Source organism: Arthrobacter sp. CAN_A1 (assembly GCF_015751665.1).
Taxonomy (GTDB): domain Bacteria; phylum Actinomycetota; class Actinomycetes; order Actinomycetales; family Micrococcaceae; genus Arthrobacter_D.
Window position 1 is genome coordinate 1 of sequence record NZ_JADOUR010000002.1, and the last position, 326207, is coordinate 326207.

Here is a 326207-nt window from a genome sequence, read left to right on the forward strand (position 1 = left end):
CTACTGGCGCTACACCCAACCCAAACCCGGAACAATCATCGCGATCTCACCCCTCGGCGAAACCTACCTCACCACCTCCGACCCACCACCAACACACCCCACCCCAGAAACCCCACCACCGTTCTAGCCCTTCCAACCTCTTTCTAACCCGTCTAGATCAGGGCTTCCAAACCGCTCCCGGGCCAACGCCTGCGGCCACAGGCGCCGGTATGCTCAGGACATGGCGACGACGACACGAACCGGGGCTTCATCCAGTAAGGAGCTTGGCGAAGGACTTGGCGGGGCGGCACTCGCCATACTCTCCATGGTCTCCTTCCTCAGTTCTGAGACCTGGTACATGGTCCTCGGATCCTGCGTGATCGCCTTTGGAGCTGCCGTTTTCGGGGCGCGGGCAGTCATCGCGCTGCGTCGCGGCTAGACCGCAGGCGATCGCGAGAAAGAGTCGGTCTTAGCTACACCGGACTCCCCGAACACCCGGCAACCAACCCGCCCAGGTGTGAGATCTGGCGACTCAAAACGGCGTCGACCCACCAGAACTGACCGCTCGGCGAAGGGTGCGAGTGCACACCCGGCGAAGGTGGAGATGCGCACCCGGCGAAAGGGTAAAGAGCCGTTCCGGCGCACGTGAGGACTATCACCTTATTAGGGAATAACGCTCGTCTTTGGCATAGTCGGCGGCTGCACTCAGCAAATTCCAAGAAACATATGAGAGGACCTCGTCATGCCCGACCAGACATTCCAAATCATCGCAATGGTGATCTATATGGGCGCCATGCTCGGAATCGGATGGTATGCCTTCAAGAGAACCTCGGACCTCGACGACTACATGCTCGCCGGCCGTGGACTCAAGCCGGGCGTGGCAGCCCTCAGCGCCGGAGCCTCCGACATGTCAGGATGGCTCCTCCTCGGACTTCCGGGCGCCATCTATATGTCGGGTCTGATTGAAATCTGGATCGCCATCGGTTTGACCGCCGGCGCCTGGCTGAACTGGAAATTTGTTGCCCCCAGACTGCGCAGCTACACCGAGGTGTCGAACAATTCGATTACCGTCCCAAGCTTCCTCGAAAACCGATTGAAGGATAAAACCCGCATTCTGCGGGTGGTCTCCGGAATCATCATCCTGGTGTTCTTCACGTTCTACGTCTCCTCCGGCATGGTCGCAGGCGGAGTCTTCTTCGAAAGCTCGTTCAACTCCAACTACACCGTGGGCATGATCATCGTCGCGACCATCACCATTGCCTACACCCTCTTCGGCGGCTTCATGGGCGCCACCTACACCGACGTCGCCCAGGGTCTGCTGATGCTGGTCGCACTGATCCTCGTCCCGATCATCGGCCTCATCCAGGTGGGTGGCTTCGGCGGCCTCACCGCCTCCATCCGCGAAGTCGATCCGTCTCTCCTGAACATCGTCGCCGGCGGCTCAACGGTCGCCATCATCTCGGCAGCGTCGTGGGGTCTCGGCTACTTCGGCCAGCCGCACATCATCGTCCGCTTCATGGCGATGCGCACCCCTCAGGATGCAGTCGCCGGGCGCCGCATCGGTATCGCCTGGATGCTGCTCACCGTCGTCGGCGCCATTTCCACTGCCCTGGTCGGCATCGCCTACTTCCAGCAGAACCCCAACCTGTCCCTCACGGATCCTGAAGCGGTCTTCCTCGACCTGTCGCAGGCCTTCTTCCACCCCTTCGTGGCCGGCATCATTCTCGCCGCGGTCCTCGCAGCAGTCATGAGCACCATCTCCTCCCAGCTAGTGGTCTGCTCCTCAGCACTCGTCGAGGACCTCTACAACATGGTCTCCAAGCGCACCCTGACCAACAAACAGGGTGTTGTCCTCGGCCGTCTCGGTGTCCTGGTGGTCGCCATCGTCGCCATCGTCCTCGCCTCCGGCCGCAACGAGTCAATCCTGTCGCTGGTCGCGTTCGCCTGGGCCGGGTTCGGGGCCGCCTTCGGCCCCACCGTCCTGCTCTCCCTGTACTGGAAGAAACTGACCATGCCCGGCGCCCTCGCCGGTATGGTCGCTGGCGCCGTCGTCGTGTTCACCTGGGGAAACTCAGCGCTCGCCGACACCATGTACGAGATCGTCCCCGGCTTCTTCCTGAACCTGGTCATCGCCGTCGTCGTCAGCAAGCTGACCTACAAGCCCAACGCCGATATCGACGCCGAGTTCGATCTTGCCGTCAAAGGCACGCGCTCCTTCAAGCGGATAGCTGCCGAAGACAAGGCCACCGTCTAACCCAGCACCCCGAAACACCCGAGTACGACGACGGCGGCGCCTCCCTGCGTGGGTGGCGCCGCCGTCGTCGTTGTCATGAAAGACCTATCGAAGCGGCTGGCCCGCCATCCGCTCCAGGCGCTGGACCCGATCGTCCATGGGTGGGTGGCTCGCGAACATCTTCTGGACCCCGCCGCCCTTGAACGGGTTGGCGATCATCAGGTGCGAGGTATTGACCAGCTGCTGGCTCTGCGGAAGGGGCGCCTGCTGCGTGCCGCGCTCCAGCTTGCGCAAGGCCGAGGCGAGAGCGAGCGGATCGCCGGTCAGTTTGGCGCCGTCCTCGTCAGCATCGTATTCACGGGTTCGCCCGATCGCTGAGCGCACCAGGACTGCGGCAAACGGGGCCAGGACCGCCAGCAGGATCGCAGCGATGGGGTTGCCGCCCGAGTTGCGGTTGCCGCCCATCATGCCGGTGAACGCAAACATCTGCGCCACGGATGTGATGACGCCGGCCACCGCTGCCGCCATGGAACTGAGCAGAATGTCGCGGTTGTAGACGTGCATCAGCTCGTGGCCCAGCACCCCCCGCAGCTCGCGTTCGTTGAGCAGATTCAGGATGCCCTGCGTGCAGCACACCGCCGAGTTCTCCGGGTTACGGCCGGTGGCAAAGGCGTTGGGCGCCATCGTGGGCGACACATACAGGCGGGGCATGGGCTTGTTGGCCTTGGTGCTCAGCTCGCGCACAATCCGGTACATGGCCGGCGCCTGCTCCTCGGTGACGGGCACCGCCCTCATGGCACGGATGGCCAGCTTGTCGCTGTTCCAGTAGCTGTAGGCTACCGAGCCCACACCGATCAAGGCAAAGATCCAGATGAACGCGGAACTACCCGTGGCGCCAGCGATGACGGCACCGAACACCAGGAAGATTCCCATGAGGGCACCGAACAGCATGATGGTCTTCGGGCCGTTGAAATGATTGTGCACTGAACCTGCCAACTCCTTGAAGTATCGATCAATCACCCAGTACAACGCATCAAAATACTCAGCTGTTCCACCTACCGCACTGCGCCATCTGCCAGGCTGTTACTGCACCGGGCTACGGTTCCGGGTTACGTGAATCGTACTGCGCGAAGCGGGGCTGACGCTTCATCAGGATGATCACAAGCAGGATGCAGAGCAGGCCGCCGAAGACGGCAGTCCACCCCTCGCCCAGCCACTCGGCGTTAGTGCCTGCCACCATGTCACCCAGCCGCGGACCGCCAGCCACCACCACGATAAACACACCCTGCAGCCGCCCACGCATCGCATCGGGGGTCGCTGACTGCAAGATGGTGCTGCGGAACACGCCACTGATGGAGTCGGAAATCCCGGCGAATACCAGGCACAACGCTGCCGGAATGATCCACGGGGACAGCTCGTCCGGCGGTGCGGCCTGGGAGTTGCCGGCCATGACCACCACCAGCCCAAAGGCACTGATCGAGGCACCCCACCCGATCACTGACCACATCACGGCCAGGCCCTGGCGGTGGATGTGGCCCAACGGCCCCGAAAACAGGCCAGCGAGAACGGCTCCCACGGCGACCGACGCCAGCAGGATCCCGACGGTCAGTTCCCCGCCCCCGATCAGCACCGCGCCGATCGCTGGCAGCAACGCCCGCGGCTGTGCCATCACCATGGCGGCCAGGTCGATCAGGAACGTCATCCGGATGTTGGGGCGCGTGCCCAAGTACCTGAATCCTTCCAGCACCGTCGCCAGGCCTGCCTTCCTGACCTTGCCCTCCGGCGGCAGGGGTGGCAGCTTGAACAGCGCCCATAGGGCGGCGGTGAAGGTCACGACGTCGATCGTGTAGGTCCAGCCGTAGCCCACCTGAGCCACCAGCAGCCCTGCGAACAGCGGGCCTACGGTCATGGCGAGTCCAAACGTGATCATGCTCAGTGCGTTGGCGGCCGGTAGCAGTTCGGGGCGGACCAGTCGGGGGATGATCGCCGTGCGGGTGGGCTGGTTGATGCCTGCCGCCCCCGAATGGACAGCGACCAACCAGTAGAGCAGCCACACGTTATCGAGCCCGGCCCAGGCCTGGGCAGCGATGGCCATGGTGCTTCCCCACAGGAAAAACCCGGAGACCAGTGCCACTTTCCGGCGGTCGTGGGCGTCCGCGATCGCCCCGCCGTAAAGTCCCGCCACCACCAGCGGGACCAGCGCGAACAGCCCGAGCAGACCGACGCTCAGGCTGGACTGGGTCAGGCTGTAGACCTGAAGGCTCACGGCCACCAGAGTGAGCTGGGTGCCGACAGCCGAGAGAGCCATCCCGAAGAACAGCCGACGGAACGCCGGACTCTCTTTAAGGGGCGTGATGTCGGCTAAAAGTTTGGGCACCTACGAAGTGTAGCGGCGATATGGTGTCCCTCAGCAACCATAAGCACGGGGTGGATCAGCTGGACTGGTGGTCGGCAATCGCCCGGTCGACGGCGCCGAGCAGGCGCTTGTCGCCAATGATCCTGAAGTGCCCCATCGTCTCCAGTTCGATGTTCGCGGCCCCGGGAAGTTCGCTCCCCTGCGGGATATGGGGATCAAAGCTGCTGTAGATGGAAGTGATCCGCGCGTTCGACGCGATGTTGGCCAGCTGGGTCCGCAGAAAACTGTTCCGCGGGGAGAACGCCCTAATGCTGGGCAGGACAAAGAAGTTGGCGTAGGTGGAACCGGAGAACGGGGTGTTGACGGCAATCAGCTGCCGCACCCGGTCCGCGACGTCGGGCTGCGTCATCACATATTTGCCGATCAGCCCGCCCTTACTGTGGGCAACCAGCACGACGTCGGTCAGATCGTGAGCGGCGAGGTAGTCAGCCACGTACCGCCCCATCGATTGGACGGTTCCCCGGTTGTACCCCAGTTGCTGCACCACATGGACCGGGTGCCCCACTGATGCGAGGTGGACGGCGACCGGACGCATGAACTGCCAGGTCTCATAGATGCCGGGAATGAGCAGCACCGGCCGACCTGCCTCACCATCCGGGCCGGGATCCGGCGTCAGGTACCGGGACGGGTCTTCGCGAAAGAGTAACCCGTGCACCTGCCAGAACCCCACGTACGCGTAGTCCAGCACCCAGGACCAGCCGCGCTTAAGGGGCAGCATGGGAGGTTTCCCCGAGACAATGCCGGGCGGTGGCCTCGGGCGAGCGGTACATCATCACATGCGGCTCGCCGGGAATCTCGGCGGTGGTCACGTCCCGGCCGGTCGCGGCGAGCCGAAGCACCCAGTCGGCCGGCACAATCGGGTCCCGGCTACCGCGGACCAGTGCGACCGGGCAGCTAATCTCCGGGAGCGCTTCTTCCAGTCGGTGCTGCAGCATCGACGGCAGGGTTTTGAGGTACCACCTCATCCCGGCCCGGAAATAGTCGGAGACCACGATGTAGTTCGCCGCCGGTGATTCCCGCAGGGTGTCCTGCGCCAGCCGCTTCATCTGTGTCGAAACGGTGCGCTCCCGGTCGTTGATGGTGGGCGCCAGGAGAACCAACCTCTCCACCAGGTCGGGCGCCGCACGCACCGCCTCGGTCGCCACCTGGGATCCCATCGAATGCCCGACGACGACGGCGTCCCGCACCGTCAGGGTCCGCATCACCGCGGCAGCAATCCCGCCGAACTCCTCGATGGTGAGCCTGCGGCGTGGCGCTGGCATTGCCCCGAAGCCGGGAAGCTCGATGGCGAGCACGGTGCAGGTCAGCGCGAGATGGGCGGCCAACGGCTCGAAGTAGCGGGCGGAGACCCCGATGCCATGGATCAGGACCACCTTACGGCTGCCCGTTCCCACGGTTCGGACGGCGCAGGACACCTCCCCCACCACCACGGTTTGGGAGTGCTCCCAGATGGACCGGCTCATGGACACCCCTCTCAGTAATTCATCAACGGTACCTAACGGACGTGCCCTTCACCGCCAGCGCCGCACCTATTATGAGTTCCTCAGAATAGGTGGTTGACTGGGGTCATGATCGAGACGGCACCATCACCGAACGCTGCGGAGACGCTCTGGGCCACTGCCCTGCGTGCCCACGGTCGTCGGGTGACCCGTCAGCGCCTGGCCGTGCTGGCCGCCGTCGAGCTCTCCCCCCATGCCACCACCGACGATATCGCTGCCAGCGTGCGGCTCGGATTGCCGGACATCACCGTCCAATCGGTCTATGTGGTGCTTGCTGACCTCACCGCGCTGGGGTTGCTGCGCCGAATCGAGACACCCCACTCCGCCGCCCGCTACGAGACCCGGGTCAACGACAACCACCACCACGCCGTCTGCACCAGCTGCGGGCGCATTGAGGATGTTGACTGCGCCGTCGGGCACGCCCCCTGCCTTACCCCACAGTGGCCGGATGGCACCACCCCCATGACCATCCAGATTGCCGACGTCGTCTATCAGGGCCTCTGCGCGGACTGTCGCTAGTTTCACCCACCCCACAAACCACCCCGATTCCTCACCGAAAGAAACAAAGGAGCCAGATGTCCACGAACTTCAGCACTACCCAATCCGGTGCACCAGTCGTCGATGACGCCAACTCATCCAGCCTGGGACGCGACGGCGCGATTCCCCTGACTGACCACTACCTGATCGAGAAGCTCGCACAGTTCAACCGCGAGCGTGTCCCCGAGCGTGTAGTCCACGCCAAGGGCGGCGGCGCCTTCGGCGTCTTCGAGGCCACCTCAGACGTGAGCCAGTACACCAAGGCGTCCCTGTTCCAGCCGGGCGCGATCACCGAAACGCTGCTGCGCTTCTCCTCGGTTGCCGGCGAGCAGGGCTCACCCGACACCTGGCGCGACCCCCGCGGGTTCGCCCTGAAGTTCTACACCGACGAAGGCAACTACGACCTGGTCGGCAACAACACCCCCGTGTTCTTCATCCGCGACGGCATCAAGTTCCCCGACTTCATCCACTCGCAGAAGCGCCTGCCGGGCACCAACCTGCGCGACGCCGATATGCAGTGGGACTTCTGGACCCTCAGCCCCGAGTCCGCACACCAGGTGACCTGGCTGATGGGCGATCGCGGTCTGCCCAACTCATGGCGCACCATGAACGGTTACGGCTCACACACCTACATGTGGATCAACGAGGGTGGCGAGAAGTTCTGGGTCAAGTACCACTTCAAGTCCAACCAGGGCCACGAGGTGCTGACCGGAGACGAAGCCGAGGCACTCGCCGGCTCGGACGCTGACCACCACCTGCGCGACCTGTCAGAGAATATCGCTGCTGGAAACTTCCCCAGCTGGGATCTCAAGGTCCAGGTCATGCCGTACGACGACGCGAAGAACTACCGCTTCAACCCGTTTGACCTGACCAAGGTCTGGCCACAGGGCGACTACCCGCTGATCCCGGTCGGCAAGCTCACCCTGAACCGCAACCCGGAGAACTACTTCGCGCAGATCGAACAGGCTACCTTCGCGCCGTCGAACTTCGTCCCCGGCATCGCTGCCAGCCCCGACAGGATGCTGCAGGCCCGTATTTTCTCCTACGCGGATGCCCACCGCTACCGCGTTGGCACCAACCACGCGCAGCTGCCCGTCAACGCGCCGAAGAACGAGGTCCGCAACTACTCCAAGGACGGGGCGGCACGGTACTCGTTCAACTCGCCGTCCACCCCGGTCTACGCCCCGAACTCGGTCGGTGGACCCGCGGCGGATCCGGCACAATACGGTCCCCACGGTGGCTGGGAGAACGACGGCGATCTGGTGCGCGCCGCTCACACCCTTCACGCCGAGGATGACGACTTCGGCCAGGCCGGAACCCTGTACCGCGAGGTGTTCGACGACGGCGAGAAGGCCCGCTTCCTCGACACCATCACCGGTGCCGTGGGTGGCGTGACCATCGACGCCATCCGGGAACGCGCCATCCAGTACTGGACCAACGTCGACGCCGAGCTGGGCGCCAAGCTCCGCGCAGCGCTGGGCAGCGACACCACCGGTGGCAACACCCATGCTGAGGCCGCCAACAAGGTCTAGCCACAGCAGTAGTACAGGAAAGGCGGGCCCGCGAGGACCCGCCTTTCCTTTCTTAACCCTGTTGGCCCTTATCCCTGTTGTCTCTTCACACTGTTCCCTGAGGGTTGGGCGCCGTTACCTGGAGCGCTGCTCCTGCTGAAGCGCCCGGTCCAGGCCATCGAAAAAATAATCCATCATCAGGAGCAGGGCGGCTTCGACGGCCTGCCGGTCGCGGTTGACCACGAAGTCATACTGCAGGCCGTAGACACCGGAGATGTGAATCCGCGCCGCGGTATCAGCACGTTCAGCGGACATCCCCTGGGTCACCAGCCAATCCCTGATAAACCCGTGCCAGTACTCAAACTTCGCCGCAGCGCTCTCCCGCGGGGTGGCACTGACCGCGTCGTGGAGGGATGCCTCGAACTCCAGCCGCTGCAACTGACGGTTCCGTTCAATCTGGGTCCAACGCCAGGAGGCCAGCGACCATTCGCGGAATTCCTCGCGGTCGAGATCCTCCGGATTGGGCATCTTGACCGACTCATCACGACGCTCAATATGGTGGACGATCTGGTTGACCAGTTCCTCGCGATTACCGAAGTGGTACACCAGCACATAGCTGCTGATGCCCAGACCATCGGCAAGCGTGCGGAAGCTGAGTCCGGCGAAGGTCTTGTCCAGCAAGTAGTCAAGGATCTGATCGAGCAGTTCCTTCTTGCGTTCCGGGTTGGGAGGTCGAGCCATATCTCGAATAGTACGTTGGCACGGGACCGATCCTGGAACAGAACCTTTCCCGCAACCGCTTCACCGCTCTACTGTTACCTTATCGACATCATCTGTAGCAACGTCGGCATATTCGGGGGCGACCTGGGACAGGCGGGCGCCTTCCACATCAACGTCTGGGAGAATGCGGTCCAGCCACTTCGGTAGCCACCAGGCATGCCGGCCCAGCAGGTACATGGCCGCGGGTACCAGGGTCATTCTGACCACAAAAGCGTCAACCAGGACACCGAAGGCCAAGCCGAAGCCGATGGGCCGCACCATGGTCAGGTGGGAGAACACGAACCCGGCGAACACTGCCACCATGATGATGGCGGCGGCGGTCACCACCCGTGCGCCGTGGCTGAAGCCCACCCGGACCGCGCTCTTCGCACTGCCGCCGTGCACCCATGCTTCACGCATGCCGGACACGAGGAACATCTGGTAATCCATGGCCAGCCCAAACAGGACACCGATGAGGATGATCGGCAGGAAGCTCAGGATCGGCCCCGGGTTGGTCACCCCGAAGATGTCACCAAACCAGCCCCACTGGTAGATGGCCACGGTGGCGCCGAAGCTTGCCAGCAGCGACAGCAGGAAGCCCGCCGTCGCAATCAGGGGTACCAGAATGGACCTGAATACGAGCAGCAGCAGGACCAGTGACAGGCCCACAACGATCCCGAGGTACAGGGGCATGGCTTCCATCAGTTTCGCTGACACGTCGATATTCGCCGCGGTCTGGCCGGTCACCGAGATCAGCACCCCCGTGTCCGATTCGATCGCGGGAGCCGAATCGCGTAGTTCGCGGACCAGTTCTTCGGTACTTTCGCTGGCCGGTCCTTCGGTGGGGATGACCTGGAAGATGCCGGTGCGTCCGTCGTCGCTCACGCCCGCCGGAACAGCGGCCGCGGTGTTGTCCACAGTCGCCAGGCGGTCGGCGACCTCGAGTTGAAGTTCGCTCAGCTTGGCATCGGTTTCGGTGGCGGGAAGATTGGCGACGACCAGCAGCGGGCCGTTGGTTCCTTCGCCGAAGTATTCCCCGGCACGCTCGTAGGCCTGGTAGGCGGTTGAGTCGACGGGCTCGGATCCGCCGTCGGGCAGGCCCACCCTGAGCTCAAGAGCCGGCAGCGCAATGACGGCAAGCGCTGCCACACCCGCGATCAGCGTGAGGATTGGCTTCCGGGTGGCGAAACCGCCCCAGCCGCGACCGCTGGCGGCCCGGCGATCAGCTTCCCGCTGCAGTTGCTCGTGCGAGGCATCCAGACCTGACTCGGCTTCGGCTTTGGCCCACCGGCGGCGGGAGATGACCTTGCGGCCCATGAAGCCGAGCAGCGCGGGGGTGAGGGTGAGCGCAACGAGGACCGCGACGGCGACTGTGCCGGCGGCGGACAACCCGAGGAGGGTCAGGAAGGGCAGGCCCGGGACCGCGAGGGCGGCGAGGGCGATGATCACCGTGATGCCGGCGAAGAGGACCGCGTTGCCTGCGGTGCCGGTGGCACGGCCAATCGATTCCTGCAGGTCCATGCCGCGGAGCAACTGGGTCCGGTGCCGGTTCACGATGAACAGCGAATAGTCGATCCCGACGGCGAGACCGAGCATCAGCGCCAGCACGGGAGTGATGGAGCTCATCGAGATAACACCGGTCAGGGCGAACGTCACGCCGACACCCACCCCGACGCCGACGATGGCCATCAGCAGCGGCAACCCGGCGGCGACCAGGGTGCCGAGCATGACGATCAGGACAATGACAGCTACCAGAAGACCGATGATCTCGGCGAATCCGAAGATCTCGGAGATGTCCTGAACGATTTCCTTGCTGTAGAACACGTTGACGCCGGTCTCGGTGGCTGCGTCTGCGGCCACCTGCACTGCTTCACGGGTTTCGAGCGTCACAGCGTCGACCGGTGAGTCGAACTGGACGCTGGCTACCGCTGCGGCGCCGTCGTCGGAGACGAACCGGATTCCCGACGATGCGTCGAGGGTGCGCTCGGCGAGATCGAGTTCGGTGCCGCCGTCCTCCAGCTGGGCTCGTCCCTCCTCAATCTCGGCCAGGGAAGCGTCGAGCTGCGCCTGACCGTCGTCAAGCTGAGCTTCGATGGCCTGTGCCTGCTCCGGCGGGAGCAGGTCGCGGCTTTGTTCAAACTCGGCGCGGTCGGCGTCGAGCTGCGCCTGTCCCGCCTCGGCCTGCTGCGCGCCGGCCTCCAGGTCAGTGGTGCTTTGCTCAAGCTCCGCCCGGCCCTCCTCGATGCCGGTCCGGCCTTCCTCCAGCTGGCGGGATACGTCAAAGGGATTGATGACCGCTTCGACGCCCTCCACCTGTCCGAGGTCGTCGAGGGCAGCCTCGACGGCAGCCTGCTGTTCTGCGGTGATGGCGCCATCGGGACTTTCGAAGACGATGGTCCCCATTCCCCCGATGGCGTCGGGCATGGTGTCGCGCAGCTCATCGAGGACCCGCTGGGACTCGGTGCCCGGGATGGTGAAGTTGTTGCTGAGCGTTCCCGAGAACGCGGCAGCCGAGCCCCCGACTGCGAGCAGGATGGCGAGCCAGGCTGAGACAACCCACCAGCGCTGTCGTGCTGCAAACTTGCCTAGGCGGTACAGCAGGTGTGCCATGAAGTGTTCCTCGGTTCGATCAGTTGATTGATGAAGTAAGTGGGAAAGCTGTGGCGGTCGTCACTGACCGGGGGCTAGCGGGGGTGGTTGAATCCGTCACGCAGCATGGAGAGGGCGCCGACGATCTGGTCTTCAAGGTCGGCCGCTGAACCGTCCTGTGGGTTCTCGGCGGCCGCCGCCCAGACCTGCATCGCTGCCTTGACGCAGGAGAGTACAGCCCCCACCAGGGCCAGAAGGTAAAGCGGGTCGAGGTTGCCGCCCATGCGTTCATTGACGGCCTGGCCGATCCTGGCTTCCGCCCGCTCCCAGGCATGCAGCTGGCTGCGCATCAGTTCGGCGCTTCCCTCGGCCATCCGGAAAAGTTCGCCGCAGACGCTGAGGTTGTCAGTCTTGGCAATGGCGGCAAGCGCGGCAAGCATCGCGTCCAGCAGTGGCTCGTCGGCGGGCCGGGCCATGAATTCAGCGGCCGCCAATTCGAGCAACGCATCGGTGGAGGTGGTGAGTGCTTCTTCGGCACTGTGGAAGTAGTTGAAGAAGGTCCGGCGGGAGACCCCGGCCTCCGCGGCCACCTGGTCCACAGTGAAGTTTCCCAGCCCGTGGGCGCGCGCCAGGTCCAGGGCAGACGCCGCAATGGCGCGTCGCGTGTCGAGCTTGTTCTGTTCGCGGCGGCCGGGCGCTACGACGTCGGCGGCTTCCGTGAGCGGGGCAGCGTCGGCCGGGGCGATCGAAGTATTCACATTGTTACACTAAGTGCAATTTTGCATCCTGTGCAAGTACTCCGGGTGTGTATCTTGTCACGTCTGCACCTCGCCCGGACGAAGAGCTGTCCGGCCCATGTGAAGATGGGCCGGACAGCTTGTTCGGGGAGGACTCAGGTCAGCCGGGTGTCTAGAACATCAGCCTGGACCGGATGAGGAACCGCACCCCTTCCGGAGCCTCCACCGAGAATCCACTCCCCCGGCCGGGCACCACATCGACCGTCAGATGCGTGTGCTTCCAGTACTCAAACTGTTCACGGGACATCCAGAACTCGATCAATTGGGCCGGCTCACCCGTCCCAGCACCAATATCCAGCACGCCGAGCAGGACATCGGCCTCCGCGGTGATGAAGTCACCCGCCGGATAGCACATTGGCGACGACCCGTCGCAGCAACCACCCGACTGGTGAAACATCAGCGGACCGTGGAGGTCCCACAGTTTCCTGAGCAGCTGAACTGACGGCTCAGTCAGGGCCACCCGGGAGAAATCCTCGCCCGGGAGCACAATGGTGGCGTCGACTGTCATGGCCACTCCCTAGAAGAAGCCCAGCTTGTTTTCGCTGTGACTGACCAACAGGTTCTTGGTCTGCTGATAGTGGTCCAGCATCATCGTGTGGTTCTCGCGGCCGATGCCGGATGACTTGTACCCGCCGAAGGCCGCTCCCGCAGGGTAGGCGTGATAGTTGTTCACCCAGACCCGACCGGCCTGGATTTCACGACCCGCACGGTAGGCGACGTTGCCGTTCCGCGACCAAACGCCGGCACCGAGCCCATACAGGGTGTCGTTGGCAATCTGCATCGCTTCGGCGTAGTCGCTGAACCGGGTCACCGACACCACAGGACCAAAAATCTCCTCCTGGAACACCCGCATCGAGTTGGTGCCTTCGAAGATCGTCGGCTTCACGTAGAACCCCCCGGACAGGTCGCCGTCCAGGGTGATCCGCTCGCCGCCGATGAGAACCTTGGCGCCTTCCTGCCGTCCAATGTCGAAGTAGGAGAGGATCTTCTCCAGCTGGTCGTTGGAGGCTTGAGCACCCACCTGGGTCTCGGTGTCCAATGGGTTGCCCTGGATCATCTTTTCGGTGCGGGCGACGGCGTCGGCCATGAACGAGTCGTACATCGACTCCTGCACCAGTGCCCGCGATGGGCAGGTGCAGACCTCACCCTGGTTGAACGCGAACAGCGCGAACCCCTCTAGCGCCTTGTCGTAGAACGCGTCATTCTTGTCGGCAACGTCGCTGAAGAAAATGTTGGGGCTCTTGCCGCCGAGTTCAAGGGTGACAGGGATGAGGTTCTGGCTGGCGTACTGGCTGATCAACCGGCCGGTGGTGGTTTCACCGGTGAAGGCGATCTTGCGGATCCGCTTCGAGGACGCCAGCGGCTTGCCAGCCTCCACACCAAACCCGTTGACGACGTTCAGCACGCCGGGCGGCAGGATGTCGCTGAGGAGTTCCATCAGGACCAGAATCGACGTGGGCGTCTGCTCAGCGGGCTTGAGGACGACGGCGTTACCCGCGGCAAGCGCCGGGGCGAGCTTCCACGTGGCCATCAGGATGGGGAAGTTCCAGGGGATGATCTGTCCCACGACGCCGAGTGGCTCATGATAGTGGTAGGCGGTCATATCGTCGTCGAGCTGGGACAGGCGCCCCTCCTGCGCACGGACGGCGCTGGCGAAGTAGCGGAAGTGGTCCGCGGCCAGCGGCAGGTCCGCGGCAAGCACTTCCCTGATGGGTTTGCCGTTGTCCCAGGTTTCGGCGACCGCCAACATCTCCAGGTTCTCTTCGATCCGGTCAGCAACCCGGTTGAGTATGGCAGCACGTTCGGCCACCGATGTCTTGCCCCAGGCCGGAGCGGCCTTGTGGGCGGCATCCAGGGCGAGCTCAATGTCCTCGGCGGTACCCCGGGCTACCTCGCAGAACACCTTGCCGTTGACAGGGGAAATGTTCTCGAAGTACTGACCCTTGACCGGTGCAGCCCATTCGCCGCCGATCCAGTTCTCGTATCGTGGCTTGAACGTAATCTTGGATCCATCCTGGCCAGGCTGGGCGTAAACAGTCATGTGGTTGACTCCTTGGGTTCCGAACAGGACGTCGTCGTCCATGTGTCGAAGTGTAGGTAGCCGTCAGTTGCACCAGGGTTGCACCTGCCGCTGCCACGTCAGGGTGATCCGTCAGGGTGATCCGTCAGGGTGATCCGTCAGGGAAGATTGAGTTCGGCTTCCAGCCGCTCAACGTGGGCGACGACGGCGGCCCGCCGCGGTGACCGTGGCGGGAGTACCTTCAGCGCCGCGGTCCAGGCCTCCGCGTCGTCGTGGGCTTCAGGCAACTGCAGGTACTGGAGAACGGCGTCCGCGGCGCCGTCGTTGAGGACTGCTTCGCGAAGCAGCGAACTGACCTCGGCGCGGAGCCGCACAATGGCGGGAGCCTCCGACCGGGGCAGCACCGGCCCGCGGTAGAGATTCAAGGCCATCCGGTGCGCGCCCCGTTGCAGGTAGTCCAGCACCTGGGACGCGTCGACCGGCACCGCGCGGGGCATCCGGTAGGGCCGTGAGCGCGGCACCAGCGACGGCAACTGTTGAGCCAGGACGCGACGCAGCCGCAGCATCTCGGCACGCACCGTGGTGACCGACACGTGTTCGGGGTAGGCCATCGCGGCGAGCTGTTCGGCGCTGAGTCCGGCCGGGTGGAGGGCCAGCAGAGTGACCAGTTCGGCGTGCCTGGCACTGAGCTCGACCGAGGTGCGGCCCAACTGGAGGACGCCGTGGTCCAGCCCGAGGATCCGCAGACCCTCCCGGTGGACGGAATTCGCTGGGGTGGCGGCCAGCTTCCGGGCTGGTTGCCTGGCCTGCAGCCGGTGCAGGCTGAGGTGAGCCTCCGCTGCGGCGACCGTGGCCTCCACCAGCGACAGGGTGTGGGTGGCGACGGCGTCGTCGGTACCCGTGATGTCGACGACCCCCAGGACCTTTCCTGAGTCCGGGTCATGGACGGGGACGGCAGTGCAACTCCAGGGATGGACCTGACGGCTGTAGTGTTCGGCGCCAGCGATCTGAACGCTGCGCCCCAGTGCGAGAGCGGTGCCGGGAGCGCTGGTTCCCACGGCCCGCTCCGACCAGTCCGATCCGGCAACGAACATCATGCCCTCGGCCCGGCGCCGGAGCTCCCGGTCGCCGTCGACCCAGAGCAGGCGTCCGTTCTCATCTCCGACAGCGACCAGCAGGCCGCTGTTGATGCTGGGCTGGACCAGAAGCTTTTGAATGATGGGCAGGACCGCTGCCAGGGGGTGGCCCAGACGGTACGCCTCGAGCTCATCGTCCGTGTAAAACAGGGGGGCCTGGACGGCGTCGGGATTGGGCAGGTGCTTGAGGGAACGGAGCCAGGACTCACCGACCAGTGTTCGCACGCCGTAGGGCGCGGCGCTGCCGAGCCGTTCGTGCGCACGGTGGGCGTACTGCTGCAGGGTTCTCGATGTGAGTCCCCCCGGAATCGGCAGTTGCTGCTGCGTCATCGACACTCCGCTTCATGGTCTCCCCGCCGGTGGGGTGGGATCAGTCTAGTGCCGCCGGCGGCGGTCTGTCGCGGGTGTTCGAGGTTTTCCTGAGCCGGGTAATCCGGTGACTCACACGGCCGGGTCTAAAGCGCGTCTCCCGGGAGGATCCCCCAGGTGGCGCTGGCGGCCGCCCTGCTACTCGTCGCGGGAGATGGCGATCATCTCGTCCCGGGGAACCACCTTGACCCGTTCCCTCACCAGCTCGGTGTTGGTCCCGCCGTCGTGAACAAAGTTAGCCCCAAGCTTCAGTTCGTGGGCGTCCAGCTTCAGCCAGCCCTCCCACGTGGTGTACCGGATGCCCCGCTCGGTGAGCAGGTCGATGATGGCGTTCTCGGACGGATCCTGAGCCGGCGGAAGGTTGAGACGGTCCTCCAGGAGGAACCCGATGGTTTCCAGGGCGTCGCCCTTGGTGTGGCCGATGAGGCCCACCGGACCGCGTTTGATCCAGCCCGTGGTGTAGATCCCGGGGACGGGGGCGCCCGCCTGGTCGATGACCCGACCGCCCTCGTTGGGGATGACGCCGCGGCGGCTGTCGAATCCCACCTCGGGCAGCTCGGAGCCGAAGTATCCGATGGCACGGTAGACCGCCTGCACCGGGTAATCGATGAATTCACCAGTTCCACGGACGGTGCCCTCGCCTGTGAGTTCGGTGCGCTCGAACCTCATGTTGGCTACCTTGCCGGGAGTCTCGCGCGAATCGGTGATTTCAACGGGAGAGTGCAGGAAATGCAGGTGCAGCCGGCGGGAGGCGCCGGTCGGCTCGTCGTCGACCAGCCAGTTGGTGAGGGTCTTCACCATGGTTTTGGTCTGGTTGTTGCTGGCAATCTGCTGTTCGGAGGCTGCGTCGAAGTCGAAGTCCTCCGGGTACAGCACAATGTCCACGTCGCGGGAGTGGGAGAGTTCCCGCAGCTCGAGCGGCGTGAACTTCACCTGTGCAGGGCCGCGGCGCCCAAACACGTGGACGTCGGTGACGGGTGAGGATTTCAGACCCGCATACACATTGTCGGGAATTTCGGTGGCGAGCAGGTCATCGGCGTGCTTGGAGAGCACCCGGGCGACGTCGAGGGCAACATTCCCATTGCCGATCACGGCGATCTCGGTGGCGTTCAGGGGCCAGTCGCGCGGCACGTCCGGGTGCCCGTCGTACCAGGAGACAAACTCGGCCCCACCGAACGACCCCTCAAGATCCACACCCGGGATGTTCAGTTCAGCGTCCTTGATGGCCCCGGTAGAGAAGATCACTGCGTCGTAAAACTTGCGGAAATCCGAGAGCGTGAGGTCGCGTCCGTAATTGATGTTCCCGAGGAAGCGGATGTCTCCGCGGTCCAGCACCTTGTGCAGCGCGTTGACGATGCCTTTGATGCGGGGATGGTCGGGCGCAACACCGTAGCGGATGAGGCCATAGGGTGCAGGGTGCTGGTCGAACAGGTCAATACTGACGGCAAAGTCGCCGCCCTGGACTTCCTGGGATTTCGTCAGAATGTCGGCGGCGTACACGCCCGCCGGACCGGCACCGATGATCGCTACCCGCAGCGGACGTCCCGCAGCTGAGGTGGACACTGATTGGCCTTCTTCCCTAGTCGACTTACCCAGACGCACGCTTAGCGCACAGTTCCCTATTCTAAATGCCGCACGTGGTGCAGTCTAAACCTGTGATGGGCATCTCCCCGCCGGCACCGAACCTGGGCTTGGCTGGAATAAATTCCGGGAGACCAGCGTTTGAGCCGACGTGACTCCTACCGAAACCCTGAGCAAGCGTGAGCCCCGGAGCGACAACTCGACGGGCATCCTCTACGGGGTAGGAGCGTATGGCCTGTGGGGTCTGCTCCCCCTGTACTTCCTGATCCTGCTGCCCGCCAGCGCCATTGAGATCGTCGCGAACCGCGTCCTCTGGTCGCTGGTGTTCTGCGCGCTCCTCCTGACGGTCATGAAGTCCTGGCGGGCCGTCCGTACCGCCGCGGCCGATCCACGGATCCTCGGCACGCTGGCGTTGGCTGCCCTGCTAATCGCGGTGAACTGGTTCGTGTACACGTACGGCGTGACCACCGGCCACGCGATCGAAGCGGCGCTCGGCTACTTCATCAACCCCATCGTTTCGGTGCTGCTCGGCGTCGTTGTGCTGCGGGAGAAGCTGCGCAGGCTGCAGTGGGCAGCAGTTGGTGTGGGCATTATTGCAGTGGTGGTGCTGGCCATCGGATACGGCAACGTGCCCTGGATCGCGCTGACCCTGGCCTTTTCCTTTGGCTTCTACGGGTTCGTGAAGAAGCGGGTCGGGTCCAAGGTTGACGCGGTCTCGAGTCTCAGCATCGAAACCGCCGTACTTACCCCGATCGCCGCCGGCATCATGATCTGGTTGAGCGCCACCGGCGCGGCGACTGTGCTGACCGAAGGCCCGGGACACTTCTGGATCATGGCTGCGTCCGGCGTCATCACCGCCGTCCCGCTGATCTTCTTCGGCGCTGCGGCGCGGCGCCTGCCACTGACCACCATCGGGCTCCTGCAGTACCTTGCCCCCGTACTGCAGTTCCTGCTGGCCCTCTTTGTGATCAAGGAAGACATGCCGCTGGAGCGCTGGGTCGGGTTCGGCCTGGTCTGGGTCGCCCTCGCCATGCTCACCATCGACATGCTGCGCACAGTGCGCAAGAATTCGAGGCCCCGCCGGTCCGGCCGCCCGGTACCGGTCGAGGAGACCGCCGCCGTCTAGGCCCACCTACCCCCGCCGCGCGGAGCCCCACCTACCCCGCCAAGGAGTGAGCTCTGGCGACCTTGCCCGTTCCTGGGTCGCCAGAGCGCACTCTTCGGAGCTAGGCGGCGGGAAGGTTCCAGTCGCGTGGCACCACGATCATGGGCACGGGCAGAGCGCGGAGCATCTTGTTCGCCGTTGATCCGAGGAACAGCTGGCTGCGCTGGGCGAGGCGGCTCGATCCGACGAAAACAATCTCGCCCGGATCCCACTCGATGTCATCGATAGCCTGTTCAATGGTGCGCCCGTGGGCGACGGTGATGGTGGTTTCGTGGCCTTCGGGAAGCTGCTCCCCCGCGCGGGCCAGCACCGAGTTGGCGTGCTGGTGCGCCAGGTTAATGGCCTCGCCGGAGTCTGACTGCTCGTTAACATCCAGCGCCACGAGGGAAATCAGCCGCAGTGGCATGCCCCGGCGTGCTGCCGAGTCCACCGCGACGTCCAGAACCGCTTCGGCGCCCGCACGGGTGCCAACGGCGCAGGACAGCCGGGTCATCCGGTCGCGGTGGCGGTAGCCACGGGGAGCCAGACCGACAGGTATCGGCGATGAGTGCAGCACCGCGTTCGCCACGCTCCCCACCGTGAACCGCCGCAGCAGGCCATTGCTGGCGGCACCGATGACGATCAGTCCAGCATCGAGGTCTGCTGCCACTTCCAGCAGTCCCTCGGCAAAGGAGTCGGCAAGTTTGATGTGGGGTACCACCTCGACGCCGCCGGGGATTCCCGCGATGGCTTCCTCGAGCGCGGCGAGGGCACGATTGGTTCCGGCGCCGACGCTGCCATCCTGGGGCCGGTCGAGGACCGTCACCAGGTCGATGCTGGCTCCCTGGGTCCGGGCCAACGACGTCGCCAGTGCCAACGCGTCGCGGCCGCGATCGTTGTTTGTGAAGCCAACTACATAACGCATACTGCGTGCCTTCCGGTTCGGATTTCTGACCGGCGCATCGGGAGTACCGTCGCAGATCTGCTCCAGTAACCTTATCCCGCGGCCAGCGCAGACCCCGCACTGGCCGCCGGGTTGGTCGCTTACTGGACTTCAGCCGGCGCGCTCCCCTTCAGGAGGGTTTCACCGCGGAAGAAGCCAGGATTGACCCGGTACATGATGAGCATGAGCACCGCACCGAGGAGGATCACACCGGTGCCGAGAATGAAGACCAGGCCCACCCCACCGATTTCCGATCCTGACCCGTACTCGGGGTCCATCGAATCGGTTGCCGTCTTCACGAACATCACCAGCAGAATCACCCCGCCCAGCAATGGTGCGAGGAACTTCAATCCAAAATTCCGGGCACTGTTGAACGCTACGGCCCTGAAGTACCAGACGCAGGCCATGGCGGTGATTCCGTAATAGAAGCAGATCATCATGCCCAGCGCGGTGATGGTGTCATACAGGGCGTTTTCGGAGACCAGCCGGGTAATCACATAGAACGCTGATGCAGCCACGGCTGCGGCGATGGTGGCATAGCTCGGGGACTTGTAGGTGGGGCTGATCTTGCCGTAGCTCGTTGGTAGCGCCCGGTAGTGACCCATGGCGAGCAGGGTGCGGGCGGGCGAGACGAAGGTCGACTGCAGGGAGGCGGCCGAGCTGCTCAGCACCGTCAGGGACATCAGAATGGCGAAGGGTCCCATCACCGGCCCGGCGAGGACGGCGAAAATGCTGCCCTGGTTGTCTTCGTTGCCAGCGCCAAACTCGCCGTCGCCCACTCCGGCGAAGGACAGCATTGCCAGCGCAACAGTCAGGTAGATCACCACGATAACGATGATGGTGAGCGTCGCTGCCCGGCCGGGGGTCCGCTCCGGATCCTTGGTTTCTTCGTTCATGGTCAGGGTGACGTCCCAGCCCCAGTAGACGAAGATCGACAGGGACACCCCGGCGGCGAAGGCTGAGAAGGATTCGACGGCAAACGGGTTGAACCAGTCGGGGCTGATGGCGGTGGCGTCGAAGGCCGTGCCATTGGCTACGTGGACAAACGCGGCAATCGCGAACCAGCCCAGGACCAGCACCTGGAAGCCCACCAGCACGTACTGGACGGCCTTGGTGGTCTCCATGCCGCGGTACGAAACCCAGCAGGCCAGGGCAACGAAGATGAGGGTAGTGGCGATGTTCAGCGGCAGGTTGAGGGTCAGGTCGGCCAGGGACTCGTTGCCCGTCAACTGGGCGAGCATGAGATAGAAGAAGTCGACGGCGACAGCTGCCAGGTTTGATAGCACAATGACTGTCGCCGCGATCAGCCCCCAGCCGCCCATCCAGCCGATCCAGGGACCGAAAGCCCGGGTGGCCCAGGTGAAGGAGGTGCCGGCGTCGGGCATTGCGTTGTTCAGTTCGCGGTAGCCAAGGGCGACCAACAGCATCGGAATAAACCCGACCAGGAAAATGGCCGGCAACTGTACTCCCACCTCAGCCACGGTGGGTCCCAGCGCCGCGGTCAGCGTATAGGCGGGCGCAATACACGACACGCCGATGACCACGGCACCGAGCAGACCAACAGATCCGGAACTCAGGCCCTTCTGGCTCAATCCGGTGCGGGAATCCTTCGTAGGAATAGTGCTCACTGTTTCACCTCGGTGGGTTGGGCGTCCTTGCCCTCGCCGGCATCGGAGCGCTTGTTATCTGACCGCTCCGGCTGGCGCGGCGGGTCCTCGGTTGATACATAGCTGCGCGGGACAACGACCATGGGTACGGTCAATGCGCGCAGGATTTTGTTGGCAGTGACCCCGAGGAAAAGCCGACTGTGCTGGGCTAGCCGACTGGATCCGACCAGCAGGATTTCACCTTCATCCCAGGCCAGAGCTCCGATGGCTTCCTCGACAGTGGCGCCCTCGACTACTTCGACGCTGACCTGCCCGCCGGCGGCGAGGGACGCCGCTGCCTCAGCCAACCTGGTGTTGGCGTGATCGTGGGCGGCCTCGACAGCTGCGGCGTCCGCGCCTCCGTCGGTGCCGGTCGCCGGGTCGAGTGCTACCAGTGAAACCAGCCGTAACGGCAGCCCCCGCCGGGCGGCAGAATCAACGGCGACGGTGATGACCTCATCCGCGCCTTCCCGGGTACCCACGGCGCAGGTAAGACGGGTGATCGGGTCTAGACGTCGATAACCCTGTGGCGCCAGCGCTACCGGCACCGGCGACGCGTGCAGGAGAGTGCCCGCGACGCTGCCCACGTTGAACCGTTTCCGCAGCCCCCGGGAGCTTGCCCCGATAACGATCAGCGACGCACCGGAATCGACTGCAGCATCGATGAGGCCGCCCGCCTGCGAATCGGCGCTGATGACGTGCGCCCGGGCGGCGACGTCGTCGGGAACCAGGGCGAGGCCTTCGGCCAGCCATTCCTGCAGCTGGGCCGAGAGGATGCTTTCGAATCCCCGCTCGGGAGGGTAGACGGCGTTGTAGGGCGAATGCTCCGGCATCACCATCACGAGCTGAAGGTTGGCGTCCTGGCGGCGGGCGAGCGCGACGGCGAGGCTGACGGCGTCGCGGCCGCGTTCGTCAGCGGTGTATCCGACGATGTAGTCCATGCGCGTCATGCTCCTTCGGCTGCGATGCTCAGGATGTTGCGGGCAGTTTGTTGGCCCATGCGGACGGCTCCTTCGACGTGCTGGTAGCCCTCCGCCGCGAGGTCGGAACAGGACCAGTGGATCGGGCCGACGGGGGTCAGCTGGTCCGGGCCGTAGCGGTGGAGGCCGCCGAGGTCGTAGCTGGTGGCGTAGGCGCCCCGGGTCCATTCCTCGGAGCCCCAGTCGGACTCGTAGTAGACCTCGGGGGTGAGAGCCTGCGGTCCGAGGAATCCGGCGATGGACTCGAGGATGGCCTGCTGGCGCGCGGCCGGGTCCAGCGCGAACATGGCGTCGGCTTTCTCGTCCGAGATAAATCCGACCAGCGTTCCCCGGGGATCCTCATGGTTGGTGTTGTCGTACACCTCCTGGACGATCGATGATGCGCTGAATCCCGTGCCCGACAGGCCGTCGGCCCGCCAGAACGGCGTCGTGTACACGGCGTGGACCTTGATCACCAGGCCCAGGGACTGGTGCTGGTGCATCTGGTGCTGGCGGCGGGGAAGCGGTGGTTCGTAGGACACCCGTGAGTAGAGGTTAGGCGGGACGGCCATCACGGCGTAGCGGGCCCGAACGGTCACGGTGTCGGACACGGCGGTGACGCCGCCGCCGTCGGACCACCGCAGGGTGCGGACCGGGCTACCCAGAACGACGTCGTCGCCCAGTCGGTCCGCGAGGCGTTCGGAGACCTGCTGCATACCACCGATAACCCGCTTGTCGAGGATGAAGTTTTCGTCGACAAGGTTGGAGAAGGAGCCGGCTGAAGCTGCCATCAACACCGCCTGCAACGCGGAGAAGGCATGCGCTGGTTTGGTGAGCATCCCGCCCGCGATGAAGAGGCCGATGTTGTTGCAGGCTTCCTCATCGGAGGACCGCTGCCGGAGCCAGTGGTGGAAGGAAATGGTGTCCAGGGCCCGGGCTTTGGGGTGGGTCCACGGAGTTTCGGGGCCCGCTTCTGCTGCCAGGCGGTCGAGCAGGTCGATGAGCCGGTTCATCTCGGCTTCGGTGGCGGCCGAGACAGGAAACATGTCGCCGGTGTAGCGTGTGCGGGTGCCGTCGGCGCCAATGTAGACGGAGTCACCGGTGCGGTACCGATCGTAGGTGCCCAGGCCGAGCTCCTCGAGCATTCCCTTGAGCGCCGTCTGGTCCGGTGACACCCACTGGCCGCCGATCTCCAGGATGGCGCCGTCGATGGTGTCGGTCCAGGTGCGCCCACCGACGCGATCACGCGCTTCCAGGACAGCGACGCTTAGTCCCGCCCTGTTCAACTCCCACGCCGCGGTGAGGCCTGACGGCCCCGCTCCTACGATCACTACGTCACGTTCCAAATGCTCCACAGCTGCCTCTCACGAACGGTATGGCCCAGGCCACAAAATGAACGTCATTCATTTATTAGGGATACTGTAGCGATACTCGCCCGGTTTGGAAAGGGCACCCCCACCACCCCCGGGTTGAGTCAAGCGGAGCTGAACCGACCGGCCGGCACGCAGGCGGGCACGATAGTGATGAAGGAACAGTAGAATGAATCCCCAGCAACGGGACGGCGAAGGGGCGGTCATGGGAAGTGTGGGACCGCCAGCCAGTCGACGTCGGGCGGGCCGACCACCGCGCGGACTGCTGTCCCGGGATCTGATCACCGACGCGGCACTGGGCCTGATTGCCAGCCAGGGCTACGAGGGGCTGACCATGTCAGCCCTCGCGCAGCGCCTTCGAGTGGCACCGTCGGCCCTGTACAACCACGCGGAGTCCAAGCAGGAGGTGCTGCGGTGGGTTGAGGATCAGGTGATGGCCCAGGTGGATTTCAGCGCCTTCGCCTCGGCCCCCTGGGATGAGGCAATTCGCGCCTGGGCGTGGTCTTACCGGGGCGTGTTCGCCGCCCACTCTCCACTGATTTCGGTAATCGCAGTGCTCCCCGTCACCGGCGCCCCCGAAACGCTCGCCATGTATGAGGCGGTAACCACCGGATTCCTCGACGCCGGCTGGCCCGAGGATCGCATCATCCCGGCCATCGTGGCTCTCGAATCATTCATCTTCGGGTCAGCGTTCGACGTCGCCGCCCCCGAGAACATTTTCGAATCCGGCAGCCTGGGCCCTGACTACCCAAGGTTCACTGCAGCAGTGCGCCGCCGGGACACGTCGCAGGCGGATTCCGCCGACGCGGCCTTCGCCATCGGCCTTGAAGCGCTCATCACCGGCCTCCGGGCACAGCTGACTAGCTGATCCACGCCCTCCCTACCATCAAGGACGCGACAACCCCGTCTCGCCGAAGCTCTGGTGGGTTCGGCGGTCGCCGGCCCGCCAGAGCTCACTCTTCGGCGACAGGAGGTTATCGACAATCGGTAAGTTAACGTTTATCGTTAGTAGCGATAAACGTTAAATCTTGGAGGAAGTCATGACTGCAGCATCGTCCACATCCCGCCAGCGAACCTCGCTGCGGACGGCTGAACGAATCGGCCTGATCATCTTCCAGACACTGATGGCACTCCTCACGCTGCTGGTACTAGGGGCGTTGGCCTATTTTCTGGTTCTGGCTTCGCAAGGCAGGACCGAGCTATACCTGCCGGCGGTCACACCCGAGGGCTCGCTGGCGGGGTTGGGCCCGCACGTTTCCGACGCCTATTTCGACACGGTCACACTCAGTGTTGAAGGAGTCAGCGCAGCGGCGATGGCACCCTACGGAATCACGATGATCGCCGGGTTCCTCTTCATCGCTGCATCCCTCATGTTCTTTCTGTTCCTCAGCCTCCGGATCTACCGCGGGCGGCCATTCAGCCGGCTCATGACCGTGGGGCTAAGTGTCATTGCGACAATTTTTGTCGCCGGGTCGCTCATCCTGCCGGCCATTCTCTCCTCCGCGCACTCATCGATCGTGGCAGATTTGGGTATCCCCCTGGCAGATGCACCGTTCACGACCGGGTATTACTTCGGACCAGCTGACTTGCTGTCCCTGATCACCGGAATCTTCTGTGGTCTGTTCGCTGGAGCGTTCAGCATCGGCTCACGGCTGCAACGCGACACCGAAGGACTCATCTAGTGCCACCTACCGATTCCGAAACCACCGGCATTCACTGCCGATTGGACGAACTTCTCGCTGACAGGAACATGACCCTCACTGAACTCGGGCGACGAGTCGATATGAGCATCGTGAACCTGTCCATCCTCAAAAACGACAGGGCCCGGGCAATCCGGTTCTCGACCCTGCAAGCCATCTGCGAGGTACTTGAGTGCCAGGTGGGTGAGCTCCTGGCAATCCGCCCCACGTCGCCGGAAGCCTGACCCACGGACGCGGAACCACCCCCTCCGCCGAAGAGTGAGCTCTGGTGGAGGGGGTGGGGTGTCCGGGGAACTGGTCCGGAGAGGCAGCTACTTCACGGCGCGAATGGCCGCCTCGAGGACGTCGAGGCCGTCGTTCAGCAGCTCGTCACCGATCACCAATGGTGGGAGCAGCCGGACCACGTTGCCGTAGGTGCCACAGGTCAGGATGATGACGCCCTCCTCCAGACACGCCGCTGCGATGGCCTTGGTGGCCTCCGGGTTGGGTGTTTTGGTTCCGGGCAACACAAACTCAAGAGCGAGCATCGCGCCGCGGCCACGGATTTCCCCGATGATCGATGCGGAACCGAGGTCCTCCTGCAGGGCACGCAGCCGTGACGTCGCCAGCTCCTCGATCGCTAGAGCGCGGGCAGCAAGGTCCTGCTCCTGCATCGTGTCGATTGCGGCAAGCGCGGCAGCGCACGCCACCGGGTTGCCGCCGAAGGTGCCGCCAAGACCGCCGGGATGAACGGCGTCGAGCAGGTCAGCCCGGCCGGTGATGGCCGACAGCGGCATTCCGCCAGCGATTCCCTTGGCCATGGTGATGATGTCGGGCACCACTCCCTCATGGTCGACGGCGAACCAGGCGCCCGTACGGCAGAAGCCCGACTGCACCTCATCGGCAATGAACACCACTCCGTTGGCTTTAGCCCATGCTGCCAGCGTTGGCAGGAAGCCTTCGGCCGGCACGATGAAGCCGCCCTCACCCTGGATGGGTTCGATGATGATGGCGGCCAAGGAACTGACCCCAATCTGCTTCTCCATCATGGTGATAGCGCGCTGCGCTGCTTCGGCGCCGGTGATCGAGGGGTTTTCCTCACGGAACGGGTAGCTCATCGGCAGCCGGTACACCTCGGACGCGAACGGGCCGAAATCGCCGGATGGTCCACCCTTGTAAGGCAGCGACTTGGCGGTCAGCGCCATCGTGAGGTTGGTCCGCCCGTGATAGGCGTGATCAAACGCGGCGACGGCGGTGCGGCCGGTGGCCAGACGCGCCACCTTCACAGCATTCTCGACCGCCTCGGCACCCGAGTTGAACAGCACGGTGCGCTTCTCGAAGTCGCCCGGGGTCAGCTCGGCCAGCTTCTCGGCCACGGCAATATAGCCCTCGTAGGGGGTGACCATGAAGCAGGTGTGGGTGAAGTGCTCCACCTGCTCCTTGACGGCGCCGACGACGGCGGGATCCGAGGCCCCGACGCTCGTTACCGCGATGCCCGAGCCGAGGTCGATGAACGAGTTGCCGTCGACGTCGTGAATGATGCCGCCGTCGGCGTCGGCTACGTACACCGGCACGCCGGAGGCGACCCCCTTCGCCACCACAGCCGCGCGTCGTGCGGCCAGCTCGGTGGACTTCGGGCCGGGGAAGTCGGCGATGATCTTGCGCTTCTGCTCAAGCCGGAACTGCGGCTGGACTGTCTGGGTGGTCATAGTGAAACTGCCTTTCTAAACATCCAGCGCGCTCATGACGTGCTTGATCCGGGTGTAGTCCTCAACGCCGTACATCGAAAGATCCTTGCCGTAGCCGGAGCTTTTGAAGCCCCCGTGCGGCATCTCGGCGGTGAGGAGAATGTGGGTATTGATCCAGACAGCGCCAAAGTCGAGGTCTCGGGAGACCCGCATGGCGGTGCCGTGATCGGTGGTCCAAATGCTTGACGCGAGCGCGTACTCGACGTCGTTGGCCAGTTCAACTGCCTCATCCTCGGTGGTGAACTTCTGCACGGTGATGACGGGGCCAAACGTTTCCTTCTGGACGATATCGTCGTCCTGGCGGGCTCCGGTGATGACTGTTGCCTCGTAGAAGTACCCCTTGTCGCCGGAGCGTTTGCCGCCGATCTCCACCTTGCAGTGCTCCGGCAGGGCGTCCATCACGGCATTGACGGCGTTGAAGTGGTTGATGTTGTTCAACGGCCCGAAGTAGTTCTGGGAATCGTCAGCGTTACCGGTCTTCAGCGTTTCGGTGTGCGCCACCAGGGCCGCCACCAGTTCGTCGTGCGCCGAATCCTGCACCAGCACACGCGTGATCGCCGTGCAGTCCTGGCCAGCGTTGAAGAACGAGAATTCGGCGATCGCCGCAGCGGTCTTCTTGATCTCGGCGTCAGCGAAGACGACGGCGGGTGCCTTGCCACCAAGCTCCAGGTGGGCTCGCTTGAGGCTCTTGGCAGCACCGGTGGCGACGGCGATTCCCGCCCGGACCGATCCGGTGATCGATACCAGCCCGGGCACCGGGTGGTCCACCATTGCCGCACCGGTCTCGCCGGTCCCGAGCACCACGTTCAGGACGCCGGGCGGGAGTATCCCCTGGGTCAGTTTTGCCAGCACCAGGGTGGATTCGGGGGTGGTGTCACTGGGCTTCAGGACCACAGTGTTCCCGGCGGCGAGCGCTGGGCCGATCTTCCAGATGGCCATCAGCAGCGGGTAATTCCACGGCGCCACCTGGGCCACTACACCGATCGGTTCGCGGCGAATATAGGAGGTGTGTCCCTCCACATACTCACCGGCTGACTTTCCCTCCATCAGGCGGGCGGCACCGGCGAAGAACCGTAGCTGGTCTGCACCTACTGCCACCTCCTCGGCGGCGATCAGGTCGCGGACCTGGCCGGTATTACGGTGCTGGGCTTCGACGAGTTCGTCGCTCGCCCCTTCCAGCGCGTCGGCCAGCTTCAACAACATCAGCTGTCGCTGGCTGGGGGTGACGTGCTTGAACGTTTTGAACGCTGCCGCGGCTGCGGTCATGGCGGCGTCGACGTCCGAGGCCAGCGAGACGGGCGCCTTCGCCACAACTTCGCCGTTGGTCGGATTGACCACATCCAGCAACTCGGTGCCGGCCGGCGTCACGAACTCGCCGTTGATAAAGTTTTGGAGGGTGGTAACCACGGTATTCATCCCTTTTCTGATGATGGGCTGACGGAGCGCTGCGGATCTGCCGCGGCGTAAATCCATTGCCGACCCTACGCCCCCTCACATTCCCCGGCCTAGGGCGATCCGCACAACAACCTCCGCCAACCGTGATGCAACCGCACAGTCCGGCGGTTCTATAGTTGAGGGATGGCCATCACTCTGCCCACCCTGCTCACGGCCGCTGGTCTCGGACTTCAACTGGTGGGGTCGGCTGACGCTCCCGCCGTCCCGATCCAGTGGGTGGCGGTCACCGAACTTGAGGATCCACTCCCCTTCCTCAGCGGCGGAGAGGTGGTATTGACCACCGGTCTCCGGCAGAAGACGATGACGGCGCAACGCGCATTTGTGCGTCGGGTCCACGAATCCGGGGCACTGGGAATCGGCTTCGGCACTGGCCTGGGGCATCGACAGGTCCCAGCGGCGCTCGTTGACGAGGCCGACTCTCTGGGGCTTCCCGTTTTCCGGGTGCCCTACGAGACGCCGTTCATCGCGATCGGGAAGATCGTCGCCGATTCCCTGTCCGCGGACCACTACTCGCGGCTCGAGAGTCTCCTCAAGGGCCATCAAATCCTCGCGTCGGCCCTCCTCGGCGAGGGTGGTCTCCCCCAGTTGCTCCGCGAGCTCGCCGCCATGCTCGGCACCGACGTCGTGCTATCCCAATACGGCGCCCAACTGTTCACGACGGTCGCGGCCGGTCGACCCGGCACCGACCCGGTGGACAGGCACTGGCACCGCCTCCCGGTGGCCACCGGCCTGAAGGACCGGTGCACCCTGGCCATCGCCGAACCGCACAGTCCCGAGCCCATCGTGGCGTATGCGCAAAGTCTGATCAGCGTCGAGTTGAGCAACCAGGCCCGGCGGCGGGCGAGTGAGCGGGCCGTGGTGGGTCAGCTCTTCCAGGACGTGGTGCGTGGCACCCTTGCCGGGCCCGACGCCGTCGCGCGCCTCGGAGGCGCCGGCATCGATACCGCGCTTCGGCAGGTGGTGGTGATCGTCGAGGTGGCGTCCGGGCAGCGGCGGGCGCTGCGGACCCTGCCGGCACCCTCAGGATTCGAGCCCGGGGTTACCGCCCTGGTGGATGAGCGGCTGGTCATCGCCGTGCCGGAGGGCAACGGCGCTGCCCTGAGCCAACAGATGGGCGCCTACCTTCATGGCGCCGGGCTGACCGCAAAGGTGGGCTTCGGCGGCGCCTATGCGCAGGCGAGCGGATTCCGGTGGAGCTACTTCGAGGCGCGTGAATCGCTGACCCGGGGGCAAGCAGTCAACACCCCGGACCGGCTGAGCCTGACCTCCCTGCTGATGGCGAGCGAGGATGTCCCGCTCGCCGATCTTGCCGCGGAAGCGCTGGACCCGGTGGCGGCGTTCGACCAGCGCCACCACGCCGAACTGATGGTCACGTTGGAGCGTTATCTTGCCCTGAACGGGTCGGTGGCCGCGGTGGCGGAAGCGCTGCAGCTGCACCGGAACACAGTACGGTACCGCCTCCAGCAGATCCAGGACCTGAGCGGCTACGACCCCGGCATCACTGCCGACCGCGTCCACTTGTTCCTCGCCCTGAATGTGAGGGGACTGCAGTAACCGGACGGCGGTGATGCGAATTGTCCAAAAAGTGCTGGTCTTTCGTCAGGTGGCATGGTCAAATTACGACAGCCAGACAGCACCGCTCCCAGCGACGCGCATCCGGCGGATGCCGCTCAAGGGGGACTTGAGGGCCTTTCTCAAGGAAAAGACGTGGTCTCATGACGCACCGTAATCGCTTGCTGACTTTTGGCACCTGTGCCGCTCTCATTGCCGGATCTTCGTTTCTCGCTGCTTCTCCCGCGTTGGCTGCGCCCGCTTCCGCGTCCTGTGTGTCCGCCCAGGTAGCGCTGGGTGCAGCCCTCGACTCCGCGTCGGTGGATATCGGCCTCGCCTACGATTTGAAAGCCGCCATCGCTGCCGTCGAGGCCGCCGGCCTGGTCCTTGAAGAGGCGTGGCTGACCGCCGACTCAGCGGCGGCCGAGGAATACGCAGCGGTGGAAGCCGCGTACGTCGCCTACGACGAGGCAGTGATGGCTCTTGAAGCAGCCGACGTGGCGCTGGACGTAGCGCAGACAGCGAAGATCCTGGCTGATGACCGGGTTGAAGCTGCCGAAATTGCCCTCGCCGCGGTGGCGGAGGGCGACGACGCGGGCCGTCTCGCCGCCGAAACCGAGTTGACTGCAGCACTCTCCGCACAGGCCGACGCGACCGCCGCACTGACCGCACGCCAGGCGGAGCGGGACGCCGCACCAGCCACTCTCGCAGCCGCCGAAGCGGCCCTGATCGAAGCCGAGGACGCCCTGAATGCCGCCATCAACAACGAAGCGCTGATCGCCGCCGAGGAAGTGTACTTTGCTGCCATCGAAGTGGTTGAGGCCATCTTCGTCAAGCTTGACGGTGGAGGGATCAGCCCCGAAGAGGTGCAGGTGCTGGTGAACGCCGCCCTCGCTGCGTGCGCGGCAACGGGCGGGGACCAGGGATCCGGCGTGGACTTCGAGGTGCCGGTGGTAGCCGTCGTTCCCAACACTCCAGCGGCGCCCGGCGCGGTGGCCACCGGAACCACAGCCGTGGCCGGACGAGGGCTGAACATCCAGACCGCTGGCAGTGACACTGCCGGAGCAAAGGATGATGCCATTGCCCTCGGGGGCGTGGCAGGAGGAGCACTACTACTCCTCTCGGGCGCCGCAGTGTGGCTGCGGCGATCCGCCCGGGGCTAATGATGGTGGGCTGGCAGCGCCCCGCTACGCGGTGGACGGGCTTGGCGCTGTCGGCTGCCCTGATCATGGTTGCCGTGCCGGTTGCCGGCTCGGCAACCCCGGCTTCCGAGTCAGGACGCCAGGTCCACGCCGCCGCGTTCCTGCCTGCGCCGGCGCCCATGGAATTGCCCGCACCGGCACCAACAGCGGCGCCTGCCACCGAGCCGGCCGCGTCTCCGCCCGGGTGGCTCACCGTGGAGGCCGCCGGGATTGACCAGTCGATCCTGCCGCTCACCCCCTCAGAGGAGGAGTTTGCGTCCCAATCGATCGTTCCGCCACTGACCGAAGACGCCTATTGGCTGACCTCCTTCGGGACGCCCGGGAAGGCGTCGGAAGATACTACCTACATCACCGGCCACAGCTGGGAGGGGCGGGACGCCCCCTTCAACCGGCTGAGCACCGACGCCGCGGTGGGTGATTCAATTGTGCTCACCACCGAGACGGGGGTCCTCGACTACGTCATCGATTCGGTGACCACCCTCGACAAGAACACCCTGAAGGACAGCGAGATCTGGGATGTCGTGCCCAACCGGCTGGTGGTGATTAGCTGCTACACCGAGGACATCTGGGGCAAGAACGTGGTGATCACCGCCAGCCCGGCGGGAAGCGCATAGAAGTGGTGCCTGTCCACTATGTTGCGGCGACCGCGACGGATGTTGGCCTGGCGCTGGGGCCGCTGGGCGGCCCGGACCAGTTCCTGCCGGAATCGGTCAGGGCCGCTGCCAGCCGTCATCAGCGCGAACAGGATCGGCTGTCCTACGGTGCTGCCCACGCAATGTTCCGCCTCCTGGCGGCGCACCTGCTCGGCGCCAGCCCGTCGAGGGCCGCCGCCCTGACTGTGACGCGATCCTGCCGGACCTGCGGCTCGGATCTGCACGGCAAACCGGCGATCGACGGAGTAGAGCTCAGCCTTTCCCGTTCCGCGGGGGCAATCCTCGTTGCCTCAGCCCAGGCCGGGCGCCCGATTGGCGCCGATCTTGAGCGAATTCCTGAGGCTGTCTTCGACGGGTTCGATGCGTATGCCCTCTCGGAGCCGGAGCGGGATCAGCTCCTGCCCGACGACGTCGACACCCGGCTCCGAAGGTGGGTCGCCAAGGAGGCGGTGCTCAAAGCAACTGGTCATGGTCTCAGCGTCGAACCGCACCGGCTCACCATGTCGGGGAAGTCCTGCGCAGGTCTGCCAGAGGCGCAGGGCCTGGAGCTGACCTGGCTGGCCGGGCGCACCGGTCTTGCCGGGTACGCCGCGGCGATCGCCGCCCCGGCCGACCAGCACCCGGCCCGGCTGGCGCTGGCGGACGTACTCGGTTAACCGAACCACCAGATCAGCACTCACCTGCCGGACACATGATCGATGCAGTACGGTGTCCAAGGCCTGGCATCGAGCCGTCCCTCGGCGATGGCCTGACCGCAGACAGCGCACACGCCGAAGCTCCCGCCGTCGAGCCGCTCCAAAGCGGCCCGGATCTCGTCTGACCGGCGTTGGGCGTCCCGGGCCAGGACCGCCACCTGAGAGAGTTCAGAGGCGATGGTGGTGCCCTCCGGGTCATGTTCGTCGTCGACGTTTGAATTGTCCCGGGCTGCGCTCACGGACCGGCTGTCGGCGTCCAGGGCGGCAAGGCTCGCACCGGTTCGGCCCAGCTCAGCGTGCAGCAGCGGCCGATAGCGTTCAAAGGAAGTCTCTGGTGCCATCCAGCCATGCTACGGGTGCGGCCGCTACAGGTAGCGGTCGGTGACTCGTAATCAAAAAGGGATCGGGCGGCCCAACCCATCCGGTTCAGACAGCTGATCACTGTCAGCAACTGGAACCATGAATCACCGAGTGCGAAGAACACGGCCCACAGGCCTGCACAGAGCACAGCTGTGACCACGGGGTGGGCTGTGGGTGCGCAGCCGGGGTCTAGGACAACATTCTAAGGACAGGTCCTGGAAACTGGCACGCCTACGATTCGCCCGCTCCCCTGGCTACCCTGCCGGAACTTTGACGGTATTTCGCCGGGACGGGTCACGAATCGACTATCCTAGGGGAGCAGGCGTCCCGTCGTATGGGTTTGTCGCTCGACTAAGGGACCGCGACGCAATTCGGCGAGCGCGGCAGGAACGTCAGGGAATTATGGTTGAGCGGTTACCTTTCACCACATGCAGCACTGGCCCCGACCTCTGCTCCCCGTACCTCGAAGAGCTTCCCATCACCGGGGCTGCCATTTCCGTGAGTGGCGGATCCGTCCAGGAAACCGTGTGTTGTAGCGACGATCTGGCCCGCCATCTTGATGAGCTTCAATTTGAGCTGGGTGAAGGTCCCCGCTGGGATGCCGTCTCAAGCCGCCTTCCAGTGATGGTCTCGGACACGGCTGATGACTGGCACACTCGGTGGCCAGTGTTTGGTAACGCTGTGCGTGCCCTGGACGTCAAAGCACTGTTTGTCTTCCCCTTAGTCCTTGGGGCTATTGATATCGGAGTTGTAGAGCTCTATCGCACCCGTCCGGGCAAATTGAGCAACGTCAGCCAAGCCGTGGCATCAGACCTCACCAACAAAACCTCCTGGACTCTGCTGCGTCAGATCCTGTCGCAGGCCCCCGACCACCAGAGCGCCTTTGGTGGCGTTGACGGCACCTCGCTGTCCCGGCGGGAGATCCACCAGGCCACCGGAATGGTGCTGGCTCAGACCAACATCAACGTCCCCGACGCTTTGCTTCTCCTGCGTGGTTATGCCTTTTCGGAAGGCCTTCCACTCAAGGATGTGGCACTGGCGGTCATCGAACGCCAGCTGGACTTCACCCCCAAACTTCAGATAGCGGAGTAAACTTTAGTCATGGTGACATCGACCCGGGCAGAACGCGTCAGCGCGGCTTTTGTAAAGATCGCTGACACGTTGGTCGACGACTACGGCGTGCTTGATCTCCTGCATACGCTGGTTGAGGAATCAGTTAGCATCCTTGATGCCACTGCCGCAGGGCTTTTGCTGGCGGACCAGTTCGGTGAACTCCAGGTGCTGGCTTCCACCAGCGAGGAGAGCCAGTTGGTGGAAGTGCTGCAGCGGGAAGCCGGCGCTGGCCCGTGCGTGGAATGCTTCCAGACAGGGGAAGTTGTCACTGTTGACGACATCTCCGAGCTAGGCGACAAATGGCCCGATTTCAAACAGGCGGCCCTGTCTCAAGGCTTCCGGTCGGTACACGCCATTCCCTTGCGCATTCGGGGCAGGACTATCGGTGCGCTCAACCTCTTCGGTGTGGTTCCCGGCGCACTGACCAGCGAGGACGCGGCCATTGGGCAGGCATTGGCCGATGTAGCGACAATCAGCATTCTGCAGGAGCGAGCGATCCGCGAGGCAGGAGTGATCAACGATCAACTCCAGCGTGCGCTGACCAGCCGCATTCTGATTGAACAGGCCAAGGGGGTGGTCGCCCAGCTGAGCAACGTTGATATGCACGAGTCGTTTACCCGGATACGCAACCATGCCAGGCGGAACCACCTCACCCTTCATGACACGGCGTCGAGGATTGTTGATCGGTCGCTTACTCTCTAGCTGGACAAGCGTGTTGCTTGCCCATTATGCCCTTTTTAAACTGAAGTTCGCTGTCAGCCGACCCGGTGGCTGGGGGGAATACCGGGTCGGCTGACAACGCAAGTTGTCAGGTTGCAGTCAGCGAGTCGATGTACCTAATCGACTTATTGACTGCGGTTTAGCTGCCATATGATCTCCTTCTAAGTGTCGTTTGACTGTCTCAGAACTCATTACTCATATACCTCCCCGAATACCGACGATCTTGAGGATTAGCTGTAATGCCCTAGCTTATGAGCTGGAACCGGATGAATCGAAACCGCAAATTTGGATGGCGTGATCCCCGATATCTCAAGATCAAACTAGGATCACCTTGCCCGGGTAGTTCCGCGGATTCTCAAACTCAACACGGTGCCGGGGTCTGGGGCAGTGCCTCCAGTATAGTCGCCACTAGGGGCCTCGTCTATGGCCGGACCCTATCTAGCTCACCGGGCTGGTACCCCACCGAAGGTCATACGAATATCTTTGAACACATCACGCGATTCGGGCAGCCATGGGAGTCCCACGAAAACGTGGAAACCACCTGGATACCGGCGGAAGGCGAGGTCGCCGCCGTCGCTCATCAGCCGGTCGAGGGCTACGGCATCCGCCATGCAAACGTCCCAGCTCCCCTGATAAAGAGAGATCGGCGGAAGGCCGGCCAGGGCCGCCGGAGCAGCGAAAACCGGGCTCAGCAACTGCTCCCGGGGGTCCTCTCCCCCGGCCCACCAGCTACCTGCCTCCACCGCGCCGGGGGTGGCCAGCATCGGATCCACCCGATCATACCGGGGAATGTCCGGGTTGGTGCCGGTGATATCCAGCCACGGCGAAAAGAGGATCAGCCGCCCGGGCCGCGGCAGGTTCAGTGCTGCAAAATGCAGTGCCTGGCCCACCGCCAACCCCCCACCCGCAGAGTCACCGGCGAGGACGACGTCGTCGGCGTCAGTGGTGCTGAGCACCATCTGGTAAACCGCGGTGAGGTAGTCATAGGCTTCCCGGAAGGTGTGCTCGGGCGCCAACCGATACAGGGGTACCGTCACCGTCGCCCCGGTCGCCTTGATCAGCGCAGCGATGATCCACCAGTGGGGGCGTGCCAGCTCATTGATGTAGGTTCCACCGTGGGTGTAGATGATGTGCTGCCTCGACGCACCGGACCGTGGACGCAGGGTGATCGTCCTGACGCCGTCGACCTCCCGGTCCTCGACAGCGCACCGCCGCCGTAGTGACCGCGTCAACGGCGTGGGACTGGGATAGCTGCGCCGCTGATATTGTCCACGCATCCACTCGGCAGAGGAGTAGTGCCGCTTGGTCGGTGTCAGGCGGAGCACCGCATTGATTAGTCGCATGGGAGCACTGGCAGGTTGTTCTGCGGCCGGGCGGAGAGTCGAGGTCATGGGCTTAACAGTGCCACGGACTCGCCACTGAGGTCTGGCGCCGGTGCGCGCCGCTCCCTAAGGTAAGAAGATGGCAAACGCAACTCATACCAGCCTCCAGCACAGCTGGCAGGGCGAGGATGACCCCGGCCGGATCGATACGGCGACGATCAACCTTGAGACCGACCGGCTCACCGCCCACGGCACCTCAAGGACAGCCGACTACGCGGTCAGCTGGGCGCTCGCGACGACGACGGGCTGGGTGACTCAGCGGCTCACCGTGACGGTCCACGGGCAGGGCTGGAGCCGCCACCTTGAGCTCACGCGATCGGCCGACGGGGTCTGGTCCAGCGAGACACTCAGCCCTGGGGACACCGACCTGCCCGAGCCAGGGATCGCTGACCCCGAGGGGATGGCGGGCGCCCTTGACTGCGATCTCGGGCTGTGTCCAGTAACCAACACCATGCCGATTCTTCGGCTCAACCTGGTCTCAGGCGACGGTGCGCCGGTCGACGAAACAGCTCTGACCATGGCTTGGGTCGAGGTGCCCAGCCTGCGGGTGATCCCCAGCAAGCAGGTCTACAGCCAGGTACGTGCTGCCAGGGAGGACGCACCGGCAATGGTGCTGTACAGCTCTGGCAACGGCGGGTTCACCGCCGAACTGACCGTTGACGACGACGGCGTGGTGGTGGATTATCCCGGGCTTGCACGCCGGATTCATTAGGGTTCACCGGAACGTCCCTCCGCGGGCAGCCTGCACTGGGTAAACTCGTGCTGGCCGCGAATGACTCCCGCGCAGAACACAGACCCCTGCAACCCGGACGGACCCCATGACCAATGCGGAGGACATTGCCCTGCTGATCGATCTGCTCGGGGTTTTCTTCTTCGCCGTCTCTGGATCCTTACTGGCGGCCCGCAAGGGATTCGACCTGGTTGGGTCGCTGCTGCTCGCCTCGCTGGCTGGGTTGGGCGGCGGTGTGGCCCGGGACCTGATCATCGACACCGTTCCCGCCGCGTTCTCCAACCCCGCCTACCTGATTCCTCCGGTCCTGGCCACCCTGCTGGTGTACTTCCTGTTCTCCGGAGTGGAGCGGGTGAGCAACCTGCTCGTCATTTTCGACGCCGCGGGGCTGGGCCTGTTCTGCATCACCGGAACCGTGAAGGCTCTGGAATTCGGTCTTCACCCGGTGGCGGGCATTCTGCTGGGGGTGACCACCGCCGTCGGTGGCGGTCTGCTGCGCGATGTGGTGGCCAATGAGGTGCCTCAACTGTTCGACCCCCGGGACATATACGCGCTTCCCGCGATGCTAGGCGCCGGGTTGACCACCCTGCTGGTGACTACCGGGTGGTTCAACGTGGTGACCGGCGCCGTCGTCGCTGCCCTGGTGTTCCTCCTGCGGGTCCTCGCGTGGCGTTTCAGCTGGCGCGCACCCCTGGCGGTCCTGGGCTGGAAGCGCACCGGGACGGCGTAGACCCACCCGCTGCGGGGGCTAGGATGGATGTATCCCCCCACCCCACCCCTGGAGTTCCAATTGACTGAGCTATTCCTGGACAAATTCCGTGCCCTGGTTCCGGCGTACTATGATGACCAGTGGTCGGCTGAGGATGGCCTGTCAAAAGAAGAACTCCAGGACCTGATGGACGGTCAGGACTTTGACCTGCCACTCGCCCTCCGCGACTTCTACCTTGCTGTCGGCGCCGTCGAGGACATCATGGAGGCCTACCACTTCTTCTGGGACCCCGACGAGCTGACCATCGAAGACGGGCACCTTTTGTTCCTCGAAGACGAGGAGGAAAAGTACACCTGGGGGATCCGCGTGGACCAGCTGGACGTCCCGGATCCCATCATCTGGCGTCGCAACAATGCCCGGGGCACCTGGAAAAGCGAAGAGGGCACGTTCAGCGAATATGTCCTCGACATGTTCGAGTGGGTGTTCGAAGAAGACACGGACGAGGATTGACCGGCTGGGTGGGGCATGCCCCGGACGGGTACCAGTGTCCCTTCTGTGATCTCGCCTCCGGAGAGTTCCGGGTGCCCAGCAATCTCTGCCGTCCCGGCGATGTGGTGTATGCCGACGACCTGGTGCTGGCGTTCATCGCGTCCCATGGCTTCGACCCGCACCCCGGCCATGTGCTGGTGACCCCGCGGGCCCACTACGAGCTCCTGTACGAATTGCCCGACGACGTCGCCGGCCGCATCATGACCGTCACCCGCGACATGGCGGTAGCCATCAAACGGGCCTGGTCTCCGGATGGCATCTCGACCCGCCAGCACAACGAACCAGCCGGCAGCCAGCACGTCTGGCACTACCACCAGCATGTCCTCCCCCGCTGGCACGACGACGGCTTTTACTTCACCCCGAAGCGGCCCATCGTCGACCCGAAGGACCGGGCACGGAAGGCAGCGGAGCTGCGCGCCGTCCTGTAAGCCCGCCGGGGTCGCGTACAGGTTCCCCCAGGTCGAATACTGCTTCAGGTGGGACCGCGAACGCGGAGGCTCGGTGCGGCCTAGACGTCCCTGGTCACCACGGCCTGGGCGAAAGCCGTGAGTGCCTGCTTGACGGTGCTTTCCGGGAGCGGCTCGAGGGCGGCGACGGCGTCGTCGGCCCACTGCTGCGCCACGGCCCAGGCGTCCTGCGTCGCCGGGTGCGCGCTGACGGCGGCAACCGCGTCAGCCAGTGCCTCCTCCGAGGTCAGGTCACCATCGACCAGGTCGAGCACCGCGACGGCGGACGCATCACCGGCGGCAGCCGCCTGCCGGATCAGGAGAATCGGCAGGGTCGGCACGCCTTCGCGGAGATCGGTGCCGGGCGACTTGCCGGAGGTGACCTTCACGCCGGTGACGTCGATGACGTCGTCGGCCAGCTGGAAGGCAACTCCCACCTTCTCGCCGTAGGAGAGCATCACGTCGATCGCCGACTGCGAGGCCTGCCCGAACAGCGCACCGAGTTGACCCGACGCGGCAACCAGTGAGCCCGTTTTATCGGCGATGACTGACAGGTAGTGCTCTACAGGATCTTCGTCCTCGCGGGGGCCGACTGTCTCATGCAGCTGGCCCAGGCAGAGCCGTTCAAAGGTCCGCGCCTGGATGCCGAGGGCCCGGCCGCCCAGTTCCGACACCAGAATCGACGCACGGGCGAAAATGAGGTCTCCGGTCAGGATGGCGACCGAGTTGCCCCACACCTCGTGTGCCGTTGGCGCACCGCGGCGGTACGGCGCGGAGTCCATGACGTCGTCGTGGTAGAGCGTGGCAAGGTGGGTCAGTTCGACGACGACGGCGGCCTGCACCACCTCGGGGCGGCTGGAATCGCCGAGGTGTGAGGCAAGAATGGTCAGCAGTGGCCGGATCCGTTTTCCGCCGGCTTCCACCAGATGACGGCTGGTTGCGTCGGCGAGGGGATCGGAGCTGGCGATGGCTTCCCGCAGCTGCTTCTCCACCTTCGCCAGGCAGGTGGAAACTGCCGGGCCCAGCTCAGGATCCTCGGCGATCAGGGCGAACCCGGGCGGCAGTCGCAGGCCGGTAGCGATGGCGCCGGTGGCAGTGTCGACCTCGACGCCGTCGGAGCGCGGGTGTCCAGCGCTGGTCCAGCCGGGGTTAGCAGATTCTGTCACTGTCTCAGACTAACTAGTAGAGCGCGCGGAGCTGGCATGAGTCCGTGTGCGTGGGTGGGATTGATTGCTGACGGGTGGTACCAGCTGCTCCAGCAGGTGAATGACGCGATCCTCGAAGCCCTTGCCGCCGGTATCGGTCAGGTTGGCCAGCATCCGCACCACGAAGCGCATCAGCACGGGGATGGGCATGCCGGTCCTGAGCGCCAGCCGCAGGATCGCTGGCTTCCCGATCAACTGGGCGAAGATGGTTCCGAGGGTGAAGTGACTGCCCCAGAGGCCCCGCAGGTGCGGCGCGTAGCCAGCCAGTACCTGATCGCGGCCCAGGGGTGAGCTCACCTTTTCGGCGCTGACAATGAACTCGGCTGCATACCGCGCCGACTCCATGGCGTAGGAAATGCCTTCCCCGTTGAACGGCGACACCATACCGCCGGCGTCGCCGAGCAGCAGCATTCCCGGGCTGTAATGCGGGGTCCGGTTGAAGCCCATAGGAAGGGCGGCGCCGCGGATCTCCCCAACCTGCTGTTCCGGGACGAAGCCCCATTCGGCGGGCATCCCGGCGGTCCAGTCGCGCAGGACCTGCTTGTAGTCGAGCTTGCCGAACTCAGCCGACGAATTCAGGATGCCCAGGCCCACGTTGGAGGTGCCGTCCCCGACGCCGAAGACCCAGCCGTAACCGGGCAGCGGCCTGCCGGTTGCGTCGGGCAGTTCCAGCCACCCTTCCATCCATGGGTCCTCGTGGCGGGGGCTGGTGAAGTAGGTGCGCACCGCAACGCCGAGCGGACGGTCATCGCGCTTGGCCAGGCCGAGGCTGACGGCCGTGCGGGTTGAGTTGCCGTCGGCGGCAAGGATGGTGTCGGCATGAAACTGCCGGGTCTGACCCGTCTTGCGCCCCGCTGGGTCAAGGATATTCACGACGACGCCGGTCACCCGGCCGGCGTCGTTCCGGATCGCCGAGCTCACCGAATGCCCCTCGAGAATCACGGCGCCCGCCGCCCGCGCGTGCTCGGCGAGCTCCTGGTCAAACCCGAGGCGGGTGCGGACCAGGCCGTAGTCTGGGAAATCGGTCAGGTCCGGCCAGGGCACCTCAACGGTGCGGCCGCCGGCTTTGAGACGTAGACCAACATTGCGTCGCCATCCCGCCGATTCTTCGTGGGGCAAACCGAGGAGCTGAATTTCGCGGACTGCCCTCGGCGTAAACCCGTCGCCGCAGACTTTCTCCCGCGGGAAGATCGACTTCTCGACGACAGTGACGTCCACCCCGGCGCGCGCCAGGTAGTAGGCAGCAGTGGATCCGGCGGGGCCGGCCCCGACGATCAGTACCGACATCTAGTTGGCTGCCCGCGTGCTGCGGCGCCGCGGACCATCCTGAACCGGCGCAGCATCGGTCTGGTCCAGGGGCTTCGTGGCACGGTGTACTGCCACAATGCCGCCGTTGAGGTTCCGGTAGGCAACGTTTTCCCACCCGGCAGCCGTGAGCCAGGCGGCGAGTGAGTCTTGATCCGGCCAGGCCCTGATGGACTCGGCCAGATAGACGTACGCGGTCGGGTTGGAGCTGACCTTCGTGGCGATAGCCGGGAGAGCGCGCATCAGATATTCGGTGTACATGGTGCGCCACAGCGGAACGGTCGGCTGGGAGAACTCAGCGATCACCAGTTTGCCGCCGGGCTTGGTGACCCGCAGCATCTCGGCGAGAGCTTGCTGCGGACGGTGCACATTGCGCAGGCCGAAGGAGATGGTCGACGCGTCGAAGGAGTTGTCGGCGAACGGAAGGTCGGTGGCGTCTCCCGCAATGAAATCGATGTCCGGGCGGCGGCGCTTACCGACGCGCAGCATGCCGAGGGAGAAGTCGCAGGCCACCACATACACGCCATTGTCCGCGTAGGGTTCGCTGGAGGTGCCGGTTCCGGCGGCCAGGTCGAGGACCTTCTGGCCTTTCACCGCACCGACTGCATCCACCACGATGCGCCGCCAGCGGTGAGTCTGGCCCAGGGACAGGACGTCGTTGACGACGTCGTATTTGGGCGCCACGTCGTCAAACATGGCTGCTACTTCTTCGGGACGCTTTTCCAGTGATGCACGGTTCACCCTTGTATTGTCTCAAACAATTCACTGGTCCTTAATCGCGCGGGCGCGGCGCGCTCTCCGCGGCGCCGGCTGGCCACCCGACCGACCCACTCCCGGGCAAGAGTAGGCTTGGAAATCATGAGCACTCCGTCCACCATCGCGGTCGCGCCGCCGCTGACGCCAGCGCGCGGTCTCCGCAGCATCACCATTGAGCGGGGACAGCTCGACGACACCACCGGGCTCCTCGACTACGTGGCACGGAATGACATTCATACCTGGGTCCGGCGCGGAGATGGCCTGGTTGCCTTTGGAGAGAGCGCCCGGTTCACCACCACGGGACCCCACCGGTTCGTTGACGCCCAGGAGTGGTGGCGCACCCAGCTCCTGGAGGCCGACATCCTCAATCCGCTGGAGGTTCCCGGCTCCGGACTGGTGGCCTTCGGCTCCTTTGCCTTCTCCAAGACGTCCCAGCACCTGTCCCGGCTGATCGTGCCGCGCGTGGTGGTGGGCTGCCGCGACGGCCACAGCTGGTTGACCTACATCACCGCCGACGACGATGCCGAAGTGACTGCCGACGCAGCGGAGGCAGCCTTGGCCGAATACCTTGACGAGACCGCCGTCGAACGCGAACCGAATCCAGCGGACCACCTCGCTCCGGGCATCCTCTCGGAGGAGCAGTGGATGACCGCGGTAGAGCAGGGAATCGAGCACATCAGGACGGGCGAGCTGAGCAAGCTGGTGCTGGCCCGTGATGTGGTGGCCGAACTCGGGTCCCCGGTGGCGACAGCGCAGGTGTTGCGCGAGCTGGCGGTGAGGTACTCGGACTGTTGGACCTACTCGGTGGACGGGCTGATCGGTTCGACCCCGGAGATGCTGATCAAGGTCGAGAACGCGACGGCGCAGGCCAGGGTGCTGGCCGGAACACTGGACCGGGCCAACGCACCGGCCGATGACCCCGACTATGCAAAGCGGGTACTCGCCGGCTCCGAGAAGCAGTTGCATGAACATCAGATCGCCATCGACTCGCTGACCCAACAGCTCGAACCGTTCACCAGCTCCATGACCTCGCACAGCGAACCCTTTGTCCTGGAACTCCCCAACGTGTGGCATCTGGCCTCCGACGTGACGGCGCAACTGGTCCAGTGCGACGACGGCGGCGTGCCGACGTCGTTGGCCCTGGTTGGCGCCCTCCATCCGACGGCGGCGGTCTGCGGGACACCGACTACTGTGGCGGGCGCCCTGATCCGGGAACTCGAGCATCTGGAGCGCGGACCCTATGCCGGGCCGGTGGGCTGGATGGACGCCCGCGGCAACGGTGAGTGGGGCATCGCGCTGCGCGGTGCGGTGATCGAAAGCCCCACCCGGGTGCGGATGTACGCGGGGTGCGGGATCGTCGCCGCCTCGAATGCGAAGGCGGAGCTTGCGGAATCCTGGAGCAAGTTCAGGCCCATGATCGAGGCGCTGGGCATTCGGCGGTAGCTACTCCGGCCAAGCAGACCCTGTTGGTTACCAATACGCAATGCCTGTAGCCTGTGATGCACATCTCTATGCAGCTAGAATTTGAAACGAAGTTTTTCCCGTCCACAAATGAGGTATGTGCATGTTCGCCAAGCGTTCGACAGTTCCCAAGACCCTTGCCATCGCAGCGATCGGCGCACTGGCGCTCAGCGCCTGCGGCGGTTCCGATGAGCCAGCCGCCGACGAATCCGGGATGGCCCTGATTTCCGAGGGCGCCCTGACCGTGTGCTCGGACATCCCCTACGCACCGTTCGAATATGAAGAAGACGGCGAGTACGTGGGCTTCGACATGGACATCATGCGTGCCATCGCCACCGGTATGGACCTCGAACTTGAGGTAGTTGACGTTGGCTTCGACGGCCTCGCCAGCGGTGCTGTCCTTGCGGCGGGCCAGTGCGACGTCGGCGCCAGCGCCATCACCATCACCGAGGAGCGCGCCGCGAACCTCGGCTTCTCTGAGCCGTACTACGACTCCCTGCAGTCGCTGCTGGTTCCCACTGACTCGGACGTCGCGTCAATCGACGACCTTGCCGGAATGTCCGTCGGCGTCCAGGCCGGAACCACCGGGGAAACGTACACCCGCGAGAACGTTCCCGCCGACACCGAGGTCGTAGCCTTCCCTAGCGACGCAGAGCTCTATGCGGCACTTCAGGCTGGCAATGTCGCAGCAATCCTGCAGGACCTTCCAGTGAACCTGAACCACACCGAAGACGGCATGTACACCATCGCTGAAGAGTTCAAGACCGATGAGCAGTACGGCTTCGCCATGAAGAAGGAGGGCAGCGAAGAACTACTCGCTGCTGTCAACGAACAACTCGCCGAATTGCGTGACAACGGCGAATACGACGAGATCTACAACACCTACTTCACGGAGTAGAAACCCTGGCCCGGAGCTCGTCGTCATGACGGGTTCCGGGCCGACAATCTCCCGATAACGATTGGCTTCCTCTTGAAACGCTCAACCCGCCGACGCCTGACCCGCGGCGCCCTGTACGCGGTCTTTGTACTCGCAGTGGTCGTGGTCGTGTCGCTTGCCGACTGGACGGCGATCCGCACCTACTTCTTCGATTTCGACATTGCTGCCGAGGCGTTTCCCGACATTATCCTGATAGCGGCGAAGAACACCGTCCTGTACACGGCTATCGCCTTCATCGGCGGCTTAATTGTTGGGCTAGTCCTGGCACTCATGAAGCTGTCGCCGGTGTTGCCTTACCGCTGGCTGGCGACCGCTTACATTGAGCTTTTCCGCGGTCTGCCAGCCCTGCTGGTGATCTTCGGTTTTGCGTTCGCTGTGCCGATTGCGTTCGGGTGGCGGCCACCGGGCGGGAGCGCTGGGGCTGGCCTGATTGCGCTCATCCTCGTGTCCTCCGCCTACATCGCCGAAACCATTAGAGCCGGAATCGAGGCTGTTCCACCGGGTCAAGTGGAAGCCGCACGATCGCTCGGCATGCGCCCCTCCTGGACCATGATCTCGGTGGTCCTGCCTCAGGCGTTCAGGATCATCACCCCGCCGCTGACCAACGAGCTGGTGATCCTGATCAAGGACACGTCCCTGCTGTTCATCGCTGGCATGGCTCTGGGCGACCGCGAACTGACCACGTTTGCGCGCGATCTGGTGTCCGCATCCGGCAACGCTACACCGCTGGTACTGGCCGCACTGATGTACCTGATCATCACCCTGCCGCTGACCCAGCTGGTGTCCAAGCTCGAACGACATAACAAGAGAGGGCGGTGAGCGCGGTGACTGAAGCAGCGCTCCGCAAGGATGTGCCGGCCATCGAGGTCCGCAACCTGCACAAGAGTTTCGGCGACAACGAGGTCCTCAAGGGCATCGACTTCCACGTGGGCCAGGGTGAGGTGGTGTGCGTCATTGGGCCTTCCGGTTCGGGCAAGTCGACCCTCCTGCGCTGCGTCAACCGTCTGGAGGAGCCCACCAGTGGGACCATCCTGGTGGAGGGCGTGGACATTACCGACGGCGAAACAGACCTGGACAAGGTGCGCACGCGCATCGGCATGGTGTTCCAGCAGTTCAACCTCTTCCCTCACCTCAATGTGACCCGCAATCTGACGCTCGCGCAGATCCGGGCGAAAAAGCGCAAGAAGGCCGACGCCGAGGAGATCGCCCAGCGCAACCTTGCCAAAGTGGGTCTCGCCGAAAAGGCTACGGCCTTCCCCTCACAGCTTTCCGGTGGGCAGCAGCAGCGTGTGGCGATCGCCCGGGCGTTGTCGATGGACCCCGACATGATGTTGTTTGACGAGCCGACCAGCGCGCTCGACCCCGAGTTGGTGGGGGATGTGCTGGACGTGATGAAGCGGTTGGCCAAGGATGGCATGACCATGATGGTGGTCACCCACGAGATGGGCTTCGCCCGCGAAGTCGGCGACCGGGTGGTGTTCATGGACGGCGGCGTGGTGGTTGAACAAGGCACACCCGAGGAGGTCCTCGGCAATCCACAACACGCCCGCACCAAAGAGTTCCTCTCCAAGGTCCTCTAGCGGCAGACCCGGGCGCGTGGGACGATAGGTCCACCAGACCCACCTACCTGCGGGAATCCTCATGCCCTCATCCACTCGTGTCACTCGGTTTCGCGCGCGGCTCGTCAGCGTCGTCGTCCTGTGCTGTGCGCTCCTGGGTGGCATGCTGTCGGTCCAGCCGGCGACGGCCGCCGTTCCCGTGGGTGATCCCAACAGCTATCACGTGTTCGTCACCAAATCGCGGCCGCTGAACCCGCTCAACTACGTTGCACCGGATCTGGTGTACTACCCGGGAACCAGCTACGTGCTGCGGCGTGCAGTGTCAGCGAACCTGCAGAATCTCTTCGCTGGTGCCCGCAACGCCGGGGCGCCCCTGAGCGTGGTCAGTGCCTACCGTTCCTATGGTGAGCAGGCCGGGCTGTACAACAACTATGTGGCGATGTACGGGCAGGCGGTGGCCGATACGTTGTCGGCAAAGCCGGGCCACAGCGAGCATCAGACGGGACTCGCCGTCGACGTCGGGAACGCGAACGGTTCCTGCGGGCTGGGATCCTGTTTCGGCAATACCGCTGGTGGCCAGTGGGTAGCGGCCAACGCGTACAAGTACGGTTTCATTGTTCGGTACCCGGACGGCTATCAGTCCACCACCGGTTACACCTACGAGCCCTGGCATCTGCGCTACGTTGGCAAGTCCCTCGCCACCGAGATGAAAACCCGTGGCATCCCGACGCTTGAGCATTATTTCGACGGCAGCAATCCCAGCATCAAAACCCCCACCAGCCTCACCGCCGTCGATTCGGCGGGGGTGCTGTGGAGCTATCCGGCCAACTGGTCGGGCGGATTCCACTCCCGGTCCCGGGTGGGTAGTGGGTGGGGTGGGCTGAAGGCCGGCTTCGCCACTGACTGGAACGCCGACGGCGTCCAGGACGTCCTCGCCCAGTGGCAGGACGGACGGCTGACCCTCTACCGCGGGCTGCGCGCCGGCGGGTTCCAGGCGCCCATCACGATCGGCAGCGGCTGGGGTGCCCACGAGATCACCGTCGGAACCTGGTGGCGTGGCAGCCGTTACCCGTCAGTGGTGACCAAAGACGGTGCCGGCAGGTTGTGGCACTACGCCAACAACACCGGGGGCGCCCTGTCCTCGAAGGACCGGGGGCAGATTGGCTCCGGCTGGCAGAACCTGCGGCTGACGCTGGCCGACTTCGACCGGGACGGCAACCAGGACATTCTGGGAACCCGCACCAACGGTGAACTGGTGCTGTACCGGTCCAACGGCCAGGCGCGGTTTATCGCCGAGAACCGGCGGGTCATCGGGTCCGACTGGCAGCACGTGGCCGAGGTCCGCGCCGTCTCGGGCTTCCAGGGGCCAGGTTCCTACGGGCTGACCGGCCGCACGGCTGCCGGCGCCCTCAAGCACTACCCGATCACCAGGAACGGCTGGGGCGGCTCCTTCACGGTCGGCACCGGATGGCAGAGTTACAGGGTGCTCGAGTAACCGTCAGATGACCCGCGCGATGCGTTCGCGGATGGAGGCGTGCAGGGTGCGCAGCACCGAACGGTCGGCACGGACCTCGATGACCGAACGACCCCGGATGGGCAAGGCCAAGGCAGCATCGAGGTCGGCCGCTGAGGCGACGAGTTGATGGCTGACCCCGTAGCCACGGGCCAGCGCCGCGAAGTCCGCGGTGTGGGGGGTGCCGAACAATCGTTCGACGGCGTCGCCATGCCGGCCCAGGTTTCCTTCCTCTCCGTGCTCCAGCAAGCCGAAAATACCGCCCCCGGCGTCGTTGAGCACCACCATTTGGAGGTCGGCCTCTTCCTCTCCTGGCCCCAGAAGCAGCCCGCCGGCGTCGTGCAGGAAGGTCAGATCCCCCACCAGGAGGCGCGTGGGGGTGCCCGTCGCGAGCGCCACCCCGGTCGCAGTGGAAATGGTCCCGTCGATGCCCGCGAGGCCGCGGTTGGCGTAGACCTCCAACGGGTGCCAGCCTGGAGAAGCCATCAGGTCGGCGTCGCGAATGGGGTTGGACGATCCCAGCACCAGGTTGCCGTCGGTAGCTTCCCAGACGGCGTCGGCCACCTGCAACCCGTTCAGCGCTGCGGCCTCAGCGAGGAGGGAACGGAGCGCAGCGTCCGCGCGCACCCCTGCCTGCTGCCACCGTTCCAGCCAGCCCGGCCCGCCCCGGCCAGCGAATCGCAGCAACTCAGGGAGACTCTTGATGATCCGCTCCTGCCGCCGCCCCTCCTCGAACCAGGCCACCGGACCCGGAAGGTAAAGGGCCCGCTCCACGTCCGGCCGGGATAGCAGCGCCGCAATGGGCCGTGAAAGGGTAGGCCGGCCAAAGACGACGACCCGCTCGACGTCGGACCCCAGATGTTCCAGCAGCAACCGGTACTGAGCCACCGCGTTGGGCCCGAAGCGGGCGTTGGAGGAGGGCTCAGCGAGCAGCGGAAGGTTGAGATGCTGCGCGAACACCGCAGCCAGTTCGCCGGCGCGATGTCCGGCAACAACAACGGTGCGGGCGGGCGCTGCATGAGTGGAGGAAGTGTCCGGGCGCAGGGTCGTAAGCTCTTCTTCGCTGGCGGGGTGCGCACCGGGTGCTTGACCGGTCGGGGAGGCGTGATCGTCGGCGGCGTCGGCGTCGTTGGGGATGCCGATGGGGACGGGGATGCCGTCGGCGTCGTCGCCAGGGATCAGCGGATCGCGGAACGCGAGATTGAGCTGTACCGGACCACGGGGACCGGTGAGCGCCTCCGCGAGGGCCCTGGCCACGAATGCCGAGGGGTCGGCGCCGGCTGGGATGTCGAGCGCGCATCTGACGTGCGTTCCGAAGAGACCCACCTGGTTGGTGGTCTGGTTGGCGCCGCTCCCCCGCAGCTCCTCCGGGCGGTCGGCGGATAACACCACCAGCGGCACCGCGGCGTGATTGGCCTCCATCACCGCTGGCAGCAGTTCACCAACGGCGGTGCCCGACGTCGTCAGGATCGCAGCGGGCCCTTGGGCTCCCTGCGCCAGGCCGAGCGCGGTGAACCCGCCGACCCGCTCGTCGATGCGCACATGCAACCGCACCGCGCCAGCTGCTTCAGCTTCGGCGAGGGCGTAAGCCATGGGGGCGCTGCGTGATCCCGGGGCGACGACGACGTGGCGCACGCCTGCCGCCGTCAGCGCGGCGACGGCCAGCCGGGCGGCGTCGATGGACTTCAGCTGCTCGTTCACGCCTCCATCCTCACACACTCCGGCGCGGCCCCTCGGCGCCCGCCCCCGCCCGCTCCCCTACCCCTGGTTGAGTCAACACCTATGACCGATTTCCGGAGCGAAAACCGCCATAGGTGTTGACTCAATCCCTGGTTACGTGGCGGTCCCTGGTGGGGTGGAGCGAATCCGGCTAGGAGTTGCCCTGGCTCTTGGCGTCTCTGCCGCCACGGTCGTCGTCACGACGGGGTTTACCGTTCCCCCGGCCACGACCGCGGCGCTTGTCATTGCCCGGGTAGACCTGCACCACCGATGGCCGGGGTACTGCTGCATCCCCCCGGCGCGGTTCGGTGCCGTCTGCCACGTAGTCGGGGAAGAGTGAGGTCTGGTTTCCCCACACACCGTTTTCGCCCGGATGCTGCACTGCCACAAAGACGTGGCGATCCTTGTCCCTGATGATCGGCCCGCACGTCTCGCTGTCCCGCGGAACTGCCAGGAATTGCTCAACGTTGCCGCGTTCCTCACCCTCGAGCGTGACCTGGAACAGCCCGTCGCAGTACCCGATCGTGCCGGGTTGACCGTCGGTGGAGATCCATAGGTTGCCCACCGAATCGAACGCAAGGTTGTCCGGGCAGGAAATCGGGGACACCTTCTCCCCCGGGAAACCGCTGAAGTACACGGTGGGGTCATTGGCCGGGTCTCCGCAGACCATGAGCAGGTTCCAGGTGAACCGGGCCGACGTCTGGTCTCCACCGTTCTCGGTGATCTCGACGACGTGGCCGGACCGGTTGGCGGTTCGCGGATTCGCTTCGTCGGCGGGTGAGTTGGCGCCGACGCCGCGGTTGGTGTTGTTGGTGCAGGCCACATAGACCTTGCCGGTGCGGGGGTTGGGCTCGACGTCCTCGGCCCGATCCATCTTGGTGGGTCCCACCTTGTCAGCCGCCAGCCGGGTGTAGACGGCCACCTCCGCTGCGCTCATCCCCGGCACTGCCGATTCGTTGTTGATGATCAGCGGCAGCCACTCGCCAACGCCGTCGAACGACCCGTCGGTCGGAACGGTACCCGATCCGTCAATCTCGACTGTCGAATTGCCCTGGAACCGTGCCACATAGAGTGACCCCTCGGAGAGCAACGACATGTTTTTCCGGCGGGCGGCCGGCGTGCCAGCGGTATCCATCCGGTTCTTGGAAACGAACTTGTAGAGGTAGTCGAACCGCTCGTCGTCGCCGGAGTAGGCGACAACCCTGCCGTCACCGGCCACCATCACGTTGGCGCCCTCGTGCTTGAAGCGGCCCAGCATCGAGTGCTTCTTCGGCGTTGAGTTCCGATCGAACGGGTCAATTTCGACGATGTAGCCGAACCGGTTCGTTTCGTTCTGGTAACCCGGGTTCCTGGTATCCAGCCGGGGCTCATCGATTTCCCAGCCACGGGCCGTCGGAGCGGAAGTGAGCCCATAACGCCGGTCCGAAGCGCTCGTGCCCGGGCTGACAAAGTACCCGTTGAAGTTCTCTTCCCCGGACAGGATGGTCCCCCAGGGCGTGGTGCCTCCGGCGCAGTTGCCGAGGGTTCCGAGGATGGTGCGGCCCGCGGGATCGTCGATGGTCTTGACCAGATCGGATCCGGCTGCTGGACCGGTCAGTTCATAGGCGGTGTCCAGCAGGAAGCGGCGGTTCAGCGGAGCACCCTGTACATATTTCCAAGGCTTCGACGCGTTCTGCCGCTCCAGTTCGACGACGGTCAGACCATGTGCGGCCCGGCCGATGCCGCGCACCTCGGCGGCGGGCATGGTGGGTGGCACCATGATGGGCTCGTTGGTGTACTCGTGGTTGACGAACATCACCGCTCGCCGGCCCTTGCTGCCCGGCAGATCCAGGATGTCCGTGTAGTCGCAGTTGTAGCCGAACTGCAGTTCCTGTGCAGCCTCGGACTGGTTGAACACATCGAACACCGGCGAGTTGCGGAACAGCGGATCACCCCAGCGGATCACAGGCTGCCAGGTGAAGCCCTTCGGTACAGTGAAGTCATCAACCAGCGCATCCACCGGGCGGATCGGCGTGAACTTGAGGTTGCTGCGTGTCCCGCGCTTCTGGACGGCGACGGCGGGCGCCAGTTGAGGACCTGTCGGGCTCAACTGGGTTCCTGTCTGTCCGCCCACCATGAGGGCCAAAGCACCTACGGCACCGACGCCGAGGACATTCCGCCGGGAGAACTCGGTTGAGACAATGTCCCGGAAGTAGCTGTTGTCAGTGGTGTTGCAGACCGCCGATGCACAGGCATTGTCACACTTCAGAGCGCAGGTCACGGCGCTGCGCTTCCCGTTGGTGTGGCCAAGCATGGGCAGGAAACGCTTCTTTGTGTCACTCATGGGGTGCCTTCCAGCAGTGGAACGGGGTGAGCCGGTTCCACACTGGCAAGCTCAGGCAAACACCGTGGGCCACCCAGATGACGGGAGGGTGAATTTTCCCTTTCCCCGGTCTCCCAGGGCAACCGCCGGGTGGTGTCGCGAGGTTCGGACCCACTCCCCCCGGGTTGAGTCAACGGAAATAGCGGGTTTTCGTCGTCGAAACGGTCATATCTGTTGACTCAACCCGAATGAAGTGAAGTGAGGTGAAGTGGCGGGGGGAGGAGCGAAGGAGAGAAGCGAAGGCTGGTGGGGCTAGGGGCAGCCGAGAATTGCCCCGACGCGCTCCAGCCGGGCCAGCCACCACGCAGTGCGGTAAGGATCGGCGGCATGCCGCTCCAGCAGCTCCCCGGACACCTGCACCGGGCCGACCGGCAGCCAACCGCCGTCGGGCACCAACGGGCTCGCTGTCACATCCCCGCGCATCAGCGACACCGTGCCCAACCCGCAGGCATAGGGCAGCTCGGGAAGGGCCGCCGCCAGAGCAACACCAGCGCTGATGCCCACGGACGTATCGAGGGCCGAGCTGACGACGACGGGGAGCCCGGCCTGCGCGACGATATCTAGTGCGCGACGAACCCCACCCAGGGGTGCAACCTTGATCACCAGCAGGTCGGCGGCGTCTTCCCGTGCGACGCGCAGCGGGTCGGTTTCTTTGCGGACTGATTCATCGGCGGCGATCAAGACCGGGATACCCCGACGGCGCAGCTCGAGCCGGACCTCCCGTAGTCCGTCAATCGCCATCACCGGTTGCTCCGCGTACTCCAGGGTGTGCCCGGCGAGCGCCGTCAGCGCCGTCACGGCCTCGGGGACGGTCCAGCCGCCGTTCGCGTCCACCCGTAGTCCGGCATCCGGCAGGATCCGCCGGACCTCGGCGATGCGCGCCAGGTCGTCGGCGAGGGTCTGACCACGCTCCGCCACCTTCACCTTCACGGCGGTGACCGGTCCGAACCGCGCCAGGATGGGTTCGACGTCCGCGGCAGGGATAGCCGGGACGGTCGCGTTGACAGCCACCCAGGTGCGGCGGGCAGGAGGGAAGCCCTCCCAACCGGCCTCGATTGCCGCACGCAGCCAGGGTGCCGCTTCGGTGTCGTCGTATTCGGGGAAGGGGCTGAACTCGCCCCAGCCCGCTGGCCCGTGAACCAGCAGGGCCTCGCGGTGCAGTATCCCCCGGAACTTGACCCGCATGGGGATGGACACCACCCGGGCGGAGGAACGAAGTTCGGCGATCGAGGGAAGAGTGCTCACGCGTTCAGGCTACGCGACCGGCCCGGACCCACCCGGCCGAGAACCGGTCGGGCCAGGGAACTGGACCGTCAGGAAACCGGTCGGAGCGCCGACTGGACGATCACCGTGTCCGGTCCGTATTTGGCGTCGTATTGTTTCTGGAGGGTGCCGTCGTCGTAAATAGCTGTGACGACGACGTACCCGTTGGATACAGCGGACCCCACGATCTGGGGCCCGTCCCAGTCGAACAGCTCGGCCTGGAGTTCTTCAAGGTCGGCCTGGTTGCCTGGACCAGGGTTGGCCGGATCCAGTCGTGGATCCAGGTCGGCAATCGGGTCGTAGAGCGAAAGCGGGATGGGCTCCTGGGTGCGGGTGAAGGCGGTCCCGTCCCAGGTTCCCTGCACGGCGTAAGCGCCCCACGTCACCCCGGAGGCGGTTTCCTCCTGGTCGACCATATCCCAGTCCCAGTTGAGCAGGTCCGGCCCGGAACACTGGGGCGGATATGACTCGGCAACGCCACCCAGACACAGCTGCGGCAGCGCATCACCCTGCTGCAGGATGGTTCCCTGTGCCAGCACCTCCCCCGGGGCCGCGACGCCGCTGGCCGTCGTTGAAGGAGTGGGGGACGGGCCAGGCGACGACGAACCAGAAGAAACAGGAGAATCAGACCCGGAGGGCACCGAGGCCGGAACCCCGACCGCCCCGCACGCCGACAACACCCCGGCGGCCGTCGCCAGGAGCACCGACAGAAGCACAGCATGCCGTCTCATGGACTTATTGTCCCGGGTCAGCGGGCGAGCGGGACCCCGGCAAGATCACGATTGGATTACAGAAGGGAGATGCCGATGTGAAAGTCTTACAGGGTGAGCTCACAGAAAACCGCGGATCCGACGGGGCGGCAACCTCCCGCCGCACGGAACCCAGCCTTGTTCCTGCTGGGTTCGCTGTTGTGCGCTGCGGCCCTGGCCTGGACCTACTGGGCATTCGTGCGAACCAGCACGGGCCAGTTCGCTGATGAATCGGCGTGGCGTGAAGCTGGTTTCGCGGCACCGGACACGCAGGAACCCTTCCTGCAGTTTCTGGATAGCCTGCCGGCACTCTCCGTCCTGATCGCCGCCGCGGTGATTCTCTTTGTCACCCTGCGGCGCCAACGCTGGTCGGCGGCGGTCATCGCTTTGGGAACGATCGCCGGCGCCAACCTCACCACCCAGGTCCTCAAGAACCTGCTGCTCGACCGCCCCGACCGCGGCGTGCCGACCCTCGACTTCAACTCGCTGCCCTCCGGCCACACGACCCTCGCCGCCTCTGCAGCGGCTGCAATATTCCTCGTGGTGACGCCCCGCTGGCGGCCCCTGGCCGCCGCGGCCGGAGGCGCCTATTCGGTGGCTGCGGGCGCCGCCACCTTTCTCAACCTGTGGCACCGTCCGGCCGACGTCATCGCTGCATTCCTCGTCGTTGGCGCCTGGACCCTCATCGGCGGCCTGTTCATCATGCGGTTCGGCAACGCCTGGAACGTGTGGAGCGGCTTCGGCGAGCACTGGGCCGCCTCAAAACTGTGGCTTACCTTGTGCTGGGCAGCGGGCGTGGCCGGTCTGGCCCTGGGAGTCATCCTCTACCTCTACGTCCAGCTCATCGGGCCCGCGCCAGTGCCAGGAACGGCGCAGATCCCCTTGTTCTTCTGGTCCGGTCTCTCGATGATCGTTGGCGTGGGGTTCACGCTCAGCGCCGCTGCGGGCTGCCTCTTCAGCCATCAGGCCCGACGGCGCGAGCCCTAGTTCCCGGCGGTCGACGTCGGCCTGCGCGGCGGAACCCAGAACCACAGGACCGCGGCCGCCACCAGGCCCAGCCCACCGGTCGTCCAGATTCCCGCCGATAGGGTGGCGACAGCGGTCACCGCTGCGAGGATTCCTGGACCGGACATGGTCCCGACGTCGCTGAGGAGCCGCCAGATTCCCAGGAACTGGGGCCGGCCCGGGGTGGGTGAGAAGTCTGCGCCCAGGGTCATGACGATGCCGGATCCAATCCCGTTACCAAACCCGATCAGCAGGGCAACCAGCAACAGCCCCGCCGCGTCCACAGTGAAGGGCAGGAGGATCAGGGCCACCCCCATGATCACCATGGAGGGCACCGCCACCCAGCGGCGCCCCTTGACGTCCATCAGCTTGCCTGCAGGGTAGAAGATCAGCATGTCGATAGCGCCGGACAGACCGTAGATCAGGGCCGTCGTGGTGACGTCGAGACCGATATCCTGCGCCCAGAGCGGCAGCACTGCCTGCCGGGTGGCACGGGTCGCAGCAATCAGGACGACGCCGATGCCCACGGTGGTGAAGATCCGCCGGTGGGAGCGCAGGATTGACCCCACGGTGGGTGCCGACGCCGGATCACCGGCCCGCGCAATAACGGATCCGGTCATGGCAACCCGGCCGGGAGCGTTCAGCTCGGGGACCCTGCTGCTCAGCACCGCGGCCACCAGGGCGGCTCCTGCACCCACCCAGTAGGCGCCGTCCAACCCGGCGAAGCTCATGACCAGGGCTGCGGCGAAGGGTCCGAGGAATACCCCGATCCGCGTCACCCCGCCCAGGGTGGACAGGGCCCGGGCCCGGAGGTGGATGGGCACCGCCTCGGTGAGGTAGCTCTGGCGGGCCAGACCAAAGACGGCGCCCGCCATTCCCACCATGAAGATGGCCGCAGCAAAGACCGCAAGATTAGGGGCGAGCAGACCTAACACCATGGCCGCTGAACACCAGAGGGAGGCGCCCACCAGGGCACGGCGTTCACCGAACCGGGTGGCGATCAGGGTCGCCGGCACATTGGTGACCAACGAACCGATCCCTGTCAGTGTGATGACCAGGGCCGCCATGGCAAGGTCAGCCCCCAGATCGCGGGCGGACAGCGCGATCACCGGGAGGATTGCACCAGTCGCCATCCCGTACAGCAGAGACGGGCCGTAAGCCCCGACAGCAATCGTCTTGAGGTTGAACGGTTCCTGCGGCACGCCTCCACTCTAGTCATCGGGTGGAGGACAGCCGGGCCGGCCCACGCGGGGCCAGCCCGGCTGTCGAAACCGCTAGCGTTCCCTGGTGCGCCGCCCCACCAGGATCATGCCCACCACGGCAAGTACCCCTGCAACCCCTTCTGCGACGGCGCTGAGCGCCTTGTCGAAGAACCAGATGGGCTCATACATGGCCGGGATGGGCCCGATAGCCGGCAGCTGGATGTACACCGACAGCACGACGGCAGCGAACGCCGACAGCGCCACCAAGGCAGCGACCAGATAGGAGAGCCAGCTGCCGCGGATCAGCACATAGAGGGCTGCGAGGATCGCAGCGACTGCCTGGACGCGGAACAGGTTCCCGCCGCCGATGCCCCCGGGGAACGCCAGCTGATAGTTGGCCGCCAGCTGAAGGTGGACAAAAGCGTCAATGGCGAGCCCGACGGCGATTGCCACCCTCAGCCACACCAGCACCGGCCTGTTGCGGGCCGGGATGGCGGCCGGGTTACTCATTCTTCAACGACCAAGGTGCCGACCATCGCTGGGTGGTAGGTGCAGATAAAGGAATAGTCTCCGGGCTCGTCTGGTGCAGTGAAAGTGACAGTCTCGTTGGGCCCGAACACGGAATCGAACATTCCCTCCTCATCAGAGGTCACCGTATGCGCGGCCGAATCGTTGTTGATGACCGTCACCTCGGCGCCCGGGGCCACCGGACCGGAGATCTCATACTCGAAATCAGTGATCGTGATGGTCACCTCTTCGGCTGCCGCCGCTGGTTCCTCGGAGGCACTTTCCTCGTCGGTCGCTTCGGCTGGAGCCTCGCTGGTTTCTTCAGCGGCGGCCGCGGTAGTTTCCTCAGCCGCGGGGCTGGTGGTGGTTTCCGGCTCCGCCGCCGGGGTGCCGGAGTCTTCCGACGCGCCACAGCCAGCCACTCCAACCAGTGCTCCGGCCAGAAGTACTCCCATAATGCTCTTGCGGATATCCATGATCAGCCTTTCCAGCAGGATCCCGATCGGAGCCGTTCTCCGAAGCCTCGGGGCACTGATTAGCACCATGATCCTCTTCACTATGAGGTTCGTCACGGAGCGGACCACGGATGGCCCGGCGGGGGCTTGCTGTCAGGACGAGGCGGCCTGATGCCACTTCCAGTGCGCGAGCGTGCGCAGGCGGATCAGGAGTGCCCGCGACTGTTCGGGGCCGTAGGGCAGGATGGGGATGGCCTTGGTCATGTCCACTGACGCTTCGTCCATGGCCACCTTGGTCACGCGCACCGCGGTCCGCATCTTGTAGAGCTGCGCCGTAACATATTCAACCCCGACGGGGTTGCCGTGTCCTGGGACGAAGACGTCGTACAGGTCCTCCAGAGCGGCAATCTTTCCCAGCGTACGGATCCAGTCGGCGGGGTAGGAGTCAGCGAATCCGGGGTCGCCGCCCTCTTCGACCAGGTCGCCGGTAAACAGCACGTTGCCGGCGCCGACCAGAAGGTCGTTGTCGGTGTGGCCCCTGCCCAAGTGAAACAGGGTGACTGAGATCCCGCCCAGATCGAGGTCGACCGGGCTGCCCTCCACCACCCGGTTGGCGGGGTGGATCGACGTATGGGGGCCGTCGTCGTCGGCCATGGTCGGCTCACGTTCGGCGGTGAGTGGGCGCTGGCGCTCACCGGTCTCCGCGAGGTCCTCCGCGCAGCGCGCTGTGGCCCAGATGTCGTCGACGCCGTGGGCAGCGAAGTAGGCGTTGCCAAACGCATGGTTGAAGTGTGAGTGGGTGTTGACCGCCGTCACCGGCAGGCTGGTCAGCTCCCGCACTGCGTCGAGGATGTCTGCCGCCTGCACCGGACCGGCGCCGGTGTCTATGACCAGGGCGCGCTCGGTGCCCACCACCAGGCCCGGATTAATACCGGGTGCGGGGTCGCGCAGGATCCACGTTTGTGGCCCGACTTCCCGCCATCGGGATTCAACGGGTACTGCTGGCGTATCGGACATGAATTCCTTTCGACTGCTTCAGGTGCGCCGACCGTTTATGCGCTGGATCCCGCACCCAGCATCAGGACAGCCTGCACGGGGGCGTGATCGGACGGCCACGCACCACCGTACCGGGTGACGTTGATTCCCGCCCGCAGCACGGTGAAACCGGAACTGGCGAGGATCCAGTCGATCCGCTTGGTCCCCCGCTGAGGCTTGCGGTAGTGCGGGAAGGTTCCCCACTGTTCGGTGAGCTGACGGTGTGCAGAGGTCCAGGTGTCCTTCAGAACCCCCGACCCGGTCAGAATGTCGTACGGGCCCGACGGCGCATCAATGTTGAAATCGCCCATCACGATGCCGGGAAGCTGGGAATCCCGCACCAGGTGGCGCAGGGTATCCGCCGAGTACAGGCGCGACCGCCGGGACAGGTGATCGAGGTGCGTGTTGATCACCCCAAATTCCTGACCGGTGGTGAGATCACTGAACACTGCGCTGACCGCGATGCGCGGAATCCGGTTCCCCCACGACGTCGAACCGGGAACCATTGGGGTGTTGGACAAGGCGAGTTGTTCCCAACTCAGCAGCGTGAGCCGACGCTGGTCATAGAACAGGGGACACTGCTCACCGTTGCCGTCCGGGTTGCGCCCCTTCCCGATGCCCGCGTAGCTCGCCCCCAGCCCGGCGCGCACGGCGTCCAGTTGCGACGGCAACGCCTCCTGGACGCCGAGCAGGGTGGGCTGCTCATCGCTGAGGAGACGCGTCACGAGGGGTGCCCGCACGGCCCAGGAATCCTTGTTCCCGGGCAGCAGGTGCAGCATTGACCGTCGGATGTTGAAGGTCATCACGTGATGTTCGGGGGCTGCGACCGAGCCGATGAGCGGGGTGCCTACCGCTGGGCCGCGCGCTTCAAAGGTCCGCAAGCACGGTGCCTGGATTCTCGATCGCGTCCGCAACATAGCGCAGGAACCCGCCGGCGACCCCACCGTCGCAGACCCGGTGGTCAAAAGTAAGGGTGAGTTCGGTGATTTTCCGCACTGCCAGGGTACCGTCGACCACCCAGGGGCGGTCGATGATCCTGCCGATGCCCAGGATGGCGGATTCGGGGTAGTTGATGATCGCTGCACTCCCGTCCACGCCAAACACGCCGTAGTTATTCAGGGTAAACGTCCCCGATGTCAGTTCGGCGGGTGTCGCTTTGCCGTCCCGCACGACGGCGGCGAGTCGCCGGATTTCGGCGTCCAGATCGCGGGCGCTCAGCGTGTCGGCACGGCGCACACACGGAACCATCAGGCCACGGTCGGTCTGGGCGGCAATCCCCAGGTTGACTCCCTCAACGCTCAGGATTTCCTGACGACCCTGGTCATCGGTCAGGATGCGGGTGTTCAGTTCCGGATACTTCGCCAGGCCCGCGGTCACAAACCGTGCAACAAAGGCCAGCAGGCCCGGCGCAGTGTCCGGATGTGACTGTTTAAGCGACGCCCTGAGGTCCATGAGTGCCGTGGCATCGACGTCCACCCACACGGTCGCCTCGGGAATCTCCCGGCGGCTGCGCGACATGGTCTCGGCCACGGCTTTCCGCACCCCCTTGACCGGAATCCGCGAGGTGATGGCAAGCCCGGATCGGCGATCCGTGTCCCCGTTCACCCCCAATGGTGCGCTCGACCCGAGGGCACCGTCATCAGCGCTGATGCCGTCACCAGTGCCATCGCTGCTCCTGCCGGCACCGGCCGGCCCGCCTGACGCGCGGTCGATGGCCTGCTCCACATCCCGGCGCAGGATCAGTCCGTTGGAGCCTGACCCGGTCACGTCCGCCGGGGTGAGGCCAGCGTCCCTGGCCAGTTTACGGACCAGCGGTGAGATGAACAGCGGTGCCATGGGCGGCGTCGCCGTTGATCCCCCCACGGTTCGTGGAGCCTCCATGGGACTCGCTGCCGGGCGGGCCGGCTGAGGCCTGGGGTCCGGCTGGTTCCGGGGGCGACGTCTCCGACCGGAGCTGATTCCCCCCGGGGTGCCGTATCCAATCAGGACGTTACCTGAACCCTCGTCGGGTGCTGGCGCGGCCACCGGAGCGGCATTCTCGGGTGGGGCGATTCCAGCGCGTTCCTCTTCGCGGTACGCCTCTTCCGCCGCCGTCGCCCGGGTGCCATGCGGGGTGGTTCCGCCGTCGGGTCCGGTCCCGGCAGGTGCCCCTGCCGCGCGCACCGAGATGAACGGTTTCCCTACATCCATCGTCTCCCCGGCGCGGCCGTGAAGTGTCTCGACAACACCGGCGAACGGGGACGGCACCTCCACCACCGACTTGGCGGTTTCCACTTCGGCAATGGCCTGGTCCACGACGACGGCGTCGCCTTCAGCAACCAGCCAGGTGACCAGCTCCGCCTCGGTGAGACCTTCGCCCAGATCGGGCAGGTTGAAGACCTGAAGCGCAGGTGCGCTGGTGGTCGTGGCGCTCACGCCTGGTCCTCCCACTGCAGCTCGTCGACGGTGTCGAGGATTCGGTCGACACTTGGTAGGAAGAAGTGTTCCAGCTTTGGTGAGGGGTAGGGCACATCGAACCCGGTGACACGCCGTACTGGTGCCGCCAGCGAGTGGAAGCAGCGCTCCTGGATGCGGGCCACGATTTCAGCCGCCACCGATGCGAACCCCGGCGCCTCAGCGATGACGACGACCCTGCCGGTCTTGCGGACGCTCGCGCACACGGTTTCGTCGTCAAACGGGACGATGGAACGCACATCGATGACCTCAAGCGAGCGCCCCTCCTCCGCGGCCGCAGCAGCAGCGGCCATGGCGGTGGGCACCGACGGGCCATACGCCACCAGGGTGGCGTCGGTTCCCTCACGTGCGACCACCGCACGTCCGATGGATGGCGTCGCGGTGGTGGACTCGAAGGACTCGCGGAGCTCTGCCAGGTCGAGTACTTCCTTGGACCAGTACAGCTTCTTCGGTTCGAGGAAGACCACCGGGTCGGGGTAACGGATCGCCTCACGCAGCATGGTGTAGGCGTCGCGGACTGTTGCCGGTGCCAGGACCGTCAGGCCCGGCGTGTGGGCGTAGTAGGACTCGGACGAATCACAGTGGTGTTCAACCCCGCCAATGCCACCCGCGTAGGGAATGCGGATCACGATCGGCAGCTTGACCTTGCCTTTGGTGCGGTTCGGCATTTTTGCTACATGGCTCACCACCTGCTCGAACGCGGGGTAGGCAAACGCATCAAACTGCATCTCCACCACCGGGCGCATCCCGTTCATCGCCATCCCGACGGCCATCCCCATGATGCCGGCTTCGGCCAGCGGGGTGTCGAAGCAGCGTCCGGTGCCGAAACGCGCAGTGAGCCCGTCGGTGATCCTGAAGACACCACCCAGCGCCCCGACGTCCTCACCGAACATCACCACTGATGAATCGGCGGCCATCGAGTCGGCGAGCGCCGCGTTCAGTGCTTTGGCGAAGGTCACGGGCTGGGCGGCGCGGGGTGCGGCCTGCACCGGCACTGCCTCGTTGTCCCGCACCCGTTCGGTGGTGTCGGTCATGGATTCACGTCCTCGGAAGGCTGTTCGCGGCTGAGTTCTCCACGTAACAGGGCGGCCTGTTCGCGAAGCTGACTGGTCTTCTCGGTGAAGACATAGTTGAACAGGTCTTCGGGGTCCACCACCGGGTCGGTATTGAGCCCGTCCCGGAGGGTGGCTGCCATCGCCTCGGCGTCGGCGGCGATGCTGGTCTCGCCGTCGTCGTCCAAAAGGTTCAATCCGCGCAGGTAGGTGCGCATCCGGCTGAGCGGGTCCTTGGGGATCCACTTTTCGACGTCGTCGGCCGAGCGGTAGCGGGAGGGATCGTCGGCGTTGGTGTGGGCCTGCATCCGGTAAGTGTGGGCTTCGACCAAAGATGGACCGCCTCCGGCACGAGCCCTGTCCACGGCCTGACCGAGCACCGCCAGGAGGGCGGCGAGGTCGTTGCCGTCTACCCGCTCGCCCGGCATACCGTATCCGATCGCTTTGTGGGCGAGGGACGGCGCGACGGTCTGCGATTTCAGCGGCACCGAGATGGCGTACTCATTGTTCTGGATGAGGAAGACCACTGGGACATGGAAGACTGCAGCGAAGTTCAGCGCCTCATGGAAGTCGCCCTCGCTGGTGGCACCGTCGCCGCAGAGAGCGAGCACCACGGTGTCCTCGCCCTTCAGCTTGGCGGCGTGCGCCACGCCAACCGCGTGCAGCAGTTGGGTTGCCAGGGGGGTGGCCTGGGTGGCCACCTTGTGTTTCAGCGGGTCGTAGCCGGAATGCCAATCGCCGCGCAGCAGGGTAAGGACCTCGAGCGGGTCCACGCCGCGGGTGATCACGGCGACCGTGTCGCGGTAAGTGGGGAACAGCCAGTCCTGACGGCCGATTGCGACGGCGGCAGCCACCTGACAGGCTTCCTGGCCGTGGGAGGAAGGATAGACGGCCATCCGGCCCTGCCGGACCAGGGCGTTGGCCTGATCGTTGATGCGGCGGCCGATAACGAGCTTCCGGTAGGCCGCCAGGAGGCTTGCGCCGTCGGGCAGAGGATAGGCGTCGTTGGCGGTGTGGATACCGTTCGGGTCCACCAGCTGCACTGGGATGGCCGAGGGAAGCATGTCCGCCTCGGCTGATCCGGGCCTGTCGGTGATGTCTACCGTGCCGTGGGCCGTGTGGTTGCCGCTCGAGATGGTCATATCCGCCTCCGTCGTACCGCCCGGTGGGGCGGCGGTTCGCCTGATCCCACCCGCCCGGATGGTGCCGGGCGCTGGATGCTGTGTAGTCCAATTATGGGCTTGGGTGGCTTTTCGTATCTACTTGAGGGCACAGTTGTAGACTTTTATCTTCCACCTGTTTGAAATCGTGGACGAATTGCCAGTGTGAGCTGGGTTACGTAGAAAGGTGTAGACACATGATGGACCAACCCCTGGACGAAGTGGACCGGAGGATCCTGGCAGAGCTCACCCGGGACGGCCGGCTGTCGGTGACTGCGGTGGCTGAAAACGTCCACATTTCCCGCGCCCACGCCTACTCAAGGATTGCCCGGCTCACCGAGTCGGGAGTCCTCACCAAATTCACTGCGCTGATCGACCCCATCAAGGCAGGGCTCCGATCATCGGCCTATGTCACCCTCAAGGTTCAGCAGCACGCCTGGCGGGAACTGAGGGAACAGCTTCGCCTCATCCCGGAGATTCACCACATTGCCCTCGTAGGTGGGGATTTCGACGTCATCCTGCTGGTACGGGCCGAGGATAACGTGGGGCTTCGGCGGGTCATCTTCGATCAACTGCAATCGATGCCGGGCGTGATGGACACCCAGACGTTCCTGGTCTTCGAGGATATTGACACCCGCTGAGCTGCGTATCCCCTGAGCCGCGCATCAGGGAGGTGTGGCTAGGAGGCGGAACCTGACTGGTGGTGACATCCCGTTCTGAATGTCATCCTCCCCCATGAGACGCTGCGGAACCGCCCCCTGGCCACCCCTCAAGTAAAAGTCATTGCCTCGGGAAAATACTTTGAAAGCAGACTTTCTTCACAAAAATTGGCCTAAAAGTTATAAAACTTTTGCATCCAGCCAGCCGAAGGGGCGGGCCGTTCGCGGCGTCCACCTGCACCACTCCGCGCTATGGTTTAATACGATCACCGGCCGCACTAGAAGGCCCAAACATGCCGTCATCGGGCTGGCTTAAAAGGGGAACAGCATGATTGATCACCGTGAGCCGGCTACTGAAGCACGCAAAGTTGTTGGCATCCCCGATGCCAAGGCAGCAGCGCTGTTCGAATCCATCGTGGTCAACGCCAATGACGTGGTCCTGGTGACCAGGGCAGAACCCCTTGATCTCCCCTCCGGTGGACCTGAGGTCATCTACGTCAACCCGGCCTTCACCCGGATGACCGGGTACGAGCCTCATGAGATTGTCGGCAAAACCCCGCGTATCCTGCAGTCACCAAAGACGGACCGAGCCGAGCTGGACCGCCTGCGCGCCGCCCTCAAAGCCTGGGAGCCGGTCGAGGTGGAGCTGCTCAATGTCCACAAGGACGGCCAGGAGTTCTGGGTCCAGATCAACATCACTCCCGTGGCCAATGCGCGGGGCTGGTTCACCCACTGGGTCGCTATCCAGCGCGACATCACCCACCGCAAGCACCGCGAGATCGCCGTGCAGACCATGCTGGCCAACACCTCGGATCTGCTGGTCATCCTCGACCACCAGCAAAAGGTCACCTCGGTCAGCCCCACCTCCGAGCAACTGCTGGGTACATCGGCCTCGGCGTTGACCGGCGGCCCTTTCCTCGACCTGGTTCACCCCGACGACAGTCGTAGCGCCCACAATCTCCTGGCAGCCCCGTCCGGTCTCCGGCTGGGCCGCAGCTCCATTACCGAACTTCGCCTCCGCGACGGTGACGGCGACTGGCGCTGGTTTGAGGTCAGCATCGCCGACCTCGACGCAACCGGCGCGGACCCCGCCAGTTCCCTGGTGCTGGCGTGCAGCGACATCACCGACCTCAAGCTGACCGAACTCGAGTTGGAAAAATCGAACCAACGTTTCCGCAGCGCCTTCGACGACGCGCCGATCGGCATGGCGGTGACGTCGCCTACCGGGGAATTCATCCAGGTCAACCGGGCGTTGACCGAACTGCTGGGCCGCGACGAGCGGACTCTCCTGACCATGTCGGTGCAGGAGCTGACGCACCCCGATGACCGGGACCCCGCTGAGCGCCAGCGCCGGTCGCTGCTGCGCGGGGTTACCGGCCGGCGGCGGCACGAGACCCGGTTCCTTCACGCCGACGGCGCCGTGGTGGGCATCCTGCACTCCTCCTCGATGGTGCCCGACGACGACGGCGGCCCGGGGATGCTGATCGACCACATCGAGGACATCACCGACCGCAAGGCTTTCGAAGCGATGCTGCAGCACCAGGTACTGCATGACACCCTGACGGGTCTCCCGAACCGGGCTTTGCTGGTGGATCGTCTCGGTCAGACCCTCAACGCCGCCCGGGACACGGGGACTCCCGTTGCCGTCCTGTTCTGCGACCTGGACCGGTTCAAGGCCATCAATGACACGTACGGCCATCAGGCCGGCGACGGTGTGCTCACCGAGGTGGCCCGACGGCTCCAGTCGGCGGTGCTCCCCGCTGATACGGTGGCCCGGCTGAGCGGCGACGAGTTTGTGGTCCTGTGCCTCGACTCGACCAAAGAGCAGGCCACCGCTGTGGCAGCCAGGATCCTCGCAGCGCTCAAACCACCCATCCTGGTGGGTGGGAACGAGGTCTTCGTCTCCGCATCCATTGGCATCGCCCTCGCTGGCGCCGATCACACCACCACCTCCGAACTGCTCCGCGATGCCGACGACGCCATGTACGCGGCCAAGGAACAGGGCCGCAACCGGTCCTCCATGTACGACAAGGGGCAATGCAACCGGGTCAAGACCCGCGCCCAGTTGGAGAGCGAACTGATGCAGGGCATCCGGGAGGGGCAGCTTCGCCTGCACTACCAGCCCGAGATGAGCCTTGCCGACGGCGAAGTGGTGGGCCTGGAGGCCCTGGTCAGGTGGCAGCACCCGGTCCGCGGGCTGCTGATGCCCGGCGAGTTCATCGATCTGGCCGAGGAAACCGGACTGATCATCGACCTCGGCGCCTGGGTGCTGGAGGAGGCCCTGCGCGAGGTCGGCAGACGACGCGCCACGGGCGTCGACTGTCCTGTCGTGTGGGTCAACGTGTCAGCGTTTGAACTGCGGCGCCCCGACTTTGCCGCCACCGTCCAGCGCGCCCTTGACGCCCACCAACTCCCTGGCAGCGCGTTGGGCCTGGAGATCACCGAAAGTGTCCTGATGGTCAATCTTGACCGAGCCAGGACCACGCTCACCCAGTTGCGGGCTACGGGAGTACATCTGGCGATCGACGACTTCGGCACCGGCTACTCGTCGCTGTCCTACCTCGCCCAGTTCCCCGTGGACACCGTGAAAATTGATGGCTCGTTCACCGCCGGTCTCGATGACAACGCCCGCCGCCGGGAGAGCTTCGCCGTCGTCAACGCGGTCATCGGGCTGGCCCACGCCCTGAAACTGAGGGTGGTCGCCGAGGGAATCGAGACCACAAGCCAGGCCCAGTCGCTGCATGGTCTGGGTTGCGACTTTGGCCAGGGCTATTTGCTGGGCCGGCCCACCGAGAGTGGCCTGCCCCGCGAGATCTCGCCGCCGTTGAGCGCCGCCGACCCGCGGGAGGCCACGTTCAGCCTCTGAAGACCGGCGTGCGTTTTTCCTGGAAGGCTGCGAATCCCTCGGCGTAGTCATCACTGCCGCATAGCTCGCCCTGGGCTGTGTTCTCCTCGCTGATCGACTCCCACAGGCCGATCCGCCGGTCGCGGATCCCTGCCACCAGTGCCTTCGAGGCCCGGAACGCACCGGTGGCTCCCGAGGCAACCCGCTGCGCCGTGTCCCGGGTGCGCTGCAGCAACTCATCGGCGGGCATAACCCGGCTGAACAGCCCGGCGGCAACGGCGTCCGCCCCGGTCATCAGCTCGGCCGTGTAGATCAAATCGAGGGTGCGGTGGGCACCCAACCGCTCGGTGAAGAGCCAGTGTCCGCCCGAGTCCAGGGTGGCCCCCAGATTGGCAAACGGAGAGCCGAGCTTGGCGTTCTCCGCTACGTAGACCACATCGGTGGCGACGAGCAGGCCGAGCCCAACGCCGAGGCATGCCCCGTGCGCCGCGGCGAAGGTGGGCGCCGGGAACTCAGCCATCTTCCGCAGCAAGGGGGTGACGAGGCCGCCGAGGTAGGCGACGGCGTCGTCAGTCTCGGGGTGAACGTTGGAAATATCCCGGCCGGCGCAGAACGCACGGCCCTCACCGCGGAGCACCAGCGCGCGGACGGCGCCGCTCGCCGCGGCCGCCGCAGCGTCGTCGTAGGCGCTCGATAGCTCGCCGAGCGCTTCCTCATTGAGGGAGTTCAGTTTCGCTGGAGCGTTGAGGACAATCTCAGCGACATTGTTCTCGATAGTCAGGTCAATCATTGCCAGAGCCTTCCGGTCATTTACACCCAGCCTAGCGCCGACCTAACCCGCTGCGGCGTCCAGCGTTCCCCTGAGGACGCTGACGCCGGAATGCACCGGATCACCATCGAGCGGTTCGTCGGAGACATCCACGATGGGAAAGGCCGCCAGGTCGACGTCGTCAGGGATCACCAGCGAACTGGTGCCACCCCCAATGACGCCCAGGCTGTACATCTGCTCCAGGTCCGGCGCAATCAACCACACTTCCTGGTACCCCTGCGCCTGTTCATTGGTCACAGTGATTTCGAGGGTACGGGCGCCGTCGCCAGCGGCCAGAACTGTTGCACTCCCCCGGGCGGTGAAGCCTTCCAGAGCGACGGTGTTGTCCTGGGCCGGACCGGCCCGTGCGCCGGGTACAGCGGCGGGATCGGAGTGCAGCCCCTCGATCACCTGGGTGGCGAGTGCGAGGTTGCCGTCCTCAAGGCTTCCCCAGGCGTACACGATTGTCGCCGTGCCTTCGGCGAGGGTCAGGTCCGCTGGGCCAATCACCGGGTCGGTGGTTCCGGTGGCGGCTACTGAGGCCGCGATCGTCCCGGCGTCGGTGGTCAGGGTTGCCTCGTCCGGATTGCTGAGGTTTTCCACAACCACAGCGTCTCCGGCCAGCACGTCCACTGCCGGGGCGGCGGCAGTGTGCCGGACGGTCAGCCGTGACTGTCCCGCATCCACCGCCGAGGTGTCGTTGGTGTAGAAGTTCGCCGTCGGGGCGCCGTCGGCATCCAGGTTCGCCGTGGCCGTGTAGTTTCCACCCGCAGCCAGGGTGACAGCGACAGGACCGATGACAGGTGCGCTGGCGTCGGCAGCATCAGACGCCGTCACGGCCAGCTCGTAGTCGCTGCAGGAAGTTCCAGGGGTCCGGCAAGTTCACCGGGGGTGAAGTCGTCGAGGGTCAGGTCACCATTGACGTAGACATCGACCGTCAGGTCGGGGACCGCGTGCAGGACCGACAATGAGGCCGTGTCGGCGGTCTCGGTGGCAACCGCCGGGGCGGCAACGGAGGCAGCGCCCAGCACGGCGACTGCACCTACTGCGTAAATACTCTTTCGCATTTTTTGCTCCTCACTCGGGCCCAGTGGGCCTCCAACTAATGCTTACACCGGGTACTACCGCTGAGGGAGGGCAGTTGGATGCAGCCGGAGGAGTTTTTCTTGAGAGAGACTCAGGCGTCGTAGTCCACCGACACCCTCTCGCTGGTAGGCCGGGACTGGCAGGTGAGAACGTAGCCTCTGGCTATTTCGTCGGGCTCCAGGGCGTAGTTTTCTTCCATTTCGACGGTGCCGGTAACCAGCTTCGCGCGGCACGTCCCGCAGACACCGCCAGCACAGGCAAACGGGACGTCCGGCCGGACCCGCAGTGCCGCGTTGAGAATGGATTCCCTCGCGTGGGTGGGACTGGATACCTTGCCCTGCAGCCCATCGAGGTTGAACGAGATGGTGAAATTTTCGCCGTCGTCGTCGGCACGGACTGGACGGCCGATCTGACCTTCGGGGCGGGTGGGTTCGCCGGTTGAGAAGAGCTCAAACCGGATCTTTTCGGGGGCGACGCCGCGCTCCCCCAGGGTGTCCCGGCAGAGCTGGACGAGTTCGAACGGACCGCAGAGGAACCATTCGTCGACGTCGTCGGTCCGGATCACGGTGCCCAGCAGTTTCTGCAGCTTGTCCGCATCGATCCGGCCGCTCAGCAACGGGGAAATCCGCTGCTCGCGGGACAGCACGTGGTGCAGGGCGAACCGGGCGGGATAGCGGTCCTTCAGGTCGGCGAGTTCCTCGAGGAACATCACGTCCATGGCGGCCTTGTTGGCGTAGATCAGGTCGAAGCGCACGTTGTCGCTGGCGGCGAGCACGGTGCGGGCGATGGCGATCACCGGGGTGATCCCTGACCCTGCTGCCACGGCGACGAACGTGGCCTCCCCGGCGACGGTGAGGTTTTCCTGCAGGTGCTCGGGCCGGTTGAGTTCGTTCATCTCGTGTTTGGAGATGAACTGGCCCATCGGGCTCATCACGTCGAGCCGGTCGCCAGCTTTGAGGAACTCGTTCGCCCAGCTGGAGAACACGCCGCCAAGATCCTTCTTGATGGCCACCCGGATTTCGCCGGGCCGCGGCTCAGCGCAGATGGAGTAGCTGCGACGGACTTCGACGGGCTGGCCGTCGACGTCGAGCGTGGTGCGCAGCGCAACGTACTGGCCGGGCAGGTAGTTGTACTTGCCGGCCAGGTGATCGGGCACGGCGAAGGTGACCTCGACGGCGTCACCGGTGAGCCGCCGGACCTCGGCAACGGTGAGCTCGTTGAAGGCCGTGCGGCGCTGGGTGGACGGGGCGAGCTTGACTGCCATCTAAAGCACCTTGAAGTAGTCGAAGGGTTCCTTGCAGTCCTGGCAGACGTAGAGCGCCTTGCACGAGGTGGAACCGAAGCGGGTGAGTTCGCGGGTATTGAGGGAGGAACACTGGGGGCATTTCACGCTGAGCCCCACCCGGACAGGGCCCGCCGCGGCGAGCCCTGTGGGTGGGGCGATGCCGTACTCGTCCAGTTTCGCCTTGCCGGCACTGGTCATCCAGTCGGTGGTCCAGGCCGGGGCGAGAGTGAGGCGGACTATGACGCCCGTGTAGCCGTGGGCCGCGAGGGCACTGGTCACGTCGTCCCGGATGGCGTCCATGGCCGGGCACCCCGAATAGGTGGGGGTGATGGTCACGGTGACGGCGCCGTCGTCGACCCGGGCCTCCCGCAAAATCCCGAGGTCCTCGATGGTGAGGACGGGAATTTCGGGGTCCACCACGGTGGCGGCGATGTCCCAGATCCTCGCGGTTTCGGCGTCGGCGGAGCGGTGCGCGGTATTGGTGCTGGCTGTGCCGGATGTGTCAATGCTCATGACTGCACCTCGCCTACCAGGTGGCGCCGGGATGCTCGCGGGCGAGCACCTGCATCTCGGCCAGCAGGTAGCCCAGATGTTCGCTGTGCCGTCCGGTGCGGCCGCCGCCCACGGCGCCTGGGACGGCGGGCACCTCCAGGTCGGCCTCGGTAAAGAGGGTGGCGATGATCGCGTCGAAGGGAGCCCTGAGAGTGCTCGGGCGGACGGCGGCGTCGCCCAGCGTATCGAAGAGCTGGTCGTCGATGAACAGTTCCTCCACATAGGGCCAGGTCAGCTTCAGGCCGGCAATCATCCTGCGGCGGGACTCATCGGTGCCGAGGGCGAGACGCAGCACCCACTGGCTGCTGTGGTCGCGGTGGTAATCGACTTCCTTGACGGCCTTCGCAGCGATGGCCGCGAGCGTCGGATCGGTGGAATGCATCAGCCGGGAGTACAGCTCGAACTGGTAGTGCGAGACCACCAGCTGGCGGGCGATGGTGCGCGCGAAGTCTCCGTTGGGTTGAACGAAAAGGTGGGCGCAGCGGAACTCGGGTTCGCGGCGGAAGTAGGCGAGATCGTCCTCGGTTTTGTCCAGGCCGTGGCCGGCGTAGCTGAGGAACGAGCGCGCGTGGCCGATCAGGTCCAGGGCAATGTTGCCGAGGGCCACATCCTCTTCCAGCTCAGGTGCCCGCGAGATCCACCAACCCAGCCGCTGGGCCAGAATCAAGGAGTCGTCGCCCAGGCGTAGCGCGTACTCGGCGACGTCGGCGCTCGGCTTAAGGTCCGACGCCGCAATATCCTCGGGGCGCAGGGCGTTGCCCGGGGTGATGCGGGTGGCGCTGGCGTTGGATTCGCTCACAGGTGCTTCACCCCATCGCTCTTCGTGTAATACGTGGCGTGCCGGTAGTCCTTGCCCTGCGGGGATTCAAAAAACTGTCCCTTGGCGTCCGGATCGCTGGTGATGATCGACGACGCCGGGACCACCCACAGGCTGACGCCCTCGTTGCGCCGGGTATACAGGTCCCGGGCGTTCCGGACTGCCATCTCGGCGTCGGGCGCGTGCAGCGACCCGGCGTGGACGTGGGACAGCCCGCGGGAGGACCTGACGAACACCTCCCACAGCGGCCAGGGCTGACGTTTCTCGGGAACCGCTGGTGCCGGCGCCGTGGAGCCGTCGTCACCCGTCGTCGAACCGCCGGTCATCTAGGCCGCCTTCTGCTGTGCTGCTGCTGCGGCCCGCTTGTCGGCGTAGGCTGCCGCTGCTTCGCGCACCCAGGCACCATCTTCGTGGGCTTCACGACGGCGTTCCATCCGCTGGGCGTTGCAGGGCCCCCGGCCGGCGAGGACTTCCTTGAACTCATCCCAATCCAGCGGTGCGTGCTCCCACTGCTGGGTGTCGTCATTGAACCGGATCTGATCATCCGGAAGGGTCAAGCCGAGCACCTTGACCTGCTCCACCATCATGCCGACAAAGCGCGACCGCAGTTCATCGTTGGAAAACCGCTTGATGTTCCAAGCCATGGACTGCTTCGAGTTGGGCGAATCGTCGTCGGGCGGGCCGAACATCATCAGCGAGGGGGCGTACCAGCGGTTGACGGCGTCCTGCGCCATCTCCTTCTGGGCCGGCGTGCCGTTGGCGAGTTCCAGCAGAATCTCGAAGCCCTGGCGCTGATGGAAGGATTCTTCCTTGCAGATCCGCACCATGGCCCGGCCGTACGGCCCGTAGGAGGCCCGGCACAGGGGCACCTGGTTGGCGATCGCGGCGCCGTCGACCAGCCACCCGATGGCGCCCATGTCGGCCCAGGTCACTGCAGGATAGTTGAAGATGCTGGAATACCGGGCCTTGCCGGCGATCAGGTCTTCGGTCATCTTGTCGCGGGGAGTGCCGAGGGTTTCGGCCGCCGAGTAGAGGTAAAGGCCGTGGCCCGCCTCATCCTGGACTTTGGCCATGAGGATGGCTTTGCGCTTCAGTGAGGGTGCACGGGAGATCCAGTTGGCCTCGGGCTGCATGCCGATGATCTCAGAGTGGGCGTGCTGGGAGATCTGCCGGGCAAGGGTTTTCCGGTAGGCATCCGGCATCCAGTCGCGGGGCTCGATCCGGGAGTCCTCGCTGATGAGCCGCTCAAACTGCTCCCGTCCGGCCTGCTCGTCGGGCGTTTCGGACGGCGTCTGGTCAACCGCTGGTGCTGTTGCCATGGTGGTCACCTCACTGTGAGCGTCAAAAGTGCGTTGAAGTCGGTCGCAGATTAATTACCGACCGTTCGTTCAGGATATCGGGGCGGTGGCCGGACCGTCAACAGCCACTCTCTAGCTAGGTAGACAGACTGACTAGTTAGTGCCACTATCTAGTTGTGGATGACAAGCACCTGCCTAAGAGGCAATGGCCCAGCGAATGGATGCGCGGCGCGCTGGGCATGAGCGTCCTCAAGGTCCTTGAGGCTGGGCCGACCTACGGTTACGCGATCGCCACAGCGCTTGAGGAGGCGGGACTTGGCTCCATCAAGGGCGGCACGTTGTATCCGCTGCTGACCCGGTTGGAGTCGGCTGACCTGGTTACCACCGAGTGGAGGGCGGGCGACGGCGGGCCCGGCCGCAAGTTCTTCTCCCTCACCGACGCCGGACGCGCGGAACTGGTCCAGCAATCTGCTGACTGGCGCGCCTTCACTACCCAGACCCTGATCCATCTGAACGGAGACCCCCATGAATGACACCGGCATTGAGCGGCGGAAGTGGCTTGAAGACTTCACGCTGGAGCTACGGTTCAGGGACGTGCCCGGGCATCTCATCGGCGACGCCGTGTCCACCGTCGAAACCCATCTTGAGGACACCGGTGAACGGCCCCTCGACGCCTTCGGCCTACCCGGCGACTATGCGGACAACCTCGACCTGCCCCGGGGGCGGCCCGCCGGTCCGGGAGCCTGGATCGGCAGGGCTCTCGCCGTCGCAGCGATGACCGTTCTGCCGTTTGCGGTCACTGCGATAGTCACCGGGACCGCCGTCGCTGTGACAGCTCTGCTCCTCGCCCTGATCCTCCTCGCTATCACAGCCCTGGTAGTGATTGCAGTGAACCTGGAATCGATCGTCAGGTCGTGGGCAGTGTGGCACAGCGGCCTGCTGGGAATGGGAATCGCCCTGGCCTATGCCGCGGTGATCGGCTTGACCCCGGACCTGGTCCTCCTTCGCCTTCCAGCCATCCCGGTGGCAGCCGTGGCAGCCGTGGTGGTGGCCGGGTTCATCTGGCAATCGGTCAAGAGCGCGGATCCGGTCATCGATCCGGCGGTCCACACCGCCTGAGGGCCGGCCAAATACCTGCCCAGGGCGCGCAGGTCTGCGAAGGTACTGCCGCCGTCGTCGACCCACAACCGGTGTGCCGCAGCCCGCCACGCGGTGCGGACCGGACAACCTGGGCAAACCTGCACGCCCGACTCTCTGGCAGGATGGTTTCCATGACTGCAGAGACGCACTTCCCCGCCCCGCCCGTCGCCAAGAAGGTCCCGACGGAACGCACCCACCACTCGGACACCTTCGTGGATGAGTACGAGTGGCTGCGGGAAAAGGAGAGCCCCGAGGTGGTCGCCCACCTCACGGCCGAGAACGCGTACACCGACGCCGTGACAGCGGACCAGGAACAGCTTCGGCAGGACATTTTCACCGAGATCAAGAACCGGACGCAGGAAACCGATCTGTCGGTCCCCTCCCGCAAAAAGGGCTGGTGGTACTACGCCCGCACCGAAGAGGGAATGCAGTACGCCATCAACTGCCGGGTAGCCGCCACTGACACCGGTGACCTCGCCAGCGACTGGACGCCGCCGGAGATTGTCCCCGGCAAGCCCATCGAGGGCGAACAGGTGATGCTGGACGGCAATGCTGAGGCCGAAGGCAAGCCGTTCTTCTCCCTCGGGGGCCTGGCGGTCACCGAGGACGGGAACCTGCTCGCCTACTGCGAAGACAACGCCGGCGATGAGCGCTTCACCCTGCGGATCAAGGATCTTCGCACCGGCAGCCTACTCCCCGACGTGGTGCCGAACATTTTCTACGGGCTGGCCTTCTCCCCCGACGGCACCCAGGTGTTCTACACCGTGGTTGATGATTCGTGGCGTCCCTACCAGGTCAGGTCCCACACCCTCGGCACCCCGGTGGGGCAGGACGCCGTGGTGTACCAGGAGGACGACGTCGCCATGTGGACGGGTTTCGACCTGTCAGCCGACCGGTCACAACTGCTGATCGGCATCGGCTGCTCCGAATACAGCGAGTACCGCGTGCTCGATCTGGCCAACCAGTCCGCCGGCCTGCTGACCCTGATTCCGCGCAGCGAAAAGGTCCTCTACGAGGCCGACCCCGTGACGATCGACGGCGAGCGCCACTACGTCCTGACCCACAACCGGAACGCCAAGAACTCGATGGTCAGCCTCGCCGCTGAGTCCGAGTTCAGCAAACCTCTCACCGACCAGCGGTGGAACACCGTGGTGGCCCACGACGACGCCGTGCGGGTGGGCGGCGTCGCCGTCACCTCCACCCATCTGGTCGTCTCGGTCCGCAAGGACACCATCGAACGCGTTCAGGTGCTCCCGCTCGCCGGGCTCGGTACGGCAGGCCAGCCCGCCCCCGGGGAACCCGCGTTCGATGAGGAGCTGTTCACCTGCAACCTTGCCGACGCCGAGTTCGAGTCGCCGATCATCAGGCTCTCCTACACGTCCTTCTTCACTCCCCCACGTGTCTACGACTATGTCCTCGACACCGGGCACCTGCTGCTGCGCAAGGAAACCGAGGTGCGCGGCGGTTACCGTTCCGAGGATTACACGGCCGAGCGGCAATGGGCCACGGCCACCGACGGTACCCTGGTGCCGCTCTCGGTGCTGCGGCGAGCCGACCTTCCTGCGAATGGCAGCAACCCGGCGCTGGTCTACGCCTACGGCAGCTACGAGATCAGCATGGATCCTGGCTTCTCGATCGCACGGCTGTCGTTGCTGGACCGGGGTGTGGTCTTCGTGGTGGCGCACATCCGCGGGGGCGGCGAAATGGGCCGCACCTGGTACGAGGGCGGCAAGAAACTCAACAAGAAGAACACGTTCACCGATTTCGTCGACGCGACCCGGCATGTGGCGGCGTCGCCCTACGTTGACCCCCACCGGATCGCCGCGATGGGCGGATCCGCCGGCGGGCTGCTGATGGGTGCCATCACCAACCTCGCCCCCGACCTGTACCGGGCGGTGGTGGCCCAGGTACCGTTCGTCGACGCGTTGACCACCATCCTTGACCCCGAACTGCCCCTGTCAGCCTTGGAGTGGGAGGAATGGGGCAACCCGATCACCGACCCCGAGGTGTACCGGTATATGAAGGAGTACACCCCGTACGAGAACATCAAGGCCACCCGGTACCCGCGGATTGCCGCGGTGACCAGCTTCAACGACACCCGGGTGCTGTATGTGGAACCCGCGAAGTGGGTGGCCAAGCTGCGCGACACGACCACCGGCAGCGAGCCGATCGTCTTGAAGACCGAGATGGACGGCGGCCACGGCGGGGCCAGCGGCCGGTACGAGCGGTGGAAGGACGTCGCCTGGGACTACGCTTTCGTCGCTGCGGCTCTCGGCGCCGAGGAGCCCCGCACCACCAGTTCAGCCGGGTAGATCACCGGGTCGGGATGGGTGCCGGGGGCCTCAATCTCCTCCAGCAGCATGGCGCCAGCCTTGGTCGCCATCTCCACCATGGGCTGGGTGATGGTGGACAGGGCCGGCGACGCCAGCGCTGAGATGGTGTGGTTGTCATACCCCACCACCGCGACGTCGTCGGGAACCCGGAGCCCGCGGGACCGGAGGACCTCCAGCACGCCGACAGCCATCAGGTCGGATGCGGCGAAGATCGCATCGGTGCCGGGCGCGTCGTCGAGCAGCCGCCGGGTCGCCTCGGCCCCACCCACCGTGGTGAAGTCAGCGAACTCGACCGGGCTCGACGCCGCTCCGGCGCCGAGCAACCCGTCCTGCCAGCCACGGAGGCGGTCGACGGCGGCGGTCATGTCGGAAGGCCCGGCGATGGTGGCCGGACGCCGGCTACCGGCGGCGAGCAGGTGCTGCGCTGCCTGGGTACCGCCGCCATAGTTGTCGGTATCGACGTACGTCAGTCCGTGCCCGCTCTGCCAGGGCCTGCCAATAAAGATGATGGGCAGCCCACTGTCGGCGAGCGGACCCACCCAGGTGTCCCCCTGGTGGTGGGAGACCACGATGGCGCCGTCGACGTGCCCGCCCCGCAGATAGCGGACCGTCCGCGCCGCGTCGTCGCTCCGGGACATCAGCAGGACCAGCTGCACATCGGTTTCCCGCAGCGACTCGGTGACGCCGGTGATGACCATCGCGAAGAACGGGTCCATCATGACGCGCATGTCCGGTTCGGGGATCACCAGGGCAATCGACGAGGTGCGCCGGGTGACCAGCGACCGTGCCGCACGGTTGGGCGTATAGGCCAGGGCAATGACGGCGGCGTCCACCGCCGCCTGGGCCTCCGGACTCACCCGGCTGCCCCCGTTGATGGCGCGCGACGCCGTCGACCGGGACACCCCGGCCGTCGCCGCCAGGTCCTCCAGGGTGGGGCTGTATTTCGCTCCCGGCGGGTGCGCGAGTCCGGGCCGCCCGGCCCGTAGCTGCTGATCATCCATCACCTAGAGAATACGACACGATTGCCTGCCGGCCGGGCCCTAGCCGATGGAGGCCAGCGCGGTGTCCCCCGGGTTCGCCACCCCCACGGCGGGGTCCGGTCCCGCCTGCTGGCCAGGCGCCGGCAGTGCGTTAGCTGCGGCAGCCCGGGCGTACCAGAGCGCGCTGGCCTTCGGGGTGCGCTGCTGGGTGTCATAGTCCACCCGGACCAGGCCGAAGCGCTGGTGGTACCCCCATGCCCATTCGAAGTTGTCGAGGAAGGACCAGGCGAGGTAGCCGCGCACGTCGGCGCCCTCGTCGATCGCTGCCCGGACCGCCCGCAGGTGACTGTCGAAGTAGGCGAGCCGGTCCTGATCGTCGACGAACCCCGACGCGTCAGGTGCGTCGTCGTAGGCCGCACCGTTCTCGGTGATGTACACGGGGATCCCCGCCGGCCCGGTGTACTCCTGGTGAACGCGGACCAGGAGCCGGCGCAGCCCATCCGGCTGAACCTCCCAGCCCATCCCGGTGACGGGGAGGCCCCGGGGTGCCGACCGGACGCCGTCGGCAGCAACATACGGTGAAGCAACAGGTCGGCCCTGGGGTGCATGTCCGCCGTCGTCGTCGGCAGGGGTGGCCGACGACGTCACCGCCTCACCGTGGTAATAGTTCACGCCCAGCAGGTCGAGGGGTTCGGAGATGACCGCCAGATCGCCGTCGTGGATGAACTCCTCCAGCCCCAGGTGGCGGACGTCGTCGAGCACGTCCTGGGGATACTGGCCCCTGAACACCGGGTCGAGGAAGATCCGGTTGAACTGGCCGTCGATGCGGCGGGCAGCGTCGACGTCGGCGTCGCTGGTCGGATCGACGGGATCGGGGACGGTGAGATTCAGCGTCAATCCCAGTTGCGCGGCCGGGTCACGGCGGCGCAGCTCCTGCGCCGCGAGCCCATGGCCGAGGAGCAGGTGGTGAGCGGCTGCGAGAGCGGCGCGGGGTTCCCGGCGGCCTGGCGCGTGAATCCCCGCTGCGTATCCGAGGAAGGCAGAACACCACGGCTCATTGAGGGTGGTCCAGATGCGGACCCGGTCGCCGAGCGCCTCATGCATCACCGCTGCGTACTCGGCGAACCGGTAAGCAGTCTCGCGGTTGGCCCAGCCGCCCTGCTCCTCCAGCGCCTGCGGCAGGTCCCAGTGGTAGAGGGTGAGCCACGGCTTGATGCCAGCGGCGACCAGCTGGTCCACCAGACGGGAGTAGAACCTGATGCCCTCAATATTCGGCGTCACCCCGTCCGGCATGCACCTGGCCCAGGAGGTGGAGAACCGGTAGGCCTGCAGGTTGAGCTGTTTCATCAGCGCCACGTCTTCGGCCGAGCGGTGGTAATGGTCGCAGGCAACGTCGCCGTTGTGACCGTCGGCAACCGCGCCGGGCTCCCTGGAGAACACGTCCCAGATGGAATCCTGCCGGCCATCCTCGTGCGCCCCCCCCTTCAATCTGGTAGGCCGCTGTGGCCGCGCCCCAGAGAAATCCTTCCGGGAAGGTGATGTCTGTGGTGGTCATCCTTTGACTGCTCCTTGCATGATTCCTGAAACGAGTTGGCGTCCTGCGATAACGAAAACCAGCAGGAGGGGAATGGTCGAAAGCACTGCACCCGCGAGAACCACAGAATAGTCGACGAAGTGAGCTGCCTGCAGAAGCTGCAATGCTACCGGGAGGGTGGGGTTACTGGGATCGAGCACGATGAAGGGCCAGAAGAAGTTGGTCCAAGTGGCCATGAAAGTGAAGAGGGCCAGCATTGCGGCGGCGGGCCGTGCGGCTGGGAGCCCCACATGCCAGAACGCCCTGATCATTGAGGCGCCGTCCACCCGCACCGCCTCGATCAGCTCATCAGGCAGGGCGTCCCTGATGTACTGGGTCATCCAGAACACGCCGAACGCCGTGACGAGGGCGGGGATGATCACCGCCCAGAGTGACCCGGTCCAGCCGAACCTGGACATCACGATGAACAGGGGCACCACGCCGAGCTGGGTGGGGACCGCCATGGTGGCGATCACGAACACCAGCAGCCATTTGCTGCCTTTGAACTTCAGCTTGGCGAAGGCGAACCCGGCCAGGGTGGAGAAGAACACCACCGAGAACGCCGTCACACTGGAGACGAGCAACGAGTTTCCGAGCGCTGTCCAGAAGGGAATGCTGTCCAGCACCTGCGCCGCATTGGTCAGGAAGTTCCCGCCCGGCAGCAGGGGGATACCGCGGGACAGCACGGTGCTGTCGTGGCTGCCGACCAGGTAGGACCAGTAGAGCGGAAACAGCGACCCGAGCAGGACGGCACCGAGGAACCCGTAGGTGAGGAACCCAGGACGCCTCCCGGTGCCGCCGGGACCCTTCCGGCGTCGTCGGTCGCCCCGGCGGGCGGCGGCGCGGGCCGCACCTTTTCCTGCCGTCTGTGCGGTCAAGGGGATGGAGCTCACTTGGTGCCTCCCTGGTTGGCGATGCGCCGGGTGATGAAGAAGTTCAAGACTGCGATCAACACGATGATCAGGAACAACAGCCAGGCGACGGCCGAGGCTCGCCCGAAGTTGCGTTGGCCCCACCCGAGTTCCCAGATGTACATAGTGAGGGTCTGCCATTGCCGGTCGGCCCCACCCAACCCGTACTGATCGAACACCCGCGGCTCGTCGAAGATCTGGAGCCCGCCGATGGTCGAGGTGATCACCACGAAGATCATCGTGGGACGCAGCATCGGCACGGTGAGGGAGAAGAACTGGCGGAGCCGGCCCGCCCCGTCGATGGCCGCCGACTCGTAGACATCCCGGGGGATGGCCTGCATGGCTGCCAGGAAGATCAGCGTGTTGTAGCCGATCCAACGGAAGTTCACCATGGTGGCGATGGCCACGTGGCTGGCTGTCGGATCGGAATGCCACCGCACTCCCTCAAATCCGAGGGACCGGAGAATCTCGTTGACCAACCCGAACTGGTCGGCGAACAGGTTGTTGAAGATCAGGCCCACGGCCACCGGTGCGACGACGAACGGGACGAGCACCCCCATCCGCCAGAAGGTTTTCGCCCGCAGGTTCGCGTCGAGGAACGCGGCGATGACGATTGCCGCCACCACCTGAGGCACGGAGGAAAGCAGGAAGATGCTGAACGTGTTGCCCACAGCGTTCCAGAAGAACGGCTGGGACAGGATGAACGTGTAGTTCTCCAGTCCGGCGAACTCCCCCTGTCCGCCGATCAGGTTCCAGTTGTGGATTGAAACCCAGGCCGTGTATCCCAGGGGGAACAGGCCAGTGATGGCGAACAGGAGGAAGAACGGCGAGATGTAGAGGTACGGGGAGAACTTCACATCCCAGTGGGAAAGCCGGTGGGAGAAAGTAATCCGACGGACCTTCCTGGACGACGACGGCGGGCGCCGGGGTGGGGCTGGTTTCAGCGCCCGGTCGGTGACGGCCATGGTGTCAGAGCGCGTTGACCGCGGTGACGAACTTCTCCCAGGAGGATGCGACGTCGTCGGTCTGGTCGACGTCAACACGCGTCAGGGCTTGCTGCATCGCATCGTTGATGGGGAAATACTTCGGTCCCTTGAACGGGGTGATATCCACGGCCAGCGCCCGTTCGGCGAGGATTTCACCGGTCGGTGCCCCATTGAAGAACTCGTTGGTCGCGCCGAGCAGGTCGGTGCTTTCCAGTGCGTCGACCTGGCTGGGGAAGGTACCTTTCGCGTTGAATGCCTTGATCTGCTGTTCGGGTGCGGTGAGCCAGTCAGCGAGCTTCTTGGCTTCGGCCTGGTTTTCGCCCTGCACGGGGACCGTCAGGTAGGACCCGCCCCAGTTGCCGCCACCGCCGGGGAAGACATTGGCAATGTCCCAGCCTTCGACGCCTTCGGCGTTGCCCTCAATGACACCGAGCATCCAGCCCGGGCACAGCATGGTGGCAAACGCGTCCGACTGGAAGCCCGCCGTCCAGTCTTCGCTCCACTGGCCCAGATGGGCGGAGAGGTTGTCATCCACCGAGGCAGCGACCACGGTCTCGTAGATTTCCTTGACCTCGGCGTTATCGGCGGCGATGACCGTGCCGTCCTCATTCTCGTAGGCATTCTCGACCTGGTTGATCATGCCCTGGTAGGTGGCTCCGGCTGAATCGAACCAGGCGACTCCGTCGCTGGCGGCGACGAAGTCCCGGCCGGCCTCAAAGTAGCTCTCCCAGGTGCCGCCCAGTAGCGCAGCGACTTCGTCCCGGTCGGTGGGCAGGCCAGCTTCCTCAAAGAGGTCGGCCCGGTAGCAGACACCCTGGGGGCCCACATCGGTGCCGTAGCCGATCAGCTTGCCATCCGGGGTGGTGGCGGCCTCGGTCTTCCAGTCCAGCCAGCGGCCTTCGACCGCAGGGTCGGCGAGGTCAGCGAACTGGTCGGGGAATTCCATCAGCTCCGCCAGCCAGTCAACCTCGATCGCTTCGATGTCGGAGAGTCCAGATCCAGCGGCCAGCCGGGTGGTGAGGTTGTCGCGGGCCTCGTTGGAGGTGGCCGCTTTTTTGTGTTCGATGGTCACGTTGTCGTTGAGTTCTTCGTATTCGGTGAAGAGGTCTTCATATCCGAACTCGTTGAAGGTCGCCACGGTGAGGGTGACGTCTGATTCGCCGGTGGCGCCGTCGATGTCGCCTCCCGGGGTGGAACCGGTTCCGCAGGCTGACAGGGCAAGGGCCAGGCAGGCTGCGCTCGCTGACAGCGCGGTAAATTTGGCTCGATTGTGCACGGGTGACTCCTTTGTCGGGTGATGACCTGAATCGTCATGGGAGCGCTCTCACGCTCTGGAATCATTTTTGAGTGACCTGCGTCTCATGTTAAGTGGGAGCGCTTCCACGGCTTTCTTTCGAGATCACTTCATCCCGAAGCTCCTAGTCAGAAGCGGGTACCCGAACACGCCGTTATCAAATCGTTACGAGCGCCTGAACCCATTGAACCACCCGGGCGCGCCGTCGACCGGTCCGCCAGTGCGTCATCTCTTGACACCGTCCCGCCTGCGGGATTATCTGAATGAACATTCGGTCACTAAAATGAATCACCTATCAGCGATCCCTAAGTGAGGCTTCAATGGCGGACACCGGCGTCCAACCCACGCATCCGATTCTCGAACGGGACCACGCCTCGCGCTGGCTCGGGATCGACGTCGTTGCCCTCGACGACGGTTACGCGGTGATCACCATGACCCTCCGCCACGAAATGCTGAACGGGTTCGGGATAGCTCACGGCGGGATGGTGTTTGCGTTCGCCGACTCGGCGTTCGCCCTGGCCTGCAACCCGGTCGGTGAGACCGAAACCGTCACGGTGGCCTCGGGCGCAGACGTCACCTTCCTCGCATCCGCGCAGCCCGGAGACCGACTGACTGCCACCGCCACCCGCCGCGCGTCGGCGGGGCGCAGCGGTCTCTACGACATTTCGGTGACCGCCGAGAACAGCGAGGGCACGCGTGCGATTGCCGAGTTCCGTGGGCGGTCCCGCACCATCCCGAATCCGCAACGCATCATGCCCAACAACGCAACCTCCGACAGCTCCACCGGCACCAGGACAGAAAAGAGCCTCACATGACCAGTACGGCACTCAAGGCCAGCGCTGCCGATCCCTCAACTCTCGACGCGGAGGAGCTGATGGGCAGGGACCAGATCGAGGAGCTGCAACTCGCGCGGCTCCAGCACACCGTCCAGTACGCCTATGACAACGTCCAGCTCTACCGGGAGAAATTCGACACCGCGGGAGTACACCCGTCCGATCTGAAGGAACTCAGTGACCTGGCGGTGTTCCCCTACACCACTAAGGAGGACCTGCGACGTACCTACCCGTTCGGGATGTTCGCCGTCCCGCAGGATCGGGTGGCGCGGATCCACGCCTCATCGGGCACCACCGGGCGTCCGACGGTGGTGGGCTACACCGCCGGAGACCTGGACCGCTGGGCCACCCTGGTGGCCCGGTCGCTCAGGGCATCGGGTGTCAAGAAGGGCGACAAGGTACACAACGCGTACGGCTACGGCCTGTTCACTGGCGGTCTGGGCGCCCATTTTGGTGCAGAGAAGCTCGGCTGCACGGTGATCCCTATCTCGGGTGGGCAGACCGAACGCCAGGTCCAGCTCATCAGGGACTTTGAACCCGATGCCATCCTGGCCACCCCCACCTATCTGCTCACCATCCTGGACGCGATGGCGGCGGCGGGCATCGACCCCGCCAGCACATCGCTGAAGACTGCTGTCCTTGGCGCCGAACCGTGGACCGAGGAGATGCGCCACGAACTGGAGAACCGGATGGGGTTTGACGCCTGCGACATTTACGGCTTGTCCGAGGTGATGGGCCCGGGGGTCGCGGGTGAATGCGTCGAGAGCAAAGACGGCTCCCACATCTGGGAGGACCACTTCCGCCCAGAGATCATCGATCCGTTCACCGACAAGGTGCTCGACGACGGCGAACACGGCGAACTCGTCTTCACCTCCCTCACCAAAGAGGCACTCCCCATCATCAGGTACCGGACCCACGACCTGACCAGGCTGCTACCCGGCACCGCCCGACCTGGGATGCGCCGGATGGGCCGCATCACCGGGCGCAGCGACGACATGATCATCCTCCGCGGCGTGAACCTGTTCCCCACCCAGATCGAGGAGATCGCCCTGCGCATCCCGGCGCTCAGCCCGCATTTCCAGCTCGAGCTCACCCGGCCGGAGGGCCAGCGGATGGATGCGATGACTGTCAAGATTGAACCTCGGGATGGGGTTTCGGCGCACGATGCCGAAACCGCGGCCAGCCAGCTGAGCGAACAGATCAAGATCCATATCGGCTCCAGCTGCGCCGTGACCGTGGCCGAGCCCGGGTCGCTGGCCCGGTCCAGCGGCAAGCTCCGGCGGATCTACGACCTGCGGCCCAAGGCTGGCGCCTGATGGGCATCGCTCCCCCGCAGGCGGCCAACCGACGCGGCCGGCCCGGCTACGACCAGCAGGCTGTCCTCACGATCGCCGTCGACGTGTTCAACCGGCACGGTTATGAGGCCACTTCGATGGGGGTCCTCGCCGAGAACCTGGGGATCAGCAAATCAGCCATCTACCACCATGTGCCATCCAAAGGGGACCTGCTTCGTCTGGCCCTGGATCATGCGCTGGGCGGGCTGGAGGCCGTGCTGACCGCTCCCGCCGCCACCTCGGGCAAAGCTGACGCCCGGTTGGAGTTTGTCCTCCGGGGGACGATCGCGGTCCTGATCGAGCGCCTCCCCTTCGTGACGCTGCTGCTGCGGCTGCGGGGCAACACCGAGGTGGAGCGCGGCGCCCTGGAGCGCCGTCGCACCTTCGACCATCAGGTGGCCGCCCTGGTCGATGCCGCCCGGACCGAGGGCTCCCTACGCTCCGACCTCGACCCGCGGACCACCACCCGTTTGCTGTTCGGGACGATCAACTCGATCGTCGAGTGGTACAAACCCAGCGGCGCTGTGTCTCCCGAGCGACTGGCCGACGACGTCATCAGCATGCTCTTCGACGGGCTCCACAGCACCTAGCCTCCCCACCGAGTGGGGTGGCGGTGGGGGGCTACTTCTCGACGAGGGTCAGGACGTCGTAGGTGGCGACGATGTCGTCGTCCTGGTTGTGCAGCACCGCGTCCCAGGCAACCTCGCCGTACTCTTCGTCCTCGCGCGGGGTGATGCGCTTGGCTGTCAGGGTGACACGGATCGAATCCCCTGCGGCTACCGGCGTGATGAAGCGCAGATTCTCCAGGCCGTAGTTGGCCAAAACCGGCCCTGGAGCAGGATCGACGAACAGCCCGGCACCCCAGGACAGCAGCAGGTAGCCGTGCGCCACGATGCCTGGGAAGAACGGGTTGGCCGCGGCGGCTTCCTCATTGGTATGCGCGTAGAACGTGTCTCCGGTGGTGTTGGCGAACGCGGTGATGTCCGCCAGGGTCACCTGCCGCAGGTCCGAGCGGACGCCGTCGCCAATCCGCAGGGTCGCGAGGTCCTTCCGGAACGGGTGGGTGTCATCGAACCGTTGGTCGGCACCGGTATGCCACACTCCCGTCACCGCGGTGAGCATGTTCGGTGAGCCCTGAAGGGCCGTCCGCTGCATGTGGTGCAGCACCGAGCGGATGCCGCCGAGCTCCTCGCCACCGCCGGCCCGCCCCGGTCCGCCGTGGACCAGATGCGGTACGGGTGAGCCGTGCCCGGTGGAACTCCTCGCGTCCTCCCGGTTGAGCATCAGCACGCGACCGTGATGCGCCGCGATGCCGAGGACCAGTTCCCGGGCGATCGCGGGGTCGTTCGTGCAGACCGTCGCTACGAGCGACCCGGCACCGAGGGCGGCGAGCCGCACGGCATGCGCGGCGTCGTCGTACCCGATCACCGACGCCACCGGACCGAAGGCCTCGATGGAGTGCAGTTCAACCGCTTCCGCGTTGTCCCAGGTCAGGAGCACCGGAGACATGAAGGCACCGTCGACGGCGGTGTCCACCGTGCCGTCGGCCTGGGTAACGCGGGGTGCGTCGAGGGTACCGTAGGCCAGCTCACCACCTGCGGCAATCATGGTCTCGACGGCGGACCGGACGTCGCGCAGCTGCTCCAGCGACGCAAGGGCCCCCATGGTGACGCCCTCGGCGCGTGGATCGCCGAGGACGATGCGCTGTTCGATGCGGTCCTTCGCAGCGGCGACCACATCATTCACCAGGGCTTTGGGCACGATGGTGCGGCGGATGCTCGTGCACTTCTGCCCGGCCTTGACCGTGATCTCGGTGACCAGCGACTTGATGAAGGCGTCGAATTCGGGGGTGCCGGGAACAGCATCCGCGCCGAGGATCGCAGCGTTGAGCGAGTCGGTTTCGGAGGTGAAGCGGACGCCGCCGTGCACCACGTTGTCGTGGGACTTCAGCTTGTTGGCGGTCGACGCCGACCCGGTGAAGGAGACCAGATCCCGGTAATCCAGGTAGTCCAGGAGGTCCCGGGCGGATCCGGAGATCAGCTGCAGCGCGCCCTTCGGCAGGATGTTGGACTCGATGATGAACTTCACGACGGCGGCGGTCAGGTACCCCGTCGGTGTCGCCGGTTTGACGATGGTGGGGACACCGGCCAGGAATGCTGGCGCCAGCTTCTCGAGCATCCCCCAGACCGGGAAGTTGAAGGCGTTGATCTGCACCGCCGCACCCGGGATACGGGTGTAGATATGCTCCCCCAGGAAGGTCCCGTCTTTCGACAGGGTTTCCGGCGGTCCATCCACCACCACGTTGGAGTTGGGCAGTTCCCGGCGTCCCTTGGAGCCGAAGGTGAAGAGCACTCCAATCCCGCCGTCGATGTCCACCATGGAATCGATCTTGGTTGCACCGGTGCGGGCCGACAACTCATAGAGGGAGCTGCGCTGGTCGTTGAGGAACTGCGCCAGCGCTTTGAGCATCAGGGCGCGCTGGTGGAAGGTGAATTCGCCGAGTGCACGCTGCCCGGTGGCGCGGGCGTAGTTGACCACGCGCGCGACGTCGAGCCCCTCGGTGCTGACGACGGCCAGGGTCTCGCCGGTGCTGGCGTCACGCACCTCGGCGCTGTTGCGTTCCGTCAGGGACCCGGCGTCGGGTGTCCACCAGGCATCCTCAATGAAACTGGGGACTGTCTCCACGCGTACCGCTGTTGAAGTCATCGTCGACTTGCCTTTCACCTCTGAGTGTCTCGGGCGCCGAGCGTCCGACGAAGATAACTGAACGGACGTTCGGTAATATATCCAGCGTACATTAACTGGCATTTTCGTAACCCTCATAAGGAGCACCCGGTGACCCACCAGCCCTGGCAGATCCAGCTCGGCGAACTCGACGAGAAGATGGGCGTGAAGATCCTCGAGCAGTCAGTGGAGCGGGTCGTCGCGACCATGCCCGTGGAGGGGAACCGGCAGTCCTTCGGACTGTTGCATGGCGGCGCGTCCCTCGCTGTGGGAGAGGCGGTGGGTTCGTGGGCTGCGGTCATTCATGCAAGCACGCTGGGCAAAACGGCCGTCGGCGTGGACGTGTCAGCCACCCATCACAAGTCCGCGCGAGAGGGGCTGGTCACCATCACTGCGACCCCGCTCCATCTGGGCGGCACCCTCACCACCCACGAGGTGGTGCTGACCAACGACGACGGCGCGCGCCTCTGCAGCCTGCGGATCACCAACCTGTTACTCGACCGCCGCTAGGCGCTAGCGGGTTTTCGTCACCCGGTGCTCAAGCCCCGCCCTCACCATGGGCCACTCGGCGGCAGTGATCGAAAAAACCACGGTGTCCCGCAGGGTACCGTCTGGTCCCCACCGGTGGGCCCGCAGCACGCCATCCTGTTTTGCACCCAGCCGGGCGATCGCTTGCCGCGACTGGTGGTTCATCCAGTGCGTACGGAATTCGACGGCGGTGCACCCGAGCACGTCGAAGGCGTGTGTCAGGAGCAGCAGCTTGCTTTCAGGGTTGGTTCCGGTTCCCTGCACAGACGCCCGGTTCCAGGTGTAGCCGATCTCGACCCGCGGAGTATCAAGGTCGATGTTGCAGTAGGTGGTCATGCCCAGGAGCTGACCCGTGTGGTTCAGTCGGAGGGCGAAGGGCAGCATTGCGCCCTGCTCCTGAAGGGCGAGCCGGCGGCTGATTTCCGCCGCCATACCCTCGGGATCGGGGACCGATGTGTACCAGAGGTTCCACAGAGCACCGTCCCGCACCGCGTCGGCCAGGCCCTCGTGATGGTCTGGCGTCAGCGGCTCCAGGGTGATCGTCGGTCCGGTGAGGGTCACTGGCGTCAGCGGGGTCATGGGGCCATTCAATCATGGGGGCTACCCGGTCAGCCGGAGCCGCAACGCTGCAAGCTCCGCGGGGGTCAGGCCCGCGCCCAGCAGGTACTGCTCGGCGTCGAAGTGTGCCAGTAAGTCCCTCAGGTGCGTGACGGCACGATCGAGACGCTCCACCAGCTCATCCTCGGAGAGGGGCGCTTCTTTCGGGGTCTCCTGGGTCGAGTGGAACTCGTTGATCCCCCGGACCCCCAGCGCGTAGTCGCTCACAATCTCGTCGGCGGCCACCCCTGCAGCTGACAGCATCACTGCCATCACCAGGCCGGTGCGGTCACGGCCAGCCGAACAGTGAACCACAACCCCGCCGTCGGGCGCATTGATCACTGCCCTGACGACGGCGGCGATCTTGCCTGGCCAGCGCCGCAGATTCTCCAGGTAGTGCTGGGGAGAGTTCAGGTAAGGGCCAACCAGCTCCATGAACTCGGCATCGGACTGGTCCTCGGTGGGACAGTTGACAATCGCAAATCGGTCCAAAGCGTCCCCAGCCACCGCCGGGTCGCTATCCCGCCGGCCGAACTCTCCTGGATTGCGGAGGTCGACGACGGTGCGGACACCGTCGTCGTGGGCCTGTAGCCAGCCAGCACCGGTGATCCACTCGTGGCGGCCCATCCGGTAGATCCGGCCCTGCTGGATGAGACCGCCAACCCCGCCGAGGTCGCGGGCGTTGACTGCACCCTCCCACCGGACGGAACGGGTTTCGGCGTTGTGCTGATCATGCGGGTGGCCAGGCCGGGAGGTCATGTCCACACCCTAGCAAGTCTCTGCGCCGCGATCTGGGGAAAGGAGCTTCGGCTGGCCGTATGCAACGTTCCGCTGGAGGAGTAGCTTGGTGCCATGAAAACTCCATACCGCTCCATCCTCGGGCGCTGCGCTGCCGCAGCTATGCTTTCGGTCGGCCTGATGGCCAGCACTGTCGCGGGTCCCGCCGCCGCTACGAACACTGAGAGGCCTCAGGGCCAGGTCGACTATGTGGCGTTAGGGGACTCCTATGCCGCGGGATTCGGCGCGGGCTCCTACGTCAACGCCTGCGGCCAATCGCCGCTGGGACTTCCGGGTCTGCTCGATGACCGTCGGGGAATTGACCTGACCGTCAACGCCACCTGCAGCGGGGCCAAAGCCGCCGCAAACCGCACCGACGCTGTACCCGACCTTCCCGAGCAGTTGGAACAACTCATCGGCGCCGGCCTGATCGGCTCCGACACGGATTTGGTGACCCTCTCGGCGGGCGGCAACGACCTGGACTTCGGGGCGGTGGTGGGCGCATGCGCTACTCAGCCCTTGGCTGTCTGCGACCAGGTGATCGATGGCCGCACCCTGCAAGCCCAGACCACTCTCGCCGTCGCGCTGGATGACCTGTACGGCAACCTGCGCTCCACCGCCCCGAAGGCGAAAATTGTGGTCACTGGGTACCCTCACCTTTTCTCGCCCAAGTCCGGGTCGGAAGTACTGCTCAGCACCGAGGCACAAAGGCTCTTCAATGAGGGCACCGATGCGCTCAACACCGTGATTCGGCAGAACGCCAAAGCCAACGGGCTGCAGTACGTCGACGTGGTGAAGAGGTTCAATGGCCACGGCATCGGCACCAGAGACCCCTGGATCACCTATACGGGATTCACCGCAATCGATGACCTGCACCCCACCGCCAAGGGATATCAGGCCGGTTACCTGAAGTCCTTCCGCAGCTCGGTGAACCTATCGTCGCGGTGGTGGTAGGCGCCGCCTACCGCAGCAGTTCGTAGAAGCGCCAGAAGCCGAAGCCCTCGATCAGAAGGACGCGCAGGTCAGCGAAACCTGGCACTATGCCCTTGCCGGCGATCGCTGGCAAGGTGCTGGCTGTGGCAGGTGCACAACCCCACTGCGACGGTGCCTGAGTACAGCGAGTACCTGGCCGGCTAACCCAGGCTTACCCGGTCCAGTCGAAGAACCCCTTGCCCGATTTCCTACCCAGCTCGCCGCGCGCTACCTTGTCCCGCAAAAGCTGGGGCGGAGCGAACCGCTCCCCCAGGGTCGACTCCAGGTATTCGGCGATGCCGAGCCGGACGTCGAGCCCCACCAGGTCGGTGGTGCGGAGCGGGCCCACCGGGTGTTTGTAGCCCAGCACCATGGCCGTGTCGATGTCCTCGGCTGATGCGACACCCTCCTCGACCATCCTCATCGCCTCGAGGGCAATTGCCACGCCCAGCCGGGAACTGGCGAAGCCTGGCGCATCGTTGACGACCACCGGGGTTTTGCCGAGCTGTTCCACCCAACCGCGCGCCGCGTCGGCGAGCTCGCTCGAAGTGTGCCGCGCCAGGACCACCTCGATCAAGGTGGAGGCTGGCACCGGGTTGAAAAAGTGCAGCCCGCAGAACCGCTCCGGGCGTTGAAGCTTTTCGGCCAACCCGCCGACCGACAGTGACGAAGTGTTGGTCGCCAGCCACGCGGTGGGCGCCAGCCGCTCTTCGACGGCCGCCAGCGCCTGCGCCTTCAGATCAAAATCCTCCGGCACCGCCTCAATCACCAGCCCACAGGGTTCGAAAGCCGCGTAGTCAACCGACACGGAAACCCGTTGAGACAACGCCTCAAGACCCTCAGCCGTTGTCCCGCGCTGAACGCTTTTACCCAAGGCATCGAGGACGCGCTGCCGGGCCGCCGCGGCGGCGTCATCGTCGCGCTCAACGACGACGACGGCGGCACCCGCGATGCAGAACGCATGGGCAATACCTGCACCCATCCGGCCGCCGCCGAGAACCCCGACAAGGTTGGGGATACGTGCTGCGCCGGGATTTGCTGTCGAGGGGCTCATTTGTTCTTCCTGTCGAGGAATGCCTGCATCCGGTCGAACTTCGCGTCGGATTCGAACAAAATGCCCTGCGCCAGCTGGTCAATGACCGGGTGGGCCTCGGGCGGGGTGTGGAACACCGACTTGGTAATGCGGACAGCCAGCGGGTCCTGCCGGGCTATCCGGTCGGCGAGCGCGTTGGCGCCTGCGAGGAGGGCGGCGGGTTCGTGGATTTCTGTGATGAGCCTGACAGCGAGCGCCTCATCGGCGCCGAGGATCCGCCCGGCCAACAGGATTTCCTTCGCCAGTGGTTCGCCGACCAGCTCCCGGAGCCGCCAGGTGGCGCCGGCCGCTGCGAGGATGCCAAGCCCGGTCTCGGGGTTGCCGATTTTCAGGGTGGGCGTGCCGATCCTGAAGTCTGCAGCGTAGGCGAGCTCGGCCCCGCCGCCGAGCGCGTACCCGTCCAGGGCGGCGATCACCGGCAGGGGAAGCCGGGCAATGCGGGCAAACAGGGTGGAGTTGATTCCGGCGAGCGCGTCGTCGCGGCGTCGCTCCCGCAACTGCGCGATATCGGCGCCGGACGCAAACACGCCGTTACTTCCCGCAAGGATCAGGAGGCGCGGCTGCCTCTCCAGTGACTCACAGACAGCATGAAGCTCATCGACCATGGTCTGGTCAATGGCGTTGCGGACCTCGGGGCGGTGCAGCTGGACGGTGAGGCGGTCGCCGTCGTCAATGACCCGCAGCGTGGTGAACTTCTCCATCAGACGCGCTCCAGCAGCATGGCGGTGCCTTGCCCCACACCGACGCACATGGTGGCCAGGCCGATGGCCCGGGCTTCGCCGCGTGCCTCGCGTTCCAGCCGGCCGAGCAGGGTGATCGCGAGCCGCGATCCGGAGGATCCGAGGGGGTGCCCCAGGGCGATGGCGCCGCCGTCGCGGTTGACCAGTTCCTCGTCGAGCCCGAGCCGGCGGATGCAGGCGATGGACTGGGTGGCGAACGCCTCGTTGAGTTCGACGGCGGTGAGGTCGCCGATGCTCAGCCCCGTCCGCTGCAGCACCTTTTGCGTGGCCGGAACCGGGCCGATACCCATGATGGCTGGTGGGACGCCCGCCGAGGCGCCGTCGAGGATGCGGGCGCGGGCGGCGAGTCCCAGCCGGTTGACGGCCGCCTCGGACGCGACGACGACGGCGGAGGCGCCGTCGTTCAGTGAGCTGGAGTTGCCGGCGGTGACCACTCCATCCTTCCTGACGACCGGGCGGAGTCCGGCAAGCACGTCGAGGGTGGTGTCGGCGCGGGGGCCTTCGTCGGTGTCAACGGTGACCTCGCGCTTGCCATGGCGGGTGTGCACCGGGACGATCTCGTCACGGAAGTGGCCCGCTTCAATGGCCGCGAGTGCCCGCTGGTGGGACCGCAGGGCGAAGGCGTCGGCGTCGTCGCGGGTGATGCCGTCCACCGAGGCAAGTTCCTCGGCGGTTTCCGGCATGGAAAACGTGGTCTTGTCCTGCGCCGCGAAGATCGGGTTGGTGAAACGCCAGCCGATGGAGGTGTCGAAGACATCCCCGGGCTTGGCGAAGGCCTTGGCGGGCTTCTCCATTACCCAGGGCGCGCGGCTCATCGATTCCACGCCACCGGCGACGACGATGTCGGCGGCGCCGGACTTGATCATGTGGGACGCCATGATGATGGCTGACAGGCCCGAAGCGCAGAGCCGGTTGACGGTGATGCCGGGGACAGTGTCCGGGAGTCCGGCCAGGAGCGATGCCATACGGGCGACGTTGCGGTTTTCCTCACCGGCGCCGTTGGCGTTGCCAAGGATCACCTCGTCGATTTCGCCTGGGTCGATACCCGCGCGGGCCACCGCCTCGCGGATGGCCAGAGCTGCGAGGTCATCGGGCCTGACCCCGGAAAGCGCTCCGCCGTAGCGTCCCACCGGGGTGCGAACCCCGCCGACCAGAAATGCCTCGGTCATGCCTGCCTCCAGAATCATCAGCGATTGTGTAAGTCTCGCGGGCAGCTCAATTACTGACCGTTCGTTCTATATTACAGACCGGCCCACAAAAGTGGCTCCCGCGCAGAGTCGCTGTTGCCCCACCGCTCGGCTGCGGGTCCGGCACTATTCCGGCAGGGTGGGCTGGTGCTCCACCCCGGTCGGTGGGGGTTGCCGTGATGCCCCGACGACCCGTCCCGCCTCGAGTCGAAGCTCCTCACCAGCGGGAAGGCCGCCGAACCACCGCCGCAGTTCGCGGTCGTGGCTGACGACGACGAGGGTCCCGTCATAACCGGCCAGAGCGTCCTCGAGCTCGCCCACCAGGACCGGGGCGAGGTGGTTGGTGGGTTCGTCGAACAGGATGACGTCGTAGCGGCCTACCAGGAGCCGGGCCAGCGCCAGCCGGCGGTATTGACCGGCTGAAAGGGTTCCCACGGGGACCAGGAAGTCAGCAGTGCGGAAGAGACCCAGGTTCAGCAAACGGTCGGCGTGTTCGTCCAGGTCCCCGTGCAGGCCTGCGGCGAAGGCCGGGAGTAGCCGCAATGACGGTTGCCGGTGCGGTGCCAGTTCCTGCGGAAGATACCCCAGGCGACCCCGTTGAGTGACAAGACCCTCGTCGACCGGGCAGACGCCTGCCAGGACGTTGAGCAGGGTGGTCTTTCCCGCGCCGTTGGGCCCGGTAACCAGGAGGTTCTCCCCCGCCCCCACACTGAGGGACTCCACCGCCAGGCGCTCACCCACAGAGACACCCGCCAGCTCCAGCAGGGGGCCGGTCAACGACTGCCCGCCAAACTGCGCCGACAGGACGAGCGGCTGAGGCGGCCGGTCCACCGGCTGCTCCTCCAGCCGGCGCAGCCGCTCCTGTGCGTTGCGTTTCTGGCTGGTGATGGCTTCCTGCACGGTGCCCTGTTTGAAGTCGTAGCCCATTTTGTCGCCGTCGCGCCGGCGACCGTAGCCCATCCGCCCCTCCACCGCTGCGGCCTTGGCCCGTTCGGCTTCCTTCGCGTCGAGCCACTGCTGGTAGTCCTGCTCCCAGCGGCGGCGCTCAGCAATTTTGGCCTTGAGATACCCCTCGTACCCGTCGCCGTAGCGCCGCAACTCGCGACGGTCGCCGTCCACCTCGATGATCGTCGTGGCAAAGGTGCGCAGGAAGGAGCGGTCATGGGTGACGGCGACGACGGCACCCCGGTGGGCGGCGAGCTCGCGCTCAAGCCAGCCGACGGCGTCGTCGTCGAGGTGGTTGGTCGGCTCATCCAGGAGCAGGATGGCGGCCGGGTCGGCCAGCAGGCAGGCGAGGGCGAGGCGCTCCTGTTCACCGCCGGACAGGGTGTCGAGGGTACGCGCCCGTGGGAGGTCGCCGAGCCCGAGCTGGCTGAGGGCGGCGTCGACCCGGGAGTCGACGCTGTACCCCTCGTGCAGGTCGTACTCGGACTGAGCCGCGCCGTAGCGATCCAGCTCGTCGGCATCGGCTGAATCCAGGGACGCCTCGCGGGTCCGCAGCTCGGCTTCGAGGGCCCGGATGCCGCTGAGGGCCGCGTCGATCACCGTACCGACGGTGTCGGTTGGGGCGTGGTCGAGGGTTTGTGGGAGGTGGCCCACCGCGCCATGCACGGCGACCTGGCCGCCGTCGGGAACCTCCACCCCTGCGATCAGGCGGAGCAGCGTCGATTTGCCGGCACCGTTCTCGCCTACCACCGCGACCCGTTCGCCGCGGCCGATGGTCAGCTCCACATGGTCGAGGAGCAGGCGGTCGCCGTATCCATGGGACACGTCGGACAGTTGTAGATGTTCGGTCAAAGGTTCCTCGCAGTGTCGAAAAGGGCGCCGTCAGGGCAGCGCAGAGGCCGGGCGGTCGTCGCCGGCGGGTCAGACGGATGCAAGGCTATTTCCTCATGGGACCAGCGTGCCCCCGTGCGGCCACGCCGTCAACCGGATTGCGGCTGCCAGGGCTATCGCGGTGCGGGCGGATCTCCGACAGGATGGAGCCATGACCGTCTCACGTTTGCCCTGGTACTGGGCAGAGACCAGCCCGGGCATGTCGCCGGATCCGGCCCACGACGCCGCCTCAGCGTCCAGTCAGCGCTGGATACGCGCGGTGGACGTTGAGTGCACAGCGGACCTGCTTTTTGCGTGGACCACCCAGCTCCGCCGGGCGCCCTACAGCTATGACCTTCTGGATAACTTTGGACGGCGCAGCCCCCAACTGCTTGATCCGCAGGTGATCGACGTTCGGGTGGGGGATCCGGTGATGCGGATCTTCACCGTGTCGGCGGTCGATCCGGGACACTCGTTTGCCGTCGTGCCCCGATCAGAGCGGGCCTCCCACCTTTTCGGTGCACTGGTCATCGAGTATGCGGTTGAACCTGCGGGTCGCGGTTCACGGCTGGTGGCCCGCCTCTCCGTGCCGCTGCCCGCCGGGCCGCTGTCCCGGCCGCGGCAGGCCGCGCTCGCGTGGGGTGACCTGGTGATGATGCGCAAACAGCTCCGTGAACTCCGGCGACTGGCCGAACGGGACCATCGCACCCTGGATTCCGCTGACTGAGTTGTGAGGCACTCCACGCCCGGGCCGTCGACCCTCACCAACCTCTGTGGTCGATACAGCTAGCCCGTCCACTTGGACAGGGCTGTCACCACGCTCGTGACCACTCGCTCGAAACTACGCTCGCGGCTGACAGGCAGTTCAAACGCACCGCTTGTTTCGAGGGAGACGTACCCGTGGAGCGCGGAACGGAGGAACCGGGTGGCGTCAACCGCGTCGTCGCCCTCCAGGTGGTACCCGGCGAGGACGCTGAAAATTACCTGGACGGTGGCAGCGGAGACCTCCCGATCCTCCTCATCGTCGGGCGCCGGAGCGCTCACGGTGAGGGGGTACTGGCCTGGATGTTCCAGCGCCCACTGGCGGTAGGCATGAGACATGCCGGTGATGGCGGCCTCGCGGGACCTGCCGATGGCCGCCTGCCCGAGGGTGTGGCACAGCTCCGCTTTGGCACGGAGCATGATTCCGCGTTGCAGACCGGCCATCCCGTCGATGTGCTTGTAGAGCGATGGAGGGCGGACGCCAAGGCTCTCGGCGAGGACTGCCAGATTCAGCCCCGACGACGTGCGGTCATCAAGGAGGGTCGCGGCGCGGTCAATGACGGCGTCCCTGTCGAGACCGGCCCTAGGCATGGTGGATTCTGGTGCTGAGGAACGTCAGGATTGCCGACGACGTCAGCTCCGGCTGCTGCGACTGGGGGTAATGACCGGCGTCGGGAATCATGGTGACGGAGCCGCTCAATGCCGCAGAAACCCGCTCGGCTTCGGCCTGTGGATCGCTGAAATCCGGGTCCTGCTCGCCCATAATGACGAGGGCGGGCGTGCTGACCGCGGCCAGCATGTTCCCCGCCCGCACGTGATCGGTCCGTGTGGTGAGACTGAAAGCGAGGGCGTAACCGGGCCGCTTCAGGCTGGCAACGATCTCTTGGCGGTACGCGGCGAAATCCTCTGGTTTCCGTCCCGCATAGAGCCGGGGCAGGTACGCCTTCCACGAAGCAGCAGCCCAGGGGGCCGCCATCAGGATCCTGAAGAACAGTCTGGCTGCCGCGCTGACCGCCGGTTCCCTCACAAAGGGGCCAATGAGCACGAGCCCGCTGACCAGACCCGGATGGTCAGCGGCGACGATCACCGCGGCACCGGCGGCCATTGAGTTGCCGACGATGACGGCCGGCGTCCCCAGCTCCTGCAGGAGGGCGGCCAGGTCCCCGGCCGTTTCCTCGTCCCCGTACCCACTGAACGAGGTGGTGCTGTCACCATGGCCGCGGAGGTCGGTGGTGGCCACTGTATAGCCGGCGGCCACCAACGAGGGGGTGAGGAACCGGTAGGTCGATCGGAGGTCGCCCATCCCCGGAACGAGAAGGACGAGGGGACCGCTGCCCTGCACGTCGTAAGCTACCTGGCCCTGGGCAGGGCGGGCGAGGAGCCGCGTCGACTGGTTGTTCATCATATGGCTAATATACTTAGCTTTTGAGCTATTCACAATAGCCTGAGCGATCAGGGACTACAACTGACCGCAATGGTGTGGCATCCTTGACCGCCGGTCACTAGCCTCGAGCCATGACCTACACCCTTCAGATCACCATCGACTGCATCAGCGTCCACTCCCAGGCCGATTGGTGGGCGGAAACCCTCGGCTGGGTCGTCGAGCCCACCGATCAGGCCTTCATCGACGACGTACTCGCCAAGGGCTGGGCCCAGCCAGACGAACTGGTTGAACACAACGGCGTCCGGGTCTGGCGCGATGGCTCGGCCATCTGCCGCCCCGGGGAGGAAGGGCAAAAGGGCCGCTTACGCATCCTGTTCCAGCCCGTCCCCGAACCGAAAACGGTCAAGAACCGCTGTCACCTGGATATCAATCTTAACGGCGGCAGCAAGGACGACACCCGGGCCCGGCTCGAGGCGCGCGGCGCCCAATTCCTGTACGAGGCCAACCAGGGTCCCCATATCTGGTCCACGATGGCCGATCCCGAGGGCAACGAGTTCTGCATCTCCTGACGCCGTGGCCCGGCACGCCGGGGCGGGAGCCGTCAGTCGGCCATGAGTCTGCGGCGCAACACCGGCAGCGCGGCGACGGCGGCTCCCGCGGCGACGGCTAACGCGGCGACCGTCGCCGTCAGTCCTCGATCAGGCGGGCCGGACCCTGCGCTGGGGACGCCCGTATCCGCGCCACCGACCGGTACCTGCGCTACCTGCGGGACAGGAAGCGCAGGACCGGGAACGGTGGTGAAGGTCTGGTCAAAATCGATGAAGCAGGGATACCGGCCATCAGGGAACACGATATTTCCGGGATTGGCTGTGCAGAGGTTGGTTCCGTCGGCGGCAATGACACCGCCCTGAACGAGGGTAATGGTCTGTGGATCGACCACTGTTGCCTGCTCGAAAGGCACCAGGACCGGGAAGGTGGTCGGCGCCGTCTGACCGGGCGATTCCCCGAAGCCGATAAAGCAGGGATAGGTCCGGTCAGCGAACACATACCGGTAGGGGTCGATCGAGCACAGGTTTGTCCCATCAGCGGTGAGCACGCCGCCCTTGGCGAAGACGACGTCGTCCCAGTCGATCACCGTTGCCTGGTCGAAGGGGACGAGCGGAACGGTGTCCGCGGCGCCGGTGGGATTCGTCGTGTCGGTGGGAGCGGCCACCGCTCCGGCAGCCCCCATCAGCGCAATGCCCCCAGCGAATGTGCAACCGGTCAACACTTTGGCGATGTTCACTTTTTCCCCTCCGGAGGCCTGGCCGCGTGGCGGCCTCATGACACCAGCACAGCAGGCAACTGGCTGATGTGCGAGCACGGGACGATAACGAAGAGCCCACGGGGCCCCGGCGCACCCGCGATCACGCCAAGAGGGCGGCGCGAAGATACACTCGATGGGTGACTATCGACCTTCCCCCACAGGTATCGGACCTCTTTGACCCTGCCCGTTGGCGTCTCGTGTCAGGGTTCGGTGATCTGCAGGATATTACCTATCACCGGCAGGTCGAGCGGACCCCCGGCGGGGCGGTGCGGGATCTCCCGACCGTCAGGATTGCGTTCAACCGCCCCGAGGTCCGCAATGCGTTCCGGCCGGGGACCGTCGACGAGCTCTACCGCACCATGGATCACGCCCGGATGACCTCCGATGTCGCCACCGTGCTGCTGACCGGCAACGGGCCGTCCCCGAAGGACGGGGGCCACTCCTTCTGCTCGGGCGGCGATCAGCGGATCCGCGGCCGCGACGGGTACCGGTACGCCGACGGCGAGACCAGCGAAAGTGTCGACCCCGCCCGTGCGGGCCGGCTCCATATCCTTGAGGTGCAGCGGTTGATGCGGACCATGCCCAAGGTGGTCATCGCCGTCGTCAACGGGTGGGCGGCCGGCGGCGGGCACAGCCTGCACGTGGTGGCTGATCTGACGATCGCCTCCCGCGAGCACGGAAAGTTCAAGCAGACCGATGCCACCGTTGGCAGTTTCGACGCCGGGTACGGCTCCGCGCTGCTGGCCCGCCAGATCGGGCAGAAGAAGGCCCGCGAGATCTTCTTCCTCGCCCGCGAGTACTCGGCCGAGGAGATGGTCGCGATGGGTGCCGTGAACGAGGCGGTGGACCACGCCGAGCTGGAGAACACGGCCCTGCAGTACGCGGCGGATATCGCACGACAAAGCCCCCAGGCCATCCGGATGCTCAAGTTTGCCTTCAACCTGGCCGACGACGGGCTCGCTGGCCAGCAGGTCTTTGCCGGCGAAGCCACCCGGATGGCCTACATGACCAACGAGGCGGTCGAGGGCAAAGAGGCCTTCCTGGAAAAACGGGCCCCTGACTGGTCCGCCTACCCCTACTACTTCTAGGCCGCCATGGAACTGTTACCGATCCACACGCCGTCCGGCGCCGACCCCCACGCTCTCCTCACGCCACTGGCCGCCGCCCTTGCCGGGGAGGGGCCCGCCGTCGCACCCCATGCCGACGCGGGGCAAAGCTTCGACGGGGAACTGCCCAACGATGAGATTGCCGCCGTCCTGAGCACCTCGGGATCGACCGGCGTCCCCAAACAGACGATGCTCAGCGTCGATGCGCTGGCCGCCTCAGCGATGGGTACCGCCCTGGCGCTCAAGGCCGAGGGCCAGTGGCTCCTCACCCTGCCCGTGCACTATGTCGCAGGTCTCCAGGTGCTGGTCCGATCGCTGTACGCAGGAACCCGCCCCTGGACGATGGACCTGGCCGCACCGTTCACCGCCGGGGCCTTCACCGAGGCCGCCGGCGAGCTCACCGATAAGGTCCGCTTCACCTCGCTGGTCCCCACCCAGCTGCACCGCCTCCTCCAGGACCCGCGGCCCGAGACACTTCAGGTGCTCCGCCGGTTCAACGCCATCCTGCTGGGCGGCGCCCCCGCCTCCGCCACACTTTTGAGTGACGCCCGCAGGCACGGCCTCAACCTGGTGCTCACCTATGGCATGAGCGAGACGTGCGGCGGCTGCGTGTACGACGGCGTCCCCCTGGACGGCGTTGACGTCACCACCGAGGAAGGCCGGTTGTGGATCAGCGGACCTGTCCTCGCCGACGGGTACCTCGGGCAACCCGAGTTGAGCGCTGACCGGTTCGCGTTCAACTCGGGACGCCGCTGGTTCCGGACCGACGACGCCGGTGACGTCACGGACGGGGTCCTGACCGTTGCCGGTCGGCTCGACGACGTCATCGTGACCGGCGGCCTGAAGGTGTCGGCCGCAGCGGTGGCCTCGGCCATCGAGGGGATGCCCGGAGTGCAGGAGGCACTGGTGCTCGGCATCGACAGTGCCGAATGGGGCACCGCGGTGGCTGCCGCCGTCGTCGGGCAGGTCAGCGCCGACGAGGTGCGCCAACAGACGAGGGCCTCCCTTGGCGCTCACGCAGCGCCCCATATCGTCGTCGCCCTCGCATCACTCCCGCTTCTGCCCAACGGCAAACCCGACCGGCTGGCTGTTCGGGCGCTGCTCGAGCGCTCCGACGCCTAGACACCCCACTCCCCCACACTCCCCCAACGAAAAGGACAGCACCGTGGCTACTGCCGCACAATGGCTTGAGGGCGCCCGCCCGCGAACCCTCCCCATGGCTATTGCACCAGTGATCGTGGGGTGTGCGGCCGCGTTCGACCTTGAGGCGTTCAAGCCCGTCAATGCCCTGCTGGCCGCCGTCGTCGCCATCATGCTGCAGATAGGCGTGAATTACGCCAACGACTACTCCGACGGCGTCAGGGGAACTGACGCGGACCGGGTGGGCCCACTCCGACTGACCGGGTCCGGCGCCGCGCGGCCCGGTCAGGTGAAGTGGGCCGCGTTCGCGTGCTTCGCACTGGCGATGATCGCGGGCACCAGCCTCATTGTGCTGTCCCAGACCTGGTTCCTGCTGCTGGTTGGAGTGGGCTGTGTCGCCGCCGCCTGGGGTTACACAGGTGGGCGCAACCCCTATGGCTACATGGGGTTGGGAGATGTTTTTGTGTTTGTGTTCTTCGGCCTGGTCGCAACGCTCGGCACCACCTACACCCAGGCGGGCCAGCTGAACGCCGTGGCGTGGATCGGTGCCATCAGTACCGGCATCATCGCGATGGCACTCCTGATGGCCAACAATGTGAGGGACATCCCGACGGACCGTGAGGCAGGGAAGATCACCCTCGCCGTGCGGCTCGGGGACACCGCGGCGCGGATTACGTACGTGATGATGCTCGCCGTGGCCCTGCTGCTGCCCCTGTTCCTGGTCTACGACTACCCGTGGGTGCTGCTGGTACTGCTGCTCGTACCGGCGTGCCTGATGCCGAGCTGGTTGATGCTCAAGGGCAAGAAGCGGCGCAGCCTGATCCCTGTCCTGAAGCAGACTGGTCTGATCAATCTGGGATTCAGCGTGCTGTTCGGCGCCGGGGTGGTCCTGACGACCGTGCTGGCCTAGCTGCGGGGCTTGCGGTCCGCGTTGACCGACGCGTTCGGGTCGTAGCCATCCTCAGCGGCGGCGTCGTCGAGCTCGGAGAGGTTACGCCGTGGCGGCGCACCGTCCTTGAACCGGCGCTGCAGTGACGCCGAGGCGGCGTCGCGCATGGACCGGAAGAACAGGTAGGTCACGCACCAGGCGAGGATCGCTGCGACGACCGCCGAGAAGATGGCGCCGAGGCCCAGCCAGTAGGAGATGACGAAGAAAACCACGACGAGGCCGAGGCGGAGGGCGGTGAATTTGAAGAAGGGCACTCACCAAGTTTACTCGCCTACAATTGATAGATGCCTCGCCTGTTGTTGTTTCTCATCCTCGTTGCGGTCGCCGTCATTGTCTACGCGCTGATCGACTGCATTATGACCAAGGCGCACTCGGTGCGCAGCATCTCCAAGCCAGCCTGGATCGCGGCGATCGTCCTGGTGCCACTTCTGGGTGCCGGACTCTGGTTCCTGTTCGGACGCCCCCGGCCCAGCGGCACCCGCGGACGTCAGCGTCCCGCCCCCCGGCATCCCACGGCGCCCGACGACGATCCCCAGTTCCTGCGCAATCTTGAGGCGAAGCGTCGCCAGGAGGCCCGCGAGAAGGAGAACCGGCGCAAGGAGCGTGAACTCCGCGCGGAGCAGGAAAAGAAGGCCCGGGAGGACCAGCAGAAGAAGGACGGCGAAGCCGACAACGAGCCCGGCGGCAAGACCGCCTGACACCCGGCAATTGGCTCGGGGACTTAGCTGGCCGACCTTAGCCGAACCCCGGCGTCGGAACCGGATCCGGATCCGGATCCGTGAGGAATCCGGGCATCCGTGGCCGCAATATCCCTCTCCAGCGCCCGGGTTGACCCCGCCGGTTCAGATTGGTCACCGCAACGGAGGTGTGACCACCGCCGTAAGACAGAAAAGTGCAGCCACACCGAGGCGTAGCTGCACTTTTCTATCGGACTGGTTGACGCGCGCAGCTCAGGCGTAGCTGTGCAGGCCCGAGAAGTAGATGTTCACGATCGTGAAGTTGAAGACGATACACAGGTAGCCGATGATGCACAGCCAGGCTGCACGGGTACCGGTCCAGCCGCGGGTGGCACGTGCGTGCAAGTAGCCGGCGAAGACTACCCAGATCACGAAAGTCCACACCTCTTTGACGTCCCAGCCCCAGTAACGACCCCAGGCTTCCTCAGCCCAGATAGCCCCGGCCATGAGGGTGAAGGTCCACATCACGAAGGCGATGGCGTTGATCCGGTAGGACAGGTTCTCAAGGCTCAGCGCCGACGGAACCAGACGCATGAAGGGCGCGCGGTCGGCGCCGCCAGCAGCGAGCTTCCGGATCCGGCTCGTCTGAATGAGCTGCAGGACCGACATGGCGAAGGTCAGGGTGAACAGCGCGGAGGCGGCCACCGCTACCGATACGTGGATGATGAGCCAGTAGCTCTGCAGCGCGGGGACCACGTTGGCTGCTGGCGTGAAGAACCCGATGGTCGCAGCGCACAGCATCACCAGGGTCAGGCCGACGACGAAGGTTCCGAGGAACCGGAGGTCCTTACGGATCAAGACGGCCAGGAAGACCAGAATGACGACCAGCGCACCCGTGGTGCAGAATTCGTACATGTTGCCCCAGGGGACCCGGTTCGTCGCCAGCCCGCGGGAGACCACGCCGGCCGCATGGATCAGTGCCGCCACGACGGTCAGGACGACGGCGATACGCGCCAACTTCCGCTGACCCGAATAGTCCATCGCGTCGTCGGCCATGGTGTCGCCGGCAACACCGGTCGAGCCGCCACGGGCAGCCGGCCGGCTGCTCCGGTCGGCGCCGACCAGGGCAAATTGCTCTGCTTCCTGGGAGGCGGCGAGGTTCTCCTCGACCGCTCGGATCCGCTTGCTACTCTTCACCAGGTCGAGCGTAAAGATGATGAACGCGACCGTGTAGGTGAGGGCGGCGAGCAACATGAAGCGCTCGCTGAACTCCCCCAGCGTCTGGTTGATTGTTGGCATTAGCTGTCCTTACCGTTTCCTGCCTGGTGTGATGCGTGTTCGGGGGTGGTGCTACCTGAGACGTCAGGCTTTCCATCTTGCTCCTCAAGCCGGCCTTCCACCAGCCACTGCTCGCGCAGCGCCTTGTCGATGGCCGCTCCTTCGCCGGTGAGCCGGTGGTCTTCACCGCGGGCCAGCAGCCCGTACTCAACCATGGTCCGACCGTCGGCATGGGTTCCGGTGCGGACCCAGACCCGGCGGCGGCCAATGAACAGGCTGGCGCTGAGTCCGGTCAAAGCCAGGGTCGCGAAGATCAGGGCACCCAACTGGCCCGGATCGTGGCGGATGTCCACCGCAATGTAGCGATCCAGTCCGTCGAACGTGATTGACCCTTTGCCGTCCGGCAAGTCGTAGGTCTGGCCCGCCCCGAGGACAATTCCGCCTTCATCGCTGGTGCGGCTGTTGAGCTCGGTCAGGTCGTCGGTGTCCAGGACGTAGACGCTGCGCGGTTCGCCGTCGTCGAGTCCCAGGTCGCCGTAATACGAGTTGAGGTTCAGCTGGGGGTTGAAGGGGTCCGGGTCGCGGGAGAAGGCGACGCCGTCCTCGCCGACAAACGCTGTCGGGAGGAAGAACCCCACGAAGCCCAGCTGGTCCGGCGCCGCGTCGGGGGCTTTGATGACCATCAGCGAGGTGAACAGCCCGTCCTGCGGGATCGTCACCACGGGCCCCTGCATGGCGATGTCGCCGTTGCCATCGCGGACGGTGACGACCGGCGCGTACCCGTTGCCGACCAGGTAGATGCCGGTGCCCCCGATATTCAGCGGCGAATTGACCTTGAGGACCTGCTCGACTTCCTCGGCGCCGGGGCCATCCTTCGTGGTGACGTTGGCGGTGAAGTCGAGGGGCTGCCCATAGTGGGTCTCCTGGCGGTCAAACTGCACATCGAACTGGTCAAGCCGCAGCGAATACGGTTCGAGCTGCCCGGCGCTGAAGTTGGCGCCGGGGGTGAAGGTGTCGTAGCCCACCAGGGTGTTGACGAAGCTGTCGCCCTCCACGATGATCTTTTGGCCGCTGTAGCCGAACAGGCCCCCCAACGCCACCGAGACGAGCACCCCGATCAGCGAGAAGTGGAACACCAGGTTGCCAACTTCCTTGAGGAAGCCGCGTTCGGCACCCACCGAGGGTTGTGCCGAATCCGCGTCACGCAGGTCCACCCGGTATCCGCGCTTCTTCAGCATCGCCGCAGCATCGGCGGCGGCTGACACTGCGGTGATCTGCGAGCCGCCGGCCTGCGCCGTGGCGGGGAGGACGAGCGTGCCATAAATCGGCATCCGGGAAAGCTTCCGGGGCGTCCGCGGTGGCTTCGACTTCATGGCCCGGCCGTGGGCGATGGCCCGCGGGATCACGCAGCCGATCAGTGAGATGAAAAGCAACAGGTAGATGGCCGAAAACCAGACCGATGAATACACGTCGAACAACTGGAACCAGTCGAGAATTGGCCCAGTGTCGGGGTTGTCCTGGATGTACTGGGTAACCACCGCCGGATTGGCCGGGCGCTGCGGGAACAGCGATCCGGGCACAGCGGCGACCGCGAGCAGAAGCAGCAGGAACAGGGCTGTGCGCATGCTGGTGAGCTGGGTCCAGCCCCAACGCAGGCTACCGCGGACGCCCAGCGCCGGCAGCGCGACGTCGGTCTTGCCGCCCTCGGGAGTATCAGGGGTCATAGTCTGCCCCCTTTCAAAGTTGTCGGAAGTCATTAGATGGGAAGGGTCACCCCGCCGAGCCAGTTCTGAAGTTCATTGATCCACAGGGTCCAGACGCCGGTGGCCATCAGCACACCCACCACCACCAGCATGCCGCCGCCGAAGCGTTGCAGGGCCAACCGGTGCTTCCTGAAGAACGCCATCGCGCCCATCCCGCGGCGGACACCCAGCGCGATCAACAGGAACGGGAGGCCCAGACCCAGACAGTAGACAAACGTGAGGGCCGCACCTTTGGCGGCGCTCGCGTCATCGTTGGAGAACGCCAGCAATTGCACAGCCGACAGGGTGGGGCCGATGCAGGGCGCCCAGCCCAGACCGAACGTGAGGCCAAGCAGCGGGGCACCCCAGAGACCGGTCGGGACCCTGGCCTGCAGCTTCTTTTCAGTCTGGAACCAGGAGAATCCCCCCATGAAGATCAGCCCCATGAGCACCACCACGATGCCCATGACAGGGATCAGCCAGCTCTCCGAACCGACCATCCATGCGCCGAGCTGCCCAAACAGTGCCCCATACGCCATGAAGACCACCGAGAATCCGAGCACAAACAGCGCAATCCCGGAGAGCATCCGGCCGCGCTTTTGCTGTTCAAGATCGACGCCGGTCAGGCCAGTGACGTAGCCGAGGTAACCGGGCACCAGGGGAAGCACACAGGGGGAGGCGAAGGACACCAGTCCTGCCAGCAGGGCCACGGGCAGCGCGAGGAGCATGGAGCCGTTCAGTACGGTATCGGCAAATGCGTTGCTGGTAGCCAACGGAACGGATCCGCCGACGGCGGCGCTGAGGTGTTGGGGAAATGACACTGTCAATTACTCAGCCAACGCGGCGTCGATGAGGGCGCCGAGGGTGCTCTTGTCGGCCAGGCCGAGGATCCGCGCAGAGACGCGGCCTTCCTTGTCGATCACCAGGGTGGTGGGAACGGCTTGCGGGGGAACATAGCTGGTCATGGCCAGCAGCACGCCCCCATTCTGGTCGTTGAGGCTCGGGTAGGGAATGTCGAAGGTCCGCTCGAACGCTTCGGCTGTCTCCTGGGTGTCCCGAATGTTCACCCCGATGAACTGTGCTCCCGCTGACTCAAACTCATCGTGCAGCGCCACCAGGTCCGGGGCTTCCTCACGGCAGGGAGCGCAGGCCGCGTACCAGAAGTTCACCACAGTGACCTGACCAGCCCAGTCCGCCGAATCCACTGTGGATCCGTCGTAGCCGGTACCGGTGAAAGCGAGGGGTTCGCCCCGCTCGGCCGCTGCGTACTCGGTCACTGAGCCATCACCGGCAATGTAGTTCTTGTTGTCGCCGGAGTCAGCGATAACCGCCAACGGATCATCGGCGGCACACGCTGAAAGGGCTAATGAGGCGGACAGCCCAAGGGCCAGCGCGACACCCAACTTCTGCAGGCGGCCAGCGGATCGATCAGAATTTTTCACAGCTTCTTCCACATTTCTACAACGTGTAGTAATACTATTATGCTCCCGGCAGGTTCGCCGCACCGGCCAACAGGTCAGCGCTGGGCTCTTCGTACCGCACCCCAACCAGGCGTCCGCCGTCGAAGTCCAGGGACGTGATGGAGGTCAGGGTGCATTCCCGGTCGCGCGGATCGTGCCAGAGCCTGCGGTTCTCGGCCGCGAGCCGTGACACCCAGATGGGCAGCTGATGGCTCACCACGATCACCTCCACTGGCCCTGCAGGCCCGTCAGTATCAACCTGTGCGACGGCGGCGCGACGGGCGTCGTCTACGGCCGCCCTCATGCGGCCCACCTGCTGACTGTAGGGCTCACCCCAGGAGGGGCGAAAGGGGTTGGCGAGCAGCAGCCAATGGCGGGGGTACCGCAACTGGCGGGCGACCTGCGCCATGCCCTCGAACCGGCTATAGGCCTCAATGACCCGATCGTCGGTCACGATATCGAGTCCAAGCCGCTGCGCAATGGGTGCTGCGGTCTCCTGTGCACGGGTCAGCGGGGACGCCACCACCCGGACGATCCGTGCGCCGTCGTCGACCCGCGCCGCGAAGTGACCGGCAACCCGCTGCGCCATTTCCTGGCCCAGTTCAGAGAGGTGAAAGTTCGGCAGCCTGCCGTAGAGGACGCGCTCGGGATTGTGGACTTCGCCGTGACGCACGAGGTGGACAGTAGCAAGGGACATAGGTCCAGTTTCTCAGAGTTCGGGCAGGCGGCTAAATCCGCCGCTGAGAGTTTATTTGAACATTTGAGTAACTTCGGGAATAATCGATGCAAATGCATGTTTATTATAGGTGACGGCCTCCCGGCCGCCACGGCTGCATAACCCAGACCGCATTACGATCAGGAGAACCATCATGGCAATTCCCACAGGACTGAACAACGGCACCTGGACCTTCGACGCCTCGCACAGCGAGGTCGGCTTCACCGTGCGGCACGCCGGCATCAGCAAGGTACGTGGCAACTTCGACACCGTTGACGCCGCCCTGCACGTCGGATCCTCGCTGACCGATTCCAAGGTCACCGCCACCATCCAGACCGCTTCCTTCAACTCCAACGACGCCAACCGCGACGGCCACGTACGCGGCGAAGACTTCTTCGATGTCGAGCGCTTCCCCGAAATGACCTTCGAGTCGACCTCCATTGAAGGCGCCGGCGAGACCTACCAGCTCGCTGGCAACCTGACCATCCGCGACGTAACCCTTCCTGTGGTCTTTGAAACCGAATTCAACGGCGTTGCAGTAGATCCTTTCGGCGCCACCCGCGCCGGGTTCTCCGGCAAGACCGTCATTTCCCGCAAGGACTTCGGCCTGACCTGGAATGCAGCTCTCGAAGCCGGCGGAGTTCTCGTCGGTGACAAGGTGACCATCAACCTTGATGCGGCATTCGTAGCCCCAGCCAAGTAGTCATCCACTAACAGCGGCTGTCGCCCTCCTCGGGAAGGCGGCAGCCGCTGTCGTTTAATCCCATTGCTGCGTGAGCCTCCGCGCTAGGGTTGGCTGTGTGACCCCTCAGGGTCTGTACCAGTCAGTCTCTAGCGAACAGGAACCGGTAAATGAGCACACCTCCCCATGACCACAATCCCGGCCAGGACATGCCCCCGCGCGACAATCCAGAAGCGCAGCAGCCATCCTCAGGACAGGTCCCGACCGACGGCCAGGCAGCCCCCTACGGTTACCAAAACGCCCAGCCCTCCGGCTACAGCTACCCGGGGAACATGAGCCAGGTATCCGTAACCGAGAAGGGCCCGGCGCCCAAGGAAGTGGAACGGGCCTTCTGGCTGATCATTGCGGCCGGGGTCCTCAGCTTCATCTCAAGCGTCATCGGGGCTCTGTCCGTCTCTGCACAGGGACCCGCCGGAGGCGTCGGGACCGCGTTGACACTGGTCTTCGCCGCTGTCGCCACGGGCATTTACATCCTCCTCGCGATCTTCATCCGCAAGGGTCACAACTGGGCCAGAATCACTGCGACAGTGTTGGCAGTTCTTTCGATCCTGTCCTACCTGTTCGGCCTGTTGTCACTATCAATGCTCGAAGGTAGCGACCTGCTGCAGGGTCAGGAACTCGTGACACCGGGGCCAGTGGAGACCGTCATCGGCATTCTGGTCCTCCTGCTCGGCGTGGCCGGGGTTGTCATGACCTATCTCAAGCCCGCGCGCCCCTACTTCCAGAAGCAGATCGTCCCCGGACAGTTCTAACCCAGCTCTGACCCAGCAACGCCCTGATTATTGGGCGGTTCGGGCGCGGGAGTCGGCGGCGTCCGGCTCCTGCGCCCGTTGCGCGTGGTAGGCAAGAATCTGCAGTTCGGTGGCCATATCCACCTTCCGCAGCTGGACACTCTCCGGCACCTGCAACACCACCGGCGCGAAGCTGAGGATGCTGGTGATACCAACGGCAACCAGCCGGTCGCACAGCGACTGCGCCACCCCGGCGGGGACCGCCAGCACCGCCATATTGGCGCGGGTCCGTTCCAGCACCTGCTCCAGGTCACCTATGGGACTCACCCGCAGCCACCCCACTTCGGCACCGACTACCAACTGGTCAGCGTCGAAGAGGGAAACAATCTCAAAACCTCTTGATTCGAAGCCGGAATAGCCGGCCAGTGCCCGGCCCAGGTTGCCTGCCCCAATGATTGCAACGCGCCAGTCTAGCGTCAGTCCGAGCGCGGCGGAGATCTGCCGGTTGAGATACTGCACGTCGTAGCCCACGCCGCGGGTCCCATAGGAGCCGAGGTAGGACAGATCCTTGCGCAAAATCGGAGAATTGACGCCGGCCGCTTCCGCCAACCGGTCCGACGACACCCGCTCGGTTCCCTCCGCCAGCAGCGAGGTAAGCGCCCGAAGGTAGATAGTCAGGCGCGTCAAGGATGCTGTCGGGATCTGTCGTGCGGCGGAACCGCTCCCTGACAGCTGTAGCTCTGGTACTTCCGGCGTCGTCACTTTCCATCGCTCCGTTTACTGTCCGCCAGCCGCTTGACGGTAAGGCCATACGACGACGGTCCGGCCGACGTCGCGAATACTTCCACCTTAGGGCGCCCGGCGTTCGTCACAAAGCTCGCCCGCCGCCGCCGGTCACCGGGTGATGAGCCGACGAAGGCGGGCCCCGTCAATCTTCCAGAAGTCCCGTTGCACCCCATCGATGAGCAGGACGGGAATCTCTTCGGCGAACCGCTCCAACAACGCGGGTTCGTTGGCTGTCGACAGTTCATGCCATGGCACCCCCAGCTCGTCGCAGACGGAGGCCACCACCATCCGCGCGTCGGCACACAAGTGGCAGTCGGGGCGGGTCAGCAGCTCAACCGTGGGATAACCGGGGCTTCGCGCCGGCGGTCCGGGCTGCGGGGGAATCACCATGCCATCCAAGCTACCGTCTGACTCTGCACCAGGTGGCATCACGCCGCAGGACTCAAGTGATTTAGACTCACACTATGTCCGCTGCCAGCACCGGGCCCCTGCAGGCCGGTCCAGGGGTAACCGCAACCCTCCCCGGACCGGGGGGCGACGCCGCCTTTTTCGACGTGGACAACACCATGATGCGGGGCGCGAGCCTCTTCCATGTGGCTCGGAAAATGTACCAACGGAAGGCGTTCACTCTCCGGTTCGCCAGCGGCCTCGCGTGGAAACAGTTACGTTTTGTGATGCGCGGCGAGAATATGACCGACATCAACTCGGTACGCGATGCTGCGCTGGCCTTCGCCATCGGGATCGCGCATGAGGACGTCAAGGCCCTCGGCGAAGAAGTGTATGACGAGATGATCGCCTCGAAGATCTGGCCCGGGGCACGGGCCCTCGCTGAACAGCACCTCAAATCGGGGCGGCGGGTGTGGCTGGTCACCGGGACCCCGGTGGAGGTGGCGAGCGTGATCGCTAACCGCCTTGGCCTCACCGGTGCCCTGGGGACCGTTGGCGAGGTGGCTGACGGCTATTACACCGGGAAACTGGTGGGGGAATTCCTGCACGGCCCCGCCAAGGCCGTGGCGGTGCGCGCGCTGGCGGAGAAGGAGGGTCTGAACCTTCAGCGATGCTGGGGGTACAGCGACTCCTACAACGACATTCCCCTCCTGACCATCGTGGGGCACCCGGTGGCAATCAACCCGGATCGCAGGCTCCGGCGCCATGCACGCGACAATAACTGGCCGATCTACGATTTCCGGAGCGGCCGACGCGCCGCGACCCTCGGCCTCAAGGCGGCAACGGGTGCCGGTGCGGTCTACGGACTGTGGCGGGGGTTCACCAGGATGCGCGGCAACTAGGCAGGCTCGTTAACGGAGAAAGACCCGCCACTGGGGCGGGCCTTTCAACGAAAATGAATCTACTTCTTATTGCGACGCTGGTGACGAGTCTTGCGAAGCAGCTTGCGGTGCTTCTTCTTGGCCATACGCTTGCGGCGCTTCTTAATTACTGAACCCATAAAGTCCTCACAAACTGATCTTCGGTTTCCGATACGCGGCCCGGGTGGGCATCACGATCGGATGCTGACAATAACGCAACTACCTACGCGGACCGGCCTTTTCGCCTCGAGGACGCCTAGCCGATAGCGCGTAAAACGCTCCTTAACAGGGTACCGCTAATTGGCGGCGCTCCCGACCGACCCAGTTGTGGGGCCGGCCCGTCGACTATCCGGTTTCTGACTGACCTTCGACAGCCGCACCTTTGACGAACTGTTCGACAGCCGATTCCGGAACCCGGTACGACCGGCCGAACCGCACCGCCGGCATTTCGCCCGAGTGAACCAGGCGATACACGGTCATTTTTGAAACCCGCATCATGTCGGCGACTTCGGCTACGGTCAAAAACCTGACGTCAGAGAAATTACTCGCGTCTACCATCCCACATTGCTCCTTACACTGAGGTCTGCACCCCCAACGTGTGCAATCTGAGGCGTGCCATATAGCAGCCGCACGGCGTGTCGTCTCGCCAATCAAGGTTTCCCGCCATCACATACTGTAGTGGCTGCTGTGGCCAAAGTGAAAGTGCCTGTTGGTTACGATCCGGGCGTTCCGCCACACGTCGTTAATCCCTGCGGCGCCGCAACTTCGGCAGCTGCGCAAAAAGGTCCGCGGCCCGCTCGGCCGCCCGCCCGACAGTGCGCCCGAAAGCCGGCTGACCGGCGAGGTCGATGGCCGGATCGACGGCGGCCGCCAGCACCGAAGACTGGTGGTGTGCGAGCACCGCCACCTCCGGGGCCACCGGTACCGGAAGGTCAAACGATGCAAGCCACAGCTCGATCTCGCGCAGCGGTGCCGGATTGAGCGAGTAGAAACGGCGTTGGCCCTGGGCGCGCATCGACACTAGGCCCGCCTCGCGGAGCACTTTGAGATGTTTAGACACCGTGGGCTGGCTGACTTCCAGTTCGGTCACCAACTCGCCGACCGCCTTGTCACCGGAACGTAGCGATCCGAGAATTTCGCGGCGGGTTCCCTCCGCCACGACTGCGAACACATCCTCGATTACCATTCCATTACCCTAGCGGCATATATACGGTCGGTGCTAGTCGAACCAGGGGTCCAGTCCGTGGAGGGGAAAGACGGCCTTGCGGGTTGCCATCACCGTGCGGTCGAGTTCGTCGTTCGGGTCATAGCCAACCTCCCAGGAGCGCCACCAGGTGTCGGCGCCGTCCCCCATCAGCAGGGGTGCGTCAGTGCCGTAGAGCTCCAGCACATGGGCACGCCACGATTCCGGCACCGCAGTCTGTGGCCCCACCGGCGCACCGGCGGCCACCGCGATCAGCGTCGACCAGGCACGCGGAACCACGCTGGTGAGGTTGTACCCGCCGCCACCCGTCGCGATCCACCGCCCCTCGCAGAGCCGGGCCGCCAGATCGCAGATACTGACCGCCATCTCGCGCTGCGCGTCGACGCTGATCCTGAGGTTGGTCAGGGGGTCATCGACGTGGCTGTCACAGCCGTGCTGGCTGAGGATGACCTCGGGCTGGAACGCCTCGGCCAGGGGCGGCACCACTGCATGAAATGCCCGGAGCAGCCCGCCATCACCGGTCAGGGTGGGGAGCGCCACATTGACTGCTGTACCTTCAGCGCGCGGGCCGCCCGTTTCATTGGCGAATCCGGTGCCGGGGAACAGGCTCATTCCGGTTTCGTGCAGTGAAATGGTCATCACCCGTGGGTCATTCCAGAAGATGCTCTGGGTGCCGTCACCGTGGTGGGCGTCCACGTCGATGTAGAGGACCCGCTGCGTACCGGCGTCGAGTAGTCGTTGGATGGCGGCGGCGGCGTCGTTATAAATACAGAACCCACTGGCCGCTGACCGGGCGGCGTGATGCATGCCGCCCCCGAAGTTCACGGCGTGCACGGCACGACCGCTCAGTAGCGCGTCCGCCGCAGCCAGAGAGCCACCGACGAGCCGCGCGCTGGCTTCGTGCATGCCTGGAAACGCTGGATTATCCGCGGTGCCCAGACCGACGGCGGCGTCTGCCTGTTCTGGATTGCTGCCAGCCGTGCGAACCGCCGCTATGTAGTCGTCGCTGTGAACGCTGCCCAGCTCGACGTCAGTAGCAACGAAGGGTGCGGCAAGGGTTATCCCTGCCCGGTCGAAGAGCCCCAGATCGGTGGCCAGACGAGCCGTCAGCGCCAACCGCTGCGGGTTCATGGGGTGTGTTGGCCCAAAGTTGTAGGCCAGCATGGAGTCGTCCCAGACAACACTGGTGGGGAACGACGGGGGTTCGCTACTCATCACTGACAGGCTACGTGATTTACTGGATGTCTGGACACGCTCGCCCGGTGAAAGTGGTTTACTACTCGAAGGACATCTGAAGCGATCCAGCCGAAGTCGAGACCGCGGAACCGGGGCAAAGCGAGCGCAATGGCAAGAGGACAGCCATCCTGGCTGCGGGAAGAACAGAGCGTGTACCTCAGGGTACTGGCTCGTATCCGGGACTTCATCGATGGTGTAGCCAACAGCTCACCGGCGCGGGTAGCGTTGATTGTCTTTTTCAGTGTCATCCTCATCTTCACCGCGCTCCTCAGCCTGCCGATTGCCTCCAGCGATGGCACCGCCACCGCCCTCCACGACGCGCTTTTCACCGCCGTCTCGGCAGTCTGCGTCGTGGGCCTGACCGTCGTTTCGACAGCAGTTCATTGGTCATTCTTCGGGCAGCTGGTGATCCTCATCGGCATCTTTGTGGGCGGCCTGGGAACGCTGACGCTGGCGTCCCTGCTCGCCCTGATGGTGAGCAAACGCCTTGGCGTCCGCGGAAAACTCCTCGCGCAGTCCGCCATGAACAACGCCAGCCGGCTTGGCGAGGTAGGCACCCTGCTGCGCATCGTCATCACCACGTCAGTGGTGGTGGAGATTGTGCTCGCCCTGATGCTCATCCCCCGGTTCATGGTGCTCGGCGAACCGTTCTGGCTGGCCGTCTGGCACGGCGTGTTCTATTCGATCTCTGCCTTCAACAATGCGGGATTCACTCCCCACTCGGACGGCCTGGTGCCTTACGAAACTGACCTGTATATCCTGGTGCCCCTGATGATCGGCGTGTTTCTGGGCAGCCTGGGCTTCCCTGTGATCCTGGTCCTCATCCAGTACCGCCTCCGGGTCCGCAAGTGGAGCCTGCACACCAAGCTGACCGTGAACGTGTCGCTGATCCTCCTCGTCCTGGGAGCGGTCGCCTGGGGAGCGCTGGAATGGTCCAATGACAGGACCATCGGCGGGTTCAGCGGCGGTGACAAGCTGATCCATGCCCTCTTTGCATCGGTGATGACCAGGTCTGGCGGGTTCAACCTGGTGGACCAGGCCGAGATGGGTTCCGCCACCATGCTGCTCACGGACGCTCTGATGTTTGCGGGCGGAGGATCAGCCTCCACCGCGGGCGGCATCAAGGTCACCACGATCGCCGTGATGTTCCTGGCGATCGTGGCGGAGGCCCGCGGCAACTCCGATGTGAAGGCCTACGGCCGCAAAATTCCCGAGGGTGTAATGCGGGTGGCCATCTCCGTCATCTTCATGGGCGCCACCCTCGTACTGCTCGCCACCGGCGTCCTGCTCTGGATGACTGAGGAAGACCTCAACCGGGTGCTCTTCGAGGTGATCTCGGCGTTCGCCACGTGCGGGCTGAGCACCAATCTCAGCGCTGAGCTGCCGCCCGAGGGCAAGTACGTCCTGTCCACCCTGATGTTTGCTGGCCGGATGGGAACCATCACGCTCGCGTCAGCGCTCGCCCTGCGGCAACGCAGCACCCTGTACCACTACCCCGAAGAGAGGCCGATCATTGGCTGAAAGACCAGCACATAACGCCCCGGTCCTGGTGATCGGGCTCGGCCGCTTTGGCTCGGCCACCGCCGACCAGTTGGTGAAGCAGGGCCGCGAGGTCCTGGCCATTGAGCGTGACACTCAACTCGTCCAGAAGTGGTCGGGCGTGCTCACCCATGTGGTGGAGGCCGACGCCACCAACATCGATGCGTTGCGGCAACTTGGGGCGCAGGAGTTCACCGCCGCCGTCGTCGGTGTCGGCACGTCGATCGAATCCAGCGTGCTCATCACCGCGAACCTCGTGGACCTGGGCATTGATCACCTGTGGGTGAAGGCCATTACCCCGGCGCACGGCAAAATCCTGAAACGGATCGGCGCCAATCACGTCATCTATCCCGAGGCGGATGCCGGGGTCCGGGCCGCCCACTTGGTCGGCGGGCGCATGCTGGACTTCATCGAGTTCGACGACGGTTTTGCGATCGTCAAGATGTACCCGCCCAAGGAGACGCAGGGCTTCACCCTGGGCGAATCGGCTGTGCGGTCCAAATACGGGGTCACCGTGGTGGGCGTGAAGTCACCCGGTGAGGATTTCACCTACGCCCGGCCCGACACCAAGGTGACGAGTCGGGACATGCTCATCGTCTCCGGGCACGTGGACCTTCTGGAGCGGTTCGCGGCGCGCCCCTAGCGTTCGCACCCCGGACGGATCCCTGGGTGACCGGGGCGCCTAGTTGTCCAGCTCTTGCCTAGTTGTCCAGCTCTTCCGTGATGGCCTGGGCCCGGTTGCTGGCGGCCCGGGCTCCGGCAGCGATAATGACCGGAAGGTCCAATCTGTCGAAGGTGGCGATGGCCTGCTCGGTCGTGCCGTGGGGGCTGGTGACAGCGCGGCGGAGCGCCGTGGGATCGGCGTCCGGTTCTGCGAGCATGAAACCAGCTCCTGCCACCGTTTCGGTCGCAAGAATTTTTGCCAGTCCGGGGTCCAGACCCAGCTCGACCCCGGCCGCAGCCATGGCCTCCGCGAGGTAAAACACGTAGGCAGGCCCGGAGCCGCTGACGGCGGACAGCGCGTCCACCTGCTCCTCGGGGATGTCGACGACGGTGCCCGCTGCACCGAGGATGGCGCGTACCTGAGCCATCAGTGGTGCATCTGCGTGGGCGCCCGCCGAGATCGAGAGTACGCCCTTGCCGAGCCGGGACGGCGTGTTGGGCATCGAGCGGATCACCGGCTGCCCCTCCGGGAGAGCGGCTTCCAGCATGGCCAGGGAAATGGCTGCCGCAACGCTGACCACAGTGGTCGTTGATTTCAGGGCGGGCCCGATGTCCCGCGCCAGCTCGATCGTCCCGACTGGCTTCACGCCCAGGATGACGACGTCGGCGGTGGCTGCGGCGATGCGGTTCGCTTCCGGGTCTTCCGAGGTGGCCAGCACGGTGATGCCATGCACCCGGCGGAGTTCCGCGGCGCGCTCGGCGCTCCGGACGGTGGCCGTCACCAGGCGCGGGGACATACCGCCGGCGAGCAGCCCGCCAAGAATCGCCTCGTTCATGGATCCACAGCCGAGGAAGGAAATGGTGGGTTCAGTCGGGTTGGTCATGATTCCATCCTGCCACGGGGGAATTCCCAGCGTTATCCCAGCTTGCAGCGTCACCGTTGGGAGAGAATAACAGTACACTCGTTATTACCCCAAAAAGGTGCGAGTGATGACGATCGGACTTTCCATGGTTTGGTCGCAGGTGCCGGTGACGACACAGGATGGCCCCCCACTATCCTGGACAGCTCACCGGCACCGTCCTTTAAACACATTGAGCTACCAGCCGGCTCCCGGCTGACTCACAAGTAGCTGTCTTAGTGTTGGGAATACCTCCTAGAGGTGCGAGTGATGAACCGTCAGGTTTCCTTGGCCTGACCTAGGTGCCGTCGAGCAAAAGCGAGTGTGTCCCCCAACCACTTGTCCCGCTCGTCGGCACCTTTCGCTTTTCTGGTGCTTACCTCAACTGCCACCACCCCGCTGAAACCAGAGTCGGTCAGGAATTGCAGCGACTCGGCGCAGCGTTGGGTTCCTTGGCCGGGAAGAAGATGTTCGTCCTTGCCGTTCGGGGTCCCATCGGTCAGATGCACATGGGATAGCCGGTCACCCAGTGTGCGCATCTCCTCCAGGGAGTCCATCCCGGCGATCGCGGCGTGGGAGAAATCCCAGGTGATTGCGTCATAGGCCTGCGGCACCGGGTTCCAGTGCGGCAGGTAGGCTTTGGCCTCACGTCCCCGCACCCGCCACGGATACATGTTCTCGACGGCGATTGTCACCCCGTACTCGTCGGTAATGCGCTGGACTCCCTCAGCGAAATTTTCTGCGTAGCCGCTCTGCCATCTGAACGGCGGATGGACCACTACCGTCGTCGCGCCAACCTCGGCAGCCATCGCCGCCGACATTTCCACTTTGGTCCATGCCTTGCCCCAGACCTGCTGGGTGAGCAGGAGGGTCGGTGCGTGGATGGCCATGATCGGTTGGTCATACTGCCGACTGAGTGCGCTGAGCTTGTCGGGGTTCTGGCTCACATGGTTGTTGGTGACCATCACTTCGACGCCGTCGTACCCCAGGCTGCGGGACACGGCGAACGCCTCATGGACCGCCAACGGATAGACCGATGCGCTGGACAATGCCACCCGCACGGCGTTTCGCTCCGGTGCAGCCTCCCCGTTCACAACGCCGCGCGTCCTGCCCACGGTTCATCCTGGAGGGCTGAACTCAGGTGCACATGGCCGACGCCAACGGCGGGCATCGGTTCCTGCGCCTCGAACATCAGGGTGTCAAACCGGCGCAGCAGCAGACCCTCGCGCAGCGCCCACGGACAGATCTTCACGCTGTCCACCGAGAACACCTCAAGGGCCGCCTCGGCCACCAGTGCTCCCGCCAGGACCTGGGCGGCGCGGGTCTCCGAGACGCCGTCGAGATTCACGCGGTCACTCACCGACATCGCGGCCAGCCGCTTGGTCCACAGGGACAGGTCCTCAAGGCGCAGCTCCCGGCGTACGAAGGGCCCTGCAGCGGACGGCGCGGCGCCCGCGAGCCGGGCCAATGACCGGAAAGTCTTTGACGTGCCGGCCACCAGGTGCGGTTCGCCAAGTGAGCTGAACTCGGCGGCGGCCTCCTTCATCGTGGCGCGGATATACCGGCGGAGGTTCTTCACACTCTTCGCCGTCGGTGGGTCTTCGGAGAGCCAGTCCCGGGTGAGCCGGCCGGCTCCCAGCGGCACCGAGATGGCCACCTCGGGCAGTTCGTCCTCACCCATGGCCATCTCGAAAGAGCCGCCGCCGATATCCAGGTTGAGAATGGACCCCGCGCTCCAGCCGTACCACCGCCGCACCGCCTGGAAGGTCATGGCCGCTTCCTGGTCGCCGGTGAGTTCCTGCAGCACCACAGACGTTTCCGCCTTGACCCGCTGCAGCACCGCCTCCCCGTTAGCGGCCTCGCGGATCGCCGACGTGCAAAACGCCAGGAAGTCCTCGGCGCCGTGGCGACTGGCGAACTTCCGGGCATCCTTGACAAACGCGATCAGTTCGCGCTGACCGCGATCGGAAATCGCGCCGGATTCGTCAAGATGCGCCACGAGCTGGAGCGGCCGCTTGTGGGAGGCGAAGGGCACCGGGCGCGCCCCCGCGTGTGCGTCCACCAGGAGCAGGTGCACTGTGTTTGATCCGATATCCAGAACGCCTAGACGCATGATTCCATTATTCTCGTCGATACTTTCGTTGACGACGCGCCCCACGGCGTCCTGTCCCTCTGCGGGCTGGCCGGGAATCCCCCGGCACCAGCCCTACTTGCGTGCTGCGACCTTACGCTTGGCGGGCGCACGGCTTGCTGTCTTCTTGGGTGCCGGTCCCTTGGCGCGCTTCTCCGCCAGCAGTTCCAGCGCCACCTCACGGGTAAGCTCCTCGATGGCTGTTGAGCGAGGCACCGTGATGTTGGTAATGCCGTCGGTGATGTAGGGGCCGAAGCGTCCGTCCTTGACCACCACCGGCTTCTCGGACACCGGATCGTCACCAAACTCGGCGAGCGGCGGCGCCGCAGTGCGACCGCCCCGTTGCTTGGGCTGCGAGTAGATCTCCTGCGCCTGCTCCAGCGTGATCGTGAAGATTTCCTCCTCCGACCCGATGGACCGCGAATCGGTCCCCTTTTTCAGGTAGGGACCGAACCGGCCGTTCTGGACGGTGATCTCCTTGTCCTCAGCGTCAGTACCGAGCACGCGCGGAAGATTCATCAGCTTCAGTGCGTCCTCAAGCGTCACGGTGTCCAGCGACATGGAGGCGAACAGGGACCCCGTGCGGGGTTTTTCCTTGACCGGCTTCTTGGGCGGCTTCGGCTTGCCGTTCTTGTAGTACTCGACCGGCTGCTTCGCCAGCTCCTCCTCGGTCACCTCCGGGATGAGCTCGATGACGTACGGTCCGTAGCGGCCGTCCCGCGCCACGATCGAGCGGCCCGTCTCGGGATCCTCGCCGAGGACCCGCTCTTCGGTGCCCGACGAGTTCATCAGTTCGATGGCCTTCTCGACGGTCAGCTCATCGGGAGCCAGATCCTCGGGGACGTTGGCGCGCTGCGGTTCGGTTCCCTCTTCGGCGTCGGCTGGCAGCGGCTTCTCCAGGTAAGGCCCAAACTTGCCAACCCGCAGGGTGATGCCTTCGGCGATCTCGATCGAGTTGATCTTGCGCGCGTCGATCTCGCCCAGGTCGTTGACGATGGTGTGCAGCCCGGTGACCTTGCGGTCCCCGTAGTAGAAGTGGTTCAGCCAGTCGACCCGGCCGGCCTCGCCGCGGGCGATCCGGTCAAGGTCTTCTTCCAGTTCTGCGGTGAAGTCGTAATCGACGTAGTCGTGGAAGTGTTCCTCCAGGAGCCTGACCACCGAGAATGCGATCCAGCTGGGGACCAGGGCCTGCCCGCGGGTCCGCACATACCCCCGGTCCATGATCGTGGAGATGGTCGCTGCGTAGGTGGAGGGCCGGCCGATGCCCAGCTCCTCAAGCACCTTCACCAGCGAAGCTTCGGTGTAGCGCGGTGGCGGGGAAGTCTCGTGCCCGACGGCGGTGACCTCTTCGGCGCCCAGCTTGTCGCCTGCGGCGAGGTTGGGAAGCCTGGCGCCCTGCCCACCGTCGTCGGCTGCGTCCTGCTCGTTGCGGCCGGCGTCCTTGCCTTCCTCATAGGCGGCCATGAAGCCGCGGAAGGTGATGACCGTGCCGGAGGCCGAGAACTCGGCGTCGCGGGTCTTCCCGTCGGGGCCTGTTGCCAGTGCGCCGAGCCGGAGAGTGGCGGTGGATCCCTTGGCATCAGCCATCTGGGACGCAACGGTGCGCTTCCAGATGAGTTCATACATGCGGAACTCGTCGCCCCGAAGCTGGCCTGCCACCTGGGCCGGGGTGCGGAAGGAGTCCCCCGCCGGCCGGATGGCCTCGTGCGCTTCCTGAGCGTTCTTGGACTTGCCTTTGTAGACGCGGCGGGCGTCGGGAACGTACTCGGCGCCGTACAGTTCGGATGCCTGACGGCGGGCGGCGTTAACTGCCTGGTCCGAGAGCGCAGGAGAGTCGGTACGCATATACGTGATGTAACCGTTTTCGTACAGTCGCTGGGCAACCTGCATGGTGACCCGCGAGGAGAAGCGCAGCTTCCGCGCGGCTTCCTGCTGCAGGGTCGACGTCGTGAACGGCGCGGCGGGCCGCCGCGTGTAGGGCTTGGTATCCACTGACCGGACAGCGAACTCGGAGTTCTGCAGTTCGGCTGCCAGTGAAGTGGCCGTCTCGGCGTCGAGCCGTGCCACAGTCGATGACTTCAGTTCACCGAGATCGGTGAAGTCCTTGCCGGTGGCCACCCGTGATCCGTCGAGGCTGACCAGTTTGGCGCCGAAGGACTGGCGCTCGTCACCGCTCTGCGGGGAGAACGTGCCGGTGAGGTCCCAGTAGGACGCCGCGCGGAAGGCCATCCGTTCGCGTTCGCGCTCAACCACCAGACGGGTGGCGACGGACTGCACCCGACCGGCGGAAAGGCCGCGGGCCACCTTGCGCCAGAGGACCGGTGAGATTTCGTAGCCGTACAGGCGGTCAAGGATGCGACGTGTTTCCTGGGCGTCCACCATGGGGATGTCGAGCTCCCGCATTTCCAGGAGGGCACGCTGGATGGCTTCCTTGGTGATTTCGGGGAAGGTGAGCCGGTACACCGGCACCTTGGGTTTCAGGACCTCCAGGAGGTGCCAGGCAATGGCCTCACCCTCGCGGTCACCGTCAGTCGCGAGGTAGAGCGCTTCAGCGCCCTTAAGAGCAGCTTTGAGCTCAGCGACTGTCTTTTTCTTGTTGGCGGAGACCACATAGTAGGGCTCGAAGTCGTTGTCCAGGTCCACAGCGAACTTGCCGACACCGGTCTTTTTCAGCTCGGTGGGCAGGTCTGAGGGCTGGGGAAGATCCCGGATGTGCCCCATGGACGCCGTGACCTCGAAGCCCTCGCCGAGATAGCCCGCAATGGTCTTGCTTTTAGCGGGTGACTCAACGATGACGAGCTTGCGGCCGGGCTTGTTGTCCGTTGCCTTAGTGGGCACTTCTCTCCTATATATAGGTAATGCTGAAGGGGTAGCGTTTCAGCGGTAGTCCTACCGGGGACCCTGGCGATCCGGCCCCATACCCTTCACAGTATGCGGTATGCCTTCCTGCAATAGGGTAACGGCTCCGGTGTACCAGTGGTCACACAAGCGGGATAACTGTGCACAAGCTCTCCTTACTGGTGGCCGCTCACCCACCCGTGCTGCCGGGCCTCGAACGGTCGGGCCTGCGGCGGTCAGCCTTCTGCCGGAATCAGGAATCCGTCAAGGACCAGCTCCCGGACGTCGGCCAGCAGCGCGGCCCTGAAGGCGTCGTCGTCCTGGCCCAGCAGTGCGCCAAGCGCGGTGGCGATCTGACCGGCCGACAGGTCCCCGTCGCAGGCAGACACGAACCCGGCCAACTCGGTACTGAGCAGGGTGGTGCGCCGGAATCCGGCGCCCTGCCGGAGCAGGATCACGCCGGGGTGTTCGGCTCCGGGGCGCTGGTGGCGTTCCTCGGTGACGTCGTCGGCCACCGTCAGGTGCTGCCGGGGGAAGTCATCGGTGTGGGCCAGCGCCCAGTCGTGGCGGGCGAGGGCGGCTGCGATGTGCGGGGCGATGGGTTGTTCGAGTGCGTGGGTGATTTCCTCGAACCGGCTCAGCGGCGCGGAGCTCCGCTGAGCGCGGAGCAGCACCGAGCCGAAACCGATGGATTCCACAGCCCGGGACGCGAAGTCGTCCAGGTAGGCGGCGTAGCGGTCGGCGAACCGGCCCGGATCGCGGGATTCAGCGGCGTCCCGCAGCCACGTCTGTGCGTAGCCCGACGGGGAGAGCTGTTCCCGTTGGAGGACCCAGCAGTCCACCCCTGCGGGAATCCAGGCCTCGATCCGGTCATACCAGCGACCGCCAGCGGTAATCTCCCAGTTTCCGAGAAGCTGGGCCGTGCCCCCGGAAGCGAGCACACCGGGGAGTTCCCTGATCAGGGTGGAGACGATGTCGTCGCCTGGCAGTCCGCCGTCGCGGTAGGTGAACTGGCCGTCGGGGGTTTCACCGGCCCGGCGCGGGGTGATGACGAACGGCGGGTTGGTGACTGCCAGATCAAACGACTCCCCGGCCACGGGTTCCAGCAGGCTCCCCTGCCGGAGGGTGACCCTCGCCCCGAGATCGGTCGGGTCGAGGCGGAGGCGGTCGGCGTTGAGGAGAAGGTTGAACCGGGTGAAGGCAAGGGCCCGTGCCGAGACGTCCGTGGCGGTGACGTGCTGGGCATGGCTGAGGAGGTGGAAGGTCTGGATCCCGCACCCTACTCCAAGGTCCAGGGCGCGATCCACTACCGCCCGGATGGTCAGCTGGGCCAGGGTGAGCGAGGCCCGGCCTATCCCGAGGACGTGGTCCCGGCGAAGCACTCCGGGGCGCTGATGCTGGCCGAGGTCGCTGGCCACCCACAGGTCTCCACCTGCGTCGGACGAGTAGGGGCGCAGGTCAACCACCGCGCGCCACGCGCCGGTCTCAACGCGTTCAGCGAGGCCCAACCTGGCCAGACCGTCGGCGGTGGTGCGGGGAAAGGCCCTGCCCAGGTGCTCGTCGGGGACCTGCTCGCCGAGCAGCCAGAGAAGCACAGGAACCGTCGGCTCACCCCCGGTAGCCGTCCCCGCCTGCCGGCAGGCGAGCAGCGCCGGGATCAGCTGGTCCTTCTCCAGCGCCTCCCAGGCTTCGGCTCCGATCAGGTCCGCGACGCCGTCGACCGTGTAGCGCAGCGCCAGAAGATCGGCGCTGAGTCGTTCCATTAGGGCTGGGGCACTACTCAGTGGGGCGTCGTGGACGTCGGCAGTGAACTCAGGGTGCGTCACGCGGCACCCGCGGCTGTCGCCTCAGCCTCGTCGGATTCGCAGCCCTGGGGGCAGCGAAGGGTCGACGGGGAGGCCGCGCAGGTGGCGCAATAGAGGGTGAGGTTGCGGCAGGAAAGGTTGGAACAGTTCTCGAACTTGTTGGTCGGCGTCTCGCAGCGGACACACTTGCCAATGGTTTTGGCGTCCTTCGAGAACTCAACGTGCATGCGCTTGTCGAACACGTAGAGGGACCCCTCCCAGAGACCCGAGTCACCGTACTCCTCGCCGTAACGCACGATCCCACCGTCCAGCTGGTACACCTCGGTGAAACCCCGGTTGATCATCAGGCTGGACAGCACCTCACAGCGGATCCCTCCGGTGCAGTAGGTGACCACCGGCTTGTCCTTGAGATTGTCGTACCGGCCGGAGTCCAGTTCGTTGACGAAGTCCTGCGTGGTCGCAACGTCGGGGACAATCGCATTCTTGAACCGGCCAATCTGCGCCTCAAGGGCGTTGCGTCCGTCGAAGAAGACCACTTCCTCGCCGTTGGCCTTCTTCTCGTCGACCAGGCGGTGCAGCTCCGCGGGCAACAGATGCGTTCCACCGCCCCGGACACCGCCGTCGTCAACCTTGAGTTCGTTGGGGGCACCAAAGGACACGATTTCGTCCCGTACCTTGACGCTCAGCCGGGGAAAGTCCGCTGCCCCGCCCTCCGACCATTTGATGTCCATCTTTTTGAAGGCCGGATATTCACGGGTCGCTTTCACGTACTGCTTCATTGCGTTCAGCTCGCCGCCCACTGTTCCGTTGATGCCGTCCTTCGACAGCAGGATGCGGCCGCGGAGGCCGAGCTTCTCACAGAGGGCGCGCTGCCACAGGCGGATCGCCTCTGGATCGGGCAGCGGGGTGAAGGCGTAATAGAGCACAATGCGGTTCATGGACACGCATTTAAGCATAACGGCCCGCTGTCGGGCAGGTCTCAAATCAACTACGGCTGGGGCTTCCTATGTTCAATGGAAGCCGCACAAACTATGGTCATTCCATGAGTGCACATCTGTCGAGGGAATTGTTGGCTACATGGGTTTCCGGCTGGTCCTCCTGCCGGGATTATCAGCCGCACGACGACGGCCGCACCGTGTCCGTTTCGCTGACGGACAACGGTAATCAGCAGGAGCACTTCCTATATGACCCGACCGATGAGCAGGCTCTGGCGCTGGCCGCGGAGACGAAAGCCGATCCGAACCGCCTGCTCACCGTGGTGACTACCCGGATGGACGATCTGCTCGCCGCCCTCAGCCCGCTCGGGATGAGGGTCATCGACGACCGCCAGGCGCTGATGACGGTGAACATGGACGGGCAGGACGTCGAAGACCCGAGGTCACCCGATGACGTCTTTTCCCTCACCCATCTGCGCGAACCGACGTGCCGCCGCGTGATCGTCACCGCCAATGGTGAGGAGGCGGCACGCGGATCCGTGGCGGTGGCGGATGGCTTCGCCGTCTACGACCGGATTATCACCGCAGAACAGTACCGGCGCCGCGGCCTTGGCAGCTATGTGATGCGGGCGCTCACCTCGGCCGTCCTGGAAGACGATGTGGAACATGGGCTCCTGATGGCATCGGCTGATGGGCAGGAGCTCTACCAGTACCTGGGCTGGCAGCATCTGGCCGACGTGTTTGTCATTCGCGCCTGAGCCTTCGGGTGAGTGGACTGGTAGGGCGGGCGGAGTGACAGGCCGGCGGAGTGACACAATGGCAATGTGGCCCTACATGACTCCCTGATCCCCCTGCTGGGCGGGGGTGCCGAACCGGAGCAGCTGGTTCACGTGCGGGAGATTCCGGCCCGGAAAGCCGTCATCCAACCCTGGCCGGATTGGGCGCACCCGGACGTCGTTTCCGCTTATGGTGCGCTGGGAGTCACTACCCCGTGGCAGCACCAGGTCGTTGCGGCCACCGCGGCCCACAGTGGCAGACACACGATTGTGGCCACTGGCACAGCATCGGGCAAGTCGCTCTGCTACCAATTACCGGTGCTGGACGAGATTCACCGAACGGCGCTGGATGACCGGGTATCACTGGAGCCAACCGGTTCAGTGGCCCTCTACCTTGCCCCCACCAAGGCGCTCGCTGCAGACCAGTTGGCGGCCATCAAAGCACTGAAGATCCCGACGGTCCGCGCCGAAACCTACGACGGCGACACTGACCCTGCCGCGCGCCGCTGGATCCGGGACCACGCGAACCTGGTGCTGGCCAATCCCGACATGCTGCATTACGGGATCCTGCCCAACCATGCGTGGTGGGCACGCTACTTCCGGCGGCTGAAGTACGTGATCATCGATGAAGCCCACAGCTACCGTGGGGTCTTCGGCTCCCACGTGGCTAACCTGCTCCGGCGACTCCGGCGGGTCTGCGCCTACTATGGTGTCTCCCCCGTGTTCATCGGCGCGTCCGCGACGTCCGCTGATCCTGCGGTCTCCTTCGGGAAGCTGATCGGTGACGAGGTGACACCGGTGGTGGACGACAATTCCCCTCACGGGTCAACGACCGTGGCCTTCTGGGAGCCCGAGCTCACCGAGCTCAGAGGCGAGAACGGGGCCCCAAAACGCCGGACCGTCATCGCTGAAACCTCCGATCTGTTGGCCAATCTGGTCTCCGCCCAGGTCCGGACAATCGCCTTCATCAAGTCCCGGCGCGGAGCGGAAAGCATCGCCGCCACAGCGAAGCGCCTGCTGCAGGAGGTTCATCCGAGCCTGCCCGCCCGGGTGGCGGCGTACCGGTCGGGCTACCTCCCGGAGGAGCGCCGGGAACTGGAGTCGGCGCTCCGCAGCGGACAGTTGCTGGGGGTGGCGAGCACCCCCGCCCTTGAACTGGGCATCGACATCTCCGGGCTGGATGCCGTGCTGGTTGCCGGCTGGCCCGGCACCCGTGCCTCCCTCCTGCAACAGATCGGCCGGGCCGGGCGGTCGGGTCAGGACGCGCTCGCCGCCTTCGTCGCCAGCGACGACCCGCTCGACACCTACCTGGTGCACCACCCGGAAGCGGTGTTCGACGTCGGGGTGGAAGCCACGGTCTTCGACCCGACCAACCCCTATGTGCTGGGTCCACACCTGTGCGCGGCAGCGGCCGAGCTGCCCCTCAGCCCGGCAGAGCTGGGCCTTTTCGGTGCGGGGACCGAAGAGCTCCTCGCCGCATTGGTGCATCAGGGTTTTCTCCGGCAACGGCCTGCCGGCTGGTTCTGGACCCACCCGCAGAGCGCTGCCGGGATGGTGAACCTGCGGGCCGACGGCGGCGGACCCATCAGTATTGTCGAGACAGGCACCGGCACCATGCTCGGCACCATGGATTCGCCGCAGAGCCACTATCAGGCCCATGCCGGAGCGATCTATGTGCATCAGGGTCAGACCTATGTCGTGGACGAGCTCAACGAGCAGGATCACTGTGCCATGGTGACCAGGTCCAACCCCGACTACTACACCCAGGCCAGGGACATCACCGAAATTGAGGTGATCGGAGCCAGCCGGACCCAGGACTGGGGTGGGGTGCAGATCCGCTTCGGTGAGGTGCAAGTGACCACCCAGGTGGTGTCCTTCCAACGGAAAGCCTTCGTCTCCAACGAAATCCTGTCCGAGGAGGCACTGGAACTCGGTGCGCGCGACCTTCACACCAAAGCCGTCTGGTTTGAGTTCGATCAGCAACTCCTCGCAGACGGTGGGCTGAACGCCGCTGACCTGCCGGGCGCCCTCCACGCGGCCGAACACGCCGCCATTGGGCTGCTTCCCCTGGTCGCGTCGAGTGACCGGTGGGACATCGGCGGAGTATCGACAGCCCTGCACGCCGACACAATGCTGCCCACCATCTTCGTGTATGACGGTCACCCGGGCGGAGCAGGGTTCGCCGAACGGGGATACGAGGCGGTGAGGATCTGGATCCGGGCCACCCTGGACGCGATCACTGCCTGCGAATGTGACACCGGCTGCCCCTCCTGCGTCCAATCGCCCAAATGCGGCAACCGGAACAACCCCCTCAGCAAGCGTGATGCGGCGGCGCTGTTGTCCCTCATGTTGGCCCAGGACCCAACCGCGCCCGCCTAGCCCCTCGCTGCGCATCCGTCGAGGAACTGGCTGGCGCGTCTTCCGGCGCGAGGGCGGCGGACCGGCACGCGCGCGGCCTGTCGCATCCGGGAGGAGGGGGTAGCCCGCGACGGAAGTTACCGTCCGGCTGGTCCGCACCTCCACGATGGTGCCGCCCGGACCTTCCCGGTCGCAGGACTGCAAGGCTGCGCCGTGGGCGGCGGCCGTTTCCGCTGCCACCGTACAGGGATCCCCGCTGGTCAGACCCCGTGACGCGTCAGCGGCGGCGAGCGCCGCGAGATCCGCTGCGGTAGCTGCCCGCGCGGCTGCGGTCGCTGTCTGCGCCAGCACTACCACTGCCGCGATCAGCGTGATCATGACCAGAGCCAATCCGCACGCCAACACCGTGCCTGACCCTGCCTCGACCCTGGGGCGACCGTTCCTCACTGGGTTTTTCATGTGCCGATTGTCACCAGCCAGTGCCGAGGAGCTCAGTGTGCGCCGACGCGGAGGCCGACAGATCCCACCCCACCAGATCCAGCAACGGGACGGCGAGGCGGGAGCTAACGGTCACGGTGGACCACCCGCCGTCGCTGGTCAGCTCCACCCTTGCCTGTCCGCCTGCGAGCCGATACACCGTCGCCTGCACCCGGCCTGCTGGTTCGCCCCTCGCCACTTCCCTGGCCCCGGCTCTGGCTGCCTCCTCCAACCTCAGCTGCGTCACACCCGCCGTTGCAGCACCCAGAAGGAGTGCCAGGAGCAGGACCAGCGACGGCAACGCCACCGCCACCTCCGCCGTCACCGCACCACGCTGCCGGATGGTCCGGTGCAATGTGTTCCCCTGTACGAGGGAGCGCCGGGCAGAGGAACACCGGGCGGTGGGGTGCAGATCGGTGGGGTGCAGATCGGTGGGGTGCAGATTCTGTGGCGTCAGCACGTTACCCGAAGCTCAAGGCTGAGCTGATCAGGGACATCAGCATGCCCCTGACCTCGCCGCTGGACAACACCGCCACCAGAAGCGCGGCAAACCCGACCGCGGCGAGCGTAGCGATGGCATACTCGGCGGTGGCCATCCCTGTCTGGGAGCCGGTCAGGCGGCGCAGCCGGATAGCGAGCCGGTGTGCCGTGCGGTAACTCCGTACCTTTGTTGCTGACATTTCTTCCTCCAGGTCATTCCTCACGGCGAGGCTGGCCAGTGCGCTGGCCTCTATCCGTGGGAGCACATTTGTGCCCTGCCATGACTCTGCCCGGTCGCGCCTCGGTGCGGGGCTGGAAAGCGGACTATGTGGATAAGTCTCAGCACCAGCTCACCTGCCGTCACCCCCAGCGCGGGACCAGGGCGAAGACCACAGGGAGGACACCCAGGCAGATGAATGCCGGAAGGTAGCAAAGACCCAACGGCACCACCAACCGGACGCCCAGCGTTGCCGCGCGTCGCTGAGCGTCGCTGTTCCTCCTGCGACGGAGTTGTCCGGCATAGGCATGCACCATCCCCGCCGACGATGCGCCGGTGAGTGCAGCAAACCGAAGGGCCGCATCGAGCTCCCGAAGAGTTGCACCCGTCGTGGCATCGGATTGGGCGATTGCGGAGGTCCACGCCGTTTCCCAGTCGGCGCCGAGAGCAAGGGCTCCCTGCACCCGCTGCACGCTGAGCGACAAGGGTGGCGGACAGGTATCCCCCAGCGCGGCCAGCGCGCCGCCGAGGGGTGCCCCGGCTGAGAGCATGGCCCCCAGCAAATCGATCATGAGCGCCGGGTCAACCCGGTCCGGCTCCCGCCTGGCTCTGTCCCTGGGGACCGTGAGACTGCCTCGACGGGGTGGAAGCGTCGCACCGGGGGCAGCCCCGTGGCCAACCGTGGATCCCCTGCCGCCGGGTTGCGACGGCCGGGACCAGACCAACAACAGGGCTGCTCCACCCAGCAGGAGGAAGACCAACAGGCCGGTCACTTCAACCGCCCTTCGCTGCCGCAGCGACCAGCTGGCCGGACCAGAGCCGGCCCAGCAACATCAGGGACACTCCCACACCGAACAACGCGAGGCCGGGCCCTGACCCGAACAGGACGGCCAGCGGCTGCGCACCGGTCAGGTAGCCCAGACCCAGCCCACAGAGTGGGAGCCAGCCCAGGAGCCGGGCGGTGGCGGCCGGTCCGGCCAACGCCGTCGCCCGGGCGGCGGCAGCGTCAAGTGACTGATCGAGCTGGGCGGCGTACTTTCCCAGCACCTCGGCCAGCGGAGCGCCGCTGCGTTCAGAAATGTCCAGGCACATGGCCAGGTCAAGCCATAGGCTCGCATCACTGTCAGGCGGAATTCTGGCGCGGCCCACTCGCCAGCGCCGCCGAGAGGGCTGGCCCGCGGCCGCCCGGCGAAGCACGTCGGGGACGCCCTCGCCGATCGCTGCAGCCTGCTGCGCTGCCCAGAGCACCGGCGATGCCTGCGCCCCGAACCCGGGACCAGCCCCTGGTGGCCGCTCATGATCGGCCACCGAATACACCACGGCGATGTCCTGCCATAGCTGGTGCGGAGATCTTCCCGCGTTCAGCAGCGCCGTCAGCTGATGGACGAAGAGTGGCAGTTCCAGCGGGTCTACCGGAGCCGGCCGCGCCGCCGCCAGACCTGCCACCCAGTGCGGGACTCCGGTCGCCCTGCTGCCACGTCCCGCGCTCCGACGGCCGGGAGCGTCAAGAAGCAGGAAGGCCACCAGCAACAGGACGCCCACGGCAAACCCCGTCACGGCGGTCCCCGATCAAGCAGCGCCTGCAGGCGGGGCCATGCTGAGGCAGGCTCACACCCGGTGCCGTGCCGGACAAGGGCTGGACGCACGATCAGCTGCCGGGCGTCGTCGACATCAACCAGGCCGATCACCGCCACCCGCCGCCCGGTGTGGCCGCGCACCAGGTGCACCACGACGTCGAGTGCGCTGGCCGCCTGCGCCGTGACGGCCTCACGGCTCAGCCCGGCCAATGAGCCCAGGGCCATCAGCCGGGCGGGGACCGACTCGGCTGAATTGGCGTGGATGGTGCCGCCGGCACCCGAATGGCCCGTATTCATTGCGGTCAGGAGGTCCCTCACCTCTGCGCCCCGGCACTCGCCGACGATCAGACGGTCCGGGCGCATCCGCAAGGCTTGACGCACCAGTTCGGCCAGATCGACGGCTCCCGCCCCCTCAGAGTTGCCGTGGCGACTTTGCAGCGGAACCGTGTGCGGGTGGCGGGGGTTCAGCTCGGCAGAGTCCTCGACGGTCACCAGCCGCTCGGTAGGTGCACTCAGCGCCAACAGGGTCGACAGCAGCGTGGTCTTTCCAGTGCCGGTTGCCCCGCTGACCAGGAAATTGAGCCGCCGTTCAACTACTTCGCGGAGGGCATCGGCCATGAACGGGTCAAGGGTTCCGGACTGGGTCAGCTCCTCGATGCTGAACTCCCGCTGACGCTGGACGCGGATGGATAGCAGCGTGCCGCGGGTGGACACAGGGGCAAGGACCGCGTGGACCCTGAAGGCCGCGAGGCGGACGTCGACGCAGGGGTTGCCGTCGTCGAGTCGCCGGCCACCAGCGGAGATGAGACGCGCTGCCAGCGCACGCACGTCGGCATCGGTCCTGAAACGGTCGGGGGTCCGCCGCAGCCCGTCGGCACCGTCCACCCACACCTCATCCGGACCGTTAACCAGAATGTCGGTTACCGCGGGATCGGCTGCAAGGTGTTGCAGTGGTCCGAGGCCCTGTAGCTCGGCCTGGACCCGGTCCACCGTTCTCAGCGTCCCGGCGGAGCCCAGCAGTCTGCCGGTGGACTGGACCGCCGCGGCGAGGCGGGCCCCGGTGAGCGGGAGCTGTTCCGCCAGGACTGCCTGACGGACTTCGCTGACCATCGTGGCCGCGGCGTCGTCGTGCTTAGCGGCAGGACGGCTGGCACGCGGCGAATCGCTCATGATGCTGCCCTCACGATCCCTGCCGGGCCGTTGGCCAAGATGCGAGCGGTGAGTCGCCGAACGGCGCGGTGCGCGCCGATGGTCAGGAGCCGCCCCTGCCGTTCAGCGTCCGGCACTCCGCGCAGGTGGGGAAGATAGCCCATCAGGGGTTGTTCCACCAACTCAGCGACCCGGTACGGATCAAGCCCCGGTTCCAACGGCCCGCGCGCTATCACTGAGGTGGGGAAGGACTGCAGATGCTCGACCGCGGAGCGGGCAGCGGTGATCGGCCTCGTCCTCCCCTGCACCAGAAGCATCACCTGATCGCAGAAGGTCAGCAGCGGATCGCCCCACGGCCAGCCGGCGGGCAGGTCAACAACAGTCACGTCAAAGGCGCTGCGGGCGGCAGCGAACACCGAGTGAACCGCCGAGGAGGTCACAATGCTGGCTTCTTTGGCGGCTGACCCACTCATCGACAACACGGCGAATCCCCTCACCACCGGGAGCGCGCCGGACAGCTGGTCCGGGTTGAGCGTTCCGCTGATCTCTCCAAGGTCCTCCCAGCGGACACCTGAGGACAGCTCGGGCAGTGCGAGGTGCAGTCCTCCCCCGCCGCAGTCGCCGTCGATCAGCAGCGTGGACCGGCCTGAGCGGGCTGAGGCGAGCGCGAGCCAGCAACTCAACGAGCTCGTCCCCACCCCACCCGAGCAGCCCACCAGGCCGAGGATGTGACCGCGTGACCCTGTGGTCCGGAGGCGCGCGAACCGTTCCGCCAGCCAATCCCCGGCAGCGGGCAAAAGTGCGACCCGGGTAGCGTGGAGCCGGGCCGCGACCTCCCACACGGTCCCCTCCTCCCCCGGCAGGCCCACCAGAATGAGCTCGCCGTCACTGTCCACACGGCTCTCCGCAATGTCGCTGCCCACCAACACCACTTCCGGGCGGGACCGGCGGGCCTCTGCGAGGGTTGACGTGATAGTGAGCTCAAGACCAGCCGCTGCCGCCACGCGGGCCGTCTCATCCCGGATCAGTTGCGAGCCGGTGGCCAGCGCTGCGCCCGTCCGCCCATGCGCTGGGAGCCAGGGTTGTCCATCTGCCATGGTTCCAGCCTGCCCCTAGACGCGCGGGTCGGCAGGCCGGAGTTGGCCTATGTGGACAAGGCGACCGCCAACGGGTACTGGGGAGAACAAGTGTGCTGCCGGGGAGCCTACCGGTCCTTGGTGCTACCCGGAAAAGGACTCCCACGAATGCAGGAGACAATGGAGCCATGTATGTTGTCGTGTCCGCGCCGCCTGCCCGCGGCGCGTCAGCAGACGCCGCAGCGGAGCGGAAACAGGACGCCGCCGCGGTGCTGCAGCCGCTGGACAGTTCAGGCGCTCCATCCGGGGCCGCGGTCGTCGTCGGGCGTGAGGAGTTTCCCGCGGCCGTGCGCCACTTCGAGGCTCAGAAGGTGCGCTGGGTATGGGATTCCACCCGAGCCTGGTATCCGGCGCTGTTGAAACAGTCGGTCAGCGTTGAACGGTGCCATGACCTGAGCCTCAGCCGTGACATCCTCCGCCTCTCCAGCTTCAGCGCCGATCAGCCATACATCGCCGCGCTCCGGGATCGCGGCGATGTTCCGGACCAGCTGCCTGCCCGGCAGTTGCCGCCCCTGTCCATCCCCGCCGGCCAGTTCAGTCTCTTCGAAACGCCCAGCGCCCCCAGCGGTCCCGGGCCGGCAGAGGTCCTCGCCGAGTTCCGCCAGCAGCAGGAGGCCGTTGCCGGCGGGCCCCGGCCCCAGCGGCTGGCGCTGCTGCTGGCTGCGGAATCGGCTGGCGCCCTGTTGGCAGCCGAGATGGAAGCGGCAGGGATTCCCTGGCGCCGCGACCTGCACGAAGCGCTCCTCGAATCCGAGCTGGGTCCCCGCCCCCGAGACGGAATCCGGCCCGCCGAGCTTGAACGGATCGCCGGGGAACTCCGCGTCCACCTGAATAACCCGGGGTTTAACCCAGACTCACCGCAGGAACTGCTGCGCGCCCTGCACCGGGCTGGCATCGAAGTGACCAGCACCCGCTCCTGGGAGTTGGAGCAGCACAAGCACCCCGGGATTGAACCGCTGCTGCGCTACAAGAAGCTGTCGCGACTGCTCACTGCCAACGGGTGGACCTGGCTCGACGCGTGGGTCCAGGAGGGCCGCTTCCGGCCCGAGTATGTGGTGGGCGGCGTGGTGTCAGGGCGGTGGGCGTCACGGGGCGGGGGCGCATTGCAAATCCCCAAACAAATCCGCGACGCGGTCCGCCCCGACCCCGGTTACCGGTTTGTGGTCGCCGACGCGGCACAGCTGGAACCGCGGGTGCTGGCCGCACTTGGCCGTGATTCGGCGCTGGCGACGGCGGCGCGCGGGAAGGACCTGTACCAGGGAATCGCCGAGCAAGGCTTTGGTGACCGTGCCAAGGCGAAACTCGCGATGCTGGGCGCCATGTATGGCGCAACGACCGGCGAATCGGGGCGGTTGATGCCGCAACTGGCCCGCACCTACCCACAGGCGATCCAGGTGGTAGAAGACGCAGCACGCACCGGCGAGGCGGGTGGCGTGGTGAGTAGCTATCTCGGTCGCGGGTGCCCGCCCGCGACTGATGCCTGGGCCGCTGCCCAGCAGACCTCGACCGCCGAGGAGCAGCGTCGGGCTGACAATCTGGCCCGTTCCCGCGGCCGGTTCACCAGGAACTTTGTGGTCCAGGCGACCGCCGCTGAATGGGCCCTGTGTTGGCTGGCCGAGCTGCGCCGCCAACTGCGGGTCTCGGCGACTCCTGCCCCAGTCGACCAGCTCGTGTTCTTCCTGCACGACGAGGTGATGCTGCATGTCCCGGACGGGCAGGTCGACGAGGTGTGCCGCCTGGTGACCGAGGCTGCCCAGTCGGCGACCCGGCTGATGTTCGGCGACATTCCGATCGAGTTTGCCGTCAACGTCATGGTGGTGGATTCGTACGCGGACGCCAAGTGACTGGTGCTTCGTTCCCCCTGCGCCGTCCCTACAAGGGCGGTGGTATCTGACGTGAGTCATCCCACGGGATGGTCCACCCCAGGTCGTTGAAGAGCGCGTCCAGCAGCATGGCGGTGAAACCCCACACGGTCACGCCCTTGACCAGAAAGGCGGGAGTGGTCCAAGTGACCCCGTTCCGGTGGCTGACCACTGACCGGCGGACGGCAGGATCGAGCAGGTCGGCAACCGGGACCCGGAACACATGCTCCGATTCCGCCTGGTCAACGGCGGTGACCGGCGACTGCCGGGCCCACCAGGCGAGCACCGGGGTGACCAGGAAGTTACTGATGGGCAGCCCGGAGTGGGGCAGCTGACCGAGCACCTCAATCCCGGTGGTGTCGACGCCGGTTTCCTCCCTCGCCTCGCGGAGCGCCGCAGCGACCGGGCCGTCGTCGTCGTCGTCGATCCGCCCGCCGGGAAACGCTACCTGCCCCGGATGATCATTCAACGCCCCCGAACGCAGCACCAGCAGAAGGTCGAGGTCATCCGACACGGCCTCCGCATGAAACCGCGCCGGCCGGTTGTCGAGGGTGCCGAAAAGAATGAGGACGGCGGCCGGGCGAGCCCTCGCGGGGTCAATACCGCGCAGCGTTCCCGGTTTCCCCAGCGAGCCCGTCGCCAGGTTGAGCAGTTCCTGACGGGCGCTCATGCGCCGAGGCTGTATCCGGCGGCCTGCAGTTCGGCTCGGGTCGCGCCGTTCTTCATCAGGTGCAGCAGTTCTTCCCTGCCGGGTGCCAGCTCGTACTTCAGGAGCTTGGCAGCCTTGACCGGGTCCACTTCACCCTCGCCATAGGCCGGGCAGAAGGCCGCGAGGGGGCACGCGCCGCAGGCGGGTTTGCGGGCGTGGCACACCCGGCGGCCGTGAAACACCACGTGGTGAGACAGCATGGTCCAGTCCTTCGGGTCGAAGAGGCGGGCGACGTCGGCTTCCACTTTCACCGCGTCGTCGGACTCGGTCCACCTGAAGCGCCGGGCCAGCCGGCCGAAATGCGTGTCGACGGTAATGCCCGGGATGCCGAACGCATTGCCGAGCACCACGTTGGCGGTCTTGCGCCCCACTCCGGGCAGGGTGACGAGATCCTCGAGACGTGCGGGAACCACGCCGTCAAATTCGTCGACCAGACGGGTGGACAGCGCCAACAGGCTCCGCGACTTGGCACGGAAGAACCCGGTGGGCCGGATCAGGTCCTGCAGGGCCATTTCGTCGGCTTCGGCCAGGCTACGGGCGTCTGGATACCGGGCAAACAGGGCCGGGGTGGTGAGGTTGACCCGCACATCGGTGGTCTGGGCCGACAGGACCGTCGCCACCAGCAGTTCGAAGGGATTCCTGAAGTCGAGCTCCGCCACCGCGTAGGGATACTCTTCGGCCAGCCTGCGGTGGATCCGGCGTGCCCGCCGTTTCGCGGCGAGCGGGCTGGGATCCGGCGCCCCAGCCCCGGCGGTCCTGACCACTTCCGGTGCCTAACCGTCGCTCGGCGCGCGCTCGATGTTGGTGAGATCCCGCATCACTCCGATGCGGCCGGTGCGCTTGTCCTGCACCAGGAATTCCTCGCCGCGGTCCTCGATGCCCACTTCCCAGTCACCAGGCCGCAGGACGAAGAGCTCAACGCCCGATGCTTCGTCAACTACCGGGCGGGGCGTCCCGACAGCGAACCAGAACGCCTCCACCACCGGGGCGTCGTTGTCGGATTCCTTCGTCGCGGAGATGGAGTCCTGAGACCGGTCACCCGTCCGCTCAACCACCGGCTGGGCGGTGGTCGCCGCTGCAGTGGTTGCTGCGGCCGCCATGGCTGTCGTCGCGGTATCCCGGATGGCCTCGTGACCGCCCGTGTCCTCAGAGGCCTGATCGGCCGTCGGCCCGCCCTGCGTTGAATCCTTGGAAGAAGCGGTGTGGGCGGCTCCCTCGCTGGCCGCCGCAGCGACGGGCCGGTCGTTGTAGGCGGGCCGGTCGTTGTCAGCGGGCCGCTCGTTATCAGCGGGCCGCTCGTTATCAGTGGACTGCGCCGAGTCCGGGGACGCACTCGTGGGAGCGAAATCTTCGTCGGCGAAGCGCGGGTAGTCGGCCGAATCGGAGCCCGACTGTTCCTTGTCCTGCACCCCGGGGACCGCGCTGACCTCGCTGGTCAGATGTGCATCAGGCGTGCCCTTGGACGAGCTGGATTTTTGCTCGGAACCGAAGCCAAACCGGCCACGCCCCGAGGCGCCCTGCCCGGTCGTTGGCTTCGCGTCTCCGGCGGAAGTTCCCGCTGCGCCGGCCGCGGCCGCTCCTACGCTGGCTCCGGCGGCGCCAGCGCCGGTCGTGGTCGAGCTTTCCTGTGCGCTGAACTGGGTGACCTGCTCGGCGGGGACGGGCTGGTGCGCTTTGGATTCCTTCGGTGTCTTGGGCGCGACGGGGAGGACACCGCGTGCGACAACGTGCGCGCCCGACGTCGGCCGCCCGGCGAAGTCAGCGGAGAACCGTGGCAGGTGGGGCCCGCCCACCGTCGCGGCCAGCATGCCGATCGCGCCGAGCAGGCAGATGAACGGACCGTAGTGGAACGCGGTCACGGTCTGCAGGAAGAAGAAGGCGGTAGCCAGGACGGCCACCACCGACGCGAACTGGTCGACTGACAGCGAACCGACGCGCGCGTCAGTACCGAGCCGCCGGGCGGCGAGCAAGCCCACGGCGGCGACCGGGAGGATGATGCCGACGCCGAGGAAGAACAGCGACGATGCGTTCCACAGGTTGGCGAAAAAACCGCCGGCCTCAAAGAACGGCAGCAGCGAGCCGATGAAGATGATGAGCACTGAACCGCCGATCACCACCTCACGCAGGCTGAAGGGACCCACGACTGCCTCGTTGGTCGCGGGGGTCTTCGGCTCCACGCGGGTGGAGGATGCGGTCCTGTCATTGCTGCTGGTGCCGGTAAACCGGTCCGTCTGCGGATCTGTCATGTCGGGATTCCATTCGTCGCAGCGGCCTGGCGGGCCGCAATCGCCAGCGTTCGTTTCCTGTCAACAGCCTAGTCAACCCTCTCCTCCTCCACTACCCATGCGCCCCGCCGCCCGTCTCACGCGCCGCCACTCACCGCAGAAACCTGACCATTCACATGGAAGGGTGTGAGCGCGCACACACAAAATCGGCACCCACGGTTAGTCTGGTCAGCAGTATCGCGGTGCCGCGTGCCGGTTTCGAACCGGGCGCTTACCGCCTCTGAAAACCGGCACGAAGAAGGGTTGAACATGTCTGAGAGCACCCAGACCACGCAGGGCGACGCATTCGAGAATCTGCTCCACGAGGAGCGCCGCTTTCCCCCGACACCAGAGTTCGCCGCGAATGCAGTGGCTCAGCCGTCCCTCTACACAGAGGGCGAAGCCGGCCCGGAGTTCTGGGCCACCCAGGCGAGGGCGCTGCTGACCTGGGATGAAGACTTCACCCAGGCACTCGATTTCTCCGATGCGCCGTTTGCCAAGTGGTTCGTCGGCGGGCGGGTCAACGCTGCCTACAACGCCCTGGACCGTCATGTCGAGGCGGGGCTTGGCGACCGGGTGGCCATCCACTTCGAGGGCGAGCCCGGCGATACCCGCTCCTACACCTACGCGGAGCTGACCGAAGAGGTCAAGAAGGCATCTAACGCGTTCCTGTCGCTCGGCGTCGAGAAGGGCGACCGTGTTGCGGTGTACCTGCCGATGATCCCCGAGGCCGTCATCACGATGCTCGCCTGCGCGCGGATCGGAGCCGTGCATTCGGTGGTGTTCGGTGGCTTCTCCGCCGAAGCATTGCGGAGCAGGATCGACGACGCCGAAGCCAAACTTGTGGTCACCTCCGACGGCACCTACCGCCGGGGCAAGCCGAGCTCGCTGAAGCCGGCCGTCGACGGCGCCCTGGAACGCGGGGGGCATACCGTCACCAACGTGGTGGTCGTCAAGCGAAATGGCGAGCCGGTCGAGTGGACCGAGGGACGCGACGTCTGGTGGCACGACGTCGTCGCCACCGCATCCGCCGAGCACACCGCCGTCGGCCACGACTCGGAGCACCCTCTCTTCATCCTGTACACCTCCGGCACCACGGGGAAGCCCAAGGGCATCCTCCACACGACCGGCGGGTACCTGACCCAGACGGCGTTCACCCACAAGAACACGTTCGACCTGCGGCCCGAAACCGATGTGTTCTGGTGCACGGCCGACGTCGGCTGGGTCACCGGGCACAGCTATGTCACCTACGCTCCTCTGGTCAACGGTGCCACCCAGCTGATGTACGAGGGGACTCCCGACACCCCGCACCAGGGCCGCTGGTGGGAGCTGGTGGAAAAGTACAAGGTCTCCATCCTCTACACGGCGCCGACCGCCATCAGGACCTTCATGAAGTGGGGCCGCGACATCCCCAAGAAGTACGACCTCACCTCGATCCGTGTGCTCGGCTCCGTCGGCGAACCCATCAACCCCGAGGCGTGGATGTGGTACCGGGAAATGATCGGCGGCGGCAGCGCCCCCGTGGTGGACACGTGGTGGCAGACCGAGACCGGCGCGCACATGATCGCACCGATGCCCGGTGTCACGCACGCCAAGCCGGGCTCCGCCCAGGTGGCGGTCCCGGGTATCTCGATCGACGTGGTGGACGAGATGGGCCAGTCGGTACCCAACGGATCGGGCGGCTACCTGGTGGTCCGCGAACCGTGGCCATCCATGCTCCGCGGTATCTGGGGCGACCCGCAGCGGTTCAAGGACACCTACTGGTCCCGGTTCGACAACATGTATTTCGCCGGCGATGGCGCGAAGAAGGACCAAGACGGTGACATCTGGCTGCTGGGCCGGGTCGACGACGTCATGAACATTTCCGGTCACCGGCTGTCGACGACGGAGATCGAGTCGGCACTGGTGAGCCACCCGTCGGTGGCTGAGGCCGCCGTCGTCGGTGCATCGGATGAGACGACGGGCGAGGCAGTGGTCGCGTTTGTGATCCTGCGCGGATCGGCCGTCGAGGACGACGACATCGTGACAACGCTCCGCAATCACGTAGGTAAGGAGATCGGACCGATCGCCAAGCCACGCAACATCCTGGTGGTGCCGGAGCTCCCAAAGACCCGGTCCGGCAAGATCATGCGCCGGCTCCTGAAGGATGTCGCCGAGGGGCGTGAGGTTGGCGATGCTACAACGCTGTCCGATCCGACGATCATGGCGCAGATCGCCGCGTCGCTGAGGAAGTAAAACTGAGGAAGTAGCCCCCAGGTCCACCACCATCCGGGCCGTTACCGGATGGTGGTGGACTGCCGGTCGATGTGACGTGCGTCCCGCCGGGGTGTGATCTTGGCCGGGATTGGTGGCGCGGCCGTCCGGGGCCGAGGACAATTTCGAGACGTGTCTACTACCACCGCATCCGTGACCACCGGCCCGCCCGCTGCAGCCAACCGCAAGATGGCCCGCAAGTCCGCGGCCGCCTCGTTTGTCGGCACCACCCTGGAGTCCTACGACTTCTACGTCTTCGGTACCGCGGCGGCGCTGGTGTTCAACCAGGTGTTTTTCGCCGCCCAGGATCCCCTCGCCGGTACGCTCTCCGCGTTTCTGATCTTCGCGATGGGCTTCGTCGCCCGCCCGCTGGGTGCCATCCTGTTTGGCCACCTCGGCGACCGGATCGGCCGCAAGAAAACCCTCATCTGGACCATAGTGCTGATGGGGCTGGCCACCGGGGCCGTTGGCCTGCTCCCTGACTACAGCGTGATCGGCGTGTGGGCGCCCATCCTCCTGACCGTGCTGCGCCTTCTCCAGGGTCTTTCCCTCGGCGGCGAGTGGGGCGGCTCCATCCTGATCGCCACCGAGCACGCCGAACCGCGCAAGCGGGCACTTTACGCCTCGATCCCCCAACTCGGGTCCCCCGTGGGCACCATGCTCATCTCCCTCGTGTTCCTGATCCTGGCCGTCGTAGCTCCAGAGGTGATGACGACGTGGGGCTGGCGTATCCCGTTCCTGCTCGCGTTCCCATTCCTCGGCATCGCCCTGTACCTGCGGCTCGCGATCGATGAGACGCCGGTGTTCAAAGAGACCGTGCAGAACCAGTCGCGGCCCAGCATCCCGTTCCTCGACGTCATCCGGCGGCAGCCCGCCGCCATTGCCGTTGCTGCCGCTGCGGCTGTGCTCGGGATCGGATCCTACTTCCTCATGGTGTCCTACACCCAGGCATACGGGACCCAGCGGCTGGGGCTCAGCCAGGAGACCGTCCTTAACGCGGCCCTGATCGGCTCGTTGCTGCAACTGCTGACCATCCCTGCGTTCGGCTACCTGGCCATGAAGATCGGCTCTGCGAAGGTGGTGGCGGGTGGAGCCATCGGCACGGCGCTGATCGCGTTCCCGCTGTACTGGGTGATCAGCATCGCCGACGCTCCCACCTATGTGGCAGCCATCCTGCTGGGCGGCATCCTGCCGACGGCCAGCTGGGCGGCGCTCGGCGGGCTGATGGCCGATCTCTTTGAGCCCCGGACCGGGTTCACCGCCCTATCCTTCGCCTACAGCCTGGCAGCGATCGTCGCCGGGTTTGCCCCGTCCATCACCCAGGTCCTCGGAACCGCAACCGATGGTGCGTGGTGGCACCCCGGGATTGTGCTGGCCATCATGAGCCTTGTGACCCTCGGCGGCGCGCTGGCGGCGGTCCGTCTGCGCCACAGAGCGGACTAGACTCCCGGCTCGTGGGGCATAGTTAAGCCATGCCGAAGACCACCACGCTCCTGATCATCAACGGACCGAACCTGAACCTCCTGGGCACCCGCGAACCGGCGACCTATGGGACCGCCACGCTGACCGACGTCGAGGCGGTTGCCGCTGATGCCGCCGGAAGCCATGGGTGGACCGTCAACTGCTTCCAGTCGAACCATGAGGGTGAGCTGGTCGACGCCATCCAGGCCGCGACGGGCACCGCCGACGGCATCGTCATCAATGCCGGGGCCTACACCCATACGTCCATCGCCCTTCGGGATGCGCTCACCGCCGTCGGGCTCCCCGTGGTGGAGGTGCACATCAGCAACGTGCACCGGCGCGAGGAGTTTCGGCAGCACTCCTACCTGTCGGCGGTCGCCGATGCGGTGATCGTGGGCGCCGGGATCAGCGGTTACCGGTTCGCCGTCGACTTCCTGATCGAGAAACTCTCCTCCGGATCCGCCGGTTACGCCGCGCCATGAGGGACGATAGGAGCATGATCGACATCACACCCATCAGCGGCGGCGACAGCGATGCCCCGCTCCTCGAGGTCAAAGACCTCGCAGTCACGTTCAGCACCACCTACGGCGACGTCAAGGCCGTCGAAAATGCGAGTTTCTCGCTCAGGCGCGGAAAAACCCTCGCGATTGTGGGTGAGTCAGGGTCGGGCAAGTCAACGACGGCGATGGCCTGCATCGGCCTGCTGCCGTCCAACGGCCGGGTCACGGGCGGGAACATCATGTTCGAGGGCCAGGACCTCGTCACGCTGCCCGAATCGAAGATGCGGGCCATCCGCGGCCGGGCCATTGGTCTGGTGCCGCAGGACCCGATGTCCAACCTCAACCCGGTCACCAAGATTGGCACCCAGGTGGCTGAGACCCTGCTGGTCCACGGGATGGCGACCAAGAAGAACGTCAAAGAGCGCGTCATCGAGGTCCTGACCGCCGCCGGCCTGCCCGACGCCGGCGACCGCGCCAAACAGTACCCGCATGAATTCTCCGGCGGGATGCGCCAGCGTGCCCTGATCGCCATTGGGCTGGCCTGCCAGCCACGGTTGCTGATCGCTGACGAGCCGACCAGCGCCCTCGACGTCACCGTCCAGCGCACCATCCTTGACCAGATCGACGAGATGACCGAGCAGTTGGGCACCTCGGTGCTGCTCATCACCCATGACCTGGGGCTCGCCGCTGAGCGTGCGTCAGATCTGGTGGTGATGCACCGCGGCCGGGTGGTGGAAGCCGGCCCGGCGCTGCAACTCCTCAACGATCCTCAGCACCCCTATACCCAGTCGCTGGTCCGCGCTGCCCCCAGCGTGGCGGCGGTCCGCCTCCAGCCGGGGGCCTACAACGCCGACGCCGGCAAGCGGACCGAGGCGGCGGAGGCGGTATTCGTCGAACACCAGACCGACACGGCGTCGGCCGTCCCTGCCTCCGAGCCGGGCAGGAATATCGTGGAAATCCGTGACCTGACCAAGGTCTACAAGCGGCGCGGCAGCTCAGAAGACTTCTACGCGGCGAAGAACGTCACCCTTGACGTGCCCCGTGGGCAGACCGTCGCCATCGTGGGCGAGTCCGGCTCGGGCAAGACGACCACCGCACGGATGCTCCTGAAGCTGATCGAGCCGACGTCGGGCACCATGACCTTCGACGGCATGGATGTGGGAACACTGGACAAAGCCCAGCTGGCAGACTTCCGGCAACGGGTGCAGCCCGTCTTCCAGGACCCCTATTCTTCGTTGAACCCCATGTTCACCATCGAACGGATCATTGAGGAACCGCTCAACGCCTATAAGCGGGGTTCCAAAAGTGAACGGCGCGCCAGGGTACGCGAATTGATGGACCAGGTCTCCCTGCCACAGACCGCCCTGCGCAGGTATCCGTCGGAGCTGTCCGGCGGGCAACGGCAGCGCGTAGCGATTGCCCGGGCGCTGGCACTGAAGCCCGAACTTATCGTCTGCGACGAGCCGGTCTCAGCGCTGGATGTCCTGGTCCAGGCGCAGATCCTCAAGCTACTCGGCGATCTGCAGGCTGAGCTGGGCCTGAGCTACCTGTTCATTTCCCACGACCTCGCCGTGGTTCGCCTGATCTCCGACTACGTCTGCGTGATGAAGGACGGCGAGCTGGTGGAGGCCGCGAGTTCCGAGGAAGTGTTCCAGAATCCGCGCCACCCGTACACCCGGAAACTGCTGGCCTCGATCCCCGGCAACGAACTGAACATCGCCTGACATTCCACCAGTGAACGAAAAGATCCCGGCACCAGTTGGTGCCGGGATCTTTTGTCGTCTGCGGTCGGGTCCGACTACTTCCCGCGGGTTTTGGGGTCCAACGACTCGCGCAGCGACTCGCCCAGCAGGGTGAAGCCCAGCGCCGTCACCGCGATACAGATGCCCGGCAGGAACGCCAACTGCGGCGAGTTAGCCAGCTCGGCCTGGGCGTAGGTGAGCATCCGTCCCCACTCGGCGGTCTGCGGCAGCCCGCCGCCCAGCCCCAGGAACGACAGCGCGGCGGCGTCGATCACTGCGGTAGCCAGCGTAAGAGTGGCCTGAACGATGACCGGGCCCACACTGTTGGGCAGCAAATGGCTCATGGTGATGGTCGAGCGGCTCAGGCCCAGCGTCTGGGCGGCAAGGATGTAATCCGAACCACGCTGGGACAGCATCGAGGCGCGGAGCAGCCGCGCAAAAATGGGTATCTGTGAGACACCGATCGCGATCATGACCGCGTACGGGCCCTGTCCCAGGATCGCGGCGATACTGACAGCGAGCAGAAGGTTCGGCACCGACAACAGGATGTCGACGAAGCGCATGACGACGGTGTCGACCCAGCCGCCCAGACCGCCCGCCAGCAGACCCAGGAGCATGCCGCCGAGCAGGCCAAGGGTGGTGGCGACGACACCAATCAGGAGGGACGCCTGAGCGCCCCAGATCAGCTTGCTGAGCAGATCTCCACCGAACCGGTCCAGCCCCAGCGGGTAGGCGTCAATCTCGCCCGGCCCCGGGATGTTGATTGGTGTGACTTCGGTCCGCCCCGGCAGCTCGTTGCCACCGTACGGTGCAAGCACCGGTGCAAGGATGGCCACGAGGATGAACAGGCCCACGATGATGGCACCAGCGATGGCCTGCGGGTTTCTTTTGAGCCGACGGAAGGCATCCTTCCAGAGGCCGGTGCCCGCGCCGTCGGGAATGGTCGGTTCGGTAGGCGTTGGTCCGCCGCCGGCCGCTGGAGGCAAAGTGGTACTCATTGCACACGCACCCTTGGGTCGATGATGCTGTAGGAAACGTCAACAATCAGGTTGATCAGTGCATACAGGAGGGCAATAAAGATGATGAATCCCTGCAGCACCGGGTAGTCGAGCTCGAAGATCGCATCGCGCAGGAATCGGCCGATCCCGTTGAAGGCGAAGACCGTCTCGGTCAGCACCGCGCCGGAGAGGAGCAGGCCCACCTGCAGTCCGATCGTGGTAACCACGGGGAGCATGGCGTTGCGCAGGATGAATCGGTTTCTGATGGTCTTCTCCAACAGGCCCTTCGCGCGCGCGGTGCGGACGTAGTCGGCGTTCTGCACCTCAAGCACGGAGGCCCGGGTGATCCGCACAATGATGGCGAGCGGAATGGTGGCCAGCGCAATGCCCGGCAGGATCAGGTGCTGGAACGCGTCCCAGGCGGCATCCCACTCGCCCGTGAGGATCCCGTCCAACACATAGAAGTCGGTGACGTGGGTGGCATCAATTCGTGGATCCTGCCGTCCATCCGGGGGCAGGATGGGCCACTGGATAGCAAAGATGTATTTCAGGATGAACGCCAGGAAAAATACCGGAATAGTAATACCCAGGAGGCTCAGGACCACCGAGCCGTGGTCGACGAACCGCCCGTAATGGCGGGCCGCCAGATAGCCCAGTGGGATACCGATGCCGACCGCGAAGATCAGGGCGACGATGGTGAGCTCGACGGTGCCGGGAAACCGGCTGGCAAATTCCTCGAGAACCGGGCGGTTGGTCATGATGGAGGTCCCGAAGTCACCCTGCAGGAGCTTGCCCATATAGGTGAAGTACTGGGAGATGATGGGCTCGTTGAAGCCATACAGCTCATTAACCCTCTCCACCGCTTCCGGGGTGGCACGCTCGCCCAGCAGGGCTGTTGCCGGACCGCCGGGAAGATTGCGTACCCACAGGAACAACAGGATCGACAGGCCGAACAGGGTTGGTACAAGCAGCGCGAGGCGCTTACCAATGACGCGTAGCACGAGGTCCTTTCAAGAACGAATCAAACACTTGCCCTGACGGCAGGGAAGCCGGGTCCGAGCGGACCCGGCTTCCTTGCCATGAGTGGTACTACTCGCTCAGTTCGATCATGGAGAAGACCTCGTCATTGACGGGGCTCGCCGGATAGGACGTGACCCGGGGAGCGAAAGCCAGGGACGGCGCCGGGTGAGCCAACGGGATCGCCGGGTTGAACTGGGCGATCTGTTCGTTGATCTCCACGTACGCTGCCGTCTGCTCGTCACGGTCAGTCATGCCGCGTGCCTCGCTCAGTGCGTCGAACAACTCAGGATTGTCGAAGCCGAATTCGAGCTTCTCCTGGCCGAAGAACACACCGAGGAAGTTGTCAGTGTCGTTGTAGTCGCCCGTCCAACCCAGCAGGTGGATGCCGTGATCAGGAGTCGCCTGGATCTTGTCCAGGTAATCCGGGGTCCACACGTCGGGTGCCGGCGTCGTGGTGATTCCTACTGCTGCAAGCTGGTCGGACAGGTTGGTGAAGACCTGCTCTGGCGTTGGCATGTAGGGCCGTGACACGTTCGTTGGGTAGTTGAAGTCGATCTCAAAGCCGTCCGGGTAGCCTGCTTCTGCAAGCAGTTCCTTGGCGAGTTCGGGATCGTACTCGTAGGTAGTGACGTCCTCGTTGTAACCATCGACTACGTCAGGGATGAACTGGGTGGCCAGCTGAGTTCCCTCGGGAAGCGTCTGGTCAATCAGAGCCTGCTTGTCGATGGCGTGGTGGATGGCCTCCCGCACAAGAGGATCACTGAGTTCCTCGACCTCGTGGTTCAGGCCCAGGTACAGGATGGTGAACGGATCGCGAGGGACGATCATGAAACCCTCGTCCTCAAGAGCCGGGATGTCGGCCGGTGAAACCAGATCGAACCCATCGACGGTGCCCGCCTGCAGGGCCTGGGTGCGGGCCTGTGGGTCGCTGATCATCCGGAAGATGACCGTCTCCACCTGGCCCTGTTCTCCCCAATAGTCCTCGTAGGTGGACAGCTGCAGCTGCTCGCCTGGTTCCCAGGAATCGAACTTGAAGGGTCCGGTACCGGCCGGGTTGCCCTCGGCGTAGGCGCTGATTTCTGGTGCCTCGGCCGAACCGCCGATGTCATCGGCGCCGAACTCTTCAAGCGCCGTCGGGCTCTGCATGGCAAACGCCGGCAGCGACAGGGCAGGAATGAACCCGGCGAAGGGCTGCGCCAGTGTGACGGTGGCCTCGAGGTCCCCGTTCACCTCGCAGGATTCGTAGACCGCTGCCTCAGGTGAGTCAGCGAAGCCACGGAACAGGTTGTTGTAGTAGTAGGACACTGAAGGCGCCTGGGCGATTCCGGTCCAGTTGTACCAGCGCTCGAAGTTGAAGCAGACTGCCTCTGCGTTGAAGTCGGTGCCATCGTGGAAGGTGACACCCTCCTTGAGCGCGAAGGTAGTCGACAGGCCGTCCTCGGTGGTTTCCCATGACTCAGCGAGCAGGGGTGCGGGATCAGCCGTTCCTGGCTCAACACCGACCAGGCCCTCGAAGATCTGGCGGCTGACGCGGAAGGTCTCGCCGTCGCTGGCGAACGCGGGATCAAGGGACAACGGATCCGCTGAGGCAGCGAAGACGAACGTCGAATCGACAGCCTCGTCACCGCCGTCGGCCGTGCCTTCTTCCCGCTGGCTTTGAACGCAGCCGGAAAGCAACAGCGCACCGATTGCCAGTCCAGCCGTCATAGCAGCGGCCCGCTTCCTGGCGGGACGTGAGCTGCGCGACGGTGTGGCGCTTTCTTGCATGTTGAGCTCCTCATGTACGAGTGATAAGGCAGTGCACGTGACGTGATGCCCTGACGGCGACGCAGCGCGTAGCAATCTGTGGAATGAGCTTAACCCGGGGGAAGGGTTGTTATGGGATTTACATCACAGAAGAGATTACGATTTGATCACGCGTCCACCGCCCGCAGGCGCCCTCTCGGGTGAGCTGCGGGGCGGTGGACCCAGCGGTTCGGAGGAAACACCATGCCCGAAAAACTCGACACCGCCGCCTGGTACCGGCGGTTCGCTCTCATTGAAACCCGCGGATATTCAGCCACCTACGATGCGTGGTGCACCGGGATCAGCGAGGATTCAGACGTGTTGCAGCTGCTCGACCAGCTGCCCGCCGCGAAACGTCAACCGAACCTGCTGCTGGGCGCCGCACGGTTCCACGGCGCCCAGCCGGTCCCCTACCCGGAGTTTCGGGCCTTCCTCCTGGAACGCTGGTCCCAGGTGCGCGAGACGATGCTCGCCCGGAGCACCCAGACCAATGAGGCGGGCCGGTGCGCGGTGCTCTTGCCGCTGCTCGCACAGATCGCGGCGGACTCCGGCGACGAAAACACGCCGCTTGCCTTGATCGAGGTGGGTGCGTCAGCGGGATTGTGCCTGTACCCGGACCGCTACGGGTACTCGTACGACGGCGGCCCCGTGCTGTCCACAGGCGACGTCCCTGGCCCGCTGGTCATGGAATGTGCCACCACTGGTGGTCCCCCGCTGCCCGACCGGGTGCCCCACGTGAGTTTCCGGGCAGGTCTTGACCTGAATCCGCTCGATGTGGCAAACGACGACGACGTCGCCTGGCTGGAGGCCCTGGTCTGGCCTGAGCACACACACCGACTGGACCGACTGCGTGCCGCCGTCGCGGTGGCCCGGCGCGAGCCGCCGTTGTTGGTCAAGGGGGATCTAGCCGTGGACCTTGAGGACTTGGTGCAGCGGGCGCCCGCCGACGCCACCGTCGTGGTGTTCCACAGCGCCGTCCTTGCCTATGTTGACGAGGTGGGACGTGGAGCATTTCGGGACACTATGCTGCGGCTGACGGCCGATCGGCACCGTCCTCTTCATTGGCTCTCCAATGAGGGGTATGGGGTGCTGCCCGGCGTCGAGGGGGCGCTGAAGAAAGAGGACGTTGAAGTGGACCGCCTGTTTGTCCTCGCCCACAATGGGCGGGCGGTGGCCAGAACGGGCGGCCATGGACAGGCCCTGGACTGGTTGAGCCGCTAGCGGCGGTTGCACTGTCCCGCGGACACCGTGTCGGTGAAAACGCTGGCCTGGTCGGCGATTGGGCGCAGTTCGGCCAGAGTGAGGGCGTAGCCCACCGGGGCGTCCTGGGTGGATTTGGCGAAGATGACCCCTGCCACCCTTCCCTCCAGATCCAGCAACGGGCCGCCGGAATTTCCCTGCTGAACGTTTGCCGCGAGGCTGTAGACATTCACCGACGACGGGTCGGCCCCATAGATGTTCGCAACCAGCACGTCGCTGCGATTCTGGATGCTGGCCGGCTGGATCTGGAAGGGACCACCCGCGGGGTAGCCGGCAAATGCCGCAGTGTCCCCGGTGACCAGGTCCTCCCCGAGCGGCAGGGCTGCCCGGTCCAGACCGTCGACGGCAAGAACGGCAATGTCCCGTACGGCGTCGAAGTGAACGATCCTGCCGGGCAGTGCTCCCCCACCCGGTATCTCCACCACCGGTTCGTTGACCCCTGCCACCACGTGCGCGTTGGTCACCACCCGGCCCGGGGCGATGATGAAGCCGGAACCGGTCTGGTTCTGGCCGCATTGGAAAGCCGTGCCGGCGATCCGCAGCACCGATTCGGAGGCAGCCGCCAATTCAGGGGTGTCCACGGCTGCGTCGGGAACCGGCAGGGGTGCCGCCGGGGCAACGCTTTCGAGGATGGTGGGGATCCCGTCGTCGACGGCGATCGTGCGCAGCTGGGCCATCCAGGTGCGCACCGGCGCCGGCGTCAGGTTGTCGATTCCCCTGATCACTTGGGACGAGGCGATGGATTGGGAGAGGAAGGGCATGCCGAGGGTGCCGATGCTGAAGGCCAGCATGGACATCACCAGTGCAGCGACCACCACGTTCACCGCGCCACCGAGCAGCCGGTCCACCGTTCGGATCGGCCGGAAATCGAGGGCCCGGCGGATGGCTCCTCCAAGCCGTGAGCCCAGGGCCTGCCCAATGACCACCAGCACCAGTGCGGTAAGGATGATGGCGGGAAGCCGCCAGGCGTCGTCGGGCACCCATTCGCTGACAAGGGGGATGGCGAAGAAGGCCGCAACCGCGCCGGCGACGAAACCCGCGATTCCGCCGAGGGTCACCAGGAACCCGTTGCGAAGGCCAGCAACGAGATACCCGACCAGGGCCAGCACCAGCAGGATGTCCAAGATGGTGAAGTCCGGCACGTGCGCTCTCCCTGATCCTTGAGAGGCGCTTCGCCTCCGTTACCCGTGTGAGTCTATCCGGCGGTACTGACAATCTCCTGAGCGCTGGCGGCACCCCGATGGGCGCCGGCGAGCGCCGATCCGGGCCGTTTGGGCCTGTTCGGTAGCCAATTCGGCTATTCCGACGGCGAACACGCGTGTAGCAGGTGTCACAACTTCGTTATGTACGGCAAGATGGAATGAGCCGACAATTTATCAGGAGAATTCATGGACATCGAGGTACTGCGCCGAGCGCCACTCTTCGCTTCACTGGGCGACGACGTTTTCGCCGCACTCACCGACGAGCTGACCGAAGTGGATCTCTCCCGCGGGGCCTCAGTCTTCCGCGAGGGCGATCAGGGCGACCAGCTGTATTTCATCGTGTCCGGGAAGATCAAGTTGGGCCGTACCGCTCAGGATGGCCGCGAGAACCTGCTGGCCATCCTCGGCCCAGGCGAGCTCTTCGGGGAGATGGCGCTCTTCGATCCCAGCCCCCGTACCGCGACGGCCACCGCCGTTTCCGAGACGCGCCTTGCCGGCCTGAAAAATGAGAACCTGCGGACGCTGCTGGAAACGCGTCCCGAGGTTTCCGCGCAGCTACTGCAGGCCCTGGCCCGCCGGTTGCGCCGTACCAACGAATCGCTGGCCGACCTGGTGTTCTCGGATGTCCCGGGCCGCGTGGCGAAGGCCCTGCTGGACCTGGCCGACCGGTTCGGCCGTCCGGCCACCGACGGCATCCTGGTCGCGCACGAGCTGACGCAGGAGGAGCTGGCCCAGCTGGTTGGCGCTTCCCGCGAGACCGTCAATAAGGCCCTGGCCGAGTTTGTGCAGCGGGGGTGGCTGCGCCTCGAGGCGCGCGCCGTCGTCATCCTGGACATCCAGCGGCTGCGTCAGCGCAGCCGCTAAAAGTTTTGTGCAGCTGCGGCGGGTAACTGCCACGGCGTCGGCCTAGCTGATAAACAATTGTGCAGTTGTGGTGGGGCAGGACGCGTCCAACCCACCACAACTGCACAGTTGATTAAGGACACCCACCGGAGCTGCACTAATCAGTCGGGGATGGCCCTGTTACAGCAGAACAAGTAGGGGTGCGGGTTAGCGGCCCCGCTGGGCGGATCCGCCCTCAGTGGCCACAGAACAGGCGACCTCAAGCATCGGGTCGGCCTCTTCGGAGGGGGCGACGAGGTGCGGGTAGTAGACCTTCATGGGTCTCTTATGCGACAGGTAGGCCACGCAGCCCTTGGACGACCCGATCTTCTCCAACATCAGCTCGACGGCGGGAACGGCTATCTCGTCGAGTGTCCGGCCGACCGAATTGGGCTGGCCCACCTCGTCTCCCAGAGCCGTGGTCTCGGCGCGCGCCACTTCCCGCGCGGCACACCGCCACTCGCCCCAGATGCCCTTGCTGGCAAGCACCGACGCTTCCTGCCCGGTGGGCTGCGCCGCAGCGAAATAGTGAGTGTCGAACCGGCGGTGGGCGTAGTCCGGGCTGAGCCAATGGGCCAGTGGCTTCAACAGGTCGGTGCGGAGTCCCAGCCCCCGGCGCGTCAGAATTTCGGAGAAGGACCGCTCTTGGGTGGCGATGTCCTCGCGGGCCTTCATCCATTCAGGATTCCGGCTGCCGTCGACGAGGGAGACAGCGTCCGGCCCCGCCAGCAGCACCCCGGTTTCCTCAAACAGTTCCCGGATGGCACCGATCACATGGCGCCGCGCCACAAACAAGTCGTCAATCCCCATCGCCTTGGCCCACTGGGCGGGCGCGGGACCGAACCAGGCGACGTCGTCGTCGTCGGATTCCTCGATGCTGCCGCCCGGAAACGCGACGATCCCCAACGGGGACTCGCCACGCCGGTACGACAAATAGGTTTCGGTACCGGCCGGAGCGTCACGGATCAGCACCACCGACGACGCGAGACGCGGCTTGACCGGCGTACGCTCGCCATGTTCTACCCAGCTTCGCGCTGCGCCAAGCTGGTCTTCGGGAACGGGGAAAAGACGGTTACTTATGTGGCCCACAGGAATCAGACAAACTCCGCGATAATCTCGACTTCCACCGGCGCATCGCGGGGAAGAACTGCGACGCCGACGGCGGAGCGTGCGTGTGAGCCGGCGTCGCCGAGCACCTGCCCCAGGAGATCGGACGCCCCATTGATGACCTGAGGCTGGCCAGTGAAGCTCGGGTCGGAGGCGACGAAACCAACAACCTTGACAATCCGACTGATCCGGTCCAGATCCCCGATCTGGGACTTGATAGCCGCCAGGGCGTTGACCGCGCAGGTCGCCGCGTATTCCTTGGCGGCCTCCGGGGTCACCTCGGCGCCGACCTTGCCCAAAGCTGGGAGTTCGCCGTTAATAAGGGGGAGCTGCCCAGCGGTATACACATAGTTACCCGTCACCACTGCGGGGACGTAGGAAGCCAGAGGCTGCACGACGTCCGGAAGGGTGATGCCGAGGTCCAGCAACCGCTGTTCGACAGCCGATGTTGGGTTGTCGGTGCTGGTCACGACTGGTTCTTCTCTCGTTTCAGGTAGGCGACGAGGCCCTTGCCGTCCGGTCCGGGAACTACCTGCACCAGCTCCCAGCCGTCCTCTCCCCATTGATCCAGAATCTGCTTCGTGGCGTGGATGATGAGCGGAATTGTGGAGTACTCCCATTTGGTCATGGTTCACAGACTAGCGCGTGCTTGTAAACTGGAGTAATGGCTGCTCGTAAAACACCGATCATTGACACGGCAACCACCTTGGGGAAGATGATTGCGTTTCTCGGAATCAGTGCTTTGAGCGGGGTGCTTGCTGCGGGTCTACTGGTCCCAGTCGCTGCGGCGGCGGGTACCGGTGCTTCCGCATCGATTCAGTTCTTTGAAGAACTACCAGCGGAACTGGAACGAGGCGCCCTCGCGCAGCCGTCCCGGATCCTCGCCTCGGACGGGTCGCTCATCGCGACACTGTATGAGGAGAACCGCCAGCCGGTCACCCTCGACCAGGTCTCCCCCAACATGGTGAACGCCCTCCTCGCCATTGAGGACGCCCGTTTCTATGAGCACGGCGGCGTGGACCTGCAGGGCATCATGAGCGCTGTGGTGAGCAACGTCAGCAGCGACACCACCCGCGGCGCCTCCACCATCACCCAGCAGTACGTCAATAACGTGCTGATCGACGCCAGCCTGCAGAGCGGCGACGGATCGGTCACGTTCAGCGGCGGAAAGACCCTCGGCGACAAGCTCCGCGAGGCGAAACTGGCCATCGCCGTGGAGAAGGAACTCAGCAAGGACGAGATCCTTGAGGGCTACCTCAACATTGTGCCGTTCACCGGCACCACCTACGGCGTACAGGCAGCGGCACGGTACTTCTTCAACGTCGAAGCCGTTGACTTGAATATCCAGCAGTCGGCGCTCCTCGCCGGCGTGGTCAACGGACCCACCTTCTATAGCCCGGAACTCAACCCGGAACGCGCACTTGAGCGTCGCAACCTGGTCCTCGGGGCCATGTTGTCGAACAGCCACATCACCCAGGAAGAGTACGACGCCGCCGTCGCCACCGATCTGGGTCTGGCCATCACCCCTACGCTGAGCGGTTGCGTCGGAGCTGAGCAGGCTCCGTACTTCTGTGACTATGTCACCCACCTGATCCTGAACGACCCTGCGTATGGCGAAACCCTTGAAGCACGGGAAGACACCCTGTACCGCGCGGGTCTGACTATCACGACGACGCTGGATCCCGCCGCGCAGACCGCGGCGCAGACAGCCATCAACGAAACCGCTGGCCGCGAGACCACCGACCCCTCAGTGGGACACTCGATGGTCAGCATGGAACCCGGAACCGGCGACATCCTGGTGATGGCACAGAACACCAGGTACATGCCCGGCACCGAGCCGGGCGATTCGGTGCTGAACTTCAATGTTGATCAGTACAGCGGCGGAGACCCCAACCAGCCCTTGGGCGGTGTGGGAGGATTCCAGCCCGGATCGACCTTCAAGCCCTTCACTGTCGCTGCCTGGCTCGAAGACGGCCGGGCGTTGAACACCACCATCGACGGCCGCAAAAGGATCTACCCCCAGTTCGATGAGTGGGAAGCAAGCTGCTATCCCGACGGAACGTATGTCCTGCCTGATGAGGACGGGTACGAACCGCAGAACTACGGGGACATCAACTACGGCAGCTACACCGTCCTTGAAGGACTGGCCCAGTCCTACAACACCATCACCATGGAGACAGCACGTCAGATCGACCTCTGCATGCCGTTCCAGATCGCCGCGGATCTAGGAATCCACGATGGAAAGAGCGCCGACGGGGATTACACACCGTTGACAGTGTCACCTTCAGCCCTCATTGGCGGCGGAACTGAGGTTTCACCGCTCTCGATGGCCACTGCGTACGCGGCATTGGGGGCAGAGGGGATGACCTGTGAGCCTCGGGCGCTCACTGAAGTGGTAGCCGTTGACGGCACCAGCTTCCCCGTTCCTGAAGCGGCCTGCGAACAGGCGATTCCCGAGGAATTGGCTCGCGGAGTGAACTACGCCACCGAAGCTGTCATGGAGCGAGGCTCGGGTCAGCTCCTGGAGTTCGGGGACATTCCCATGGCCGGCAAGACAGGAACCAACGATGCCCGGTCGCAGACCTGGTTCATGGGGTACAACTCGGGCATGGCAACTGCCACCTGGCTGGGTAACTGGAAGGCGAACAGCGTCAGCTTGGGCGAACTGCAGATCGGCGGCCAGATTTACCCCGAAATTGATGGTTCGTTCATTGCGGCTCCGTCCTGGGAGCGGTTTATGCAGCAGATACCTGGGCTGCACTCGGGAGAACCCTTCACCGATCCGCCCCAGCGGATGCTGAACGCCCAGCGACCCACGCCCCAGACCGAGCCCGGGAACGGGAACGGCAGCGGCAACCAGGCCGGGCGGCCCGGCGGCAACCAGGGTGACCCAGGGAACAGCGGACCACCCGCAGATGCGCCGCCAGGAAACAGTCCTGAGAATCCAGACAACAACGAAGACGAAGGCTGATTTTGGGTTCATCGAAGCTGCTCGACGCCACGACGATCGCGTTGGGGAGTACCGCCGCGGTCGCAGTCGCCGGCCTCGGCTACGCCTCACTGGTGGAACGCAATCTGTTCCAGCTGCGTGAGGAGAACCTGGCCATCCTGCCCCCGGGCAGCCGTCCGCTGCGGGTCCTGCACCTCTCCGACATTCACATGGCGCCCCGGCAGACGGCCAAGACCCAATGGTTGAAGGGCCTGGCCCGGCTGAAACCAGATCTCGTGGTCAACACCGGAGACAACCTCAGCCACCGCAAGGGTGTTGAACCGCTGCTCAAGGCCCTCGGCCCGCTGATGCAGTTTCCCGGCGTGTTCGTGCCCGGGTCCAATGACTACTACGCCCCCGTGCTGAACAACCCGCTGCGGTACTTCTCTGGCCCCTCGACGCACCGCTCCGGGCGGGAGCCGAAGGCCTTGCCGTGGGCCGAAATGTTCAGGGGCTTCGGGAACGCCGGCTGGATTGACCTCTCCAACCGTTCCCAGTCGGTCGCGATGGGAAATCTCCGGCTCGACTTCACCGGTGTGGATGATCCGCACCTCAACCGGGACAGCTACGCGGGCTACCCGGCCGGTAGCAGCACCTCCCCCGACGCGCGGCACCTGAAAATCGCCGTCGCGCACGCCCCCTACCAGCGGGTCCTGGACTATTTCACCGCCGGCGGCGCACACCTCATCCTTGCCGGCCACACCCACGGTGGTCAGGTCTGCATTCCGGGTTATGGGGCACTGGTCAGCAACTGCGATCTTCCCACCTGGCGGGCGCGCGGCGTCACCGACTGGGAGCACGAGGGGCGCAGCATCCCGCTGAACGTGTCAGCGGGAATCGGGACGTCGCGGTTCGCGCCGGTCCGTTTCGCCTGCCGCCCCGAAGCAGTGCTGCTCACGCTGACAGCACGGTAAGCCGCCGACCCGGCGGTACCCTTCGGCCGCTCGGGACAGCGGTTGAGCTCTGACATAGGATAGTTGCTACGGGACACAAAGTGCCCGCTCCTGCTCGATCCTCCTCTCAGTGTCAAAGACAGAAGCATGCAGACTCAAACCACCCTGTGGGAATCACTCCGCCGCCTGTACCCGCACATCAAGCCCATCCTGCCGCGGCTGATCCTGGGCCTGGCCTGCGCGCTGGGCGCCAGCCTCATGGCGCTGGCCATCCCGCAGGTCTTCCGCGTGCTGATCAACGATGCTCTGGCGGTGGGAGGCGCGACGTCGACCGTCTGGATCGCCGCAGGAGTGGTCCTGCTGCTGGGCGTCCTCGAAGCGACCTTCGTGGCATTGCGCCGCCAGTTCGTCATCGCGCCGGCGACCACCGTCGAGACGAAAATGCGGACCTCCTTCTACCGCCACCTGCAGGATCTGACCGTCGCTTTCCACGACCGCTGGGGCAGCGGCCAACTCCTCTCCCGGGCCATGTCTGACCTGAACCTGATGCGCCGGTGGATGGCCTTCGGATTGATCATGCTGGTGGTGACGTCGCTGACCGTGGTGATCGGCGTCGTCGTCATGTTCCTGACCTCCTGGGTACTGGCCCTGATCTTCCTGGCCGCGGCGCTGCCCATCATGATCTACGGCTTCCGGTTCCGTACCTCCTATAGCAAGGTGTCCCGCAAGAGCCAGGACCAGGCCGGCGACCTGGCCACCACCGTCGAGGAATCCGTGCACGGCATCCGGGTGCTGAAGGCTTTCGGCCGCAGCCGCGAAGCCCTCGAAGGCTTCAATCTGCAGGCCGAGGAGCTCCGGCAGACGGAAATCTACAAGGCCCGCTCGCTGGCCAACTTCTCCCTGATCGTGACCCTGCTGCCGGAGCTGGCGTTGGGCGCCTCGCTGGTGGTCGGCGTGTTGTTTGCCGCCAACGGGGAACTCTCGATCGGCGCCCTGGTGGCCTTCTTCGCCACCGCAGCGGTGGTGGCCACCCCGGTCGAATTCATCGGTCCGCTGCTGGCCATGACCTTCACCGCCAAGACCGCCATCGACCGGCACTACGAGGTCATGGAATCCGTCAACACCATCACGGATCCCGAGGAACCGGTCCGGCTGACCAATCCCCGCGGCGAGGTGACCTTCACCGACGTGCACTTCCGCTACCCCGACGCCGAGGACGGCACCGCCGACGTGCTCAACGGCATCAACCTCACCCTGCGGGCGGGTGAGACGATGGCGCTGGTCGGCGTCACCGGGTGCGGCAAGAGCACCCTCCTGCAACTGGTCCCCCGCCTTTATGAGGTGACAGCCGGTTCCATCAGGATCGACGGCACCGATCTGCGCAGCATCTCCATCGACGACCTACGCACCCATGTGTCAGTCGCGTTCGAGGACACCACTCTGTTCTCCAGCTCGGTCCGCGAGAACGTCCTCATGGGTGCCGAGCCCCGGGATGACACACACGCCGAGAACATTCTGGAGGAGGCGCTCGACGTCGCCCAGGCGCACTTCGCGTATTCGCTGCCCGACGGCGTCGACACCCTGATCGGCGAGGAGGGCCTGAGCCTGTCCGGCGGCCAACGCCAGCGGATCGCCCTGGCCCGGTCCATCGCCGCCAAACCACGGGTGCTGGTGCTCGACGACCCGCTCTCGGCGCTCGACGTGCGGACCGAGGAGCTCGTCGAGGAGGGCCTGCGGAAGGTCCTCGATCACACCACCACGCTGATCGTCGCCCATCGGCCCTCGACCGTTGCCCTCGCCGACCGGGTGGCGTTGCTTGAGGACGGCCGGATCACCGACGTCGGCACCCACACCGAACTGCTGGCCCGCAACACCCACTACCGCTACGTGATCGCGCGCCTCAAGGACGAGCCAACCGATCTTGACTCCGAGCTCGAAGACCTGAAGAACGACGACGAGGGGGCACTCGCGTGAGCACATCACCACAGCCGAACAACGGGAAGGCACCCGCGGAGGGGACGTCGTCGGGCGTCGCCAACGAGGACGATGTCCTCCTGTCCAAAGCCCAGAACAAGTCGGTCCGGTCCCGCTCCTTCCGGCTGCTGGGGTCCCTCGTCAAACCCAACCGGCGCCAGTTCATCTGGACCATCTCGCTGGTGGTCGGCTCCCAGGCCGCCCGGGTGGCCGGCCCGGCGATCATCGCGTTCGGCATCGACAACGCCCTGCCGTCACTGCTCGACGGCGACCCGACCTACCTCTGGCTCGCCGGGCTCACCTACCTGATCGCCGCCGTCCTGACAGCCACCCTGACCGCCGGGTATGTCCGGGCGACGGCGCTGCTCAGCCAGGCGATGCTGCTGGACCTGCGGCTCCGCGTCTTCCGGCACACCCAGCGGCTGAGCCTCGAATTCCACGAAAAGTACACGTCGGGGCGCATCATCTCCCGGCAGACCTCCGACCTGGAGGCGCTACGCGAACTCCTGGATTCCGGGGTCAGCTCCCTCGCGTCCGGCGTCATGTACATGCTCTTCACCGCCATCACCATCTTCATCCTCGACTGGCGGACGGGCCTGCTGATCCTGGTCGCCGCGGTACCGATGTTCCTGCTGGCGCGCTGGTACCAGAAGCACTCACAGATAGCGTTCCGCTCCTCCCGGGTGGTGTCGGCGCGGCTGATCGTCCACTTCATTGAGACCATGACCGGGATCCGCGCCGTCAAGGCCTTCCGCCTCGAGGAAGTCAACGCCGCCAAATACGATGAGCTGGCCGAGGACTACCGCAAGGTCACCGTCCGGTCCATCAACCTCAACGGCATCTTCCAGCCCGGCCTGGTGCTGATCGGCAACGTGACCGTCGCCGTGGTGCTCCTGGTCGGTGGGTTCCGGGTCCTGGACGGCACGCTGGCCGTCGGCGCCCTCCTCGCCCTCCTGCTCTACAGCAAACGGTTCTTCCAGCCGGTGGACCAGATGGCCATGTTCTACAACTCCTTCCAGTCGGCGTCGGCGGCGCTGGAGAAGGTCTCCGGCCTGCTGGAAGAAGTGCCCACCGTCCGCCCGCCCCGGAGCCCGGTGCCGCTGAAGGATCCCCGCGGGGAGATCAGGTTCGACGGCGTAGAGTTCCGGTACGGCGACGGCCCGGTCATCCTGCCCACCATGGACCTGCACATCCCTGCCGGCCAGACCATCGCCCTGGTGGGTCAGACCGGTGCCGGCAAGTCCACCCTGGCGAAGGTCATCGCCCGGTTCTACGACGTCTCCGCCGGCAGCATCACGCTTGACGGCGTTGACATCCGGGAAGTCGATCCACGCGACCTGCGGCGCGCCGTCGTCATGGTGACGCAGGAAGCGTTCCTGTTCAGCGGCAGTGTCGCGGACAACATTGCCCTGGGCAGACCGGAAGCGAGCCGGGAGGAGATCGAGGAAGCGGCCCGCTCCGTAGGCGCCGACACGTTCATTAAATCCCTCCCCGAGGGTTACGACACCGATGTGAACAAGCGTGGCGGTCGGGTGTCCTCGGGGCAGCGGCAGCTGATCAGTTTCGCCCGTGCGTTCCTGGCCAACCCTGCGGTGCTGATCCTGGATGAAGCGACGTCGTCGCTGGATATCCCGAGCGAACGGCTGGTGCAGGAGGGGCTGCAGAAGCTGCTCGGTAACCGCACCGCCCTGATTATTGCCCATCGGCTATCCACTGTGTCGATCGCCGACCGAGTGCTCGTGGTTCACGACGGCGAGGTGGTGGAGGACGGTACGCCGGCGGAGCTGATCGGCGGCGACGGACGTTTTGCTACCCTTCATGCGGCCTGGCAGGAGACGCTCGTCTAGCTTTACAACGGCGGGTGCTCGGGTATTCTTTAGAGGTTGCTGGGGCGGTCTCTTTTGAGGGCCGCCAGCTACGGGGTGTGGCGCAGCTTGGTAGCGCGCGTCGTTCGGGACGACGAGGTCGCAGGTTCAATTCCTGTCACCCCGACCACTCATGGCCTCGCGGCTCTGCAGGAAAGCCAGCCGCGGGGCCTTTTTCTTGCCCGCCCAGCACGGTTTCCCACCCACAGCGCACGATCACTGGGAATGTCTGGACAATCCCAGTGACGCAGGCCCACCAGTGGGATTCCCGACGGAGGCTAGACGAAGGTGAGTCCGGTCAGCCGCTCGTAGGCTTCGATGTAGCGGGCCCGGGTTTTCGCGATAATCCCGGCGGGGAGTTCCGGCGGGGTGGAGGACTTATCCCAGCCGGAGGCATCCGAGGTGAGCCAGTCCCGCACGAATTGCTTGTCGAAGGAGGGCTGCGCCTGTCCCGGCGCATACAGGGCGGCATCCCAGAAACGCGACGAGTCCGGTGTCAGCACCTCATCGCCCAGCGTGATCTGCCCGTCGGTGGACAGCCCGAACTCCACCTTCGTGTCAGCAAGGATGATCCCCCGGGACCGGGCAACTTCCTCGGCCCGGCCATAGATGGCCAGGGTCAGGCGCCGCAACTCCTCCGCAACGGGTGCGCCAACGGTGGTGACGACGTCGTCGTAGGCAATGTTCTCGTCGTGCTCGCCCACGGCGGCCTTCGCCGATGGGGTGAACACTGCCGGATCCAACCGGGACCCGTCCACCAGACCGGGCGGCAACGGCAGCGAACACACGGTGCCCGCCGACCGGTACTCCAGCAGCCCGGACCCGGTCAGGTAGCCGCGGGCAATACATTCCACGGGGAACATGTCGAGTTTGCGGCAGATCATCCCCCGGCCAGCCACTTCGGCGGGCACCTCGGTGGACAGCACATGGTTGGGTACCTCCGCGAGCTGCTCGAACCACCACAGGCTCAGCTGGGTCAGGACGCGGCCCTTGTCGGGAATCTCCGACGACAGCACAAAGTCGTAGGCGCTGATCCGGTCGCTCGCGACCACCAGCACCCGGTCATCGGGGCCGGTCAGCGGCGAATACAGATCCCGCACTTTCCCCGAATAGATGTGTTTCCACCCGGGAACATTAGTGAACGACGGCGTGAAGGTCACGCTCAGGCCCCCGCAGGGCTGGCCGCGGAGGCGGCTGACACGGGAGTCAACGGTGACGCAACGATGGGTGCCACCACGTTTCCCCGCGCCGCCTTGAGCGCAATGTCAGTGCGGTACTGCCCACCCTTGAGCTCAAGCAGGGACATCGCGGTGTAGGCCTTCTCGCGGGCGGCGGCGAGGTCCTCCCCCAGCCCGACGACGGCGAGTACCCGACCGCCGGCCGACACCACCTTGCCGTGCTTCAGGGCGGTTCCGGCGTGCAACACCTGCACACCGTCAACGGCCTCGGCCTTCTTCAGGCCACGGACACGGTCGCCCGTGCGAGGCGCATCGGGGTAGTTGGCCGAGGCGAGGACCACCGCCACAGCTGACTGCGGCGACCAGTTGAGGCTTTCGATCCGGTCCAGCCCACCCTTTGCGGCAGCGAGCAGCACCCCACCGAGGGGCGTCTTGAGCCGGGCCAGCACTGCCTGCGTCTCGGGATCCCCAAACCGGGCGTTGAACTCGATGACCCGCAGACCGCGGGCGGTCAGCGCCAGCCCCACGTAGAGAACACCGACGAACGGTGTGCCGCGGTGGGCCATCTCATCGATGGTGGGCTGCGCAACCCGGTCAATCACCTCGTCCACCAGACCGGCAGGCGCCCAGTCGAGAGGAGAATACGCTCCCATGCCCCCGGTATTGGGGCCCTGGTCCCCATCGTGAATACGTTTGAAGTCCTGCGCTGGCGCAAGGGGCAGCACGTTGCGGCCATCCGAGAGGACGAAAAGTGACACCTCGGGTCCGTCGAGGAACTCCTCAATCACGACGGTGCCGCCAGCGTCGAAGCAGGCTTGCGCGTGGTCGAGGGCCTCGGCGCGGTCGGAGGTGACTACTACTCCCTTACCGGCAGCCAACCCATCATCCTTGACGACGAAAGGGGCACCGAAGATGTCCAGGGCCTCGGCCGCCTGTTCGGGGGTTGAGGCTACCCGAGCCATCCCGGTGGGGACGTTGGCTGAGGCCATGATCTGCTTCGCGAACGCCTTTGAGGCCTCCAGCTGGGCGGCCTCCCGCGACGGTCCGAACACGGGGATGCCCGCCTCCTGCAGTGCGTCGGCCACTCCGGCGGCCAAGGGTGCCTCCGGCCCGATGACCACCAGGTCCGAGGCCAGCGACTGGGCCAGCGCGGTGACGGCGGCCGGGTCAGCGGCGTCGACGGTGTGGGTGGTCACGATACTTGAGATACCGGCGTTGCCGGGGGCCGCGTGCACCTCGTGCACGAACGGATCGGTCAGCAACGCTCGGACAAGGGCGTGTTCGCGGCCGCCGGGGCCTATCACTAGAACCTTCACAGTAGATCAGCGTACTGTCTCGGCCGGCTCCTAGCGAAGCTATGACGGGCGAATCACCCCTGTGACAACCCATACTCGCGCCACACCACTCCGAATAAAGTGCATGAAAGCTTTACGACGCCCCGGGCGCAAGGAATCCTTATTGGCAGCACTAGCCGGAATCGTGTCAGCCGGTCTGGTGCTGGGCGTTGCCGAGCTACTCGGTTCCTTCCTGACCGCACGCGCCGCGCCGCTGATCGCCCTCGGATCCACCTTCATTGACTTCACTCCGCCGTGGTTGAAGGACTTTGCCATCGCCACGTTCGGCACCAATGACAAGGTGGCACTCTTCGTGGGCATGGGCGTCACGATTGTCATCCTTGCCGCCATCCTCGGCGTGGTGGCGTACCGGAAATGGGTGCTCGGTGTGGCCGGCGTCGTCTTGATGGGTGCAGTCATCGTTGCCGCGGTGATTTCCCGTGCCGGGGCTACCCTGCTGGACGCTGTGCCCACAGTGATCGGGACCGCCGTCGGACTGCTCGCCCTGCGCTATCTGATCCGTGCGCTGCATGCAGCCAACGACGATGGCGCCCACAGCGCCGAGACCGACACCAACGCAGCCACCAACGGAACCAGCCGTCGCACCTTCTTCGCCGCCGCCGGCATCACCGCAGTCATCGCGGGTGCCGCAGCGGCTGGCGGGCGTGCCATCGCCGGCGCCCGCAACACGGTCAACATGGCCCGTGAAGCCCTCACCTTCCCCACCCCGGCCAGCGCTGCACCGGCCATTCCCGCCGGGGTGGAGTCCGGCGTCGACGGCGTGGTCCCCTGGGTCACCCCGAACCCGGATTTCTACCGGATCGACACCGCTCTGAGCGTGCCGCAGATCGACCTGGAGACCTGGGAGCTGCGGGTCCACGGAATGGTTGAGGAAGAGATCACCATGACGTTCCAGGACCTGCTCGACGCGGAGCTGATCGAACGCCACATCACCCTGACCTGCGTGTCCAACCCGGTCGGTGGCAACCTGGCCGGCAACGCCAAGTGGCTCGGCTACCCGATCCGGGAGCTGCTGGCCCGGGCCAGGCCCACCGGGGACGCGGACATGGTGCTCTCCACCAGCACCGATGGCTTCAGCGCCTCCACACCCCTGCCGATCCTGCAGGATGACCGCGACGCGATGCTCGCCATCTCGATGAACGGTGAGCCCCTCCCACTGGAGCACGGCTTCCCCGTCCGCATGGTGGTCCCCGGCCTGTACGGCTACGTGTCAGCCACCAAATGGGTGGTTGACCTTGAGGTCACCCGATTCGCCGACAAAACCGCCTACTGGACCGACCGCGGCTGGTCCGAGAAGGGCCCCATCAAGACCATGGCCCGCGTCGAGGTTCCCCGTTCCTTTGCCCAGGTCCCGGCTGGCACCTCCACCATCGGCGGGTCGGCGTGGGCGCAGCACCGCGGCATCACCAAGGTTGAGGTCCAGATTGACGGCGGCGACTGGGAAGAAGCCACTCTCGCCGCAGAAGCATCGGTCGATACCTGGCGGCAGTGGTCCCACGAGATCACCGTCGATTCGGGTTCACATACCGTCCGCGCCCGGGCCTACGATCCCGACGGGGTCCAGACCGAGGAGCGCGCCGACACCGTGCCCAATGGCGCCTCAGGCTGGCAGTCGGTACAGTTCACTGCCGAATAGGCCCAGATAACCCGCAATCTTGTGCCCACCGGATGTCCGTTCACTCCGGTGGGCACAAGCTCCACCCCGTACCCCTCCGATGGGCGATACTAGTTCCATGCCTCAGACCTTCTCCTCTTCCGACGCCGTGGACCTGGCGGTCCTGGAACGTAACGGCTTCATCGAATCGCGCCACCTGGGTTCGGCAGTGATCCTGGCCGCCGACGGCACCGTCGTCACCGAGCTCGGCGACATCAACTCCCCCGTGTTCCCGCGTTCCACCCTCAAGCCGTTCCAGGCCCTCGCAACCATGCAGTCAGGGGTACCGCTCCGCGGCCCGCAGGTGGCGCTGGCAGCCGCCAGCCATGTGGGCTCGCACGAGCATATGGATGTGGTTCGCACCATGCTCAACGCCGCAGGGGTCTCCGAAGAGCACCTCCAGTGCCCTGCCGACTGGCCCCAGGATGAGGAAGCCCGCAACTGGCTGATCCGCACCGAGAAGGGGAAGCAACGCATCGCCTTCAACTGCTCGGGCAAACACGCAGCCTTCCTGTGGGCCTGCACGGAGAACAACTGGGACCACTCCACCTACCTCGACCCGTCCCATCCACTGCAGCAACGCATCGCCGCCGTGATCGAGGAATACACCGAAGAGAAGATCTCCCACTGGGGCGTCGACGGCTGCGGCGCTCCCCTCGCCGCCGTGTCCCTCAAGGGCCTGGCCCGCGGCATCGGGAAGTTCTCCCGCGCCCCGTCCGACAAGCACGCCGACGCCCGCGCGGCGACGATTGCCACCGCCATGCTCGACTACCCCTGGGCCGTCCACGGACGCGGCCGCGAAAACTCGGTGGTCATGGAAGACCTGGGCATCATTTCGAAAAACGGCGCCGAAGGGGTGCTGGTCATGGGCACCGACACCGGTGTCTCCCTGGCCCTCAAGATTCTGGACGGCAACATCCGCGCCACCACTCTGGTGGGACTCACGCTGCTGGCCGCGGCGGGCGCCGTCGACGTCGACAAGGTCAGTGCCGTCCTCGACAAGGTCGTGCCACCGGTGCTCGGCGGCAACGAACCGGTCGGCAAGCTCCGGCTCGCAGCGCCGGTCATGGCCCTCCTGGACTAGAACCATGGCACGACGACGGATCCCCGCCTCAGTGGGCGAACCAGCCCTCGACGCAGTACGGTCCGGCGCTGCCGCCCGGCCCGAAACGGCCACGGCGGTGCGCTACGCCCTGGAGGAGCTCGCCGAGCGTGCCCCGGGCAACAGCGTCGAGGTGCGGGTGCCGCCGTTCGGGGTGGCCCAATGCATCGCCGGTCCCCGCCACACGCGTGGCACGCCGCCGAACGTGGTGGAGACCGACGCCGTCACCTGGCTGGCCCTCGTGACCGGAGACCTCGCCTGGGCCGACGCCGTCGGTGCCGGAAAGGTCGCTGCCTCGGGCCAGCGGGCCAACCTCAGCGACCTGCTGCCCTTATTCGCCGCCCAGGATCGCCCGCCGTCATGACCGCCCAGCACGCGCTCCCGCGGGCCACCTTCATCACCGGGGGCGTGCGGTCCGCCGCGTCGGCCATTCGCAGACAGCCCCCCGCAGCACTCATCACCGCGCTCCTGGTCACCGTCGTCTACACCGTGTACTCGGTGGCGCAGTGGAACCGGCTGGACACCCCCTCCTGGGATCTCGGCATCTTCACCCAGCTGGCCAAGGCGTACGCCGGGTTCGACGCGCCGATCGTCCCGATCAAGGGCGACGGCTTCAACCTGCTCGGCGACCACTTCCACCCGCTGTTGGTGCTCCTCGGCCCCGCCTACGCCTTCTTCCCCTCCGGGCTGACCCTGCTGGTGGTCCAGAACATCCTGGTCGGGCTGTCCGTCCTGGTGATCGCCCGGTTGGGCATCCGACGGCTCGGAACGGTCACGGGCATCTGCCTTGGTGTGGCCTACGGGCTGTCGTGGGGACTGCAGACGGCTGTGGCCGCACAGTTCCACGAGATCGCCTTCGCGATCCTGCTCCTGGCTCTGGCTCTTGAGGCAATGATCAACGGGAAGTTGCGCGCCGCCGTCGTCTGGGCCGGGCTGTTGGTGTTCGTGAAAGAGGACCTGGGCCTGACCGTCGCGGCGATCGGCCTGGTCATCGCCTGGCGGTATAGGGACCGGATCGGTTTGTGGCTCGCAGCCTGGGGCATCGGCTGGCTGCTCCTCTCCGTGACGGTGATCCTGCCCCTCCTCAACAGCGGGGGCCAATATGACTACTCCGACCGGATCGATGTCAGGGGAATGCTCGCCGATCCCCTGGGCGCGCTGGTCACGATCTTCTCCGCGGGTGCCAAATACGAAACGGTCTGGCTGCTGCTGCTGGCTGGGGGTTTCCTGTTTCTCAGATCGCCGCTGACCCTCATCATGGTGCCCACCCTGGCGTGGCGATTCGTCTCGGGCAATGACGTCTATTGGGGCCCCGAATGGCACTACAGCGCCGTGCTGATGCCTATCCTGTTCGCCGCGCTGATCGACGCGATCGAGACGTCCCGCCGGTCACGACGGCGGTGGCTGCGCTCCGCTGACGCGGCAGTTGTTCCGGCCGTCACTGTCGTCGCGCTCCTGCTGCTGCCAACCCAGCCCCTGGGCGATCTGGCAGACCCGGGCACCTTCCGGCAGTCCGAGCGGTGGGCGACAGCGCACCGGGTGATGGAGCTGTTCCCCCAGGGTGCCAGCGTTGAGAGCGGCGTCGTGCTGATGCCCTACCTGGTCCCGGACACGGAGGTGTTCTGGCTGGGTAACGACAATCCGCCGCCGGACTTCCTGATCGTCGACAACCAGGACTGGAGCTGGGGCCCCACCCACCCCGAGGACGCGGTGGCCCATGCCGAGGAGACCTATCCCGGTTCCTCCTACGAACTGGTCTTCCAGGAAGACGGGTATCAAGTGGTCAGGCGGGCCGGCTAAACGCCGGTAGCCTTAAAGCATGAGTTCAGAGCCGCAGCCACCCCGTGACGACGACGCCAAGGCAACAACGCCCGACGCCGAAACACCGGTCCGCGAAACGCCAGCAGCCACCGACGGTCCGGCGGAAAGCCCCGCCCGCCGTGAAGTGACAGTGCGCCGCGCACCACGGTTCGCACCGTTCATGGGACTCGGAGTCCTGGTTGGTGTCATTGTCGCGGCAATCGTCGCGTACGCCGGCCCCGGCGACGCCACCCTGACCCGGGAATCCATCTTCGGCTTCTTCATCATGGTGTTCGCGATCCCCGGCCTGCTGCTGGGCGCCCTCCTGGTCCTGGTGCTGGATCGGATCAGCGTCCGCCGCTCCCAGCGTGCGATCGCCGAGCGCACGTACGACGACGAGCTTCACACCGACTAACTGATGGAAGCGCCGACGCCAACGCGTGAGAGAATGATGCAATGGTTCGCGGCGACGGAAATCTTTCCCATGACCTTCTTCCAGGCGAGAAGGGACCCCAGGATGCCTGCGGCGTTTTCGGTGTCTGGGCTCCCGGCGAGGAGGTGGCAAAACTCGCCTATTACGGGCTGTATGCGCTGCAGCACCGCGGCCAGGAGTCTGCCGGAATCGCCACCAGCAACGGTGAGCGGATCAGCGTCTACAAGGACATGGGCCTGGTCTCCCAGGTCTTCGACGAGACCACCCTCAACACCCTGGAAGGCCACATCGCCGTCGGCCACTGCCGGTACTCGACCACCGGCTCCTCCAACTGGGCCAACGCACAGCCAACCCTCGGCGCCACCGCCGTCGGCACAGTAGCCCTGGCCCACAACGGCAACCTGACCAACTCGGCAGACCTGTACCAGATGGTCCTCGCCCGGCATGGGAAGCCCCGCACCGGCGAAATGGCCCAGGGCAACACCTCCGACACCGCCCTGGTGACCACCCTCCTGGCGGGCGACGACGGGCGCTCGCTCGAGGAGACAGCCCTGGAACTGCTCCCCAAGATCAGCGGCGCCTTCTGCTTCGTGTTCATGGATGAAGGCACCCTCTACGCGGCACGAGACCCCCACGGCGTCCGGCCCCTGGTGCTCGGTCGCCTGGAACGTGGCTGGGTGGTCGCCTCCGAGCAGGCCGCCCTCGCCACCGTGGGCGCCAGCTTCATCCGGGAGATCGAGCCCGGCGAGTTCATCGCCATCGACGAGGACGGCGTCCGCACCCGGCAGTTTGCCCAGCCCACCAAGGCTGGCTGCGTCTTCGAGTACGTCTACCTGGCCCGGCCGGACGCAGCCATTGCCGGCCGGTCGGTCTACGAGGCACGGGTGGAAATGGGCCGCCAGCTGGCCCGCGAGAACTCGGCCGAGGCCGACGTCGTCATCCCGGTCCCGGAGTCCGGCACCCCAGCCGCGGTCGGCTTTGCCGAGCAGTCGGGCATCCCGTTTGCCCACGGGTTCGTGAAGAACTCCTATGTGGGGCGCACCTTCATCCAGCCCAGCCAGACCCTCCGGCAGCTTGGCATCCGCTTGAAGCTCAACGCATTGGAATCGGTGATCCGGGGCAAGCGGATCATCGTGGTTGACGATTCGATTGTGCGGGGCAACACCCAGCGTGCCGTGGTGCGGATGCTCCGCGAGGCGGGCGCCGCCTCCGTGCATGTGAAGATTTCCTCCCCGCCGGTGCGGTGGCCGTGCTTCTATGGGATCGACTTTGCCTCCCGCGCCGAGCTCATCGCCAACGGCGCAGCGGTGGAGCAGATCAGCAACTCCATCGGCGCCGATAGCCTGGCCTACATTTCCGAAGATGGCATGATTGCCGCCACCGAGCAGCCCCGCGAACGGCTGTGCACTGCCTGCTTCACCGGCGACTATCCCATTGCGTTGCCCGCTGAGGAACGCCGCGGCAAGAACCTGCTGGAACGGATCGATCCGGCCGACGACCCCGGATCCAACGGGTGCGATCCGGGACCCGACAGCGAGTTCGAAGCAGTGCTGACCGACGAAGACAAGAAAGAACGGGTATGACCACCAACACCCCCATCACCTATGCCAGCGCCGGGGTCGACGTCGAGGCGGGCGATCGCGCCGTCGAACTGATGAAAGCTGCTGTGCAGGCCACCCACGGCCCGCAGGTGGTCGGTGGGGTGGGCGGTTTCGCCGGGCTCTACGACGTGTCGAAGCTCCTGACCTACCGCAAGCCGCTGATGGCGACGTCGACCGACGGCGTCGGCACCAAGGTGGCCATTGCGCAGGCGATGGACATCCACGACACCATCGGGTTTGACCTGGTGGGCATGGTGGTCGACGACATTGTGGTGGTTGGCGCTGAGCCGCTGTTCATGACCGACTACATTGCGTGCGGCAAGGTAGTGCCGGAGCGCATCGCCGACATTGTCCGGGGAATCGCGGCGGCCTGCTCGGTCGCCGGGACCGCTCTTGTCGGTGGCGAGACGGCCGAGCACCCCGGCCTCCTCGGGGAGCACGAGTACGACGTCGCAGGCGCAGCCACAGGCGTGGTGGAAGCCGACGCTCTGCTCGGCCCTGACCGGGTGAGGGAGGGCGACGTCGTCATTGGGATGGCGTCCTCGGGCCTGCACTCCAACGGGTATTCCCTGGTGCGCCGCATCATCAACCAGGCCGGCTGGGCCCTCGACCGTCAGGTCAGCGAACTGGGGCGCACTCTCGGCGAGGAGCTTCTTGAGCCCACCCGCGTCTACGCCGCGGACTGCCTCGATCTGGCCCGGTTCCTGCCTGTCGGTAACGACTCGAGCGTCCACGGTTTCAGCCATGTCACCGGCGGCGGGCTTGCAGCCAACCTGGCGCGGGTGTTGCCGCACGGGCTGGAGGCAACAGTGGACCGGTCCACCTGGGAACTGCCGGCCATCTTCAAGCTGGTCGGGGAGCTCGGGGCGGTACCGCTTCCGGACCTGGAACGCACCCTGAACCTCGGCGTCGGAATGGTGGCCATCGTCTCCGCTCCAGCCGCTGATGCAGCGATTGCCCGATTGACCGAGCGCGGGGTTCCCGCCTGGGTGATGGGGCAGGTGGCAGCAGCCTCCAGCGGTTCCATCGACGGGCCCGATTATGTGCAGGGTGCCAAGGGTGTCGACGGCGGATCGGTGCGCCTGATGGGCCATTACGCCTAGGCTTTCAGCCCCAGTGAGGGCACAAAAAAGTGGGGTACCCGCAAGTTAGTCGTTGCGAAACGACTATCCTGCGGGTACCCCACTTTTGTGGTGCTCTGGGCGATGAATCAACCAGTGCGGCGCGATCCGCCGTCATCCTCGTCGTCATCGTCCACATCGTCATACTTGTCCGCATATGCCGAGTAGTCCGGTTCGACCGGTTCTATCGGACCTGCTGAACGTTTGGAGGCTCGCTCTCCTGGGCCTGTGAGCTCTCGCTGCAGTGCCGTGTAGTCAGTTGCGGGACTGAAGTACTTGATGTCCCGAGCCTGCTTGGTAGCTTTTGCCTTTTGACGGCCGCGCCCCATGGCGTGACCCCCTTTTGCGTCGATCCGGAGGTGGTCACTGGGGCCCTATCGGCCCAAGGCTGCAGCGAGGCCCCGGAGTATTTGGTCAATTTCTCGTACCTATAGATTACATGCTTTCCCGGCTTCCGCGTGCGCATCCGGGTCCAACTGCAAAACGTGAAGCTTCGGTGGGATAACGGGTTTTGGCGGGCCCTACGTGGCGCAGGCGAAACTTGGCTAAAGTCGTACCAAACGAGCCTGCAGTTTTGAGCAGACGCACGAGAACGTAGAAGGCAGGGCGGAACACCATGAGCGATCAGGAGCACACCCCGCGGGGCTCCGCATCCGGTCCGAAGAAGGACGGCGCCGACGTGCCGCAATCCGAGCCCGTCGAAGTCGACGAACCACAACTCGTCGACCCGGATACCGTGCAGCTCACGGACGCCGACGTTTCGCCGGAGGCCATCGAGCCGGAACTGACAGTGACCGCCGACGACGTTGAACTGGTAGAACCGTCCCTCAGCCCGGCCCAGATCAGTGAGGACGCGGCGCGGGACGCTTCCCTGGAGGAAACCGCTGCCGAGGCCCGACGGGTGGAGCAGGAAGCGCTCGACGCCGGCCAGCTCGTGGCCGGGGCAGGGTCGGCCGTGGACCCGACGGCCATGGCAGCCCCCTCCGGCGCATCCCCCGCCGGCGAAGCGGTAGGCGACGCGGCGGCAGGCGAGGTGGCGGCACCGGCTGGCACAGCCGCCGCGGGCGACCCTGAGGGAGGGAGCTCCCCTGAGGCTCCCGGCGCAGAAGACGAGAGCGACGACGCTGTCGACACCGGCGAGGTCGCCTCCAGTGAAGTGAACTCCAGGGATTCCAACTCCGGCGATACGAACTCCAGTGATTCGAACTCCGGCGATGCGAACGATGATGATGGGGATCCCAGCGAATCCGGCCGGGCGCTGCCCAGTTTCGCCGCTGACGGGGACGCCCCACAGTGGACCGCTGCGGCAACGGACGAAGGACGGTGGGACCGGCTCTTCCACGACGCTGACCCCGAATCCGACGCCGACGCACCCAGCCCGGTCCCAGCGGCCAGCGCTGCCTCCGTCGGTGCGGCTCTAACCAGCGCTCCCGCCCACGCTCCAGCCCCCACCACCGCGGTCCCCACCACAGACCCCGCCGGATTGCCCGGCGGCGCCGCCGAGCCCCAGGGCGGCGGCCCGGAGTTGCCCGCTGCACAGCCAGTCGAACCGGCCGGCGGTCCCTACGGGCTACCACCGGCAGGAACCCAGCCCGCCCGACGCCGTGATGGACGACAGGCTTCACGTAAAGGCCAGCGGAACACTGGCCTCCTGATCGGCGGGGCGCTGCTCGGATTGTTGGCCCTGGGACTTCTCATCTGGGGTCTGATCTCCCTCATCAACGGCCTGACAACCTCGCCGGACACGGAGCCGATCAGCAATGGCACTCCAGGAGCAGACGGCATCATCGCCGAGAATGTGCTGCCCATTGATCTCGAAGCGGGCCAGTGCCTGCGGGACTTCGTGGACATCAACACCGCATCGACGGTGGTGACCTGCTCAACCCCGCACAACGCACAACTGCTCGCCACCGAGTTCTACCCCGACGACGCCGAGTTCCCCGGCGAGGAGGCCCTGGCCCTCCGCGCCCAGCAGGTGTGCGACGGCGTCGACCTCGACGAGGGTGCTGCCTCCCGCTACGAGAACCTCGAACTGCTCCGCGTCACCCCGCGGCAGAACGCCTGGTCCGACGGCGACCGCCGGGTGGACTGCCTGGTGACCAGCAGCGAGGGCAACATCATCAGCGACACCCTCATCACCGACTAGCTTTTCTCCAGCACCTCCGCCGCCACGCTGAGACCGTCGGCGTCGCCGGTGCGGTCCACCAGGACGGTATCGCCATCGTTGATGGTTCCCGCCAGGATGCCCCGGGCGAGGCGGTCGCCGATCTCGCGCTGCACCAACCGACGGAGGGGCCTCGCGCCGTAGGCGGGGTCGAACCCGGTCAGGGCCAGCCACTCGCGCGCGGCATCGGTCACCGACAGGTTCAGACGACGCTCCTGGAGCCGTGAGGCCAAGGACTGCACCTGCAGATCCACGATGCGGGACAGCTCTTCAAGGCTCAGCGCGTCGAACAGGACCACATCGTCGAGCCGGTTGAGGAACTCCGGTTTGAAGCTTGAGTTCACCACGGCCATCACCGCGTCACGTTTCGCGGCGTCGGACAGTGCGGGGTCAACCAGGAACTGGGATCCCAGGTTGGAGGTCAGCACCAGGATGACGTTGCGGAAGTCGACTGTACGGCCCTGCCCATCGGTGAGGCGGCCGTCGTCGAGCACCTGCAACAGGATGTTGAAGACCTCCGGGTGAGCCTTTTCCACCTCGTCGAGGAGCAGCACGCTATAGGGGCGGCGGCGGACCGCTTCGGTGAGCTGCCCGCCCTCCTCATAGCCGACGTACCCGGGAGGGGCTCCCACCAGCCGGGAGACCGAGTGTTTTTCGGAGTATTCGGACATGTCGATCCGCACCATGGCATGCTCGTCGTCGAACAGGAAGTCGGCGAGGGCCTTGGCCAGTTCGGTCTTGCCCACCCCGGTGGGTCCGAGGAACAGGAACGAACCGGTGGGGCGGTCGGGGTCGGCAATGCCGGCGCGGGCGCGACGGACTGCATCCGAGACGGTGGCCACCGCAGTGGATTGCCCGATCAGGCGTGACCCGATCACCTGTTCCATGTGCAGGAGCTTCTGGCTTTCGCCCTGCAGCATGCGTCCGGCGGGGATCCCGGTCCACGCCGAGATCACCTCGGCAATATCGGCGGCGGTGACATCCTCGGCCACCATCGGCAGGGGCGTGTCCTCAGGTTCCGCGGCCTGCGCTGCGTCGAGTTCGCGCTGCAGGGCAGGAATTTCCCCATAGAGCAGCCGGGAGGCGTGCTCAAGATCCCCGTCCCGCTGGGCGCGCTCGGCCTGCGAGCGGAGGTCCTCAAGGGCTGCCTTGAGGTCGCCCACCCGATTGAGCCCCGCCTTCTCGGCCTCCCACCGGGCGTTGAGTGCCGCGAGCTTTTCCTTCTGGTCCGCCATGTCGGCGCGGAGGGCGTGCAGCCGGTCCTGCGAGGCGTCGTCGTTTTCGCCCGCCAGCGCCAGTTCCTCCATGGTGAGCCGGTCAACCGAGCGGCGCAACTGATCGATTTCCTCGGGCGCCGAATCGATCTCCATACGCAGCCGGGAGGCGGCCTCGTCAACGAGGTCAATCGCCTTATCCGGGAGTTTTCTGCCGGAGATGTACCGGTTGGACAGGGTGGCCGCTGCGACGAGGGCCGAGTCAGCGATGGTGACCTTGTGGTGCGCCTCGTAGCGTTCCTTGAGTCCGCGGAGGATACCAATGGTGTCCTCCACGCTGGGTTCACCTACGTAGACCTGCTGGAATCGCCGTTCCAGGGCCGCATCCTTCTCGACATTCTTGCGGTACTCGTCGAGGGTGGTGGCGCCGATCAGACGGAGCTCGCCGCGGGCCAGCATGGGCTTGAGCATATTGCCGGCGTCCATGGAGCCCTCGGATGCGCCGGCGCCCACCACCGTGTGCAGCTCGTCGATGAAGGTGACCACCTGGCCGTTCGCGGATTTGATTTCCTCGAGGACGGCCTTCAGCCGCTCCTCAAACTCGCCCCGATATTTTGCCCCGGCGATCATCGAGCCCAGGTCGAGGCTGATCAGGGTTTTGTCGCGCAGCGACTCCGGAACATCGCCGGCCACGATTCGCTGGGCGAGCCCTTCGACCACCGCGGTCTTCCCGACACCCGGTTCGCCGATCAGTACCGGGTTGTTCTTGGTGCGGCGGGACAATACCTGGATGACCCGGCGGATCTCGCTGTCCCGGCCAATCACTGGATCGAGTTTCCCCGACCGGGCAATCTCGGTCAGATCGACGCCGAACTTGGCCAACGCCTGGAAGGTGTTCTCCGGGTCAGGGGTGGTCACCCGCCGGTCGCCACGAATACCGGGCAGAGCGGCCGCCAGCGCATCCCGTGAGGCGCCTGCAGTGCGCAGGAGGGTCCCCGTCGCGCCGGTGCCCGCGGCCACCCCGAGGAGGAGATGCTCAGTCGAAAGGTAAGTGTCCCCCATCGCCTCTGCCTCCTGCTGGGCGGCCTTGATGGCCTGGAGGGTGTCGCGGGAGAACTGCGCCTGGGCGGTGGACATGCCCGACGACGACGGCAGGGCCTTGATCGCCGCGCTCGCCCGGGTGCTGACTGCGTCCGGGTCGGCGCCCGCTGATTTGAGGAGGGCCACCGCAACGCCGTCGCGCTGATCCATCAAGGCTTTCAACAGGTGTGACGGGTCAACCTGTGGATTGCCTGCGGTCGAGGCATTCATGGCGGCGGCGGAGAGCGCCTCCTGGCTTTTGGTGGTGAACTTGGCGTCCATAACTTGACCTTTCGAACAACAATGACCTTCAAGTTGAGTCTACCTCGCTCAACTTAGCCTGCGGGCGGAAGGGTGCACGGTTCGCTGACAGCATACGGTTCCGCTCCGACCCTCAGTAGAGCACCCCTGCCGTTTGTCCGGTAGGGGATTAAGACTCCCGTCCCTGGGACACCCAGGTAGGGTCGGCGCTACGCTCCCCCACCACCAGGGCAGCGGCACCGTCGAGCATGTCGAGCTGCGCCTGGGAGAGTGCAACTGATGTTGCGGCAGCGTTCTCATCGATGCGGCTGGGCCTACGCGTGCCCGGGATGGGGACCACGGGGAGCCCGAACCGGCTGCCCTGCGCCCCGAGCCAGGCGAGCGCTACCTGCGCCGCAGTGACGCCGGCGTCGGCGGCCACCGCCTGCACCGCTTCAACGACCGCCTCATTGGCGGTCAGGGCGTCAGCCCCAAAGCGCGGCACCCGGTGGCGGAAATCGCCGGCGCCCAGCGTTGACGCCTGGACCGTCCCGGTCAGGAAACCCCGCCCGAGCGGCGAGTAGGGGACAAATCCCACCCCCAGCTGGGCGGCCATCGGCACCACAAACTTCTCCACGTCACGGCTCCAGATGGACCATTCACTCTGGACTGCGGCGATCGGATGAACTGCGTGGGCGGTGTTGAGCTCCGCAGCGGTGACCTCGGACAGGCCAAGGTGGCGGACTTTCCCGGCGGTCACCAGTTCGGCCATGGCTCCAACCGTTTCCTCGATGGGGACGCTGGTGTCACGCCGGTGCAGGTAATACAGGTCGATGACGTCGGTTCCGAGCCGCCCGAGGCTCGCTTCGGCTGCGTCCCGCACGTAACCAGCGTCACCGCGGATCCCCGAATAGCCCTGCGCGGGGCTTCCCTGGATCCCGAACTTGGTGGCGAGCTGCACCTCGTCGCGCCGGTGCCGGAGCAGCTGGGAAATCAACTGCTCGTTGCTGCCCGCGCCGTACACGTCGGCAGTATCAATAAAGGTCACGCCGACGTCCACCGCGTGGTTCAGGGTGGCCAACGCCTCGTCCTGATTCATGCCCCCATAGACATCGGTGAGAGCCATCCCGCCGAAGCCCTGGGCGCTCACATTAAATCCGCTGGCCAGTTCACATGTTGGAATCGTCATAGAAGGCATCGTAAGCCGTGCCCCGGTGGCAGGCGCAAGGCTTCAGTGCAGGCTCGGGGCTATCCGGCCCGGACGAAGCTCGCCACCCGGTTCCGGCCTCCGGCCTTGGCCGAGTACAGTGCGTCATCGGCTTCCTTGAGCAGTTGCCCGCTACCGACCTGGTGGTCGGCGGTGAAGGTCGAGATGCCGGCGCTGATCGTCAACACCTGCAGCGGATTGCCGTAATGGGCGATAGCGAGTGCCTCGATGCCTGACCTGATCCGTTCGACCGCGGCCTCGGCGTCGTCTGCCTCCTGGCCCGGCAGGATCAGGAGGAATTCCTCACCGCCATAGCGGTAGATTCCATCGGTGTCCCGGGACAACCGGGTCAGCGTCTGCGCAACGGCCTTGAGCGCCTCATCACCGGCAGGGTGCCCCAGCAGGTCGTTGAAACTTTTGAAATAGTCGACGTCGCAAAGCGCCAGGGAGTAGCGCGTTCCGTAACGGAGGCTCCGGTTGTGCAGCAGCTCAAGGTCTTCGGACAGCTTCAACCGGTTGTCCAGGTTGGTCAGCGGATCGGTCCGCGCCTGCCGCGTCAGTTCCTGACGGTACCGCCCGAGCTGGGCGTGCAGCGAAGTCACCCGGCGGGCAACCAGCAGCCGGGTGCGCAGGGTGAAGGGGTCCAGCGGCTTGGTGACATAGTCATCGGCGCCAGCATCCATTCCGGCCAGGACATCATCCTGGGAGCCGAAAGACGTCAACAGCACCAGGTAGGTGTAGGTATCCGTCTCACCGCTTCGGATGGCCTTGCAGAGCTGCAGTCCGTCCAATCCGGGCATCATCCAGTCGGTGACCACCACCTGCGGCTGATATTCCTGGAACAGGTCCCATGCGGCATCGCCGTTGGTCGCGGACAGGCATTCGTAGCCCGACTGTTCAACCACTGCCTTAGCGACCATCAGCGAGCCGGGGTCGTCGTCGACCACCAGAACTTTCACGGGGCTCCTTTCACGGATTCGGCGAGAGCAGCGGAGACCAGTTCGAGTTCTGCCTCCAGCTCGGCGAGCGCGTCCGGTTTGATTGCCGCGTCAGTGAGCGACGCCTCTTCCAGCTCGCCGCAGATCGCTGCAACGCCGTCCGCACCGATATTCGAGGCAGCCCCCCGGAGCTTATGAGCGGCGTCCCGCAGACCGGTCCCACGCTCCAGAGCGTCCCGGAGCTCGGCAAGGTCAGCTGGAACCCCACCCAGGAAAGCGGCTGCCGCGGCGGGCAGCACCCCCCACCCGTCGTCGACGCCCAACGCGCGCAACATCGCCAGCCGGGCCGGGTCAACCACCTGGCGGACCTCGCGGGAAGGCGCGATAGCGGCGCTGGCGACGTCGTCGGGTCCGGGGGTGATCGCCGCAGGAGCGGGCACTCCGGGGGTGTGCACCCAGCGCAGCAGGGTGGTTTTCAGGAGGGTCAGGTCCACCGGTTTGGACAGGTAGTCATCCATACCCGCAGCACGGCACCGTTCCCGGTCCTCGCTGAGCGCCCCGGCCGTCATCGCAATGATGGGCAGGTGAGCGGCGTCGCGGCTGCGGATAGCCCGGGTGGCCTCGAAGCCATCCATGACCGGCATGTGACAGTCCATCAGCACTGCAGCATAGGTTTCGTGAGAGGTAGCCTTGACGGCTTCAGCACCATCGCCCACCAGGTCAACCCGGTACCCCAGCTTCAGCAGCATCGACTCGGCGACCAGCTGGTTCACCGCGTTGTCCTCCACCACCAGGATTCTCGGGGCGGGCCGGTGATCGGAGCCTTGTTCCTGGAGCTGGACGGTCCGTGAATGGATCGTCTCGGGCGCCGGTTCGGCATCGGTGTCACTCATCAGGTGCATTAGTCGGTCATATAGTGCCGAACTCCTCACCGGTTTAGTCAGCCACTCGGATACCCCCGCAGCCGCAAGCCTGTCACGGTCAATGCTCCCGATCGAGGTCAGCAGTATCAGCCGGGTCGAGGACAGCTCGGGGTTGCCGGAAATGGCCTCCGCCAGCTCAATCCCGTTGACCCCCGGCATGCACATGTCCAGCACAGCGATGTCGAAGGGTTCCCCGGCCTGGGCCGCGGCGCTGAGGCGTTTGACGGCGGCTGGCCCATTCTCGACGGCTTCGGTCTGCATCCGCCAGGATCCGAGCTGTGATTGCAGCACCAGGCGGTTGGTCGCGTTGTCGTCAACCACCAACACCCGCAGCTTGTTGAGCAGTCCCGGCTCCGGTGTACTGGCCGCCTGGGTGCCTTCGAGCGGAAGGTCAAACCAGAAGGTGCTCCCGGTCCCCGGGGTGCTGGTGACCGAGATGGTCCCGCCCATCGCCTCGGTCAACCGGCGCGAGATGGCCAGGCCCAGCCCGGTCCCGCCATACCGACGGGTGGTTGACGCGTCAGCCTGCGCGAAGGACTCAAACAATCTCTCATGGTCGCTCGCATCGATGCCGATGCCCGTGTCCTGCACCTCGAACCGGATCATCGACTGTCCATCGGCGAGGGCCCCCGTATCCTCGACACGGCGGACCCGGACGGCGATTTCACCGGTGGCGGTGAACTTCACGGCGTTCGACAGCAGGTTCAGCAGGACCTGGCGGATGCGCCCGGCGTCGCCGATCAGCTGGTCCGGGACCTCGGGGAGGCAGTAGGCAATCACTTCCACGTTCTTGCGGCGCGCTCCCTCTGCCAGGAGGGCTGCCACCTCATCAATGAGGTTTCGTGGGTCGAAGGATTCCATTTCCAGGTTGATCCTGCCGGCTTCAAGTTTGGAGAAGTCGAGAATGTCGTTGATCAGCAGCAGCAGCGACTCGCCGGCACCCTTCACGCCCTGCGCGTACTGGCGCTGGGTGGGATCCAACGGGGTGTCGAGCAGGAGCCCGGTCAGCCCGATCACACCATTCATCGGGGTGCGGATTTCGTGGCTCATCGTGGCGAGGAACTCCGACTTCAGCCGGGTCGCTTCGACGGCTGCCTCCCTGGCCCTGCGCAGCTCGGCTTCCGCCGCGCGCCGTTCACTGATGTCCTGGGCGATTGTGGCGAGACCGCGCATCGACCCGTCAGACCAGATGGGCGAGATGGTCATGGCGACCTGCACCTCTGATCCGTCGCCGCGCGTCCGCGCCGTCTCGAAACTGTGGCTCTCCCCGCTGTCCAGCACCAGGGCGTGCGCGGCATCGTTGGCTTCCCGCGCTGCCTCCGGGACCAGAAAGCCCTTATCCCTGCCTAGGGCCTCGGACGCCGGGTAGCCAAAGATTCGCTCTGCCCCGGGATTCCAGCTGACGATATCCCCATCGGGGGTGGACCCGATGATCGCGTCCGACGACGACGTGACAATCGCCCCCAGCCCCTCAAGTTCCGCCGTGCGCGCAGCGACCTGGTCCGCCAACCCCCGGGTGAGGGTGACATTCTCAATCACGATCAGCACCTGGCGAACCACCAGCAGCCCCAACGTGATAATTCCGATCCACATCTGTACCGGATAGGTGCCGTCCACCACGACGACCCCCGCGACAATGATGGCCACCAGCACCGGGGCGTAGGGCAACAGTTCCAGGCCCACGGCATAGCGGTGCCGGTCCACTCCAGCGCTCGGGTTGCGCGGCACGAGGGGTGCGAGGGCGATCAAAGTGAAGGCCAGCATCCAGCCGATCACCAGGGGCGACCCGGTGGCACCCGTGACACCCTCGAACACCAACCTGACATAGACGCTGTCAGTGACGGCCAGGACGAGCAGCCCGCCGCCCATGCAGAACCAGCGCAGCCGGTCCCCGACCGGCCGCCGGATGCCCAGCACCAAGACGAGAGAAATGATTGTCACATCCACCACCGGGTACGCCGTCCCCGTGAGCCGACCGAGGTTGCTCTCCGCCGACGCCCGATAGGACGGCCCCAGGACGGTTGCCCAGCTGATGAAGAGCATGCTTCCGGCGATGACCCCGCCGTCGAGCAGTGTGTGCAGGCGGGACACCAGGGTGGCGGGCGGACGGGGGAAGAGAAAGAGTGCCGCAGTGGCGGGAATCGCATACCCTATGAAGCCGATATCGGCTACCGAAGGGAAGGGATAGTCGTGGTTGCGGGTCATCCCCAAGTAGGTCCAGGCCAGCTGCCCGCCGAACCAGACGAAAGCTGCCACCGACATTAGCCGCCAGGCCCTGGCGGACTCCTTGTCCCGCAGGGAGCTGACGAGACAGCTGATCGCTGCTCCCAGGCTAAAGACGAGCAGGCTGACGTTCCCGATGTCCTGCGCCAGGTGTTCCCCGCTGTTCACGGTGAGGTAGCTGCCAACCGCCGCAAGGGCGATCAGCACAACCCCCACCAGCCACCAGTGTGCGCCGCTCATTCGCGCCGTCGGGCCCTGCTGTTTGACGACGGATGTGCTCACGGGGATCCTCTCAGAGCGGGCTCGGTAGCGACCTGCCGAGCGCTGACCTCCGCGTGGCCTCTCACTGCGCCGTCGTGTCTCTTCGCTTTCGTGTCTCTATAACTTCCTGTTTAGCGTAACGGCTCATCCCCGGAGGGTAGGCAATAATGAGTCAATGGGGAACTTTTATCTGGGGAACTTTCGACGACCGACCACCGTGGCCACCATTGCGGCCCTCGCACTCACACTGACAGCGTGCACAGACACCCGGCCGACCGCGGACGACGCCGCCGCGGCGTTCGCTGAGGGCCTCAGCTCCCTCGACGTCACCGGCACCGCCTTCTCCACCGGGTCAGCGTCAGCAGTCAACGAGGAGCTTGCCGCCATCACCGCTGCGCTCGACCCGCTGACACCCGCCGTGTCAGTTGGGGCGGTCGAGTCAGCCTCCGAGGACCAGGCCACTGCCCAGCTCAACCACGTCTGGGATGTTGACGACAGCGACGACGACTGGACCTACACCACCACCGTTGAACTCACCCGGACCGACGACGTCTGGCAGGTCGCCTGGGACCCGGCCGTCGCCGTCGCCGGCCTGGGAGCCGGGGACGTCCTGACCATGTCGGCGGTCCCGGCAACCCGAGGCGACATCCTCGGCGCGGGCGGCGAGGTGCTGGTGACGGATCGTCCGGTACTCCGGGTCGGGATCGACAAGACCCAACTCGACGACGCGCAACTGGCGGGTGCTGCCGCCGACCTCGCCGACCTCGTGGGTGTCGACCCGGCTGGCTTCACCACCCAGGTGGAAGGGGCCGGGCCGGAAGCCTTCGTCGAGGCGATAGTGCTCAGCGACGACGCGTCGCGGACCGTCACCGATGAGGCGCTCGACGCCGTTCCTGGCGCCCTGGCCGTTCCCGACGAGATTGCACTGGCGCCGACCCGGACCTTCGCCCTCGAGCTGCTCGGAGCTGTGGGGCAGGCCAGCGCGGAAATGATCGACCAGTCTGAGGGAGAGCTTGAGCCCGGTGACATCACGGGGTTGTCCGGGCTGCAGCTCCAGCACAACGACCAGCTGGAAGGCACACCCGGGCTGGTTATCTCCACGGCACCAGCAGAACCTGTCGACCCCGCCCCGGAGCCGACGGTGCTCTTCGACAAGGAACCGGTGGCCGGCGATCCGCTCACCTTGACCCTCGACCCGGCACTGCAATCCCTCGCCGAAGAGGTCCTCCAGGATGAGCCGTCTGCGTCAGCCCTGGTGGCGCTGCGGCCGTCCTCCGGGGAAATCCTCACCGTGGCCAACGGTCCGGGCAGCGCCGGCCTGCAGACTGCCCTGCTGGGCCAGTACTCGCCGGGCTCCACGTTCAAGATCGCTACCTCACTGGCCCTCCTCAGGGAGGGCTTCACCCCCGACTCCCCCACACAGTGCACCGAGGAACTGGTGGTCGACGGCCGGACCTTCAACAACGCCAGCACCTTCCCGGCAGCGTTCCTCGGAGAGATCCCCCTGCTGCAGACCTTCGCCCAGTCCTGCAACACCGGGTTCATCGCGACCCGTGACGTTGTTTCCCAGGAAGAGCTCGCCGCAGCCGCCGCGGACCTCGGCGTGGGTGTCGAAGCGTCGATGGGCCTCCCCGCGTTTTTCGGGTCCGTGCCGGACGCCGCCGACGGCACCGCCCACGCGGCGTCGATGATCGGACAGGGCGAGGTTCTGGTCTCCCCCCTTGCGCTGGCGGTCATGACTGGCAGCGTTGGTGCCGGAGAACGGATCACCCCCACCCTGCTCGCTTCCGGGCCGTCGGACGAAGCGACAGCATCGCCGTCGCCCGCTGGTACCCCCAGCGCTCTGACCACCGATGAGGCGGGAACGCTGCGCACCCTGATGGCCGCGGTCGTCGCTGAAGGTGGAGCTACGATCCTCGCCGATGTTCCGGGGGAACCAGTGCTCGCGAAGACCGGCACCGCGGAGTTCGGTGATGAGGTACCGCCGCGCACCCACGCCTGGATTGTTGCGCTGCAGGGCGACCTGGCGGTCGCTGTCTTTGTGGAGGAAGGCGATCTGGGGTCGACGTCCGGCGGACCGCTGATGGACGCCTTCCTGCGCGGCGCCGCGCGCTAGACGAGTTAGGGTTTTTCCATGGTGGGCCGTCAACAATCATGGCATGGCCGTCGACAAATTATCCCCCACATCGGGTTTCGCTACCCCCCGCGCGAGGTCGGGACTGCGCCGCCGAGGCCTCGTTCCTGCCGCTTTACTCCTGATTGTCGGCGCCCTCCTCGCCATCGCGCTGTCCGACGAGGAAGCTCCTAGCGTTCCACTCGGTGCCTCCGCAGCCATCAACGGCGGGTTGAGCCGCATCAACGGAATCATCCCCCTCCAATCGGATAGCTGGAACCCGATGGGCAGCCCCGCCTGGCTTGATGACCCTGTCGGGGACGGTTCCCATCGCGTCAGGGTAATGCTGGAACTAACGGCACTGGAACTCGATGGTCTGGACTTTGCCGCGGACAACTACTCCGTCGCGGGGATAGGGACTGGCCGCTATCAGGTGGCATGGGCACCGGTCGAATCAGCGTTCGTCAATCAAGGGGAGAACCTCACCGTTGCCTTGATCTTTGAACTACCGGATCAGGCTGTCCTTCTGACCCTTGAAAACGACGACGGCGTACGCCTCTCGCTTGGCACCGACCACCACTCTGGCGTGCGGTAAGCACACCCCCAACTTTGGGGGTGCACCCCCACCCAGATGGGGCTTATTGACGGTGGCCGGGGAGCGGAGAATTTGAGCCATCCACTTTAGGGGGCTCATCATGGATGCTATACATCAACCACTGGCCAACCGTCCTGGCCTTGTACCCGTTCACCTCTCAGTCCAGATCATCGGCAAGCTGCGGGTGCGCCGCGGCGAGGATGTTCTGGAAGCCGGTCACTTCGGCGGTCCCAAATCGCGCCAGATCCTCGAGATCCTCCTACTGACACTTGGAACACCAGTGTCGAAAGATCGACTCGTCGAAAAGCTCTGGGGGAACCATCCACCTGCCGAAGCAATTGCAACCCTGGAGAGCTACGTCAGCGTACTGCGACGCCACCTCCAACCGGGCGCAGGTAAGGCCGGGCCCCTGCGCACATCGAACGGCGGCTATGTCATGGATCCGGCTTTGGTGGATCTTGATCTGGACCGCTTCAATTCCCTGATGCGTGCGGTACGGACTGCTTCACCCTCGGCTGCCTACCCCTTGCTCCAGCAGGCACTTGAGCTGTCCGCTTTTCCGCTGCTGGCCGACGAGCTACGACCCGAATGGGCACAAGAGGAGCGTGCACTGCATTCCGCCCGGGTCACTTCGGCCCAGATACTGGCCGCCGAGATCGCGTGTGTTCTCAAGCAGCCAGACGACGGAGTCCGTTGGGCGCAGCGTGCCCTGGACACCGATTTCCTGAATGAGGGCGCCTGGACAGCGCTGGTGTCAGCGCTGGAGCAGTCCGGGCGCCACACCGAGGGTCTCCAGGCCTACGAGCGATGCCGTCGTGCCCTGGATCGCGAACTCGGCTGCACACCCGGCCCCAAACTCCGGGACGCCCAGATCCGGTTGCTCCGCGCAACGGCGGACGGTGAGTCTGAGCTAGCCAATGTGCTTTCAGCACTCCTGGTTCTGCATGGCCAGGTGGAGGAACATGCACGCCAAGATTTGGTTCCCTCTGAGCCTGCCATCGGGAAGACTGTCCGCATCGCGGGCGAGGTGTTGTCCTCTTTCCTGCAGAAAGCTCTGGCAATCGCCTGACACCCTGATACAACCCTCAGGATTGGCGCAGTTTTTCCTGAAAGTTTCTACAGGATTTACTGGTTTCAGCGCTCTCAAGGATGCATACTCAAACTACACACAGCTGTTGGGGCGTGACACCGTAGGGGTGATTGTCATGACAGTTCTTGCAGCCGATACTGTTTCCGTCGAGTTGAACCAGATCCGCGTCCTGATCGTCGACGACCACGCAACCTTTGCCGAGTTGCTGGCCCAGGCCCTCGCACGAGAACCTGACCTGGTCAGCGTCGGATTCGCGACCAGTATCGGAACAGCGATCGAAAAGTTCATGGTGCTGCTCCCCGACCTTGTCGTCATGGACTATCACCTGCCCGACGGCGATGGCATCACCGCAGCGGAACGGATCCTCGCAGTAGCTCCGGACACCCGAGTGGTGATGCTGACCGGCGATCCTGATTCCCAGGCGCTGACCCGGGCTGCTGGCAGCGGAATCTGTGCGTTCCTCCCCAAAGACGGGTCCTTGACCACCCTGCTGGAAACCCTGCGGCACTCACGGAACGGCGGCATGATGGTTCATCCGCTCCTGGTCGCTCAACTCGGTGCGCGGCGCAAGACACCGGCGCCGGGGACCCGGGTTACCGCTCTCACCCAGCGTGAACTGGAGGTGCTCCAGTTGATGGCCGAAGGACGCGACGTGCGCGCCAATGCTCGAGCACTGGGGATAACCGAGAACACCTGCCGCGGATACGTGAAGTCCATTCTCTGCAAACTGGGTGCGCATTCGCAGCTCGAAGCCGTTGCAGTGGCTGCCAGGCTGGGCTTCCTGAATGATCACCGGCATGAATAACACCTGGTACCAGGCGCCAGAAACAAACAGTGAGACAGTCAAGGAACGCTCCGAGGTCCGGAGCGCGGTGGGGCGGTTCCTACTCACCGGCGTACTCGTGATGGTGCTGATCGCAACGCCGGTGGCGTTCTGGATCCGCGCGGAGGCTGAGAAACATGCGCTGGACAACGCACAGCTGATCACCCAGCGTCTTGCTGATTTCGCCGTCAGCCCGCTCATTAACGCTCAGCTAATTGCCGGTGACGAGGCAGCCATCGAGAGGCTCGACACCCGCCTTAAACCGTGGCTGGAACGAGGCTCCGTCCTGAGAATCAAAGTGTGGGACGGAGCCGGAAACATCGTGTACTCGGACATGCCATCCCTGATCGGTCAGCAATTCGAACTTCCTGATGCCGGCACGGACCTTTTCGCTGGAGCTACGGGAAGCGCTTCCCTGGAAGATCAGCAGGAGCTGGAAAACGAGTATGAAGCGGAGTCCGGCGAACTGGTGGAGGTGTACGTGGAATCTGCTACAGCCAACGGCGAGCCCCTGATCTTCGAGGCGTACTACGACGACGACGGGGTTCGCGAGGAGCAGGCCTCGGTACTGTTATCCATCGCACCAATCTTCCTCCTCTCCTTCGGCGTCCTCCAATTGGCACAACTGGTGCCGGCGGTGCGGCTTGCCCGCCGAATTCAAGCGAATCAGGTGTCGCAGCGAAAGTTACTGCAATACGCTATTGAGGCGTCGGATCTGGAGCGTCGACGGATTGCCCGGGACCTTCATGACGAGGTGATCCAGGACCTTGCGGGGCTGTCCTATGCCATGGAGGCCGAAGAGAAAAGGGGAGCGGCTTCACAACGTCCCCTGTTTGGCCGGGTCCGGTCCATTCTCCAGGAAAACCTCCGGACGCTACGGGCCATGACGAGTGAACTCTATCCCCCGGATTTGGACAAGTTGGGGCTACCCGCGGCTTTGGCCCGGCTAGCTGAATCTCTCCGCGAACAGGGCATCAACGTGGCCCTTCAGGTTCCGGAGAACTGCGAAATGGACCGGGACCAGGCGGTCATGCTCTATCGGGTGGCCCGTGAGGTACTCACCAATGCCGTCAAGCATGCCCAGGCGAACACCGTGTATCTTTCGCTCCTGAGGGAGGACAGCAGCACGGTCATGACCATCAAGGACGACGGCCGCGGATTCAACCCGGAGGAAGGATCGCCCGACGGCCACCTGGGGCTGCGGATTATGCGAGACACCATCAGGGAGGCCGGTGGGTCCCTTCAGGTGCTGTCTGGTGGCGGTCGTGGCACCTCGGTGATTGCAACGCTAAGCCGCGTCCCATCCGCCGCGTAGCTGGGTCGATCCTGCGCAGGATTTTCACAAGGTGGTCCTGAAATCCTCAACTAACTGATTTTAAAGGGGGTTTGGTGATGTCCATTTCACGTCGGCAGGTGCTCGTGGGCGGCGGGCTGGGAGTTCTGGGCGGGGCCGCCCTGCTCGTCCCGACTCGGTCTATCGATGCCAAATCAATCAGTCGCCTGGCTCCAGGTGACATGCCCCGCCCGTTTCAAACTGCTTTAACCCAGGCCCCCATCCTCCAACCGGACTCCACGGGCATTGATCCGGTGGACGGCGCTCCGGTTAGATACTTCACTCTCACGGAGATGGCAGCAACCGCCGCCATTCTCCCGCGGCTCAAAACCCCGATCCTTGGCTACAACGGAATGTTCCCCGGCCCCACGATCAGCCTCGATCAGGGCACCAAAGCCGTACTGCGCGTACGCAACCAATTGCCAGCCGTACATCCCTTTGATGGGCACCCCCTCACCACCTCAACGCATCTCCACGGGTCAGCGTCGTTGCCGCAGTATGACGGCTACGCCAGCGACATCACCAGCCCGGGCTTCCGTAAGGACTATCGCTACCCCAACGCCCAGCCGGCCCGGACCCTCTGGTACCACGACCACGGCGTCCATTACACGGCGCTCAACGTGTACTCCGGCCTTGTGGGGCAGTACCATCTTCATGATCCGCTGGAACGCGCGCTCCTACCCCAGGGACGATATGACGTGGCTCTGAGCATCTCCGACGCCATCTTCGCGGCAAACGGCACGCTCAGCTATACAGACGACAGCCATTCGGGGCTTTGGGGCGACGTTATCCTGGTCAACGGCCGGCCGTGGCCGGTCATGAAAGTACAGAAACGCATCTACCGATTCAGGATCCTCAATTGCTGCATCTCCCGCTCATTACGGCCCTCCCTGAGTACCGGAGACCCGGTTACCTTCGTCGGCGTTGACGGCGGGTTGCTGCCCCTGTCCCAAACCGTGGGAAGCTGGCGGCACAGCTCTGCGGAACGTTATGAGATCCTCGTCGATTTCCGAAAGTACAGCACGGGGCAACGGATCGTGCTGCGAAACCTGTCCAACCCGAACAATGTGGACTATGACTACACCAACAGGATTATGGCCTTCGATGTGACAGATGAACCGGTCGATGTGAGCGACCCGACCTGGAACACTATTCCGGCGCAACTCGCAACCAACAATCCCGTGATGGCCCTTAGTCCGTCCGAGGCAAGAAAGGTCCGCAAGTTCCGGGTCAAGCGCGACGACGTCACCAATATGTGGAACATCAACGGGGAAACTTGGCAGGACGTCATCAGCAGCGGCTACAAAAGGGTTATCGCGGATCCGGGGTTAGGGGATGTGGAAATCTGGGAATTCGAGAATAGCTCGGGTGGATGGTTCCATCCTCTGCACATCCACCTGATTGATTTCAAGATTCTCAGCCGCAACGGCCGTCCCCCGTTCGCCTATGAAAAAGGGCCTAAAGATGTGGTCTACATCGGCGAAGGAGAGACGGTCCGGCTGCTCATGAAGTTCGGGCCTCACAAAGGGCGGTATATGTTGCACTGCCATAACCTTCCACATGAGGATCACGACATGATGGTTCAGTTCAGGGTGGGGCCGGAAGATAACTTTGATCCCAATGACCCGATCACTGCGGCACCCGCCACGTGGGATGGATAGGACCAGCAACCGGCGTTTGGTGGGAGCGTCGTTGATGGGTGTCGCCGTCCTCCTCGGACTCCGACTGTGGGTTGTCGAACCGTTCACTGTCGCATCGGACAGCATGGAGCCAACGGTGCCGCAGGGCAGCATGCTCCTATTGTTCAAGGGACCACCATCAGGGGAGGCCCGTTCCATCGTCGCCTTTCCCAGCCCGGTGGACAATACGCTCACCCTCAAACGCGTCGTCGCGGTCGGCGGGCAAATTGTGGCAATCAGGGATGCCGTGCTCTATGTCGACGGGATCCCTCCCGAGGAATCCTTCGTAGATTACGAGAGTATTGATGCAACGTACTTCGGGCCCGTTACGGTGCCGGACGGTTACGTTTTCGTGTTGGGTGACAACCGTGCGGTATCCATCGATTCCCGGGATTTCGGGTCGGTTCCCGAGAAAAGTCTCACCGCAACGGTGATCTGGCCGGTTTCCCAGCCATGACTGTTAGCGCAGCTGCGGCACCCTGCTGCCGCGCGTCTCGATAATCTCCTTGCCGAGTGGTGTCAGCGAGATGGGGATCATCTTGAGGTTGGCAATGCCCAGGGGGATGCCAACGATGCTCAGGAACATCGGAATCGCCGTCAGGACATGCCCAATGGCCAGCCAGACGCCTGCGACGACAATCCAGATGACATTCCCGACCGTCGAGAGGGTGGAAACCCTGCCGCCACGATCCACAATCGACCGCCCGAAGGGCCAGATGGCGTAGGCGGCGATCCTGAAGGACGCAATCCCAAACGGGATGGTCACAATCAGCAGACAGCAGATCACACCGGCGAGGACGTAGCCCAACGCGAGCCAGATGCCACCGAAAATCAGCCAGATAACGTTCAAAATTGCGTTCATGGGTCTATTCTTCCTTCAGAGGACTCGGCTGGTCTATGGGGGACAACCCTGAACCGGTGGTCAAAGTGGACATCCGGGCCCGAAATTTCCACCCCGAATGTCCACTTTGACCCACCGCACCCCGATTGCCCACGGTACTCACCGTCGACCGGTGGCGTAAAACGAAAGTGCCCCTCCCCGGACGGGGGAAGGGCACTTAGCGAAGGCTAGCTAGTTCGAGCGGCGATCGTTCGACGCCGGCGCGGTGGCCCGGCGCGGCCCGCTGGGCCGGCGTCCTGCACCAGTCGACGGCGTGTGGTTGCGCTGGTTGCCCGGCTCCTGCTTGGCTGCCGCACCTGACCTGTGCGCTGACTGCCCGTGGGGCGCGACGTCGGCCGCCCGGGCGCCGCTGGAAGGGCGACGCGTGCGGTTGCCGTTACCTGAACCGGCTGGGCGGTCGTCGTCGCGACGGCGTGCGCCGCCGCTAGAGGCACCGTTGGACCCGGCGGTCTGGCCGCCGAAGCGGGCCCCGCGCGGCTGGTCCTGACGGCGGTCTGACCGGTTGCCACTGGGCTCAGCGGCGACGCGTCCGCGTCCTCCTCGTCCACCACGGCCACCCGTCGAAGGTGCAGCGGTGCCGCGGCGCTTGCGCTGGGCGTTGGCTCCAGTGGAGGTGCCTCCGCCGCGCTGTGCCTCGCGTGCTGCTACCAGTGACGCACGGGTCCGGGGATCAATCTTCTCGGCAACATCACCGATCAGCTTGCCGACCAACGGTGAGGTGGCTTTCACGTTCTCGAAGGCGACGTCGACGCCGGCGGCGCGCATCAGCTTCTGCACCTCGGACTTCTGCTCCGGCAGGGTGATCGTGACGACGGTGCCTGACGAGCCGGCCCGCGCTGTGCGACCCGAGCGGTGCAGGTAGGCCTTGTGTTCGGTGGGTGGGTCCACGTGGACCACCAGTTCGACATCGTCGACGTGCACGCCGCGGGCGGCGACGTCGGTGGCCACGAGCACCCGTACATCACCGGAGGAGAACTCGGCGAGGTTGCGGTCACGGGCGTTCTGGGACAGGTTTCCGTGCAGATCGACGGCGGGGATCCCGGCGTCGGTCAGGGTCTTCGCCAGTTTGCGTGCGTGGTGTTTGGTGCGCATGAACAGCAGGCGGCGTCCGCTTCCGGAGGCGAGCTGAACGATCAGCTGCTTCTTCTGGGTCTGGTCGCCGACCAGCAGCACGTGGTGCTCCATGGTGGTGACCGATGCCTGGGGGTCGTCGACCGAGTGGGTCAACGGGTTAGTCAGGTACCGCTGCACCAGCTTGTCCACGCCGTTGTCCAGCGTGGCGGAGAACAGCAGGCGCTGGCCTTCCTTGGGGGTCGTGTCGAGGAGCTTCTTCACGACGGGAAGGAAACCGAGGTCGGCCATGTGGTCGGCCTCGTCCAGGACGGTGATCTCGACGGCGTCGAGGGTGATGAGCTTCTGGCGCATCAGGTCTTCAAGGCGGCCCGGGCAGGCGATGACAATGTCGACGCCGGCGCGCAGGGCTTTCTCCTGGCGGGCCTGGGAGACACCACCGTAGATGACCGTGGTGTTCAGACCAAGCACTGTGGCCAACGGCTCGATGGTGGCGTTGATCTGGGTGGCGAGCTCGCGGGTCGGGGCGAGGACCAGGGCCAGCGGACGGCCCGGCTTCCGGCGGTATGCGGCTTCCTGCTCGGCCAGCCGCGCCACCATGGGCAGCGCGAAGGCGAGGGTCTTACCGGATCCGGTGCGGCCACGGCCGAGGACGTCGCGGCCGGCCAACGTGTCAGGAAGGGTCTTGACCTGGATGGGGAACGGTTCGGTGATTCCCTGGGCGGTAAGGGTTTGGACCAGTGCCTTGGGCACACCGAGTGCAGCAAAAGTAGTCATGTAAGTACACGAACTTTCTTCTCATCTTCCCCACGAATCGGTTGACGCGAGGGGTTCGCCGAAGAAAAGTCAGACAGTGTCAACCGCGCTCACGATATTGGGAGCTCAAATGCGGGACAAAAGAAAGCGTTCATCGACGCAAGCTGCGGTAATGACCGGCAGCTTGGGAGTGTTTCCAGGCAAGCCGACACGCAGGCAAGTCCCCCAACTCTATCAGCGAATGCTCCCACCCACTTGCGCACGGGGCGGTTTGGCCGTGAACTGGGGGTAGAAGTGACTGACACCACAGCGAGCGGGAGACCCATGACAGACTCCACCGAGACAGTGCTGGCCGACGCGCATGGCATCCACGACGACCTGGTGCGGTTGCGACACCGGCTGCACCGCGAACCGGAGATTGGCCTGCAGCTGCCCAGGACCCAGGAGAAGGTGCTCGAAGCGCTCGACGGCCTGCCCTACGAGATTGCCCTCGGTCAGGACACGACGTCGGTGACCGCGGTGCTCCGTGGTCAGGGCTCCCCTGCGTCGGCAAAGAGACCGGTGATCCTGCTCCGCGGGGACATGGACGCGCTGCCGGTCCAGGAACAGAGCGGAGTTGAGTACTCGTCCACCATCGACGGAGCAATGCACGCGTGCGGGCATGACCTGCACACCGCCATGCTGGCCGGCGCTGCTACCCTCCTCGCTGACCGGGTGGATCAACTGGCGGGCGACGTCGTCCTCATGTTCCAGCCGGGCGAGGAAGGGTTTGATGGCGCCGGGGTAATGATCCGGGAGGGGGTACTGGACGCCGCGGGTCGCAGGCCCGACGCCGCCTATGGGCTGCACGTCATGTCGGCGCTCGCACCCAATGGCCTGCTGTCGACGCGTCCTGGCACCCTGATGTCCGCGTCGGACGGGCTGCATGTGACAGTGCATGGCGCGGGCGGGCACGGGTCGGCCCCGCACCTCGCGAAGGATCCGGTGACCGCTGCCGCCGAAATGGTGACCGCACTGCAGGTGATGATCACCCGGCAGTTCAACATGTTCGATCCGGTGGTGGTGACCGTCGGGGTGCTCAGGGCCGGCACCAAACGCAATGTCATCCCCGAGTCTGCGGTGTTCGAGGCGACGGTGCGGACCTTCTCGGAGGCGAACCGGGAAAAGCTGCAGGTGGTGGTGCCACGGCTGCTGGAGGGCATTGCCGCCGCGCACGGTCTTGAGGTGACCGTCACCTACTCGACCGAGTATCCACTGACCGTCACCGACGACGCCGAAACGGGGCGGGCCGAGTCGGTCATCGCCGACCTGTTCGGCACAGGCCGGTACAGCAGGATGGCGCAGCCGCTCAGCGGGTCGGAGGACTTTTCCCGGATCCTCGCGGCGGTCCCTGGCAGTTTCATCTTCCTCTCGGCGGTCACGCAGGGTGCCGATCCGCTGCAGAGCGCGTACAACCACTCCCCCTATGCCACCTTCGACGACAACGTCCTGGGCGACGGTGCGGCCCTGTACACCCAACTGGCCCTGTCACGCATTGCCGAGCTCGCCGCCGTCGTGCAGTGAACCGCAGTGCGGTAGACACGGGCGGCCGCTGCCGAAATCGACAATCGCGGCACTTATAGCTGCTGCGTTTGCCGTTTTCTGCAGCGCCAGCCGGGATGGGGCGCGAACCCGTGGGAAGTACCCTTGCGAAGTGCACTGGCCGGGCTCCTCGCCTAGGGTGGAATCAACGACTAGAGGAGCATTCAATGAAAAAAGTCCTGCTTGTACTGACCAGCGTTTCCGAACTCGGCGACACCGGCGAGAAGACCGGCTACAACGTGGCCGAGGCCGCCCACCCGTGGAAGGTCTTCAAGGATTCGGGCCACTTCGTTGACTTCGCCTCCATCAAGGGTGGCGTCCCACCCCGCGATGAGGTCGACACCACCGACCCCATCCAGGTGGCCTTCACGGAAGATGAAACCACCAAGGCTGGCCTCTACAACACTGCCCGGGTGGATGTGGTCGACCCGTCGCAGTACGACGCCGTCTATCTGGTGGGAGGGCACGGCACCATGTGGGATTTCCCGGACAGCGAAGGGCTGCAGAAGCTGGTGGCCAGCGTGTACAACGCCGGCGGCGTCGTCGGGGCTGTCTGCCACGGTCCCGCCGGCCTGCTGAACGTTGAACTGGAAAACGGCCTGCGGCTCGTTGAAGGCAAGCGAGTTGCAGCGTTCACCAACGACGAGGAAGTTGCCGCTGACAAGGACAAGATTGTGCCGTTCTTCCTGGCCGACCGTCTGGAAGAGCAGGGTGCCACCCACGTCTCGGCGGGGGTCTTTGAGGAGAAGGTCGTCGTTGACGAACGTCTGGTCACGGGCCAGAACCCGGCATCCGCCGGTGGCGTGGCGAAGGAGATGGAAAAGCTCCTCGCCGAGGTCATCCACCAGGAAAAGGCCGAGGAACAGGACGAGGCCGCAGCGCTGCGTGCCGAGAAGGACGCCGAGAAGGCAGCAGCCGCCGCGGCGGCCGAGTCCGACCACTAGGCACCCACCCACCGGGCCAACGTCCCGGGACGGCAACACCCGCGGGGGAGGCGCCCGCAGCCAACGGCTGGACTGAACCCGCTCCGGCAGGTTCACTTCACTGGTGCTGCGGGCGCTTTTCGTTGTCTTGGATACCCTTAGACCAATGATTACTCACCCAGCAGCCCCCACTCCTCCCGCCGAACCGCATCTGTCCCAGCCGGTTTCCTTTGTGCGGAGGGGCTCCCGTCTGCAGGGCCGACGGCGGCAGGCGTGGGCGGAACTGGATGGGTTTGTGGTGGAGGTGCCACGCAACACGCTGGCCGACACCTCGGTGGATCCCGACTACCAGTTCGACGCCGCCGCCGAGTTTGACCGCGATGCTCCCCTCGTCGTCGAGGTGGGGTCCGGTCTGGGTGAGGCGATCACGCACGCCGCGGAGCTGCAGCCTGACTTCAACTTCCTGGCGCTGGAGGTCTACAAACCGGGCCTCGCGCAGACCCTGCTGCGGATCGAGCAAAAGGGTCTCACCAATGTCCGCGTCGCGCAGGCCAATGCTGCCGAAGCGCTCGCCTCCATGCTCCCGGAGGGCTCCGTCAGTGAACTCTGGGTCTTCTTCCCCGACCCCTGGCACAAGACCCGTCACCGGAAGCGTCGCCTGGTGAAGGCCGACTTCGCCGCGACGGCGGCCCGGGCCCTGGCGCCGGGTGGCCTGTGGCGCCTGGCGACCGACTGGTCGGACTATGCGGTGCAGATGCGGGACGTCCTGGACGGCTCGGACCAGTTCACTAACGTGCACGACGGCGAGCGCACCGGCGCCGACAGTCCCCTCACCCAGGTGTGGGAGAGCGGGGTGGAACTGGTGGTCGGCGGAGCCCCCGTACGGGAGGGAAAGGACCCGGTCAGCACCGGAAACACCGGCATCAATGAGGGCGTGGACACCCGCGGTGGGTGGGCCCCCCGCTTTGACGGCAGGGTTCTCACCAGTTTTGAGAACAAGGCCCACGAAGCCGGCCGGATGATCTTCGATCTGACCTATCGCCGGATCTAGGCGGACAGGTTTGCCCACCGTCTCTGAGCGCGCCCGCCAGAAGGACGGCGCGTCCGTGGCGACCCGCCGTCAGGCGCATCGAAACCCGGGCAGACCTGCACCACGGGACACCCGATGAACCCGCCCGGAAGGTGGGATGGCCACCCCAAGGGCAGCCGGGCGTACAACCGGATGCTGTGGGCCCTGTTCTTCGCCGGGGTGGCGACCTTCTCCCAGCTCTATTCGGTACAGAGCGTCCTGACGAGTATCGCCGACGACTTCGCGATCTCCGCGGCGGACGCAGCGCTGACCGTGTCGGCTGCGACGATCGGGCTGGCGCTGGCGGTGATCCCCTGGTCCTGGGTGGCCGACCGTGCAGGCCGCAAACGGACCATGACCTGGGCGATCAGCGCCGCCGTCGTTTTCGGCCTGCTGGTGCCGCTGGCTCCCACCTTCGAGCTGATGCTGGGGCTGCGCTTCCTGGAGGGTGCCGCGCTGGGCGGGATCCCCGCCATTGCCCTCGTGTATCTGAACGAGGAGGTGCAACGGCTGCACGCCGCCGTCGCCGCCGGAACATATGTGGCAGGGACGACCATTGGCGGGTTGTCCGGCCGGCTGGTGGCAGGGCCGGTGGCGGACCTGTTTGACTGGCGGGCCGGTGTCCTGGTGGCAAGCCTGATGGCAGCGCTTGCGGCGGTGGCCTTTGTCTGGCTGGCGCCGGCGCCGCGGGGTTTCGTCCCGGTAGTCCGGGGTGTTGGCCCCAGACTGTCGGAGCGGATTGCCCACAACCTCCGGTCGCCTCGGCAGCTCGGCCTGTACGCCCAGGGGTTCCTGCTGATGGGTGGGTTCGTGGCGGTCTACAACTATCTCGGCTTCCGGCTCGAGCTGCCACCGTTTGGCCTCCCGGTCGCGGTCATCAGCCTCCTGTTCCTTGCCTATCTCGCCGGTACAGTCACCTCCCGGATGGCGGGAACCCTCGCCGTCCGGTTCGGTCGGCTGCGGGTCATGGTGGCGGGGATCCCGGTCATCGTCGTGGGACTCTTGATCACCCTGTCCGAGTCCCTTCCCCTGATCGTGGCGGGACTGGTGATCTTTACCGGCGGATTCTTCACCGTCCATTCGGTGGCCGCCGGCTGGACCCCGCGGCTGACTGAGGTGGGCCGCGCCCAGGCATCGAGCCTGTACAACTTTTTCTATTACGCCGGGTCCAGCCTGATCGGTTGGATCGGGGGCTTCTTCTTCGTCGGGTCCGGCTGGACCGGAGTGGTCTTCTTTGCGTCGGGGCTCGCGGTAGCCGCCGGGCTCCTCGCCATGGCCACCCTCCGCAGCGCACCAGACCATTAGATCGCCTGCAATCCCCCTCACCTCTTGCGAACAAAGTGGTTTGCGTGGCAAACTGGTTTGCATTCCGACTCAAGAAGGTAGGGAACCACCATGACCACACAAGCGACCAACGGCGAACAGCCCCTCGATCTCCACAGTGCCCTCCGGGTGGTGCACCAGGCGGAGACGACGGCGCGCCGGGAGCTTCGAGGGAATGAAGCAGTGCTGTACCTGGTCTGGGGGCTCGCCTGGCTCCTCGGTTTCGGCGCGCTGCACGGCGCACGGTTCGGGTGGCTGCCGATCGACTACGAGCCCGCCCTCGGCGTCTTCGGGGTGGTCATCCTGATCGCCATCGTCATCACCATTATCTTTGCGGGCCGGTACAGCCGAGGCATCCGGGGGCACACCGCCTTCATTGGCGCTATGTACGGGGTCGCGTGGGCACTGGGTTTCCTCGTGATGGGAACGTTGAGCGGGATCATCGCCAACGTCGTCGACGACTTTTGGGTGCGGGGCATGCTGATCAACGGCATCGCAATCCTGATCGTGGGCCTCCTCTACATCACCGGCGGAACCACCTTCAACGACAAGACGCAGTCGATCATGGGCATCTGGTTCCTGGTGGTCAACATGATTGCCCTCCTGAGCGGGTCGGGACATTACCTCACGGTGTTCTTCATCTTCGGCTCCGGCGGCTTCCTGGTTGCCGCGCTGGTGGAGACGCTCCGCCGTCGTCAGCAACGGCGGGTCACCCGTGCCTGAGCTTGACCCGATCATTCACGCCGAAGCGCGGCTCAGGGCCATCACCACCCTCAACGAGCTGGGGGAACGGGATCGCATCGCCTTCACCAAGCTACGCAAGATCCTGGACATGACCGCCGGGAATCTCTCCACCCATCTGCGCAAGCTGGAGGACGCAGGATATGTGGAGGTCACCAAGACCATCGAAGGCCGCACCCCCGCCACCTACGTGGCCATCACCGTCAAGGGCAAGGCGGCCTTCGCAGACTATCGAAAGGCGCTGCTGGAGCTCCTCGCGGGACTTTCCTAACCACGGGCGGACCTGCCCCGCCAGTAGCCTGGGTAGGCTACCGGCGTCGTCGTCAGCTGACTTCCGCCGCCAACCGCCGCTCGACCAACCAGGCGCTCAGCGCCTCCGCGGGAATGGGTTTACTCAGGTAATACCCCTGAATGAGATCGCAGCCCTGCTCGGCCAGCTCCATGTAGGCAGCCTCATTCTCGACCCCCTCCGCCACTATCCGCAGGCCCAGACTGTGGGCTAGGTCAATGATCGAGGCCACCAGGTTGGCTGCTCGCCGGTCCTCGTTCATGGGCGCAATGAAGGATCTGTCGAGCTTGAGTTCATCGACCGGAAGGTCTCTCAGATAGGCGAGCGAGCTATAGCCCGTGCCGAAATCGTCAATCGAGATTTCTATTCCCTTGGCGCGGAGTTCCCCCAGCACTCCAGCTGTGCGGGAGCCATCGATCATCAACACCTCCTCAGTGACCTCCAGGACGAGAACCGACGACGGCAGGTTGCGGTCGTTCAGCATCTGGGTGATCTGTTCAGGGAGCTCCGGCTGAAGGCAGCTGGCTGACACGTTCACGGCGATCGACAAATTCAGTTCCTCGGACCGCCACCGGGTGGACTGGTCAAGCGCCTGTGACAGCACTATCTGAGCAAGTTGCGGCATAAGGCCGGCCTCTTCAACGAGGGGCAGGAAAGCATCGGGGTAGAGGAGCCCGCGGGTTGGATGGTTCCACCGAACCAACGCCTCCACATCGATAATCTCCGACGAGATGAGGTGGATCTTCGGCTGGTAGTGCAGGACTAACTGGCCCTCCCGGAGAGCAGTCCTCAACTCCTGCACCGTCCGGAACCGGATCTCCCGGTGGTCATCGTATTCAGGTTGGTAGATTTGGTGTCCGCTGTGGTCAGCTTTGGCCCGATACATTGCGACGTCGGCGCCTCGCAACAGCGGGTCGAGGCCCGCCCCATGGTCAGGAAAGAGTGCAATCCCGATACTCGCGCTGGTCTGCACCGCAATACCGCCGACAATAAATGGACGGCTGAGGGTTTCTCGGATACGGGTTGCTGTCTCCGCAGCCGCTTCCCGCGAAGCATCTTCCAGAAAGACTGCAAATTCGTCGCCACCGATACGCGACGCCAGGTCGCTGACTCTGATCTCTTTAGTCAGGCGTTGCGCTACCTGGCGTAACAGGCCATCGCCGATATCGTGTCCCAACCCGTCGTTGACATCTTTGAACCGGTCAAGGTCGAGCAGCAGGAGGGCCCCGCGCCGGCCCGGATGCAGATACCCTGGCATGTCCGAATTGAGCGCCCGACGATTCGTTAGCCCGGTGAGATCATCGGTTCTGGCAAGTGTGTGTTGAACCTTATGTCGGAGGGTGAGCGGGACGGCCGCGGCGGCAAGTGTGAGTCCCGCGAAAACTACGGCGAGAGCGGGGACAGCTGTCTGGCTAGCCAGCACCAGGACGCCCAGCGCAGCTCCGGTCGAGACGACGGGTGCGGCGAGGGCTGGCATCACCCGGGATCGTCGATCCAACCCGGTGGCCGGGCGCGCTGCACCGTCAACCCAAAATGCTGCCGCAACGACGCCAATCAACCACCCCGCATCCAACACGGAACCCGCCACGTATCCGGTCATATCGAGGGCGTAAACAACATCGGAGGCGGTGAACAACGCCAGACCAATGAGGAGAAATGGCCATCGCCTTCCAATATCGAGCCCTTGCGAGGCGAGGATACCTGCGATCACCGCAATCATAGCGATGTCCTGTATGGGGTAAGCAAGGGCGATGGCCGAATCCAACGAGACGGGCTGGGAGGACGCCGTGCTGAGAGCCGGAGTGAGAACGATCGAGACGACCGACGCGGCCGCAAGCGTGCCTACGAGACTGTCAAGCAATACTGGCCAGAGCCGATCACGCATCTGACGGTAAACCACTATGCTCAGGGCAGCGATGATCAGCACAGGAAATGATAGGTAGGCTACGTCGGCGAGCGAAGAAAAACCTGGAATGATTCCGTCCAGGGAGGCATAGTCATAGATCGTGTCACCGATCCCGTACAACGTGACGGCGCAGGCTCCCAGAAGCACTTCCATCCGCCCCGATCCGGCTGCGTGTACAGCAACCCAGCACAGGACTGCCGCGGAGACCTGAGTCGCCGAGTACAAAACAGAGGGAACGGCAGGATCAACGACTTGTTGGATTGCTGGCAAGAGGGGGATCACAGAGAGCCCCAAGAGCAATCCGGTCAGCCACAACAACCACTCCCGGCGTTGACTGGTCTTCTCATTCTGAGAACGATCGGGATAAAAACTCTTGACCTGCTGCATCATGCCCTGTCCGATGGCCCCCGCCGGTGTGTTCACACAGCATAGAGCCAAAGGTCAGGAACTCCTCCACCGGCCATGCCACAGGTTTCCTCCTGCGGAAATGGTTAGCTGAACGCCGACGCCGGCAGGTCCTTCTCCCCGTCGGCAATGGCCGTCAGGATCCGGGCCGCTACAGCCTCAGGGGCCTTCCCCTGGGGTAGACGTGGGGCGGAACCCGCGATGGCACGGTTCACCAGCCCGGTCTCCGTGTGCGGTGGCCGAACATCGAGCACCCTGATGCCCTGCCGCCGGGCTTCGAGCGCCAGCGCCTTCCCGAACGCGCTCAGGGCGGCCTTGCTGGCGGAATAGGCCGCCATCCCAGCGGTGGGGCTCTCGGCCACGACAGCGCTGATCTGGACCACCACCGAGTCCCGTCGTAGCTGCGGCGTCGCCGCACGGACGAGCCGGATATAAGCCATGAGGTTTACCAGGAGAAGCTCGTCGAGGGTTTCGTCGTCGAGCTCCGCCACCGGGCCGAACGCCACCACCCCGGCCGCATAGACCAAGCCATCAAGGTCCCCGCACGCCGCAGCAATCTCTGCCGGTGCTCCGGGATGGGTGAGATCAGCTGCGATGGTTCCGGCGACTGACGCGCCGAGTTCGTCGGCGAGGCTGTTGAGTTTCCCGGCGGACCGGCCAGAGAGGGTCACCTGTGCGCCACCGGCGACAAGCTGTCGTGCCACGGCAGCGCCGAGCACCCCCGTCGCGCCGATGACCAGGAAGTGGCTGCCACTGATTGTTGTCATGCCGCCGAGTCTACCCAAGCCGTCGTCATCCCCTTCGACGAGCCCCGGGAGCCGACAACTAGTCGCTGAGGCGGCGGTGCTTCAGCCGCTCCAACTCCCGGTCCGCTGCCGAACTGGCCTCCAGCTCGTCGAAGGCCTCCTCGACCCGCCTGGAGTTGGGGTCAGACCAGGACAGCTCGTCGTGGGCTGCGGCCTTGGCCTGCACCCGGCGGGCTTCCAGTTCGGCTTGCCGGGCCGCGGCCTCGGCGTCCGCCGCAGCCTGACCGGATCCGGTCAGCGCGTCCTGCATTCCAAGTTCGGCCTGCGCCGCGCCGTGCCGGGCCTTCAGGGTCTGGTAACGGATGCCGTTGTCCTCCACCCTGGCTTCGAGCCGCTGCAGGTTCAAGTCAAGCTGGCGCACCTGCGCATCAAGCTCGTCGTGCTGGCGGGTGAACGTTTCGAGCCGCTTTGAAACGGCCATGCTGCGGCGCAGGGCCGCGCGGGCGGCGTCGTCGTCCCCGGCGTTCACCGCGTTGGAGGCAGCCCGCTCCAGCTGGTTGAGCTCAGCGCGTGCTTCCCCTGCCAGCAGTTCGAGGCGGTGACGGTTGGCGGCCAGATCCGCGACGCTGCGGCGTGCCTTGTCCACGAGGTCGAGTTGCTGGCGGTGTGCTTCGTCGACTGTCTGAATCGGGTCCGAAGGCTTCTCTTTCGCCGCAGTGCGGTTGGCGCGGACAATGCGGGAAATGCGGCGGCCAATTGACATGGTGGTGGTCCCCTCAGCCTCTACTGGATCTGGTCGCGCGTGCCGTAAGACTTGCTCCACGCCTGCAACACATTGATTTCGCGTTTGAGGTGGGTGCTGGCCCGCTGGATTTCGGTGGCCCCCGTGGGCTGGCCCGCCTGCATCAGGGACCGCCGGAGGTCAGCTGAGAGAGTGCTGTACGACTGGACCTGCTCGCCGATCCGGGCCGCCAAATCACGCTTGAGCTGCCGATCGGGTTCGCGTTCCGCCATTCGTAACTGGTCCTCCAGCGCACGTTCGGCTCGGAAAAGGTCCTCGGCCACGAGGGGAAGCTCACCAATCGGGCCGCCGTTTCCGGCTGAGGCGTCCAGTGCCCGCCGGGTGGCCTGGCCCGAGCGCCGCAGGTCCAGGCGGAGCCGCGCCACCCGCCGCACGCCGTCGTCGACCGCATACGAGCGAGCCGTCAGCACGCCGTTCGAAAAGCTGCGCTGGACGACGCCGGACCGACGGAGCCGGCGGACAATGAGCCAGGTGGCGAAGGCCATGCCCAGGCCAATCACCAACAGCGTCGCCCCGCCAATCAGGAGCAGCTGCATGACCGTTTCACCGAAGTCACCGGCGTCGGAGAACTGTTGAGGCATACCCCCAGTCTGCACCGTTACCGGCCCGGTTTCCAGCGGGCCGCCGGCCGGCCACGCCGGGATCACGGCCGCCACACCACCATCGCCTGACTACGCGGGCGGGGGCGTTGCCCGCGCGAGAGGGTGACGACGTCACCCGCAAGACCTGCGGCGAAGACCCTGCTGGAGTCGGGCTGACGACGCCGGGACGCCAGCTCATCGGTCAGCTCCTGCACCCGGTACTGGAGTGCTGCCACCTGGTTCTCAAGCTGAAGGATCCGGCGGATGCCCTCCAGCGACACGCCCTCCTGCGAGAGCCGCTGCACTTCGCGGAGGGTGGTTACGTCCCGCTGCGAATAGCGCCGGGCTCGGCCGGGCGCCCGGCTGGGAGTCACCAGCCCCAACCGGTCGTACTGCCGGAGGGTTTGAGGGTGCATGTCCGCCAGCTCTGCGGCGACGGAGATCACGTAGATGGGCAGGGTTGCGTCGATTGCCATCGTGACCTCCTTTAGCAGCAGTCGAGGGTTTAGAGTTTCGCCTTGGCGGCGAGACCGGCGCGCAGGTCTGCGTCCGCTGTCGCGGCGGCGAACGCCTCGACAGCCGCTTCCGCGTCCTTGTTCAGCTTCTGGGGGACGACGACGTCGATCGTCACCAGGAGGTCGCCCGTCGCCTTGGCGGTGGTGACACCGCGGCCCTTGACGCGCAACGTTCGCCCCGACGGAGTTCCGGCCGGGACCTTGACCTTGACGGTGTCGCCGGTGAGCGTGGGCACGTCAATCTGGGCTCCCAGCGCCGCTTCGGGGAAGGACACCGGGACGTGCACGCGAATGTTGTCGCCGTCGCGCTGGAAGAACGGGTGGGGTTTCACGCTGACACTGACCATCAGGTCGCCGTTTCCGGCCGCGCCGGGCTGCCCTTTGCCCCGGACGCGGACCTTCTGGCCGTCTTTAATGCCAGCCGGAACCCGGACGTCGATGACTTCACCGGACGGCTCGCGCAGCCCGATGGTGGTGCCGTTGATGGAACCGGCGAAGGAAATGTTGGTGGTCGCCGTGCGGTCGGCGCCCTTCCGCGGGGTGGGTTGGTACCCCCCGAAGCCGCCCCCGCCGCCCTGCCCAAACAGGTCGGCGAATTCCGGGGGAAGGTTGTTGTAGCTGGCTCCCCCGCCACCGCCCGCGCGCTGACGTCCAGGCCGGGTCTGTCCAGCCCCTTGACCGAAGAGGTTGCCGAAAATGTCCTCGAACCCTGCACTGCCGGCACCACCGCCGGGACCGCCAGCGGTGAAGCGTGCCCCGCCGCCCATGGCGCGGATGGCGTCGTACTGTTGGCGGTCCTCGGGATCGGAGAGCACCGAGTACGCCTCGGAGATGTCCTTGAACATCTTGTCCGAGCCGCCGGTTGCCTGGTTCTGGTCCGGGTGGTGCTTGCGCGCCAACTTCCGGTACGACTTTTTGATATCAGCCGCTGCTGCGTCCTTGGGGACTCCGAGGATCTTATAGAAATCCTTGTCCACCCAATCCTGACTAGCCAATTGGTGTCCCCTTTCGTAATGAATTCAAAGCTTAGGCGAGTATGTCGGAAGCCGGGGCAGTCCCCGAACGGGCGGCTTTAATATTTTCCGAGCGAGCTTGCGAGCCCAGAAAATTTCGTTGCCGCCGGTTCGGGAACTGCTCCGGCTCAGTAAGACAACTACTCGGGTACTGCGACGATAACCTGCGCGGCGCGAAGAACGCGGTCGCCCTTCTTGTAACCTGCGCGCAGGATCTGGCTGACACTGTCGAACTGCACGTCCGCACTGGGCTGCTGGATGAGAGCTTCGTGGATGTTCGGGTCGAATTCCACTCCGGTCTCGTCGATCCGGGTCAGGCCGTAGGTCTTCAGCGCGTTCTCCAGCTTGGTGGAGATTGCGGCGAAAGGTCCGTCGGCCAGGTCACCGTGCTGGCGTGCAGCGTCGATATCGTCGAGGACGGGCATCAGGGAATTCAGGACCCCGATCACCGCCATGTCCCGGGCGACATCCCGGTCACGCTCGACACGCTTCCGGTAGTTGACGTACTCGGCCGAAAGGCGTTGCAGGTCGGTGCGCAGCTCGGCTTCCAGTGCGGAGGCCGATTCGGCGGCGGGCTCCGTGAACCCTTCGCCATCAATCCCGTTGAGGATGGCCTCGGCCTGAGCGAGTGCGTCGCTGCCGTCGGCAGCCTGCTCGCCGGCGTCGGCTTCCTCCACTGGATCCTGGACGGAGTCCGGTGTCACAGGCTGGTCGGTGGGACCAGCCTGTGAGCCGTCGTCGTCCTGGTGCTGCCCACGGACCTTACCTGTCTCAGGATCGATCTTCCGGTTGTTGCGGAAGTTGACCGGTTCGGACTGGTGCTCTTCTTCGTTTCCGTGGTGCGGCATGACTACTTCTTTTCGGTGATGTCGTCTTCGTCGACTACCTCGGCGTCAACGATGTCCTCATCGTTCGAGGCGGCGCCGGCGTCCGGCGTCGTCCCGTCCTGAGAAGCGTCGGCTCCTGGCGCGGCGGCGTCCTGCTGTGCCGCTGCGTAGATTGCCTCGCCGAGCTTGGTCTGCGACGCCTGAAGCTTCTCAAACGCTGCCTTGACCGCGTCAACCGATCCGGCTTCCTCGGGGTTGGCTTCGAGCGCCTTCTTGAGGTCGTCGACGTCGGCCTGGACCTCGGTCTTGACGTCCTCGGGCAGCTTGTCCGCATTGTCGGCGATCAGCTTGTCTACCGAGTAGGCCAACTGCTCGGCGCCGTTGCGGGTATCAGCCGCTTCACGCCGTTCCTTGTCCTCGGCTGCATGCTCTTCGGCTTCGCGGACCATGCGGTCGATGTCTTCCTTCGACAGCGCGGTGCCGCCGGTGATGGTCATCGACTGCTCGGCTCCGGTGCCCTTGTCCTTGGCGGACACGTGGACAATGCCGTTGGCATCGAGGTCGAAGGTGACCTCAACCTGGGGCACGCCGCGGGGCGCTGGAGCGATACCGGTCAGCTCGAAGGTACCCAGTGGCTTGTTGTCCCGGGTGAACTCGCGCTCGCCCTGGAAGACCTGGATGGCTACCGATGGCTGGTTGTCATCAGCAGTGGTGAAGGTTTCACTGCGCTTGGTGGGAATGGCCGTGTTGCGCTCGATCAGCTTGGTCATCATGCCGCCCTTGGTCTCGATCCCGAGGGACAGAGGGGTGACGTCGATGAGCAGTACGTCCTTGCGCTCGCCCTTCAGTACGCCAGCCTGGAGTGCGGCGCCGACGGCGACTACCTCATCGGGGTTGACGCCCTTGTTGGGCTCCTTGCCACCGGCCAGTTCCTTGACCAGTTCGACGACAGCGGGCATGCGGGTTGAGCCACCCACGAGCACGATGTGATCGATGTCGGCAACCTTGATGCCGGCTTCAGCGATGACGTCGTTGAAGGGCTTCTTGGTGCGGTCCAGCAGGTCCTTGGTGAGGTCCTGGAACTTGGCGCGGGACAGGTGCTCGTCCAGGTGCACCGGTCCATCGGGGGTGACCGAGAGGTACTGCAGGGAGATGTTGGTGGAGCTGGCCGAGGACAGTTCCTTCTTGGCCTGCTCCGCAGCTTCCTTAAGGCGCTGCAGGGCGATCTTGTCCTTGGACAGATCAACACCCTTCGCCTTGGCCTGGGACAGCAGGTAGTCGACAACGCGCTGATCCCAGTCGTCGCCGCCGAGGCGGTTGTCGCCGGAGGTGGAGCGCACCTGGATGGTGGAGAAGTCGTCTTCATCCTTGCCAACCTCGAGCAGGGACACGTCGAAGGTTCCGCCGCCCAGGTCGAAGACCAGGATGAGTTCGTCTTCCTTGCCCTTGTCCAGGCCGTACGCGAGTGCCGCAGCGGTTGGCTCGTTGACGATGCGCAAGACGTTCAGGCCGGCGATCTCGCCGGCTTCCTTGGTGGCCTGACGCTCGGCGTCGTTGAAGTAGGCAGGAACGGTGACGACGGCGTCGGTGACCTTTTCGCCCAGGTAGCTTTCGGCGTCGGTCTTCAGCTTCTGCAGGATGCGCGCGGAAATTTCCTGAGCCGTGTAGTTCTTGTCGTCAACCTTGACGCTCCAGTCGGTGCCCATGTGGCGCTTGACGGAGGCGATGGTGCGGTCGATGTTGTTCACGGCCTGGCGCTTGGCGATCTCGCCGACCAGCACCTCGCCGCCCTTGGAGAACGCAACGATTGAGGGCGTAGTCCGTGCGCCTTCAGCGTTGGCGATAACGGTGGGCTCGCCACCTTCGAGTACGGAAACCACTGAGTTGGTGGTTCCGAGGTCAATACCTACTGCACGTGACATGCGTATTTCCTTTCAAAAGCCCGTGATGAGGGGAGCGCCCAGTCTCTGGATTCCGCGAATCTTCTGTCGAGAGCCGAGGCTTGAGCGTTCTTCACTCAACTGTACTCAGGCTCGAAGGAGTGTCAAATCTAAGTTGAGTCAGGTTCGCTCAAGTTTGGGTATTGCCACTCCATCCGCGCCGGATTGGCGGGGATCTGGGGCGATATCGGGAGGTTCAGCCGTGAGAGAACGGGGCCAGCGCGATAGCTGAGCCGCCCCAAACGGAGCCACCGTCTTTAGGGGCGTCAGGTGGCTCCGTTCGGGATGCCGTCACACGTACGGCTTCCAGAGGTGAGGGTGGCGGTCTCGGTACCATCGACTCCTCTTCCACGAGTTTCCATGGCGGGCCTTGGGAAATCCCTAGGTCAAAGTGGAAGCTCCCCGCGGGCCTGTTCGATGGCAGCCGAGAACACCGGAAGGCTCCGCTCCAGCATGTCCTCGCTGGCCGTCAGGGAGATCCTGAAGAACCCGGGGGTCTCAAACAACGTGCCAGGCATGACCAGGACCCCACGGTCGGCGAGCGCCCTGACGAACGTCTCGTCGTCGGGATCCGGTGAATGGACAAAGAGGTAAAATGTTCCCTCGGGCCGACTGACCCGATACCCCAGGTCGCGGAGCGCATCGACCATCCGGTGTCGTTTGCGCTCCAGCGCAGAAACGTCGATCGAGAACTGCTCAAGCCGGGCAAGGCGTACTGGAGGACGGCATTAGGGTAGATCCACCCCATCGCCAGTTGCAGTGCATCGAGTGCACCCGAGAGCTCCTCTCCTCCCGGCAGGTTCGGAGGGACCGCAAGGTACCCGATCCGCTCGCCCGGGGACAGATGCGCCTTCCCGCAGGAGTAGGCCAACAACGTGTGCGGGTAGAACTCCACCGGGCTGTGGAAACGGGCGCCGTCGAACACAATCCGGTTGTACGGTTCGTCCGAGATCAGGTAAATCCTGCGGCCCTGTGCTGCCGAGGCGTTCTCGAGGACCGCCGCCAGGTTTGACAGCACAGCGGGCGGGTAAACCGGTCCGGTGGGGTTGTTGCGAGTATTGACGATCACCGCCCTCGTCCGATGCGTGATGGCTGCGGCAAACTGTCCGATGCGACCGATTATGTTCTTCGGTGAAACAGCTGTAAAGACCATGCCTAAACCGCCACCCCCGCCCCCTCCCCCCTCTTCCCCCGACCTTCCGCCGAAAGGTTAGATGGGGCGAGCCCAGGGCAGTTCGGTCCACCGAATCTAACCACGGGGCGGAGGGGTGGAGGGGCAGAGGACGTGGGGGTGGGGTGGGGTTGCCTAGCCGCGGTGGGCCGGCTCCGCTCGGTGCTCCGCCTGCCCCGGAGTTTCGCCCGACGAGCCCCGGTGTACGGGTCCGGATTCCCGGCCCAACCGTGACGGCCACCAGATGCGGTGCCCCAGGTCATAAGCGAGGGCTGGCACCAGCAGGGACCGCACAATGAGCGTGTCCAGCAGCACACCGAAGGCAACGATGAACGCAATCTGGGCCAGGAACAGGATCGGAATCACTCCGAGCGCGGCGAAGGTCGCGGCCAGCACCACACCGGCCGACGTGATCACACCGCCGGTGACCCCCAGGCCCCGCAGGATTCCCGGGCGGGTGCCAATCCGCAGCGACTCTTCCCGGACGCGCGTCATCAGGAAGATGTTGTAGTCCACGCCCAGCGCCACCAGGAACACGAAGCCGAAGAGCGGAACCGAGGCATCCGCGCCCTCGAACCCGAACACGTTGTTGAACACCAGCGCCGAGACGCCCAACGCCGTGGCGTAGGACAGCACCACGCTGGAGATCAACAGCACTGGCGCGATGATGGAGCGCAATAGCAGCATCAGGATCACCAGGATCACTGCCAGCACTATCGGAATGATCTTCACCAGGTCGGCCTGCGCCGTGTCATTGGTGTCGATGGCAATCGCGGTCACGCCGCCCACCAGCGCCTCCGGGCTGGCGTCGTCGAGCGCGGTCCGCAGTTCGCGCACCACGTCCTCGGCCGCCTCGGAATCCGCCTGGGACTGCAGGGTTCCGGTGATCAACACGTTGCCGTCGCGGACGACGACGGCGGCACCGGGTTCCGGCGACTCAACAGTCATTGCGGCGTCGGTGATCCCCGACTGGTTTTGCATCACTTCGAGCGCAGCATCCTGATCCTGCTCCGGAACAATGACCGAGACCGGGCTGCCGGAACCGGCGTCGAAGTGGCGTGCCAAAGCGTCCTGCCCGTCCACGGCGTTGGATTCGGTCAGGATCAGGGCCGACTGCGGCACCCCGTTAGCCTGCAGTTGAAGTAGGCCCAACGACCCGGCGGCCAGCACGAGGAACGAGGCCACCCAGACGGTCCGCGCATGCCGGGAAATCAGCGTGGCGGCACGCTTCCAGATGCCGCGCAGCCCCTCCAGCCCGGTGGCGTTGACGCCGTCGGGCAGGACGTGGTGGGATCCGGCCTTGGGGCGCAACGGCCAGAACGCTGACCGGCCGAAGAGCAACAGGAACGCTGGCAGCAGGGTCAGTGCAGCGCCCAGCGAGAACACAATCCCGATGGCGGCGATGGGTCCCAGGCTCCGGTTCGAGTTCAAATCCGAGAACAGGAGGCAGAGCAGCGCCAGGATAACTGTCGCCCCGGAGGCGAGGATCGGTTCGAACGAGCCACGGTACGCCACGCGCATCGCGTCCCACTTGGATTCGAACTCGCCGAGGGCCTCACGGAACCGTGCCACCAGCAGCAGTGCGTAGTCGGTGGCCGCACCGATCACCAGGATGGACAGGATGCCCTGGCTCTGGCCGCTCAGCTGGATCCAGCCCCAGCTGGCCAGCGCATAGACCAGCAGGATGGACGTCGCCAGAGCGAATACCGACGTCAGCAGCACCAGGAACGGCAGAATAATGGACCGGTAGACGGCCAGCAGGATCACAAAGACGGCCAACAGGGCGACGCCGAGCAGCAATCCGTCAATGCCGCCGAACGCGCTGACCAGATCTGTGGCGAAACCGGCGGGTCCCGTGACGTAGCCGGTGGTGCCCTCGGGGATTTCGGCGGTCAGCACGTCGCGGAGTGCTTCCACCACCTCACCGAGCTCGGCGTCGTCAGCTACGAACGCGATGTACTGGATGGCGAAGGAATCCTCCGACGGGATCGGCCCAATGACCGTGAGCCCACCGGCCTCCGCTGCCTCAAGACCATCGACGGCGGCCAGCGACGTGGCCAGTTCCTCGTACACCCCCAGCTCCGTCGGCGGGATCTCCGTCGCCGATTCGACAACGATCACCGCGGGCAGGGCGTCCGAGTCGGTGAACTGTGCCTGCAGCTCCCCGGCCTCCGTGGACTCAGCACTCGCCGGGAGGAAGGAGGCCTGGTCATTGCTGGAGACTTCCTCCAGCTTGCCGAACGTGGGGCCGCCAAAGGCTGCGCCGACCAGCCAGATCAGGACGACGACGGCGGGTAGCAGGACCCGTAACCACTTGCTGTGCATGATGGACGCCTCTCAAATGTACTTATCTCTAAATGAGACTATATCCATGATGGAGATAAATGGATAGACGGACTAGAGTTGTTGCTGCGGCAACTGTTGAACCGATGAGGTGAAAGTACATATGGCAGAGAATCCAGGCCCCGAACTGATGGCGCTGCTTCAGCAGTTCACCGTTGAAACGGATCGGTACGTTGATGCCGTCAGCGCGCGGGATTCGCTCTACCGTACCGATCTCAACGCCCTCGGCGTGATGATGGGCGCGGCACGTGCTGGGGCAACGGTGACCCCCGGGATGCTCCGCTCCGAACTGCACCTCAGCTCCCCCGCCACTACCGCCCTGGTGGACCGCCTGAACAACGCGGGCCATGTGAAGCGGACCAGGAGCGACGTCGACCGCCGCCAGGTCCACCTCGAAATGACCGATAAGGCAATGGAGACCGGCGGCAAACTCTTCGCCCCCCTGGCGCAACACATCAGCGGCGCCCTGAAGAACTTCTCGACCGAGGAGCAACAACTGCTCGCCACCATGATGCGCCAGATCACCGCGGCGACCATTGCGGCGCGGGATGACGTGGTTCAACCGCCGCCGAAGTGACCGGCTTGTTAGGGTAATTCAATGGAGCGATCGCGGGCCGGACAGGAACATTTCGACGCAGTAGTGGTGGGCGGCGGACACAACGGGCTGGTCGCTGCCACCTACCTGGCCAAGGCGGGCCGGTCGGTGCTGGTCCTCGAACGCCAGGACCATGTGGGCGGGGCGGCGGTCTCGGCCGAGGCCTTTCAGGGAACCGGCGCACGGCTGTCGCGCTACTCCTACCTGGTGAGCCTCCTCCCGCAGCAAATCATCGACGATCTGGGGCTCGATCTTGAACTGGTCCGACGACGCTACTCCTCCTACACGCCGCTGCCGGGCGGCGAGGCGGGGCTTCTGGTCGACAACGAGGACCGCAGGGCGACCCGCAACAGTTTCCGGCGCGTCGGGGCCGGCCCCGACGCAGGCTCCTTCGCTGAGTTCTACGGCCGGACGGCAATCCTCGCCGACAAGCTCTGGCCCACCTTCACCAGACCGCTGCTCAGGCGGTCCGAGGCGAAGGATCTCGTCGGTGACGAGGAGATCTGGAACAACTTCATCGAGCAGCCGCTCGGCGGGGTGATCGAGCGTGCAGTGGACAGTGATCTGGCCCGCGGGGTGCTCCTCACCGATGGGCTGATCAGCACCTTCGCCCGGGCCCACGACGAGGACCTGCAGCAGAACAAATGTTTCCTGTACCACGTGGTGGGTGGCGGTACCGGGGATTGGGATGTCCCGGTTGGAGGGATGGGCGCTGTCAGCGGCGCTCTGGAACGCGCCGCCCGCGCAGCGGGGGTGGTGATCCGTACCGACTCTGAGGTGACGGGCGTGGCGCCCAACGGCGTCGTCCACTATCACTCCACCACCGAGAACACAGCTGTGCAGCGCGTCACCGGCGAGTACGTGCTCGCCAACGTCACTCCCACAGTGCTCGGCCAGCTGATGGGCGGCCCCCACAGCGACGGATTCCTGGCCCACGGCGGCGGCGCCGAGGGCGCCCAGGTCAAGGTGAACCTGCTGCTGTCCCGGCTGCCAAGACTCAAAGACCCAGCGGTCCAGCCCGAGCAGGCCTTCGGGGGGACCTTCCACATCAACGAGTTGTACTCGCAGCTCGACGCCGCCTACACGACGGCCGAACAGGGCGACATACCGTCACCGCTACCCATCGAGATCTATTGCCACTCCCTGGCGGACCCGTCGATCCTCTCGCAGCCCCTGCGGGAATCGGGCGCCCACACCCTGACCGTCTTCTCCCTGCAGACCCCACATCGGCTCACCCACGGCGCAGATCACGACGCGCTGCGGGCCGAATTGCAGGCAGCGGTGCTCGCCTCGCTGAACAGTGTGCTGGCCGAACCCGTCGAGGACTGCATCCTGCTCGACGGCGAGGGACAGCCCTGCATCGAAACGAAGACCACCCTCGATCTGGAGGACACCCTGGGTTTGACCGGCGGCAACATATTCCACGGTCCGCTGTCGTGGCCATTCGCTGAAGACGATGCACCCCTGGACACGCCCGCCCAACGGTGGGGCGTCGCCACCGACCACCCGCGGGTGCTGCTCTGCGGTGCGGGGTCCCAGCGCGGCGGCGGAGTCAGTGGTCTGGGCGGCCACAGCGCGGCCATGGCACTGCTTGAAGACCATTAAGGGTTAATGAGAAAACGCTCATTAAGCGCGGCAACCCGGCGTTTTGGAGGATCCCGCCAGTAGAGTGACAACCATACTGACCGGAGAACGACAACGAGCGTCCGCACCGACAACGAGCGTCGGACGGCCGCTCATCCCAGCATGAGGCGAGCGTGAAAAACACACCACACGACGGGCCACGCGCCCTGGTCATCAGTACCAGTAGGGACCGGGGTGCGCTCGCCGGAGTCCGGTCGCTACACCAGTCCGGGTGGCTGGTCGGGGTGGGGACGCCCGACGACGACGGCGGAATGCTCGGCGCATCCGTCTCCTGCTCCTCCCGGCATGTGATTCCACGCCCGCGCCAGGACGGCACCGCGTTCATCGAGGGCGTCCGGCGCGCGGTGGCACTCGGGTCCTACGACGTCGTCTTCGGCGGCGGCGATGACTGGATGGCAGCTCTCGCAACCTACCGGCAGGACATTCCCACCCGCGTGGCGCATCCGCCCGCGACGGTGGTCGACGCTGCCCTGAACAAGGTGGACCTCTCCGCGCGCGCCCAGCACCTTGGTCTCACGGCACCCCGCACCCTGCCTGCCACTGAGCAGGCCATCGCTGAATGGCAAGGCCCCGTGGTGGTCAAATGCCTTTCGCATTGGGCCCACGGCCAGACCCGCCCCCACCGGATCGAGGCGAAACTCTTCCCCGATGTGGTCTCCGCTGGCCCGCAGATCGACCGGGTCCGGAAGGCCGGCGCCGAGCCGATTCTCCAGGAACGGGTCAAGGGCCATCTGGGTGCGCTCATCGGCGTCTTCCACGACGGCCGCCTGGACGGGAGGGTCCAGCAGGTCACCTCGCGGCTCTGGCCCACCCCCAACGGCGTGTCCACCCGCGCGGAAACCGTGCCCGTGGACGAAGAATTGGCCGCCCGCGCGGAGGCCCTGCTGCGGGATCTCGGCTGGTGGGGGCTGGTGGAGTTGCAGTTCCTGATCGACAACGACGGCGTCCACCACCTGATCGATCTCAACGGCCGGTTCTTCGGCTCCATGGCTCTGACCAACGCCTCACGCCCGGGCCTGACCGATCTGTGGGGTCGTCTGGTGCTCGGGAAGAGCGTTGAACGGCTACCCGATGCCATCCCGGGGATGCGCTACGCGTGGACCGCCGGTGACCTGCGGCGGGCCAGCGTCGAACGACGCGGCGGGCGGATCGCCGATGTGGTGGACACCCTGCGGTGGGCGGGCCAGTCCCGTCACAGCGTGTGGGATGTCAAGGATCTGGGGCCCACCCTGCACCTTGCCTCGGCACGGTTGCGACGGGTGGACCGGAAACCGGCACCGGCCGCAGCCGTCACCTGATCCTCACCGGCTAACCCCGCTTTCCCCGCCGCGCAACACCCTTGACCATGTCGAGGGCGAGGAGCCGCTCCGGCGCCCGCAGCAGCATCAGCCCCGCCAGATACACCCCGCACACCGCCAGCGCCACAGCACCGCCGACCACCAGGGCGGGCTGCTCCGCCACCGCCGAGAGAACGGCGACGCCGGCGGCACCTGCGACCGCCGCGAGTCCCAGGGCGCGTCCCAGGAGCGCTGATGCCGCCCGAAGGTCCAAACCCTGATGGCGGCGGTGCAGCAGCCAACTGTTGACCAGGGCGGCGAAGCCGAGGGAGGCAGTGGTGGCCAGCGCAATGCCGGCGATTCCCATGATCGGCGCGAGCAGGATGTCACCGGCCACGTTGATGACCATGGCGATCACCGCGACGACCACCGGTGCCCTCGCATCACCCAGGGCATAGGAGGTGCTGACCACCACCTGCCGGCAGCCGAGTGCCAGCAGGGCTGGCGCGTACCAGGCCAGGGCAGTTGCTGTCGCAGTGATGTCGTCTCCGCTGAAGGCACCGCGGCCGAAGGCCACCTCGGCGAGCGGTTCGGCGGCGATAATCATCACCACGCACAGTGGCGTCAGCACGGTCACCGCCACCGCCAGTCCCCGCCCTACCAGTCTCCGCACTTCAGCGAGGTGGGTGGAGGAAGCGCTCAGCGCCGGATAGAGGGGAACCAGGAGGGACGCAATGATCAGCGTCTCGGGAAGATTCACCAGCCGCCAGCCATAGGACAGGGCGGTGATGGCGCCTTCATCGAGGGTCGAGCCCACCGCCCGATCCACCAGGGTATTGATGTTTCCGATGGCGCTGCCCACCAGCATGGGCGGCATCAGCCGGGACATTTCCCGGAACCCCGGATCTCTCAGGTTCAGCCGGGGGCGTACCCGGGTTCCCAGCGAAAACAAGGGCGGGAGTTGCAGGAGGAGCCTCGCCGCCGATCCGACGACGAAGCCGACGGCGAGCGCGGCAATCCCATAGGTGGGACCGAACAGGCCCGCCGCGCCGATCATGATGATGTTGAACGGCACCCCCTGCAGCGCCGACCAGGCGACCCGCCCGTGGGACTGGGACAGGGACGCCAACAGATCTGTTCCGGCGATCAGGACCGTCGCGATCAGCACAATCCGGGTAAGGGCTTCGGTGGTCTCCGCCTGGGCTCCATCGAACCCCGGGGCGATAATAGCGGTGACGGGACCGGCGAAGATGCTCATCACCACCCCGCCCACGCCGAGCACGATCATCGTGACGGTAAGGGCGGTATCGAATCCGGGGTGGCCCCTGCATCCGTCCTGCTCCTCGGCGGCTTCCCGGGACGTGACAGGGATCGCCGACCGGGCCATCGCGTAGGCGACCAGGCCCAGCACAATGTTCATCAGGCCCTGGGCCACCAGGTAGGCGTCGAGTTCGGCGCCAGCACCGAAGACGGCGGCGATGACGACGTCGCGGACAAACCCGAACAGGGTGGACACGGCGGTCAGGCCGGTCACCAGTAGGGCTGCCCTCCGTATACCTGGCCTAGTCACCCTATGACGATACATTTCACCGCCGTGATCCTCCGCACCGTGGCGTCCGCGCCCCGGCTAGGATCAGTTGGTGACATTTTCCGTCTGGCTGGCTTTACTCGGAGCGCAGGCCCTCATCAGTTTCAGCCCCGGTGCAGGTGCCGTGAACACCATGAGCAACTCCCTGACCGTGGGTTTCCGCCGGTCCATGTGGGGCATCTTGGGACAGCAGGTTGCCCTCCTGGTCCATATTGCGGTGGTGGCTGCCGGCGTCGGACTGCTGGTGGCGAGTTCGCCGGTGGCGTTCAACGTGATCCGTTTCGGCGGCGCCGCGTACCTGGTGTATCTGGGCATCAGGAAACTCCTGCAGGCTCCAGACCTTGAGGAGCAGGCGGCCGTCCGCCGGGTGGAGGGAGCCTTTTCCCTGTTCCGCCGGGGCCTCTGGGTGAACCTCCTGAATCCGAAGGCCATCGTCTTCTTCCTCGCCTTCGTCCCGCAGTTCATCAGGCCGTCCGAGCCGCTGCTGGGCCAGTACGGCATCCTGGCGGGCACCGTGGTGGCGATCGACGTGCTGGTGATGTGGTTCTTTTATGCGGCGGCGGCCAAATCGTTCAGACGGTTTACCCAGAATCCGCGCGGGCAGATCGTCCTTAACCGGGTCTTTGGCCTACTGTTTGTAGCCGTGGGCGTCCTGCTCGCCGTCGCCTAACGACACCCTCGAAGGATCCACAGCCATGGCACCAACAGCGGGGAACGCCGTCGCACCGTTGATCATCGCTGTTGATGGTCGGTCGGGGGCTGGCAAGACCCGGCTGGCCGTCGAGCTGGCCGCACTGCTCCGCGAGCACCACACCGTGAGCCTGTTTCATCTGGAAGACATTTACCCGGGCTGGGATGGCCTGCAGTCAGGCATGGACCGCTACGTCTCGAGGGTGCTCACTCCGCTTGCCGCCGGCGGCACCGCCAGCTGGCGGGCCTGGGACTGGGCCGCCGACGACGACGGGCCGGAGCACCGCACCCCACCCGCCGACGTCGTCATCGTTGAAGGGGTGGGCTCGGCCTGCCGGGCCGCACTTGATTTCCTTGACGTGAGCATCTGGGTGGACGCCCCCGACGAGGTCCGGCGTTCCAGCGCCCTGACCCGCGACGGCGACACCTACGCGCCCTTCTGGGACCGCTGGGCCCGGCAGGAGCAAGCGTGGCTCGACCGCGACCAGCCCCAGCTCACCGCCGACATTGTGGTCAACGGACACCAGGACACTGCGGCGCCGGAGCGGGTCCGGGTGGCCCTCACCGGGCTGCCCCAGTGCGGTGTGCTGCTGGCGGTGGAGCGTGCACAGCGCCGTTCCGCTACCGTCCAGGTCGAGCGGCTGGCAGGCTGTCCCGATAGTGCCGCCCTGTTCACCGCCCTCTACGGCGCGTCCACGGCCGCGGTCTGGCTGGACAGTTCGGATGCCGAGCCGGGAGTGGGCGGGCGGAGCCGGTTCACCATCATGGCCGACGACGGCGGGCACTTCGGCCAGCTGGCCCGGCATTCGGCCGGCAGCACCGAGATTGTCTCGGGCGCGGTCAACGCGCGGATCCCCGGGCCGTTCTTCCGCTGGCTCGACCTCACCTGGGGGCGCCGGACCGTGCCCACCCCCGATGACTATCAATGCGGCTTCACCCTGGGCTGGCTCGGCTACCTCGGCTATGAACTGAAGCGGGAGACCGGAGGCAGCGCCGGTCCCGCTGGCCCGCTGCCCGACGCGGCGCTCATCTTCGCCGGCCGTGCCGCAGTCCTGGACCATGAGCAGCAGGCCACCTATCTGCTGACACTGGCCGGACCCGGTCCCGGTTTCGATGATGAGGCTCAGGAGTGGCTCACCACGGCACGCGCGGCCGTCACCGACGCCCGCCCAATAGACCCGGCCCCCGCTGCCGGAGCCTCGCCGGTCTTCACCTCCCGCGACTCCCGTGACGGCTACCTGGACAAGGTCCGTGCGGCGCAGGCGGAAATCCGGGAGGGCAACACCTATGAGGTGTGCCTGACCACCTCCCTGCAGGCCCGCACGGCCGGGACCCTGCCGCCGCTCGACGTGTACAGGTCCCTGCGGCGAGCCAGTCCTGCGCCCTTCGCCCATTTTCTCAGGTTTCCGGGTTTCGCCGCGGCCAGTACCTCCCCCGAACGGTTCCTGCAGCTCAGCGCCGGCGGCGCCCTGCGGGCCGAACCCATCAAGGGCACCCGCCGTCGGTCGCCCGATCCGGAGCTGGACCGCGCCCTGCGGGAGGACCTCCTGACATCGCGCAAGGACCGCGCCGAGAACATCATGATCGTTGACCTGCTGCGCAACGATCTGTCCCACGTTGCCGTCCCGGGCAGTGTGACCGTCAGCCGGTTATGCGACATTGAACGTTACGCCACCGTGTACCAAATGGTGAGCACTATCGAGGCCCGGCTGCGGCCCGGGACGTCCCGGACCGAGGCGGTGGCAGCAGCCTTCCCCGCAGGGTCGATGACCGGCGCACCCAAGATCAGCACGATGGCCATCCTCGACCGGCTGGAGGGGGCCCCTCGCGGCCTGTACTCGGGCGCGGTCGGCTACTTTTCGCTGAACGGCGCGGCAGATCTCGCCGTCGTCATCCGCACGCTCGTCCTTGAGGACGACGACGGCGACACCCGGCTGACCCTGGGCGTCGGTGGTGCGATTACTGCCGATTCGGACCCGGAGGACGAGTGGGATGAGGTCCGGGCGAAGGCCTTCGGAGTGCTGTCCGGCCTGGGCGCCGAGTTCCCGGACAGCTAGGACAGGTCGATGACGCAACTGCCGCACGGCCAGCGCCTCGGAGTGGAAATGGTCTCCCAGCTGGTGGCCACCCAATTCCCCCAGTGGGCGCATCGTGCCGTGGTGGAGGTGCTGCCGGGCGGCAACGACAACCGAACGTTCCGGCTCGGTGATGACCTGCTGGTCCGTTTGCCGAGCGCCGCCGGGTACGCAGCGCAGGTGGAAAAGGAACACCGGTGGCTTCCGGTCCTTGGTCCCGCGGTGCCACTTCCAATTCCGGTTCCGGTGGCGTTGGGAGCGCCGGCAGACGGCTTCAGCTATGCGTGGTCGGTGTACCGCTGGATCGATGGCACGACGATCAGCAACGACGGCCTGCCGGACGCCGGAGCATCCGCCTGCGCTACGGCGTTGGCGGACTTCCTGTCAGCGCTGCACCGGGTGGACCCCGACGGCGGCCCCCCTCCGGGCGAACACAACTTTGGCCGGGGCGGGCCGCTCGCCACCTATGACGCGGAAACCAGAGCGTCGATCACCGGGTTGGGAACTGCCATCGCTGGCCCCGCCGCCCTTGACATCTGGGACGCCGCCCTCGCCGCCCAGTGGACCGGCCCGCCCGTCTGGGTACACGGGGATGTGGCCGCCGGAAACCTGCTGCTCCGTGAAGGGCGGCTCGCTGCGGTGATCGACTTCGGGTGCTGCGCGGTAGGAGATCCGGCCTGCGACCTGACCATTGCGTGGACGGTCTTCGCTGGGCCGAGCCGTGAGACCTTCCGGGACCGGCTGACGCTGACGGATGGGACGTGGGCCCGGGCCCGCGGCTGGGCCCTGTGGAAAGCGGCCATCACCCTGGTGCAACACGTTGGGTCAGGCTCCGGTGAGGAGGCGGCAGCCCTCCGGGTTGTCAACGAGGTGATCGCCGATCACGCGGCAGGGCTCGTATAGCTGCTGCGCGTCGCCGCGTTGGCGCTCTCCGACGCATCCGGTCAGCCGTTGACGGTGATGCCGGCCCTTACCACCACGCATTGGCCGCTGCCGAATAGCGTGCAGCCGGGTTGGCCGTCTAGCGGCGGACCTTCCGGCGTCCGCTGATGCCCTCGGCGACGCCGATCAGCAGTACTGAGGCGATGACTGCCACGACGAATCCGATGACGTTCAGTTCGAAGATCTGCCCGGTCCCAAGGAGGCTGGCGATGACGCCGCCGATCACCGAGCCGGCCAAACCTAGAAGCAGCGTCGCCAGCAACCCGAGGTTCTGCTTGCCGGGCTTGATCAGGCGCGCCAGGGCGCCGATGATGAGTCCCGCGACGATAAATCCGATCACAATAACTGTCCGTTCCTAGAGGGGTTTCCCGTGGCGACGGGGAGGTGTGCCATCTGGTAACACTACTGATCAATTCTATCCGGTCCCGGTCGCGGCGGAAAAGTGGACCGGGTGCGCCGTCGTCGTCTGCCGGCGCACAACTATGCTGATGCCATGACTGTTCTCGTGTTCCTTGATCCTGCCTACGACGATGGCCGCATCGCCGATGCCTCGGTCCCGCAGCTGATGGCTACCGACCTCGGCGCCACCCGTGGGGACGGCATCTTTGAGTCCCTGCTGGCACTCAACGGGGAGGCCAGGAAGGTGCAGGCTCACCTGGACCGGCTCGGTTCGTCCGCACTGGCGCTGAACCTGGCCCTGCCGTCCCAGGATGCGTGGCGTCGGGCCATTGCCACCGCGCTCGACGCGTATGCGGCGACGACAGCGGGGCCGGCCGACGCCGAACTTGCGGTGAAGCTCCTGGTCACGCGCGGTGTTGAAGGCGCAGATGCGCCCACCGCCTGGGTACAGGTGGCTCCGGTTCCCGCCAGGACGCAGCGTCAGCGACGCGAGGGGCTGTCCGTGCTGCTGCTGGATAGAGGCTACGACAGCACCGTGGCGCAACGCGCACCGTGGCTGCTGATGGGAGCGAAAAGCCTGTCCTACGCGGTCAACATGGCGGCCGTCCGGTACGCGCAGGCCCACGGTGCCGACGACGTCATCTTCACCTCCTCGGATGGCAAGGTCCTCGAGGGTCCAACGTCAACCGTCCTGCTGGCCCGCGTCCGGGACGGCGTGAAAACGCTTCTGACTCCGCAGCTGGAAAGCGGGATCCTACCGGGGACCTCGCAAAGCGCCTTGTTCAGTGTGGCGAAAGCAGCAGGCTGGGACTTGGGGTACGGCCCGCTGGTCCCCGCAGACCTGTTCGACGCCGACGGGGTGTGGCTGATCTCCAGCATCCGCCTCCTCGCCCCGGTGAATTCGCTCGCCGGACGGCAGATCGCGCCTGCCGCCGGGCTCACCGCTGAACTGACGGAGCTGGTGGCAAAAATTTCCTGACGCCGGTTGTCGATTCTGGCCCCCGTCGACCGTCATGAAAGTGAGCGACGCAGAGGGCGTCCTCACAAGGACACGATAGGAGTTGCGCGATGAGTACCGAATACATCATCCTGCTGCACGACAACGAGGCAGCCTGGCAGCAGGCGACGCCCGAGCAACGGGCTGCGACGTACGGCCGGCACACCGAGTTCGCCCGGCGCTGCGCCGAGGACGGACACACCATGACCGGCGGCGCCGAACTGCAGCCGTCCTCCACCGCGAAAATCCTCCGGGGCAGCGCCATGGGCATCACCGACGGCCCCTACACCGAGACCGCCGAACAGCTCGGTGGGTTTTATCTTGTGGAAACGGAGAACCTCGAAACGCTGGCCAAACTCGTGAATGAGTTGTTGGCTGATACCACCGGACCGGCGGAGATCCGGGCAACGATCCGACCAGGTGAGGGCAGCTAGATGAAAGTCGCAGTGTTTCTCTACCAGGATGAGTCGGTCTGGGCCACCGCCACGGAGGCCGAGCAGGCGCAGTACATGGCCGAACATGATGCCTTCTCGGAGGCCGCGCGCCAGCGGGGGAAGATCGTCGCCGGGGAAGCCCTGGGCCCCGTGTCCACCGCGACGACAGTACGCCGCCGCGGGGACCAGGTGGGACTCACAGACGGGCCGTTCGCTGAAACCGCCGAACAGTTGGGCGGCTTCTACGTGCTGGACGTGCCCGACCTTGATGTGGCGGTGGATCTGGTGAAGCTGCTGCCCGAGTACACGGTTGAGCTGCGGCCAATCGTCGAGTATTAGGGCCGACGCCGATGCCCGGCCTGCCCGACGCAGCAACGGCTGCGCTGGAGCAGGCCTGGCAGGAGCACTGGGCACGGCTGCTGGCTCTCCTGGTGGGCCGCTTCCGTCGCCTCGACCTGGCCGAGGACGCGCTGGCTGATGCTTTTGCCGCGGCGGTGAGTACCTGGCCGCGCGACGGTGCCCCTGAGTCTCCCGCGGCGTGGCTCCTGACTGCCGCCCGCCGTCGTGCACTCGATCAGGTGCGTTCGGAGGCTATTGCGCAACGCCGGGAACCGCTGATGGTGGTGGACGTCGAGGCGCGGGAAGCCGCGGCCAGCGCCGTCGACGACGGTGGGCACATCCCGGACGAGCGGCTGAGGATGCTGTTCACCTGCTGCCACCCAGCACTGTCCCCCGACGCCCGGGCGGCGTTGTCCCTGCGGTTCGTGAACGGGTTGAGTGTCGGCGAGATCGCCCGGCTGTTCCTGGTACAGGAGTCGACGATGGCGGCCCGGCTGACCCGTGCGAAGAAGAAGGTGGCTGCCGCGGGGATCCCGTTCACGGTGCCGGCGCCGGCGCGGATGACCGAACGGCTGGACGTCGTCGCCGCCGTCATCTACCTGGTGTTCACGTCCGGCTACGCGCCGGCCACCGGCGACGGTCCGGTACGGACGTCGTCAGCGGCCGAGGCCATCCGGCTGGCCCGGGTGCTCGACGCCCTGCTTCCGGACCAGCCGGTGGTGTTGGCCCTGCTGAGCCTGATGACCCTGCAACACTCCCGCCGGGACGCGCGGGTCTCACCTGACGGCACCCTGGTCCTCCTTCCCGATCAGGATCGCGGCCGGTGGCACATTGGGGAGATCGACGCCGGGCTGGAGCTACTGGGACGGGTCCCCGGCTCCAGCTCAGGGCCGGCCCGGGACTATGCGCTTCAGGCCAGGATTGCTGCCGAGCACGCCGTTGCCCCGTCCGCGGGGGCCACCAACTGGCGTCGTATCGCTGACCTGTACGCCGAGTTGGAAGCGCTGACCGGTTCGCCGGTGGTCCGCCTGGCGCGGGCCGTCGCGGTGATGGAAGCCAAGGGGCCGGACGCCGGGCTGCTGCTGCTCGACGGGCTCGATGAGCGGCTCCCCCACCATCACCGGCTTCCGGCGGTGCGGGGCGAACTCCTGGTGCGCGCCGGACGGCCGGCTGAGGCGGTCGCGGCCTTCGCCGTCGCCATCGCACTGTGCGGCAACGAGGCCGAACGTGACCATCTCCGCCGTCGCGCCGCCGAGGTGGCCGGGCAGCTCCGGCACCCCTAGGAGGCGCCGAGAAGGAAGTTCCAGGTCCCGGCGAGCACCGCCGCCGTCACCGCTGCCCCGGCGATGAGAATCCCGGTGAGGCAGACCCAGAGGTCGAGCCGGCTGAAGGTGCTTTCCCTGGCCCAGGTGCGATTTCCGGCCCCGAAACCGCGCGCCTCCATGGCTACGGCCAGCCGGGTGGCCCGGCGGATCGCCTGCACGATCAGCCCAAACCCCTGCCCAAGAAAGTTCTTCAACCGCGCCACCGGGTTCCCTTCAAACCCGACCCCCCGCGCGTGCCGCGCCAACCCGAGGGTCCGCCACTCATCGACCAGTAGCCCCACAAGCCTCAGCCCCGCCAGCGCGCCCAGCACAAACCGGTGCGGCAACCGCATGCGTTGCGCCAGCGCGTCGGCCAGGTCAGTGGGGTCGGTGGTGGTCAGCAGGAAAATCCCCGGGAGGGCGATGGCGAGCCCGCGCAGCCCAATGGCGATCCCGGAGTTCACCGAGTCCTGGGTAAAGAGGATTGGTCCAACCTCCAGCAGCACCGCCCCGGTCTTCTCGGCCAGCAGCGCCGTGCCGTAGGCAGCGACCACCGCCGCCACCACCAGCGGCCAGGTCCGCTTCAGCAGTTGCCAGGCGCTGATGCCGAGGAGCGGCAGCAGCAGCAGCTCACTTCCGAGGACGACGGCGGCGCTCACCCAATCGATGCTGAGCATCACCACGAGGGTGACCAGCACAGCAGCGAACAACTTCGACAGCGGGTTGGCCCGCGGCAGCAGCCGTCCCGTGAGCTGGGGGGTCAGGACGTCGACGCTCACGGCGTTGGCTCCAGCACGGCCCCACGGTGCGCGACCCGCAGCACCCGACTGCCCAGCGCTGCGGTGAACTCCTGATCATGGGTGACGGCGAGGAGGCTGCCGCCGTCGTTGATCCATTCCGCCAGCAGGGCCACCAGTTCCGCCCAGGTATTGGCGTCCTGCCCGAACGTGGGCTCATCCAGGACCAGGATGTCCGGATCGGTCGCCAGCATGGTGGCCACCGAGAGCCTCCGCTTTTCGCCACCGGACAGGGTGAACGGGTTGGCCTGCAGCAGTGCGGTCAGTCTGAGCCGTTCGGCGATGGGATCCACCCGCCGCCGGACCGCTGCGTCGTCGCTGCCGTCCAGCCGCCGGGGGCCGAACTCCAGCTCGTCGATCACCCGGTGGGTCAGGAACTGGTGCTCGGGTTCCTGGAAGACCGTCCCGATGCGGGTCACCAGTTGTGCGGACTTCCAGGCGTGCGGGTTGCTCCCGGCGCCGCGGTTCAGCGAAGGCGCCGCTTCCAGCCGTCCGCCGCGCGCGGGGAGCAGGCCAGCGAGGGTCAGCGCGAGCGTCGATTTCCCACCCCCGTTGGGGCCAACAATCCCCAAGGAGGATCCGGCGGCCAGGGTGACGTCCACGCCGTCGAGCACGGCCGGTCCGCGCTTGGTCCGCGCCACCGCGAGCCCGCGGGCCGTGAGCAGGGCTTCCCCCGGTGAGGGGCTGAGCGCGGGGAGCGTCGGCTGCTGGCCGGGGATCCAGACCCCGGCGTCGGCCAGCCGGGCACGGGTCGCCGGGTCAGAGAGCACCCGCTCCGGCGGCCCGTCGGCGAGGATGCCGCCGTCGGACGCCAGCACCACCACCCGATCCACCACGTCGGCCCACACGGCCACCCGGTGTTCCACCACCACGAACGTTGCTCCGGTGCGGTCCAGGACACGTACGACGGCGTCGCGCACCTCCAGCACACCGGCCGGGTCGAGGTTGGCCGTGGGTTCGTCGAGCAGCAGCAGCCCGGGCTGCATCGCCAGCACCGCAGCCAGTGCCAGGCGTTGCTTCTGCCCGCCGGAGAGCGCCGTCGTCGGATGGTTCAGGGGGACGGCCAGCCCGACGTCGTCGAGCGCACGGCGGACCCGTTCCCAAATCTCGTCCCGGGGGACGGCCTGGTTCTCGGCACCGAAGGCCACCTCGTCGCCCACCCTGGCCAGCACAATCTGTGTGTCAGGGTCCTGAAGGACCAGGCCGGCACGTCCGCGCGCCGCCCCGGGGGCCCGGCCGTCGAGGGCGAGGGACCCGTGCTGTTCGCCCTGCCCATCGTCCCCGAGGACCCCGGCAAGCCCATGCAGCAGGGTGGATTTACCCGACCCGGAAGCGCCCAGCAGCAACACCCGCTCGCCGGGCGCCACCGCCAGGTCAAGGTCACGGACGGCGGGAGTCTTGCGCCCGGCATGGCGCCAACTCCAGCCCTGCGCGCTGATGCTGACGGCCGACGGTCCACCATATTCACCCATACCGGTTAGACATCAGCCGTTCGTCCGGAAGCGAAGGCTGAGAGCACCCCGGTTTTGGCCAGGGCTCGGACCGCCAGCCAGGAAACAAACCCGGCAATCACCACTCCCGAGATGGCGGCGAACACCACGTACAGCAGCTGCCACTCGAACGCCCACAGGGCGTTGTAGAGGATGTTCTCGCTGAGTGCGAGGGCAAGGCCGGCGCCCAGCCCGGCGAACAGAGCGACCCCGAGGTTCCACTTGCGGTAGAGGAACAGGAGGAAGATGAGCTCAGCCCCGAGCCCCTGGATAGCGCCGGAGAGCAGGGTGGCCAGGCCAAACTGGGTGCCCAACATCGCCGACACGGCTGCTGCAAGCACCTCGCAGTAGATGGCGGCGCCGGGTTTCCTGATGATGAGCCCGCCCAGTACGCCGGCGATCAGCCAGCCTCCGGTGTACAGGCCGGCCAGGGGCGGGAAGGCGCTCGTGAGCGCTGAGATACCCGTGTAGCCGGCGGACCAGGCAAAGAACACCACCCCGACGGCGACCGCCACTACCGAGGCAACCACAATGTCGACCACCCGCCACTGGTAGCGGGCACGAAAAGTGGGGGTGTTGTGTGTTTGTGCTGTTGATGAAGCCATTAAGAATCCTCCTGAGGTACAGGAGGGGAGGGCGCCTAAGGCCCGCAGCAATGCCACTGGCCGGGCACCCTGAGATACTCGACTCCCTTCGCCGGTACTAGCCGGATCAGGTTCGAGGGTCTGCGGTAGTCCGCACTCTCAGCGCCCGTCCACTTGGGTGGACGGCGCTCCCCTGTCGTATGTTTTAGCAATCCCAACTGTACACCTGAGGCCTTCCCTGCTGCCAAGGGCGCTGCAGGGTTCGACGCCGAGGGGCGCGCCGTCGTCGTAGTCTGACGGAAACGCTAGGCTAGGAAAAAGCCACCACTGAAGGAGAAACCCATGAATCAGCTTATGAAACTGCTCGGCGTCGCGATGAGCCTTGGCGCTGGCATTGTTGGCGCCAAGCTAGTGGATTTCATCTGGCACAAAGCCACCGGCAAAGCGACACCGAAGGAGGAGGATGCGCTGGAGAACAGCCTGCGTTCCGCCATCGCGTTCGCTCTGATTTCGGGCGCCGTGCGTGCCGTCCTGCAGGTGCTGACCAACCGCACCACCCAGAAAGCAGCCCTGCGGTTCGCGAAGACCCGCGATCTGACGTAAAAGTCTTACGCCTCGTCGGGGCGCTCGGCCGTTTGCTGGCCGGGCGCCTTTTTGTTGGCTGCCTTCTCCACTACCTCGTCCAGTTCGTCCATGCTGAGCAGGTCACGCCGCATGTGCTTGGTCCGGTAGCCGGCCCGGCCCACCATGTGAGCTGACACCGGAACCGTGAGCAGCATGAAAATCCAGCACACCACCAGGACCGGAACCAGCACCCAGGTCCGCAGTTGCAGCCCCATCGCCAGCAGGAACAGAAGCAACCCCAGCACCTGGGGTTTGGTGGCCGCGTGCATCCGCGTCAGGAGGTCGGGGAACCGGAGCAGGCCGATCCCCGCTGCCAGGGACATCAGGGCCCCGCCGATCAACAGCACGGCGGTCAGGGCATCAATCACAGTGTCATTCATGTCCTATTTCCTGTCCGTGACAAAACGGGCCACCGTGACCGAACCGATGAAGCCGATCACCGAGATGGCGACCAGCAGCACCACATTGTCGAGGTGCCGGTTGATGGTCATGTCCATGGCCAGCGCCCCGCCGATGATGGCCAGCAGTACGTCGATCGCAAGGACCCGGTCCAGGATCGACGGGCCGCGCGCAATCCGGTACAGGGCACACAGGGACGCCAGGATCAGGAGTCCCGCGGCGACAGTGATGGCTGCGATCATCATGTGCCTGCCCCTTCCCGACGGTTAACGTTTTCCGCATCAAAGCGCATTTCGGTCTGCAACAACGCCAGGTCATCCCGGGTTCCCATAATCCGGATCAGCCAGGCCTCGGTAGCACGTACATCGGCCCTGATTTTCGCCGCGTCCTCGGGGGTGACCACGTTGAGGCAGTGCAGGTAGAGGGTGGACGTTGACCGGTCGACCTCCACGATCAGTGATCCCGGGATCAGGGACAACGCGTGCCCGGTGGCGGTCACCAGCAGGTCGGACTGGCTGCGCAGCTGCACGGCGACCACCGCGTTGATGAGACGGGGACCGCGGGAGAGGGCGAGCCAGAACACCTCGAAGCTCGCGACCACGAGTTTATAGATGAACCGCCCAATGAACGGCACCGCGTACAGCACGTTGAACCGGCCGCTGAGCTCAACGGGAGGCAGGTACAGGAGGTTGGCCACCGCGTAGGCGATCAGGCCACCAAAGATCAGGTTGCCCGGGCTGAAATCCTGCCACAGGGCGCCCCAGACGATCACCAGCCAGATAATCAGGGGCAGTTCGGTGATGAACGGGATCCGCTGCCGGCTCATGGGGTGCTCCCCTCGCCCAGAACGGCATCGATGTAATCGGTGCGTTCGAGCATGTTCCGGGCGGCGTTGTCACTGATTTCGAAGATGGGTCCGGCCAGCAGGGTCAGCAGTACTCCCAGCCCCACCAGTCCCATGGTTGGACCGACCATGGTGCGTGGCAGCAGGTTCACCGGGTTACGCCCGGAGAACCGGCCCGTGGTTTCGCCGTTGACACGCTGCGAGGTGCGCACCGAGGACCCATCGGCCTTGGTGGCCAGCAGGATCGGATCCGGGTGCAGGGCGTCTTCGGGACGGCGCCAGAACGCCCGGTTCCAAACCCGCGCGATCGCCAGGAGGGTCAGCAGGCTGGTGAGCACGCTGGCGGCGACGGCAACGTAGGCGATCGGGGACCCCAGCTCCACACCGGCCTGCAGGATGCCGAGCTTGCCCAGGAATCCCGAGAACGGCGGGATACCGGCCAGGTTCATCGCCGGAATGAAGAACAGCACGCCCAGCAGGGGGGAAAGTTTGGCGAGTCCGCCGAGGCGGTCCATGTTGGCAGTCCCCCCGCGGCGTTCGATCAGCCCCGTGACCAGGAACAGGCTGGTCTGCACCGTGATGTGGTGGGCCACGTAGAAGATCGCGGCGCCCAACCCGACGACGGTGGAGATCGCCAACCCGAAGATCATGAACCCGATATGGCTGACCAGGGTGAAAGACAACATTCGTTTGATGTCCGACTGCGCCAGGGCACCCAGGATCCCGACCACCATCGTGAGGATGGCCACCACCATCAGCAGTGTGTTGATCCGGTCCCCGGGGAAGAGCAGGGTCTCAGTGCGCACCATGGCGTACACGCCCACCTTGGTGAGCAGCCCGGCGAACACGGCGGTGACGGGCGCCGGCGCCGTCGGGTAGGAGTCGGGGAGCCAGAAGGATAGCGGGAAGACGGCCGCCTTGATCCCGAAGGCGACCAGCAGCATCAGATGGAGCATCATCTGGGTGGCGGGGTCAATTTCGCCCAGCTTGATGGCGAGATCTGCCAGGTTGATGGTGCCGGTGGCGGCATAGATCATCCCGATCGCGATCAGGAAGAGCAGGGAGGAGACCACGCTGACCACCACATAGGTGACGCCGGCCCGGATCCGGGGTGTGGTCCCGCCCAGGGTCATGAGGACGTAACTCGCCGTCAGGAGGATCTCGAAGCCCACATACAGGTTGAACAGATCACCGGACATGAACGCGTTGGAGACGCCGGCCACCAGGATCAGATAGGTGGGATGGAAGATCGAAATCGGGCCGTCTTCGTCGCCGTCCGTCATGCCCTGCCCGGTGGCGTAAATCAGCACGGCGAGGCTGACGGCTGTGGAGACGACCAGCATCAGAGCCGAGAACTGGTCGACCACCAGGGTGATCCCAAACGGCGGCATCCACCCGCCGATGAAGACCGCCGTCGCCCCGTGGGTGGCAGCGTTCTGCAACAGGAACAGTTCGAGCACCAGGGTGATACTGAGCGTGGAAATGCTGACGGCACGCTGGGACCGCGAATGACGGATCAGCAGGAAGGCGATCGCCGCGCCGAGAAACGGCAGGACTACTGCCAGCGGTGCGAGGCTTGCGATGTTCACCGTGGCTCCTTCGGGTCGGCGGGAAGGTCGAGGACTCCTGCGTTCTGGGAACCGGGGGCTTCCTCGGCTTCCTCCAGCGGAGTGAATTCTGTGGTTTCCACCGGCACGTCGGCGTCGTCCTCGGCGTCGAAGCTGCCCTGGCTCGCCACCCTGCGGTCCTCCATATCGTCCTGGACCTCGTCACGGCGGCCCAACACCCAGGACCGGTAGATGATGCCCAGCATGAAAGCCGTCACCGCGAAGGAAATCACAATGGATGTGAGGATCAGCGCCTGGGGCAGCGGATCGGAGTAGTCCTCGGCGGGGATGTCAGCCGAATACAGGGGGGCGACGCCGGCGCGTCCGCCCGTGGACAGGAGCAGGATGTTGGCGCCATTGGCGAGGAGAATCAGGCCCAGGAGCACCCGGGTCAGGCTGCGTTCGAGCAGCAGGTAGATGCCCGCCGCGAACAGGGCGGCCATGACCACCAGCAGGGTGATGTTCACGCTCATCGGACCACTCCCTCGCCGGACTCGGTGTGTTCTTGCTGTTGGGCCTGCATATCCTCGGGGTCATCGGTCGCAGAGAGGCCTTCACTCCGCTCATCGATCTCCGAGCCGAGGCTCCTCAGCACGTCGAGGACCAGCCCCACCACCACCAGGTAGACGCCGATGTCGAAGATGGTGGAGGTGACGAACTTGACGTCCCCGAACACCGGCAAGGCGAATTCGAGGATGGCGGTTTGCAGAATCTGCCCGCCCATCAGAACCGGAACGACGGCGGTCAGCGACGCGGTGGCCATGCCGGTTCCGAGGAGGAAGCCGGCACTCACGGGACTCGCCTCGGCGAGTTCGAACCGGCCGCCGGCGAGGTACCGCACAGTCAGGGCCAGCCCAGCCATCAGCCCACCCGCGAAACCGCCGCCGGGAAGATTGTGGCCGGCGAGCAGCAGATAGATGGAGAAAATGATGATCGAATGGAAGAGCAGCCGGGTCACCACTTCGAAAATGATGGAGCGGCGTTCGGGGGCGAGCGTGCGGCCGGCCACCAGCCACGCGTCACGCGACACTGACGAGAACTTCCGCGCCAGTTCCAGGGCGGCGGCCTCCCTGCCGAACTCGTCGAGAGGCTCCTGCCCGCGGTCGACCGTTCCTGACTTGACGCTCTCGGCACGCTGACGAGTGTCACCGCGGCCCCGGATGAAGATCAGGCTGGCGATGCCCGTGGCGGCAATGGCCAGGACCGAAATTTCGCCGTAGGTGTCCCACGCCCGGATGTCCACGAGGGTGACGTTGACAATGTTCTCGCCGCCGCCGTCGTTATAGGCCAACGCAGGATACTCCAGCGACACCGGCACGGCCACGCGGGACGCCATCGAGGACATGGCGATCGCCGCCATCACCAGGCCGAAGGAGATGCCCAGGACTGCGCGCAGCAGCCGGTAACGGCCAGGTTCCCGCTGCCACAGCCGGGCGGGCAGGGAACGCAGCGCCAGCACAAACGCCACCAGCACAATGGTCTCGACGAGCATCTGCGTCAGTGCCAGGTCGGGTGCGCCCTGCAGGGCGAAAATAAGCGCCATCCCGTAGCCGGTCACTCCCACCATCAGCACTGCCATGAACCGTTTGGTGGCGCGGAGCGCTGCGAGGGCGCCGAGGATGATGACGACGCCGGCGACCACCTGCGCAGGAGAGTCAGCGAGGTGCCACCGGTCCGGCAGCGGGGCGTCGTAGAACACGATCGCCGTCAGCGGGGTCAGGATGGCCATGGTCAGGATGACGAACAGGTAGAACGCCAGCGAACCACGCTGGGTCCGCCCGGTGACCCAGACCGCAACGTCGTCGAGGGTGCCGATGGTGTATTTATAGCCGCGTTCGGCGTCAACCACCGACGGGACCTTGGCCTGCACGCGTTCCACTTGGGCGCGGAACCAGAACAGCAGCAGCCCGACGGCGATGGTCACTGCGGAGAGCAGCAGCGCGGGGCTGAATCCATGCCAGAGGGCGAGGTAACTGTCTTCGCCGTCGGGCTCAAAGAGGGTGACGTACGGCTGGATGATGGAGTCCAGCGGTGCGGGCCAGAACCCGAGGCCCACGGTGAAGACGGTGAGCAGCGCCGGGGCGAAGAGGAAGGACTTCTCGACCCGCTTGAACGGGGTGGCGTCCTTCCCCTTGAGGGCAAAACCGCCCCAGACGAACCGCGCACTGTAGGCGAAGGTCAGGGCCGAGCCTGCGACGATGCCGGCGAGAAGGAGGGTCCCGAGCGGGGTGGGGTCGATCTCGGCCTGATGGACGAACGCTTCGAAAACCGATTCCTTGGCAACGAACCCCAGCAGCGGCGGAAGTCCTGCCATGGATGCGGCAGCGATTGTGGCGATGACGGCCAGGGCCGGGGCGGTCCGGCGGATGCCTGCGAGCTTGCGGATGTCGCGGGTGCCCGACTGGTGGTCGATAATGCCGACGACGAGGAACAGGGTCGCCTTGAACAACCCGTGGGCCACCAGCAGGCCCAACCCGGCCAGCGCGCCGCCCGGCCCACCCAACCCCACCACCATGGTGAGGAAGCCGAGCTGGCTGACCGTCCCGTAGGCGAGGATCAGCTTGAGGTCGTGCTGGCGCAGCGCCCGCCAGCCGCCGATCAGCATGGTGGCCAGACCCAGGGCCATCACCATCGGCGTCCAGGATGCGGCGTCGGCGAAGCCTGGCGCGAACCGGGCCACCAGATAGATGCCAGCCTTGACCATGGCAGCGGCGTGCAGGTATGCGCTTACCGGGGTGGGCGCCGCCATCGCGCCGGGGAGCCAGAAGTGGAAAGGGATCAGGGCGGACTTGGTGAGCGCACCCACGAGGATCAGGCCGATGGCGACGTCGACCACCATCCCGGCGGAGAGCAGCGATCCGGACAGGGCCATGATCTCCGAGATGCGGTAAGTCCCGGCGGTCTGGCCGAGCATGATCATGCCCACCAGCATGGTCAGGCCGCCGAAGGTGGTCACGATCAGGGCCTGCAGTGCTGCGCGTCGGGCCGCCAGGCGGTGCCGCGAATAGCCGATCAGCAGGTAGGACAGCACAGTGGTCAATTCCCAGAAGATGAACAGCAGGATCATGTCGTCGGCGGTGACCAGACCGAACATGGCGCCGGCAAACGCGAGGAGCTGGGCGCCGAACGGACCAATATTGGCTTCGTCCTGTTTGAAATACCGTGCGCAGTAGAACAGCACGAGGGCACCGATGCCCAGGATGAGCAGCGACAGCACCGCTGACAGCGTGTCCATCCGGAACGCGAGTTCCAGGCCAAGTTCGGGGATCCACTGGAAAACTGTCGACGGCGGTGCGTTGGGCTGACCTTCGAGGAGGCTTTGGCCTTCCCCCGTGTACTGGTCGAAGGTGATAACCAGCCAGACGAACGCGGCGGCGGGGACAGCGGCAAGGACGTAGAAAGCGGAGCGGCCAAGCCGGCGGAAGATCAAGGGCGCTATGAGGGCTATCGCGAACAACGCGATGAGCACGATTAGCACGATGATCTCCTGATCTCTCAGATGAGACGGTCAGCTGTTGCCAGCACGGACGGTCAGGGGCTTCGATCTATTCTACCCGCGGAATACAGGCCGGTTGGCCGCGTTACGCCGTTGGCGGTTGTACGGGGATGGGCGGAATACCTGCCGGTCCCCGGGTGTTAGGTGGTTGACGAGACGTGGGTCACCTCTTTTGCGGGACCGCCGGGATAGCATTCACCGTATGAGCGTGGATTCCCCCCAGCCGGTGCCATCCCCATCCCTCCCCGCGCAGCCGGAGGGTCCCTCACCCGGCGCCCCGGCCGGTGCCGGCCGGTTGCTCTCGCGGCCGGTTCTCGCCTGGGCTTCATGGGACTGGGGATCGGCCGCCTTCAACGCGGTCATGACAACCTTCGTCTTCACCGTGTACCTCACCAGCGATGCGTTTGGCGGCGAGGACAGGGCCTCCGTCGTGTTGGGGTGGGGGCTCGCCACTGCTGGCGTGCTGATTGCCTTGCTGGCACCCGTGACCGGGCAGCGGTCGGACAACGGTGGCCGCCGCAAGCTTTGGCTCGGGGTCAACAGCCTGGTCGTCGCCCTGCTGACAGGCCTCTGCTTCTTCGTCTACCCCCAGCCCGAGTTTCTGCTTCTGGGCGTTGCGCTAATCGCACTGGCCAACGTCTTCTTCGAGTTCGCCGGCGTCAACTACAACGCAATGCTGACCCAGATCTCCACCCCGGGCACCATCGGCCGGATCAGCGGATTCGGATGGGCGATGGGCTACGTCGGCGGCATCGTCGCCCTGGTGCTGGTGCTGGTGGCCTTCGTCGAACCGATCTTCACCTGGTTCGGTTCAGACACGGCCGACAGTCTGAACATCCGGCTGGTGGCAGTGTTCTCGGCCCTCTGGTTCCTCGCGTTTGCACTGCCAGTGATGCTCGCTGTTCCGGAGGTGCCCCGGAAGGAAAAGGCAGCCCAGCTGGGTTTCCTCGCGTCCTACGGCTTGCTGTTTCGGCGGGTGAAGGCCATCTACCGCACCAGCCCCCACACCATTTTCTTCTTGCTGGCCAGCGCAATTTTCCGGGACGGCCTTGCTGCAGTCTTCACCTTCGGCGGCATCATCGCGGCGGGCACCTTCGGGTTCACCCTGAGCGAGGTAATCGTCTTCGCGATCGCCGGCAACCTGATCGCCGCTGTGGGGGCGATCATCGGGGGTTTCCTCGACGATCGGGTGGGGCCCAAACGGGTCATCATCATCTCGTTGATCGGCCTGCTGATCGCCGGCTCGGCCGTGCTGATCCTTGGCCCCGACACCCATGATGTCTTCGGTTACACCTGGACCGGTGACGTGACATTCTGGGTGTTCGGGCTGATGCTCACCCTCTTCGTCGGTCCGGCCCAGGCCTCATCCCGGGCCTACCTGGCCCGGCTCGCACCGGCCGGGGAGGAGGGCGAACTGTTTGGCCTTTACGCGACAACCGGTCGGGCGGTCAGCTTCCTGGCCCCTGCCCTGTTTGCGACGTCGATCACCATTTTCGGTGAACAACGGTACGGGATTATCGGCATTCTGGTGGTCCTACTGGCCGGCTTGCTGGTGCTGCTCCCAGTGAAGCCGCCCGCCCGGGTTGCTATCGCCGTCGTGCCGTCCCACTAGCTGTCGGACCGTGAGCTAGCGGGCGGACAGTCAGATGGCGGTGCGGTGGAAATTCTGGTGGCTACGCGACGCCGTCGGGCCGCGCTGGCCCTGGTACCGGTTGCCGTAGGGGCCGGATCCGTAAGGGTGTTCCGACGGCGAGGTGAGCCTGAAGAAGCAGAGCTGGCCAATTTTCGAACCCGGCCACAGCTTGATGGGCAGGGTGGCCATGTTGGAGAGCTCAAGGGTGACGTGGCCGGAGAAGCCTGGATCGATGAAGCCGGCCGTTGAGTGCGTCAGCAGACCGAGCCGGCCAAGGGAGGACTTGCCTTCCAGCCGGGCGGCGATGTCGTCGGGCAGGGTCACCGTCTCGTAGGTCGACCCGAGAACGAACTCGCCCGGGTGCAGGATGAATGGCTCATCCGGGGCAACCTCCACCAGCCGGGTCAGGTCAGGCTGGTCCTCGGCCGGGTCGATGTGGGCGTACTTGTGATTGTCGAACAACCTGAAGTAGCGGTCTATCCGAACGTCCACGCTGGAGGGCTGGACCATCGCCTCATCGTAGGGATCCAGCACGATTCGCTGGTGGTCAATTTCGGTTCGGATGTCGCGGTCGGAGATCAGCACGGTTCAAAAATACCGCAGTCACCTGCGTTAGTGGTTATCGGCCAATCTCGGTGCGTACCGCGTAGAGCTCGGGGAAGAAGGTGAGTTCGAGTGCCTTCTGCAGAAAACCTACACCTGAGGACCCCCCGGTGCCGCGCTTGAATCCGATGGTGCGCTCGACGGTTTTCAGGTGCCGGAACCGCCAGAGCTGGAAATTGTCTTCGAGATCCACCAGTTCCTCGCAGGCCTCGTAAAGGTCCCAGTTGTCCTCGGCGTTCTCGTACACCGCCTTGTACACCTGGACCAGTTCCGGGTTGAAAACGTGGGCGGTGCGGAGGTCGCGATCCAACAGTTCAGCGGGGATGTCGTGTCCACGGCGGGAGAGGAACCTGATGAACTCGTCGTAGATACTCGTCTGATCCAGCAGGGTAGCGAGCAGCTCCCGCGCCTCGGGGTCATTCGCGAAAACCTCAAGCATCCCGGCGTTCTTGTTGCCGAGCAGGAACTCGACGGCGCGGTACTGGTAGGACTGGAAGCCGCTGGCGGCACCGAGGTCCCCGCGGAACTCGGCATACTCGGAGGGGGTGAGGGTGGCCAGGACGGACCACTGCTCGGTCAGGGAGCGCTGGATGTGCTTGATCCGCGCAATCCCCTTCATCGCGGACCGCAGGTCATCGACCTGCAGTTTGTTGCGGACCGCGCGGAGCTCGTGGAGGACGAGCTTCAGCCACAGCTCCGAGGTCTGGTGCTGGATGATGAACAGCATCTCGTCGTGGTGCTCAGGGCGGCTGACCGGGTGCTGGGCTGAGAGCAGCTCGTCCAGCGACAGGTATGAGCCGTAGCTCATTTTGGCGGTGAAATCCTTTTCGATGCCCGCTTCAAGGTCCCGGGTGTTCTTCTCGACGCTCATCGTCTTAGGGTACCCACCTTCGGTGCCGCGATTTCCTGCCGATCCGCGGGTCCTTTAATACTGGCGGATTCTAAACTGGACCTAGCCGGCCTGCCCGGCGCCCGAGGAAAGGGAAGGCAATGCCACTCTATCTATCGAAGTTCAGCTATACCCCTGAGACGTGGGGCCGGCTCATCGCCAACCCCGAGGACCGGGGAGCGGCGGCTCGGACCTACATCGAATCGGTCGGCGGGACGCTGCACGGTTTCTGGTATGCATTCGGCACCCACGATGGGTACACCCTCTGGGAGGCGCCCGACAACGTGTCGATGGCTGCGGTGGTCCTGGCCATCACCCAGGGCGGTGCTCTGAGCGCTCACGAAACCACTGTTCTCATGAGCGTGGAGGAGACCCTTGATGCCCTGCGGGTCGCAGGACAGGTGAAATACCGTCCGCCAGGCGCCTGACTCTCCCGGAGTCGGTGTTTTCGGGAGCGGTGTTTTCGGGAGCGGTGTTTTCGGGAGCGGTGTTTTCGGGAGCGCACGGGTGAGGTAGGCTGAATCTCGTTGTTTTGCCGAGATACACGCCGCTCTTGTGGCTGGTCTTCAGGCGGGCGTAGCTCAATGGTAGAGCGCTAGCTTCCCAAGCTCGATACGCGGGTTCGATTCCCGTCGCCCGCTCCACTTTTCCCGGTTCCCTCGCTGCGTTGTTTCAGGCCACCGGCCGCGGCGCGAACATCATCACTGCGACCCCCACCAGGCATAACGCCGATCCTGCGATGTCCCAGCGATCGGGCCGGAATCCGTCGAAGGCCATGCCCCAGGCCAGTGATCCCGCGACGAAAACCCCGCCATACGCGGCGAGGATGCGGCCGAAGTTCGCATCCGGTTGCAGGGTAGCAATGAATCCGTAAGCAGCGAGCGCCATGACACCCAGCCCTGCCCACCACCAAGGCCTACCCTCTCTGATGCTCTGCCATACCAGCCAGGCCCCGCCGATCTCCGCAACGGCAGCGAACAGGAAGAGCACCACAACGAGGGCAATAGTCATACTGCATTATCCGCCCGACGTCGGTACTGGCTTTTGTGCAGCTGTGGCGGGTGGCCCCAATCATTCGTGCAGTTGTGGTGGGTGGCGGCCTCCCGGACCCGCCACAACTGCACCAATGCCCCGGCCAAGGCGGGCCGGAATGCCGGTACCTGGTGTAGACGGCTGCGCGGCTTCGCGCGTCCGGTGATTTGGGGACAATCGCCAGCAGCCGCAGTCGTTGTCGCGGCGTGTTCGTATAGCGGAACCGAAGCGTCAACTGACCCTTCCGCGCCAGGACGACGGCGAGCACCCCCGACGCGAGCAGGGGCACCCCTCCGGCGATCAGCACCGTGGGGTGGGGCCCAATGTTCTCGGCCAGCCAGCCGATCATGGGCCCGCCATTTGCCTGGCCGCTGAGGAGGACCATCATGTACAACGCCATCACCCGCCCCCGGATGGCCAGGTTGGACGATATCCGCACCAGCTGGTTGGCCCCGGTGATGAACCACAGGCAGCCGATGCCGGCGAAGAACATCATGGCGTCGACAGAACTGCGTCACAGCACCACGTGGGGCGTCCTCAGGCCACGTCGCTACTAAGTGCCGGATCTTGATATCCGGATCAAATATGCTCATGCCGCGAGCCAACACCCCGGGAGTGTCCACGATGTCCTGAGACAGAACTGTCCATTAACTCATGAGACTCCACAGTGGGCTGAAGCCATTCCGACCCACCAGAGCTCACTGTTCGGCGAAGTTCGTGGGTGTGGGTGTGGGTGTGGGCGTGGGCGTGGGCGTGGGCAACACCACATAGCCGGGCAGTCCGCGGCGGCGGTAGACTTGATGCTGATGAATCGCACAATGTTCAAGTCCAAAATCCACCGCGCCACGGTAACCCACGCTGATCTCCACTACGTGGGTTCCGTCACCGTGGATCTTGATCTGCTCGAGGCCGCCGACATCCTGCCCGGCGAGATGGTGTCCATTGTAGATGTCACCAACGGTGCCCGGCTGGAGACCTACACCATCGCCGGCGAGCGCGGTTCCGGGGTGCTGGGCATCAACGGACCGGCCGCCCATCTGGTCCACCGCGGCGACACGGTCATCCTGATCACCTACGCGCAGCTCTCCGACGCCGAGGCGCAGCACTTCCTGCCCACCGTGGTCCACGTCGACGGGCAGAACCGCATGGTGGACCTCGGCAACGATCCCGCAGAAAGCGTCGTCGAAGGCCTGGAACGACCGCCGCACGCCCTCAATAATTCAGCCCTGCTTTAGTAAGCGCTTACATTCGCACTGTCTTCCTCCCTTGACCTTGCCCAGATTGAAACCGGATATTCTGGCGAATTCCCGGCTCAGGGCATAGGGTCTCAAAGACAAGGTTGCTTCGGATCGCCTGCTGTACCTAGGGCGACCGAGCTTTCTACAACGAGGTGGAGGCACGGTGGGAATGCCCAAAAGGCGAAGGAAACTCGATCCAGTCCGGAGCCGGCCAAAGTCCGCGGCTGTGGCGACTCTGGTCATGGGGACCATGCTGCTGACCGGTTGCGGTCCGGCGGAAAGCGAAACGACGCTCACCTGGTACATCAATCCCGACGCCGGTGGTCAGGCCGCGATTGCTGCCAGCTGCACCGAAGAGGCCGACGGCGCCTACCGGATTGAGACGTCGCTCCTGCCCACTGACGCGGCAGCACAGCGCGAGCAACTGGCGCGTAGGCTCGCCGCCGGTGACACCTCAATGGACATCATGAGCATTGACCCGCCGTTCATCCCCGAACTTGCGGAACCGGGCTTCCTGGCGCCCCTCCCCGAGGACTCGGTCGATGTCTTCTCCGAGAACGTTCTTGAAGGCGCCCTTGCCGGCGCCACCTGGAAAGACGAACTGGTGACGGTGCCGTTCTGGGCAAACACCCAGATTCTTTGGTACCGCGAGTCGGTGGCCGAGGCTGCGGGGCTGGACATGTCCCAGCCGGTGACCTGGGATCAGCTGATTGACGCGGCCGCCGATCAGGACAAGCTCCTGGGCGTGCAGGGCTCCCCCGCCGAATCAATGACCGTGTGGATCAACGCCCTGGTGGAATCAGCCGGCGGTCAGATCCTCGAGAACCCGGAGGCCCCGGCCGACGAACTGGAGCTCGGGCTCGAGTCCGACGCCGGGCAGGAAGCGGCCCGGATCATCGGCACCATCGGCGACGAGGGGCTCGGCGGCCCCGGGCTTCCCACCTCCACAGAGAACACCTCCCTCACTCTCTTCCAGGGTGACGAGGGTTCCTTCATGGTCAACTACCCGTTCGTCTGGCCCGCCACCCTGGGTGCCGTCGAGGCTGGCTCCATTGACCAGTCGGTAGTCGACGACATTGGGTGGGCGCTGTTCCCGGCGGTCACCGAGGGCGAGGACACCGCGCCACCACTGGGCGGGATCAACCTGGGCGTTGGAGCAGCCAGCGACAACCCCGAACTGGCCTACGAGGCGATCGAATGCATCGTCAAGCCGGAGAACCAGACCGAGTACTTCATCACCAACGGCAACCCGCCGTCCAACTCGGAGGCGTACGACGATCCAACGATCGAGGAGGACTTCCCGATGGCAACCACCATCCGGGATTCCCTCGAACTTGCGGCTCCCCGCCCCCAGACACCGTTCTATAACGAGATCTCCACCGGACTGCAGCAGGAATGGTCACCACCCAATGAGGTGGACCCTGACCGGACCCCCGCACAATCCCAGGAGTTCATCACCGCAGTGCTCAGAGGGGAGAGGCTACTGTGAGTAGCTCAACGATCAACAAGCCTAACGCCGACGACAAACGGAACGGCAAGTCAGCAAAGAAGCAGCACAGCGACCGGGTCAGAGCCGAACGGCGGATGGGCTGGTACCTCGCCGGTCCAGCGTTCGTCGTCATGCTGCTGGTCACCCTGTACCCGATCCTGCAGGCGTTCTTCGAATCGCTGTTCGCGTTCAGGCTCACTGCCCCTGATGAGCGGGAGTTCATCTGGTTCGCCAACTACATCACCATCCTCTCCGACCAGGTGTGGTGGCAGGGCCTCCTGGTGACGGTCTTCATCACGGTGGTGACCGTCGCCGTCGAACTGGTGCTCGGGTTCGCCCTGGCCCTGGTCATGAGCAAGGCCCTGAAATCACTCAAGGGCATTCTCCGCACAGCGATCCTGGTGCCCTACGGCATCATCACCGTGGTGTCGGCCTATGCCTGGTTCTACGCCTTCGATATCAACTCCGGGTACGTCAACGCCTGGTTCGACTGGGTGCCCGGCATCGATTCGGATCTCAACTGGTTCGCCCAGACCGGCACCTCACTGTTCGTCATTATGGCTTCCGAGATCTGGAAGACCACCCCGTTCATCTCCCTGCTTCTGCTGGCCGGTCTGTCGCAGGTCCCCGATGAGCTGACCGACGCAGCCAAGGTCGACGGCGCCACCTGGTGGGAGCAGATGCGCAAGGTGGTCATCCCGAACATGAAGGCGGCGATCATGGTCGCCGTGCTCTTCAGGGCCCTCGATGCGTTCCGAATATTCGACAACGTGTTCATCATGACCAATGGCGAGAACAACACCGAAGTGCTCTCGCTCCTCGCCTACCGGACGTCGATTAGCCGCCTCGAGATCGGCCTCGGCTCGGCCGTGTCGGTCCTGCTGTTCCTCTGCGTCATCTTGATCAGTTTCGCTGCCATCAAGATCTTCAAAGTGGATCTTGCCGGCACGAGAGGAGAAAAATAATGTCTTCCCGTCGCGAAAAGATCTGGTGGGCGGTCATCTCGGTCCTGGTGCTGGTTTACGCACTGTTCCCGGTGGCCTCCATTCTGGCCACCTCCTTCAAGTCCCCCAGCGATCTGACCAATGGAAGCTTCCTGCCGTCGCCGGGAGCTGCCACCATCTCCAACTACGAGCAGATTCTGGTCGGCGATGCGCAGGAACTGTTCCTGACGTCGCTGCGCAATTCCATCGGTATCTCGCTCATCGCCACGGCCATCGCGGTCATTTTGGCCACCCTGTGCGCCTACGCGATTGCCCGGCTGGACTTCCCCGGCAAGAAGCTGGTCCTGACCACCGCCCTGGCGGTCTCCATCTTCCCGGTGATCTCGATCGTCACCCCCCTGTTCAACCTGTGGCGCAACATCGGGCTGTATGACACCTGGCTGGGCCTGATCATCCCCTACCTGTCCCTGACCCTGCCGATCTCCATCTGGACACTGGCGGCATTTTTCCGCCAGATCCCGTGGGAACTGGAGCAGGCGGCGCAGGTGGACGGTGCGACCACCTGGCAGGCCTTCCGCAAAGCCATCGTCCCGTTGGCAGCACCGGGGGTATTCACGACGGCAATTATCGCGTTCTTCATCGCATGGAACGACTTCGTCTACGGCATTTCGCTGACATCCACCGAAGCAGCGCGGCCGGTGCCCGCAGCGCTCGCGTTCTTCACCGGCGCGTCGCAGTTCGAGTCACCCACCGGCGCCATCTCAGCCGCGGCGATCATCGTCACCATCCCGATCGTTCTGTTGGTGCTGCTGTTCCAACGCCAAATCGTTTCAGGCCTGACCTCCGGCGCCGTCAAGGGCTAACAGCTCAGTCCCCGCCGCTTGCGCCAGTTACATAGAAAAGGATCACCAGAAAATGGCTTCAATTACCCTCAACAACCTGGTCAAGAAATATGGCGACGGATTTCCCGCCGTCAATGACATCAGCATCGATATTGCTGACGGCGAATTCATCATCCTGGTGGGACCGTCCGGCTGTGGCAAGTCAACTCTCCTCCGCATGATCGTGGGGCTGGAGGACATCACCGACGGCGAACTCCTGATCGATGGCAAGCGCGTCAACGACAAAGCGCCCCGCGACCGTAACCTGGCCATGGTGTTCCAGAACTACGCGCTCTATCCACACCTGACGGTGTACGAGAACATCGCCTTCCCCTTGCGCCTCGCGAAAGGCAAGCACAGCGAGGAACAGGTGAACAAGCTGGTCACCGAAGCGGCGGCCACCCTTGAACTGACCGACCACCTGCAGCGGAAGCCGGCGAACCTCTCCGGTGGCCAGCGCCAGCGCGTCGCTATGGGGCGGGCCATCGTGCGCCAGGCCGACGCGTTCCTCTTCGACGAGCCGCTGTCCAACCTGGATGCGAAGCTACGCGGCCAGATGCGGTCGGAAATCTCCCAGATGCAGCGCCGGCTCGGAGTGACCAGCGTGTACGTCACCCACGACCAGACCGAAGCCATGACCCTGGGCGACCGGGTGGCCGTGCTGAAAATGGGCGAACTGCAGCAGATCGCCTCCCCGCGGGAGCTCTACGAACAGCCCCGGAACCTCTTCGTGGCCGGCTTCATCGGCTCCCCGTCGATGAACTTCATCCCCGCGACCATCGAGAACGGCAAACTGCAAACCGTCCTCGGTGAGCTCGACGTCCCCGCCGACAAGCTGGCGAAGGTCGAAGGCAAGAAGGTGGTCCTGGTGGGCGTGCGGCCGGAGTTCTTCGAAGACGCGAAACTGGTCGAGGAGTCAAAGCTGCCCCACGGCTCGATCTTCACCGCCACCCTCACCCACACCGAATGGCTCGGCAACGAACAGTACGGTTACATCAACTTCAACCCGGACCCCGAAATGCGCGAGCTGCTGAACAACCTGGCCCGCGAGATGGACGCCGACGAACTCCGGCCGCAGATCGTCGTCACCCTCGACGCCGCCAGCCGGATCCGTGGCGGCCGGGAAGCCGAAATCTGGCTCGACACCCGCAAGCTGCACCTGTTCGATCCCGAGTCCGGGGAGAACCTGACCCGCGACGCCGAGGCTGGCGCAGCGCTGACCGCTGAAGCGGGCGAGGAGCGCGCCGAGGAGATCGCGACCGCACAGGAAGCGGACCGCGTCAACGGCCACGGCAACCAGCAGGGCAACGGCTCCAACGACACCGGTCAGAATGGTGGCGGCAAGCACGCGGCCGCCAGCTGACCCGCCGCTCAACGGTGACCTGTGACCTGCGTTGTTGGAGGCATCATGCCAAGGGGACATCACGCTATGCGGTCGGTGAACCATGACAGCCGCTGACGGTTCGGCGCAGGTTGCCGAGATCATGGCAGGCTATACCTTCGCCGGACCATCGGTTCACCTCGGTGCTGCGCTGGTCGACGGTGAGGTTCATCCCGAGGCGCCGGTCCGGCTGCCGCTGGCAATGATGAACCGCCATGGTCTGGTGGCCGGCGCCACCGGCACCGGCAAGACCATCACGCTGCAGGTGATGGCTGAGCAGCTGTCCGCGCAGGGTGTCCCGGTGTTCCTGGCTGACATCAAGGGCGACCTGACCGGGCTCTCCACCCCGGGCACCGGCACCGAGAAATTGCTGTCCCGCACCCAGAGTGTGGGACAGCAATGGGCGGCCAAAAGTTTCCCCGTTGAATACTTTTCCCTGGGCGGCCACGGGGTGGGCATCCCGGTGCGTGCCACCATCTCGGCGTTCGGCCCGCTGCTGCTCTCCCGGGTGATGGACCTGAACGAGACCCAGGCGTCCAGTCTGACCCTGGTCTTCCACTACGCGGACCAGTCCGGCCTGGAACTGTTCAACCTCGCCGATCTGCGGGCAGTCATCTCCTTCCTGACCTCCGATGAGGGCAAACCCGCCCTCAAGGATCTCGGTGGGCTGTCCAAGGCGACCGCCGGGGTCATCCTGCGGGAGCTGATCACCCTCCAGGCCCAGGGCATGGACGTGTTCTTTGGCGAACCCGAGTTCGACACCGCCGATCTGCTGCGCCTGGCGGACGACGGCCGGGGGATGATCAGCTGCCTGGAACTGCCCACCCTGCTGCAGACACCCCAGCTGTTCTCCACGTTTCTGATGTGGCTGGTCGCAGACCTGTTCTCTGACCTGCCCGAGGTGGGCGATCAGGAGAAGCCGAAGCTGGTCTTTTTCCTCGACGAAGCGCATCTGCTCTTCACCGGCGCCTCCAAAGAGTTCCTCCAGTCCATTCAGACGACGGTGCGTCTCATCCGGTCAAAGGGAATCGGCATCTTCTTTGTCACCCAGACTCCCAAGGATGTTCCCGCCGAGGTGCTGGGGCAGCTGGCCAACCGGGTCCAGCATGCGCTGCGGGCCTTCACCCCGGACGACGCGAAAGCACTCAAAGCCACCGTGTCAACATTTCCCACCAGCAGCTACGATCTGTCGAAGGTACTCACCTCCGCAGGGACGGGGGAGGCGGTGGTGACCGTCATGAACGACCGGGGCGCACCTACCCCGGTGGCGTGGACCCGGATGACCTCCCCCGAATCAACCATGGGACCGTCCGCCCCGGGAGTGGTCGAGCGTATCGTTGGCCTCTCCGCGCTGAGTGCCCGTTACGGGTCCGCCGTCGACAGCCACTCGGCCTTCGAGAAACTGACCGCCAGCCCGTCGCCTGATCAGCCGCCGGCGGCGCCAGGACCGGACGCCGAGGCCCAGCGGATCGAAGACTCCATCCTGGGTACGCCGCGCCAACCCCCGCCCACCACAGCCCCCACACCGGACCGCCGGTCACCGAGCCGCCCGGCACCGGAACTGCGCGGGCAGCGGGACCAGGCGGATGACCTGATGGACATCGCGGTCAAGGCCGCAGGGACCATCGGGGCCGAAATCGCCCGCGGATTGTTCGGCACCCAGCGAAGGCGCAGCCGTCGTCGTTGGTAAACCTCAACCGCTCAACAGGTAACGTAATAACGTGCAAACGTCCTCGGTGATCAAAGTCCTCGCAGCCTGGCTGCTGGGGCTCATGGTCGTGGTTGCCGGTGCCATCACCACCGTGGTGCTGGTCAACGCACATATTTTCGGCCCCGAGGAACAGGTCCACGACTACCTCGAAGCCCTCTCCGACGGCGACGGCGAACGTGCCCTGGGCCTGCTCAACGGCTCGGTGCCCGCAGCCAACGCGGCGATGCTCGACGGCGCTCCCCTGCAACAGTCCATGGCTGCCGTTGAGAACGTCACGGTGGGAGAACCCGTTGAGGTCGGTGACGGGCGGGTGGACATCGCGATCACCTACACAGTCCGCGGCACCGAGCACACCTCCACGTTCCCGCTGGAACGCACCGGCACTGAGTGGTTGTTCTTCAACACCTGGGAGTTTGTGCCCTCGGTGCTGCCCACGCTTGAGCTCTCGGTGATCAACCAGATGGAGGCGACGCTCAACGGCACCCGAGTCGGTATGCCGGAGGGCAGGAACCAGTTCGCTGTGTTCTATCCCGGCGATTTCGAAGCGCACTACACCAGCGAGTACTTCGCCGCGGCGGCCCAGACGGTGGCCGTCACCGACCGGACGGCCGGCGGCAAGCGGATTGCGCTGGCCACCGAAGCGACCGATGCGCTGGTGGAGACCGTCGATGGTCAGGTCAGGCGCTTCCTTGACGAGTGCGCGGCGCAGACCGTGTTTCAGCCGGCCAATTGCCCGTTCAATTTCCAGACCGAGAACCGGGTGGCCGGTGACATCCGGTGGGCCATCACCGAGTACCCGACCGTCGTCATCGAACCGTTCAACGGCAACTGGGTGATGGCGCCCCTCTCGGGTACCGCCGAGCTGTCCACCTCACTGCAGGACCTGTTCACCGGCACCATCGAAGCGGTCACGGTCCCCCGGGAGTTTGGCTTCACCGCGCGACTGTCGGTGAGCGACGACGCCATCACCGTCACCCCGGTGGTCCAGTACTAGCGGGCCAGGACTAGTCCAGGCCGCGCAGGTCCAGGGTCAGTTCGGTTTCGCCGTCGGCGCTCAGCCGCACCGGGATGCCCCAGTCCTGCTGGTACAGGTGGCAGGCCGCGTGATCGGGGATCTCGCCGCCTGGCTCGCCGTCGCACGCCGCAGCGCGCGCGGTGATGTGCAGGACCCCCTCACTGACGGCGTCGGACAGCACCAGCTCCCGGGTCAGCCCCACCGACGTCCCTCCGCCGGACACCAGCAGCTCCTCCGGCGACGACGAAATCTTCAGCTGCGTGGGATCACCCCACCGGTCGTCGAGTTTCTGGCCCTTCGGTGCCGAGAACCTGATGGTCAGGGCGTGCACCCCGGGCACGACGGCGGTCTGCGGCCGTTGCGTCTGGGAGGCGCCTTCGTCGACGGCGAGCGCCTCCTTGGGGATGGGCACCCGGACCAGCTGATGCCGGTTGGCTTCCACGACGATCAGGAGCGGTTCGCTGCCGGTCCCAGTGGGGGTGAGGTCCAGCAGGACGTCGCAGGGCTCTGAGAGGCCACGAGCCAGCGTCGATACCTGCCCGGTGGCAGGATCGAAGCGGCGGACCGCCCCGTTGTAGGTGTCGGCGATCGCTACCGACCCGTCGGGGAGAGCGGTGATACCCAGAGGATGCTGAAGCCGGGCCTGGTCGGCCGGGCCGTCGCGGAACCCGAAGTCGAAGAGTCCGGTGCCGACAACAGTCCGCACCTGGATCCGCTGGTGGCCGTTCACCTTGGGGAAGGACAGGGTCCGGATTGCCGAGGTCTCCGAATCGGCAACCCAGATGTTGCCGCTGGCGTCTTCGGCCAGCCCCGAGGACTGGGCGAACCAGGCTTCGGCGGCGTCGCCGTCGAGCAATCCCTCCAGCCCGGTACCGGCGAGGATGTCGACGGCGCCGGAGCGGGGGTCAAAGGTGAACAGCTGGTGGGTGCCTGCCATGGCGATGATCACCCGTTCGAGCACCGTGGACCAGAGGACGTCCCATGGCGAGGACAGCGAGACCTCCAGCGGCCGGGTGCCCAGATGAGTGTCAGTGAGGCGCGGGGTCGCATCCTCGGGGGTCCCGACGTCGTACCCGTCCCCGTCAGCGTTCTCCTGCAGCTCGGCCGGGCGGGCCTTCACGTGGTTCCCAGCGTCCAGCAGACGCTGGATACCATTGCCCGCGATGGTGCTGACCGTGCCATCGGCCAGGGTGACGCCGCGGAGCCGGTGGTTGACCGAGTCGGCGACGACGACGTCGTACCCCACCTCCCGTGCAATGTGGGACGGGAGGACCGCGAGGCCCTGCGGTTCGTTGAACTGGGCTACGGCGGCGGCGCCGTCGGCGAAGCCCTTCTCCCCCGAGCCGATGGTGCGGCGGACGGTGACCAGATCGGCGTCGAGCTCCACCAGCCGGTGGTGGCCGGTGTCGCCGATGAGGAGGGACCCGTTGTCCAGGGAAACGGCCTTGCCGGGGAACCGAAGGTCACCGGCGGTGCTTTCGGCGGGCACATACGGCCCGTCGCCACGGTGCAGGGTGCCCTTGGCGGTGTGCTCCTCGACGAGTTCCTGGACCAGCGATTCGAGACCGGCAGCGTGGCCCTCCCCGGACAGGTGGGCCACGATGTAACCCTCGGGGTCCACGACCACCAGGGTGGGCCAGGCACGGGCGGTGTACGCCTGCCAGGTGGTCAGCTCGGGGTCGTCCAGTACCGGGTGCTGGATGTCGTAGCGTTCCACGGCGGCGGCCAGGGCGTCCGGGTCCGCTTCGTGTTCGAACTTGGGCGAGTGGACACCCACCGTGACGACGACGTCGCTGAACTTCTGTTCCAGCGGACGCAGCTCGTCCAGGACGTGCAGGCAGTTGATGCAGCAGAAGGTCCAGAAATCGAGGATGACGATCTTCCCGCGCAGGTCCTCGAGGGTGAGCTGACGCCCTCCGGTGTTGAGCCAATTGCGGCCCACCAGTTCGGAGGCACGGACCCGGTAGTCGGTGCGGATCGAAGTCATCGATGTTTCAGTCATTCACGCTCTCCTGGTCGGTCAGGCTTGTTGGTTGGTGCCGGCTTGCCGGGGCCGGGCGTGCCGGGCCCGCGGCGGTTGTCGCGTTCCGCCAGCGACGCGAACATGTTGTTGTAAGCAGTGAGATCGGCGTCGTTATTCCTGTCCGCTGCGCGGTCGGTCCGTTTGGACTCCCGGGCGTCGTCGCGCGACCACATGATCGCGACGCCGATCGCCACCAGCAGGGTGGGGATTTCGCCGATCCCCCAGGTGAGGGCGCCACCGAGCTGCTGGTCCTCCAGCGCTGAGGGCCCCCAGTCGCGGCCCATGTTGCCGAACCAGGACGCCTGGAGCAGGGACGTCGACCCCATCAGCGCGACGCCGAAGAAGGCGTGGAAGGCCATCGTGGCGAACAGAAGCAGGATCCGGAGTGGGTACGGGGCCCGGCGCGGTACCGGATCGGAGCCCAGCATGGACAACACAAAGATGTAACCGGTGATCAGGAAGTGCACATACATGAGCTCGTGGCCCACGTGCTCCCGCATCGCGAACCCGAACAGCGGAGAGTAGTAGAAGATCACAATCGAGCCGGCGAAGTTGGCTGCAGCGAACAGGGGGTGGGTGACGAGCGCCGAGAAGCGCGAATGCACCAGCACGAGGATCCATTCGCGGAGGCCCCGGGAGCCGTCCCCGCGTGGGGTGAGGGCCTTCAACGCCAGGGTGATCGGCGCGCCGAGGACCAGGAACAGCGGGACCACCATGGTCAGGGCCATGTGGCCCACCATGTGGGTGCTGAACAGCACCATGCCGTAGACGGCTGGGGCGCCGGAGGTGATGTAGGTCAGCAGCGCCAACCCCACCAGCCAGCTCGCGAGGCGCAGGAGCGACCACTGGTCGCCGCGCTTGCGGACCTTGATGACGCCGCGCAGGTAGGCGATGCCGACCACCGCCACGAAGGCCACCCAGAGCCAGTCGAAGCGCCATTCGGTGAACCATCGTTCGGGGGTCAGCTCGGGCGGCAGGTCATAGCCGGAGAGGATGCGCGCCGGTGAGGCGTCGGGGGCGATCTCGTCGCTGACCGGGGGCGCGGTGCGTCCCAGCGCGACGGCGACGCCGGAGACAGCGCCCATGATGAGCAGTTCCACGGCGATCAGCTGCCACAGGACCCTCCGGGCGGAGAACTGGCCGCCGGTGAGCGAACCGCTGCCGTCGCCGAGCTGGGGGATGATCCACTGCCGGTGCATCAGGCCGATCCCGCCCAGCAGCAGGGTGGCGACGGTTTTGAAGGTCACCAATAGTCCCCACTCCGAGCCGAGCTGACCCAGATCGTTGATCCGCAGGCTGGCGTTGATGACTCCAGAGAGCACCACCAGGACAAAAGCGAACCCGGCGAGTGCCGAGAACCGGCGCAGCACGCTGGTGGTCAGTGACCCGAGCCGCCCGCTGATGACCGCGAGGACAATGATGCCGCCGATCCACAGGCAGACGCCCACCAGGTGCAGGGCAATGGAGTTGATGGCCGCGTAGTGGTCGTCGCCGCTGGCCGAGTGGCCGATCAGGGCCATCGGCATCAGTCCGAGGAGGGACAGGACGCCGGTCAGTGCCAGCCAGCCGCTGGACCGCGCGCCGAAGGTCATGGTGGCGACGACGGCGGCGATCATCACGGTGGACAACCAGGCACGGCCGGTGTCGAAGTCGGTCAGGTAGGAGGCCAGGCCCTCCGTGTAGCCCGGATCGCTACTCAGGGGCAGGCCCGCGGCGTCGGAGTAGGTGAACAGCAGCACCCCGACGGCGGCGAGGGTCCAGGACACCGCAGCAACCGAGGCGAGGGTCATCACCGCACTGAACGCCGGATGCTCCTCGCCGGGGGCCTCAGTCTCACTGGAGTGGCGGCGGGCGCCGGCAACCCGGCGCGGGAGGATCATCACCGCGAAGACCAGCGACCCGATCACCGCCGCGGCCGAGACGTTGTTGAGGGCCTTGGCGACGGGCAGACCCCAGCGGGTCAGCGCTCCCGGGTCGCCGAGCTGGCGTGGGCCAGCAGCACCGGTGAACAGCAGGGCGAGGATCAGGGCCATCACGACGGCGGCTCCGCCTGCGATGAGCCAGCCAACCTTCACCCCGGGGGTCTGCGTGCCCGGGCGGTCGGTCTGCCGGGGCACCTTAGTTGTTGTAGCCACGCTTCCTATTGTCTACCCTCTGTAGAAGCGGTAACAATTCGGCGTCGCCGGTCCTTGCTCTTTCCCCCACGGCGGGTCACCTTAAAAGGAAAGGCCGCCACCGGAAAGGGTGGCGGCCTAGAGTCCTTAGCGGACCGGGTGGCTGACTACTTGACAGCAGCCTTCAGCTTGGAGCCGGCGGTCAGCTTGACGCTGCTGCCTGCTGCAATCTGGATGGTCTCGCCGGTCTGAGGGTTGCGGCCGGTGCGGGCTGCACGCTCGGTGCGCTCGACAGCGAGCCACCCGGGGATGGTGACCTTGACGTTGTTGGCAGCTGAGGTTGCCAGTACATCGAACAGTGCGTCAAGAACGCCGTTAACGGCGGTCTGGCTGGTATCAGCCTTCGCTGCAACTTCTGCTACCAGTTCGCTGCGGTTCTTGGTTTCTTTCGTAGCCAATTTACGTCCTCCTGGACTTGTCCGTTATTTGTAAAGCCTTCACGGTTCTGAAAGCCTCTGTGCGAAAACTTACCAGCTTGAGCACCAAACCCCGGTCGTTTACGCCAATTCTGGGGGTTTTTGGGTGCCAAAGGGCACTATTTCAGGCGCTCGCTCGGGGAAACCCCTGCCTGGCACCCATATAGACCACCGCCAGCGCGATCAGGGCCAGCGCCGCGGCCGCGTAGCCTATCCCCGACGGTTCGGTCACCAGCAGCAGCTCCGCACCCACCAGCGCCCCGGCGCTGATCCCCAGGTTGAACGTCGAGTTGTGGACCGCAGCCACCGTATCCGGGTGGTCCCGGAAGGCGCTCATCGCGGCGGTCTGCACATAGGCGGGTACCGGCCCGTACAGCAGGCCCCACAGGATCACCACCGCCAGCGTCCAGCCGGGCGCCCCGCCCAGCAACGCGATCCCCAGGAAGGACACACTCATCGCCAGCAGTGACACCAGCAGGGCCGGACGCAACGCCGAATCGGTGAACCGGCTGCACAATGCCAGCCCCAGGATCCCGGCTCCCCCGTAGGCGAGCAGCGCGAATCCCACATTGCCGGCCGTGAACCCCGATTGCAGCAGCACCGGTGTGATGAACGTATACAGCGCAAACTGGGCGGTCATCATCACGACGACGGCGAGAATCACCCGCCGCAACGCCGGTTCGGCCAGCGCCTCACGCAGTTGGGTTCCGCCCGATACCGCTGAACCACCAATCGCCGGCATCACGACGGAGGCGCCCACCGACAGGATCAGCGCGATGATCGCCGCGCAGCCGAACGACCAGCGCCAACCCACCGTCGCCCCGAGCCAGGTGCTCAATGGCACCCCGACCGCGATCGCGACGGCGTTGCCCGCGTTGACCAGCGCCATCGCGGCACCCAGCCTGCCCCGCGGCGCCAAACGGCTCGCGTATCCGAAGACCACGGCGAAGAACAAGGCGTGGCAGGCACCGGCCAGGATCCGCCCGGTCAGGGCTGTCGGGTAGTCCTGGGCGAGGCACAGCACAATGTTGCTGGCACCATAGCCGGCCAGCAACCCCACCAGCAGTGATTTGCGGGGCAGCGCACTGGTCCACGCGTTCAAGGGAATTGAGGCGAACACCACCACGGCGGCGTACGCGGACACCAGCAACCCAATCGATGATTCGTTCACGCCCAGGTCCGCCGCCATCAGCGGCAGCAGACCGATCGGGAGGACCTCGGTGGCGACCGCCAGGAACCCGCCGACCGACAGCAGCAGCATGGGAGGTCGGAGTAATTTCTGCTACCGCACAGGGGTTTTCCTTCAGGACGGGGTGGGGGTCATCAGGGCCAGCGCTTAACGCAAGAGGACGGCGACCCAGGGTCGCCGTCCTCTTCCAAACTGGTCAGTACCAGCCAGCGGGTGTTACCAGCTGGACTTGGTTACACCGGGCAGCTCGCCGCGGTGAGCCATGTCGCGGAAGCGGACACGGGAGATACCGAACTTCTGGAGCGTGCCACGGGGGCGACCATCGATCTGGTCGCGGTTACGCAGGCGCACTGGGGAGGCGTTGCGGGGAAGCTTCTGCAGGCCCAGGCGTGCAGCTTCGCGGGCCTCATCCGACGCGTTGGCGTCAACCAGGGTCTTCTTCAGCTCGAGGCGCTTCTCAGCGTAGCGCTCAACAATTACCTTGCGCTGTTCGTTGCGGGCAATTTTAGACTTCTTAGCCATGTGTTTAGCGCTCCTCTCGGAATTCGACGTGCTTACGGATCTTGGGATCGTACTTCATCAGGACCATGCGGTCCGGGTCGTTACGACGGTTCTTACGGGTTACGTAGGTGTACCCGGTGCCAGCCGTCGACTTCAGCTTGATGATCGGGCGTACGTCTTTATCTTTTGCCATTAGAGCTTCACTCCCCGAGCCAGGATCGACGCGACGACGGCGTCAATTCCACGCACATCGATGGTCTTGATGCCGCGGGCCGAAACCTGCAGCGTGACGTTGCGGCGCAGGGACGGAACCCAGTAGCGCTTCTTCTGGATGTTCGGGTCAAACCTGCGCTTGGTGCGGCGGTGTGAGTGGGAAATGCTGTGCCCAAAGCCCGGCTCGGCTCCAGTCACTTGGCAGTGAGCTGCCATGACGATCCTCCAAAGAGTAAATGAAAATACCTAGAATCAGCAGTCTTGTCTGCTGGAAACGCGATCAGGGGCGCCCCAAACAACAGCCAAAACTGTTGGGATGACTAGCGGTTTTCGCGCAACCTGAGCCCCTAACTACCGACGTCCAGGAACGAACCTTCCCGGAAATCGGAGCAATTGCGCACGCTCCGCCACCTGATGCCCTCCTATTCTAGGAGCTGGCGCGGGTTAAGGCTAATCGCTGGTACTGTCCCCGTCACGGTCGACCACCGTCACGGCGTCATCGCCGCCCACCTGCGCACCGGCCGCCAGCACCGCCCCGGAATCCACGATGGCGCGGACAACCCGCGCTCCCGCTGGCACAGAGACCCCGTCCAGCAGGATCGAATCGACGACGACGGCGCCGGCGTCCACCACCGTGTCGGGCCCGATCACGCTGCGGGTCACCTCACCGTGGACGCGGCTCCCCGGTGACAGCAGCGAATCAGCGACGACGGCGCCCGTCCCGATAAACGCCGGCAACCGGCGGGGGCTGCCCGTGATGATGGGCCACTCCGGGTCGTCAAACCGCAGCCCCTTGCCGGCGAGCAGGTCACGGTGTGCCCGGTGATAGTTTTCCGGGGTGCCAAGGTCCAGCCAGTACCCGTCGAGGCGGTGTTCGACCACCGTCGAGTGCTTCACGAGGTGGGGCAGCAACTGGTCGCCGTAGTCGTCGAGCCCGCACTCTTCCTTCTCGAGCAGCTCCAGCGTGTCGAGGAGGTGCATGGCGTTGAAGAGGAAGACCTCGGTGGCCACCAGATTGGTTTTGGGCTGTTCAGGCTTGTATTCGAACCCGGTCACTGCACCATCGGCGACCTCCACCACACCGTGGGCTGAGGCGTCGCCGTCGAAACACGTCGTCACGATGGTGGCGGTCGCCTGAGCGTCCAGGTGGGTCTGCACGACGTCGCGGTAGTCCAGCTGGTACAGGTGGTCGGCGCTGAGCAGGAGCACCAGGTCCGGGTTGAACTCCCTGATGAATGCCGACTGCCGGAACAGGCTGTCAGCATTGCCATCGGCGAACCCCTCTCCCTGGCGGCCTTCGAAGGGCGGCAGGACATGCAACCCGCCGTTGGTGCGGTCCAGGTCCCACGGCCGCCCGTTGGCGAGGTGGTCGTTCAGCGACTTGGGCTGGTACTGCTGCACCATCCAGACATCCGAGAAACCACTGTGGTGCAGGTTTGAGAGGGGGATGTCGATCAGGCGGTAAGTGCCCGCGACGGGCAGGGCCGGCTTGGCGCGCCGGTCGGTCAAGGTACCCAGCCGTCCGCCGGCGCCTCCCGCCAGGACGATGGCGAGGACTTTGGGCTGCTTCATGACCGCGCTCCGGGTGAGGGCTGGTCGAGGATCCAATGGCTTTCGTCGAGTCGGGCCAGGATTTTCTTGCCGATCCGTTCCAGATCATGCACGTCATCCTCGGTCAGGGCGTCGAAGACCGTCTGCCGAACGTGTTCAACATGCGCTCTGGCCAGGAGCTGGACGTTGTTCAGCCCCTCTTCGGTGATCCGGGCTGTGGTCACCCGGCCGTCGCTGGCGCTGGGGCACCGGACCACCCAGCCGCGCTGCTCAAGCTTCTTCACCACATGACTCAGACGGGACAGGGAGGCGTTCGATCTCGCCGCCAGGTCGCTCATCGCGAGCGTGAATTCCTCGGTTTCGGAGAGCATCGCCAGGACGTGGTAGTCAAACAGGGTGATCTTCGCCTGCCGGAACAGGTGGGCATCGAGGGTGCCGGGCAAAATGGTGGTGACCGCATAAAGTGCCAGCCACGCCTGCCGTTCATCGGGGTTGAGCCATCGGACACCAGTCATCAATCAAGTCTGGCACAGAACCCCTCTGCGGGTACTGGGAGTGGGGCCCAACCTAGTCCCACACGGGCCGGGTGAGCTCCGGGTACTTCGCCGTCAACACATCCCCCGAAGACACGCCCCGCAGGCGCCGGCCCACCCACGGCGACAGGTAATCCCGCGCCCACTGGGCGTCGGCACGCAGCTGATCGATCCGCGAGGACGCCGGCACGGCCTCCAGCTCAGGAAGGTCAATCTCGTGGGAGGCCCTCAGCACTTCGAGCACCCGCTTAGCCATCAGGGTGTGACCGGCTGACGACATGTGCATCCGGTCGGTGTCCCAATAACCCCAGTTCTGGAACTCCCTGAACCGCCAGTAATCCACCACATCGGCGTGGTGCCGGTCGGCAATCTCGCGGACCAGCTCGTTGTAGATGGCGGTCCGGCCGCGGGTTTTGCCAAACACGGCCGACCCCACCGAATCAAACCCGGTGAACAGCACGACGGCGGCACCCGAGCTCGCCAGCCGGGCCACGCCGTCGTCATAGGCGGCCATCATCGCGTCAATGTCGATGCGCGGCCGCAGAATGTCGTTGCCGCCCGCGTAGATGGTGATCAACGTGGGCTGCAGGGCCAGCGCCCTGTCAACCTGTTCGTCAAGGACCTGGCGTACCTTTTTCCCACGAACGGCGAGATTCGCGTAGCCCCAGGAGCTGTCGGCGAGGATCAGCTGCTCGGCCACCCGGTCCGCCCACCCCCGCACACCGTTGGGGCTGGCCTGATGCCAGTCGCCGACGCCTTCAGTAAACGAATCGCCAAGAGCCACATATCGCTGAGAGAATTCCACTAGACGAGGCTACCCGTTCTTGCTGCGGGATAAGCTGACGTTGGCAAGCCTGCTGATAACTTTTTGCCGATGCACCCGCACGCTCCCCGTCAACCATCGAGAAGGACACCATGACCCAGCCCTCCGACACCCGGACCAAGCGCGCCGCGTTGATCATCAACCCGGTCAAGAATACCGGCGCTGACATTCGCGCGATCGTTTCGGAGCTCTGCGCTGCCGAGGGATGGGACGAGGTGCTCTACCTGGAGACGTCAGTGGATGATCCGGGCCGCGGCCAGGCGCAGGAAGCCGTTCACGCCGGAGTGGACGTGGTGATCGCCGCGGGCGGTGACGGGACGGTCCGCTGCGTGGCAGAGGTGGTCAATGGCACCGGTGTGGCGCTGGGCCTGATCCCCTTGGGCACCGGCAACCTGCTGGCCCGCAACCTGGATATCGCCGTCGACAATCCGCAGGAGGCCGCCAAGGCCGCCCTGTTCGGCACCGAACGCAACGTCGACGTTGTGCACGTCACCGTGGACCGCGCCCAGGACTCCCACGTGTTCCTGGTGATGGCGGGACTGGGCTTTGACGCGTCAATCATGGCGGATACCCGCGACGACCTGAAGGACAAGGTGGGCTGGCTCGCCTACGTCGATGCCGGCATCAGGAACCTGAGCGGCAAGCCCACCCGCACGCGCATCACCCTGGATGGCGGCGAGGTCATTGAGCGCCGGTTGCGCAGCGTGATGGGCGGAAACTGCGGCAAGATCATGGGTGGTCTCGAGATTTTCCCGGGCGCGAAGATCGACGACGGGCTGCTGGACATCATGACCGTGGCACCGACCGGCCGGCTGGGCTGGTTCGGTGTGGTCGGGAAACTGTTTGCCCGCGGGAAGGGCAAGGACCCGTCGCTGGAGTACTTCCAGTGCAGGGAAGCCGAGATTCAGCTCGACGAGCCGCAGGAAATCCAGCTTGACGGCGACCCGTTGGGCAAGGGCACACACATGTCGCTGAAGGTGGATGCCAACTCTTTGCGGTTGCGGATGCCGTACGGCAAGAAGGATCCGGCAGTCGTCACCAACCCGGAGCCCTGAGCCGCTCCGGTTTCCCACCGGACGGGCCCCGTGGAGGGGATTGTCTGGACAATCCCCTCCACGGGGCGTGAACACCGGGAACGACGGCGGGATTCCTGAGTTTTCCGTGAGTTAGAGCCTGGTTTGGGGGTCGATCTTTTCCCCGTCAACCAGGAGTTCAAAATGGAGGTGGCAGCCGGTTGAATTGCCGGTGCTGCCGACGGCGCCCAGGCCCTGGGCCTTGTTCACCTTTTGCCCGACGGTCACGCCAAGCACGCTGAGGTGGTTGTACGAGGTTTCGAGTCCGCCACCGTGGTCCACCACGATCCGCTGGCCGCCGCCGTAGGCATGCCACCCGGACTCCACCACGGTGCCGGCGCGGGAGGCCAGAACCGGGGTGCCGCAGGCGCCGGCGTAGTCGGTCCCGGTGTGCAGTTCGTCACCGAACCCGCCCATCGGGTTCACCCGGTAGCCAAACGATGAGGCGATTGGCGCGCCCTTGATCGGGGCGGCGAAGGTTGCGGCATCGCTGGACAGCACAGTGGTTTTGGCCGCCGGGGTGGAGGCCATGGCGAGCGGTGATTCCTTACCGAAGTCGATCGTGGCATCGGCGTCGGCGGTGACGGGCGCCGTCGGGCCCGCCGGCTCATGGGCGACGGGCGACGGTGACATCTCGGCCGACGGGAAGAAGGCCGTCAGGGTAAGGCCCGCCGCTGCGGCAAGTGCACCCGTGGCGAGCAGGGCTGATCGGCGGATGGGCGTGGGCTGAACGGGCGCGCGGCGGCGCCCGGAAGTGACCGGCTTGGGCAAAACAAGAGCCTCTCTGCAACGCCGGTGAAGTTAGCTGTCGGATTCGAGCAAGAGTTGACTCGGCCCACTGCTGCTTTCCGGCACGAGAGCGGGAAAGCGATGTGCGAAGGGCTGCACCCCGAAGGCAGGAAAACTGCCAAAAGATGGGTCCTCCACCCCTGCCACGGTGAATTGGGGGCCGGCTGCTGACAGGGTTAGGCGTGCAGGCCGGGAGCCACAATGATGCAGATGGCTCCCTACAAGGATAGGCCACCTAACGGAAAAGTTACAATTCCGTTACACAACTCACGGCGTGGCGACTAGCTCAGCTCCGATCGTCCCCTGCGCCAGTACCCCATGAAAGCAACCTGCTTACGGTCGATGCCGACGTCGCGCACCAGGTATCGCCGCAGCCCTCGAACCACTGCAGCTTCGCCGGCGATCCACGCGTAGAACGGGAGCGCGCCGGACGGTCGGTCGGGGTTGAGCGAGCTGGTGAGCGTCGAGGCGTTCAACCGCTGGGGGGTTTCCCACAGGATCGTCTCGTCGATGTTCACCTCTTCGGGCTCCGGGCCGGCCGCCACGGCAGCGGCGGCGGCGAGCGTCAGCCCGGCCCGCGAGGTGGGATCCACCCCGACGGCGAAGGGCACTGCCAGCGACACCCACCCGGGCACACGGACCGCGTCACGAACCGCCGCGTCCAGGAGTTCCCCGTGGGGGCGCTGCCCCCGGGCCAGCCAGGTGATCCGGACCGACGACCCGGTGAGAACGTCCTGAAAGTCGGCCGGGTCCGGCACCTCAAGGAACGCGTGCCCGCCGACATCGGTCGGCAGCGACTCAAGGATGGCGCTGATGGCGGGCACCGCTGTCTCGTCACCAGCCAGCAGAATGTGCTGGGCCAGCCCCGGGCGCCATTCGATCCCCCCGTAGGAACCGGCGGTGGTGCAGGTGGCGGCGTGGACGTTCGGGCCGATCAGCCAGATCCGGTCGCCCGGCGTCGCTGCGGCGGCCCAGAGCGACGCCGGGCCCCCGTTGCCTTCGGCGTCGAAGTGCATGACGAAGTCGACGTCGATCTCGGGTTGATCATCGCCGCACCGGGCTTCCCTCACCGTATAGGTGCGCATCGACCCCCGGACGGCCGGGTCCAGTGCCAGCCACTGCTGGTACCAGCCAGGCCCCCCGGTGGGCGCCTCGAGCAGCGCCCGCAGGTTCAGGCGGGGGGCGTCGTCGTCCCGGCTGGCCGGGATCATCACCTTGATGCGCAGATCGAGGCTGGGGCCCTGGACGCCGAAATCCTTCAGGCAGGCCCCACCAAAGGTGATGCGCTGGAAGTTGTCGCTCAGGCGCTGCACCCGGGTCACGACGACGTCGAACGCTGTCACTGCCGAGACTGCCGCTTCGGCGCGCTGGGCCTGGCGGGCGGTACGGTTGCTGACTTCGGTCATGATGCTGCCTCCAGGTGGTGCGCAGGCAGCGTGTCCTGCGGGTTAGGCAGATACCCCTGCCCGGTGGTCGAGTCGGATGGGGCCGTGGTGGGCCCGGCGTCGGAATGGTGGCGGCCCACCGGCACCACCATGGGGGTGCCGGAGACGGGGTCCGGGATAACGCGGCACTCCAGGCCGAATACCGAGGTGACTGTCTCCTCGGTCACGACGTCGGACGGGTTGCCCTCGGCGGCGATGCGGCCGTCCTTCATGGCGATCAGGTGGTCGGCGTAGCGCGCGGCGAGGTTGAGATCGTGGAGGACGATGGCAACGGTGATGCCGTCTCGCCGGTTCAGGTCGGTGATCAGGTCAAGCACTTCCACCTGGTGGGTGACGTCGAGGAAGGTGGTGGGCTCATCCAGCAGGAGAATGTCGGTCTGCTGTGCCAGGGCCATAGCAATCCAGACGCGTTGCCGTTGCCCGCCGGACAGCTCGTCAACAAAACGATCGGCGAGTTCGAGGGTGTCGGTCGCTTCGAGGGCCGCCGCGACGGCGGCGTCGTCGTCGTCAGTCCACTGCCTGAACCAGCCCTGGTGTGGGTAACGGCCGCGCCCCACCAAATCGGCGACGGTGATGCCGTCCGGGGCGACCGGGGTCTGCGGGAGCAATCCGAGGGTGCGGGCAACCGCGCGGGTGGACAGCGAGTGGATGTCCTTGCCGTCCAGGCTGACGACGCCGGCCGTAGGCTTGAGCAGCCGGGCCAGGCCGCGCAGCAGGGTGGATTTGCCGCACGCGTTGGCGCCGACGATGACGGTGACCTTGCCGGCCGGCAGTTCGACGGTGAGGTTCTGGACTACTGTGCGGTCGTCGTACGCGAGTGTCAGCTCGCTGGCGGTCAGCGCCATATCAGCCTCCCTGGCCTGTGCGGTTGGCGGTCACGAGCAGCCAGAGCAGGAACGGTGCGCCGAGGACGCCCGTCACCACGCCGACCGGCAGCGACACACCGGGAATCATGTTGGCGGCAACAAAATCGGCGCCGAGGACGATCACGGCGCCCACCAGGCCGGCTGCGGTCAGCGATACTGCGCCCTTGACGAGGCGCCGGGCGATCGGGCCGGCGAGGAACGCGACGAAGGCCACGGGCCCGGCCGCTGCGGTGGCGACGGCGGCGAGGGCAACTCCGACGGTGATCAGGGCCAGCCGGGACGGCTCCACCCGGATGCCGAGGCTCGCCGCGGTGTCGTCACCCAGTTCCAGGCCGCGCAGCCCCCGCGACAGGACCGCCGCGATGGGGACCAGCACCGCCATGGCGAGGAGCAGGATGGTGGCGCGGTCCCAGTTGCTGGAGTTCAGTGAGCCGTTCAGCCAGACGAGCGCATCGGACGCCGTGCGGATGTCGGTCCGGGTCAGGAGGAAGCTGACCAGGGCGTGCATGACGGCGGCGAAGCCGATTCCCACCAGGATCAGCCGGTACCCGGCCACTGATCCGCGCCGGGACAGCAGGTAGATGGCCGCCGCGACGGCGAGCGCCCCGACCAGGGCGGAGAGGGAGACTGTGACACCGGCTGCACCGAAGAGCACGATCGCCGCCACCGCCGAGGCACTGGCGCCGTACGTGATCCCGATGATGTCCGGGCTGGCGAGCGGGTTGCGCAGCATGGTCTGGAAGATGGTGCCCGCCAAACCGAAGGCCACGCCGATGAGGACGCCGATCACCGCGCGGGGCAGCTTGTTTTCCATCACGATGAAGGTGGCGCCAGGAATGTCGGCGCCGCCGAGGATCCTGAAGAAGTCGGGAATGGTCACGGTGTAGGTGCCGAGGAGGACTGTGACGGAGAACAGGGCGGCGGTGAGTCCCCCGAGGATGATGATCACCCGGCGGCGCTGCGCCGCCTGGCGGTGCCGGGCGCCACTGATGGTGGCGTACGACGTCGGGCCTGCGGTGTCCACGGGCGGCGCGGTGTGGAGGGTCACAGCTGGGCCAGCTTCCGCCGTCGGACCAGCCAGATGAACACCGGAGCGCCGATGACGGCGGTCATAATACCTACCTGCACCTCGCCCGGTGGGAGGATCAGCCGGCCGATGATGTCCGCGCCGATCAGCAGGACCGGCGCAAGCACCACGGAGAACGGCAGGATCCAGCGGTAATCCGGGCCGGTGAGCACCCGCACCATGTGGGGGATCACCAGGCCGACGAAGGCGATCGGCCCGGCGGCGGCGGTAGCGGCGCCACAGAGGATGACGACGCCGAGCGCCGCAATACCGCGGGCGACCGCCACGTTCTGGCCGAGGCCTTTGGCGATGTCGTCGCCCAGGGACAGGCTGTTGAGGGCTTTGCCGGTGGCGAGGGTCAGCAGGATCCCGACGATGAGGAACGGCAGGACCGGCAGGAGGACGTCCCAGCCCCGGCCGGAGACGGTTCCCACCTGCCAGAACCTGAACCGGTCGAGGGTTTCCTGGCTGGAGACCAGGACGGCATTCATCAGGCTGCCGAGTCCTGCGGACAGCGCGGCTCCGGCGAGGGCCAGTTTGATGGGGGTGGCGCCGTCCCGGCCCAGGCTCGCGATGGCGTAGACCACGACGGCGGCCAGGGCGGCGCCGGCGAAGGCAAACCAGATGTACCCGGTCACGTCGGCCACCCCGAAGACGTAGATGCCGGTGACGATGGCCAGCGCCGCGCCGGCGTTGACGCCGAGGATGCCCGGATCGGCCAGGGGGTTGCGGGCCACCCCCTGCATGGCGGCGCCCGCGAGGCCCAGCGCGGCACCGACCATGAGGCCGGTCACCGTGCGGGGAATCCGGGAGTGGACCACAGCGTGATCGCCGTTCGTCGGGTCGAAATCGGTCAGCGCGGCGACCAGCACGTCGAAGCTGATGGGCCGGGAACCAAAGGCCAGCGATGCCGCGCAGATCAGCGCGAGAACCACTAGTGCCGCACCGAATTTAAGGACCCGGCGCTGACCGCGGGGTTGCGGCCGGGCCGGTGTCGGCGTGCTCTCCGGAGGGGCTGGTGCAGTCTGCACTGCCATGGCACGCCTCCTTCCCGTCAACTCTCGGTCAGAAGTAAGGCTAGCCTATGGTTACCTTCATTAGGAAACGGTTCTGTTCCCTAATTGACTGCGTGGCTAGGCTGCTGCGGGAGGGGTTCCCTTGCCGAAGGGCTTGCCGCCCAGGCCTTCACGGCCATGTTCGGTGTGCCAGTTCGCCAGGTCCGGCCCCTTGGGCACAATCCCGGTGGGGTTAATGTCCTCGTGCACGATGTAGTAGTGGTCCTTGATCTGGTCGAAGTCCACGGTGTCCCCGAAGCCGGGGGTCTGGAACAGGTCCCGGGCGTAGCCCCACAGGGCTGGCATTTCGGTGAGCTTGTTCCGGTTGCACTTGAAGTGCCCGTGGTAGACGGCGTCGAAGCGCACCAGGGTGGTGAACAGCCTGACGTCGGCCTCGGTGATCGTGTCCCCCACCAGGAACCGCTGATGCCGCAGGCGCTCTTCCAGCCAGTCAAGGGCAGTGAACAGCCGGTCGTAGGCGTCGTTGTAGGCCTCCTGTGAGCCGGCGAATCCGCACCGGTAGACACCGTTGTTCACCTCGGTGAACACCCGTTTGCTGACCTCGTCGATTTCGGCGCGGAGTGCTTCCGGGTACAGATCGGGGGCGCCCTCACGGTGGAAATCTTTCCACTCGGTAGAGAAATCCAGGGTGATCTGCGGGAAATTGTTGGTGACCACGGCGCCGGACGGCACATCGACCATCGCCGGCACAGTAATGCCACGAGGGTATTCGGGGTCCCGCTTGAAGAACGCCTCCTGGAGCCGTTCGATTCCGAGCACTGGGTCGCGTCCGTCGGGGTCCAGGTCAAAGGTCCAGGACCGTTTGTCGTGGGTGGGGCCCGGGGTGCCCAGCGAAATGGCGTCTTCGAGTCCGAGCAGCCGGCGCACGATGATGGCACGGTTGGCCCACGGGCACGCACGGGCGGCAATGAGCCGGTACCGACCGGCCTCGACCGGGTACCCGTCAGCACCATCCCGGGTGATCCGGGTTTCGATGTAGGTGGTGTCGCGGCTGAATTCCTTGCCCGTATTGACGTAGGCGCCGCGGGTGCTGGGTTCGTTTTCGGTCATGGCTCAAGCTTAGGCGCAGACCGGAGGAGGTCCATCCTGGGCCGGCTTACTGAGGTGCTGGACGGCGGCCCGGACCCGGCGGACAATGGCCTGTATCGGGTGAGAGGCGCGTTCGCCATGGTGATTATCGCAGTCTGCGGAGTCCTGGTTGTGGCAGGACTGTCAGTGATTTTTCGGTGGAGCGGTGGCCGTCTGACCCCACCCGAACCGGAGCCGGTGACGCATCGCGAGGCCGATCCGTTCCGTGTGGCGGCGCAGAACCGGGCTTTGCGCCGTTACGCCTGGTGGGCCACGGTGGTGATGACCGCCGGCGTGACGTCAGGTGTGCTGATGGCCGGTGCTGGGGGACGGCTGGTGATGCGGGTACTTGCCCTCACCTCACCCCTGTCCGAGGGCCGGATCACCGAGGCATTGGCGACTGTGGGCGACATCACCCTGCCCGGCACCTTCACCCTGTTTCTTATTGGCGGTCTGATGGGGGTCCTGTCAGCAGTCATCTATGTTGCAGTTCACCGCTTGTTGCCCCCGGGCCGGTGGGCAGGGCTGACCTTCGGCCTGGTGTTGCTCGTCCTGTTCGCCACCACCTTCGATCCGCTCCGCACCGACAATATCGACTTCCGGTTTGTCGGACCGGGGTGGCTGGCGGCGGCGCTGTTCAGCGCGCTGATGGTCCTCCACGGGATGCTGGTCGCTGCCGCCGCCAATTGGTACAGCTCGCGTCTCCCCCAGTACGCCGACCGCGGCCGGCTGGACTACCTGCCGTTGCTCGCCGGAGCGGTGATTCTTCCAGCGGGCCTGCTGCTCGGGCTGGGCGCGGCGGTAGTCCTAATGTGTGCACGGTTCGTTCCGGCAGCCAAAATACCCCCTCGCTGGCTGTCCCACCGGATGGTGACTTGGGTGGGCAGGACAGCCCTGCTGGCGGTACTGCTGACGGCGTTGCCGACGTTCACCGCCTCAATGGCGGTGATTGTCAGCGGACCAGCATTCCCCTGACGCGAGGATCAGCCGTTATTGTGCTGGCCGGATTCGCGCTCGTACTTCCGGCGCAGCTCCCGCCCCCGGTCAATATCCTCGAGCTCCTTATCCAGCTTCTTGCGGCTCATCTTGTCGTCGCGGGGAGGAAGCTGCAGGGTCTTTTCCGCTTCGATCCCGGCCTGGAGCTGACGACCCCGCTCCAGTTCGGCGTCGAACTCGGCGCCGAAGAGCAACGAGAGGTTGGCCAACCAGAGCCACAGCAGCAGCACGATGACGCCGGCAATGGCACCGTACGTCTCGTCATAGCTGCCGAAATTGCCGACGTAGAAAGAGAAGCCCGCCGTCGTAATGGCAAGAACCAGCAATGCAACGAACGCACCCATGCTCATCCAGCGGAACTTGGGCTGCTTCACATTCGGCGCACCGTAGTACAACAGGCCAATCATCAGGACAGCGAAGCCCAGCATGACTGGCCATTTGGCGATGTTCCAGACCAGCAGGGCGGTATCACCCAGGCCAATGACGTTGCCTACCGACTCGGCAACCGGACCCGAGAGGACGAGCAGCAGCGCCATCATGACCACCAGCAGGAGGACGGCGACGGTGATGCTGAGCATCACGGGGCGCAGTTTCCAGAACGGCCGGCCTTCGTCCACCTCGTAGATCCGGTTCATCGCCCGGCTGAAAGCGCCCACATAGGCTGACGCCGACCAAACAGCACCGAGGATGCCGATCACCAAGGTGAGGCCGGCACCGGACGAGGACGCGAGACCCGCAATAGTGTCGGTCAGCGTCTCATTCTCAGCAATGTCGGGTGCCACGCCACCAAGGACGTCGAGCACCGTCGCCGTGGTGGCTTCGGCTTGTCCGAACACCCCGAGCATCGACACCAGGGCCAGCAGAGCGGGGAAGATGGCCAGCACTGCGTAATAGGTGAGCGCGGCGGCAAGGTCGGTGCACTGGTCTTTGCCGAATTCGCGAATCGTGCGCTTGAGGACGTACCCCCAGGCTGGCTTCTTCAGCTCGGTGGGGCTATCCGGTTTCCGGTCATCATCAGGATGGGGTGCGTTCTGTGCCTTGTCCTGGGTTTGTGCTTCGGGCGAATCCGCCGCCGTGCCGCTTCGTGCCACTGATACCTCCACTTGATTCGCCAGGGCCCCACCTGATCCTAAGGACGCTTACTAGTGCCTAAGCCTACCGAAGGATTGCCGTTGGATGATGGCACCCACACCGACTCTATCGATCAGCCCGCTTCGGATCGCGGTCATTGGTTCCACTTCAACGTCGGAACCGTGGTGCTGCGCCGATTGCAGCAGGCAGCAGGTGACCATCCAGGCAGCGTTGAGGTGGTGGGATTTGCCCGCCGGCTACCCGACACCACCCAGGCACCCTACGCGGGTTGTGAGTGGCACGCACTGGATATCGGGACCGACGAGGGCCGCGCTGCACTCACCGCAGCGCTCGAGGGGGTCGACGCCGTTGTGCACCTGGCCTGGGCCATTCAGCCGAACCGGAACGAAGGGGCGATGCACCGCACCAATGTCACCGGTACTGCCAACGCGCTGCAGGCGACCGCCGACGCGTCCGTCCGCCATTTTGTCTGCGCGTCCTTAGTCGGTGCTTAGAGCCCGGCCACCAAGGGGCAGCGGGTGGATGAGAGTTGGCCGCACGGCGGGATCAGTACCTCGCATTACGGCCGGCACAAGGCGGAGCAGGAGGCTCTTCTGGACGGCTTCGACCGGCGGTACCCGGAAATCCCTCTTACCCGATTGCGTCCCGGCCTGGTTTTCCAGCAGGATGCGGGCAGCGAAATTGGCCGGTTCTTCCTGGGACCGCTGGTCCCGAGGTTCGTGCGGGACCGGCTGCGGTTCCCACTGCTCCCCATCCCGAATCGGCTGATCTTTCAGGCGGTCCACGCCGACGACGTCGCCGACGCCTAGTGGCGGGCGGTCAGCCGACGCATTGGAGGGGCGTTCACCATCGCCGCCGAACCTGTCCTTACCCCGGCAAAAGTCGCCGGACAACTGGGCGCCCGGCGTATGGTGAACCTCCCGGTGAAGGTACTACGGGCCGTCGTCGGGCTGGCCTGGGCGCTGGGTCTACAGCGCACCGATCCGGGGTGGATCGACATGGCAGCGCAGGCGCCCTTAATGGACACGGATCGTGCCCACACCCTACTGGGCGGGAGCCGGAGCATTCCTCGCTCGACGCCATGCGGGCTGTCCTGACCGGGCTCGCCGCCGGCGACGGCGTCGTCGGCTCCCGGAGCCTGAAGCCCCGCCGCTAGCCCCTCCCCCGCTGGGGTTGTACCCGTTCCAACAGAAGTTGAGCCAATCCGAGCTTGAGCTGCTTCCCGTCGGGAAACCAGGGCAGGAGATTGATGACATGGATGACGGCTAGGGACACGGCAATCCACTGGGGCACCCCGGCCAGGGAAAGGATTAGGAGGTAGGCTGCGCCAGCCGCTGGCCCCACGACAGCCGTTACTGCGGTACCCAATCCGTCAGGCGTTTGGCCGGCGACCCAAACCTCGGTGGCTGAGCAATGGACCTGTCCTGCAGCCGGATCGCTGGTGAAGCGCCTTAACACCCCTAGATGCGCGGACTCGTGAACAACCAACGAACTGGATGCTGCGACGAAGCCAATCGCGGAGATGGACAAGGGGGTAGCGAAGTCATCGGCAAGTACGCCAGTAATAACACCGGCAGCCAGGAACATCCCAGCCATGGCAGCAAGGGGGTAGCGGGCCCCGCACAGCACGGTGACGATAGCGCCACCCATGCCACGGCCGATATTTGCTTGTCTCCGCGACCTAGTGATCAATCGGCGGGCATGCCCGCTGCTCACCCCGTGACGTCCTGGTTACCGGATAGCCACCGGGCAGTCAGCAGATAGGCAGCCACGAGAAGTGCTGCGATTGCCAGTTGGAGAGCCAGGCCGAGGAGTACATCGCCGGCGACTGCGATCAGGGTTTGGACAGCAAAGGTCAGCCCGATGAGGCCGACCAGTGCCACCGCCTCGGAGACAGCCCCGCCAATTGATTGTTCGCGAGACACGGGTAGCAGCAGACCGATCAGGCACCCAGCGGCCATTTCGATAAAAAGGACAGGAAGGGCGGCAACCAGGTCGATGAAATACCAGCCGCTCCACAGCACCAGCGCGGTGCCGTAGATCAGAATCATGACCGCCCAGATAACTGTGACGCTGAGGAATTTAGGGAGGATCCACGCGTGGGGCGCTCCAGTCACCCGGTAAACCCAGTGATGCCGTCGGGTGGGGCCGTAGGCTCCAATACCAAACGCACTCACGATGGTCAGCACCAGATAGGTGGCTCCATATTCGTCTCCTCCAGCAATCCAGGTAACTACGATGGCTGCGATTGCGAGGCCGTTGATGAACAGGAGCAGGACGGCGTTTGCCGGAAAGCGCAGATGCTGTTTGATCTCCAGCGCCAGCAAGGAGTTTCCCAGCATGCCGCTCGCTGTGGCGAAGGTGCGACTTTGGGCACGATTGTTTTCGCGGGGTTCTGGGACTCGATCCAGCATATGGGACAGCAGGAGGAGCACACCGGGGGCCGCCGCAACGAGCACAAGGACCATGGCGGACGGCCGTGGGCCTCCTAACAGCCACGCCAGGACATTGCCGAGGATTGCCAACGGACCGGCAGGCTCCTGGTAGTTGAAGGGAAGTGCCCTGAAGAATGAGTAAACCATGAGCGCTGCCACCAGGAGCCCTGCAATCCCCTGCACCATAACTCCGTCACTGCGCACCGACCAGCTGATTGCGGTTCGGAAGGTGCTGAGCAATATGTGAACGAAGAGCGCTCCCAGAACGGCTAGATAGAAGGCAAACCCTGTACCCGCAACTGCTGTAAGCGGATCTCCAGAGACGATGAACTGAAGAATGAGAGGAGCCCCCATCAGCACCCCGGCAACCGTACCGACGATCACGGTCAACCAACGCAAGGAGGATTTCACATGAGCCGGGTGCACTGGCAACACCGAGAGCATTTCCGTCAATACCGTCCTGTTGGGGGCGTAGAGGCATGCCATGAGTGTTGCCAGCCCGGGAAGAGTAAAGACAACACCAGCGACCGGTGTGCTTATTTCCCGTGCCGTGTCGGTGTCGAGCCCCAACTGACGGCCCAGCGCCAGCCCCGAATAGACCGTCCAGGCAACCATCGCTACTCCCAGCACCCAGAGGACTAGCCGCGCCCTCGTGCGCGAGCCGAGGGAGCGGGAAATGTCGTTGAACCAGATCCGCCAGGTAATCCAGTGAATGGCACGGGTTACTGTGCCGGCGGACGGATAGTGGCTGAGCGCACTCATGGGAGGGCCTTGTCCTCCTGATGACGCGAGGCAGCTTTTGACCCGAGCCAGAGCAGTGTTCCAAGCACTAGCGCGAGAACTATTGGGCCCAGCGGGTTGAAATACATACTGGTCTCAGGCCCACCGGCCTGGTTTCTGCCGGAGCTGACTTCCAACACCACCGGAACCGAGACGTCGCCGCCGGTGACGAACGTGGCGACGAATATTGCCACCAACACGACTACTGAAATTACGGTTCCGATTCCCAACGCTTTACCGAAGTTCATAACTATTCCTTACTGGTCTTCAATGGAGCTCCAGAGGATTTTTCTCTCTGGTGCGGATGGTCAGGGAGAAACGAGCAGGTTCCGTAGCTGTTCTTCCTTGCCCTTCATTGTGGCTTTGAGGCCGGTTGCCTGAATGAACAGCTCTTCCAGGGATCCAGTTCCGGACTGCTCCATCAAACGGGCAGGTGTGCCGGAGCTGACCACTTTGCCGCCCGCGAGAATAACCACCGAGTCGCAATAGTGTTGGGCGGCAAGCAGGTCGTGGGTGGCGACCAAGGCAGCACCGCCGTCCTGTACGAAGGTCTTCAGAATGACATTCATCAGCATTCCCGCCTCGGGATCGAGGCCGCGCATTGGCTCATCCAACACAAGCAGTTGAGGATGATGCGCGAGCGCGAGCACGAGCTGAAGTTTGCGTTTCATTCCGTGGGAGTACGCCCCGACGTATTTGTCTAGGTGCTCGTCGAGCCCGAGCAGCTCAAGCAAGCGCTGTGAGAGGTGATCGTCGAATACCGGGCGGAGCCGCCGGTAGAATCCGACGGTCTCAGTACCCGTTAGGGATTCAGGGATTGGCAGGTCATCTGGAAAGAACCCAAAGAAGTCCTTAGCCGGCAAGGTTGAATGCTCCTCCCCGCCAATGAGGATCTGGCCCTCTGTCGGTTCGATGAATCCCGTAATAGAGTGAATAGTGGTGGACTTACCTGACCCATTAGGTCCCAGGAGACCGGTGACTTCCCCTTGACGAACGTCAAAGGAGACGTCCTGGACGCCTATCCGGGATCCATACATTTTAGTCAGGCCGGCTACATGTAGCGGGTCAGGTAAGTCCACCATTTTCTTCCTTCGTTAGAGTATGCAGGGAGTTACCGAGGGGCTAGTAGCAGCCAAGCTTGATGCCGATCTTGATTCCCCATGGCCCGCGGATGGCCTCGATTCTCCCGTTGAATCCTCCGTATCCGGCGTTCCGGCAGTAGACGAAGGCAATGGCCGCGGCTACGACCAAGATGCCAATCAGCACCAGCCAAACCCACCGGAAGCCAGTTGTTGCTTCCCGTGTGGTTTCGATGGTGCGGATCAGATGGTTTTGCAACCCGAGCTGCTTTCCTAACGTGTATTCAGCAATAGTGGACATGGTGCGCCTTTCCCAAGGTGTTGTTGGAGCTAAGGCGCCTATGTGATCTGCAGACACCTTGATCGACGATCGATCAAGTCCAATCCAAATGCCGTTTACAGATTAAGTCAATGAGTTTACACGGTTTTGTTTACTGTGAAACGACGAGGACTGCCGGCCCACCTTCGGGGCCGGCAGTCCCCGTCAGGCCCCGGCGATCAAGTAATCCCTCATACGGGCCAGTCGTCACCCCCGGAGAGCGGCGTGGCCAGACTGGACAGGGACGCCGAGGTGGCCCCGGTTGGGACAGATGCGCCGATTTCGACGACGCCTGCCGGACTGGAGACGAATAGAACCAATGCCAAAATTGTAGAGACCATGAATTCCCCCGCGTGTTCCGCTGATGATGTGACTATGACATGAATAGTGATATCTTGGTTTACAGAACTTGTAAAGCACTTTTCCCACCTGACAACTCTCGAGGTTTTATGACGATCGAATTCGGTGAGCAGCTCAGGGAAGCACGGCGCCGAGCCGGACTCACCCAACGCAAGCTTGGCAACGGGCGGTACTCGACCAGCTACGTCTCGCTGCTTGAAAGCGGCAAGCGGGAGCCAACCCCGCCAGTGCTGGTCGACTTCGCTATGAGCCTGGGCCTAAGCGAATCAGTACTTAGGTCCTGGACCAGCCCGGTTCGACCCGAGGACACAGCGCTCGCCGCGGCAGCACACAGTGCGAACATGATGTTCAATCTGCGTGACTTCACCGCATCGCTGGAAGCGGCCGCCTATGCGGCGCGGGTCGCCGCCGATATCGGGGACACTGCGCTGTGGTGGAATACGTCGTTTGTCGCGGCAGAATGCCATTACGCCCTGAGTGACTATCCGCCAGCACGGACCATCATGGAAGAACTGCTCGGCAGTCCACTGGCGGCCCGGTCCGACCCATTGAGGGCCAAAGCGGCCACTTTCCTTTCCTCAGTTCACCGCCTTCAAGGCAACTTCCCATCGGCTATAAAACTGGCCGAGGATGCCCTGGCTGCCTCCGACCCGACCCTCTGCGCGGTAGATGCCGTCCAGGCGTCAATGGCTCTGATCGCCGCAGCAACCGAACTGGGCCAGCTGGATCAAGCCTGGGAAACGGCCGCGGCCCTCAGAGGCTCATTGGAGAATACTGACCTTCCACGGCAAACCCGGGGAAAGGCGGCCTGGGCGATCGGCAACACCGCTTACGCCAGACGGGACATCGCTACCGGCCAGGTCTGCCACCATCGGGCTGCCGAGTTGCTCCAGCCGGGCGACAGCCTCGAACTGTGGACACATTTCCTGCAAGCCGCCGCGTCCGCACGACTCAGGGCCGGCATAGCCGATGCTGCTACCGAAGATCTCATCAATCGAGCGGAAGTAGCTGCGACATTGCTCAACGCACACGACGACGAGGTCAAGCTGCAGCTTATCCGTGCCCGCTGGTACGCCCTCACTGACGCCCCCGAGCGAGCGCTTTCTCTCCTGAAGGACGTCCACACATATCAGGAGATACTTTCGTCTTCACAACAGGCCGAGGTTGCCCTGCTTCTCGGCCAAATGCATCGGCAGCTCGACCACCCGGCGGAGGCACGAACGCATTTCCTCTCGGCGGCAAAACGTTTTGCCGACACCGGACTGGCAGATCGCGCCTCAGAAGTCCTGGCGCAGCTCATTGACATCGATGAGCCGGCTACTCCTTAACGGCCCCGGCGGAAGCGTTCATGATCTTCTTCTGGAAGACGAAGAAGACGATTGCCACCGGAATGGTCATCAGCGCAGCAGCTGCCAGCTTCAGGGGGTATTGCGTTCCCTGGCTGAGCTGACCTGACGCCAGCTGGGCGACGCCCTTGGTCAGGGTAGTCAGGGCCGGGTCCTGGGTGGAGATGATGAAGTGGTTGAGTTCGTTCCAGGACCCCTGGAAAGACAGGATGACAATGGTCATCACCGCAGGCCGGGCCATCGGTAGGACGATGGACCAGAACGTACGGAAGGTGCCGGCCCCGTCCACGCGGGCCTGCTCCTCCACGCTCGGCGGGATGGATTCGAAGAAGTTCTTCATGATGAAGACACCCGCGGCATCAGCGAGTAGCGGCAGGATCATGCCAGCATAGGAGTCGTAGATCCCCAGTTGGTTGATCACCAGGAACTTGGGGATCAGGAGCACGACGCCGGGCACCGCCATGACAGCGACCAGCAATGCGAACACCAGGCCGCGGCCACGGAAGTTGATGCGGGCCAGGGCGTAGCCGGCGAGGCAGTTGAAGAACACCCGCCCCGCTGTCACAAAGATGGTGACGATGAAGGAATTCTGGGCCCATTTGGGGAAATCCGAGTTGGCGAACAGGGTTTCGTATGCCGCAAAGGTCCAGTGCGGTGGGATGAGTCCCAGCGGGTCCTGGGCGGCGTCGGGCTCGGTCTTGAAGGACGTGGCCACCTGGATGATGAACGGGAAGATATAGATGATGGCCAGCGTGACCAGCACGAGGTAGGTGATCCAGGCGCCACGAGTGACCTTCCGCCGCCGGTTCTTGACCCGCTGCGGGACCTCAGCTGCCGGGGCCGGCTCTGATGCTGGAGCAGTGGTGATGCTCATCGCCGGTCTCCTTCGGTGGTGCCAGTCGTGGTGGTGTCGCCAGGGCCTGTGCCGGTTGCGCGGTCAGAATGCCGGACGGTCGACTGCGCCGCTGCCATGGTTTTCGGATCTGCGCCCACCGGAACCATCCGGCGCCGTTTGGGGATGTCCCGTTCCCGCAGCGCGTACCGTTGCAGCAGGGTAAGCACCACGATGATGCCGAAGAGGACGAATGCGATGGCTGCACCTTCGCCCCAACGCTGGTTGTTGAAGGCGGAGTTGAAGGACAGGTAGGCCGGGGTCAGCGTGGTCTTCGCCGGGCCGCCCTGCGTGCCGACGTAGATTTGGTCAAAGACCTGCCAGGTACCGATCAGCCCGAGGGTGAGCACAGTAAACAGGGTGGGCCGAAGCATGGGGAGGGTGACCTGCCAGAACCGTTGCCAACCCGAGGCGCCGTCGACCATCGCTGCCTCCTGCACTTCCCCGCTGATGTTCTGCAGGGCGGCAATGAAAAGCAGCATGAACGTGCCCGAGGTGGTGAAGATGGCCATCAGCACGAACGCGCTCATCGCTACTGACGGTCCGGCCAGCCATTCCCAGCCGGGGATTCCCAGGAAACCTGGGTCCTGCAGTCCGGCCGGAGCCTGGTTCAGACCGAAGACTGAGAACACAATGTGGAAGACACCGCGCGGGTCCTGGAACCAGTTGGGGCCGTCGATGGCAATGAAAGAGAGCACCTTATTGACGACGCCGTTTGCGCTGAAGAGGAACAACCACAGCACGGTGATCGCCACGGAGCTGGTCACCGAGGGAAAGTAGAAGGCGGTGCGGAATAGGCCGCGGCCCTTGAGTACCTGCTTGTTCACCATGACCGCCAGGAACATGGCTAGTGCGGTCTGCAGGGGCACTACCAGCAGCACGTAGTAAAAGTTGTTCCGGATGGCGGTACCGAAGTCCCGTGCAGCGAGGCCTTCCCCGCCGAGGATGCTGGAGAAGTTTTCGCCGCCGACAAAATTGACGTCGCCGCCGAAGGGGCTGCCGCGTCCGGTCCAGTCCGACACGCTGACCCAGATAGCCATCAGGACAGGGATCACCAGGAACAGGCCGAGGATCAGTACCACTGGGGAAATGAAGAGCCACCCGGTCAGGCCGGTGCGACCCTGAATGCCCGTGCGTTTCCTGAAAGCCGGCGGTGATTCCGTGCTGCCGGACGGCTTCTTTGCCGCTGTACTACGTGCCACTGTGTCCTCGTTCTATTACCCCAGGGTCATTAGATGGTGGTGACCGCAGGAGCGCCCGATAGATCGGACGGTCAGGGCGCTCCTGCGGCGGTGGTGCTGCTGTTATCCGGCGTCGGCTACGACAGCTTCCATGTCTGTCTGGAGGGTGTCGAGCACCTGCTGAAGATCAGCGGTTTTGATGGTCTCAAGCTGAGCGTTCAGTTCCGCGAGCACATCCGAGGCACCGGGCTGGGCTGGCAGGTTCTGCGCGTAATCGCCACCGGCGATGAACGCTGCGAGGTCCGGGTACGTGGTGGCCCACTCCTCGGCGGCAGACTGCAGCGACGGCATGACGCCGAACGCTTCAGCGAAACCGAGCTGGCTCTCGACCGTGGTCAGGTGAGCGACCAGTTCCTTGGCGCCCTCGATGTTGTCGCTGTCAGCGGCGATGCCCCAGCAGTTGGTGAACTGCAGGGTTCCCGGCCCAGCGGGACCGGCGGGAAGTTCGGCTACCTGATAGTCGACGTCGGGGAAGTCGTTGGTCATGGCACCGGCAATCCAGTTGCCTTCGATAACCATGGCAGCCTGACCCTTGCCGAATGCTTCGCCACCCCAGCCTGCGCCGAGATCCGACGAGTAGGAGGCAACGCCGTCGTTCATCATTTCCTGCACGTAGGTCAGACCCTCGACGTTTTCGGGGCTGTTGACGGTTGCTTCACCATCGGTGACCAGCCCGCCGCCGGCCTGCGCGGTGAAGACGCCGAGGCGCTGGAATTCAGGACCGAATCCGAGGCCAACCACGTCGTCGGTGGTGAGTTCCTGGGCAACGGTGCTGAGCTCTTCCCAGGTGGTGGGAACGTCGTCTTCGGTGAGGCCGGCCTCTTCCCAGAGGGTGTTGTTGATGATCAGGCCCAGGGTGGAGAAGTCCTTGGGTGCACAGTAGAGCTGGTCTTCGTAGGTGAAAGCCTCCTGGAGGGCAGGGTAGAAGTCGTCCTTGTTTTCCAGGTCGTCGCCATAGGGCTCCAGCGAACCGTTCGCCGCGTACCCGGCGAACAGGTCGGTGGATACGTAGAACACGTCGGCTGGCTCGCCCGAGGCGAAACCCTGGCTGAGCTGCTGCGGCAGGTCGGAGGCGACGCTGACGCTCGCGTCCATGCCTGACTCGGAAGCCCAGGCATCGACGGCGTCGGTGACGGCGGTGGTCTCTGCCTCGCCGGAGGACCCGATCAGCACGGAGATCGGGGCGTCAGTGGCGCCCTCCGACTCGGTGGACTCACCTTCTGACCCCGAGAATCCCGATCCGCCACAGGCGCTCAACGCCAGGGCCGCTGCAGCTGTAACAGCGACGGCGAGCGTCTTCCTGCGGGTGCGGAAGTTTCCAGTCTTCATTGTCTGTTTCCTCATTCTTTTGTTTACTTCGAACTATCTAGGGGGGATTGAAGTGTGTGGGTCATGCCAGCCAGCCGTCGCCAGCGAGCGGGTGCGGGAACCGTTGCGCCAGGGTGGGCCGCAGCAGGAGGTGTTTGTCGGGGCGGCCGCTCTCCGCGTCACCGGACAGGGTATGGGTGAGCACTCTGATGATCTGCCGGGCGGCGTCCTCGATCGGCTGGGCAACGCTGGAGAGCCCGACGGCGGTGGCCACCGGGGTGTCGTCGAAGCCGATGACGTCGGGGGTCGCGGGGGCGGGGTGGTGGCCCCTGAAGGTCGCGAGCGCACCGAGTGCGAGGCTGTCGCTCGCGCAGACGACGGCGGTGGCTCCGGCGGCGATGAGCTGCTCGGCGGCGCGCGCGCCAGCAGGGACGCCGTCGTGCACCTCGACGTCCAGCTGGTCTGCAAACACGCCGGCCGCTTGCAGCGCGCGCCGCCACCCGGTCCGGCGGTCATCGCCGGCGCCGGAGCCGGTTGGCCAGCCGATGAACCCGATCGCCGTGTGTCCCTGGTCGAGCAGCAGGCGGGTGGCCTGCTCGGTGCCGGCGCCGCCGTCGACGTCAACCCAGGGGTGCAGTGAGCTGAACGGATCTTCAGTGTCGCTCCACGGTCGGCCGAAGGAAGCGAACGGGATCTCATGCTCAAGCAGCCAGGCCGTGCGCTGGTCGCCGTGATGGGTGCCGGTGAGGACAAAGCCATCCAGGTCGGCGACGTTGAGGAGGTCTTCGTACTGCCGGACTTCGTCGTCATCGGTGGCTGCGCTGAACAGGGTCAGACGGTAGCCGTCCCCCTGGGCGGCCTCAGTGAGGGCATGGAGGAACCGGTCGAGGATGGAGCCGTTGATACCATCCACCACCGGCATCATCCGGATGCCCAGGTTCATGGAGCGGCGGGTTCGCAGTTGCCGGGCGGCGGAGCTGGGCCGGTATCCGCTCTCGGCGATGGCGTGCTCCACCCGCAGCCGGGTCTCTGGCTTGACCCGATGGGGGGCGTTGATAACGTTGGAAATGGTCTGCCGGGACACGCCGAGGGATTCGGCCAGGCTGACCAAGGTTGCCTTCGCCATCGAACTCCCTCGTTTCCCAATCACGGCAGTTTCTGATGGACTGCCTGTTTACAACAATATGAACGTTCAAATATGATGTCAATCACTAAGTTGAACGATCAAATAACGTTTTGGCGATAGTGTCAAGGCGACAACACCCACCACCCAGGAGTTCATGTGGCCTACCGCCAGCCGTATCTGCACAACCTCTCCGGCGTTTTCAGCGCGCCGGTCCAGGCCTGGGCGGACGATCACGGCCAGATTCGCGGCCATGGTGCGCAAGGCATCCACTGCGGTGACGACAGGGTCCTCAAGGAGGTCATCCTGACGGTCAACGGCGAGGAGGCCGAGTGGGTTTCCACTCAGGTCCGGTCGGCCAACCGGGTGGATTACCTCTACTTCGTAAGGGTCCAGGCCCCCGTCGCTGACCCACTGCTCTACCTCACCCGGACCCGCATCGCGGATGCCGAAGGTATCAGTGAGGAGATCAAAATCCAGTCGGCCCACAGTTTCCTGGCCCATCTTGAGGTGCAGTGCCGCCTGGTGGCGGACAGCACTCCGATGGAGAAGGTCAAGTCGGGCGCCGCGCCGCATGTCGACATCGATGTCACCGGCCCCCGCTGGAACTGGCGTGGCCCGGACACCTCGGTGACGCTGGACACCGGCAGCGCCCGTACCGAGTACGAGGGCAATCACATCCGGCTCATCTGGATGACCGAGGTGGAGCCCGGCGGTACCGTTGTCCTGCCGTGGCGGGTTTCCCTCACGGACAGCGCCGCCCCGATGGTGGCACCGAGCACTCCCGTCCTGGAGGCCCCTCGACTGGCCGAACCCCGGCTGCAGAGCCTGCTCAGTCAGTCGGTTTCAGACCTCAACGGGTTGCGGATGGCCACGGCGGACCGGCCGGAGGACACTTTCCTGGCCGCCGGGGCGCCCTGGTTCTTCACCATGTTCGGGCGGGACTCTCTGATCGCTGCACGAATGCTCCTTCCGCTAGATACGGCTCTCGCGGGCAGCACCCTGCGCGCTCTGGCCTCACGTCAGGGTGACAGCACTGATCCACTGACCGCTGAGCAGCCGGGCAAGATCCTGCACGAGGTCCGCCGTGGCACGCTGCAGTTCGAAGAGGGCGGGAACGGGATTTCCCTCCCCCCGGTCTACTTCGGCACCATCGACGCCACTCCGCTGTGGATCTCCCTGCTCCACGATGCGTGGCGGGCCGGTCTGCCTACCGCCGAGGTGGAGGCGCTGCTGGATCATCTGGAAGCAGCACTGGTGTGGCTGCGCGATCACGGCGATTCCGACGGCGACGGCTTCCTCGAATACCTCGATACCAGCGGCCACGGGCTGGCCAACCAGGGGTGGAAAGATTCAGGGGATTCAATCCGCTGGCACGACGGCGCACTCGCCGACGGCCCGATCGCTCTCGCAGAGGTCCAGGCCTACGCCTACGAAGCCGCGATGGGCGGGGCGGCCCTGCTGGACGCGTTTGGCCGACCGGGCTCGGGCGACTGGCGGGATTACGCCAACAAGCTGGAGATCCGGTTCCGGGAATCCTTCTGGTGCAGCGATGAACTCGGGGCATACCCGGCGATCGCGCTGGACGCCGCGAAGCGCCCGGTCGACGGAGTCACCAGCAACATGGGTCATCTCCTCGGGACGGGCATCCTCAACCTCGAGGAGCAGGCTGCGGTGGTCCGGCGGTTGATGGACCCCACCATGTTCTCCGGCTACGGCATCAGGACCGTCTCCACCACCAACGGCGGGTTCTGGCCTACCCGGTACCACGCCGGATCAGTGTGGAGCCATGACACGGGCATGATCATCAGCGGTCTCACCAAGGATGGCTTCGCCGACGACGCCCGCACCCTCGCCTCAGGGCTCCTCCGCGCCGCCGAGGGCTTTGACTGGCGCCTCCCGGAACTGTTCTCGGGCCACGCGTCCGACGACGTCTGGCCGCCGGTCCCCTACCCTGCGTCCTGCCGCCCGCAGGCGTGGGCAGCGGCGTCGGCGGTCCCGATCGTGACCGCTCTCGGGGGCTTCGCCTAGCCCTCGAGGGCGTCCTGCGGGGTGTGCGGAGGGTGAACTGCCTCCCAACGCTGGCGGGGCAGCGCCTCACGATGATTCGTCTGCAGGAAAATGACCATGGATTCGCGGATCAGGCACTGCAGGTCCCACAGGGCGTCGTTGTCTGCTGCGCTGACCAGTACCCGGGCACGCACCATCCCGTCGGTGGCCTGGGTAATTTGCAGGGTGCTGGTGCGTCCGTCCCAGAGCGGGGTGTCGCTGAGCACCATGAGCAGGTGAGCCCTCATGGACTCGATCGGTACCCGCCAGTCGAGGTCCAGATCGACCGTTCCCAGCAGTTCGGAGCGGCTGCGGGTCCAGTTCTCAAACGGCGTGGTGGTGAAGTAGGTCGACGGCAGGATCAGCCGGCGGTCGTCCCAGACTTTGACCACCACGTAGGTCATGGTGATTTCCTCGACCGTCCCTAACTGCTCTTCGACGAATACTGTGTCATCGATGCGGAGGGCGTCGGTGAAGGCCAGCTGCACCCCGGCGAATACGTTGGCCAGAGAGCTCTGCACTGCCAGTCCAGCGACGATCGAGATCAGGCCCGCCGATGCCAGAATGCCCGCGCCCAAGGCCCGCACCTCGGGGATCGTCAGGAGGACGCTGGCCAGGGCGAGGGTAATCACCAAAGCCACCCCCACCCGGCGGGCCAGCATGATCTGCGTCTTGAGACGCCGCATGCGCCCATGGTCAACCGTGTCCCGCCCGTACTTCCGCAGCGCTACCGCCTCAAACACGAGCAGGAGCGACGCGACCAGCCACGCGACAGCACCAATCAGACCCAGCACCAATGCGTAGTCCACCGGCGCAAACCAGTCAGTGTCAGCGGCGGTCACTCCGAGGGCTATCCGTGCACCAGCAATTGCAAGCACTAACCGGACAGGATTGAGCGCCCGACTGGAGGCGCCTTGGATGGCGGGCACCTTCCGCAACGATCGGGCACCGACCCGCCGCAGGATCGCCGCCAGAAGTACTGCTGAGATCAATGCCGCCGCGACGGCGACCACCGGTGCAAACATACTGACGAGTTCATCCATGACTTCACCGTCTCAGACGACAGTGGGTGACTGTCCAGCCGGAAGGGTGAACTGTGGGGAGACTCTCATCTCCCCCTCAGGCCGGGATCAGGGCCTGGCTAGTAGAGGAAAATGTCGAACCATTCGCGGTTGTGTGCGTGGATCAGCACCAGGAACAACACAAAGTCGAACAGCAGGTGGACCGCCACAATGTAGCTCAGCGATTTGGTCTTCTTGAAGATCCAGCCCTGCACCAGAGCAAAGGGGTAGATCAACAAAGGCCCCCAGGCGTGGAAGCCCAGTTCCCAGAGGAACGAGGTGAACAGCACCGCCTGCAGCATGTTGGCCTGCCAGTCCGGCAGATGCCGCCGCAGCAGGGTGAAGGCGGTGCAGATGAAGAACAGCTCATCCCAGATACCCAGCACGTTGGTCCCAAGGAACAGCCTCGCCACCGTGCTCCCATCGGACGCCGCGGGCCAGTTCTCAAACACGCCAGTCGGAATCATATAGACGGGAAGCAGGAGATACCCCATCACGACGACGGCCATCAGGTACCAGCGCTCGGTCCTCGTCCACTTCTGGCCCGTGAAAACGGGAAACCGAATCGCATGGTCCCTGAAGACAAACCGGGAAATCGAATACGGCAACCCCACCGCGAGGACCATCGCCGTACCCATGATGAACATGTGGCTGAAGCTGATATCGGTGGTGATCGGCACCAGACTCATGATGACCAAACCCAGCGCAAGTAAGGACAGATCCTTGAACAGCTGCCGGCCAATGACGAATGATGACGCCAGCGCCGCTGCGAGCAACAGGTAGCCCAACCACCGCTGATCCAGCCCGAACATCACAAACCCCGACGAGGCAACGAGCACCGCCGGAACCAGGTTCGCAGCGCTCTTGCGGGTCTCCCGGAGGGTGTCCGGTGCGGATGTCATACCCATGAGATTACCGTCGGGGCCGAGTCGGTAGGAGCAGATGGAGGAATTTCGGAGGATTTGGCGCTATACAGGAAACAGGAATGCCATCACACCACCGGGAGCTGCACCATGGAATACGACTTCGATGTCCTCATTGTTGGCGCCGGACCGGCGGGCATGGCGGCCGCGGTGCGCGCCGCAGAGCTGGGCGCCCGGGTGGGCGTGGTGGAGCGGGCGCGGCTCGGCGGGACCTGCGTGAACTCCGGGTGCGTGCCCACGCGGGTCCTCGCGAAGACGGCCCGGCTGTACCGGGAGGTCCGCACCGCCTACGACTACGGGATCGTCGTTGCCGAGCCCTCAGTCGACTGGCCCCAGATTGTCCGCCGGGTCAGGTCCACCGTGGACCGGGTGCTTGCGGCCAAGGGGTACGACGACGTCGTCGCCCGGTTGGGCATCACCCTGCTCACCGGCGACGCGTCGTTCGCTGATTCACACACCCTGACCGTGGGCGGCCGCCCGGTGACCGCCGGATCCGTCATCCTCTGCGTGGGCGGCAGCGCGCGGCGGCTACCCATTCCTGGCGCCGAGCATGCGGTGCTTCCCCCGGACATCCTCGACCTGCCGGACCTCCCTGGCGCGATTGCAGTGATCGGCGGCGGGCACACCGGGGCTCAACTGGCCACCATTTTCCACGCGCTCGGCTCGCGGGTGCTGCTGCTGGACCTGGCGCCGCGGATCCTCACCACCGAAGACGCCGATGTCTCGGCCGCGGTCACCGACGGATTCCGCACCCGGGGTGTGCGCGTCGAGACAGGGATTGCCGGGATTGATCACATAACCAAGGACGACGACGGGCTGCGCCTGCACTGGCGCAACGCCTCCGGAGAACACGTCGAGGTGATGGACGCGGTGGTGATGGCTGCCGGGTGGCCGGCGAACATCGACTCCCTGGACCTGCCGGCGGCCGGGATCCAGGCCCAACGTAATGCCATCCCGGTGGACGACTATCTGCGCTCAAATATCCCCCATGTCTTTGTGGCGGGTGACGCGAACGGGTCCAGCATGCTGGTGCAAGCCGCGGTCTTCGAGGGAGAAACGGCCGCGGAAAACGCTGTCCTCGGGGCGCACCGGACCACCCCTCACCATCTGCTGCCGGCGGGCGGTTTCACCGATCCGGACTACGCCGGGGTGGGCCTCACCGAGGAGGCGGCACGGCAGCGTGACCGGGAGGCGGCCGTCGTCGTCGTGCCCTACGGCGAGGTGGAGCGGCCCATCATTGACGACCGCGAACAGGGGTTCCTGAAACTGGTGCTAGACCGGCATCGTGAGCTGATCCTCGGCGCGCACGCGGTGGGCGAGAACGCCGTCGAAGTGATCCAGGCGGTCGCTGCGGCGATGGCCGCAGGGACCGACGTCGCTACCCTTGCCCGGGTGAAATTCGCCTACCCCACCTACACGGCGATCATCGGGGTGGCGGCCCGGGCAGCCCTCCGTCGCCCGCCCGGGGACCCTGGGGACTCCGGGGACTCGGAGCGCCCGTCTGCCCCCGCGTCCCCCTCATTGAGTCAACACCAATGACCAGTTTCCCGTCGGATTTTGGTTATATGTGTTGACTCGACGCGGGGGATGCGGGGGTGGCGGTGGCCGAACGCGCGTCCCGACGTCGCCAGTACGCGGCAAGGACGGCACCGGAGACGTTGTGCCAGATGGAGAAGATGGCGCCGGGCAAGGCAGCCTCGGGGGTCAGATACTGGCGGGCGAGGCCGGCGGCGAGACCCGAATTCTGCATTCCCACCTCGATCGCCGTGGTCCGTCGCGACGCCGTTGGCAACCGGAATAGCCGGGCCGCACCGTAGCCGAGCGCGTAACCGAGCCCGTTGTGGAGGATGACGGCCACCAGGACCAGCAGCCCCGCCGAGAAGATGATCCCGGCGCTGCCGGAGACTACAGCCACCACCACCAGCGTGATTGCGCCGACCGACAGCCAGGGCAGCACGGGAAGGCACCGGGCAACCAGTGACGGCAGGAAGCGGCGAACCGCCAGTCCGAGCAGGACGGGGAGCAGGACAATCTGAACAATGGAGAATGCCATGGACCCGGCGTCCACCGGCATGTACTGTCCGGCGAGCCAGAGCGCCAGCACCGGGGTGAGGAGGGGTGCAAGCAGGGTGGACACCGATGTCATGGCGACCGAAAGGGCGACGTCGCCCTTGGCCAGGTACGCCACCACATTGGACGCGGTGCCGCCCGGGCAACACCCGACCAGAATGACGCCCGCGGCTAGCGCGGGAGGCAGTCCCAGAGCCGCTGCAATCAGCCAGCCGAGGATCGGCATGATCATGAACTGCGCCACCACTCCGATCACGACGGGCACCGGACGCTTGGCGATCAGCGCGAAGTCCGGTGCGGTGAGAGTGAGGCCCATCCCGAACATAATGATGCCCAGCAGGGGGTTGATCCACGGCCCCATCCCCGTGAACGTGCCGGGGGTCAGGACGGCGACGGCGCCACCAGCGAGAATCAGTAGCGGGAACAGGGTCACCGCCAGGCGGGCGCTCCGCTCCTCGGCGGCAGACTCTGGAGCGGAAACGGGCGGCGTGTCTGGGGTAGCTGGCAGAGGAGACATACCTACTGGACTACCACGGTTGCTTCGGTCCCCTGTAATTGTCCAGCCAGTGTGAACGCGGTGCTGCTAGGGTTGAACCATTCCGAAACTGCACAGTGGACTTACCATTATGTGCCGCGGGGTGTGCAACCACCCTCCCGCTGGCTATCCCACTGCAGAGACTTAAGGAGCACAATGGCAACTATGGACAGCAAGTTTTCTGTAACCGAAGAGTCGTCGAGCAAGCATCCGCATGATTGGGGCCGGGCCATGGCAGTGGCGATCAGCCGTCTGGTCGAAATGGCGCATGAGGCAGGTGACGTGGTGGAGCACGAAAACCTCTATGGAGAGGACCTTCATCTGTTCGTCCGCGAGACGGAAGAAGGCGCGGACATCACCATGTCCTGGACGCCCAAGGAAACCAAGGATCCATCACCCAAGAGGTCTGAATGGGAAATCTAGGAGGAACTCTATGACAGCACCAAACCCCGACCCCCAGGGCGACAAGATCACTGGGCTAGAGCCGGGCGGCGGAGTTCCGCCGGGCGAGACCCCACCGGGCGAATCGTCGACAGTCGGACCACAGGGTCACGATGAGGGAACCTCCAAGGGGAACAACCCATTGCCGTGGCTGGTCGGCATTGGAGTGGTCTTCGTGGCCTGCATCGTGCTGTTCGTTGTCGGCCGTCTGGTCGACGTCTTCTGATCCACGCCGCACAGCAACGCGCCCGTAGTAATCCACTACGGGCGCGTTTCCTGGTTAAGGGGTGCTACAGGCTGTAATACTCCCGCAAGGCAGCAGCCTGCTCGTCGGTCAGCTCCGACTCGGCTGTCAGATCCGGCGCATCCGTGATCTTGTTCTTGGTGTATGCGACGTGCAGGTCGCCGCCGTCGAGCCGGGCGCCGCCGAACGGGATGAAATGCTCCCGGGTATTGAACAGCCCGAGGGCCACGGTGACGAAGGTAGGCTCGCCGGTGCGCGCATCCAGGTGAACCTGTGACACCTCGCCCAGCTTCTCACCGTCGGCGTCCCAGGCGGTGGCTACCTGCAGGTCGTGAATGTCCAGCTGTGCCATGGTGCATCTCCATCCCTTGGTGAAACTAAGTGTGCTGATCCTATTCCAGCCCACGCACGCCCGGAGAGCAACTTCAGCCGCCGGGGATGCCCACAGAAACGGCCCCCAGGCTCAGGCTCGCCGGTTACAACCGGCGAGCCTCGCCCTGAGGGCCGTTTTTCCCGCTGGGAAGCGCGTTTAGCCCTCAGCCTGTTGTGCAGCCTCATCCAGCATGGGAAGGAACGTGTCCAGGGCCCAGGGAAGGCTCAACGGGTTGGCTGCGGAAATGGACAGTGTCAGGGTGTTGTCCGGGTCCGCCACCAGGGCGCCGGACTCCACCGCCGGGATCTGACCCAGCAGCGGGTCTTCGGCGATGGCTTCGATGGTCGACTCGTCCGGCACCCAGGTCACGAAGATGTCAGATTCCAGCTCGTTGGCACGCTCGGCGGACCAGGGAATGAAGAACTCCTCTGAGCCCTCGGTGTTCTCGGTGACGACGTCGGCCTGCACCATCCCGATCGATTCAAGGAACCGTGGCCGGTTGTCGTTCGCCGTGTAGATACTCACGCCTTCGGCACTGGCGGGCTCAAGGTTGCCGTAGATGAAGGTTTTGCCCACGACGGACGGGTACTCAGCCGCTGCAGAGGCAACCGTCTCTTCGGTTTCGGTCACCAGCTCTTCGGCTTCCTCGGCCAGTCCAAGGGCCTCCCCGATGATGCGGGTCGACTCTTGCCACGGGGTGCCATAGGCAACCTCGGGGTACGCAACTACTGGTGCGATCTCGCTCAGGGTGTCATAGTCTTCCTGCGTCAGCCCCGAGTATGCCGCCAGGATGATGTCCGGGTTGGTTGCAGCAACCTCGTCGAACGCGTACCCGTCAACTTCCGAGTACTGAACCGGTGCGTTTTCGGTGCCGATGGCCGCACCGAGCTCCTCGAGCTTGGCGTCCTTCCATGGCGTCGAATCGTTCTCGTTTCCACCGTACGCATCGCTCTGCATCCCCACGGGGACGACGCCGAGCGCCAGGGCAACATCAGCGTTGACCCAGTCGACTGTGGCCACCCGCTCGGGCAGCTCGGGGATGACCGTCTCGCCGAAGGCGTGCTCGATCGTCACGGGAAACTGATCCGCCGCTCCGGCAGCTTCGGGAGCCCCGGAACTCGAGCCGCCATCAGCGGGGCCCGTACTGCAGGCGGACAGGGCAAGGATTGCGGCGGCTGCGGTGGCGGCAGCGGCCAGACCGCGCATGCGTGTGGGGGCCATGGGGCTCCTCGACTTTCGGGAAACTGAGACTCGCGTCCGTCCGGACGCAACGAAAGTAAGGTTACCCTACCCTTACGTCTATTACGAAATGTTTGTGTTGCGTAATAGATAATCGCTTAGGGCTGTACAGCCTGCTGGGTTCCGGGTTCAATCGCTCGGTAGATGAACCACGCGGCTGCCCCGAACAGCGGCGCGACGACGACGAGCGCTATCCAGACCGCTTTGGCCGTCGAGGGGAGCCCTGCGCCGCGCGCAATCGAGACGATCGCCGCGAGAGCGAGACCTGCCAAAGCAGCCCACGCGACGACTATCCACACCATCCACGTTCCCAAACCCAGCATCGTCCAGTCCCCCTTAGTGCTCCCCGACGATGAGCGCCGGCCGAGCCGTCGTCGTCCGCGTGGACCCTACCCTAGCGAAGAGCCGGTTCCGGCGCAGTGGCAGCCAGCGACGAAAGATACGTCACGAGCGCCCCCGGGGCGGAGCGCGGCGCCTGGGCCTCGACCACAGCGTTGTAGTTGGTGTTGGTATTGACGTCATAGGTCAGCACCCGGCCGTCGGCGGTTTCAATGAACTCGATCCCACACACCTCAATGTTGTTCCGGCGGGCAAACTCAAGGTATTTCTCGATGATCGGGTGGTCAAAGCCCTCCCGCAGGCTGAACAGCTGCTGTCCTTCCTCCGGTTCGATGGTGGCGCCGGGCGGCATGATGGGTTTGCCGGTCACCGGGTCGATCGCGCACGCGTCGGCCGGGCAGAGTTGGAATCCGCCGCGCGCCGTATCAGCCTGGATGGCGTAGATGAACTCGCCGCCCACAATCTCGACCCGCGTGATGATGGGTTCCGCTGCCTGGATGAACTCCTGGATCAGCGTGATACCGTCCTGGGGTTCCTCGAACTCGGGCGACGCCACGTAGTCGGCCAGTTCCTCATGGCTTTCAAACTTCCGCACACCCAGGCCCTTGCCGCCCTGGTTGTGCTTGGTGATAAACGGCGTCGGGAAGCCAGCCGCGGCGTCGAGGATCCGTTCTTTGCCGATGGCCGCGACGGTGCGGGGCGTCTCGATGCCTGCCGCCTTCAGCGCGGTCAGCTGATCCACCTTGCTCATCTCCAGCTCAAGGATCCGCCGTCCGTTGACCGTGCGACGGCCGTGCGCTTCCAGCCAGGACAGCACCGCCCGGGCGTAATCCTTGGACAGCCCATGATCCCTGGTGTGCGACGATGCACTGATCCGCGACCAGAAGATGCCCTCGGGCGGCTCCTGGTCGAGGTCGAGAATGCCGTCGGTGAGCAGCCATTCCTCCACCTCGACGCCCTCCGCTTCGAAGGCCTTGGCGAACGGCGGGAACCATTCAGGGTTTTCATGCAGGGCATAGATCTTGGTCACGACGTACCTCCAGCTTGGGTTCATCAGGCATAACGGCGCCCGCAGCAGGCCTATTCCGCTGCCCGACGACGGCGCCATCTACTCGGGCAGGAAAATGCCGTTCCCCGGCCCGAGGGGCAGGTCGAGGAAGAAAAACACGCTCAGGATTGCCACCCAGGCGAGCCAGAACGGCACCACGAACGGCAGCATCCGGGCCATCAGCGTGCCGAGGCCAGCCTGCGGCTCGTACTTCCTCAGCATGGTCAGGAGCACAATCATGTACGGGTTCAGCGGGGTGATGACCTGCGTCGCGGAGTCGCCCACCCGGAACGCCGCCTGGATGAAGGCCGGCTCGTAGCCCAGCAGCACGAACAGCGGCACGAACACTGCAGCCATCAGCGTCCACATCGCCGAACCGGAGATGATGAACAGGTTCAGGATCGATGCCAGCATGATGAACGCCAGGATGGCCGGATATCCGGTCAGTCCGATCGCTTCCAGCCCGCCCGCGCCAGCGACAGCGATCCACTGTCCAATCCCCGACCAGTTGAAAAGCGCAATGAACTGGCCCAGGATAAACGCCAGCACCAGAAAGCCGGCCATGTCCTTGATCGCCTCACCCATCACCCGAGGGACGTCCCGGCCGGTGGTGATGGTGCCAACAATTTTCCCGTACACCAGGCCCGGCACCACGAACATGCTGAAGACGACGAACACAATCGAGCCGAGCAACGGCGAGGTGGGCAGGAATCCGCCCTCCTCGTTCCGCCACGGCGACGCCGGCAGCGTGAAGGCCACCACCAGGACGACGGCGAGGATCGCCCCGCTGATCAGGGCCCACCGCAGCCCCTTGCTTTCCCGGGGTGTCAGATCGGCGCTGAGTTCAGCGCTGGTGGGAGCGACAGGGGCATCCTCATCCCGGACCTCTTCGCGGGGGATGCCCTGCCGGTTAAGGCGCGGTTCGAGGATCTTGTCGATGACAAACCCGGCGATCGCCATCAGGACGATCGAGGACACCACGTTGAAGAAGTAGTTGGACACGGGGGTGACCGTGGACCCGGCGTTCGGCAGCGTCTCGGTGACCGCCGTCGTGATACCGGCGAAAAGGGCGTCGAGGCTGGTGACCAGGACGTTGGTTGAGTACCCGGCTCCGGCTGCGGCGAAACCACCCAACAGTCCTGCGACCGGGTGCCGGCCCGCCGCCTTGAACACCAGCGCCGCGAGCGGTGGGATCACCACAAACGCCGCGTCGGACATGATCGACCCGGTCACACCCACGACGCCCACAGCGTAGGGCAGCGCCCAGCGCGGTGCGCTGCCGAAGGCCTTGCGGATCATCGCGGCCAGCAGGCCTGATTTCTCGGCCACCCCGACAGCCAGGAGGATCGGCAACACGGTGGCCAGCGGCGGGAACCCCAGATAGTTAGGGCCCAGGCTGGTGGTGAACCAGGTGAGACCCTCGGCGGTGAAGAGTCCCCGGATCGGGGTGATCTCGTCGCTCCCGGGCAGCTGGACCGTGACATTGGACCAGGCCATCCCGGTCGACACCACAGCGGTGATGCCGAACAGGATCAGGAAAAGCATGAACGGGTCGGGGAGCTTGTTGCCGACCCGTTCCACCCCGTTGAGGAACTTGTCGGTGACCCCGCGCGGGGCGCTGGCGATGCTGGACATGGGTGGTGCTCCCTTGACTATCGGTCACGCAGGTTTTAAAAGGAGGTTCGTTTGTGCCTGGTGGAGCGGTGCTCAGTCGAAGTAGGAGGGGACGTCAATGGCGCCGCCCTGGTCCTCGAACTCCTGGCGGACCTGACGCTGCAGGGCTGGATCCATCAGGTAGTCCAGCGCGGTCAGCGCGAGCCCGGCGGCGCCGTCGTACGCTCCCTCTACTGCCGCCTCAGAGGCCGCCGCGGCAGCGAAGTCGGTGGTGTGCAGGGCTGTGCTCTGGTCAGCGATCTTGATCAGCGGGTGGATGCCCGGGATCCGGTAGCTGACGTTGCCGAAGTCGGTGGATGCCGCGAGGGTGTCCGAGACGACGCCGGCCGGCAGCGGGTTACGCCCGCGCCGTTGCTGGGATTGCACCCACCGGCCCGTGAGCGCATCGTTGGTGCGGATGGGGAGCGACGGCGGGTGCTCGTCCCAGCCCAGCTCAACGGTGGTGCCGGTCATCAATGCCGCCCCGCGGGCGATGTCCTCGAGACGCTTGCTGAGGTCCTTGAGCGTGTCAGGGTACTTGGAGCGGGCGTAGAGCTTCATCACCGCCTGGTCCGGGATGATGTTGGGGCTGCGCCCACCCTCGGTGATGTTGCTGTGGACCCGGTCCGACGGCGGCAACTGCTGGCGGAGCAGGCCGATCCCCTGATAAGTGAGGCTGGCGGCGTCGAGCGCGTTGCGCCCCATGAACGGCTGCGCGGAGGCGTGCGCGGCGATCCCGGTGAAGGTGATGGTGAGGAGCCGGCGCCCCAGCCACACCTGGTCGGCGAGGTCATAACCATAGGGGTGGACCATGATGGCGGCGTCGACGCCGTCGAACGCGCCGTTGCGGGCCAGCAATTCCTTGCCCGAGTGACCCTCCTCGGCGGGCGTGCCGAGGAAGACCACGGTGCCGTTGAGCCGGTCCCTGATCCCGGCGAGCGCCAGGAAGGCGCCCACCCCGGTGGCGGCGATGACGTTGTGACCACAGGCGTGCCCAATCCCCGGGAGCGCGTCGTACTCGCTGAGCACGGCGATGGTTGGCCCGTCGCCGGCGCCGCGGATTTCGGCGCGGACGGCGGTCTCCACACCGTGGGCGCCGAGCTCGGCGTCGATCCCGTGTTCGGTGAGGATGTCCGCGATCAGCCGGGCACTGTCGTGCTCCTGGAATGCGGTCTCCGGGTGGGCGTGCAGGGTGTGCACAATCCGTTGGAGATCGTCCTGCAGGGCTTTGATGCTGGTGTCGACGGCGGCGCGGAGGTCTTCCGGCGCGCCCTCGAAGGGCGATTCGGGAGACACTGCGGTGAGCAGTCGCCGCTGGGTCTCGGAATCAATCTGGATGAGGTATGCCGGGTCCGGCAGGGCTGGTTCGGTCATCTTGGTAGCTTAGGCAACTATTCGGCGTCGTGTCGGGTGCGCAGCGAAATATTGGGTAACACTGCCTGACATTTCCCGGCGGGACGGGCCGGGGCACTATAAATTCACCCGGCGGAAACACCGCCGCAACACCGCAGGAGAAGAATCAAATGACCGGCTGGACGTGCCCGCCCCGGCCTCAGATCCAAGGAGTCACCATGTCCCTGCTTACCGCAACCGCCATCACCCGCATCCACGATCTCGGCATGCTTCACCGGGGGGACGAGATCGAGGCTCACCGTAACCGCGAGGTTCACTACAGCGGCTATGTCGAAGACACCGCGCCCGGCCTGGGCATCGTGTGGATCCGCGATCTTTCCGACGGCCGTCGCGCCATCCTGCACGCCGACGAGTACTCCATCTGGCAGATCAGCGCCGAATAGCACCGAATAGCACCGAATAGCACCGAATAGCACCGAGCCAGGCTGCCGGGCGCGGCCCGCACCCAGCGACGGAGACAAGGTGACAGCCGAAAACCGCCTACCACCCGCAGCTAGCCTCGGGTACCAGAACCAAAAGGGAGGCCCCGCAGTTGATCACTGCGGGGCCTCCCTGTTGGCGTAGCCCGGTTGGGCCCGTCTGGCGGGGCTTGGTTCGTGCCCGGTCAGATCTTGGTTGGACCGGTGACGCCGGATTCGCGGGTTGGTTCCCGGTCGACTGCCGCACCGTGGGCCTCATGGGCCTTGCGGATGAGATCCATAAATTCGGTCTCATTCCGGATGAGCTTCTTATACTTCTCGGGCAGCTGGCGCAGCATTTTCTCTTCCTCGACCATGCTGGCGAAGATCTTCTCGCGCTCGTTGATGTCCGTCTCGTAGTCGAGATCCAGGTACTCGGTGGCATGGCGCTTGGCTCCACGGACGGCGGTCTTTGCCTTGCCCTTGGGGCTGAAGATCGACGCGATGACCGTAATGGCAAGTACCCCGAGGATGACCGTGAGGGACAACCCGGTGGAAATTTCCACCACCGGAACCGGCTCACCGTCGTTAATGAATGGCAGGTTGTTCTCGTGTAGTGCGTGGAGGATCAGCTTTACGCCGATGAAGCCAAGGATGATCGCGAGACCGTAGGACAGGTAGATGAGGCGGTCCAGGAGGCCGTCGATCAGGAAGTAGAGCTGGCGCAGCCCCATCAGGGAGAAGGCGGTTGCGGTGAAGACGATGAAGACGTTCTGCGTCAGGCCGAAGATCGCGGGAATGGAGTCCAGCGCAAACAGGATGTCGGTGGCGCCGATGGCGATCATGACCAGCAGCATCGGGGTGAGGACGCGTTTGCCGTTCTCGATGGTGAACAGTTTGTCGCCGTCGTAATGTTCGGTGGCGGGAAGGAACCGCTTGGCGAGGCGGACCACGATGGTGTCGCCGTGATCGTCATCGCTCGTGGGCTTGAGCAGGTTACCCGCGGTGAGCAGCAGGACCAGGCCGAAGAGATAAAAGATCCAGGCGAACTGGTTGATCAGTGCGGCGCCCAGGAAGATGAACCCGGTGCGGGCAATCAGGGCGAACACGATGCCAAAGAGGAGCACCTTCTGCTGGTCGGCGCGCGGCACCTTGAAGCTGGCCATGATGATGAGGAAGACAAACAGGTTGTCCACCGAGAGGGCCTTCTCGGTCACATATCCAGCGAAGTACTCGGTGCCCATGGTGGGTCCACCGAAAACCAGGATGCCCAGGCCGAAGAGGATTGCGAGGCCCACGTAGATCGAGGACCACACCGCTGCCTCTTTCAGGGTGGGGGTGTGCGCCTTCCGGACGTGAAAGAAGAAGTCGAAGAGCAGCAGCCCCACAATTCCGGCGATCGTTAGTGCCCAGACAAGGGGGGATATTTCCATGCGGTTTGTTCTCCTCGTAAAGATGACGTACTACTCACGGTAGTTTGCTGAGGGAGTGGACGGCAAGGTAGCCGCAGGCCGTACATTGATCCCATGAACCCCACCACGATGCGCAGTGCAGTCCTTCACGACGCCGGCGCTCCCCGCCCCTATGCCACCAGCACTCCCTTGGTCCTTGAAGAACTCTCCGTCCCGTCACCGCGCTCAGGCGAACTGCGGGTGCGGATCGAGCGGGCCAGCCTCTGCCATTCGGACCTCTCGGTGATCGACGGGTCCCGGGTGCGTCCGCTGCCGATGGCGCTGGGACATGAGGCGACCGGCGTCGTCGACGTCGTGGGCCCGGATGTCGCCGATATCACAGTGGGTGACCGGGTGGTGCTGGTGTTTGTGCCCAGCTGTAAGTCCTGCCGTGCGTGCGATGCCGGCCGGCCCGCCCTCTGCCACCGTGCTGCCGAGGTGAACGGCAGCGGTGACCTGCTGCACGGTCCCGCGCTGCTCCGTACCGGCGGCGGTGAGCGGATCAACCACCACCTGGGCGTTTCTGCGTTCTCCGAATATGTGGTGGTGGCCCGGGAGTCGGTGGTGGTGATCGACGACGACGTCCCCTTTGACATCGCCGCCATGTTCGGTTGCGCGGCGCTCACCGGGATCGGGGCGGTGCTGAACACGGCGCAGATGACCGAAGGGCAATCGGTGATTGTGTTCGGGCTCGGAGCGGTGGGATTGATGGCCGTGATGGCCGCCGCTCAGGTGCCCGGCACCACGGTGATCGCGATCGACCCGCTCCCGGCGAAACGCGAGTTGGCCCTGCGCTGCGGCGCAACCTCGGTGGGCGCCCCCCACCAGGCGGATGTGCTGGTCCAGGCACTGGGCAGCGACGGGGTGGATGTGGCCATCGAGGCGGTCGGCAGCGCACGGGTGATGGAGGCCTGCCTGGGACTGCTGACCCGCGGCGGCGCCCTGGTCTCAGTCGGTTTGCCGCACCCCGACCAGACCATCACCACCCAGGCACTGCAGTTCGCCGGGGCGGGTAAACGCCTGCTCGGCTCCTACATGGGCGACTCGGTCCCCGCCCGTGACATCCCCGCCTATCTGGCACTCTGGCGGGAGGGAAAGCTGCCCGTCGAGCTGCTGCACACGGATACCAGGGACCTGGCAGACCTCAACGAAAGCCTTGACGATCTGGCCGACGGCAGGGTGGTCCGGCGGATCTTCACCCTCAGTTAGGGAATGGCTCCCCCGCGGCTCCCCTCCGTAAAAGTAGCGTAGCGCTGGAGCCACCCGGGGGTGCGTGACCGGTGCTGGGTCAGAAGTCGATAGTGCCGATCAGCCCGATGATCCGGTCGATCGTGGCCGGATCGGTCTCCTCAGGCATGGCACCGGTGCCGGTGAGGGAGGCGTTGAAGTAGATCCCGTCGCCGAGCAGCATCACCAGGTGCACCATGTCCTCGTTCCCCACGGCGTCCATCAGCACGGTGAACCATTGGGTGCGGCACTCGGCCAGCAGTTCGTTGGCGTCCGGATGCACTCCCTGAGCCAGCCGCGTCACCGCCATGTTGCAGCGCTCCAGCGGACTTTCGACGTCGAGTGAACTCTTGACGTAATAGGTGGCCGCCTGGGCCGGCTCGGCCCGCATCACCGCCAGATCCTCGTCCACCAGGGCGCGAAGCCGGTCAAACAGGGCCGCCGTCAGTTCGTCCTTCGACTTGAAATGGTAGGTCAATCCGCCCTTGGAAACTCCCGCCCTGAGAGCGATCGCGTCGAGCGTGGCGGTGCGTTCGCCGTCGGACACCAGGATGTCCTGGTAAGCGTCAACCAGTCGTTGAACAGTGCTCGGAGCGTGACCCATGAGCACGAGTGTAGGGCCTATTCAAGAAACCGACTAGTCGGTATAGTGATCCCCGTTACGTCATTTCCGGCCGACAACGCCGGCCCGCCGGACCTCGGAGGCCCACCATGAGTCACACAGCTGTTGGGAAAGATGCGCGCGGCACGCCGCCGGGCCAGGGCAAGGGTCTTGCCGCCGGGACCCTCGGCGTGTGGGGGTCGGTCGTCATTGGGCTGGCCTCGACGGCGCCGGTCTACTCGCTGGCGGCGTCGCTGGGCTTCGTGGTCCTCGCTGTCGGAGCTCAAGCGCCCATCGCCTTCATCCTGGCGTTCATCCCCATGCTCTTCGTCGCCTACGCGTACCGTGAGCTCAACCGGGAGATCCCCGACTGCGGGACCTCCTTCACCTGGGCCACCAAGGCGTTTGGCCCCTGGGTGGGGTGGATGGCCGGCTGGGGGGTGGCTGTCGCCGGGATCATCGTGCTCGCCAACCTTGCCCAAATCGCCGGGCTCTATCTGTGGCTGCTGATCGGCGACGGGTCACTCGCCGAGAACCCCACGCTGGTCACGGGTACCGGTGTCTTCTTCATCGCCCTGATGACCCTGGTGAGTTACCGCGGCGTGGAAATCGGCGCGAAACTGCAAAACGTACTGCTCGGCATCCAGTACCTCGCACTGGCCCTGTTCGTGGTGTTCGCCATCGTCGGCATCGCCAACGGGACCGCAGAGAACGCTACCGCCCCGTCGCTGGACTGGTTCAACCCGTTCGCTTTCGAGAGCGTTGAAGGGTTTACCGAGGCGGTGCTGCTGGCCCTGTTCATCTACTGGGGCTGGGACGCCTGCCTCGCTCTGAACGAGGAAACCCGCGACGCCCGCCGCATTCCCGGCCGGGCCGCCCTGATCTCCACCGTGCTGCTACTCATCACCTACGTAGGGGTCACCGTGGCGGCGATGATGTACGCCGGGGTCGGCGAGGAAGGCTCCGGTCTTGGGAACGAGGTCAACGCCGAAGATGTGTTCTTCGCCCTCAAGGACGCCGTCCTGGGTCCGTGGTCATGGCTGCTCGTGGTCGCCGTCCTGGTGTCGGCGGTGTCCTCCACCCAGACCACCATCCTGCCCACAGCGCGCGGCACCCTGTCCATGGCGGTCTACCAGGCACTCCCCCACCGATTCAGCACCGTGCATCCCCGGTTCAAGACGCCGTCGTTTTCCACGCTCGTGATGGGCATCGCCGCGATCGCCTTCTACGTGATCATGACCCTGATCAGCGAAAACATCCTCGCTGACTCCATCCTGTCCCTCGGGCTGGCCATCGCGTTCTACTACGCCATCACCGGGTACGCCTGCGTCTGGTACTTCCGCCGGGAACTCTTCACCTCCCGGCACAACTTCGTCTTCCGGTTCCTGCTGCCCCTGTTGGGCGCCCTGATGCTGACCGCAGCGTTCATCAAGTCGGCATTCGACATGGCCGACGTCGACTACGGCTACAGCGTGCTCCTCGGCGTCGGCGGCACCTTCGTGGTGGGGATCGGCGCACTGGCGTTCGGCTTGGTGCTGATGCTGGTGTGGTGGACCCGCCGCGGATCGCGGCAGTTCTTCAGGGGCGAAAGCCTGAACGAGGAGACCCCGGTACTGGTCCCCGACTCCCCCGATACGTACCGACGCTCAGTTGATGGAGGTTTGGCCTAATGCGCATTCTCATTGTTGGTGCTGGCGGAGTGGGTTCCGCCGCGGTGCGGATCGCCGTCCGGCGCACCTTCTTCGACCTGCTGGTGGTGGCCGATTATGATCCCGCCCGGCCACAGGCCCTGGTGGACGCGCTCGACGACGACCGGCTGGTGGCCGCGCAGGTGGATGCATCGTCGGCGGAGGCGGTTGCCGCCGTCGTGCGCGAACACGGGATCACCCACGTGCTCAACGCCGTGGACCCGCGGTTCGTCATGCCGATCTTCAACGGGTGTTTCGCTGCGGGCGCCACGTACCTGGACATGGCGATGAGCCTGTCCGTCAGTCACCCCGAGCAGCCGTACGCGTTGACCGGCGTGATGCTCGGTGACGAACAGTTCGCCGCGGCTGGACAGTGGGAGGAGGCTGGCCGGCTGGCTCTGGTGGGGATGGGGGTGGAGCCGGGACTCTCCGACGTCTTCGCGCGGTACGCGGAGGATGAGCTGTTCACCTCGATCGATGAACTGGGGGTGCGCGACGGCGCCAACCTCGTCGTCGCGGGCGCCGACGGAGAGCCGGCCTTCGCCCCGTCCTTTTCCATCTGGACCACCATCGAGGAGTGCCTGAACCCGCCGGTGATCTTCGAACGGGAGAAGGGCTGGTACACCACCGCTCCGTTCAGCGAGCCGGAGGTCTTCGAGTTTCCTGAAGGAATCGGCCCCGTCGAGTGCGTCAATGTGGAACACGAGGAGGTGATCCTCATGCCCCGGTGGACCAAGGCCCGCAAGGTGACATTCAAGTACGGTCTCGGCGACGAGTTCATCGATGTCCTCAAGACCCTCCACAAGCTGGGCCTGGACTCCACCGAACCGCTGATGGTGAAGGGTGTCCCCGTATCACCGCGCGACGTCGTCGCCGCAGCCCTGCCCGACCCCGCGACCCTGGGCGACCGGATGACCGGGAAAACCTGCGCCGGCCTGTATGTGACGGGGACCGGAACCAGCGGCTATCCCCGCGCCGTGTATCTGTATCACGTGGTGGACAACGAGTGGTCGATGGCCGAGTACGGGTCACAGGCCGTGGTGTGGCAGACGGCGGTGAACCCCGTGATCGCGCTGGAACTGCTCGCGAACGGCACCTGGCAGGGGGCAGGAGTGCTGGGGCCGGAAGCCTTCGACTCCCGGCCCTTCCTTGACTTGCTCGCCGCTGATGCCCCAGCCGGTTACGGATCCCCGTGGGGGATGGAGGAGCGCTAGAGCCCGGCCCGTCCCAGAAAAGTGGCCCACCCGCAACGCTGGGCCCAGAAAAGTGGCCCACCGGCACAATAGTGGTTGGGTCGCCGCTATCCCGCAGTCCCGCCACTTTTCTGGCAGAGCGGCGTCGTGGAACAGGGCTACGACCGGCGCTTCAGAACCCGGTCCACGCTGAACATCGTCGTGGTGCCACTGACTTCGTTGCCGACGGCGAGGAGCGGCTTACCGATGGGCGATTCCTTGGCGCTGATGAAGTCCAGCCCCTCGGGCCCGAGATCCCCTGCCACGCCGAGCGTTGACGGGTCCTCCTCGACTGACGCCGAGAAGTCGAGGTTGTTCACGTAGGTGACGAACTTTGAGTGATCGGGGGACGTGATGTCGTACACGATGATGCCGCCCACCCGTTCGAGACCCACGAAGGCGTAGGTGCGGCCATCCACTTCGCCAACGGTGACGCCCTCCGGCTCGGGGCCCTTGTCATCGCTGCGTCCCTCAAGGTTGCTCTCACTGTGGTTTGAGTTGAAATACGCAGGGAGCGCCTCTGCGGTGATCCGCTCGAAATCGGCGCCAGTGTCGAACACCTTCTTCCCTTTGTCGGTCCAGATCGACATCGACCGGGTGCCGTAGGTGAACAGCTCCTGATAGCAGGAGCCGTCAGCCGACAAACCATCGGCGAGTGTGATGTTCAGGCGACCAAGGTTCTCGTCCTGCTGCAATTGTTCGACAGTCATTTTGCTCCCGTCGGCGTTGCGCTTCTTCGTATCGAAGTCGTCACAGATCGGGGGAAGGCCGGCGCCAAGATCCTTGACCCGCGCCTCCTCGGAGTACCCTTCCCAATCCCGGGCATCGCCTTCGTTGGCGGTGACGATGTACGTCTTGCCCTTCACTGTGTAGGAGGAGATAGCGTCCGGTTGGTGGAAACCCTTCACCGGCCAGTTAGCGATATTGATGGCGTCGTCCCGATCCGAGACATCCATCGGCGTCTTGAGCCGATCGACCGTCCCGAGCGGAATAATCCTGGTGATCTTCGCCGATTTCAGGTTGACCTCGGCGATCGCGTTCGCTTCCTGCAGTGGGACGTATGCCGTCTTGCCGTCCTTGGCAACGGTCACATACTCGGGTTCGAGATTCTCGGACACCGGGTACTTCGGTGCCACCCCGGTGGCGTCCTCACGCCCACCGAAGATCCTCACGCCGTCGGGCAACTTGTTCTCGAAGGAACGGAAGCCAGCGGTTTTCACGTCTTTCTGCCGTGGGAGCTCTATCTTGTTGTGCTTGAGCTTCACGATCGAGACTGATCCTTCGGGATCCACCGAATAGTCTTCGGCTGGCTCGGCCTCATTGGCAACGACGGCCTGGTCTCCCCGTGGAGTGAAGGTGACCATGTCGGGGAGGGCACCAACGCGCACGGCGCCGAGAGTTTCGCCGTCGCCGTTCGCGTCAAAGAATACGAGCCACCCCGGGTCGGTCTTGACTGGAGCCTCCACCGCAAGGACTCCGAGGCCGTCAGCTCGCACGGCCACCGAGTTCACGACGGCGCCGGTGGGAATGGTTGACCCGTCACCGGACCGAACACCCTCGGACACCAGGTCAAAAAGTTTGGCGGGCTGAGCCGGATTCTTGACGTCCAGCACCTCGACCAGGCCGGCGGCGGCGTTGACTACCAACAACCGTTGCGCGCCCGGGTAGTGGGTAACTACCTCGGCGGCGCTTGCGTCGAAGACCCCTGTCTCATAGGTGCCGATCGGACTCAGCGACAGGGCAGCACGATCTGCCGAAAATCTGACCGGGTCCGCAACGACGTTAGCGGTGGCCGGCGCGGCGATACCGATTGAACAGACGAGTGCCGTCGCAGTGATCAGTACCCGCTGGCTGAGCTTTTTCACGATGGATGTCCCTCGATAGGTGCGGCTGGGTGGTGTCGGAATAGCTACGTCACCCCGAAGGGCATCAGTTCATCGACCTCACAGACCATCATTGGGGCCGGTATTGACCGGTAAGGAGACGGTGAGTGAACTCTGGCCAAACCTTTCGGGAACCTGGCCCGGAAAAGTGGCTCACCCGCAGCATCGCGGTGGCGCCGCCGCTTACCTGCATTCCTGCCACTTTTCTGACACGCGAGGGGGCGCACATAGGATGTGGACCATGACTGAACTGCCTGTTGCCTTGATCACCGGCGCCTCACGGGGCATCGGCCTTGCCATCGCCCGCGAACTCGCCCCCACCCACCATCTGCTGCTGGGCGGGCGCGACGGCGCGGCCCTTGCAGCCCTCGCCGGCGACTTCCCCTCCGCTGAACCGTTCGCAGCGGAGCTGACGGACCTGGCCCCAGAGACCGTTGCTGGGATCACGCGGCTGGACGTTCTGGTGCACTCGGCTGGCGTCCTGCAGATGGGCCGGGTGGCCGATCTCACGCCTGAGCAGTGGCGCAACAGTTTCGAGATCAATGTGTTTGCAGTGGCCAATCTGACCCGGCTACTCCTTCCGGCCTTGCGGGAGTCGAAGGGTCAGGTAGTGGCCATCAACTCGGGATCCGGGTACGCCTCGGGTGACGGGTCTGCCGTCTACAGCGGCACAAAATTCGCGTTGCGCGCGTTTACCGATGCCCTACGACCGGAGGAGCGTGACAATGGGGTCCGGGTCTGCTCCATCCACCCCGGTCGCGTTGCGACAGACATGCAGCAGGAGTTGCACGACTTCGAAGGCAAGGAATACCGGCCCGAGGAATGGATCCAGCCGGACCAGGTGGCCAAGGCTGTCCGGCTGGCCGTCGACGCCTCGAGGGACTCAGTGATTGAGTCTCTGAATATTCGGCCCTCCGGCATGGCTTAGCCTCCGGCGAACATCAGCAGGCTTACTAGCAAGGCGCATTTGTGCAAGACTGAAACTCCGAGCCTCACCTTCCACCATTGGAGTTTCACGTGATTGAAAAGTTGAACGAAATGGGTATCCGCAGCGAGCATGCCTACCTCGGCGGTTTCGCTTCCATCGGCCTGTCAATGCTGTCCTGGCTGCTCAGCCGTGGAAAGCAGGGCGATTCGAAGGCGCAATCGGACCGCTGGGGCATCTTTATCGGCCATTGGGCACCCACCTTCTTCGCCCTGGGCATTGCATTGAAGCTCGAAGAAAAGAAATAAGAACCAGGAGCACTGGGCCGGGGACCCTCGTGACGGGTCCCCGGCTCACGTCCGTGGAATTGCCCGGGGCTTGCCGAACTGCGTCTGCACCCCGGGCGAGTACAGAACGGATTCGGGCGGCCCCGCCACCACAATTCCCGCAGCGCGCACCAGCCCGTCGTCCAGGTGGTCGACGGTGGCCGGGTGCAGCGGCCACGGGGCGTGCGTGTTCGGGATGAACAGCGTCCGTCCCGCAAGCTGTGAATGCAGTCCGAAGCGGGCCGTCACGTTGATCGTCAGTGGGTCGGTCGCGAGCACCGCCCGGTTCGGCCTGACAGCGAATGACGACGACAAACCACCCCGGAACCGCCGCACCGTATACCCGGCGAGCCCAGGATCGGGCACGGGGGCGCACCGGGACCAGACGTAAGGGATGCCGGCGGCCCGCGCCACGAGCACCACGGCCAGCCGCGAGGCGTCGAGGGTGAGGAACACCACCCCGCGCGTGCCATCCGGTTCGCGCGAATACAGCCGGACGTTGATCTCACTGAAAGACCCGAAATAGGGTATGGGCATCCCCGAGCCGATCCCCGCGCCCACCATCCGGAAGCCGATCAATCCCACCCAGGCGTCGCCGTCGTACACGTCGGGTTCCGTGCCGGGCGGCATGAACTGGGCTGCCGTCGCCACGGGGATCCGCCAGTGCAGGAAGACTGCATCCAGCCACGCCTGGTCCATGATCGGCCAGCTGAGCAGGGGCGGCGCAGCTGGCCAGGCAACTGATTCAGCCATGCGGGATCTCCTCGGTTGTGGTCGGTTTCATTCGGTTGTCGATCTGCAGGACGGCAAACCCGAATCCCACGAACATGGCACCGATAAAGACGCAGTTGATGATGAGCTCGAGCGGATCAATGATCCTGAGGTCAACGAAGGGGTATGGATACCAGGTGACCAGGGCGCCGCGGACCAGTGTGTAGACCAGCCACACCCCCGGGAATATCAGGGACAGCCAGACGGTCTGGATAGTGAACCGGGGCCGGGGGCCGAACAGCAACCACCCGAGCACTGTGAGGATCGGCACCACGTAGTGCAGCAGGGTGTCGGATAACCGGCCGAGTCCCACCAAAGCCTGCACCTCGGGGAGGAGCCGCAGGAGGGTGAAGGCGATGAGTCCGGTCACTGAAATATTGACGACGGCGTTCAGCCGCAACACCTGCCAGAGGGTGGGCTGCCTGCCGGATGGGCGGCGGGCTAGATCGAGGTTGACCATCAGACGAGGACATTGCTGAGAATGGTGAAGTAGCTGAAGAAGTTCCACCACGACATGGCCAGCCCGAGGACCGAGTAGTTTTCGCCATTAATCAGGGCGGTTATCTGGGCCCCGAGGCCCACCAACCCGATCAACGCCACCACGCCGTGCCAGCTTCGCGCGACAATTCTCATTGGTTCCTCCCACGGTGACCGATAACCCTGACTCGATCGTATGCCTTGTAGGCTGTGCCAGTGAATGATGAGACACTCTGGGCAGCAGAAAACCGTGAACACCAAGGGCATTCTGCCCGCTACATCAAACGGTTCGAGGCAATGCGGGCCGAAGGCCTGGACCTGCACGGCGAGGCGCGACTCCTCGACGCGATGGCGGCGAGGGGCAGCCGGATTCTCGATGCAGGGTGCGGCACCGGCCGGGTCGGCGGGGAGCTGGCGCGGCTGGGACACCAGGTCACCGGCGTCGACGCGGACGGAGAGCTAATCGCCGCGGCTCAACTCGATCATCCCGGGTCGCAGTGGCAGACCAGCGACCTGAGCACGCTGGACCTCGGGGCAACGTTTGACCTGATCGTGTGCACGGGCAATGTGTTGCCGTTCCTGACGCCCGGGACGGCGCCGGAGGTGCTGCGTCGGCTCGCCGGTCATCTCACTGAGGAGGGCAGGCTGGTAGTCGGCTTCGGCAGCGGCCGCGGGTACACCACGGACACCCTCTTTGCAGACGTCAACGCCGCAGGGCTAGAACGACACAGCGAATTCTCCACCTGGGACCTCAGACCGTGGCAGCCGACGTCGTCGTTCGTTGTCTCGCTACTCGCCCACAAACACGCCGGTTAAAACGACGGACGGCCCCCGGCGAGAGCCATGAAGGCTTCTCTCCGGGCGCCGTCAGGCGCGAGGCATTTAGGCGCGGCTGATACCAGCGCGAGCCATCGCGTCGGTGTAGGCGGCCTGCATTTCCTGGCGCCACACCTCCTGCTTCGCCGGGGATCCCGCAAAGGCGCGGTCCCCGGTGGAGCGCACCTTGTAGACCTTGAAGCCGCGACGCTGGATGGCCCGGTTCTCCAACTGGGTGAGTCGGCGTGCCACCTTGTGGGCGTCGGTGCCGTGGGCCACGAGGGCCGAAGCCCGGGAAACGCGCTGCAGGAAGGCCAGCAACGGCTTGACGCCCTCATCGATCTGCTCTGGAGTGAGCGCCTTTTCCTTCACCTCGGTGACATACCAGGGGTAAACGTTCCAAGGCATCACGAACTTGGGCTGAAGCCCAACGCTTTCGTAAATCTCAGCCGTGCGGATAGCACTCTGATCGTCGTTCTCCGCCGACACAAATCCCGAGGCGAGGTTTGCGCCGGGGCTGGAGAACAAGCTCACAATCCGACACTCGTCGAGGTCATGTGCTGGGTCAATATAGGGAAGTGAACGGTCTGGCTTCTGCTCGGCCAAGGTGTCACACATCCGGTTGATTTCTTCGATGTTCGGGTCGTAGCGTCGTTCCCACTGCTGTGCTCGGTAAGCCGGGTCCGCCATGCGTCGTGCCAATTTTGCCTCCTCGCGGACAATGCCTGAAGTGGCAATAATGTTGTCCGCAGTCTTCCAGCTTACGCGCCCAAGCTGAACGAGCTGACCCGAGTCAGCTTCGGGAGGCCACCAGTGGTTCGTTCCGGAGTACGAAATCGATGATTCCCGCTCCTACTGCCTCGGGGGCACTGTGGTGAACGGCATGCGGACTTCCCTCGATCTCCAGCAGGTCTCCGCGCAGTGCTGACTCGGCCAGGGACCGGGACCAACGGGAGCCAGCAATCGGATCCCTGGTGCCCCGCATCACCAGAACCGCCTGTTTGACCATCGGAAGGCGTTCCTCCAGCCGGTAGGCCATGGCCACCGCGAGCTCAGTGATGTACCAGCGCGGTCCGCAGCGCACCACGTCAAGGAATTGGGAGCTGTTGAGTAGCGGCTTTTCCAGGGCCGAGTTGAAGGCCAGCCGTGGCGCTTGACGAAGTATTGTGCGCTGCTTGGCATCGACAGCGGCGCCGATCAGGACCAGGCTGCTCACCAGATCAGGGCGGCTGATCGCCATCTCGGTGGCGCTTTGCACACCCATTGAGTGACCCACCACAACGCACGGGCCAACCCCAATGTCATCCAGCAGGGTGCCGATCAGCTCAGCGTTGGCCGGGTTGGTGAGCTTTTTCGCTGGCCTACCGGTCCAGCCATAACCCGGCAGATCGATCAGATAGGTATCCCCGTGTTCGGCAAGGACAGTGCTGAGGCGTGTGAAGTAGCGGTGAGACATTCCGATGCCGTGGATAAAGACAAAGGTTCGTTGGGCGGTCGGGTCACCGGTAACCGACCCCGCAGTGCTCACACCGGTGTGCATCAGTGGGTACGCCCGGCATTCCCGGTCGCCGATGGTGATGCTGTGGAAGTCGGTGATGTCCGATGACGGCGCGCCAGCACCTTTCCGGCTGAGCACAGTGTGGACGCGCGAGAGGACGGCTCGTGGTCCCTTTCGGCTGTTAACCGGCAACTCCTCATTAACCGACGGCACATCCTCGACTCGCTGGAGGAAAGCAAGTATCGCCTGGGTGACTGCTTTAGCACCACCGCGGTGCGCGACGTGGGGTTGGCCGGGAATCTCCACCAGCCGACCATCCCGCGCGGCGTTGGTGAGCCGAAGACACCATGGGCGCCTGGAAACCGGATCGTTACTGCCGCGGATCACGAGCACCGGCTGAGGTGCCAGCGGGAGGCGTTCATGGATGCTGTAGTTGAGCATCACCGGCAGTTCGGTGAAATACCAGGGCAAACCACACCGCGCGTAGTCTGCCATCACCATCGCGTTGGTGAGGGGTCGCTCCATCAGACTATCCAGTCCAAGGGCCAACGAATGCCACGCCGCGGATCGTCGGGAGGGGTCGGTGACTGGGCCAATCAGGACCAGATCCGTCACCAGATCAGGCCGCCGGACGGCGAGCTCTGTCACAAATTGGGCGCCCATCGAGTGGCCGATGAGTACGCAGGAACGAACGCCTGCTTGATCGAGGGCTCCCCCGAGTGCGGCAGCGTAGGCGTCGACTCCCAACTGCTGTCCAGGTTTAGGGTTTCCACCAAACCCCGGCAGATCCAGTACGTGTGTGTTGCCGTGGTCGGCGAGCGCACTCTGGAGCCGGTCAAAGTAGCGGTGGGACATCCCGATACCGTGCACCATAACGAAGTTTAGGGTGCTGGAACCCGCCCCCGGCATGCTGTTCGACCGGAGGCGGCAGGTAAGCGCGTCCCCGGCTTCGGGTTGGGTGAAGGTCATAAAAATACACCTGACGGGCTTGTTGCGGGTTTTGGGGGTGGTAGGCGTTGACGGTCCTCCGTTGGAAGATGCGGCAACCCTACGGTGCAGAGAATACGACTTGGGTTTCAAGAAAGCAAGCGTGCTTAGTAGAGGAGGCCCATCATCAACGAACTTAAGGAATTTGTTGCCGATGCGGAAGACGACTAGAACCTGCTGAGACCGGGTGAGCAGCGACCTCAGGCGTCATCGCCATAGATGAAGCCTTTCGCGAATGCCACCGCCTTCTTGAAGGCGTCGTTGCGGAGTGAGATTTCGTCGGCGGCGTCGTTGGTTTCGAAGTACGCCGTACTGCCGGGACGGAGCACCCAGATGTCGCCCTGCGGCGGGAGGTAGAAAACGCCAAAGGAACGTTGCGTTTGGTCGTCACCCCAGATGGGGACCGCTGCCACCGCCGCTCCGGTGTCCACATTGATCCACTGCGCGCAGGGCAGGGGTTCAGCCCCCGACGCCGGGTCCAGGAACGGTGCGGCACCCTTCCCCCAGCGTTCCTCGAAGCGCTCGTAGAAGGCGGGAACCAGCTGGGCGTCGTATCGGCGCCATCCGGACATTGCATCCTCCTTTCATCCCTGAACACTGACAGCTGGAGCGAGTGGGGTGGCCCCCGTTGCCCCCAGCGGGAACCACCCCTGCTTCGCTGCCGCCCGCGCGTCAGGCGTTGATCTCCCGCAGGGACTGCTCATTGCTTTCGATCCGCCGTGGCTTGGCCTTCTCGGCGATCGGGATACGCAGCGTCAGGACGCCGCCGTCGTAACTGGCCTTGACGCGGTCAGTGTCCAGCGTGTCACCGAGGATCAGTTGCCTGCTGAACACTCCCCGGGGACGCTCTGCGGCGATCAGCTCGTGTAGTGACTGGCATAGATTTTTTATAGCACCAGTGAGAAACTGATGCAAGAGGAGATTTCCGCCAGTTGAATGGCGCGGGAGGAGGTGCTGGGTTGTCCGGCAAGCAGGATCCGAGTACCGGGGTGTAAGCCATCTCTGTCGCGGCCGAACTCGTGGGCATGGGCCAGCAGAACCTACGCCTCTACGAGCGCAAGGTTTTGCTCGACCCCGCCCGGACCCCGGGCGGGACCAGGAAGTACAGCGAGCCGGACCTGGTGACCCTTCGGCGCATCGATTACCTTCTGGGTGAAGGCCTGAACCTTGCGGGAATCAAGATGGTCCTTGTCCTGGAGGCCGCGAACGGCAGGCTACGGGATGAACTGGATGCGGCGGATTAGGCGCGCCCCTTGAGGATCAGCTTCCAGTACACCCGGGGCAGGATGCGGCGTTCCAGGATGAACGTGGCGCGGCGCTCCCGCATGATCCCCTTCCATGGGATAGAGGGCTTCGCCCGATACTGGTCGTCGAACTCGGAGAACACCACCGTGGACCGTGACACGGTGAACGGGCACGCCGAATAGTTGTTGTACCTGGCGCTGCCGCTCTTCCCCTTGAGCGCCGCCATCAAGTTCTTGGCGACCACCTGAGTCTGTTGCCGAAGGGCAGCGCCGGATTTGGAGTTCAGGGTGGCCGCAGCGTCGCCGAGGGACCAGACGGCGGGATACCTGACGGACCGCAGCGTTTCAGGGTCCACCTCGACGAACCCCGAGACGTCGCCGGGGGCCGGGAGGTCGGTGCTTTTGAGCCAGTCCGGTGCGGACTGCGGCGGAACCGCGTGCAGCACGTCGTAGGCGACGGTGTCGCTGCTGCCGGCAGCGTTATCCCGGACCGTCACCGTGCGCCCAACCGCATCCACCCCGGTGATCTCGCTGTTGACCCGCAGCTCTATCCCGTACTTGGCGATTTTGCGGTTGAGCTCCTCGTTGGCCACGGCTTCGGGGAACACCGTGGACGTCGGAACAATCAGTACCACCCGGATCTTGCTGAGGACGCCCTGTTGGGCCCAGTAGTCGCAGGCGAGGTACATCGGTTTCTGCGCCGCTCCCCCGCAGGTCAGCGGGCCCGGAGGCAGATTGAACACGACGGTGCCCTGCCGCAGGGTGCGCAACAGCGTCCAGGCCTTCGGCGCAAGCTCAATCTCGTAGTTTGACGCTCCGTGCTCCGACGCCATCGCGTCCGCCAGCCCGGGCACAGCATCCCAATCCTTCTGGATGCCCGGGCAGACCACCAGCTGGTCGTAACGAACCGTCGCGCCGGATGCGAGCCGGACAGCGTTAAGCCCGCCGTCGACGTCGACGGCGGCGTCCTGGATCCAGGTGACCCCCCGGGGAATAACCGAGGCCTGCGGGCGGATAGCTTCCGCGACCTCCGCCGTCCCCCCGGCGATGTGGGAGAACAGCGGTTGATAAAGGTGGTCGGAGCTAGGCTCTACGACGGCAATGTCCTTGGCGCCGTATCGGCGCAGACGAGCCGCCAGGGATATCCCGGCATTGCCGCCACCAATCACGACGACCTGATGGTGGGTTTCAGCTGGGCCTTGGGCGGCGGCCATCGCCTAGCCTGACTTCTCGGTGAGCGCACTGGCCTTGTGCGCTGCCTGGGCGCCGGTCTTGCCCGACTCGACGATGTACTGCGGCTCGTCGTCGCTGGCGCGGTGGGTGTTGCCATCCAGCTGGAAGTCGCTGGTTTTCTTCTCCACGATCTTCCCGTGGGTGGTGCCCTGCGGGGTGTTCCACTCCACGGTTGTGCCCTTGCTCAGTGCCACGGTGACTCCTCTGATTGACAGTGTGCTTACCAGCCTACGGGCAGTTCAGCACAGCACATCCGAATTGCCTGTTTAGTGCCGGACAATCGACCTATGAAAAGATGGGTCCCATGTGGACCACGTTGACGTGACGTCCGGGGAACATCAACCGGCACGACGGCGAAGGGACTTTCATGAGGGACGGTGCAACCACAGCGACGCACGGTCGTCGCCTCCTGCGGAACACACCGGCCGGGACGCGGGAAGGGTATCGCCCTGAGGTTCAGGGGCTCCGCGCACTCGCGGTCCTGATGGTCGCCGCCTACCACATCTGGTTTGACCGGGTCTCTGGCGGCGTGGACATCTTCCTCCTCATCTCAGCGTTTCTGATGACGGTGACCTTCGTGCGCAAGTCCAACCGGGCGGCTCCCTTCACCCTCCTCAAACATTGGGCACACCTCTTCAAACGCCTGCTGCCCGCGGTGGTCGTCGTCCTCCTGGGAACCCTCGCAGCGACAGTGCTCCTGCTGCCCCGTGCCCGGTGGAGCATGGTGCTTGAGCAGTCATGGGCGTCCCTCTTCTATGTCCAGAATTGGCTCCTCGCCGCCGAGTCGGTCGACTACTACGCCGATACCAGCGTCGCGAGCCCACTCCAGCATTTCTGGTCCCTGTCCATTCAGGGCCAGGTTTTCATCCTGTGGCCGCTGCTGTTCCTCGCAGCGAGCATCCTCGCCAAACGGCTTCACCTGCGGTTTAGGGCTGTCGCTGGGGTGATCTTCGGGGCAATCTTCGTGGTCTCGCTCGGCTTTTCGATCATCCAGACCGAATCAAACCAGTCCTACGCATACTTCGATACGCGAACCCGGCTGTGGGAGTTCGCCCTGGGCACCCTCCTGGCCCTGGTGCTGCCGTACGTGAAGCTCCCCAAAACCGCCGCCGTCGCCGCGGGGTGGGTTGGGTTGGCCGGGATGCTCAGTGTCGGCTACCTGCTCGACGTCGAGGGCGAATTCCCCGGATTCGTTGCGCTCTGGCCGCTCATCTCCGCGGCGCTGATCATTACGGCGGGCCAGACCGGAAGCCGATTTGGGGCTGACAGGTTTCTCTCCTGGGCACCCCTGGTGAAAATGGGTGACCTCTCCTACGCGCTGTACCTGTGGCATTGGCCCATCCTGGTCATCTACCTGGTCGTCCGGGGGCAGACCATCGTCGGACCGGTCGGCGGCCTGGGCATTATTGGACTCTCGCTCGGCCTCGCATACCTGACCACACGCTTCGTCGAACGGCCCCTGCGCAACCTTCCCCGGGTTGAAGCCAGCAAAGTGCGCAGCCTCGTCCTGATTACTGCATGCATCGCGCTGGTCTCAGTGTCCGTGGCGAGCGTGCAGCTGGTCATGCGGGCGCAGGCTCAGGCACTGGTCAGCCAGTCCGACACCCAGAATCCTGGCGCCTACTCCCTCATGGCTGGTTTCGTCGACCGTTCCACCGGAGACTCACCACCCATCCCGGACCTGGGAAGCCTCGATGCGGAATGGGGGGTCCTCAGCAACAAATGCGAAGGGGAGCATACTCCGGTCGGCAATGATCTCGCTGCCCGTGGCTGCTCCTTCGCCGCCGCTGAAGGTACGCCCGAGAAGAAGATCCTGGTGATCGGCGATTCTCACGCCGAGCAGTGGCTGGAGCCCATGGAACTCATGGCATCACGCAACAACTACCAGGTGACAGCGCTCCTCAACGGGGGATGCAGCTACGGCATAGCCAGTGACAAACGCTCCACCGAGTGCAACGAGTTCAACGAGGCGGCAACAGAGTACGCGCTGCGGCTGAAGCCCGACGTCGTCTTCACCATGGGGACCATCTCCGACAAGGAGACTACGGCCGAGCGTCCAGTCACTGGCCTCGCCGACGCCAGCGCCATCCTCGGAAAGGAAGGCATCCAGGTGGTCGCGATCCGCGACAACCCACGGTTCCCCCTCAACATGATCACCTGCGTCGAGGAACACGGCGAGGACGGGGAGGAATGCAACTTCCCGCTGGCCGACAAACTCCCTGCCACCGCACCCCTGCCATCCGCCCAAGAGACCGGCGGGGCGCTGGGATTCATGGACCTCACCGACCTGATCTGCCCCGGCGGCATCTGCAGCCCCGTGGTGGGCAACGTCTATGTCTACCTTGACGACAACCACCTCACCACCACCTACACCAGGACGTCGCTACCCGAGTTTGAGCAACGCTTCCACGACGCACTGAATTAATGCACTGAGTTAACGACAGAAGGGACGGGCCCGTGGGCCCGTCCCTTCTGTCGTTGACTTCCGGCTCTCAAGAAGCCACTTTTGCCTTAGCGGCGGTTGGTGAACCCGCTCAAGACGTTCTTGGGCCGCTGCATTTCACCCTGCTGCGCGCCGAGCACGATGACCGCTCCGCTGACTGCGGGCAGGATCCACTGAACAACCTTCAACTGCTTCTGGGCCGCTGCCAGTTCAGGTGAGCTTGACGCGCCGGGCTCGGTTGCACCCTGCGCACCCTGATCGGCGAGCTCCCCGACCTTCTTGCCGAGGATGCCAGCGTAGAGCGACAGGCCCATTCCGGCTACGGTTACCACTGACTTGATCGTGGTATTTGCCAAGGCACCGTCCTGTCCGGCAACCCGGCCCTTGTTGCCGAGAATCAGGCCAATGCCACCGATGGCGTGGGCGCCGAAGGCGGCAGCCTGCACGGGGGTCCATTTGGCCCAACCGATGGAGGCCAGCCGGGTGCGTTCCTTCGGATCCTTAGCTTCGGCTGCAGCGCCATTGAGGCCCACAGCACCCATCAACGTTCCGCCGAACCAGGCGGCGGCGCTGAGATCGTGGACAGATCGTGCCAAAAGATTTCCAGCCATAATGATCGCTCCTTGCTATCGGTCTTCCGTCTGGTGACGGAGAAGAATATAACCTAAGCATACTTACTATGCGGCTGTGTTGTTACCAATCCGCTCATCAGACCCCCAAACATGGCCTTCTGGTCCGCATCCACTAGGCTTCCCGCATGAACCGCCCATCGCAGTCCACCCCCGCCGTCGCGGCCCTGACGGCGGCCGGGGTTCACTTCATCGTGCAGAACTACGCCCACAACCCGGCGTCGGGCAGTTATGGCGTCGAGGCCGCAACGGCCCTCAACATCAAGCCCTCCCGCGTCTTCAAAACGCTGATGGTGGACGTCGACGGCACCCTGACCGTCGCCGTTGTCCCCGTCTCCGGCACCCTCGACCTGAAGGCACTGGCCGCCGCCTGTGGGAAGAAGAGGGCGGCGATGGCAGACCCTGCCGTTGCCCAGCGCCGGACCGGATATGTGCTGGGCGGAATCTCCCCGGTAGGTCAGCGGCACCGCAGCCCGGCGGTGATTGATGAGTCGGCCCTGGAATTCGAGACCATCCTAGTGTCCGGCGGGCGCCGCGGACTGGAAATTGAGCTGGCCCCGGTGGATCTGATCCGGGTAATCAGTGCCCGGATCGCCCCTATCGCGGCTGCCTGAAGACCGCAGAACAAGCACCCACCCCAGCACCTTTCAGAGGAATCCCCGAAACATAGGTGATTTGCGTGACATTAGTTACCTGTGGCAAGTACTATTCTGGCACCCGCCCCAGGGGCGGGCCGCAAATGACAACGCAGTCAATGGAGGAATTTCAGCATGGGAAAATTTTTTAGATCCACCAAACTCTGGGCAGTGGGCGCGGCATCGGTGGTTGCCCTTCCGCTGCTCGGCGGCGGTCCCGCAATGGCGGACGGCAACTTTCCGTCAACGGAGGGGAACACCAACACGGCAAGCATCCTTACCTATGACGGGATGGTGAAGGATCTCCTCAAACTTGAGCGGAACAGCCGTTACGACGTCGACGTCTTCACCCTTGAAGAAGCCGGAACCACAGTCAACAAGAGCGAGCAGGGCCGCGACCTTTATGTCGCCACCGTCGGCGACGGACCGCAGGATGTCTGGGTCCAGGGTCGAATTCACGGCAACGAACCCTATGGCGCGGAGTCGATCCTGAGTTTGCTCAAGAACCTGGGAACCAACGGCTCGAGTAACTACGAGGAAATCCGGGATGCCTTCACCATCCACTTCATCCCCATGTACAACCCTGACGGAAGCGAACTCAACATTCGACAGACCGTCCTATGGGACGACGTCGCCAACGCTCCCCTCCTTGACGCGGCCGGAAACGAGCAGCGGGTCGACCTGAACAGGGACTGGGTGTCGGACAAGTTCCAGGCCAGCGAATCCCTCGCCTTCTACGAGTACTGGACCATGGTTCAACCGGAATACGGCATCGACATTCACCATCAGGGCCTGAAGCAGGAGTATGGAACCGGCGACGACGTCACCCTTTCGCTGGGTATCTCGCTGGCACCGGGCGGGCCAACCCTGCCCACCTTGGCCAACGGGGAGTATGACATCCTCACCCGCCAGATGCACGGATACGTCTATCAGGAACTCAGCAAGTCTGGCTTCATCAACATGGACCGCTACTCGGTAGGCGGAAGCCTGGAAATCGACATCAAGGGTGGCGTGGTATCAGCGATGATGCTGGGCCTGAACTACCAGGGCCTGAACCCCACGGGGCACTCCAACCCGGTGGTGTTCTTCGAGACCTCGGGTAACACCAGCGACGGGTCACTGGGGCAGAAAGCACGGGGAAAGAGCATTCAACAGAACATCCTCGCCATGGAAACGCTGTTACTCGGACTTGCCACCGACGAGGTCCAGAGCGTTGATCCGGAGGTTTGGGAAGAGATTCCGCACGCCCCGGTAACCGGTTACCAGACCGACTACGCAGGAATTATCCCGGTCACCCCGTAATTCCACAGCACGGCAATTCCACTCAACGGCGGCGACCGCGCATCGATGTTCACCTGATGCGCGGTCGCCGTTGCCATGAAAGAAAGGCACGAACGAGTCAGACGTGGTCGAGCCGGTCAAGCGCCTCAATGATCTGTGGCACCTCGGTGCGTTGGGTGTAATCGGCGTGGACATCGGCAAAACGGACCGTGCCACCCTGGTCCACCAGCAGCACTGTGGGGAACGGTATGCCGGCCGTTGAATCGGCGTTGCTGTCCGCCACGTCAAAGCCCAGCTCCGAATGCGCTTCAAGGGCGTCGGGGCTCGGCTCGGTCAGCAGCCCCAGGTGGCGGGCGAGCTGGGATGCCGGATCCGACAGCACGGTGAAGCCCAGCTCGCCGTTCTCGACGGCGGCGCGCGAGCCATCCGGCGTCTGCGGGCTGATGGCGATGAGCTGGATGCCGCGCTCGGTCAGCGTGGGGAGCAGGTCCCGCTGGTACGTCTTGAGGGTGATGTTGCAATAGGGGCACCACGCGCCACGGTAGAAGACGACGACGGCGGCACCCTCGGCGAGCGCTTCGCTCAGTCCAATCGGCGAACCGTCCACGGCAACTAGGGCCGCGTCAGGAACCCTGTCCCCTTCCACAACCACTCCGTCGGGCAGAACCTGATGGGTGAGATCCTGCTGCTCCCGCGCGAAGACGGCCGACAGCTGGGGTCCAATCTGGGCAGTGAAGCCAGTGTTGAAGTGGTCTACCTGTTCTGCGATGGTGCCGGACATGGTGTTCTCCTCCGAGGGGGCTGGTCATACTGCCTGTCCCAGACGCTAGAGGAGTCGCACCCCGTATGGCTAGGGCTCGGTAACATCGCGCAACACGTAGCGGGAATAGTCTGCCAGTCGCTCCAGTTGACGTAGTTACTACTGCAACGAGAGTTACTGAAAGGGAGCGCACGGTGAACACCCCAGATACCTCCCCCGCCCATCAGGCGGAGGCAACAGGCGGCGCCTGCCCCTCCTTCGTCGCGGCCATGGACGTCATCGGCCGGCGCTGGAGCGGCATCATCATCGAAGCCATCGGGAAGGGAAATACCGGCTTTGCAGATGTCAGCCGGTTCGTCCCCCACATCGGCGACACCATGCTCGCCAAACGCCTCCGCGAACTCGAGATCGACGGACTGATCGAGCGGGAAGTTGTCGACGGCCGGCCCCTTCGGGTGCGTTACTCGCTCACCGTCGCCGGGCTCGCCCTGCTACCGATCCTGCGGGATATCACCTCCTGGGGCCACTCCTACGCGGTCACCGAACAAGGCGCCGGCGACTCGATCCCCCTCCTCCACACCTCCAGCAAGGATCGCTAACCACCATGGCCTTTGAACTAGGTATCCTCACCTTCGGCGAGCTCACCTCCGACCTCACCACCGGTCGCATGCCCTCCCCCGCAGAAAGAATGCGGCAGACCATCGAGCAGGCGCGCGTCGCCGACGAGGTGGGTCTCGACGTCTTCGGCGTGGGCGAACACCACCGATCCGACTTCGTTGCCTCCGCACCGCACATGATCCTTGCCGCGGCCGCAATGGTCACCAAAAACATCCAGCTCACCAGCGGTGTGACAGTGCTCAGCTCCGAAGACCCGGTCCGCGTGTTCCAGAACTTCGCCACCCTTGACCTCATCTCCGGGGGGCGCGCCGAGATCATCGCCGGCCGCGGCTCCTATACCGAGTCATTCCCCCTCTTCGGCTACGATCTGGCCGACTACGCCGATCTGTTCCGGGAAAAGCTTGACCTCCTCCTCGCCATCCGGGCGCAAAACCCGGCGTCCTGGCAGGGCATCATGCGCGCCCCGCTGAGGGAGGCCGACGTCGCTCCCCGCCCGATGAGCGACCTGCCGATCTGGGTGGGCGTCGGCGGTACCCCGGCCTCGGCGGTCCGCACCGGGCAACTGGGGTTGCCCCTGGCTCTGGCCCTCCTGCTCGGACCCATCAACCAGTTTGAGCGGCCCGTGGATCTGTACCGCCAGGCGTCGGCCGCCGCAGGCCATGACCCGGCCAGCCAGCGGATCAGCATCAATGCCCACGGAATGGTCGGCAAGACCAGCCAGAACGCCCGGGACGATTTTTTCCCCTATTTCTCCCGCGGCCTGGGCGAAAACAACCACCAGCGTGGGGCCAGCTTCAATCTGCCGAGGAACGCGTTCGAGGCACAGGCGTCCCCGGCGGGTGGCCTGCTGGTGGGCAGCCCCCAGGAGATCATCGACAAGCTGCTCACCTACCACGACCTGTACGGGGTTTCGCGGGCCGTCTTCCAGATGGGCTTCGGCGGCGTTCCGCAGCAGACCCACCTCGAGGCCATCGAACGCCTCGGCACCGAGGTGGCACCGGTCATCCGCGCCGAAATCGCGTCCCGCGAATCGGTCAACGCGTGAGCAGTCCGCTGCACGTCGTCGTCGTCAATGGCAGCCCCACCGAACGGTCCAAGACCATGGGACTGGTGAGGCTCGTTACCGAGTCGCTGGGGCAGAAACTGGAGATCGACGTCCACCAGACCAACGTCTACCAGCTGGGACCCTCCTTTACCGGTGCCACCTCCCGGGAGAATCTGGACCCGGCGGTGGAGGCCGAGTTCGCCGCTGTCGAGTCAGCTGACCTGCTGATCGCCGCGACCCCCGTCTACCGGGGATCCTACGCGGGCATGTTCAAGCACTTCTTCGACCTGGTGGGCCAGTATGCCCTGACAAACACGCCGGTCATCCTCGTGGCAACCGGCGGCAGCGACCGCCACGCTCTGATGATCGAACACGCGCTGCGGCCCCTATTCGGGTTCTTCCAGGCGGCGACCATCCCGGCTGGCTTCTACGCCAACTCGGGCGACTTCGACGGAGATCTGGTGCTCAACGCCGAGGTGTACAGCCGGATCGAGGTCGGGCTGGGCGACGTCATCGATAGTCTCCGGCACATCGTGAACCGGTGAGCAAAAAAGACATCCGGGTGGAACATTTCCCACCCGGATGTCTCGATTGACGGCCCAGGTCCGGATTGCTCACCGGAATCGGGTCCACTGACCGCCCGGGCGGGTCTTCGGCTAAAGTCAGGCAAGTGAAGAATGCCCTGCAGACCCCCGGTGCGCCGTGATCGACGACGCCGATACCGACTCAGGGCGGCCCACCACCGCTCCGGCCTTTGTGCTCGCGAAGCTACGCCGGGCCATCATCGCCGGTGAACTGGTCCCCGGCCAGCCCCTCCGCCAGGATGCACTCGCCGAGCGCTTCGGCGTCAGCAGGGTCCCCCTCCGCGAAGCCTTCAAGGTCCTTGAGGGTGAAGGGCAGGTGGTCTACGCTCCGCACCGCGGCTACAAGGTGGCCACCCTCTCCCTCACCGACTTGCTGGAGGTGTACCGGATCCGCGAAATCCTCGAGGCCGAGGCCGTCCGGGTAGCGATACGGCGATCGGGCGAGGACGTGGTCGGCAAACTCAGGGCTGCGGCCCAGGAAGTGGAGGCGGCGAGCGCCTCCGGCGACCTGCTGACCATGACCGAGGCCAACCGCCGGTTCCATTTCCTGATGGTCGCCGAGGCCCGGATGCCGCGCCTGGAGAAGCTGATCCAGGTGCTGTGGGACGCGACCGAGACCTATCGGTTTGTCTACTACGGCGACGAGGTCAACCGGCACCGGGTCGAGGACGAGCACCGGCGCATCATTGACGCCTTCGCCAGCCGCGACACCGACCAGGTCATCACCCTGATCAACGAACATCGCAACCATGCCGTCGACGCCCTGAGAACCTTCCTCGACGTGACCTAGTTGTTTGCCCCACACAAATAAAATTGTGTGACGAGGGTTACTTTTTAGTCGATAATTGGATACAGTATCCAAATGATCTGGTCACCGCCGCTCGTTCACGCTGCACCGCACTGCGAGAGCAAGATTCCACCAGCCGGAACACGGCGCCCTGGGGATTTCGATGAGTGATTGGCTCGGCCTCAGCAGCCAGCGGGTTCTGATCGCTGGCGCCGGCGGAATCGGCAGCGCCATGGCGGCTGCTTTCGCTGATGCGCAGGCCACCGTCGTCGTCGCCGACGTCAACCCGGCTGGCCTGGCCGCCCTGGATCGGCGGGTCCGCCCCCTTGAAGTCGACCTGTCGACGACGGCCGGCTGCGAGGACGCGGTGACGCGCGCCGCCGCCGAGCTCGGCGGCCTCGACATCCTGGTCCACGCGGTGGGGGTCAACAACCGGGTCCCCCTCCTCGACACCTCGGACGAGGACTGGGATCGGATGATCTCCATCAACCTCACCAGCGGCTTCCGCCTCGGCCGGGCCGCTGGCAAGCTGATGGTCGCCGCCGGTTACGGCCGCCAGGTCTACTGCTCTTCCGTCTCCGGACTGCTCGCCCACCCGGACCACGGCCCCTACGCCGCCAGCAAGGGCGGCCTGAACCAGCTCCTGCGTGTGATGGCCCGCGAATGGGCGTCCGACGGCGTCACTGTCAACGCCGTCGCCCCCGGCTACGTGGAAACCGAGCTGACCCGCGGGCATCTGGACAAGCCCGGCGTCCGTAACCACTACACCTCGCTGGTCCCCGCCGGCCGGCTCGGCACCACCGGCGACCTCACCGGCCCTGCCCTCTTCCTCGCCTCCCGCCAGGCCGCCTTCGTGACCGGCCACGTGCTCTACGTCGACGGCGGGCGGACCCTTGTCTAATCACCAGCAGTCCGAACTCCTCGGATCGGAACGGACAGGCGAGAAGGCCGATGGTGGCCGTTTTCCCCTCCTGGCCCCGGACGCCCTCGACGACGAGCAGCTCGCCCTCTACAACACGATCGCCGGCCCGCCCCGGGCGGGCGGCCCGTTCCTGGTGGTCGACGACGACGGTCACCTCGCCGGACCCTTCAACGCGCTGCTCTACGCCCCGGGGATCGGCCAGGCCGTCCAGGCACTCGGCGCCGCACTGCGCTTCAACGGGAAACTACCGGCCCGCACCCGTGAGCTGGTGATCTGCGCCGTCGCCGCTGAACGCTCCTCCGCCTACGAGTGGTACGCCCACAGCCGCGTGGCACTCACCGTCGGCATCACCGCCACGGAACTGGACAACCTCCGCACTGGTTTTGTCCCCGCCGGGCTGCCCGACCACGAGCATTCGGCCCTTAGCTTCACCGCCGCCCTGCTGGGTGGCCGCACCGTCCCGGCTGGCCACCACGCAGCCGCCCTGAAGCACCACGGACACGCCGGCATCACCGAGCTGGCTGTCCTGGTGGGCTACTACCGGGCCCTATCCGGGCTGCTCGCCGCCGGCGACGTGAACGCGCCTGCTTCCACCGAGCCGGCACCGCACGACGCCACCCCCCATTCTCATCCTCAACCGCACATCCTCACCACAAAGGGAGAACATCCATGACAACCTCACCACTGCACCGTCGCAGGGTCCGGCTTGCCGCAGCAGCACTGACCGTCCCCGCACTGTTCCTGTCCGCCTGCGGCAGCCCTGACACCAGTGGCGGAGGCAGCGGCGGCGGTGACGCCAGCGGCGGCGCCGACGGCGGGACCCTCTCCATCGCCACCGGCGGCACCGGCGGCGTCTATTACCCCCTCGGCGGCGGATTCGCCACCATGATCCGCGACAACATCGAGGGCTACGACGCCACCGTCCAGGAGACCAACGCCTCCGTGGACAACATGCTCCTGATCGAGAACGGCTCAGCCCAGCTGGCGTTCGCGGTCGGCGATGTCGTGTCCGACGCCGTCGAGGGCGTCAACGACTTCGACGGCAACCCGATCGAAACCTGCTCGCTCGGCAACACCTACAACAACTTCATGCAGGCCGTCACCGTTGACGGCACCGGCATCGAGGGTGTCGCCGACATGGAAGGCAAGGTCGTCTCGGTCGGCGCCCCCGGGTCCGCCACCGAGGTTGCAGCCCTGCGCATCCTCGAGGCTGCCGGCATTGACCCCGAGTCCGGCGTGGAACGCCGTCAGCTCGGCGCCGCTGAGACCGTTGCGGCACTCCGCGACGGCACCATCGACGCCGGTTTCTGGTCCGGTGGCCTGCCCACCGGCGCGCTGATCGACCTGGCCAGCGACGGCGACATGAACCTCCTCAACATCGGCGAGTACGCCGAGCAGCTCTCCACCGAGTACGGCGAGTACTACGTTGAGGAAGACATCCCCGCCGACACCTACGAGGGCCAGACCGAAGCGGTGTCAGCGATCGCGTCACCGAACATCCTCGTGGCCAGCCCCGAGATGGATGAGGAGCTGCAGTACAACATCACCGCAGCGATCTTCGACAACGTTGAAGCCCTCACCCAGGTGCACCCGGCCGCCGTCGAACTGGATGCCGCCACCGCCGGCGACATCTCCTACATCGACACCTGCCCCGGCGCCCAGCGGTACTTCGACGAAGCCGCAGGCTAAGCACTGATGCGCAAGCCCGCCGTCGTCGTCGTCGTCCTGGTGTGCCTTGGCACGCTGGGCGGTGGGGCGTTCGCGGTCGCTGCCCAGGAGTCCCCCGATGAGGGTGCCCCCGAGCGCAGCATCGTGATCACCAACGACGGCGGCGGGCTGGCCTCCGTGGCCCTGCCCGGAGACACCTTCGCGGTCAGCTACCGCAACTCGCTCTACGGAACCATCGCCGAGGAACGCTACACGGTCCTCCCCGACGGCAGCTTCAGGCTCGACCAGATCGCCGCCGACCAGCTCGCGGTGCTCGAAGAGTATTACGGCGTCCCCGGCGCCCCCACCGCCGCGGCCCCCTCCGACCGGCGGAACTTTGTGGTCGACCCCGACCCCGCGCACCCCGCCGTGTTCACCGACCTTTCCCTTGCCGCCACCGATCTTGGTGAACGCACCCTCCACCTGCCCGGAACAGCGCCCGTTCCGCTGTGGGCCCTGGTCGACGACGACCAGCCCTTCATCCTGCTAGATATCAAGGAGACCCCATGACCGAGCGAATTGACGGCGACGGCGCCGTCAAGGCCGGCAAGCAGCATCGCCCCACCCCCGATGAGGCCATCGACCCCAGCCGACGTGACCAGGCAAGAATCCCTGAGGACGCCTCGGTGAACCCGATCAACCGCAACGACGAGATTGACGAAGATGCGCTGATCGCCGAGTTTGAGGCGGAGAAGCCTGCCCGCCAGCTAACCAGTATTCCGGCCCTGGTGGTCAAGGTGGTGGGTGCCGGCCTGTCGCTGTTCGCCCTGTACTGGGTGTTCAATCCGATGGCTACCCAGTTCTATCTGCCCGCGTTCCTGATGATCGGGCTGTCCCTGACCTTCCTGGTATACCGGGGGTGGGGCCGGTCGTCGAAGGCCAAGGAAGCCGGGAAGTCAGACAATCCGCACATCCTTGACTGGGTGCTCGCCGTCGTCGCCGTGGTGCCGTTCGCGTACATCATCTCCGACTGGGATCCGTTCTTCCGCCGGGCCATCGTGCCCACTTACCTCGACCTGATCATGGGCGTCATCGCCATCCTCATCGTCCTGGAAGCGGCACGGCGCACCGTCGGCATCCTGGTGCCGCTGGTGGTACTGGGCTTCTTCGCTTACGCCTACTGGGGCCCGTACGTACCCTCCCCGTTCACCACCTCATCCTTCGACTGGATCCGGCTCGTGGGTCACAACGTGATGGGTACTCAAGGTATTTTCGGGGTCCCGACGGACGTCGCCGCGACGTACATCATCCTGTTCACCATCTACGGCGCCGTGCTGGGCGCCTCGGGTGCCACCAAGTTCTTCATTGACCTCTCCTTCTCGGCGTTCGGCCAGTCCAAATCCGGCCCCGGCCGGACCGTCACCCTCGCCGGCTTCCTGCTCGGCACGGTCTCGGGGTCCGGCGTCGCCACCACCGTCACCCTCGGTGGCATCTCCTGGCCGCTGCTGCGCAAGGCAGGCTACCCGAAAGAACACGGTGGTGGCATCCTCGCCGCCGCCGGTATCGGCGCCATCATGTCCCCTCCCACTCTCGGCGCCGCGGCGTTCATCATCGCCGCCCTCCTCGGGGTGTCCTACCTGCAGGTGCTCATCTGGGCCACCATCCCCACCCTGCTCTACTACTTCGGCATCATCCTCGCCATCGAAATGGACGCCCGACGGTTCAAGACCAAGGCCGTCGCCATGGACGTCAAGCCTGTGGGCAAGCTCCTCCTGCGGTTCGGTTACCACTTCAGCTCGCTGCTCGCCATCGTGGTGTTCATGGCCTTCGGGATGACCCCGTTCCGCGCCGTCGTGTTCGCCACCGTCCTCGCGTTCGTGCTGAGCTTCTTCGACCGCGAGTCCTGGATGACCCCGCGGAAAATCTTTGAAGCGCTGGCAACCGGCGCCACCGGCGCCCTCTCGGTCATCCCCGTGATGGCAGCGGCCGGTCTGATCGTGGGCATCATGACCCTCACCGGTCTGGGCCTGAAACTCGCCAGCATCATTGTCGACTTCGCCGGCGGCAGCCTGCTGCTGACCGCGATCTTCTCAGCCATCGCCGTGATCCTGCTCGGCCTGGCAGTCCCCGTGACGGCAAGCTTCATCATCTCCTGGGTGATCATCGGACCCGCCCTGCAGGATGTGGGCGTGGCACCCTTCGCCGCCGCGATGTTCATCTTCTACTACTCGGTGCTCAGCGAGGTGTCCCCTCCGACGGCGCTCTCCCCGTTTGCAGCGTCGGCGATCACCGGCGGCAAACCGATCAAGACCATGTGGCTCACCTGGCGGTACACCCTGTCCGCCTTCCTGGTGCCGTTCATCTTTGTCCTCTCCGGATCCGGTGTTGGGCTGCTGCTCCAGGGCGGCGTGGCAACCGTGGCGCTGGCCTTCTCGGTATCGCTCCTCGCGGTTGCCGCACTGGCCGTCTCCACCGGCGGCTGGCTCCTCGGACCGGCACGCTGGCCCGAACGTGTCATCCTGGGCATCGGCTCCCTGCCGCTGCTCACTCTTGATCCGCTCTACATCGGGATCGGAGTGGCGATCATCGCCGTCGGCGTCCTGGTCCACCTGATCGGCCGGAAGCGTCACCCGTACGATCCTGACGCCGACCCACCCGTAGCTGAGGCAGCCACTGCTGATAAGGCGGCCAGCACGACGTCGGCCGCCTCCTCGGGGACGGCTGCGCACCGTGCGCCGTCGTCGGCAGCCGCCTCACCGAAGACGACGACGGATCCCACCGCTTCATGACCACAGCACCGTCGACGCATGCAGCAGTCACCATGCTGCAGGCCGTCTCCGTCACCACCACAGGGGTGCTTCCTGCCTTCCTGCTGGGTGCGTTGGCGGTGCAGATCCGCGGGGACCTGAACATCGGCCCGGCGGAGATGGGAATGGCAGCAGCCACCCTGTTCACCGTGTCCGGGGTGCTGGCCCGCCCGTTGGGCGGACTGGTGCAGCGGATTGGTGCGGCGAAGGGCATGGTCACCTCGGCGACCCTCGCCGCCGTCGCGCTGGCCGGTGCCGGGCTGGCGCCGACGTTCGCGCTGCTGATTGTTGCCCTGTTTGTCGGCGGGCTCGCCAACGCCATGGCGCAGCCTTCAGCGAATCTCGGCATCTCCCGGGCAGTCAACCCCAACCGGTTGGGGTTGGCGTTCGGCGTCAAGCAGTCCTCTATTCCGGCGGCCTCGATGATTGCCGGAATAGCGGTCCCCGTGATTGCCCTCGCCGTGGGGTGGCGGTACGCGTTCCTGCTCGGCTCTCTGATGGCCATCGCCATTGCGGTCTGGGCGTTCTTCAGCGCACCCGGCACCCGCCCCACCCAGCCGGGGGAAACCCCGAAGCCTGACCGTGGCACTCCGAGAGGCGGCCTGGTGATGCTGAGCGTGGGCGCCGGCTTCGCTGCCGCTGCGGCCACGTCGCTGGGCGTGTTCCTGGTGGATTCGGCGGTGGAATCCGGGATGGCGCCGGGGACCGCCGGCCTGCTGTTCGCCGGCGCTGCGCTGCTGGGCCTGGTGATCCGCATTGTGCTGGGCCTCGCCATGGACAAGTACCCGCACCGCAGCCCCCTGGTGCTGATCACCAACCTGCTGGCACTCGGCGTGATCGGCTACCTGCTGCTCGCCCTGGGCACCAGTTCGCTGCTGTTCGTTCTCGGAGCCCTGCTCGCCTACGGCGCCGGCTGGACCTGGCCCGGCCTGGTGCACTTCGCCGTGGTCCGGGACAACCGGGCCAACGCTGCCACCGCCACCGGCGTCATCCAGACCGGGCTGTCCCTGGGCGCCGCAGCCGGTCCGCTGCTGTTCGGGCTGCTGACCGCCGCCACCTCGTATGACACCGCCTGGTTGGCGGCCGCCGTCGTCGCCGCCCTGGCTGCCGTGACGTTTACGGTGGCACGGCGGATGATCCGCCGGTCGCGGGCGCTGACCGCGGCGGAAATACCAGCCGCCACGCCGTCGACTACAGACCACACCCTGACCCCCCTGGAGGAGAAAAGATGACGCCCACGCGTTTCGCAGTGGTGGGAGGTGGCATTGTTGGTGCCGCCGTCGCCCGCCGGCTGCTGCAGGTCCAGCCCGACGCCCACGTCACCGTGCTCGAGAAGGAACCCATCCTCGCCGGACACCAGACCGGCCGGAACTCCGGAGTCGTCCACGCCGGGCTCTACTACACGCCCGGATCGTTGAAAGCGAAGCTCTGCCGGCAGGGCGTTGACATGCTCAAGGAGTACTGCGAAGAGAAGGGGCTGCCCTACGACGAGTGCGGCAAGGTGCTCGTCGCCCGCAACCCGGTCGAGGAAGGCCGTCTCGGCGACATCATGGAACGTGCCGTCGCCAACGGGGTCCCCGGAGTCCGCATCATCAACCAGGCCGAGCTGCTGGAACTGGAGCCCCATGTGAAGGGCACCTCCGGCCTGCACTCGCCCCATACGGCGATCGTCGATTACGGCGCCATCACCCGCTCCCTCGCCATGGATGTGGAGGCCGCCGGTGGCACTGTCCACACCAACTTCGAGGTTACGGCGCTGACCGAACGCGCCGGGCAGACGGTGGTCACGGGCAAGCACCGCGGCACCGAAACCTCCGACGCCTACGACATGGTGATCGTCTGCGCCGGGCTGCAGGCGGACCGGGTGGCGAAGCTCGCCGGCGACGACGACGACCCCAAGATTGTGCCCTTCCGCGGCGAGTACTACCTGCTCCGTCCGGAACGCAGGCATCTGGTCCGCGGCCTGGTGTACCCGGTGCCCGACCCCCGCTACCCGTTCCTCGGCGTGCACCTCACCCCCACCACCGACGGCGAGGTGATGGTGGGCCCCAACGCGGTGCTCGCCCTGGCCCGCGAAGGCTACAAGTGGTCCAACATCTCGCTCCGCGACCTCAAGGACGCGGTGATGTACTCGGGCTTCAGGTCCTTCGCGAAGCAGCACTGGCGCACCGGTGCCGCCGAGATGCTCGGGTCGCTGAGCAAGCGACGGTTCGTCGCCGAGGCCCGCAAGTACGTCCCTGAGATCACCGCCGACGACGTCATCCCCGGCCCTCGGGGCATTCGCGCCCAGGCGCTGACCCGCGACGGATCACTGGTCGATGACTTCAGGATTACCCGGCAGGGGTCGGTGCTGTCCGTCAGGAATGCGCCCTCCCCCGCCGCCACCTCTTCACTTGCCATTGCCGAGCACATCGTCTCGCTGGCACTTGAGAACAATTCCGACCGAAAGGACACCTCATCCCTGTGACTGCCTCCCCTGTTACTCCATCGCCCGTCTCCCCGCTCGCCCGAGGCCTCTGGGGCGTGCTCGCCACGCCCTTCCACGGCGGTGATTTCGCCGTCGACACCGAGTCGCTGCGCAGCGAGGTCCGCCTCTACACCGGGCTGAACGCCACCGGCATGGTGGTCCTCGGCGTCTTCGGCGAAGGCGTCACCCTGGACACCACCGAACAGACCCTGATCGTTCAGACGGTCGCCGACGAGGCCGGGGACACCCCGCTGGTGGTCGGCCTGTCGGCGCGGTCGACGGCGGTCGCCGTCGAGCAGGCACGCACCGCCGTCGCCGCTGCCGGCAGCAACCTGGGGGCCCTGATGGTGCAGGCCAACAGCGCCAACCCGGAACTGCTCGCCGCACACCTGACGGCCATCAACGAGGTCATCCCCGCCCACACCGGTGCCGGGATTGTGCTGCAGGACTACCCGGTAGCCTCCGGCGTGAAGATCAGCGCCGCGCAGATCCTCAGCGTCCTGGAGCTGTGCCCGTTCATCAGCGCCGTGAAGTCCGAAGCACCTCCGACCGCCGTCCCCATCGCCGCGCTCACCGCCGCCACCACGGTGCCGGTGTTCGGCGGACTGGGCGGCGTCGGGCTGCTCGATGAGCTGGCCGCCGGTGCCGCGGGCGCCATGACCGGCTTCTCCCACCCGGAAGGGCTGCAGGCGGCGCTGACCGCCTTCGCCGACGGCGGTTTCCCGGCGGCCCGCGCGGCGTTTGCCCCGTGGCTGCCGCTGGCGAACTTCGAGGGTCAGCCCGGGATTGGGCTGGCCGTCCGCAAGGAGATCCTGCGCCGCCGCGGCATCATCGCCGACGCCGCGGTGCGCCCACCCTCCCCCACGTTGCCGCCGGCGCTTGCCGACATGATCGACGCCCACCTTGATGCTGTGAAGGAGATTGCCTGATGGATACCGGACTCAAGGGGAAGAATGTACTGGTGCCGGGCGCAAGCTCGGGCATCGGCCTGGCCATCGCCCAGGCGCTGGCCGACGAGGGCGCCAACGTGGTCCTCGCCGCCCGCCGCGAGGACGTGGTGCAGGCCGAAGCGGCCAAGCTGCCCTCCGCCGTCGGGATCGCGATGGACCTGACCGACGACGGCGCCCCCGCCGCGCTGGTCGAGGCCGCCGAGAAGGAGTTCGGGCCGATCGATGTGCTGATTCTCAACAGCGGTGGCCCGCCTCCCGGTGGGGCCGCCGACGTCAGCGACGAGCAGGCTCTTGCCGCCGTACATCAACTGCTGGTGCAGCACATGCGGCTGACCAACCTGGTGCTGCCCGGCATGCGCGAGCGCGGCTGGGGCCGCATCGTCGCCGTCGGGTCCAGCGGCGTGCAGCAGCCGCTGCCCAACCTGGCGCTCTCCAACATCGGCAGGGCCGGGCTGGCCGGCTACCTGAAGACGCTCGCCGCCGAGGTCGCTGCGGACGGCGTCACAGTGAACATGGTGCTCCCAGGCCGGATCGACACGGACCGGGTGGCGTCCCTCGACGCCGCAGCGGCCAAGCGGACCGGCAGCACCCCCGACGAGGCCCGCGCCGCGTCCGAGAAGACCATCCCCGCCGGCCGGTACGGTGCCCCCGAGGAGTTCGGCGCCGTCGTCGCGTTCCTCGCCAGCGTCCCCGCCGCCTACGTGACGGGCGAGCAGATCCGCTGCGACGGCGGACTGGTCCGCGCGTACTAGCCCTGCTGTTCCTGACCCTTTTGAACCTCTCGACCTCTTGAACCTGAATAGAAAGAAGCGCCGACCATGCATCTGGCCTCAGTCCGCGAAGGCGGCGACGAACTCGCCGCAGTGATCCACCCCGTGCGCGGGGTCGCGCTGGTCCGCGACCTCATTCCCGGTTTCTCCGGTGACCTGCTGGAACTGCTGGCCACCGATTCGCTCGGGAAGCTGGAGTCGTTCGCCGAGTCGGCTGACACCGCGGTCTTCCGCGACCGCGACTCGGTGACCTTCGGCGCCCCGTACCGGCATCCGCGGATGCTGTGGGGCATCGGCCTGAACTATGTGGAGCACGCCTCGGACCTGTCCGAGGGCGTCCCTGACGAGCCGGCGTCGTTCATCAAGGGCGACCACACCATCATCGGCCCGGGCGAGAACATCACCATCCCGCACCAGAGTGTTCGCACCACCGCCGAGGCCGAGCTGGGCCTCGTCATCGGCACGTACTGCCGCGACGTGGAACCGGAGGACGCGTTGTCCTACGTGGCCGGCGTCGTCACCCTGCTGGACCAGACCGCTGAGGACATCCTGGAGAAGAACCCCCGGTTCCTCACCCGGTCCAAGAACTTCCCCGGCTTCTTCTCCTTCGGACCGGAGATCGTCCCCTTAGCAGAGGTGGCCGACGACGCCGGCTCGCTGGCCGCCGTCGAGGTGTCCACAGTGATCAACGGCAAGGTGCACCGCAGCAACGTCGTGGGCAACATGCGGTACTCCCCCGAGTACCTGGTCAGCTTCCACAGCAAGGTGATGCCGCTCTACCCGGGCGACATCATCTCCACCGGAACGCCGGGCGCCGTGCACATCAAGGCGGGCGACGTGGCTGAATGCCGCATCCCCGGCGTCGGTGTGCTCAGCAACCCGGTGGTCGACCAGGAAGCTGGCTCTGGTCAAGAAGACGGCATTCATCAGGAAGGCCATGGCGGTCATGAGTAGCCCCTCCGACGACGGGTTCCCGGCGGGACCCCTGGACGGCATTAAGGTAGCCGACTTCTCCCGGGTGCTCGCGGGACCATTCGCCTCGATGATGCTGGCCGATTTCGGGGCCGACGTCATCAAGGTGGAAAGCCCCTCCGGTGACGACACCCGCAGCTGGACGCCTCCGGTGGACGAGTACGGGGTAGGCACCTATTTCTCCAGCGTGAACCGCAACAAGCGTTCGGTGGTGTGCGATCTGACCACTGAAGAGGGACAGGCGGCGGCGCTGGAGATCGCGTTGACGGCCGACGTCGTGATCGAGAACTTCCGGCCCGGCATCATGGAACGGTTCGGGCTGGACTACGAGTCCCTCAAGGACCGCCGGCCGGACCTGATCTACTGCTCCATCACCGGGTTCGGGAGCGCCGCCGGCGCGCACCTGCCGGGCTATGACCTGCTGGTGCAGGCCGTCGGCGGGCTGATGAGCGTCACCGGTGGGCTGGATTCCGAGCCTAGCAAGGTCGGCGTAGCACTGGTGGACGTGGTGACCGGGCAGAACGCCGTCGTCGGGATTCTCGCCGCCCTGCGGTCGCTGGAGCAGACCGGGGTGGGTCAGCGGGTGGATGTGAACCTGTTGTCGTCGCTGCTGTCGGGGCTGGTGAACCAGGCGTCGAGCACCCTGGCGACCGGTGAATCGCCGCAGCGGATGGGCAACGCGCACCCGAGCATCGCGCCGTATGAGACGCTGCGGACCGCCGATGGTCCGTTGGCCGTCGCCGTCGGGACTGACAAGCAGTTTGCCGGACTGGTCCGGGTGCTCGGCGTGCCCGAGCTCGCCGGCGATGAACGGTTCGCCGGGAATTCGAATCGGGTGGCCAACCGGGTGGTCCTGAAGTATCTGCTGGAAGAGCAGCTGGGTTCGAAGTCCGCCGCTGACTGGTCGGAGCTGCTCAGTATCGCCGGTGTGCCCGCCGGGAAGGTGAACTCGATTGTCGAGGCGCTGGAACTGGCGGACACGCTGGGTCTGGCCCCCGTCGTCGAGATCGCCAATGCTGACGGGTCGCGGACCAGCCAGCAGGTCGCCAACCCCATTCACCTGTCCGGGACTCCCGCCCGGTACCGGCGCCCGCCACCCCTCCTCGGCGAGCACAATGGCGCCGCCTTTGACCTCCCCGCCATTCCCGCACTCCACCACCTACAGTGAAAGCAGGATCCCCAGTGACCTCCTCAACCATGACTTCCTCAACAGTTGAAAGCAGAACCATGACTGACATGTCAGACCTGATCGGTATTGATACGCTCCTTTCCCCCGAGGAAATCACCCTGCGGGAGACCGTGCGGTCCTTCGTGGACACCGAGATCAAGCCGAACATTGCCCAGTGGTACGACGACGCCGTCTTCCCGATGGAGATCGTCCCGCAGATGGCTGACCTAGGTCTGCTCGGCATGCACATCAAGGGCTACGGCTGCCCCGGAAAGTCGTCGGTGGAGTACGGACTCGCGGCGATGGAGCTGGAGGCCGGCGACTCGGGTCTGCGCACCTTCGTGTCGGTGCAGGGCTCGCTGGCGATGAGCGCCATCTACAAACACGGCTCGGAGGAGCAGAAGACCGAGTGGCTGCCACAGATGGCTGCCGGGACCGCGATCGGCGCGTTCGGACTGACCGAGCCGACCGCCGGGTCCGACCCCGGCGCGATGCAGACCTTCGCGAAGCGCGATGGGTCCGACTGGATCCTCAACGGCGCGAAGCGCTGGATCGGCCTGGCTTCGGTGGCGAAGCTCGCCATCATCTGGGCAATGACCGACGACGGCGTCCGCGGCTTCGTGGTGCCGACCGACAGCCCGGGGTTCGTGGCGACGCCGATCAAGCAGAAGCTCTCCATGCGGGCGTCCATCCAGTGCGACATCACCCTGACGGACATCCGGTTGCCGGAGAGCGCGATGCTCCCGAACGCCAAGGGACTGCGAGGCCCGTTCGAGTGCCTGAACGAGGCGCGCTACGGCATCATCTGGGGTGCCATGGGCGCAGCCCGGGACAGCTACCTCACTGCGCTGGCCTACTCGCAGGAGCGGCTGCAGTTCGGGAAGCCGCTCTCCGGTTACCAGCTGACCCAGGAGAAGCTGGTGAACATGGCGTTGGAGATCAACAAGGGCACACTGCTCGCGCTGCAGCTGGGCCGGTTGAAGGATGCCGGGACCCTGCAGCCGTACCAGATCTCGGTGGGCAAGCTAAACAACTGCCGCGAGGCAATTGCGATCTGCCGTGAGGCGCGGGCGATGCTCGGCGGAAACGGTGTCACCCTGGATTACTCGCCGCTGCGGCACGCGAACAACCTGGAGAGCGTCAGGACCTATGAGGGTACCGACGAGGTGCACACCCTGATCCTGGGCAACCACATCACCGGCGTCCCCGCGTTCCGGTGAGTGAAGCCGCTGCCCCCGAACCCGTTGCTCCCACCGGCATCCGCAAGGGCCTGACCAACTACGGGGACGCCGAGTTCTCGCTGTTCCTGCGGAAGGCGTTCATCAAGGGTGCCGGGTATTCCGACGATGCCCTGGACCGGCCGGTGATTGGGATCATCAACACGGGCAGCGGATTCAACCCGTGCCACGGCAACATGCCGGCGCTGCTGGAGGCGGTGAAGCGCGGGGTGATGCTCGCTGGCGGGTTGCCGGTGGACTTCCCCACGATCTCCATCCACGAGAGCTTTTCGCAGCCGACCAGCATGTTCTTGCGGAACCTGATGTCGATGGACACGGAGGAGATGATCCGGGCCCAGCCGATGGACGCCGTCGTGCTGATCGGAGGGTGCGACAAAACCGTACCCGCCCAGCTGATGGGTGCTGCGTCGGCGGGGGTGCCGGCGATTTCGCTGGTGACCGGGTCGATGCTGACCGGCGGGTATCGGGGCGAGCGGGTGGGTGCGTGCACCGACTGCCGGGCATTCTGGGGCAAGTTCCGGGGTGGGGAAATTTCCAAACCAGAGATCGACGACGTGAACTCGCGGCTGGTCGGCAGCGTCGGCACCTGCTCGGTGATGGGCACCGCCAGCACCATGGCCTGCCTGACGGAGGCGATGGGAATAGCGATGCCGGGATCGGCGTCGGCTCCCGCGGTTACGGCCGACCGGGTGCGGATCGCGGAGGCGACCGGGACCCAGGCTGTTGCCCTCGCGGCGACTGGCACGAAAATGGACACCATCCTGACCCAGCAGTCATTCGAGAATGGTCTGCGGGTGCTGCTGGCGATCGGCGGCTCCACGAACGCGATCATTCACCTGACCGCTGTGGCTGGTCGGCTGGGGATCCGGTTGTCGCTGGAGCAGCTGGACCGGATGAGCACAGAGACCCCGGTGCTGGTGGATCTGAAGCCGTCCGGGAAGTACTACATGGAGGACTTCCATCGTGCCGGCGGTGTTCCTGCAGTGCTGCGGGAGCTGGGTTCACTGATCCACCGGGACGTACCGACGGTGACGGGTCGGACGCTGGGTGAGGAGATTGACGACGCCGGTCCCGGCTTTCCGCAGGACATCATCCGGCCGCTGTCCAACCCGGTGTATCCGGAGGGAAGCCTTGCGTTCCTTCGCGGGAATCTGGCACCGGGTGGGGCGATCATCAAGCAGGCAGCTGTGTCCCCTGCGCTGCTGGAGCACACCGGACCTGCTGTGGTGTTCGAGAATACGGCGGACCTGGCGGCGCGGATCGATGATCCCGATCTGGACGTCACCGCCGATTCGGTTCTGGTGTTGAAGAACATCGGACCGGTTGGAGCGCCGGGGATGCCCGAGGCCGGGTACCTACCCATCCCGAAAAAGCTCGCCTCCCAGGGTGTGCGCGACATGGTGCGCATCTCGGATGGTCGGATGTCCGGCACCGCGGCTGGGGCGGTGGTGTTGCATGTGACGCCTGAGTCAGCGGTCGGCGGTCCGTTGCGTCTGGTGCGGACCGGCGACACGATCACGCTGAGTGTCAGCCGCCGACTGATCCACGTGGAGATGTCCGATGTGGAGCTGGCCCGACGTGAAGATGCGATGGGTCCAGCAGCGCCGGTTGTTCCGGATCGTGGCTATCGGAGGCTCTTTGTCACCGAGGTAACCCAGGCGGACGAGGGCTGCGACTTCCGCTTTCTGCAGGGCTAGACAGCTAGGCGCGGATTGGGCGCTCCGTCACGAAGGAGCAGTTACGCTTATCCGAACGCTGATCGATGTAGCGCGAGCCGGCTCCAGCTGAATACTGAACCAGATCGTCAAATCAAAGATTGGGTTGACCTAAGGAACAAACCGGTTCGTTGGAACTGGCGGGCGACAAAGCCTAGAAGAACCGCCATTCCCAGCAGGAGTAGAACCATGAGGCCATCCAGCATCTACACTATCCCGTGAGAAACTGCTTGCCCACAAAATAAGATCAGCAACCCCGGCATCGTAAGCAATTGTCTGGCCAAACCCTCCCGAAGCTGGACAGCAGCCGCCCTGAGGACTGGCAGCTGTTCATGGTACGTGGGCTCCCTACCGAGCACCTGCCGCTGCACGTGTTTCGCCTCACCACTCGCGAGGCCCACGGTCACGCCAGTCCGTCGGGGCTGAACCAAAGGCCCAACCTTCTTGGTTCCGTACACGAGGCCAGCAATGAAAATGCCGAACTCACCCAGAACCAGTCCGAGATAGACCCCGGAGAGAAGAAACCCCTCCCTCACCTCGGGCCAAATGGCCGCAAGCGCGAGGCCGACTCCAAATGAGATTGCAACGGTCAAAGGAAAAACCGTGAGGAAGTACCGTCGGACAGCGCCCCCTATGCCTAGGTCCGTCACGCCTTCTGCCCTGGCCGTCGCGTTAGTCCAACGAGCCTCCACCCACATCCGTTTCCTGCATGTGAACCCCTGACCTGTGACTGTTAGCCAGGAATGGCGGTTAATCGCAGCTTCAGTTGGCGGTCCTGTCGTCCTATTCAGCGATCCCCGACCGCGACGGCCAGTCCTGCAAACCTATTCAAGCGACTGCATGATCCAGAAGGGTGGGCTTGGCCAAGCGGGAATAGGGAAGGGTAGATCCTATTGCTAAGGCGCCCCGTCACGGCATGCCTCTTCAGCGCCTAAGGTTTAGGCTTCGGCTTCGATTGAGTCGGCGCGCATCGGCCCTGGGCATTGCTCAGACCCACCATTCTTTTCCCAATCCAACCTGTTCCATTTGAGGGCGGTTTCACGATTCGCGAGAATCTCACCGTCAGCGCTAAGTGCCCGCACTATCACCTCCTCTGGAAGAAACATGATCGTGTCTACCTCCCAGTTATTCTCATCGATCTGGGAGGTCCTGAAGAGGGAGAAGGGTTACGTCCCGTGGGGTGGTGTAGTTTCCCGCGGTGAGCGCGTTGCTCCGGCGACGTGGTGAGCCATCGTGCGATGGTCAGTGAGTACCGATCA

General features: G+C 65.2%; 308 protein-coding genes, 2 tRNA genes, 5 pseudogenes and 2 riboswitches. Of the genes and pseudogenes, 141 read left to right on the plus strand and 174 right to left on the minus strand.

Going from position 1 to position 326207, the window contains the following annotated elements; all coding sequences use genetic code 11:
* Window positions 1-220 precede the first annotated feature (220 nt).
* Window positions 221-418, plus strand: coding sequence for a hypothetical protein (locus IWX62_RS02790; RefSeq protein WP_196839870.1), 198 nt, complete (start codon window positions 221-223; stop codon window positions 416-418).
* A 303-nt stretch (window positions 419-721) separates the two neighbouring features.
* On the plus strand, window positions 722-2233 hold the full coding sequence (putP, locus tag IWX62_RS02795; protein WP_196839871.1) for a sodium/proline symporter PutP: 1512 nt from the start codon (window positions 722-724) through the stop codon (window positions 2231-2233).
* 84 nt (window positions 2234-2317) lie between these two features.
* Here the strand turns inward: putP and htpX are convergent, their stop codons facing one another.
* From htpX to IWX62_RS02815, 4 genes are all read right to left on the minus strand, one after another.
* The gene (gene htpX / locus IWX62_RS02800; protein ID WP_196839872.1) at window positions 2318-3196 is read right to left on the minus strand and encodes a zinc metalloprotease HtpX; all 879 of its coding nucleotides are present in this window, start codon (window positions 3194-3196) and stop codon (window positions 2318-2320) included.
* A gap of 112 nt (window positions 3197-3308) precedes the next feature.
* A complete protein-coding gene (locus IWX62_RS02805; RefSeq protein ID WP_196839873.1) occupies window positions 3309-4589 on the minus strand; it encodes an MFS transporter in 1281 nt (426 codons plus the stop codon).
* A 55-nt stretch (window positions 4590-4644) separates the two neighbouring features.
* Complete coding sequence (locus tag IWX62_RS02810) at window positions 4645-5346, minus strand: esterase/lipase family protein (RefSeq protein WP_196839874.1); 702 nt, start codon at window positions 5344-5346, stop codon at window positions 4645-4647.
* The gene (locus tag IWX62_RS02815) at window positions 5333-6091 is read right to left on the minus strand and encodes an alpha/beta fold hydrolase (RefSeq protein WP_333483173.1); all 759 of its coding nucleotides are present in this window, start codon (window positions 6089-6091) and stop codon (window positions 5333-5335) included. The genes IWX62_RS02810 and IWX62_RS02815 overlap by 14 nt, the downstream gene beginning before the upstream one ends.
* A 105-nt stretch (window positions 6092-6196) precedes the next feature.
* On the opposite strand from IWX62_RS02815, the gene IWX62_RS02820 reads away from it, so the two are divergent.
* Both IWX62_RS02820 and IWX62_RS02825 read left to right on the plus strand, forming a co-directional pair.
* Window positions 6197-6646: a Fur family transcriptional regulator gene (locus tag IWX62_RS02820; RefSeq protein WP_196839876.1), complete on the plus strand. Its 450-nt coding sequence runs from the start codon at window positions 6197-6199 to the stop codon at window positions 6644-6646.
* A 56-nt stretch (window positions 6647-6702) separates the two neighbouring features.
* Window positions 6703-8196 (plus strand): catalase, encoded by a 1494-nt coding sequence (locus tag IWX62_RS02825; RefSeq protein WP_196839877.1) that lies wholly within the window; start codon window positions 6703-6705, stop codon window positions 8194-8196.
* Window positions 8197-8310: 114 nt separating this feature from the next.
* On the opposite strand, the gene IWX62_RS02830 is transcribed toward IWX62_RS02825, so the two are convergent.
* From IWX62_RS02830 to IWX62_RS02860, 7 genes are all read right to left on the minus strand, one after another.
* Complete coding sequence (locus IWX62_RS02830) at window positions 8311-8916, minus strand: TetR/AcrR family transcriptional regulator (RefSeq protein ID WP_196839878.1); 606 nt, start codon at window positions 8914-8916, stop codon at window positions 8311-8313.
* A 60-nt stretch (window positions 8917-8976) separates the two neighbouring features.
* Window positions 8977-11544, minus strand: coding sequence for an MMPL family transporter (locus tag IWX62_RS02835; RefSeq protein WP_196839879.1), 2568 nt, complete (start codon window positions 11542-11544; stop codon window positions 8977-8979).
* 74 nt (window positions 11545-11618) lie between these two features.
* The gene (locus IWX62_RS02840; RefSeq protein WP_196839880.1) at window positions 11619-12281 is read right to left on the minus strand and encodes a TetR/AcrR family transcriptional regulator; all 663 of its coding nucleotides are present in this window, start codon (window positions 12279-12281) and stop codon (window positions 11619-11621) included.
* A gap of 151 nt (window positions 12282-12432) precedes the next feature.
* Window positions 12433-12828 (minus strand): DUF779 domain-containing protein, encoded by a 396-nt coding sequence (locus IWX62_RS02845; RefSeq protein ID WP_196839881.1) that lies wholly within the window; start codon window positions 12826-12828, stop codon window positions 12433-12435.
* 9 nt (window positions 12829-12837) lie between these two features.
* Window positions 12838-14361 carry an acetaldehyde dehydrogenase ExaC gene (exaC, locus tag IWX62_RS02850; protein WP_196840130.1) on the minus strand — a complete coding sequence of 508 codons (1524 nt, stop codon included), beginning with the start codon at window positions 14359-14361 and terminating at the stop codon, window positions 12838-12840.
* A gap of 137 nt (window positions 14362-14498) precedes the next feature.
* A complete protein-coding gene (locus IWX62_RS02855; RefSeq protein WP_196839882.1) occupies window positions 14499-15806 on the minus strand; it encodes a GAF domain-containing protein in 1308 nt (435 codons plus the stop codon).
* A 177-nt stretch (window positions 15807-15983) separates the two neighbouring features.
* Window positions 15984-17408, minus strand: a complete 1425-nt coding sequence (locus tag IWX62_RS02860) for an FAD-dependent oxidoreductase (protein ID WP_196839883.1) — start codon at window positions 17406-17408, stop codon at window positions 15984-15986.
* 169 nt (window positions 17409-17577) lie between these two features.
* Here IWX62_RS02860 and rarD point away from each other — a divergent pair, with 169 nt between their 5' ends.
* Window positions 17578-18552, plus strand: coding sequence for an EamA family transporter RarD (gene rarD, locus IWX62_RS02865; protein WP_196839884.1), 975 nt, complete (start codon window positions 17578-17580; stop codon window positions 18550-18552).
* 100 nt (window positions 18553-18652) lie between these two features.
* Here the strand turns inward: rarD and IWX62_RS02870 are convergent, their stop codons facing one another.
* The 4 genes from IWX62_RS02870 to IWX62_RS02885 all read right to left on the minus strand — a co-directional run bounded on the left by IWX62_RS02870 (window position 18653) and on the right by IWX62_RS02885 (window position 23473).
* Window positions 18653-19495, minus strand: coding sequence for a universal stress protein (locus IWX62_RS02870; protein ID WP_196839885.1), 843 nt, complete (start codon window positions 19493-19495; stop codon window positions 18653-18655).
* A gap of 119 nt (window positions 19496-19614) precedes the next feature.
* Window positions 19615-21141: an APC family permease gene (locus tag IWX62_RS02875; RefSeq protein ID WP_196839886.1), complete on the minus strand. Its 1527-nt coding sequence runs from the start codon at window positions 21139-21141 to the stop codon at window positions 19615-19617.
* Window positions 21138-22100: a universal stress protein gene (locus IWX62_RS02880; RefSeq protein WP_196840131.1), complete on the minus strand. Its 963-nt coding sequence runs from the start codon at window positions 22098-22100 to the stop codon at window positions 21138-21140. Before IWX62_RS02880 ends, IWX62_RS02875 begins: the two co-directional genes overlap by 4 nt.
* Window positions 22101-22105: 5 nt before the next feature.
* Window positions 22106-23473, minus strand: a complete 1368-nt coding sequence (locus IWX62_RS02885; protein ID WP_196839887.1) for a flavin monoamine oxidase family protein — start codon at window positions 23471-23473, stop codon at window positions 22106-22108.
* A 220-nt stretch (window positions 23474-23693) separates the two neighbouring features.
* Between IWX62_RS02885 and IWX62_RS02890 the strand changes: the two genes are divergently transcribed.
* The 3 genes from IWX62_RS02890 (at window position 23694) to IWX62_RS02900 (ending at window position 25412) form a co-directional block, all read left to right on the plus strand.
* Complete coding sequence (locus IWX62_RS02890; protein ID WP_196840132.1) at window positions 23694-24356, plus strand: TetR/AcrR family transcriptional regulator; 663 nt, start codon at window positions 23694-23696, stop codon at window positions 24354-24356.
* 172 nt (window positions 24357-24528) lie between these two features.
* Window positions 24529-25170 carry a hypothetical protein gene (locus IWX62_RS02895; protein WP_196839888.1) on the plus strand — a complete coding sequence of 214 codons (642 nt, stop codon included), beginning with the start codon at window positions 24529-24531 and terminating at the stop codon, window positions 25168-25170.
* A complete protein-coding gene (locus IWX62_RS02900) occupies window positions 25170-25412 on the plus strand; it encodes a helix-turn-helix domain-containing protein (protein ID WP_196839889.1) in 243 nt (80 codons plus the stop codon). The genes IWX62_RS02895 and IWX62_RS02900 overlap by 1 nt, the downstream gene beginning before the upstream one ends.
* Before the next feature lie 87 nt (window positions 25413-25499).
* On the opposite strand, the gene gabT is transcribed toward IWX62_RS02900, so the two are convergent.
* The gene (gene gabT / locus IWX62_RS02905) at window positions 25500-26876 is read right to left on the minus strand and encodes a 4-aminobutyrate--2-oxoglutarate transaminase (protein WP_196839890.1); all 1377 of its coding nucleotides are present in this window, start codon (window positions 26874-26876) and stop codon (window positions 25500-25502) included.
* A 15-nt stretch (window positions 26877-26891) separates the two neighbouring features.
* Window positions 26892-28331 (minus strand): gamma-aminobutyraldehyde dehydrogenase, encoded by a 1440-nt coding sequence (locus IWX62_RS02910; protein WP_196839891.1) that lies wholly within the window; start codon window positions 28329-28331, stop codon window positions 26892-26894.
* Window positions 28332-28493: 162 nt separating this feature from the next.
* On the opposite strand from IWX62_RS02910, the gene IWX62_RS02915 reads away from it, so the two are divergent.
* From IWX62_RS02915 to IWX62_RS02930, 4 genes are all read left to right on the plus strand, one after another.
* Window positions 28494-29924, plus strand: coding sequence for a PucR family transcriptional regulator (locus IWX62_RS02915; protein ID WP_196839892.1), 1431 nt, complete (start codon window positions 28494-28496; stop codon window positions 29922-29924).
* A gap of 161 nt (window positions 29925-30085) precedes the next feature.
* Window positions 30086-31084, plus strand: a complete 999-nt coding sequence (locus IWX62_RS02920; protein ID WP_333483174.1) for a hypothetical protein — start codon at window positions 30086-30088, stop codon at window positions 31082-31084.
* Window positions 31057-31737, plus strand: coding sequence for a class F sortase (locus tag IWX62_RS02925; protein ID WP_196839894.1), 681 nt, complete (start codon window positions 31057-31059; stop codon window positions 31735-31737). Before IWX62_RS02920 ends, IWX62_RS02925 begins: the two co-directional genes overlap by 28 nt.
* A gap of 5 nt (window positions 31738-31742) precedes the next feature.
* On the plus strand, window positions 31743-32432 hold the full coding sequence (locus IWX62_RS02930; protein WP_196839895.1) for a 4'-phosphopantetheinyl transferase family protein: 690 nt from the start codon (window positions 31743-31745) through the stop codon (window positions 32430-32432).
* Between the two features lie 20 nt (window positions 32433-32452).
* Here IWX62_RS02930 and IWX62_RS02935 read toward each other — a convergent pair whose 3' ends face one another.
* Window positions 32453-32812, minus strand: coding sequence for a TraR/DksA family transcriptional regulator (locus tag IWX62_RS02935; RefSeq protein WP_196839896.1), 360 nt, complete (start codon window positions 32810-32812; stop codon window positions 32453-32455).
* 517 nt (window positions 32813-33329) lie between these two features.
* Here IWX62_RS02935 and IWX62_RS02940 point away from each other — a divergent pair.
* Window positions 33330-33923, plus strand: coding sequence for a GAF and ANTAR domain-containing protein (locus IWX62_RS02940; RefSeq protein ID WP_333483175.1), 594 nt, complete (start codon window positions 33330-33332; stop codon window positions 33921-33923).
* A 9-nt stretch (window positions 33924-33932) separates the two neighbouring features.
* Window positions 33933-34646, plus strand: coding sequence for a GAF and ANTAR domain-containing protein (locus IWX62_RS02945; RefSeq protein WP_196839898.1), 714 nt, complete (start codon window positions 33933-33935; stop codon window positions 34644-34646).
* 461 nt (window positions 34647-35107) lie between these two features.
* Here IWX62_RS02945 and IWX62_RS02950 read toward each other — a convergent pair whose 3' ends face one another.
* Window positions 35108-36007, minus strand: a complete 900-nt coding sequence (locus IWX62_RS02950; RefSeq protein ID WP_333483176.1) for an alpha/beta hydrolase — start codon at window positions 36005-36007, stop codon at window positions 35108-35110.
* A gap of 118 nt (window positions 36008-36125) precedes the next feature.
* Between IWX62_RS02950 and IWX62_RS02955 the strand changes: the two genes are divergently transcribed.
* The 4 genes from IWX62_RS02955 to IWX62_RS02970 all read left to right on the plus strand — a co-directional run bounded on the left by IWX62_RS02955 (window position 36126) and on the right by IWX62_RS02970 (window position 38462).
* A complete protein-coding gene (locus tag IWX62_RS02955; RefSeq protein WP_196839900.1) occupies window positions 36126-36758 on the plus strand; it encodes a putative glycolipid-binding domain-containing protein in 633 nt (210 codons plus the stop codon).
* Between the two features lie 106 nt (window positions 36759-36864).
* The gene (locus IWX62_RS02960; RefSeq protein WP_196839901.1) at window positions 36865-37506 is read left to right on the plus strand and encodes a trimeric intracellular cation channel family protein; all 642 of its coding nucleotides are present in this window, start codon (window positions 36865-36867) and stop codon (window positions 37504-37506) included.
* 60 nt (window positions 37507-37566) lie between these two features.
* Window positions 37567-37995 carry a hypothetical protein gene (locus tag IWX62_RS02965; protein WP_196839902.1) on the plus strand — a complete coding sequence of 143 codons (429 nt, stop codon included), beginning with the start codon at window positions 37567-37569 and terminating at the stop codon, window positions 37993-37995.
* 71 nt (window positions 37996-38066) lie between these two features.
* Complete coding sequence (locus IWX62_RS02970) at window positions 38067-38462, plus strand: HIT family protein (protein ID WP_333483177.1); 396 nt, start codon at window positions 38067-38069, stop codon at window positions 38460-38462.
* An 80-nt stretch (window positions 38463-38542) separates the two neighbouring features.
* Here IWX62_RS02970 and IWX62_RS02975 read toward each other — a convergent pair whose 3' ends face one another.
* The 3 genes from IWX62_RS02975 to IWX62_RS02985 are packed head-to-tail and all read right to left on the minus strand — an operon-like array spanning window position 38543 to window position 41731.
* Window positions 38543-39646 (minus strand): polyprenyl synthetase family protein, encoded by a 1104-nt coding sequence (locus tag IWX62_RS02975; RefSeq protein WP_196839904.1) that lies wholly within the window; start codon window positions 39644-39646, stop codon window positions 38543-38545.
* A 9-nt stretch (window positions 39647-39655) separates the two neighbouring features.
* Window positions 39656-40972, minus strand: coding sequence for a geranylgeranyl reductase family protein (locus IWX62_RS02980; RefSeq protein WP_196839905.1), 1317 nt, complete (start codon window positions 40970-40972; stop codon window positions 39656-39658).
* A complete protein-coding gene (locus tag IWX62_RS02985) occupies window positions 40973-41731 on the minus strand; it encodes a demethylmenaquinone methyltransferase (protein WP_196839906.1) in 759 nt (252 codons plus the stop codon).
* Window positions 41732-41848: 117 nt separating this feature from the next.
* On the opposite strand from IWX62_RS02985, the gene IWX62_RS02990 reads away from it, so the two are divergent.
* The 5 genes from IWX62_RS02990 (at window position 41849) to IWX62_RS03010 (ending at window position 47198) form a co-directional block, all read left to right on the plus strand.
* Window positions 41849-43189 (plus strand): isochorismate synthase, encoded by a 1341-nt coding sequence (locus tag IWX62_RS02990; protein ID WP_333483178.1) that lies wholly within the window; start codon window positions 41849-41851, stop codon window positions 43187-43189.
* Window positions 43190-43310: 121 nt separating this feature from the next.
* Complete coding sequence (locus tag IWX62_RS02995) at window positions 43311-44105, plus strand: transporter substrate-binding domain-containing protein (protein ID WP_196839907.1); 795 nt, start codon at window positions 43311-43313, stop codon at window positions 44103-44105.
* A gap of 72 nt (window positions 44106-44177) precedes the next feature.
* A complete protein-coding gene (locus IWX62_RS03000; protein ID WP_196839908.1) occupies window positions 44178-44963 on the plus strand; it encodes an amino acid ABC transporter permease in 786 nt (261 codons plus the stop codon).
* On the plus strand, window positions 44960-45724 hold the full coding sequence (locus tag IWX62_RS03005) for an amino acid ABC transporter ATP-binding protein (RefSeq protein WP_333483179.1): 765 nt from the start codon (window positions 44960-44962) through the stop codon (window positions 45722-45724). The genes IWX62_RS03000 and IWX62_RS03005 overlap by 4 nt, the downstream gene beginning before the upstream one ends.
* Before the next feature lie 61 nt (window positions 45725-45785).
* Window positions 45786-47198: a D-alanyl-D-alanine carboxypeptidase family protein gene (locus IWX62_RS03010; RefSeq protein ID WP_333483180.1), complete on the plus strand. Its 1413-nt coding sequence runs from the start codon at window positions 45786-45788 to the stop codon at window positions 47196-47198.
* Window positions 47199-47201: 3 nt separating this feature from the next.
* Here the strand turns inward: IWX62_RS03010 and menD are convergent, their stop codons facing one another.
* The 4 genes from menD to IWX62_RS03030 all read right to left on the minus strand — a co-directional run bounded on the left by menD (window position 47202) and on the right by IWX62_RS03030 (window position 53291).
* Window positions 47202-48917, minus strand: coding sequence for a 2-succinyl-5-enolpyruvyl-6-hydroxy-3-cyclohexene-1-carboxylic-acid synthase (menD, locus tag IWX62_RS03015; protein ID WP_333483181.1), 1716 nt, complete (start codon window positions 48915-48917; stop codon window positions 47202-47204).
* 169 nt (window positions 48918-49086) lie between these two features.
* Window positions 49087-51258, minus strand: coding sequence for a PhoX family protein (locus IWX62_RS03020; RefSeq protein WP_196839910.1), 2172 nt, complete (start codon window positions 51256-51258; stop codon window positions 49087-49089).
* 291 nt (window positions 51259-51549) lie between these two features.
* Window positions 51550-52542, minus strand: a complete 993-nt coding sequence (locus tag IWX62_RS03025) for an o-succinylbenzoate synthase (protein WP_196839911.1) — start codon at window positions 52540-52542, stop codon at window positions 51550-51552.
* Window positions 52543-52610: 68 nt separating this feature from the next.
* Complete coding sequence (locus tag IWX62_RS03030; protein WP_196839912.1) at window positions 52611-53291, minus strand: hypothetical protein; 681 nt, start codon at window positions 53289-53291, stop codon at window positions 52611-52613.
* A gap of 93 nt (window positions 53292-53384) precedes the next feature.
* On the opposite strand from IWX62_RS03030, the gene IWX62_RS03035 reads away from it, so the two are divergent.
* A complete protein-coding gene (locus IWX62_RS03035; RefSeq protein WP_196839913.1) occupies window positions 53385-54296 on the plus strand; it encodes a phosphatase PAP2 family protein in 912 nt (303 codons plus the stop codon).
* Here the strand turns inward: IWX62_RS03035 and IWX62_RS03040 are convergent.
* The 8 genes from IWX62_RS03040 to pdhA form a co-directional block, all read right to left on the minus strand.
* On the minus strand, window positions 54293-55516 hold the full coding sequence (locus tag IWX62_RS03040) for an MFS transporter (RefSeq protein WP_333483182.1): 1224 nt from the start codon (window positions 55514-55516) through the stop codon (window positions 54293-54295). The genes IWX62_RS03035 and IWX62_RS03040 overlap by 4 nt on opposite strands.
* Window positions 55517-55588: 72 nt before the next feature.
* Entirely contained in the window at window positions 55589-56026 is a 438-nt protein-coding gene (locus tag IWX62_RS03045) for a hypothetical protein (RefSeq protein WP_196839914.1), read from the minus strand.
* Entirely contained in the window at window positions 56023-56499 is a 477-nt protein-coding gene (locus IWX62_RS03050) for a cupredoxin domain-containing protein (RefSeq protein ID WP_196839915.1), read from the minus strand. Before IWX62_RS03050 ends, IWX62_RS03045 begins: the two co-directional genes overlap by 4 nt.
* 132 nt (window positions 56500-56631) lie before the next feature.
* Window positions 56632-57495: an MBL fold metallo-hydrolase gene (locus tag IWX62_RS03055; protein ID WP_196839916.1), complete on the minus strand. Its 864-nt coding sequence runs from the start codon at window positions 57493-57495 to the stop codon at window positions 56632-56634.
* Window positions 57496-57530: 35 nt separating this feature from the next.
* Window positions 57531-58394, minus strand: a complete 864-nt coding sequence (locus tag IWX62_RS03060; RefSeq protein ID WP_333483183.1) for an endonuclease/exonuclease/phosphatase family protein — start codon at window positions 58392-58394, stop codon at window positions 57531-57533.
* Complete coding sequence (locus IWX62_RS03065; protein ID WP_333483184.1) at window positions 58381-59928, minus strand: dihydrolipoamide acetyltransferase family protein; 1548 nt, start codon at window positions 59926-59928, stop codon at window positions 58381-58383. Before IWX62_RS03065 ends, IWX62_RS03060 begins: the two co-directional genes overlap by 14 nt.
* Window positions 59925-61001, minus strand: a complete 1077-nt coding sequence (locus IWX62_RS03070) for an alpha-ketoacid dehydrogenase subunit beta (protein WP_196839919.1) — start codon at window positions 60999-61001, stop codon at window positions 59925-59927. The genes IWX62_RS03065 and IWX62_RS03070 overlap by 4 nt, the downstream gene beginning before the upstream one ends.
* The gene (gene pdhA, locus IWX62_RS03075) at window positions 60998-62161 is read right to left on the minus strand and encodes a pyruvate dehydrogenase (acetyl-transferring) E1 component subunit alpha (RefSeq protein WP_196839920.1); all 1164 of its coding nucleotides are present in this window, start codon (window positions 62159-62161) and stop codon (window positions 60998-61000) included. Before pdhA ends, IWX62_RS03070 begins: the two co-directional genes overlap by 4 nt.
* A gap of 215 nt (window positions 62162-62376) precedes the next feature.
* On the opposite strand from pdhA, the gene IWX62_RS03080 reads away from it, so the two are divergent.
* Together IWX62_RS03080 and IWX62_RS03085 are read left to right on the plus strand one after the other, a co-directional pair.
* The gene (locus tag IWX62_RS03080; RefSeq protein WP_196839921.1) at window positions 62377-62820 is read left to right on the plus strand and encodes an Lrp/AsnC family transcriptional regulator; all 444 of its coding nucleotides are present in this window, start codon (window positions 62377-62379) and stop codon (window positions 62818-62820) included.
* Window positions 62821-63166: 346 nt separating this feature from the next.
* Complete coding sequence (locus IWX62_RS03085) at window positions 63167-65704, plus strand: sensor domain-containing protein (RefSeq protein ID WP_196839922.1); 2538 nt, start codon at window positions 63167-63169, stop codon at window positions 65702-65704.
* Here the strand turns inward: IWX62_RS03085 and IWX62_RS03090 are convergent.
* The 7 genes and pseudogenes from IWX62_RS03090 to paaA all read right to left on the minus strand — a co-directional run bounded on the left by IWX62_RS03090 (window position 65694) and on the right by paaA (window position 71550).
* Entirely contained in the window at window positions 65694-66473 is a 780-nt protein-coding gene (locus IWX62_RS03090) for an enoyl-CoA hydratase/isomerase family protein (protein ID WP_196839923.1), read from the minus strand. The genes IWX62_RS03085 and IWX62_RS03090 overlap by 11 nt on opposite strands.
* 291 nt (window positions 66474-66764) lie before the next feature.
* A pseudogene (locus tag IWX62_RS03095) lies at window positions 66765-67558 on the minus strand (DUF4397 domain-containing protein); the annotation flags it as partial.
* Window positions 67559-67668: 110 nt separating this feature from the next.
* Window positions 67669-68841: a 1,2-phenylacetyl-CoA epoxidase subunit PaaE gene (gene paaE / locus IWX62_RS03100; protein WP_196839924.1), complete on the minus strand. Its 1173-nt coding sequence runs from the start codon at window positions 68839-68841 to the stop codon at window positions 67669-67671.
* Window positions 68842-69375 carry a 1,2-phenylacetyl-CoA epoxidase subunit PaaD gene (gene paaD, locus IWX62_RS03105; RefSeq protein ID WP_196839925.1) on the minus strand — a complete coding sequence of 178 codons (534 nt, stop codon included), beginning with the start codon at window positions 69373-69375 and terminating at the stop codon, window positions 68842-68844.
* 13 nt (window positions 69376-69388) lie between these two features.
* The gene (paaC, locus tag IWX62_RS03110) at window positions 69389-70213 is read right to left on the minus strand and encodes a 1,2-phenylacetyl-CoA epoxidase subunit PaaC (protein ID WP_196839926.1); all 825 of its coding nucleotides are present in this window, start codon (window positions 70211-70213) and stop codon (window positions 69389-69391) included.
* Complete coding sequence (gene paaB, locus IWX62_RS03115; protein WP_196839927.1) at window positions 70210-70557, minus strand: 1,2-phenylacetyl-CoA epoxidase subunit PaaB; 348 nt, start codon at window positions 70555-70557, stop codon at window positions 70210-70212. The genes paaC and paaB overlap by 4 nt, the downstream gene beginning before the upstream one ends.
* Window positions 70558-71550 (minus strand): 1,2-phenylacetyl-CoA epoxidase subunit PaaA, encoded by a 993-nt coding sequence (gene paaA, locus IWX62_RS03120; protein ID WP_196839928.1) that lies wholly within the window; start codon window positions 71548-71550, stop codon window positions 70558-70560.
* Window positions 71551-71750: 200 nt separating this feature from the next.
* Here paaA and IWX62_RS03125 point away from each other — a divergent pair, with 200 nt between their 5' ends.
* The 3 genes from IWX62_RS03125 to IWX62_RS03135 all read left to right on the plus strand — a co-directional run bounded on the left by IWX62_RS03125 (window position 71751) and on the right by IWX62_RS03135 (window position 74981).
* On the plus strand, window positions 71751-72062 hold the full coding sequence (locus IWX62_RS03125; protein WP_196840137.1) for a PadR family transcriptional regulator: 312 nt from the start codon (window positions 71751-71753) through the stop codon (window positions 72060-72062).
* Window positions 72055-72648 (plus strand): hypothetical protein, encoded by a 594-nt coding sequence (locus tag IWX62_RS03130; protein WP_196839929.1) that lies wholly within the window; start codon window positions 72055-72057, stop codon window positions 72646-72648. Before IWX62_RS03125 ends, IWX62_RS03130 begins: the two co-directional genes overlap by 8 nt.
* 152 nt (window positions 72649-72800) lie before the next feature.
* Window positions 72801-74981, plus strand: a complete 2181-nt coding sequence (locus tag IWX62_RS03135) for a S9 family peptidase (protein WP_196839930.1) — start codon at window positions 72801-72803, stop codon at window positions 74979-74981.
* Here IWX62_RS03135 and IWX62_RS03140 read toward each other — a convergent pair.
* The 5 genes and pseudogenes from IWX62_RS03140 to IWX62_RS03160 form a co-directional block, all read right to left on the minus strand.
* On the minus strand, window positions 74918-76003 hold the full coding sequence (locus tag IWX62_RS03140; RefSeq protein WP_196839931.1) for a LacI family DNA-binding transcriptional regulator: 1086 nt from the start codon (window positions 76001-76003) through the stop codon (window positions 74918-74920). The two genes, IWX62_RS03135 and IWX62_RS03140, sit on opposite strands and share 64 nt — an antisense overlap.
* A 39-nt stretch (window positions 76004-76042) precedes the next feature.
* A pseudogene (locus IWX62_RS03145) lies at window positions 76043-77537 on the minus strand (GH1 family beta-glucosidase).
* Window positions 77534-78448 carry a carbohydrate ABC transporter permease gene (locus IWX62_RS03150; RefSeq protein WP_196839932.1) on the minus strand — a complete coding sequence of 305 codons (915 nt, stop codon included), beginning with the start codon at window positions 78446-78448 and terminating at the stop codon, window positions 77534-77536. The pseudogene IWX62_RS03145 and the gene IWX62_RS03150 overlap by 4 nt, the downstream one beginning before the upstream one ends.
* Entirely contained in the window at window positions 78445-79431 is a 987-nt protein-coding gene (locus IWX62_RS03155; RefSeq protein ID WP_196839933.1) for a carbohydrate ABC transporter permease, read from the minus strand. Before IWX62_RS03155 ends, IWX62_RS03150 begins: the two co-directional genes overlap by 4 nt.
* 4 nt (window positions 79432-79435) lie before the next feature.
* Complete coding sequence (locus tag IWX62_RS03160; RefSeq protein WP_196839934.1) at window positions 79436-80728, minus strand: ABC transporter substrate-binding protein; 1293 nt, start codon at window positions 80726-80728, stop codon at window positions 79436-79438.
* Between the two features lie 338 nt (window positions 80729-81066).
* On the opposite strand from IWX62_RS03160, the gene paaI reads away from it, so the two are divergent.
* The 3 genes from paaI to IWX62_RS03175 are packed head-to-tail and all read left to right on the plus strand — an operon-like array spanning window position 81067 to window position 83503.
* Window positions 81067-81561: a hydroxyphenylacetyl-CoA thioesterase PaaI gene (gene paaI / locus IWX62_RS03165; protein ID WP_196839935.1), complete on the plus strand. Its 495-nt coding sequence runs from the start codon at window positions 81067-81069 to the stop codon at window positions 81559-81561.
* On the plus strand, window positions 81558-82895 hold the full coding sequence (gene paaK, locus IWX62_RS03170) for a phenylacetate--CoA ligase PaaK (protein ID WP_196839936.1): 1338 nt from the start codon (window positions 81558-81560) through the stop codon (window positions 82893-82895). The genes paaI and paaK overlap by 4 nt, the downstream gene beginning before the upstream one ends.
* A complete protein-coding gene (locus tag IWX62_RS03175) occupies window positions 82895-83503 on the plus strand; it encodes a TetR/AcrR family transcriptional regulator (protein WP_196839937.1) in 609 nt (202 codons plus the stop codon). Before paaK ends, IWX62_RS03175 begins: the two co-directional genes overlap by 1 nt.
* 31 nt (window positions 83504-83534) lie before the next feature.
* On the opposite strand, the gene paaZ is transcribed toward IWX62_RS03175, so the two are convergent.
* On the minus strand, window positions 83535-85619 hold the full coding sequence (paaZ, locus tag IWX62_RS03180) for a phenylacetic acid degradation bifunctional protein PaaZ (protein WP_196839938.1): 2085 nt from the start codon (window positions 85617-85619) through the stop codon (window positions 83535-83537).
* A gap of 177 nt (window positions 85620-85796) precedes the next feature.
* On the opposite strand from paaZ, the gene IWX62_RS03185 reads away from it, so the two are divergent.
* Window positions 85797-86147: a PaaI family thioesterase gene (locus IWX62_RS03185; RefSeq protein WP_333483209.1), complete on the plus strand. Its 351-nt coding sequence runs from the start codon at window positions 85797-85799 to the stop codon at window positions 86145-86147.
* A 3-nt stretch (window positions 86148-86150) separates the two neighbouring features.
* On the opposite strand, the gene IWX62_RS03190 is transcribed toward IWX62_RS03185, so the two are convergent.
* Together IWX62_RS03190 and IWX62_RS03195 are read right to left on the minus strand one after the other, a co-directional pair.
* The gene (locus IWX62_RS03190; protein WP_196839940.1) at window positions 86151-86744 is read right to left on the minus strand and encodes a GNAT family N-acetyltransferase; all 594 of its coding nucleotides are present in this window, start codon (window positions 86742-86744) and stop codon (window positions 86151-86153) included.
* 21 nt (window positions 86745-86765) lie between these two features.
* A complete protein-coding gene (locus tag IWX62_RS03195) occupies window positions 86766-87521 on the minus strand; it encodes a tyrosine-protein phosphatase (protein WP_196839941.1) in 756 nt (251 codons plus the stop codon).
* Between the two features lie 93 nt (window positions 87522-87614).
* Between IWX62_RS03195 and IWX62_RS03200 the strand changes: the two genes are divergently transcribed.
* Entirely contained in the window at window positions 87615-88493 is an 879-nt protein-coding gene (locus IWX62_RS03200; RefSeq protein WP_196839942.1) for an SGNH/GDSL hydrolase family protein, read from the plus strand.
* Between the two features lie 190 nt (window positions 88494-88683).
* On the opposite strand, the gene IWX62_RS03205 is transcribed toward IWX62_RS03200, so the two are convergent.
* From IWX62_RS03205 to IWX62_RS03220, 4 genes are all read right to left on the minus strand, one after another.
* Complete coding sequence (locus IWX62_RS03205) at window positions 88684-89565, minus strand: 3-hydroxyacyl-CoA dehydrogenase family protein (protein ID WP_196839943.1); 882 nt, start codon at window positions 89563-89565, stop codon at window positions 88684-88686.
* On the minus strand, window positions 89562-90305 hold the full coding sequence (locus IWX62_RS03210; RefSeq protein WP_196839944.1) for an enoyl-CoA hydratase/isomerase family protein: 744 nt from the start codon (window positions 90303-90305) through the stop codon (window positions 89562-89564). The genes IWX62_RS03205 and IWX62_RS03210 overlap by 4 nt, the downstream gene beginning before the upstream one ends.
* A complete protein-coding gene (locus IWX62_RS03215; protein WP_196840138.1) occupies window positions 90305-91513 on the minus strand; it encodes a thiolase family protein in 1209 nt (402 codons plus the stop codon). Before IWX62_RS03215 ends, IWX62_RS03210 begins: the two co-directional genes overlap by 1 nt.
* Window positions 91514-91657: 144 nt before the next feature.
* On the minus strand, window positions 91658-93328 hold the full coding sequence (locus tag IWX62_RS03220) for an ABC-F family ATP-binding cassette domain-containing protein (protein WP_196839945.1): 1671 nt from the start codon (window positions 93326-93328) through the stop codon (window positions 91658-91660).
* Window positions 93329-93518: 190 nt separating this feature from the next.
* Between IWX62_RS03220 and IWX62_RS03225 the strand changes: the two genes are divergently transcribed.
* Window positions 93519-94073: an SRPBCC family protein gene (locus IWX62_RS03225; protein WP_196839946.1), complete on the plus strand. Its 555-nt coding sequence runs from the start codon at window positions 93519-93521 to the stop codon at window positions 94071-94073.
* Between the two features lie 59 nt (window positions 94074-94132).
* Here the strand turns inward: IWX62_RS03225 and IWX62_RS03230 are convergent, their stop codons facing one another.
* Both IWX62_RS03230 and IWX62_RS03235 read right to left on the minus strand, forming a co-directional pair.
* Window positions 94133-94699 carry a TetR/AcrR family transcriptional regulator gene (locus IWX62_RS03230; protein WP_196839947.1) on the minus strand — a complete coding sequence of 189 codons (567 nt, stop codon included), beginning with the start codon at window positions 94697-94699 and terminating at the stop codon, window positions 94133-94135.
* On the minus strand, window positions 94692-95513 hold the full coding sequence (locus tag IWX62_RS03235) for an alpha/beta fold hydrolase (protein ID WP_333483185.1): 822 nt from the start codon (window positions 95511-95513) through the stop codon (window positions 94692-94694). The genes IWX62_RS03230 and IWX62_RS03235 overlap by 8 nt, the downstream gene beginning before the upstream one ends.
* A gap of 110 nt (window positions 95514-95623) precedes the next feature.
* Between IWX62_RS03235 and IWX62_RS03240 the strand changes: the two genes are divergently transcribed.
* The gene (locus tag IWX62_RS03240) at window positions 95624-96061 is read left to right on the plus strand and encodes a VOC family protein (RefSeq protein ID WP_196839948.1); all 438 of its coding nucleotides are present in this window, start codon (window positions 95624-95626) and stop codon (window positions 96059-96061) included.
* Window positions 96062-96093: 32 nt separating this feature from the next.
* On the opposite strand, the gene IWX62_RS03245 is transcribed toward IWX62_RS03240, so the two are convergent.
* Window positions 96094-96777 carry a hypothetical protein gene (locus IWX62_RS03245; protein WP_196839949.1) on the minus strand — a complete coding sequence of 228 codons (684 nt, stop codon included), beginning with the start codon at window positions 96775-96777 and terminating at the stop codon, window positions 96094-96096.
* A gap of 158 nt (window positions 96778-96935) precedes the next feature.
* Between IWX62_RS03245 and IWX62_RS03250 the strand changes: the two genes are divergently transcribed.
* Genes IWX62_RS03250 through IWX62_RS03260 form a run of 3 tightly spaced genes read left to right on the plus strand, consistent with a single transcriptional unit; the run spans window position 96936 to window position 99954 of the window.
* Window positions 96936-97886 (plus strand): 1,4-dihydroxy-2-naphthoyl-CoA synthase, encoded by a 951-nt coding sequence (locus tag IWX62_RS03250; protein ID WP_196839950.1) that lies wholly within the window; start codon window positions 96936-96938, stop codon window positions 97884-97886.
* A gap of 6 nt (window positions 97887-97892) precedes the next feature.
* On the plus strand, window positions 97893-99026 hold the full coding sequence (locus tag IWX62_RS03255) for an AMP-binding protein (protein ID WP_196839951.1): 1134 nt from the start codon (window positions 97893-97895) through the stop codon (window positions 99024-99026).
* Window positions 99027-99069: 43 nt separating this feature from the next.
* Window positions 99070-99954: a 1,4-dihydroxy-2-naphthoate polyprenyltransferase gene (locus IWX62_RS03260; protein WP_196839952.1), complete on the plus strand. Its 885-nt coding sequence runs from the start codon at window positions 99070-99072 to the stop codon at window positions 99952-99954.
* On the opposite strand, the gene IWX62_RS03265 is transcribed toward IWX62_RS03260, so the two are convergent.
* The gene (locus IWX62_RS03265; protein ID WP_196839953.1) at window positions 99951-100247 is read right to left on the minus strand and encodes a DUF4229 domain-containing protein; all 297 of its coding nucleotides are present in this window, start codon (window positions 100245-100247) and stop codon (window positions 99951-99953) included. The two genes, IWX62_RS03260 and IWX62_RS03265, sit on opposite strands and share 4 nt — an antisense overlap.
* A 30-nt stretch (window positions 100248-100277) precedes the next feature.
* Here IWX62_RS03265 and IWX62_RS03270 point away from each other — a divergent pair, with 30 nt between their 5' ends.
* Entirely contained in the window at window positions 100278-100691 is a 414-nt protein-coding gene (locus tag IWX62_RS03270; protein WP_196839954.1) for a PLD nuclease N-terminal domain-containing protein, read from the plus strand.
* Between the two features lie 252 nt (window positions 100692-100943).
* Here the strand turns inward: IWX62_RS03270 and ccsB are convergent, their stop codons facing one another.
* The 5 genes from ccsB to IWX62_RS03295 form a co-directional block, all read right to left on the minus strand.
* The gene (ccsB, locus tag IWX62_RS03275; protein ID WP_196839955.1) at window positions 100944-101969 is read right to left on the minus strand and encodes a c-type cytochrome biogenesis protein CcsB; all 1026 of its coding nucleotides are present in this window, start codon (window positions 101967-101969) and stop codon (window positions 100944-100946) included.
* Window positions 101969-103672, minus strand: coding sequence for a cytochrome c biogenesis protein ResB (gene resB, locus IWX62_RS03280; protein ID WP_196839956.1), 1704 nt, complete (start codon window positions 103670-103672; stop codon window positions 101969-101971). The genes ccsB and resB overlap by 1 nt, the downstream gene beginning before the upstream one ends.
* 32 nt (window positions 103673-103704) lie before the next feature.
* Complete coding sequence (locus IWX62_RS03285; protein WP_196840140.1) at window positions 103705-104418, minus strand: cytochrome c biogenesis CcdA family protein; 714 nt, start codon at window positions 104416-104418, stop codon at window positions 103705-103707.
* A 99-nt stretch (window positions 104419-104517) separates the two neighbouring features.
* Window positions 104518-105132, minus strand: coding sequence for a TlpA family protein disulfide reductase (locus tag IWX62_RS03290; RefSeq protein ID WP_196839957.1), 615 nt, complete (start codon window positions 105130-105132; stop codon window positions 104518-104520).
* Between the two features lie 37 nt (window positions 105133-105169).
* Entirely contained in the window at window positions 105170-105847 is a 678-nt protein-coding gene (locus tag IWX62_RS03295) for a histidine phosphatase family protein (protein WP_196839958.1), read from the minus strand.
* Between the two features lie 172 nt (window positions 105848-106019).
* On the opposite strand from IWX62_RS03295, the gene IWX62_RS03300 reads away from it, so the two are divergent.
* A complete protein-coding gene (locus tag IWX62_RS03300) occupies window positions 106020-106568 on the plus strand; it encodes a YceI family protein (RefSeq protein ID WP_196839959.1) in 549 nt (182 codons plus the stop codon).
* 149 nt (window positions 106569-106717) lie between these two features.
* Window positions 106718-107359 (plus strand): hypothetical protein, encoded by a 642-nt coding sequence (locus tag IWX62_RS03305; protein ID WP_196839960.1) that lies wholly within the window; start codon window positions 106718-106720, stop codon window positions 107357-107359.
* A gap of 27 nt (window positions 107360-107386) precedes the next feature.
* Here IWX62_RS03305 and IWX62_RS03310 read toward each other — a convergent pair whose 3' ends face one another.
* Window positions 107387-108100 (minus strand): redox-sensing transcriptional repressor Rex, encoded by a 714-nt coding sequence (locus tag IWX62_RS03310; protein WP_196839961.1) that lies wholly within the window; start codon window positions 108098-108100, stop codon window positions 107387-107389.
* A 132-nt stretch (window positions 108101-108232) separates the two neighbouring features.
* On the minus strand, window positions 108233-108514 hold the full coding sequence (locus IWX62_RS03315) for a glutaredoxin family protein (protein WP_196839962.1): 282 nt from the start codon (window positions 108512-108514) through the stop codon (window positions 108233-108235).
* Between the two features lie 74 nt (window positions 108515-108588).
* On the opposite strand from IWX62_RS03315, the gene IWX62_RS03320 reads away from it, so the two are divergent.
* Window positions 108589-109413: an HAD family hydrolase gene (locus IWX62_RS03320; RefSeq protein ID WP_333483186.1), complete on the plus strand. Its 825-nt coding sequence runs from the start codon at window positions 108589-108591 to the stop codon at window positions 109411-109413.
* 59 nt (window positions 109414-109472) lie between these two features.
* Here IWX62_RS03320 and IWX62_RS03325 read toward each other — a convergent pair whose 3' ends face one another.
* The 4 genes from IWX62_RS03325 to IWX62_RS03340 all read right to left on the minus strand — a co-directional run bounded on the left by IWX62_RS03325 (window position 109473) and on the right by IWX62_RS03340 (window position 111850).
* Complete coding sequence (locus IWX62_RS03325) at window positions 109473-109571, minus strand: 30S ribosomal protein bS22 (RefSeq protein WP_003792170.1); 99 nt, start codon at window positions 109569-109571, stop codon at window positions 109473-109475.
* Window positions 109572-109776: 205 nt separating this feature from the next.
* Window positions 109777-109989, minus strand: coding sequence for a helix-turn-helix domain-containing protein (locus tag IWX62_RS03330; RefSeq protein WP_196839963.1), 213 nt, complete (start codon window positions 109987-109989; stop codon window positions 109777-109779).
* 184 nt (window positions 109990-110173) lie between these two features.
* Window positions 110174-110617: an ArsR/SmtB family transcription factor gene (locus IWX62_RS03335; RefSeq protein WP_196839964.1), complete on the minus strand. Its 444-nt coding sequence runs from the start codon at window positions 110615-110617 to the stop codon at window positions 110174-110176.
* A gap of 33 nt (window positions 110618-110650) precedes the next feature.
* The gene (locus IWX62_RS03340) at window positions 110651-111850 is read right to left on the minus strand and encodes an acetoin utilization protein AcuC (protein ID WP_196839965.1); all 1200 of its coding nucleotides are present in this window, start codon (window positions 111848-111850) and stop codon (window positions 110651-110653) included.
* Between the two features lie 129 nt (window positions 111851-111979).
* Between IWX62_RS03340 and IWX62_RS03345 the strand changes: the two genes are divergently transcribed.
* Window positions 111980-113392 carry a TrkH family potassium uptake protein gene (locus IWX62_RS03345; RefSeq protein WP_196839966.1) on the plus strand — a complete coding sequence of 471 codons (1413 nt, stop codon included), beginning with the start codon at window positions 111980-111982 and terminating at the stop codon, window positions 113390-113392.
* A complete protein-coding gene (locus tag IWX62_RS03350) occupies window positions 113385-114053 on the plus strand; it encodes a potassium channel family protein (RefSeq protein ID WP_171585775.1) in 669 nt (222 codons plus the stop codon). Before IWX62_RS03345 ends, IWX62_RS03350 begins: the two co-directional genes overlap by 8 nt.
* 58 nt (window positions 114054-114111) lie before the next feature.
* Here IWX62_RS03350 and proC read toward each other — a convergent pair whose 3' ends face one another.
* The 6 genes from proC to trhO form a co-directional block, all read right to left on the minus strand.
* A complete protein-coding gene (gene proC / locus IWX62_RS03355) occupies window positions 114112-114957 on the minus strand; it encodes a pyrroline-5-carboxylate reductase (protein WP_196839967.1) in 846 nt (281 codons plus the stop codon).
* Window positions 114958-115250: 293 nt separating this feature from the next.
* Complete coding sequence (locus IWX62_RS03360; protein ID WP_442859232.1) at window positions 115251-116066, minus strand: sugar phosphate isomerase/epimerase family protein; 816 nt, start codon at window positions 116064-116066, stop codon at window positions 115251-115253.
* Window positions 116063-117085, minus strand: coding sequence for a Ppx/GppA phosphatase family protein (locus IWX62_RS03365; protein ID WP_196839969.1), 1023 nt, complete (start codon window positions 117083-117085; stop codon window positions 116063-116065). Before IWX62_RS03365 ends, IWX62_RS03360 begins: the two co-directional genes overlap by 4 nt.
* Before the next feature lie 93 nt (window positions 117086-117178).
* On the minus strand, window positions 117179-119941 hold the full coding sequence (gene topA, locus IWX62_RS03370) for a type I DNA topoisomerase (RefSeq protein WP_196839970.1): 2763 nt from the start codon (window positions 119939-119941) through the stop codon (window positions 117179-117181).
* 236 nt (window positions 119942-120177) lie between these two features.
* Entirely contained in the window at window positions 120178-121767 is a 1590-nt protein-coding gene (locus IWX62_RS03375) for a DUF7059 domain-containing protein (protein WP_333483187.1), read from the minus strand.
* On the minus strand, window positions 121764-122690 hold the full coding sequence (trhO, locus tag IWX62_RS03380) for an oxygen-dependent tRNA uridine(34) hydroxylase TrhO (protein ID WP_196839971.1): 927 nt from the start codon (window positions 122688-122690) through the stop codon (window positions 121764-121766). Before trhO ends, IWX62_RS03375 begins: the two co-directional genes overlap by 4 nt.
* A 98-nt stretch (window positions 122691-122788) precedes the next feature.
* Between trhO and IWX62_RS03385 the strand changes: the two genes are divergently transcribed.
* Together IWX62_RS03385 and IWX62_RS03390 are read left to right on the plus strand one after the other, a co-directional pair.
* The gene (locus IWX62_RS03385) at window positions 122789-123439 is read left to right on the plus strand and encodes a GNAT family N-acetyltransferase (RefSeq protein WP_196839972.1); all 651 of its coding nucleotides are present in this window, start codon (window positions 122789-122791) and stop codon (window positions 123437-123439) included.
* Window positions 123440-123505: 66 nt separating this feature from the next.
* Window positions 123506-125836, plus strand: a complete 2331-nt coding sequence (locus IWX62_RS03390) for a DEAD/DEAH box helicase (RefSeq protein ID WP_196839973.1) — start codon at window positions 123506-123508, stop codon at window positions 125834-125836.
* Window positions 125837-125905: 69 nt separating this feature from the next.
* Here the strand turns inward: IWX62_RS03390 and IWX62_RS03395 are convergent.
* The 7 genes and pseudogenes from IWX62_RS03395 to ssd form a co-directional block, all read right to left on the minus strand.
* Window positions 125906-126274: pseudogene (locus IWX62_RS03395) on the minus strand (Rv3654c family TadE-like protein); the annotation flags it as partial.
* 10 nt (window positions 126275-126284) lie between these two features.
* On the minus strand, window positions 126285-126752 hold the full coding sequence (locus tag IWX62_RS03400) for a TadE family type IV pilus minor pilin (RefSeq protein WP_333483188.1): 468 nt from the start codon (window positions 126750-126752) through the stop codon (window positions 126285-126287).
* A 1-nt stretch (window position 126753) separates the two neighbouring features.
* Entirely contained in the window at window positions 126754-127038 is a 285-nt protein-coding gene (locus IWX62_RS03405) for a DUF4244 domain-containing protein (RefSeq protein ID WP_333483189.1), read from the minus strand.
* A 94-nt stretch (window positions 127039-127132) separates the two neighbouring features.
* Complete coding sequence (locus tag IWX62_RS03410) at window positions 127133-127762, minus strand: type II secretion system F family protein (protein WP_333483190.1); 630 nt, start codon at window positions 127760-127762, stop codon at window positions 127133-127135.
* A gap of 1 nt (window position 127763) precedes the next feature.
* Window positions 127764-128546 carry a type II secretion system F family protein gene (locus IWX62_RS03415; RefSeq protein WP_196839974.1) on the minus strand — a complete coding sequence of 261 codons (783 nt, stop codon included), beginning with the start codon at window positions 128544-128546 and terminating at the stop codon, window positions 127764-127766.
* The gene (locus IWX62_RS03420; protein ID WP_333483191.1) at window positions 128543-129736 is read right to left on the minus strand and encodes a TadA family conjugal transfer-associated ATPase; all 1194 of its coding nucleotides are present in this window, start codon (window positions 129734-129736) and stop codon (window positions 128543-128545) included. Before IWX62_RS03420 ends, IWX62_RS03415 begins: the two co-directional genes overlap by 4 nt.
* Complete coding sequence (gene ssd, locus IWX62_RS03425) at window positions 129733-130812, minus strand: septum site-determining protein Ssd (RefSeq protein WP_196839975.1); 1080 nt, start codon at window positions 130810-130812, stop codon at window positions 129733-129735. Before ssd ends, IWX62_RS03420 begins: the two co-directional genes overlap by 4 nt.
* 167 nt (window positions 130813-130979) lie before the next feature.
* Here ssd and IWX62_RS03430 point away from each other — a divergent pair, with 167 nt between their 5' ends.
* Window positions 130980-132695, plus strand: coding sequence for a bifunctional 3'-5' exonuclease/DNA polymerase (locus IWX62_RS03430; protein WP_196839976.1), 1716 nt, complete (start codon window positions 130980-130982; stop codon window positions 132693-132695).
* A gap of 28 nt (window positions 132696-132723) precedes the next feature.
* Here IWX62_RS03430 and IWX62_RS03435 read toward each other — a convergent pair whose 3' ends face one another.
* From IWX62_RS03435 to IWX62_RS03445, 3 genes are read right to left on the minus strand one after another with little or no spacing between them, the layout of a single operon-like run.
* Complete coding sequence (locus IWX62_RS03435) at window positions 132724-133383, minus strand: NUDIX hydrolase (RefSeq protein WP_196839977.1); 660 nt, start codon at window positions 133381-133383, stop codon at window positions 132724-132726.
* The gene (gene nth / locus IWX62_RS03440) at window positions 133380-134186 is read right to left on the minus strand and encodes an endonuclease III (RefSeq protein ID WP_196839978.1); all 807 of its coding nucleotides are present in this window, start codon (window positions 134184-134186) and stop codon (window positions 133380-133382) included. Before nth ends, IWX62_RS03435 begins: the two co-directional genes overlap by 4 nt.
* 9 nt (window positions 134187-134195) lie before the next feature.
* Window positions 134196-135668 carry a hypothetical protein gene (locus IWX62_RS03445; protein WP_196839979.1) on the minus strand — a complete coding sequence of 491 codons (1473 nt, stop codon included), beginning with the start codon at window positions 135666-135668 and terminating at the stop codon, window positions 134196-134198.
* 288 nt (window positions 135669-135956) lie between these two features.
* Here IWX62_RS03445 and acs point away from each other — a divergent pair, with 288 nt between their 5' ends.
* The 4 genes from acs (at window position 135957) to IWX62_RS03465 (ending at window position 141624) form a co-directional block, all read left to right on the plus strand.
* Window positions 135957-137921: an acetate--CoA ligase gene (acs, locus tag IWX62_RS03450; RefSeq protein WP_196839980.1), complete on the plus strand. Its 1965-nt coding sequence runs from the start codon at window positions 135957-135959 to the stop codon at window positions 137919-137921.
* A 150-nt stretch (window positions 137922-138071) separates the two neighbouring features.
* A complete protein-coding gene (locus IWX62_RS03455) occupies window positions 138072-139382 on the plus strand; it encodes an MFS transporter (RefSeq protein ID WP_196839981.1) in 1311 nt (436 codons plus the stop codon).
* A gap of 29 nt (window positions 139383-139411) precedes the next feature.
* Window positions 139412-139882 carry a type II 3-dehydroquinate dehydratase gene (gene aroQ, locus IWX62_RS03460; RefSeq protein WP_196839982.1) on the plus strand — a complete coding sequence of 157 codons (471 nt, stop codon included), beginning with the start codon at window positions 139412-139414 and terminating at the stop codon, window positions 139880-139882.
* Window positions 139883-139896: 14 nt separating this feature from the next.
* Entirely contained in the window at window positions 139897-141624 is a 1728-nt protein-coding gene (locus IWX62_RS03465; RefSeq protein ID WP_196839983.1) for an ABC transporter ATP-binding protein, read from the plus strand.
* 74 nt (window positions 141625-141698) lie between these two features.
* On the opposite strand, the gene IWX62_RS03470 is transcribed toward IWX62_RS03465, so the two are convergent.
* The 3 genes from IWX62_RS03470 to IWX62_RS03480 all read right to left on the minus strand — a co-directional run bounded on the left by IWX62_RS03470 (window position 141699) and on the right by IWX62_RS03480 (window position 145427).
* Window positions 141699-142640, minus strand: a complete 942-nt coding sequence (locus IWX62_RS03470) for an ABC transporter permease (protein WP_196839984.1) — start codon at window positions 142638-142640, stop codon at window positions 141699-141701.
* Window positions 142637-143641: an ABC transporter permease gene (locus IWX62_RS03475; RefSeq protein WP_196839985.1), complete on the minus strand. Its 1005-nt coding sequence runs from the start codon at window positions 143639-143641 to the stop codon at window positions 142637-142639. Before IWX62_RS03475 ends, IWX62_RS03470 begins: the two co-directional genes overlap by 4 nt.
* An 88-nt stretch (window positions 143642-143729) precedes the next feature.
* Window positions 143730-145427, minus strand: coding sequence for an ABC transporter substrate-binding protein (locus IWX62_RS03480; protein ID WP_442859228.1), 1698 nt, complete (start codon window positions 145425-145427; stop codon window positions 143730-143732).
* Window positions 145428-145649: 222 nt separating this feature from the next.
* Here IWX62_RS03480 and IWX62_RS03485 point away from each other — a divergent pair, with 222 nt between their 5' ends.
* Window positions 145650-146666 (plus strand): DUF2332 domain-containing protein, encoded by a 1017-nt coding sequence (locus tag IWX62_RS03485; RefSeq protein WP_196839986.1) that lies wholly within the window; start codon window positions 145650-145652, stop codon window positions 146664-146666.
* Here IWX62_RS03485 and IWX62_RS03490 read toward each other — a convergent pair.
* On the minus strand, window positions 146663-147847 hold the full coding sequence (locus IWX62_RS03490; RefSeq protein WP_196839987.1) for a MarP family serine protease: 1185 nt from the start codon (window positions 147845-147847) through the stop codon (window positions 146663-146665). The two genes, IWX62_RS03485 and IWX62_RS03490, sit on opposite strands and share 4 nt — an antisense overlap.
* 246 nt (window positions 147848-148093) lie before the next feature.
* Here IWX62_RS03490 and IWX62_RS03495 point away from each other — a divergent pair, with 246 nt between their 5' ends.
* Window positions 148094-148771, plus strand: coding sequence for a Crp/Fnr family transcriptional regulator (locus IWX62_RS03495; protein ID WP_019483148.1), 678 nt, complete (start codon window positions 148094-148096; stop codon window positions 148769-148771).
* A gap of 186 nt (window positions 148772-148957) precedes the next feature.
* Here the strand turns inward: IWX62_RS03495 and IWX62_RS03500 are convergent, their stop codons facing one another.
* Genes IWX62_RS03500 through IWX62_RS03510 form a run of 3 tightly spaced genes read right to left on the minus strand, consistent with a single transcriptional unit; the run spans window position 148958 to window position 150524 of the window.
* On the minus strand, window positions 148958-149878 hold the full coding sequence (locus IWX62_RS03500) for an NUDIX hydrolase (RefSeq protein WP_196839988.1): 921 nt from the start codon (window positions 149876-149878) through the stop codon (window positions 148958-148960).
* A gap of 5 nt (window positions 149879-149883) precedes the next feature.
* Entirely contained in the window at window positions 149884-150366 is a 483-nt protein-coding gene (locus tag IWX62_RS03505; RefSeq protein WP_196839989.1) for a RidA family protein, read from the minus strand.
* On the minus strand, window positions 150363-150524 hold the full coding sequence (locus IWX62_RS03510) for a DUF4177 domain-containing protein (protein WP_019483144.1): 162 nt from the start codon (window positions 150522-150524) through the stop codon (window positions 150363-150365). Before IWX62_RS03510 ends, IWX62_RS03505 begins: the two co-directional genes overlap by 4 nt.
* 36 nt (window positions 150525-150560) lie before the next feature.
* On the opposite strand from IWX62_RS03510, the gene IWX62_RS03515 reads away from it, so the two are divergent.
* The 5 genes from IWX62_RS03515 (at window position 150561) to IWX62_RS03535 (ending at window position 157747) form a co-directional block, all read left to right on the plus strand.
* Entirely contained in the window at window positions 150561-152867 is a 2307-nt protein-coding gene (locus tag IWX62_RS03515; RefSeq protein ID WP_196839990.1) for a transglycosylase domain-containing protein, read from the plus strand.
* A gap of 2 nt (window positions 152868-152869) precedes the next feature.
* Window positions 152870-153799, plus strand: a complete 930-nt coding sequence (locus IWX62_RS03520) for a metallophosphoesterase (RefSeq protein WP_196839991.1) — start codon at window positions 152870-152872, stop codon at window positions 153797-153799.
* Window positions 153800-153925: 126 nt separating this feature from the next.
* On the plus strand, window positions 153926-155752 hold the full coding sequence (locus IWX62_RS03525) for an ABC transporter ATP-binding protein (RefSeq protein WP_196839992.1): 1827 nt from the start codon (window positions 153926-153928) through the stop codon (window positions 155750-155752).
* Complete coding sequence (locus IWX62_RS03530; protein ID WP_196839993.1) at window positions 155749-157599, plus strand: ABC transporter ATP-binding protein; 1851 nt, start codon at window positions 155749-155751, stop codon at window positions 157597-157599. Before IWX62_RS03525 ends, IWX62_RS03530 begins: the two co-directional genes overlap by 4 nt.
* Before the next feature lie 71 nt (window positions 157600-157670).
* A tRNA-Pro gene (locus IWX62_RS03535) sits at window positions 157671-157747 on the plus strand.
* Between the two features lie 148 nt (window positions 157748-157895).
* On the opposite strand, the gene IWX62_RS03540 is transcribed toward IWX62_RS03535, so the two are convergent.
* Both IWX62_RS03540 and purD read right to left on the minus strand, forming a co-directional pair.
* Window positions 157896-158777: a phosphoribosylaminoimidazolesuccinocarboxamide synthase gene (locus tag IWX62_RS03540; protein ID WP_196839994.1), complete on the minus strand. Its 882-nt coding sequence runs from the start codon at window positions 158775-158777 to the stop codon at window positions 157896-157898.
* Between the two features lie 2 nt (window positions 158778-158779).
* Window positions 158780-160111, minus strand: coding sequence for a phosphoribosylamine--glycine ligase (gene purD / locus IWX62_RS03545; protein ID WP_196839995.1), 1332 nt, complete (start codon window positions 160109-160111; stop codon window positions 158780-158782).
* A 103-nt stretch (window positions 160112-160214) separates the two neighbouring features.
* Between purD and IWX62_RS03550 the strand changes: the two genes are divergently transcribed.
* The 7 genes from IWX62_RS03550 to purM all read left to right on the plus strand — a co-directional run bounded on the left by IWX62_RS03550 (window position 160215) and on the right by purM (window position 167843).
* Window positions 160215-161786, plus strand: a complete 1572-nt coding sequence (locus IWX62_RS03550) for a molybdopterin-dependent oxidoreductase (RefSeq protein WP_196839996.1) — start codon at window positions 160215-160217, stop codon at window positions 161784-161786.
* A 97-nt stretch (window positions 161787-161883) separates the two neighbouring features.
* Window positions 161884-162888, plus strand: coding sequence for an asparaginase (locus tag IWX62_RS03555; protein ID WP_196839997.1), 1005 nt, complete (start codon window positions 161884-161886; stop codon window positions 162886-162888).
* Window positions 162889-162892: 4 nt separating this feature from the next.
* Window positions 162893-163270, plus strand: a complete 378-nt coding sequence (locus IWX62_RS03560) for a sterol carrier family protein (protein WP_196839998.1) — start codon at window positions 162893-162895, stop codon at window positions 163268-163270.
* Window positions 163267-164706, plus strand: a complete 1440-nt coding sequence (locus IWX62_RS03565; protein ID WP_196839999.1) for a DUF2079 domain-containing protein — start codon at window positions 163267-163269, stop codon at window positions 164704-164706. Before IWX62_RS03560 ends, IWX62_RS03565 begins: the two co-directional genes overlap by 4 nt.
* Before the next feature lie 19 nt (window positions 164707-164725).
* Window positions 164726-165121, plus strand: a complete 396-nt coding sequence (locus IWX62_RS03570; protein WP_333483192.1) for a hypothetical protein — start codon at window positions 164726-164728, stop codon at window positions 165119-165121.
* 41 nt (window positions 165122-165162) lie between these two features.
* Complete coding sequence (purF, locus tag IWX62_RS03575; protein ID WP_196840000.1) at window positions 165163-166722, plus strand: amidophosphoribosyltransferase; 1560 nt, start codon at window positions 165163-165165, stop codon at window positions 166720-166722.
* Window positions 166719-167843 (plus strand): phosphoribosylformylglycinamidine cyclo-ligase, encoded by a 1125-nt coding sequence (gene purM, locus IWX62_RS03580; protein WP_196840001.1) that lies wholly within the window; start codon window positions 166719-166721, stop codon window positions 167841-167843. Before purF ends, purM begins: the two co-directional genes overlap by 4 nt.
* Before the next feature lie 107 nt (window positions 167844-167950).
* Here purM and IWX62_RS03585 read toward each other — a convergent pair whose 3' ends face one another.
* Entirely contained in the window at window positions 167951-168190 is a 240-nt protein-coding gene (locus IWX62_RS03585) for a DUF3073 domain-containing protein (RefSeq protein ID WP_196840002.1), read from the minus strand.
* Window positions 168191-168477: 287 nt separating this feature from the next.
* Between IWX62_RS03585 and IWX62_RS03590 the strand changes: the two genes are divergently transcribed.
* Window positions 168478-170007, plus strand: coding sequence for a hypothetical protein (locus tag IWX62_RS03590; protein WP_196840003.1), 1530 nt, complete (start codon window positions 168478-168480; stop codon window positions 170005-170007).
* Here the strand turns inward: IWX62_RS03590 and clpB are convergent.
* The 4 genes from clpB to IWX62_RS03610 form a co-directional block, all read right to left on the minus strand.
* Window positions 170004-172601, minus strand: a complete 2598-nt coding sequence (gene clpB, locus IWX62_RS03595; RefSeq protein WP_196840004.1) for an ATP-dependent chaperone ClpB — start codon at window positions 172599-172601, stop codon at window positions 170004-170006. The two genes, IWX62_RS03590 and clpB, sit on opposite strands and share 4 nt — an antisense overlap.
* Before the next feature lie 148 nt (window positions 172602-172749).
* Window positions 172750-173748, minus strand: coding sequence for an aldo/keto reductase (locus IWX62_RS03600; RefSeq protein WP_196840005.1), 999 nt, complete (start codon window positions 173746-173748; stop codon window positions 172750-172752).
* A gap of 59 nt (window positions 173749-173807) precedes the next feature.
* Window positions 173808-174725: a GGDEF domain-containing response regulator gene (locus IWX62_RS03605; protein WP_196840006.1), complete on the minus strand. Its 918-nt coding sequence runs from the start codon at window positions 174723-174725 to the stop codon at window positions 173808-173810.
* Window positions 174722-178132 carry a hybrid sensor histidine kinase/response regulator gene (locus tag IWX62_RS03610; RefSeq protein ID WP_333483193.1) on the minus strand — a complete coding sequence of 1137 codons (3411 nt, stop codon included), beginning with the start codon at window positions 178130-178132 and terminating at the stop codon, window positions 174722-174724. Before IWX62_RS03610 ends, IWX62_RS03605 begins: the two co-directional genes overlap by 4 nt.
* Window positions 178133-178286: 154 nt before the next feature.
* Between IWX62_RS03610 and IWX62_RS03615 the strand changes: the two genes are divergently transcribed.
* From IWX62_RS03615 to lepB, 7 genes are all read left to right on the plus strand, one after another.
* Window positions 178287-180227, plus strand: coding sequence for a penicillin-binding transpeptidase domain-containing protein (locus IWX62_RS03615; RefSeq protein WP_196840007.1), 1941 nt, complete (start codon window positions 178287-178289; stop codon window positions 180225-180227).
* A 43-nt stretch (window positions 180228-180270) separates the two neighbouring features.
* Window positions 180271-180819 carry a hypothetical protein gene (locus IWX62_RS03620; RefSeq protein ID WP_196840008.1) on the plus strand — a complete coding sequence of 183 codons (549 nt, stop codon included), beginning with the start codon at window positions 180271-180273 and terminating at the stop codon, window positions 180817-180819.
* 100 nt (window positions 180820-180919) lie between these two features.
* Complete coding sequence (locus tag IWX62_RS03625) at window positions 180920-181888, plus strand: AfsR/SARP family transcriptional regulator (RefSeq protein WP_196840009.1); 969 nt, start codon at window positions 180920-180922, stop codon at window positions 181886-181888.
* Between the two features lie 136 nt (window positions 181889-182024).
* A complete protein-coding gene (locus tag IWX62_RS03630; RefSeq protein ID WP_196840010.1) occupies window positions 182025-182714 on the plus strand; it encodes a response regulator in 690 nt (229 codons plus the stop codon).
* Complete coding sequence (locus IWX62_RS03635) at window positions 182707-184047, plus strand: sensor histidine kinase (protein WP_196840011.1); 1341 nt, start codon at window positions 182707-182709, stop codon at window positions 184045-184047. The genes IWX62_RS03630 and IWX62_RS03635 overlap by 8 nt, the downstream gene beginning before the upstream one ends.
* Window positions 184048-184124: 77 nt before the next feature.
* Window positions 184125-185726: a multicopper oxidase family protein gene (locus tag IWX62_RS03640; protein WP_196840012.1), complete on the plus strand. Its 1602-nt coding sequence runs from the start codon at window positions 184125-184127 to the stop codon at window positions 185724-185726.
* Window positions 185719-186201 (plus strand): signal peptidase I, encoded by a 483-nt coding sequence (gene lepB / locus IWX62_RS03645; RefSeq protein ID WP_196840013.1) that lies wholly within the window; start codon window positions 185719-185721, stop codon window positions 186199-186201. The genes IWX62_RS03640 and lepB overlap by 8 nt, the downstream gene beginning before the upstream one ends.
* Before the next feature lie 3 nt (window positions 186202-186204).
* Here the strand turns inward: lepB and IWX62_RS03650 are convergent, their stop codons facing one another.
* Window positions 186205-186606 carry a YccF domain-containing protein gene (locus IWX62_RS03650; protein ID WP_196840014.1) on the minus strand — a complete coding sequence of 134 codons (402 nt, stop codon included), beginning with the start codon at window positions 186604-186606 and terminating at the stop codon, window positions 186205-186207.
* A gap of 210 nt (window positions 186607-186816) precedes the next feature.
* Window positions 186817-188493: a DEAD/DEAH box helicase gene (locus IWX62_RS03655; protein WP_196840015.1), complete on the minus strand. Its 1677-nt coding sequence runs from the start codon at window positions 188491-188493 to the stop codon at window positions 186817-186819.
* A 303-nt stretch (window positions 188494-188796) separates the two neighbouring features.
* Here IWX62_RS03655 and IWX62_RS03660 point away from each other — a divergent pair, with 303 nt between their 5' ends.
* The 6 genes from IWX62_RS03660 (at window position 188797) to IWX62_RS03685 (ending at window position 194380) form a co-directional block, all read left to right on the plus strand.
* Window positions 188797-190035, plus strand: coding sequence for a M20 metallopeptidase family protein (locus IWX62_RS03660; RefSeq protein ID WP_196840016.1), 1239 nt, complete (start codon window positions 188797-188799; stop codon window positions 190033-190035).
* Window positions 190036-190220: 185 nt separating this feature from the next.
* On the plus strand, window positions 190221-190997 hold the full coding sequence (locus IWX62_RS03665; RefSeq protein ID WP_196840017.1) for a type 1 glutamine amidotransferase domain-containing protein: 777 nt from the start codon (window positions 190221-190223) through the stop codon (window positions 190995-190997).
* Between the two features lie 145 nt (window positions 190998-191142).
* Window positions 191143-192027, plus strand: coding sequence for a tRNA (guanosine(46)-N7)-methyltransferase TrmB (gene trmB, locus IWX62_RS03670; RefSeq protein WP_196840018.1), 885 nt, complete (start codon window positions 191143-191145; stop codon window positions 192025-192027).
* Window positions 192028-192141: 114 nt separating this feature from the next.
* A complete protein-coding gene (locus IWX62_RS03675) occupies window positions 192142-193350 on the plus strand; it encodes an MFS transporter (RefSeq protein WP_196840019.1) in 1209 nt (402 codons plus the stop codon).
* A gap of 90 nt (window positions 193351-193440) precedes the next feature.
* Complete coding sequence (locus IWX62_RS03680; RefSeq protein ID WP_196840020.1) at window positions 193441-194091, plus strand: hypothetical protein; 651 nt, start codon at window positions 193441-193443, stop codon at window positions 194089-194091.
* Complete coding sequence (locus IWX62_RS03685; protein ID WP_196840021.1) at window positions 194084-194380, plus strand: transcriptional regulator; 297 nt, start codon at window positions 194084-194086, stop codon at window positions 194378-194380. The genes IWX62_RS03680 and IWX62_RS03685 overlap by 8 nt, the downstream gene beginning before the upstream one ends.
* Before the next feature lie 52 nt (window positions 194381-194432).
* On the opposite strand, the gene IWX62_RS03690 is transcribed toward IWX62_RS03685, so the two are convergent.
* The 11 genes and pseudogenes from IWX62_RS03690 to IWX62_RS03735 form a co-directional block, all read right to left on the minus strand.
* Window positions 194433-196457: a putative bifunctional diguanylate cyclase/phosphodiesterase gene (locus IWX62_RS03690; RefSeq protein WP_196840022.1), complete on the minus strand. Its 2025-nt coding sequence runs from the start codon at window positions 196455-196457 to the stop codon at window positions 194433-194435.
* Between the two features lie 338 nt (window positions 196458-196795).
* Window positions 196796-197476, minus strand: coding sequence for an SDR family NAD(P)-dependent oxidoreductase (locus tag IWX62_RS03695; protein ID WP_196840023.1), 681 nt, complete (start codon window positions 197474-197476; stop codon window positions 196796-196798).
* A gap of 58 nt (window positions 197477-197534) precedes the next feature.
* On the minus strand, window positions 197535-198218 hold the full coding sequence (locus IWX62_RS03700) for a PspA/IM30 family protein (RefSeq protein ID WP_196840024.1): 684 nt from the start codon (window positions 198216-198218) through the stop codon (window positions 197535-197537).
* 20 nt (window positions 198219-198238) lie between these two features.
* A complete protein-coding gene (locus IWX62_RS03705; protein ID WP_196840025.1) occupies window positions 198239-198838 on the minus strand; it encodes a hypothetical protein in 600 nt (199 codons plus the stop codon).
* 62 nt (window positions 198839-198900) lie between these two features.
* Window positions 198901-199314, minus strand: coding sequence for a heat shock protein transcriptional repressor HspR (locus tag IWX62_RS03710; RefSeq protein ID WP_196840026.1), 414 nt, complete (start codon window positions 199312-199314; stop codon window positions 198901-198903).
* Between the two features lie 29 nt (window positions 199315-199343).
* Window positions 199344-200348 (minus strand): DnaJ C-terminal domain-containing protein, encoded by a 1005-nt coding sequence (locus IWX62_RS03715; protein ID WP_196840027.1) that lies wholly within the window; start codon window positions 200346-200348, stop codon window positions 199344-199346.
* Window positions 200349-200506: 158 nt separating this feature from the next.
* Entirely contained in the window at window positions 200507-201214 is a 708-nt protein-coding gene (locus IWX62_RS03720; RefSeq protein WP_196840028.1) for a nucleotide exchange factor GrpE, read from the minus strand.
* A 2-nt stretch (window positions 201215-201216) separates the two neighbouring features.
* The gene (dnaK, locus tag IWX62_RS03725; protein ID WP_196840029.1) at window positions 201217-203115 is read right to left on the minus strand and encodes a molecular chaperone DnaK; all 1899 of its coding nucleotides are present in this window, start codon (window positions 203113-203115) and stop codon (window positions 201217-201219) included.
* Window positions 203116-203519: 404 nt separating this feature from the next.
* The gene (locus IWX62_RS16195) at window positions 203520-203783 is read right to left on the minus strand and encodes an aminotransferase class I/II-fold pyridoxal phosphate-dependent enzyme (RefSeq protein ID WP_333483194.1); all 264 of its coding nucleotides are present in this window, start codon (window positions 203781-203783) and stop codon (window positions 203520-203522) included.
* Between the two features lie 101 nt (window positions 203784-203884).
* Window positions 203885-204286 (minus strand): annotated as a pseudogene (locus IWX62_RS16200) (aminotransferase class I/II-fold pyridoxal phosphate-dependent enzyme); the annotation flags it as partial.
* 153 nt (window positions 204287-204439) lie between these two features.
* Entirely contained in the window at window positions 204440-206629 is a 2190-nt protein-coding gene (locus IWX62_RS03735; RefSeq protein ID WP_196840030.1) for an MMPL family transporter, read from the minus strand.
* Between the two features lie 121 nt (window positions 206630-206750).
* On the opposite strand from IWX62_RS03735, the gene IWX62_RS03740 reads away from it, so the two are divergent.
* From IWX62_RS03740 to IWX62_RS03750, 3 genes are all read left to right on the plus strand, one after another.
* Window positions 206751-207224: a MarR family winged helix-turn-helix transcriptional regulator gene (locus tag IWX62_RS03740; protein ID WP_196840031.1), complete on the plus strand. Its 474-nt coding sequence runs from the start codon at window positions 206751-206753 to the stop codon at window positions 207222-207224.
* Window positions 207225-207245: 21 nt separating this feature from the next.
* Complete coding sequence (locus IWX62_RS03745; RefSeq protein ID WP_196840032.1) at window positions 207246-208847, plus strand: phytoene desaturase family protein; 1602 nt, start codon at window positions 207246-207248, stop codon at window positions 208845-208847.
* A gap of 152 nt (window positions 208848-208999) precedes the next feature.
* Window positions 209000-210184, plus strand: a complete 1185-nt coding sequence (locus IWX62_RS03750) for a hypothetical protein (RefSeq protein ID WP_196840033.1) — start codon at window positions 209000-209002, stop codon at window positions 210182-210184.
* A gap of 10 nt (window positions 210185-210194) precedes the next feature.
* On the opposite strand, the gene murJ is transcribed toward IWX62_RS03750, so the two are convergent.
* The gene (gene murJ / locus IWX62_RS03755; protein WP_333483195.1) at window positions 210195-211733 is read right to left on the minus strand and encodes a murein biosynthesis integral membrane protein MurJ; all 1539 of its coding nucleotides are present in this window, start codon (window positions 211731-211733) and stop codon (window positions 210195-210197) included.
* Window positions 211734-211803: 70 nt separating this feature from the next.
* Here murJ and IWX62_RS03760 point away from each other — a divergent pair, with 70 nt between their 5' ends.
* The 3 genes from IWX62_RS03760 to IWX62_RS03770 are packed head-to-tail and all read left to right on the plus strand — an operon-like array spanning window position 211804 to window position 215419.
* Window positions 211804-212421 carry a LysE family transporter gene (locus IWX62_RS03760; RefSeq protein ID WP_196840035.1) on the plus strand — a complete coding sequence of 206 codons (618 nt, stop codon included), beginning with the start codon at window positions 211804-211806 and terminating at the stop codon, window positions 212419-212421.
* Between the two features lie 25 nt (window positions 212422-212446).
* Window positions 212447-214498: an aminodeoxychorismate synthase component I gene (pabB, locus tag IWX62_RS03765; protein ID WP_196840036.1), complete on the plus strand. Its 2052-nt coding sequence runs from the start codon at window positions 212447-212449 to the stop codon at window positions 214496-214498.
* A gap of 9 nt (window positions 214499-214507) precedes the next feature.
* A complete protein-coding gene (locus IWX62_RS03770) occupies window positions 214508-215419 on the plus strand; it encodes an aminoglycoside phosphotransferase family protein (RefSeq protein WP_196840037.1) in 912 nt (303 codons plus the stop codon).
* A 118-nt stretch (window positions 215420-215537) separates the two neighbouring features.
* On the opposite strand, the gene IWX62_RS03775 is transcribed toward IWX62_RS03770, so the two are convergent.
* Window positions 215538-215798, minus strand: coding sequence for a GlsB/YeaQ/YmgE family stress response membrane protein (locus IWX62_RS03775; protein ID WP_196840038.1), 261 nt, complete (start codon window positions 215796-215798; stop codon window positions 215538-215540).
* Between the two features lie 153 nt (window positions 215799-215951).
* Between IWX62_RS03775 and IWX62_RS03780 the strand changes: the two genes are divergently transcribed.
* The 4 genes from IWX62_RS03780 to IWX62_RS03795 all read left to right on the plus strand — a co-directional run bounded on the left by IWX62_RS03780 (window position 215952) and on the right by IWX62_RS03795 (window position 218910).
* A complete protein-coding gene (locus tag IWX62_RS03780; RefSeq protein WP_196840039.1) occupies window positions 215952-216836 on the plus strand; it encodes an aminodeoxychorismate lyase in 885 nt (294 codons plus the stop codon).
* Window positions 216837-216925: 89 nt separating this feature from the next.
* A complete protein-coding gene (locus IWX62_RS03785; protein WP_196840040.1) occupies window positions 216926-217288 on the plus strand; it encodes a YciI family protein in 363 nt (120 codons plus the stop codon).
* Complete coding sequence (locus IWX62_RS03790) at window positions 217289-217627, plus strand: YciI family protein (protein ID WP_196840041.1); 339 nt, start codon at window positions 217289-217291, stop codon at window positions 217625-217627.
* An 11-nt stretch (window positions 217628-217638) separates the two neighbouring features.
* Entirely contained in the window at window positions 217639-218910 is a 1272-nt protein-coding gene (locus IWX62_RS03795; RefSeq protein WP_196840042.1) for an RNA polymerase sigma factor, read from the plus strand.
* Here IWX62_RS03795 and IWX62_RS03800 read toward each other — a convergent pair.
* The 3 genes from IWX62_RS03800 to IWX62_RS03810 are packed head-to-tail and all read right to left on the minus strand — an operon-like array spanning window position 218907 to window position 221823.
* On the minus strand, window positions 218907-219710 hold the full coding sequence (locus tag IWX62_RS03800; RefSeq protein WP_196840043.1) for an energy-coupling factor transporter transmembrane component T family protein: 804 nt from the start codon (window positions 219708-219710) through the stop codon (window positions 218907-218909). The genes IWX62_RS03795 and IWX62_RS03800 overlap by 4 nt on opposite strands.
* A complete protein-coding gene (locus IWX62_RS03805; RefSeq protein WP_196840044.1) occupies window positions 219707-221200 on the minus strand; it encodes an ABC transporter ATP-binding protein in 1494 nt (497 codons plus the stop codon). The genes IWX62_RS03800 and IWX62_RS03805 overlap by 4 nt, the downstream gene beginning before the upstream one ends.
* A 5-nt stretch (window positions 221201-221205) precedes the next feature.
* The gene (locus IWX62_RS03810; RefSeq protein ID WP_333483196.1) at window positions 221206-221823 is read right to left on the minus strand and encodes an ECF transporter S component; all 618 of its coding nucleotides are present in this window, start codon (window positions 221821-221823) and stop codon (window positions 221206-221208) included.
* A 66-nt stretch (window positions 221824-221889) separates the two neighbouring features.
* Window positions 221890-222007, minus strand: a riboswitch (TPP riboswitch).
* A 137-nt stretch (window positions 222008-222144) separates the two neighbouring features.
* On the opposite strand from IWX62_RS03810, the gene IWX62_RS03815 reads away from it, so the two are divergent.
* Window positions 222145-222405 (plus strand): DUF4235 domain-containing protein, encoded by a 261-nt coding sequence (locus IWX62_RS03815; RefSeq protein WP_196840045.1) that lies wholly within the window; start codon window positions 222145-222147, stop codon window positions 222403-222405.
* 5 nt (window positions 222406-222410) lie between these two features.
* Here the strand turns inward: IWX62_RS03815 and mnhG are convergent, their stop codons facing one another.
* From mnhG to IWX62_RS03845, 6 genes are read right to left on the minus strand one after another with little or no spacing between them, the layout of a single operon-like run.
* On the minus strand, window positions 222411-222806 hold the full coding sequence (gene mnhG / locus IWX62_RS03820) for a monovalent cation/H(+) antiporter subunit G (protein ID WP_196840046.1): 396 nt from the start codon (window positions 222804-222806) through the stop codon (window positions 222411-222413).
* A gap of 3 nt (window positions 222807-222809) precedes the next feature.
* Complete coding sequence (locus tag IWX62_RS03825) at window positions 222810-223070, minus strand: monovalent cation/H+ antiporter complex subunit F (protein WP_196840047.1); 261 nt, start codon at window positions 223068-223070, stop codon at window positions 222810-222812.
* Window positions 223067-223651: a Na+/H+ antiporter subunit E gene (locus IWX62_RS03830; protein WP_196840048.1), complete on the minus strand. Its 585-nt coding sequence runs from the start codon at window positions 223649-223651 to the stop codon at window positions 223067-223069. Before IWX62_RS03830 ends, IWX62_RS03825 begins: the two co-directional genes overlap by 4 nt.
* Complete coding sequence (locus IWX62_RS03835; RefSeq protein ID WP_196840049.1) at window positions 223648-225258, minus strand: Na+/H+ antiporter subunit D; 1611 nt, start codon at window positions 225256-225258, stop codon at window positions 223648-223650. Before IWX62_RS03835 ends, IWX62_RS03830 begins: the two co-directional genes overlap by 4 nt.
* Window positions 225255-225749 carry a Na(+)/H(+) antiporter subunit C gene (locus IWX62_RS03840; protein WP_196840050.1) on the minus strand — a complete coding sequence of 165 codons (495 nt, stop codon included), beginning with the start codon at window positions 225747-225749 and terminating at the stop codon, window positions 225255-225257. The genes IWX62_RS03835 and IWX62_RS03840 overlap by 4 nt, the downstream gene beginning before the upstream one ends.
* Window positions 225746-228754, minus strand: a complete 3009-nt coding sequence (locus IWX62_RS03845) for a Na+/H+ antiporter subunit A (RefSeq protein ID WP_196840051.1) — start codon at window positions 228752-228754, stop codon at window positions 225746-225748. Before IWX62_RS03845 ends, IWX62_RS03840 begins: the two co-directional genes overlap by 4 nt.
* 220 nt (window positions 228755-228974) lie before the next feature.
* Between IWX62_RS03845 and IWX62_RS03850 the strand changes: the two genes are divergently transcribed.
* Window positions 228975-230384, plus strand: a complete 1410-nt coding sequence (locus IWX62_RS03850) for an MFS transporter (protein WP_333483197.1) — start codon at window positions 228975-228977, stop codon at window positions 230382-230384.
* A gap of 30 nt (window positions 230385-230414) precedes the next feature.
* Here IWX62_RS03850 and dcd read toward each other — a convergent pair whose 3' ends face one another.
* Entirely contained in the window at window positions 230415-230990 is a 576-nt protein-coding gene (gene dcd, locus IWX62_RS03855) for a dCTP deaminase (protein WP_196840052.1), read from the minus strand.
* 34 nt (window positions 230991-231024) lie between these two features.
* The gene (gene kynA, locus IWX62_RS03860; protein ID WP_196840053.1) at window positions 231025-231879 is read right to left on the minus strand and encodes a tryptophan 2,3-dioxygenase; all 855 of its coding nucleotides are present in this window, start codon (window positions 231877-231879) and stop codon (window positions 231025-231027) included.
* Window positions 231880-231998: 119 nt separating this feature from the next.
* On the opposite strand from kynA, the gene IWX62_RS03865 reads away from it, so the two are divergent.
* The 3 genes from IWX62_RS03865 (at window position 231999) to IWX62_RS03875 (ending at window position 232541) form a co-directional block, all read left to right on the plus strand.
* Window positions 231999-232325 (plus strand): GYD domain-containing protein, encoded by a 327-nt coding sequence (locus IWX62_RS03865; RefSeq protein ID WP_196840054.1) that lies wholly within the window; start codon window positions 231999-232001, stop codon window positions 232323-232325.
* A gap of 14 nt (window positions 232326-232339) precedes the next feature.
* Window positions 232340-232408, plus strand: coding sequence for a pentapeptide repeat-containing protein (locus IWX62_RS16430; RefSeq protein WP_442859233.1), 69 nt, complete (start codon window positions 232340-232342; stop codon window positions 232406-232408).
* Window positions 232409-232467: 59 nt separating this feature from the next.
* Window positions 232468-232541, plus strand: a tRNA-Gly gene (locus tag IWX62_RS03875).
* Window positions 232542-232569: 28 nt separating this feature from the next.
* Here the strand turns inward: IWX62_RS03875 and IWX62_RS03880 are convergent.
* Entirely contained in the window at window positions 232570-232908 is a 339-nt protein-coding gene (locus IWX62_RS03880) for a YnfA family protein (RefSeq protein ID WP_196840055.1), read from the minus strand.
* 407 nt (window positions 232909-233315) lie between these two features.
* Between IWX62_RS03880 and IWX62_RS16435 the strand changes: the two genes are divergently transcribed.
* From IWX62_RS16435 to IWX62_RS03920, 8 genes are all read left to right on the plus strand, one after another.
* Window positions 233316-233486, plus strand: coding sequence for a hypothetical protein (locus IWX62_RS16435; protein WP_442859229.1), 171 nt, complete (start codon window positions 233316-233318; stop codon window positions 233484-233486).
* Window positions 233487-233735: 249 nt separating this feature from the next.
* Complete coding sequence (gene panD / locus IWX62_RS03890; RefSeq protein WP_196840057.1) at window positions 233736-234164, plus strand: aspartate 1-decarboxylase; 429 nt, start codon at window positions 233736-233738, stop codon at window positions 234162-234164.
* A 172-nt stretch (window positions 234165-234336) separates the two neighbouring features.
* On the plus strand, window positions 234337-235656 hold the full coding sequence (locus IWX62_RS03895; protein ID WP_442859230.1) for an extracellular solute-binding protein: 1320 nt from the start codon (window positions 234337-234339) through the stop codon (window positions 235654-235656).
* A gap of 11 nt (window positions 235657-235667) precedes the next feature.
* Window positions 235668-236621, plus strand: coding sequence for a carbohydrate ABC transporter permease (locus IWX62_RS03900; RefSeq protein ID WP_196840154.1), 954 nt, complete (start codon window positions 235668-235670; stop codon window positions 236619-236621).
* On the plus strand, window positions 236621-237463 hold the full coding sequence (locus IWX62_RS03905; RefSeq protein ID WP_196840058.1) for a carbohydrate ABC transporter permease: 843 nt from the start codon (window positions 236621-236623) through the stop codon (window positions 237461-237463). The genes IWX62_RS03900 and IWX62_RS03905 overlap by 1 nt, the downstream gene beginning before the upstream one ends.
* 52 nt (window positions 237464-237515) lie before the next feature.
* Window positions 237516-238844: an ABC transporter ATP-binding protein gene (locus tag IWX62_RS03910; RefSeq protein WP_196840059.1), complete on the plus strand. Its 1329-nt coding sequence runs from the start codon at window positions 237516-237518 to the stop codon at window positions 238842-238844.
* Window positions 238845-238926: 82 nt separating this feature from the next.
* Window positions 238927-240552, plus strand: coding sequence for a helicase HerA-like domain-containing protein (locus IWX62_RS03915; RefSeq protein WP_196840060.1), 1626 nt, complete (start codon window positions 238927-238929; stop codon window positions 240550-240552).
* Window positions 240553-240583: 31 nt separating this feature from the next.
* Window positions 240584-241567 carry a hypothetical protein gene (locus tag IWX62_RS03920; protein WP_333483198.1) on the plus strand — a complete coding sequence of 328 codons (984 nt, stop codon included), beginning with the start codon at window positions 240584-240586 and terminating at the stop codon, window positions 241565-241567.
* Window positions 241568-241577: 10 nt separating this feature from the next.
* Here IWX62_RS03920 and IWX62_RS03925 read toward each other — a convergent pair whose 3' ends face one another.
* The 10 genes from IWX62_RS03925 to IWX62_RS03970 all read right to left on the minus strand — a co-directional run bounded on the left by IWX62_RS03925 (window position 241578) and on the right by IWX62_RS03970 (window position 250993).
* Window positions 241578-243590: an NHL domain-containing thioredoxin family protein gene (locus IWX62_RS03925; RefSeq protein WP_196840061.1), complete on the minus strand. Its 2013-nt coding sequence runs from the start codon at window positions 243588-243590 to the stop codon at window positions 241578-241580.
* A complete protein-coding gene (locus tag IWX62_RS03930) occupies window positions 243587-245746 on the minus strand; it encodes a bifunctional copper resistance protein CopD/cytochrome c oxidase assembly protein (protein ID WP_196840062.1) in 2160 nt (719 codons plus the stop codon). The genes IWX62_RS03925 and IWX62_RS03930 overlap by 4 nt, the downstream gene beginning before the upstream one ends.
* A 146-nt stretch (window positions 245747-245892) precedes the next feature.
* Complete coding sequence (locus IWX62_RS03935) at window positions 245893-246183, minus strand: HU family DNA-binding protein (RefSeq protein WP_019481737.1); 291 nt, start codon at window positions 246181-246183, stop codon at window positions 245893-245895.
* Between the two features lie 142 nt (window positions 246184-246325).
* On the minus strand, window positions 246326-247462 hold the full coding sequence (locus IWX62_RS03940; protein ID WP_196840063.1) for an MFS transporter: 1137 nt from the start codon (window positions 247460-247462) through the stop codon (window positions 246326-246328).
* Window positions 247463-247606: 144 nt separating this feature from the next.
* Window positions 247607-247912 carry a 30S ribosomal protein S14 gene (gene rpsN / locus IWX62_RS03945; RefSeq protein ID WP_196840064.1) on the minus strand — a complete coding sequence of 102 codons (306 nt, stop codon included), beginning with the start codon at window positions 247910-247912 and terminating at the stop codon, window positions 247607-247609.
* Between the two features lie 4 nt (window positions 247913-247916).
* Window positions 247917-248084, minus strand: a complete 168-nt coding sequence (gene rpmG / locus IWX62_RS03950; protein WP_019481734.1) for a 50S ribosomal protein L33 — start codon at window positions 248082-248084, stop codon at window positions 247917-247919.
* Complete coding sequence (gene rpmB, locus IWX62_RS03955; protein WP_019481733.1) at window positions 248084-248320, minus strand: 50S ribosomal protein L28; 237 nt, start codon at window positions 248318-248320, stop codon at window positions 248084-248086. Before rpmB ends, rpmG begins: the two co-directional genes overlap by 1 nt.
* Window positions 248321-248554: 234 nt before the next feature.
* On the minus strand, window positions 248555-249676 hold the full coding sequence (locus tag IWX62_RS03960) for a glucose-1-phosphate adenylyltransferase family protein (RefSeq protein WP_196840065.1): 1122 nt from the start codon (window positions 249674-249676) through the stop codon (window positions 248555-248557).
* A complete protein-coding gene (locus tag IWX62_RS03965) occupies window positions 249673-250170 on the minus strand; it encodes a MarR family winged helix-turn-helix transcriptional regulator (protein ID WP_196840066.1) in 498 nt (165 codons plus the stop codon). Before IWX62_RS03965 ends, IWX62_RS03960 begins: the two co-directional genes overlap by 4 nt.
* A gap of 52 nt (window positions 250171-250222) precedes the next feature.
* The gene (locus IWX62_RS03970) at window positions 250223-250993 is read right to left on the minus strand and encodes an SGNH/GDSL hydrolase family protein (RefSeq protein ID WP_196840067.1); all 771 of its coding nucleotides are present in this window, start codon (window positions 250991-250993) and stop codon (window positions 250223-250225) included.
* Window positions 250994-251103: 110 nt separating this feature from the next.
* Here IWX62_RS03970 and IWX62_RS03975 point away from each other — a divergent pair, with 110 nt between their 5' ends.
* Window positions 251104-252066, plus strand: a complete 963-nt coding sequence (locus IWX62_RS03975; RefSeq protein WP_196840068.1) for a diacylglycerol/lipid kinase family protein — start codon at window positions 251104-251106, stop codon at window positions 252064-252066.
* Window positions 252067-252177: 111 nt separating this feature from the next.
* Here IWX62_RS03975 and IWX62_RS16210 read toward each other — a convergent pair whose 3' ends face one another.
* From IWX62_RS16210 to IWX62_RS04005, 6 genes are all read right to left on the minus strand, one after another.
* Window positions 252178-252855, minus strand: coding sequence for a M23 family metallopeptidase (locus IWX62_RS16210; protein WP_333483199.1), 678 nt, complete (start codon window positions 252853-252855; stop codon window positions 252178-252180).
* A 4-nt stretch (window positions 252856-252859) separates the two neighbouring features.
* A riboswitch (cyclic di-AMP (ydaO/yuaA leader) is annotated at window positions 252860-253049 on the minus strand.
* Window positions 253050-253154: 105 nt separating this feature from the next.
* On the minus strand, window positions 253155-254279 hold the full coding sequence (locus IWX62_RS03985; RefSeq protein ID WP_196840069.1) for a siderophore-interacting protein: 1125 nt from the start codon (window positions 254277-254279) through the stop codon (window positions 253155-253157).
* Complete coding sequence (locus IWX62_RS03990; RefSeq protein WP_196840070.1) at window positions 254276-255163, minus strand: ABC transporter ATP-binding protein; 888 nt, start codon at window positions 255161-255163, stop codon at window positions 254276-254278. Before IWX62_RS03990 ends, IWX62_RS03985 begins: the two co-directional genes overlap by 4 nt.
* A gap of 1 nt (window position 255164) precedes the next feature.
* Window positions 255165-256175, minus strand: a complete 1011-nt coding sequence (locus tag IWX62_RS03995) for a FecCD family ABC transporter permease (protein ID WP_442859234.1) — start codon at window positions 256173-256175, stop codon at window positions 255165-255167.
* Window positions 256176-256228: 53 nt separating this feature from the next.
* Complete coding sequence (locus IWX62_RS04000) at window positions 256229-257287, minus strand: FecCD family ABC transporter permease (protein ID WP_196840071.1); 1059 nt, start codon at window positions 257285-257287, stop codon at window positions 256229-256231.
* 96 nt (window positions 257288-257383) lie between these two features.
* Window positions 257384-258376, minus strand: a complete 993-nt coding sequence (locus IWX62_RS04005) for a glutathione S-transferase family protein (RefSeq protein WP_196840072.1) — start codon at window positions 258374-258376, stop codon at window positions 257384-257386.
* 117 nt (window positions 258377-258493) lie between these two features.
* Here IWX62_RS04005 and IWX62_RS04010 point away from each other — a divergent pair, with 117 nt between their 5' ends.
* Window positions 258494-259369 carry a hypothetical protein gene (locus IWX62_RS04010; protein WP_196840073.1) on the plus strand — a complete coding sequence of 292 codons (876 nt, stop codon included), beginning with the start codon at window positions 258494-258496 and terminating at the stop codon, window positions 259367-259369.
* Window positions 259370-259377: 8 nt separating this feature from the next.
* On the opposite strand, the gene IWX62_RS04015 is transcribed toward IWX62_RS04010, so the two are convergent.
* Window positions 259378-260481 carry a YihY/virulence factor BrkB family protein gene (locus IWX62_RS04015; RefSeq protein WP_333483200.1) on the minus strand — a complete coding sequence of 368 codons (1104 nt, stop codon included), beginning with the start codon at window positions 260479-260481 and terminating at the stop codon, window positions 259378-259380.
* A gap of 54 nt (window positions 260482-260535) precedes the next feature.
* Here IWX62_RS04015 and IWX62_RS16215 point away from each other — a divergent pair, with 54 nt between their 5' ends.
* The 3 genes from IWX62_RS16215 (at window position 260536) to IWX62_RS16225 (ending at window position 261638) form a co-directional block, all read left to right on the plus strand.
* Window positions 260536-260976 carry an NAD-dependent epimerase/dehydratase family protein gene (locus tag IWX62_RS16215; protein WP_333483201.1) on the plus strand — a complete coding sequence of 147 codons (441 nt, stop codon included), beginning with the start codon at window positions 260536-260538 and terminating at the stop codon, window positions 260974-260976.
* Between the two features lie 24 nt (window positions 260977-261000).
* A complete protein-coding gene (locus tag IWX62_RS16220) occupies window positions 261001-261291 on the plus strand; it encodes a hypothetical protein (RefSeq protein WP_333483202.1) in 291 nt (96 codons plus the stop codon).
* Window positions 261292-261470: 179 nt separating this feature from the next.
* A complete protein-coding gene (locus IWX62_RS16225; protein ID WP_333483203.1) occupies window positions 261471-261638 on the plus strand; it encodes a hypothetical protein in 168 nt (55 codons plus the stop codon).
* On the opposite strand, the gene IWX62_RS04025 is transcribed toward IWX62_RS16225, so the two are convergent.
* The 5 genes from IWX62_RS04025 to IWX62_RS04045 all read right to left on the minus strand — a co-directional run bounded on the left by IWX62_RS04025 (window position 261635) and on the right by IWX62_RS04045 (window position 265077).
* A complete protein-coding gene (locus tag IWX62_RS04025) occupies window positions 261635-262132 on the minus strand; it encodes a hypothetical protein (RefSeq protein WP_196840074.1) in 498 nt (165 codons plus the stop codon). The two genes, IWX62_RS16225 and IWX62_RS04025, sit on opposite strands and share 4 nt — an antisense overlap.
* Window positions 262133-262194: 62 nt before the next feature.
* A complete protein-coding gene (locus IWX62_RS04030; RefSeq protein WP_196840075.1) occupies window positions 262195-263679 on the minus strand; it encodes a hypothetical protein in 1485 nt (494 codons plus the stop codon).
* Window positions 263676-263945 carry a hypothetical protein gene (locus IWX62_RS04035; RefSeq protein ID WP_196840076.1) on the minus strand — a complete coding sequence of 90 codons (270 nt, stop codon included), beginning with the start codon at window positions 263943-263945 and terminating at the stop codon, window positions 263676-263678. The genes IWX62_RS04030 and IWX62_RS04035 overlap by 4 nt, the downstream gene beginning before the upstream one ends.
* 60 nt (window positions 263946-264005) lie before the next feature.
* Window positions 264006-264779 carry an ABC transporter ATP-binding protein gene (locus IWX62_RS04040; protein ID WP_196840077.1) on the minus strand — a complete coding sequence of 258 codons (774 nt, stop codon included), beginning with the start codon at window positions 264777-264779 and terminating at the stop codon, window positions 264006-264008.
* A 40-nt stretch (window positions 264780-264819) separates the two neighbouring features.
* Window positions 264820-265077: a hypothetical protein gene (locus IWX62_RS04045; protein WP_196840078.1), complete on the minus strand. Its 258-nt coding sequence runs from the start codon at window positions 265075-265077 to the stop codon at window positions 264820-264822.
* Between the two features lie 467 nt (window positions 265078-265544).
* On the opposite strand from IWX62_RS04045, the gene IWX62_RS04050 reads away from it, so the two are divergent.
* A complete protein-coding gene (locus tag IWX62_RS04050; RefSeq protein WP_196840079.1) occupies window positions 265545-266783 on the plus strand; it encodes a helix-turn-helix domain-containing protein in 1239 nt (412 codons plus the stop codon).
* On the opposite strand, the gene IWX62_RS04055 is transcribed toward IWX62_RS04050, so the two are convergent.
* The 4 genes from IWX62_RS04055 to IWX62_RS04070 all read right to left on the minus strand — a co-directional run bounded on the left by IWX62_RS04055 (window position 266773) and on the right by IWX62_RS04070 (window position 271368).
* The gene (locus IWX62_RS04055) at window positions 266773-267675 is read right to left on the minus strand and encodes a carbohydrate ABC transporter permease (protein ID WP_196840080.1); all 903 of its coding nucleotides are present in this window, start codon (window positions 267673-267675) and stop codon (window positions 266773-266775) included. The two genes, IWX62_RS04050 and IWX62_RS04055, sit on opposite strands and share 11 nt — an antisense overlap.
* Window positions 267672-268820: a carbohydrate ABC transporter permease gene (locus tag IWX62_RS04060; protein ID WP_333483211.1), complete on the minus strand. Its 1149-nt coding sequence runs from the start codon at window positions 268818-268820 to the stop codon at window positions 267672-267674. The genes IWX62_RS04055 and IWX62_RS04060 overlap by 4 nt, the downstream gene beginning before the upstream one ends.
* A 177-nt stretch (window positions 268821-268997) precedes the next feature.
* The gene (locus IWX62_RS04065) at window positions 268998-270263 is read right to left on the minus strand and encodes a sugar ABC transporter substrate-binding protein (protein WP_196840081.1); all 1266 of its coding nucleotides are present in this window, start codon (window positions 270261-270263) and stop codon (window positions 268998-269000) included.
* 61 nt (window positions 270264-270324) lie between these two features.
* Window positions 270325-271368, minus strand: coding sequence for a LacI family DNA-binding transcriptional regulator (locus IWX62_RS04070; RefSeq protein ID WP_196840082.1), 1044 nt, complete (start codon window positions 271366-271368; stop codon window positions 270325-270327).
* Window positions 271369-271524: 156 nt separating this feature from the next.
* On the opposite strand from IWX62_RS04070, the gene IWX62_RS04075 reads away from it, so the two are divergent.
* Window positions 271525-273396, plus strand: coding sequence for a glycogen debranching N-terminal domain-containing protein (locus tag IWX62_RS04075; RefSeq protein ID WP_196840083.1), 1872 nt, complete (start codon window positions 271525-271527; stop codon window positions 273394-273396).
* Here the strand turns inward: IWX62_RS04075 and IWX62_RS04080 are convergent.
* Together IWX62_RS04080 and IWX62_RS04085 are read right to left on the minus strand one after the other, a co-directional pair.
* Window positions 273393-274457, minus strand: coding sequence for a mechanosensitive ion channel family protein (locus tag IWX62_RS04080; protein ID WP_196840084.1), 1065 nt, complete (start codon window positions 274455-274457; stop codon window positions 273393-273395). The two genes, IWX62_RS04075 and IWX62_RS04080, sit on opposite strands and share 4 nt — an antisense overlap.
* A 98-nt stretch (window positions 274458-274555) precedes the next feature.
* The gene (locus IWX62_RS04085) at window positions 274556-275377 is read right to left on the minus strand and encodes a CPBP family glutamic-type intramembrane protease (protein ID WP_196840085.1); all 822 of its coding nucleotides are present in this window, start codon (window positions 275375-275377) and stop codon (window positions 274556-274558) included.
* Between the two features lie 111 nt (window positions 275378-275488).
* On the opposite strand from IWX62_RS04085, the gene IWX62_RS04090 reads away from it, so the two are divergent.
* The gene (locus tag IWX62_RS04090) at window positions 275489-276937 is read left to right on the plus strand and encodes a dihydrolipoyl dehydrogenase family protein (protein ID WP_333483204.1); all 1449 of its coding nucleotides are present in this window, start codon (window positions 275489-275491) and stop codon (window positions 276935-276937) included.
* Between the two features lie 22 nt (window positions 276938-276959).
* Here the strand turns inward: IWX62_RS04090 and IWX62_RS04095 are convergent, their stop codons facing one another.
* On the minus strand, window positions 276960-277985 hold the full coding sequence (locus IWX62_RS04095; protein ID WP_196840086.1) for a bile acid:sodium symporter family protein: 1026 nt from the start codon (window positions 277983-277985) through the stop codon (window positions 276960-276962).
* A gap of 174 nt (window positions 277986-278159) precedes the next feature.
* On the opposite strand from IWX62_RS04095, the gene IWX62_RS04100 reads away from it, so the two are divergent.
* Both IWX62_RS04100 and IWX62_RS04105 read left to right on the plus strand, forming a co-directional pair.
* A complete protein-coding gene (locus tag IWX62_RS04100) occupies window positions 278160-278426 on the plus strand; it encodes a hypothetical protein (protein ID WP_196840087.1) in 267 nt (88 codons plus the stop codon).
* Window positions 278427-278436: 10 nt separating this feature from the next.
* Complete coding sequence (locus tag IWX62_RS04105) at window positions 278437-278670, plus strand: DUF6480 family protein (protein ID WP_196840088.1); 234 nt, start codon at window positions 278437-278439, stop codon at window positions 278668-278670.
* Between the two features lie 64 nt (window positions 278671-278734).
* Here IWX62_RS04105 and IWX62_RS04110 read toward each other — a convergent pair whose 3' ends face one another.
* From IWX62_RS04110 to IWX62_RS04135, 6 genes are all read right to left on the minus strand, one after another.
* Window positions 278735-279040, minus strand: coding sequence for a PRC-barrel domain-containing protein (locus IWX62_RS04110; protein ID WP_196840089.1), 306 nt, complete (start codon window positions 279038-279040; stop codon window positions 278735-278737).
* A 177-nt stretch (window positions 279041-279217) separates the two neighbouring features.
* Complete coding sequence (locus IWX62_RS04115; protein WP_196840090.1) at window positions 279218-280282, minus strand: ABC transporter substrate-binding protein; 1065 nt, start codon at window positions 280280-280282, stop codon at window positions 279218-279220.
* Between the two features lie 116 nt (window positions 280283-280398).
* Window positions 280399-280602 (minus strand): PLDc N-terminal domain-containing protein, encoded by a 204-nt coding sequence (locus IWX62_RS04120; protein WP_196840091.1) that lies wholly within the window; start codon window positions 280600-280602, stop codon window positions 280399-280401.
* Between the two features lie 92 nt (window positions 280603-280694).
* Window positions 280695-281669, minus strand: a complete 975-nt coding sequence (locus IWX62_RS04125; RefSeq protein ID WP_442859231.1) for an ATP-grasp domain-containing protein — start codon at window positions 281667-281669, stop codon at window positions 280695-280697.
* A gap of 78 nt (window positions 281670-281747) precedes the next feature.
* Window positions 281748-283322 carry an AbgT family transporter gene (locus IWX62_RS04130; protein ID WP_196840092.1) on the minus strand — a complete coding sequence of 525 codons (1575 nt, stop codon included), beginning with the start codon at window positions 283320-283322 and terminating at the stop codon, window positions 281748-281750.
* A 72-nt stretch (window positions 283323-283394) separates the two neighbouring features.
* Complete coding sequence (locus tag IWX62_RS04135; RefSeq protein ID WP_196840093.1) at window positions 283395-284714, minus strand: M20 family metallopeptidase; 1320 nt, start codon at window positions 284712-284714, stop codon at window positions 283395-283397.
* A gap of 197 nt (window positions 284715-284911) precedes the next feature.
* On the opposite strand from IWX62_RS04135, the gene IWX62_RS04140 reads away from it, so the two are divergent.
* Complete coding sequence (locus tag IWX62_RS04140) at window positions 284912-285136, plus strand: hypothetical protein (RefSeq protein ID WP_196840094.1); 225 nt, start codon at window positions 284912-284914, stop codon at window positions 285134-285136.
* A gap of 221 nt (window positions 285137-285357) precedes the next feature.
* Here the strand turns inward: IWX62_RS04140 and IWX62_RS04145 are convergent, their stop codons facing one another.
* On the minus strand, window positions 285358-286584 hold the full coding sequence (locus IWX62_RS04145) for a TerC family protein (protein ID WP_196840095.1): 1227 nt from the start codon (window positions 286582-286584) through the stop codon (window positions 285358-285360).
* A 108-nt stretch (window positions 286585-286692) separates the two neighbouring features.
* Here IWX62_RS04145 and IWX62_RS04150 point away from each other — a divergent pair, with 108 nt between their 5' ends.
* The gene (locus IWX62_RS04150; RefSeq protein ID WP_196840161.1) at window positions 286693-287811 is read left to right on the plus strand and encodes an alcohol dehydrogenase catalytic domain-containing protein; all 1119 of its coding nucleotides are present in this window, start codon (window positions 286693-286695) and stop codon (window positions 287809-287811) included.
* Between the two features lie 79 nt (window positions 287812-287890).
* Here IWX62_RS04150 and IWX62_RS04155 read toward each other — a convergent pair whose 3' ends face one another.
* Window positions 287891-288433, minus strand: coding sequence for a TetR/AcrR family transcriptional regulator (locus IWX62_RS04155; RefSeq protein WP_196840096.1), 543 nt, complete (start codon window positions 288431-288433; stop codon window positions 287891-287893).
* 107 nt (window positions 288434-288540) lie between these two features.
* On the opposite strand from IWX62_RS04155, the gene IWX62_RS04160 reads away from it, so the two are divergent.
* Both IWX62_RS04160 and IWX62_RS04165 read left to right on the plus strand, forming a co-directional pair.
* Window positions 288541-290100 (plus strand): APC family permease, encoded by a 1560-nt coding sequence (locus IWX62_RS04160; RefSeq protein WP_196840097.1) that lies wholly within the window; start codon window positions 288541-288543, stop codon window positions 290098-290100.
* On the plus strand, window positions 290100-291332 hold the full coding sequence (locus IWX62_RS04165) for a saccharopine dehydrogenase family protein (protein WP_196840098.1): 1233 nt from the start codon (window positions 290100-290102) through the stop codon (window positions 291330-291332). Before IWX62_RS04160 ends, IWX62_RS04165 begins: the two co-directional genes overlap by 1 nt.
* Before the next feature lie 137 nt (window positions 291333-291469).
* Here the strand turns inward: IWX62_RS04165 and IWX62_RS04170 are convergent, their stop codons facing one another.
* Window positions 291470-293215 carry a choice-of-anchor I family protein gene (locus tag IWX62_RS04170; RefSeq protein ID WP_333483205.1) on the minus strand — a complete coding sequence of 582 codons (1746 nt, stop codon included), beginning with the start codon at window positions 293213-293215 and terminating at the stop codon, window positions 291470-291472.
* Between the two features lie 259 nt (window positions 293216-293474).
* On the opposite strand from IWX62_RS04170, the gene IWX62_RS04175 reads away from it, so the two are divergent.
* Window positions 293475-294161, plus strand: coding sequence for an SDR family oxidoreductase (locus IWX62_RS04175; protein ID WP_196840099.1), 687 nt, complete (start codon window positions 293475-293477; stop codon window positions 294159-294161).
* Between the two features lie 89 nt (window positions 294162-294250).
* Window positions 294251-294466: a hypothetical protein gene (locus IWX62_RS04180; protein WP_333483206.1), complete on the plus strand. Its 216-nt coding sequence runs from the start codon at window positions 294251-294253 to the stop codon at window positions 294464-294466.
* A 45-nt stretch (window positions 294467-294511) separates the two neighbouring features.
* On the opposite strand, the gene IWX62_RS04185 is transcribed toward IWX62_RS04180, so the two are convergent.
* The 3 genes from IWX62_RS04185 to IWX62_RS04195 are packed head-to-tail and all read right to left on the minus strand — an operon-like array spanning window position 294512 to window position 295888.
* Window positions 294512-295237, minus strand: coding sequence for a YqjF family protein (locus IWX62_RS04185; protein ID WP_196840100.1), 726 nt, complete (start codon window positions 295235-295237; stop codon window positions 294512-294514).
* Window positions 295230-295715: a Pr6Pr family membrane protein gene (locus tag IWX62_RS04190; RefSeq protein WP_196840101.1), complete on the minus strand. Its 486-nt coding sequence runs from the start codon at window positions 295713-295715 to the stop codon at window positions 295230-295232. Before IWX62_RS04190 ends, IWX62_RS04185 begins: the two co-directional genes overlap by 8 nt.
* Window positions 295715-295888, minus strand: coding sequence for a hypothetical protein (locus IWX62_RS04195; RefSeq protein ID WP_196840102.1), 174 nt, complete (start codon window positions 295886-295888; stop codon window positions 295715-295717). Before IWX62_RS04195 ends, IWX62_RS04190 begins: the two co-directional genes overlap by 1 nt.
* 60 nt (window positions 295889-295948) lie before the next feature.
* Here IWX62_RS04195 and IWX62_RS04200 point away from each other — a divergent pair, with 60 nt between their 5' ends.
* On the plus strand, window positions 295949-296548 hold the full coding sequence (locus tag IWX62_RS04200; protein WP_333483207.1) for a class I SAM-dependent methyltransferase: 600 nt from the start codon (window positions 295949-295951) through the stop codon (window positions 296546-296548).
* A 66-nt stretch (window positions 296549-296614) separates the two neighbouring features.
* Here IWX62_RS04200 and IWX62_RS04205 read toward each other — a convergent pair whose 3' ends face one another.
* The 4 genes and pseudogenes from IWX62_RS04205 to IWX62_RS04220 form a co-directional block, all read right to left on the minus strand.
* Window positions 296615-297250 carry a uracil-DNA glycosylase gene (locus tag IWX62_RS04205; protein WP_333483208.1) on the minus strand — a complete coding sequence of 212 codons (636 nt, stop codon included), beginning with the start codon at window positions 297248-297250 and terminating at the stop codon, window positions 296615-296617.
* A 91-nt stretch (window positions 297251-297341) separates the two neighbouring features.
* Complete coding sequence (locus tag IWX62_RS04210) at window positions 297342-299015, minus strand: alpha/beta fold hydrolase (protein WP_196840104.1); 1674 nt, start codon at window positions 299013-299015, stop codon at window positions 297342-297344.
* Between the two features lie 218 nt (window positions 299016-299233).
* A complete protein-coding gene (locus IWX62_RS04215; protein WP_196840105.1) occupies window positions 299234-299605 on the minus strand; it encodes a hypothetical protein in 372 nt (123 codons plus the stop codon).
* Between the two features lie 100 nt (window positions 299606-299705).
* Window positions 299706-299897, minus strand: a pseudogene (locus tag IWX62_RS04220) (Hsp20/alpha crystallin family protein); the annotation flags it as partial.
* A gap of 134 nt (window positions 299898-300031) precedes the next feature.
* Between IWX62_RS04220 and IWX62_RS04225 the strand changes: the two are divergent.
* Complete coding sequence (locus tag IWX62_RS04225; protein ID WP_333483212.1) at window positions 300032-300277, plus strand: MerR family transcriptional regulator; 246 nt, start codon at window positions 300032-300034, stop codon at window positions 300275-300277.
* On the opposite strand, the gene IWX62_RS04230 is transcribed toward IWX62_RS04225, so the two are convergent.
* Together IWX62_RS04230 and IWX62_RS04235 are read right to left on the minus strand one after the other, a co-directional pair.
* Window positions 300274-301491: an NAD(P)/FAD-dependent oxidoreductase gene (locus IWX62_RS04230; protein ID WP_196840106.1), complete on the minus strand. Its 1218-nt coding sequence runs from the start codon at window positions 301489-301491 to the stop codon at window positions 300274-300276. The two genes, IWX62_RS04225 and IWX62_RS04230, sit on opposite strands and share 4 nt — an antisense overlap.
* Window positions 301492-301494: 3 nt before the next feature.
* Complete coding sequence (locus tag IWX62_RS04235; protein ID WP_196840107.1) at window positions 301495-301704, minus strand: DUF2945 domain-containing protein; 210 nt, start codon at window positions 301702-301704, stop codon at window positions 301495-301497.
* A 173-nt stretch (window positions 301705-301877) separates the two neighbouring features.
* Between IWX62_RS04235 and IWX62_RS04240 the strand changes: the two genes are divergently transcribed.
* Window positions 301878-303935 carry an acyltransferase family protein gene (locus tag IWX62_RS04240; RefSeq protein WP_196840108.1) on the plus strand — a complete coding sequence of 686 codons (2058 nt, stop codon included), beginning with the start codon at window positions 301878-301880 and terminating at the stop codon, window positions 303933-303935.
* 86 nt (window positions 303936-304021) lie between these two features.
* Here the strand turns inward: IWX62_RS04240 and IWX62_RS04245 are convergent, their stop codons facing one another.
* Window positions 304022-304564 carry a hypothetical protein gene (locus IWX62_RS04245; protein WP_196840109.1) on the minus strand — a complete coding sequence of 181 codons (543 nt, stop codon included), beginning with the start codon at window positions 304562-304564 and terminating at the stop codon, window positions 304022-304024.
* Window positions 304565-304710: 146 nt separating this feature from the next.
* Between IWX62_RS04245 and ybaK the strand changes: the two genes are divergently transcribed.
* The gene (ybaK, locus tag IWX62_RS04250; protein WP_196840110.1) at window positions 304711-305196 is read left to right on the plus strand and encodes a Cys-tRNA(Pro) deacylase; all 486 of its coding nucleotides are present in this window, start codon (window positions 304711-304713) and stop codon (window positions 305194-305196) included.
* A 156-nt stretch (window positions 305197-305352) separates the two neighbouring features.
* On the plus strand, window positions 305353-306519 hold the full coding sequence (locus IWX62_RS04255) for a M14 family zinc carboxypeptidase (protein WP_196840111.1): 1167 nt from the start codon (window positions 305353-305355) through the stop codon (window positions 306517-306519).
* A 97-nt stretch (window positions 306520-306616) separates the two neighbouring features.
* Here IWX62_RS04255 and IWX62_RS04260 read toward each other — a convergent pair whose 3' ends face one another.
* On the minus strand, window positions 306617-307279 hold the full coding sequence (locus IWX62_RS04260) for a peroxiredoxin-like family protein (RefSeq protein WP_196840112.1): 663 nt from the start codon (window positions 307277-307279) through the stop codon (window positions 306617-306619).
* A gap of 173 nt (window positions 307280-307452) precedes the next feature.
* On the opposite strand from IWX62_RS04260, the gene IWX62_RS04265 reads away from it, so the two are divergent.
* The 17 genes from IWX62_RS04265 to IWX62_RS04345 all read left to right on the plus strand — a co-directional run bounded on the left by IWX62_RS04265 (window position 307453) and on the right by IWX62_RS04345 (window position 324930).
* A complete protein-coding gene (locus IWX62_RS04265; RefSeq protein WP_196840113.1) occupies window positions 307453-307857 on the plus strand; it encodes a winged helix-turn-helix transcriptional regulator in 405 nt (134 codons plus the stop codon).
* A 5-nt stretch (window positions 307858-307862) separates the two neighbouring features.
* Window positions 307863-308921, plus strand: a complete 1059-nt coding sequence (locus tag IWX62_RS04270; RefSeq protein WP_196840114.1) for an LLM class flavin-dependent oxidoreductase — start codon at window positions 307863-307865, stop codon at window positions 308919-308921.
* Window positions 308918-309466 (plus strand): NAD(P)H-dependent oxidoreductase, encoded by a 549-nt coding sequence (locus IWX62_RS04275; RefSeq protein ID WP_196840115.1) that lies wholly within the window; start codon window positions 308918-308920, stop codon window positions 309464-309466. Before IWX62_RS04270 ends, IWX62_RS04275 begins: the two co-directional genes overlap by 4 nt.
* A 157-nt stretch (window positions 309467-309623) precedes the next feature.
* Entirely contained in the window at window positions 309624-310295 is a 672-nt protein-coding gene (locus IWX62_RS04280; protein WP_196840116.1) for a GntR family transcriptional regulator, read from the plus strand.
* A gap of 160 nt (window positions 310296-310455) precedes the next feature.
* On the plus strand, window positions 310456-311193 hold the full coding sequence (locus IWX62_RS04285) for an SDR family NAD(P)-dependent oxidoreductase (protein ID WP_196840117.1): 738 nt from the start codon (window positions 310456-310458) through the stop codon (window positions 311191-311193).
* The gene (locus IWX62_RS04290; protein WP_196840118.1) at window positions 311186-311887 is read left to right on the plus strand and encodes a carboxymuconolactone decarboxylase family protein; all 702 of its coding nucleotides are present in this window, start codon (window positions 311186-311188) and stop codon (window positions 311885-311887) included. Before IWX62_RS04285 ends, IWX62_RS04290 begins: the two co-directional genes overlap by 8 nt.
* Window positions 311884-312903 (plus strand): TAXI family TRAP transporter solute-binding subunit, encoded by a 1020-nt coding sequence (locus tag IWX62_RS04295; protein WP_196840119.1) that lies wholly within the window; start codon window positions 311884-311886, stop codon window positions 312901-312903. Before IWX62_RS04290 ends, IWX62_RS04295 begins: the two co-directional genes overlap by 4 nt.
* A 6-nt stretch (window positions 312904-312909) precedes the next feature.
* Window positions 312910-313431 (plus strand): hypothetical protein, encoded by a 522-nt coding sequence (locus IWX62_RS04300; RefSeq protein ID WP_196840120.1) that lies wholly within the window; start codon window positions 312910-312912, stop codon window positions 313429-313431.
* Window positions 313428-315650: a TRAP transporter permease gene (locus IWX62_RS04305; RefSeq protein WP_196840121.1), complete on the plus strand. Its 2223-nt coding sequence runs from the start codon at window positions 313428-313430 to the stop codon at window positions 315648-315650. The genes IWX62_RS04300 and IWX62_RS04305 overlap by 4 nt, the downstream gene beginning before the upstream one ends.
* Window positions 315647-316900 (plus strand): MFS transporter, encoded by a 1254-nt coding sequence (locus IWX62_RS04310; protein WP_196840122.1) that lies wholly within the window; start codon window positions 315647-315649, stop codon window positions 316898-316900. The genes IWX62_RS04305 and IWX62_RS04310 overlap by 4 nt, the downstream gene beginning before the upstream one ends.
* Window positions 316897-318135 carry an L-2-hydroxyglutarate oxidase gene (gene lhgO, locus IWX62_RS04315; protein ID WP_196840123.1) on the plus strand — a complete coding sequence of 413 codons (1239 nt, stop codon included), beginning with the start codon at window positions 316897-316899 and terminating at the stop codon, window positions 318133-318135. Before IWX62_RS04310 ends, lhgO begins: the two co-directional genes overlap by 4 nt.
* Window positions 318132-319064: a dihydrodipicolinate synthase family protein gene (locus IWX62_RS04320; RefSeq protein ID WP_196840124.1), complete on the plus strand. Its 933-nt coding sequence runs from the start codon at window positions 318132-318134 to the stop codon at window positions 319062-319064. The genes lhgO and IWX62_RS04320 overlap by 4 nt, the downstream gene beginning before the upstream one ends.
* Window positions 319064-319837 (plus strand): SDR family oxidoreductase, encoded by a 774-nt coding sequence (locus IWX62_RS04325; protein WP_196840125.1) that lies wholly within the window; start codon window positions 319064-319066, stop codon window positions 319835-319837. The genes IWX62_RS04320 and IWX62_RS04325 overlap by 1 nt, the downstream gene beginning before the upstream one ends.
* A 66-nt stretch (window positions 319838-319903) precedes the next feature.
* The gene (locus IWX62_RS04330; protein WP_196840126.1) at window positions 319904-320809 is read left to right on the plus strand and encodes a fumarylacetoacetate hydrolase family protein; all 906 of its coding nucleotides are present in this window, start codon (window positions 319904-319906) and stop codon (window positions 320807-320809) included.
* A complete protein-coding gene (locus tag IWX62_RS04335) occupies window positions 320802-321995 on the plus strand; it encodes a CaiB/BaiF CoA transferase family protein (RefSeq protein ID WP_196840127.1) in 1194 nt (397 codons plus the stop codon). Before IWX62_RS04330 ends, IWX62_RS04335 begins: the two co-directional genes overlap by 8 nt.
* 59 nt (window positions 321996-322054) lie before the next feature.
* Complete coding sequence (locus IWX62_RS04340) at window positions 322055-323215, plus strand: acyl-CoA dehydrogenase family protein (RefSeq protein WP_196840128.1); 1161 nt, start codon at window positions 322055-322057, stop codon at window positions 323213-323215.
* Window positions 323212-324930 carry an IlvD/Edd family dehydratase gene (locus IWX62_RS04345; RefSeq protein WP_196840129.1) on the plus strand — a complete coding sequence of 573 codons (1719 nt, stop codon included), beginning with the start codon at window positions 323212-323214 and terminating at the stop codon, window positions 324928-324930. Before IWX62_RS04340 ends, IWX62_RS04345 begins: the two co-directional genes overlap by 4 nt.
* Window positions 324931-326207: the final 1277 nt, after the last annotated feature.

What these genes read in the sequence shown, in the direction of transcription:
- IWX62_RS02790 (WP_196839870.1), top strand. Translation starts at nt 221, where the DNA reads ATGGCGACGACGACACGAACCGGGGCTTCATCCAGTAAGGAGCTTGGC.
- putP (WP_196839871.1), top strand. Translation starts at nt 722, where the DNA reads ATGCCCGACCAGACATTCCAAATCATCGCAATGGTGATCTATATGGGC.
- IWX62_RS02810 (WP_196839874.1), bottom strand. Translation starts at nt 5,346, where the DNA reads ATGCTGCCCCTTAAGCGCGGCTGGTCCTGGGTGCTGGACTACGCGTAC.
- IWX62_RS02815 (WP_333483173.1), bottom strand. Translation starts at nt 6,091, where the DNA reads ATGAGCCGGTCCATCTGGGAGCACTCCCAAACCGTGGTGGTGGGGGAG.
- IWX62_RS02820 (WP_196839876.1), top strand. Translation starts at nt 6,197, where the DNA reads ATGATCGAGACGGCACCATCACCGAACGCTGCGGAGACGCTCTGGGCC.
- IWX62_RS02825 (WP_196839877.1), top strand. Translation starts at nt 6,703, where the DNA reads ATGTCCACGAACTTCAGCACTACCCAATCCGGTGCACCAGTCGTCGAT.
- IWX62_RS02830 (WP_196839878.1), bottom strand. Translation starts at nt 8,916, where the DNA reads ATGGCTCGACCTCCCAACCCGGAACGCAAGAAGGAACTGCTCGATCAG.
- IWX62_RS02835 (WP_196839879.1), bottom strand. Translation starts at nt 11,544, where the DNA reads ATGGCACACCTGCTGTACCGCCTAGGCAAGTTTGCAGCACGACAGCGC.
- IWX62_RS02845 (WP_196839881.1), bottom strand. Translation starts at nt 12,828, where the DNA reads ATGACAGTCGACGCCACCATTGTGCTCCCGGGCGAGGATTTCTCCCGG.
- exaC (WP_196840130.1), bottom strand. Translation starts at nt 14,361, where the DNA reads ATGACTGTTTACGCCCAGCCTGGCCAGGATGGATCCAAGATTACGTTC.
- IWX62_RS02855 (WP_196839882.1), bottom strand. Translation starts at nt 15,806, where the DNA reads ATGACGCAGCAGCAACTGCCGATTCCGGGGGGACTCACATCGAGAACC.
- IWX62_RS02870 (WP_196839885.1), bottom strand. Translation starts at nt 19,495, where the DNA reads ATGCGTTATGTAGTTGGCTTCACAAACAACGATCGCGGCCGCGACGCG.
- IWX62_RS02880 (WP_196840131.1), bottom strand. Translation starts at nt 22,100, where the DNA reads ATGGACTACATCGTCGGATACACCGCTGACGAACGCGGCCGCGACGCC.
- IWX62_RS02890 (WP_196840132.1), top strand. Translation starts at nt 23,694, where the DNA reads ATGGGAAGTGTGGGACCGCCAGCCAGTCGACGTCGGGCGGGCCGACCA.
- IWX62_RS02895 (WP_196839888.1), top strand. Translation starts at nt 24,529, where the DNA reads ATGACTGCAGCATCGTCCACATCCCGCCAGCGAACCTCGCTGCGGACG.
- gabT (WP_196839890.1), bottom strand. Translation starts at nt 26,876, where the DNA reads ATGACCACCCAGACAGTCCAGCCGCAGTTCCGGCTTGAGCAGAAGCGC.
- IWX62_RS02910 (WP_196839891.1), bottom strand. Translation starts at nt 28,331, where the DNA reads ATGAATACCGTGGTTACCACCCTCCAAAACTTTATCAACGGCGAGTTC.
- IWX62_RS02915 (WP_196839892.1), top strand. Translation starts at nt 28,494, where the DNA reads ATGGCCATCACTCTGCCCACCCTGCTCACGGCCGCTGGTCTCGGACTT.
- IWX62_RS02920 (WP_333483174.1), top strand. Translation starts at nt 30,086, where the DNA reads ATGACGCACCGTAATCGCTTGCTGACTTTTGGCACCTGTGCCGCTCTC.
- IWX62_RS02935 (WP_196839896.1), bottom strand. Translation starts at nt 32,812, where the DNA reads ATGGCACCAGAGACTTCCTTTGAACGCTATCGGCCGCTGCTGCACGCT.
- IWX62_RS02945 (WP_196839898.1), top strand. Translation starts at nt 33,933, where the DNA reads ATGGTGACATCGACCCGGGCAGAACGCGTCAGCGCGGCTTTTGTAAAG.
- IWX62_RS02950 (WP_333483176.1), bottom strand. Translation starts at nt 36,007, where the DNA reads ATGCGACTAATCAATGCGGTGCTCCGCCTGACACCGACCAAGCGGCAC.
- IWX62_RS02955 (WP_196839900.1), top strand. Translation starts at nt 36,126, where the DNA reads ATGGCAAACGCAACTCATACCAGCCTCCAGCACAGCTGGCAGGGCGAG.
- IWX62_RS02960 (WP_196839901.1), top strand. Translation starts at nt 36,865, where the DNA reads ATGACCAATGCGGAGGACATTGCCCTGCTGATCGATCTGCTCGGGGTT.
- IWX62_RS02980 (WP_196839905.1), bottom strand. Translation starts at nt 40,972, where the DNA reads ATGTCGGTACTGATCGTCGGGGCCGGCCCCGCCGGATCCACTGCTGCC.
- IWX62_RS02990 (WP_333483178.1), top strand. Translation starts at nt 41,849, where the DNA reads ATGAGCACTCCGTCCACCATCGCGGTCGCGCCGCCGCTGACGCCAGCG.
- IWX62_RS02995 (WP_196839907.1), top strand. Translation starts at nt 43,311, where the DNA reads ATGTTCGCCAAGCGTTCGACAGTTCCCAAGACCCTTGCCATCGCAGCG.
- IWX62_RS03010 (WP_333483180.1), top strand. Translation starts at nt 45,786, where the DNA reads ATGCCCTCATCCACTCGTGTCACTCGGTTTCGCGCGCGGCTCGTCAGC.
- IWX62_RS03020 (WP_196839910.1), bottom strand. Translation starts at nt 51,258, where the DNA reads ATGAGTGACACAAAGAAGCGTTTCCTGCCCATGCTTGGCCACACCAAC.
- IWX62_RS03030 (WP_196839912.1), bottom strand. Translation starts at nt 53,291, where the DNA reads ATGAGACGGCATGCTGTGCTTCTGTCGGTGCTCCTGGCGACGGCCGCC.
- IWX62_RS03045 (WP_196839914.1), bottom strand. Translation starts at nt 56,026, where the DNA reads ATGAGTAACCCGGCCGCCATCCCGGCCCGCAACAGGCCGGTGCTGGTG.
- IWX62_RS03050 (WP_196839915.1), bottom strand. Translation starts at nt 56,499, where the DNA reads ATGGATATCCGCAAGAGCATTATGGGAGTACTTCTGGCCGGAGCACTG.
- IWX62_RS03055 (WP_196839916.1), bottom strand. Translation starts at nt 57,495, where the DNA reads ATGTCCGATACGCCAGCAGTACCCGTTGAATCCCGATGGCGGGAAGTC.
- IWX62_RS03070 (WP_196839919.1), bottom strand. Translation starts at nt 61,001, where the DNA reads ATGACCGACACCACCGAACGGGTGCGGGACAACGAGGCAGTGCCGGTG.
- pdhA (WP_196839920.1), bottom strand. Translation starts at nt 62,161, where the DNA reads ATGACCATCTCGAGCGGCAACCACACGGCCCACGGCACGGTAGACATC.
- IWX62_RS03080 (WP_196839921.1), top strand. Translation starts at nt 62,377, where the DNA reads ATGATGGACCAACCCCTGGACGAAGTGGACCGGAGGATCCTGGCAGAG.
- IWX62_RS03085 (WP_196839922.1), top strand. Translation starts at nt 63,167, where the DNA reads ATGATTGATCACCGTGAGCCGGCTACTGAAGCACGCAAAGTTGTTGGC.
- IWX62_RS03090 (WP_196839923.1), bottom strand. Translation starts at nt 66,473, where the DNA reads ATGATTGACCTGACTATCGAGAACAATGTCGCTGAGATTGTCCTCAAC.
- paaE (WP_196839924.1), bottom strand. Translation starts at nt 68,841, where the DNA reads ATGGCAGTCAAGCTCGCCCCGTCCACCCAGCGCCGCACGGCCTTCAAC.
- paaD (WP_196839925.1), bottom strand. Translation starts at nt 69,375, where the DNA reads ATGAGCATTGACACATCCGGCACAGCCAGCACCAATACCGCGCACCGC.
- paaB (WP_196839927.1), bottom strand. Translation starts at nt 70,557, where the DNA reads ATGACCGGCGGTTCGACGACGGGTGACGACGGCTCCACGGCGCCGGCA.
- paaA (WP_196839928.1), bottom strand. Translation starts at nt 71,550, where the DNA reads ATGGCAACAGCACCAGCGGTTGACCAGACGCCGTCCGAAACGCCCGAC.
- IWX62_RS03125 (WP_196840137.1), top strand. Translation starts at nt 71,751, where the DNA reads ATGCGCGGCGCGCTGGGCATGAGCGTCCTCAAGGTCCTTGAGGCTGGG.
- IWX62_RS03130 (WP_196839929.1), top strand. Translation starts at nt 72,055, where the DNA reads ATGAATGACACCGGCATTGAGCGGCGGAAGTGGCTTGAAGACTTCACG.
- IWX62_RS03135 (WP_196839930.1), top strand. Translation starts at nt 72,801, where the DNA reads ATGACTGCAGAGACGCACTTCCCCGCCCCGCCCGTCGCCAAGAAGGTC.
- IWX62_RS03140 (WP_196839931.1), bottom strand. Translation starts at nt 76,003, where the DNA reads ATGGATGATCAGCAGCTACGGGCCGGGCGGCCCGGACTCGCGCACCCG.
- IWX62_RS03155 (WP_196839933.1), bottom strand. Translation starts at nt 79,431, where the DNA reads ATGGCCGTCACCGACCGGGCGCTGAAACCAGCCCCACCCCGGCGCCCG.
- paaI (WP_196839935.1), top strand. Translation starts at nt 81,067, where the DNA reads ATGGCGGACACCGGCGTCCAACCCACGCATCCGATTCTCGAACGGGAC.
- paaK (WP_196839936.1), top strand. Translation starts at nt 81,558, where the DNA reads ATGACCAGTACGGCACTCAAGGCCAGCGCTGCCGATCCCTCAACTCTC.
- IWX62_RS03175 (WP_196839937.1), top strand. Translation starts at nt 82,895, where the DNA reads ATGGGCATCGCTCCCCCGCAGGCGGCCAACCGACGCGGCCGGCCCGGC.
- paaZ (WP_196839938.1), bottom strand. Translation starts at nt 85,619, where the DNA reads ATGACTTCAACAGCGGTACGCGTGGAGACAGTCCCCAGTTTCATTGAG.
- IWX62_RS03185 (WP_333483209.1), top strand. Translation starts at nt 85,797, where the DNA reads ATGGGCGTGAAGATCCTCGAGCAGTCAGTGGAGCGGGTCGTCGCGACC.
- IWX62_RS03190 (WP_196839940.1), bottom strand. Translation starts at nt 86,744, where the DNA reads ATGACCCCGCTGACGCCAGTGACCCTCACCGGACCGACGATCACCCTG.
- IWX62_RS03195 (WP_196839941.1), bottom strand. Translation starts at nt 87,521, where the DNA reads ATGACCTCCCGGCCTGGCCACCCGCATGATCAGCACAACGCCGAAACC.
- IWX62_RS03200 (WP_196839942.1), top strand. Translation starts at nt 87,615, where the DNA reads ATGAAAACTCCATACCGCTCCATCCTCGGGCGCTGCGCTGCCGCAGCT.
- IWX62_RS03205 (WP_196839943.1), bottom strand. Translation starts at nt 89,565, where the DNA reads ATGAGCCCCTCGACAGCAAATCCCGGCGCAGCACGTATCCCCAACCTT.
- IWX62_RS03210 (WP_196839944.1), bottom strand. Translation starts at nt 90,305, where the DNA reads ATGGAGAAGTTCACCACGCTGCGGGTCATTGACGACGGCGACCGCCTC.
- IWX62_RS03215 (WP_196840138.1), bottom strand. Translation starts at nt 91,513, where the DNA reads ATGACCGAGGCATTTCTGGTCGGCGGGGTTCGCACCCCGGTGGGACGC.
- IWX62_RS03225 (WP_196839946.1), top strand. Translation starts at nt 93,519, where the DNA reads ATGACCGTCTCACGTTTGCCCTGGTACTGGGCAGAGACCAGCCCGGGC.
- IWX62_RS03230 (WP_196839947.1), bottom strand. Translation starts at nt 94,699, where the DNA reads ATGCCTAGGGCCGGTCTCGACAGGGACGCCGTCATTGACCGCGCCGCG.
- IWX62_RS03235 (WP_333483185.1), bottom strand. Translation starts at nt 95,513, where the DNA reads ATGATGAACAACCAGTCGACGCGGCTCCTCGCCCGCCCTGCCCAGGGC.
- IWX62_RS03240 (WP_196839948.1), top strand. Translation starts at nt 95,624, where the DNA reads ATGACCTACACCCTTCAGATCACCATCGACTGCATCAGCGTCCACTCC.
- IWX62_RS03255 (WP_196839951.1), top strand. Translation starts at nt 97,893, where the DNA reads ATGGAACTGTTACCGATCCACACGCCGTCCGGCGCCGACCCCCACGCT.
- IWX62_RS03270 (WP_196839954.1), top strand. Translation starts at nt 100,278, where the DNA reads ATGCCTCGCCTGTTGTTGTTTCTCATCCTCGTTGCGGTCGCCGTCATT.
- ccsB (WP_196839955.1), bottom strand. Translation starts at nt 101,969, where the DNA reads ATGCCAACAATCAACCAGACGCTGGGGGAGTTCAGCGAGCGCTTCATG.
- resB (WP_196839956.1), bottom strand. Translation starts at nt 103,672, where the DNA reads ATGACCCCTGATACTCCCGAGGGCGGCAAGACCGACGTCGCGCTGCCG.
- IWX62_RS03285 (WP_196840140.1), bottom strand. Translation starts at nt 104,418, where the DNA reads ATGCTCCTCGCGCTGCCCGTGGCCCTGCTGGCAGGACTGGTGTCCTTC.
- IWX62_RS03295 (WP_196839958.1), bottom strand. Translation starts at nt 105,847, where the DNA reads ATGTCCCTTGCTACTGTCCACCTCGTGCGTCACGGCGAAGTCCACAAT.
- IWX62_RS03300 (WP_196839959.1), top strand. Translation starts at nt 106,020, where the DNA reads ATGGCAATTCCCACAGGACTGAACAACGGCACCTGGACCTTCGACGCC.
- IWX62_RS03305 (WP_196839960.1), top strand. Translation starts at nt 106,718, where the DNA reads ATGAGCACACCTCCCCATGACCACAATCCCGGCCAGGACATGCCCCCG.
- IWX62_RS03315 (WP_196839962.1), bottom strand. Translation starts at nt 108,514, where the DNA reads ATGGTGATTCCCCCGCAGCCCGGACCGCCGGCGCGAAGCCCCGGTTAT.
- IWX62_RS03320 (WP_333483186.1), top strand. Translation starts at nt 108,589, where the DNA reads ATGTCCGCTGCCAGCACCGGGCCCCTGCAGGCCGGTCCAGGGGTAACC.
- IWX62_RS03325 (WP_003792170.1), bottom strand. Translation starts at nt 109,571, where the DNA reads ATGGGTTCAGTAATTAAGAAGCGCCGCAAGCGTATGGCCAAGAAGAAG.
- IWX62_RS03330 (WP_196839963.1), bottom strand. Translation starts at nt 109,989, where the DNA reads ATGGTAGACGCGAGTAATTTCTCTGACGTCAGGTTTTTGACCGTAGCC.
- IWX62_RS03335 (WP_196839964.1), bottom strand. Translation starts at nt 110,617, where the DNA reads ATGGTAATCGAGGATGTGTTCGCAGTCGTGGCGGAGGGAACCCGCCGC.
- IWX62_RS03340 (WP_196839965.1), bottom strand. Translation starts at nt 111,850, where the DNA reads ATGAGTAGCGAACCCCCGTCGTTCCCCACCAGTGTTGTCTGGGACGAC.
- IWX62_RS03345 (WP_196839966.1), top strand. Translation starts at nt 111,980, where the DNA reads ATGGCAAGAGGACAGCCATCCTGGCTGCGGGAAGAACAGAGCGTGTAC.
- proC (WP_196839967.1), bottom strand. Translation starts at nt 114,957, where the DNA reads ATGACCAACCCGACTGAACCCACCATTTCCTTCCTCGGCTGTGGATCC.
- IWX62_RS03365 (WP_196839969.1), bottom strand. Translation starts at nt 117,085, where the DNA reads ATGCGTCTAGGCGTTCTGGATATCGGATCAAACACAGTGCACCTGCTC.
- IWX62_RS03385 (WP_196839972.1), top strand. Translation starts at nt 122,789, where the DNA reads ATGAGTGCACATCTGTCGAGGGAATTGTTGGCTACATGGGTTTCCGGC.
- IWX62_RS03420 (WP_333483191.1), bottom strand. Translation starts at nt 129,736, where the DNA reads ATGAGCGATTCGCCGCGTGCCAGCCGTCCTGCCGCTAAGCACGACGAC.
- ssd (WP_196839975.1), bottom strand. Translation starts at nt 130,812, where the DNA reads ATGGCAGATGGACAACCCTGGCTCCCAGCGCATGGGCGGACGGGCGCA.
- IWX62_RS03430 (WP_196839976.1), top strand. Translation starts at nt 130,980, where the DNA reads ATGTATGTTGTCGTGTCCGCGCCGCCTGCCCGCGGCGCGTCAGCAGAC.
- IWX62_RS03435 (WP_196839977.1), bottom strand. Translation starts at nt 133,383, where the DNA reads ATGAGCGCCCGTCAGGAACTGCTCAACCTGGCGACGGGCTCGCTGGGG.
- IWX62_RS03445 (WP_196839979.1), bottom strand. Translation starts at nt 135,668, where the DNA reads ATGACAGATCCGCAGACGGACCGGTTTACCGGCACCAGCAGCAATGAC.
- acs (WP_196839980.1), top strand. Translation starts at nt 135,957, where the DNA reads ATGTCTGAGAGCACCCAGACCACGCAGGGCGACGCATTCGAGAATCTG.
- aroQ (WP_196839982.1), top strand. Translation starts at nt 139,412, where the DNA reads ATGCCGAAGACCACCACGCTCCTGATCATCAACGGACCGAACCTGAAC.
- IWX62_RS03465 (WP_196839983.1), top strand. Translation starts at nt 139,897, where the DNA reads ATGATCGACATCACACCCATCAGCGGCGGCGACAGCGATGCCCCGCTC.
- IWX62_RS03470 (WP_196839984.1), bottom strand. Translation starts at nt 142,640, where the DNA reads ATGAGTACCACTTTGCCTCCAGCGGCCGGCGGCGGACCAACGCCTACC.
- IWX62_RS03480 (WP_442859228.1), bottom strand. Translation starts at nt 145,427, where the DNA reads ATGCAAGAAAGCGCCACACCGTCGCGCAGCTCACGTCCCGCCAGGAAG.
- IWX62_RS03485 (WP_196839986.1), top strand. Translation starts at nt 145,650, where the DNA reads ATGCCCGAAAAACTCGACACCGCCGCCTGGTACCGGCGGTTCGCTCTC.
- IWX62_RS03495 (WP_019483148.1), top strand. Translation starts at nt 148,094, where the DNA reads ATGGACATCGAGGTACTGCGCCGAGCGCCACTCTTCGCTTCACTGGGC.
- IWX62_RS03510 (WP_019483144.1), bottom strand. Translation starts at nt 150,524, where the DNA reads ATGACCAAATGGGAGTACTCCACAATTCCGCTCATCATCCACGCCACG.
- IWX62_RS03515 (WP_196839990.1), top strand. Translation starts at nt 150,561, where the DNA reads ATGGCTGCTCGTAAAACACCGATCATTGACACGGCAACCACCTTGGGG.
- IWX62_RS03525 (WP_196839992.1), top strand. Translation starts at nt 153,926, where the DNA reads ATGCAGACTCAAACCACCCTGTGGGAATCACTCCGCCGCCTGTACCCG.
- IWX62_RS03550 (WP_196839996.1), top strand. Translation starts at nt 160,215, where the DNA reads ATGAAAGCTTTACGACGCCCCGGGCGCAAGGAATCCTTATTGGCAGCA.
- IWX62_RS03555 (WP_196839997.1), top strand. Translation starts at nt 161,884, where the DNA reads ATGCCTCAGACCTTCTCCTCTTCCGACGCCGTGGACCTGGCGGTCCTG.
- IWX62_RS03560 (WP_196839998.1), top strand. Translation starts at nt 162,893, where the DNA reads ATGGCACGACGACGGATCCCCGCCTCAGTGGGCGAACCAGCCCTCGAC.
- IWX62_RS03565 (WP_196839999.1), top strand. Translation starts at nt 163,267, where the DNA reads ATGACCGCCCAGCACGCGCTCCCGCGGGCCACCTTCATCACCGGGGGC.
- IWX62_RS03570 (WP_333483192.1), top strand. Translation starts at nt 164,726, where the DNA reads ATGAGTTCAGAGCCGCAGCCACCCCGTGACGACGACGCCAAGGCAACA.
- purF (WP_196840000.1), top strand. Translation starts at nt 165,163, where the DNA reads ATGGTTCGCGGCGACGGAAATCTTTCCCATGACCTTCTTCCAGGCGAG.
- purM (WP_196840001.1), top strand. Translation starts at nt 166,719, where the DNA reads ATGACCACCAACACCCCCATCACCTATGCCAGCGCCGGGGTCGACGTC.
- IWX62_RS03585 (WP_196840002.1), bottom strand. Translation starts at nt 168,190, where the DNA reads ATGGGGCGCGGCCGTCAAAAGGCAAAAGCTACCAAGCAGGCTCGGGAC.
- IWX62_RS03590 (WP_196840003.1), top strand. Translation starts at nt 168,478, where the DNA reads ATGAGCGATCAGGAGCACACCCCGCGGGGCTCCGCATCCGGTCCGAAG.
- clpB (WP_196840004.1), bottom strand. Translation starts at nt 172,601, where the DNA reads ATGGACGCCAAGTTCACCACCAAAAGCCAGGAGGCGCTCTCCGCCGCC.
- IWX62_RS03600 (WP_196840005.1), bottom strand. Translation starts at nt 173,748, where the DNA reads ATGACGATTCCAACATGTGAACTGGCCAGCGGATTTAATGTGAGCGCC.
- IWX62_RS03615 (WP_196840007.1), top strand. Translation starts at nt 178,287, where the DNA reads ATGGGGAACTTTTATCTGGGGAACTTTCGACGACCGACCACCGTGGCC.
- IWX62_RS03620 (WP_196840008.1), top strand. Translation starts at nt 180,271, where the DNA reads ATGGCCGTCGACAAATTATCCCCCACATCGGGTTTCGCTACCCCCCGC.
- IWX62_RS03625 (WP_196840009.1), top strand. Translation starts at nt 180,920, where the DNA reads ATGGATGCTATACATCAACCACTGGCCAACCGTCCTGGCCTTGTACCC.
- IWX62_RS03630 (WP_196840010.1), top strand. Translation starts at nt 182,025, where the DNA reads ATGACAGTTCTTGCAGCCGATACTGTTTCCGTCGAGTTGAACCAGATC.
- IWX62_RS03635 (WP_196840011.1), top strand. Translation starts at nt 182,707, where the DNA reads ATGAATAACACCTGGTACCAGGCGCCAGAAACAAACAGTGAGACAGTC.
- IWX62_RS03640 (WP_196840012.1), top strand. Translation starts at nt 184,125, where the DNA reads ATGTCCATTTCACGTCGGCAGGTGCTCGTGGGCGGCGGGCTGGGAGTT.
- lepB (WP_196840013.1), top strand. Translation starts at nt 185,719, where the DNA reads ATGGATAGGACCAGCAACCGGCGTTTGGTGGGAGCGTCGTTGATGGGT.
- IWX62_RS03650 (WP_196840014.1), bottom strand. Translation starts at nt 186,606, where the DNA reads ATGAACGCAATTTTGAACGTTATCTGGCTGATTTTCGGTGGCATCTGG.
- IWX62_RS03655 (WP_196840015.1), bottom strand. Translation starts at nt 188,493, where the DNA reads ATGACTACTTTTGCTGCACTCGGTGTGCCCAAGGCACTGGTCCAAACC.
- IWX62_RS03660 (WP_196840016.1), top strand. Translation starts at nt 188,797, where the DNA reads ATGACAGACTCCACCGAGACAGTGCTGGCCGACGCGCATGGCATCCAC.
- IWX62_RS03665 (WP_196840017.1), top strand. Translation starts at nt 190,221, where the DNA reads ATGAAAAAAGTCCTGCTTGTACTGACCAGCGTTTCCGAACTCGGCGAC.
- trmB (WP_196840018.1), top strand. Translation starts at nt 191,143, where the DNA reads ATGATTACTCACCCAGCAGCCCCCACTCCTCCCGCCGAACCGCATCTG.
- IWX62_RS03675 (WP_196840019.1), top strand. Translation starts at nt 192,142, where the DNA reads ATGAACCCGCCCGGAAGGTGGGATGGCCACCCCAAGGGCAGCCGGGCG.
- IWX62_RS03680 (WP_196840020.1), top strand. Translation starts at nt 193,441, where the DNA reads ATGACCACACAAGCGACCAACGGCGAACAGCCCCTCGATCTCCACAGT.
- IWX62_RS03690 (WP_196840022.1), bottom strand. Translation starts at nt 196,457, where the DNA reads ATGGAAGTGCTTCTGGGAGCCTGCGCCGTCACGTTGTACGGGATCGGT.
- IWX62_RS03695 (WP_196840023.1), bottom strand. Translation starts at nt 197,476, where the DNA reads ATGACAACAATCAGTGGCAGCCACTTCCTGGTCATCGGCGCGACGGGG.
- IWX62_RS03700 (WP_196840024.1), bottom strand. Translation starts at nt 198,218, where the DNA reads ATGTCAATTGGCCGCCGCATTTCCCGCATTGTCCGCGCCAACCGCACT.
- IWX62_RS03705 (WP_196840025.1), bottom strand. Translation starts at nt 198,838, where the DNA reads ATGCCTCAACAGTTCTCCGACGCCGGTGACTTCGGTGAAACGGTCATG.
- IWX62_RS03710 (WP_196840026.1), bottom strand. Translation starts at nt 199,314, where the DNA reads ATGGCAATCGACGCAACCCTGCCCATCTACGTGATCTCCGTCGCCGCA.
- IWX62_RS03720 (WP_196840028.1), bottom strand. Translation starts at nt 201,214, where the DNA reads ATGCCGCACCACGGAAACGAAGAAGAGCACCAGTCCGAACCGGTCAAC.
- dnaK (WP_196840029.1), bottom strand. Translation starts at nt 203,115, where the DNA reads ATGTCACGTGCAGTAGGTATTGACCTCGGAACCACCAACTCAGTGGTT.
- IWX62_RS16195 (WP_333483194.1), bottom strand. Translation starts at nt 203,783, where the DNA reads ATGGTCGATGCGCTCCGCGACCTGGGGTATCGGGTCAGTCGGCCCGAG.
- IWX62_RS03735 (WP_196840030.1), bottom strand. Translation starts at nt 206,629, where the DNA reads ATGCACAGCAAGTGGTTACGGGTCCTGCTACCCGCCGTCGTCGTCCTG.
- IWX62_RS03740 (WP_196840031.1), top strand. Translation starts at nt 206,751, where the DNA reads ATGGCAGAGAATCCAGGCCCCGAACTGATGGCGCTGCTTCAGCAGTTC.
- IWX62_RS03745 (WP_196840032.1), top strand. Translation starts at nt 207,246, where the DNA reads ATGGAGCGATCGCGGGCCGGACAGGAACATTTCGACGCAGTAGTGGTG.
- pabB (WP_196840036.1), top strand. Translation starts at nt 212,447, where the DNA reads ATGGCACCAACAGCGGGGAACGCCGTCGCACCGTTGATCATCGCTGTT.
- IWX62_RS03770 (WP_196840037.1), top strand. Translation starts at nt 214,508, where the DNA reads ATGACGCAACTGCCGCACGGCCAGCGCCTCGGAGTGGAAATGGTCTCC.
- IWX62_RS03780 (WP_196840039.1), top strand. Translation starts at nt 215,952, where the DNA reads ATGACTGTTCTCGTGTTCCTTGATCCTGCCTACGACGATGGCCGCATC.
- IWX62_RS03785 (WP_196840040.1), top strand. Translation starts at nt 216,926, where the DNA reads ATGAGTACCGAATACATCATCCTGCTGCACGACAACGAGGCAGCCTGG.
- IWX62_RS03790 (WP_196840041.1), top strand. Translation starts at nt 217,289, where the DNA reads ATGAAAGTCGCAGTGTTTCTCTACCAGGATGAGTCGGTCTGGGCCACC.
- IWX62_RS03795 (WP_196840042.1), top strand. Translation starts at nt 217,639, where the DNA reads ATGCCCGGCCTGCCCGACGCAGCAACGGCTGCGCTGGAGCAGGCCTGG.
- IWX62_RS03805 (WP_196840044.1), bottom strand. Translation starts at nt 221,200, where the DNA reads ATGGGTGAATATGGTGGACCGTCGGCCGTCAGCATCAGCGCGCAGGGC.
- IWX62_RS03810 (WP_333483196.1), bottom strand. Translation starts at nt 221,823, where the DNA reads ATGGCTTCATCAACAGCACAAACACACAACACCCCCACTTTTCGTGCC.
- IWX62_RS03815 (WP_196840045.1), top strand. Translation starts at nt 222,145, where the DNA reads ATGAATCAGCTTATGAAACTGCTCGGCGTCGCGATGAGCCTTGGCGCT.
- mnhG (WP_196840046.1), bottom strand. Translation starts at nt 222,806, where the DNA reads ATGAATGACACTGTGATTGATGCCCTGACCGCCGTGCTGTTGATCGGC.
- IWX62_RS03825 (WP_196840047.1), bottom strand. Translation starts at nt 223,070, where the DNA reads ATGATGATCGCAGCCATCACTGTCGCCGCGGGACTCCTGATCCTGGCG.
- IWX62_RS03830 (WP_196840048.1), bottom strand. Translation starts at nt 223,651, where the DNA reads ATGAGCCGGCAGCGGATCCCGTTCATCACCGAACTGCCCCTGATTATC.
- IWX62_RS03840 (WP_196840050.1), bottom strand. Translation starts at nt 225,749, where the DNA reads ATGAGCGTGAACATCACCCTGCTGGTGGTCATGGCCGCCCTGTTCGCG.
- IWX62_RS03850 (WP_333483197.1), top strand. Translation starts at nt 228,975, where the DNA reads ATGAGCGTGGATTCCCCCCAGCCGGTGCCATCCCCATCCCTCCCCGCG.
- kynA (WP_196840053.1), bottom strand. Translation starts at nt 231,879, where the DNA reads ATGAGCGTCGAGAAGAACACCCGGGACCTTGAAGCGGGCATCGAAAAG.
- IWX62_RS03865 (WP_196840054.1), top strand. Translation starts at nt 231,999, where the DNA reads ATGCCACTCTATCTATCGAAGTTCAGCTATACCCCTGAGACGTGGGGC.
- IWX62_RS03880 (WP_196840055.1), bottom strand. Translation starts at nt 232,908, where the DNA reads ATGACTATTGCCCTCGTTGTGGTGCTCTTCCTGTTCGCTGCCGTTGCG.
- IWX62_RS16435 (WP_442859229.1), top strand. Translation starts at nt 233,316, where the DNA reads ATGTACAACGCCATCACCCGCCCCCGGATGGCCAGGTTGGACGATATC.
- panD (WP_196840057.1), top strand. Translation starts at nt 233,736, where the DNA reads ATGAATCGCACAATGTTCAAGTCCAAAATCCACCGCGCCACGGTAACC.
- IWX62_RS03895 (WP_442859230.1), top strand. Translation starts at nt 234,337, where the DNA reads ATGCCCAAAAGGCGAAGGAAACTCGATCCAGTCCGGAGCCGGCCAAAG.
- IWX62_RS03905 (WP_196840058.1), top strand. Translation starts at nt 236,621, where the DNA reads ATGTCTTCCCGTCGCGAAAAGATCTGGTGGGCGGTCATCTCGGTCCTG.
- IWX62_RS03910 (WP_196840059.1), top strand. Translation starts at nt 237,516, where the DNA reads ATGGCTTCAATTACCCTCAACAACCTGGTCAAGAAATATGGCGACGGA.
- IWX62_RS03915 (WP_196840060.1), top strand. Translation starts at nt 238,927, where the DNA reads ATGACAGCCGCTGACGGTTCGGCGCAGGTTGCCGAGATCATGGCAGGC.
- IWX62_RS03925 (WP_196840061.1), bottom strand. Translation starts at nt 243,590, where the DNA reads ATGACTGAAACATCGATGACTTCGATCCGCACCGACTACCGGGTCCGT.
- IWX62_RS03940 (WP_196840063.1), bottom strand. Translation starts at nt 247,462, where the DNA reads ATGCTGCTGCTGTCGGTCGGCGGGTTCCTGGCGGTCGCCACCGAGGTC.
- rpsN (WP_196840064.1), bottom strand. Translation starts at nt 247,912, where the DNA reads ATGGCTAAGAAGTCTAAAATTGCCCGCAACGAACAGCGCAAGGTAATT.
- rpmG (WP_019481734.1), bottom strand. Translation starts at nt 248,084, where the DNA reads ATGGCAAAAGATAAAGACGTACGCCCGATCATCAAGCTGAAGTCGACG.
- rpmB (WP_019481733.1), bottom strand. Translation starts at nt 248,320, where the DNA reads ATGGCAGCTCACTGCCAAGTGACTGGAGCCGAGCCGGGCTTTGGGCAC.
- IWX62_RS03960 (WP_196840065.1), bottom strand. Translation starts at nt 249,676, where the DNA reads ATGAAGCAGCCCAAAGTCCTCGCCATCGTCCTGGCGGGAGGCGCCGGC.
- IWX62_RS03965 (WP_196840066.1), bottom strand. Translation starts at nt 250,170, where the DNA reads ATGACTGGTGTCCGATGGCTCAACCCCGATGAACGGCAGGCGTGGCTG.
- IWX62_RS03975 (WP_196840068.1), top strand. Translation starts at nt 251,104, where the DNA reads ATGACCCAGCCCTCCGACACCCGGACCAAGCGCGCCGCGTTGATCATC.
- IWX62_RS03985 (WP_196840069.1), bottom strand. Translation starts at nt 254,279, where the DNA reads ATGACCGAAGTCAGCAACCGTACCGCCCGCCAGGCCCAGCGCGCCGAA.
- IWX62_RS03990 (WP_196840070.1), bottom strand. Translation starts at nt 255,163, where the DNA reads ATGGCGCTGACCGCCAGCGAGCTGACACTCGCGTACGACGACCGCACA.
- IWX62_RS04000 (WP_196840071.1), bottom strand. Translation starts at nt 257,287, where the DNA reads ATGGCAGTGCAGACTGCACCAGCCCCTCCGGAGAGCACGCCGACACCG.
- IWX62_RS04005 (WP_196840072.1), bottom strand. Translation starts at nt 258,376, where the DNA reads ATGACCGAAAACGAACCCAGCACCCGCGGCGCCTACGTCAATACGGGC.
- IWX62_RS04010 (WP_196840073.1), top strand. Translation starts at nt 258,494, where the DNA reads ATGGTGATTATCGCAGTCTGCGGAGTCCTGGTTGTGGCAGGACTGTCA.
- IWX62_RS04025 (WP_196840074.1), bottom strand. Translation starts at nt 262,132, where the DNA reads ATGGGTGGCGCTATCGTCACCGTGCTGTGCGGGGCCCGCTACCCCCTT.
- IWX62_RS04030 (WP_196840075.1), bottom strand. Translation starts at nt 263,679, where the DNA reads ATGAGTGCGCTCAGCCACTATCCGTCCGCCGGCACAGTAACCCGTGCC.
- IWX62_RS04035 (WP_196840076.1), bottom strand. Translation starts at nt 263,945, where the DNA reads ATGAACTTCGGTAAAGCGTTGGGAATCGGAACCGTAATTTCAGTAGTC.
- IWX62_RS04040 (WP_196840077.1), bottom strand. Translation starts at nt 264,779, where the DNA reads ATGGTGGACTTACCTGACCCGCTACATGTAGCCGGCCTGACTAAAATG.
- IWX62_RS04045 (WP_196840078.1), bottom strand. Translation starts at nt 265,077, where the DNA reads ATGTCCACTATTGCTGAATACACGTTAGGAAAGCAGCTCGGGTTGCAA.
- IWX62_RS04050 (WP_196840079.1), top strand. Translation starts at nt 265,545, where the DNA reads ATGACGATCGAATTCGGTGAGCAGCTCAGGGAAGCACGGCGCCGAGCC.
- IWX62_RS04055 (WP_196840080.1), bottom strand. Translation starts at nt 267,675, where the DNA reads ATGAGCATCACCACTGCTCCAGCATCAGAGCCGGCCCCGGCAGCTGAG.
- IWX62_RS04065 (WP_196840081.1), bottom strand. Translation starts at nt 270,263, where the DNA reads ATGAAGACTGGAAACTTCCGCACCCGCAGGAAGACGCTCGCCGTCGCT.
- IWX62_RS04070 (WP_196840082.1), bottom strand. Translation starts at nt 271,368, where the DNA reads ATGGCGAAGGCAACCTTGGTCAGCCTGGCCGAATCCCTCGGCGTGTCC.
- IWX62_RS04080 (WP_196840084.1), bottom strand. Translation starts at nt 274,457, where the DNA reads ATGGATGAACTCGTCAGTATGTTTGCACCGGTGGTCGCCGTCGCGGCG.
- IWX62_RS04085 (WP_196840085.1), bottom strand. Translation starts at nt 275,377, where the DNA reads ATGACATCCGCACCGGACACCCTCCGGGAGACCCGCAAGAGCGCTGCG.
- IWX62_RS04090 (WP_333483204.1), top strand. Translation starts at nt 275,489, where the DNA reads ATGGAATACGACTTCGATGTCCTCATTGTTGGCGCCGGACCGGCGGGC.
- IWX62_RS04095 (WP_196840086.1), bottom strand. Translation starts at nt 277,985, where the DNA reads ATGTCTCCTCTGCCAGCTACCCCAGACACGCCGCCCGTTTCCGCTCCA.
- IWX62_RS04100 (WP_196840087.1), top strand. Translation starts at nt 278,160, where the DNA reads ATGGCAACTATGGACAGCAAGTTTTCTGTAACCGAAGAGTCGTCGAGC.
- IWX62_RS04105 (WP_196840088.1), top strand. Translation starts at nt 278,437, where the DNA reads ATGACAGCACCAAACCCCGACCCCCAGGGCGACAAGATCACTGGGCTA.
- IWX62_RS04110 (WP_196840089.1), bottom strand. Translation starts at nt 279,040, where the DNA reads ATGGCACAGCTGGACATTCACGACCTGCAGGTAGCCACCGCCTGGGAC.
- IWX62_RS04115 (WP_196840090.1), bottom strand. Translation starts at nt 280,282, where the DNA reads ATGGCCCCCACACGCATGCGCGGTCTGGCCGCTGCCGCCACCGCAGCC.
- IWX62_RS04120 (WP_196840091.1), bottom strand. Translation starts at nt 280,602, where the DNA reads ATGGTGTGGATAGTCGTCGCGTGGGCTGCTTTGGCAGGTCTCGCTCTC.
- IWX62_RS04130 (WP_196840092.1), bottom strand. Translation starts at nt 283,322, where the DNA reads ATGTCCAGCATCGCCAGCGCCCCGCGCGGGGTCACCGACAAGTTCCTC.
- IWX62_RS04135 (WP_196840093.1), bottom strand. Translation starts at nt 284,714, where the DNA reads ATGACCGAACCAGCCCTGCCGGACCCGGCATACCTCATCCAGATTGAT.
- IWX62_RS04140 (WP_196840094.1), top strand. Translation starts at nt 284,912, where the DNA reads ATGTCCCTGCTTACCGCAACCGCCATCACCCGCATCCACGATCTCGGC.
- IWX62_RS04145 (WP_196840095.1), bottom strand. Translation starts at nt 286,584, where the DNA reads ATGGAAATATCCCCCCTTGTCTGGGCACTAACGATCGCCGGAATTGTG.
- IWX62_RS04150 (WP_196840161.1), top strand. Translation starts at nt 286,693, where the DNA reads ATGCGCAGTGCAGTCCTTCACGACGCCGGCGCTCCCCGCCCCTATGCC.
- IWX62_RS04155 (WP_196840096.1), bottom strand. Translation starts at nt 288,433, where the DNA reads ATGGGTCACGCTCCGAGCACTGTTCAACGACTGGTTGACGCTTACCAG.
- IWX62_RS04160 (WP_196840097.1), top strand. Translation starts at nt 288,541, where the DNA reads ATGAGTCACACAGCTGTTGGGAAAGATGCGCGCGGCACGCCGCCGGGC.
- IWX62_RS04165 (WP_196840098.1), top strand. Translation starts at nt 290,100, where the DNA reads ATGCGCATTCTCATTGTTGGTGCTGGCGGAGTGGGTTCCGCCGCGGTG.
- IWX62_RS04175 (WP_196840099.1), top strand. Translation starts at nt 293,475, where the DNA reads ATGACTGAACTGCCTGTTGCCTTGATCACCGGCGCCTCACGGGGCATC.
- IWX62_RS04185 (WP_196840100.1), bottom strand. Translation starts at nt 295,237, where the DNA reads ATGGCTGAATCAGTTGCCTGGCCAGCTGCGCCGCCCCTGCTCAGCTGG.
- IWX62_RS04190 (WP_196840101.1), bottom strand. Translation starts at nt 295,715, where the DNA reads ATGGTCAACCTCGATCTAGCCCGCCGCCCATCCGGCAGGCAGCCCACC.
- IWX62_RS04195 (WP_196840102.1), bottom strand. Translation starts at nt 295,888, where the DNA reads ATGAGAATTGTCGCGCGAAGCTGGCACGGCGTGGTGGCGTTGATCGGG.
- IWX62_RS04210 (WP_196840104.1), bottom strand. Translation starts at nt 299,015, where the DNA reads ATGACCTTCACCCAACCCGAAGCCGGGGACGCGCTTACCTGCCGCCTC.
- IWX62_RS04215 (WP_196840105.1), bottom strand. Translation starts at nt 299,605, where the DNA reads ATGTCCGGATGGCGCCGATACGACGCCCAGCTGGTTCCCGCCTTCTAC.
- IWX62_RS04230 (WP_196840106.1), bottom strand. Translation starts at nt 301,491, where the DNA reads ATGGCCGCCGCCCAAGGCCCAGCTGAAACCCACCATCAGGTCGTCGTG.
- IWX62_RS04240 (WP_196840108.1), top strand. Translation starts at nt 301,878, where the DNA reads ATGAGGGACGGTGCAACCACAGCGACGCACGGTCGTCGCCTCCTGCGG.
- IWX62_RS04245 (WP_196840109.1), bottom strand. Translation starts at nt 304,564, where the DNA reads ATGGCTGGAAATCTTTTGGCACGATCTGTCCACGATCTCAGCGCCGCC.
- ybaK (WP_196840110.1), top strand. Translation starts at nt 304,711, where the DNA reads ATGAACCGCCCATCGCAGTCCACCCCCGCCGTCGCGGCCCTGACGGCG.
- IWX62_RS04255 (WP_196840111.1), top strand. Translation starts at nt 305,353, where the DNA reads ATGGGAAAATTTTTTAGATCCACCAAACTCTGGGCAGTGGGCGCGGCA.
- IWX62_RS04260 (WP_196840112.1), bottom strand. Translation starts at nt 307,279, where the DNA reads ATGTCCGGCACCATCGCAGAACAGGTAGACCACTTCAACACTGGCTTC.
- IWX62_RS04270 (WP_196840114.1), top strand. Translation starts at nt 307,863, where the DNA reads ATGGCCTTTGAACTAGGTATCCTCACCTTCGGCGAGCTCACCTCCGAC.
- IWX62_RS04285 (WP_196840117.1), top strand. Translation starts at nt 310,456, where the DNA reads ATGAGTGATTGGCTCGGCCTCAGCAGCCAGCGGGTTCTGATCGCTGGC.
- IWX62_RS04295 (WP_196840119.1), top strand. Translation starts at nt 311,884, where the DNA reads ATGACAACCTCACCACTGCACCGTCGCAGGGTCCGGCTTGCCGCAGCA.
- IWX62_RS04300 (WP_196840120.1), top strand. Translation starts at nt 312,910, where the DNA reads ATGCGCAAGCCCGCCGTCGTCGTCGTCGTCCTGGTGTGCCTTGGCACG.
- IWX62_RS04305 (WP_196840121.1), top strand. Translation starts at nt 313,428, where the DNA reads ATGACCGAGCGAATTGACGGCGACGGCGCCGTCAAGGCCGGCAAGCAG.
- IWX62_RS04310 (WP_196840122.1), top strand. Translation starts at nt 315,647, where the DNA reads ATGACCACAGCACCGTCGACGCATGCAGCAGTCACCATGCTGCAGGCC.
- lhgO (WP_196840123.1), top strand. Translation starts at nt 316,897, where the DNA reads ATGACGCCCACGCGTTTCGCAGTGGTGGGAGGTGGCATTGTTGGTGCC.
- IWX62_RS04325 (WP_196840125.1), top strand. Translation starts at nt 319,064, where the DNA reads ATGGATACCGGACTCAAGGGGAAGAATGTACTGGTGCCGGGCGCAAGC.
- IWX62_RS04330 (WP_196840126.1), top strand. Translation starts at nt 319,904, where the DNA reads ATGCATCTGGCCTCAGTCCGCGAAGGCGGCGACGAACTCGCCGCAGTG.
- IWX62_RS04335 (WP_196840127.1), top strand. Translation starts at nt 320,802, where the DNA reads ATGAGTAGCCCCTCCGACGACGGGTTCCCGGCGGGACCCCTGGACGGC.
- IWX62_RS04340 (WP_196840128.1), top strand. Translation starts at nt 322,055, where the DNA reads ATGACTGACATGTCAGACCTGATCGGTATTGATACGCTCCTTTCCCCC.